The organism is Polynucleobacter sp. AP-Kolm-20A-A1 (genome assembly GCF_018688315.1).
Taxonomy (GTDB): Bacteria; Pseudomonadota; Gammaproteobacteria; order Burkholderiales; family Burkholderiaceae; genus Polynucleobacter.
The window spans coordinates 452,621-913,993 of record NZ_CP061315.1; the positions used below are offsets into that span (position 1 = coordinate 452,621).

Below are 461,373 nucleotides of genomic sequence, written 5' to 3' on the forward strand. Positions count from 1 at the left end.
CCGCGATTAACTTTACCTCTAGACTGGGAAAGTTTTGCTTTAATTCATTCAAGGTTTTGCCGAATGCACCCATCAGGGTCGATACGAGAGCCCCTAAAACAATAGTGCCGCTGAGATCTGATTTCAGGTCCGAACCAAGAGCCTCGTAGCGAGCCACAATTTCTTGGATGGGCTCAATCAGCGATCTGCCATGTGCATTTAGGGTAAGAGAGCGCTTGGTTCGATCAAATAGCTCGAGACCAATTTCCCTTTCCAATTGCTGCAGCTGCTGGCCTGCAGCGGCTGCAGTTAAGCCAATTTCTCTGGCCGCGGATGCAACACTCTTGTGGCGGGTGATCGCTAAGAAGTTCTTGAGGGTTTTGATGCTGGACATAATTCTAATTATAAATAAAAACTTTATCTCAATGAAAATTTAATTCGATTTATTTTTTACTATCCATCAATATAATGGGGATATGTCAAATACTGATCTCAAAGTAAGGGTATGGCGCGGCTCTCAAGAAGGGGAGTTTGTTGAGTACTTGGTGCCACGCAATCCAAATCAAACAGTTTTGGATGTGGTGACCTATATCCAAAGAAAACTCGACCCCACTTTAAGTTATCGCTTTGCGTGTCGAGTTGGCATGTGCGGATCATGCGCAATGACTGTCAATGGAGTTGCTCGCTGGACTTGTCGTACTCATGTATCTCAAATTCTTCAGGGTGATTCATTAGAGATTGCCCCCTTGAACAACTTGCCCATTATTAAAGACCTCGCAACAGACATGCGAGAGTTTTTTAATAAGTGGAAAGGTGCCGTTGGGTTCTTTAAAGGCAATCAAACCCGCCATGATGATTTTGCTAAGGTTGAACCAAATTCTGAAGAGCGTCAGTTGGCGAACGCAGGCATCGAGTGTATTGGTTGTGGCGTTTGTTATGCTTCTTGTGAGGTTGTAGAGTCTAGACCAAACTATCTTGGGCCTGCCGCTCTAAATCGTGCCTGGACGTTAACGAATGATGTGAGGGATATTCAGCAATTAGAGCGTATGCGTGCAGTTGCCGGTGATGCTGGTTGCCATGCCTGTCATACGCAAGGCTCCTGTACTGAGCGTTGCCCTAAGGCTATCGAGCCGACCGCAAGTATTGCAGGTTTGAAGAAGTTGGTTGCAAAGGCTGCGGTGCGCGGAAGCAAGTGGGGCAAGTTATGAGTCCCGGTGTATTGCAAGCCAAGCTCTGGTATGCACAAAGAATTAGTGCCATGGTTCTCGGCCTTTGTGTGGCCATTCATTTGTTGATTATCTTTTATGCAATTAGAGGTGGTTTAAGTGCACAAGAGATTTTGGGTAGGACCCAAGGCAACGTGCTATTTGCCATCTTTTATGAAGTGTTTGTCATAGCCTGTTTTGTGCATGCGCCAATCGGCGTTGTTAATATTTTGCAAGAGACTTTTCCTAAGAGTGGTCTAGCAAGACCCCTGTCTTGGATTCTGGCTCTTCTGATTTTGGTTTTTGGCACTACTGCTGTCATTGGTGTTTTTACAGGCGGTCAGATATGAGCTCCAGACCAAAATTGGATTACCGCGCTAAAAGCCACCTGTCTTATTTTGCATATGCGTGTCATCGAATATCCGGTTTGTTATTGGCATGCTTTATTCCATTGCACTTTCTGATGCTGTCTCAATCATTGCGAGGTGCACAAGGTTTTGAGAGATCCCTGGCCTTAACTGATTTTTGGGTCTTCAAGTTCGGAGAGTGGGCCTTAGTGATCTTGTTGGCAGTGCATTTGGCTGGGGGGATCCGCTTGTTAATGATTGAGTTTGGCCCATGGAAGGGATTGCGCAAGGGCTGGATTCAGACTTCCATCTTGTTCGCTATAGCTTGCGGACTTTTATTTTTATATTTTGCTAATTGATTAGGCTGATATGCAATTACAAATGAATTTAGTAGAAGAGGCTTGTAAGGAGCTCTACATTCGCGCCCTTAAAGTTCTGCCTGATGACATTAAGGCTGGCATTAATAAATTAGATAGCGCTGAAACTGACTCGCGAGCTCAGGTGGTATTAAAGACCATGATTACCAATATCGCAGTGGCAGAACGCGAAGATAATTTGCTTTGCCAAGATACGGGCTTACCGATCTACAACGTTAAGATTGGTAGAAATGTCCAATTCGATGGCATGGAATTAAAGGCGGCTATTCGTAAGGGATGCGAGCGTGCAACTAAGGAATATCCGCTTAGATCCTCGGTGGTCCATCCGATCACTCGCAAAAATAATCACACCTCTTGTGGAATCGATATGCCTGCCATCCACATTGATTTTTTTGATGAGTCAGAATCAGTTGAGATTGAAATGGTGCCAAAGGGAAGTGGCTCTGAGAACAATTCATTTTTAAAAATGGCAATACCTGCAGATGGCATCAAAGGTGTTAAAGCATTTGTGATTGAGAGCGTTGTCTCTGCTGGCGGCAAAACTTGCCCGCCAACCATTGTTGGAGTTGGCATCGGAGGTACGTCAGATCAATGTGTAGCCATGGCAAAGCGTGCTGCAACCCGTGAGTTAGGAAGTGTATGCAGCGATGAAGAGGGGGCCAAGTTAGAGAAAGAGCTTAGCGCCGCCGTCAATCAACTAGGTATTGGCCCACAAGGATTGGGTGGCGATGGAACTGCTTTTGCAGTTCAAGTTGAGCTGGCTCACACTCACATTACTTTGAACCCGGTTGCAGTCAATATGCAGTGTCACTCCGCTCGCAGAGCGCGTGCAACATTTACGCCTACCGGCGTGACTTACGGATTCTAGGAAGGCGACAGATGGCACATTACAACCTTGCTACACCGGTAAGCGAAGAAGATATCCGCAAGCTCCGTATTAACGATACCGTGACTTTGCAAAATACATTGTTTGGCATTCGTGATGCAACTCAGATTCATATGTTTGACCATGATCGTAAAACGCGATTTGATTTGAATGGTCACGCAGTCATTCATACAGCTCCGAATGTTCGTAAGGTTCCGGTAAGCAAAGAGTTCCCTGCAGGATATGAGCCTATTTGCATTGGCACGACTACCTCAGACCGCATGGAGAGATTCACTCGTCCTTTGATGACTCAAAACGGTGTGCGCATGATTGTAGGTAAGGGTGGTATGCGTGAGGGATCTGCTGAGGCTTTTAAGGAGTTGGGTGGCGTATACCTAGCGATTATTGGCGGCACTGCAGCGCTTGAGACCACCTGGATAGAACAGATTGAAGATGTGGATATGGATGATCTCAATCCAGAATCTTTATGGCGCTTCAAGATTAAAGATTTTGGCCCATTGTTGGTGGCAATGGATAGTCATGGCGGGAGTATCTATCAAGAAGTGAAGAGCGATGTTGCTAGTAAAAAAGAAGCGGTACTAAAAAGCCTTGGGATTACCTCATGAATGCGATTCCAACAATAAATACTGATATTTTGATTCTGGGCTCAGGGGGTGCAGGCCTCTTTGCTGCCTTGCATGCACATCAAGCTAATCCTGACTTAAATATCACGATAGCAGTCAAAGGCTTGTTAGGTAAGTGCGGCTGTACGCGAATGGTGCAGGGAGGTTACAACGTAGCTTTGGCAGAAGGCGATTCTGTCGAGCGCCATTTCATGGATACGATTGAGGGTGGCAAATGGCTATCTGATCAGGATCTAGCATGGACGCTAGTGAGTAAGGCGGTAGAGCGTATCCATGAATTAGAAAATGAGCTCGGATGCTTTTTCGATCGCAACCCCGATGGCACTGTTCATCAAAAAGCATTTGCTGGCCAAACGTTTGACCGCACAGTTCACAAAGGTGACTTAACAGGTATTGAGATTATTAATCGTCTCGCCGAACAAGTGTGGTCTCGCGGGATTAATCGTCTTGAAGAGCATCGCGCGATAGAGTTGATTCATAGCAAGGATGGTAAATCGCTTGCAGGTGTATTGATGCTCAATATGCAAACAGGTGCATTTGTATTGGTGCGCGCTAAGGCGGTGTTGCTGGCAACTGGCGGTGGCCCAACAATGTACAAATACCACACACCGTCCGGCGATAAGAGTTGCGATGGTTTGGCCATGGCATTACGTGCAGGCCTGACTTTGCGTGACATGGAGATGGTGCAATTTCATCCTACTGGCTTATTGGCTGGCCCTGGCACGCGTATGACAGGTACGGTTCTAGAGGAAGGTCTGCGAGGCGCGGGCGGATATTTGCTGAATGGCAATAAAGAGCGTTTTATGGGCAACTATGATCCACGTAATGAGCGCGCCACCAGAGATATTGTTTCCCGATCAATTAACTCAGAAATTCGTGCTGGGCGTGCTACGCCAAATGGCGGTGTTTACATTCAAATGAGTCATTTAGGTCCAGATAATGTGCGTAAACAATTTAAAGGCATGGTTGAACGTTGTGCTGATAGTGGATTTGATCTTGCTAATGATTTGGTAGAGGTTGTACCAACTGCGCATTACATGATGGGTGGTCTCGTCTTCAAGAAAGACTGCAGCACTGACCTTCCGGGGCTCTTTGCCGCTGGCGAAGATACGGGCGGAGTCCACGGCGCTAATCGCTTGGGTGGTAATGGTGTTGCTAATTCAACAGTATTTGGTGGTATTGCTGGGGAGGCAATGGCTCATTGGGTTTCCTCTCAGAAGTTAAGCGACTGTAATATGGATGAGGTCGAAGCTAGCATTGAGGCGCATGAGGCGCCATTGAAAAAAGCAGCCGGTGATATTGAAGCAATCCGCGACGCACTTGCCGAATGCATGTGGGATGACGTTGGCATTTCGAGAACAAAAGATTGTTTATTGCGTGCACGTCAAACTTTAAAGCAGTTGGCGGCCCAACTAAAGCAAATGGGCGTGGGCGATATACAGCGGGAATACAGCAATACTTGGCAAGATTGGATGAATTTACAAAACCTGATTTTGGTGAGCCAGGCTGTCACTGAAGCAGCCATTGCCAGGGAGAACTCTAGAGGCGCCCACTATCGTGATGATTTTCCCGAACCAGGATCTTTTGAGAATTCCTTTTACACAGCCGTAAACTTTAAGCATCAAGAGCTGAAGATAGAAAATCGCCCGGTGCAATTTACGATGATTAAGCCGGGTGAAACGATTTTGGTTGAGGCCTAATTATTTTTGATCTGATAGACCCCATTCATTTTTTATTGGCGACGTTAGTTATTTTTGTTGCTTATTTTATTTTTGGTATCTCTGGATTTGGGTCATCGATCATTTCTGTACCATTACTGGTCCAGATGTATCCACTGAAATCGGTGGTCCCAATGATGGTCATTATTGACATCTGCGCCTCTTTATACGTCGGTAGAAAATCTTCTCAAGACGCCAACCTCAAAGAGCTCAAATGGCTATTTCCATTTAGCCTGATTGGCATGATTCTAGGCATTTATCTCTTGGTGAAGGCGCCAAGTGAACCGCTTTTAATTACTCTAGGCTGCTTTGCTGCACTCAATGGCGCTCGCGTCCTTTGGCAGAGAAATTCAGAAATGCACGAGCCAATTAATAAATGGTGGGCGGCGCCATTTGGATTTTTTGGTGGCACCTTTACCGCCTTATTTGCTACTGGTGGGCCGATCTATGTGTCCTACTTAGGTCTGCGAATAAATGATCCCAGGGCATTGCGTGCCACTATGGCATTTGCAATATTTATGCTGACTTTTTTGCGGCTGACCTTGATGTTAGTTACCGGTTTGATTCTGAGTTGGCCCGTTGTTGGCTTAGCAATTTGTTTAATGCCAGCAACCTTTTTAGGAATTTGGCTAGGCACTCATGTTCATACTAAATTAAGTAATGCCGCCATGAGGGTGGCTTATGGATCAATTCTAATTTTTGCTGGAACGATGCTGTTGATTCGTCAGCTTTAAAAAAATGGGCGAAGATATCTTCGCCCATTTCATTAAGTAAGGTATTTCTACTGGGCGCTAATATTTCTACCCTTAATTACCTTCTCCCAAAGAACAGACTCAGTCTTTACTTGGGATTCAAATTCTTTCTGATTATTGACCACAGCTGTTAGACCATTTAAATCTAAGCTGGTTCGTAATGCTTCAGAATTCACGGCTTTAACAGTGGCCGCATAAATTTTATCGGTGATAACTTTAGGTGTATTTGCTGGAGCAACTAATCCAAACCAGCCAGTGGATTCGAATCCTGGAATGCCTGATTCAGCAACAGTAGGGACGTCAGGTAATTGTTTAGAGCGCTTCAAGCTGGTGACTGCCAATGGTTTAATTTGACCAGACTTCGCAAAACCTGTCGCTGCTGTAAGGTTGCCCACCATAAAGTCAATCTGACCAGCAACTAGATCATTCAGTGCTGCAGATTCACCTTTATAAGGAACGTGCGTAGCTGGAATGCCCGCTGTATAGGTAAAGTTTTCCTCGGCCATATGAACCTGGCTGCCAATACCAGCTGAGCCAAAGTTCAGATCTTTGGTTTTGGCGTAGGCAATAAACTCAGCGACATTCTTCACGGGAATCTTATTGCTAACTGACAAGAGCATCGGTCCACTCGCTACGTTGGTAATGTAGACAAAGTCCTTGGCATAATTTACAGGAAGCTTTTTATAGAGATTTGGGTTGACCGTAAGCATGCTTCCAGAGGCGAGCATGATGATGTAGCCATCAGCTGGTGACTGTGCAACATATTCCGCAGCGATATTGCCGCCAGCACCGGGCTTATTTTCAACGATGACATTTTGACCGAGGTCTTTGGTTAATTGCTGCGCTAATAAACGCCCAAGAATGTCGGTAGTGCCTCCAGCGGCAAATGGAATAATTAGTTTGATAGGTTTTGTTGGCCAGTTTTGTGCATTCGCCAAGGGTGAGGCTAGTAGTACTAGTGAACCTACAGTCAGTAGAATTTTCTTTCCTAGATTGCTGATATGTTGCTTAAACATGCTTACTATCTCCGATGGTAAATTGATCTAAATATCTTATCTGCATTTGCATCTAAAAAATCCTGCGATCTCTATTTATTAGTTATAAGCTTATGTGTTGCTAGTGTCTCCTCCAGCCATTGTTTATGCAATTTAATTCATAATTGCGCCGCACAATAATTGGGGTATTGCAAGATATCTAAATCATCTATATGATCTAGATATGTCATCTATTTTGATCTCTGAGTTCATTACAAGTCAAGCCCTGGAAACCCTGCGTTCTAAACATGCAGTGGTTTATGAGCCAGAGCTATATAAAGACCGCCCAGCTCTAATTGCTGCATTGCAAAAAATGGAGGGGCTAATTGTTCGCAACCTTACTCAGGTGAATGAGGAGATTTTGGTTGGCGCGCCTCATTTGAAAGTGGTTGGCCGGCTTGGCGTTGGTCTAGAGAATATCGAATTGCCTGCATGCGCCAAGCGCAATATCAAAGTGATTCCTGCAACAGGTGCAAATGCTGAGTCTGTTGCTGAGTATGTAGTCGGCGCTGCCGTTGCATTAACAAGGGGATTCATTCCCGCGACGATTTCAACTTTGAAGGGCGAGTGGCCTCGCCCACGTTTTTCTAGTTACCATGAATTTTTGGGTAAGACTATTGGAATCGTTGGTTTCGGAAGCATTGGTAGAGTGGTAGCAAAAAAGGCTCATGCATTTGGTTTGCAGTGCCTTGCCTATGACCCAATGCTCTCTGGCGACTCTGTCGAGCTTGATGGGTTTTCTGTTCCCTTGCTCCCATTGAATGATCTGCTTGCAAAAAGCGATGCGGTTACTTTGCACCTTCCATTTTTGCCAGAAACTAAGAACTTATTTAACGCTTCAACTCTCGATCAAATGAAGTCCGGTGCATGCCTGGTTAATACTGCGCGTGGCGGGATCGTTGATGAGGTTGCGCTTGTAGAGCGTTTGCGCTCGGGACGTCTGGGTGGGGCGGCGATTGATGTTTTTCAGAGTGAGCCCGCCAAAGACCTAAACCACTTTGCTGGAATTGAGAATCTTATTCTTACTCCGCACGTAGCGGGTGTGACCCACGAAAGTAATGAGCGTGTTAGTCAAATGATTGCTGATGAAGTTAATCGGTTTTTAGGAGCATAAAGTGAACTTGTCTTATCAAAAGATGGTTGAGTTAGCTTCATCTGGGTTACAGGCAGCCGGAATCGGAGAGAAAGCCGCTTATGAGACTGCCCAATTTTTAGCATTAGCTGAGCTCGATGGGTTGGCCTCGCACGGATTGGCGCGTGTCTCTCAATACGCTGGGCATGCCAAAAATGGCCGCATAGAGTTATCGCCAAAATTTAAGGTGCGGCCTTTTAAAACATCTGCTGCATTGGTTGATGCATGTGATGGATTGGCATTTCCAGCGCTGCGATTTGCAACTGATCTATCAGTGAACTTGGCCTCTAAGACTGGCGTAGGTCTTGTCGCTGTTACAAACAGTCATCATTTTGGAGTGGCGGGGCATTTTGCTGAAGCAGCAGCACGTGCAGGATATATTTCTTTGCTGTTTGGTAATACGCCTGCAGCAATGCCAATGGTCGGAGGTAGCAAAGCACTATTTGGTACCAATCCACTGGCTGCAGCATTTCCAGTTGCTAAGCGCGACCCATTAGTTATTGATATGTCGCTCTCAGCAGTTGCTAGGGGCAAGTTACTGGTTGCCGCTAAAAAAGGTGAATCTATTCCAGAGGGGTGGGCATTAACTGCTGAGGGCAAACCCACTACTGATCCAAACGAAGGGCTTAAGGGCCTAATGGTCCCGCTTGGCGGTGATAAGGGTGCTTTGCTTGCCTTGATTATTGAGTTATTGGTGGTTGGCCTATCGGGAAGCCGGTTCTCTTATGAGGCGGATTCTTTTTTTGATGCCAAGGGTAATCGCCCGCGCATCGGTCAGCTCTTATTAACAATTGATCCAGGCTTAGCGGGTAGTCAAGTATTTGCAAACAAGATGCAAGAGTTTTTGAAGACCTTGGCATCCGATTCGGGAACTCGAGTTCCAGGGCAAAGACGTTTTAAACAGCGTGCATCAGGCTTTAAAGAAGGCGTCAACGTTTCTGATGTGGTTGTAGAAGAAATTCGGACTGGCATCCGCCAGTTGTGGAGTTAGTAGTCAAAAAAAACAGGATTAAAGAGGAGAAGATAATGATCCATTTTGTCGTGCATGAGCCAGGAGATGGCGTTGGTGTGGTGGTAGTTGAAGGTGTAAAAGCTGGAGACGATTTGATTGGTTGGGTAATGGACGGAGATTTAACCCTCAATATGAAGTCTGAGAGTGATATTCCAATTGGCCACAAAATTTCTTTGAATGAATTTAAGCCAGGCGATACCGTGATGAAGTATGGCGTTGATATTGGCAAAGTAGTTGCTCCCATCAAAAAAGGTGAGCATCTACACGTTCAGAACGTTAAAACTAAGCGCTGGTAATCCAAGCCCTTATCTACACATTCATTGAGAAAGAAAAAAATGATTAATTTGAAAGACGCAACCTTTATGGGTTACCGCCGTGAGAACGGCCGCATGGGTATTCGTAACCACGTGCTTATTCTGCCTTTGGATGACCTATCTAATGCCGCTTGTGAAGCTGTAGCAAACAATATCAAAGGAACTCAGGCTATTCCTCATTCCTACGGTCGTTTGCAGTTCGGTGCGGACTTGGATCTGCACTTCCGTACCTTAATTGGTACTGGCTCAAACCCAAACGTTGCTGCTGTAGTGGTAATCGGCATTGAGCCGCAGTGGACAAAAATTGTGGTTGATGGCATTAAAGCCTCTGGTAAACCTGTAGAGGGTTTCTGGATTGAGGGTAACGGAGATACAGCTACGATTGCTTCCGCTAGTAAAGCTGCTTATAAGATGATGAAACATGCATCCAAGCAGCAACGTGTTAAAGCTCCATTATCTGAGTTATGGGTATCCACTAAATGTGGTGAGTCTGATACAACATCTGGTTGCGGCGCTAACCCAACCGTTGGTGATGCATTTGACAAGCTCTACGGCATTGGCTCTACCTTGGTATTCGGCGAGACCACTGAGTTAACTGGTGGTGAGCATTTGGTTGAAGCCCGTTGCCGCACTCCAGAGGTGAAGAAAAAGTTCCGCGAAATGTTTGATCGCTATCAGGATGTTATTGAGCGCCATAAAACAAGCGACTTATCTGACTCACAGCCAACCAAAGGCAATATTGCTGGTGGTTTGACTACGATTGAAGAAAAAGCCTTGGGCAATATTCAGAAAATCGGTAAGAAATGTATCGTTGATAGCGTTTTGGATAAGGGCGAAGAGCCAAAAATCCCAGGTTTGCACTTTATGGACTCCTCTTCAGCTGCTGCTGAGATGGTGACCTTATGTGCTGCTGCTGGATTTGCTGCTCATTTCTTCCCAACAGGTCAGGGTAACGTGATTGGTAATGCAATTCTTCCTGTGATTAAGATCTGCGCTAATCCAAAAACAGTTCGCACAATGGGTGAGCATATCGACGTTGATGTGTCAGGTCTTTTGCGTCGCGAAGAGAATATGGATGATGCTGGCAATAAGTTATTGGAGTGCCTATTGCGTACTGCCGATGGTGAATTAACTGCATCCGAGATTCTCGGTCATCGTGAATTCGTATTAACTCGTTTATACGAATCAGCGTAAGTTTTAAAGCATGAAGTCCCTGACCGCTTATCAAGAAGTAAAGCAAAAGATCACCGAAGATCTGGTCAGGGGCCGCTATCCTATGGGGCAGGCGTTGCCTGCTGAAAAGGATTTATCAAAAGAATTAGATGTATCTATAGGAACCCTGCGTAAAGCGGTGGATGAATTGGTTGCTGAAGGTATTGTGGTTCGTCGCCAAGGCAGGGGTACCTATGTTGCTGAGCATGATCTTAAGCGTTTGTTGTATTACTTTTTTCACGTTGTAAAGCATGATGCTGATAAAAAGACCAACCCAAGGGTTGAGCTCGTCTCTTTAACAAGTGCTGTTGCAACCAAAGAGGAAGCAAACAAGCTTCAAATTAAAGAAGGTGCAGCTGTTTGGCGTCTGGTTAACTGCCTTTATCTTGAGGATAAATGCGTCATGATCGACCAGATTACATTGGATAAAAAACGTTTTCAAAAACTCACGCGAGCTGATTACATTAATCGTGAGGGAAGTATCTATCAGTTGTATCAAATGAAATATGGTCAGACTGTTGTTCGTAGTAGCGAACGATTAAGAGCAGGGCTTGTAAGTAAGCAGCATGCCGAGTGGCTTGGTATGAAGGCGGACTCACCAGTTTTGATTATCCGAAGGATTGCGTTAGGAATTCAGGATGAGCCCCTAGAATGGCGCGTTTCTACCCTGAACACCGAGCATCACGAATACTTTAGTGAATTAGTGGTCTAGCGTTTATGTACAACACCAGCAAGCGCAATTTACCTGGGCTATTAGTTTGCTTGGTGATTGCTATGTCCACCAGCTTTCTTTCTGAGAATTATGGCGGACCCCAACTTTTGTATGCTTTGTTATTGGGTTTATCACTCCATTTTCTTTATCTTAATGAGACTGTAAAACCAGGTATAGACTTTTGCGCAAAGACAATTCTTCGCCTGGGCGTTGCGTTTTTGGGTATACGAATCACCTTTGCTGATATTGGTGCAATTGGTCTTAATACTGGTTTGATGGTGATGATGGCGGTTGCTTCAACTGTTTGCTTGGGCTTTTTGTTGGCAAAGATTTTAAAGTTATCTCCAGATTTTGGGTTGATAGCAGGTGGTTCGGTTGGTATATGCGGCGCGTCTGCCGCTCTTGCTGTAGCCTCGGTATTGCCAAAGTCAAAAGAAAATGAGCAATTTACTTTGCTAGTTGTAGTGGGTGTCACCGTACTGTCGACGATTGCAATGGTGACCTATCCTTTTGCATTGCAGATGCTGAACATTGGATCTCTTTCAGCGGGAATTTTTATAGGCGCCACCATCCATGACGTAGCTCAAGTGGTTGCAGCAGGTATGCTGTTTGGCCCAGAGGCGGGCGATGTTGCTACCGTAGTCAAGTTATTTAGGGTGGCCCTTCTGCTCCCCGTGGTGCTAGTAATCTCCATTTTCTTTGGTGCACAAAAAAATACCAATCAATTGGGATGGGCTAGCTTACGATTGATCCCAACTTTTCTACTAGGCTTTGTCGCGCTTTCTATTGTGGCTTCCATGCAAATTTTGCCTACCTCTATAACTCACCAAATTGGTGGATTATCGCGCTGGATGCTGGTGATTGCTATTGCGGCGGCAGGATTAAAAACGAATTTCCAGGAGTTGGCTAAACTTGGTTGGCAGCCGGTGCTGATGTTAGTAGTTGAAACCCTATTCATTGCTATTTTTGGGCTCGTATTTATTTTGTACGCATCCTAGATTGAAAAGAATTAGCATTTCTTTGTGCATTAGCTGTATGCTTTAAAAAAATATAAGCCAATCAGCTCGTATAACGGAGGCAAAGCATTTATGTCTAAGAAAGATGTATTTTCTAATCGCCGGCAATTCTTAAAATCATCTGTTGTTGCGGGCGCTAGTGTAGGCAGCGTCATGAGCGCCTCTTCTGTTAACGCTCAAATTCAAGAGGGTGGTTTTTTAGAGGTTGACCCTTGGACCAAAACCCAAGGATCTACCTTTGTTAATCCACCTTATGGTTTGCCGTCAAAATATGAAAAGAATGTGGTGCGACTGCTTCCTTCGCCAGCGCCAACCTTTCTAACGGGATCACGCACTCCTCTGCAGAGTTTGCATGGGATCATTACTCCAAACGGTCTAGTCTTTGAGCGCCACCATGCAGGAGTTCCAGATATTAACCCTGATCTCCATAAGCTAGTCATTCATGGAATGGTTGATCGTCCAATGATTTTTACCATGGATGATATTGTTCGTTTTCCATCTGAATCCAGAATTTATTTTCTTGAGTGTTCTGGTAATAGTGCGGCCGAGCTTAAAAAGGCGAGCAATCAAACTGTTCAGCAAATTCATGGATTGGTGTCTTGCTGTGAGTGGACGGGTGTGCGTTTATCCACAATTTTGCAAGAATGTGGCGTGCAATCTGTGGCTAAGTGGGCTTTGGCTGAGGGGGCTGATGGCGCAGCGATGACTCGCAGCATTCCAATGAATAAGATGATGGATGATGCCTTGCTGGTTTACGCTCAAAATGGTGAGATGTTGCGCGCTGAGCAGGGCTATCCTTTGAGATTATTTTTGCCTGGCTATGAAGGCAATATGAGTATTAAGTGGCTGCGCAGAATTAAGTTGGGTACCGAGCCTTGGCAAACCCGCGAAGAGACCTCTGCTTATACCGATTTGCGGTCAGATGGTAAGGCGCTGCAATTTACTTTTGCAATGGAGGTTAAATCTGTAATTACTCAGCCTTCAGGGATGATGAAACTTAAATCCAAAGGTTTTTATGAGATCTCTGGTTTTGCATGGTCAGGAAATGGAAAAATACGCCGTGTTGAAGTTTCAACTGATGGCGGAAAATCGTGGGGAGAGGCAGTGCTGCAAGAGCCGGTGATGGATAAATCTCTAGTGCGGTTCCGTTTTCCTTGGGTGTGGGATGGTGCGCCAGCAACATTGATGAGTAGAGCAATTGATTCAAGCGGTGAGATGCAGCCTACGATGGATGCTGTTATCAAGGCTAAGAGTGTCAACACTTTCTACCACAATAACGCCATACAACCATGGCGCGTTGCAGCCAATGGGGAGGTTACCAATGGTCGCTAAGAAATTCATTAAGCTGGGCGTTTCTTTGATCTCTATCGGCATTGTTCTTGGTTGCGCTAACGGTAATCGAGTAACCGGTCCAGTTGGCCTGGGTAAGCCAATTTCTGAAAATCAAATTCGAGCATGGAATATTGACGTTGGTCCAAGTGGGGCAGGCCTTCCGCCTGGCTCAGGAACGGCAATCGTTGGAGAAAAGTTATATCAGCAGCAGTGCTCATCTTGTCATGGAGATCAAGGGCAGGGCGGACCTGCTAATCGCCTGGTAGGCGGGGGCTCACTGAATACGGATAAGCCTGTCAAGACTGTCGGAAGTTTTTGGCCTTATTCAACCACTATCTTTGACTACATCAAGAGAGCGATGCCACATCAAGCGCCACAATCTTTAACTGACGACCAAGTGTATGCAGCTACCGCTTATATTCTTTATCTCAATAAGATCATTGCAAAGGATGCGGTGATGGATGCAAAGACCTTGCCTTTAGTAAAAATGCCCAATAAAGATGGCTTCATACCTATTGAGCGTTGAATATTATCAATGCAGTATTAAGCAAAAGAGTTGGAAAACTCTTCCATCTTAATTGTGGTCATCAAAAATAGAATGCGGCGCTGAAAGCTTTTACGCTCCTCAACTCGATCATGAGGAAGTCGGTCGTGCTCTCTCAGCAGATTGGTAATAATTGGGTTGTAGTGCTCGCGTATGGGGGACATCTGATTTCCTTGGCAAATATCTTGTTAAGATAAATTTACCAAGATCGCAATATATCTACAAGAAATATATTGCGATATCTAAATTACTTTTAGATATAAAAGAAAGCTTGATTATTTCTCTACGAAGGCTCGTTCGTAGACATAGTCACCCATTTGGCCAAGACTAGGTGAAACCTTGAACCCCTTGGCGTCTAGCATCTCAGAGGTTTCTTTGAGCATAGAAGGACTACCGCAAATCATTGCACGATCTACGGCAGGATCAAGCGGTGGCAACCCAATATCTTTAAAGAGTTGGCCGGATTCAATTGCAGTGGTCAGGCGGCCAGTGTGTTTGAATGCTTCGCGAGTTACGGTTGGGTAGTAGATAAGTTTTTCGCGAATTAGTTCACCAAGGTACTCGTCTTGAGTGAGCTCATTCTTAATATAGTCGCCATATGCAAGTTCACTAACTAAGCGTACTCCATGTATTAAAACAACCTTCTCGAACTTTTCGTATGTTTCTGGATCGCGAATGATGCTCATGAATGGAGCTAAGCCAGTACCCGTGCTAAATAAATATAGATGTTTTCCTGGATTGAGGTCATCCAATACCAAGGTGCCCACAGACTTTTCACTTACCAGAATTGGATCTCCGACTTGAATTTTTTGTAGTCGCGATGTCAGCGGACCATCTTGAACTTTAATACTTAAAAATTCTAAATGCTCTTCATAATTAGGGCTTGCAACGCTATAGGCGCGCACTAGTGGTTTGCCTTCTACCTCAAGACCAATCATTAAGAAGTGGCCGCTCCGAAAGCGCAGGCCCTTATTGCGGGTGGTAGTAAAGCTAAATAAGGTGTCGTTCCAGTGATGAACGGTGAGAACTGTTTCGGTGTTATATGCGGCCATAAATGCGTGTAAGTAGAAGACTAAGTTTCAGGAATGGTTAATTATCCCATTCCTTGGGGCGTAAATCGGAGTCTATCTATACATATATAGGATTAAGTCGTGATATACATCAAATTTTTGGTAATAAGGTTAATCTTTGCTGACTTACTCGCCAACAGGCTATGATCCATCAATGAGCTCAGCGCGTTATCTATATCTATCTATATTTAGTCTTGGACTAGTTATTTTTGCAGTCCTCCTGCAGCAGACTGGCTACCAAGGTGTCAGCTTTTTACCATGCCCTTTATGTATTTTGCAAAGGGTGGGCTATTTGGGCGTCTCGATTTTTTGCTTTTTGGCGGCGGGGATTACTCTATTGCGCAAACTCTTCCATGCGCTAGCTCTGCTATCGGCGGGATATGGGGCTTCAGTAGCTGGTCGACAAGTATGGCTTTTGTCTCACCCAGAAATATCTTGCGGGATCGATCCCATGGAGACTTGGATTAATCAATTTCAACTTTCCCAAGGTATTCCATGGCTGTTTAGGGCTGATGGCCTTTGTTCTGCCCGGCTTCCGGCTATTCTTGGCCTGCAGGTGCCTGAGTGGTCTTTGTTTTGGTTTTCAGTGCTTTTCTTGGTCTTATTGGCCACTCTATTTAACAAAAAGACTTGATTTCGGCTCGCTAGGTTCGCTATATACCTAAAAGTACTTAGGATATGAAAAGTACATCTTTTACAAATATAAGTACTGATCATAAGATCTAGATTAAACAAAATTAAGGGCTTATATGGCGTATTTTCAGGATAACTCGCAAACAATCGGTGCAACACCGTTGGTGCGTTTAAATCGTGTAACAGATGGTGCGAAGGCTACCGTGCTGGCTAAGATTGAAGGACGTAATCCTGCATATTCAGTCAAATGCCGCATTGGTGTTGCCATGATTAACAATGCGCAAGAAAAGGGACTCTTGGGTCCCGGCAAAGAAATCGTTGAGCCAACGAGCGGCAATACCGGAATTGCCTTGGCTTTTGTGGCTGCGGCGCGCGGCATTCCGCTGACCCTCACTATGCCTGAAACTATGAGTATTGAGCGCCGTAAGTTGCTAACTGCTTTGGGCGCCAAGATCGTTTTGACTGAAGGCCCTAAGGGTATGAATGGCGCTGTTGCTAAAGCGAAAGAAATTGCTGACTCAGATTCTAAATATGTATTACTTCAGCAATTTAGCAATCCATCAAATCCTGCGATTCATGAAAAGACTACCGGCCCAGAAATTTGGGAAGATACAGACGGCAAGGTTGATGTGTTCGTTGCTGGTGTTGGAACTGGCGGAACAATCTCAGGTGTTGGTCGTTATATAAAGAATGTTAAGAAAAAGAATATTGAAGTGGTTGCTGTTGAACCAACGACAAGTCCTGTGATTACTCAGAAGCTTAATGGTGAAGAGATCAAGCCGGCTCCCCACAAGATTCAAGGGATTGGCGCTGGCTTTATTCCGGATAACCTTGATTTATCTGTAGTGGATAAAGTTGAGCTAGTGAGCAATGAGGAGGCCATTGAATTTGCTCGTCGAATTGCTAAGGAGGAGGGTATTTTGGTGGGAATTTCTTGTGGTGCCGCTGCTGCTGTAGCGGTACGTCTTGCCAAAAGACCCGAATACGCAGAAAAAACTATTGTGGTAGTTCTACCAGATGCCGCAGAACGTTATTTAAGCTCCGCATTATTTGAAGGCGTTTTTGATGAGAAGGGATTGCCGGCTTAATGGCAGGTGAACAATTTATGACTATGACTCACAAACAAAAAACAAGCCCACTATTTTCTATTGCCCAGGTCATTATAGGCATTGCTTTAATTGCCTTGTCGACGTATCTTGCATTCGAGAGTGAGACTTATCTCGAGGTCCTTAATCAGGGTGGGTTAAATCAATACCATGCGTTTGCACTGCTGGTATGTTTTAGCTTCTTTGCTGGAATTTTGTTGATTGCTCAACAGGTCTTGAAGCAAGATGCGCATCAGTTCGATGAGTTATCAACGTATTGAGCACCGATCTCTACTAAATAAAAGGCACCCTAGGGTGCCTTTTATTTAGTCTTTAATTGCTGAAGATGCTATTCGCCTTATTCTTCTTCGCGACGTAAGTGTGGGAACAGAATAACGTCGCGAATGTTTGGCGCATCAGTCAGCAACATCACAAGACGATCGATGCCGATGCCGCAACCGCCGGTTGGGGGCATGCCGTATTCAAGGGCGCGGATAAAGTCATGGTCAAAGTACATGGCTTCTTCGTCACCAGCTTCTTTTTGCTCCACTTGCTTGCGGAAGCGATTGGCTTGATCTTCAGCATCATTTAACTCAGAGAAGCCGTTGGCAATTTCGCGGCCAGTGATAAAGAGTTCGAAACGCTCAGTAATTCCTGGGCGTGTGTCAGATTCTCTAGCAAGTGGGCTTACTTCGATTGGGTAATCAATGATGTATGTAGGCTCCCAAAGATGCTCTTCAGCAACCAATTCAAAAAGAGCTAATTGGAGTGCACCAATGCCGGCATTCTTGAGGGTAGGGGCATCTGGATTCTCGCCACCCTTTTTCAATTCAGCACGAATGAAGTTGATGTCATCAAGCTGGGCCGCTTCATAGCTCTTGCCTGACTGACCGCAGTACTTGAGGATAGCTTCAGTAATGGTCAAGCGTTGGAATGGCTTGCTCAAATCAAGTTCACGACCTTGGTGAGTCAATACCGCAGTGCCTTGTGCATCGATTGCCGCAGCGCGAATCAAGCCTTCTGTGAAATCCATTAGCCAACGGTAATCTGTATACGCTGCATAGAATTCCATCATCGTGAATTCTGGGTTGTGACGTGGGCTTACACCTTCGTTGCGGAAGTTGCGATTGATTTCAAAGACGCGTTCAAAGCCGCCGACCACCAAACGCTTGAGGTAAAGCTCAGGTGCAATACGCAGGAACATTTGCATGTCGAGTGCGTTGTGGTGGGTAATGAATGGCTTAGCAGTTGCGCCACCAGGAATCGGGTGGAGCATCGGTGTTTCGACTTCCATGAAGTCAGCGTCCAACATATGACGACGCAATGAAGCAATCGCATTGCTACGTGCTTTGAAAGTATTGCGACTTTCTGGATTCACAATCAAATCCACGTAACGCTGACGATATTTAGTCTCTAGATCTGAGAGGCCGTGGAACTTATCTGGCAAAGGGCGCAGTGACTTGCTGAGTAAGCGTAAGTTACTGCACTCAACTGATAACTCGCCTTTATTGGTCTTAAAAAGATTGCCTTCGGCAGAGATAAAGTCGCCCATATCCCAGTGCTTGAAGGCGCCATGAACATCGGCACCGCTGAGTTCATCATTGATGTAGAACTGAATCTGCCCGCTACGGTCTTGAATAGTTGCAAAGCTGGCTTTACCCATTACGCGCTTGAGCACCATACGTCCGGCCACTTTGACGTGAACCTTCTTTGCAGCCAACTCTTCTTTCGATAGGCTGTCATAGTGTGCATGTAAATCTGCCGCTAAATGTGTTGGAACAAAATCATTTGGGAATGCAACGCCACCAGCGCGTAACTTAGCGAGTTTTTCACGGCGCTCAGCAATGATGTGATTTTCATCAACTACTTCAGTAGCTGGCGCAGTGTCTAAATTGGTTTTATCGTTCATATCTATCGTAGTGCAGTAATGGGTGTGAGGTTATTACACGCCTTGCTTCAGGCTTGCTTCAATAAAGGCATCAAGATCACCGTCCAACACTTTTTGAGTATTGGAGATCTCAACGTTAGTACGTAAATCTTTAATGCGGCTTTGATCTAAAACATATGAGCGGATCTGGTGACCCCAGCCCACATCTGTTTTGCTAGCTTCTAATTTGTCTTGTTCGGCACGACGCTTTTGCATCTCGTGCTCATAAAGGCGTGACTTCAACATAGTCATGGCTTCAGCGCGGTTGCGGTGCTGGCTTCGGTCATTCTGACACTGCACCACAATCCCAGTTGGGATATGGGTTAAACGGACAGCCGAGTCGGTTTTATTAATGTGCTGACCACCCGCACCAGAGGCGCGATAGGTGTCGGTACGAATATCAGCAGGATTAACCTCAATTTCAATAGAGTCATCAATCTCTGGGTACACATAGATAGAGGCAAATGATGTGTGACGACCATTTGAAGAATCAAAAGGGGATTTGCGTACTAAGCGGTGTACACCAGTCTCAGAGCGGAGGTGACCGTATGCATATTCACCATCAACTTTGATAGTTGCACTCTTAATGCCAGCAACATCACCGTCAGATTCCTCGAGGATTTCAGTTTTATAGCCTTTGCGTTCGCAATACTTAAGATATTGGCGATAGAGCATGCTGGCCCAATCACAGGCTTCAGTGCCGCCTGCACCAGCTTGAATATCGATAAAGCAATTACATGAATCCATCTCGTTATGGAACATGCGGCGGAATTCTAAGTCACCAATAGTTTTGCTGTAACTCTCCACATCTTGCTCAATAGCAGCAATCGTTTCGAAATCACTTTCTTCCTTGGCCATGTCAAACAGCTCAAGAGCGCTAGTAATGTTGGTATTGAGATCGGTAAGCGTGGCTACTACGCCATCGAGCAATTTCTTTTCTTTGCCCAGCGCTTGCGCTTTCTTTTGGTCATCCCAAATAGTGGGATCTTCCAGAATAGAGTTAACTTCGGTAAGGCGACGCGACTTTACGTCGAAGTCAAAGATACCCCCGAAGAGCTTGCTCACGTGTGAGCAGATCGGACAAGGTATTCGAAATAATGTTTAGTTGTTCAGCTTCCATCCCCTAATTATAAGGGGGTTATTGTCCCGAACCCTTAGGTGCTGCTCAGTTGCTAGGACCCTCGTCATGGGCTTCAATCATCAACTGCACACGGGCTTGGCCTTGGTAGCGGTCGGTTACTAGGCGATAAGCTAATTTGGCTTTGGCTGGCAGGCTTTGGGTGCGGTTAAACCAAACCGCTGTGAGTGGCTTACCAGCTGACTTGGCTCCAGCTGTGCCGATGGGATGAACCATTAGGCGTAAGTGCTTTTCTTTCATAAGGCTTTGTTGAGCAATTTCAAATTCCCCATAAAAAACCGGCTGGGGGAAGCCTTGGCCCCAGATTTCTTCGGCGAGAAGGTCGCCAATTTCAGGGGTAAAGTCTGAAGACTCCAAAATCCCATCATGTGCATGGCGACGCTCTAACAATTCTTCAGTGAGCAATTCGGAGGCAACCTTCTGAAAGCAGGTGTCAAACTTTTCAAAATCACTTTTCCGAATCGTTAAACCTGCAGCCATCGCATGGCCACCAAATTTCAAAATGAGACCAGGCTCACGTTTCGAGACTAGGTCCAAGGCATCCCTTAAGTGAAAGCCTGCGATTGAGCGGCCTGATCCGCGCAATTCTTCACCAGTACTGCCATCGGCGGGGGCAAACACTAAGGCTGGTCGATTAAAACGTTCCTTCAAGCGTGAAGCCACAATTCCAACTACACCTTGATGCCATTCTGGATTCCATAAGCAAATGCTAGTTCGCTCAGCCATTGTTCCAGCAAGTTGATCTTCGGCGAGATGAGAGAGGGCTGTTTCTTGCATGCCGGTTTCAATGACACGTCTTTCGCGATTAATGCGATCCAGTTCATGCGCCAGTGTCATAGCCTCATCAGCGTTATCGGTGAGTAGTAAGCGAATGCCAAGTGTCATATCCGCAAGGCGCCCGGCGGCATTGAGTCTAGGGCCGATGGCAAAACCCAGATCAAATGTATTGGCTTTGCGAGGATCTCTAGTTGCAGCTTGAAACAGTGCTTGAATGCCTGGTTGTGAAATTCCTGCGCGGATGCGTTTCAAACCATTGGAAACCAGCACGCGATTATTGCGATCAAGTTGCGCAACGTCTGCAACTGTTCCTAGAGCAACAAGATCTAAAAGGTTTTCTACTTTGGGTTGCGTCTCATTGGTAAATTTACCGCGCTTTCGAAGTTCAGCGCGTAGCGCAACTAGCAAATAGAACATGACACCAACACCGGCAAGCGCTTTGCTTGGAAAAGTGCATCCCGGTTGATTAGGATTCACGATGGCGAGTGCTTTTGGAAGATTGTCACCAGGAAGATGGTGGTCGGTCACAATTACTTCCATGCCAAGTTCACGTGCTCGATCAACGCCTGCTTCACTAGCAATACCGTTATCTACTGTGATTAGATATTTGGGTTTAGGATTTTGTTGTGCAGCTAACTCAACCACCTCTGGTGTGAGGCCGTAGCCCATGGTGAAGCGGTTTGGCACTAGAAACTGAATGGGAGTCTCTGGGCCGCCCAGCATGCGTAAACCGCGCACGCCGACTGCGCAAGCGGTGGCACCATCGCAGTCATAGTCGGCAACGATGAGCATAGGATCTTTTTTTTCTAGGATGTCTGCAAGAAGAGTTGCAGTACCTATGCAATTTTTAAGCTCAACTGGTGACAGTAGTTGCTTTAGGTCCAAGGAAAGCTCTTCTGGAGATTGCAGACCACGCGCTGCATATAGCCTGGCCAGTAGGGGGTGTAATCCACTCTGCGCTAACCAAGTAGCAGTGCGCTCTGAGAACGGACGTTGAGAAAAGAGGCTCATGATTGAGTAATCTTCTTCCAAGTGAGTGGCTCTGATTTTTTCCAGAAAGCCCAAGATTTTTTATTGATATCCTTAGCAGTAAAGATGCGTTCACGAGTATTTCCATGCGGAAAGTCAATGATCAATAATTCATCAAGTTGCTTTTCTTGTAGCGCTTTGCTTAATTGCGGCCATGCTAACTCTGGTTGATTTAGCCAAGCAAAAGTATCTGCTAACAGCGCAGAGTCAAAATCACTTTTTAATGGAAGATCTAGAAGTCTTGCCAGGCCAGACAACAAAGGATGTTGACCAATTAGGCGTTGCGAATTTTTTAACGCAGCAGGTGCCTGTACGTCAGCCAGTTTGCCGATGCCATTAATCCAGATGGAGTTAATGCTAGGCATACCACGTTGTTCCCGTTCCTCGTTTACTGGGCCGATATGCCACAACATCTGAATTTCATTTTGAAGCTTCCGCCAGCGTTTTGCTACGCCATCTTCATTTGTATCGCGTGGCATCCACCAATCAATGTTGCGACCATGTGCTTGATCAACGCTATAAGTCGCTAGTTCAGAAAATGGTCCTGCAGGAATAAACCAGTAATGCGTATTTTGGAAAAGAACGGTGCTTTGAAAGTCTTCTTCAATAAAAGGTAATGCCGCTTTAAGTAATCGGGTAGATTCATCTGCTGTGAGATCAATCTGGTTTTGACCCATCAGAATAAGATGGTCTCTCGTAGCATGGAAATGAACTGGCTGTAAGCAGGCAATAACCTCGGTTGGGTTGACGACTTGCTCAGATTGCCCCAAAAGCAGTACCGGAGCCAAAGGCACTTTATTGCCCAGCAAGAAGCGCTCATGCGGCAGCCCTTGGATGGGGCGGGAGTTATTAACTTGATCATCCAAGGCATCCTCCCCTGAAAGCATCAGGGTAAAGCGCCGGAGGCTGCTTTGCTGGGAGTGGGAATTGCGAGTCATTCCCCTGATTTTAGGTGGCATTTGAGTATTCCATCAGTTTGCCTCTGCAATTGTCTAAACTGTGGCTATGTTGAGACTTCCTATTGAGCTAGAAATTGGCCTGCGCTATACCCGATCCAAGCGTCGCAAGACGGTGGGCAAGCGTGATGGCTTTCTATCCTTTATCTCCGGAATCTCTACCGCCGGCATTGCTTTGGGCGTCGCCTCGCTAATTGTGGTCCTTTCTGTCATGAATGGTTTTCAGAAAGAAGTGCGCGATCGCATGCTGTCCGTGCTCTCGCATGTAGAAATTACTTCTCCTGATGGTTTGTCTGATTGGGAGCCTCTTGCTCTAAAGGTCGCTGCTCAACCCCATGTAGTTGGTGTGGCCCCCATGGTTAGTTCTCAAGGATTACTCACTCGTGAAAGTATGATGCGCGGCGTAGCCATTCGTGGGATATCTCCAGCTGAAGAGGGCAAGGTTTCTGAATTACCAAAACAATTTGTTGCTGGAAATATTGACGATCTCAAGCCGGGTAGTTTTGGCGTGGCGTTGGGCGCGCAACTTGCAGCAATAGTTGGCGCGCATGTTGGCGATCGCATTAATTTAATCGTCCCCGAAAGTGATTTAACTCCGGCTGGTGCTATGCCGCGTATGCGCACACTCCAGGTGGTAGGCATTGTTGATAGCGGCCATTATGAATATGACAGCTCTCTAGCAATCATGCATTGGAAAGACGCTGCCGCCTTATTGCGCTTGCGCGATCCTTCTGGCTTACGCGTCAAAGTAGATGATATGCAGCGCGCCCCCGAAGTTGCAAATGAATTGGCTGCTATCGTGCCGCAAGCCTTATGGGTGACAGATTGGTCTCGTTCAAATCGCAATTGGTTTGCTGCGGTTCAAACCGAGAAGAAGATGATGTTCATCATCTTGACCTTAATTATTGCGGTGGCGGCATTTAATCTCGTTTCTACATTGGTAATGACTGTCAATGAGAAGCAGGCTGATATTGCTATTCTCAGAACTATGGGCGCAAGCCCAGGATTGATTCAAAGAATCTTTTTAGTTCAAGGGTTGGCAATTGGCATTCTTGGGTCTTTGGCCGGGGTTGGGCTTGGCTTGCTCATCGCACTGAATATCGATGTAATTGTTCCTGCCATTGAAGCGATCTTCCGTGTGCGCTTCTTGCCGCGCGAGGTATATTTCATTAGCGAGTTGCCATCGGACGTTAGATTGAGTGATGTTGTGACTGTAGGGTTAATGGCTTTCGGTCTTTCAGTACTTGCTACTCTGTACCCAAGTCGTCGCGCTGCCAAGGTGCAACCAGCGGAGGCGCTGCGATATGAGTAATGCAGAGAACAAACTGGTGTTGATGGCAAGAGGCTTGGCCAAGACTTACGGTCAAGGGACTACCGCTGTCGAGGTTCTTAAGGCGATTGATTTGGATGTTGCCCCTTCGGAGAAGGTAGCGATTGTCGGTTCTTCTGGTTCAGGCAAAAGCACTTTGCTGCACCTGCTGGGTGGATTGGATACTCCGAGTGCGGGATCTGTTGTTTTGGCGGGCTCCAATTTAAATCAGCTATCCGTGAGGAAGCTTGATCAGTTGCGCAATCAAAGTCTGGGCTTTATTTATCAATTCCATCATCTCTTGGATGAATTCAGTGCTGTTGAAAACGTAGCCTTACCGCTTCGTATCCGCGGTCAAGGTAACGATGAATCCATGGAGCTCGCAAGCAAAATGCTCAAGGCTGTTGGCTTGGCGGCTCGTGAGTTGCATACGCCAGGCGAACTTTCTGGAGGCGAGCGTCAACGTGTTGCCGTAGCGAGGGCGTTGGTAGGTAATCCAGCTTGTGTATTGGCAGATGAGCCTACCGGTAATTTAGATACTGAAACTGCGGATGGTGTATTCGATTTGATGTTGGATATTGCGCGTGATCAAGGAACTGCTTTTGTGATCGTGACGCATGATCCTATTCGCGCTAAACGTTGCGATCGCATTTTGCATTTAGAGCGCGGAGTATTAAAGACATTTTCGGCATGAGTGAGCGTCCCATGTGGATTGACACGCACTGCCACCTCGATGCTCCTGAGTTCGCGAAAAATTTACCTTCAATAATTAAAGCTGCAGCATCTAAAAATGTGAAGGCAATTCTATTGCCGGCAGTCAAGGCCGCAGATTGCCCTAATGTGCGACAGCTTGCGCACCAGCATGGCGGGGAAATTCCCGGTTTGGTTTACACCTTGGGAATACATCCGCTGTATACCAATCAAGCTCAAGAGGGCGATATCGATTTTCTTGAGAAGCAAGTGCATGTGTCACTCTCTGATCCGCGCTTTGTGGGTATTGGTGAGATCGGCTTAGATTACTTTGTGGAAGGACTTGATCCTCATAAACAAGAATACTTTTTCGATGCCCAATTAGATCTTGCGCAGAAGTATCAATTGCCAGTGATCTTGCATGTTCGTCGCTCACAAGATGCAATATTGAAGGCTTTGCGTCGTCGCAATATTCCCGGTGGAATTGCCCATGCATTTAACGGCAGCTTTCAGCAGGCAGAGCAATTTATGGAGCTTGGCTTTAAGTTGGGCTTTGGTGGGGCTGCGACTTATACGCGAGCATTACAAATCCGCCGACTATTAAAAGAGTTGCCGGTAGATAGTTTGGTTACAGAAACAGATGCACCCGATATCCCGCCCGCGTGGTTAAAAGAAGAGGGGATCGCATTTAACGAGCCCGCATTTCTACCTCGTATAGCTTCAGGGCTTGCATCCATTCGCGGTATGAGTGAGGCTGATTTTGCTCTGGCAGCTTGGCGCAATGCGATGCAAGTATTGCCTCGCTGGTCCGCGCTTTGTGCTGATACACCCTCTCTTCACCTAGCCTCTTAGTTCATTGCGCTTAGCTATTACGGCGTTCATCGCCGGGGGATCGCTCCTTCTCTTTTTTCCACAAATACCAAAGTATTGGATTTATGGCTGTATTGCATTTGGAACTCTTTGTTTTCTGGCAATGTGTATTTCAGAAAAAGAGACACTTCTTAAAAGGCTTGCAGGCCTTGGTTTTTTATTTGTACTAGGATTTTTATGGAATGCCCAATATGCTGAAAGTCGCCTTGAAAATGTCTTGATCCAAGAATTAGAAGGCAAGGAATTTTCCTTGGAGGGTAGGATTGCTGCGTTACCGCAAAGCAATTCATCAGGGGCTAAGTTTGCTTTTGATTTAGACCACGCCAACGTCGGCAAGGAAACTCTAGATCGGTTTCCAAAACGTATCTATCTAAGTTGGCAGCCTGCCTGGAGAAGTCCGCAGGATATTCCGGATGTAATCCCTGGACAGCGTTGGAAATTCAAAGCAAAGCTCAAGCGCCCATATGGATCTCTCAATCCCCATACCTTTGATTTTGAGCGTTGGGCGTTTCATCAAGACTTTGGTGCCAATGGGTCGGTGCGATCCGGTGAGTTATTAGAAGATCAAGATATTGCATGGACGGATTTTGAGTTGCGCATGGAGTTAGCTCGTTGGCATTTGCGCAAAAAGATTCAATCAATGCTGCCAAATGATGCACGCTATGCAGGTGTGTTGGTTGCTTTAGTGATGGGCGATCAAAATTCTATTAATCAAGATGATTGGCAAGTCTTTAACGCAACGGGTATTGGGCATCTTATTTCTATATCGGGGCTGCATGTAACGATGTTGGCTGGAGTCGGCGCTTCCTTTGCTGCATTTATCTGGCGTCGTCGTACCTGGCCTCTCATGATTCCCGTATCCAAGGTGGCAGCAGCAGCAGGATTTTTCACTGCATTTATCTACGCTTGGTTAGCAGGGTTTCAAATACCAGCACAAAGGACAATGTATATGGTTGGGGTGGTGGCATTCGCCTTATGGACCGGTAGAAATCCAAGATCATTTGACATTTGGTGGTGGGCTTTAGCATTTGTTTTGCTGCTTGATCCTATGGCGCCATACACACCGGGCTTTTGGTTATCGTTTGGCGCAGTTGCTGCAATTTTGTATGCCATGGGCGATTCATCTGGCTTGCTTGGTATACCAACAGGAAAAGAATTGGAAGTTCATTGGGTGACTCAAGCCATTCAAGCTTTGCGCGAAGCGTGTCGAGTTCAGACAGTTGTCACCATTGCTTTGTTGCCTTTCACTTTGTATTGGTTTTATCAGGTATCCGTTATTTCGCCATTCGCAAATGCGATTGCCATTCCGTTGGTAAGTTATATCGTTACACCGCTTGCAATAATGGGTGCGCTTTTGCCTGAATTTATTGGTAAATGGCTTATGGTGCCAGCGCATGCATCAATGGAATATCTCGCAATTCTTTTGGATTGGATGGCGAAGCTGAGTTGGGCTGTAGTTTGGTCAAGGCAGCCCGAGTGGTGGATGTTGGTAATTTCAGGTGCGGGAATTATTTACGCAATAAGGCCCGGAGAGCTTTATAAGTTTTGGTTTTTAAGGATGCTGGCTTTAGGTTTATCTGTGCCCTTATTTCTCATGCCAAGTCTTGCGTTAGTGGGATCCCGCCTTGAGGTTGGAGAATTTAGGGCAAACGTTTTGGATGTTGGGCAGGGTACTGCTGTGCTGATTGAGACTGCCAATAAAAAATTACTTTATGACACCGGGCCGATTCAGGGTAAGAAGGATGACGCTGGGCAGCGAGTTATCTTGCCGTACTTAAGAGGAAGAGGAATTGATCAAATTGATCGCATGGTTATTAGCCATAGCGATAGCGATCACGTTGGAGGTGCGGCTACATTGCTAAAGCATGTGCGTTTTGGATCGATGATGGGCTCTTTACCGGATACCAACCCACTTATTCAAAATCTTCGCACAAGAAAAGTTCCGGCTATCCCATGTCGCTTTGGACAAAGCTGGACTTGGGATGAGGTAGAGTTTTTGATTTGGCACCCTCATGAAGCAACCCTCTTTACGGAGCAATATCCTGGCAAGCCCAATGAAATGAGCTGTGTGCTTGAGGTCCGCAATAAGCAAGCTTCTTTTTGGTTAACTGGTGATGTTGAAAAGCAGGGGGAGGCTGAGATCACTGGGCGACTTGACTCAGAGGTATTAAGCAAAATAGGGGGTAGGGAGTTAGTTTTTATGGCGCCCCACCATGGAAGTAAAACCTCATCATCGCTAGAGCTGTTAAACAAATTAGAGCCTAACCAGGCATTTGCGCAGAATGGGTATCGCAATCGTTACGGTCACCCCCACCCGACGGTCACTGCCCGTTATGAACAGTTACAAATACCTTTTTATCAAACTCCAATAACAGGGGCGCAGATTTGGTTATTCAAAAACAATTCAAACTCTTCGACACAATTTTGGCGGCATGATATAAAACGACTATGGCATCGATAGATGTGAAATGAAAGAAAAGGATTCTTTAGATGAATAGGTTGCTCGCTCTATGTTCGCTGGTTGTTGCTCTGTCAGTCGGTTGCGCTGGTGCAGATGTGCGCCCCCTCGTGGATATGAAGGGCGTGAATGAGGCTGCATATGAGAAGGATCTTCAAGAATGTCAGGCTTACGCCAAGGATCAGTCTGGAATGGGTTCAACAGCAGCTAAGGGTGCCGGTGCTGGTGCAGTTGTTGGCGGACTTCTGGGCTTGGTTACCGGCGGCAATAAAACCGGCATTGTTCAGGCGGCTGGTGCTGGAGCAGTCATTGGTGGAGCTGGAGGTGCATTTACGGGTAATCAGGCTCAAGAGGCTGTGGTTAAGCGCTGTTTGAGTGGTCGCGGCTATAAAGTTTTGAACTAAAACCGCCCTGCGGACGTTGAAGAGCCCGAGAAATCGGGCTTTTTTAATGCCCAGAAAAGCAAAAAGCCCTTAAAAATTAAGGGCTTAGTACGTAAATCTTGGTTGCGGGGGCAGGATTTGAACCTACGACCTTCGGGTTATGAGCCCGACGAGCTGCCAGACTGCTCCACCCCGCGTCTGAAGCTGAAATTCTACCATTTTTTGAGGGTCTCTGTCGAGGTATTCCTGTAAATAAGGCATAAATAAGCGGTTTTTGAGTGGAAATTCTCGATTTAATGACCGTCTTTAAGGAGTAACATATTGCCACGCAACATCACGCTAGGGTTTATTAATGTCAGTTAGCAATCCTGAGTTTTCAGAGTCATCCTTACTAAGGCCGGTTGAGATTTCCCGAGAGGATCATCCTCATAAAAAGGGTGCCTCTATTTCTTTGATGTTTGCTGCTATCGGCGTTGTGTTTGGCGACATTGGCACGAGCCCTCTTTACGCTTTAAAAGAATGCTTTAGTCCTGAGCATGGCATTCCGTTTTCTACGGATGCAGTGTATGGGGTGATCTCCATGGTGTTCTGGGCATTTGCGGTCGTGGTTTCACTTAAATATGTTTTGTTTGTGATGCGCGCAAACAATCATGGCGAGGGTGGAATCTTGGCATTGATGGCGTTAGCTCTCAGAACTGCCCCTGCAAATTCAAAACGTTCACTTTTAATCATCATGGCTGGTGTATTTGGTGCCTGCATGTTCTATGGTGATGCGATCATTACCCCTGCAATTTCAGTGTTATCTGCAGTTGAAGGACTTGAGGTGATATCAAGCGACCTCACTCGCTATGTGATGCCGATTACGATTTTTATTTTGGTTGTTCTATTCTTTATTCAGAAGACGGGAACTGATGTAGTGGGCAAGCTTTTTGGCCCAATCATGATGGTCTGGTTTATCGCCATTGGGCTGATGGGGGTTCATCAAGTCATTCAGAACCCTGCGATTTTTGCAGCAATCAATCCAATGTTTGCTATTCGCTTTCTGATTGAGCACTCATTGCAAGGGTTTATTGTTTTGGGCGCAGTTTTCCTGGTATTGACTGGTGCAGAAGCTTTGTATGCCGATATGGGCCACTTCGGACTTAAGCCTATTCGCATGGGTTGGTTCTTTATCGTGATGCCTTGTCTGCTACTGAACTACTTTGGTCAGGGTGCAATGTTTTTGAGTAACCCTGAGACCATTACAAATCCATTTTTCTTAATGGTTCCTGAAGGCTTGGTCTTTCCGTTGGTCATATTGGCTACCGCCGCAACAGTGATTGCTTCTCAAGCTGTTATTTCAGGTGCATTCTCGATGACTAGTCAGGCAATTTTGCTTGGCTTTGTACCGCGCATGAAGGTGCGTCATACCTCTGATAGAGAAATTGGCCAGATCTATATGCCTCTAGTCAATTGGGCTTTATTGGTTTTGGTTATTGTGGTTGTCGTAGCCTTCAAGAAATCCGAAAATCTGGCCGCAGCTTACGGTATTGCTGTTACGACTACGATGATCATCACCACTTTCTTGGCTGCAATTGTGATGCGAGTTGTATGGCGCTGGAATACTCTGTTGGTGACTTTGGTAATTAGCGCATTCTTAATTGTCGATCTTGCATTCTTGACAGCCAATCTTCTCAAAATTATGGAAGGTGGCTGGTTCCCATTGTTATTAGGTGCTGTATGTTTCATGTTCTTAATGACCTGGTTCCAAGGTCGTAAGATATTGCGTCAAAATGCTATGAACAATGGCATTGAACTAAAGAGCTTTATTGACTCGCTGATGATGCATCCTCCTCATCGCGTAGAGGGCACCGCTGTTTTCTTAACGGCGCACGTGGATTATTTGCCAGTTTCTTTTTTGCACAACTTAAAACATAACCACGTCTTACACGAGAGAGTATTTTTCTTGAAGGTGAGCATCTGGGATGTTCCATATGTGAAGGACAGTGAGCGCATTACTTTGCGTGATCTTGGCAATGGAATCTACGTGGTACGTGCTGTTTATGGCTTTAATGAAACTCCTGACATGGGTCAAATTATTGAGTTAATTGAGAAGTCCTCAGAACTCAAATTTGATTTGATGAATACTTCGTTCTTTTTGTCGCGTGACACGATCGTTTCTACAGAAATTCCAGGTATGGCCTTGTGGCGCGAGAAGCTCTTTTGCTGGATGTACCAAAATGCTGGGCGACAGTCTGACTTCTTCAAAATTCCTGCAAACCGCTTAGTGGAGTTGGGTGCGAAGGTGGAAATTTGAGGCAGTTGCTTTCTCTTCGCTCCAAAATATTCATTGGAATATTTTTGCTGATCTCCTCGGTTAGCGGAGTTGCTTTAGCAACCCCTGCGGAAGAGGCTGAATTAGATAGGCTTAATAAGATTGAGCAAGAGTTAGAGTTGCAGCGCGAGTGGGCTAAGTATCGCTGGGGCAAGGCAACATCCGAGTGCTATCAAAACTACTGGGTTGATTATTGCGTGCGAAGTGCTAGAGCAACCTATCGTAAAGAAATTGATCCTATTCAGGAGCAAGAGGTTGCCCTTCATGAAGTGCAGCGAAATTTGCGTAAAAGCATTAAAGATCAGGAAGATATCAAGCGGGCTGCAGAGCGCGCTTCCGAGCAAAAAGCTGCAGAGCGATCTGCTAATCAGCGCGATTACGAAGAGAAGCAAAAAGATGCGGCTGCAAGGGCGGCCGATCTAGAACAGCGTCGCAAAGATGCGCCTAAGCGTGCACAAGAAAATAAAGCGGGCACACAGCTCGATTAATTTCATCCTTATTTCAATTACTTATTTACTAGGCAATCTTGGCTAAAGTCAAAACGGTTTATATCTGCCAATCTTGCGGTGGCACCTCTGCTAAGTGGCAAGGTCAATGCCCGTCATGTCAGGCATGGAATACGATGGAAGAGGGTCTTCCAGAGACCACTTCTAATTCTCGTTTTCAGGGATTAGCACAATCGCTGCCAAGGCAAAAGTTATCCGCTATTACAGCTGAAGACTTGCCAAGATTTAGCACTGGCGTAGAAGAGTTTGATCGTGTGCTCGGTGGTGGCTTGGTTCCTGGCGGTGTAGTGCTTCTTGGTGGCGACCCAGGCATTGGTAAATCTACATTGCTATTGCAAGCATTGGCAGAGATGAGTTCTGCCGGCATGAATGTGCTTTATAGCAGCGGTGAAGAATCTGCTGCGCAGATTGCTTTGCGAGCAAAACGTATTGCCTTGGACGCACCGCAGCTTGAAGTATTGGCGGAGATTCAGTTGGAGAAACTGATCTCTATTATGGATACCGTCAAACCACAAGTCCTGGTGGTGGATTCGATCCAGACTTTATATTCAGAGGTATTGAGCTCTGCTCCTGGCTCTGTAGCCCAGGTCCGTGAGTGTGCGGCGCAACTCACGCGAGCTGCTAAATCTAGTGGCATCTGTGTATTGATGGTGGGACACGTGACTAAAGACGGCCATTTGGCTGGCCCAAGAGTATTGGAGCATATCGTCGACACCGTGCTGTATTTTGAGGGTGACACGCATTCTTCTTTCCGCTTGGTGCGTTCCATTAAGAATCGCTTTGGCGCTGTTAATGAGTTGGGTGTATTTGCGATGACTGAAAAAGGTCTGCGCGGCGTGACTAACCCGTCAGCGATCTTCTTGTCGCAACATGAGCAAATGGTTCCTGGTGCTTGCGTATTGGTAACGCAAGAAGGTAGCAGGCCTTTGTTGGTAGAGATTCAGGCTTTGGTGGATACAGCGCATGTCCCCAATCCACGCCGTTTGGCTGTTGGCTTGGAGCAGGCTCGTCTAGCAATGCTGCTAGCAGTGCTGCATCGTCATGCTGGTGTTGCTTGTTTTGATCAAGATGTCTTCTTAAATGCAGTTGGTGGCGTCAAGATTTCTGAGCCAGCTGCTGACTTAGCTGTCCTCTTGGCTATTCAGTCATCTATTCGTAATCGTGCGTTACCAAAAGAGTTGATCGTATTTGGTGAAGTAGGTTTGGCTGGGGAGATTCGCCCTTGCCCACGGGGTCAGGAGCGCTTGAAAGAGGCTGCTAAATTAGGCTTTACTGTGGCGATTATTCCCAAAGCCAATATGCCCAAAACTAAGATCCCGGGATTAAAGGTTATCCCTGTTGAGCGGATTGATCAGGCGATTGCTGCCGCAGCAGAACTCAGCTAATCCTACGTTTGATTGCTTAGCGCAAGTCTTCTGCTTGAATTAGTAAAACTTGCTCTTCACCTGCAGAGACTTCCATCCAAATTGCTGGAATTTGTGGGAAAGCTTTTTTAAAGTTTTCATACTCATTGCCAATTTCAATCAGAATAGCGCCACGTTCAGACAAATAGTCTGGCGCTTGCGCAATAATTTTTCTAATTAAATCCATGCCATCATCGCCGCCAGCCAAGGCCAGCTCTGGTTCTGCGTGATATTCCGCTGGCAGCGCATTCATTGAAGTTGCATTGACATAAGGCGGGTTGCAAATAATGAGATCAAATAAGTTATCTTCATTCGGCTCTGGTAGCGCATCCCATAGATCGCCATCCAATAATTCCACTTGAGAACTTAAGCCGTGACGATCGACGTTACGTGCGGCAACCGAAAGGGCGGGCAAGCTGATGTCACAGGCGCTGACATGGATATCGGGGCAAGACAGGGCTAGAAGTACGGCTAGCGAGCCATTCCCAGTGCATAGATCCAGGGCCTTGCCATCGGCAGGGAGCCAAGGCTCCAGTGAGCCATCAACAATGAGTTCGGCAATCCACGAGCGCGGCACAATGCTTTGTTCGCTGCAAAAGAAGGGTACACCCATGAGCCAGGCCTCACCCAAAATATAGGCGAGTGGTTTGCGTGAAGAAATTCTTTCTTGTGCAACTGCTAAAGACTTTTCGATTTGCTCTTGAGTGGCAATTTCATCCAAGTGATCTAGAGCATCTGCTGGGCTGAGATCCAATTGTTTGCTAACAATCCATAGTGCTTCGCTTTGTGAATCGATTGCGCCATGTCCGTAATGCAAATTTGCCACTTCAAGTTTTTGTGCGATCTGCTCGATGCACTGATTGACGGTAAGGTATTGCTGAGACTCAGGGTCCATGATGGAGGGGTTCTTTAAGAGAAAAGGGGAGCGCGCAGTTAAGCTATCAAGCGATTAACTGCTCGAGAGTCTTGCGATAGATATTTTTGAGTGGCACTACATCATTCACAATCACACACTCATCAATCTTGTGGCTAGTTGCGTTAAGAGGGCCGAACTCCACCACCTCTTTGCATATCTTGGCAATAAAGCGACCATCGCTGGTGCCGCCTGTGGTTGATAGCTCTGTATCTACGTTAGTTTCTGCTTTGATGGCTTTGCGGAGTGCGCCCGCTAAATCGCCGTCACCAGTAATGAAGGGGCTGCCGCCTAATACCCAGTCAATTTCAAACTCAAGACCAGCATCTTTCAGAATCTTTTCTAGGCGTTCACGTAATTGCTCTGGCTTGCTTTCGGTAGAGAAGCGGAAATTAAAGTCAATCACCAGTTCGCCTGGGATAACGTTGTTCGCACCAGTTCCAGCATGTACATTAGAAATCTGGAAGCTAGTAGGCTGGAAGTACTCATTACCTTTGTCCCACTCGGTTTCTACTAATGCTGAAATAGCTGGCGCAGAAAGGTGAATCGGATTCTTGCCTAAGTGAGGGTAGGCAATGTGCGCCTGAATGCCTTTCACCTTGAGCTTGCCGGATAAAGATCCGCGGCGACCATTCTTGATCATGTCGCCAAGCTGATCAACTGAAGTTGGTTCACCGATTACGCAGTAGTCCAGGCGTTGACCGTGTTTTTGCAAACGCTCACACATGATGACCGTGCCATCGTTAGCAGGGCCTTCCTCATCGCTTGTAATCAAGAAAGCAATGGATCCTTGATGATCAGGATGTGCGGTGACAAATTCTTCTGTAGCCACTACGAAACCGGCGAGTGAGGTTTTCATATCCGCCGCACCACGACCGTAAAGCATGCCATCACGAATCGTGGGTGTGAATGGATTGCTTGTCCATTTCTCTAGTGGGCCGGTAGGGACTACATCGGTATGGCCAGCAAACATCAATACCTTGCCTTGATCGCCAGCCTTGCCTTTTTTGATTGCCCATAAGTTGGTTACCTGAAAATTTTCAGGACCACTAACAACACTCTCAGTGTGAAAGCCAATTGCCTGCAATCGCTTGGCAATTAAATCTTGGCAGCCACCATCAGCTGGAGTTACAGAATGGCAGGCGATGAGAGCTTCGGTTAGCTCAAGTGTGGCGCTCATGGATTTAACTTAGTCGCGTAGTAATTCGTTGATTGCAGTCTTTGCTCTAGTTTGGGCATCAACCTTTTTCACAATGATTGCGGCATACAGACTGTATTTACCGCAAGCTGATGGCAGTGAACCTGGAACAACGACTGAACCCGCTGGTACGCGACCATAGTGAACTTCACCGGTTTCGCGGTCGTAGATCTTGGTGCTTTGACCGATATAGACGCCCATGGATAAAACAGCGTTTTCTTCAATAACTACGCCTTCAACCACCTCAGAGCGGGCACCGATAAAGCAGTTATCTTCAATGATGACTGGGCCAGCCTGGATTGGCTCTAAAACACCACCAATACCAACACCGCCAGAAAGGTGAACGTTTTTGCCGATTTGGGCGCAAGAACCTACTGTTGCCCAGGTATCAACCATCGTGCCTTCACCTACATAGGCGCCAATATTGACGTAGGAAGGCATTAAAACAGCGTTTTTGCCAATAAATGAGCCGCGGCGGGCAACGGCAGGGGGGACTACGCGGAATCCGCCGGCAGCAAAGTCAGCGGCTGTGTAGTTTTCAAATTTACTAGGAACCTTGTCGTAGAACTGGGTGTACCCACCAGCGCCCATTGGTTTGTTGTCTTCAAGGCGGAAAGAGAGCAAAACAGCCTTCTTAACCCATTGATTTACTTCCCACTTGCCGACATCACGGCGCTCAGCCACGCGAATAGTCCCGGCATTTAGGCCTTCCAGGACGGCATTTACGGCGCTACGGATGTCCGCAGGGGCGCTATCTGGAGAGAGGTTTGCGCGGTTTTCCCAGGCTTGTTCGATGATGTTTTGTGGTGATTGGCTCATGCTTTTTAGTTAACTATCAGATTGTTAAGGGATTTTGTCCCCAAGGGTAGATTTCTCATTATATAGATGGGGCAAAAACACGTATAAGTGCCTCCAAGCTTGCTATCATCTTCCCACTTTAGCTTTAATTTTTACCCCTTTATTTGAACCTCTTTTTTCCCTGCAAAGTACGCCGTGCAACTGAAATCCATCAAACTTTCCGGCTTTAAGTCTTTCGTCGACCCAACCCATTTTGAAATGCCTGGCCAATTAATTGGCGTTGTGGGTCCTAACGGTTGCGGAAAGTCGAACATTATTGACGCCGTACGCTGGGTTTTAGGTGAATCTCGCGCCAGTGAATTGCGTGGCGAATCCATGCAGGACGTTATTTTTAATGGTTCTGGTTTGCGCAAACCATCTGGTCGCGCCAGTGTGGAACTCATTTTTGATAACACAGAGGGACGTGCGCAAGGTCAGTGGAGTGCTTTTACAGAACTGGGTATCAAGCGTGTTTTAACTCGCGATGGAAATTCTAGTTACTACGTGAATAATCAAGTGGTACGCCGTAAAGATATTCAAGATATTTTCTTGGGTACCGGTATGGGTCCAAGAGGTTACGCGATCATCGGACAGGGTACGATCAACCGGATTTTAGAAGCAAAGCCAGAAGAGTTGCGTGTTTTCTTGGAAGAAGCTGCTGGTGTATCTAAATATAAAGAGCGCCGCAAAGAAACTGCATCACGTTTAGAGGACACTGTAGAGAACTTAACTCGCGTAGAAGATATCTTGCGCGAGTTGGATCAACAACTTACACGTTTAGAAAAACAAGCTACCGTTGCTGAGCGTCATGCGGAGCTTTCTACGCTAATGAAATCACAGCAACAGCTGTTGTGGTTTGTGCGTCAAACTGAGGCTGGTAAAGAGCAAGAGCGCCATGCTAATGGCATTCGTGACACTCAAGTTGGTCTAGAGGAGCAGACCGCAAAGCTGCGTCACGCCGAGGCTGAGCTAGAAACTATGCGTACTCAACAGTACGCTTTGCAAGATAAAGTTTCGCAAGCGCAAGGCGACTTGTATCAAACGAATTCTGATGTCAGTCAGGTTGAAGCGCAAATTCATTATGTGCAAGAAGCGCGTCAACGTTTGCAACAACAAACACAAGATTTGCAAGCCCAGTTACAACGCTGGACAGTGCAAGAAACTGATGCTGCTCAAGCACAACGGACTGCTGAACATGAGCTAAGTCTTGCATCTGAAAAAGAACAAACGTTGTTAGCTGACTTAACTGGTTTGCAAGAGCAAATGCCAGCTCGTGAAGAGGGTTATCAAAATGCTTCACGTGAATTAAATAATGCGCGTGAGACATTGGCTTCGATTGAGCAACGTCTTGCTAGTTTAGGTGAGCGTATTCGCTCCATGTCCGCGCAGTCAGATGAATTGAAAGGGCGTGAGACTCGCTTAGTTGGCGAGTTTGATAGCTTGCGTCGCCCTGATGCTGAAGCCTTGCAAATGGCAATTGATCGTCAAGCAATGGCTGCACGCAAAGTGGAAGAGGCTAAGCAGCGCGCTGGTGAAACTCAGCAACGTGTTCCTGCTGCTGATGAGGCGCGTAATGCCGCGCAACAAAAAATTCAGGAAGCAAATCAGGATTTAGCTCAGACAGAAGCTAAATTGACTGCTTTGACAGCCTTGCAGGCTAGTGTTCAGGCGCAAGGCAAGATTGGCCCTTGGTTAGAAAGCAAGGGTCTTAAAGAGAGTAAGCGTCTCTGGCAAGAGCTCAAAGTAGAGAGCGGCTGGGAAGCAGCCTTGGAATCTGTTTTACGTGAGCGTTTGGCTGCCGTCACAGCAAAGAGTGTGCAAGAGACATTGGCTTTGGCTAATGATGCGCCTCCAAGTCGTTTGGCAATTTTGCTGACTGAAGAAATTACCCCGGCACATACATCTGCTCCAGCAGACTTCACGCCACTGTTAAGTCGTGTGCAAAGCGCTGGTGCGGCAAGATTAACCTCAGTGTTGCAAGAGTGGTTAGATAACATCTATATTGCCACCAGCCTTGAAGATGCCTTGCATCGTCGCGAGAAGTTGCCTGCAGGCGGCGCATTTGTAACTCAGCAAGGTCATTTAGTAAGCCGTGTTGGCGTGCAACTTTATGCAGCTGATTCTGAGCAAGCGGGTATGTTGGCGCGCGCTCAAGAAATGGAAAGTCTCGAGAAGCAATTGCGTGCACAGCAACTGATGCAAAGTGAGCTCAAGGGTGAGTTGGATCAATGTGTAGCGAACTATCAAGCAGCCCATCAAGCGGCTGAGCAAGCTCGTGAAAACGCTGAGCATGCTGTTCAAGAGGCTCATGGTTTTGAGGTGGAAAGAATGCAGTTGACTCAAGCTGAAGAGCAATACAGTCAACGCGCAGCTCAGATTCAGGGTGAGTTAAGTGAATTGCGCCAGCAGATGGAGCAATTGAGCATGAATCAAGAGCAGTCTTCCTCTGAGTTGATTCAATCCGAAGAATCTAAGCAGGGCGCGCAAGAGTCTTTAGCTGCTGCACAAGAAAAATTAGAACTCTCTACTGAAGAGCGCGACCGTTTACGCGAATCACTTCGTGCGGCTGAGATGTCTGCTCAAGAAGCTGCATTTGCTACGCGTTCACTCCAGCAGCGTATTGCTGATTTGCAACGCGATCAAAGCACTGCTCGTACTCAGATCATGGAGATTCAAGATAAGCATGATTCTGCCGCTCAAGAGCTAGAGACTTTGAGCGATGAAGAGGCTCAAGATAAATTGCAAGGCTTGTTATTAGCCCGTAGCGCTCGTGAAGCCGCTTTGGCAAATGCACGCACTGAACAAGACGCTTTATTGCATCAATTGCGCGAGGCTGATGAGGCTCGTATGCAGGTTGAGCGCAGCTTGCAACCAATGCGTGACAAAGTTGTTGATTTGCAATTGCGCGAGCAGGCCGCTCGTTTGAACTTTGAACAGTTTGCGACTTTATTGGCTGATGCTGAGGCTGACCTTAGTGCGCTTGAGGCTAATTTCAGCGCAGACCTTAAGGTTGGTGCATTGCAAAGCGAAGTGAATCGTCTCAATACTGAGATTCAGTCTTTGGGCCCAGTCAATATGGCTGCTCTAGATGAATTGGCAAGCTCTCGTGAGCGCAAACAGTTCTTGGATGCTCAATCTGCTGACTTGAATGAAGCGATGCAGACTTTGACGGATGCGATTGCTAAGATTGATGCGGAAACGCGCGATCTATTGCAAGGCACCTTCGATCAGGTTAATGGCCACTTCGGCAAACTCTTCCCTGAGTTGTTTGGTGGCGGTCATGCTGAGTTGGTAATGACTGGCGAAGAGATCTTGGATGCAGGTGTTCAAGTAATGGCGCAGCCTCCCGGCAAGAAAAATAGCTCTATCTACCTCCTCTCCGGTGGTGAAAAGGCTTTGACTGCAATTGCCTTAGTGTTCTCACTCTTCCTCCTTAATCCAGCCCCATTCTGCTTGCTCGATGAGGTGGATGCGCCATTAGATGACGCAAATACCTTGCGCTATGCACAGATGGTTGCCAAAATGTCAGATAAGACACAGTTTGTATTTATCTCCCATAACAAGATCACTATGGAAATCGCTCATCAATTGATCGGCGTCACAATGCAAGAGCAAGGCGTATCCCGCATTGTTGCGGTGGATATCTCTTCTGCTGTTTCAATGGTGGAGGCTGCCTAAGTGTACGTAGAACAAATCATGACGATGTTGGGTTTGTCTGATTTGCAATTGGCTTTAGCCGTTATTGGATTATTGATTCTGATAACGGTGGCCATTCTGAACATTAAGTACGCTCGTGCACGCCGTAAAGCGAGCGAACAGGGCAACTATTCTGCTGATGAGCGTTTTGCTCGCGAACCGAGTTTTAGCCAGGGGTTTGCTGACAGCGATACCGCTTCCCGAACCGAACCTAATTTTGGTGATGCAATAACAACCATCTCGGCCCCAGAAAAGTTTGTCATTGATCCGCGCATCGATTGTGTGATCACATTACGTTTTGATGAAAGTATTAGTGGCTCAGAAATTCTCGAGGAAATTAATGCCTGGACAGATCTAGAAGCGCAATCGACTGCACGCTGGATGTGCGAAGGCTTAAATGCCAATCTTGATGTTGCCGAAGACTGGGAAGAGTTACACCCAGACTCTAAGTACTCTGATTTGCAGCTCGCTATTCAGTTGGCTGGGCGCAAAGGCCCTATTGGAGTTCTGGAGTTGTCAGATTTCTGTTCACGCGCTCAGTCACTTGCTGAGACGCTCGGCTCGCAAATTGATATGCCTAGCGTGAACACCATGTTGGAAAGCGCCAAAGAATTAGATACGATGGCGGCTGAAAGTGATATTCAATTAAGCATCAACGTGGTTTTTGATGAACCATGTCCTTGGGGTAATTTTGACTCGCTCATGCGTCAACGTGGTTTCAAGTTGTCTCGCAATGGTCGTCAATATGAATATCTCAGCAAGGGTATATTGCTCTTTAATAGCGCCGATATAGATCCAAATAAATCTGTGGCTCAAGTGACTCTGTTGTTGGAGGTTCCTTTAGTTCCGCAAGAAGAGCGCCCATTTGAAAGAATGCTGGCGGAAGGTGTAGAGATTGCGCAAGCAGCGCATGGCCGCTTAGTGGATGACAATGGCATTAATTTAAGCGAGGCTGCAATCATTAGCATTCGTCAGCACCTTGATGTTCTCTATGCCAATCTTGAGAAATCTGGCATTCCTGCTGGATCTTCTACAGCTAGCAGACTATTTAGCTAGGAAATCACTTTGTCGTCCAATAGTCCGACAAATTTAGCGGAGCGGTATGCATTCTTGCAGGCAGAGCTTGCCCGCTTAGAGCATGCCTACTACGTTCTCGATAATCCACTGCTACCCGATGTTGAATACGACCGTCTTTATAGAGAATTGCTTGATATTGAGTCCGCACATCCAGAATGGATCACTCCTGAATCTCTATCTCAACGCGTTGGTGGAGCCGCTTTAAAAGAGTTTGATTCTGTCACGCACACTGTGCCGATGCTTTCCTTAAATAATGCCTTTGAAGATGCTGAGCTGATTGCTTTTGATCGTCGTTGCCGCGAGGCGCTTCACGCAGATCGTGTCACTTATGCTGGTGAGCTGAAGTTTGATGGCCTAGCCATTTCTCTGCGATATGAAAATGGTTCGCTAGTTACAGCAGCAACTCGGGGTGATGGTGCAAGTGGCGAGGATGTGACTGCCAACATCAAAACGATTCGTGCAATTCCGCTAAAACTTACTGGAAAGAATATTCCGCAGGTCTTAGAGGTGCGTGGGGAAGTCTTTATGTATCTTAAGGACTTCGAGAGAATGAATCGACAGGCCGCAGAATTGGGCGAGAAAGAATTTGCCAATCCCCGCAATGCCGCAGCAGGCAGCTTGCGTCAGCTAGATTCCAAGATTACAGCTAAGCGTCCTCTATCTTTCTTTGCGTATGGCTTAGGCGCCTTAGAGCCCCAGTCTTGGTTGCCTAAAACCCATGAAGAGTTACTAAACGCCTATGCTGATCTGGGTCTACCAGTTTGCGCAGAGAGAAAAGTACTGCAGTCTGTTGATGAGATCTTGGTGTTCTACAACGAAATAGGCGCAAAGAGAGACTCGCTTCCTTATGATATTGACGGTGTGGTCTATAAGGTGAACTCCTTTGCTGAGCAAGCTAAGTTAGGTTTTGTTTCACGAGCGCCAAGGTTTGCTTTGGCGCACAAGTATCCAGCCCAAGAGGCGCTGACTAGAGTTCTGGGTATTGATGTTCAAGTGGGACGCACAGGCGCCATTACTCCGGTAGCTAGACTTGCTCCGGTAGAGGTTGGCGGGGTGACCGTTACTAACGCCACGCTACACAATGAAGATGAGGTCAAGCGCAAAGATGTTCGTATTGGCGATACCGTTTCAGTAAGAAGAGCTGGCGACGTAATTCCTGAGGTTGTTTCGGTAATTAAAGACCGCCGTCCAGTTGATGCAAAAGAATTTGTCATGCCAACCCGCTGCCCAGTGTGCGGCTCTCATATTGAGCGCCTGGCAGATGAGGCGGTAGCACGTTGTAGTGGCGGTTTATTTTGCGGTGCTCAGCGCAAGCAGGCATTAATACACTTTGCCCACAGAAGAGCTCTTGATATCGAGGGCTTGGGTGAGAAAATTGTTGATCAACTAGTCGATCAAAATCTCGTCAGAACTCCTGCAGATCTCTATCGCTTAGGGTTCACGGCTTTGGCAAACTTAGAGCGTATGGGTGAGAAGTCTGCTGATAATCTTATTCAGGCAATCAATCAATCCAGAAATACCACATTAGCTAGATTTATATTTGCCTTGGGGATTCGACATGTGGGTGAGACCACGGCGAAAGATTTGGCTAATCATTACCGGTCTATGCATGCATTGATGGATGCTAATCTCGAAGATCTGCTCACAGTAAATGATGTGGGCCCGGTCGTTGCAGACTCCATCACCAGCTTTATGCAAGAGGCGCATAACCGAGAGGTCATTGAACAACTCTTGGCTTCTGGAATGCAGCTCGCCGTTGAAGAAAAAGTGATCAGTGCAGCCGTTGCAGGTAAAACATTTGTTCTTACAGGCACCTTCCCCACCATGACAAGGGATGAAGCAAAAGATCTCCTCGAAAAAGCAGGCGCTAAAGTTGCTGGTTCAGTCTCGAAGAAAACTGACTATGTTGTTGCAGGCACAGATGCAGGCAGCAAGCTTACTAAAGCAGAAGAATTGGGTGTGCCTGTGATTGATGAAGAAGCGATGCTGGATTTACTAAAGTAAGCGATTTCCTACAAAAATATCAGGTAGCTAATTTCCCCCTCTATAGATAAGCTCAAAGCTTTGAAGGGGGCATATGGGTAGTCATTCAGCAAAAAAACCTCTAAACAATTTGTTCGGCTCTTATGATGATTCATGTCCTCAAGAGGGTCGCGCGGTGTTCCGGGTGGCAATTATTGGTTGTGGAGCGGCTGCTGTGGCGACACTGTTTGGGCTACTTAAATATTTATCTTCAGAGGTCAATCAAAATCTCAAAATAACAATTTTTGAGAAAGGGCCTGCTTTCGGGCCTGGTTTTGCATATCAATGCGATAACGATGAACTGTTAATGAATATGACCAGTTCAACCACATCAATTTTTTCACATCACGCATCTGATTTTTGGGAGTGGACCCTCAAGGGTGGCTATATATCCAGTAGCAATCATATTATGTCCCGATTGGGAGTTGCGCCATACGGATACATTTCCCGTCAATTTTTTGGTTTATATCTAAAAAGCCGACTAGATGATGCAATCACTGCTCTTGAAAAGTTGGGAGTTGAGGTTGAATTAGTTAATCTGGAGGTAATCGATGTTGCAATGTTAGACATCAATCGATTGAATGTTATTACTCTTGATGGAGGGGTTGAAATATTTAACGGTGTAATTTTATGCATTGGCAATACATCACCACAAGATGTATTTAATTTAATGGGTGAGAGTCAATATATTAATAACCCTTATCCAGTAAATAATTATTTAAGACTTATTAAAAAGACCGATAGCGTTGGAATTATCGGCGCTCAACTTACTGCGGCTGATATTGCAGTTGTGTTGGCGAATCAAGAACATCAGGGACCAATTCATTTTCTGACAAGAGACTTGAATTTCCCGCTAATAAGATATCAAGAGCAGAATTATCGGTTGAAATATTTGACCTTAGATAATCTTGAAATTTTAAAAAGAAAAAATTGCCAAGGGATATCTGTGCGCCAGATATTAAGGCTGGCGAGAAAAGAATTTTTGTTGGCTGGAATTTCTTGGAATAAATTCTTTGGCCCCTCAAATATTGATTATGGGGGTTGGATACAGTCATTACTAAAGAGGGAGTCTAATTTTTCATCTTGGCAGTATTTGGCAATTCAAACTGATGAAGTTATTGGCGCCTACTGGGATGCGCTCTCGAATTCAGGTAAGGAGTTATTCATGAGCCGATTCCATCGAGTGTGGGCCGCCAAAAGAGTTCCCTTGCCGGCTCATACTGCACTCAAGCTTCATTCATTGTTTCAGATGGGGATTCTTAGGCATTACCCATACTTGAGGGCAATTAATGGCTCTGGTAGAAATAAGTTCACTGCCCTTGTTGCAAAATCTAAAGGGTCAATATCAAGCACTAAGGTCCATTGTGATTGGCTAATCAATGCTACAGGCCCGTCTAGGGATATCGGCGGCAATACTGAGCTACCTTTAATAAAAAACTTACTCAAATCCGGGCTTATTATCAAAAATCCGCATGGTGGGATTATATTGGACTATGAAACTTCCATTGTCAAAAGTGTAGCCCATCGAAACCCTAGCCATTTTTACGCAATAGGGCAGCTTACTGCTGGAACTTACTATTTTGTTAGTTCGCTAGACATGGTCTCCCTTAGGGCAAAAAAAGTTGCTAGACATTTAGTTGAATCGCTTCGCTTTCCTCGTGCTCAAAGAGGTCTAGGTAAGAAAATTCAACATGAGACTTCGCATGCCTCATAAAGAAATTTTTTTAATACCGATTCTTATGGCATTAGTCATTTTGCCAATGATTGCTACGGATATCTATCTGCCGGCTATGTCTGATATGGGTTTGCAATTAAGCGCTGCAAGTGCAGATGTTACTAATACCCTAACTTCTTACATGCTTGGCTATTCCCTAAGCCTATTACTTGCCGGAATTTTGGCTGATATATATGGACGTCGATTTATTTGTATAGCTGGATTATTGGTTTTTTGCGTTTCAAGTATTGGATGCTACTTTGTATCAACAATTGAGCAATTAATTACTTTACGTTTTTTTCAGGCGCTCGGAGGAGGTTGTGGCACCCTACTTGCAAGGGTCATTGTCAGGGATCTATATGATCAGAAATCCCAAGTGAGGGTATTGAGTTTTTTGGCTGCGGGAATGGTGATTTCCCCTATTTTTGGGCCAAGCCTAGGTGCTTACATTGCGAGCTATTTTGACTGGCGAACAATATTTTTTGTATTAGCAATCTTTTCATTCCTCGTGCTTATATTTTTGTATATTTTTTTGAGCGAGAGTCTTACGAATCATGAAAATCAAGGCCCTTTTTGCTTTGGAGATGTAATTTCTCAATACTCTTATTTACTTAGACATCGTGAATTTATGTTTTATACCCTGGTAATTAGCTTTGCCTGGATGGTTTATTTCGCTTTTTTATCTTCGTCTCCAGTGTTAATTCGAGATTTTTACCAAGCCAGTGCTGTCGAGTACGGCTATATTTTTTCGGCAACTGTCAGTGGCTTCATCTTGGGGACATTTTTTATTCGTTGGAAAATGGCGACTATAAATTTAAGAAATCTAGTCTTTTTGGCTGCAGTAGTTATTTTTATAGCCACTTTAATTGGCTATATATTAATTACTCTTCAGATTAAATCTCTTCAAGTCCGACTAATATTTGTTTTTTTCGCTTTATTTGGAATTGGCATTATTTTTCCCGCCGCCCAAGCTGGGGTTACCAGGCCATTTAAAAATAATATAGGGCTCATTTCTGGTTTTTTCTATTCAATTGAAATGTTCTTTGGTGCCATTTGTGGTTATGTACTCTCTATGATCGGAAATGTGACCTGGATATCCACATCGACAATTATGCTAATTGCAGCAATTTGTATTGTTCTGCTTTGTATATTCGACAAATGGTATGAGCTTAGTAGGGGGTTGATTAGATTTAATCCCCTAGTTAAATGAGCGGTACGTTGAAGTTCGATGAAGAACTGCGCATAAAGACCATTTTGGATTCCAATAATCCGTTTTCAAGAAAAAATTCGGAGGGCCACATTACTGCTAGCGGACTAGCCATTCAGGACGATAAAGTATTGTTGATATTCCACCCTTATATAAAACGTTGGCTTCAACCCGGCGGACATGTTGATGACGGCGAGTCTCCGGTTGAGGCGGCAATCCGAGAAGTGTATGAGGAGACTGGATATATCTGCGAATTAGACACAGATAATCAAGACCCTATTGATATTGATATCCACGAGATTCCTGAAAACCCAAAAAAGGGTGAGGGTGCTCATTTACACATCGATCTTCTATATAAGCTGAAAGTCGTGGACCAAGAAAAATCCTCTGAGGATATTTCTTGCGAGTGGTTCTCTTTTGATCGAGTGGAAAGTGCTCGTATTCAGCGAGCTTTAGCAAGGTTGATTTAGGCCCCTAAAGCCTCAAGCAATTCTGTTTCCAATTGGATTTGTAACTTTGGATTCTTGCCTAGATTTGCGGCATCTAATAAAAGTACGTCTTCTACACGCTCACCTAGGGTGTTGATCCTTGCTGTATGAATTGACACCTGGTGTTTCGCTAACACTCTAGAGATAGTGTAGAGCAAGCCAGTTCTGTCGCTAGCTGAGAGTGCTAGCGTGTAATACCTGCCACGATCATCTGGAACCATGTGAACCCTTGGTTGAATCGGGAAGGTGCGTGATTGCCTTGATAGGCGGCCCATGCTTGGTGCTGGCAACGGCTCAGCATTCGTAAGCGCGGCCGTTAACTCGAATTCAACCAATTGAATGAGGTCACGATAGCTACCACCATCGTCTACAAGGTTGCTGCCGGAAATTTGGAAGCTATCTAAGGCGTAACCATGGCGTGTCGTATGAATGCGCGCATCCCAGATCGAGAAACCATGACGCTCAAAGTATGCGCAGATACGGGCAAAGAGATCTTCCTGGTCTTTTACGTATACGGCAACTTGCAATCCCTCTCCAATCGGGGAGAGTCTTGCTCGAACAATGGGCTGCTCGCTGCTTACTTTGTTAAATAAGTGCCTTGTGAGCCATGCGATGTCAGAAGAGTCTTGCCTTAAGAAAAAGGCTACATCCAACTGCTTCCAAAACTCTTCGTAAGCTTCATCATTGATGCCATAAAGACGTAATTTAGCTCTAGATTCTTCTTGGTGCTGTGCTAATTCTGAAGAAGCATCTGGTTTGGCTCCACCCAACACTCGCAGTGTTGCGCGATAGAGGTCCTCTAGTAGTTTGCCTTTCCAGGCATTCCAAACTTTAGGGCTGGTGCCTCGGACATCGGCTACGGTCAATAAGTAAAGCGCAGTAAGGTGGCGTTCATCACCAACTTTCTTGGCAAAAGCCTTAACCACATCAGGATCAGTGATGTCTTGCTTCTGAGCTGTTTGGCTCATGTTGAGATGTTCGGCCACCAGCCAGACTAATAGCTCGGTATCTTTTTTATCGAGACCATGATCTTTAGCAAACTTGCGCATGTCTGCTTTGCCAAGTTGAGAGTGATCACCACCACGTCCTTTGGCAATATCATGAAAGAGTGCGGCAATAACGAGTAGCCATGGCTTTTCAAAGTGAGCGATTAGGCTGCTGCAGAATGGGAACTCATGAGTATGTTCAACAACCATAAAGCGGCGCACATTACGCAGCACCATTAGGATGTGCTGATCCACTGTGTAGATATGGAACAAGTCATGCTGCATCTGCCCAACAATCTTTCTGAAAGCTGGAAGATAGCGACCTAGTACGCTGCTGCGGTTCATTAGGTGAAAGGCGCGACTGACGCCTTCGGGTTGCTTCAAGATCTCAATGAATAGCGCTCTATTAATCGGATCTGCTCGCCACTTGCTATCCATTTTTTGGCGAGCGTTGTAAAGCGCTCTAAAAATGGTGGCAGAAAGACTTTTGACGTTCGACGTTTGGGCAAACACCAAGAAGGTTCTCAGGATTTGCTCGGGATGCTTTTGAAAGAGCTGCGGATCGGTAATATCCAACACGCCTTGGCGCTCAATAAAGTGCTCGTTACCTTCGCCTGGAATCGCGAGAATTGTCTTGGACTCTTGTGGAAAGAGTAGAGCCTCAATGTTTTGTAGAAGAACATCGTTTAGTTGAGTAACCGCTTTTGCTGCCCAGTAATAGCGACGCATGATGGCTTCGCTGGCTTGCCGAGAGTTCTCTTCTGTGATTCCCATTGATGCAGCTAGTGCGGCTTGTAAGTCAAAAGCGAGAACATCTTGCCTGCGCCCTGCCAGTAAATGTAAATTAGCGCGTAGTGTTTCTAAGAAGCGTTGATTGCGATTGAGTTCAGTGAGCTCGCGTTGGGTGACAAGACCAGCCTCATGGAGATCTTTAAAGGTGTCGCCCAATAAAGCAGCCTTGCTAACCCAAGAGATCACCTGTAAATCGCGCAAACCACCAGGACTCTCTTTGCAATTAGGCTCCAAAGAGTATGGGGTATTTTGGTATTTGTAATGACGCTGAATTTGCTCTGCTTGCTTGGCTTGGAAGAATGCTTTTGGATCCATAGCTGCTTCAAAGGCTTTCGAGAAGTCTTTGAATAGTTGCTTCTTGCCACAAAGTAGTCGTGCCTCAAGTAATGAGGTTCGCACTGTGATGTCTTGTTCAGATTCAGAAATGCATTCGGCGACAGTTCTTACTGATGAGCCGATCTCTAAACCGGTATCCCAGCAGCTTGCAACAAACTGCTCAACTTGTTTTGATAAGGATTGCGCTTTCTTTTCATCTGCCGGCAGCAGTATCAAGATGTCGATATCAGAGTAAGGGAACAAGGCTCCTCTGCCAAAACCGCCAACCGCTACTAATGTAGCTTCGTTATTTAAGCCGCAGTTATTCCATAGATGACTGAGAAGTTGATCACTCAGTTTAGAAAGTTGCTTGGTTAGCTTTCCAACTGCTTGTGTTTTTTTGAACTCAGCATAAGCAATCTCACGAGCGGCGCGCAGACTAGCTGCATCGGTAATAACGCTGGCTGTCTGTGACTTGCTCATGAATTTATACGCTTGCTACTGAGGGCCCAAATGACAGGCCTTTGACGCAATCCGGAGGTGGGTTGCTACCTTCTGACCATGTAAGCACTTCAACACCAGTAGCGGTAACCAAAAGCGTATGTTCCCACTGAGCTGACAAGCTGCGATCTTTTGTTTTTACAGTCCACTGGTCAGGCATGGTTCGAATATCGCGCTTGCCCGCATTAATCATCGGCTCAATTGTGAATGTCATGCCGGCTTCTAGCTTTTCGCCAGTACCAGGTTTGCCATAGTGAAGAATCTGTGGATCTTGATGGAATACTTTTCCAATCCCATGGCCGCAGTATTCACGTACCACTGAGTAACCCGCTTTTTCTGCGTGAGTCTGAATCACGTGACCAATATCACCAAGTAATGCACCCGGTTTAACTTGAGCAATTCCAAGCCACATACACTCAAAAGTAATTTGGGTAAGACGTTTTGCCATTACAGAAACTTCACCCACCATGAACATGCGGCTGGTATCGCCGTAGTAACCATGAGGAGTAATAACAGTGATATCTAGATTCACTACATCACCAGTTTTTAAAACTTTGTCTCCTGGGATGCCATGGCAGATCACATCATTCACCGAGGTGCAGATAGATGCTGGAAAAGGGGGGTAACCAGGAGGCTGATAGTTCAGCGGGGCGGGAATGGTCTTTTGGACATCGCGCATGTACTCATGGCAAATTCGATCCAATTCTCCGGTAGTTACTCCCGCTTTAACGTGAGGGGCTACATGATCAAGAACTTCGCTGGCTAAGCGCCCAGCTTCGCGCATCCCAAGGATGTCTTTTTCGGCAGTAAATACACTATTCATGCCTTGATTATCAACGACTTGGAGAGTTTTGGCTTGCCATAATTGCCTAAATTTTAGGCAATTACCCCATTTTTAGGGCTTCTAGGTGTCATTTTGGGGATTGAGCCCCTTGTTCAGGCAGGGGTGGGCCTGGCTAGAGCATTGATATTTAAGCTATAATTTCGTTCTCAGGTCTATTTTGGACTTGAAATCGCGAGTTGAGCCTTCCAGGGTGGCGTTTTTTAGCGCAGCTAGGACTCAACTTTAGGAACAACCCTTAGGAGAAGTTATGTCAGTAACTATGCGTCAAATGCTGGAAGCCGGTTGCCATTTTGGTCACCAAACTCGCTTCTGGTCCCCAAAGATGGCCCCTTTCATTTTCGGTCATCGCAACAAAATCCACATCATCAACTTGGAAAAAACATTGCCAATGTTTCAGGACGCCCTGAAATTTGCAAAACAAGTTGCTGCTAATCGTGGCACGATTTTATTTGTTGGTACTAAGCGTCAATCACGCGAGATCATTGCTGAAGAAGCTGCTCGTGCTGGAATGCCTTACATCGACAGCCGTTGGTTGGGCGGTACGCTCACCAACTTCAAAACTGTTAAAGGTTCCCTCAAGCGTTTGAAAGACATGGCAGTTGCTAAAGAAGCTGGCGACTGGGAAAAGCTTTCCAAGAAAGAGGCTTTGACTAATGATCGTGATCTCGACAAATTACAAAAAGCGCTTGGCGGTATTCAAGATTTGAACGGCGTTCCTGATGCAATTTTCGTAGTGGACGTTGGCTATCACAAGATTGCTATTACTGAAGCGAACAAACTTGGCATCCCAGTTATCGCTGTTGTAGATACCAACCATTCACCAGAAGGCGTTGATTACATCATTCCTGGTAACGATGACTCTAGCAAAGCAGTTCTCCTCTACGCACGTGGTATTGCTGATGCAATCCTTGAAGGCAAAGCTAACTCAGTTCAAGAAATCTTGACAGCAGTTAAAGAGGGTGAAGAAGAGTTTGTTGAAGAAGGGAAAGCTGAATAATGGCCGCTATTACCGCTGCAATGGTTGGCGAGTTACGCGCCAAAACTGATGCTCCGATGATGGAGTGCAAAAAGGCTTTGACTGAGGCTGATGGTGATATGGCTCGTGCAGAAGAAATTCTGCGTGTAAAGCTTGGTAGCAAAGCTGGTAAAGCAGCTTCTCGTGTAACTGCTGAAGGTATCGTTGCTGCTTCTATCAATGGCACTACAGGCGCATTATTGGAAGTGAACTGCGAAACTGATTTCGTTTCTAAGAACGACGACTTCTTGGCATTTACAAATGATTGCGTTAAGTTGGTTGCTGAAAAGAACCCAGCTGACGTTGCTGCTTTGTTGGCATTGCCATTGAATGGTCAAACGGTGGATGAAGTTCGTAGCGCATTGATCGGTAAGATCGGTGAGAACATCATGCCACGTCGCTTCAAGCGTTTTGCTGGTAGCAATAAGTTGGTTTCTTACCTCCACGGAACTCGTATTGGTGTAGTGGTTGAGTTCGAAGGTGACGATACTGCAGCTAAAGACGTAGCAATGCACATTGCTGCGATGAAGCCAGTGGCCTTATCTATGGCTGATGTTCCTGCTGAAGCGATCGCTGTTGAGCGTAGCGTTGCTGTTCAAAAAGCTGCCGAATCTGGCAAACCACCAGAAATCGTTGAAAAGATGGTTGAAGGTTCTATTCAGAAGTACCTCAAAGAGGTTTCTTTGTTGAACCAAACTTTCGTTAAAAACGACAAGCAAACTGTCGAGCAAATGCTCAAGGCTGCAAATACAACAATCAAGGGCTTCACCATGTTTGTTGTAGGCGAGGGCATTGAGAAGCGTCAAGACGACTTTGCGGCTGAAGTAGCTGCACAAGTGGCTGCCGCCTCTAAAGCAACTGCTTAATTAGCTAGTCTGGGGCTTGCCCCAGCCGGTTGGCAATACCCAAAAGGGCACAGAAACCTTAGTTTCTGTGCCCTTTTCTTTGATCCTTCCCAAGCCCTTTATAATTTGGCTGAGATATTAAAAAGTGCTTAAAGATCAATAAGCTAAGTAAGTTAATTACTTGGCAAATTACGGAAAATAAAAAACATGCCAGCCTACAAACGAGTCCTCCTAAAACTATCTGGTGAAGCCCTTATGGGTGACGATGCTTTCGGCATCAATCCAGTCACTATTGATTCCATGGTCAAGGAAATTGCCGAAGTGGTGAATAGCGGGGTAGAGCTAGCGATCGTGATTGGTGGTGGAAATATTTTCCGCGGTGTTGCAGGTGGTGCCGCCGGTATGGATCGTGCAACTGCTGATTACATGGGTATGTTGGCAACTATGATGAATTCCTTGGCGCTGCAAGATGCGTTGCGTCAAAAAGGTGTTGAGGCGCGCGTGCAGTCCGCTCTTCGCATGGATCAAGTCGTTGAACCGTATATTCGTCCGCGCGCTATTCGTGCAATGGGTGAGGGTAAGGTAGTTATCTTCGCTGCTGGCACTGGAAACCCATTCTTTACTACCGACACGGCAGCCGCTCTGCGCGGTGCTGAGATGGGTGTTGAGGTAATGCTCAAAGCAACTAAAGTTGATGGCATCTATAGTGCCGATCCAGTGAAGGATCCAACAGCTACTTTATATAAAACGATTACGTTTGACGAAGCTTTAATCAAAAATCTACAAGTCATGGATGCAACTGCATTTGCGTTGTGCCGTGACCGCAAATTACCAATCAAAGTATTTTCGATTCTCAAGCCAGGCGCATTAATGCGTGTAGTGCAAGGTGAATCTGAAGGTACTTTGGTGCACGTTTAAGGTACATGTTTAATAGGGGGCCTGATGTCTGCAGCAGAAATTAAAACCAATACCAATCAAAAGATGGAAAAGTCTCTCGAGGCTTTGAAGACCAATTTGGCGAAGATTCGCTCTGGTCGTGCCAACCCAGGAATTCTGGAGCACATTCATGTGGATTACTACGGTAACCCAACTCCGCTGAGCCAAGTTGCCAGCTTGGGCCTGGCTGATGCCCGCACCATCAATGTTCAACCGTTTGAAAAGACGATGGTTGCAGCAGTTGAGAAGGCAATTCGTGATTCTGACTTGGGTTTAAATCCTGCGTCACAAGGCACCGTGATTCGCGTACCAATGCCGGCTTTGACCGAGGAGCGTCGTCGCGAACTCACTAAAGTCGTTAAGAGCGAAGGCGAAGATACGAAGATTGCTGTGCGTAATTTACGTCGTGATGCTAATGAGCACCTTAAGCGCTTAACGAAAGATAAAGAAATCTCTGAAGATGATGAACGTCGTGCAACTGACGACATTCAGAAGATGACTGATAAAGCAGTGGTAGATATCGACAAGATCATTGCTGAAAAAGAAAAAGAGATCATGACGGTTTAATACCCGATTGAATTTTCAGTTTCTGATGACCAAACACTCCAGTTCAACCTTAGCCATTCCAGAGGCAAGTGCCATACCTCGCCATGTGGCAATCATCATGGATGGCAATGGACGTTGGGCAAGCAAGCGCATGATGCCTCGTGTCGCGGGGCACTCAGAAGGCTTGGGAGCTGTTCGAAAAATTGTTCAAGAATGTCGCAAGCTTGGTGTTGAGTACTTAACGGTATTTGCTTTTAGTTCTGAGAACTGGCGTCGCCCACCTGAAGAGGTGGGTTTCTTGATGAAGTTATTTTTGAAGTCTTTAAAAGGCGAAGTTTCGCGCCTTGCTGAAAACGATATTGCTTTGCGCTTGATTGGCGATTTAAGTCGCTTTGACAGTGCGATTCAAGAGATGGTCGAGTTTTCTGAGAAAAAGACCGCTGGCTGTAAAGGCTTGACCTTTACCATTGCCGCAAACTACGGTGGTCGCTGGGATATTTTGCAGGCGATGCGTCAATGCTTGACGGCAAATCCAAATTTAAAGCCAGAGCAAGTTACCGAAGAATTGCTGCAGCCTCATCTGTCAATGTCTTATGCTCCAGAGCCGGATTTATTTATTCGTACGGGTGGGGAGCAGCGCGTGAGCAATTTCTTGTTATGGCAGCTGGCCTATACAGAGTTGTATTTCACCGATGTTTTGTGGCCTGATTTCGATGAGGTCGAATTACACAAGGCGTTTGACTGGTTCAGTCAGCGCGAGCGCCGTTTTGGCCGTACCAGTGCTCAGCTTGCCTCGCAAGTGATGAGCGATGCAGTTTGATGTAGTTCGTTATTAAGCCTATCCCCCCATGCTAAAAACCCGAATCATTACCGCCTTAGTTCTTATGGCGGTGTTGTTGCCGATCTTATTTTTATTGCCCGCAATTTATGTCGGTGCATTTTTTCTCATTGCTTTGTTGGCAGCTGCTTGGGAATGGAGTCGTTTATTAAATCCTGGGGCAGAGCGCGCAGCATGGTTATACGCACTACTATGTCTGCTGACTATTCTATTTTTACTGGGCATGCAAAACGCCGATTGGCAGCTTGCCTTGTTGCTCTTGGCTGTGATCTTCTGGTTCTTTATTGCGCCCTTTATCTTGGCAAAAGGGATGAATCTGTCTTTGCAAAAGTTACGACCTTTTTATGTGGTGCTCGGATTAATTTTGCTTCCAGCCACATGGTTTGCTCTAGTATTTTTGCGCGAACTAGGACTTATCTTTTTATTAAGCAGCATGGCCTTAGTTTGGGTAGCAGATATTGGCGCCTACTTTGTTGGCAAGGCTATTGGCAAGCACAAGCTCGCCGTACAAATTAGCCCAGGTAAGTCGATTGAGGGTGCAATTGGTGGTTTAGTGCTTTGTTATGTTTACGCATTCTTATGTGTTTATTTCTTGCCTTTTGAATCTACCTTGTTTGGTGCTTGGGCCATTCGTTTTGGTTGGGTAGCTATGTTCTTGATGGTTACTGTGCTAACGGCGTTCAGCATTTTTGGTGATTTATTTGAATCCCAACTCAAGCGTTTGGCAGGGGTAAAAGACAGTAGCAATTTATTGCCAGGCCACGGCGGCGTATTAGATCGTGTGGATGCTTTGATACCAGCAATGCCTATTGCAGCCTTATTAGCAGGATTGGTGTAATGGCTGTGAAGCAAGTTGCCATCCTCGGATCTACTGGTTCCATTGGAATGAACACCTTGGATGTCATTCGCAATCATCCAGATCGCTTTAAGGTTGTTGCATTAACTGCTGGTAAGCAGATCGAGAAATTAGCAGAGCAGTGCGCCGAATTTAAACCTGCTATCGCGGTTGTCTCGGACGTCAATGGTGCCGCTAGCCTGAGTAAGTTATTGCTCGATAAGCAAATCAAAACGCAAGTGCTATATGGGCCAGCGGCATTGGTTGCTGCTGTCACCGAATCGAACTGTGACACCGTCATGGCAGCCATAGTCGGCGCGGCCGGATTGGTGCCAGCACTGGCGGCTGCAAAAGCTGGCAAAAGAGTATTGCTTGCCAACAAAGAAGCCTTAGTGATGTCTGGTGATTTATTCATGCAGGCAATGAAGCAGGGTGGCGGCGAACTGTTGCCGATTGATAGTGAGCACAATGCAATCTTTCAGTGCTTGCCAAATCAATTTACTAAAAACCCTAATCCAAGTTTGGGTGTTGAAGAGCTTTGGTTAACGGCTTCTGGCGGACCATTCAGAAATACTCCACTTGAACAATTGGCAGACATTACTCCGGAGCAAGCATGCGCACATCCCAATTGGGTGATGGGTCGCAAGATCTCGGTTGATTCAGCGACCATGATGAATAAAGGTCTTGAGGTGATTGAGGCATTCTGGTTGTTTGGTTTGCCATTGGAAAAAATTAAAGTCTTAATACATCCACAAAGCGTAGTGCACTCAATGGTGCGCTATCGCGACGGTTCTGTACTTGCGCAATTGGGTCAGCCCGATATGCGAACACCAATCGCTTATGGTCTTGCATGGCCAGAGCGCATTGAGGCTGGTGTAGCGCCATTGAGTTTGACTCAGTTAGCTGCTTTGAGTTTCTCTGAGCCTGACTTAGCGCGCTTTCCCTGTTTGTCTTTAGCATTTTCTGCAGCAAAAGCGGGTGGCATTGCGCCTACCGTTTTAAATGCCGCTAACGAAGTGGCTGTCGCTGCATTTTTGGATGAAGGCTTACCTTATCTTCGCATCCCTGAGGTAGTGGAAAAGACTTTGAGCGCAATCTCAGCTGCAAATGCAGACTCCCTGGAGTTTATTTTGGAAGTTGATGCTCGTGCAAGAAAGCTTGCCAAGGAATTTATTTGCAAGCATTGATTACACTTGCCGCTTTTATTGTCACGCTTGGATTGCTAGTGAGCTTTCATGAGTTCGGACATTTTTTGGCGGCACGTTGCTGCGGAGTGCGTGTTTTAAGATTTGCAGTTGGATTTGGGAAGCCGATCTTTACTTATCACGCTAGCAATAAAACAGAGTGGGTGCTGGCCTCCATTCCACTAGGCGGCTATGTCAAACTTTTAGATGGGCGTGATGCTCAGCAAAAAATTACTCCAGAAGAAGAATCACAATCCTTTGATAAAAAACCACTGTGGCAGCGCTCCCTGATTGTTGCCGCAGGCCCGTTCGCCAATTTTTTTCTGGCGGTCATTCTGTTTGCAATGATTTATATATCCGGTGCCCCCCAGTTACCTGCTGTTTTGCAGGCTCCCCCAGAAAGCTCGGTTGCCGCTAAGTTGGGATTGGCTGAGGGGGATAGGGTGATTGGGTGGCAAAAACTGAGTGCTGATACTGAATCTGCGCACTTTTCTGGTGAATTTGAGCCTGTTCCCAGTTGGAATGCCTTGCGTTGGTTGCTAATGGACGCGGTCACAGGTGGGGATGGATTTTCATTGGAAATTCAGACTCCAACTGGCGGTCGACATACAAAAGTCTTTTTGACGGCTGAATTGCCTAGATTGACCCCGGAAAAAGACCCTCTAATGGGGCTTGGAGTTTTACCCAAGGCAACCCCATTATCAGACTGGCAGATGCTGCAGCTGGGCCCAATTGAGGCCCTATCCTATGCCTCACAAAGGGTATGGCTTATTTCTAAAGTTTCCACAAGGTTAATGCTGGGAATATTGACTGGGGAAACCTCGGTAAAGCAGTTAGGCGGCCCCCTCAGTATTGCGGAGATGGCCGGCAAGACTGCTCAAGTGGGCTGGCAGCCATTTTTAGCCTTTTTGGCACTTATGAGTATTAGCATTGGACTACTCAATTTAGCCCCTTTCCCGATGTTAGATGGGGGTCAGCTCCTGTATGATGCATGGGAGTTAGTCGCTGGTAAGCGGATTCCGATTTCCATGCAAGAGCAGCTCCAGAAAGTGGGCTTCTTATTGCTGATTTCCCTGTCGCTGCTGGCCTTGTTTAACGATTTACAACGCTATTTTTCGCCTTGAATTTTCTGACCTCTCCTTTGCGTATTTCTGCCCGTTTCATCATTCAACTGGTATTGCTGGTTGCTGTTGGCTTTAGCTCGAACGTTTATTCGGCAGATTCTTTTGTTGTGAAAGATATTCGCGTAGAGGGGCTGCAGCGAGTTGAGCCGGGCACTGTATTTAGTTATCTATCTGTTCAAGTTGGTGAGACTTTTACCGAAGAGAAGGGTGCTGAGGCAATTAAGTCTTTATATAGCACTGGATTCTTTAGAGACGTTCAGATTCAGGCGCAAGGTAGCGTATTGATTGTGATTGTTGAAGAGCGGCCTACGATATCTAGAATTGAATTTACAGGGATGAAAGAATTTGACCCTGAGATTGTTCGCAAATCTTTGAAAACAGTTGGCGTTGCTGAAGCGCGTTTCTATGACAAGGCCTTGATTGATAAGGCTGAGCAAGAATTGAAGCGCCAGTATGTAGGCAAGGGTATGTTTGCTGCTGAAGTGGTGGCAACGGTTACTCCAGTTGAGCGTAACCAGGTGGCGATTTATTTCAATATCGACGAAGGTCCTGTTGCCAAGATTCAGGAAATTAATTTTATTGGCAATGAAGTCTTTAGTGAAAGCACTCTTAAGGGTGAAATGCAGCTCAAAACGGGCGGCTGGTTATCTTGGTATAGCAAAGACAATTTATATTCAAAACAAAAATTAACAGCCGACTTAGAGACAATTCGCTCTTACTATCTGAATCGTGGCTATCTTGAGTTTGTGATTGAATCTACTCAAGTTTCTATTACGCCAGACAAGAAGGGCATCTACCTTACTGTCAGTATTCGCGAAGGACAAAAATTCACAGTTAAAGAAGTGCGTTTAGCTGGCGAAACTTTGGGCAAAGAAGCCGAGTTAATGCAGTTGATCACCCTTAAGCCTGGCGATACTTTTTCATCAGCCCGCCTAACGGAGAGCACAAAGGCTATTGCCGAGATATTGGGTTCTTATGGCTATGCGTTTGCAACTATCAATCCTCAGCCTGACATTCGTAGAGATGTGGCTGAAGTAGATTTAACTTTAGTTGTGGATCCTGGCCGTCGTATCTATGTACGACAAGTGGCGATCAACGGAAATGCGAAAACCCGAGATATGGTGATTCGTCGTGAGATGCGTCAGTTTGAGAGCTCTTGGTTTGACAGTGAAAAGATCGATTTATCCAAAAAACGTTTAGGTCGCTTGGGTTACTTCACTGAAACAGACATCACTACAGAAGATGTTCCTGGATCACCCGATCAGGTTGATGTGAACGTAAAAGTTACTGAAAAGCCGACTGGCGCAGTCACTATTGGTGCAGGCTTTTCTTCTACTGAAAAATTGATCTTGTCGGCAGGTGTCAATCAAGATAATGCATTCGGTACGGGCACTGCAGTTGGCCTCAATGCCTCCCTGGGTAAGATCACCCAAAATCTGACGCTCTCTAATTACGATCCATACTTCACAGAAGATGGCATTAGTCGATATACCGATTTGTACTACCGATCATCTAAGCCGCTTTACTACGTTGGCGATCCTGACTACCAAATTAAATCTGTTGGTTCAAATATCAAGTTTGGTGTTCCTTATACCGAAGTAGACCGTGTTTTCTTTGGTACTGGTATTGAGGTGTTTAGTATTTATGCAACTACCAACACACCGATCCCTTATCAAAACTATGTAACCAGTTTTGGTGGCACGGTACCTGGTCGCCTGCAAACCTATAACGTACCTTTAACTGTTGGTTGGGCTCGCGATGGTCGCGACAGTACATTGATACCTTCCGAAGGTTCTTTGCAGCAACTATCTGGCGAGGTTGGAACTCCTGTGGGTGATCTGACTTTTTATCGTTTGTATGGCCAGTACCAGAAATATCACTCCTTCTCCAAAGGAAATATTTTGTCCTTTAATGGTGAGGTGGGTTATGGTGAGGCATATGGTTCCAAGCCGTTCCCTATTACTAAGAATTACTATGTGGGCGGTATCGGTTCTGTACGCGGCTATGCGCCTGGATCCCTTGGACCTCAGTACTACAACACTGTTATTGGCGCGTATCAACCAACTGGCGGCCAGTCCAAGATCGTGAGTAACGTTGAGTACACCTTCCCCGTTCCAGGTTCTGGCGTTGATAAAACCTTACGCCTGTTTACCTTCGTCGACGGTGGTAATGCATTCGGAGAAAATATCAATCTGGTCTTAAAATATTCCTATGGATTGGGTTTATCATGGATATCACCCCTGGGGCCTTTGAAGTTTAGTTACGGTATACCGTATAAAGCTCAGCCAACGGATAATATTCAGCGTTTGCAGTTCCAAGTGGGTACAGCGTTCTAATTGTTTAAGGAAAGTTTTATGAAGCTTTGTCAATCTTCAAAATGGATTCAAATTGGCGTTATTGCCGCTGTTTCGGCAATTGCTATGCCTCAGACATTTGCGCAAGATGCAGGGACTCGAGTTGCTGTTGTGAACTCAGAAAAAGTATTTAACGAATCTAATTTGGCTAAAGCGATGCAGACTCGCTTGCAAAATGAATTTACTAAGCGCCAGAATGATTTGCGCGACAGCGCTCAAAAAATTAAATCTGCCGCAGAAAAGCTTGATCGTGATGCTGCTGTAATGAACGAAGCAGATCGCATTCGTCGTCAACGTGAATTAGCTGATCAAGATCGCGAATTGCAACGCAAGCAACGTGAATTTACTGAAGATCTCAATCAACGTACATTCGAAGAGCGTGCAAAAATTGCTGAGAAAGCTAATTCAGTTCTCAAGCAAATCGCCGAACAGCGCAAAATTGATGTGATTGTTCAAGAGGCTGCTTACGTAAGTCCAAAGTCTGATATCACTGATGATGTTATCAAGGCTTTAAATAGCCAGAAATAAGTTTTATGCCTACCGCCATCGAGCTGGCCGAACAGTTTCAAGCAAGCTTGGTGGGGGAGGCATCCCTCAGTTTTGTTGGTTTAGCTCCGCTAGAGCGAGCTCAATCCAATCAAATCTCTTTCCTTTCAAATCCTTTGTATCGACAGCAGGCTAGCGATAGTTCTGCCGGTGCTTTGATCGTTAGTAAATCAGATTTGGAGTTTTTGCAGGCAAACCCAAGCGCTCATTCGGCTAAGCGTGTTTACTTTGTTGCAAAAAATCCGTATGCATCTTTTGCCAGAATGGCGCAACACTTTGCTAAGGCTAGTGCGCCACTTTATGCTCCCGGTATTCACCCGAGTGCTGCAATCGACGCGAGCGCAATCGTTCCTGCTTCATGCCATATTGGCCCCTTCGTGCAGATTGGTCCGGGGGTGAAATTGGGAGAGCGAGTTTCGGTGCTTGGAAATACAACTATTGCTAGAGATGCAGTTGTCTCAAGCGATACATTGATCTATCCATCCGCCTCTATTTATCATGGCACCCAAATTGGTGAGCGCTGCATTGTTCATAGTGGTGCGGTCATTGGTGCTGATGGCTTTGGCTTTGCTCCAGATTTTTCCGCAACCGGTGGTGAGTGGGTCAAGATTCCGCAAACAGGTCGAGTGGTGATTGGCGATGATGTAGAAATTGGTGCTTCTACAACGATTGATCGTGGAGCGATGAGTGATACGGTAATTGGGGCTGGCACAAAGATTGACAATCAAGTGCAGATTGCGCATAACGTCATTATTGGTAATTGCTGTGTGATCGCGGGATGTGCTGCTATTTCTGGAAGTACCAAGATTGGTAACTTCTGCATTATTGGTGGCGCAGCAAATTTTGCAGGCCACCTCACCATTGCCGATAGAACAACGGTTTCAGGCAATACATCGATCATTCGTTCCATCACTGAGCCAGGACAGCACTTTACGGGTGTATATCCATCCATGCTCCATAGTGCTTGGGAGAAAAATGCGGCCATTTTGCGGGGCCTAGATAAAATACGTCAACGTCTACGTTTGCTGGATAAAAACAAAAATACAGAGGCATAAAGCTCTGTAGTATCTAAAATTACTATTAACTTTTGAGCGGGTCATATATGAGCACACCAATTGCAATCGATATCAACAAGATTCTAAAGTTGCTGCCACATCGCTACCCATTTTTATTGGTGGATCGCGTATTGGAGATCAGCCCACGCGAGAGTATTACCGCATTAAAGAATGTGACGATGAATGAGCCATTCTTTCAAGGGCACTTTCCAGATTTTCCGGTGATGCCTGGGGTGCTGATTATTGAAGCCTTGGCTCAAACAGCTGCTTTGTTGACTTTCTCAGAAGAGCGTGCGGAAGATGCAATCTATTACTTTGCGGGAATTGACGGTGCTCGTTTTAAAAAGCCAGTTTTGCCTGGCGATCAGTTAATCATGACTGCCAAGTTAGAGCGTGGTCGTGCCGGCATTTATAAATTTGCAGTACAGGCTACTGTCGATGGAGAAATTGCTGCTGAAGCGAATATTACTTGTGCGGTACGTACGAAAGGCGCGTAATGACAAGGATTCATGCATCTGCTGTCGTAGATAGCAAGGCCGAACTAGCTAGTGATGTTGAGATTGGCCCGTATTCTGTTATTGGTCCTAACGTCAAAATTGGCGCCGGTACAAAAGTAGGGTCTCATACCGTGATTGAGGGCTGCACCACAATCGGTAAAGAGAATAATTTTGCGCACTTTGCAGCGATTGGCGGAGCTCCGCAGGATATGAAGTACCGCGGTGAGCCAACCCAATTAATCATTGGTGATCGCAACACGATTCGTGAGTTCACTACGATTCACACGGGCACTTCTCAAGATTTGGGTATTACCCGGATTGGTAATGACAATTGGATCATGGCCTATGTCCATATCGCTCATGATTGCCAGGTTGGTAACCATACGATTTTTTCGAGCAATGCACAGATCGCTGGCCATGTTCAGGTTGATGATTGGGCCATTATGGGTGGCATGTCGGGCGTACATCAATTTGTTCGTATTGGTCAGCACGCCATGTTGGGCGGTGCCTCTGCTTTAGTACAAGATATCCCGCCATTTGTTATTGCGGCTGGGGATAAAGCTTCTCCTCATGGCATCAACGTTGAGGGTTTAAAGCGTCGCGGTTTCTCAAGCGAAACGATTTCTGCATTGCGTCAGGCCTATAAAGTTTTGTATAAGGATGGCCTGAGCTTTGAGGAAGCAAAAGTCGAGATTCAAAAGATGGTTTCCGCTCATTCGGCAGATGCTGCTACTGCTGAAAAGTTAGCGCAATTCCATGACTTTATTGCCGCCTCAACCCGCGGCATCATTCGGTAACGGAACTACTTTGCCAAAGTTAGCTTGTGTAGCAGGTGAACCTTCTGGTGATCTACTCGCTGCGCCAGTGCTCAGTGCATTAAATCAAATACCGGATATGGCCGGTCTTGAGGTTTATGGTATCGGTGGCCCCCGCATGCAGGCTGAGGGAATGCGCTCTGACTGGCCAATGGAAACCTTGAGTGTTCGTGGTTATGTTGAGGCTATTAAACAGCTTCCAGCTATTTTGAAGTTACGCAAAGAGTTGGTTCAAAACCTACTCAATGAAGGCCGTCCAGATGTCTACTTAGGTATTGATGCGCCTGATTTTAATTTAGGCGTTGAGTTGGAGTTGCGTAAGGCAGGCGTTCCAACCCTGCATTTTGTATCGCCTTCAATCTGGGCTTGGCGAGCAGGACGAATTAAGAAGATCTCACAAGCAGTGGAACGCATGCTTTGCATCTTCCCTTTTGAGACTGAGATTTATGACCGTGCTGGTGTTGCCTCAACTTATGTGGGTCACCCGTTAGCGAGTGAAATACCTTCTGAGCCTGATATGCAGGGGGCCAGACAAAAGATTGCTAAAGCGCTGCGCAAAGAAAGTGATTCCCTTGATGGAGTTGTTATTGCTGTTCTTCCTGGCAGTCGTGGGTCGGAGATTGAGCTGATTGCACCAGTTTTTTTTGAAACGATGTTGCTATTGACAGAAAGATATCAGGGGCAAAAGCTTCATTTCTTAGTTCCAGTAGCTACGCCACGTTTGCGCGAGCCTCTTGAACAACTTTTGCTAAAGACAAAGAATTTGAATGCAGATATTCAGATTCATTTGCTCGATGGTATGGCTGATGAAGTACTCGAGGCATCCGATGTGGTGCTCATTGCCAGTGGTACCGCAACATTGCAGGCGGCGTTATGGAAAAAGCCCATGGTAATTTCTTATAAGGTGCCTTGGTTGACTGCCCAAATCATGAAACGGCAAGGCTATCTACCCTACGTGGGTTTGCCAAATATTTTATGCGGTGAGTTTGTTGTGCCAGAACTTCTACAAGATGATGCTACACCAGAAAAATTAGCTAATGCTGTACAAGCTTGGTTGGAAAATCCGACAAAGGTTGCTCAGCTAAAAGAGCGTTTTACCCAGATGCATGAAACGCTTCGTCGCCCTACCGGTTTATTGGTTGCGCAAGCAGTCGCTCAGACAATTGACAACGCTCGAAATAAGCGAGTCAGCTCATGAGCTTCATTTGGGTCTGCGGTGTTGATGAGGCAGGGCGGGGACCATTGGTTGGTGCGGTTGTTGCTGGCGCTGTAGTGCTAGATCCCAGCAATCCCATTGAGGGCCTCAAAGATTCAAAGAAATTGACTGCCGCACGCCGCGAATATCTCTATGAGCAAATCATACAAAAGGCAAAGGCTTGGGGCGTTGGTGAAGCCAGCCCGGCGGAGATTGATCAGATCAATATCTTGCAGGCCACTATGTTGGCAATGCGTCGCGCCATTGAGGACTTATCAATTCGTTTGGGCGCTTGGCCCGAGAAAGCCTTGATAGATGGCAATCGCTGTCCCGAGTTGCCGATCCCTGCAGAGGCAATTGTGAAAGGTGATTCTAAAGAACCTGCAATTTCTGCGGCATCGATAGTTGCCAAGGTAACGCGTGATCATCAAATGATGGCACTACACGAGCGTCATCCAGAATATGGGTTTGCGCAACATATGGGCTATCCAACTGAGGCACATTTTGCAGCGCTCAAGCAGTACGGCGCATGCGATCAACATAGACGAAGTTTTTCTCCGGTGCGTAAAGTGCTTGAATCGACTACAGGTTAAGAATGGGCTTTGACATCATCTCCTCAAAAGAGAATCCTTTATTTAAAGAGGTTCGTCTTTTACAAGCTACAGGCTCTAAAGGGCAGAAGGCTAGACTTGCAAGTGGCCAGGCGTTGCTGGAAGGCATCCACCTGGTACAAACCTGGGTGGGCGACCCCAGCTTAAAGACATTACTCACTTCAGAAGTTGGTCTTCATAATGCAGAAATTTCTGAAGCGGTCTACTCCCATATTGAAATCTGTCCTGACACCAAGGTATATCAGTTGGATAGTGCGCTCTGGGATCTGTTGAGTGACTTAGTGAATGCGCCGCACATCGCTGGTTTGCTCGAATTGCCCAAGTCCACCCTCACTCCACCACAATCTATTGCCACTTTAGACGGGGATGTCGTAATTTTGGATCGCGTGCAAGATGCAGGTAACGTGGGATCCATATTGCGTACTGCGGCAGCAGCAGGCTTTACAAAAGTGATCGCCTTATCAGGATGTGCGCATCTTTGGTCTACCAAAGTATTGCGGGCTGGCATGGGCGCTCATCGTTTGCTCGACTTATACGAAGGCTGGACAAATCAACAGGTATTGAGTGCCGTCACTGCGCCTTTAATGGCGGCCACAGCGGACGCCGAGCAAGACCTCTTCTCGCTAAAGAAGGAGTTGTTGCATCCGGTTGCTTGGGTGATGGGTAGTGAAGGGCAGGGAGTATCCGACGATTTATTGGTTCAAGCCAAAGGTGTGTCCATTCCAATTGATCCACGCGTGGAATCACTCAATGTATCTACAGCAGCAGCAGTTTGCCTATTTGAAACCCTAAGAGTCAGACGTAGTTAGGCAATCACTGCAAGCCTTTTAGCCCAGTATTGTTTTATCTGACTTGATTGCCTGCAGCACCGTAGTGGCGATCTCTTCAATCGACTTGCTGGTTGTGAGCACCCAGGGAATAGACTGCTTTTTCATCATCGCCGTCGCTTCATTAATTTCATAACGGCAGTTTTCTAATTTTGCGTAATTGCTACCTGGTCTACGTTCATTGCGTATCTCGGACAAGCGTTCAGCATCAATCATCAAACCAAAAATCTTTTGGCGATAAGGGACTAAGTCCTTGGGTAACTGCCCACGTTCAAAGTCTTCTGGAATCAAGGGATAGTTTGCAGCCTTTAATCCATACTGCATTGCAAGATACAAACTCGTTGGTGTTTTTCCAACACGTGAAATGCCTATCAAGATGACATCTGCTTCTGCCAAGTTTTGATTAGACTGGCCATCATCGTGCGCTAAGGAGTAATTAATTGCTTCAATACGATTCTTATAGGCCTCGGTATCCGCATTGTGGTGAAGGCGGTTCATGGCGTGGGTAGATTTCATGCCCAAAGCTGCCTCTAGTGGCGCCACAAAAGTTTGGAACATATCTAGGATCAGGCCATTCGCCTTACCAACGATCGTATTGAGCTCTGAATTCACCAAAGTGGTGAAAACAATGGGCTGAACCCCGTATTTATTGAATGCCTGGTTAATACTGCTAACAGCTTCATGGGCTTTATCAACGCTATCCACAAAAGGGATGCGAATGTGCTTAAAAGTGGCCTCAAATTGGGCCAAAATCGACTGGCTGAAGTTCTCGGCGGTAATGCCGGTGCCGTCAGAGACGATAAAAACAATACGGGTTTCGTTGGACATGGATTTGGCTCAAAAGTCAGGGTCAGCACTACAATAGAATCATATTAAAGCATGGCCCATTTAGAGTGCCCGCTACACCAGTTTCCTTATCTTTTGAGAGTATTTTATGTCCAACCAACAGCAACAAAATAGCAACATTGCAGATGCCTATGTATTGCCTTTTGAGCAGCTTCGCATGACTGATGTCGAATCAGTCGGCGGTAAGAATGCTTCTTTAGGTGAAATGATTTCTCAGTTAGCTTCAACCGGTGTTCGTGTACCTACTGGTTTTGCTACTACCGCATTGGCATTTCGTGACTTTCTAAAACACAACAATCTCACTGAGCGCATTCAACAGCGTTTAGAGGGTTTGAATATTGACGATGTTCGTGCGCTTGCTCAAGCTGGTGCCGAGATTCGTAATTGGATTGAAACTGCTCCATTTCAGCCAAAGCTGGATGAAGAGATTCGCAAAGCATTTGCAGTTTTAGACGACTCAGGAAAAGGTTCTTTTGCTGTGCGTTCATCGGCTACCGCTGAAGACTTGCCAGATGCTTCATTTGCAGGTCAGCAAGAAACTTTCTTGAACGTCGAGGGTATTGATGATGTTCTTAAGAAGATCCGTGAAGTATTTGCTTCTTTGTACAACGATCGCGCAATCTCCTACCGTGTTCATAAGGGCTTTGCCCATGCTGAAGTAGCCTTATCTGCCGGTATTCAGCGCATGGTGCGTTCTGATTTGGGCGCTGCTGGCGTAATGTTTACGCTCGATACTGAGTCTGGATTTGAGGATGTAGTTTTCATTACCTCAAGCTATGGTTTGGGCGAGACTGTTGTGCAGGGCGCCGTGAATCCTGATGAGTTTTATGTTTTCAAAACTACCTTAGCCAAAGATAAAAAGGCAATCATTCGCCGCTCTTTGGGTTCTAAGTTAATTCAGATGCAATTTGCCCCTAAGGGCTCGGCTGAAAAAGTGCAAACAGTAGACGTTTCCCCAGAGAAACGTAATCGCTTTTCTTTGGAAGATGCGGATATTACTGAGTTGGCTAAATATGCAGTGATCATTGAAAAGCACTACGGTCGTCCAATGGATATCGAGTGGGGTAAAGATGGTCAGGACGGTCGCATTTATATTCTCCAGGCTCGTCCTGAGACTGTGAAGAGTCAGGCTGCCGGCCAAGTAGAAATGCGCTACAAGTTAAAGGGTAGCTCAAAGGTATTGGCAAAAGGACGAGCGATTGGTCAGAAGATTGGCGCAGGTCCTGTGCGCATCATTCGCGATCCAAGCGAGATGGACCGTGTCCAGCCGGGCGATGTATTGGTTGCCGACATGACCGATCCAAACTGGGAGCCGGTAATGAAGCGCGCCTCTGCAATTGTGACTAACCGTGGTGGTCGTACTTGTCATGCAGCGATTATTGCGCGTGAACTTGGCGTCCCAGCAGTTGTTGGTTGCGGTGATGCTACAGAGCATTTGCAGGATGGCATGATGGTGACCGTTTCTTGTGCTGAGGGTGACGAAGGCCATATTTACGATGGCTTGATCGAAACTGAAGTAACTGAAGTGTCTCGCGGCGTATTACCAGAGATTCCAGTCAAGATCACTATGAATATTGGTAATCCTCAGTTGGCATTTGATTTCTGCCAGATCCCGAATGCTGGTGTTGGTTTGGCCCGCCTTGAGTTCATTATTAATAACTATATCGGCGTACATCCGCGTGCAGTGTTGGAATATCCAAACATTGATCCAGATCTTAAGCGTGCAGTAGAAAGCGTTGCGCGTGGCTATGCTAGCCCACGTCAGTTCTACGAAGATAAATTGGTTGAGGGTGTGGCTACTATTGCTGCAGCCTTTTATCCAAAACCAGTCATCGTGCGTTTGTCCGACTTTAAGTCAAACGAATACAAGAAGTTGATTGGTGGATCACGTTATGAGCCTGATGAAGAAAACCCAATGTTGGGTTTCCGTGGCGCTTCACGTTATGTATCCGAAGATTTTGGCGAAGCTTTTGCATTAGAGTGCGCTGCGATGAAGCGTGTACGTGAAGACATGGGCTTGGATAACGTAGAAATCATGGTTCCATTCGTGCGTACGATCAATCAAGCTAAGCGTGTGATCGATATGATGGAGAAGTTTGGCCTCAAGCGTGGCGTCAACGGATTGCGTCTGATCATGATGTGCGAGATTCCATCAAATGCAATTTTGGCTGATCAATTCCTTGAATACTTTGACGGCTTCTCAATTGGCTCTAACGATATGACCCAGCTTACTCTTGGTCTTGATCGTGACTCCGGTATGGAGTTGCTGGCAATTGACTTTGATGAGCGTGATCCAGCGGTAGAGTTCATGATTGCTCGCTCTATCGATGCTTGTCGCAAGCAAAATAAATATGTTGGTATTTGCGGTCAAGGCCCCTCTGATCACCCAGACTTTGCGCGTTGGTTGGTTGAGAAGGGTATTACTTCAATCTCATTGAATCCAGATAGCGTAGTAGCTACCTGGGAGATGTTGGGTAAAAACCTAAAAGCCTAATTTCAGAAAAGTGAAGTAGAGGTAAAAGGGCCTAGAGAAATCTAGGCCCTTTTGTTTAGCGCTTGACAGTTTATTTTGCCTTCGATTTTGTACTGACTCGTTTGACAGACTTTTTAACGGTACGAGTTGGTACAGCTTTCTTGGCATTACTGGGTTTAGGTTTAGATGGCTGACGATGCAGTGGTACTGCACCCATCTTTTTTGCTGGCGCTGAAATTGCGCTCGACTTATTTGCACCACTCCAGCTTGGCTCAGAGATAGAGTTAAACGCAGCGCGGAGCTTTTCACCCCATAGCTGATGAATCATTTGGAAGTAGGGGTTCGACTCATCCATAGTCACCAGCTTGTCAGCTCTCAAGGAGTTCTTTTCATAAACCAGTAAATCCAGTGGCAGACCAACGGAAATATTACTGTTTAGGGTTGAATCCATTGAGATCAGGGCGCACTTCGTTGCTAGATTGAGCGACGTATTGAAGTTCAGTACGCGATCTAGAATGGGTTTGCCGTATTTTGACTCGCCGATCTGGAAATAGCAGGTCTCAGGAGTGGCTTCAATAAAATTGCCTGCTGAATAAATATTAAATAGACGTGGTCTTTCACCTTTTACTTGGCCGCCGAAGATGAGATTGCAGTTGAAATCAATACCAGCTTTTTCAAGGGCCTTGTGGTCACGTTCGTAAACCTGCTTTATGGCGTCGCCGATGACAACCGCAGCATCATGGGAGTTCTCGGCTGTCCAAAGATTCATGCCATTAAGCAATTGACCCTGCAAAAGAATTTCTTTGACTGCCTGGGTGATCGCTAAATTACCGGCACTCATTAAAACAAAGAAACGATCCTTGTCTTTCTGAAACAAGGTCATTTTTCTGAAGGTGCCAATTTGATCTACACCTGCATTTGTGCGGGTATCTGATAAAAATACAAGACCATCTTTAAGGCAAAGCCCAACGCAATACGTCATTCCCAAACCCTCTTCATTATTTCTTGAGATTATCTCTTAAAAAGTAGGCGGGCCTAAGCTAGTTGATGAATGGAGATTGTGGCGCTAAGCTCTTCGCCCCCGCCGCCGGTGCGAACACCCTTTACCGGGGCTGCAGAGTAGTAATCGCGACCAATAGCTAGCCTAATGTGCCTTGAATCAATTAGGCAGGCGTGAGTAATGTCGACACTTGTCCAGATGCCCTTATCAATGTCGCTACAGAAATCAATCCAGGCGTGACTGGCAAGATTTGGCGATTCTTCCGCAAAGAAATAGCCGCTGACATAGCGAGCCGGTATTCCGGAGGCGCGGCATAGGCTCAACATAATATGAGCATGATCTTGGCAAACGCCAGATTTCATGGCAAAGGATTGGGCGGCAGTAGTGGCAAAGTTAGTCTGTCCTGGAGTGTAGACAATCAAACCTTGAACGGCCTCAGCAAGCTTAAGTACTTGATCAACTGAATTTTTCTTGGGAAGGCTGTAAGAGAAATAGTCCAACATTTCTTCTGTTGGCTCAGTTAAGTTGGTCTGTTGCAAAAGGTAGTAAGGTGAAACTGCCTTAGCATCATCGATAAACTCAAAGGCATCTTGAGTATGAACTTCACCCTCAGCTTCAATCATCATTGAGGTGTAGGGGGTTTCTTGGACAAAGACACTGCAAAGATTATTAAAGCTATCCAATGAATTGGATGCTTTGATTGGAGTGCTAATTTTCCACTTATCGATTTGTTGCCCAGCAACTGTCTGCGGCGTTAACCGCAACTCTTGAATAGAGTAGCGCACTGGGGTTTCGTAGCGATACTCAGTGCGATGGCGAATTTTAAGATTCATATATATAGGGTTTCTTAGGCAACGGCCAATGGTATGAGATAGGCGCTACTGAACTCATCGGCCACATGGTTAATGCGCTCTAAGAAAGCTTCAATAAATTCCTCTAGACCTTGCTCAAATACTTCATCGATATCTGAGTATTCCAAACTTGCTTTGAGTTTGCCAAGTAAGCGCTCAATTTCTTTGGATTGCTGATTCTTGACCTCAGAAATCAAGGGTATCAATTCATTCACGCAGCACACCAATGATCGCGGCATTTGCTTGTTGAATATCAATAACTCAGCAACCTGTTTTGGGGTTACTTGGTCGGAGTAGATTTGGCGATAGATCTCAAACGCTGACACTGAGCGCAGTAAGGCTGCCCAGTGATAGAAATCAAAGAACTCACCGTCGGTCCCTTCTTCCGATGATTTCTTAGCGCCTAATACTTTTAGAGCGGCCTGATCTTCATATTTGGTTTCCAAAATACGCGCAGTGTTATCGGCACGCTCTAATAGAGTTCCCACGCTGATAAAGTAAAAAGCTTCATTCTTCAGCATCGTGCCATAGAGAACGCCTCTAAATAGATGGCAGCGGTGTTTCACCCATTCAAGTAATCTGCTTGGATCGGCTTGATGACGCGCCTCTAGGATGCGTTGTAACTCAAGCCAAGTGGTGTTTTGTGTTTCCCACACTTCAGAAGTGATCTTCCCGCGAATGACGCGCGCATTCTCGCGAGCGGCAAACAAGCAGGAAACAATGCTGGAGGGATTGCTGGTTTCATAAATCATGAAATCCAAGACATTCTCGCGATTGATAACGTCGTATTTACTAAGAAAAGCTTCTTCCAGCTTGGAGATTGTTAGTAATTTCTTCCAGCTTTGCTCTAAAAACTCAGCAGGCTGTGGAAGAAGGGATGTCTGATGGTTTACGTCGAGCATGCGGGCAGTATTTTCTGCGCGCTCGGTATAGCGGGCCATCCAGTAAAGACAATCGGCGGTACGACTTAACATTTTCTCTGGTTCCTCTTACTCTTCTCTCACTCTTCCAATACCCAGGTATCTTTAGTTCCGCCACCTTGGGAGGAGTTCACCACCAAAGAACCTTCTTTGAGTGCAACCCTAGTTAAACCACCGGGAACCATCTTGATGGTTTTTCCGGAGAGCACGAAGGGTCTTAAGTCGATATGTCTTGGCGCTACGCCTGACTCTACAAAGGTAGGGCAGGTTGAGAGCGCTAAGGTAGGTTGAGCAATATATTTGTCTGGGTTGGCAATGAGATGTGTTCTAAATTCTTCGATCTCTGCTTTAGTGGATGCTGGGCCAACCAACATGCCATAGCCGCCAGCACCATGAGTAAGTTTTACCACTAACTTATCTAGATTGGCTAAGGTGTATGCCAAGTCATCTGTCTTGCGACATTGAAATGTGGGAACGTTATTGAGAATTGGCTTTTCGCCAAGATAAAACTCAATCATCTCGGGAACGTATGGATAGATTGACTTGTCATCGGCAATGCCAGTACCAATCGCATTGGCTAAGGTGACATTACCTGCGCGATGTGCCGATAGCAACCCGGCAACGCCCAAAGTAGAGTCTGAGCGAAATGCTAGTGGATCCAAGAAATCATCATCGACGCGGCGATAGATTACATCGACTCTCTCAGGTCCTTGAGTAGTGCGCATAAAGACTTGCTCGTTCTTCACAAACAAGTCCTTACCTTCCACTAGTTCGACGCCCATCTGTTGGGCGAGATAACTGTGCTCAAAGTATGCGGAGTTATACATGCCAGGCGTTAGTACGACCACGTTTGGTTTTTTAACATCATCCGGTTTTACGGATTTGAGGCATTCCAACAAAAGATCTGGATAGTGCTCAACAGGAGCAATGCGGTACTTCTGAAAGAGATCGGGAAAAAGGCGCATCATCATCTTGCGATCTTCAACCATATAAGAAACGCCAGAAGGAACACGTAGGTTATCTTCTAGTACATAGAATTCACCTTCGCCGGCGCGCACGATATCGATACCTGCAATTTGTGCGTAGATGTCTCTTGGCACGCTAACGTTGCGCATCTCAGGGCGATATTGCGCATTGTTATAAATCTGTTCGGCAGGAACAATTCCTGCTTTGATAATTTCTTCGTCGTGATAGACGTCGTAGATGAAGCGGTTAAGTGCCTTGACGCGTTGGCGGAGTCCTGCCTCGAGTTGCTCCCATTCTTTGGCCGTAAAGATGCGGGGTACTTGATCAAATGGAATGGTTCTTTCGGACCCCAGATCATCGCCGTAGACCGCGAAGGTAATGCCAACGCGTCTAAAGATGAGGTCGGCTTCAGCGCGCTTGAGACCCATCAGGGTATCGGATTGCTGCTTTAACCAATTGTGGAAAATTTGGTAGTGGGGACGCGCTTTGCCTGCGGCGTCGAGCATTTCGTCAAAAGGCAATTTCATAGTTATCAAACTAATGCCTTTAAAAGGATTGGATATTGGGATTTGAAGCGGCTTGGTGCTGATTCGCACCATAAAAGTGCATAAATGCTCAAATATTAGCCCTAAGGCCAGTCTACCCCAGTTTTTGGGGAATTAAGCGTTCAAATCACCCCTGGCGATGCGACCTTTTTGCACTTCCCACTCCCGCTCTTTAGTCGCCGCGCGCTTGTCATGCTGTTTTTTGCCTCTGGCAAGGCCGATTTCACACTTTACGTTCCCTTTGGAGAAGTGCAGGTTGAGTGGTACCAAGGTGTAACCCTTTTGTTCCACCTTACCAATCAGTTTGCGGATCTCAATCGCATTGAGCAGGAGTTTTCTAGTGCGCGTGTTGTCTGGAACGATATGGGTGGAGGCTGATAGTAGGGGGGTAATGTGGCAACCAATCAGAAATAGCTCCGCCTTGCGAATGACAACATACGCTTCTTTAATGTGCACGCGACCTGCGCGGATGGCTTTAACCTCCCAGCCTTCCAATACAAGCCCTGCCTCGAAGCGTTCCTCGATAAAATAATCGAAGAAGGCTTTTTTGTTATCGACGATACTCATATTTATTTAGTTCTCAAGATCGATTATGGCAGACGTCTACAAGACCGTTTTAATTGGCCAATCAGCCGACCGCATGTATGGCTTGGTGACCGATGTCGCCCGCTATCCCGAGTTTCTGCCTTGGTGTGGCGGGGTGGAGATCTTTGAACAGACCGAGACTGTTTTGGATGCCAAAATCAATATTCATTTCAAGGGCATCACCCAGTACTTTCATACCCGGAACGTTAACCACCGCCCGGAAACCATTGATATGGTCTTTGTAGATGGCCCGTTTAAGCATTTTTCCGGCCAATGGAATTTCATTCCCTTAAAAGAAGATGCATGCAAAGTGGAGTTCAAGCTCCATTGGGAATTTAAGAGTGTCATTCTTGACAAGATCATAGGCCCAGTTTTTGGGCACATTGCAGGCACTTTTGTGGATTGCTTTGTAAAGCGTGCTGAGGATTTATATGGCTGAGCGCATTCTTGACATTGTCCTTTGTGATGCAAGACAAGGCGAGCCAATCCTTAGACCTTTCAAGCTCGCCCTGGGGGTCAGTGAGTCGGCTACTGTGGGGTTGGCATTAATTAAGGCTGGTATTGCAGTTGGTCCGGATGACCCTGTTTTGGCCAGAAAAGGCTGCTTTGGGGTCTTTGGCAAGCGCAAGGACTGGGATAGCCCCATTTATAACGGTGATCGCTTAGAGCTTTATTCCCCCTTATTAATTGACCCCAAGACGGTACGCCGCAAAAAGGCCAATCAGAACCAGGATGCCAAATTCCAGGCTGCCGCAGCTAAAAGAAAGGCTAGGAGGCTATAATCGGTTTTTGCGACTAGGGGTTTTGCATGCGACTCATTCAAAAAGCACTCACTTTTGACGATGTGCTCCTCGTACCGGCCTATTCATCGGTACTTCCTCGAGATGCCAGCTTGGCAAGTAAGTTAACTCGAGATATTTCACTCAATACACCATTGGTGTCCGCGGCTATGGATACCGTCACTGAAGGTCGTTTGGCAATTGCCATGGCTAGTGAAGGTGGCATTGGCATTATTCATAAAAACTTAAAGCCTGCCGAGCAAGCTCGTGAAGTGGCCAAAGTAAAGCGTTACGAATCTGGCGTGCTACGCGATCCAATCACGATTAGCCCGGACGTCACCTTGCGTCAAGTGATTCAACTGTCTCGTGAGCATGGCTTCTCAGGATTCCCAGTTCTCGTCGGCAAAGAAGTTGTCGGAATTATTACGAACCGCGATTTGCGTTTTGAAGAAGATTTAGATGCGCCAGTAAAAACCAAAATGACTCCACGCGAGCGTTTGATTACCGTAAAAGAAGGTTGCTCATTAGACGAAGCAAAGCGCTTGATGAGTCATCATCGTTTAGAGCGCGTGTTAGTCGTGAACGATAAGTTTGAATTGCGCGGCCTCATCACTGTTAAAGATATTCTTAAAGCTACTGAGCACCCTAATGCTTGCAAAGATGGCGAAGGTAAGCTGCGCGTAGGTGCTGCGGTTGGTGTTGGCCCTGATAACGATGAGCGTATTGAGTTATTGGTACGAGCAGGCGTTGACGTAATCGTAGTAGACACCGCTCACGGTCATAGCCAAGGCGTATTAGATCGCGTTAAATGGGTGAAGAAGACCTATCCTCATGTACAAGTGATTGGTGGAAACATTGCTACTGGTGATGCCGCTAAGGCATTGGCTGATCACGGCGCTGATGGTGTCAAGGTGGGTATTGGTCCTGGTTCAATCTGCACAACTCGTATTGTTGCTGGTGTAGGTGTTCCACAAATCACAGCGATTGTGAATGTGGCTACTGCGCTCAAGGGCACAGGTATTCCATTGATCGCTGATGGCGGTGTGCGTTACTCTGGTGACGTTGCAAAAGCATTAGCGGCTGGTGCCAGCTCAGTAATGATGGGCGGTATGTTTGCTGGAACTGAAGAAGCTCCAGGCGAAGTGTTCTTGTATCAAGGTCGTTCATACAAGAGCTATCGCGGTATGGGTTCTTTGGGTGCGATGGCCGATGGTTCTGCCGATCGTTACTTTCAGAGCGATATCGTTGCTAACGCTGAAAAACTTGTACCAGAAGGTATTGAAGGTCAAGTTCCCTACAAGGGCAGCGTATTAGCCATCTTGCATCAGTTGACTGGCGGTATTCGCTCTTCTATGGGTTACCTCGGTTGCAGAACAATCGATGAGCTCCATGAAAAAGCCAACTTTGTAGAAATCACCTCAGCTGGCGTGCGTGAGTCGCATGTGCATGATGTGAAGATCACTAAAGAAGCGCCTAACTACCACATTGACTAACAACTAAAAAGCTGAAATTAAGGCTGAATTAAAGACTGACTTTTTCGTGCACGACAAAATACTGATTCTCGACTTTGGTTCACAAGTAACTCAACTCATTGCTAGACGTGTACGTGATGGGCGCGTGTATTCAGAGATCCATCCCTATGATTGTGATCCAGAGTTCATTCGCAAGTTCATTCAAGAGCAAGGCGGCAAAGGCATCATTCTTTCTGGTGGCCCTAGCTCAGTAACTGAAGAGGGTAGTCCTCGTGCGCCACAAATTGTTTTTGAACTTGGCGTTCCTGTTTTAGGTATTTGTTATGGCATGCAAACCATGGCTACCCAATTGGGCGGTGCAGTAGCGTCTGCTGAGTCCCTGGGTAAAGCTCGTGAGTTCGGCTACTCTGAAGTGCGTGCGCATGGCCACACCAATTTACTTAAAGGCATTCAAGACTTTTCGACAAGCGAAGGCCATGGCATCTTGAAAGTATGGATGAGTCATGGTGACTCAGTTACAACTTTGCCGCCATCATTTAAGTTGATGGCTTCAACAGAGTCTTGCCCAATTGCCGGCATGGCTGATGAAGAACGTCGTTTCTATGCATTCCAGTTTCATCCCGAAGTAACCCATACCATCCAAGGCACTGCAATCATTGAGCGCTTTGTTCATGAGATTTGCCAATGCAAACCTGATTGGGTCATGGGTGATTACATTGCCGAGGCCGTAGAGAACATTCGCAAGCAAGTTGGCGATGAAGAAGTCATTCTTGGTTTGTCTGGTGGTGTTGACTCTAGCGTTGCTGCAGCCTTGATTCATCGCGCAATTGGTGATCAACTCACTTGTGTATTCGTAGACCATGGCCTACTTCGTTTGAATGAAGGTGATATGGTGATGGAGATGTTTGCGCGCAACTTAGGCGTGAAAGTGATCCGTGTCGATGCCAAAGATACCTTCATGGGCGAGTTGGCCGGCGTAGCAGATCCAGAAGCAAAGCGCAAAATCATCGGCAAAGAATTTGTAGAGATTTTCCAAACTGAATCTGGAAAAATCAAAAATGCTAAATGGCTTGCGCAGGGAACTATTTATCCAGATGTGATTGAATCTGCTGGTAAAGGCAAGAAGGGCGCGCACACTATCAAGAGCCACCATAACGTTGGCGGCCTGCCTGAAGATATGCATCTCAAGCTGCTTGAGCCATTGCGTGAGCTTTTTAAAGATGAAGTGCGTGAGCTAGGTGTTGCTTTAGGTCTGCCTCGTGAGATGGTGTATCGCCATCCATTCCCAGGCCCGGGTCTTGGCGTTCGCATCCTAGGCGAAGTCAAAGCAGAGTTTGCCAGCTTGCTACAACGTGCTGATGCAATCTTCATTGAAGAACTTCGCAATACGATTGATGAAGTCAGTCAAAAATCTTGGTATGACCTTACAAGCCAAGCGTTCGCAGTCTTCCTGCCCGTTAAGTCGGTTGGTGTAATGGGTGATGGCAGAACGTATGAATACGTTGTTGCATTACGAGCAGTGCAAACCCAAGACTTCATGACTGCACATTGGGCTCACCTGCCACATGAGTTACTTGGTAAAGTATCAAACCGAATCATTAATGAAGTACGCGGCATCAATCGTGTTGTGTATGACATCAGCGGAAAACCGCCGGCAACGATCGAGTGGGAATAGAGGGCAGGCTACACCAGCCTGCTATTTTCTATGCTTGAGTTACGAGAAGCTTCGCTCGCAATCCTAGCAAGCGTAGATGCACAAACCAAAGTAAGTCAGCTACTTAGTTTGTTTGATGATTATCAAAATCAAGAAGTCACTCTTGATGTTTCTCGTCACATTGGCTGCGAAAATTTAACTCTCCCAGGCCGGCCTGCAAAGCCAGAGTTGGTGCTCCCCAAGCTTGTCCCCAAAAGAAGAATGGACACGCCAGAAGGTAGAGCGGGTTTATTGCACTCACTAGCTCATATTGAATTTAATGCCATGAACCTTGCTTTAGATGCAATATGGCGCTTCCCGAATATGCCCAAGGAATACTATGAGGATTGGCTCAAGGTTGCTAAAGAGGAGGCCTATCACTTTAGCTTGGTAAATGAGCATCTACGTTCAATTGGATTTACCTATGGTGATTTTCCTGCTCACAATAGTTTGTGGGAGATGGTCGAGAGAACCACGGATTCTGTGATGGCTAGAATGGCGCTGGTTCCTCGAACGATGGAAGCAAGGGGATTGGATGCTGTGCCCTCGATTCGTGATCGTTTTAAGCAGATAAAAGAAGTTCGCGCCGTTGAAATTCTGGAGATCATTCTCCATGATGAAATCGGTCATGTCCTGATTGGTAATCGCTGGTTTAATTTCTTATGCACTAAGGATGGCGTTTCACCAATTTCCGCTTATAGAGAATTGGCTAGTAAATATCGTGCACCAGTCTTAAAGGGGCCCTTCAATATTGAGGCGCGCAAACAGGCTGGTTTTACGGCTGAAGAGTTAAGTCTTCTAGGAGCATAGTCGATGAGCATGAAGGTATTAAGCCTCATCCCCCCTATGACACAGCTCAATACGCCGTATCCCTCTACGGCTTATCTTACGGGATTTTTGAGATCACGTAGCATTGATTCTGTGCAAGAAGATTTGGCTTTGGCTTTAGTACTCAGTTTTTTTACGCCGAATGGCTTGGATGAGATTCATCATCAAGCGCTTAATGTTGCCGAAGAAGATCGTAGTGCTAGCGTCAATTTTTTCTTAGATTATTTTGACTCTTATCGCTCCACTATTTCACCAGTAATCGCCTTTTTACAGGGGCGCGATAGTACCTTAAGTCATCGCATTAGTACCCGTGAGTTTTTGCCTGAAGGCCCGCGCTTCGCTGCGCTTGATGCGTTTGATGATGAGGAGGCTGGCGATTCTCTGGGGTGGGCATTTGGCGCCCTAGGATCTCAGGATCGGGCTCGTCATTTGGCCACCCTTTATCTCAATGATCTTTCGGATGTATTGCGCGACGCTGTGGATGATCGTTTCGAGTTTGTGCGTTATGCAGAATCACTAGCTAGTAGTCAGCCTACCTTTACGCCATTGGCTGATGCTTTGCAGGCAAAGCCAACACTAATGGATTTGCATTTACAGGGCTTAACTACTAATGCAGTAGAGCGTCATCAGCCTGATTTAGTGTTGTTATCGGTACCGTTTCCAGGTGCCATGTATGCAGCCTTGCGTATTGCGCAAACAATTAAAAAGACGTATCCAGAAGTCAAGATTGCCTTGGGTGGTGGCTATGTTAATACAGAGCTGCGTGAGTTATCGGACGCTCGTATTTTTGATTATGTGGACTTCATCACGCTCGATTCTGGCGAGAGACCACTTTTAGCCTTGCTAGAGCATCTTGATGGCAAGAGGTCAGTTGAGCGATTGGTGCGTACCTTTATCCGCAACTCGAAAAATCAAGTGCAATATCTCAATTGGCAAGAGACGGATGTGCCCTTTGAAGATGTGGGAACCGCTACGTGGGATGGTTTGTCGCTCAACTCTTATTTATCGCTTTTGGATATGCTCAATCCTATGCATCGCTTGTGGAGCGATGGGCGCTGGAACAAACTTACTGTTGCGCATGGGTGTTACTGGAAGAAGTGCAGTTTCTGCGATGTGTCTCTTGACTACATTTCGCGCTACGAAACAGCATCCGCAAGTCTATTGGTTGATCGAATCGAGCAAATAGTTGCTGAGACAGGGCAGACGGGGTTTCATTTCGTGGATGAGGCTGCGCCACCCAAAGCATTAAAGGCTCTTGCTGAGGAATTAATTCGTCGCAAAGTAGTGATTTCTTGGTGGGGCAATATTCGATTTGAAAAAACATTCACTCCGCAATTGGCAGAGCTCTTAGCAAAAAGCGGTTGCATTGCTATGTCAGGCGGCCTTGAGGTTGCCTCAGATCGTTTGCTTAACCTGATGAAGAAGGGCGTTTCAGTTGAGCAAGTTGCCCAGGTGACCAAGGGTTTCTCGGATGCAGGTATTTTGGTGCACGCCTACCTAATGTATGGCTTCCCAACTCAAACCGTGCAAGAGACGGTAGACGCCTTGGAATATGTCCGACAGTTATTTGAGCATGGCTGTATTCAAAGCGGCTTTTTCCATCGCTTTATTTGTACGGTTCATTCTCCTGTTGGCCTGAACCCGAAGGAGTACGGAATTGAACTGCTGCCCTTGCCTGAGATTACATTTGCAAAGAATGATGTTTCCTTTGTCGATCCTACGGGGGTTGATCACGACGCTCTTGGTCAGGGTCTTAAAAAAGCAATTTACAACTATATGCATGGGGTAGGTTTTGAGATCAAGACCCAATCCTGGTTCGATGGATTGGGAATTAGCATTCCTCGGACTACAGTCCCTAAAGATTTCATTGAAAAAGCTCTGTACTAATTGCTACATCACAAAAATCAGATTTACAATTATTTAGCTGAAGCACTTAATCAACGCAGGAGAAATAAGTGAATTTATCGCGTCGCACATTTATTGCATCAGCCGCTTTGGCACCGGTAGCGTGTGGAGTTCCCTTGTCTTTTGAGCGAGGAACACCAGTTGCCCAGCCAAATCCCACTCCTGCAATTCGCGCTCCGCAGGTGGGGCAAGAATGGACCTATATTAAAAAAGATGTATTTGATGGAAAAACGTTAGGTCTAATTAGAGAGCGCGTTGCCAGTATTGGGTCGACGATTACGATTGAGCGCTCTACTCAAGACGGCGGGATGCTTCCTAGTGAAATTCAGGGGAAGTGGGGGTTTGTTTTAACTGACCCACAGTGGCCACATTTATTGAGCTTTAACCCGGCCTTGCCGCTTTGGCCGCTTGAGCTAACAAGCTCTTGGAATAAGCAATTTAATACTAAGTACAGTGTAGGTGGGTATTCAGACTCAAAACTGAATTGGCAGGAATATATGAGTGCCCATGGATGGGAACAAATTACTGTGCCCGCTGGAACATTCTTGTCTTTGCGTTACCAAAATCTCATTAATTACGAAAGTAATGATGACAACAAGGTGAACTGTATTCGTAAAGAAACTATTTGGCTCGCTCCAAGTATTGGCCGCTGGGTTGCGCGGGAAGCTTCTGGTTCCTACCAAATTCAAGGGCAAATTGGCACAGAGATCCTGGAGGGTAGCTATCAATGGCAACTTACATCTTACAAATGATGCATGTGCGCGTCCTTATTTTATTGGCCATACCAACTTTTTTGGCTGCCTGCATTTCTTCGCAACCGTACCCAGAAGGCGTCGTTTTGCCAGCCCCGACTTCAATGCAAAAAGTTAGGGCGCCTAAAGTTGGTCAAGAGTGGATTTATCAAGTTCGCAATGTTTTTAATCAAGAGATTGTCGATACCGTTACTGAAAAAGTTGTCTCAGTCGGCGCTGAAGTCCGCATTGCCAGATCTGGCCTTAAAGCCGGACCATTGCCTGATGAAATTCAGTCTCCATGGGGATACGTTTTGCAAGATCCACACTGGAGTCCTCCCCAGAGATTTGATCGGGCAATACCATTGTGGCCAGAGGAATTATCAATCGGTTGGAATGGTTTTTATAGAACGCGTTACCAGGTGCCCGCTTATCCAGGTTCAAGTTACTACTGGGGTTTGGATATAAAGGCCATGCAATGGGAGAAAATTACCGTTCCAGCCGGCATATTTACGGTCCTTAAATATCAAACCGAAGCCCCTTACTTTGAAAGCAATGATGTATTTCGGGTGGCGAATTATCGCCAGGAAGATGTATGGCTTGCCCCGGAGATTGGGCGCTGGGTAATACGTAGGGGGTTTGGGCGCTATTTGACAACTGGGGTGTCTTGGTCTAACGCCTATTGGGAAGACTATCTGGAGTGGGAGCTTATCTCCTGGAAGTAAGCAAAACGCTTAAAATAAGCGGATTGTTATGTATACCGTTAAAGAACTCTTTCCCACCCTTCAAGGCGAAGGAACCCACGCTGGACGAGCTGCAGTATTTTGTCGTTTTGCGGGCTGCAACTTATGGAGTGGTCGTGAGGAGGATCGTGGGTCTGCTATTTGTCAGTTTTGCGACACAGATTTTGTTGGGATCGATGGTGACGGCGGCGGTAAGTTTGAGGCTGCAAAAGATTTAGCGCAGGCAATTGAGTTGGCGTGGAGAAGCACTGGTGCTGGTCCGCAGCAGCGATATGTTGTTTTCACTGGTGGAGAACCACTGTTGCAATTGGATGAGGAGTTGATTTCGGCGCTTCATCAAAAAGGTTTTGAGATTGCTATTGAGACCAATGGCACGATTAAAGTTCCGAAGGGTGTGGATTGGGTTTGCGTAAGCCCTAAAGAAGGATCAGAGCTGGTTGTTTTGCAGGCAAATGAATTAAAACTAGTCGTTCCACAAGCAGGACATCATTCTTTGGAAAAGTTAATGGCGCGCTTTGAGGGTATGGACTATCGCAATCGCTATTTACAGCCGATGGATGGCCCAAACCTTAAGAGCAATACAGAGCTCGCTGTTGCGCTATGCCAAAAACGTCCGCTATGGAGGCTGAGCCTTCAATCGCATAAACTGATTGGAATTCGATAATTTGGCGAAGGCCAGCAAGCAATGAATGAAGTTCTGAATGATAAATAAACAACCTGCCATCTCCATTACCCGCCGACTTGAGTTTGACTCAGGTCACCGCATCCCAAATCATGACGGTCAATGTCGTCATCTGCATGGGCATCGCTACGCGATTGAGGTGACTCTGACTGGTGAGGTTGCTGATCATCCCGGCAAGGCTGACGATGGAATGGTGCTCGACTTTGGCGATATTAAAAAATTAACCAATCAATATGTTGTCGATCTATGGGACCATGCGTTTTTAGTGGCCAAGGAAGATGAAGGCTTAGTTGCTTTCCTGGCAACTTTGCCTAATCACAAAACAGTGATTATGGAGCATGTGCCCACGGTTGAGAACCTAGCCAATGCTGCTTATGCGATTTTGAAGCCCGTTTTTAATAAGGCCTTTGGTGGTCGTTTGGAGCTCTCCGCTATTCGTCTCTATGAGACGCCCAATTGCTGGGCTGATGTTCATCACAGCTAAATGACGCAAGCCGAGCTCGATCGCCAGTTTATGCAGCAGGCTATAGAGCAGGCGAAGCTTGCGGCTATAGCTGGGGAGGTTCCAGTTGGCGCTATCCTAGTACGCGATGGTCAGGTAATTTCCAGGGCATTTAACAAGCCTATTTCAAATCATGACCCAAGCGCTCATGCAGAAATGTTGGCCTTAAGAGAAGCCGCATTAACTGAAGAAAATTACCGTCTACCTGGTACTACCCTGTATGTGACGCTTGAGCCTTGTGCAATGTGTTCTGGTGCAATGCTGCATGCTAGGATTGATCGGGTGGTCTATGGTGCGCCAGACCCAAAAACGGGCGCTGCTGGAAGTGTGCTGGATATATTCTCTTCAAAGCAAATTAATCACCAGACAGCGATTGAAGGTGGCATGATGGGCGAGGAGTGTGGCAAATTATTGCGCGATTTCTTTAAGGAGCGGCGTTGAAATCAATTCATCTGATTGCACCATCTGGAGCGAGCTTAGATGCTAAAAGTCCTTTAGCGGGTATTGAGTGGCTAAAGCAACAGGGCATTGCAATTGAAAACGCTAAATGCACCCAGCGCGTCTATGAACGCTTTGCCGGCAGTGATGATGACCGTCTTGCCGAATTAAATAACCTATCCAAGATAAATACACAAACCGTCGTGATGGCTATGCGCGGTGGGTATGGCATACATCGTATTTTGCCGAATATTGATTGGGCAGGAATAGCTAAAGCCGTGCAAAATGGCATGCAAATTTGTGGTCATAGTGATTTCACGGCATTTGAAATGGGCTTGTTGGCGAAGACTGGTGCAGTAAGTCTATCCGGCCCCATGCTTAACTATGATTTTGGCCGCCTGGACGAAGGTGGGGCGTCCATTACTCCTGACGAATTCACATGGGAGCATTTCAAAACTGGCGTTGATGATCGCAAGCTTGATTGCAAAGTCAAAGATCCTCAGTCGTTTTTAGGAGAGTCATCTACGGGCGAGATTAACGGTCTTCTGTGGGGCGGCAACTTAACAGTTTTGGCAAGCTTGGTCGGAACCAGTTACTTGCCTGATCTGCAAAAGACCAAGGGCGGTATCTTATTTTTAGAGGATGTAAATGAGCATCCTTACCGTATTGAAAGAATGTTAATGCAGCTTCTTGATGCGGAAATACTGGCAAATCAGGGCGCCATTCTAATGGGCGGTTTTTCAGCTTACCGTCTTTACGATAATGACAAAGGCTATTCGCTTGAGCGAGCCTTTGAGGCCATTCGTAAACGCTTGCCAGAGTCTATACCTATGGTAACTGGCCTGCCATTTGGGCATCAGTCAAATAAATTAACTTTGCCTGTGGGCGCTCAAGCCAAAGTACATTTCAATTCAAATGGCTTTGAAATAAAGTCAACTTGGTAAGCTCTTGAGGTACTCATTTTTTAGTAGCGCACTTATTTTGATTGCGCTCACACTTACCGGGGCAGCAATGGCAACTGAAGAGCCGAAATATTCCATTCTCGAAAAAGAGCCACCTTTTGAAATTCGATCTTATGCGCCAGTAATTGTTGCCGAGGTTCAGGTTGATGGGGATTTGGATGAAGCCTCAAGCCAAGGATTTCGTTTGATTGCTGCTTATATCTTTGGACAAAATCAAGTTAATCGAAAGATAGCAATGACTGCGCCTGTAATGGTAGAAGACCAGGTGCCCAAGAGTGCAAAGATAGCAATGACTGCGCCTGTTGGCATAGAGTCCAATGCTGGTAAATGGACCGTGTCATTTGTGATGCCTGCTGAATACAGTATGGAGACAATTCCAAAGCCAATCAATCCTCAGGTTCAGTTACGCCAAATGCCGGCTCTTAAAAAAGCGGTGATTAGTTTTAGTGGTTTTTATAACAGTCAGAAGGTTGCAGAAAAAACGCTGGAACTGGAGCAGTGGATGGGGGTCCGTAATTTATCTGCCGCTGGCGCGCCTAATTTTGCTCGCTACAACCCACCTTGGACGCTACCCTTCATGCGTCGCAATGAAGTCATGATTAATTTGCGTGATTAGTTTTTGGCTTCAAAGCTCTTCAGCAAAAACTGAGCGCCACTATTGATGCCTAAAGCCTTAGTGAGAGTAGGTAATGCCTGCGCAAGGTGTTTTTCTAAAGTCCAGGGCGGATTAAAGATAAACATACCACTGGCCTGAAGGCGTCGTTCTCCTGGCGAATTTTCAACGCGCAATTCTGTATGAAGCCATGAGCGCTTGTGGATGGCAGCAATTTTTTTCATGCGATCAGGAAGTGCCGCAGATTCTCTTCTGGAAAGTACGGGGTACCAAATGGCATAGCATCCAGTGGCAAAGCGCTGAAGAGCCTCTTCCATTGCAGTTTCAAGATAGCGGTAATCCTGTTTATCTTCATAAGATGGGTCAATCAATACTAAGCCGCGCCTACTCGGCGGGGGTAGTAGGCCTTTGAGTCTAGAAAAACTATCTTCGGCATAGATATCAATTTGTTTTGATTGCTTGAGCTGCCCAATATTGTGGCGAAGGATATCAATCTCCTTGGGATGAAGCTCGAATAACTTGAGTCGATCCTGAGGGCGCAGCATGCTAGCCAGGATAAATGGAGAGCCAGGATAAGTGGTGAGCTGTCCATCGGCATTCTCAGCTTCAATGTATTTCAAATACTCTTGAATGCTCTCTGGAATCGGCGTGTTTGCGTGTTTACAGGTTTCTATGTATTGATTGAGGCGAAAGATTCCGCCATCAGCCTCTTTGCTTACGGTTGCGAAGCCATCCAAGAGGCTGTAGATCCCAGCGCCAGCATGTGTATCGACAATAGTGAGGGCGCCAGGCTTTTCTTGTAGATACTGCACAAGATGAATTACGGTTAAGTGCTTAAGTATGTCGGCGTGACTGCCGGCATGAAAGGCGTGGCGATAGCTAAACATCTTGAACTATGCTGACTTGTTAGGCGCATGAACAAACTGCGCTTTCACATAGAAAATCAGCGTGAATGCCACGATGGCAATTGAAAAATACTGTAATGGCAGATTTAATTCGAGATCCATGGTTAGGGTGAGGTGCGCATACATTGCTACGACACCCCCAAGGGCAATTAGATGAGACCAGATTTTCCTGGGACCCAATTGATTTTCTGGAAACTGATTGGCCAATAGCGCTCCAAGCAGTCCACACCATATGCCCACTCCCGCACCCGCTAGAACATCGGTTAGCCAATGTGCACCAACGGCATTGCGAGAAAGGCCAACTAAACACGCGAGCAAAAACAAGAGCAGTAATGGTTTACGTTTTTCTTGATCGCAAGAAAAATACAAAGCACTGGCTACGGCAAAAGCCGTAAGTGTGTGCCCAGATGGGAATGCATTATGCAGTAGTGGTGCACCGATGCGATAAAACGTACCTTCGGTCAATACGCCTGCAGGCCTTGGTAAGTCAAAGAGTGGTTTTAATATGCTACTAGCAATTGCAGCAATAGCACCAGAAAATATACCTGCCGTTAATAATCGCGGGGCTAGTAAAAGTAATGGGAAGGCGATTGCAAATAAGCCCCACCCATTACCCAAGAATGTCAGTCCAGCCCAAACCACGTCCGGCAATGTTTGAGTGAGTCGGTTAATGAATAAGAAGCTACTACTTTGCAGATCTCCAAAGTAGATTGCAAAAGCTAACGCGAGTGGAGCTAGCGGAATAAACCACGCTGCAGCATGGATGGCTTTATTGCGCATCCCGATTAGCGACCTTTCGCCTTATCAGCTTCATGTAGCTGAGTTTTTACTTTGTCTAGAACTTGATCAACGGTAATGGCTTGCATGCAAACATTGTCATGGCATGGCGTTTTGCGATGATTGGCGGCGCTAACACAGGGAGAGCATGCCAAGTTTGCGGTAATGGCAATTGAATTTCCTACTGATCCGTATAAAGCTGGTGTCTCTGGACCAAAGAGAACGACTGTTCTTAATGGCGTCACAGCAGAGAAGTGGCCTGGCCCAGAATCATTAGTCACCATGACATCTGAGAGGGTATAGAGCGGTGGAAGTTCAGCAAAGGTGACTTGTCCGGCGAAGTTCAGGGCATTTTTTACATTAGCCACCGATCTCACTTTGTCGACATAAACAAATTCCGCGGGTGAGCCTGTAATCAAGATTAAGTCATTTGGATAATGCTGATGAACCGCCTGAATTAATTCTGAGAAGCGTTGTTGAGCCCAGCGACGTTGTGGCAATAGGTCGCTCGCGTTTGGATTGATCAAAATCAGGCGATCTTTTCCATGGGTGTAGCTAATGCCAGCTTCTTTAGCCTTCTTCTCAATGCGCTCGCGTACCTTTTCAAGCACAGTTAGATTAATCACGGCTTGCTCAAGACGTACTTCTGAATCTGGGATATGAATCTTGCTAAAAGGCACTTCAATCTCTTTGGCAAACGCCGCATGAATTAAAGAGAGAAAATTTTTGGTAATGTGAATATGCGGGTTGTAATGCACTTTGCGTGTCAGCATGAAACCGCGCCATAAGCCTTCACCATGAAATATGTGATAGCCCACACGACGTCTTGCGCCACATAGGCCAGTCAGCAAGGCGGTGAAGCGGGAGAAGAGCTCGAGATCAATGACGGTATCGATGCGATGGTATCTGGCGAGAATTAAGAAGCGCAAAGTATCCTTAATTAAGCCACCCAAACTAGAAGAATCAATTGTAAAAATATTTGCAGGTTTAACAGTATTTAATAAAGTGAGACTAGCGCGATTACTTTTGAATATGAGGAAGTACAGCTCTGCGCCACGGGCTTGAGCATTACGCATTGCTGGGTCAACCAAGATGGCGCTACCCATTTCAGAGAGCTCGATAAAGAGCAGTTTCTTTGGGGCTGCTTTATCGCGACCAAAGATATTTTTAATGCCGTCCAATAAAGCGATAAATGGGCTCACGATTGCGCATAGGGGCACGCCAACCCAATGATCGATGGCACGCATGGTATTGACACTGATAGTCATATATTTGCTTTAAGAATTTATTTTCGTTTTAGTAAAAAGTATGCACCAGGCAATACCGATAAAACGGTAATTGCGCCGTAGCTAATAGAGGCTAGAACAGTTAATGAAGGATTTACGCCCCATAGCGCTAATACGGAAGATAAGGTGGCTTCGCGTAGGCCCCAACCGGAAATGCTAATAGGGAGCATGAGTAGCAAGCTAAGCGCAGGCAGGCCAATCATCAGGCTCGAGATTGGCGCTTCAGCTCCGTAGGCTCTGAGGCAAAACCCAAAGGCCAGGATAATAAAACCATGAACGCCGATTGCGAATAAAGCTTGAACCATATTCATGGGCCAGGAGAATGCAAGGTTAATTCCTGGCATGGCATTATTCATTTGTAATCGATCAAGAACTTTTTGCAGTAATTGGCGGCTTGTGCCCCAAGCCAAGATGAATGCAATGAGTAGGCCCGAAAGAATCATCACTCCCAAAACTGCGTAGCCTAAGTCTTGACCCCAAGCTGCAAGCGTTGCACCACCTATAACCAAACCTAAGCCGCCTAGTAAATTATTGCCTGCCAGACCCAGTAGTCGATCAACAAACGTCATTGAAAAACTTAATCGTAGTTTAGGGGTCGCATGCTCCAGATCAACTGAGTGGTGCAGTTCTTGATCTAGCTCTTTGGTATCGCTAAGGCTGTTGTTGCTGGTGATGTGTGTTGCTGTAATAGCGCGATAACTATCGCCACCTAAAGTGCTTGGCAAACCTTGATTAATTAATCCACCCGCAAAGTACAGGGCGATGTAACTTCCCAAGCTTCCTTGAAAACCAACGCTGCGCATTAAGAAGCCCCAACGCAAGCCGCCACAAATAAAGGCGCAGCAGATAGCAATTGCAGCCGCAATTAGCCATATTGGCTCCATCTTAATTTGCGAATCCAATAAGGCATGCCAGTCAATTCCACTGGTTGCTTTCCAAAGAAGTGCGATCGAAAGCAAAATGCGAATCGTCGGCCACGCCCGCTTGAGTATGGATTTCCACCCAGAAGGGTTTTTTGGGGTGGATTGGGGTTGTGAACTCATAGGCATAAGGATAATGCTTTGGGGGCCTAAGGTCTTGAATTTGGTGGAATTACCACCCGAATTGCTAGTCTTGCCAGTTACTACAAAGGCTAAAGTCAAATTTGGACAAGACTTGGCCAAATCGCACAATTTCCAGGCTTTCGAGGGGTTCACAGCGCTCAAAGGCGGATTTGCTGCCAACCGGAGCGCTAAAACCCATTCCTGACCAGTTGATGAGGATGATATTAGCCCCGCGCGGCAGAGCTCCAAACCAGAGATCAAATTGATCCTGCCTCTGATCTAAAACAAACACGGGGGTGGGTGATGCATACCAAGCAGCCCGACTGCCGAGTGTCCAATTCTGTACAGCAATACCTTGAGCTTTGGTGTCTTTAACCAATTCGTTTGCTTTTTGACCGGCAATTTTCCAGCCATAAAGATCGGCAATAGGATTGGATTTGATAGCAGCAGAACTTATTCCGCCTGATAGTACGTACCCAAATCCAACGCAACATAAAGCAGTCTGCAATACAAACAAGATGCGGATTAAGTTGCGGTGTTGTATGGCCCATGCTTTTGCTAAACCAATTCCAGTAAAAGGTGCGAGACAAAACCAAGCGGGGGTCGTCCAGTGTGGCAGTCCACCTCCACCGGAGAGGCTTGCAAAAATGATAAAGGGGATTAAAAAGAATCCGAAGAGGGCGAGCAATGAAAATTTAGTTGCATGCATGCAGTCTTTAAGAAATACAAAGACACCCAAAATAAATAGAGGGCCAAACACGGCAAGTTGAATCCCTAAAAAGGCTCCAAGCCTACGCCATAGCCATTCGCCTCCGCTGCCATGCGCTATTTGGTATTTAAAAGAAATCCAATCATTCGCCCAATTCCAATAAAGTACCGGGGTTATCAGTATTAGAGCGACAAGGGCGGCCAACCAAAAACCTAGTTTATTTATCCAGCGCTTGCGCGGGGAGCTTAACAAGACAAGTAGCAATGCAAGAGCAATAAACGCTGCAGTGTATTTGCTTAAACCCGCCAGTCCCAACAAAATGCCAGTCAAAATCCAATTGCCCATACTGAAGTGATCTTGGCTCAGCCACTTCAATGCCATCAGCATCAGCCCAAGACTCAAGGGCGTCAGTAATGTATCTGGCAATAGACCAATTGCCAGTATGTGTGGCATTGGTGCAGCAATGATCACCAAGACAGCCATTAGACCGCAGGTGTTTGCGGAGGGAAGGGCGCTGGTTAAGTAGCCTGCGTTACGACCCTGAATAAAGTGATGCACTTCAAGGGTGACTTGGTAAACCAAAATACAAGAAACCACCCAGAGGAATTCAGGTATTAGGCGAATGAAGCCTTCTGATGAGGTGAGGGAAATGAGTGGCCATTGGATCCAACCAACTAATGGTGGGTGATCAAAGTAACTCCAGGCTAAATGCTGTGCATATAAAGCATAGTGAGCCTCATCGACAGAAAATTCGATTGAGAAACCTAATGCAAAATGCACAAGAGCTGCTATGCAGATGCTGATTGCAGCCCAGCTTGAAGGTGAATGACGGCGCATAGATCAATTTTAGACTTACTTTTATCCTTCTTTGAGCAATTCTTTGGGACAATTCAGTGATGTTTAAGTACGCCCACCTTATTTCCACTTTCTGCATATCAATCGCCTTAGCTGGATGCGCAGGTTTTAATAAGGACTCTATTCAGGATGAATCTGGACAGGCTTTGAATGTAAGTCAGCTGCCCGCTCAAGAGGAGTTGCCAAAGTTTTCGGCTGAGACAGCGCGCGAGGGTATGCCTAATGGCTGGAATTTCTATCGGATAGCCCCGTTTAAAAAGAATACGGTTTATCGGCTTGAAAACTATCAGGGTAAAACAGTCTTAAGTGCTAATTCCAAAACATCCGCCTCTGGATTGGCTGTGAAGTTGCGCCCGCGACAAGCTAATAACTTATGGTTGCAGTGGGAGTGGAAGGCGATTAATCCAATCGCCAACGCTGATAATGCGGATAGTTACACAGATGATGCGCCACTCCGAATTTTGGTTGCGTTTGATGGGAATAAATCAAAGCTACCTTTGAAAGAAAAAATGACTTTCGAGATGGCAAATCTCATTAGCGGCCAAGAAATGCCGTACGCTACATTGATGTATATCTGGTCTGGAAAATCTCCTGTAGATACCGTTATTACTAATGCGCATACATCTCGCATCAAAATGATTGTGGTGGACTCTGGTTGGGATAACTTAGGGCAGTGGCATAAACATCAGCGCGATCTTGCTGCCGACTATAAGCGCGCCTATGGCGAGGCTCCTGGTGAGGTTATTGGTATTGCATTACTCACCGATACAGACAACACTAAATCAGAGGCACGCGCATTCTATGGCGATATTGAATTGATTCGAAAGAATCAAAAAGAAACCTCTAAATAAAGTAACAACTTTTTAGTAATGGGTAGGGCGCCAACGCTTTAGCAGTAATGCGTTGCTGAGGACGCAAAAGCTGGATAGCGCCATGGCGCTGCCAGCTAACATCGGCGAGAGATAGCCTAGAGCCGCCAAGGGAATGCCTGTAGCATTGAAGATAAAGGCCCAGAATAAATTTTGCTGAATCTTTTTCCAGGTTCGCTTCGATATATCGATAGCACTTGCCACTAGAGTGGGGTCACCTCTCATCAAGGTAATTCCTGCAGCTTGCATAGCCACGTCAGTGCCAGTAGACATGGCCATGCCTACATCTGCAGTTGCTAGAGCGGGTGCATCGTTTACGCCATCACCCACCATTGCTACATATTGACGATCGCCATCTTTTGTTTGAAGCTTGCGAATAATTTCTGCTTTGTCGCCTGGCATGATTTGTGAAAATACTTCTTGTATGCCAATAGAGTTTGCAACGCGATTCGCTGCCGCGCTATTGTCGCCAGAGAGCATGACTGCGCGAATGTGTAGTTGATGCAAAGAGGTGATTGCCTCTTTGGCGCCATCCTTCAATTCATCTCCAAAAGTAATGATTGCAATCGGTGATGAAGGTGTTTCATTATTCATTAATGCCGAAACCGTTTGTCCAGCATCAAAACATGCTTGCGCCTTTTTAAGGAGTACGAGGTGTTGAGGGTTGCCCTCCAAAGAGGCGATGCTTTGGAGACTCAGGCTTTGCCCCATAAAAGGCCCAGAGCTTGGCTTTCCGCTAATGCCAATCCCGGGCAATGCCTTGCTATCTGTTGGGGTTATGGGTGTTAAGCCCTTTTGCTTCACATCATCTAAGAGTGCTTTTGCAAGAGGGTGCTCGCTACCTAGCTGTAATCCTGCGGCACTGACCAGGATATTTTCTTGTGTGTATGTATCTTGAAAAGAAATAATCTGTAGCAATCTAGGCTTGCCGATTGTGAGGGTACCTGTTTTATCAAAAGCGACAATATTGAGGCGATGCGCTAATTCCAAAACTTGCGGATCTTTAATTAGTATGCCAAAGCGTGCTGCAACACCAGTTCCCGCCATGATTGCCGCAGGCGTTGCTAAGCCAAGAGCGCAAGGGCATGCAATTACTAGAACCGATACTGATCGCAAGATTGCAATGGATGCAGAATCTAGATAAAACCAATTTGCTAAGCCAGTGATGATCGCAATCACAATGACGCTAGGTACAAAAATGGCGCTGACTTGATCGACTAATTTTTGGATAGGTGCTTTTTGGGTTTGCGCATCCTCAACTAAAGTAATAATTTTAGAGAGCACGCTTTCTACACCGACTGCCTGGGCCTCTATGACCAATAAGCCTTCCCCATTCAGTGAGCCACCGATCACTAATCCGCCAGCATGTTTTTTGACTGGATCACTTTCTCCGGTAAGCAAAGATTCGTCTACATGGCTATTGCCAAGTAGGATGAGGCCATCTACCGGAATGCGCTCCCCAGGTAAAACCAGGATACGATCTTTTGGAAATACCTGATCAAGGGGAAGGTCGCGAAATTGATCTAAAGGTGATCCCGCAGAAATGGCAAGATCTTTGTCGATTACCTTTGCGTGCTCTGGCCATAATTTTTGTAAGGCACGTATCGCTTCGCTGGTTTGTTGTTTGGCTCTAGCTTCCAACCATTTGCCAAGTAAGACCATGCAAATAATGACTGCCGAGCCTTCGAAATAAAGTTCATGCGCCGCATGATCAGCGCTCACCATTTGATACACGCTTAAACCGTATGCTGCACTAGTGCCTAGTGCCACCAATAAATCCATATTGCCTACACCGGACATTAATGATTTAAAACCTGCTCTATAAAAACGCCACCCTAAAAAAAACTGCACGGGGCTAGCGAGCAGGAGTTGCCATTTGGGTGAGAGAGTCCAATGAATGCCAAATGGCATGAGAAACATCGGCACAAATAGTGGGGCAGAAAGGGCGAAGCCTAGTAAGACGCGCCCCAAACCATCTGCACCCCAAAAGGACTGGGAGCTGGGCAGATCTGAAATTCCATGGGGATTACTAATTTTGGCCTGGTAGCCTGTTTTTTCGACCAGAGCGATGATTTCATTGATTTTGAGCTCGGAACCCGGTTTTAGGCGAATTTTTGCCTGTTCGGTGGCTAAATTGACGCTAGCCGCTTCAACCCCAGGAATCTTGTCTAAAGCCTTCTCAACCCTACCAACACAGGAGGCACAGGTCATGCCGCCAATATCCAGAGTAAATAGCTCTGATTTAGTGTCTTTTTGAGGGTTCATATAGAAGATAATCTACTGCATACAAGCCACATTTACATCAAAAGGGCCTATATGTTGAGTTTGAAAGTATCTGGAATGACCTGCGGCGGCTGTATCAATGCAGTTACTCGAGCAATCCAGGCTCAGGACCCCCAGGCAGTCGTGCAGGCTGATCTGGCCAGTCAAATTGTGAAGCTTGAAACCAGCCTCTCTGAGGCGCAGGCGAGCCAGCTTATAACAGATGCCGGCTTTCCAGTTGTTCAATAGCAATTGTTTAGAATAGCGGCAAACCTAACAAAACCCGTAGTTTTTGTTCCTAAAGGATCGTGATTTATGTTCTTCAGTAAGTTAATGCCTCACGATGGTAATTTCTTCGAGCTATTTAATGAGCACGCAAGCAATATCGTTTCAGCCTCCGAATCTTTTTTAAAGTTTGTCGAGCACTACAGTGACGAAGCTTTGCGCGCAAAATACACTCAAGATGTTGATAAAGCAGAGCATGCTTGCGATGATGTTGTGAAAGAAGTGCATCGCCGTTTGCACAAAACTTTCATTACGCCTATCGACCGCGACCAAATTTTTTCACTCATCAATACGATGGATGATGTTGCCGATTTATTGCAAAACGGCACCGAAGCAATGCACCTATACGATGTAAAGCAAATGACGCCTGAAATGTTGCAAATGGCAGAGCTTTGTAATCAGTGCTGCATCAGCATGAAAAATGCAGTTGCTACATTAAAAGATATCTCTGATCCAGAAGTGGCTAAAGCTGCATTAAAGACTTGCGATGAAATTGATCACCTGGAGTCTGGGGCTGATCGCCTGTTATCTACTGCTATTACTAGGTTGTTCCGTGAAGACATCGAAGTGCGTGAGCTCATTAAGTGCCAGCGTATTTATGAATTGCTCGAGGAAGTTACCGATAAATGTGAAGACGTTGCCAATTTGGTTGAAGGCATCGTTCTTGAAAACTCTTAAGGCGAATTAAGTTGCCAGCGACAGAAGTAGCTTTTTGGGTTGTGGCGCTTTTAGTAGCGCTTGCGCTTGCATTCGATTTCATGAATGGATTTCATGATGCGGCGAACTCTATTGCAACAGTAGTTTCTACTGGCGTTCTAAAGCCGCAGCAAGCCGTAGTATTTGCGGCCTTCTTTAATTTCTTGGCAATCTTCATTTTTCATTTGAGTGTTGCCGCTACAGTAGGCAAGGGAATTGTTCATCCTGCAGCCGTTGATTTGCATGTGATCTTTGGCGCTTTAGTGGGCGCGATTATTTGGAACGTGATTACTTGGTATTACGGGATTCCATCTAGCTCATCTCATGCTTTGATTGGAGGCCTAGTTGGTGCTGCCTTACCAAAGGCTGGCTTCGATGGCCTGGTCTGGTCTGGCGTTATCAAAACCGTCTCATTTATTTTTATCTCCCCATTAGTTGGATTCTTATTGGGCTCCTTGATGATGTTGTTGGTAGCTTGGGTTTGCAGAAATGCGAACTTGGCAAAAACTGATCGTTGGTTCCGCCGTCTTCAATTGCTTTCTGCGAGTGCCTATAGCTTGGGTCACGGTGGTAATGACGCTCAAAAGACCATCGGCATTATTTGGTTATTGCTCATCATTACTGGCTATGCCGAAGCAAGTGCAAAGATGCCGCCTACTTGGACCATTATTTGCTGCTATATCGCTATTGCGATGGGCACGATGTTTGGTGGCTGGCGTATTGTGAAAACGATGGGTCAAAAGCTTACAAAGCTCAAACCTGTAGGTGGTTTCTGTGCTGAAACTGGTGGTGCCATCACTTTGTTTGCAGCGACAGCTATTGGTATTCCGGTTTCTACTACCCATACAATTACTGGGGCTATTGTTGGTGTTGGCTCAACCCAGAGGGCCAGTGCGGTTCGGTGGGGAGTTGCCGGAAACATCGTTTGGGCCTGGATCTTCACCATTCCAGCCACTGCTTTGATGTCGATGGTGGTTTACTACTTGAGTCTGTTGATTTTCTAAGACAGTAGATAGAAGGTGAGTAAGGTCACTTTCAGCAAATATTTGCCGCTACGAGTAAGCTAGCGCTAATTAAGAAAAATACTTAAAACCTAGAAGTGCATTCTAGGTTTATTCATATTAGGAGAAGGTAGTGTCGGTTACACCAGAGTTGGTACAGGCAACGCTTAAAAATTTAGTCGATCCCAGTACCGGGATTGATTTCGTCACGGCAAAAAATATTAAAAATCTCCGCGTTGAAGAAGGCAATATTTCTTTGGATATCGTGTTGGGTTATCCAGCTAAGAGCCAATTTGATTTCATTCGTAAATCAGTGATTAATGTTTTGCGTGAATTACCTGGCGTAAAAAATGTTAGCGTTAATATTTCCAGTCAAATTGTTGCGCATGCGGTGCAGCGTGGCGTGAAGTTATTGCCAGGCGTAAAAAATATCATTGCAGTTGCTAGTGGCAAGGGTGGCGTAGGTAAGTCAACTACCGCCGTGAACTTAGCATTGGCACTTGCTGCTGAAGGTGCGCAAGTTGGAATCTTGGATGCGGATATTTACGGTCCAAGCCAACCGATGATGCTGGGTATTACTGGTAGACCCGACTCTATTGAAGAAAACACAATTGAGCCGATGGAAGGCCATGGCTTACAAGCAAGCTCAATTGGTTTTTTGATCGATGATGATGCTCCGATGGTGTGGCGTGGCCCCATGGTAACTTCTGCCCTTGAACAACTGCTTCGTCAAACGCGTTGGCGCGATTTGGATTACTTAATTGTAGATATGCCGCCGGGCACTGGAGACATTCAGTTAACGTTGGCGCAAAAGGTTCCCGTAACTGGATCAGTCATTGTTACGACACCGCAAGACATCGCATTGTTAGACGCGCGCAAAGGCCTGAAGATGTTTGAGAAGGTAGGCGTACCTATCATTGGCATTATTGAAAACATGAGTACTTACGTTTGCACAAAATGCGGACATGAGGAGCATGTGTTTGGTAGTGGCGGTGGCGAGAAAATGTGTAAAGAGTATGGAGTAGATTTCTTGGGTTCTTTACCATTGAATCTTTCTATTCGCGAGCAGGCTGATGCAGGTCGTCCTACCGTAGTAGCTGATCCCGATGGTGCGATTAGTGCAATCTACAAAGGTATTGCTAGACAGGTAGCTATTCGTGTTGCTACTCTATCCAAAGATATGAGCAGCAAATTTCCAAACATCGTCGTTCAAAACACCTGAGGCGCTGAACATTTATGCGTTTTGCAGTGTTGATGCGCAAACAAAATATCGATAATCCATGGGTTTCATTCCGATGGATGCCTAAGGAAGTGTTGCCTGATTTTGGGCAATTTAACAGCAATCAAAGTAATTCCATCGTAGGTCAGTTTTTGGGGCGTGATGCAGATGGGGAATCTTGGTTGTTTACCGGCTACGAACTGGATCTCTTCCCAGACGAGGCCGAAGGCTACTACCTGAATGTTTCTGCAACAACGCCCGCTTGGTTTGTAATGTGGCGTCTAGAAGAAGATATTGATCGTTATATCGATGAGCAATCTATTGCCCTCGCAAAATCTGAATCATCTTTTGCTGTGCCCCATCGTATTTGTGTTAGTTACAACGAAGCAGCCCGCCTGCTCGATGGCGGGGAGTCAGTAGACACAGTTCCAATGAGCGAGCAGCATGCAGCTTGGTTGCAAGAATATGTCAATGACAACTATCGGCCAGAGCCTAAAAAACGTCACAAGCCCGCCTCGTTTAAAGGTGCAGAGCGTCCTGCGGAGGAATGATGGCGGATGGATTTCTAAGTCGTTGGTCTAGACGTAAGGCAGGCAAAGAGGAAGATGCGCTGGAGAATAAGGTGGAGACGTCGAGCGAAGCCCCCACAACTCTTCCTCTTGAGAGTCCACCGGAAGATACTCCGCCGCCTCCGACTTTGGAGGATGTGGATAAGATTGATCGATTCGCTCCAGATTTTTCCGCTTTTATGAAGCCCGATGTAGATCCCGCTGTTCAGCAGGCCGCTCTAAAGAAAATGTTTACCGATCCCCACTTCAACATCATGGATGGGTTGGATATCTATATTGACGATTACAGCAAGCCCGATCCACTGCCTCCTGGAATGTTGGAGAGAATGGTGCAGAGCGATATGTTGAACTTGTTCCGCAAGCCAGGCGAGGAGGAGTCTCAGGATGCGCAACAGAGCGTGGGTCAACCGCCTGGTCCGCAGCTGGAGGGTGAGTCATTAGAGGCGCAAATGCAAAGTGATTTAACATCCACACAGCACATCGGCGCAGCAAGAGCGCCCGATCCATTGGATGAAGTGTCACCAGAAGCACCGGTGGGGCAAGAACAGAAAAAAACCTAAGAAGATAGCGCATGAGTCAAAAATTAGTCTGCAACTGTAATGGCACCATGCCTTTGGACGCAAAAGCAATGGGCGTGCCGGTTCATCAATCTTTATGTAGACAAGAGGTTGGTTCCTTTTTAAAAGCTTTGGATGGCTCTGATTCTTTAGTGGTGGCGTGCACACAGGAGGGCGCATTATTTAGTGAGCTAGCCGATCAGGCCGAGAAGCCGCTGGTAGCCCCTCTGCGCTTTGTCAATATTCGTGAAGTTGCTGGTTGGACACAAGAGGCTAAAACTTCGGGACCAAAGATTGCCGCTTTATTGGCTTTGGCGGATATGCCAGAGGCTGAGCCAGTCCCCGTTGTGAATTACGAAAGCCAAGGTAGATTATTAATTGTCGGCGCTGGATCTCAGGCGATTCCTTGGGCGGAAAAATTAAGCCCATCTTTAGATGTGTCAGTTTTATGCACTGAGCCAGGTAACCTACCGCTTACTAGAAGCTATCCCATTTTTACAGGCGTGGTTACTAAGTTAGATGGTTATCTAGGTAATTTTTCTGTTGATTGGGATCTGCAAAATCCGATTGATCCAGAGATGTGTACTCGCTGCGGGGCTTGCGTTGAAGCATGCCCTGAAGGCGCAATCAATCTTTCTTTTGAGATCGATTTAAGTAAATGTAAGTCTCACCGCGATTGCGTTACAGCGTGTGCAAGTATTGGCGCAATTTCTTTTGATAGAAAAGAGCGTGCACGTAACGCTGAATTTGATCTGATTCTGGATTTGCGTGTGGATCCTAAAATGCGTATGAGTCAAACTCCACAAGGTTACTTTGCTCCTGGGGTGGATCCTTTGGAGCAAGCCTTGGCAGTAAATCAGCTGTCAGAGATGGTGGGTGAGTTTGAAAAACCTAAATACTTTGTCTACAACGAAAAAGTTTGTGCACATGGCCGTAATGGCAAAGTAGGCTGTAGTGCTTGTATTGATGTTTGCTCTACAGGCGCAATTGGATCCATATTTAAAAATGGCCAAGGCTCTGTAGAGGTCAACCCAAATCTTTGTATGGGTTGTGGCGCTTGCGCTACTACTTGCCCTTCAGGTGCAATGCGTTACAACTACCCAAGCGTTGCGCATCAAGGTAAAGAGTTGAAAACCTTGGCTAGCGTCTTTACCGCAGAAGCCAAAAAGATCAATCAAGCAATGGCGCCAAGCTTGCTGTTGCACAGCTTAAAAGCTGGCACGCAAATGATTGACGGATTAGGTAGATCTGCGCATGTCATGCCAAAGCAGTTTGAAGGACTTCCTGCTTTTGTTATTCCTTACGGTATTGAGCATATTGCCTCTACTGGGTTGGATTTGTGGCTCAGCAGTCTGACTTATGGTTTTGCGGAAGTTATTCTTCTTTTGAGTGGAGATGAAGATCCGGCTTATCGTGCCGCACTCGAAGAGCAGGCAAATTTAGCCAATAGTATTCTTAAGGCTTATGGATTTGATGAGCGCATCCATTTGATATTGGCAAACTCTACTGACGACTTAGCTACAGCATCTAAAGCAATGGGTGTATTGCGTCAGCGAGGTGCGCTTGGTTCCATCTGCACGCCTGCAACGGTTGCCTTATCTAATCAGAAGCGCGAAACGCTAGAAGCTGCTTTAGAGCATTTACAAAAGCAAGCAAAAACACCGCTCCCTGAAGCTGGCGTTGCCCTACCAAAATCTTCTCTATTGGGTGGCCTCGCAATTAATAAAGATGCGTGCACTCTCTGTATGTCATGTGTCAGCGGATGTCCCGAGGGCGCGCTCTTGGATAATCCTGATGAGCCAATACTCTCCTTTATCGAGAAGCAATGTGTTCAATGCGGAATTTGCGTACAGACTTGCCCAGAAAAAGCGCTAACGCTCTCTCCTCGATTGCAAACGGTTGAGCAGCGCAAGCAAAAGGCAGTACTCAATGAAACCCAGGCCTTCCATTGCATTAGCTGTGGCAAGCCTTTTGGAACAATGAAGATGGTTGATTTGATGTTGACCAAGTTGGGCGCTCATGGCGCTTTTGCTGGTGCAGCAATGGACAGGCTCAAGATGTGTGGCGATTGTCGTGTAGTAGATATGGTGAAAAAAGAACATGAGTGAAATGGCAAAAGAGGCGGCAAAAGATAATTTATCTGCGGAAGTAGGCGATGTTGGTTTGCCGGAGGATCTTGCAAGAGCCGATCTATATGGTTTGATCGCACGTTTTTTTCAGATGCCGCCAGATCAAGAGTTGCTCGATCAGATTGCCGCAACAGCAGATCAGCAAGATGCCGCTGACGAGGCGCCATTGGCAAAAGTCTGGATGGACGTGGTTGAGGTTGCGAAAAATAACCCAGCTAAAGCTTGGCATGATGAGTTTGATTTGAATTTCATCAGCGTTGGCAAACCCAATGTCGTGCTCAATGGCTCTTTTTATGTTGCCGGCCATCTTAACGAGAAGCCCTTGGTCAACATTCGCAAGGCTTTAGCGGAATTTGGGCTAGAGGCGGCGGAGGAGGTTACTGAAACTGAGGACCATATCTCTGCGCTCTGCGAAGTAATGCGATACCTGATTGCAGGGGATGATGTCGAGATTTCAAACCTTACAAATCAAAGGGTTTTTTTCAATGAGCACATTCGCCCTTGGTATGACGAATTGTGCGATGCAATAGAAGATATTCCAGAGATGCATCTCTACCACCCGATTGCCGCTCTCACTAGAGAATTCTTGGCTATTGAGGGGCAAGGTTTTGACATGATTTGATGCTGCGTTGCAGCATGTTGCGCACTGAATTTATGACCTAGTAATCCCCTATATGGCTAATATGCCAAAAATGCAATTACGGATTACACTTGAGCGAAATCAAGAAAAATTACATAGGAGCATGCCATGAGCACTAAATCCAAAGTTGCTTTAAGCGAAGAAAATACACAGTCGCGCCGTAAGTTCTTTATTGGTGCAGGCGCTGCAGTTGGCGCTGTAGCTGTTGCTAGTCAAACTCCAGTTGGTAAGGCAGTTATCCAAGAAATTAGTGGCACCAAAACAGTGAAAGATGTCGGTCAAACGATGTCTGCACACATGCGCAAGTATTACGAAACCACTTTGATTTAACGATCTTTGTTTTGCTGTAACTGTTATTCAATAAATACAAAAACTTTCTCAGGGACACCATATGAGTCTGACTCGTAAATCCAATACCCCACAAAGCAGTCGTTCAACATCGCGCCTGATTGGCAGCTTGTCACGTGGCTTAAAAGCTGCTGTGCCAACGATGGATCGCCGCACATTCCTTAAGCGCTCAGGCGTAGGAGTTGGTGCCGGCATCGCTGCAAGTCAATTGAGCTTTGTGCAAAAGGCTGCTGCTGAGCCAAGCAAGGCGATGCTTGATGGTAAGGGCAAGATTGAAGTCAAAAGATCTATTTGTACCCACTGTTCAGTGGGCTGCGCCGTCGATGCTACTGTTGAGAATGGTGTTTGGGTACGCCAAGATCCTGTGTTTGATTCCCCGATTAACTTGGGCGCACACTGCGCAAAGGGCGCAGCATTGCGTGAGCATGGTCATGGTGACTATCGCTTGCGTTATCCAATGAAGTTGGTTGATGGCAAATATCAGCGTATCTCTTGGGACCAAGCACTCACAGAAATTACTGCTCAGATGAAGGGTATTCGCGAGAAATATTCTCCGGATGCAATGTTCTTTATTGGATCATCTAAACATAACAACGAACAGGCCTACTTGCTGCGTAAGTGGGTCTCTTTCTTTGGTACAAATAATACAGACCATCAGGCTCGTATTTGTCACTCCACAACAGTTGCCGGTGTTGCGAACACTTGGGGCTATGGTGCGATGACCAATAGCTATAACGACATGATGAATGCCAAGGCAGCTTTGTATATTGGTTCAAACGCTGCTGAAGCTCACCCTGTTTCTATGTTGAGTCTTTTGCACGCTAAGGAAAATGGCTGCAAAGTGATCGTGGTTGATCCGCGCTACACCCGTACAGCTGCTAAGTCAGATCAGTACATCCGCATTCGTTCCGGTACAGATATTCCATTCTTGTTTGGCTTGCTCTATCACATCTTTAAAAACGGTTGGGAAGATAAGAAGTACATCAACGACCGCGTTTACGGTATGGAAGAGATTCGTAAAGAGGTTATGGAGAAGTGGACTCCTGCTGCGGTTGAAGAGGCTTGCGGTGTGCCTGAAGCTCAAATGTATAAAGCAGCTGAAACCATGGCCAAGAATCGTCCAAGTACGGTTGTTTGGTGTATGGGTCAAACACAACACACCATTGGTAATGCAATGGTTCGCGCGTCCTGTATTTTGCAGTTGGCATTAGGTAACGTTGGCAAGTCTGGCGGTGGTACCAATATTTTCCGCGGACACGATAACGTTCAGGGTGCAACTGACGTAGGTCCTAACCCAGATTCATTACCTGGCTACTATGGTTTGGCTGCTGGCTCATGGAAACACTTCGCAGCTGTTTGGGGTGTTGACTACGATTGGATCAAAGGTCGCTATGCACCAGACATGATGGAGAAATCCGGAACTACCGTTTCTCGTTGGGTTGATGCTGTTCTCGAAAAGAACGACATGATTGATCAACAGACAAACGTTAAAGGTTTGTTCTTCTGGGGGCATGCACCTAACTCACAAACACGCGGCTTAGATATGAAGCGCGCGATGAATAAGTTAGATCTCTTGGTTGTGGTGGATCCATACCCAAGTGCTACAGCAGCAATGGCAGCAATGCCTGCGGCTGAAGGTGATGTTGTTAACAAAAATCGTAACGTCTACTTATTGCCTGCGGCTACTCAGTTTGAAACTACTGGTTCTGCTACAGCTTCAAACCGCTCATTACAGTGGCGTGAAAAAGTCATCGATCCATTGTTTGAGTCTGTTCCTGACCACGTAATCATGCAAGCATTTGCTGATCGTTTGGGCTTCGGTGAAGAGTTGTCCAAGAACTACAAAATGCTCAACTCTAAATTTGCTGGTAAGCAATGGAAGGAGCCGCAAATTGAAGATATCCTGCGCGAGATCAATCGCTCTTGCTGGACTATTGGCTACACCGGTCAAACTCCTGAGCGCCTCAAAGCGCATATGAGAATGGTTGGCGTATTTGATCCGAAGACATTGAAGTCTCGTGGTGGTGTAGACCCACTAACCGGATACGACACTACTGGTGATTACTATGGCTTGCCTTGGCCTTGCTACGGCACAGCGGCAATTAAACATCCTGGCTCACCAAATCTCTATGACACCAGCAAGAGTGTGATGGAAGGCGGCGGTAACTTCCGCGCTAACTTTGGTGTTGAGCGTGAGGGTGTGAGTTTGTTAGCTGGCGATGGCTCTTGCTCTAAGGGGTCAGCAATCACGACTGGTTACCCAGAGTTTGATCACGTGCTTGTAAAGAAATTAGGTTGGTGGGATCAGTTAACTGAGGATGAAAAGAAACTTGCCGAAGGTAAGAACTGGAAGACTGACTTGTCTGGTGGTATTCAGCGCGTTGTAATGAAGAACGGTTGCCATCCATTCGGTAATGCGAAAGCACGTGCGATTGTTTGGAACTTCCCAGATGCAATTCCAATTCACCGTGAAGCGCTCTACAGTACTAACGCTCCAATGATGCGCAAGTACCCAACAGCAGCGGACAAGAAGAATTTCTGGCGCTTGCCAACTCTCTATAAGACTGTTCAAGATCAAAACTTGAATAACAAACTTTATGAGAAGTTCCCAATCATTCTGACTTCTGGTCGTTTGGTTGAGTATGAAGGCGGCGGTGATGAGACTCGTTCTAATCCATGGTTGGCCGAACTCCAACAAGAAAACTTTGTGGAGATCAATCCTAAGGCTGCAGCTGATCGCGGTATTAAGAACTGGGATTACGTTTGGGTGAAGTCTCCAACTGGTGCCAAGATCAAAGTTCGCGCATTGGTTACTGAGCGTGTTGATCAAGGTACGGCATTTGTGCCATTCCACTTTGCTGGTTGGTGGCAAGGCGCTGACTTGCGTAAATACTACCCAGAAGGTGCTGCTCCTGTAGTTCAGGGTGAAGCGGTTAACACTGCAACTACTTATGGTTATGACATGGTGACGATGATGCAAGAAACGAAAACCACAATGTGTCAAATCGAGAAATTTGCCTAAGTCAAAAAATAAAGTCAGGAGAACACAATGGCAAGAATGAAATTTATTTGTGACACAGAACGATGCATTGAGTGCAACGGTTGTGTCACTGCCTGTAAAAACGAAAACGAAGTACCTTGGGGTGTTAACCGTCGTCGCGTTGTAACAGTAAATGACGGCATCATTGGTCAAGAAAAATCAGTTTCAGTTGCTTGTATGCACTGTAGCGATGCTCCTTGTATGGCGGTGTGCCCAGTAGATTGCTTCTACCGCACCGACGAGGGCGTAGTTCTGCACGATAAAGATATTTGTATCGGTTGCGGCTACTGTTCTTTTGCTTGCCCATTTGGCGCACCACAGTTCTTGAGCAAGGGCGCCTTTGGTTCCCGCAGCAAAATGGATAAGTGCACATTCTGTAGTGGCGGCCCAGAAGAAAATGGCAGTGTTGCCGAATTCGAAAAATATGGTCGCAACCGTTTGGCAGAAGGTAAGTTACCGCTTTGTGCTGAGATGTGTTCTACCAAGGCATTGATTGGTGGCGACAGTGATGTGATTACTGGTATTTTCAACAACCGCGTTGCTACTCGTGAGAAGAACGGCAAATATCCAGGATCCAAGGCCTTTGGTTGGACTACTGCATATGGTGGTCCAGATGCGCCAGCGCCAACTCCAACACCTGCTGCAAAAATTCCAGGAGCTAAATAATGAAAGTGAATTTCAAAACTCTCGGTTTATGTTTTGCAGCAGCAGCTTTGTTGGCCGCTTGCTCTGAGCCCCCTGAAATTGCTGCGAAAGCTGCTAAACGTCCAGACGTTGCTCCTTACATGGGCGCAAATAATGGGTTCGTGACAAAGGGCTGGACGCCAGGCAACCAAGCTAGTTGGACTGAGTCGATCGACAAGCGTACTCAGGGTCAAAACGAATACAGTCGCGTTAAGTGATCCACTAAATAACAATAAATAAAACGAAAACGTTTAAGGACATGTGTATGAAACGATCATTTTCTAAAGTTCTACGCACTTTGGTGGTGGCTGCTGGTTTGTCGCTGACTTTGGCAAGCGGAATGAGCTTTGCAGAGCGCGCACCGATGGCGCCATTGCCATCTCCTAGCGGAGTGGATGTGCCGCCTTTGTCAGTGCCGGCCAATCCAAATGCTTTGGCTAATGGAACGCAAGCCCAGGCTCAGCCGGCAAACCCTTCTATTTTTACTTCAGCAAATAGCGATCCTTACAACTACGTCAGCATTCCAGATAAAGAGGCTAGCGTTCTGATCCAGCGCTCTGGTCAAGAGTGGCGCGTAATTCGTAATGGGGTTATCACTGTTTACGGTGGCTGGTTATTGGCAATAGCTTTTTTCGGGGTTATTGCGATGTACACGGTTAAGGGTTCAATCAAGCTGCATGAACCAATGTCTGGCGTAAAGATCAAGCGCTTTAGTGCATTTGATCGCTTAGTTCATTGGTTGATGGCATTTAGCTTTTTAGCCTTGGCCTTTACTGGCTTATTGATTCTGTATGGCAAGTACTTTGCAATGCCGTTAATGGGCGGGGCTGCTTATGGCTCATTCCTCATGGTTTGCAAAAACATCCATAACTTCACAGGTCCTTTGTTCACTATTTGTATCGTGATTTTCTTCTTGCTCTTTGCGCATAAGAATTTACCTGGTAAAGGTGACCTCCAGTGGTATTTAACTTTTGGTGGCATTTTTAGTGGCAAGCATGTGCCAGCTGGTTTCTTTAATGGCGGTGAAAAGATCTGGTTCTGGTTTGGTATGACTTTCTTGGGCTTGGTAATTTCAGCCTCAGGCTTTGTGCTCGACATGATCGTGCCATTCATGACTATTGAATACACTCGTGGCACGATGCAAATTGCCAACATCATTCACAGCAGCGCTGCGATCTTGATGTCTGCAATGGCAATGGGGCACATCTATATCGGCACCATCGGTATGGAAGGCTCAATCGATGGCATGAAGACTGGTTATGTGGATGCTACTTGGGCTAAAGAGCACCATGAGCTCTGGTATGACGAACTTAACAAAAAAGGGTAAGCCATGAAAAAAATCATTGCTTTCACATTCTGCGCGTTTGCCGCATCTTCAGTATTGGCTGCACTGCCGCCGTTGACTCCTGAGCAAGCAGAAGCAGCAGCGCTTACTAAAGCAAAAGCTGCTTACGGCGATAGAGTCGGTGCATACAAGTTATGCCTAGCTCAAAACAAAGTAGCTGATCAATTTCGAGTTCCAGGCACACCTGCTCCAGCTGCATGTACAGCGCCGCCGCCATTTACACCGCCAGTGGCCGCTGCACCTGCCGCAGCTCCAGCGGCTAAGTAATTAGTCGGCTAGTAGCTCTTGATGTAAGTAGCGTTTAGCTGCTTGTGTTTGGGGATTGGCAAAGAAGGGACCTACGGGTCCCTTTTCTTTTATCTCGCCCTGATCAATAAAGATGATGTGCTCAGCAAGTCTTTGCACCTGAGCCAATTGATGTGATGAAAAAATAACATCTGCACCTTGCTGATTAAATTGGCGAATTAATCCTTCGACTTGCTCCGTAGTATTGGGGTCAAGGTTCGCAGTTGGCTCATCCAATAAAACTAAATTGGGCTTTTGAAGAATGGCTCTTCCTAGGCATAATTTTTGTCTTTCGCCGGCTGATAACTTATGTGCGGGACTGCCAGATAATTTGCTTAAGCCGACTTGTTCCATCACATCTACTAGATCAGAGTTGCTGATAGAGGAATCGGCATCACGAACGATTCCAAGATTAGTAATGGCAGATGCTTTAATCATTGGAGTGTGATGCAAAACTAAGGAGATCCTCGTTTTAAAGGAGTAAGTAACAGTTCCGGTATCTGGCTTAATGAGGCCATCAAGCAACTTTAAAAAAGTAGTCTTTCCGGCGCCATTTGGCCCAATGCAAGCGGTAATTCGGTCAGCCGGAATGATGGCATGTGGAATATTGAGAATAGTTCTACCGTTGCTCTTAACTGTAATGCCCTTGAGCTCGATGAACCTTTCAAAATTCTCCATTGCATTAACCATAGCGACGCTCCGCAATTTGGCGAACTGCAAAGGTAAATAGGTTTGCCAATAAAACAATCATTAACAGGACTATGCCCAGTGCTAGCGCTAAGGGAAGGTCGCCTTTGCTAGTCTCCAGCGCAATTGCAGTGGTCATGGTTCTGGTGGAGTGATCAATGTTGCCGCCAACGATCATGACGGCCCCCACCTCAGAAATAGCCCGAGCTAGCCCGGCCAAAATGGCGATGGTCAAAGAAAAGCGGCAATCCCATATCAACCATTTAAAGCGGGACAGTGGCGGCAATCTCAGGCTTAAAAAAGAATCTCGGTGAATGCTCCAAGAGTCCTCCAGAATTTGCCTGCTTAGGGCGGCAATTAGAGGGGTTGTGAGCAGAGTTTGAGCCACAATCATGCCCTTGGTAGTAAATAGCCAACCCCAGGCTCCAAGAGGTCCTGAGCGAGAAAGCATAAGATAAACAATCACGCCAACAATGACCGTTGGAACGCCCATGAGGGTATTGAGCGTCACAATAATCGTTTTCTTGCCTGCAAATCGCTCCGTAGCTAGCAGGGCGCCAATTGGAAGGCCTAGTAGCGTTCCAATCAGTAGGGCCGTGAGGCTAACCTGCAGGGAAACCCAGACGATTCCCAGCACTCCGCCATCTAAATGGGCGAGTAGGGTGAGGGCGTCCTGAAAAGCTTTCAACATGCGCTTGATTCTATCAAGGCAATGGCAAAATGGCTGTAATGAGACTGATTCCCCTATTTTCGACTTATGGCTGAAGTGGTTTGCCTTTGCAATGAGGTTCTCGACGTGGATTTACGCGAGTATCTAGATGCTAACCCGGTGGACTCTATAGAGGAGTTGCGGGAGCGGGCTTCTATTTGCAATAAGTGTATGCAGTGCCAGGAGCTGGTTGAGGGCGAAATTTACTTAGCACGCGTAAGGCGTCAACGGGCGGCAGGACAGTTTTGATGACGATTACGAAGAGCGCGCGCTTCACCGTTATGAGTATGAATGTCCATAAAGGCTTATCGCCATTACATCGACATTCAACCATTTACCAGTTGCGTGAAAAAATGCGCAGCCATCATCCTGATTTGCTTTTTTTGCAAGAGTTGCAGCAGGAGCATCGAGGCAGGATTAGACGTTTTGGTCAATGGCCGCTAACAGAGCTGACTCACTTTCTGTCGGAAGAGTTTTGGCATGACTGGCATTATGGAAAAAACGTGGAGTATCGCGATGGCCATCATGGCAATGCCATTCTTTCTAAGCATCCCCAACAAAAGGGAAATAACTACGATATTTCAGCATATCGTTTTGAGGGCCGTGGGTTGCTGCATAGTGTTACAAAGCTCGATGGCATCGATAAACCAATCCATTGTTTTTGTGTGCACCTCGCACTCTTTGAGCGCGGTAGAGAGCGTCAGCTTGACGCAATCATTGGCCATATTCAAAATTTGACCGAGGGCGGGCCAACGATTGTGGCGGGGGACTTTAATGACTGGCGCAATCGAGTAAGTGCGCCAATGAGGGCAGCCGGATTTAATGAGGTCTTTGAGGCGCTTACAGGCTCCCCAGCTAAGACTTTCCCAAGCATCAAACCGCTGCTTCCTATGGATAGGATTTATGTGCGCGGCTTAAAGATTCATTCTGCAGAAATTTTGCATGAGTGGTTAAAACTATCGGATCATTTAGGTATCACTGCAGAACTGGAACTTGTATGAACATCATTGCGTATATTTTTGGGTCTGTTTTTGGATTTTCTTTAATTTGGGTTCCGATAGCACATTCAATTATCGTAATCCTGTTTGGTTTTCATTTGATCTCGGCAAGAAGGCCGGTTGGCGTTGCATTTGCTTGGTTTTTAATCGTCATCTTGATACCTATCATTGGTATTTCGCTGTATATATTGATTGGTGAACGCCCCGTAGGCCGAAAGCTGACGCGAAAAATTATTCGCATGAATCATCAATACGAAAAAATTACTGAAACAATGCGACAACAGTTTGCAGCAGATCGCCAGAAGCTGCCTGTCGAAGGCAGGGCTCTGAGCCTCTTAGCTGAGTCTAAAAATGGCTCGCCAGTGGCTGCTGGTAACAAGATTGAATTGCACACAAACTCCTTAAAAATTCTGCAAAATTTTGTTGATGAGATTAATCAAGCTAAAAAAAGTTTGCACCTGGAGTTTTATATATGGGCCTTGGGTGGTGATGCCGATCGGGTTTGTGAGGCCCTGATTGCTGCATCTAAGCGTGGCGTTGCCTGTCGTGTACTGCTAGATTCGCTGGGGAGTAAGAATTGGTTTAAATCTCACTGGCCAGCACGTTTCCGTGCAGCTGGTATTGAAGTAACAGAAGCTTTACCTATTCAGATTGGTCGTTTTCAGTTCCGTCGCGCGGATTTGCGTCTCCACCGAAAAATATTTGTAATTGATGGTGCAGTTGTATGGACGGGTAGCATGAATTTGGTTGACCCTCGCACATTCAAGCAAGACTCCGGTGTGGGTGAGTGGGTAGATGCCATGGTTCGCATTGAAGGTCCGGTAGCAGCGCAATTTGAGCTCACTTTTGCATTTGACTGGAGCGTTGATAACCCCAGCATTACTCACTTTGATGATCGTGAGCCACCTATTTCGCCTCATGAGGGCGGTGCAATTGCACAAGAGTTTTCATCTGGGCCTGTTTATCGAGACGATATTTTGTATCAGGTCCTACTCTCCGCCATCATGGATGCTAGAGAGGAGTTAACAATTACCACTCCTTACTTTGGGCCTGATGATGGATTAATCCAGGCGCTCATGGCGGCTGCAGGTAGGGGAGTCAAGGTCACGCTCATTCTGCCAAAATTGAATGACTCCACCTTGGTTGCTTGGAGTAGTAAAAGTTTTTATGCTGACCTAATGAATGCGGGCGTAACAATCGCTGAATTTCATGGGGGCTTGTTGCACACTAAGAGTTTGTTGATCGATAAACGAATCGCAATTTTCGGATCAGTCAACTTTGATCAGCGTAGCTTACGTCTAAATTTTGAAATCAGCCTAATCGTTTACAACGTCGATTTTTGTGCCAAGCTGGAGAAGCTAATTGAGTCTTATTTGGCGCAATCAGACCTCGTCAATCCTAAGGTCTGGGCCAATAGACCGGTGTGGCGTAGATACCTTGAGAACGCAGCCCATTTAACTTCGCCACTGCTTTAAATCGCTCCGTTAACCTTCATCTCGGCGATTTGATGGTCTGCTAAGCCCAGCTCTTTGAGGATGACCTCAGTATGTTCACCAACTGCAGGAATGGCATCCATGCGGTACTCGTAACTATCATTCAAACCCGGAGGCAGCAGGGCGGTGATAGCGCCGTTAGGGGTATCCACCTCTGTCCAGCGATTACGCGCCTTCAGTTGTTCGTGCTTCCACAGGCCTGCCATATCGTTTAAATGAGCGTTAGCAATTTGGGCCTTTTCTAATCTTGCGATTAACTGCTCGGATGTAAGCTGACTAAAGCAAGCATCAATAATTTCCAAGAGTTCAGCACGTTTTTCATTGCGCTTGAAATTGCGATCGAAGCGCTCATCTTTGGCAAGCGCGGTATTCTCTAAAACAAGCTCACAAAACTGCACCCATTCGCGTTCATTTTGAAGTCCAAGCATCACGGTCTTGCCATCGCCAGCCTTAAAAGGACCATACGGATAAATTGTTGCGTGTGAGGCGCCATTTCTTGGGGGTGGTTCTGCGCCTTTGTAGGCGTAATACATTGGAAAGCTCATCCACTCGCTAAGGGATTCCAGCATAGAGATGTCAATGACAGTGCCTTTACCTGTTTTCCCTCTTTGCAATAAGGCTGCCAAGATATTGGTGTAGGCGTACATGCCTGCGGCAATATCTGCAATCGAATTGCCTGCTTTGCTTGGGGTTTCTTTTGTGCCGGTAACTGATAGGAAGCCTGCTTCACTCTGAATCAGTAGGTCGTAAGCCTTCTTATCCCGATAAGGTCCGTTATTGCCATAGCCAGAAATATCGCAAAGAATGAGTCCAGGGTTATCTTTCTGCAAAATCTCTGCAGTCAGGCCCATGCGCGCAGCAGCGCCTGGTGCCAAATTTTGGACCAGCACATCAGCTGTTTTTAGGAGTGTTTTAAGTGCGGCAATCGCTGATGGTTGCTTGAGGTCAAGCGTTAAGCTTTCTTTGGAGCGATTGACCCAAACAAAGTGAGAGGAAAGACCTTCCACTTGAGTGTCATAACCTCTTGCAAAATCGCCACCACCAGGGCGCTCAACCTTGATCACTCGTGCGCCTAGGTCAGCTAGTTGGCGTGTGCAGAAAGGCGCTGCAATTGCATGCTCTAAAGAAACAACCGTAATTCCATCTAAAGGACGAATACCCATTTCAATATCCTATTAGAAAGACCTTGGCAGGCCAAGAACATGCTCGGCAATGTAGGAGTAAATTAAGTTCGTTGAAATTGGCGCCACTTGATAGAGGCGAGTTTCTCTAAACTTGCGCTCAACATCATATTCATTTGCAAAGCCAAAGCCACCATGAGTTTGTAAGCAGACGTTAGCAGCTTCCCAAGAGGCTTTGGCAGCTAGGTACTTGGCCATATTGGCTTCTGGACCACAGGGCTGATGAGCGTCAAAAAGCTCACAAGCTTTAAAGCGCATGAGGTTAGCTGCCTCAGTCTCAATATAAGAGTCTGCTATGGGAAACTGAATACCTTGATTTTTGCCGATAGGGCGATCAAACACAACGCGTTCATTCGCATAGCGGCGAGCTTTATCTACAAACCAATAGGCATCGCCAATACATTCGGCGGCAATCAAGGTGCGCTCTGCGTTAAGACCATCGAGAATGTACTTAAAGCCTTTGCCTTCTTCACCAATTAGGTTTTCAGCTGGAATTTCTAAATTATCAAAGAACACTTCATTGGTTTCATGATTGACCATGTTGGCGATTGGTTGGATATCCATTCCCTTACCAATAGCTTCTTTCAGATCGACGATAAAGATCGACATACCTTCAGACTTCTTGGTTACTTCCGCCAATGGAGTGGTTCTTGCCAAAAGAATCATTAAATCAGAATGCTGAATGCGCGAGATCCAAACTTTCTGGCCATTGACTACGTACTTATCACCTTTTTTAACGGCTGTAGTTTTCAGTTTGGTGGTGTCAGTTCCTGTTGTCGGTTCAGTAACTGCCATCGTTTGTAAGCGCAATTCACCAGTGGCAATTTTTGGAAGATAGAGTTTCTTTTGCGCATCAGAGCCATGGCGCAAGAGGGTGCCCATGTTGTACATCTGGCCATGACAGGAGCCTGCATTACCACCAGCAAAGTTAATTTCTTCCATGATGACTGAGGCCTCTGCCAAACCAAGACCGGAGCCACCATATTCTTCGGGAATGAGTGCGGCCAACCAACCAGCCTTAGTCATAGCATCTACAAAGGCTTCTGGATAGCCTCGTTCATGATCAATTTTCTGCCAATAGGCAGAATCAAAGCTTCCGCATAGATCGCGCAAGGCTTCACGCATTTCTTGATATTGATCTGGTTTAGGGATGGGGTAACTCATGAAAGTCTCAATTTATAGGTGTTATGGTTAATTTACTAATATAGGTATTAGTTTAAGCAAGATTTGAAAATCTTGGGGATTGACTAAAACAAGGCAAAATAGGCCTTATGACATCTAAAGTTATTTGCTTGCATGCACCTACCTTAAGGGCTATTGCTTAATGGAGCATGCCTTCGAGCATTTTTTTAGTTGGTTTGGGATGCCGTCAGTTGGCTTGCCGGCTGTATTTTTAAGTGCGTTTATTTCTGCAACCTTAATTCCTGCTGGGTCTGAGCCAATCTTATTTGGCTACATCACTCTTAATCCTGACTTATTTTGGGCTGCAATTGCTGTTGCGACAGTTGGCAATACGTTGGGCGGGATGGTTGATTGGTGGCTTGGGTTAATAGCACGAAACAGCTTTAAGGCAATGGATGAGCCCCGTAATAGTCGCTTGAAGCGTTGGCTCGAGAAGTGGGGCCCCAAGCTCTTGCTGCTCTCTTGGTTGCCTGGGCTTGGCGATCCTCTATGCCTAGCAGCTGGATGGCTAAGGCTGCCTTGGCAGCCATGCCTGATTTATATGTTTATAGGGAAGCTACTACGCTTCATTACGCTGACATGGCTTCTGACATTGGTGCCAGAAAGTTTTTGGCACCAATTGGGCCACTGGTTACATCTTATTTAAACTGCGCAGTACTTCTGCTGAATCTCATCGTTATTTAAGAGGTTCTGAGCGGTGTCATGAAACACAATCTCGCCTTGATCCAGAATGTAAGCTCGATCAGAAATTTTTAGGGCTTGCTGTACGTTCTGCTCTACTAGCAGAATAGTTAGACCTTGCTGCTTCAGTTTGGCAAATAACTCAAACATTTCCTCAACCAAGACCGGCATGATTCCTTCAGACGGTTCATCCAAAAGAATGACTTTAGGCTTGCCAATCATGGCTCTGGCGATTGCAAGCATCTGTTGCTCGCCACCCGACATGGAAGTGCCATCCTGATGAAGGCGCTCTTTCAATCGCGGAAAAGTCTCTGCAATCTCATCAACTAAAGCGCTCATATCACCAGCTTTTTTCTTGGCGATCACGCCAAGCTCAAGATTTTCTTTAACAGTAAGGCCGGGGACAATACGACGGTCTTCCGGAACATAAGCCAATCCCAAGTGAAAACGTTCGTGAGCTGGTAGATCTAAAAAATCAGTACCATCAATTGAGGCTTTGCCTTGGCGCTTGGATAAGAGACCCATTAACGAGCGAAGAGTCGTAGTCTTGCCCGCACCATTGCGACCCATTAGAGTAACAATCTCGCCTTTGCTCACCTCAAGTGAAACCCCTTGTAATACGTGACTGCGGTCATACCACGCGTTTAAGTTTTCTACACGCAACATAGTTTGCTTTCTGTTTAACCTTGGCCCAGGTACACGCGACGTACCTCAGCATTATTTTGGATTTCTTCTGGGGTGCCTTCAGCCAAGAATTCACCATGGTGGAGAACGATGATGCGTTTACAAAGACCCATGATGAGTTTCATTTTGTGCTCAACCAAAATTACTGTGCGTTCATTGGCTAGCGTACGAATAAGCTCCATCATCACCAGCGTTTCTTCGGGCGACATGCCTGCAGTCGGTTCATCAAGTAATAGCAGGCTAGGGTTGCAGGCTAAGGCCATGGCGATTTCGAGGGCGCGCTGTTGGCCATGGGCTAAATCGCCAGTCTTTTTGTTGCGCAAGTGCTCTAGATTTACCCGGTGAAGAAGTTCATCGGCAATCTCAATAGGTTTTGGATAGCTTTGGGCATTGCGAAGGAAGTTATAGCGTGCAGTTTCCATCTGCGCGGCTACGCGGACATTCTCATGAACACTAAGCTGCTTAAAGACGTTGGTAATCTGGAAACTCTTAGAGATTCCGATTCGAGCAAACTCATGTTGCTGCATACCGGTAATGTCTTTGCCATTAAACAGAATTTGACCGCTTGAAGGAGGAAATGCGCCACTCAATACGTTGAAGAATGTACTTTTGCCGGCGCCATTAGGGCCAATAATTGCAGTAAGTGTGCCTGGCATAAAGCTAGTGGACACGTTTTGAAGAGCTTTGAACTTGCCAAAGCTCTTGCTGACATTGCGTGCTTCAAGAATAGGGGTTGTAGTTGCGCTATTCATTATTTGGAATCCTGATGAATTTGTAGCTTGCTCAGAATGGTTCCCCAAATTCCCTTAGGGAAGAACAGTACAAAGAACATAAATACCAGGCCAACGACGGCCATCCAGTGTTTGGTGAATGTGGTAACCACATCTTCTAGGTAGAGCATGACTGCCGCGCCAATGAATGGCCCAAAGAAAGTTCCCATGCCACCCAGAATACTCATCATCACAGCCTGACCGGATTGCAAGTAGTGCAGGGAATCGATTGGCACGATTGAGAGATGCAGGGCGCGTAATGAGCCTGCCAAGCCACAAATTGCGGCCGACAGAACAAATACCAGTAGCTTGGTGCGGGCCACATCAAACCCACAAGCTGCCGCACGTTTTTCATTCTCACGAATGGCCTCCATGACTGCGCCTAGAGGCGAGCTAAGAATGCGAGAAATTAACCAGATTGCGATCACTACAAAGAAAAGAATGATGTAATACTTGACGAGTGGGTTTAAGAAGTCAACTGGGATTCCAAAAATATTAAATTGATCTACACGTACACCGCGCAAACCATTCTCGCCTCCGGTCAGACTCTCTGCCTTATAGAAGATGTAATAAACAATTTGACCGAGTGCTAGGGTCACCATGGAGAAGTAGATGCCGCGAGTGCGGATTGCAAGATACCCCATGATGAGGCCGCCAATCGCTGCGCCAATGATGCCAACCAAAATTGCTGCTCCCCATGGCATGCCATAGTGAACAATGCCAATACCAGTTAGATAGCTACCAATACCTAGAAATGCTGCGTGTCCAAAAGACAGTAGACCCATATAGCCAAACAGCAAGTTAAAGCCCATGGCAAACAAGCCAAAGATCAAAATATTGATCGCCAAAGCTTCATACGGCATGATGAATGGAAAGATTGCCAAGAACAGCGTACTAGCAAGTACGCGGTGGCGTGCAATAAGTTGGAAAAATGAATTCATAAATTTACGGAGCCTTAGCCCATCGCTCCTGCTTTACCAAATAAACCTTGTGGGCGGATTAGCAGCACTACAGCCATCAAAACAAAAATGGAGAGCTCTGCCAGATCAGGGAAGAAAAGGGATGTCATGCTGTAGACCACGCCCACCAATAGACCGGCCACTACAGCGCCTACTGGGGAGCCCATGCCACCGACAACGGTTACTACAAAAGATTCAGCCAGAATCGGAATGCCCATTTCTGGATTTACTGAGCGCGTTGGTGAGGCAAGAATGCCAGAGAGGCCTGCAATTGCACAACCTAGCGCAAAGACTAAGAGCCATACCTTGGCGATATCAACACCAAGAACTTTGACGATTTCTTGATCGGCTGCACCGGCTTTAATAATGAGTCCGTAGCGCGTCTTTTGAATAAAGAACCAGACGCCCAGAATGATTACAGCGGTCGCAGCTATTAAGAAGAGACGGTATTTAGGGAAGTATCCAATTCCTACATTGAGTGTTCCGCCCAGACCCTCTGGAGTTACCGATGGCAGACCTTCGATACCAAAAGTGATGCGTATAACCTCGATCAAAACATAAGAAAGACCAAAGGTTAGCAGTAGAGGGTAATCTAGACCGCGACCATAGAGTGGTCTGACTAAGAAGCGCTCAGTTAAAAGGCCTAAGCATCCTGTTAATAATGGGGTTAGCACCAAACTAAACCAAAAACTTCCAGTGATACCTAGGAAGTACACACCCAAAAATGCGCCCACCATAAAGAAGGCGCCATGGGCGAAGTTCACCACATTGAGCATGCCAAAAATGAGGCATAAGCCAAGTGCTAGAAGCGCATAAATACTACCCAAGGCGATGCCTGTAAGCAGTTGCATGCAAAGAAGTTCAAATGTAAGACCGGTCATAAATGTACTCAGAAAAAAACTCCCCGTTACCAAATGGCTAGGGGGAGTGGATCAGGGTGAATATGGTATCCACCCTGAAATTTTTGGATTAGGCTTTATGGCCTAGCTCTGCGCAAGAACGCATATTTTTCTCAGTAGTGGGTTCGATTGTCAAAATTTTGAAGACGTCATACTTATCTTTCATATCTTTTGATTTTGACTCGATGATGATGACGGATTGAACTGCTTGGTGATCACATTTACGATAGTACTCGGGACCCTTGTACCAGTCATACTTTAGATTTTCCATTGCAGCGACCACCTTCATTGTTTCTGTGGATTTTGCAATTTTGACGGACGCAAGTACGCTTTTAACGCCGGCATAACCTAGTGCTCCGTAATCAGAAGGGACGGAGCCGTTGTATGCTTTTCTGTAGGCGTCATTAAATGCTTTTGCTTGCGGGATTCGATCCTCCAGACCCCAGTAATAAGAAGTTCCACCAGCAATACCTTCAAATGCTTCTGCCCCACCGGCAATACGTGAGGTGTAGAGCAAAACAGGAGCCACAATTTTCATGCTGGATTTCAAGCCAAAATCGGTGCACTGCTTAGCGGAATTCACTAGGTCGCGTCCAAAATTGCATAAAACTAAAATATCTGGATTTAAAGCTTTGATGCGTGGCAAGAAGGCGGAGTAATCTGACGTGCCTAGTGGATGGCGAATATCAGCCAGGGTTGTAGCACCCATTTCTTTACCAGCACGCTCAAATGCGCGAACCATTTCATGGCCGTAAGCATAGTCAGCTGTTAAGAACACAATTTTTTTGCCATAACGAGGAATGGAGTAGCGCGCTACAGCACCAGCAGTCATCGTTGGGTTTAGTGCTTCGTGGAATGTATACACACTCCAGTCTTTCGCTTCGTTAATCGCATCTGATTGGCTGATCGAGTTAAAGAGAACCTTACGCTCTTTACATACCGCATTGATTGAAAGTTGTGTGGCAGCAGAAAGTGACCCAACAACAAAATTGACTTTGTCTTTTTCAATTAACTCCAATGTACGTGTTGCGGCTTCGCCGGCGTTAAGTTTGGTGTCCCTCACCAGAAGCTCAGCTTTGCGACCATTAAGGCCACCAGCATCATTAAATTCTTTAATGGCTAGTTCGGCGGCTTTTACTTGATCTTGAGCTTCTGCGGAGAAGGGGCCAGTCAATGGGGTTGGAAAACCGATCTTGATAGTGTCGGCTTGCGCATTTGCCACATTTAACCAAAGTGGGGTGCTTGCAGCTGCAGCTCCACCAATCAACATCTTGCGTCGCGTTTGATTCGTTACTTTTTGTTTCATGGTTGTCTCCTCCATATAAAACCTTGTTAAATAAGAATGCTTTTTTGTTTTTTTAAATCTTAACTGAATGCGCCTTTTAATGTGCGGACTCAGGCACTGCTTTCCCTTGAGCTAATAGATCGCTGATATCAATAGCGGTTTCCGCCATCACAGTATCGGCATTTCTTTTGAGCTTCTCGTTATCCCTATTACCCTTGTTACCCTGGGCCTGCATATAGCGTCCCAAATACTGCGCTCTAGCCACCACTTGCTGACCTAATTTGAGACGTTCTTCGCTGTAGGCGTTTAGAGCGGCTGGTGTGGCGCCAAGTGCGGCAATATGCTTTGCAATCACCATTGCTTCATCACCAGCTTTAGTGACGCCCATGCCTACATGAGGTCTACCAACAAATGCTGCGTCACCCATTAAGGCAATCCTTCCAAACACAATCCGTTCTGAGCGCACATCGTAAATTGCTTGCAAGAAGGGGGCTGGTGTTTTTTCAAGGATTTCGGCGTATTGGGGCGCCAAGATTTCTTGAGCCACCTTACGCATGTGTGCGATGTGCTTCCATGAGACCTTGAGCGGTGGAATGCCGGTCGGATAGTAATGGCCATCATCATCAGTTAGAAGGCTGAGCAACTCCTCGTCTTCTGATGCGGGGCGGTACCAGACAAAGTTGTAACGTCGCTTGCCTGGACGGGTGTCATTACCTGAGCCGGCTACTGGGTACCCTAGCATTTGTTCGCCATTTGGCAAGCAAAAGCCAAAGCGATTAAATAAAGTTTCTAACGTGTGCTTGGATAAGCAGGCTTCATCGCAAACCCCACGCCAAGCAATATATCCAGCGTATTCCGGTTGAATCTGCGGGGCAACTTCTGCTCTAACCGCTGAACGAATGCCATCAGATGCAATCAGTAGCTCAGCATCGTATTGACTACCATCCTCACAAACGACGTGCACGTTATTGGTATCTTGATTAACGGTCTTTACTGTTTTGCCCTGCAAATAGCGCTCAGTCGGAAAGCTCTCCTTGAGCATGTGATACAGGCGACTCCAAGAGGTGAGTACTTGCGGCAATTCCATTTCACCGAGGCTTTGGCCGTCAGCACCTAATGTGATGCGCTTTGTTACAGGTACACCTAGAGTCTCGTCAACGGTGACGCCAGCAGCGCGTAGTGCCTGGGCCAAAGCATCGTGCGTCACAATCCCTGCGCCGCGACCATCTAAAGAGCCCACAGTCTTTTCTAGCAAAGTGACGTCATGTCCCTGGCGCAGCAAAATATTCGCCGCAAACAAACCGCCAAGAGAGCCGCCAATGACTAGAATTTTTGCCATTAATAACCCCTAGGCTGCTTTCGCATCAAGGGCGGTTTTTTCTGCCGCTGGATAGTTCAACTCAATAACAATGCCATTAGGATCATCTAAAAATATTTGATGGAGTCCGATTACCGGCACGGTTCTTTCGCGATAGGAAATATTTAATTTTTTGAGCAGCGCAATTTTCTCTTCCAGACCATTTGCAAAAAAAGCGATGTGATCAACTGCGCCAGATCCATGAAGCGAACTAGGGTCACGTTCGCCTAAATATTTTTTGAGTCCGTTTGGATCATTTTTATCAATAGCAATGAGGTGCAGGACTGCATTGGCCCAGCTACTTTCATCGCCGTTATAAAGCCAAACCCCTGGAAACGGAAACTCTGGTCTTGGGCCGACTGTCAGACCAAGTAATTTGCTATAGAACTCAGTAGTTTTTTCGATCTCGAGACTACGAATAGAGAAGTGATTAAGGCTTAAGTTAGACATGGTGACCTTTTGAATTAAGCAAATAGTGATTTAGCGGAATGGAGGTAAGACTGCACTCGATCGCGAATGATTTCTTGTTCTGTATTGGGGCTCTCAGCGGCATAAATGGCTTGGCCGTAGATCCAGCGCCTCATGCCAATGTAGAAAATACCGCCATGCAGACCCATCAAAAACTCAAGCTCACGCTGCGTAGGCTTAGATGTATCTGAACGACCGCAGTACTTACGTGTCTCGCGAATAAGTCTTGGTAATAAGCGTGTGCGCAAGAGCTCAAAGAAGCGATCGCTAATGGAGTGATCGCTTAAGCCGGAGAAAATCAAGATGCGAACAAAGTCATAAGTCAGTACTGTGTTCGAGTAATCCAAATAGAAGGCATTGAATTTTTCTTCTGGAGTGAGAGAGTCATCATCCAGCAATGCTTCCCATTCTGGTTTCCAACGAGATTCAAAAACCTCTTTATAGACTTCTTGAATCAAAGCATCTTTAGTTGGGAAGTAGTGATAGAGCAGGGTATGGGTAATGCCTAGCTCTTTGGATAAATTTCTTAACTGGCCATCTATTCCATTTCTGGCGAAGAACTGAATGGCGCGATCGAGAATCTGACGTTTTCGTTCCGCAGTTCCCATTCGCTTTCTGGCAGGCGTCGCTTCGCTGGCTGAAATTTCAGCATTATTTGGACTGGAAACGTTATCTTCAGTAAAACGCATGGGTTCTCAGGGTTTATCCGAATTTGGACTTATTGACCAAAAGTTAAATAATGGTACATTGTTGAACAATTGGTAGATAAGACTCTATTCGTACAAACCCCAAGGAGAGTAAATGGAACTAAATGGCGAGCAACTTATATCCGCTTCGATCCCTGATGTGTGGAGGGGTTTGAACGATATAGACGTACTGGCCAAGTCCATTCCGGGTTGCGAGGAAATTAGTCGAGTATCTCCAGAAGAGGTTCATGCCAAGGTGATGTTCAAGATTGGGCCCGTCAGAGCCCGATTTGCCGGGAAATTGCTACTGAGCGACATTATTCCGGACCAGTCTTGCTCTATGGTTTTTGAGGGCTCAGGAGGTGCGGCTGGGTTTGCTAAGGGCAAATCTCGAGTAGAGCTTAAGCAGGCCGAAGGGGGGACTTTGATCTCCTACACGACTGAAGCTTCTATTGGGGGCAAGTTGGGGCAAATTGGCGGTCGCTTAATTAGCGCTTCAGCTAAAAAGATTGCGGATGACTTTTTTCTAAAGTTTGCAAAAGAATTAGGTGGGGAGACAGTGGCGTTGGAGTCAGACGCTGGTAGTAAATAAAAAAGTAGTAATAAAACTATAAAAAGCGGTAGCAGTAAAAAGTAGTGCAAAAAATAAAAAGCTATAAAAGCTAAATACATTGGTGGTGGAGGAGACGTAATGAAATCTGCAGCATTTGATTATGTAAAGCCAAAGGCCTTGCAAGAAGCCTTATCTTTGCTTGAAGAGGCTGGTGAGGATGCGCGCTTAATTGCAGGCGGACAAACTTTATTGGCAACACTCAATATGCGCTTGTCTGAGCCTAGTGTTTTGATTGACATCACAGATATTGCTGAACTCAAGGGAATTTCTGTTGTTGGCGATAGCTTGCGCATCGGGGCGCTTGTAACCCATACTGAAATTGAAGATTCAGAGCTGGTGGCAAAACATGCGCCGCTATTAAAAGCAGCCGCTCCCCACATCGCACATCGTGCTATACGCAATTTAGGAACCTGGGGCGGATCCTTGGCCTACGGGGATCCCGCGGCTGAATGGCCTGCCTGCAGCCTGGCTCTGCGGGCTACGATGATTATTCATGGCCCTGCAGGCGAGCGTCGTATATCTGCAAGTGATTTCTTTATTGATCTATATACAACCTCTTTAGAGCCGGATGAAATTTTAGTAGCTACTGAAATTCCACTTGCAAGTAAGCAAGAGGTTTTTTACTTTCATGAACTTGCAAGGCGTCATGGTGATTATGCAGTTGCAGGACTTGCAGCAGTTGCTCAAAAGCAAGGCGATGTTTTAAGTAATTGCGCTTTCACATTCTTCTCTGTTGGGGCCACTCCAGTCATGGCCAAAAAAGCACAAGACTTGGTGAATGGTCAAAAGTTGAGTGATGAGTTGATTGCTAAGGCGGTAGCGGCTGCGCGCGCTGAAATCGAAGCAATTGCAGATATCACCAATAGCGCTGAAGCTAAACAACATTTAATCGGTGTATTGCTTGAGCGTGGTCTCAAGCACATGAGTGCTTAAAACTCAAGCGGCAATTATCGATAAAAGAATTCGGAGATCAGAATGAGTTTGAAGAAAAAAATTTCAATGACCGTTAATGGTCAGCTTATAAATGCAGAAGTTGAGCCGCGTAGGCATCTCGTAGACTTCTTGCGTGAAGATCTGCATTTAAAGGGGCCTCATTTGGGCTGCGAGCAGGGCGCATGTGGTGCTTGCACCGTCAAGGTGGATGGGCAAATTATTCGTGGATGCCTCTTTTTGGCGGTTCAAGCAGATGGTAGCGTGGTCGAAACGGTTGAGGGGCTTACTAAAAACGGCACCTTGACCGATCTACAAGAATCCTTCATGCGCCACAATGCGATGCAGTGTGGCTTCTGCTCTTCTGGCATGTTGTTGGCCGCTGCTGAGTTAATCGAGCAGCAACCAAAGGCAACGCGCGAACAAGTGCGCGAATGGATTTCTGGAAATTACTGCCGCTGTACTGGATATCACTCAATCGTAGATGCCATCGTGGATGTATTGGATGCCCGTGCAAAGGGTCAAAAAATTAAACCTGTCGTTGCTAACGCTTAAGGTATTAGGGAACGCATTATGAATAAGCCAAGTGATTTGAAGGGAATGGTTCTGGATCCCGTAACAAACGATCAGCGCTATATCGGCAATAGTGAACCAAGACATGGTGCTCGTCGCCTGCTTGAAGGTCAGGGCACTTACATTGATGATATTCAGTTGCCGCGTATGGGGCATGTTGTTTATTGGCGCTCCCCCGTTGCACACATGAAGATTGGCAAGATTCATACAGAGCATGCTAGCAAGATGCCTGGCGTGCTTGCAGTCGTAGATGGCGTGCAAATGGCAAAAATTTGTAAGCCTTGGGTAGCAACCCTGGGCCATTTGGCTGGCATGAAGTCTGCCCCTCAGCATGCTTTAGCAATTGATCGCGCTTGTTGGCAGGGTGAGCCAGTTGTAGCAGTTGTTGCAGAAACCAGAGCGCAAGCAGAAGACGCGCTTCAGCATATTGATGTTGAGTGGGAAGAGTTGCCTGCGGTTGTTTCTATGGAAACTGCACTCGATGCAGATACTCCCTTAATTCATCCAGAGCTTGGCGACAATTTATGTTTTACCCGCAGCCTGGATGTCGGTAATGTAGATGAAGTATTCGCAACGGCCGATGTGGTTGCGGAAGCTACTTTTGGATTTGGACGTCATACCGGAGTAACGCTTGAGCCACGCTGTCAAATTGCTGACTACAACCCAGGCGATCGACGCTTAACTGTTTATCACTCGCAACAAGCCCCGCACATGATGCAGGATTTGTATTGTCGTCAGTTTGGATTATCCGAGTCTGATGTGCATGTGATCTGTAAAGATGTAGGTGGATCTTTTGGCATTAAAGTTCACGCATATCCAGATGACTTTGCAACCGTAGGCTTAGCAATGATGCTCGAGCGCCCAGTGAAGTTTGTTGCGGACCGCCTTGAGTCATTTACGAGTGATATTCATGCACGCGAGCATCGCATTAAAGGTCGAATTGCTGCCAATAAGGCAGGGGACATCTTGGCCTTTGAGATTGATGACTTAACGGCTATCGGCCCTTACTCCATGTTCCCTAGAACCAGTGCTATTGAAGGTAATCAGGTGGTGAACTTGGTTGGTGGTCCTTATAAGCACCAGAACTATCGCGCCCACTTAAATGTAGTTTTTCAGAATAAAACCCCAACTTGTCAGTACCGTGGGGTAGGTCATCCAATTGCCTGCGCTGTTACTGAGGGCCTGGTAGATTTGGCTGCGCAGAAATTGCAGATGGATCCATTGGAGTTTCGTAAGCGTAATGTCATTCCGGACGATGCATACCCTTGCTCCGGAATTTCTGGAATCAAATTAGAAGTTTTGTCACATGAGCAGTGCTTGCGAACTATTGAAAAAATGATGGACTATTCAGCATTGCGCAAAGAGCAGGCTGAGTTACGTAAGAAAGGTATTTATCGTGGCATTGGATTTGCGACGCTCATTGAGTTAACCAATCCAAGTCCTGCGTTCTATGGAGTGGGCGGTGCGCGTATTGCTTCTCAGGATGGCGCTACTGTTCGCATGGACCCTAGCGGTGTGGTCTCTGTATTAATTGGTGTGGGTGAACAAGGGCAAGGCACTGAAGGTATCTACACTCAAATTGCTGCTGATGCAGTAGGCGTTTCCATTGATCAAGTGCGCATTGTTACTGGCGACACCGATGTCACACCTTATGGTGGTGGTACCTGGGCATCCCGTGGTGCTGGCGTGGGTGGTGAGGCGGTGCTCTTGGCTGCTCAAGCGCTACAAGAAAATATATTAAAGCTGGCAGGCGCCATCCTTAATCGGCCTGTGGCGGAGTTGATTGCACGTCGCGGGTATATCTTAGATAAGGCCACTGGTGAGCAGTTGTTGCCATTTAGTGAAGTGGGAAGAGTGGGTTATTTCCGCACCGATACTTTGCCAGCAGGTTTTTCTGCGGATCTCATGGTGACCCGTCATTACACTCAAAAAGATTACCCATTCATCTTTACAAATGGCGTTCAAGCTTCTTATGTTGAGGTTGATCCAGAAACGGGTTTTGTAAAACTCTTGAAGCATTGGGCGGTTGAAGATTGCGGTCGAGTGATTAACCCGATGCTGGTGAACGAGCAAGTGCGCGGCGCTATTGTTCAGGGTATTGGCGGTGTTCTGTTTGAAGAGTGCCTCTACGACGAGAGCGGCTTGCTTCGCAACGGTAGTATGGCTGACTACTTGGTGCCGATGGCTAATGAAATGCCAGACATTGAAGTTGCTCACGTTGAGACTCCAACCCAATCTTCTAAATTGGGTGCAAAGGGTGCGGGAGAGGCTGGAACAGCTGGCGCCCCAGGCGCAGTTCAAAATGCAATCAATGATGCTTTGGCTCCATTTAATGCAAGCGTTTTTGATCAGCCTATTACCTGTGAAAAAATCCTGCGTGCCCTCAAGAAAATCTAATTTCTAGAGGGTTGCGACCATCCCGGTGCGCAAGCTCCCGGGATGGGTCAGGACATCCTGTAACATCAAGTTTTGGGCCCTGCAATTTGGTTTGGAGCCCCTCTGGTTAACTTGATACGGTAAATAGATATGTCCACATTAAAAGGTAAAACTGCTTTAGTCACTGGCTCAACTAGCGGCATTGGTTTGGGGATGGCAATTGCATTGGCAAAGCAGGGCGTCAATATCATGGTCAATGGTTTTGGTGAAAAAGATGAAGCTATCGCCAAAATCAAAGCTTGTGGCGTAGAGGTGGATTACCACGGCGCCGATATGAGCAAGCCAGCTGAAATCGAAGACCTTATCAAACAAACTGAAAAACGTTTTGGCTCACTTGATATTTTGGTGAATAACGCTGGTATTCAATACACATCTAATATTGAAGACTTCCCGACTGATAAGTGGGATGCCATCATTGCAATTAACTTAAGCTCCGCGTTTCATACAACACATCATGCATTGCCTGGAATGCAGAAACGCAACTGGGGTCGCATTATTAATATAGCTTCCGTGCATGGCTTGGTTGCCTCCACACAGAAGGCTGCTTACGTTGCCGCCAAGCATGGCATTGTTGGTTTAACCAAAGTCACTGCCTTAGAAAATGCACGCACTGGTATTACCTGTAATGCAATTTGCCCTGGCTGGGTCCTGACGCCCTTGGTTCAGAAGCAGGTAGATGCTCGCGCAGAGCGTGAAGGCATTTCCAATGAAGCCGCAAAGACTGCCTTGGTTTCTGAGAAGCAGCCATCAGGCGAGTTTGTAAGCCCTGAGCAATTGGCTGCTTTAGCGGTATTCCTATGCGGTCCAGATGCTTCTGAAGTACGTGGTGTGGCCTGGAATATGGATGGCGGCTGGACGGCTCAATAATAGGCGCCAGACCTTTAGTGCGAACAAACAAAATCAACAGAATCGTTTATAGTTAGACCCATTATTACTCATAGGAGATCCTTTCATGGCTTCAATCTTGACCTCTTTAGGGCGTACCGTTTTTGCGGGTTTTGTCCTCCTCGTTTTAATTATTTTGGCTTTGGGCGGCAACTTTAGCTCTGCTGAACTCCCATTCGTATTCCGTTGGTTGCATGTGATGTTCGGTGTAATGTGGATTGGTTTGCTCTGGTACTTTAACTTTGTGCAAATTCCTTCTATGCCAAAAATTCCTGACGAACAAAAGCCAGCGATTGGAAAAGTGATTGCTCCAGCAGCATTGTTCTGGTTCCGTTACGCAGCATTGTTTACTGTTGTAACTGGTTTAATTGTTGCTGCATTGAGTGGTTACCTGCATCAAGCCTTCACATTGCAAGCTCCATTCCGTGCAATTGGTTTGGGTATGTGGATTGCCTTGGTAATGGCCTTCAACGTTTGGTTCATTATTTGGCCAAATCAGAAGCGTGCTCTTGGCATCGTTGCTGTTGAAGCTGACGTAAAAGCAAAATCTGCTCGCGTTGCGATGTTGACATCCCGTTTGAACACATTGTTGTCAGTGCCAATGTTGTTCTTGATGGTTGCTCAATCACACAACACTACTTGGTTCGTGATCGTTTCATAATCACCCGTAGCCAAGTAAATAAAAGGCCCGCTATGCGGGCCTTTTTGTTTCCCTGTAGCAGTAAATCACAGGGATGGGTGTAGCGAGGAAGTCGGGGAAGGTGTTAAGCCAGAATGGCTGGCAATTCTTTCGTTAATGCACCGCGTTGCGCAGTAGCTGTACCCATTAATGCAAAGCCTAACAACTTGCCATCTGCAGATTCAAAGCGAGCCTCGAGGCCGCCTTCAACCGGCGTTGTTGTCCAATTACCTTCAGCACCTTTCGCTGGTGGAGACACTACCGTTGCTAAGGCTGGAGTTTTCACCATGACCGGCATTGCAGGGTAGGTGAGTGCAGTTGCGTTTCCTATTAAAGTGGGCGCCAATGCTCTTGCTGCTTGCATGATCGGCATGACGTATGGCAACACTAAACCTTCAACCTCTGCGCAATCCCCAATTGCAAAGATATTTTTAATATTGGTTTCAAGTTCACGATTTACTTGAATACCAAGTCCAGTGCTGATGCCGCTTGCTTTAGCTAAATCAATTCTGGGCTTTAGGCCGACAGCCGACAAAAATACATCACAAGCAAAGGTATTGCCGTTTGCTAATGTAACTTGCAGGGAATCTCCCTGGCGATCAATCGTCTGAACGGTTGTAGAGAGATGCCAATTGACGCCAGCAGCACTTAATTTCTCTTGCAGTTCTAGTGCTGCAGCTTCAGGAAGTAGGCGACCTAAGGCCTGTGGGGCCAAATCAATGACATCAACTGCGTAACCCCCCAATGAAAGGTCGTTGGCAAATTCGCAGCCAATCAGGCCGGCACCTAGAATGGCTACTTTTTTCTTACCAGCGATTGCCGTTCTAAACTGCGCATAGTCTTCAAGGTCATTGACGGTGATTACCTCACTTGCGGCATTGCCTTGTAGCGGTAGACGAATTTGATCAGCGCCTAAAGCTAAGACCAATTTTCCATAAGGCACTACACCCTTGGTGGTCTGCAAAGTTTGCGACTTTGTATCTATTGCGCTGACATCGCACTCAGCCAACACGGTCATCTCAAGTTGAGCTGCCATACCATCAGCGGGAGTAGAGATAAGTTGCGCAGCTTCCTTTTTGCTTGCAAGCGCGGTGGAGAGCATTGGTTTGGAATAAAAATATCCAGGCTCTCGAGTCACTAAGGTGATTGGAGCCGTTTTATCTAGCTTCCGGATTTCACGGATAACGGTATAGCCAGCCAATCCGCTACCAATAATGACGATTGCGGATTGAGATTGAGGGGTAGTTTGATCCAAAGCTGGGCTCTCCAAAATAACGAGTAGTGAACGGGTAAAAGGGTAAAGGGGTAAAAGGGTATTGAATTGGCCTTAGCTTACCTGAACCATCTCAAAATCGGCTTTAGCTACTCCGCAGTCAGGGCATTCCCAGTCTTCAGGCACATCTGCCCAGACTGTTCCTGCCGGAATGCCATCTTCTGGGATTCCTTTTGCTTCGTCATAGATATAGCCGCATACGATACATTGCCAAGTTTTCATATTGATTCCTTAAATGATGTGTGAATTTTAAATTTAATTTCTAATTATTTCTGCGGCACTCTTATTGAGCCGCAAAAACCTTTGCTTTTTCCAAGGCCTGCTTATAGTGGTTTGCATGGCGCTCTTCCACATTCGCTAGTGCTGCGAAGCGCTTTGCCGCCTTTGCCAATACTGCTTGGAATTGCTCAGCGTGCTCTTTTGATTCAGCAATTTGCTCATCAATCTCTGCGATAACTGCAGCGTTACCTTCTTCGACTGCGGTTTTGCGAAACGATGGATACATTTCTGTGTATTCATAGGTTTCGCCTTCAATAGCAATTTCCAAGGCGCGTGCCGGAGTGATCGTATTTGCTGGGTAGAGCAAATCCAAGTGGCCGAAAGCATGCATTACCTCTTGGTCTGCGGTTGCTTCAAAAATCTTGGCCGTTTCTTCGTCTCCAGCGGCGCGAGCTAATTTAGCAAAGTAGCGATACTTAATGTGAGCCATAGATTCACCAGCAAGGGCGGATTCTAAGTTTTGGATGGTTTTAATTTCTGGGCGTGCCATTTTGATTCCTTTATCTATTAAATACAGTTTGTTGAGTCGTGTTGCTTGTTTTCTCAACCATGTATGCAGTGTGCGCCTTATTTATTTATCGGTCCAATAAATCATTGTGATAGTATTTATCTAATAAATCGATAATGGAGGGTACATGGCCTATCTACCGTCATTAAGGCAGTTGGGGTATTTCGTAGCTCTGGCTAAAGAACTTAACTTCACACGAGCAGCTCAAGCCTGTTTTGTTGGGCAGTCCACTTTGAGTGCGGGCTTAAAAGAGCTAGAGGATGCCTTGGGAATTCATTTGGTAGAACGCGATCGCCAAAATGTTTCTATCACTCCAGTAGGGTTAGAGGTCCTTGAGCGCGCCAAGCTTATTTTGGCGGCATCAGAAGATTTGGTTGAGTATGCGGGTGCAACTGGCAAGCCGATGACTGCAACTATTCGCCTAGGCGTTATTCCAACTATCGCCCCGTTCTTGCTGCCAACTGTTTTGCCAGAAATTCGTAAACGCTTTCCAGAACTCAAGGTTACCCTCAGGGAGGATTTAACAGCAAACCTGCTATCAAGACTGGCTGAGCATAAATTGGACTTTGCATTGATTGCTTTACCGTATGACGTAAGTGGTCTGCTAGTGCAGGAATTATTTGATGATCATTTTTGGTTGGTTGCTAAAGAAGGTGATCCTGCTTTAAAAGGAAAAGAAGTTACCTTACCTGCCAAGATGGCTGAACGACTCCTGTTACTAGAAGAAGGACACTGCTTACGAGAGCATAGTTTGCAAGCCTGTAAGCGCGCAGATATTCGGAAGGCGGAAGGCTTAGAGGCAACCAGTCTGCTAACCCTATTGCAGATGGTTGAGTCTGGCCTGGGGATTGCATTGCTTCCAGGGATGGCGGTCAAAAGCAGTTTATTAAATAACTCTGAATTGGTTGCAAAAGCGTTAGCTGAACCAGCGCCTAAAAGAGTCATCGCATTGGTTGCTCGACCATCTACCGCACATACTCAAGAATTCAATGCGCTGGCTGACTGCATACGCGAGCAATTTGGCGCGGCTTAATCGAGTCTCTTGCTCAGCAAAATTAACCAATTCTTGTTACAGTCACCCATCTCATTTATTACTTATATAAAAGGCAGCAAATGTCAGGCAAAGAAATCATGTTCACCCCGGTTAGTCTCGGATCCATTCAATTAAAAAATCGTTTAGTGATGGCGCCACTCACTAGAATGCGTGCAGTTGGTGGTGATGTGCCAAACCCATTGGCTAAAACATACTACGCACAACGTGCTGGCGCTGGTTTGATCATTACTGAAGCTACACAAATTTCTCCGTTGGGTAAAGGCTACCCAGCAACTCCTGGAATTTATTCTGCAGAACAAACTGCAGTATGGAAAGAAATCGTTGAGGCGGTTCATGCCAAGGGCGGTTCGATCGTTGCACAGTTATGGCATGTAGGACGCATTTCCCATTCTTCCTTGCATCCAGAGCAGGGCATTCCTGAGGCGCCTTCGGCAATAGCTGCGGCTGGTCAAACTTACGGTGCCGATTGGAAGCTGCATGACTATGAGACTCCAAAAGTGATGAGTCAGCAAGATATTGCCCGTTTGCTCAAGGAGTTTGAAGCCGCTGCTCAGAATGCAAAAGCTGCAGGATTTGATGGTATTGAAATTCACTCCGCCAATGGCTACTTGTTGGATCAGTTCTTGCAAGACAAAACCAATCAACGTACAGATGAATATGGTGGGTCGATTGAAAATCGCTTGCGCCTATTGGGTCAGGTCATTGAAGCGGTAACTAAAGTATTCGCAAGCGACCGAGTAGGGGTGCGCCTTTCCCCGTACGGTACTTTTAACGATATGAGTGATAGTGATCCAGTAGCCTTATTCACCACTGCAATTCAGAAGTTGAATGGCTTCAACTTAGCCTATGTGCATATGATTGAGCCGCGTTCTACAAGTGCGGGTGGCGGTGATCAAGTAAATGAAGGCGCTCCAATCACATCAGAAATGTTCCGCGCTGCTTATCAAGGTAAATTTATCACCGCCGGTGGTTATGATCAGGTCATGGGTGAAAAAGTGCTGGAAGATGGTTTGGCCGATGCGGTGGCTTATGGACGTTTGTATATTTCTAATCCAGATTTGGCGGAGCGTTTCCAAAAGGGTGCCGATATTAATGCATACAATCGCGCTACTTTTTACGGCGGCAATGAAGTGGGTTATACCGACTACCCTAGCCTTTAATGCGTGACCCCGGAATTTTTTATTCTGGGATGGAGATTAATAAACCTCGCCCCTAAATCAGGCGGGGTTTATTTTTTGTCTTCTGGATCTTTCAAGAGTCCATAGTGGTTTGCTACAAGCAACATCGCAAGAGATGCGCAGCCCATAGCAAAAAACTGCCACTGATGCAGCATGGCGGTTCCAACCACGGTCATTAGGACCGTCCAGCCAACTGCCATCTTGGCTTTTTTAGAAAGCGGCTTCATTTATCGATTGCTCCAGATTTGGTTAAACATTTGCTTTATTTAACATACGACGAAGTGTATTGTCCTTGATAACGTAATGTTGCCATAAGCCTGCTAAAGCATGAATGCCAATTAATACGTAGAGTGAGTTCCCTAGAAACTCATGTATACCTTCAACCACTTTTTTCATCTGTGGATCAGGGGTTACCAGTTGAGGCCATACCAAGCCAAAAAAGTGAATTTCTTTGCCGCCGTACTGAAAATACAAAATGCCAAAGATGGGCGATATTAGGAGAAGGGCATACAACAGCCAATGCATGGCCTTGGCTAGAGAAATAAATAGCGGTTTTGGATTTGTGGGTTTAGGAACGCCAAATCCTAAGCGGATCATTAGGCGAAGTGCCATGGCTATAAAAATCAGCTGCCCAATGACGCCATGAACACTTTTGCAGAGCTCGCGAGGCTCGCTCCCTTTAGGGAATTGCCCTTTGAGTTCAATCACTATAAAAGCAGCCACGACTAGCAAGAAAACAAGCCAGTGAAAGAAGATGGATGCGGGGTGGTATTTAGTTCTGGTCATGGTGCGCCAATGTTAGGTGGATTCATCATAAATGATAATGAATCTCATTAACATTAGCAATACCAGGGCTAATACCTCCTAAATTAGGTATTTAAGCTCAGTTATTGAGTCTTACTTTGGCGCTGAGCTCATTAGCCATGCCGCGTTTATCTATCTGAGACAGTCGTAGGGCTTCAACTTCAAAGTCCAGTTGTCCTGGGTGGAATTCTTCATCATTCTGAAGGTGTATGACGTAAGTCCATACAAGTTCACGACCGCGGTTTTTAAAGACATCTACTACACGTTTCATCTGGACCGCCTTTATGGTGACGCTTATTTCTTGCTGATAGATGGGGTAGCTACGTCTATCTGTTGAGTTAAGTTATTTTTGAGTGCTACTAAGTTTCTGGCTTCGATTCGGATAACGCCACCTCTTGGACTGTCAATATCTGCAATTAAAAAGAAAGATACTGAGATCACAAAAGGGAAGATCATGAATAGACCAACGTTCTTCTCAAAATTACGCGCACCAAATCCAACCAAAAGATTGGCGCAAGTAGCGATTGCTGCCATTAATGCCCATGCAGTAAATGGAATGCGATTCCACCAAGCAGCTTGTACATAGCCTTGAGAGTTGAGAACATCATTCATACCCGAAGCAACCAAGGCCGTGACTGGGTTCGCTTGCACTCTAACGGCTGGAACAATTTCATTCCAAAGAGCAGTTTGTAGCTGATCTGTTTTATTGTGGATCTCTTGAATCTTTTCTGGACTTTGTTTGGAATAAAACAAAATGCGTTGATCTACGTACTGAAGTAGCAAGTCCTTGGTGGCGGCTGCTGCTTTGGGTGGCAAAAGATCGGCCCGCAAGTATTCGGTTCCAATGGCGTTTGCTTCGCCTTCCTCAAAAATCTCCCGCTGATCATGACGGTCAATCGCCATTGAGAAAGTAAAGCCAATAATTAAGGCTAGTAAGGTTAAGGTGGCCGTCTGAATGATGCCGAGATCCTCAGAGGTCTCGGTATCTTTAGTGCGGTAGCGACTTAGTCCTGCATGCCCAAACCAAACGGCAAAAGCAAAGATGAGGAAAGAAATTCCAAATACGGCAAGAGGGTAGTTGAGGATGTGAGTAATTTAAAAAGTCCCTGGATACAAGATGTCTTTAGTGACATTCTGGATATCGCGATGGCCTGTAAATGCCATAGTGATGTCCAGTTCGTTATGAATGAGCTCTAAGCACTTAGTAACGCCAGCCTCACCCATGGCGCCTAAGCCATACAAAAATGGGCGACCAATCATCGTGCCGCGCGCACCCAAAGCCCAAGCCTTGAGAACATCTTGACCTGAACGAATACCGCCATCCATCCACACTTCAATGTCCTTGCCAACGGCTTCTACGATGCCCGGTAAAGCTTGAATGCTGGAGATAGCACCATCTAACTGACGGCCGCCGTGGTTGGAAACAATTAATGCGTCTGCTCCTGAGTTTGCAGCTAGGCGCGCATCACCTTCATCCAGGATTCCCTTGATGATCAGTTTGCCGCCCCAGAGTTTTTTGATCCACTCCACATCACCCCAGTTAAGGCCTGGATCAAATTGCTCAGCAGTCCAAGAGGAGAGTGAAGACATGTTGCCAACACCGGTAGCATGACCAACAATATTGCGGAAGGTTCTACGTGGGGTCATTGCCATACCAAGGCACCAGCGTGGCTTGGTTGCCATATTGATCATGTTGGCAATAGTCAGCTTAGGAGGGGCAGATAGCCCATTCTTTAAGTCTTTATGACGTTGGCCAAGAATTTGTAGATCTAAGGTCAAGACTAGTGCAGAGCACTTAGCTGCCTTAGCGCGCTCAATCAAGCGTTCAATAAAACCGCGATCTTTCATGACGTACAGCTGAAACCAAAATGGTTTTGTGGTGCGCTCTGCGACATCTTCTATTGAGCAAATGCTCATGGTCGACAAACAAAATGGAACGCCAAACTTTTCTGCCGCTTTGGCTGCCAAAATTTCGCCATCCGCATGTTGCATACCGGTAAGGCCAGTTGGTGCAAGCGCAACCGGCATAGCAACTTCTTGCCCAACCATGGTTGTCTTGGTTGTGCGATTGGTCATATCGACCGCTACACGCTGACGCAACTTAATCTTTTGAAAGTCAGATTCATTGGCGCGATAGGTTGACTCGGTCCATGAGCCGGAATCGGCATAGTCATAGAACATCTTGGGGGTGCGTTTTTGATGGAGGACCCGCAAGTCTTCTATATTGGTAATGATTGCCACAATGTATCCTTCGGTTTGATGCTATTTTGCTAAGACAAAAGCTTAATTTAAGCTCTATCTTAGCAATACCGGGGATTTGTTTCTACAATGCTAGGGTATCCCTTGCTTGGGGACCCCAAATAACTGCTTCCCCAATAAGTCGCTGAATGCAACAACTCAATTTCGCCACCATTTTCTATTTGCTGACTGCCACAGCTTTATGGGCGGGCAATGCAATTGCTGGGCGCGTATTGGTGGGCAGTATCTCTCCCATTACTCTGAGCGCGGTTCGTTGGGGCTTAGCGGCATTACTTTTGCTTCCCTTAGGTTGGCGCGTATTTAAGCCGGGAAGTGCCTTGTGGCAAAACAAGAAACGCTTCCTGCTTTTGGGTTTATTTGGAGTAGGTAGTTACAACGTACTCTTATATCTCGCTCTTCAAACATCTACTGCGATTAACGTCACCTTGATTGGTGCAAGCATGCCCATCTGGATGCTATTTATTGGCGCTGTGTTTTATCAAGTCAAGCCGAGCATTTTGCAAATGATTGGCGCAGTCGTGAGTTTGCTTGGCGTAGGAATCGTTCTTACCCGTGGCGATCTAGCGGCTTTGCTGTCTATGCAAATGGTAGTTGGCGATCTATTGATTATGTTGGCCACCATCTTATGGGCTTTCTATAGTTGGATGCTAAGTCGCCCTGGTGCTAGTACAGAGCGTCAATGGCCATGGGCTGAATTTTTAATGGCGCAAGTAACTGTAGGTCTTCTGTGGACTGGATTTTTTGATGGTTTTGAAATTGCGGCTGGACATGCTTTCATAGAGCTCAATTGGTGGACTGCCTCTTTGATTGTGTTTGTGGCAGTGGGCCCCTCCTTGATTGCTTATCGCTGCTGGGGTCTTGGTGTTAATGGGGCGGGGCCTACGGTTGCAGCCTTTTTTGCTAATTTCATACCTTTATTTACTGCGCTCCTATCAGCTGCGATGCTAGGTGAGCCACCTCAACTTTTCCATGGCCTCGCTTTTGCATTAATTGTTGCTGGCATCGCTATTTCTTCTAAAACAGCCAAATAGGTTTAAAAAACCAGCAAAAATGCCCTTTTAAACAGGGTTTTTGGGTCTATCCCCCGAAAAAGTCTTAAATCAGTATCATTTAGGGCTAATCACTGAAATCCCTAGGAAATTACTATGCCAGGCTTACTCCCCAACGTTGATCCAGATGGTTTGTTGGAGTTCTCGGTTGTCTACACCGACCGCTCTTTAAATCACATGTCTGAAGAGTTCAAACGCGTCATGGTGGATATCTCCAGCGTGTTGAAAGATGCTTACAACGCTAGCTCTGCAGTCATCGTTCCTGGTAGCGGTACTTTTGGTATGGAGGCAGTTGCTCGTCAGTTCGCTAACAATCAAAAATGCTTAGTCTTGCGCAATGGTTGGTTTAGCTATCGCTGGACTCAGATTTTTGATCTAGCCAATATCACTGGTGATGTGACTGTTCTTAAAGGACATCAATTAGAAGATTCAGCTCAGGGCGTATTCGCACCAGCGCCGATTGAAGAGGTTGTTGCTTTCATTAAGAAAGAAAAGCCTGCGGTGGTATTTGCGCCTCACGTAGAAACTTCAGCCGGCATTATCTTGCCTGATGATTACCTCAAGGCAGTTGGTGAAGCAGTGCGCTCCGTAAATGGCTTATTTGTATTGGACTGCATCGCATCTGGTGCGATGTGGGTGGACATGAAGGCCTGCAATGTGGATGTATTAATCACTGCGCCACAAAAAGGCTGGAGTAGTTCCCCATGCTGCGCATTGATCGCGCTAGGTGATCGCGCTCGTGAGCGCATCGATGCAACTCAAAGCAGTAGTTTTTCTATGGATCTGAAGAAGTGGCTGCAGATCATGGAAGCCTACGAAAAAGGTGGTCATGTGTATCACACAACCATGCCAACTGATGCGCTGAAGATTTTGCGCAACGTCATGAAAGAAACTCAATCACTTGGATTTGCAGCATTGAAAGCTAAGCAAATTGAATTAGGCACTAAGGTTCGTGACCTATTGGTCTCTAAGGGTTATAGCTCCGTATCTGCTAAAGGCTTTCAGGCTCCGGGCGTAGTGGTTAGCTACACCAAGGATCCAGATATTCAATCTGGCAAGAAGTTTATCGCTCTTGGTTTGCAAACTGCAGCAGGTGTGCCGTTGCAGTGCGACGAGCGTCCTGACTTCCGCACCTTCCGCATTGGTTTATTTGGACTAGAGAAGTTAGCCCATGTGGATCGCACGGTTGGACATTTGGCTACTGCATTAGAAAAGATTACTGAGACTGAAGCACAGCCAGCGTAATTTCATATATGCATTGCAAAAAAGGCCATCAATTGATGGCCTTTTTCTATTGCAGAATTAACACTCATCTTGCAAGTGGATTGGGCGTAGCATCTCCAATCTTGTGCAGGGTATTGTTATCGACATGATGAAACAACTCCGCCTGATCCTTAATCTTCATAACGGTATCTTGCTCGTATGACCAAGTGCCATCGTCATTGATGTTTACCTTAATCCGAAACTCTACTGTTCTAAAAGCGTAATTGAGAAAAGGATTGGCGGACATGCCTGCGCTAGGATCACCTTCTTTTGCGAATAATTCAAATTCCTTGGCGGTGGGTAAGGCATTTCCGCATGCCATTGTTGTCATGCCGCGGGGAATGGTGAGTGTATGGATCAGGTTGCCGTTAGCTGGCTCCCAAAGCCAGTAACCAACTTGATCATGATAAGTTTTAACTTGATCTGGCTTGGTGATATGGGTGTGATACCTCAAGCCATAAAATAATTGGGGCCCATTGGTTTGTGGGTCTATGGGTTGAAGATCAATTCTCTCGACATAAGCCTGTTTCTTTGGGCCCTCAGCCTTAGGTTTTACGTCTAAGCCGCGAACACCTTCCCAGATGCCGGCCATTCCGGCTAGCGGCCCAAGGTTTTCTAACGTATTGACCGAGTAACCCTGCGGCTCAGTAAAAATGTCTTGAGGAAATTCATTCATTGGGAAACCTTTAAAAATGAAGCATTTATCTCAAATTTTTGAGTATTATTAAATTATCTACAAACTTACATGGAGATTTACATGATTTCACGTATTGCTCGCCTCAGTCTAGCAACCCTTATTTCCGCAGCGATTGGTATTTCTCCAGTTTCAGTGATGGCGGCCGATCCGGCGCCAGCTCCTGCGCCAGCAGCGGTTCCTGCTGCTGCCCCAGCTCCAGTTGCTGAGCCAACTGATAAGGTTGCTGAGAAAAAAGCAAAGAAGAAAGCTAAGAAAGAAAAGAAAGCTGAGAAAAAAGCAAAGAAGAAATCTAAAAAGAAATCTAAGCCAGCTGCCGACGCAGCAGTTCAGTAAATTGATCCCTCTTAATTGAGGGGTTCAGCACTATCGAAGTCATCGGATTTTTTGAGGTCCGGTGACTTTTTTGTTGGCGTATCATTTCGCACTAGCAACCACATCGCTGCAATAACCAAAGTCATTCCACCAATTTGAGTCCAAGTAATTGGCTCAGACAAAATTAAATAACCCATAAAGATGGTCGAGACGGGCCCTAGTATTCCGGCCTGAGCAACCAGCGGTGAGCCAATGCGATTGATGGCAATCATGATTAGTAGCATCGGAATGACGGTGCACAGACTTGCGTTGAGAAGGCTAAACCAATAAATCTGTGGGAGCTGTTCAAAGATGGCGTTTGGGTTGTGGAAGGATGATTGCAGCACACTCAATACTGCAGATGCTGAGCTAGCTAGAACAACCAACCGGACACTGCCGATGCGCTTTACCATTTCTCCAGCGCCAATCATGTAGGCTGCATAAGAGCAGGCACTTCCAAAAACTAGGAGCATGCCCAGCCAGGCGCTAATGCCGGTAGAACTTGCATCCTGAATAAAAACAATAAACACGCCAATGTAGCCGACGATCAGGGCGTACCACTGGAGGCGTGATATTGGTTTCTTTAAAACAAAATAGGAGATTAATAAAACAATGGTTGGTGTTAGGTATAGAACGATACGCTCAAGACCAACTGAGATATATTGCAATCCCAAGAAATCAATGTAACTAGAAAGAAAATAACCCAAAAACCCTAGGAAAAATAACTTGGCACGATCAAGCCAGGTAATCGGGCTCATCGATTTTCTGCGAGACTCCCACCAGAATATTGCCCAAAACATAGGGAGCGCCATTAGCATGCGTAAGGCCAAAAGGGTTTCAGCATTGGCACCATAACCAAATGCCAGCTTAACTAAAATGGCCTTGCCTGAAAAAAGCATTGAGCCTACTCCGGCCATCAAAATGCCATAGAGATAGGGCTTGCGATTGTGTGCTTTGCTGATTGACTGCATATGGATTTATAACAGTTTATTCAGCAGAGATCTCATTTCAAAAATAGTTTCAGATGGGGTAAGGCCGATAGGCCCGACCCCTTTGCTAACTAAGCTATCTGCAGCGCTGGCATGAAGTTGTACGGCTAAGCCAGTGGCCTGCCATAAATTTAGATGATGTCGAATTCCTTGGGCGGCAATAGCTGCAAGGCTACCAGTAAGGATGTCCCCCATTCCGCCCGTGCCCATGCCAGGGTTTCCTTCTGTACAAACAACAGTAGGATGGTTTAGTGAGGCAATCAGAGTATGTTGACCTTTTAGAACCACAATCGATCCCGTAAGGTTCACTAGCTTCTCAATCGCCCCTTCGCGATTTGACTGAATTTGCTCTGTAGTGCTCTCCAGTAATTTTGCGGCTTCACCGGGGTGCGGCGTTAGCACTGTCATTTGTGGAAATTCTTGATTACGTTTTTTCAGTGCTGGCAATAAATCTTCTGACTCTGAAATTAAATTTAACGCATCGGCGTCAATTACCAAAGGAATATTTGGATAGGCAAGCATACTTTGAAGCCAGGCGATTGCAAGCGCAGATTTTCCTAAGCCAGGCCCTATAGCAATGACATCCGGCTTATCATTATTAAATACCGCATTTGGTTGATCAGCCAGTCGAATCATCAGCTCCGGGTGATCTATATCTGCATGTGCTGATGCGGGATCTAACATTTCTAGCATGGTCCACCCAGCACCGAGATGCAAGCAGGCATTACCCGCCAGGACAAGGGCGCCCGCCATTCCGGGTGCTCCGCCAATCAGCATTACCTTACCTGCGCTTCCTTTATGTTCGGCAGGCTCTCGCTTCAGCCTAACGGCCAGAGGGAGTGCATTGAGTTGATTGGGAAAGGCCATGTAGACAGTATGTTCTAAATTGAATGTTGTTTAGATAATTGTAAGAGAGTGTATGCTGATTAAATGAAGATTCAATTTTTAGGTGCGGCAGGGGAAGTCACTGGATCAAGACATTCGGTGGAGGTAACGCTGGCCGGTAGGTCAAGACATTTCATGGTTGACTATGGAATGTTTCAGGGTGGCAGGGAGGCTAGCAATAAAAATTTAGAACCTTTGCCCTTCGCGCCAAAAGATCTGGATTTTGTAGTACTCACTCATGCTCATATAGATCATAGTGGTCTGTTGCCAAGATTATGTGCGCAAGGATTTACTGGGCCGATCTATTGCACAAGCGCCACCTACGAATTATTAAAAATTCTGTTACTTGATAGCGCGCATTTACAGCGCGCGGACGTAGAGCGAGCCGAACGAAAACAAAAAGCAGGTAAGTGGCACGGAGAAATGCCGATTGCACTGTATTCCCGGGAGGAGGTAGAAACTACCCTGACGCAGTTTGAGGCATTGGAATACGGACAATCAATCGAGTTGGTCCCAGGGATGCAGTTGGAGTTTCATAATGCCGGGCATATTTTGGGCTCTGCAATTGCAGTCATTGATATCACGGAGGATGGCGACCAGAAAAAACGCTGCGTTTTCTCTGGGGATATAGGTATGAAGGGTAAAGTATTAATGCCTGATCCTGACCTAATCAAAAACGCAGATGTGGTCGTAGTTGAATCTACCTATGGAGACCGTCTCCATCGAAGCTTGCAGGATACGGAAGATGAGTTGGTTGAAGTGATCAGCGCAACGATGGCTGGGCATGGGAACGTTGTTATGCCAGCCTTTGCTGTGGGCCGCACACAAGAAATTTTATTTCTCTTAATTGATTTGGTGAAAAGAGGGCGCCTGCCTCATTTAAGTATTTGGGTAGATTCACCCATGGCTACTGCAGCAACCCATCTAACCCAGCATTTTTTCTCCCATTTGGATGGAGAGTCTCAGGCAACATTTGAGTGGTATAGAGATAATCCAGGCTCCGTAGATCTTCGCTTTATTGCGGATGTAGAAGAATCGAAAGCCCTGAATAAGATTAAAGGCGGTGCCATCATTATTTCTGCAAGCGGTATGTGTGATGCAGGGCGAATTGTGCATCACTTGGCCAGCAATTTACCGAGAGCGCAAAACGCCATTGTCATTACTGGTTTTCAGTCTTATGGAAGCCTCGGTAGGCGCCTGGTAGACAAGGTGCAGAAGGTTCGTTTATTTGGTGAAGAAGTTCCTGTGAGAGCTTCGGTGCATACGATTGGGGGTTTATCTGCTCATGCAGATCAGGCCGGCTTATTGGACTGGCTTAAGGGGTTTGAGCAGCCACCAAAAACAGTCTTTGTGGTGCATGGCGAGCCGGAGTCATCTTCCGTTCTGGCTCAAAGCATCAGGGAAGAATTGCATTGGAGCAATGTCATCATCCCTGAGCGTTTACATACTTATCAGTGTTAGATTATTCGGCAACTTTTGCCCCCTGAATATTGTGATGCTTCATCGCATCTGACACAAATCCAGATTGCTTTAATTCTGTAATGACATTGCTTAGATAAGTAGTTGTGTCTTCGTAATTTGACCTTGCTTTTGGAATGCCAATAGCCTGGTTGATCACCATAAAGCGCCCAGGTAGCATGCGCAAACCATCATAGCGTTTAGCATCGCTTTCTAACTGCTGTTTAACGCCCGCAGCCACATTCCCTTTTCCCGACATAAAGTCATCTACGACAGCTTGTGAGCTAGCTGATCGCAATAGTGCAGCATTTTTAATTTCACGCGTGAGGTACAAGTCATAGGCACTACCTTTTCCCACTACGATTTCATTGCCAGCCAAATCTACCTCTTCGTTGGCCTTTAATGGGGAGGAAGACTTCACCATATAGGCGCCTTCAATCTGAATATAGGCTGGCGTATAACTAATATCTGCGCCACGCACTGGATCGATCGCAACAAATACCAAATCGATCTCACCGGTTTTGACTGCATCAACTGTTGCGCCTGCAGTTTTAAACGGGATTAACTGCACTGGCTTAGAAATTCGTTTCCCAATTTCATTGGCGATATCAATAGTTACGCCATATAGATTTTTGGTATTCGGATCTTCATTCGCAAGAATAGGATTTCCCAAATTGATGCCGACACGCAAAGTGCCGGTCGGAACAAAAGAAGTGAGGGCTGCAGGACTGATAGATTTCATAACAGGAGGTTGTTGACTAATTGCGAATTGAGATAAACACAGTAGCGTTAGAGAAAGTGCTAGAGAGAATGTGAATTTCATTAAAAGATGAGACAAAAAAACCGCGGCGGACCGCGGTTTTGTCTACAGCGCTAAAAATTACTTCTTAGCATCAGCAGCTGGTGCTGCCGCTGGAGCAACTGGAGCAGCTGCAGGAGCATCTTTCTTAGCTTCTTCCATGTGTGCAGCTTCTGCACCATGCTTTTCGCCACCCATATCAATGTTGCCATCACCCTTAAGGAGTAAATAGGCTGTGGCACCAACTAAGACTAGTACCATGATGATGATTGAACGGTTGCTCATTGCTTTTCCTTCGATTTGGTTGAAATTGGATCAATATTAACTCGGGAAGGGCGCTGGGTAAATCCCAAAAACCCCTAGGGCCCTATATCCAAGGTAAAACTAGGTATTAACACTAATTTGGAGTGCAGGTTAAGATGACTCTATACATACGCCAGAAGGTCGCAACATGAGTCCAAAGCTTCCCGTTCACAACTCACAAACAATTACTGAATTTTTAAATTTGCATCACAGTCACATAGCTGAGGATGGCTCTGATGATTCGTACAAGTTTGCCTTTGATGACGAAGCTTTTTTGGCCCGCAGAGAAACTATGGGCATTCGTTTTGAGCTTGAGTTGCTCAAGCCCGAGGTCTTGCTCAAAGAGCATGGCATTGATCACACCATTACTGTATTTGGATCAACTCGTTTTGTCAGCCATCAGCATGCTTTAGATCTAGAAAAGAATGCTAAGACACCAGAAGAGGCTGCGGTAGCGAAAAAAGCCATTCTGCACAGCAAGTACTATGAGTCCGCTCGACAGTTTGGTGCTTTGGTAGCGCATTACAACGAAACCCAAAAACTAAACTCCAATAAATTGCATATCTGTACTGGTGGTGGACCGGGCATTATGGAGGCCGCTAATCGTGGCGCATTTGAAGTTGGCGATAAAACTATTGGTTTTAATATCAGCCTTCCCAGAGAGCAGCACCCCAATCCTTACATCAGTCCTGGGCTCAGTTTTCGCTTCCATTACTTTGCTTTGCGCAAGATGCACTTTATGTTGCGAGCTAGGGCAATTGTCGCCTATCCCGGAGGCTTCGGCTCCTTTGATGAATTGTTCGAAGTCCTAACGCTCATTCAGACTAAAAAAGTGGTTCCCATTCCAGTCATCTTGGTGGGGAAAGATTATTGGAGTGAGATGGTGAACTTCAATCACATGGTGGAATTTGGCGTGATTGACCAGGAAGATATGAACATCATTCACTTTGTAGAGACTGCCGAAGAAGCCTGGCAGGTTATCCAGGGCTGGTATCAGCTTAGCTGAGTAGGCTCGCCTGTAAAATCTCCATCATGAATTCATCTCAAGCCAGTATCGCAACATCTCTTGATCTCCCGGGCTACCTTTTGGGTGGCTCCATGCTTTTGCTGGTGATGATTTTTCATGGCGTTCTTTTATTGCAAATTGCCAAACGCTATGAAGTCAAAACCTTTCTGTATTTATCTGAGAAGAAATATTCTGCAGTGGCAATGTGTTTTTACACCAGCGTCTTTTGTTTGTTCTTAACGCATATCGCTGAAATACTCATTTGGGGTATTGCTCTATATGCATTTAAATTGCTACCCGAGCTTGGTCAAAGCATTCTCTTTAGTGGCAGCACCTATACGGCCATGGGTTTCATGGAAGACATTCTTCCGAGCGGCTGGAAGATGCTGGCAGTCATTATTGCTTTTTCTGGAATGTTTGCGTTTGCCTGGACTGCATCCGTCATGATTTCAATGACAAAGAACTTTCGCCAGGCCTATACCAAGCTTCACATGAGAAAACTCAATATCTCATCAGACATCATTGATCGCTTTGAGTAATACATGAGTAAAACTTGGGATGCCATCATTGTCGGTGGAGGCGCAGCAGGACTATTCTGTGCCGGAGTGGCTGGTCAGTTAGGTAGGAAAGTTTTAGTACTAGATCATGCTCAAGTATTGGGCGAAAAGATTCGCATTAGTGGTGGCGGTCGTTGCAACTTCACCAATTTGCATAGCAGCCCAGCCAATTTCTTATCGCTTAATCAACACTTCGTAAAAAGTGCGCTCGCTAGATATCCTTCATCTGAATTTATCAAGCTAGTAACGGCTCATGGGATTAATTACCATGAGAAACACCAAGGCCAGTTATTTTGCGATGATTCAGCAAAGCAAATCATTGATATGCTCTTTGCAGAATGTGCCAAGGGTAAGGTGATGGTGCGTAATCCTGTCGCAGTTGAATCGATTGCCCAAGATGGTGATGCCTGGATTGTTCGTACCAACATGGGCCTTGAAAGGACCAAAGCAGTAGTCATGGCAACTGGCGGTTTGCCAGTTCCAGCCATAGGCGCTACTGCGTATTCATTGGATATTGCAAAACAGTTTGGCTTAAACGTTATCGACCCAAGACCTGCTCTGGTACCGCTGTCTTTTACTGCAGATACTTTTGGCAACCTCAATGACTTGGCAGGTCTTAGCGTTCCCGTCAGAATAGCCTCTGGCTCTAAAGGGCATCGTTATGGCGCCTGCAGATTTAATGAAGATCTTTTGCTAACTCATAAAGGTCTATCTGGTCCTGCCGTTCTCCAGGCAAGTAGTTATTGGGAAGAGGGCGAGCCCATTCATATTGATTGGCTGGGAGCGGTTGAGCGTCCTGGCGGCTTTAATTGCGATGAGCTCTTCAATAATGAAGAGAACCGCTTAAAGCTAACTGAAACCATTCTTGCTTCTGTGCTGCCTCAGCGTTTAGCAAAAGCATTTGCTGAGCAGAAAAATTTAGTAGGTCGAAAGTGGGCTGAGGTATCTAAAAAAGATCGCCAAGCCCTCAAAGAGTTGATAACCAACTGGTCAGTAAAGCCCGCAGGTACCCTGGGCTGGAAAAAAGCTGAAGTGATGTTAGGTGGCGTTGATACCAAAGAGCTTGATGGACAGACCATGATGTCCCGCAAACATTCAGGACTCTTTTTTATTGGCGAGTGCGTCGATGTCACTGGCCATTTAGGTGGTCATAACTTCCAGTGGGCCTGGGCAAGCGGCTTTGCTTGCGCGCAAGCTTTATAGTTTTATCCCTGACGCTTTTTCTTTTCCCGCGAGCGGATATTTAAAAGCTCAACTGATAGTGAAAATGCCATGGCTACATAGACGTAGCCTTTAGGAATATGAACACTCATTCCTTCTGCAATCAATACAACGCCTACCACTGTCAAAAAAGATAAGGCCAGGACCTTAATGGAGGGGTGGCGGTGAACAAAATCTCCAATAGGCTTTGCTGCCACCAGCATGATGAGAACCGAAGCAAGAACGGCTGCAATCATGACGCTGATTTGATCAACCATGCCTACTGCGGTGATTACGCTATCTAGAGAGAAAATGATGTCTAGTAAGCCGATTTGCAAAACGGAGCCAACAAAGAGGGTCATCATCGACTTGCCAGCATTTTGGCTGTTCGCATTGCTATGGGCTTCGCCATGTTCTCCCACTTCAACCTCAACGTAGATTTCTTTTGAGGCCTTCCATATCAAGAAGAAGCCGCCAAGGAGAAGGATTAAATCTCTGCCGCTGATGACGTGTTCGGAAATGCTAAAGAGGGGGGCGGTCAATCCCATTACCCATGACAGACTGAGTAACAACAGAATGCGCGTTACCAATGCAAAGATCAGCCCAAAGCGGCGTACCTTTTCCCGGATTTCTATTGGGAGTCTATTGGCAATGACGCTAATGAAAATGATGTTATCAATACCCAGAATGATTTCTAGGGCAGAGAGCGTTAAAAATGCGATCCAAGCATTGGGGTCGCTGATAAGTTGCATAAAGCTTTCGATCATTTTCTACTTTGCCAATGTGGTGATAAGGTAAAGTGTATCCAAGTAAATTAAATGTCGCCTCATATGTATAAGTCCACACAAATCATCAGGATATTTCTGCTAAGCCTATTGCTTTGCTGCTCCTGGAAAGCGGTTCAGGCGGCTTATCCTGATAAACCAGTCAAAATCATTATTGGATTTCCTGCAGGCGGACCTTTGGATGCTCACATTCGACTGTTGGTTGATAGGCTGCAGTCTGCTTTAGGGCAAACAGTCATCGTCGATTACAAGGCTGGAGCAGGTGGCGCGGTTGGTGCTCAGTATGTCGCGCAATCACCGGCTGATGGATATACAGTGCTATTGGCTAATACTGGAACAATGGTAATTAACCCAGCGATTTACACCAAATCACCTTATGACACCCTAAAAGATTTCCAACCGATTGCTAGAACTGCGCAGCAACCACTGGCATTGATTGTGAACAAGGATGTGCAAGCAAATACTCTGAAAGAATTCATAGCGTACGCAAAAGCAAATCCAGGAAAGCTGAACTATGGGTCAGCGGGTAATGGCGGCATTTCTCATTTGGTTCCAGAGATGCTCAAAAGCGAGACGGGAATATTTATGGTGCACATCCCCTTCAAGGGAAGCGCTCCAGCATTTACTGATTTGATCGCAGGCCATGTGCAATTTATGGCGGAGTCCGTTCCTCAAGCGGCTAACTATGTTAAGCAGGGGAAAATCAAAGCCCTGGCAGTAACTAGTGCCAAGCGCAATCCAGCATTGCCGAATACACCAACTGTGATCGAGACAGGTGTTGCGAACTTAGAGGTGGTTGGCTTTTATGGAATATTGGCGCCAAAGGGTACTCCACCAGATGTCGTGAATAAATTAAGTCAGGCATTTAAAGAAACGCTCGAGTCACCTGATATTCAGAAAAAAATGATTGATCAAGGCGCTGATCCTGCTTATCTCAATGCAGATCAATTCTCAAAATTTCTTGCCGCAGAAATGCCACGTTGGGCAAAAGCAGTGAAGCAGGCAGGAGCCAAGCTCGACTAATTTTTAGTTGGGCTGGTTTCTCATCCAGTCGGCGGTGTTGAAGAATGACTCTTCGAGTTGCTTCGCGGTATTTCCAGTAATTCCACAATCCTCCAATGCCTGATACATACAGGCAAGCCATTGATTGCGCTCATTTAAGCCAATCTTAAAAGGGAGGTGGCGTGCCCTTAGCATTGGGTGGCCGTATTTAGGTGAATAGATGTCAGGTCCACCCATCCAACCCGTTAGAAAGAATTTCAACTTCTCTCTGGAGTTGGAGAGGTCTTGTCCGTGCATGGCCCGAAGATCGCTAAATTTAGGCTCTAAAGCCATTAAATCGTAAAAGCGGTCAACTAGCTCATCGACCTTGTCGATACCGCCAATGGCGTCATAAATGGATTGTCTTTCTGTCATCACCCTATTTTAATACCCAGAATTGGGGGAAATCGAGGGAATTGGCAGTTTGCCAATTTGGGTATAGAGTTAATAAGACAGGCTTCATTAACACTTATTTCTTGGGAGAGAACAAATGGATGCAAAAGATCTTCAAAAGTGGCAACAGGAAAAAGCGAAAGAACTATTTGATTATTCGCATAAGCTTTTGGATGCCGCAAAGGAATTGAGCGAACATCACATTGCTGAGATGGAGTGGGGTATGAAAAATGCCTTAGATAGCGCCAAGTCAGCAGCAAAGAATGATTTGGCAAAGCTAAAGGCATTGCAGGAAGAAGCAGCCAAAGAGGCGGCTAAGCGTGCAACTGCCTATCAAAAGAAAGTGAAATCAGTGCTTAAAGATATCGGCGAGAGCGCTGCTGATGAAACTGAAAAGCATTTGGAGAAAGTTCGCAGCTCATTAGTGGGCTGGTTAGAGGATGCTGAAAACAAATTGCCTACTCACGCTGATAAGCTTTCTAAGGTAGTTAATGAGATGTCCACTACCGGTCAGAAGATGTTTAAAGAAGGGCGCCGCATTGTGAATCAAGTGGCTGATGCTGCTGAAAAGAATATCGATGATCTAGTGAAAAAATCTGGAGCTAAAAAGAAGACGGATTAATGTGAATTCTTGAAGCATGAAAAAACAAAAAGCCGTCTCAAATATGAGGCGGTTTTTTATTTCCAGCCCTGTATCCAAAGCTCGCTGTTCGTGAGGTCTCGCCAGGGAATGAGCGTGGTTTTCTTCGAATAGACCGCCTCAATCTCTACAAGCTCAATTTTTTCGTCTGGTGGTTCAGGAAGAATGACTTTACTAACCAAGAAATGCTTTTGTTTGGCGATGGGTTTTACTGCCGTCCATTTGGTCAGCAGCAATTTCTTGGGGCTTAATTTATTGTTTATAGAGCTGTGCACTGAAATTCTTGCCCTTGGATCAGGAGTAGTCCCGAGGATGGTGTAAATGTCGCGCTAGATTGGTTGATCTGAGGCGGGCATTGCTGATCAAAAAAACTTTGAGGCCCCAAGCTTCCACAGTAATTTAACTTGTTACCCTTAAATTCCATTTGGGCTTTACGAAGCACCATCGAGATTTTGGTCTCGGCCTGGGAGTTGCAACTCCAGCTCGTGTAGCTCTCTCGCTCGCAGGCGCACAGCCCTACTAGTACGCATATGTAAGCTAGAAGAAGGGGGGTTCGGGTGGTTTTGACGATCCGCATAGCCTAAGCATAGTGAATTTCTCAAAATTTTGCCCATGAATAGCGTTTGGTATTAGTATTTATGACAGAGTGTTTAATGAATAACGCCAGAGTATTAATAAAACATTAATAACAAAAATATTAAAGGAGACGCTGTGGATACAAATCGTAGAGATGCGCTTAAATTGGGAGCATCTGCTGCTATGAGCAGCATGTTGATTTCAAATGCAATGGCCGCCCCTGATGCGCGCCAACCTATTGTGGTTGAGCCATTGACAGGTAAGGCGGGTTTCCGAATCGCTAACTATTTGCCGAAAATGGGTGCAACATCCAGATTGGGTTTAGTAACTAATGATGGCATGGTGGTAGATATCCCGGCTGAGGCAGCTCGCCAAAAAGTGCAGCTTTCATTTGATCCTACGTCAACGATTTCATTAGCAGCCTCTGGCAATAGAGGCCTTGCTGAATTAGCGGCATTATTTAAAGGTCGCGGATCAAACTTGCAGAATGTGAACCAAGTGGTGTTGTTATCACCAATCCCTAAACCACAAAGCAATATTTACTGTGTGGGTTGGAATTATTTAGATCACTTTGATGAAGGTAGGGATAGACGCGCTGATCAAGGCGTTAAAGAGTATCCAAAGGTGCCCGTGCTTTTTACTAAAGGCACCCAAACCATGAATGGACCTTTCGACCCTATTCCCTATGATGGTAGCTACTCCACCATGATTGACTGGGAAGCTGAATTAGCGGTTGTTATTGGCAAGAAAGGTAAAAATATCTCCGAAGAAAATGCCATGGATTATGTTTTTGGCTATGCTGCTTATAACGACACCACTGCGCGTGATGTTCAGCAAAAACGTCACTCAGGTCAGTGGTTCAAAGGTAAGAGTTTGGATGGTCATGGCCCAATGGGCCCATGGATTGTGACTGCCGGCGGTGTTAACTTGGATGACACTCGCATCATTTGCCGCGTAAATGGCGTTGAAAAACAAAATGCTAGCTATAAGCAGATGTATTTCAAGATTCCGGTGGTAATCGCTGAGCTTTCTCGCAGTCTGACGCTGCTACCTGGCGACATCATTGCAACTGGCACCCCATCTGGAGTTGGCTATAGCAGAAAACCGCCGGAGTTTTTAAAGCCGGGCGACAGCATGGAAACAGAAATCACTGGTGTCGGCATCATTCGCAATAAGATCGCTTAACTATTAAAGCGAAGACATCAACAAGGACATCAACAAGGACAACCGCAAGGACGACTGTAGTTGATTAGAGAACCCAGAAGTGATGGGTTCCGTCCTTGCCAAGTTGTTCTACTAAACCAAACTCCCAATCTAAATAAGCCTGCATTGCTGCAGGATCTACGCTTGTACCTTCATAAGGACGTTTGTAGCGATCTAGGGGAGGAGAGGCCAAATGGCTTGCTCCCTTTTCTAATTCCAATCCAGCTTTGACCCAGGCAGCATTGCCACCCTCTAAAACCAATACTTCAGCCTTCGTAAGCGCTTGAAGTTCTTGCGCGGCAAAGAGACTAAGTTCTGACGGTGTACTAGTGATCACGTACCGATCTACTTGAGGAATTTTTTTGATGGCTTCAGTAAGTTGAGAGCGCAGGGCATACCAGCTACCTGGAATATGTCCCTTAACGTAATTAGCATGAGTGCTGAAATCCACCGCAATCGTATTGCTATCAGTTTTGAGCCAATGAGAAACCGTTTGCGCATCCACGCTCTCAATTGTTGGTAGGTTTGGTAAGGGCGCCTTCCAAGAGCCTTTCTCGGTTAGATCTGATGCGTTAATGCCATCAAGAACATAAACATCCCAGGCCATTTGTGCCAACCAAGATGCTGGCATGTTGGCGCGTACGCTGCCACCACTAGGATCAACTAAAACGATACGAGCTCCACGGACAGGGGCAACCATTTCTGTTTCTTGAACGAGTTGACCACCAGGTACAGATCTAAAGTCAGGTAGGTGACCGGATTCATATTCTTCAGGAGTACGCGTATCAAATAAATATGTGGTGCGCTCAGGTTGTGATTTCCATTGCTGCACATCTGCAAGACTGGCTCGTTTGACACCAGCTCTATCAGCAACGCTGCGCGCACGCACTGCTGCCTCATTCTTTGTTTCTTCGCTTACTTCTTGAAACTTTCTGCTCTGACCTTTGTCTAGCTCTTGCCCAGCTAAAGTCCAGCCAATGGTTCCATTGCGCAGCGCATTGACCTCATTTGGTATGCCGGCATTAATTAGCGATTGAGTGCCAATGATGCTTCGGGTTCTGCCGGCGCAGTTCACAATAATCTTCGTCTTTGGATTAGGGGCTAATTCAGGTAGGCGCAGCACCAGTTCTGCGCCTGGTACGCTAATACCAGTTGGAATACTCATGGTGTTGTACTCATCAAAGCGACGCACATCTACAACCACCACATCTTCTTTGCTGTCGATTAAGTGCTTCACCTCTTGGGCTGATAAAGAAGGGGTGTGACGCTTAGACTCTACAAATTCACCAAAAGATTTACTGGGGACATTCACGTCCTTAAAGAGTTCACCGCCAGCTGCCTTCCAGCCCTGTACGCCACCTTCAAATACAGAAACATTGGTAAAACCAAGATCAATCAAGCGTTGCGCTGCTAGTTGTGCAAACCCTTCACCATCATCTAATGTCACGATGGGCACATCCTTTTTGGGTAGCTTTGCATAAGCATCAATCTCAATGCGAGAAAGTGGTACGTTTGCAGCAAACAAGGGATGCTCTTGCGCATGAGGGTCTTCTTCACGTACATCTAAAAAAGCAATTTCTTCTTTATTGAGAAGTTTGTTGCGAACAAAAGAAAGGTTTTTAGTCTGAATGGTCATGCTGTCTCTTAATTATTTTTTAATGTTTCTTTTTTTAATCTATTTTTTTAATCTAGCTTAGCGCCAGACTTTTTCACTACTTCGCTCCAGCGGGAAATTTCTTGATTAATATAGTTTGCCAGCTCAGGGCGAGTCATCTTGGGAACGCTTGCACCCATAGACGCCCAGCGCTCTTTGATTTCAGGAGAGGCTAGGGCAATTTGTACTTCAGCACTCATCTTTTCGACAATATCCTTAGGTGTGCCTTTGATGGCCCACATGGCATACCAGCTATTCACTATGAAATTGGAGATGCCCAGTTCTTGCGCGGTAGGAACATTCGGAAATGCATCTACTCTTTTTGAGGTGGCTACGGCTACGGCGATTAACTGACCGTTTTTGATAAATGGCGCAGCACCAGCTAAAGTATCAAACATCATATCGACTTGGCCTGCTACGAGGTCCTGCAGCGCAGGCCCTGTTCCACGATAAGGAATATGGGTAATGAATAACTTGTTTTGCATCTTAAAGAGTTCGCCAGTCAAGTGCTGTGACGTGCCATTGCCGGTAGAGGCATAGTTGTATTTTCCAGGATGTTTACGAATCTCTTCCATGATCGATTTCAAATCATTTTTTGGAAACTTATTGGGATTCACAACAATGACATGCGGGACGCTACCAATAATGGCGATAGGCTCAAAATCTTTGGTGATGTCATAAGAAAGGTTGGTGTACATACTTGGTGCAATTGAGTGATGCACTGCACCAAGAAGCCAGGTATATCCATCTGGCGCCATTTTTGCTGCAACTGCAGCGCCAAGCGTTCCACCTGCACCACCGCGGTTATCGACCACGATGGAGTCGTTTAATTGGGTAGAGAGTTGCTTGGCTAGAGGGCGTCCAAAAGCATCTACAGCCCCACCTGGAGGGAAGGGGTTAATAAAGGTAATTGGCTTGTTTGAGGCCGGCCAAGAGCTATTTTGGGCATAGGCTGCGAGCCCAAGCATGGTGCCGACGAGCAAAAGAAGGAATTTTTTGAGCATTTTGGGGTCTCCGGGGTATTTTTATCTAATGAAGCTATTTTGGCTGAACCTGTAAATATAAGAGTTATCCCTGATTTGAGGGGCGATTTTCTATGGTTTTTATGCGGATATACTGGCCTGGCTGTCAGTATAAATATTCATTTGTTAATAGGAGACGAGATGTCACAACACGATACATTGTTGGCTGCTTTTGAAACTTACAAAGCTGAAAACGAAAAATTTATTGAAAAAGGTATTAAGGCATCTGCTGCGCGCGCACGTAAGGCCTTGCAAGAAATCGCTGGCGCCTGCAAAGAGCGTCGTAAAGAAATTACTGCTGCTAAAGAAGCAATGGAAGCTAAGAAGTAATCCTGACTTCAGACCGATTAAAAAGCCTAGCTTGCGAGCTAGGCTTTTTTATTTGCAAACCCCCAACTTAATATTGCTTTAAATTACAACGCTAAAAAGAGTGAGTTTCATTGCTTTACTGCGTACTGGCACGAGGGATTGATATTCAGGGCTATTAGCCCAAGTGTGAGCGTCTTGTGCGCTTGGAAACTCAAGTTCTACGAAGGTAGTGAAGGGTGCGCAACCCAGCTCATTCCAAAAGAGTTCAGCTACCGATCCTCGATGCTGGATTGAACCCTTATATAGCTCAACGGTTTGACCCACTTTTGAGCGGTACTGCTCAAAGGCTTCCTGATCGCTTAACTCCATTAATCCAATGACTTTCACCATATGATGTCCCCTAATAATTGCTTGGTGCTAAGAGAGTATATCCACGCTATAGTTATATGATGAACAGAGAGCAGTTTTTACAGCTACTTATGCAACACGGATTCCCTGAGCCAGTAGAGGTTCAGCAAGCTCCTAATGGCCGCCTTGATAAACATGAGCATCCGTTTGAGGTGAAAGCGCTAGTTATGGAGGGTAGTATTGAGATCGTGATTGATAGCATTTGCAGTGTATATAACCCAGGCGATGTGTTTGAGTTGAAATACAAGCAGCCTCATGCAGAATCATATGGGCCGAAAGGCGTGAAGTACTTGGCTTCAAGAAAACAATAAAACTAGGATCGCTATGAAAATTGGATTTATTGGTTTAGGAAATATGGGCTTACCGATGGCCCTCAACCTATTAAAAGCAGGGCACGAGGTTGTTGGTTTTGATTTAGTGCAAAGTCAATTGGATGCCTTTGCGGCTGCGGGTGGCGCTGTTGCTGCTAATGCAAATGCGACCGCCAAGGATGTGGATGTATTAATTAGCATGTTGCCAGCTTCACGCCATGTGGAGGGCTTATATCTTGGTGATACAGGCTTGCTCGCAAGTGCAAATCCTAAGACGCTACTCATTGACTGCTCAACCATTTCACCTAAGGTTGCGCAGACTGTTGCGGCAGCAGCAAAGGCAAAAGGCTTGGTCATGCTTGATGCACCGGTCTCCGGTGGAACTGCGGGAGCACAAGCTGGCTCATTAACGTTTATGGTGGGCGGCGATACGAGTGCAGTAGAGTGCGCACGTCCATTGCTAGAAAAAATGGGTAAGAACATTTTTCATGCGGGCGCAAGTGGTGCAGGGCAGACTGTTAAGGTTTGCAACAACATGCTCTTGGGTATTCAGATGCTGGGAACGAGTGAGGCGCTCCGTTTAGGAATTGCGAATGGCATGGATCCAAAAGTGCTATCCGACATCATGTCAAAAAGTTCAGGACGTAACTGGACTTTGGAGTTATATAACCCTTGTCCAGGTGTAATGGAAAACGTTCCGTCTTCAAAAGAGTATGCCGGTGGCTTTGGCGTAGATCTGATGCTAAAAGATCTAGGCTTAGCAGTTGAGAATGCAGAAAATTTAGATGCTAATGTCCCGCTGGGCAAGTTGGCGCAACAGCTTTACGAGAGTCACAGCAAAGCCGGCAATGGCCAGCTTGATTTCTCAAGTGTATTTAATCTAAAGAAATAAACAAACCAACTTGAGAAGCTGAGTTAAGAAACCACTAGAGGCATTTCTTGGCGTTTGCTCATTTGACCAATGACACGGGCACCCAAGAATTGATGTTGATTGAAGATATCCAATACTTCTTTAACGCTATCAGGGCTGCAGGAAACTAGTAGTCCGCCGCTAGTTTGTGGATCAGTCAATAGGGCGCGCTGCGCTGGCGTGAAGTCTGCCGGAATGCCAACCTCATTGCCGTAACTCAGCCAGTTTCTATCTGAGGCGCCGGTGATGACGCCATCATCGGCTAGCTTTTGCACATTAGAGAGCAGGGGTACTTGGCTCCAGTCAATATGCGCTGTGCAGTTTGAGCCCCTTGCTAACTCTAGGGTGTGACCAGCCAAACCAAAACCTGTGACATCAGTTAAGGCATTCACGCCAGATAGTTTTGCTAACTCTGGCCCTGCAGAGTTGAGTTTGGTTGTGTTGGCAATCATTTCTCGATAGCCATCTGGACCCAAAAGATCTTTCTTCAGGGCGGCAGATAAGATGCCTACGCCTAGAGGCTTGCCCAGAATTAATACATCGCCCGGTTTAGCGCTGGCGTTGCTCTTCACACGCTTTGGATCGACTATACCAATTGCCACCAATCCATAAATAGGCTCAACCGAATCAATCGTATGTCCACCCGCAATAGGAATGCCGGCACTACGACAGGCTTCAGAACCACCCTCAAGAATGCGGGCAATCGTATTGTTGGATAAAACTTTAATTGGCATACCAACTAATGCAAGAGCAAACAACGGTGTGCCACCCATTGCATAGATATCGCTAATCGCATTTGTTGCTGCAATTTTTCCGAAGTCAAATGGATCGTCAACAATCGGCATGAAAAAATCTGTCGTTGCTACGATCGCTTGAGATTCATTAATTTGATAAACAGCAGCATCATCTGAAGTCTCGATACCAATGAGCAATTCTTTTGGAAAAGGAAGTTGTGGAACATTCTTCAGAATTTCAGAAAGCACGCCTGGGGCAATCTTGCAGCCGCAGCCCCCACCATGAGATAGGGAGGTCAGGCGTGGTTCAGTTGTTTTTGTTTCAGCAGTTTGACTCATACCAAATATTCTAAATCCTAGATGAATTAGCGGTTAAAGCTTCTTTTGGGTGGGCTACTGCGCTTGGCGGGTGTCTTTTTAGCTGGGGCGCCGCCAGAACCCGAGGGTCTAGGCTTCCTGGATTGCTGGTGTTGTTGGCTGCGTAGTTGAATTGGTTGGGCAACGGCATTCGGATCTGGCTCAAAACCGGCTATCACTTCTTGCGGGAGCTTTTGCTTGATGAGTTTTTCAATATCTCTGAGCATTTGGTGCTCATCAATACAAACCAAAGATACTGCTACACCATTAGATCCTGCGCGACCGGTACGACCAATGCGATGTACATAATCCTCGGAAACGTTTGGTAGGTCATAGTTCACTACGTGCGGCAGTTGGTCGATATCAATACCGCGCGCAGCAATATCTGTGGCAACTAATGCCGTTAATTTGCCAGCTTTGAAGTCGGCCAATGCTTTGGTGCGAGCAGATTGACTCTTGTTGCCATGAATAGCCATGCTGGTAATGCCATCCTTCTCCAGTTGGGTTACTAACTTATTGGCACCATGCTTAGTGCGAGTAAAGACCAGCACTTGCTTCCAGTCATTACTCTTAATGAGATGTGCTAATAAAGGATGCTTCTTTGTTCTGTCTACCGGGTGAATGAGTTGAGCGATTGCCTCATTGGTGCTGTTGCTGCGGGCTACTTCAATCAACTCTGGTGCGTTTAATAACCCATCCGCCAATGCTTTGATCTCGGTAGAGAAGGTTGCTGAAAATAGAAGATTTTGGCGTTGCTTTGGTAGGGCAGCTAAGATTTTTTTGATGTCACGCAAGAAGCCCATATCGAGCATACGATCTGCTTCATCAAGAACTAGGATTTCAATATCTTTGAGAGATACACAATTTTGTGACATCAAATCTAATAGGCGTCCAGGCGTAGCAACCAAAATATCGAGACCGCCAGCAATGGCTTTAATTTGTGGATTTGCTCCAACACCACCAAAAATGACTGTGGACTTTAAACCGGTGTATTTGCCATAAGTTAAAACTGACTCTTGAACCTGAGCGGCTAATTCGCGAGTGGGGGTCAGAATTAATACGCGCAAAAGACGCTTGCCTGACGCCGCCTTGGTGGAGGTGAGGCGCTGCAAAATGGGAAGCGTAAAGCCGGCAGTCTTGCCTGTGCCAGTTTGTGCTGCAGCCAATAGATCGCCGCCTTTTAATACGGCAGGGATTGATTTAGCCTGAATGGGGGTTGGGCTGGTGTAGCCTTCTTCAGCAATAGCGCGAAGAATGGGTTCCGATAAACCGAGATCTGTAAATAACATAGGGGCCAATAAAGTATTGACCCGTATTCAACGTATTTAAAAATCGACTATCCCGGTCAATGGGGTGAGCTGCCACGCTAGAGCGTTTGCAGTAAGAGGTTCCATTTTAAGTCATCCCCTCAATATCTAGAGAATTAGGCCGGATTCCATAGGTTGGGCACGAGCGTATTGGCGTAGCCAGAGACAAATGATTTTTCTGCGCCGGTAACAGAATCAAAGACTGAGCGATGGATTCTGCCGATATTGCCGCCATATACATGAATGCTGATTGAAGTTTTATCACTCAAGTTGTTTTCAACTACATGAATGTCATGTGTACGGGGGGATACCGTATCGACATGACCTGGTGGGCAGATGCACGATGCACCAGTCTTAAAACCGCCTTCCGCTTGAGGGTAATAGGGCGTACCTTTCTCCTCGCCACGCAATTGACCAATCATTCCCCAGACAGTGTGATTATGGATAGGCGTTTTTTGTCCTGGACCCCACACGAAACTCACAATCGAGAAACGATCTAATGGGTCTGCATAGAGTAGATATTGCTGGTAGTACTGTGGGTGAGGTTTGGTAAATTCTTCGGGCAACCAGTCATCAACAGCAATAAGCGTTTCTAAAAGCTTTTTTCCTTTGGTAAAAATAATTTCTTCGCTAGGTTTTTCTTCTAGCAGCAGGCTGAGATCTTTTACGAAGTTCAGTAGTTTTCCATCAGACATCTTGCGCTCCTTTGGTAATATTACTCAGCAGGAAACAGCCACTCAGGCCATGCCTTAGGTTTGAGGGTGTTGGTGTCTACACAGACGATATGTAATGTAGCACTTGCGATAACTTGTAGCTCTTCGCTATCGGGAAGTTTTCGTTGTGCAGTTTGTTTAACCGTCACTTGGGTGCGGCCCCGGTGCTCAATGACTTGGTCGATATACAGAATGTCATCTAGTCGACCTGGTTTATAAAAATTCATGGTGAGCTCGCGAACCGGCATGACGATATTTAACTCGTTGATGAGTTTGGTAGGGCTCAAGCCTTTTTGAGCAAGCCACTCTGCGCGACTACGTTCAAAAATTTCAAGATACCGGCCGTGGTACACAAAGCCTGCTGCATCGGTATCGGAATAACAAACCCGATGAATGTAGGTAACAGATGAAGAGTCTGGATTGAGGGGGGTGGTCATAAATTATTGGATTTATTTTGGCAATATCAGAATCATATTACGATGCGGTATGCCAGCCTCATCATATGTTGGGCCCTCAACCTTAAACCCCAGTTTTTCATAAAAGGGTATAGCGGCTACCTGGGAGTGCAAGACCAATTTCTGTATCCCTTGTAACTTTGCCAAGTCGATTAGCCTGCCCAGAATCTGGGTTCCAACAGCTTGATTTCTAAATTGCGCCAGTACAGCCATTCTTCCAATTTGGGCTTGACCATCCCCCAGGACTACTAGCCTGCCGGTACCGATGAATTCCCCTTCTTGAAACGCCAATACATGAGTGGCAGATGGGTCAAGCTCATCAATTTCAAGTTCGAGCGGCACACCCTGTTCTTTGACGAACACCTCCCGGCGCACCAAAAAGGCGTCTATTTCAGCTTCTTTCCAGGATTTAGTCAGTATTTCCAAGTTATGTAGGGCCTGAATTGCTCATCGTCATTCAATTTACCAAAGAAGGGTTGCAATAGTTCGTCGGCGCACAAAAAGTGCCGTATTCCATGGTTACAATGAATTGTGGCTCCTTCTTGAGCCCATCTAAACCTTTTACTCAATTAGGAGTTATTTTGAAGAAATCATTATTAGCTGGTTTGTTTGCTGCAGTGGGTATTACGTGTGCAGCCTCTGTTTTTGCTCAAGCGCCTGCAAAAATGTTGCCATTAGCTGCTGAAGTTGCTGTACTCAGCGCAACAGTTGACTCAGTAGACGTTAAAAAACGTATCGTTGTATTGAAGGATGCAAACGGCAACTTGGCGCAAATGAATGTTTCTAAATCCATCAATGATTTGGATAAAGTTAAAAAGGGTGACGTGTTCTTGGTTGAGCATGCACAAGCGATTGCAGTTGGTTTGACTGCAGTTGGCAAAGATCAAAAACCTGGCGTATCTGGTGTTCGCTCTGTAGTAGTTTCTGGCAAAGGTTCTGCTAAGCCATTTGAAGAAACAACTGATACTGTTTATGCAACCGTTAAGATTTCAACAATCGACCAAAAAACACGTATTGTGACTTTCACAATGCCAAGCGGCGAGAAGCAAAAAGTTAAAGTTGATCCAGCGGTTCTCGGTCTTGAGAAATTCAAAGCTGGTGATGACGTGATGGTTGAGTTCGTTGACGATACAGCCATCGGCTTCGTAACTCCTAAGAAGTAAGCATTAGATAAGTAGCAAGCATGCCGGCTAGTTCGGCAGATGTAAAAAGCCCGCAATAGCGGGCTTTTTTGCTCTCATGGGCAATGATTATTTTTTGGCATTCGGAAAGAAGAGTTGTTCGCCATCAATCTTGTAGCTAGCAATAACGTCCTGTCCATTTTTGGAGATGAGCCAATCAATAAAGGCTTGGCCTTCTGCTTTTTTCACATGCGGGTATTTCGCTGGGTTCACCAGCATGACACCGTACTGATTAAAGAGTTTTGGATCGCCTTGAACTAGGATAGTTAAGTCACCACGGTTTTTGAAGCTGATCCACGTGCCACGGTCTGCAAGTATGTAGCCATTCATTGCAGATGCAGTGTTGAGGGCAGGGCCCATGCCTGAGCCAGTTTCTTTATACCAAGCTTGGCTCGGTGATACTGAAACGCCTGCACCTTTCCAGTAGCGAAGTTCTGCTGCATGGGTACCGCTCTTATCGCCGCGGGATACGAAGGGCGCTTGAGCTGCTGCAACCTTTTGAAGTGCCGCTTGAATATCTTTGCTGCCACCAATTTTTGCAGGGTCTGATTTTGGTCCAATGAGAACGAAGTCGTTGTACATTACTTCGTAGCGTTTAGTGGAGTAGCCTTCTTCCACAAACTTTTCTTCCGCAGGCTTGTCATGAACAAATACAACATCTGCATCGCCACGGCGACCAATATCTAATGCTTGGCCCGTGCCAACTGCCACTACTTTGACTTCAATGCCAGTTTTCATCTTGAAGATTGGAAGAATGAAGTTAAATAATCCAGATTGTTCAGTAGATGTGGTCGAGGAAACTACGATGCTTTTGCTCTGTGCATAAGCCTGATGACCAGAGATTGAGAGAGCCAGGATGGCACTCATTACTAAGTTGCTAAATAGTTTTTTCATGGCAAACAATAAAAGGGTTGATTAAGTGGTTATCATCGCATACATTATTACTACATGAATATGCAAAAAATTACATATGCAAATTGAGGTCAGACCAACATTGATTGTTAATAACCCCAAGGAGGGCAAGGGATCTATTGACCTTGCTTGGCTGGTTGAGCTTCTCAAAGAGATTGGGAGCGGGAGCTCCTTGGTTGTTGCCAGTAAAAAATCTGGCACCTCTTATAGGGGCGCCTGGGGAAAGCTGAATGAAGCCGAAGCTGCACTTGGAATGAGCTTGATTGTGCGCACCAAAGGCCACGGTTCGGTACTAACGGAATTTGGGAAATTCTTAATTCAGTACATTGATGATATGCAAGCGGGATTCTCGCAATACGGCAGCACTTATCAAGATAACTTGATAAAAGAAATTCAGAAGATCCAGAAATCAGAAAGTGTGAGGTGGAAGTTCCTCTCTAGCAGTGATTCCATTATTCAAAAGGTTGCGGCTGAGCTTAGGGGCTTTGATTTAAAGATTGCCGGTTCAGGCGAGTCGCTTGAAAAGCTTTTAAATAAAGAAGCACATATTGCTGGATACCATGTTTCCAATGAGCAAAGCTCTAAAGCGATTCATCGCCGCCTTTCTAAAAGCGATATTCAGATCTACCCAGTAATGAAGCGAACCCAAGGTTTGATTGTGAAAAAAGGGAATCCTTTGCACATTAAATCTCTGGACGATTTACTTAATCCAAAGATCCGCTTTATCAATCGTCAGATAGGTTCGGGTACCAGGCTCTTGTTAGATACGCTATTGTTAGAAGAGGGAATCGAAGCCTCAGAGATTAATGGCTACCTGCAAGAAGAGTTTACGCACTCAGCTGTTGCTAATGCCATCTTGGCTGGCAAGGCCGATGTTGGTATAGGCGTTAAAAATATCGCCTTGGAAAACGGTTTGGGGTTTATTCCTCTAAAGGATGAAATCTTCTTCCTTGCTATGCATAAAGATATGGTGGCACAAGCTGAGGCCTCCAAGCTGATTCGTAAAATCCGTAGCTATTCTGGTGAGACACCTGGATATAAGGCGGTTGGCTTAAATCGACAGATTGAGAATTGGCTGTAATTCAAAAGCCCGTAGTTTTGTTGCATTCAATCCAATAGAATGGTTGGCATGCTGTCTCGCCTGCACCTTTTCCTGATCGCAATACTCTGTAGTGCAAATCTAGCGTTTGCCCAGGGTGCAACTGTTGCCGTTGCTGCCAATATGAAAGATGCCTTTGGCGAGATTGCAACTGCCTTCAAGGTAACAGGCAAATCTGAGATGAGGGTGGTCTACGGATCATCCGGAAACTTCACCGCACAAATTATGAATGGCGCTCCATTTAATATATTCATTGCGGCTGATGAACATTTCCCTTTGGAGCTGTATAAAAAGGGCAAGGCTGTCAACGAAGGCGTAGTTTATGCAATAGGCAAACTGGCGCTAATAGCAAAAACATCTTCTGGTATTACGCTGATGGATAACAGGGCTGAAATTGCTAAAGCAATTGCAAGGGCCAATAAGATTGCCATTGCAAAACCAGATCTTGCTCCTTACGGCAAAGCGGCTGTGGAGTATCTCAAGGCAGAGGGCCTTTGGGATTTAGCTAAAGATAAGTTGGTATACGGAGATAACGTTGGTGCTGCAACAACCTATGTTGTTACTGGCGCTGCCGATCTGGGATTTACTGCCCTCTCATTGGCCAGGTCCCCCGAAGTTGCCAAAGAAGCCAGGTATGTAGAGCTATATAGCAAGCTATATGAGCCCATAAAGCAAAGAATGGTGCTAATTAAGGGCGCCCCTCAAGAGGCACAAGATTTATATCAATTTATGCAGGGTGCAAAAGCAAAAGCGATCTTGCAAAAATACGGCTACACCACGCCCTAGTTACTGAGCTGGCTTCATGTATTGAAGCATTTCCTGCAAGGCTTCTTGCGGAGATTTTTCTAACTGCTTTACTACTTCCTCATAATCTTGCGCTGGGCGATTTTGGCTGAGCTTAAATTTTCCAATCAAGCTCTTTACCTCTATCTCAATGCCAATAATTGCTTTAAGCATCATCTGCACATATTCCTCTGGTGCGTCGTCTAGCTTCCAGTTGGATTGATAGGTGGGCTCATGAATGTCAGTCATTTGCGCTACATGACTTCTGAGCCATGCCGGATCCTCAATCAGCTTGATTGATCCTTGCGCATGTACTACGGCGTAGTTCCATGTTGGCACTACTTTTCCAGACTCTTTTTTAGAAGGGTACCAAGCGGGTGTAACGTAGGCATTGGGGCCATTAAAGATTGCTGTAACTGCAGTATTTGAGCTGCCAGCGACTTTAGTTAATGGGTTGCTTCTCGCGATATGTCCATAGAGTTTGGTTTTATCCTCGCTCAACATTAATGGCAGATGATTAATCTCTAGCTGACCATCTAGATTGCCAATGATGGTGGCTAGTGGATATTCAGAAATTAATTGACCCAAAATTGCGGGATCTTCAACTAAAAAATGTTTAGGTAGGTACATGATGGCGCAGACAAAATAAGGTGATATTAGTATGCATTAATCCGCCATTTTTTGTTTTGGATCAAGCCCTCAAGCTTCCAAATAGCCCATCATGACGGGGTACGACTATATTCCTCATGAATGATATTCATTCTCATTTGGGGATATAATCCAATAAATACCAAGCCCATATCCAATTCATGAAATTAGACCAGGTTGATCTCGGCAGCCTTTATCGCGTTAGCGAAGTAAATGCTCCAAAAGGTGCCCCTCAAATTAAGGGGCAGCTGGAGGATATTGGCTTTTTGCCAGGCGAGCAGGTTGCTGTCCTGCGTAAGGGATTATTGGGCAAAGGTCCATACATGGTTCGTGTTGGCGCTTCAACTTTTGCTTTGCGCAAATCTGAGGCATGCATGATTTCTGTTGAAGCTTTGTCGCATGTCTGAATCTAAAGTCCATTTTTTCTCAAACGAGCCTATCGTTGCTTTATTGGGTAATCCCAATTGCGGAAAAACGGCCTTATTTAATTTGCTTACCGGCAGTCGTCAGAAGGTGGCCAACTATTCCGGTGTCACTGTCGAGAGAAAAGAAGGGCGCCTCGCTCTGGAGTCCGGAAAAAATATTCGCATTCTTGATTTACCTGGTGCCTATAGTCTTTATCCAAGATCACTCGATGAGCGTGTGACTTGCAATGTATTGCTAGGCAGAGCAGAGGGCGAGAAGCGTCCTGATTTGGTGATTTGTGTATTAAGCGCTATTAACTTACGTCGCAACTTACGTCTGGTATTGGCGGCTAAGCGCCTGGGTTTACCTTGTGTAGTGGTGTTGAATATGCTTGATATTTCCCAGCGCCAAGGCTTGCAGATCGATACTGCTGCCTTATCGAATGAGCTGGGCTTACCAGTGCTCACTAGCATTGGCATTCAAGCTAATGGTGCAGATGAGATTAAGAAGTTTCTATCAGGGCTATATTGGCGTAACTTACAGGGATTGCAGACCGGCACCAGTGATGCCACTTTGGAAAATGCAGCTTCGCATATTGCGCATACTGAATCTGATAACGTTCAAGTACAAAGAATTTTGCAAAACCTCAAACTGGATCGGATTATTCCTGATCAATTGAGTGATCGCTTAGATGCGGTGTTATTACATCCGGTCTTTGGCCCCATCATTTTGGTGGCTCTACTCTTTTGCATATTCCAGGCGGTATTTAGTTGGGCGACTGTACCCATGGATCTGATTAAGACTGCGGTTGAGTATCTGGGCGTGCAAATTGCCGAAGTCCTGCCAAATAATTGGCTGCGCAGTTTATTTATCAATGGGATTTTGGCGGGCTTAGGCGGTGTGGTTATTTTCCTGCCGCAAATCCTGATTCTGTTCTTCTTTATTTTGCTGCTAGAGGAATCTGGCTATCTTCCAAGGGCCGCCTATTTGCTCGATCGGGTGATGGGTTCTGTTGGCCTATCTGGCAGATCATTTATCCCGCTTTTATCTAGCTTTGCTTGCGCGATTCCAGGGATTATGGCGACCAGAAGCATTTCTAATGCGCGCGATCGCATGGTAACCATCTTGATTGCGCCGATGATGACTTGCTCTGCGCGTTTGCCTGTGTACGCCTTATTAATTTCTGCATTTATTCCAGAGCAAAAACTATGGGCTGGCATTGATTTGCAAGGCCTTGTACTGTTCTTGCTTTACCTAGCTGGAATCTTGGGCGCAATGGCGGTGGCGTGGATTCTTAAACGTTTTACTAGCGAGCAATTCAGAATGAATGCGCTCATGATGGAATTGCCTAGTTACCATATGCCACGTTTAGGAAATTTAGCTATTAGCCTGTGGCAGCGCGCTGAAATCTTCTTACGTCGCGTCGGCGGAATCATCCTGATCATGACGATTGCCTTGTGGGTGCTGTCTAGCTTTCCGTTCCCTCCGGAGGGTGCTACTGGCTCACCAATTCAATATAGTTTTGCAGGAATGATGGGGCAGGCCTTGGCACACATCTTTTCTCCGATTGGGTTTAATTGGCAAATTAGTATTGCCTTGGTACCTGGTATGGCTGCTCGCGAAGTGGTGGTGAGCTCATTGGCAACTGTCTATGCACTATCTAGTTCTAGTGTAGATGCTGCTGATGCACTTATTCCTCTGATTTCTAGTGGCTGGTCATTGGCAACAGCACTCTCTTTATTGGCGTGGTTTGTATTTGCGCCTCAGTGCCTATCTACCATTGCTGCAGTGAAGCGCGAAACTGGGGGCTGGAAAATCCCGATCATCATGCTTAGCTACTTATTTGGCTTGGCATATATTGCCTCCTTTATTACCTACAGGATCGCCATTTTCCTGGGTCTAGGTTAAATTCACTGGCGCCTGTATTTGCTGCAGCACCGCATAAAGGGGTGCGGTAGTATTCCTTTTGTAGTTAGAAAAATAGATAACAACAAAAGGAGATTTAGATGAGTTCTCGTCGCGAATTTATGAAGACCGCTTCAGCTGCTGGTGCTGGCTTAGTAGCTGCCACCACTATGGGTGTGATGAATGAGGCTTCTGCACATACCACTTCGGTTTGGGGTGGCGAAGTTTATACCGGCCCACGCGAGATGGTAAAAAATAGCAAAATCCTTTCGATTCAAAATGCAGATGGCACAGAAACCTTGGGTGTAGTTACATCAAAGGGTGTGATCGATGTCCGCGCTGTTGCTAAAAAAATGAAGATAGCAGCGCCGGTAACTTTGGATCAATTATTGCAAGAGGGTAATGCAGCAGGATTTAATAAGGCGGTAGCAAGTGCCGATAAGTCTGGCGTACCTTACTTGAAAGAATCCGATATTACTTTCGGACGTTTATTTAAAAACCCTGGAAAGATTGTTTGCGTAGGATTGAACTATCGTGCGCATGCTGATGAGGTAGGCATGGCTCACCCAAGAGTCCCGCCTTTGTTTAATAAATACAACAACAGTCTTACAGCTCATAACTGCTTATTACAAATTCCACCCCCATCTGTTTCTTATAAATTAGATTATGAGACTGAGCTATTAATCGTTGTGGGCAAGCAGATGCGTAATGTTCCCGAATCAGCGGCGCTAGATTATGTGGCCGGCTATTGCACATCCAACGATTTCTCATCACGTGACTTGCAATTGGAGTTGCCAAGCGGTCAGTGGATGATTGGAAAGACCTTGGATCAGTACGCACCAATTGGACCTTACTTCGTTACATCTGACTTAGTAGGAGACCCTAATAAGCTCCAAGTGAAAACATGGGTCAATGGTGAGCTCCGCCAGAACTCCAATACTGCAGACTTTATTCATAACACGCAAAAAATGCTGTCCTACATTAGTACTTACTGGACTTTAGAGCCAGGCGACATTGTCTTTACCGGTACTCCACAAGGTGTAATCGCCGGCATGCCAAAGGATAAGCAGGTCTGGCTGAAGAAGGGCGATAAGATTGTGAGCTCAGTAGAAAAACTTGGGGAATTGAAGTTCACACTGGCTTGATCAGTTCTGAGATTTTTTCAAACAGAAGGCCACCCTAGGGTGGCTTTTCTAATGGATCCATCTCCAGAGAGGAGTCAAATACGAAAGCCATTGAGAGCCAACGGCAATAATGAAGTGTGCCCGTCAAAAAATCCCAATCATTGTTAAACTCACGCATCATGCAGATGCAAGTCAAACCCTTAATCAAAGCTCTCGCCCAGGGATTACTAATGATGTCTATGGCTGTTCTGCCTTCCATCAGTAACGCCGTTTTGCAAGATGAAATCCAGGTTTATGACGATGAAATCAATGCCAAAGGTGAAGCTAGTGTTGAGCTGCATCTCAACAGCACGCCGCGAGGTATTCAAACACCTTCTTATCCAGGCGAAGTAATGAGCAACAATGGCGTTCGAGTAACACCAGAGTTTGCTTACGGACTTGGCCATGACCTAGAGGCAGGTTTGTATATCTCATACGTTAACTACGACAATAAGTTTCAGTACGCAGCGACTAAGGTGCGCATGAAGTGGTTGCCGATACGAGAAGATAAGGGTGATTCATTTTTTGCTGGTGCGAATCTTGAGTTAGCTAATGTTCAGCCGCAGTTTGATGAATCAAGATACAACAGTGAAATGCGCTTCATTATTGGTAAGCATTTTGATGATTGGCTATTTTCATTTAATCCAATAATAGACATGCCTCTTTCGCAGCCATATGTGCATCAATCGCCATATTTTTCTACTGCCACTCGCTTATCAAGGGAGTTAACCCCAGAGCTTGCGCTAGGGGTAGAGTATTACTCCAATTTAAATCAGATTAATCAGCCAATTAATTATCAAAATACCCAGCAAATGGGTTTTTTGATGATGTACTTCGACGGAAAGCCGCTTTCGTTTCAGGCTGGGATAGGAAAAGGCTTTTCTAATAGCACCGATTCATTGACGCTAAAAGCAATCTTTTCCATTCCACTCAATTAACTCACATCAGCCTTAATCCGGTTTGATATTGGCATCCTTAACCACCTTACCCCACATACTCAGTTCGCGGGAGATCCGTTTGCTAGAGTCTGCTGGAGATAGGTAATTCACATAAACACCCGCAGCTAACATGCGCTCCTGAACATCAGGGCGTTGCAAGATCAACTTGATATCAGCGCTCAACTTATCGATGATAGGTTTAGGTGTTCCTGCTGGCGCCAAAATACCAAACATACTTACTACATCAAAGTTCGGTAAGCCAGTAGCCTCGGTAACTGTAGGTACATCAGGTAACTGGCTAATACGTTTGGCAGTAGTCACTGCTAAAGGACGTAATTGGCCCGCTTGAATAAATTGCAAAGCTGCAGGCACAGTCTCAGACATAGTCAATACTTGGCCGCCAACCAAGTCGGTCATGGCAGGTCCGCTACCTTTGTATGGCACATGCAATAAATCTAATCCTAACTGGAATCTAAACATTTCCATTGCAAGACGCTGGGGCGCTCCAGCACCAGACGATGCGAAAGTGAGTTTTCCTGGATTGGCTTTTGCATAAGCAATGAACTCTTTCATATTCTTTGCAGGAACTGAAGGGTTCACCACAAATACGAGTGGTACCACGCCGACAACGTCAACGGGAGTGAAGTCTTTTTCGAGGTTGTACTTAATCTTGTCTTTATCAAGATTGGCATTAATAGCATGTGAGGTTAGGGCGCCCATTAATAAGGTGTAACCATCGGGTGTTGACTTGGCAACCATGTCAGCGCCAATGTTGCCGCTATCGCCTGCACGGTTATCTGGAATAACCTGTTGATTGAGTGTTTTCGAAAGTTCTTGAGCCATGATTCGACCAATCACATCGGTTGCGCCACCTGGTGGATAAGGGATGACCAATTTAATTGGCTTATCCGGATAATTTTTGATGGCAGCGTTGTTGGTCTGTGCAAGCAGTGGTCCGCTAGCCATGCTGGCGCATAGGAGTAGGCCGAAGCCTTTAGTTAGATTTAGTCTCATTTTGTATTTTTAGTATTAGGTTGTGATGCGAATTTCTATTATCTACAGAATTGAAATTTCTGCCCTGGATCAATGAATTGCCAGTTTCCCTAATTACAATGAGCCAATGACCCTAGAGCCCCACCAAATTGAAATCATTGGATATTGCGCTGCATTCTTAACGACTGTGGCATTTTTGCCTCAGGCAATCCAATCTTGGCGCACCAAAGATCTGTCTGGTATTTCCCTGGGGATGTACTCCTTATTTACGACTGGGGTCGGTTTATGGCTGGTCTACGGCCTCATTATTGAGAAGTGGCCCCTCATCTTGGCGAATGCGCTAACGTTTGCTCTGGCCCTCAGTATCTTGTTATTGAAATTGCGTCATACTTCTAAACATCAGAAATAAAACATCGATTTATCAAAATTCTTAGAAAGGTTTCTTATGAGCTCAGCTTTCGTCATTGATCCGCCAGCGGTTATTTCATTGCCAGTGACTGGAGACTCACGTCGCTTTGCAGTTAATCGCATTTACTGCGTTGGTCGAAACTATGCAGACCATGCGCGCGAAATGGGTCACGATCCAGATCGTGAGCCGCCTTTCTTTTTTATGAAGCCAGCAAACTCTATCGTGACTGATGGTAAGGACATGCATTTTCCTAGCCTGTCAAACGATGTCCACCATGAAATTGAGATGGTTGTCGCTATCGGTAAGGGCGGTGCAAATATTTCTGCAGATAAAGCCTTAGATCATGTCTATGGATACGGCGTTGGCTTGGATATGACAAGACGCGATCTTCAGGGCGAGGCCAAGAAGATGGGGCGCCCTTGGGATACAGGCAAAGCATTTGATCAATCTGCTCCGTGCGGAGAAATTACTCCGGCTAGCAAATGCGGCCATCCTGCCAAAGGTAGCGTAAAGCTCCTAGTGAATGGCGAAGTGCGCCAAGAAGGCGATCTGAATCAATTGATTTGGAATGTGCCTGACACCATTGCTTATCTTTCCACCTTGTTCACTTTAGAGCCAGGGGATTTAATTTTCTCTGGAACACCTGCTGGGGTTGGTCCGGTTAAGAAGGGTGACGTACTAGAGGGAAGCGTAGCAGGCCTTCCAAGCTTGAAGACAAAAATTATTTAATTGGATTGCTGAAATGATGATCTTGCTCAGAAGAATTTCTACAGCATGTGCAGCAGCTTTGTGTGCGGCCTCTCTAATATCCTGCGTGAGTTCTGAGCAAGCATCTTCAACGACACCTGCCAGCCTTTATGCTAATGCGGCACCATTAGATCTGCGGTTAAGTGCCTGGCCTTACCCATATCCCTTGAAGGAATTTAAAACCTCTTTGCAAGGACAGTCCGCAGCAATGGTCTATATGGATGTAGCGGCAGTAGGCAAGCAAAAGGGTGTGGTGCTGCTGTTTCATGGAAAAAACTTTTCTAGTGATTACTGGGCGCCCACAATTGCTGGTTTAACTCAAGCTGGTTATCGCGTTATTGCGCCAGACCAAATCGGTTTTGGAAAATCATCCAAACCAGACGTGACTTATCACTTTGATGATTTAGCAGCCAATACCAAGGCATTATTAGCCTCACTTAAAATTCAGAAGGTGTCAGTCATCGCTAATTCCATGGGCGGAATGGTTGGCGTGCGCTTCGCTCGTCTTTATCCGCAAACGGTACAAAAACTCGTTCTTGAGAATCCTCTTGGTCTTGAGGATTACTCAAAAGATATTCCTCCGCAGAAAAACGACGACCTACTTAAATTGGAGATGGCACAAACAGAAACAAGTTACCGCCGTTTCTTACAGAGTTACTTCCCAAACTGGCAACCCAGTTATGAAAAGTTTGTTGAGGTCTACGTGCGAGTGCAAAAAGGACCTGACTACCCAGCTTATGCCAAAACCTCAGTGCTGACTTATCAGATGATTGCGGAAAAACCGGTGGTAAATGATTTGCCGCAATTGAAGATGCCAGTGTTGTTAGTAATAGGGCAGAAAGATCGTACGGTGTTTGGTCGTCGCTTTGCGCCACCGGAGGCTGTTAAATCTCTGGGTAACTTTCCGGAGTTGGGTAAAAAAGCCCAAGCAGCAATTCCCAATGCTCAGCTGGTACCAATTGAAAACGTGGGTCACGTGCCTCACATAGAAGTACCTGATCTATTTGTTAAAACAGTGGTGCAGTTTTTAAATGCTAAACCCTAAAAGCTAATTACTTGCCATTCCATTTGGGTGTTCGACCTTCTAAGAAGGCGTTCACACCCTCTTTGAAGTCATTGCTGTTATAGGTCTCACGCATCAAGTCTGTGCAGTCGGGAAGATTGCTATTGAGAATGCGCGATAAAGCAATCTTGCTTGCTTTTTGAGTAATAGGCGCAAGTGCCGCCAATTTTTCCGCCAATGTATCGCCAGCTGCTGTGATATCTGTTGCTTCTACAGTTTGATATATAAATCCTGAGTCTAATAATTGCGGAGCTTTAATGAGCTCGGCTGTAAGCAGCATTTTTTTGACGGTAGGAATTCCTAGGTGAGCGCTAATCCAGGCAAGATTGCTAGGGGATAAACAATTTCCCAATGTTTTAGCGACCGGAATACCAAAGCGTGCCTCCGGGGTGGAGATACGAAAGTCGCAAGCAGTCGCCATCAATAATCCACTACCTACGGCCAGCCCTTCGATCAATGCAATCGTAGGCATCGGAAGCTCTTGCAGGGAGATAAAAATATGATCAACAGCCACTTCATAGGCCTCATCTTTTTTCAAGTCTACAAATTGTTGAATATCACTTCCTGAAACAAAGGCTTTATCGCCAGCCCCTCTAAATATGGCAACACGAACTTTTGGATTCTTTGCTAAGTCATCACAAATCGTTTTGAGCTCTTCGTACATTGGCCAGGTCATCGCATTTCTGGCTGCTGGATTATTAAATGTAATCCGCGCAATATGTCCGATGATTTCCAGGTTGAGGCAGGGTGGGTTAGCGCTTGTGGTCATAGGGCCATTCTAAACAAAAGGCCACGTCCACAGCACTGACTTAGGTAATTTTCTGTCATCAATAGAGTCCTGCGCTAGAATTCACTTATGTACATGTTCCTGCCTTTTCTCACAGCCTTTATCGGACTTATCTTGGTCTGGTTTGAGAAGCGTCTAGCAGGCGTAACAGTTTTGGCTATTACTGTTGCCATCTTGGCGGTTTGGTTCCGTTTTCATGCAACCAGCCACCTCAATATCAGCTTGTAATTTATTGTGAGCAAGCATTCCTTACCATCATTAGCATCGCTGGGTAATCAGCTTGCTTTACTCGCGGTTGTGGGAATGCTTTCATATGCATTCGTAGACCAACTCTATTTTGGCGAATTGCCTTGCCCATTGTGCTTGATGCAACGCGTTGGTTTTGTCATTATCGGTTTTGCTTTGGTGCTCAATATTCGTTGTGGCGAACATTACGCCCACTATGGTTGGGGCATTCTTGGCGGCTTAGTAGGGATGATGGTTTCTCTACGCCAAGTCTTTCTTCATATCCTTCCGGGTGACAAAGGATTTGGCGCAACTTTCTTAGAGCTGCATTTCTACACCTGGGCATTTGTAGGCTATATGGGCCTTTTAGCTGGGCAGGCTGTTCTTTTAATGTTGCCAAATCGTAATGTGCGTTCCCGTTCATGGTTTGCAAACACTTTAGTCATCCTCTTCATCTTGTTGGTGTTCGGCAACCTTGTTTCTACATTGCTTGAGTGTGGCATTGGTCCTTGCGCTGACGATCCAGTTAAATATGAGGGCTGGCTTTGGTTGCGCTCTCGTTTCGGATTCTAGGCCCCGCTCTAGCGGTCAGTCTTAGGTCATCAGCAATGCAATACACCCGAGTTTTGAAGGCTCTCTTCATTATTTTTATGCTCTCGCTGCATTCCTTGGGCGCTTATGCGCAAGGCGCTAATGCAAAAGGTGGCTGGCCAAAGCAAGCTATACGTATTGTGGTTACTTTTACGCCTGGTGGCGCCCCAGATATTTTGGCGCGTGTGCTAGCGGAGAGTTGGCAGCAAAGTTTAGGTGTGCCAGTGCTAGTGGAGAACCGCCCCGGTTATGGCGGCAATATTGGCGCCGATCTTGTTGCCAAGAGTGAGCCTGATGGCTATACATTACTCATTGGCACAGTCGGCATTCACGCGATTAATGGAGCGCTTTACGAGAAGATGTCTTTTGATCCGGTGAAGGATTTCACGCCCATTAGTTTTTTGGCTAGCACTCCTAATGTATTAATTGTGAACAAACAATTGGGTGTGAACAATTTGCATGAACTTATTGAGCTTGCTAAAGCCAGGCCCAATCAATTGACTTTCGGCTCTTCTGGCGTGGGTACTTCATTGCACATGTCAGGTGAATTATTTAAAGAAATGGCAGGAATACAAATACGTCATATTCCATATAAAGGCCGCGCTCAATCTTTGCCTGACCTAGTGAGTGGACGCATCTCCATGCTTTTTGATAATTTGTCCTCCTCTTTGCCTTTGATCAAAGCGGGCGAAGTGCATGCTTTAGGGGTAACCACCTTAAAGCGCTCGCCTGCTGCGCCAGAAATTCCGACGCTAGCTGAACAAGGTTTGCCTGGTTTTGAGGCTGTCTCCTGGTTTTCATTAATGGCTCCGGCGCGCTTGCCAGCAAATACCCAAAATCGCTTAAATCAACTGGTGCGACAAACATTAAGCAATCCAGATGTTAAAAATCGGCTTCTAGCGGGCGGCCTAGAGCCTGCACCCGGCAGCCCCAGGGAACTCTCCAGATTGATTGCTAGTGAGTCTAATAAGTGGGGTAGAGTGGTTATTCAGTCTGGTGCGAAACTAGATCAGTAAATAAGCTGTTTTCTTGTCAGCTTAGTCCTATTTAAGGCGTTATATACAGCATGGGTAGTACCTTTACTTTTGAATGCCTTCGGCTGGCTCAGTTGCTTAAATTTTCAGCATTACGCTCATTAAGGTTCGCGCCTGTCTTGGCGCTGACACTCTTGGTTGGTTGTGCGACACAAATGCAGCAAGTGAAGATGAATGACGCTAAAGAGCAATTTAAGAACGGCGATCTACAAAATACTGCCGCCGCTATCCAAACAGCATTTAAAGATAAAAACACGCTTTATTACCTCGAGTTGGGTGAAGTGCAAAGACTGCAGGGGCCTACGCAGATTCCTAATAGCACTCAAAGTTTGTTGGCGGCTGATCAATTGGTGAGTCGCTGGGAAATTACTACTGGCGACAAAGTGAGGCGTTCTTTTTCAGGGGCAAGTTCTTATGTGCTCTCTGAAGGCGTTAGTAGTGAGTACGATCCTAAGCCATATGAAGTGACTCTCTTAAGTCAAACGCTTGCACTTAATCATTTATCTCAGGGGCGGTGGGATGACGCTATGGTTGAGGCCAAAAAAATGGCGCAACGAGAAAAGCTCATTGAAGAGCTTATTCAAAGCAAAGTTGCTGCAGTTTCGAAAACAGAGCAAGAGCAGCAAAATAATCAAACAACGCGTGGCGCTACAAGTCGTATTCAGGAGATTAACGGCTACCCAATCAATCTGTTGGATGATGAAGAAACGCGCAGCCTGAAGAACTCCTATCAAAACCCAGCAGCCTATTATCTATCAGGCTTTATTCATGAGTCCCAGGGGGAGGCTAGTCTTGCTGCGCCGGGCTATCGCTTGGCTATTGAATTGCGCCCGCAGGTGAACTTCTTCAAAACTAGTATTGCTAAGCTTGACTCCAATATTGCGAACCAGAAAAAAAAGAGTTTTGCGGATACCTTGATCGTCATTGATACGGGCTACATGCCGAAAATTACGCCTTATCAAATCAGTCAAACATTTAATCTTGGTGGTAATTCAAAATTAGTCACCTTAACCTTTCCTGTAATTGAAAAGTCTACCGAGCGCTTTAAGCCAACCCTCGTTCAGTTGGGTGATCGAGTAGCTACCCCTGAGTTGGTTGCTAACATTGATGCTATGGCCAGAAAGAATTTGCATGATGAGATGCCTGGATATGTTTTGAGGGCCTCATCAAGAGCTTTGGTGTCGTTAGCTGCTCAATACGCAGCAGACCAGGCCACCCAACAAGCGTCTCGGAGAAATAACCAGAACAATCAAAATAATGGCACTGCCGCCATTGTCGGGGCAATTGCCGGAATGATTACCGGTTATGGTTTGCAGGCGATCAATGTAACTGATACCCGTCATTGGTCAACCTTACCTGCGCAAACGTACATGGCCAGAATGGGTTTGCCTATCGGCCCAACCGCACTCAAGTACACCTTGCCCTCAGGGGTGACGCTCAGCCAAACCGTCAACCTAGTCGGAGGCTATAACGTTGTTTATATACGTATGTTTAGAAATAGGGCAACCGTTCTCACATCAAATGACCCGGCAGCATTGCCTGCGAAGGTAGTTGCTACGCCTCCTCAAATTCCAAGCACTCAAGCGGTTCCTGCTGTTGTCGTGGCAGCCCCTGTGGCGGCAGCTCCATTGCCAGCGTCAGTTCAGCCAAAACCACCAGAAGGTGCATTTGAAGGTTTGAAAAAACTGTGGGGCGGACTTCAGGAGCCCAAGCCAGAAGAGGGGGCTGCTGCAGTAGCAACACCACCTCCCACCAATACGGCGACACCGTTAATGAGTCCTACAACAACCCCTGCTAGCAGTAATATTGAGGTGGTAAAGCCCTATGAGCCGCCCAATTTGCTGAATAGCTTTCAGCAGCTTTTTAATTAGAAAGACCGAGCATGAAAAAATATCTCCTCATCGCATTGGCAGCACTAACGCTGGCAGCGTGCAGCTCCACTCCTTCCATGAAGGATATGACTGTTCGTATGGGTGATACCGATAGTATTCAGGTGACTGATATGCGCAGCATTGAGCGTAACGGTGTTCTGACTGCTCAAGTCACCATTCAAAATGACAGTAAATCGAATTTAGTTTCTTATCGATTTAAGTGGCTCGGTAAAAATGGCATGTCTGTCACGGATGAAGAGGCCTGGAAGCCGGTGACCGTGGGCAAAGGGCAGTCGACCGTTATTATGGGCATTGCCCCAACCCCAGATGCCACTGACTTTCGTTTCGAATTAAATCAATATAAGTAATCCTAAGGTTAATCACGATGAACGCAACTAATAAAACTATTTATTTATCCACCCTCTTATTATCTGCTGCATTGCTTGCCGCCTGTTCTGGTCCACAAGTGCGCTATGGCGATGCCAAGTCTGTAGAGACCGTGAATGCTAACTATGGATCAACCGATCTGCAAATGATTGCCGAAGCTATGACTAGGTCATTACTGCAATCAAAAGCTATCTCTGGCAGTAAAGATGCACCAATTGTTACTTTGGCGGATGTGAAGAACAAAACTTCTGAATATATTGATACACGAGTCATCACCGATAAGATTCGCACCCAGCTCATGAAGAGTGGCCAGGTGCGTTTCGCAGTGAGCGTGTCTGAGATGCAAAATCAAACTGATGAGCTTAAACGTCAAAACCAATCCGGGCTTTATAAGAACAGTACGATTGCTAAAACAGGCAATATGCAAGGCGCCCAATATCGCATTGAAGGCTCTATCGCATCTATCGTGAAGACCAATAAAGATGTCAAAGATGTTTATTACGTCTTTAACTTAAATCTGATTAATAACGAATCTGGTTTGCTTGAATGGGCGGACGAGAAAGAGATTCGTAAGACTGCCACTCGCTAATTGGCGGCCAATACAATAAAAGAGGATGTTCTCAATGCGTTTAAATAAAATTGCTGTCTTGTTGTGCGCCGGCGCTAGCTTTGCTTTGCTAGCAGGATGCGCCTCAAAGACGCCGCTGGTTAAGCCGGAATCTGAAATTGTTGGTCAGGTGCCAGCGGATCCGCCAAAAAACCCAGTGATTAATGCTGAAGCGCTTAAGTCAGAATCGAAGTCGATAGCGGTAACGGACATTTACTTTAAAAAAGAAGGCAAGAACCTTACTTATATTGAAGAGACCAAAACCACTACAGGCAATAGCACTTCATCGGTGATTACTCCCAAGACTGTAGAGGTAGATGCAGATAAAGCGAATGCTTCTGCATTAACTGGCGGCCCAAATTCATCTGCTTTTCCAGTCAAGTTCACAAATTTAGCTGATCCCAAGTCAACGGAGCCGGGTGCCGCTTCTGTAGCGCCTGTGCCAGATGCAGCTGCCACTAGTAATACCGCTAGCGCCAACAGCCAGACCCAGAAAAAATCAGGATATCAAAGCAATATTGAGTATGGCGAGTTGCGCTATCTTGCGAATCCCATCCGTGGCTTATTAATTAAGTCTGGATACAAGGTAGTGCAGGCTAAGCCTTCAGTAACTGCGCCAAACCAGGGTGATGAGTATTTTGATATTGTGAAGCGCATCAAAGCAGGTGATTTTGGCGATGCCAATTACGTGCTTTATGGTGTCTTAGCGGAAGTTTCCGTGACCGATAACGTCGATGCTATTCCTGGCACTAAATCTACATCACAGCAAGTAACGCTTGAGGTGACGGTTGATTTCAATGTAGTCGATACGCAAACCAACCAGATTGTGGCTTCCTTCATTGCCTCTGGTGATGGCAAGGAAGTCAGAATCGACGGCAAAGACAATAGCTTCAAGCCAAGCATGGCTAAGTTAATGAAGTTGGCTTCTTTGGATTTAGCTGAAGATGTAAGAAAGAGCTTGGCGAGCCAAAACTTTATTACTAATAATCCAGGCTCCGATGGTGAAAAGCGGAATCTAAAACGCCGCTTAAATGACGATGCCGGTACTCTAAAGGTTTATAAATAAACTTTAATAAAAGCCTGCTTACACCTGAACTGGCGGATGCGTCTTCTCATAGCGCTCCGCCGTTCTTCTAAAAAGATAGAGCAGTAAGCATGCAGCCAATCCAAGGCTGATGCTGTTACCAGCCCAAAATCCGTTAGCGCCTTGTAAAAACGATGGTGTATTGCCAAATACGTTAAAGCCTAAGAGGTAGCCGCCGCCTAATCCCACACCCCAAAGGGATCCCGCATAAATCAGCATAGGCCAAAAGGCAATGCGATAGGCGCGCAGAATAAATGCGGCCGTTACTTGTAAGGCATCAAAGACTTGATAGAAGGCAATAAATAAAAATAAAGGTACCGCAAATACTTTTATCTCAGCAGGCGGGTCGTATAAATCTAGCAGTTCCATTCTGAACAGCCATACGGCGATGCCAATCGTGATGCAGAGTGCAGTTGTAAAAAATACTGAAGACCAACCAATCTCTTCGGCGCGCTCAGGCTTGTTGGCGCCAATCGATTGGGATACCAAAGTCATGGTTGCAATTGAGAGTGATAGGGGAACCATGTAAATAACAGTGCCCATATTGGCAACAATTTGATGGCCCGCCAATGCAGTAGTACCTAAGCGGGCAATAAATAAGGACATGAAGGTAAACGATGTCACTTCAATCAGATAACTAAAGCCAATTGGCGCACCAAGCTTTAACAAAGTCCAGATGCGATGCCAGTCGGGCAGACTAAATCGTGCAAAGATCTTAAATGGTCTGTAGAAGCGATCAAATACGACAAAGCCAAGAGTCATTAATAACCAAGACCAGTTAATGATGACGGTAGCGACTGCGCAGCCAGGGCCGCCCATGGCTTCAATCCCAAAGCCGCCGTAAATAAAAAGTAGATTTAAGGGCAACTTGAGAGCAAGGCCAATCAGTTGTACAACGGTGATCACGGCGGGGCGTGAGACTGCATTGTGTAAAGCCATTAACACGCGCATTGCCATGCTAGCTGGCAATCCAATTGCCAAGATATTGAGATAGAGCTTTGCTTTGCTTTCAATGTCGCCGCTCACTTGCGAGATCGCTAAAAGATGGTCGGCATTAAGCAAAATAAAGCAGCCCAGAATAGTTAAACCTAAGGCTAGCCAAGTCGCCTGCCGAACCTCTTCACCAATATCGCCGAAACGCTTAGCGCCAAAGAGTTGTCCAGCAATAGGTGCGAGCGCAGAGACAACTCCTGTTAAACCTACATAGATACTGATAAAGATGGCTGAAGCCATCGCAAGGGCTGCCAAGTCATCGGCAGAGTAGCGCGCTGTCATGGCTGTATCTAGTACACCAAAAGCAATGACGGCTAACTGGCCAATCAACAAAGGGCCAGCTAATTTCAGTAGAGAGGGGATATCCTCGCGGAGGCGCGATAACTTAAAGTGCAGCACGTTTTACTCTGGAATAACTTCGTAGAGGCGTAAGCGTTCGTCGCGGTCAGCAGCGCGGCGATCTTCCCACAGCAAGCTGAGTTTTTTGTTATTGAGTTGGGCGTAAGCCTTTGCCTCTGACTGGCTATGGGTCAACATCCATGGGCAATTAGTATCGTCACGCAAATTCAATTTCGTGAAGTAACTAAAAGAGGCGAGTTGCGCAAAGCCAATATTGCTCGTATCAATGCAGCCGCCTCCTGAGGGGACTACTTGTACTAGTCGCGCCGATACCAGGCGATAGGTTTTGGCGTAGTTAATTGTGGGCAGCCATAAGGTCATCAAAAGAACCCACATCAATGTCGTGCCAGACGCAGAGATAATGAGGCAGCGCCAGATTTCTTTCGGGGCACGAGAAGTTCGCCAGCGCACTACAGATATCCATACACCAGTAATAGCAAGCGCCACCACAAAAGCTAAGAGATTAAATTGACTCTCAAACCCTGGTAGTAGACGCGCAATATTAGCGGCAGTGGTTTCTGGGTAGCCAGTAACTTTTGCCAGCCAAATAATCCAAATAGCTAGAGCAATCAGCGTGAAGCTAAACATCGCAAACCAGTCAATGAAGCTAATGACGCTACGCTTGAGAACAGGTAAGCTAAAGGCGGCAATAATGGAAAGGCTTGGAATCAAGATTAACAAATCATGTTCGTTAGCTTCGCTACGGAATAAAACGTAAATCAAGCTGCCAATAAATAAACTCAGGGGAATGCAAAGGTGGGGAGCTCGCCAAGTGCCGGATGCCTTAGTGCGACCCCAGTGTGCCAAGGAAACGATTGCTAGGGGCCATACAGGCCATGCGTAAGCCCAAAAGTTAACGCTTAAAAAGCCCAGCGATTCAACAGAAGGTGTCGCTCGCATTTCGGGCATATTGCGCCAACCTTCTTGTGCAATATGACGCCAGTGGGGAGAAAGATCGGCTAGATACCAAATGATCGGCCAAATTGCAAAACCAATTAAACCGAGAACAGTGCTGGTAAGTGTCCAGCGAAAGCGTAACTTGGCATTGCTAGCGATCACTGCGATGATGGTTGATGTGACAACGATTAAGCTGAGTGTGAGATTGCTCGAGAGGGCAACGATCGCAATACCAAGTCCGGTCCATAAACCACCTTGCCAAGGTTTATCCAATCCTCGTACTGTGCTGTACAACACAATGCTGATGCCCATCAATTGCGCCATCATTGGCGTAGTTTCATGAGCGCGTTGAGCAAGACCTACGCAGGCCAGGAAGATAAGCAATGCACCATCTGCCAGCGTCATGCCGTAACTCTTCATGTCGGGCTGTCCGCCAACTGCGAGTGCCATTGGTTGCACTTCGCGACGACGACCTAACAAATAGGTTGCGTACCAGATTGCCAGCGCCGCAGAGAAAAAGCAGATGGCCGAATAAAGGCGAGCAGCGTTTGCAGCTCCAATGAAGGGGCCAAACCATTCGATGAGTGTGGCGCCAATCCAATAAGGGAGTGGTGTGCCCAAAGAGATATCACGGCCAGCTAAGTGTGGAACGACCCAGTCAAGCGAGTTACCCCGAAATAAAGTCCACATGCCGCCAAACCCAATCGCATCTTCATTCTTCCAAGGATCGCGGAAGAATAGACCGGCAAGACCATAGATCAAAGTCAGCGCAAAAATGATGATGCGCGGAATTGATTTAGTAGCGGCAGCGGTAAGTTTGACCATGTATGGAGTTAAAAATAAAAAAGGCAGCAAACGCTGCCTTAATTATCTCGCAGAGCAGGTATTTAACATACCCCGCGAATAGAAGTGGTTTAAGCCTTCTTCTTAGCTGGCTTTTCAGCAGCTTTAGCTTCTGCAGCAGCAGCTTTTTTCTCGGCTGTTTTAGCAGCGCCATCACCAGTAGCTTTAGCAACAGCTTTGCTACCGAATTTCTGACGGAATTTCTCAACACGACCAGCGGTATCCATAATTTTCTGGGTGCCAGTGTAGAAAGGGTGTGATTCAGATGAAGTCTCGATCTTGGCTAATGGATATTCATTGCCATCTTCCCACTTGATTGTCTCTTTAGTAGACATTGTGGAGCGAGTCTTGAAGCTGAAGTTATTAGAAACGTCTACGAAGACGATTTCACGATATTCGGGGTGAATGCCAGGTTTCATTATGAGTCCTATGAGCGGGTAGCCGTTTGAGCCAAATTGGCTTAAATACTTTCCCAGGTTTTAAAAGCAAGTTAATGGTGCAACAAAGGCGAAATTATGCCATGAAATCAACAACAAAGCGCTGTTTAGGTATGCAAAAGGGGCCAAAACAGCCCCTTTTTGCCTTTAAATAGCCCCTGAGGGTATCTAACCTAGCCTCCGCGACGCATTAAGTCGAAGAATTCGCCATTGTTTTTGGTGGATTTGAGCTTATCAACGATGAAGTTCATCGCCTCAATATCGTCCATATCCGCCAGCAATTTACGCAATACCCAGATCTTCTGGAGGTTTTCAGCTTTAACCAGCAATTCTTCACGGCGGGTGCCGGACTTATTGAGGTTAATAGATGGGTAAACACGACGCTCAGCCAAGCGGCGCTCAAGGTGAACTTCCATGTTGCCGGTGCCTTTGAATTCCTCATAGATGAGGTCATCCATACGGCTACCAGTCTCAATCAAGGCAGTGGCGATGATGGTGAGTGATCCACCTTCTTCAATATTGCGAGCTGCACCGAAGAAGCGCTTAGGGCGTTGCAAAGCATTTGCGTCCACACCACCAGAGAGTACTTTGCCTGATGAAGGAACAACGGTATTGTATGCACGGGCAAGACGAGTGATCGAGTCAAGCAAGATGATCACATCTTTACCCATCTCTACTAAACGCTTTGCTTTTTCAATCACCATCTCAGCAACTTGAACGTGACGCACAGCTGGCTCATCAAAAGTAGAGGCAACAACTTCACCGCGAACGGAACGCTGCATTTCGGTAACCTCTTCAGGGCGCTCATCAACTAGCAACACGATGAGGATAGCTTCGGGATTGTTTGCAGCGATTGCATGTGCAATGTGCTGCATCATCACGGTCTTGCCGGATTTTGGTGAGGCAACAATCAAACCACGTTGGCCATAACCAATAGGGGAGATCATGTCGATGATTCGGCCAGTAAGGTTCTCTTCGGCCTTGATATCGCGCTCTAAGCTAATTACACGGTTTGGGTGTAACGGCGTTAAGTTTTCGAACATGATGCGGTTCTTGAGAGCTTCTGGAGCCAAACCGTTGATCTTATCTACCTTTACCAATGCAAAGTAACGTTCGCCATCTTTAGGGGTGCGTACTTCACCTTCAACGCTGTCACCAGTGTGTAAGTTAAAGCGGCGTATCTGCGCAGGAGAGATATAAATATCATCAGGCGAAGCCATATAAGAGGCTTCAGGGGAGCGCAAGAAACCAAAGCCGTCAGGCAATACTTCCAAAGTGCCGTCGCCGAAAACTGTTTCGCCAGCTTTCGCACGTTTTTTCAAAATAGCAAACATCAATTCTTGTTTGCGCATCCGTTGAGTGTTTTCAATCTCCAAGCTAGCTGCCATTTCGAGCAGAGCGGATACGTGGAGGCCTTTGAGTTCAGTTAATTGCATGTGGTTCTCGGGTGTTGGTAAAGATAAAAATGAATAAAGGGAATTTGTTTTGAGGTATCGCTGCGCTGATTGAAATCACGCAGGTATGGAAAACAGAATTTTGGATATTTGCTAAAAGAAGGGGGAGGTAAATTGCTGGGAATTGGCGCTGTCTTTGATGAAATCCTAAGAGCGCTGAACTGCTGTTAAATGCAATACTACACTAAAAAACGGGTCTGACAAGTACGATAAATCAGTAAAAACCACAGGCTCAGCTGGTGAACCTGTGGTCTGAGACTATTTACAGATGACTATCAATAAAGGCGGTCAACTGAGATTTGGCCAAAGCGCCTACTTTTTGAGCAGCCACGGTGCCATTTTTAAAGAGGATCAAGGTAGGAATGCCGCGAATATTGAACTGGGCAGGTACGCCTTGGTTCTCATCCACGTTCATTTTTGCGATCTGTAACTTGTCGCCATATTCACCAGCGAGCTCTTCCAGGATCGGACCAATCATTTTGCAAGGACCGCACCACTCAGCCCAGAAGTCGAGCAGAACAGGTTTATCGGACTTGAGGACGTCTTGTTCGAAAGAGGCGTCAGTTACATATTTAATGCCGGCACTCATGAAAATTCCTTATTTAGACTTATTTAGCGAGTTATTTAATTATGACGTTACAGCGCTTATATTAGCAATAAGCGGAATGTTCTGCTCAAAACAGATAAATTACTTGATTAATGCCTCAGCCTTTCCCCACCATTTCTGACCAAAAGCAGCCACAAGCTTGGGTAATCACGCCTAATAGCCAAGCGCTTGCCCAATTGGCAAAAGGCATCTGGGATTGTGCAGTGCAAACCAATCAACGCCCTTTAGTAGTGCTTAGCACTGCTGGACCGCTCATTGGGGTGCGGGCGGCTTTAGAGCAAAACCGACCAAAAGAGCTGCCAAGTAATATTGCCTTCTTACCTCAAGTTATTAGTTTCACGGATTGGCTAGAGGCTGCACCAGGCGCATGGAAATTTCCCAAGAAACAAAGCGATCTTGAGAGATGGTTATCGGTCTATATCAATCTTCGTAAACATCCCAAACTCAAAACTTGGTTTAAAGCAGAGAGTGACTCAGGTGCATGGGGTCTAGCTAAATCCGTCATCGATGCCTGCGATATTTTGTCTGAAGCCATCATTCCGCAATTGCATGATCAGTTAAATCTATTAATTGAGAGTGGTGCGCTTGATGCAGAATCGTGGACCAAAAAATTAGAAGAGATCTTAGAGAAGACAATCGCACAAGCGTATCCGGATCTTTCTCGAAAAGTCGTTGATCAAGAGTCGGAAGTCTTGCTTACATTCTGGCGTTACTTAAGTGGCGCAGGTGATGCGGTCTTTCGTAAGCAATTTGCTATGGCGGCACATTTGGCATTGGCAAAATCCTCTCAGAGCCAAGTAAGACCCTTCATTTGGGTTCAAACGGCAGACCCTAGGCCAATTGACCGCGAGGTGATAAGTAAGTACTTAAACGAATACGCTCAATACGCTCCTGTTATAGAGGTCGCATTAGATTGGCGGTCTGTTGCCTTATGGTCCGAAGCGCTTGCAGGAGAGAGTTCTACTGGCGACCTAATAGAGTTAAGTGCTGACCAAGAGCAGCAATTACATGCCAACATCAAAGCGGCACCTTATCAAGATTGGCATTTGATATCTGCAAGACGTTTTGAGGAATTAGCGTGGGCTGCAACTAAATCGATTGAGACGCATCTCGTAGCAGGCAAGAAAAACATTGCATTGGTTGCACAAGATCGCTTAGCTGCAAGACGGGCGCGAGCATTGTTAGCGCGTTTGGGGCCAGCACTGAATATTCGCGATGAAACCGGTTGGAAGTTAGACACCACTCGGGCGGCAGCAGCGCTCAATAGCTGGTTGGAGTTAATTCGAGCTCCAAAGGAGGGGCCGACAGCGAGTGCTTTATTGGAGTTCTTGCAAAACCCTTACATTGATATTCCTGCTTGTATTGAAAAATCTCCGCAGGCCTGTATTGGTCTGGTAGCTCAACTTGAAGATATTTTGATTGCTAGTCAAGCAAAGTCTGGCTGGGAAACGTTTTATATGGCCATTGAGCGAGCCAATGCATATGCCGCCAATCATGCGGGCGCTCCGAACGAAGCTTTATTAAAACTATTGCAGTTTGTCAGGGGGAGGCACCATGCCTGGCAAGAGATTGGTCTCAATTGCACAAATGCTTACGCGCTTCTTCAAAAGAACTTGCAAGATACCGGCATGGCCCAGGCTCTGGAAAAGGATGCTGCTGGCAAACAATTACTCGAAGTAATGAACGCCTTTGATTTACAGGCTACCGATTACCAGGGCACTGCAATGCGCTTGCCCGAGTGGATTAGTTTGATTAAGTCAACAATGGAAGAGGCTTCTTATGAGGAGGCTGGTAAAGAGGCGCAAGCAAATTTGAGCATCTTGCCTTTGAGTTCCACTCGTTTAAGAAATTTTGATGCGGTAGTGGTAGTGGGTTGTGATGAACAACAATTGCCTGCATTTTCTGAGCCGCCATTATTTTTCTCAGATGCACTAAATCGTTTGCTCAAATCATCGACGATAACTGCACAATATATTCAGCAGGCGCGAGATTTGTCGCAGCTATTAATTTCTTGTCCTAGCGTAGATTTACTATGGCAGAGTAAAAGCAGGAGTGGTGAGCCGCTCAGGCCATCAGCTTGGATTCAGCGCCTTCAGGCCCAATTGCCACAATGGAAGGCAGAAGTTTCTCAGCCTGAAATGTCTATAGGTAAGGCTAAGCCACTGGAGCAGTCAGTGACTGTCTTGGACGAGGATTTGCCATTGCCGCTGTCGATGAGCCCGAGTGCTTATAAGGCATTGAGAGACTGCCCATATAAATATTATGTGCGCAGTTTATTGGGGCTCCGAGAGGCAAAAGAATTTGAAGATGGGTTTGATGCCTCTTTAGCAGGGCAATCTTTACATGCTTTGTTGCGTAACTTTTACCAAGCACTAAAGACCGAAGAGCTCAAACCGGATTCACCAATTATTCACAATACGCAAGCTCGTCGCGTGTGGATGGAGCAACAACTATCCGCTGTTTCTGAAAAAGAATTTAAGCGCATGATTGAAGGTGATGGCAGGGTGCTTGGCACTTTACGGGACTGGCAAAAACAAATTCCGAGTTTTGTGGATTGGCAGCTCCAACGAGAGGCCGATGGATGGCGCTATCAAAATGCCGAGCAAAAGGTAGGGTTTGATTTACATTTTGTGGGGCCTAATGGCGAGGACCGTGTGATCCGAATCGAAGGGCGCGCAGATCGTTTTGATATCAACACCAACACTGACAATCAAGCAGAGGTGATTGATTACAAAAATCAGTCAATGACTAAGATTAAAAAGCGTGCCGAACATCTGCTGGATGACCCGCAGTTACTTATCTACGCTAGAGCCGCTAATGAAAGTCCGATAGGCGCCCATCTGCAAGGTCGCCAGGTCAATCAGGCGCAATGGGTTTCTCTCAAAGTAGATATTAAGAGAGATAAGAAGCTCCAAAGATCACTGGAAGTAGAGGACGTCTCAGCATTAATGCCGCAAATGAACCAACAAATGACCGAGGACATACAAAAACTATGGTCCGGAAAAGAGTTGAGCGCTTTTGCGCCTGATGGTGTTTGCCAATACTGCGAGGCAAGAGGTATTTGCAGAAAGGGGATGTGGTGAAAAAGTTTGATAACGCCATAGCTTGCGATCCCCATAAGTCAGTTATTGTTTCTGCTTGCGCTGGTAGTGGTAAAACATGGTTATTAGTTGCTCGCATGATTCGTCTCTTGCTTGCGGGAGCTAAGCCCCATGAAATACTTGCATTAACGTTTACTCGCAAGGCGGCGCAAGAGATGCGCGACCGTCTTTATGGTTTGCTACAAGAGTTCTCTGCTGCCGATGATGCAACGCTCACAGCTGAGTTGGAGAAAAGAGGCCTTACAAATGCAGAGGCAATCAAACTACTGCCGCAGGCTAGAGCGCTTTACCTGAAGGTATTGGCAAGCCCTCAGTCTATTGTGATCGACACTTTTCACGGTTGGTTTGGCAGATTGCTGAACACGGCCCCCATCTCAGCTGAAGTCCAGCCTGGCTTTAGTTTGCGCGAGGATGGTAAGAGATTATTAGATGAGTGTTTGGATGATTGGTGGGGCAATCTTCCTGCAGATCTCAAGGCTCACTACGACGTTCTTTTAAAACAATTAGGCGCAAGCAATACCGAAAAATTCTTAATGGGTAGCTACGGCTTAATGAAGCAGCGTGGCGCCTGGACTTTTTTTGCGCAAGCTTGCAAAGCCAAGGGAATCACTCCCATTGAGCACCTCAAGCAATTTTTACCTAGACTCAATTTAGAAAATCCTTTGCTGCACATATGGAATGCGCCTAAGGCGAGAGCGGATCTTGAGTTTCTGGTACGTTGTTTTGCACATAGCAGCACGCAAGAAAGTGAGTTCACACCACGTTTGGTGTCTGCTTTGGAGTGTATGCAGCGTGGCGGCGATGTCATGGAAATTGCCGACACACTGCAGCTCGTTTTTTTAAATGCTGATGGCCAGTCTCGCTCTAATAACAATAAGGCTCTTGGCGCAGTAAAGACTTATCTCAAAAATGAAGGCTTGAGCGATCTCGAGTCAGATCACATTGCCTATAAGCAAGCTTGGGCACAAGCCTTTGTTGATTTCTTGGATTGGCAAGCCGAAAAAGAAGTTTATGAATTAAATCAAGCTTGGTTTGCTATGAGTGAGCGCATGATGGATCATGCCGCTGCAACTAAAGAAGCAATGCGCGTGCGGGATTTTGATGATTTAGAAATCGGCGTAAGTAAGTTGATGGCTGACTCGGCTAATGCAGCGTATTTGCAAGCTCGCTTAGATGCTAGGTATAAACATATCTTGATCGATGAGTTTCAGGATACAAACCCATTGCAGTGGCAAATTTTGCGCTCCTGGTTTGAGGGGTACGGCGAAGATAAAAGTAAGCCCAGCGTCTTTATTGTGGGAGATCCGAAGCAATCCATTTATCGTTTCCGTAGGGCAGACCCACGCTTATTTGCAAGTGCTAAAGAATTTCTAAAGTCTGAAATGGGTGCGGTAGCGCTGGACCAAGATACAACGCGTCGCAATGCGCCCTGCATTAACGCAGCAGTGAATGCCACTTTTGACTGCTCGCAATTGCCGCCTACTTATGAGTTTAATGAGCAGGACACTTTGTGGAAGCCCTTGCCAGATGGTTTGCCAAAGGGGGTTTATGCAAAAGAGGGTGAGGCTGCGCTATTGCCGCTCATTCCTTATATCAAAGAAGAGCCAGAGCCACGAGTAGGCAATGCTTTCGATGCCCCTATTACTGATGTCAATCAAACAGTTTCGGTTACTCAGCGCTATTTAGAGGGTCAGGAAGTTAGCCGCTTGATTCGTGAGGTGATGGCAACACGTCAAGTGATGGATGAGCAAGATGGACGCATGGTTTGGCGAGCAGCTAGAGAAAGTGATTTCTTGTTGCTGGTGAAACGTCGTAAATATTTGCCGCAAATTGAGAGGGCTTTGCGTGAGGCCGATTTGGCCTATGACAGCTCTAGGCTTGGCGGGCTACTCAACACTCTAGAGATAGATGACTTGATTGCATTACTCACTGTATTGCTATCACCGCGCCATGACTTACCTTTAGCGCAGGTATTAAGAAGTCCTATGTTTGGTTTTACTGATCGGCAAATGCAAAGCCTTAGTATTGCCAAAGCTCATCACCAGCAGTACCGCTCTTGGTGGGATGTTGTGCAAGATAGTCAAGATGCTGCAGTTCAAAAGGCTGCTCGCTTTTTGGAACATTGGCGCAGATTGGCTGAGCGTTTACCGGTACATGACCTGTTAGATCAAATTTATCAAGAAAGTAACTTACGTTTTCAGTATGCAATGAGTGCCCAGCCTTTGGCTCGCGCACAGATCATTGCGAACCTAGATGCTTTCTTAGAACTGTCTTTAAATCAAGATGGCGGTCGTTATCCGAGCTTGAGTCGCTTTATCGATGAAATCAATGTAATGCGTCGAGGCGATGACGATGAAACACCGGATGAAGGCGATGCAGAGGCGGAGTCTGGGGTAGAGCTTGCGGAAGTGGATGTAGACAGCGAGATGTCGGAAGACGACAAGCATCGGCGCGTACGCATCATGACAATCCATGGCGCTAAAGGCCTAGAGTCGCCTTTTGTGATTATTTTGGATGCTAATCATACAGTTGGCGCTGCCGATCATTCTGGTGTTTTGTTGGAGTGGTCACCTAATGATAGAAGTCCATCGCATTTATCGATGTATACCAAGGCCAGCCTCACTTCTCCGCGTAGCAAAATTCGAGAAGATGAAGAGGTGATTAGTCAAAATGAAAATTGGAACTTGCTGTATGTTGCGATGACTCGCGCTAAACAAGGGCTGTGGATTAGTGGTGTAGCAAAAGAGCCTACGAGCAATAATCCAACGGGGTTAGATTCAAAATCCTGGTACGCAAGAGTTCAGTTTGGAAAGCTTCCCACTATTGAGCTCGCACTAGAAAGCCAAATTGATAGTGCTAAGCCATCAAGCCCTTCAAAAGAAAGCGCCTCCGATGCTTTTAGTATTGAAGACTTTCGCATCTCCTGGGAACCGGCAAAACTCAGTCATCAACAGAAGCTGCTTGATATTGAGGGTGGAGCCATAGCGCAAGTCATGCAGACTGAAGAAGCGCCTGACCCAGAAATTCTGGAAGAGGGCACGAACTTTCATAAGTTGCTTGAGTTCTTGACTTCAGACTCTAGTAATCAAATAAGGCCACCTATACCAAGCGAGCAAGAGCTCATGAACTGGCTGGGTGTCGATCAAGAGCATGCAAATACTTTGATTGCTCGTATTAAGGCAGTGTTAGAGACACCAGAGCTCAAACGCTATCTGACATCGGGTGAATGGCTGCAAGCTTGGAATGAGCTGGACATTGCGAGTGAAGATGGCAAGAGCTATCGCATGGATCGCTTGGTGGAGTTTGATGATCATTTGGCCATCATCGATTACAAACTCACGATTCCAGAGGTGGGTAGCGAGAAGTATGAGAAGTATCGCAATCAGTTACAGGGCTATCAGACTGAACTTGCCCGAATCAGAAAAGACAAACCAAACAAGGCTTACTTGATTTCTGCGCAAGGCAAGATTCAAGAGATCCATTAAACTGAATCAATCGGTTTAGTAGCTCCGCCTTACTTATCGCTTCACTCTTTAGGAACTCCCATGGCAATTTCAATGTACCAGGCATCTATTCCGCAATTTACGAAGATGCTCACCAATCTCTCCAATATTCTTAAAAAAGGAGAAGAGTTTGCGCGCGCTAAGGGTATGGATGACGCAGCATTGGTGGAGGGGCGCCTTGCTCCAGATATGTTTCCGCTACCCAAACAAATCCAAATTGCTTGTGATCAAGTCAAAAATGGCATGGCGCGTTTGGCTGGCGTTGAGATACCCAAATTTGAAGATAACGAAACTACTTTCGCGCAATTGCAAGAACGTATTGCTAAAACTATTGCTTTTGCCAATAGTCTTAAGCCAGGTCAAGTGGATGGCACTGAGGCAAAAGAAATTAAGTTTTCGATTGGAGAGTGGAACTTCGAGTTTGTCGGTGAGCAGTATTTGCTGACTTGGATCATTCCTAATTTCTATTTCCATGTGACTACGGCTTATGACATCCTGCGTCACAACGGGGTAGAGATCGGGAAGACAGATTACTTGGGCGGTTAAACTAGAGGCTTATGGATCACTTTAATAAGCTTGTCGACATTGCTCAGCCTTGGCTGTATCGCGCCAGTATTTATCTTTCAAATGCTTTTGTCGACGACCCAGCGATCCTGGCCTTTGCATTTTGCTAAGAGCAAAACAGCCCTGAAAAGCCACCTACGGGTGGTTTTTTGTTGCCTAAATTTTGAGCAAATAGCCCTAAAACAACAAAAAGAGCTTCATTTTTGCAGTTTTTACATATACTGTATAAACATACAGTATATTAATGACTATGACGCAAGTAATGAACTCCGCAAAAGTAACCCTTACCCAGGCACCACAAGCCTTGGCAGGGCATTTTGCCGCCTATGAGCTCAAGCTTCTAAGTCACCGGATTTCAGCTGGATTCCCTAGTCCAGCGGCAGATTACGCAGAGGACGGCTTAGACCTGAACCATTACCTCGTGCAAAACAAGCCAGCCACTTTCATGTTCACTGTGAAGGGCGACTCCATGTTGGGTGCGGGCATTTGCGATGGCGACAAGGTTGTTGTTGATAAAGCCCTTAAGCCAAAACACAAAGATATTGTTGTTGCAGTAGTAGACGGCGAGTACACCATTAAGCGCCTCTATCAATTGCGTGGTCGTATTGAGCTGCAACCAGAAAATCCTAGTTATCAACCCATCACCTTTAACGAAGGCAGTGAGCTGCAAATCTGGGGCGTGGTCGTTGGGGTAGTGCGTAAGTACAGCAACGCTAGCACTAGATATAACAAAGAGGGTAAATGATATGAATGCACATAGCACCTCAAATCCACTCTTCGCACTTGTTGATGTCAATAACTTTTATGTTTCTTGTGAGCGTGTATTTCAGCCAAAACTAGAAGACGTGCCGATGGTAGTGCTCTCGAATAATGATGGCTGCGCCGTAGCCCGTAGCGCCGAAGTCAAAGCACTTGGTGTGAAGATGGGCACCCCTTGGTTTCAGATGCAGGAGTTGGCTAAGAAGCATGGCATCCAAGCTCAGTCATCCAACTACACGCTATATGGGGATATGAGCAGCAGGGTGGTGCAAGTGCTCAGAACTTTTACTCCGAATCTAGAGGTCTACAGTATTGATGAGAGCTTTTTGCAAATCGAGACTGTCCTCAAGCAATATCAAGACACCATTGAGCTAGGTCAAAAGATTAAGCAAGACGTGAAAGACACCACCGGCTTACCAGTCTGTGTAGGCATTGGTGCTAGCAAGACTTTGGCAAAGCTTGCCAATCACTTGGCTAAAAAGCACAAGCAGTTTGCCGGTGTGTGTGATGTGAATGCAATGCCAGAAGAAGAGCTCTATCAGTGGATGAGCGAGACTGAAGTGGGCGAGGTATGGGGTATTGGTAAGCAAATCGCTAAAAAACTCAAAGCCCAAAACATTCACAGCGTATTCGATCTTTTGCAAACTTCTCCGCAGGCCATGCGTCAGCAATTTGGAGTGGTCATGGAGCGCCTCTGTTATGAATTGCATGGCACCTCTTGCTTACAACTAGAGGAGGTGGCGCCCGCCAAGCAACAAATCATTGCCTCACGCAGCTTTGGCAAGCCAGTGACTAGCCAGACTGAGCCTGCTCAATCAGTTGCTACTCACGTAGCGCGTGCAGCAGAAAAACTCAGAGCTCAAAACAGCACCACGGGCGCGCTTACGGTGTTTATTCAGACTAATCCGTTTAAGCAAAACGAGCCGCAGCATCATCAAAGCGTCACGATTCCGTTGGCAGACCCAACAGATAACACTTTGACGTTAACCAATGCAGCCTTGGCAGGCCTTAAGCAGATCTACCAAGCGAGCTTTCGTTACAAGAAGGCCGGCGTCATTCTGAATTTGATTGGCGATAAACCTACTGCACAGCAATCCTTATTTGAGGATATTGAGACAAGGGGTAAGTCTGCGCACCTGATGAAGACAGTGGATCAGATTAATACGCGTTTTGGTAATGCAGTGATCAGATCAGCTGCTGCCGGCACTAACAGCACCAAGCAAGAGTGGCAGATGCGATCAAACAATCGGTCGCCGAACTATACAACTCGCTGGGATGAATTGCCGGTGGCGAGATAAAGAAATTAAGCAGAAAACATCAGTAAGTAAATAACACGTAACAACGCATAAAGGAGAAGTAAATGGACGCAATAACCAATTTGATGAATAACTTCAACGGCATTTCTTTGGCAGTGATCATGATCCTGTCTTACTGCGCAGTATTAAAAAATACCAAGCGCAATGAAAGCACTAATCAGCAAGTGTTTGGTCGCAAGTATCAGTAAAGAAAAAGCGGCAGGCCTGGAAGGGGAATAAGGAAATCACGGATTCCTTATTCCCTTGCTTTTTTAGGCGGCCTTTAGTTCAAGCTTAATTCTCTTTCCCAGGGCAGTTGCTGCACTGGCAAGCGTAATTAAGGTAAGGCTGGTATCAGTTTCATCAAGAAGGCGATTTAAGGCGGCACGACTGGTATGCATTTTCTTTGCCATAGAAGTTTTCGTGATTTGTTGTTTCACCATTTCACGCTCAATTTGCCAGGCAATGACACGTTTTACTGCTACGGCAGTAGAGTGCTCAAGTAGTGATTCGTCTTTTAAGAACTGATCAAAATTGCTGCCAATATGTTTCTTCTTCATAATCCTCTCCTTAGCTGCTTTACTCTAGTTCTTGCTAAATCTAAATCAGGCTTTGGTGTCTTTTGTTGTTTCTTGATGAATCCATGTATTAGCACCATGGAGTTGCCATCAAGTAGAAATAGAATTCTGGCAATTCCGTTGCTTAGTCTGCTGCGCACTTCCCAAAGCTCGCTATCAATATGTCTCGCAAGGGGCATGCCAAGCGGCCAGCCAAACTGAATAGTTTTTATGTCTTTACCCATCACTTTTTTGTCCTTGGGGCTTAGTAGTTGAAGCCATTGCCTAACAGGCTCATTGCCAGCTTCAGTCTTAAAAAAGTACACATCTAGTATTGGCTTCTTCATTCATATAGCGTACCAATATTGATACATATATTACATCAGAAATTACTGAAAAGCTTGTAGGGGAGTTTTAATGGAAAAAACTGCCAAGGGTTAGGCCAACCCAAGCGAGAGAATTAAGGCTACTTGGCTTCTAAAGCTTTGCGTAAGTATCCAGAAACATTGTCCTGGCGCAGCAACCATTGTTTATAGTCGCTCGGTACCTGACTAATCAATTCACCCTTGTGTTTGCCATAAGGCATAGTCTTCGGAATTCTGGCCTTCTCGGACATTTCCCATAGATCATCCAATGAGACGGGATGTAGCTTATCGATAATTTGCCCAACAATCTTTGAGCAAATCCACACATCTGCTAAGGCGCTATGCGCATTGCGTAGTTGATCTCTAGCGGTGTCGCGTTCAAAGTAATACAGTAGGGCGCTTTGAGTATGGCTATCTAAATTAGGCCAAAGACTGCGTGCCAGCGCCAAAGTGCATATTCGTTTGACATCAGGACTGCCAATTGCTACCCAGTCAAAATCAATGTTGTGGCCAATTAAATATTTGGTGCCAGCCGGCAATCTAAAAGAGCTGCTGGCTGGGCAGTTCACCAACTCTTCATCCATGATGTGATGGGTGGCTAGAGCGCCTAAGCTAATCGGCTTACCTGGGTTGTATCGCTGCACCCAAGGATTGCCGACTTCAAATGGATTGAGAGAGGTGACATCAAGTGATGCCGCCTCAATGATGACCGCATCGTTCTTGTCGGTTGCTTCTACATCGAAAATAATGGCTTGGGGCATAAAGAAGTTGGTTGGCACTGGATGATCCCATTGTGCCTTGAATTGATTTAGTCTATGGTTATTATCTATTCACCCATATTAAACCCAAGGAAATATAGTGAAATCATTATTGGCTATCGTGTTGGCGTCTATCTTTTCTGTCGCATTGGCTCAACAAAAAACAGCCATTATTCAAACGGATCAGATTCAGCAAGCAATTTCTCGTGGTGCGATTATTTGGGATGTGCGCGATGAAAAAAGCTATTTAGATGGCCATATCCCAGGGGCAATTAATATAGGCGAAGTCGGTAGCGTACTGCGTGATCCAAATAAGGAAGATTACATTCCTACGGAGCAAATCCAGAAGATTTTTAACGCCGCGGGTTTAGATGTAAATCAAGATATTGTTGTCTATGGCGCACGGGGTAATCCATACGCTTACTTTGGTCTGTACACCATTAATTACTTTGGTGGAAAAAATGCACAGATTTATCACGATGGTATTGATGGTTGGAAGCAAGCAGGTCTACCGATTCAAAAGGAGCGTCAAACCCTGTCGCCAGTATCTGTAGTGCTAGTAGCTCAACCACAGTTGGTTGTGAGCAATGAGGAAATGCTCAAAATTGCCCAATCAAAATCTGCGCAAATCATTGATGCGAGAACTCCAGATGAATTCTCTGGGAAAGACATCCGAGCCATCCGGGGCGGACATATTCCAAATTCCATCAACATTCCTTTTGAAGATAATTGGCAAGACCCAGCTACGGCAATTAAGTTGGGTAAAAAGCAGGTTGCCGATAACTCTGGCATGTCCCTTAAAAATCAAACGGATCTAAAAAAACTGTATGCCAATCTGGACCCCAATAAGGAGACGGTGGTGTATTGTCAAAGCGGTGTCCGTGCCGCTGAAACCGCAGTGGTATTAAAGACCTTGGGTTTTAAGAAGGTTAAGGTTTATGACTCGGCTTGGCTTGGTTGGGGGAACAACCTTAAAGCGCCGGTAGCGGAAGAAACTTTTTTAAATGTTGGCGCACTTAACGCGAAGATGGCGGCAATGCAAAATAGGATTGGTCAGCTGGAAGAGGCATTGAAAAATAAAAGTAACTAATGCGGAATATTAAAACTCCTCATTCTTACGTCTAAATCAGCTACTACGCCTATTCGTTAAGCTCTTAAGGTTCTACGCTCACTCCTTCTATACAGAGGAGAGCTTGCCTTGCGAGTATCTATTGAGTGTTCCCATAAACAGTTGCAATTATTTAGGATCTCGCTAGATGCACGAACCGTCCTAGTTTTGCTGATTATTTGGATGATTTGGGGGGTTTTTAAGATTTTGAAGATCTTCTAAATCGCTGGGGAAGGGTGGATGAGCCAAACCCCCGGCACTGGCAGAAATTGGGTTTGGCTGCTTCGTTCCCGACCTGACCAGGTTATCCAACCCACCATGCGGGGAGGCCCATCCAATTCCATTTTAGCTTGTTAGAATGTAAGACATGACAGCATTGGCATTAGCCCGTTCGTGGCGCCCTAAAACCTTCTCTGAATTAGTCGGCCAAGACCATGTGGTTAAGGCCTTAACTCATGCCTTGGATCAGGGGCGTTTGCATCACGCATGGCTCTTTACTGGCACCCGTGGGGTAGGTAAGACGACTATTGCCCGGATTATGGCCAAAGCCCTCAATTGCACAGGATCGGATGGTTCTGGCAAGATGACTTCAGAGCCTTGCGGCAAATGTCCGGCTTGTCTGGAAATTGATGCCGGTCGCTTTGTTGACTATATCGAGATGGATGCTGCAAGTAATCGTGGTGTTGACGATATTGCCGCTCTTTTAGAAAAAGCTGCATACGCGCCAAGTAATGGACGTTACAAGGTCTACATGATTGACGAGGTGCACATGCTCACCAATCATGCTTTTAATGCCATGCTCAAAACTTTGGAAGAACCTCCAGAGCACGTCAAATTTATTCTAGCTACTACCGATCCACAAAAGATCCCAGTAACTATTCTTTCTCGTTGCTTGCAGTTCAATCTCAAGCAAATGCCAGTGCCACTCATCGTTGAGCATTTGGAAAAAGTACTTGCATCCGAAAAAGTGGAATACGAAGTCAACGCGCTACGGGTTCTGGCTAAAGCTGCGCAAGGCTCTATGCGTGATGCCTTGTCACTCACCGATCAAGCGATTGCTTATGCTGCCGGCAGGGTGACTGAAGAGTCTGTACGTGGCATGCTTGGCACATTAGATGATGCTTATCTGATTCGCATTCTCGATTGCTTAATTGCTAAAGATGGCGCAAGCCTTCTCTCAGTCGCCAATGAAATGGGAGAACGCAGCATGTCTTTTTCATTGGCATTGCAAGATCTCTCAAGTCTGTTGCAAAAAATTGCAGCGGCGCAAGTTGTTCCAGAATCTGTATTAGATGATTGGCCAGAAGCTGGCGAGATTCGTCGCTTAGCTGGTCAACTCACAAAAGAAGAAGTGCAACTCTTCTATCAAATTACGATTACTAGTCGTCCAGATCTATCGCTTGCGCCGGATGAGCAAACCGGTTTTGCGATGACGCTCTTGCGTATGCTGGCATTTCGCCCGGGTAGTAGTGGAGGAGGCAGTTCATCTCCAGCACCCTCGGCCCCGCCAGTAAATACTGCTCGCCCAGCAGTAACGTCAACAGCACCCGCAGCTAAATCCGCAGCACCAGCTGCAAGAGCATCCACTCCAGCAGCGGCTGCTCAAGCACCATCAGCGCCAGCTGCCGTAGCAAGTTCAGCTGATCGCCCTGATTGGCACGCCTTGATGCGTCAGTTGCCAGTAAAAGGTTTGGTTCAGCAGTTAGCGTTTCAGACGGAGCTACAAGATTGGAATGATTCAGCTGCAGGCGTACGCGCAACAATTGTGACGCCGATGCCGCAGTTAGCATCTGAAGCATCCGTTGCTCGTCTTGCCGATGCGCTTACTGCACACTTTGGTAAGCCAGTAAAGATCGTGATTGAAAAAGGTGAGGTCGAAGGTAAGACCGTTGCTAAGGTTGATGCCCAGATTCATCAAGAAAAAAGAATGAATGCTGAGCAAATGATCGCAGCCGATCCTTTTATTCAGCAATTAGAAAAAGAGTTTGGTGCCAAAGTAGTTGGTGGCTCTGTAAAACCCCTTTAATGCAGCCTCTTTAATTTAAATATCAATATATAAGCACTAAGGAAATAAAGCGATGATGAAAGGTGGACTTGCTGGCCTCATGAAACAGGCTCAGCAGATGCAAGAGAAGATGAAAACTGCGCAAGCTGAACTGGCCGCGTTGGAAGTAACTGGCCAAGCGGCTGGGGGCTTAGTGAAAGTAACTATCTCTGGTAAATACGAACTCAAGCGTGTACAGATTGATCCAGGTGCAATGGACGATCGTGAAATGTTGGAAGACCTCATCGTGACCGCTTATACAGAAGCATTTAAGCAAGTAGAAGCTGCTAGCGCACAAATGATGTCTGGTGCAACTGCTGGCATGCCAATGCCTCCTGGCTTCAAGTTGCCGTTCTAACTTAACCAATAGTTGAATTCTTAATGGCGCGTATAGAAGCACCTCAAGATGCACTCGGTCGATTGATCGAGGCATTACGCGTACTTCCTGGAGTGGGTCCTAAGTCTGCGCAGCGCATGGCGTTCTATCTTTTGCAGCATGATCGCAATGGCGCAGCAGTACTCGCTCAATCATTGGGCGAAGCAGTTGAAACAGTAGGGCACTGTTCTCGTTGTAATACATTTTCAGAAACGCAGATCTGTAGCACTTGCTCTGACGATCGCCGTGATCCATCACTCCTGTGCATTGTGGAAACACCTGCCGATCAAGTGATGGTGGAGCAGACCCTAAGCTTTAAAGGTAATTACTTTGTATTGATGGGGCGCCTCTCACCACTCGACGGCATGGGTCCTAATGAAATTGGCTTTGATCGCCTTCTCAATCGTATTGAGACTCCTGATACTGGTGTTCCCATTCGGGAAGTGGTGTTGGCAACGAATTTCACTAGTGAAGGTGAGGCTACAGCCCATTACATTGGCGAAGTTCTCAAAGCCAAGGGCATTAAGGTCACACGTATTGCCAGAGGTATTCCAGTTGGTGGCGAGCTCGAGTATGTGGATGCTGGCACATTGGCAAGAGCCTTGATGGATCGCCGTTAATCCCATTCTTCTTTGTTTTAAAACTTACCTTAGGTTCATTATGAAAAAATCTACCCTTGCTTTGCTTGTCGCCGCTCAATTTGGTTTATTGGCTTGCAGCTCAAACCCAACGGCCAATTTGGGTGTGAATGCGCAAAGGGTAGCAGTGTCAAACTTTGATCGTGATGGCATTCGCCTGGCTTATACGCTCGATGGCAAATTAACGAGTGTTGAGTCTATTGTTTACACGCCGATATTTGGTACAGATCCATCAGCAACGGAGAGCGCTCAAAAACGATCCGAGAAGATTTCTAAGGTGCAACTCAAAAACTTCATCGACAAGAAAACACTCACAGGTACTCTTTCAGCCAGCATCATCTCGATTAATCTTGAGCATGCAAGCTTGCAACAGAAAAGCGGCATTACGGACTCTCAAAATCTAGTAGCTTCGGATAGAGAAGTGTTCTTAGATAAAAGCGGTAAAGATGTCAATGCTAGCTCAGAGAGTTCTAAGGTTTTGGATGATGCAACTAAATTAGCCCAACTGTTGGATAAAAATACCGACTGGAGAGATGTAGATGGCGGCATGGCTCTCTCAAGCTCTAAGCCAGTCAATAATGGTCAGACACTCGAAGTAATCTATCGCTGGACTGCTAAGCCCAAGAATTAACCAGGCCTCTACACCTGGCATTTTGGGTTTTGTCGCCCATTTGCCACCAATCTGTCATTGCCACGACATAAAGACTAGGTAAATTGCCTCTTTTTGGGGATAATTTGGCCTGCGTCACCCTTGGGCTTCAATCTCAAGCTGTGTTTGCCTAGTTTTCCCCGTCGGCATGTTGCTAATGCATAGCACTGGCATCCCAATTAGAAATTGTGAATGACCCGCAAGATTTATCTACTTCTCCTGTTGAGCATGATTTGCACCTTTTTTGGCGCAACTGCGTTCGCGCAGAAGGCGGGATCAGGCTCGGACCAAATTGCAAGTTTTGCTGCGCCTATTGATGGTCTATCGACCGAGGGCGAACTCTTTGGTTTGCCTGTAAATATTCACGGTCAATCAACATATATTAATCAGCGTTACAACAATTTCACCTCTAGCTATTCAGGTGTGAATAGTATGTCTGCGCAAAAGTCGATGAGCTATACCTGGTCAGGAACTTTATTCTTTGGTGCGCGTGTAGCGCCAAATACGGATGTGTACTTCAATCCCGAGGTAATTTCTGGCGTCCCATTTTCTGGTTTAACTGGACTTGGTGGTTTTACGAACGGTGAAGCAACTAAAGCAAATGGCGCACAAGCGAAGTTTTATTCAGCACGTGCATTTTTACGTCAGACTATCAATCAGGAGGGCGACAAGGTCCTTCTTGAAAACGAAGCCAATCAAATTACGCAAACCGTTAGTAGCAATCGTGTTGTTGTGACGGCTGGACAGTTCTCTACATTGGATATTTTTGACGATAGTCGTTACGCAAAAGATCCCCGCGTTCAGTTTATGAACTGGGGCAATATGACCTATTTGGCTTATGACTATGCTGCCGACGCACGCGGCTATAGTACTGGCTTGGCGGGGGAATGGTACCTGAGTAATTGGGTTTTAAGAGCCTCTCGTATGCTTGCTCCAAAGAACCCTAACGGCCGAGATCTCAATTGGCAAATCTTTAATACCTATGGCGATCAATTCGAGGTTGAGCGTCAACATCAAATTGGAGACTTGCCTGGTAAGGTCAGTGTCCTCGCATATCGCAACAGAATGATGTTGGCTCGTTTTCAAGATGCGACCAATTATGTTATTGCGAATAATGCGCAAGGCACTCAAGCAATCAATAATGTACGAAATAATTACCAATATAAAACTGGTATTGGTATAAACGGCGAGCAAGCTCTAACGAAAGATCTTGGCATTTATGGTCGTGCCTTTACCTCAGATGGTCATACAGAAACGATGTCTTTTACTGAGGCAGATAACTCCTTGTCAGTCGGCTTGGGTATGAATGGTACAAGTTGGAGTCGTCCTAAAGATTCAATTGGAATCTCCATGATGCAAAATGGCTTGTCTAGTTACAGAAGAAATTATTTGCAGTCGGGCGGAGTGTCTTACTTTATTGGCGACTATGCAGGACCTGGCCAGTCAATTTCTTATCGTCCGGAGCGAATCGGTGAGGTCTATTACAACGCCACCGTAATTAAGAATGTTTTAGCTGGATTGAATTTCCAGCACGTCAATAATCCGGCCTATAACGCCGCTCGCGGCCCTGTAAATATCCTGTCTTTTAGGATGCATGCTGAGTTTTAACGGTTTTGCCGACTTTGTTGATAATTATTATCTTTAGAATCAATGAGATAGGGATTTCTAATTATTCGACTTTTGACTTTTGTCCCCTATAATCCATAAAACCCCCTAAAACGGGTGCAGATATGATCTAAATCCGCATTAGGGGCTAGAAAAAAAGCATTTTATTGATTTAGAGGCAGCCACATTTGTTGATTCTCGGCAAAAACAAAACTAGCGTTGTTCATCCGCTCAAAAGTGTGACTCCATTTGCTATGGCCGCCTTTGTTGTTTGCGCCTCTGTCTTTTCTGTCTCGGTATCCGCTCAATCTGCTTCTGACAATACACCTGGAAGTGTCACAGTTCAGTCTGGCGACACTTCTTTAGCAGCGCCACCATCAATTGGTTCTCAGCTTAGTGCGCAGGATCCAAAATCTAAAGCGGGTGAGTTATTTGCTCCTGTAACAAAAGCGAATACTCCAAAGATTTATACCAAGCCCATTTCATCGGGGCCGACTGAGATGGATTTGCGTCAGCTTTGGAATGAACTCAAGATTAATAATCCGCAGTTATCTTCATTGCGTGAATCCTATTTGTCTGCAAAGGCAACTGTTCCTCAAATTAATGCACCCGCTAATCCACAGGTTGGATTGGTATGGTCAGGTATGCCCGTGAATTCTCCTTTTGCATTGGGTGGCGCGAATGCTCCTTCTCCCAACAATCCTGGCGGCGGCGGTATTAGTAGCAACAACTCCATATCTGTAGCACAACCTTTTCAGTTCCCTGGCAAGAAGAGTCTTGCGGCTGACATTGCTGATACGAATGCTGAGGCCTTGCTTGCGACCTCTGAGTCAACCTATTTACAACTAGGCGCCCAACTCTCCACGTTGTACTACAACGCCTTGGCTTCGCAGAAGCAGTTACAAGTGCTTAAAGAGTCGGTTATGCGCTTGGAGATGATTAAGAATGTAGCCAAAGCGCGTTATGCGAACAATGCTGCTGCTTATGTCGAGTATCTCAATGCCCAAGTGGCACAAAGCGCTGCGCAGGCAGATCAATTTAATGTGGAGCGTCAATTACAGGTCGGCTTAAACAATATCAATACTCTGGTAGGTCGTCACTCACGCGAAAAATTAATCTTGCGCGGTGATGTGCGTCGGGCGATCAGTAGTGTTCCAACTTTGATTGAGCTTGAAGACTACGCAGAAAGCAGCCACCCATCCCTAAAGAGCTCGGCATTGCAATTGGATGCTGCGCGTAAAGGGGTAGCACTTGCCAAGAAAGCTTACTTGCCTGATTTTCAGGTGATCGGTTCGTCCTACACACCACGTGGTCCGTTCTCCGCAAACAATGGCGCCATGTTTTATCAATTCGAACTCGATCTAATTATTCCGCTGTACTTCTTTACTAAGGAAAAGTACGGAGTGGAGCAGGCGCAGCGTAATCAAGCTGCAGCTGAAGCTGGGAATATTTCGAATCGTCAGCAAATTGTATTGGCGGTAAATACTGCCTATGCGGCATACGAGCAAGCCAAGAATCAAACTCAGTTTCTGAAAGAGCGCCAAGTGCCTCAGGCTGATGCGGCATACAAAGTTGGTCTGACTCAGTACTCTAATAATGGCCAGGGATTTAATGATTTATTGACTGCGCAAACACAATTGCGTAATTTAGAAGTTGCCCTGGCTCAGGCCGAGAGCAATCTCTTGCAGGCGCAAGCAGTACTGATGGTTTCTGCTGGCAAAGAACCTTTTTAAGGAGCAGTTTTGAAAGACAAAATTCTTTCGTTTCTAAAACAATTATCTGAAAAGGCAAAGCCGATTCTGCATAAGGGCGCACATCATGGCGCCCATCATGCAAAAGTCGCTGCTGCAGGCTTGGCTGGTTTGTATTGGAATCTCACGCCGCAAAATCGTCATCGTGTGCGTCTAGCAGCTTTTGCCTTCGCTATTCTTTCCTTGGGAATCGTGGTGGGACGGGTTACTAACGTCAACCGATCTGTAAAGGTAGAAGCCTCGGATAAAGCCCTTAAGGTAGAGAGTAGTGGCATATTGGAGTTAAAGCTTCCCGGTGTAACGCTTAATCCGGAAATATATGTATTTCAGACCGCTGAAAAAGTTCAGGTTCCTGTTAATTTAAAGGTGCCTGGACGTTTGGCATTTAATGCTGAAAAATCTAAAGTGCTTTCAGCTCGTGCCCCAGGTCGGGTAGAACGCATCTATGCTTTCGATGGTGCTCAAGTGGAAGTTGGATCGCCCATCGTTGAGATGTATAGCCCAGAGTTTTTGTCCGCTCAACAAGAGTACTTACTTTCTTCTAAGACGGCCAAGGTTCTTGAGGCAAATAAAACGATGAGCGACTTGTTGGGTGATGCGCGTATCACGCAGCAGGCCGCCGCTAACCGTATGAGAAATCTTGGTGCAGGTGAAGGTGATATTAAGAACATTGAGACTACCGGTAAGACAAGCAGTAATTTGGTTATGCGTTCGCCATTAAATGGTGTTGTTGTTAAACGCGGCGTAGAACCAGGTAGCGTTGTCAATTCTGGCGATGTGATCGCTACTCTTGCCGATCCTAAGCATTTATGGTTTTTAGGTAATGTTTTTGAGCAGGATTTTCGCTTGATTAAGCAAGGTCAAAAAATGATCTTGCGTCTTGAGGCTTATCCCGACAAAGAATTTATTGCATACGCCAATTACATTGCGCCAACCATCGATCCACAAACACGCGCTTTATTGATTCGTGCTGATGTCGAAAACACCGATGATCTTTTGCGTCCCGATATGTACGCATCTGGCTTATTGACTACTGGAACGGCGGACGCGGTAGTCGTTCCGCAATCAGCCATTGTGCGAATTCGAGAGAATCGCTTTGCCATTATTAAAGTTGGCCCGGAGACATTCCGTCGTGTGCCTGTAAAAGGTTACGACCTAAACAGCAAGAGCTTTGCTATCACCGAGGGCGTAGAGCCGGGTTGGCAAATTTTGGCTGAGGGCGCCGTCTTGTTGAATGACCGCTTTGCTAAGCAGGAGGACTAAGTGAGCGTCTTCACCTCCTTTATTCGAGGAGTAATCGAGAAGCGTGTATTAGTTATTTTCGCTTCCATCGTATTGCTTGGTCTAGGTATGCTCAGTTTGAGCAAATTACCGATCCAGCCGTATCCAGGCGTTGCACCATTAACCATTCAAGCTATTTCCCAATGGCCAGGAAGAAGTACGACCGAGGTTGAGCAGCAGGTAACAATCCCTGTTGAAAATGCATTGGCAGGCATCCCAGGCTTGCAGGCATTCCGCTCAGTTTCCTTATTTGGTTTATCTGTTGTAACGCTCAAATTCAATGACACCGCCGATCCATTTAAGGCGCGTCAAATATTTGTTAGTAACTTAGCGAACGTTGCGTTCCCTCCGGGTGTAACGTCGAGCATTAGTCCAGATTCAGATGCAACAGGCGAGATCATGCGCTATGAAGTGCGCTCAGACTACGCAACTTCAACTTTGTTAAAGACTTTGCAGAACTATGAGATCTACAAAGAGCTCAAGCAAACCCCGGGTGTAGCGGACGTATCTTCGTTTGGCGGTAAGGTCCGCCAATATCAAGTGATTGTGAGTCCTGAGAGTCTGCAGGCTAAAGGTGTCTCAGTTAATCAACTAATCTTGGCCTTAACAAATGCTAATAGCAATACTGGCGGGGGCTTATTGCCTAGTGGGGAGCAACAATTTGTAGTGCGCGGTGTTGGCTTGCTTAAAAATATTGATGACATCAAGCAAGTAGTTATCACTATTAATAACGGAGTACCCATCCGAGTTGGCGACGTTGCCCGGGTTGAGATTGGTAATGCCCCGCGTTTAGGTATGTTCCAGTTCAATGACAACCCTGACTCAGTTGAGGGTATTGTTTATCTGCGTCGCGGTGAAAATGCTACTGAAGTATTGGCGCGTGTTCGTAGTACCGTTGAAAACATTAACAAACATGTCTTGCCTCCAGGCATCGAAGTAAAGCCATTCTATGATCGCCAAGTTCTTTTGGACATCACGATCGGTACTGTTAAGCACACTCTGTTCTTTGGTATCTCATTGGTATTGGCGGTATTGTTCTTCTTCTTAGGCAATATTCGCGCAGCAGCCGTGGTGGCTGCAGTTATTCCACTGGCGCTTTGCGTGTCATTTATCCAGATGCACCTGTGGAGCGTGCCGGCCAATTTGATTTCTTTGGGCGCGATTGACTTTGGCGTCATTGTTGACTCTGCTGTGATTCTGACGGAGAACGTCATGCGTCACTTGGAGGAGGGTGGAAAACGCCTCAACCAAAGCATCATTATGGCGACTAGTGAAGTGCAGCGCGCCATGATTTACTCTACTGGCATCATCATCGTAGCCTATTCGCCTCTGTTCTTTATGGGCGGAGTTGAGGGCATCATCTTTAAACCGATGGCATTTACGATGGGCTTTGCCTTAATCGCTGCGATGGTTCTCAGCCTGACATTTTTGCCAGCCATGATTTCCCTGGTATTCGGTGAAAACCTTCACCATGCGCCGCCATCATTTATTACAAAGATTTTAGGTGGCTATAAACCGTTGTTGAGAAGGTGGATGGATCGTCCATTAACTGTATTCTCTGTAGCAGTTTTTGTGTTGGGCATTACCTTGTTAAGTATGACTCGTTTGGGAACTGCGTTCTTGCCAACTTTGGAAGAAAACAATATTTGGTTGCGCGTAACCCTGCCAAATACGGTGGACTTGGATTACTCGGTGAAGATCGCAAATCAACTGCGTGAAACCTTTATGGCTCAACCTGAGATTGACAAGGTTGCAGCGCAGATTGGTCGCCCAGATGACGGCACGGACTCAACAGGTGTCTTCAACCAAGAATACGGTCTATATCTAAAGAGTCCTGACAAGATGCCAAGTGGTTCCTCTAAGAAGGATTTGATTGCCCATCTAGAGACGGAGCTGAATAAGATTCCCGGGGTCACGTATAGCTTCTCGCAATACATTCAAGATAACGTGAACGAAGCTTTATCTGGTGTTAAGGGCGAGAACTCCGTCAAAATTTACGGAACAGACTTGGATGTGCTTGATCAGAAAGCCCATGAGGTAATTGATCAGCTGAAAAAAGTTAAAGGGGTTGCTGATGAGGGCATCCTTAAAGAGCTAGGTCAACCAACGCTCAATATCCAAATTGATCGTGATAGAGCTTCTCGTTACGGTATCAATGTAAATGATATTCAGACGGTGGTAGCAAATGCCATTGGTGGTGCTGCAGTTACGAACTTGCTTGAAGATGAAAAAACCTTTGGTATTGCTGTGCGCTTAAATGAAGGTAGTCGCAATGATGTAGCGGATATTGGACATTTACTAGTTGAGGCTCCTGACGGCACCAAGATTCCTTTATCCATGGTTGCTGCAGTACAGTTAACTGATGGCCCATTCTTTATTTATCGTGAGGCAGGTAAGCGTTATATCGCGATTAAATTTAGCGTACGTAACCGTGACTTGGGTAGCGCTGTAGAAGATGCGCAATTCTTGGTTGAGAAAAATATTACCTTGCCGCCAAACTATTCCATTAGCTGGGATGGGCAGTTCAATCAAATGAAGCAAGCTCAGAAGAAGTTAATGCTGATTGTGCCGCTGGCCTTGCTGGGTATTTTCTTATTGCTTGTGAGCGCGTTCGGCAACTTCCGCGATGCATTCATTGTGATGATTAACGTGCCGTTTGCCGCTATTGGTGGCGTGATTGCGCTGCACTTAGCAGGGGAGACCTTGAGTATCTCGGCCTTCTTTGGCTTTTTGTCGCTATTTGGTATTGCGATTCAAGATGGCGTGATTCTGATTTCCTTCATTAATAAGACTGCTGCTACGGAGCATGGTCAGATGAAGGACATCATGGTTGAGGGTGCGTCCTTGCGCGTACGTCCCGTCTTGATGACGGCCGCACTTTCAGGTCTGGGTCTCTTGCCGGCGGCTTTATCGCATTCGATTGGCTCTGAGGCACAGCGTCCTTTAGCCTTGGTAATCGTGGGCGGCATGGTGACCACGACGATTTTGACGCTCTTAGTCCTGCCGGTTATCTATGGCTGGTTTAGAGGTCGTGCATTGACTGCGCCAGCAAGCAATATCTAAATACATAGTCAAAAGAAAGAATTTAAAACCATGAGCAATCGTCAACCTCACATCTTGGTATCCAATGATGATGGTTATTTGGCTCCTGGCTTGCTAGCCTTGGTTAATGCAGTGCGTCCTCTAGGCCGCATTACAGTGATTGCTCCAGAGCAAAACCATAGCGGCGCCTCAAATTCTCTGACGCTCTCTAGACCGCTATCTATTCATCGCGTAGCGGGCGGTGAACGGGATGGATTTTTCTTTATCAACGGCACGCCAACAGATTGCGTGCACGTTGCTATGACGGGTTTCTTGGACGAGAAGCCTGATTTAGTAATTTCCGGAATTAACCAGGGCGAGAACATGGGTGAAGATACGCTTTACTCAGGTACGGTAGCTGCTGCAGTAGAGGGCGTCATGTTTGGTGTACCAGGCATCGCATTCTCGCAAATTGATCGCGGCTGGAATCGGATTGAAGATGCCGCTAAAGCAGCGCATGATGTTGTGGCACAAATGTTGGTTTCTGCTTTAAGTAAAAACCACGCAGATGGGGTGGCAACATTACTGAACGTCAATATTCCAAATCGCCCTTATGCTGACTTGTATCGCTGGCGCGTTACCCGCTTGGGAAATCGTCATCATTCACAACCAGTAGTAGTGCAGGATAGCCCGCGTGGCGAGAAGATATATTGGATCGGTGCTGCAGGTGATGTAAAAGAGGGCTCCGAAGGCACTGACTTTCATGCTATCGCTGAAGGCTGCATTTCAATTACGCCAATGCAATTGGATTTGACGCACCATGCGCGTTTAGCAGCAATGCGCGCAAATGGTTGGGACCGCGGTTGAAGGCGCCGACTGAACGTTTTGCCGCTTATCGGCAAGCCTTGGCAGCTAAAGTGCATGCTGGCGGCATTAAACACGGTAAAACTTTAGAGGCTATTGCCACTGTTCCTCGTCATGCATTTATGGATGCTGGACTACATGCACAGGCATATGAGGACACCGCTTTACCGATTGGTCACGAGCAAACAATTTCTAAGCCGTCTGTAGTGGCGCGCATGATCGAATTGCTACACAAGCCTAAGACTAAGCTTGGCAAAGTATTGGAGATTGGTACTGGTTGTGGTTATCAAGCAGCAGTACTAAGTTTGTTGGCGGATGAGGTTTATTCCATTGAGCGTATTCGCCCACTACATGACATGGCAAGAGCAAAGTTACGCCCATTTCGAATTAACAATCTGCGCCTGATTTATGGCGATGGCATTTTAGGGTTGCCTCAAGCCGCACCTTTTGACGGGATTATTTTGGCTGCTGCAGGATTGGGTATTCCTGACGCCTTATTGGACCAATTAGCGATAGGTGGGCGTTTAGTTGCCCCAGTTGCCAAAAGCGAGAAAGAACAGCAGCTTGTAATGGTCGAAAGAATGAGCTCCCAACGCTATCAAAGAACTGTGCTGGACGAGGTCTTTTTTGTCCCCTTACAATCAGGGGTAGTATGAAATGTATGATGAATTCACCAATTCAAAAACTAAATTAATGCCATATACCTTATCTAAACATTTTCTGATTGCGCTGATGTCTGCCTCCTTGCTGTTGGTAGCAGGATGTTCTGTGCCTCGCACTAAGCCTGCTAGCGTTACTGATCGTACCGGCGGCTCTACTGAGCCAACGCCTCCTGGTTACTATCGAGTAAAAAAGGGAGATACCTTAGCGCGCATTGCTTTAGACCATGGCCAGGCACCGCGTGATGTTGTGCAATGGAATAAGGCTGCTAATCCTAGCTTCAATCCCAATGTGATTGAGGTGGGTGATTTAATTATGATTAAGGCACCCGCTGGTACTAAGCCTGCACGGGTTGCTGATAAAAAGTCAGATGCACCAGTGCAAGCACAAGCGACAGCACCAGAGCCTGTAAAAGCAGAAGCGGTTGCTGAACCTGGTATTCGTTTATCTTGGCCAGCTAAAGGCAAGGTAACGGGTGAATTTAGTGAAACAAATAAGGGTATTGATATTGCCGGCAAGGTCGGCGAACCTGTCCTTGCTGCATCGGATGGCAAGGTAGTTTACGCAGGTAACAGTTTGCGTGGCTATGGCAATTTAGTAATTGTTAAACATGACAACACATATCTCACTGCATACGCTCATAACAGCAAGCTCTTGGTAAAAGAGGGTGATGCCGTCCGCAAAGGGCAGAAGATTGCTGAGATGGGCGATACAGATGCCACTGCAGCCAAGCTACATTTTGAGCTGCGCGTAAACGGTAAGCCGGTAAATCCAATGCCGTATTTGCAGTAGTGTTGCAGTAAGTACGCATGGCCACTGTTCTCGTATTTGATATTGAAACGATTCCGGATGTAGCTGGCTTGCGTCGCCTGGAGGATCTTCCGGGCTCGATGAGTGATGCGGAGGTGGCCGCCAAAGTCATGGCTGAGCGGGCAGAAAAAACGGGAAGCGAGTTTCTCCCGTTATTTTTGCAAAAGATCGTAGCGATTTCTTGTGTCATTCGTAGAACCACCAAAGAAGGTTTGCCGCAAATTAAAGTCGGCACCTTAGGCACCCCACAAGATGAGGAAAAGGTCTTAATTCAAGCCTTCTTTGATCTCATTGAAAAATATACTCCGCAATTGGTCTCTTGGAACGGCAGCGGCTTTGACTTACCTGTATTGCACTACCGTGCTTTAGCAAACCACGTGCAAGCTCCGCGTTACTGGGAGATGGGTGAGAGCCAAGATTCAGATAGTAGGGAATTTAAGTGGAATAACTACATTAGTCGTTATCACATGCGTCATCTTGACATGATGGATTTGCTGGCGAAATTTAATGGTCGTGCGAATGCCCCTTTGGATGGGCTGGCAAAGCTTTGCGGCTTCCCAGGCAAGATGGGTATGGATGGTAGTCAAGTTTGGCCAGCTTACCAAGATGGCAAGATTAATGATATTCGTCGTTACTGTGAAACTGATGTAGTCAATACTTATCTCATGTACTGCCGTTTCCAGCTATTGCGCGGCGGCTTTTCTCATGAAGAGTATCAAGAAGAAATTGACTTTGTAAAAGCGTATTTAGAAAAAGAAGCCAAAGAACCTCATGGTGGGCAGTGGCAAGAATATCTGCAAGGTTTCTCGCCAGATGCGTAGAGGTGATAAGCCAGTCAATATTGAAGTGACTGAGCCAATTCGTGTTGAAGCCTTAGATCTCGATGCTCAAGGCATTGCACGCTTAGCCCCTAATGAAGAAGAGGCAAGCCAAGGTCAAAGTGGCAAAGTTGTTTTCATTAAGGGCGCATTGCCAACAGAGCTTGTCAGATATACCATCACCAGCGATAAGGCTCGTTTTAGCAAGGCTAAGGTTCGCGACATTCTCAAGCCCGCGGTATTTAGGGCGGAGCCCAAGTGTGCCGCTTTTGGTGTCTGCGGTGGTTGCACTATGCAGCATTTGGATATTCGCGCACAAGTTGCTATGAAGCAGCGAGTTCTTGAAGATGACTTGCAACATATCGCCAAAGTAAAGCCTGACGAAATCTTGCGACCGATGGGCGGCCCCACTTGGGAATACCGCCATCGTGCACGCTTAAGTGCTGTTAATCGCTCAATTAAAAAGGGCACAGTACTGATTGGTTTTCATGAGGGTAAGAGTGGTTATGTTGCTGACATGCTTGCATGCGAGATTCTGCCAAAGCATGTATCTGATCTGCTGCCTGAGATGCGTAAATTGGTTATGGGTTTGTCTATCGTTGACCGCATGCCGCAAATTGAGATTGCGGTTGGTGAACCAGAGGATGCGCAATCTGATGATCCCAAAAAATCCAAGCCAGTTACTGCTTTAGTATTTCGCAATCTCAAGCCATTAACGACGGATGATGAGGCGCTACTGCGAGCTTTTGCTGATCAGCATCAGGTATGGATTTGGCTCCAGCCTAAGGGTATAGAGACGGTGGCACCGTTTTACCCAGAGGCTGGCAAGCTTTGCTACCGACTTCCGGAATTTGAAATCGAGATGCCATTTAAGCCTGCAGACTTTACGCAGGTCAATCACATGATGAATCGTGTCTTAGTAAGTAGGGCGATTCGACTATTGGAAGTAAAGCCAGCAGATAGGGTGCTCGATTTATTTTGTGGCATCGGTAATTTCACATTACCCCTTGCCAGAAAAGTAAAACAAGTTTTAGGTATTGAAGGTTTAGAAACTTTAACGACTCGTGCAAAAGCGAATGCGCAGCATAATGGCCTGGAAAAAAAGGCCACTTTTATGAAGAGTGATTTGTTCGAAGTTACAACAGAAACAATTTCTTCTTGGGGTAAGGCTGAGCGTTGGTTAATGGATCCGCCACGCGAGGGTGCAATGGAAATTTGCAAAGCACTTGCAGAGCTGCATTTGCAACAAAGTGATTTGCTGCCGGAGCGCATTGTGTATGTGTCGTGCAATCCCAAAACTCTAGCAAGAGACGTGGAGATTCTCTGTCATCATGCAGGGTATCGATTGAGTAGTGCAGGCATTATCAATATGTTCCCTCACACTTCCCACGTAGAATCTATAGCGGTTTTTGATCGCTTATAGGTCTCTAAGCCTCTGATTCAGAAGTGCTTTCATCAAAATCAGCCCTAAAATGCCCCAATTTTGTGCATTGAGTGTATTTGCGGTGCATTGGGTACATGCGCTCGTCTTATAGAAGAGTAGATTGAACTTGTGCGCAGAAGTGTTGGCGCCAAACCCGCAATTACCTTTGGGAGTGTGTCATGAAAGCCTCGGATAGTTTTGCCCTCATATTGATTTTGATGGCACTGTCTTACGCTGTAAGTATGTTCGTAGCTGCTTAATTATTTAGCCGCACACGAATAGACAGATTCGCAGTAAATAAAAAGGCGCCCGCAGGCGCCTTTAGAGAACATCACACTTCAGTTCTTTATCGCACAATTAATCCCTATTGCCACCAACAATGCCTAGCAATGCAAGCAAGTTAGTAAAGACGTTATACACATCCAAGTAAATCGCCAATGTAGCCATGATGTAGTTTGTCTCGCCGCCATTGATCACGCGTTGTACGTCAACCAGGATGAAGGCGGAAAAGATTGCGATAGCCAAGACCATTACAGTCAACATCAAAGCAGGCAGCTGTAACCAGATGTTTGCCAATGAAGCAACAATCAAGAGAAGCACGCCAACCATCAACCATTTGCCCATGCCGGCAAAGTCACTCTTGCTGACAGTGGCAATCGTCGCCATAGTAGCGAAGATAGCGGCTGTGCCCCCGAAGGACAACATGATGAGGGTCGCGCCATTGCTGTAGCTATTGAGCGTAAAGCCAACCAAACGGGACATCATGATGCCCATGAAGAAGGTAAAGCCCAGCAGCAGGAGAACGCCTACGCCAGTGTCCTTGTTCTTTTCGATTGCCCAGAAGAAGCCAAAGGCAACAGCCATAAACACCATAAAGCCAATAAAAGGGCTGCCTGAGAATAGGTCTAGACCCATGGCAACGCCAAGCCAAGCGCCAATAACAGTAGGCACCATGGATAGCGCTAACAGTGCATAGGTATTGCGTAATACGCGGTTACGTACTTGGATAGTGCTAATTGAGCCGGTTTGGCCAAAGCCGTAAGAGTTCAGATCACTCATATTGACTCCTTCTTTTTCATAGTTATTACAAGAGCCCATATAGGGCTGTTGAGAGTAAGTATAGACAAAACGCCTAAATTTCAAGCCCCCATCCAAAAGACCTACAAATTAAAGGCTTATGCCCTGTAAATTCAATGGCTTAGCCCTACTTATATAGGGGTAAATACCGTCAGGCAATGTATAATTCGGGGGTCGCTGAAGTGGGGTTACTTTTGGCCTTACCCAGCAAATACCTTTGAAATCACTATTGGAGTCTTGAATGGCAATTGAACGCACCCTTTCTATTATCAAACCTGATGCTGTCGCTAAAAACGTCATCGGCAAAATCTATGACCGTTTTGAATCTGCTGGTTTGAAGATTGTTGCTTCCAGAATGGCGCACTTGTCACAAAACGAAGCAGAGCAGTTCTACGGCGTTCATAAAGATCGTCCTTTCTTCAAAGACTTGGTGAGCTTCATGATCTCTGGTCCTGTAATGATTCAAGTATTGCAAGGCGAAGGCGCTATTGCTAAAAATCGTGACTTGATGGGCGCTACTGATCCTAAGAAAGCAGAAAAAGGCACAATCCGTGCTGACTTTGCTGACAGCATCGATGCAAACGCAGTTCACGGTTCTGACGCTCCTGAAACAGCTGCTGTGGAAGTTGCTTTCTTCTTCCCTGGCATGAATGTTTTCAATCGTTAATCGATAAACCTATTAATTTATAAGTAGGCGCATTGACCTCCCCGCGCGTAAATCTCTTAGATTTTGACGCTGACCAAATGGCGGCGTATGTCGCGGGGTTGAATGAAAAGCCCTTTAGGGCAAAGCAGCTCATGCAGTGGATACATCAACGCGGTGTATCTGACATTAATGACATGAGTGATCTGGCAAAAAGCTTCAGAGCAACATTGTTAGACAAAGCAGAAGTACTTTCTCTCCCCGTAATTAAAGACGAACACGCTGCTGATGGCACCCGCAAGTGGTTGCTGGACGTGGGCGCTGGTAATGCGGTTGAGTCTGTTTTTATTCCTGAAGATGACCGTGGCACCTTGTGCATCTCTTCTCAGGCTGGTTGTGCGGTGAATTGCCGATTCTGTTCAACAGGACACCAAGGCTTCTCACGCAATCTCACTTCCGGCGAAATCATCGGGCAACTTTGGTTTGCCGAACATCTTTTACGTAACGATCCAGAGGCTGTACGAAGAATCGAAAAGTTTCCAACGCCTGGATGGGAGCATACCGGTCGCGTGATTTCAAATGTGGTGATGATGGGCATGGGCGAACCCTTACTCAATTACGACAATGTGGTTTCTGCATTGCGCTTAATGCTCGATGACAGGGCGTATGGTTTATCGCGTCGTCGTGTGACAGTTTCTACATCGGGTGTCGTGCCGATGATTGATCGTCTTGCGCAAGATTGCCCAGTAGCATTGGCAGTTTCATTGCATGCACCGAATGACGCATTGCGTGACCAATTGGTGCCGCTCAATCAAAAGTATCCATTACGCGAATTGCTGGACGCATGTGAGCGTTACTTACCATTTGCGCCAAGAGATTTTTTGACCTTTGAATATTGCATGCTCGATGGCGTGAATGATTCTGATATTCAGGCAAAAGAATTAGTGCGCTTGCTTAGAAACATTAAATGCAAGATCAATCTCATCCCCTTTAATCCGTTCCCAGAGTCTGGACTTAAGCGCTCACCAGCCCAGCGTGTGAATGCTTTCGCTGGCATTCTTTTGGATGCCGGTATGGTCGCTACGGTGCGCAAGACTCGTGGTGATGACATCGCAGCAGCCTGCGGTCAATTGGCGGGGGATGTTGTAGATCGCACCCGAGTACGTGAACGAGCTGTGCACAATGCTGAAATTGAGCTCACTGAAGTTGAGTCTGATGACGATTTCGATGCAGCGCCAAATGAGCATCCCATCGAGTGGCTCAAAAAATTAAACTAATGATTAGAACCTTATGAGCTCTAATAATTCATTGCCACCACTTCCATTAGGACCAAGTCCTAAGCGTGCAACGCGTCAAGCTACTGTTGCTTGGAAATCTAACATCATCACCATTGGTGGTGATGCACCTGTACGCGTGCAATCGATGACGAATACTGATACTGCTGATGCAGTAGGTACTGCGATTCAGGTAAAAGAATTGGCGCGCGCTGGTTCCGAGATGGTGCGTATCACTGTGAACACACCAGAAGCTGCAGCAGCTGTTCCGTATATTCGTGAGCAGTTAGACAAAATGGATGTGCTGGTGCCATTGATTGGCGACTTTCATTACAACGGCCATACTTTATTAAATGATTTTCCGGAGTGCGCTAAAGCGCTCTCAAAGTACCGTATTAACCCAGGCAATGTGGGTAAGGGCGCCAAGCGTGACCCACAGTTTGCGCAAATGATTGAAGCGGCTTGTAAATATGACAAGCCGATTCGCATTGGTGTGAACTGGGGCAGCTTAGATCAAGAGCTCTTGGCTTCAATCATGGATAGCAATGCTGCATTGGCTACTCCAAAGACTGCGCAAGAAGTGATGATTGAGGCGCTGATTCAGTCGGCCTTACAGTCAGCAGAAAAAGCAGTTGAGTTTGGTATGAACCCAAACCAAATTTTGCTCTCATGCAAAGTCAGTAATGTGCAAGATTTAGTTGCGGTGTATCGCGATCTCTCACGTCGCTCCGACTATCCTTTGCACCTAGGTTTAACTGAAGCAGGTATGGGCAGCAAAGGCATTGTTTCCTCCACTGCAGCAATGGGTATTTTGTTGCAAGAGGGCATTGGTGACACCATTCGCGTTTCATTAACGCCTGATCCTGGTGCGCCACGTGAAAACGAAGTCATTGTTGCTCAAGAGATTTTGCAAACGATGGGTTTGCGTAACTTCACCCCAATGGTGATTGCATGTCCTGGTTGCGGTAGAACGACCAGTACCACTTTCCAGGAATTAGCAGCAAATATTCAATCCTATCTGCGCCAGCAAATGCCAGTCTGGAAGAAAACCCACCCGGGAGTGGAGAATATGAATGTGGCTGTAATGGGCTGCATCGTTAACGGCCCAGGTGAGAGTAAGCATGCCAATATTGGCATTTCCCTGCCGGGAACAGGCGAAACCCCGGCTGCACCAGTGTTTGTGGATGGTGTTAAGGTAAAAACCTTGCGCGGTGAGAAAATTGCAGAAGAGTTCCAAGTGATTGTTGACGAGTACGTTAAACAAAACTACGCAGCAAAAGTTGAATAAAGCCAAGTTAGAACAAGAATAAAAATGACTGATCAAAACAAAGAGCAAAAACCACAAGCCAAGATTCAAAAAATCAATGGCGTACGTGGCATGAATGATTTGCTGCCAGCAGATGCTGCGCAGTGGGCTCATCTTGAACATGTTCTGCGCGATTTAACTCGTGCCTATGGCTATGAATTTTTGAGAACACCAATTGTTGAGGCAACTGCGGTATTTCAGCGCGGTATCGGTGAAGTCACTGACATTGTTGAAAAAGAAATGTACTCATTTGAGGACCGCTTGAATGGCGAGCAACTCACTTTGCGTCCTGAGGGTACCGCCGCATTAGTACGTTCTGTCATTGAAAACAATTTGCTTTACGAAGGACCTAAGCGTCTTTGGTATACCGGTCCTATGTTCCGTCACGAGCGTCCACAGCGTGGTCGTTATCGCCAGTTTCATCAATTTGGCATTGAGGCGCTTGGCTTTGCTGGCCCCGACATCGACGCAGAGATCATCCTGATGGGTCAACGCCTATGGGATGAGCTAGGACTGAAAGGTGTTCGTCTAGAAATTAACTCATTAGGTCAGGCCCCTGAGCGCGCAGAGCATCGCGCAGCCTTAGTGACTTACTTTGAGAAATATAAATCACAGCTCGACGAAGATTCGCAACGTCGCTTGCTTAGCAATCCTTTGCGAATCTTGGATTCTAAAAACCCAGAGATGCAGGCCTTGATTGAAGGTGCGCCAAAGCTATTAGATTTCTTGGGTGAAGAGTCGCTTAAGCATTTCAACGCAGTGCAGGCCTTGCTTAAAGCAAACAATATTCCTTGCAAAATTAATCCGCGTTTAGTGCGTGGCTTGGATTACTACAATCTGACTGTATTCGAATGGATCACTGATGAGTTAGGTGCGCAAGGCACTATCGCAGGTGGTGGGCGCTACGATCCATTGATCGAGCGCATGGGCGGCAAGGCTGCACCTGCTTGTGGTTGGGCAATGGGTATGGAGCGCGTTCTCGAATTAATGAAGGTCTCCGGTTCTTCGCCGGAAGCGCAAGCCCAATGCGATATCTTTGTTCTGCATCAAGGTGGCGAGACGCTAACGGCCGCCATGATTATTGCTGAGCGCTTACGTAGCGCTGGAATTGATACTATTTTGTTCTGCCCGCCAGATGGGCAATCAGCCAGCTTTAAGTCTCAAATGAAGAAAGCCGATAGCAGTGGGGCTGCCTTTGCAGTGATCATTGGCCCTGATGAACTGGCTAAAAATGAGGCTCAACTCAAGGACTTACGTGGCACAGGCGAGCAAAAGTCTGTTCCCTTGGATGATGTCCTTGGGGCGGCAATTGATGCCCTAGTAGGCGCCTCCGAATAGAATTAGCTTCATATACCCTTAATTACTGATTAATTAGCTTGGATTGATATGCCTTTAGATTTAGAAGAACAAGAACAGTGGGATCAACTAAAAGCCTTTTGGCAAAAGTATCGCAATCTGATCACCGGCGTTGTGACCGTTGCCTTGTTTGCATATGCTGCTTATAGTGGTTATCAATGGTGGCGCAATAACCAAGCTTTGGAAGCATCCAAGCTTTACGAAACCATGGTCTCTGCAATTGCCAAAGGCGATAAAGAGCAAACTTTGCGCGCCGCCGATGATTTGCAAAAAGATTTTGCCCGCACTCCATATGCGCCAATGTCGAGCTTGATTGCTGCGCGTATTGCCTCTGATGCTGGCGACAGTGCTAAGGCTTTGGATTATTTGCGTTGGGCTGCTAAGAATGCTTCAAATGATGGTTACCTTGCGTTGGCTAAATTGCGTTTGGTTTCTCAATTGATTGAGCAGGGTAGCGAAAAGGATTTTGCAGAAGCAGATCAAATTTTGAAAGATAAGCCTGTTGCTGGCTTTGAAGCGTTGTGGCTTGAGCGTCGCGGCGATTGGTATTTGGCCCAAAAGCAAAATGAGCAAGCCAAGCAAAGTTATCAAGAGGCTTGGAAGAAATTAGACCAGGCAAAAGAATTCCCTGAAGAGGCGCGTCGCCTCCTGAAGGTAAAGTTAGATGCTGTAGGCGGCATAGCCCAGTGATCAATACAGGAATGAAACTCATGAAGCGTTTACCAAAGGTTCTTGGCACTGCTCTTTTAATTAGCTCGGTGACTATTGCATTGGTAGCCTGTTCGGGTGGTTCCAGAGTGCGCAAGCCAGCTGACTTGGCGCCTGTGAGCAATCAGTTTGATCTGCAGCCAGTTTGGTCGACCAGCATTGGCTCTTCAGAGACATTTAACTTTCATCCAGTAGTTGCTGGCGATGCTGTGTATGCGGCATCTCATCGTGGCAACTTAGCAAAAATCAATTTAAATAATGGCGAAAAGGTTTGGGAGGCATCAGTTCCTGAGCGTTTATCTATTGGTCCGGGATCTGATGGCCGCACTACTGTTGCCGTAAGTACCAAGGGTACTGTGTACGCCTATGACGACACTGGTAAGCAGATTTGGAAGGTAAGCGTTGGCAGTGAAGTATTGAGCGAGCCAGTGGTAGCTGGCGGCATTGTGGTAGTTCGCGCTTTAGATAATCGTTTTATTGGCTTGGATGCGCAAACCGGTGCACGTAAATGGACATATCAGCGTCAGCAATCCGCCTTGTCCTTACGCGTTGGCTACGGCATGCTCCCTATTAATAATGAAGTGATTGTGACTGGATTTGCTGGCGGTCGTTTTGGCATGATTGTGATTGCCAATGGCGGCCTTGTTTGGGAAACCCCAGTTTCATTTCCAAAAGGTTTTTCTGAGATTGAGCGCTTGAATGACGTTACAGCCAAGCCAAGCATGGAAGGTGACATCATCTGCGCAGTTTCTTATCAAGGCCGGGTTGGTTGTGGCCAGGCGCGTACAGGGAACCTTTTGTGGTTTAAGGATTACTCAAGCTATACCGGTACCTCACAAAGCCAAGAGCTTGTCTTCTCGGCAAATGAAAAATCTTATGTCACTGCTTTTGCGGTTAAAGATGGCACACAAGTTTGGGAAAACACCCAGCTCACATACCGAGATGTTGGCGAATCTCTAGCTATCGGTAGAGTTTTATTAATGGGTGATGCTCAAGGCTACATCCATGCATTTTCACAGTCGAATGGCGAGATGGTTGCGCGAATTCGTCACGATAGCAGTCCAATCTCGGCAGCCCCCATTGCAGTTGGCGGCCTCATCTTGGTTCAGTCTCAAGGTGGAAAAATAGCGGCGTACAGTCCAAAATGAATCCAGTCATCACTATCGTCGGCCGTCCTAATGTAGGGAAGTCGACACTCTTTAATCGCTTAACGCGTTCACGTGATGCATTGGTGGCTGATTTTTCTGGCTTAACCAGAGATCGCCACTATGGCAAGGGTCGTATCGGTGAGCGTGCATTTATTTGCGTTGATACCGGCGGTTTTGAGCCGGTCGCCAAAACCGGCATTGTTGCCGAGATGGCAAAGCAAACCAAACAAGCTGTAGCTGAGTCTGACATTGTGATTTTCTTGGTGGATGGCCGTTTAGGTATGGCTCCGCAAGATCGAGTTATTGCAGATTTCTTGCGCAAGACTGGTAGACCAGTCATTCTGGCTGTAAACAAAACTGAAGGTATGCAAGCGGGTGTAGTTACCGCAGACTTTCATGAGCTCGGCTTAGGTGAGCCATTCCCGATTTCTTCTGCGCACGGTGACGGTGTTCGCGGTCTGATTGATGATGCCTTGGATTCTCTTGGTATTGCAGAGCCTGATGAAGATGAATTGGCCAACGATCCAAATCGCCCAATGAAGATTGCGGTAGTGGGTCGTCCAAACGTCGGCAAATCAACTCTGATCAATAAGCTTATTGGTGAAGAGCGCGTGATTGCATTTGACATGCCTGGAACCACTCGCGACGCGATTGAAGTTCCGTTTGAGCGCAACGGTAAGCCTTATATTCTGGTTGATACCGCAGGTTTGCGTCGTCGCGGCAAAGTATTTGAAGCGATTGAAAAGTTCTCTGTGGTTAAAACATTGCAAGCCATTGCGGACTGTAACGTCGTGATCTTGATGTTGGATGCTCAGCAAGATATTTCTGAGCAAGATGCTCATATCGCTGGCTTTATTGTGGAAGCTGGCCGTGCATTAGTAGTTGCGGTGAACAAGTGGGATGGGATCGATGCGTACGTTAAAGAGCGTGCCCGCCTAGAGATTGCCCAAAAGCTGCGCTTCCTCGATTTTGCAAACGTTCATCCGATCTCCGCTAAAAAAGGCACTGGATTAAAAGATCTCTTTAAAGACGTTGATGCCGCTTATGCTGCAGCAATGGCAAAACTACCAACGCCACGCTTAACACGTATCTTGCAAGAGGCTATTGAGCATCAGCAACCAAAACGGGTTGGTATGGGGCGTCCAAAATTGCGCTATGCCCACCAAGGGGGTATGAATCCTCCAATCGTGGTTATTCACGGCACTTCCCTGAGTGGCGTTACCGATAGCTATAAACGATACCTAGAAGGGCGCTTTAGGGATGTCTTTAAATTGCGGGGCACGCCATTGCGTATCCAGATGAATACCGCTAAAAACCCCTATGTAGATGCTGATAAGGGTAAAAAAGGCAAAAAGCGCTAATTTGGGCTAAGCTTTCAGTCTGATTTGAAAGGGGCTTGATTTTTTTAGAAATCAGCCCAATATAGACGTTTCGGTAAGTTGTAATGAGTTTGTATCAAGCAATATGTAATGAAATTGGTATTTAAATAAAAAAGCAAGACTCCCAAAAAAGTAGTTAACAAAAGATAAATAAGGGGCAGTATGAATAACAACAAAATTCAATTACTTCAGGATCCATTTCTCAATGCTTTACGCAAAGAGCATGTTCCTGTTTCGATCTATCTCGTAAACGGTATTAAGCTGCAAGGCAATATTGAATCTTTTGATCAATACGTTGTCCTCTTGCGCAATACTGTGACGCAGATGGTTTACAAGCACGCAATCTCGACGATCGTTCCCGCTCGTGCGATTGATTTCCGTTTAGAAGAAGCTAGCCCTGTATAAAACTGGAGTAGATGCGGCACGCGCTGTTCTGGTTGGAGTAGACACAGGACGCGAAGATTTTGCAGATAGCATGGCAGAGCTCAGTCTTTTGGCTGACAGTGCCGGCTCAATACCCGCAGCTAGCGTTATTGCACGTAAAGGCAAGACCGATCCAGCCCTATTCATAGGCTCTGGCAAGGCGAATGAACTTAAGAAGGTGATGGAAGAGCAGGGAGCTGAGCTCGCTATCTTCAATCATCCACTTTCTCCAACCCAGCAACGCAATCTAGAACGTCACATTGGTTTTCATGTGATGGATCGCACGGGTTTGATCCTTGATATCTTTAGTCAGAGAGCACAAAGCCATATTGGTAAGACACAGGTTGAGCTTGCGCAAGTGCGCTATCGCATGTCACGTTTAGTAAGGGCATGGAGTCACTTGGAGCGTCAGCGAGGTGGTATTGGTGTGCGTGGTGGTCCTGGTGAAACGCAGATGGAGTTGGATCGCCGTATGTTGGCAACCAAAGCTAAGCGTTTAGAAAATGAATTGGAGAAACTTCAGCGCCAGCAAAGAACACAAAGAAGAGCGCGCAATCGCAAAGATGTGTTCTCTGTATCCTTGGTTGGATATACCAATGCGGGTAAATCCACTCTTTTCAATGCCCTCACCAAAGCAGGGACTTATGCGGCTGACCAGCTATTTGCCACTTTGGATACCACCTCTAGGAGAGTCCATTTGGATGGAGTTGGCTCCATTGTGGTGTCCGATACCGTTGGCTTCATCCGGGATTTGCCGCACCAGCTGGTAGAGGCTTTTAGGGCCACTTTGGACGAAACCATCCATGCCGACCTGATTTTGCATGTCATTGATGCCTGCAGCCCGGTTGCCAGGGAGCAAAAAGCCGAAGTAGAGGCGGTTTTGGAGGAAATTGGGGCTGATGACATCCCCCGAATCGAGGTTATGAACAAGATTGACCAGATGCCGCAAACCTTCACCCGAGGGGCTGTTTTGGAGCGGGATGGGCAGGGCTTCCCCAGCCAGGTTTTCCTATCAGCCCAGACTGGCTTGGGCCTTGATTTGCTGCGCTCAGCGCTGGCCGAATGCTCCCAAATGACTGATAGAATAAGGGTCGAACACAACCGTGCCAAGACGCAAATGGCCCCGGACGAGTTTTTAGCACCATTACCAGAACGACCAGAATCATCCGAATTTAATCCGATTCCTAAACGAAGCTATTTTTCTAATGATGCGTAAATTTCTAGGCCTTTTTTCGGTCAATGATCCAGGTTGGGGCAATAGCCACAACACCGGTGGATCAAAAGATGCCAAAGATGGGCAGGGAAATGAACAAGCTCCAAAAGTCGACCCAGATACAAAACCAGTTGAGACTCCACCAACAAATCAGCCAGGCAATCAACAAGCTAAGCCAGATGGCCCTCCAGATTTGGATGAGCTGTGGCGTGATTTCAATGACAGAATCGCTGGAATGTTTGGTGGCAAGAAAAAACCTGGTGTCACGGGTAGCTCTGCACAAAAGCCTAGCAATAAACCCAATAGCACTGATATTCCTCCGCCGTCACAACGTGGCGGTAATAGCGGTGGCAATGGTGGCGGTCCATCTGCACCTAACTTTAATTTCAGCAATCCATTCGGATCTAAGGCTAGCGTTCTGATTGGAGCGGCTGCCGTATTCTTCATTTGGGTATGTAGTGGCTTTTTCATTATTCAAGAAGGTCAAGCGGGCGTCATCCTCACTTTTGGTAAATACGACTACACCGCCAAGCCTGGTATCAACTGGCGTATGCCTTGGCCTATCCAGTCTGAAGAGACTGTCAATCTATCTGGCGTCCGCTCGGTAGAAGTGGGTCGCCCGGTATTGATTAAGGCTACCAATCAAAAAGACTCTTCCATGCTCACCGAAGATGAAAACATCATCGATGTGCGCTTTGCTGTCCAGTACCGCCTGAAAGATCCAACTGATTATTTATTTAACAACCGCGATCCAGATGCTGCAGTAGTTCAAGCGGCAGAAACAGCTGTTCGGGAAATCGTTGCGCGCAGCAAGATGGATACCGTCTTGTATGAGGGTCGCGAAAAGATTGGCATTGATTTGGCAAACTCAATTCAGAAGATTTTGGATAGCTACAAGACGGGTATCTACGTCACTAGCGTGACCGTGCAAAACGTTCAGCCGCCAGAACAAGTTCAAGCAGCATTTGACGACGCCGTGAAAGCCGGTCAAGACCAGGAACGCCTGAAGAGTGAAGGTCAGGCCTACGCCAATGACATTATTCCGCGCGCCAAGGGTACCGCTGCTCGCCTCATTCAAGAGGCTGAAGGCTATAAGGCACGCGTTGTTGCAACAGCAGAGGGTGACGCTACACGCTTTAAACAAATCTTGGTGGAGTACTCCAAAGCGCCGCAAGTAACTCGCGATCGTATGTATATCGACAGCATGCGTGAGATGTATAACAACGTTACGAAGATTTTGGTTGATACAACCAAGAGCAATAGCTTGTTGTATCTGCCGCTCGACAAGATCGTTGCTCAAGTTAGTGCTGAAAGCGCTCAAGCAGCAAGTGCTCAAGTTAACCAGTCGGGGGTATCCACTCCAACTGGCAGTGTGACTGTAGGAGGGGCAACAGGAGTGAATACTCCAAACCCATCTTCTAGCGCACCAGCGACAACGCCACCGGCTGCAAGTAGCAATAACAATGTAGACAAACGTGATGGTCTTCGCAGTCGTGATCGGGAGTCCAGATAATGAATGCGAATCGTTTAATTGCGGCAGGCATTGCATTCATTGCACTTATTTATGTGCTGTCTTCCAGCGTCTTTGTGGTTGATCAGCGCAAGTTCGCCGTTGTGTTTTCTTTTGGACAGATTGTTCGTGTCATTGAGAAGCCAGGCATTCAAGTGAAGTTGCCGGCGCCGTTTGAAAGCGTGCGCTTCTTCGATCGCCGTATTCTGACAATCGACAATCCAGAAGCAGAGCGTTTTATTACTGCTGAGAAGAAAAACCTCTTGGTCGATTCTTATGTGAAATGGCGCATTGTCGATCCACGTAAGTTCTTTATTAGCTTTAAGGGTGATGAGCGTTTGGCGCAAGATCGCTTAACCCAATTGGTTCGTTCTGCCCTTAATGAAGAGTTCACGAAGCGTACTGTTCGCGAGTTGATCTCTGATCAGCGTGAAGAGGTGATGCAAGGCATTCGCAAGAAGGTGGCAGATGATGCTGCGGATATCGGCGTAGAGATCGTAGATGTGAGATTAAAGCGCGTTGACCTCTTGGCTGAGATCAGTGATTCTGTTTATCGTCGTATGGAGGCAGAGCGTAAGCGTGTTGCCAATGAGCTGCGCTCAACGGGTGCTGCAGAATCTGACAAGATTCGCGCTAATGCGGAGCGTCAGCGTGACACGATCTTGGCTGAAGCATATCGTGACGCACAAAAGATTAAAGGTGCAGGTGATGCCAAGGCAACAGCACTTTACGCTGAGGCATTTGGGCGCGACCCTCAGTTTGCGCAGTTCTATCAAAGCTTGGAAGCCTACCGTAGCTCTTTCAAAGATAAGAAAGACATCATGGTGGTTGAGCCTAATGGCGAATTCTTTAAGTTCCTGCATAAAAAATAAGAAAGTGAATATTCCAAATCATGAATCGTTGGTTACTTCCTGAAGATATTGCAGATGTTTTGCCAGCAGAGGCTCGCAAGGTAGAGTCTTTGCGTCGTGCCATTTTGGATTTATATCAATCCTATGGTTATGAGTTGGTTGCTCCCCCAATCCTTGAGTTCTTAGACTCCTTATTGACTGGCACTGGTTCAGATCTCAATCTACAAACATTCAAGTTGGTAGATCAATTATCAGGTCGCACCCTAGGCTTGCGGGCAGATATGACTCCGCAAGTGGCTCGTATCGATGCGCACCTTTTAAATCGCGCTGGTGTGACACGTCTTTGTTATGCGGGCTCTGTAGCGCACGCACGCACACCGGTGGGCAGCTCTGCTCGCGAAGAGTTACAGCTTGGCGCTGAGATTTACGGCTGCGCCACTTGGGAAGCAGACTTTGAGGCAATTACCTTATTGTTGAAAACGCTTGCAGTAGCAGGCTTAGACAAGGTCTATCTAGATTTGTCACACGCCGGCATCCTGACTGGCATCTTGGCCGACCAAAAACTCGACAAAGAAACGATTGAAACTTTGTATGGCTTATTGCAAAGCAAGGATCGCCCACGCTTGAGTCAATGGGCCGCTTGTTTGCCTGCTAAGGTATCTGAGGCACTTATTGCTCTGACAGAATTAAATGGCCCATGCACTGAAGTACTCGCAAAGGCTAAAAAAGTATTGCCGAAACATGCTGCAGTCGATCAAGCCTTGGCTGACCTTGAGCGCCTGGCCTCAGCTGCAAGTGTTTTATCTACAAAATTAGAACTCAGTATTGATCTAGCTGACTTGCGTGGTTATCAGTATCACAGCGGCGTAATGTTTGCTGCGTATGTTGATCAGTTGCCGCAACCGATTGCAAGAGGCGGTCGCTATGACCATGTTGGTCAAGCTTTTGGTCGCCCACGTCCTGCAACTGGTTTCTCGCTCGATCTATTGACCTTGGCTAACTTGTCTCCTTTAAAGGCGCGCAAGTTAGCAATTCTGGCTCCTTGGATTGAGGATGCGGAATTGAATAAATCAATAAGCAACTTGAGAAGTCAGGGTGAGGTAGTGATACAGGTGCCAGCTGGTACAGCAGTAGAGGCTGCCGAATATGAATGTGATCGAGAGCTGGTGAAGCAAGGCAGCTCTTGGGAAGTAAAAAAGAAGTAAACCCGAAGAAGTAAAGCTATAAGCAGTAGTTAACCTATTTTGTAATTATCTTTTTGGATTTCATTATGTCTTCAAAGCAGCAAGCACACGGTCGTAACGTAGTTGTCATTGGCACCCAGTGGGGTGATGAAGGCAAAGGTAAGGTGGTGGATTGGTTGACTGATCATGCTCAAGCGGTAGTCCGCTTCCAGGGCGGTCACAATGCGGGCCACACACTCATCATCGGTGACAAGAAGACTATTTTGCGTTTGATCCCGTCTGGAATCATGCATAAGAATGTGATTTGCTACATCGGCAATGGCGTAGTACTTTCTCCAGAGGCGCTCTTTAAAGAAATCGGCGAACTAGAAGCGGCTGGATTAGATGTTCAATCCCGCCTGAAGATCTCAGAGGCGACTACTTTGATTCTGCCGTACCACGTAGCGATTGATCATGCGCGAGAGAAGAAGCGTGGCGAAGCCAAGATTGGTACAACTGGTCGCGGCATTGGACCGGCGTATGAAGATAAAGTAGCACGCCGTGCATTGCGTGTTCAGGACTTGTTCTACCCAGAAAAATTTGCAGAGCAATTACGTGAGAATTTGGAGTATCACAATTTCATGCTCACCAATTACTATGGCGCTGAGCCTGTTAATTACGAAAAGACTTTGGCTGAGGCAATGTCATATGCTGAACGCCTTAAGCCAATGGTGGTTGACGTGTCTAGCGCACTCTACGCAGCCGAGCAAGCTGGACAAAATTTATTGTTCGAAGGCGCTCAAGGCACATTACTCGATATCGATCATGGTACCTATCCATACGTCACATCCAGCAACTGTGTAGCAGGTAATGCTGCTGCTGGTTCAGGTGTGGGCCCTGAGTCTTTGCAATACATCTTGGGCATTACTAAAGCTTATTGCACTCGCGTTGGTGCGGGCCCATTCCCAAGCGAACTTTACGATCATGACAATCCTGCAAAGCAAGATCCAGTTGGCGTACGTTTGGCTGAAGTTGGTAAAGAATTTGGCTCTGTTACCGGTCGTCCACGTCGCACTGGTTGGTTAGATGCTGCTGCATTAAAGCGCTCGATTCAGATCAACGGCTTGTCTGGTTTATGTATTACTAAATTGGACGTACTAGATGGTTTTGAAACTATCCGTCTGTGCGTTGGCTACAACCTCGATGGTAAGAAGCTTGATGTGTTGCCACGCGGCGCAGAATCTGTAGCCCGTTGTGAGCCAATTTATGAGGATTTCCCGGGCTGGAAGGGTACAACCTTCGGTATCCGTGAGTGGGATAAGTTGCCGCCTGAGGCGCAAAAGTTTCTCCGTCGTATCGAGGAAGTGGCTGGCAAGCCAATCGCAATGGTGTCTACAGGCCCAGAGCGTGATGAAACCATCCTCCTTCAGCATCCTTTTCAGGATTGATGGAAAATAATTGATTCAGCATTTAATTAACTAATTTATCAACTTTTTGTAAGAACCAAGGTTTACAACATGACTGCGCGCACTACCTGCAATAGCCTTCAAGTGGCAACTCCTTTATATCGTTTTATCGAAGACAAAGTGCTTCCAGGAACAGGCATCAAGAGTGCTGACTTTTGGAAGGGTTTTGATGAAATCGTTAAAGATCTCACCCCAAAAAATGAAGCCTTGCTAGCTAAGCGTGATCGCATTCAGGTTGACTTGGATAAATGGCACCAAGCCAATCCAGGCCCAATCAAGGATATGCCTGCATATCGTAAGTTCTTAAAAGAAATTGACTACTTAGTCGACGTTCCAGGAAAAATTACTGCAACAACCAAGAATGTGGATGATGAGTTGGCGCTTCAAGCCGGTCCTCAACTGGTTGTTCCTGTATTAAACGCCCGTTATGCATTGAATGCCGCGAATGCTCGTTGGGGCTCTTTATATGACGCTCTTTATGGTACCGATGTTCTCTCTGAAGAAGATGGCGCTACTAAGGCGGGTGCTTACAACCCCATTCGTGGTGCTAAGGTAGTTGCTTATGCTCGCAACTTCTTGGATCAAGCTGCTCCATTGGCTAAGGGATCACATCGTGATTCAGTTGCTTATACAGTTGACGGCAATAAGCTTTCCGTTAAATTAAAAGATGGCAGCGTTACCGGTTTAGCTGATGAGAAGCAATTTGTTGGCTATCAAGGTGATGCAGCTGCACCAAGCTCAGTCTTATTGCGCAACAACGGCGTGCATATTGATATCGAAATCAACAAAACTAAAACTATTGGCGCAAGTGATCCCGCTGGTATCAATGATGTTGTCCTCGAAGCTGCGCTCTCCACCATTTTGGATTTGGAAGACTCTATTGCAGCAGTAGATGGCGATGACAAAGTGCTTGCCTATGAAAACTGGTTAGGCATCCTCAAGGGAACTTTGGTTGAGGAAGTGAAGAAGGGCGATAAGACCATTACTCGCGCACTCAATCCAGACCGTAAGTACAAAGCTGGTATTGGCGCTGTTGATGCAAAAGATGGTGTTGTCACTTTGCATGGCCGCTCACTTTTGTTCCTCCGTAACGTTGGCCACTTAATGACCAACCCAGCCATTATTACTGGCGAAGGTAAAGAGATCTACGAAGGTATCTTGGATGCAGTGGTGACTGTATTGATCGCTTTGTACGACATTAATCGTCCAGCAAGCCAAGCAATTGGTAATACACGCAAGGGTTCCGTTTATATCGTGAAGCCAAAAATGCACAGCCCAGAAGAAGTGGCTTTTGCAGGTGAGCTCTTTGGTCGCGTTGAGAAGTTGCTCGGTTTGCCAGCAGACACAGTCAAGCTTGGCATTATGGATGAAGAGCGTCGCATGAGCGCCAACATCAAAGCGGCAATTGCTGCTGCAGGTGCACGTGTTGCCTTTATTAATACTGGCTTCTTGGATCGTACTGGCGATGAAATGCACACAGCAATGTACGCAGGCCCAATGATGCGCAAAGGTGATATGAAAACCAGCAAGTGGTTGTCTGCCTATGAGCGTCGTAACGTATTTGCAGGTTTAGATTGTGGCTTGCGTGGCCGCGCTCAAATCGGCAAAGGTATGTGGGCAATGCCAGACATGATGAAAGCCATGGTTGAGCAGAAGATTGTTCATCCAAAGGCAGGTGCAAATACAGCTTGGGTACCATCACCAACTGCGGCAACTTTACATGCGCTGCATTATCACCAAGTAAACGTAGCAGAGCTCCAAAAAGAAATGGAAAAGCTCGACACTGCTGCTGAAGCTGAAGCGTTGATCAATGACTTGTTAACTATTCCAGTAGTTGAAAAAGCAAACTGGTCTAAAGAAGAGATTCAGCAAGAATTGGATAACAACTGCCAGGGTATCTTGGGTTACGTGGTTCGCTGGATCGATCAGGGTGTTGGTTGCTCTAAGGTTCCAGATATTCATAACGTTGGCCTAATGGAAGACCGTGCAACATTGCGTATTTCTAGCCAACACATTGCCAACTGGTTGCTCAACGGTATTGTGACTGCTGATCAAGTAAACGAGAGTTTGCAGCGCATGGCTAAAGTAGTGGATGGTCAGAATGCTGGCGATCCTTTGTACAAGCCAATGATGCCAAACTACAAAGATTCTTACGCTTATAAAGCAGCCAGCGATTTGATTTTCAAAGGTCTTGAGCAACCAAACGGTTATACCGAGCCATTGCTCCATGCTTGGCGTTTAGAGGTTAAAAAGGCAGGCGCTAAGTAATTTAGCTCCGATCTGACTAAGAATGGATTTGCCCGCAAAGCAAATCCATTTTTTATTGGGCAACACCTTATGTTTGGCTTTCTAAATCTTTTCTCCAAATCGCATGCGAGCTTCCCATTTCAATTTAATGATGGGGGCAGGCAAAAGGCTGGCTTTAAGGGTGGTGCAGGCGATTGCGTAGTTAGATCCATCGCGATTGCAGCGAACCTGCCCTATATGCAGGTTTATGAGGACCTCAGACTTGCTAATGAGTCTTACGCCCAATCCCGCAACGATAGACTTGCTAAGAGATTAAGTGCGAAAGGCTCATCCCCGCGCAATGGCAATCATCGTAACGTCTTCCATGATTACATTCTGAAGCATGGTTTTAAATGGGTTCCGACGATGAAAGTGGGGGCAGGCTGTCAGGTGCACTTAAGGGTAGATGAACTTCCGGCTGGCACCTTGATTGTGAAGGTATCCAAGCATCTCACCGCAGTGATTGATGGCGTTATTCAGGATACGCACGATCCGTCCAGAGGCGGAAGTCGCTGTGTTTACGGGTATTACATCAAAACTTAAAGTAATTCCTGAAGTTCGTCAAAAACAGCATTTTTTGCTGAAAAACAGCATAAATTAACAAGAAAATCGCCTTAATTGGGGGAATTTTCTTAAAGTGATTTCTTCTTAGGTGCGTACTTGAGAAGCCAGGCTTGTTTATAGACTCCCGTCATCATAATCATGGCTGAGGTAGTCCAAGCAACTGAAAACAGGCCGCTAAAGGCAATAAAGAAGGCGAGGCTTTTCCATCCCAAGGGTAGAAGGTCTGTCACAAACCCTACGGTGGTGTAGCAGCTGCCCGCGAAGAGAACGGCATCAATGCCATTGGGAACGAGCTTTAGCAAAAGAAGAAAGGCTGCCCAAATGAAGATTTCGCTAATGTGAATCAGGGCAATCACAATAAATGCCACGTAAAAATGGGTAAAGACCCAGTTGTACTTGCCCCTCTCAAGATTCTTCTTTGTCAGCAATTCAAAGCGCATCACCATGTGATTTAGGGCGCTTCCATGAAACATGAGAACGAATACAAGGCCGAAGATTCCAAGGATGATGTCCATGAAAAGGAAGGCAAAGGAAAAACTTGTGGCGGTAGGTAGCATGATTGGAATCAGATCGGTTTAGCAGGGGTTTTGTCGATGATTTAGCTCTGATCGTACCTCAATGCAGATTGGGGCGCTAGAGTGGATAATGGACTTTCATCCCCAATTTGCACTGTAGATCCCACTTTGAGTTCTGTTCGCACCCCCTCGCAAGAGCGTTTCTTTTTGCTTGCCTTGGCAGGCATTCAGTTCACTCACATTTTAGATTTTATGATCATGATGCCCCTAGGGCCCGTGTTCATTAAAGTACTCAATATCAATACCCATCAGTTTGGGTTGCTCTTGTCTTCCTATACATTTGCAGCGGCAGCCGCTGGTGTATTTGCCACCTACTATGTAGATCGTTTTGAGCGTAGAAAACTGCTCTTAAGTCTATATGCCTTTTTCATCATCGCAACATTAGCTTGTGGCTTGGCACCAAATTATGAAATGCTCTTTATCGCTAGAGCATTTGCTGGCGCCTTTGGCGGCATCTTGGGTTCCTTAGTGCAAACCATCGTGGCCGACTCTATTCCGTTTGAGCGTAGAGGAAAGGCGCTGGGCACGGTAATGGCAGCTTTCTCAGTCTCTACGGTTGCAGGAGTGCCCTTGGGTTTATTTTTGGCAAATCACATTCCGGCCTTAGGTTGGCGTGCACCATTCATCTTTATTGCTTTGGTTTCTACTTTGATTTTGTATTTAGGGTATCGCAATATTCCCAAAATAGCAGGGCACTTAGATCATGTGCACGAGGGCAGTCGCTTTAATCAAATCTATAAGATATTGACGGCGCCACAGCATCTAAAAGCCTTTGTATTTATGGCCTTCATCATGATTACCGGATTCTCGGTCATTCCGTATATCGCGCTTTACCTCACCACCAACGTTGGCATCAATAATTCCTATATTTCTCTGATCTATTTGTGCGGGGGAATTGCCACCCTGATGAGCTCGCGCTTTATTGGCCATATGGCGGATAAGTATGGCAAGGTTAAAGTCTTCAGAGCGCTTGCAGTCATCAGCCTAATTCCTTTGATCGTTACAACAAATTTGCCAGTAACTCCTTTATGGATTGTTTTAATTAATTCAACAGCATTTTTCATCTTAGTTTCTGGTCGCATGATTCCTGCTATGGCAATTGTGAGTCAGGTTGTAGATAACAAAATTCGGGGCACCTTTATGAGTCTTGTTGGCTCTGTACAAATGCTGTCTTCCGGTATTGCTTCAGTAATAGCTGGCGCAATTGTGACGATTAGGCCGGACGGCATGATGGAGCACTACAACATTGTGGGTTACGGGGCAGCCATTTGTGGATTGCTAACAATCTGGCTGGTAGGATATATCCATTCGGATGCAAAAGCCCCTCAGTAAGTGGCGACGAAGTCATTCAGAGATCAAAGTGATAAGGGAAAGAACATGATTGAATACAAAAGACCGGACGGCAAAACCATCAATGGATATTTGGCTGAGCCTACCGACAATCCAAATGCGCCGGGTGTTGTGGTGATTCAGGAGTGGTGGGGCTTGGATGATGAAGTGAAATCTGTTGCTGATCGCTTAGCTAAAGCGGGGTATCGCGCGTTAGTGCCTGATCTATATCGCGGCAAATTAGCGCTTGAGGCTAATGAAGCTGAGCATCTGATGAATGATTTGAACTTTGGAGATGCTGCCGGACAAGATATTCGTGGGGCGGTTCAGTACCTGAAGGCGACTGGCAGTAAGAAGGTAGCCGTAACAGGTTTTTGTATGGGTGGCGCATTAACAGTGCTATCGGCATGCAATGTTCCCGAGTTAGATGGCACGATAGTTTGGTACGGATACCCTCCGCTTGAATACGTGGATGCCAATGCAGTAAGCAAGCCTATGTTGGCACATTGGGCTTTGCATGACGAGTTCTTTGCGCCGGCTGGAGTTGATCAATTAGAAGAAAAGCTAAAGGCGGCAGGGGCAAATATTGAGTTTTATCGTTATGACACTAAGCATGCCTTTGCGAATCCTAAGTCTGATGCTCGTGGTTTGCCGCCGCTCAAATACAATGCTGAGGCTGCTCAGCTAGCCTGGGATCGCACCTTTGAATTTTTGAAAAAGAATTTAGCTTAATCACGCTTTATTGATACATTTTTAATATGCACCTGTTCTCTGAAAATCTCGCGGTTGAAATCTCTAGTTACTATCGCAACTTGGCGCTAGGCCATGGCGTTATTCCCAAGGTATTTACCTTGGTTAATTCAGAGGGGGATCAGTATCTTTTCTTTATCGATGATCTTCGAATGGAAAAAGAAGAGGAGAATCAATTTCTTGCATATATCGTTGAGCAACATGACGCCGTTTCTTATGCTCGAGGCACCTTGGTGATTGTGGAGAACAATCAGCAGTTCATTGAGTTTGCAGTAGTTGATAAAGATGACGAAGAAGCCATAGTCTGCTCTGCAGAGTTAACCCGGGATATGGACGATAAACCGATTGGTTTGAGCGAATTCGAAAAAACCTTGGTGAAAAAAGGATCGATCATTTTTGGCGGGTTGTTTGAGCCCGTCAAACTCTCTGAAGCAAAGACCGAAGACTTTCAAAGCCTATGGGATGAGATGAGGTCCAAGATTCTTCATCGCAATATGGGGCTTTAAGTTACAGCGTCTAGGCACCAAATTTCTTTTTCAGAAATTTTGTGTAAAAAGCTTCTAGTGCAAAGGAGCCGATGAGGGCGCCAATCAATGCAATTGCGCTGCCAGGAGCATTTTCAATAACGCTCACCAAAAGCGTAACAAATAAGTAGAGATTGATAATGATGGCTGTCCAGAGCGGCCATTGTCTAGCGCCAGTCTTCTTGCGAACCTTCAGATGACCATAGGTAATGGCGGCATAGACCAATAAGAATGCTAGGCTGGCCATCTGCCCAACGATATCGAGCGGAAATATCAACACCAAGATGGTCACAAAGAGGGCGGATGCGCTGAGTGCGCCTGTCCGTGTTTTGAGAATCGTTTGGCCCAGCATTTGAGAGATTGAAGTTTTGCTCACCATATCGGCTGCAATATTAGAGGCGGCAAAAATCGTGGCATTGAGTGCTGCTGCGCAGGCGAGCAATGCTGCTGCGCCAATCACGGCAAACCCCATCTTACCTGCAACGATCTGCGCTGCATTTGCAAGAACATGACCATTAAATTGCTGCATCTGTTCTGGTGGCAACAGTAGGACTGTTGTGCTACTTACTAATACATAGGCAATCGTCACCAATATCAAAGCGGAAAACATCGCAAGCGGCAGTTCCTTTTGGGGTTTTTGCATGGCGTTTGATGAATTCGTCACTACGCCAAAACCTTGATAGTTGATATACAGAATGCCGGTAGCAATCGCTATGCCGTTGATGGATCCGCCAGCGGATTTAAACGCGCTGATATCGGCAACGTGGATACCCTCAATTGAATACAGTAAGAGAGCGATAGTGACAAAGCCGATAGCCAGTGTTTCAGCGCGACCGACAAAATTGGTGCCAAGTACATTGATGCCGGCACACAAAACTACGATACCAGCGCCGACCATTTTCACTTCAGTTGGCGAAAGACTGCCACCAAGCAGTGTATTGGTGTATTCAGAAAACCCGGCAGCATAAAGAGCGGCAGCAATTAAATACGCAATGTATTGAAAATTATTCAGGCCGCCCGCAATAACGCCGGGCCCAAAACTCATGACAGTAAAAGTAGCAGCGCCGCCACTACTTGGAAATGTGGCGCCTAATTTGGCGTATGAGTAAACAGAGAATGAGGCTGCAATGGCGCCAATCAGAAAAGCCAGGGGAATATGTGTTCCAGCATGCATGCTGGCTGTGCCAAGTAGAGAGAAGAGGCCGGCACCCATCATGCCGCCTATGCCCAAGGCGGTAGCGGAAAAAAGGCCAATAGCCTTGCCGTGCTTACTTGCTGTCTTTAAGAGCGCTGAATTCACAGAGATTTCTAGAGCCTGACTTGGGTTGGGTGGGGCTTGTATTTGAGCATAATGCCCCCATATTTAGCCATAACTAGAGTATTTGGTGCCCAGGAAGGGACTCGAACCCCCACAACCTTACGATCGCCAGCACCTGAAGCTGGTGCGTCTACCAATTTCGCCACCTGGGCATGGCTCTATTATAGAGGGATAGGCATTTTTCGCCCTTTTCAACCCAATTTGGCTTTTTCCCTTCAGACTTGGTGGTTTGATACAGTAGCCTTAATTCATAACAAAAATAGCTATATAAGGCATGTATTGCCGAAGGAATTAAATGCGTAAAGCAAAAGACTTGGTGCCACGTGAGGCTGACCGCTTAGGAACAGTCCAAGGGCATCGAGACGGATTTGGATTTGTCATTCCCGATGATGGTGGTGAAGACATATTTCTCTCGGAAAGAGAAATGTCCCGCGTCATGCACGGCGATAGAGTAAATGTCAGAGTATTAGGAACAGATCGACGTGGTCGTCCAGAGGGGCAGATCGTTGAAGTGGTTCTGCATGCTAATAAAGTCGTGATTGGACGACTCTTAAATGAGAATGGTGTTTTGATTGTTGCGCCTGAAGATAAGCGCATTGGTCACGACATTTTAATTCCACCTAAGGCTCAAGGTAATGCCAAGCTTGGACAAGTAGTTAGCGTTGAGATCATTGATTATCCGGATAGCTATCGCCAGGCGGTAGGTCGTGTAGTCGAGGTCTTAGGCGAGATTGATGATCCCGGAATGGAGATCGAGATTGCCGTGCGCAAGTATGGCGTTCCTCATGAGTTCTCGGCTGCAGCTATGAAAGAAGCAGCTGCTTTGCCAGACACGGTTCAGCAGGCGGATTTAGAAGGTCGTGTCGATTTACGTGATGTACCGCTGGTAACAATTGACGGTGCAGATGCTCGCGATTTTGATGATGCGGTTTATTGTGAGCCGGTCATGTACGGTAAGACTAAAGCGTGGCGTCTGATTGTCGCTATTGCCGACGTCTCTCATTATGTAAAGCCGGGCCAGCCATTAGACGATGATGGTCTGTTACGGGCGACTTCAGTATATTTCCCAAGGCGCGTGATTCCGATGTTGCCGGAGAAGATTTCAAACGGCCTTTGCTCACTAAATCCAGGGGTAGATCGACTGTGTATGGTCTGCGACTCTGTAGTTGATAACAATGGCATTGTGTTGGCATACCAGTTTTATCCAGCGGTAATGCATTCTGCACAGCGCTTTACGTATGACACTGTCTGGGAAATCCTCTCTAATAGTAAGGGTCCTGAAGCAGCGCGTTTTGCGCCGTTTCGCCCCTTACTGACCAATCTCTATTCTCTTTACAAAATTCTGTTGGCTGCGCGTGAGAAGCGGGGCGCTATCGAATTTGAAACCACTGAGACTCAAATTATTAGTAATGAGCTAGGTAAGATTCTTCGCATTGAGCCGCGTATCCGTAATGATGCGCATCGCTTAATTGAAGAGTGCATGTTGACTGCTAACGTTTGTGCTGCTGACTTCATCGAGAAGAATAAACATCTGAGCTTGTATCGTGTTCATGGTGAGCCATCAGAAGAAAAGCTGATGACCTTGCGCCAAGTTCTGCGAACCTCAGGCCTATCTTTGGGCGGTGGTGAAAAACCAAAGCCGCGCGATTTTGCCAAGTTAATTCGTGAGATTAAAGATCGTCCTGATGCCAATATGCTTCAGTCAGTTGTCTTGCGCTCTATGCAGCAAGCGATGTATCAACCAGATAACGAAGGCCACTTTGGTCTGGCATATCCTGCTTACTCACACTTCACGAGTCCGATCCGTCGCTATCCGGATTTATTGACACACCGAGTCATAAAGTCGATTCTGCAGAAAAAGCCGTATGTTCCAGTCTTGCCGCCGAAGGTTCCACTGAACTTAACCTTGCCGCGTAAGGGCAAAGGTCGTGAGAACGCAGTGAATGCTAAGAAATCCCAAAGCGATGCAAAAGCAGGGGTTGAAAAAGGGGCTAAGCCACCCAAAGGCGCTAATGCAGCATTGCCAATCTGGGGTCAGTTGGGCGTGCATTGCTCATCAAATGAGCGTCGCGCAGATGAAGCGTCGCGCGATGTGGAGGCATGGCTCAAGTGTTATTACATGCGCGACCATTTGGGCCAAGAATACGCCGGCACAGTAACGGGTGTTGCCAACTTTGGTTTATTTATTCAGCTGGAAAATCTTTTTGTCGAAGGCATGGTGCACGTCACCGAGCTGGGTGGGGATTACTTCCAATACGACGAGGCTCGCCAAGAGTTGCGTGGTGAGCGTACAGGTATTCGTTATCGCTTAGGTGATCGTATGCATGTATTGGTAAGTCGCGTTGACCTGGATGCTCGCAAGATTGAATTTAGCCTTGTTAAATCGGTTGGCGCAGAACCAGGTGGCTCCTCAAATCGTCGCCAACTATTGCTGGCAACGGATACTGGTAGACCTAATAAGAAGGCTGCGTCTAAAAAGAGCCGGCCTGATAACAAGATTCCGCAAAAGCCCAGTGGTATCAATGTCAATGCCGCTAAGTCGGCGGGTACCTTGGGCGCCAATCAATCCAAGAGTAAGGCGACCCGTAAAAACGGTAAATCCAAGCCTGGGAGAGTTGTTGGTAAGCCCGCTGGAAGTAAGCCGCCAGTCCGCAGTACAAAAGCGCGTCGTAAATAATTACGTCGTCAATAGAGATTGAGTTAGAAAAGATAATGAAACAAATATTGGTAGGTTTTCATGCGGTTCAAGCGCGTTTACGTGTTGATCCAGATAGCTTGAAGTCGGTGTACTTTGATCCTAGCCGTCGTGATAGACGTATGGGGGATTTCTTAAAACAGGCTGAAGAGATTTTAGGTGAGCGTTTGCATGCTGCTGATGCCGAACGTCTACATAAGCTAACAGGACATGATCGCCATCAAGGCGTAGTCGCCTTAGCAGAAAAAATGACTATCGCTCGCACCATTACGGAAGTGGTTGAGGATGTTGAAGGCGCAAAAGAGAAGCCGCTATTCCTGGTATTAGATGGCGTAACCGATCCCCATAACTTCGGCGCATGCCTGCGTGTAGCCGACGGTGCCGGAGTAGATGCAGTAGTAATTCCTAAAGACCGCTCAGCTTCGATCAATGCGACTGTGAGTAAGGTATCAAGCGGGGCATCCGAAGTGATGCCGGTGATTACCGTGACGAATCTCGTTCGCAGCATGAAAGAGATGCAAGAAGCTGGTGTTTGGCTGATTGGTACCGATGATGAAGCGACAAAATCAATTTATGACATCGATCTTACAGGCTCCATTGGTATTGTGATGGGGGCCGAAGGTGAGGGCATGCGTCGACTGACAAAAGAGAACTGTGATGAGCTCGTTCGCATTCCAATGCAAGGCGTGGTTTCGAGTTTGAATGTCTCCGTTGCAAGTGGCGTATGCTTGTATGAGGCATTAAGACAGCGCCTAGCCAAATCAACAAATAAAGCTGCCAAGTAACTTGAAAAGAGGTTTGCTATGAAATGCAATATTGGTCATACCGATCGCGTTCTACGCATGACTGTTGGCGTAACCCTCATGGGCTTGGCAGGTTTTGGAATTACGGGCCCCTGGGCTTGGATTGGCATTGTCCCCCTGTTAACGGGAATGATCGGTAATTGCCCGGCCTATAGCATTCTTGGTATCAATACAGCCAAAAAGTAAGGCATCCACTCACTCGCAATACCAATTTTTAGGGACGCCATCCCGGGGTAAATAGGCAGCACAACTAAATTGTTCTACAGGGTTTTATGTTTAAAAAAAATCACGAATTCATTCTCTGGCTGCTTGTTGCTCTCTCTGCCATTATTTCCTTCATCGGTGCAATGCCATTTGCCGTCGGTATCGCCGGAAAATTAAGCATTATTGCTATTTCTGCGCGATTACTTTTTGCCTTAATACACGGCTCACAGCGATTGGGTTGGCGCAGACTCGGAATCATGTTTGGCATTACATGCATTGTTAGCTGGTGTTATGAATCCTTAAGCATTGCAACTGGTTTTCCTTTTGGCCATTACGTTTATACATCTGAATTGGGGCTAAAACTAGGAACTGTCCCGCTAATGATCATGCCATCCTATTTTGGCGTCTGCTACCTTGCATGGGCTTTAGCTCACGTTCTTTTGGATAAATTTGATCTCAAAATTGAGAAACGTTTAATGTTTGCAATTCCCATTATTGCCAGTTTTATTATGGTGATGTGGGACATGAGTATTGATCCAGCATCATCTACAGTTAAGCATGAGTGGATTTGGCGTGATGGGGGAGGCTACTTTGGGGTTCCTTTTTCTAACTTCATGGGGTGGTTTCTCTGCGTCTATACCATCTTCCAGTTTTGGGCGTTCTATTTAATGCGCTCAAATGAAATGCAAAATTGTGCTGAGGACAGCAAGAAATCAAGCTGGTATCTTGTGATTATTATTTACGGCAGTATTTTTCTGGGGCCTATTTCAGCTGTATTTACAAACACTGGTGGCAGCGTTACTGATGCCAGCTCTCAGGTCTGGCCTTTGAAAGCGCTTTATGAAACTTTAGGGCTGGTATCTATTTTTACAATGCTTTTTGTAATCTGCTTAGCTTTTTTCAAAGTGCAGAAGAGCGCAATTGGCAGTAAGTGATTAGATAAATCACAATTATTTTGCAAGCAGTATTTCGAGTTTTTCAGTATCCGCGCAGAAGTTCCGAATACCTTCGGCTAATTTCTCGGTTGCCATAGCATCGTTATTGAGTTGCAGGCGGAAACTGGACTCATCCAATTTCAAATGCGTAATACCCTCAGTCTGTAACGCAGAGCTAGCGTTAGCGGCATCCAGCTTTTTGCCTACTACCGCATTGCTACCTTGTAATTCAGCTAGTAGCTCTGGACTAATCGTTAACAGGTCTACTCCAGCTAGCTCCAATATTTGACTGGTGTTCCGAAAGCTCGCCCCCATGATTTCTGTAGGGATGCCAAAGTGCTTGTAATAGTGAAAAATTCTCTTCACTGAAGTCACGCCCGGATCATTCGCTCCGCCATTATTTGCATCATTCCAATTTGCACCGAGTTTTGCTTTATACCAATCGGTAATGCGGCCTACAAATGGTGAGATCAGTTTAGCGTTAGCAGCCCCACATGCGGCAGCTTGTACTAGAGAGAAGAGCAGGGTCATATTGCAATGAATACCACTAGCTTCTAACTCTTTAGCGGCTGCAATACCTTCCCATGTGCCTGCTAATTTAATCAGAATACGTTTGCGATCGATCCCGTGGGATTCATAAAGAGCAATTAAATGCTTTGCTTTGGCCACGGTTGCTTTGGTGTCAAAAGATAATCTTGCATCTACTTCTGTAGATACTCTTCCCGGGACAATTTTGAGAATCTCTAAGCCAAAAGCAACCAAGATGTAGTCAACCAAGTCTGTAGGGCTCATGCCGGGATGAGCGTCTTTAACGGATTGCACAAGACTTTGATAATTGCTTTGCTGGGCAGCCTTCAGAATCAATGAAGGATTGGTAGTCGCGTCTTGCGGCTGAAATGCCTGCATTCGCTCAAAATCGCCTGTATCGGCCACTACCGTAGTGAGTTTCTTGAGTTGCTCAAGTTGGCTGGATGCTAAAGGGGTGCTATTCATAAGGGTGCAAGGCGATCACAAAAGGAATTTTCTTGAATATCATATGATAGATGTATTAATTACTCTGTTCCAGTTAAGGCATAAGGACATTTGGCGGACCTATGAATCAGGATCAACTTAAGCAAATGGTGGGTGAGGCGGCTCGCGACGAGGTTCTCAAACTCTCGGCCGGCCAAATATTAGGGGTGGGCACTGGTTCTACCGCCAATTGCTTTATCGATGCTCTAGCGCCCCATAAGGACCATTTCGCGGGCACGGTTTCCAGTTCAAATGCCACCACTGAACGCTTGCTAAAGCATGGCTTCAAAGTGCTTAACCCGAATGATGTGGTGAGCTTGCCTGCATATGTCGATGGCGCTGATGAAATTGATCCAGCTGGTCACATGATTAAGGGTGGGGGTGGAGCCCTTACTAGAGAAAAAATTATCGCCTCTATGGCCAAGCAATTTATTTGTATTTGCGATTCCTCAAAGCAAGTGCCTGTATTGGGGAACTTCGCGCTGCCCGTAGAAATTATTCCGTTGGCCCAGGGTGTTGTCACTAGAGAGCTAGAAAAATTTGGTGGCAAGGTCAGCTTGCGCCTAGCAAAAAATACTCGCCCCGATTTAGATCAAGCCCCAAGTGAACCTTTTGTAACGGATAACGGTGGCTGGATATTAGATGTAGCGGGATTAAAAATTTCAGACCCACTGAATATGGAGTCGCAGATTAATCAAATCGCTGGCGTCATCACTGTCGGACTATTTGCAAAAGAGAAGGCCAACATTCTGCTGGTTAGTAATGCAGCTGGCGTTGAAAGAATTGCGCTTTAGGCATTAAAAAACCCGACGGGGTATCCCCATCGGGTTGTTTTGCCATGGTTTGCATGGCGCAGGCGCTCGGAAGGTATTTAGTTCCTTAGCCTATAAGCACATAGATGCGCTTATTTGTAATGGCTTTCGCCAATGTGGCAGCGCACTCTAACTGCATCGCCACGACTTCATCCTATGCCTCAATATTTTTAGTGTCAACAATAAGATGATATGTTTTTAGGGATTTGATGCTGTGCCGCAATAACAATTACTCTGCTGGCGGTACATAGCCTTGCGCCATGTCTGCACCACCTTCAAAGAAGTACTTTTCCACTTGCTTTAAAAGGTATTGGCGTGCACGTGGGTCTGCCATGTTGAGACGATTTTCATTGATCAACATGGTTTGTTGTTTTAACCAGGCAGCCCAAGCTTCTTTAGATACCTGATTCCAAATCTTTTTGCCAAGCTCACCAGGAAGTGGGGCGAAATCCATGCCCTCAGCTTCTTTATTTAGTTTGATGCATTGAACCATGCGTGCCATCTGTAATGCCTTTCTTATATCTCTTAAATATCTTATAAATCTTTAGTTAAAACCATAGACTTACGGTCCCAGTTGTAAATTTGCTTTCTTTCTTCTGGCAAGTCATCAACGGTGGCCCGCTTAAAGCCGCGCTTTAGGAACCAGTGCTCCGTTCTTGTAGTGAGAACAAATAATTTTTTAATGCCTTCTTGCTTCGCACGCATTTCAATACGCTTGAGGAGGCGTTCGCCGTCGCCTGATCCCTGAACATCTGGATCAACTGCCAAACAAGCGAGCTCACCAACACCATTGGGAAACGGAAAGAGGGCTGCGCAGCCGAAGAGAACGCGGTCATGCTCGATTACTGAGAAGCGCTGAATATCGCGCTCAATTACATCTTGGCCGCGGGCAGCCAAGATGCCTTCATCTTCAAGTGGCATTGTTAATTGCAAAATACCGCCAACGTCATCTTGATTAGCCTCGCGCAAGTTCTCAATGTCAGAAGAGGCCAGCATCATCCCGATGCCATCATGGGTAAAGAGTTCTTCCAAAAGCGCGCCATCTTGATTGCATGGCAAGAAGTGAACGCGGCTAACGCCTGCGCGGATGGCCCTGCCTGAGGTATTAAGTAGGCTCTTCATACCGAGGTCCATATCTTTGTGCTGACCAATATATTCCTGGAGTTGCGGCATGGATAGCTCGGTAATGAAGTCGCCTTCCACATCTTTTAAGCCAGCAAAAGGGCTTAAGAAAATCAGTTTGTCTGCTTTTAATGCGGCAGCAGTAGATGCGGCAACATCCTCGTAAGCTAAATTAAATGCCTGACCTGTTGGAGAAAATCCTAAAGGTGAAAGTAGAACAATCTTGTTGCTATCAAGAGACTCTCTAATGGATCCAGAGTCAACCTTGCGAACTAGTCCAGTGTGGATATAGTCAGTGCCTTCCACAACACCAACAGGCATTGCAGTAATAAAGTTCCCAGAGATAACAGAAATACGTGAACCAGCCATTGGCGTGTTTGGTAATCCACGGCTAAAGGCTGCCTCAATATCAAGACGTAGTTCACCGGCAGCTTCTTTGACGCACTCTAGTGCTGCTGCATCTGTAATGCGATAGCTATGCATGGCGCTCTTGCCAAACTTGCTTTTAATTTTACGGAGCATTAACTGCTCTTCAATCTGCGGGCGGATGCCATGAACTAGGACGATACGCATACCCATGGCATGCAACATCGCAATATCTTCAATCAGATTCTCAAGCCCAGCCTCCTGGACGAGTTCACCGGCAAAAGCGATGACAAAGGTCTTTTCGCGGAAGCTATGAATGTAGGGCGCAACATCGCGCAACCACCCTACAAAAGGGAAGTTGGGGGTCGTTTCTTCGGCACTTAAGGCCTGGTTCGGTGCATTTGTTGGCATAGTGAGAAAATTATAGGGTGCAAGAGCCTATAAACCAACAAAAACCCAAAGCAATGCCAAAGCCTGTGCCTGCTTCCAACACCTCGCGCAGCTTGGATATTCGCTTTCCGGAGGAATTGCCGGTCTCAGGTCAGCGTCAGCTGATCAAAGATGCCCTGCAAAGCAACCAGGTGGTCATTGTTTGTGGTGAGACTGGCTCAGGTAAGACTACTCAGCTACCGAAGATCTGCCTAGATCTGGGTAGGGGCACCATTAACGGCGGTAAGCTCATTGGCCACACTCAGCCTCGCCGAATAGCCGCAACTGCAACCGCAAAGAGAATTGCCCAAGAGCTAGGTTCGCCCATAAGTCAGGATGTTGGTTACCAGGTTCGCTTCGCAGACAAAACCAGCAATACGGCTTCTATTAAGTTAATGACAGACGGCATTTTGCTGGCGGAGACTCAGCGCGATCCACAACTGCGCGCCTACGACACTCTCATCATTGACGAAGCGCATGAGCGCAGCCTCAATATTGATTTCTTATTGGGATATCTGCGCCAGCTTCTTCCTAAGCGACCAGATCTCAAGCTCATCATCACTTCGGCAACGATCGATGCCCAGCGTTTTGCAGAGCACTTTGCAATGAATGGCAAGGTGGCTCCGGTGATCGAGGTCAGTGGTCGGCTATTCCCAGTAGAGCAGCGCTATGCACCTCTAGAGCCTGATGCCAAACCAGATGGCAAAAAAGAATCCAAAGTTGCTAAAGAAATTCCGGATGCAGTAACCGAAGAAATTGCTAGCTTATGGCGTGAGGGTGCGGCGGGCGCTGGAGATGTATTGGTCTTCCTGCCGGGCGAGCGTGAGATACGCGATTGCGCAGAAGCATTACGCAAGGATCATGTCTTGCAACAACGTTTTCACCCAGAGATTCTGAGTCTCTTTGCCCGTCAATCGGTTGCCGAGCAGGAGAGGGTCTTTAGCCCGGGCAATGGCCGCCGAATTATTTTGACAACCAACGTTGCAGAGACCTCGTTAACTGTTCCTAATATTCGATATGTGATTGATAGTGGCCTGGCTAGAGTCAAGCGTTATTCCTATCGCAACAAGGTAGAGCAGCTTCAGATTGAGCCCATCTCACAGGCTGCTGCCAATCAAAGGGCTGGACGCTGCGGTCGTGTATCGGATGGCATATGCGTTCGCTTATATAGCGAGCAAGATTATCAAGGTCGCCCTAAATTTACAGACCCAGAAATACTGCGTAGTTCATTGGCCGCAGTGTTGCTGCGTATGAGCTCTTTGCGCTTACCGAAGATTCAACATTTCCCCTTTATTGATAAACCTCTGGGTAGGGCGATTGCAGATGGTGTACAGCTCCTAGATGAATTGGGCGCAATCGAATTTGATGAGTCAGAACCAGTAGATGAAAAAAATATTAGTAAGGACATCAATAACAGCTTTAAGCTGACTTCAATAGGTAAGCAGCTAGCAGACCTGCCGCTCGATCCGCGTATCGGCAGAATGTTGTTGGCTGCCAAAGAACAGAATGCATTAAAAGAAGTCACCATCATTGCTTCAGCGCTGGCAACACAAGATCCCCGCGACAGACCAATGGATCAGGCTGCCGCAGCTGATCAAGCGCACTTACAGTTTGCTGATGAACGTTCCGAATTTCTGAGTTTTGTAAAACTCTGGAACTGGTACCAGGATGCTTTGCAGCATAAGCATAGCAATCGTCAGTTAGAGAATCTTTGCAAGAGTAAATTTCTTTCTCCGCGTCGCTTGCGCGAGTGGCGCGATGTACATGGTCAACTGCATACCATGCTCGGTGAAAAGGGTTGGAAGGAAAATGGTTTAGCTGCAACCTACGAGCAAGTCCACCTATCGTTATTGACTGGTCTTTTGGGTTATGTGGCCAAAAAAGAAGAAGATGAAAAATCTCAAGATCGCAATAGCAAGACGGGTGGTTATGTTGGAGCGCGCGGTATTCGTCCATTCATTTGGCCTGGTTCAACCATTGGTAAAAAGGCGGGTGCCTGGATATTGGCTGGTGAGCTACAAGAAACCAATCGCATGTATGCCAGAACCATTGCCAAGATTGAGCCCCAATGGGTAGAGCGAGTTGCTGCCCACCGCCTGATTAAATCTCTTAGCGATCCTTTCTGGGATAACCGTCAGGGTGAGGTGATGGCGTTTGAGCGCGGTACCTTGTATGGCTTGCCGATTTACCATGGCCGTCGGGTTCGGTACGAACCACATAATCCTGATGAGACGAGGGAGTTATTTATTCGTCAAGCCTTGGTTCAAGAGGAAATGTTTGGTCGTATGGATACGCCAGCACTCCAGCGCGAAACAGAAGCTGATGCTAAGAAAAAATATCCCAACCTTTTTGGATTCTTTTGGCATAACCGACGCCTCATAAAAGAAATTGAAGCGTTGGAGCATCGTTCACGCCGACCAGATGTATTGGTAGATGACGATTTGCTATTTGCTTTTTACGAATCCCGCACCCCCAAGGAAGTGCGCAGTCGTGAAGGCCTTAAGGCGTGGTTAAGTAAGCAGCCTGACTTAGACGCGCAATTGCGCTTAGAAAAAGCCGACTTAATGCGTCATGAGGCAGCCGGCATTACAGTGGATCGCTACCCAAAAAATATGTTAGTGGGCGGTGCGCAACTGAGTCTGACTTATCACTTTGAGCCAGGCAGCCCAAAAGATGGTGTCACGCTAGTAGTTCCTTTGACTCAGTTAAATCAAGTTGATGGACGTCGTTGTGAGTGGTTAGTGCCTGGTATGTGCGAAGAGAAGGTGCTGCTACTACTCAAATCACTGCCGCAGAAATTGCGACGACATTGCGTGCCACTGCCTGATTACGCAAAATCCTATCTTGAGCGTAAGCTGGATGAAAAGCAATTTGGCGTTGGTGATTTTTTGGATAGCCTCATTAGCGATATTCGCAAAGAGCGGGGTCTAGAAATTAAGCGTACAGACTTTAGGCCGGAATCGTTGCCACTCCACTCCTCAATGAACTTCCGCTTGATTGATGAGCATGGTCGTCAACTAGAGGTAGAGCGTAATTTAGCGCGCTTACGTTCTGAATACGGTGAAACAGCTCGCAATGCCTTCCAAGCTATTGCCCAAGAAACTGCTCAGGTTGAACTTGGCGTAGAGCCTCCTGTGGGTAAGTCATCCCAGGCTAATACGCTCGACTCCACACGAAAGGTTGAGCAAGGTGGCTATCGCACCTGGGAGTTTGGCGAATTACCAGAAACCCTGGAGATTCAAAAGGGAAATAAAACCCTGTTCGGTTATCCAGCCTTGGTTGATCGCGGAGACTTCTGTGATCTTGAAGTCTTTGATGACTTAGAAGTAGCTAGAAGACAGCACGCCCTTGGCTTGCGTCGATTATTTGCGTTGAGTAATAAAGACACGCTCAAGGCCTTACAAAAACAGCTGCCCGGAATTCGTGAATTGGGTTTGCTGTTTATTAATGTCGGCTCAGTGGATGGTCTGATTGAACAGATTCTAAATATTGCCCTTGAGCGCGCCTTTATGTCGGACCCCCTTCCAGTGAGTGCCGAACAATTTTCTGAGCGCTTGCAAGCGGGTAAGCCTAGGCTGGCGCTCATTGCCCAAGAAATTTCTCGACACGCTTTAAATGCCTTGCAGGCCCATGCAGATTTGCAGAAGAAGATGGCTAGCGCTAAAGCTGCATCTCCAGCAGCGCATGTGGATATGCAAACCCAAATGCAGGGCCTCATCTTTCCGAAGTTCGTGGCGGAGATTCCGTATGCGCAATTAGTGCATCTGCCGAGATATCTCAAAGCAATTGCCATGCGGATTGATAAGTTGCGCTCCAATCCGAGTCGCGATGCCCAATGTCAAAAAGACTGGGAGTCAGTTGCAAGACCTTGGCAGAAGTTGATGCAGGGTAAGAAGGGTGCTGCTTCGTATGCAATGGCCGAGGATCAGGCCTTGACAGATTTTCGTTGGCAGCTTGAAGAGCTAAGGGTGGCTTTGTACGCCCAGGAGCTCAAAACCCCAACCCCGATGTCCTTAAAGCGACTTGAAAAGGTCTTAGCGAGCTTGCGCTAAGTCAAAAACACACGCATATCCATAGTATTTGGAGGTCTTTTCAAGCTCCTTGATTGCTTACAATAGAGAAATGTACACATTTACCAAGATTAGAGGTTTTCGCACAATTGCAAGCTCCGCCGTATTGGCATTTTTCTTAGCTAATCAAAGCGCCTTTGCGCAAGTTAACAACTCAGCTGCGCAGTCGAACCCAGCAAATCAACCAAAGTTGGCAGTGATTCTCAATTCTGGCTCAGCCTCAGTAAGTTTGATCGATATGGCTACCCGTCAAGTGGTGAAAACCATTCCGGTTGGCAAAGAGCCACATCACTTAATGATCACTCCCGATCAAAAAACGCTTTTGATTGCTAATGCTGCTGGCAATGATGTTGTTTTAATGAATCCAACTACTGGCGAATTAACTGGCAGGATTCCAGACATTATTGATCCTTACCAAATTGGATACTCACCAAATCACAAATGGTTTGTTGCCAATGGAAATCGTTTAGACCGTGTCGATATTTATGCGGCTAACGGCGCTGATCTGAAATTGGCTAAGACTGTGAAGTTGGCGAAGACGCCTAGCCACATTGCTTTTACCTCTGACAGCAAAATTGCATTCATAACATTGCAAGACTCGAGTGAGCTTGCGGCAATCGATCTTGAGACGCAAAACATACTTTGGGTAATGCCTACAGGAAAAGTGCCTGCTGGCTTGTGGATGACCCCTGGCGATCAATACTTATTAGTCGGCATTACCGGCGAAGACAATGTGCAAGTGATTGATTGGAAGAATCGCAAAGAAGTAAAACGTATACCTACAGGTAAGGGTGCCCATAACTTCCGCCCTCTAGGGGATAAGAAGCATGTCTTTGTGAGCAATCGTATCGCCCCTACGATCAGCTTGATTAATATGCAAACCCTCGAGAAGGTAGGCGACATTACTGGATTGCCATCCGGTCCTGACGATATGGAAATTACGCCAGACGGTAAAACACTTTGGGTTACTTTTCGTTTCTCCAAAAAAGTAGGTGTCATCGATATTCCGACAATGAAGTTGGTGACCGTTATACCGGTGGGCAAATCTCCACATGGCGTGTTCTTTACCCCAAGGGCTGGGTGGGAATAAATACTCATCATGTGCCGTAATTTAATTACTCGTTACGCAGCCGCGCTTTTGCTCGGCTGTTTTTCATTGGGCTCTGTAGCTCAAGCGGCAGAATGCAGCAAGAAGGTGTACCTTACTTTTGATACCGGCAATATGTCTGTTGCAGAAAATGTGGCAGAGATTCTTAAGCGTCAAAATGTCAAAGCAACTTTTTTCTTAGCCAATGAGAAAACCTTTCGCGGTGACTTTTCGCTGGATGACTCTTGGAAACTATTCTGGCAAGAGCGGGCTAAAGAAGGTCACCACTTTGGCAGTCATACATACGACCATACTTATTTTGTAAAAGACGGTCCAAAAGGTGAAGTCTTTGAAAAGCCGCAATTTGGGCCTAAGGCGGGAATGACGGTGCTCTATAGCGAAGCCGCCATGTGTAAAGAGATTCGCAGGGTAGACCAACGTTTCCAAGAGTTAACAGGTCAGCCATTAGAAAAGATTTGGCGCGCCCCAGGTGGAAAAACCTCTCCAACCTTAATTCGGATGGGCGATATGTGCGGATATCAGCATATTGCTTGGGCAGCAGCTGGTTTCTTGGGTGACGAGCTGAACTCTGACAAGTACCCGAACCACGTTCTCTTAGATAAGGCGAGCCGCACTATTGCGGATGGTGATATCACCATGGCCCACTTAGGTATTTGGTCCAGAAAAGACCCTTGGGCGCCTGCGGTATTAGAGCAACTGATTACGAATCTGAAGGGCCGCGGCTTTTGTTTTGGCTTGCTACCCAAAAATACCGCAAATCAGTCAAAATAAAGCATGGATCTGAACACGATTACCTCTTGGATTGCAGCTACCTACGCTAGCGTTCAAGAATTTGTTTTTTCAAATATTGCAGCACCAATTCTTTATCAATTCAATTTGATGTCTTGGGCAGAAGACGTTTTTGATGGCATTGACTGGTTTTTATTTGGCTGCATTCAGATTTTCCTGATCCTTGTTGTGCTGAGAACTTGGGAACGCTTTGCTCCTGCAGAAAAGCAAGAGCGTTTCGCTAAGGCCAGTAGGGCGGATGTGTTTTATACCTTGTTTCATCGCCTAGGCATTTTTCACGGCATCATCTTTATCGCTTTGTCCGGTTTCTTTTTTGAAATTGATTCCGTCTTGCATGACTTCCGCTTCGAGCGTTTTAATGTTGAGTCTTGGTGGCCTGGCGTCACCTCAATTCCTGTGGTGAGTTTTCTCATTTACTTAATCCTTTTGGATTTCGTTGACTATCTCTATCACCGCGCCTCACATGCATTTAACTGGTGGTGGCAGCTTCATGCCTTGCATCACAGTCAAACGGTCATGACGGCATGGTCCGATAATCGCAACCACATTCTTGACGACATCATGCGTGCAACCTTCATGGCATTCTTCGCGCTATTGTTTGGTGTATCTCCTGGGCAATTCATCATGTTAATTGCGCTCAGTCAATTTATTCAAAGCTGGCAGCACGCTAATCTCAAAGTTCACCTAGGGCCTGCAAAGTATTTACTTATTTCTCCGATGTACCATCGCATGCATCATGCCGTAGGCTATGGTCATGAGGCACAGGGCAAACCTGGTGTCTTAGGCGGCTGTAACTTTGGAATATTATTTCCGTGGTGGGATATGGCATTTCGAACCGCCATCTTCCCTAAAGAGGTCTATCCTACTGGGGTAAGAAACTTAACGGTTTCTGAAAATATTTTCACTCAACAGTGGCAAGGAATTGTTCGCTCTGTTCGAGAATTAATGCCAAAGTAAACCCGCATGGGCAATGCCCATTGTGTGAAAGAGGAGTTTTATGGTTGGCTTGCAGCAAGTAATGAGATCGTTTGGTTTGGCATTGATAGGAGCCATGCATCCGCGGATGCTATGGCTGAGTCTTCGCCCATTTCTAATCATCTCTGTTTTATGGGGTTGTCTCATCTGGCTCACTTGGACTCCTGCGCTAGAGGCGCTCAGTATTTTTTTGACGACTTCGATATTTACCAGTTGGATACAGGAAGGTTTGGTTTGGGCTGGCCTTGAGAATGCTAGAGCCTTTATTGCACCATTATTTTTCGTGATGCTGATCATCCCACTGATTACGATTAGCTTATTAGTCTTAATTGCTTTCTCAACTGTTCCTGCGATCGTAAAAAATGTGATTAGACAAGCCCACTACCAGGATTTGGAATGTAAGCGTGGCGGCGGTTTATTTGGTAGCTTGGTTTATACCTTGTGGTCAGCGCTTATCTGCCTAGTATTGGTGATGCTGACATTGCCGGTATGGTGGATACCACCGCTGTTTGCCGTTCTTCCTCCTTTGCTGTGGGGTTGGTTAACTATGCGACTGATGTCTTATGACGTTTTGGCAAAGCATGCCAGCACAGAAGAGCGGGATCTACTTTTAGAAAAGTACCGCTGGTCTTTGCTTACCATGGGAATTATCTCGGGAATGCTGGGCGCCGTGCCTACATTTTTTTGGGCGACTTCGGCATTAGCATTAGTCTTATTTCCAATTGTGAGTTTTATAGCCCTTTGGATTTACTCGCTCATTTTTGTTTTTGCTGCACTTTGGTTTAGCCATTTTTTATTAGATGCCTTAAAAGAATTGCGGCAAGAAGAGTTGGATAAAGCGCTAACAGTGCAATCGCGTGTAGTTGATATGGAACTTCCGCATCATAGTTAATGAGATGGTTGATGAAATGAAAAAAGTTGAAGTGAATGATCAAAAAGAGCAGGTGGCTCAGGCGCAACGTCGCTTTGGTTTGATTGTGATTGGCGATGAAATCCTATCTGGACGACGTCAAGATAAACACATGAGCAAGCTCATTGAATTACTCAATGAGCGCGGCTTGAGTCTGTCATGGGCCAAGTATGTTGCCGATGATCCCGCGCAAATTACTGCAACCTTAAAAGAAAGTTTTGCTAGCGGTGATGTGGTGTTTAGTACTGGCGGCATTGGCGCCACTCCTGATGACCACACACGTCAATGTGCTGCACTTGCCTTGGGTACAAAAACAGAATTGCATCCAACTGCTAAAGAGTTAATTGCTGGACGTATTCAGTCAATGGCCGAAGGTGATCCGATCAAAGCGGATTTAAATACCCCCGAAAACCAACATCGCTTCAAGATGGGTGAGTTTCCGATTGGTAGCGACATCATTCCCAATCCCTATAACCAAATTCCGGGCTTTCGGATTAAAGAGCATCACTTTGTCCCTGGCTTTCCGGTAATGGCTGCTCCTATGATGGCTTGGTGCTTGGATACTCACTACAGGGATCTTTTCCACCAAGAGAACTGGGCAGAGCAAAGCTTCATTGTTCCCAAGGGCATCGAATCCACGTTGACACCTCTTATGGAGCGCATAGAGGCCAACTTCCCCGGAGTAAAGGTCTTTAGTCTTCCGTCAGTTGGAGACGCCTCTAGGGGCGGTGTTTATGCTCAGCGCCATATCGAGCTGGGCATTAAAGGCAATGCCAATCTCTTAGAAAGCGCATGGATTGCTTTGCGGGCGGGGACCCAAGAGCTCGGTTACGAAATCCACGATATCAGTTAAGCAAAAACGCACTAAAAAGGTGCAAATAGGGGTTTTTGAGCCTGAATACGGGGTAAATCAGCACTTAAATAGTGCAATAATGAGAGTTCCCATTTGTTTGCTTCAGTAAATTACATACATCCATAAGGCATGTTTGGTGCCTGGAATAAACAAGGGTGTATGCCTTAAGTTTTGATTCCGAATTTAGTTAATAGAGGAGATTTGCATGACGAAGACCGTCGCTGATGTGATGAAGTTAGTTAAAGAGAAAGAATGTACTTTCGTTGATTTCCGCTTTGTAGATACAAAGGGTAAAGAACAACACACGACAGTTCCTATCTCTGCTTTTGACGAAGACAAATTTGAGAGCGGTCATGCATTTGACGGTTCTTCTATTGCCGGCTGGAAGGGTATTGAAGCTTCTGACATGTTGCTCAAACCAGATCCAACAGCTGCTTATATCGACCCATTCTATGAAGAGCCAACTTTGGTATTGACATGTGATGTGATCGAGCCAGCTGATGGCAAAGGTTACGACCGTGACCCACGTTCTATCGCTAAACGCGCTGAAGCATATTTGAAGAGCACTGGCTTGGGCGATACAGCGTACTTTGGTCCAGAACCAGAATTCTTTATTTTTGATGGCGTTCGTTGGGGTGCCGACATGCAGGGTTGCTTCGTGAAGATTGATTCCGAAGAAGCTCCATGGTCATCCGCAAAAGAAATCGAAGGCGGTAACACTGGTCACCGTCCAGGTAAAAAAGGCGGCTACTTCCCAGTTGCTCCTGTAGATACATTCCAAGACATGCGTTCTGAAATGTGTTTGATTCTTGAATCATTGGGCATTCCTGTTGAAGTTCATCACCATGAAGTTGCTGGTCAAGGCCAAAATGAATTGGGTACAAAGTTCAGCACATTGGTACAGCGCGCTGACTGGACTATCTGGCAGAAGTATGTAGTTCAAAACGTTGCGCATGCATACGGCAAGACTGCAACATTTATGCCTAAGCCAGTAGTTGGCGATAACGGTTCTGGTATGCACGTTCACCAATCTATTTGGAAAAACGGCGAGAACTTGTTTGCTGGTAATGGCTATGCTGGTTTGTCAGAGTTTGCTCTGTTCTACATCGGCGGCATCATCAAGCATGCTAAGGCATTGAATGCGATTACTAATCCAGGTACAAACTCATACAAGCGTTTGGTACCAGGCTTTGAAGCTCCGGTTAAGTTGGCTTACTCAGCACGTAACCGTTCCGCTTCAATTCGTATTCCACACGTTCCAAATCCTAAGGGTCGTCGTATTGAGACTCGCTTCCCAGATCCATTGGCTAACCCATACCTCTGTTTCTCTGCATTGATGATGGCTGGTTTGGACGGCGTTCAAAACAAGATTCATCCAGGCGAAGCTGCTGACAAGAACTTGTATGACTTGCCACCAGAAGAAGATGCAAAGATCCCAACCGTTTGCGCAAGCTTGGAAGAGGCATTGGATGCATTGAAGAAAGATCACGAGTTCTTGACTCGCGGTGGTGTATTCACTGAGTCCATGATTGATGCATATATCAATTTGAAGATGGAAGATGTCACACGTTTCCGTATGACTACACATCCAATCGAATTTGATATGTACTACTCCCTGTAAGCGAAGGAGAGAACTTGAGCGCAGGTATGTTGCGCAATTCGTTCAAGGGAGCAGCTTCGGCTGCTCCTTTTTTTCCGACATTGCTCGATCAGATGCCCAATGCCATCGTGGTATTTAGGGCGGAGACCCAACAATTGGTGTACGTGAACCCGGCTGCCGAGTCAGCTTTGGATCTTTCGCGTAAGTCACTTGAGGGGCAATCTGTGCATGGTTTGTTTGGCGAGAATGAGGCCCTTGCTTACATGATTAGCGAAGTAAAGCTGGGTCATGTGCAGGCTCAACGCCAAGAAATGGTTTTACATTCATTGCCAGGAAGCATTCATCAGGATTCAATCCCAGCGCATGTAGTGATTGCTTTGCTTGATGATCCTGAGTTGCTGATGATGGAATGGTTTCCAATTGATCAGCAGCTACGAAGCGAGCGTGATGAACGCGTAACACAGCAGGTGGAAGCCAATAAACAATTGATGCGCAATTTGGCGCATGAGATTAAGAACCCTTTGGGCGGTATTCGTGGAGCTGCACAGTTATTAGAGTTTGAGCTCCCTGAAAAGGGTCTGCGCGAGTACACGCAAGTAATCATTAAAGAATCAGATCGTCTGCAGACATTGGTTGACCGTCTTTTGGCGCCGCATCGCAAGGCCCATGTGATGGAGTCCTTCAATGTGCATGAGGCATTAGAACGTGTGCGTAGCTTGGTATTGGCTGAGTTTCCAAAAGGTTTGCGGATCATACGAAACTATGACACTAGCTTGCCTGATGTACTGGGTGATAGAGAGCAACTCATTCAGGCGGTTCTCAATATTGTTCATAACGCAGCCCAAGCACTCTCTGAAGAGATTCATGCGGGCATAGCTCAAATTGAATTAAAGACACGAGTGGCGCGTTCAGTCACGATTGCAAAGCACCGCTACAAGCTAGCGATGGATCTTCATGTGATTGATAACGGGCCAGGTATCCCGAAAGAAATTATTGAGCGCATCTTCTTCCCATTGGTCTCGGGAAGAGAGGGGGGTAGTGGCTTAGGCCTTACTCTGGCGCAAAACTTTGTTCAGCAGCACCAGGGCTTTATCGCATGTGATAGTCGCCCTGGTTGTACAGATTTTCATATTCAAATTCCATACCGTAGGCAGGAGAAAGCATCATGAAACCAATTTGGATCGTCGACGATGATCAATCCATTCGCTGGGTTTTAGAAAAGGCCTTATCTCGCGAGAATATTCCGCATAAGAGCTTCTCTAATCCAAATGATGTTCTCAATGCTTTGGAAAAAGAGTCTCCACAGGTTTTGATATCTGACATTCGTATGCCACGCGGTAATGGCTTGGATTTATTGCAGCAGGTCAAGGTAACCCATCCAAATTTACCCGTCATCATCATGACTGCGTATTCGGATTTGGACTCAGCTGTTTCATCCTTCCAAGGTGGCGCATTTGAGTACCTTACTAAACCATTTGATGTGGAAAAGGCAGTTGAACTCATTCATCGCGCAGTTGAACAGGGCATTCGTAATGACTCTGGCGCTAAAGAGTTAACCGCATGGCGCCAAGACGCTTCCGAAATCATTGGTCAGGCACCAGCCATGCAGGAAATCTTCCGCGCTATTGGCCGTCTAGCGCAATCATCAGCAACGGTATTAATTACCGGTGAGTCCGGAACTGGCAAGGAATTGGTTGCTCATGCTTTACATAAGCACAGCCCATCAGCCAAGGGCCCATTTGTATCCTTAAGCACCTCGGCTGTACCTAAGGACTTATTAGAGTCAGAGTTATTTGGTCATGAGCGTGGAGCCTTCCCTGGCGCACAAACTTTACGTCGCGGTCGTTTTGAATTGGCCGATGGCGGTACCTTGTTCTTGGGTGAGATCGGTGACCTCCCATTTGAATTGCAAACCAGACTGCTGCGCGTGCTGTCTGATGGTCATTTCTATCGCATTGGTGGTCAAGATCCCATCAAGGTTAACGTTCGCATTATTGCCTCTACACATCAGAATTTAGATGCGAGGGTGGCGGCAGGGTTCTTCCGTGAAGATTTACTGCACCGTTTAAATGTCATTCGCCTACGTATGCCTTCATTGCGCGAACGTAGCGAGGATATCCCAATGCTGGCAAGACACTTTATGCTCAGTTGCGCTAAATCCCTTGGGGTTGATCCTAAAAAGCTTTCAGACGAAGTGTTAAAAGAAATGAGCACAATGCCATTTCCGGGTAATGTGCGCCAGTTGGAGAACTTATGCCACTGGCTAACGGTCATGACTCCAGCCAATATTATTGGCGTCAGTGATCTGCCTGCCGACATTGTTGCTGAAGCAAGCATTCAACCGGTGATCTTGCACGGCGAGTCATCACCTAGCACTGCAACTAGCGGTAAACCTGCAGCCGGTGATTGGGAAAGCGGTTTGGGTCGCTTAGCGGTCAAGATGCTCCAAGATGGCGATAAAGAAGTCTACGATGCACTTTGCTCGCGCTTTGAAAAGGCGGTACTGCAAGCTGCACTGGAAGTGACTCGTGGTCGTCGTGTTGAGGCGGCACAGCGTCTTGGCATTGGCCGGAATACGATCACTCGCAAATTGCAGGAACTTGGGATCGATGACTGATTCAGTTCGGATTGCAGCGTGGAATGTGAACTCCTTAAAAGTTCGCCTTCCGCACGTCCTGCGCTGGTTGCAAGACCAAGAAAAGGCAAAAAAACCGATTGATGCACTTTGCTTGCAAGAATTAAAGCTTACAGATGATAAGTATCCCCATCAAGAGTTGGAGGCGGCTGGTTATTTGAGTTTGGCAGCAGGGCAAAAGACTTATAACGGCGTCGCCATTATTGTGCGTAAAGCTGCTTTAGCGCCTATCGCATCCGATTTGGCAACAACCTTTCTAAAGCCCGTTAGAAATATCCCAAACCACGAAGATGAGCAGCAGCGCATCTTGGCGGCAACCATCCCATTTGCAGGTATGCAGCCTATTAGATTGGTCTCAGCTTACTTTCCGAATGGACAATCACCTGATAGCGATAAGTTTGTTTATAAATTGAGCTGGCTTAACGCCTTGCAAACTTGGTTGGCACAAGAGCTCGAACAAAGTCCTCGTTTAGCACTTCTAGGCGACTTTAATATTGCACCTGCCGATGCGGATGTGCATGACCCCAAAGTCTGGGAAGGGCAGAACCTAGTTTCTCCACCAGAGCGCGATGCATTTCAAGCGCTGATTGGACTTGGATTGCATGATTCTTTCAGAATGTTTGAGCAAGCCCCAAAAACATTTAGCTGGTGGGACTATCGCATGATGGGCTTCAGAAGAAATGCCGGCATGCGAATCGACCATATTTTGCTAAGTGATGCATTAAAGGAAAGATGCAGTGCTAGCTTAGTAGATAAGGAGCCTAGAACCTGGGAGCAGCCTTCAGATCATGCCCCAGTGATAGCGCAAATTAAAAAAGGCTAAGGCACATTACGCCAAGCCACCATGTCTTAGTAAGGCGTCTACGCTTGGCTCTCGACCTCTAAAGGCTTTGAAGGACTCAGCAGCAGGTCGACTACCGCCAACTTCAAGGATTTCTTGGCGGTAACGAATGCCCGTTTTCTCATCCAGTACGCTACCAGTCAATTTTGCCGCCTCTTCAAACGCAGAATAGACGTCTGCAGATAGTACCTCTGCCCATTTATAACTGTAATAGCCAGCCGCATAACCGCCTGCAAAGATATGGCTAAAGGTATAAATCCAGCGCGAGATCTCTGGCTGAGGAATAACGTTAAATGCATCCGCAATGGATCTGGATAGATCTAGAACTGCCTGACCTTTAGCGTTCTTCGCATCGAAGCTAGCGTGTAAGCGCCAATCTGTTAGTGACATCACAACTTGACGTAGGGTCATATAGCCATTCTGGAAGTTTTTGGCAGCTAAGATTTTTTCAAATAACTCTCGTGGCAATGGTTTGCCAGTTTCTGCATGGGCAGTCATCTTTTCAAGCACTTCCCACTCCCAGCAGAAGTTTTCCATAAATTGACTTGGTAGTTCAACAGCATCCCATTCAACACCATTGATTCCTGAGACACCTAAAGCGCTAACTTGCGTTAAGAGATGGTGTAAGCCATGGCCACTTTCATGAAAGAGCGTAATCACATCATCATGGGTGATAGTGGGTTGACGCAGAACGCCATCCACCTTAACCGGAGGCGCAAAGTTACAAACTAGGTAGGCAACTGGTACCTGAATATCACCATTAGGGAGTACTCTGCGACCACGCGCATCATCCATCCAGGCGCCACCACGCTTGCCTGGGCGAGCATAAGGATCTAGGTAGAAATAGGCTGTGATATTTCCTTTTGCATCTTTTACCGAGAAGGACTGCACATCAGCATGCCAGGTTGGTAGGTCTGCCGATTCAATCTTGACGCCGAAGAGGGTTTGGATGACTTCAAAGAGACCATCTAATACTTTTGGTAATGGAAAGTATTGCTTAAGTTCATTTTCTGAAAAAGAATAGCGCTCCTGTTTTAATCTCTCAGAAGCAAATGCGATATCCCAAGGCTCAAGACCATCGGTAAGTCCTAAAGTATTTGCAAACTCAGAGAGCTCTTGCCAATCTTTTTTCGCAAATGGTTTGGCCTTTTGTGCAAAATTAGTCAAGAAAGAATCAACCTCCTCAACGGTGCCAGCCATTTTTGGCGCCAAACTCAGAGCGGCATAGTTTGCAAACCCAAGCATCTGCGCTTCTTCATCACGTAGGCGCAATTGATCGAGCATATTTTGAGTGTTGTCCCAATCCAATTTTCCATTGGCATACTTTGGTGCTAGCTCTGAAGCGCGAGTGACATAGGCCTCATACATTAAGCGTCGCAATGCGCGGTTTTCAGAGTACTGCATCACTGGGTAATAGGAAGGGAAGTGGAGAGTGAAAGCCCAGCCTTGCAAATTCTTTTGTTGTGCAGTGTCAGCAGCGGCTGCAATCACATCATCTGGCAGGCCAATTAATTCTGCTTTATCTGTAATTAGATGCACAAAGCCATCGGTGGCATCTAAGACGTGATCAGAAAAGGCCTTTCCTAAAACTGCTTGCTCATCTTGTATCTGGGAAAAGCGGGGCTTATCAGCATCACTTAATTCAGCGCCACCCAAACGAAAATCTCGCAATGAGTTTTCAATCACTTTTCTCTGAGCCCGGCTTAATTTAGAAAACTCAGGATTCGCACTCAGCTCTTTAAACTTTTTATATAGCTCTAAATTTTGCCCAAGACTGGAAAAGAATGCGGTTACTTCGGGAAGCATCGCGCCATAAGCAGCTCGTAGCTCTGGTGTATCCGCTACGCTATTGAGATGTGAGATGACGCCCCAAGATCTTCCTAAAAATTCTGTTGCGTCTTCCAGTGGCTCTGCCAGTGCATTCCATGTTGGGGCGGTGTTGGGATTGACCGCAATATCCACAGCTTCTTGTGCGCGCACAAGCAAATACTCTATTGCCGGCGCAATATGCTCAGGCTTTACTTCAGAGTAGGCTGCAATACCTCTACCAAAGGTCAATAGGGGATTATTTTGCAAATCAGCAGGGAGAGTGGCGGCATGGGATGTAGTCATCCCTCTAGCTTAATGGACTGGGATCATATTTGCCAAAAGTCCCAGTAAATTCCTTAAGGTTTAGCGGCCTTTTCAGCGGCTTCTAATGTATTCATTAAAAGCATGGTGATAGTCATAGGGCCTACGCCACCAGGAACCGGGGTGATCCAGCCAGCAACATATTTAGCTGTATCAAAGTCTACGTCGCCGCAAAGCTTGCCATCTGGCAGGCGATTAATGCCAACGTCAATAACAACGGCACCATTTTTAACCATATCACCCGAGATCATTTTGGGCTTACCAGTTGCTACCACCAAAATATCAGCATCTTTTGTATGGTGCGCCAGATCACGGGTTTTACTATTGCAGATGGTTACAGTGGCGCCAGCTTGTAATAGCAACATAGCCATTGGCTTACCAACAATATTTGACGCGCCAACAATGACGGCACGTGCTCCGCGAATGGGGTATTCAATACTTTCCAGAATCTTCATGCAGCCATAAGGAGTGCATGGTTTGAATTCTGGTTGACCAACCATCAATGCGCCAGCATTAGCAACATGAAAGCCATCCACATCTTTTTCTGGGGCAATCGCCTCAAGCACACGTTCAGAAGCAATGTGTTCTGGCAGTGGAAGTTGAACCAAAATGCCATGAATTGCAGGATCAGCATTTAAGGTTGCGATACGAGCTAGCAACTCTTCTTCGCCAAGCTCAGCAGAGTAGCGCTCTAGAACAGAATGAAAGCCAACGTCTTCGCAAGCCTTCACTTTGTTGCGAACATAAACGGCACTGGCAGGATTATCACCAACCACAATCACTGCTAATCCAGGCCTAACACCTTTGGCAGTAACAATCGCGCCGCGAGCAGCAATTTCAGTGCGCAGTTTTTTGGAGAGCGCGTTTCCGTCTAGTAATTGAGCTGGCATCTAGCTTGAGCCTACTATTAATTAGGTTGCGGGTCAGACAAAGCGAGGCGGAGGAGGTCCGCAACAGTATTGACGTTGAGCTTTTCCATGATGTTGGCGCGATGTGCTTCAACCGTTTTAATGGAGATACCCAGATCATCAGCGATTTGCTTGTTTAAGCGGCCAGCAACAATACGCTCAAGCACTTGACGCTCACGACCTGTTAATTTGCTGAGTAAGCTTTGAGTAATCTTGCGCTGGCTAGCTTGTGAGTAGTCAATACGTGCTTTAGCAAGCATGCGGTCAACCAAGCCACAGAGATCATTCTCTTTGAATGGCTTTTCAATGAAATCTACCGCACCACGCTTCATTGTGGATACCGCCATAGAGACGTCGCCGTGACCAGTGATAAAAGCGACTGGCATAGGTAGGTTTTCACTGGTAAGGCGCTCTTGAAGTTCAAGGCCAGACATGCCAGGCATGCGAACATCCAAAATGGCGCAAGAAATAGTCGACTTATCTGTGCTTTGTAGTGATTGCAAGAATCGTTCGGCGCTTGCATGGCAGCGAACTACATAACCATTGCTTTCTAAAAGCCACGTGAGTGAATCACGAACCGCTTCATCGTCATCCACAACATATACAACTTCAGCTTGGTTTGGTTTTGCAGTAGCACTTAAGTTCATATCGGTTCTCGCGTGGTAAATCTAATAATTCGATGATTAAACATTAACCCCAGAATCTGATGATTCCAGCGGTAGAAGTATTGTAAAGGTGCAGCCAGCCAGCCTAGTCTGTTCTGAGTCTTTGACGTTGGTGGCCCAAAGCCTGCCGTGATGGGATTCAATGATGGAGCGGCAAATATTGAGCCCCATGCCCATTCCATCGGATTTGGTGCTGAAAAACGGCTCAAATATGCGTTCTATGACGTTTTCAGGTATTCCGCCGCCAGCGTCAGTCACTTGAATGCGCAGCATGGCTGGAAATATGCTGGTATCTAAATCGGCGCTAATTTTGACGGGGGGTGCTGACCAGCGAGAAGAGAGGGGATAGGCTTCGCGCATGCTATCCAGCGCATTTTTAAGAAGGTTAACCACCACCTGCAAAATCAAGACGGGATCCAGATCAACTACTGGAAGATTTTCAGCAATTTGAGAGCTGATGCTGAGGCGATGGCGATGGGCCTCAATTTCGACTAGACCAACTGCATCACTAATAATTTCATTAATGTAGGATGCTTTGCTTTGGGGTTCACTACGCTTTACGAAACCTCTAATGCGTTGAATGATGGTGCCAGCTCGGTGCGCTTGATCGGATGCTTTTTCAAGGGCCGGCAAGATCTCTTTACTAATGGTTGGATCTAAATTTCCATCCAAGCGTTTAGCAACGCCCATGCAATAGTTGGAGATCGCCGCTAAGGGTTGATTTAATTCATGTGCAAGTGATGAGGCCATTTCACCCATGGTAGTCAAGCGACTGGTAAATTGCATGCGCTCTTGTTGTTGGCGGGCCAAGTCTTCCGCCTCTTTACGGCTTGTGATGTCTGTGGCGATCAGCAGTTGCGCTAGATGTCCATCAACCCATGGAATAAAGCGATGACGAACTTCAAACCATTTATTGCTGCCGTCAGTCAATTGAATATCTTCTGACTCTGACTCTTGATATAGGAATGAGGTAGGAATGCCATCACGTACATAGTCATGAAGATCTTGTGCAATATTGTGTAAAGCTGGAAGTCTGCTGTCTTGATGGGCTAATTGGAAATGCCCTTTAGAATCATCGCCAAAGTTTTCACGATAGAAGCGGTTGGCGAACAGAAGCTCGTCAGTCTCCAGGGATACAACAGATACAGCTGCATCTAAACTTTCTAGAACGGTAGTAAAGCGCTCTTGGGATGCGGCCAATTCTTCCCGAATCTTTTTTGGTTCAGAAATATCAATCAAGGAAGTAACCCAGCCAGTTTGCTTACCCTTTTCATTGATAAGCGGCGCGATAAATGTGCGGGTTTGGATCAATGAGCCATCGCGACGCAAAATGGCTCCTTCGATACCCACCTTGCCGGTTCCAACATCTGCCTTTAATGCGCGATTCATTTTCTCAACAAGCTCATCTCTTCTGCTATCAGGCCAGAAGGGGAAGGGAGGCATGAGGCCGATTAATTCTTTTTGGGTCCAGCCTGTCATTTCACAAAATGCCCTATTTACATAGGTAATGCGTTTTTGCATGTCATGTGCTCGTATCCCCACTGGGGTCGAGTTTTCCATTGCACTTCGAAAGCTGGTTTCACTACGTAGACTAGCTTCAGCTTCTTGGCGAACCTGCATTTGTTTGAGTACTGACCATAGACTCCAGACCACGAAAACCGATAGTCCGAGCACAACACCAATCAGCATCCTAAATGTGAGATTGGTTGGGGGCGGATAGGTATCAATGCGTAGCGTCAGATTTGGACTAAGAACGCCAATATCAAGGGATGTTTGATTGCTAAAAGCCCTTTTAGGGGCATCGCGATCTGAAGAGATGGCTAAAACTTGTTCATTATCTGTGAGTAGAGTAAAGCGGTAATGTGCTTTAAGTTCATTGGGTATGACATCCAAGACGCCTTGCGTTGTGTAGAGTGCAGCTAGAAAGCCAACCACTTCACCGCTCACTATATTGGGCACTATTTGCCAAAAAAGATTTTTTCTTTCCCTGGCAAGCGGTTCGCTGCTGGCAATGTTGGGTGAGAAGAAAGGGCTAAAGGCTGCTCTACTGGTTACCTTGCTAAGTTCTATGGTGGAACTCAATGCATCGATGGTGGCTTGATCGGATTGGGTTTTAACTAGCCAATCATTTTTATTGGCATTTGGCGGTACCACCCATTGACGCTCATTTTTATCGTTGAGCCAAATGATTTTGATAATTTCATGATTGTTGATAACAAGCTCATCGGCTTGTTCATAGGCAATTTGTTTTAGCTTCCCTTGGTTATCGCTCGCGGCGATTTCGCGATTAATAGTGGAGAGTAAATCGACATTGCTAACAAAGCGCGTTTGAATCCGTTGTTTTGCGAAAGATAACTCTCGGAAAAGGGCGGCTTCTTGCTGGCTCTTTTCCTGTAGGTGCAAAGTTCCCAAAATAATGCCCATTACCGAAGTAAAGAGCACGATCGCCAATAAGGGGGTGTAAACAAGCCTAAATCCCCGAATTTTGCGCAGCCATCTGAATGGCCGGAGGAATAGGTTAGAAGAGGCTGACACTTTCATGAATATTAAGCATTTTGCCCTAATGCCGGCTTCAAATGAGCATTTTTAGCCTATATATAGCTTCTTATTTGCACCGCAATAAAATACCACATTATGAGAAATACTATCATTATGTGGAAAATTGCTTGTTTACACCCATATACCTTCCTAGAATGTTGCCTATAGAGTTAATGGCTAATAAAGAAGTAATAAATGGAGACAAATATGGCAGCGGTTCCAGAGCAGATTTTAGGTAAGCAAAATGCCCAAGACGTTGATCCGGGCGAGACTCAAGAATGGTTGCAGGCGCTTGATGGCGTGATTCGCAACGAAGGTCCAGAGCGGGCTGCCTATTTAATAGACCAACAAATTTCTCATGCAAGGGTGAATGGTGTAGTCCAACCTTTCCATGCGGAGACTCCTTACATTAATACCATTCCAGTTGAAAATCAGGCGCGTTTGCCAGGCGATCAAAATGTGGAACATCGGATTCGTTCATACACTCGCTGGAATGCCATGGCGATGGTGCTGCGTGCCAACAAAGACACTAACGTTGGTGGGCACATCTCTTCATTTCAGTCTGCGGCAACTTTATATGACGTAGGCTTCAATCACTTCTGGCATGCTCCATCTCCAGAGCATGGCGGCGATCTCATATTTGTTCAAGGCCACTCAGCACCAGGTGTGTATGCACGTGCATATATGTTGGGCCGTCTTGAAGACAGTCAACTCGATAACTTCCGTCAAGAAGTGGGCGGCAAAGGTATCTCTAGTTACCCACACCCATGGTTGATGCCAGACTTCTGGCAGTTCCCAACGGTATCAATGGGCTTGGGCCCGATCATGGCGATCTACCAAGCGCGCTTCATGAAGTATCTGACAGACCGTGGATTTATTCAGGAGCAAAGCCGCAAGGTTTGGGCTTTCCTCGGTGACGGTGAAACCGACGAGCCAGAGTCTTTGGGCGCGATTGGAATGGCTGGCCGTGAAAAACTGGACAACCTCATTTTTGTTATTAACTGCAACTTGCAGCGCTTAGATGGACCAGTGCGCGGTAACGGAAAAATTATTCAAGAGCTTGAAGGTGAGTTCCGAGGTGCAGGTTGGAATGTCATCAAAGTGGTGTGGGGCGGTCAATGGGATGCCTTATTTGCTCGTGATAAAAAAGGCATCTTGATGCAGCGTCTTGGCGAAATCGTTGATGGTCAGTACCAGACGATGAAGTCTAAGAATGGCGCCTATGTTCGTGAGATCGTATTTAATACGCCAGAGCTAAAGGCCTTGGTAAGCGACTGGAGTGATGACGAGATCTGGCAACTGAATCGTGGCGGCCATGATCCTCATAAAGTCTTTGCAGCTTTCCATGCTGCCGTAAATCACAAAGAGCAACCAACGGTTATCTTGGCTCACACCATTAAAGGTTACGGTATGGGTGGATCTGGTGAGGCAATGAATATCGCCCACCAAGCCAAGAAGATGAATGCGGATGACGTACGTCGTTTCCGTGATCGTTTTGAGATTCCAGTTAAGGATGAGCAGTTAGATGAAATGCCTTTGGTGAAGTTCGCTGAAGGCAGCCCTGAGCTCGAGTACATGAAGGCGCGCCGTCAAGAATTGGGCGGTTACTTGCCGCAACGTCGCACCAAAGCAGAGAGCTTGCCAGTTCCAGCATTGGATGTTTTTGCTCCTTTGCTTGAGGCGACAACAGAAGGTCGTGAAATTTCCACAACGATGGCATTTGTACGCATGCTCAACACTGTCGTGCGCGACAAGGTATTAGGTAAGCGCGTGGTGCCAATTGTTCCGGATGAGTCTCGCACCTTTGGTATGGAAGGCATGTTCCGCCAGTTAGGTATCTGGAATCAGTTGGGTCAGCTCTATACCCCAGAAGATCATGATCAATTGATGTTCTACAAAGAGGATAAGACTGGTCAGATCTTGCAAGAGGGTATTAATGAAGCTGGTGGTATGTGCGACTGGATTGCAGCCGCTACTTCTTACTCCACTCACGGCGTGCCAATGTTGCCTTTCTACATCTTCTACTCGATGTTTGGTTTCCAGCGTATTGGTGACCTAGCGTGGGCAGCCGGTGATATGCGTAGCCGTGGCTTCTTACTAGGCGGTACAGCCGGTAGAACTACTTTAAATGGCGAAGGCTTGCAACACGAAGATGGTCATAGCCATCTGTGGAGTGGTGCAGTTCCGAACTGCATTAGCTACGATCCAACATTCTCCTTTGAATTGGCGGTAGTGATTCAGGACGGTATGCGTCGCATGCTAGAAGTTCAAGAAGACGTGTATTACTACGTGACCCTGATGAATGAGAACTATGCTCATCCAGCAATGCCTAAGGGCGCTGAAAAAGACATCATCAAAGGGATGTACAAGTTGAAGTCTGTTGGTGATGCCAACGCAAAACTGCGCGTACAACTCCTAGGTTCCGGAACCATCTTCCGTGAAGTGATTGAAGCCGCTGAGATTCTTCATAAAGACTGGGGTATCGCTTCAGACTTGTGGGGTTGCCCAAGCTTTACTGAACTTGGTCGCGATTGGACTGCGGTACACCGCAATAACCTTTTAAATCCTACGGCTGCTCCAGCTTTATCTCATGTTGAGAAGTGTCTCAAAGACACCTCTGGCCCTGTGATCGCCGCAACTGACTACGTTCGTTTGTTCGCTGAGCAAATTCGTCCAGCAATTCAACATATGGGTCGTCGCTATGAGGTCTTGGGTACGGATGGATTTGGTCGTTCCGATACTCGCGAAAAACTCCGTGATTTCTTTGAAGTAGATCGTCGTTGGGTTGTGGTAACCGCTTTGAGATCTTTGGTTGACTCAGGTCAGCTTGATCGCTCTAAGTTAGCTGAAGCGATTAAGAAATACAACATCGACACTACTAAACCAAACCCAATGACGGTTTGATAAGAGATAAATACTATGAGTCAAATAATTGAAATCAAAGTCCCAGATATCGGCGACTACAAAGATGTGCCGGTAATCGAAGTATTGGTTAAAGCTGGTGACAAGGTTGAGAAAGAACAATCCATCGTTGTTCTCGAATCTGACAAAGCAACCATGGATGTTCCTTCATCACACTCTGGCATCGTCAAAGAGGTCAAGGTGAAGGTTGGTGACAACCTCTCTGAAGGCTCATTGGTTATCACTCTGGAAGAGGGCGCAGCAGCTTCTGCTGCAGCACCGGTGGCAAGTGCTCCTGTGCAAACTCAGGCGCCTGCAAGCGCAAGCACAGGTGGCGCACCAATTGAAATCAAAGTCCCGGATATCGGCGACTACAAAGATGTGCCGGTAATCGAAGTATTGGTTAAAGCTGGTGACAAGGTTGAGAAAGAGCAATCCATCGTTGTTCTCGAATCTGACAAAGCAACCATGGATGTTCCTTCATCACACGCTGGCATCGTCAAAGAAGTCAAAGTGAAAGTTGGTGACAACCTCTCCGAGGGATCGGTGGTTGTTATTTTAGAAGGCGGATCTTCGTCTGCTGCTCCAGCGTCAGCATCCACTAATGCAATAGCGGCAACAGCGGCACCAGCGGCAAGCAAAGCGCCTGCTGTTGAGCCTCCGATTGCTCGTGCCCCAGCGCCACCTCCTGTGAGCAGTACACCTGCACCAGTAGATGCAGCTGTTAGCCACGCAAGTCCATCAGTGCGTAAATTTGCACGTGAACTCGGTGTCACCATTACGCAGGTAAAAGGTTCCGGTCCTAAAGGCCGCATTACACAAGAAGATGTCCAAGCATTTGTGAAGGCTGCCATGAGTGGTGGGGCCGGTAGTCCTGCCGCTGCTTCTAGTGGCGGCAGCTTAGGCGGATTAAATCTGATTCCTTGGCCTAAGGTTGATTTCACGAAGTTTGGTGAGATTGAGCGTCAGCCATTAAATCGTATTAAGAAACTCACAGCTGCCAATTTAGGTCGTAACTGGGTCATGATCCCGGCAGTGACCTATCACGAAGATGCTGACATTACTGATTTAGAAGCCTTCCGTGTACTCACTAATAAAGAGAATGAGAAGAAGGGCGTCAAGATCACGATGCTCGCTTTCTTAATGAAGGCTGCCGTTGCTGCATTGAAAAAATATCCAGAGTTCAACAGCTCCTTGGATGGCGATGATCTGATTCTGAAGAAGTACTTCAATATTGGTTTTGCTGCCGATACGCCAACTGGTTTGGTTGTGCCGGTAATTAAAGATGCAGATAAGAAGGGCATCTTTGAGTTAGCTAAAGAAACTTCAGAGCTAGCAGCGCTTGCTCGTGATGGCAAATTAAAGCCAGATCAAATGCAAGGCGCAAGTTTCACAATCTCCTCTTTGGGCGGCATTGGTGGAACCTACTTCTCGCCGATTGTGAACGCCCCCGAAGTTGCAATCCTCGGTGTAAGCAAAGCCTCTATGAAGCCTGTATGGGATGGCAAGCAATTTGTACCTCGTCTCATTTGCCCCTTGTCTCTATCCGCTGATCATCGCGTGATTGATGGCGCATTGGCCACACGTTTCAATGTGTACATTGCACAGCTATTGGCCGACTTCCGTCGTGCCAGTCTGTAAGGAGGATCTATGGCTAAGCAAATGATCCTTGTTCCGGATATTGGTGATTATTCAGATGTACCGGTGATTGAGGTATTAGTAAAAGTTGGCGATGTTATTGAAAAAGAGCAGCCGCTATTAGTGCTTGAATCTGATAAAGCGACTATGGAAGTGCCGGCTGATGCTGCAGGTACTGTCACCAGCATTGCAGTCAAGTTAGGCGATAAGGTTAGCAAGGGTTCTGTGATTGCGGAGATAGAGGCGAGTGGTGCTGCAGCTGCACCTGCGGCTAAGCCTACCTCAGCACCAGCTTCACCAATAGCCACGCCAACAATTACAGCAGCTCCTGCGCCGATAGCTGGTCAATACAGCGGCAAAGTAGATCATGAGTGCGAGGTGTTGGTACTTGGCGCTGGCCCTGGCGGCTATAGCGCAGCATTTCGCAGTGCTGACTTGGGTATGAATACAGTTTTAGTTGAGCGTTATCCAACTTTGGGTGGCGTTTGCTTAAACGTAGGTTGCATTCCATCCAAAGCGTTGCTGCACACGACTTCGGTCATGGATGAAGTGAAGACTATGGCCAAACACGGCATTACTTTTGGTGCGCCAAAGATTGAGATTGATCAATTGCGTGGCTACAAAGAGTCCGTGATTGCAAAATTAACTGGCGGTCTCGCTGGTATGGCTAAGGCCCGTAAAGTAAAAGTTGTTCGTGGCTTAGGTAAATTCTTGGACGCGAACCACGTTGAGGTTGAGTTAACCGATGGCTCTGGCCAAGATCTCACAGGTAAAAAAGAAGTGGTGCGCTTTCAGAAGGCGATCATTGCGGCTGGTAGTCAGCCCGTGAAGCTGCCTTTCTTGCCAGAAGATCCCCGTATTGTTGATAGCACGGGCGCTTTACTACTGAAGAGCATTCCAAAGCGTATGTTGGTTATTGGCGGCGGCATTATTGGTTTAGAGATGGCAACCGTCTACAGCACGCTAGGGTCACGCATTGATATTGCCGAGATGATGGATGGTCTCATGGCGGGAGCTGATCGTGATTTAGAAAAGGTCTGGGAGAAATTCAATGCCGGACGTTTTGAAAAGATTATGCTCAAAACCCGTGCTGCAAAGGCAGAGGTAAAGCCAGATGGCATTCAAGTGGCGTTTGAGGGTGAGAATGCACCAGCTGAACCACAAACCTACGACTTGGTATTGGTTGCAGTAGGACGCACCCCGAATGGTAAGAAGATTGATGCCGGCAAAGCGGGTGTTCAAGTTGATGAGCGCGGCTTTATTCCTGTTGATAAACAAATGCGCACTAACGTTTCTAATATCTTTGCGATTGGTGATCTGGTTGGTCAGCCTATGTTGGCCCACAAAGCGGTTCACGAGGGTCATGTAGCGGCCGAAGCTGCTGCAGGTGAAAAATCCTATTTCGATGCGAAGCAAATTCCATCTGTTGCCTATACCGATCCAGAAGTGGCTTGGGCTGGATTAACAGAGGAGCAGTGCAAAGCTCAAGGCATTGCTTACGAAAAAGGTTTATTCCCTTGGGCTGCCAGTGGACGTGCAATTGCCAATGGGCGTGATGAAGGTTTCACAAAACTCATTTTTGATGCCACGACCCATCGCATTATTGGTGGCGGTATTGTTGGTACACACGCCGGTGATTTGATTGGCGAAGTTTGCCTGGCAATCGAGATGGGTGCAGACGCCGTAGATATTGGCAAAACCATCCATCCTCATCCAACCCTGGGTGAGTCTGTAGGTTTGGCTGCTGAAGCTGCGCATGGTCATTGCACTGACTTGCCTCCCGTTAAAAAGAAGTCATAGGTCAGTTCACGAGAGTTGCCTAGAGCCTCAAGCATCAAAGAAAAAGCCCCGAGAGATCGGGGCTTTTGATTTAGGGCAGCCTTAAATGGAGTCTTTAAGAAATCAGTTCCGCACTGAGTTCGCGAATACGTTCATCCACATAATATCCACCGCATTCTGTGTAACGCAGATACTTGCTTCCACAGTGTTTGCATTCATAAACATCGGACTTGTTATATGGATGGTAGGGGATGGAAATGGGGGCATCCTTTGACCACATATCGGTTCCATTAGGATGATCCTCATCCCAACATTCTGGAGCGTCCTCCACCCTGAGGGTCCCTAGGCATTCCAATGACTTTGTTGTAAAGCCTCCCGGGATGCTTTCCCAGCCACTGCAGTTGAGGGATTGGCAGTCGGGGCACTTCTCTTTGGAGCTAGCGGACTTAGCTAGCGATAGTAATTCCTCTTTGTTGAGGCTTTTGGGCATTTTGAGATTTTTATATAAAAGGGCGCTGAGTAAGGTATATTTTTACCAAAGAATAGATCTTAGCCTATGCCTTATTCGGATAGGTAATGAAAGAGAGAAAAAATGAAGAGACAGCTATTTCTAGGAATGGGACTTTGCTTATTGCTTTCCATGCACAATGCAAATTCTCAGGGTGCTTATCCTTGCCCAACAGTTAAATTCGTTTCACCTTATCCTCCAGGCGGAACAACGGATATTTTGGCGCGGATGCTCTCGCCGGGATTAGCCAAACAGCTCGGTACAAACGTGATTGTTGAAAACAAAGGTGGGGCTAGCAGCAATATTGGAACAGAGTATGTGGCTAACTCTGCTTCGGATGGTTGTACTCTCTTGCTCGGAAACAATACTGGCGTAGTGATCAATCAAAATTTATACAAATTAAAGATCAACCCATCAAAAGACTTAGCAGCGGTTGCGGAAGTTGCCTCTGTTCCGCTGGTGCTGTATGTCAATTCTTCTGTGCCGGCAAACACTGTGGGAGAGCTAGTTGAGTTAATTAAAAATAATCCTGGCAAATATAGCTATGCCTCAGGCGGCAGCGGCAGCCCTCAGCACTTGATGGGAGAGATGCTCAAGATGGAGAAGCAGCTAGATCTCACGCATATTCCATATAGGGGGCAGGGTCCAGCCATGGCTGATGTGCTTGCTGGTCAGGTTCCCATTGCCTTTGAGACAACAACTGCAATAGCGGCACAGATGTCTTCTGGTCGCATCCGTGTATTAGCAACTACTGGCGCCGTAAGACCAAAAAACTTTCCTAATATCCCCGCCATGAAAGAGCTTGGCTACAGCAGCTTTGTTATTGAAAACTGGTACGGTGTTTTTGTTGCAGCTAAAACACCATCTGTTTTGATTGCTAGATTAAATAAAGCAATTAATACAGTTCTGAAGGAGCCAGAGGTTGCTGCAAGTCTAAATAAGATGGGCTCGAGTGATGTGGTCGGCACTTCAGAGCAATTTACCCAATTTATAAATAAAGAAATCCCTTATTGGGAATCTTTGGTTAAGCGCACCGGCGCTACAGTTGATTAAATAATTTAAGAGGAATGCAAGATGAATAATGGCTATGAAATCCAACCCAGAAAAGACGCCTTCAAAGAGGGTATCGCCGCCTTAACTGGTTTAGCAACCTCCGTTGTCAGTGACGTATTGGGTAGAACCATTGGTGCAGTTGATATTTTGCCGGTTAATAAGTCACCAGTTTCTGTTTGTGGAAACGCAGTTACTGTTAACGCCCGCTCTGGCGATAACTTAATGATCCATAAAGCATTGCAATTTCTGCAGCCGGGCGATGTTCTGGTGGTGGACGGTGGCGGTGATATTTCGCGTGCTTTGTTTGGTGAAATCATGATGACTGTTGCTAAATCAAGAGGGGCAATTGGTGCAGTATTTGATGCCGCCATTCGAGATGTTGAAGCGTTTGAGAAACATCAATTCCCTTGCTGGGCTCGTGGGATCAATATGCGTGGCCCATTTAAAGATGGTCCAGGCAGCATTAATGTGCCCATTTCTATTGGCGGGATGATTGTCAATCCTGGTGATGTCATTCTTGGCGACTGCGATGGAATTATTGCCTTGCCTCCTGAGTTGGTGATGGAGGGTGCGCGATTGGGCAAAGAAAAAGAACTGGTAGAGCGCAAAACAATCCAATCGATATTGGATGGTAAGTATGACGATGCTTGGATTGACGCGACATTAAAGCAAAAAGGCGTTTTATGAAATTTAAAACAACGTTGTCAATCTTGCTGAGTGCAATTGCGCTGAACTCATTTGCTGCCTATCCCGATAAATCCATTAAATTCTTAGTGCCTTGGCCGCCTGGTGGGGCAACGGATCAGGTGGCGCGTATTTTGGCAATGCCGCTCACCAAAGAATTGGGTGTTTCTGTGTTTGTGGAAAATAAGGGCGGTGCTGGCGGCAATATTGGAACCCAGGCCTTCCTACAAGATAAGCCGGACGGTTATTCCATCTTAATGGCGACCAGCTCCACTAACGCAGCAGGACCACATTTATTTTCAAACCAAGGATTTGATGCGGCGAAAGACTTCACGCCAGTGGTGTTGGTTTGTACGATTCCAAACATCATGGTTGTCCCGGCCGCTTCACCGTGGAACAGCTTAAAAGATTTAATGACTGATGCAAAGCAAAACCCAGGTAAGTTCACTTATGGATCTGCCGGTATTGGCGCCTCACAGCATTTGGCTGGCGCGCAATTTAAAACAGTAACTGGTTTAGATATTCGCCATGTACCTTACAAGGGTAGTGGGCCAGCAGCCGTAGATCTCATGGCAGGTCATATTGACATGATGTTAGATACGGGCTCTATGGCCAATATTAAAGGTGGCAAGCTAAAGGCTTTGGGTGTTGCATCAGAAAAGCGTATTCCTGAGTTACCTAATGTGCCAACTATGAAAGAAGCCGGCGTAGCAATGGTGGCCAATGCTTGGTATGGCGTGATGCTGCCAGCTGGCGCTCCAAAGGATGTTACTGAGAAACTAAATGCAGCGGTTAATAAGGTGCTCAAAGACCCAGAGGTGAGAAAACACCTCCAATCTATTGGCGCTCAAGTAGACGGTGGTTCCGTAGCTGAATTTACAAAGTTCTCTCAGTCTGAAATTAAGCGCTATGAGGGTATTGTCAAAATGTCAGGGGCTCCCAAAGAGTAAATGCAATGAAAAAAATCATCTTCAGCCTCTTGCTTGTAACAAGCGCTTTATTTGGGGCTAATCTCTTCGCGCAAGAGTACCCAAACAAGCCCATCAAGGTACTGGTGGGGTATGCGCCAGGCGGTGCAGTTGATTTAGTCGCTAGAACGCTAGGAAAAAGCCTGTCCGATTCAATGGGGCAAGCAGTCGTGATTGAAAACAAACCAGGCGGCGGCACAAATATTGCAGTAAGGCAATTAATTGATAGTCCGCCGGATGGTTACACCTTGATGGTTGCGGCAAATGCATTGGCAGCCAACATGTCGTTGTACAAGCCACAGCCTTTTGATATCGATAAAGACATCACTCCAATTGCCATGATTGGGCGGGTGCCAGTGGTTATTGCAACTTCTGCCGATGGTAAGTACCAAAAATTATCTGATTTGATTAAGGCTGCAAAATCAAATCCTGACTTCATTACCTATGGGACGCCCGGTAATGGTGCTACGCCTCATATGGCTATGAAATTTTTTGAGCAGGCCGCAGGAATTTCTTTAAAACATATTCCCTATAAAGGCGGCTCTCCAGCGATTACTGATCTCATTGGTGGTCAGCTGGACTTGGTAGCAGTCAATATGCTGGAAGTAGCCCCGCATGTCAAAAGCGGAAAACTGAAGATCGTTGCTGTGATGAGCGCTAAGCGCTCGCCATTATTTCCGGATATTCCTACAGTTGCTGAATCGGGCTTCCAGGGTTTTGAGGCTTCTGTTTGGTACAGCCTTATCGCTCCTGCCAAGACTCCGCCAGCGATCGTTAAAGCACTTCATGCTCAAGTAGAGAAGGCGCTGCAGTCCAAAGAAATGATGGAGAGGCTTGGTTCTGTGGGCGGGGAGGTAAGCCCGGGCACTACCGCCCAACTAACTAGCTATTTGAATTCAGAGCGGAAACGTTACGAAAAATTGGTGCGTGAAGCTAATATTCAGCCAGACTAATTTGCACCGAGGCCTTCGTCTAAAAAATATCCGTCATCACCCCAAAGGAAAGAGTCAATGATTATTGATTGTCATGGTCACTACACAACCGCGCCAAAAGCTCTGAAGGCATGGCGCGATGCTCAGGTTGCCAATTTAAATACTCCAGAGTTAGGGCCAAAAGTATCTGATTTAAAAATTAGTGATGATGAAATTCGTGAGTCCATCGAAGAGAATCAGCTAGCCAGAATGCGCGAGCGTGGCATCGATGTGACGATCTTCTCCCCTCAAGCAAGTTTTATGACTCACCATATTGGCGACTTCAATACGTCGGCAACATGGGCTGCGATGTGTAATGAGCTTTGCTATCGCGTAACCCAGCTATTTCCAAAAAACTTTGTTGGTGCTGCAATGTTGCCTCAGTCTCCGGGTGTGGATACTAAAACCTGTTTACCGGAGATGCGAAAGTGTATTAATGAATACGGATTTGTCGGCATTAACCTCAATCCAGACCCATCTGGTGGACACTGGCGCGATCCTCCATTGAGCGATCCCTATTGGCACCCAATCTACGAGGAGATGATCTCCCTTGATGTGCCAGCAATGATTCATGTGAGTACTAGCTGCAATGATTGTTTTCACACAACCGGGGCCCATTACCTGAATGCGGATACCACGGCATTTATGCAATGCTTAACTTCTGATTTATTTGCACAATTCCCGCAATTGCGTTTCCTTATTCCGCATGGCGGTGGCGCAGTTCCATATCACTGGGGTCGGTTTAGGGGGCTTGCTAAGGATATGGATATTCCGGATATCAATCAGAAATTATTAAACAACATTTATTTTGATACATGCGTCTATCACCAGCCAGGCATCAATCTCTTAGCTGAGGTGATTCCAGCAAAAAACATCTTGTTTGCATCAGAAACTTTTGGTGCAGTAAAGGATGTTGATCCAGATACCGGCTTTTATTTCGATGATACGCGTCGCTATCTGAATGCAGTAAATGGTTTAAGTGCCCCAGAAAAAGCCATGATTTTTGAGGGTAATGCACGCAAAGTATTTTCCAGAATTAATAATCGGATTCCTAAATGAGCGAGGGCATGATGACGTCCGAAGAATTTGATCGCTTATATAGGGGGCGTTTGGAGTGCTTAGCCACTTCTAATTTAAGTGACGCTCTAGATAAGCTGGGCATTTCTGCAGCGGTGATTGGCATTGTTCCCCAGTGGGGCAGGACTAAGGTGATTGGCAGGGCGATCACTATCCGAATGATTGCTGCAGGGGCGGCGCAAAGCAAAGTTCATCTGGGTGTAGATGCAATATTTTCAGCATCGCCTGGTGATGTCATCGTGATTGATAATCGCGGCGACCTCAACAACAACTGTTGGGGGGAAATTCTTTCCATGGGCGCATTGCAGAAAAAGATATCTGGTGTCGTGGTGGACGGCGCAGTGCGTGATGTCGATACCTGTGAAGAATTTGGTTTTCCGGTACACGCAAGAGGTACCGTTCCTATTACTGCACGGGGTCGAATAGTCCAAGAAGCATGGAATATTCCGATTCGAGTTGGAAACATTCCAGTCTTGCCGGGCGATGTGATTGTTGCCGATGTAAATGGTTTGGTGGCCATTCCAGCTAATCGACTGGAAGAAGTATTAGCTGCAGCAGAAGTGATTGCTGCGAAAGAGTTGGCAATGGTTCAGGCCCTAAGAGAAGGGCAATCCATTATCGATGTGGATAAGCAATTTAACTACGAGCAGATGCTAAAAAATTAGTCTCAATAGATGAGGATCATGATGAATGCACGCAATATCACCAAAATTACCCTGTTGAAATTCATTGGCTTTTTATGCATTGGACTATTTGCCCAATTTTCTTATGCAAACTATCCATGTTCGGTAATCAAAATCATCTCTCCATATCCACCGGGCGGTGCAAGCGATGTTTTGGCCAGAATGTTGGTTCCTGGCTTATCCAAACAGCTTAATGCCAATGTCATCGTTGAGAATAAAACAGGGGCCAGCGGCAATATTGGTACTGAGTTTGTTTCCAGTGCCGCCGGAGATGGCTGCACTCTCTTACTTGGTAACAGTACGGGGATTGTGATTAACCGCAATTTATATAAACTGAGAAATGATCCCATTGTGAGTCTAAAGCCTGTTGCCGAGGTTGCTGCAGTGCCGATGGTTTTGTATGTCAACTCTTCGGTGCCCGCTAATTCAGTTGCAGAACTGATTGCACTCATTAAAAAGGAGCCTGGCAAATACAGCTTTGCCTCACCTGGTAGCGGAAGTACCCACCATCTTTTGGGTGAACTGCTTAAGCTAGAGCAAAAGCTGGATATGACGCACATTCCATACAGGGGGTCTGGACCTGCTATTGCTGATGTGTTGGCTGGTCAGGTGCCTATGGCATTTGAATCCACAGGTGCAATGGTGCCTCATTTAAATAGTGGAAAGGTGCGGGCACTTGCCACTACTGGAGCTGTACGCGCAAAAAATTTACCAGACGTACCCACAATGAAAGAGCTTGGCTATCCAAAATTCGTAGTTGAAAATTGGTACGGAATTTTTGTACCAGCGAAGACACCCAATGCATTGGTAAATATTCTTAATAAAGAAATTAATAAAGTCTTGGCCTCTGCTGAGGTTTCTGAAACGCTTTCTAAGATGGGCTCTTTAAATGGTGAGCAAACCCCTGAGCAGTTTGCGGCATTTGTTAAAAAGGAGATTCCGTATTGGGAGCTCCTGGTTAAACAGTCCGGCGCTACCGCCGAATAGTTGTAGCCATAAAAAAGCCCCGAGACATCGGGGCTTTTGCATTGCAGGTCAAAGCCTGCGATTGATTTAATAGCAATTATTTCTTTTTGGCGGCCTTGGTGGCATTGCCTGCAGCCTTGAATACTGTGTCAGCAGTGCTGTGAAGATTGGTTTGAGCAACTTCAACTGCATGCTTGACTGCTTTTTGGCTGGTTTCAAATACGTTATTTGCTGAGGCGATGGCTTGCTTCATTGCTTGTACGGCGGCATCAGAACCGGCGGGTGCATTTTTAGTCCACTCTTCAACCAAAGAATTCATTTTCTTTTGACCCGCTTGAAATTCTTTTTCAGCTGACTGGGTAAAACTATTTTGAGTCTCATGAGCCAATTCATATAAGTGACGGCTATACGCCATGATCTTCTCTGCCATTGGCTGAACGGCTTCGGCTTGATGGGCGAGCAGCTGTTGTATGTCTTTTACTTCCAAAGCTTTCTTGGCGCTATTCATGCTATCGCCCAAGGTTTGTTTGGCAATGTGCATATTGAGTTCAACTAATTTCTCAATACTCTGGAGTGCCTGGTTTGTTAAGCCGCTGAGCGTTTCTAAATTGGCTTTTTGTGCTGCGGCGATTTGTTCAGGTGTTAAGTTCATTTCGTTCCCTTTCAAATGGGTCTTTTTTGACTGAATGATGTATGTGCTCTATTTTAATTTCTTCTGCACCACGATAAGCGTTTAATATTGCGTTGCAGCGTAAAAAGAGGCTGCCAGGCTACTTGGGTCGGGGAATTCCAAAAGAGCCTAAAATCAGTGTTTAGATAAAAATTCTTAATATTTTCAGCAAGTTACCCATGAAGCTAAGCCTCGATAACGCCATTGCACCTATATTTGTACTCATTTGGAGTACTGGGTTTGTGATTGCGCGTTTGGCAATGCCGTATGTAGAGCCAGCCACATTCTTATTTTGGCGTTTTGCAGGTGTTTTGGCGGCCATGGCTGCGCTTAGTTTGGTCTGGAGAATTACTTGGCCAAGCTGGTCTCAAATCAAGCATATTGCAGTCGCAGGTATGTTGCTGCAATTTGGCTATCTCTTAGGTGTTTGGTTTGCCGTACGTCTTGGTATGACCGCTGGTCTGGTTGCCATCATCGTTGGTCTTCAACCTATTTTGACGGCTTGGTTTGCTGCTTGGGTATCAGAGAAGGTAACGCCAAGACAGTGGATTGGTTTGGCTTTTGGTTTTGCTGGGGTTGCTTTAGTTGTGGCTGAGAAGATTGGATTTGCTCATATTCCTTTTGTTAGCTACGTGTTGGCATTTATTGCACTTCTATCGATTACGTTTGGAACGCTGTATCAGAAAAAATTCTGCCCCGTATTTGATTTGCGTGCCGGATCCTCAATTCAGTTTGGCGTCTCTGCAGTTCTCTGTTTTGTCTGTATGTATTTCTTTGAAACTGGCGTCATGGTTTGGAATGCATCAGTCATCGGTGCGCTGTTGTGGGCGATCTTTCCCCTATCTATCGGGTCGATCAGTCTGTTATTTATGATGATTCGTAAAGGGGCTGCAACCAAGGTAACCAGTCTTTTGTACCTCACACCGCCGACAACGGCAGCAATGGCATGGCTCCTATTTGACGAGCCATTTACCCTAATGATGGCTGCCGGTCTATGTTTGACGATGACAGGGGTGGTTCTGGTAAATGCACGTCAAACCAACACAGTAGCGACGATTGCAGAGTAGGGTGGGCGAAATAAAGCCAATTTAGTGGAATGAATTAACCAAGATGGGGCGAATAAATCACTTTGCCCTCAAGAAATTAATTATCATTCCGTATGTTGAAAGTTTTGGAAGGTATTTTGGGATGCGTTTGAATCGATTTTGGCTCTTGGTCTGCACATTGCTGTTTGCTGTTGGCGCTACTCTAAATAGTCCTGTCATTGCTTCCACTAAGGATAAGGAAAAGCAGACAAAGACTACTAAAGTAGTTACGAAGACCGCTTCAAAGTCCCCCAAAAAGCCAAAAGCCGTTCGAGTCACGGTTACTCGATCAAATGAACCGGTGATACCTGCAAGACCATCACTTGCTACTGCCTTAGGTTTACGTGGTCAGCATGATGACCTTAGCCTCAAATCAAGCGTTGCAATGGTAGTTAATCAAGACACTAAAGAAGTGTATTTTGAAAAAAATCCATCTGTAAGTTTGCCAATTGCTTCAATCACAAAGCTGATGACTGCAATGGTGGTATTGGATTCCAAATTGCCATTAGATGAAACACTCGTGATTAATGCGGATGATGTGCATATCTATCGCACCTCACGCTTAGCGGGCGGCACAGTGCTGACTCGTGAAGAGGCATTGCTGCTAGCGCTCATGTCTTCTGAGAACCGTGCGGCATATACCTTGGGTCGCAATTATCCAGGCGGCATTCCAGCATTTGTGGATGCAATGAATCGTAAGGCAAAAGAATTGGGAATGGATCATTCGCATTTCGCTGATCCTACGGGTCTTCTCAGTGAGAATGTGGCAACTGCCGAAGATTTAACGCGCATGCTAAATGCGGCTTATCAATACAAGATGATCCGCGAGTTCTCTACTTGGCCAGATTTGACTATGGTGATTGCAAAGCGTCCCCAGAAGTTCTTAAATACCAATCGACTAGTGCGCTCCGGTGATATGAATATCGGCCTTCAGAAAACTGGCTTCATTAACGCTGCCGGTAAGTGCTTAGTGATGCAAGCTAGAGTCAACAACACGCCATTGTTATTAGTGTTCTTGGATTCTGTCGGCACACAGTCTCGTTTTGCCGATGCCGTGCGCGTTCGTGACTGGTATGAGCGCATGCCATCTGGTGCACAACCAATTCGCCGCTTGATGTAATTCGGTGGGTAGAGAGTTAGGCCGTAGCGCCTGGCTCTGCAGACTTGGGTTTGAAGCCCATTCCTTTAGAGATTTGCAGGGCAGTGTCTTGTAGCGCTCTGAGCCAATCTGCCTGAATTCTGTCAGTTGGGGCGCTTAGAGATAAACCGGCAACCAATTTGCCCGTGTCATCCAAAATAGCGGCAGCAAGACAGCTCACACCTAGCTCGAGCTCTTCATCATCGCGAGCGTTACCCACTTTTCGAACTTGATTCAATTCAGTTTCGAGTTTGGCTAAATCGGTAATGCTGTTTCTAGTGTGCCCAGACAAACCGGTGCGCGTGACATAGGCGCGAACCTGATTGGGATCATCACTAGCCAAGAATAGTTTTCCTACCGAGGTGAGATGCAAAGGTGCGCGACCACCAATGGCACGAACTACTTGCATGCCAGAACGTTCGCTGTAAGCGCGATCGATATAAACAATCTCATCGCCTTGGCGCACGGAAAGATTGACAGTCTCGCCCGTCAGTTTGTGCAGGGTGCGCATATGTACTTGGGCAGCATCACGTACAGAGAGTCTGCCTTTTACAAGATTGCCTAGCTCTAATAGTTTGAGACCCAGTCGATAAGTACCACCGTCACCGCGCTCGACTAATCTGCAAGCGACCATATCGTTCAGGATGCGGTGAGCGGTAGATGGGTGTAGGCCAGTCTGCTCAGCGAGGCTTTTAAGGCTACAGGACTCTTCTTGATCGGCTAGGGCGTCCAGCAAATTCATCATGCGCTCCACCACCTGGATAGCTGTCTTGCCAACTTCACCAGTAGTTTTAGAGGTTTTGACGACTTTGCTTGTGTTCATAGGGCTAATTGTAGCGATTTTTGGGCTGCAATTGCATATTATGAAATGGGATTTTATAGATCCCAGTGCTAAAAAGCCTAGTTTTGGTGCGTCTAAATGGGGTTTTGTTGCCTAAGAGTGACTAAGAATGACTAAGGATGCCTAATAGCCCTGGCGCACTCATTCACAAGGTCTGGGCCTCTGTAGATTAAGCCGCTATAGAGTTGAACCAGACTTGCGCCAGCCATGATCTTTTCACGGGCATCTGCGCCACTCATGATTCCGCCGACACCGATGATGGGTAGATCATTACCAAGTCTTGCCTTGAGCGTTTTGATAACCAAATTCGAGGCTGTCCGAACTGGGGCGCCAGATAGCCCGCCAAGTTCTTGACCATGCTCCATGCCTTGAACTGCCTCTCGAGAAATAGTTGTGTTGGTGGCGATGATCGCATCGATACCAAATTCCATTAAGAGATCAGCAATGAGATTGATATCGGCGTGATCTAAGTCTGGAGCAATCTTTAAAAAGAGTGGTTTACGAACACCATGGCGATCGCTTAAACGCTTTCTAGATTCGTCCAGATCGCTTAGTAATGCACGCAGCATCTCTTCGCCCTGGAGAGAGCGTAAGTTCTGCGTATTAGGGGAGGAGATGTTCACGGTAATGTAGGTGGCTATCTCATAGACTGCTTCCATGGCGAGAACATAGTCACTGGCTGCATCTTCAATTGCAGTACTAGCGTTCTTGCCAATATTTAAACCAAGAACACCGCCGTTTTGCCAAAACTTGGAGCGACGTACTCGTGCTACGCAGGCGTCAACACCATCGTTGTTAAATCCCATGCGATTAATAATTGCTTCAGCTTGTGGCAGGCGAAACATGCGAGGCTTTGGGTTGCCGGGCTGAGGGCGTGGCGTTACGGTGCCAATTTCTAAAAAGCCAAATCCCAATGCTGCAAGGGAATCAATGTGTTTGCCATCTTTATCTAAACCTGCAGCCAGACCAACAGGATTAGGAAATTCAATGCCGCACAGTGTTTGTGGATCGGCGAGAGGCTTAGTGATGAAGCGCTTTAGTAAACCCCAGTGCTCAGCACGATCTAAGTTACGTAATGTGACGTTATGGGCTTGCTCAGGGTCTAAACAAAATAGCCAAGGGCGTAAAAAGGAATAGCGATCGATCATGGGTAGATATTATGACCCAGACAGTGGCTGCCAGTGATCATCAATCAAGCCCTCCATGGGCTGATATTTGACCTTATAGGACATCTTTTCACTCTCTTTAATGAAGTAGCCAAGATAGAGATAGGGTAGTCCCAGACCGCGTGCTTGCTCTATCTGCCAAAGAATACTGTAGCTGCCATAACTTGCAGATGGTTCTGAGGTGTCATAGAAGGTATAGACCGATGAAATTCCTTGCTCAAGGATGTCAATCATACTGATCATGCGTAAACGTCCAGGATGCGGATCATGGGGGCCATCACGAAACTCCACAATGCGCGAGTTCACACGACTTTGTAATAAAAACTGCATGTACTGATCCTGATCATCGCTATCCATATCGCCGCCGGCATGACGTTGGTTCTGATAGCGCTGATAGAGTTGGTAATGCTCTTCTTGATAACTGAGATTAAGTACAGTCGCCTCTAGTCCGGCGTGCTTCTTCCAGGCACGACGCTGGCTTCTAGAAGGGGTAAATTGATCAACCAAAATACGCGTAGCAATGCAGGCTCTGCATTCATCACAGTAGGGGCGGTAGGTATAAAGGCCACTTCGACGAAAGCCTGCATGAATAAGTTCGTTATACACATCAGCATGAATGAGATGTGATGGTGTCGCAACCTGTGAGCGCGCAGTCTTATTGGGAAGATAGCTGCAGGCGTAGGGCGCTGTTGCATAAAACTGCAAGGCTGTTAATGGGAGCTCTTTAATCCGGGTCATAGCCAGTGATGCAAGATGGTTTTGTCAAAAGTCCAAGAATGCTTCATATTAGATTGATTAAAGCATATTTGCAGTTGCTCTAGAAATGCCTGACGTGGGATCGGTGCAGCCCCCAAGGAGTGGAGGTGGGCCGTCTCTTGTTGGCAATCAATCATCCCAACCCCGATCTCCAAGCACCATGCTGTGAGCGCTGCTAATGCAATTTTGGAGGCATTGGATTTGCGACTAAACATTGACTCTCCGAATACCATGCCACCAAATGAAACACAGTAGAGGCCGCCGATAATTTGACCATTCTCAGTAACGGCAATGCTATGAGCATTGCCTTGTTCGTATAGAGAGGTGTATGCATCCATGATTTCATGGGTAATCCAAGTTCCATCTTGATCTTTGCGGGAGCTCGTTGCGCAAGAGCGAATCACGGCACCAAAATCGGCATCTACCAAAATTTGGGAGCGCGTATCTTGGCAAAAGTGGCGAATGATTTTTTGCAGAGAGTCACTGCATTTAAATTCAGAGGGTTTTAATACCATCCTAGGGTCAGGGGACCACCATAAAACTGGTTGGTTATCCGAATACCAGGGAAATATTCCTAGTTGATACGCTTTAGAAAGCTGCCCTGGATAAATCCGTTCGCTAACAGCGATTAGCCCTGGAACACTGGGGTCAGGATCAACCTCAAACCGAGGGTTGGGAAAGGAGTCATGCGGCCCTAGCCAGGAAATCTGACTCATCTTTAACGATTAAATTCTTTCGGATGGCAAAACATCGCGACTGCGGACATGAAATTCCTTGCCCGCCTCTAAAGCGCCAGATGCGCGGTCGGCAAAAAACCATTCGAGTGTTTGTTTGACGGTAGGAAAGGCAATATCACCCCAGGGAATTTCATGTTCCTCAAAGAGTGCTACTTCTAGACTTTCTTCACCCGCGCAGAACTCGGGGGATGTCATTTTTGCTAGATAAAACAAATGAACTTGTTCTGCGTGAGGCACATTTAACAAGGAGTAGAGCAGTCCGATTTCTACTGCAGCACCAGACTCTTCCAGGGTTTCTCTGGCAGCGCCATGACTAGTACTTTCTCCAAGCTCCATAAACCCTGCTGGAAGCGTCCAATAACCTAATCGTGGTTCGATTGCGCGGCGGCAAAGTAAAACCTGTGTGCCATATACCGGAATGCTGCCAACCACATTACGAGGGTTTTGATAATGAATACTGCCGCAAGCCTCACAGACGTGACGCTCGCGTGAGTCGTCTGCAGGTATCTTGATCGTCAATGTAGCAGCGCAGTTGGGGCAGTACTTCATGTCGACTTTCTAAAAGTGGGCTTTGATGGCGCCTCGCAAGGCATTGCAAAGAATAATCTCATCTGCCATTGAAACATCTTCAATAGTCAGGTTGGCTTCACGGGCATTCATAGACGGATCGGCCAGCAGGGTGGCGCGCATTACCCCAGGCAACAAGCCTGCGGAAATTGGCGGGGTTAACCATTCTTGGCTATTTTTGGATTTAATGAAGATGCTCGTTCTGCCGCCTTCGGTGACAAAGCCTTGTTCGTTGGTGAAGAGGGCATCAAATCCGCCTAGCTTAGAAGCTTCTTGCCAAGCTAGGTCATAAATATTTCGAGTACTTACTTTATGGCGCAGTAGCGGGTCTCCAGAGAACATTTCAGTGTTTGCCGACAAAATATCTTTGGCCCAGAAGATCTTCGCTGGTTCGGAGATAGGATCAAGTATGCCGGTTGATATTGAATAATCGCCATTCACCAAAAGGTCCAAGCGCAAACGATGGAGATGTTTTTTTTCTAGTTGGGCACAGGTATCTAACACTAGATTCTGTGCGGCAGCCCAATCAAATGGAATTCCTAAGGCATTAGCAGAGGCACGCATGCGAGCGAGGTGCGCATGCAGTCGCTGTGGTTCGCCATTGACAATAGCAATCGTCTCAAATAAGCCTGTTGCGCTAGGTAGATCCATTAAGAATGCGGACTTAATATGGCACTCTTGCCATTCACTAGCTGCATCAGAATCATTGGTAATGCCGGCGCCTATGCCCAGCGTAAAGTTGGACTGATGAGAGCTCTTATTTTCATTGATCTCTACGGTGCGAATCGGAACGCTAAAAGCAAAGTCGCCATTGGGGTCAAGCCAGCCTAAAGCGCCACAGTAATACCCACGATCTTCACCCTCAAGCTCTTGAATAATTTCCATACTGCGTTTTTTTGGTGCGCCTGTGACAGACCCACAAGGAAACACGGCGCTCAAAATATCAAACAAACTGTTATCCGGCTTTGCTTGGCCCTGCACGGTTGAGGTCATTTGCAATACATCACCATGTCTTGCCACTTCAAATAAATGCGGAACAGTGACTGTGCCTGGAAGCGAGATACGACTTAAATCGTTGCGTAATAGATCAACAATCATGACGTTCTCAGCTTGATTTTTTGGATCATCAGATAGTGCACTAGCTAAATCGGATAAGGCGCTGGCGGTACCCTTCATCGGCATGGCTTTTAGGGTATTGCCTTCGCGCGCAATGAAAAGTTCGGGAGATTGCGATAAAAGTTGGCGATGCCCATGGTCAATGTAGGCGCCAAATCTTCCTGGCTGACGTTCACGCAGACGTTGATATAGCGCCAAGGGCGAACCATATATCTCACCATGGATTCGGTAAGTATGATTAATCTGATAAGTATCACCATTGCGAATATATTCTTGAATGGTCTCGATATCAGAGGAAAATTGCCGCTCGTTTAATGATTCCTTAACGTCTAGAACCCCGGCAACTCTTTCTGTGGCGGGCAATTTTGCCAGCTGCTGATCGATATATTGGTCTACTTCTGGCTTGGATAGTTTATCGAAGCCAGTAAAAGACCATGCCTCAATTAATGGATGAGGTTGCTCTCCATCTTTTGATCTTTGCTTTAGCTTATGAATTTGTCTGCCAAGCTCGTAAGCGAAAGCGGCCACCACAAATTGCCCCTTAGCCAGTGCTGCAGATATTTCTGCTAAGCAAGCTTGCGTTGCAATGTAATCTCGATCGTTATCGCCGCTAGGAAGAATGCACCAGTAATGCAAAGCATCTCCATAGAGGCGGCTAGAGGGTTGGGCCGCAGTGCTTTGTGCATCATCGAGCAAAATCATTGCAGCTGACCCAGTACTCTCGAATTACTTCAGAATGGTTGCGGATTCAATGGTGACAGTCTTGGTAGGAACATCAGCCATTCTGCCCATGCGTGGAGCCGGGGCAACCATGGTTGGAATCTTGCGAATGGCATCAATGGTTTGAGTTCCAGAAATGACTTTGCCAAATACGGTGTAGCCATTGCCCATTGCATTTGGGTAATCCAAAGCGGCATTGTCATTTACGTTGATAAAGAACTGTGAGGTTGCTGAGTCTGGATCTGACGTGCGAGCCATTGCAATCGTGTAGCGATTATTTTTTAAGCCATTCTGCGCCTCAGAGACAATCGGACCATTGGTTGGCTTTTGGGAGAGGTCGGGAGTAAAGCCGCCACCTTGAATCATGAAGCCATCAATGACGCGGTGAAAGATCGTGCCGTTGTAAAAACCGCTTTTGACATAGTTCAAAAAGTTGGCAGTCGATTTTGGAGCCTTAACATCATCTAACTCCACTACGAAATCACCCATGGTTGTTTTAAATTCCACCTTAGGGCCTGCGAGGGCGGCTTGGCTTAAAAAACAACTTACGATAAGAACGAGGGTGGTAAATAGCTTGCGCATAAAAACTCCTTAAATGATTGAAAAGTTCTATATAGAAGATTGTATTGCGCAATCCTCGAATGGATGTAAAGCGCTTGTAGTCTATTAAGCTAGACCATTAGGGACATTGCCGGCATAGGCGTACGAGGCTTCATTGAACATGCCGGGGCGCGCAAGGTAATCCAAGGTCCAATCGATTGTGTCAACACCCCAAAAGCAGTGTTGATTGACAATCAAAGCGGGAACACCAAAGGCGCCATCTACTTTTGCTTGATTCGTATTGGCAATCAGTTGGGCCTTCACCTCTGGATTTTCAGGTTTGGCGGTATCGGCCGGTAAGCCCAAGTAGATGCAAAATTCAGGCCAGGAAAGGTTGGGGTCCTTGCCCTCCATCCACACATAGTCAAAAGCGCGCTCAACCATTTCCCAATTTGCTTGATGCTCAACCAATAAACGTTGTGGTGCAACTGTCATAAAGGGGTGGTGTTCGGGAAATCGAAAAGGGATACCTAACTTTTCTGCTTGCCACACACAAAATTGATAGGTGTGTGGACGTTTGGCAGCGATTTCACCAGGGCCTTTATTTTCTGTCGCTCTAAATAGTCCACCCAAGAGGATTGGTACAGGCTTGATGTCAAGTTTTTGCTCTAAACGCTTTCTCTGCTTGACATAGAGATAGGCGAATGGCGAAATAATGTCGTAATACAGGGTGGCTGAAATTTTTTCGCTCACGAGATCATTCCTTATTTCTTTTGATGCTCCGCATCGAGTTTGCGTAAGAAAGCCATCTTCTCTTTGATTTGGGATTCAAGCCCACGTTCAACGGGCTCATACCAATGCGGCTCTTTCATACCCTCTGGTAAATAAGATTCCCCTGCAGCATAGCCATGGGGTTCATCATGGGCATAGCGATACTCTTTGCCATGGCCAAGCTCTTTCATGAGTTTAGTGGGGGCATTGCGCAAATGATTCGGTACGGGCTTAGATTGATCGTTTGCTACATAAGCTCGAGCAGCATTAAAAGCGTTGTAGCTGGCATTGCTTTTAGAGGCTACAGCAAGATAGACCACGGCCTGACCTAAGGCAAGTTCACCTTCTGGGGATCCCAATCGTTCAAATGTTTGTGCAGCATCGTTGGCCAATTGCATTGCCCTTGGATCGGCCAAACCAATATCTTCCCAAGCCATGCGAATAATACGTCTAGCAAGATAGCGTGGGTCTGCGCCACCATCAAGCATACGGCAGAACCAATAGAGCGCTGCATCGGGATTAGAGCCTCTGACCGATTTATGCAGTGCAGAGATCTGATCATAAAAATGATCTCCACCTTTATCAAAGCGACGGGCTTGGACGGTCAGCGCATTCTCAATAAAGGTTTGGTCCACAGTCTCAACTTGAGCATTCGGCGTCAACACAGCGTTACGAACTTGCTCAACGAGGTTTAGTAAGCGCCTGGCATCACCATCCGCGTTAGAAATCAGAGTGTCAATTGCCGCAGGTTCAAACTGAACTTGGGGCATTGCATATTGATGCGCGCGCTCAAATAGGGTTTTAAGTTCCACCTCGTTCAGCGACTTCAGTACGTATACCTGCGCACGCGATAGCAGTGCGGAGTTCACCTCAAATGAAGGGTTCTCTGTCGTGGCGCCGATAAAGGTAAATAAGCCTGATTCCACATGGGGTAGTAGGGCATCTTGCTGGCTCTTGTTGAAGCGGTGAATTTCATCGACAAACAAAATCGTTTGTTTGCCATATTGAGCCATGTTTTGTTGTGCTTGCTCAATTGCTTCACGGATCTCCTTGACGCCTGCGAGGACGGCAGAGATTGCAATGAACTCACGATCAAAGGCTTTGGCTGATAGTCTTGCAAGCGTCGTTTTACCAACGCCTGGCGGCCCCCACAAAATCATGGAGTGGGGTTTTCCGGAGGCAAATGCAAGACTGAGAGGTTTACCCGCAGCTAGTAAATGCGTTTGACCAATGACTTCTTCGATCGTTTTTGGGCGAAGCGCTTCCGCTAATGGCGGTGGCGGGGTGCTATCAAAAAGACCGCTCATCGAATCATGCTTGAATAAACAAAATGACTAAAGACGCCCAAGTTAGGCAAGCTGCTGCTACATAGGTCAGGCGATTGCGCATTGTCATAAATGCAGAGCGCGTCACTTCATCGGCAAAATAATATTGATAGGTGTTTTGATCAATATTGCGCTGGATGATTAATGTAGAAGCCAGGATTAAGAGACCAACTGGGATGTAGATGTGTAGCGCTACCCAGGCAACTAGGGCAGGGATGACACCCCAAATCCAGGCATTGCGGTCTTCCCAGCGATCGCCCGTAGGTGCTTTGCCAAGTAAGTGCAGGTTTGCACCCCAATGTAAGGCACCCATAAACGAAGTAATGACAGCGCCGTAGCCTGCTAATGATTCAGCGCTTAAATAATTCAGGGGAGTGGGTGCCAATTGCACCATCAACGCCAATCCAACAAAAGGGATGAGACCGGCATAGCCAAGTTTGCGAACTAAGGGTGGAATGGGGTTCACGATGAAATGATTTAAGTTAAGTGATGAATGGATAAATTATTTGGCGTAGGTGTAAACGCCGCGGCCTGTTTTGCGGCCAAGATATCCGGCGGCAACCATTTCACGAAGCAATGGACATGGACGGTATTTAGAGTCACTAAAGTTTTCAAAATACACTTCCATTACTGCTAAACAGGTATCAAGACCAATCAAGTCGGCCAGGGCAAGCGGGCCAATTGGTTGGTTGCAGCCCAACTTCATGCCGGCATCAATGTCTTCAGGGCTTGCGAGTCCCTCTGATAGTACGAAGAAGGCTTCATTAATCATCGGTAACAAGATGCGATTAACCACAAAACCTGGAGAGTTCTTGACGGTGATCGGTTCTTTGCCAACACGCTTAGCCATTTCAATAATGGCAGCATGCGTTTCATCGCTAGTCTGTAGGCCACGGATCACTTCCACCAGTGCCATGAGGGGCGGCGGGTTAAAGAAGTGCATGCCAATGAAGCGTGCAGGATTGGAATCTAATGCAGCCAATTTGGTAATGGAGAGAGAAGAAGTGTTTGTTGCAATGATGGTGTCTTTGCTCACAATCTCATCAACCTGCTTCAAAATTTTTTCTTTAATGGCTTGGTTTTCAGTGGCAGCCTCGATGACTAAGCCCAGTCCTTTTAAATCTGCATAAGAGGTGCTGCCTTTAATGCGCTTGAGGGCAGACTCTTTTGCTTCGGCGGATAAAGTTTCTTTCTTGACGAGGCGATCTAAGCTTTTACTCACTTGATCTAAGCCGCGCTGTACTGCTGCTTCGTTGATATCAACCATCACTACGTCCAGACCGGCAACTGCACATACTTGTGCAATACCATTGCCCATTGTTCCCGCACCGATCACACCGACTGATTGAATCTTCATCTTATTTCCTCTTTTGATACTGAGTTGAACCAAACAACTGCTCTCTAGCCTTGTCATCGTGCAAGGGTTTACGTAATGCTGTTAATACTTGGCAACCACGCTTTACTGCTGGTCGCTCACCAATCATTTCAAACCATTTCTTGAAATGCGGATATTCATTTATTTCAATACCTTGGTTTTTCCAGTTCCGCGTCCATGGGTAAATAGCCATGTCCGCAATGGAATAGGTTTTTCCTGCGATATAAGGATTATCTTTCAGTTGGCCGTCGAGCACCCCATAAATTCGCTTGGCTTCATTAGTGTATCGATTGATCGCGTACTCAATTTTCTCTGGGGCATACAGCCGGAAGTGATGGTTTTGACCTAGCATGGGGCCTAGGCCGCCCATTTGAAACATGAGCCATTGCAAAACCTCGTATTTGCCGCGCGTGCTTTTAGGCAAAAACTTCCCGCTCTTGCTGGCTAAATACAGAAGAATCGCCCCAGATTCAAAAATACTAATTGGCTTGCCATCTGGCCCATTTGGGTCGACGATTGCTGGGATCTTATTGTTGGGGCTAATCTTGAGAAACTCCGGAGCGAACTGATCGCCGGCGCCAATATCAATCGGGTGCGCAATCCAGTCTCGATCGAGTCGATAGCCACATTCTTCTAGCATGATGTGAACCTTGTGACCATTTGGTGTGGGCCAGCTGTAAACGTCAATCACATTGCTAGATTTTTGCTTTGCCATAGATGCCTTTATAGATTTTGGAGACGTTGAAGTGCATTTGTCAGAGTTTGTTCTTGTTTTGCAAAACAAAAACGAATTACGCCAGATTCAGTTGCTTGATCATAGAAAGCAGAAACAGGAATTGCAGCAACCCCAATTTTGGAGGTAAGCCATTTACAAAAATCTGCTTCATTTAACTTTGCTTCCGGAATATTTAATGCTGTGTAATCTACGCATTGAAAATAGGTGCCCGGAGTGGGTAGTAATTTAAAGTCCGTCTTACTCAAGCCCGCCCTAAAAAAATCTCTCTTAGCTTGATAGAAGGCTGGCAGATTTAAATAATGCTTGGCATCAGCTAAGTAGGCAGCCAGACCATACTGCATTGGCGTATTAACTGTAAACACATTGAATTGATGCACTTTACGAAATTCTTTTGTGAGTAGCGGTGGGGCGGCAACATAACCAACCTTCCAGCCCGTGACGTGATAGGTCTTCCCAAAGCTAGAAATTAAGAAGCTTCTTGCTGCAAGCTCAGGATGCGAGGCTACGCTGTGATGCTGAGCCCCGTCATAGACCATATGTTCATATACTTCATCGCTCAGAATTAAGGCGGAGGTATTGCGAACCAGATTTGCTAGTTTATCTAGATCTGCAGTGCCCCAAACCATCCCAGTAGGATTGTGTGGCGTATTGATAATAATGAGTCGTGTTTTGGAGTGAATTGCCTTTGCTAATGCATCCCAAGGAATTTGATAAGAGGTGACTCGCCCAGTTTCATCGCGAATTACTTCAAGTGAAACGGCAATTGTTTTGCCGCCAGCCAACTCTATTGATGGTCGATAGCTATCGTAAGCTGGCTCAATGATGATGACTTCATCTCCTGGGCTCACGCAGGAGAGAACTGCAGTCATGATTCCTTGGGTGCCGCCAGCAGTTATTGTGATTTCAGATTCGGCATCGTAATGATGACCATATAAGTTTTGAATCTTTTCCGCAATCCCGTTGCGCAGATCCGCAACTCCAATCATTGGAGGATATTGATTGTGATCGGCCAGCATGGCTTCATTCACATGCGTGATGAGTTGTCGATCACAGGGAAAGTCTGGAAAACCTTGCCCTAGATTAATCGCATGATGTTCATTTGCGAGAGCAGACATCACCGTAAACACGGTAGTCCCTACCTTGGGTAGGCGGCTCGGAAATGTTGGAGTCTCTTGCTTGTTCATGGGGTTAATAAGAGGGGTTAGGGCTTTTAAGGCAAGTAATCCTGGTAGTCGCTAGAATGGTAAAAATACATATACAAATTGTGCCATGCTGATCGTCCTTTCTCCCGCTAAATCCTTGGATTACAAGACTGCCGTCAAGGTTAAGGCCCCCACCTTGCCAGAATTCGTCTCCGAATCAGCCAAGCTCATTGCTGACCTTAAAAAACTGGCCCCTCAGGACGTTGCCAACTTAATGGGTTTATCGGATCAATTGGCCACCTTGAACGTCGGTCGGTATCGTGATTGGTCTAAGAAATTTACCGAAGAAAACAGTAAGCCTGCAATCTACGCTTTTGATGGCGACGTTTACGATGGTTTTGATGTCAAAACCCTCAACGCCAAGGCTGTTGATTTTGCGCAAGATCACATTCGGATCTTGTCAGGGCTATATGGAGCCTTAAGGCCCCTAGATTTGATGCAGGCCTATCGCCTTGAAATGGGTACTGCATTTAAAAATGCACGAGGTAAGGATCTTTATGCATTTTGGGGTTCACGAGTGACTGATTCCCTGAAAAAAGTCCTGGAAAAACAAAAGAAGCCCGTATTACTCAATTTGGCTTCAGAGGAGTATTTCAAGGTACTTCAGCCCAAAGAATTGGGTTGTCCTGTAATTGCCCCCGTGTTTCAGGATGCCAAGGATGGTAAGTACAAGATCATTTCTTTCTATGCCAAGCGTGCACGCGGTTTAATGGCTCGTTATGTAGTTGAGAATCGCATTACAGATCCTGCGGATTTGAAGGGTTTTAATTTGGATGGCTATAAGTATTACGCTGCAGATTCCAAGTTGGATAAGCCTGTATTTAGAAGGGCAGAAAGAAAATAATGGCTGTACATCGCACTAAAGCATCACAACGCAACTCCCCTGAGGTGGAGAAATTAGTAGCGGATGCCATTTCTTTGGCGGCCTCTGGAAGTCAAGTCGAAGATCGATTCTGGGAAGAGCGTTTGAATGTCCGCCTGATGCGTTTGCTCAAGAGTCAAAATCAAAATGTGATTGATGCCGCGCTAGATCAAACCTTTCGCATTAATACCGTAGCCTTTGAGGTGCTGGCTGACATTGCAGAAACCCTGGCAGAGTCCTTGAAGCTAGAGCATGAAGGTCAGGAGTGGGATGTCTTGCTCTTGGCCATGCCTATCGTTGCGCATACGCGTTATCAGATTCCTTCTGGCCCATTGCCGGTCAATATCATTGAAGCTACTGCTCAAGCTTTGCATAGCGCCGTTGCTTCAACTGATACTCGCCTAGCTATCGTGCCTTGGCTCTACAGCATTGATCAAATGCCGCATTCTCATTGTCAAACTCGTGTATTGACTGAATCTTTAGCGGCTGCAGCCATCTCTGGAAAAGACGTGAAGTTAGAGCTGCGTGATATGTCAGAAACTATTGCCGTGTTGGCTGACCCGCGTTTCATTATTGCTGCATTAAGTGCGCCAAGTGGTTCGCCTATCTTCCGCTGGCAAGCAGAGCCGCCGGCTCGACAAGAGCGGGGCGTGAGCTTAATCGGTTGGCAAAATGCGATGCAAGAGCCTATCGCTTCTTTGCTGCCGGGATGTGAGTTTGAGTTGTTATTGCCAGAGGCGTATTTCACAAATTGCCGCTTGGCCGATAAGCATGTTCGTCCTTTGAGCATTCGCGCGGCAGTCAATTTTCTTGAAAGTACCTTAGGTATCCTTCCCGCAGGCCTATCTTGCGTGGTCGGCGCCTTCGGTGAAGAGCAGGCAGATGAATACCGCATCTCTTTTAGTGCAAAGGGATCTTCAGAGGTGATGTATGGGGTAATTTGGCCGCTCTACGATCGCGAGAGCGTTAGTAGTGATGCGTTAAATGACTTGTCCGATGACGAGAGCCCGATTAAGAAAATTTGTGATGCATTGCATGATGCTGGGGTGGAAGATGTGTTCCGTCACGCAATGTTGTTTGATCCTGAGCTATGTGACGATTGCGGAGCACCGTTGTTTCCTGATAGGTCGGGCGAAGCCGTGCATGCGGAGATGCCAGAAGATACGCCAACGCAGCAGCCCTTATTTCATTAAAGAAAAAAAGAAAATTCAAGCATTAAAAAAGCCGAGAAATTCTCGGCTTTTTTAATTAAGGCAATGTGAAAAATTAATTCGCTACAAAGGGTTCCGCACCAGCAAACAAATGCGGCAACTTACCGGACTTCATTTCTGCTGTTTGGCAGAAATCAGCAAGTCGTACACCTGCTTTAATGTTAAACAACATCGCTTTGTTGCCCAACACTACGAGGTCAAATCCAGAGTTCGTATTTTTGTAACGCAAGCTACCCGGCAGGGAAGTTTGACGATCTAAATCATACGTTTTGGATTCCCATGTGAGACGAACTTTCTCGGTTGTGCCAGCGGTTTTGAACTGCTTACTTTCTTGACACGTCCAAGTAAATACTTCTTCATTGGCGCTGACATTTGCAGCACCCAAAAGGCCAGCAATTACAACGCTAATGGTGAGAAGGTTTTTCTTCATTTGGATTTTCCTTAAGAGAGCAAGTGCTTAACGCCAGCTTGTTCTTCAAGTAATTCGTTGAGAGTGTGAGTCATACGCTCGCGGGAGAATTCATCGATCTCTAAACCTTCGATCATTTTGTATTCGCCGTTTTCGCATACCACTGGGAAGCCATAAATCACTTCAGCAGGAATGCCGTATTCACCTTTAGAAGGAATACCCATTGTTACCCACTTGCCGTTAGTGCCGAGAACCCAGTCATGAATATGGTCGATTGCCGCATTCGCTGCAGAAGCTGCAGATGAAAGGCCACGAGCTTCAATGATGGCTGCACCACGTTTACCAACAGTAGGAATAAATACATCTTTATTCCAAGCCGCATCGTTGATGGCGTCTTTTACAGACTTGCCATCAATCGTTGCAAAGCGATAGTCTGGGTACATTGTTGGGCTGTGGTTGCCCCAAACAACCAACTTCTCAATATCAGCAACAGGCTTATTCAGTTTGTTAGCTAATTGTGAAAGAGCGCGGTTATGGTCAAGGCGCAACATTGCCGTGAAGTTCTTCGCAGGAATATCTGGTGCAGATTTCATCGCGATGTAAGCGTTGGTGTTTGCTGGGTTACCAACAACCAATACTCTTACAGTCTTCTTAGCAACGGCATTCAATGCTTTGCCTTGTGCTGTGAAAATTTGTGCGTTAGCGGAGAGCAAATCTTTACGCTCCATGCCAGGACCGCGAGGACGTGCACCAACCAAAAGGGCTACGTCGATATCTTTAAAGGCAGTCATTGGGTCGGAGTGAGCAGTCATGCCAGCTAAAAGTGGGAATGCGCAGTCTTCCAATTCCATCATGACGCCAGTTAACGCTTTTTGTGCTTTTTCATCAGGAATTTCAAGCAACTGGAGAATGACGGGCTGATCTTTGCCCAAAAGGTCGCCATTGGCGATGCGGAATAGAAGGGAATATCCGATTTGACCGGCTGCACCGGTTACGGCGACACGCATTGGGGCTTTTGCCATTACTAATAACTCCAGAAAGAAGGTTAAGAGGGTTAATTAATGAAAACTTTTCTATTATCCATTCAAGTGTATGGACTTTCGCTTTACACTGTCAATGATGTCTTATATAAGACTTAGAATTGCTGTAGATTTTATCCAATTGATGTCCCCCGTGGAGTGAATTTGTCAGATCTAACATTGCCTATAGCCTCATTTAGCCCTCTGTACGAGCAGATTAAGGCCATGATTTTGGCCAGCTTACAAGCCTCGGAATGGCTTCCAGGAGAGGCTATTCCCAGTGAAATGGAGCTTGCAGCCAGATATGCGGTCAGCCAAGGTACGGTTCGCAAGGCGATTGACGAGCTAGCAGCCCAAAACCTTTTGGTTCGCCGCCAAGGGAAGGGTACTTTTGTTGCCACCCATCAGGAAGATGACTGGCAATACCGGTTTTTGCGCCTGGCCCCGGATTCTGGCGAGAAATTTCACCTGATTAACCAGTTTTTATCCTGTGAAAACACGAAGGCGAGCGCCTATGTGGCCAATTTGCTTAAATTAAAGGCAGGTGACCCCATTATTCACATTGACCGCGTGCAGAGTTTTGCAGGCAAACCCATTGTTTTTGAAGAGATTTTTCTCCCAGGAGCACGCTTTAAAGGTTTGGATCTAGAGGCTTTGAATAATTGGCATGGCCCGGTTTACGCTTTTTATGAGAGTCAACACGCCACTCACATGGTGCGCGCAGAGGAAAAAATCAAGGCAGTAAGCGCTGATGAAGCGCTAGCCAAGCACCTACATTTGGAGCCTGGCGCGCCACTGCTTTCAGTAGAGAGGGTAGCCTTTACCTACGGGAATAAACCAGTAGAAATTCGGCACGCTAGGTACGACACTTCAGAGCAGCATTACGAGAACAAATTGAACTAAGCAATTGAATTAATTTATCCGTTAAAACCCCTATTAAACCCCTATAAACCCGTAAAAATCCCCACTAGCCCTAAGGTTTCCAATAGAATATGTTGCGATACAACAAAACCACAACGAACCTCCACCTAAAGATAGAGATTACCCATGGTTGATTCACAGCAAAACGTTAAAAAAGACAGACCGGTTTACCGAAATATTGGTCTAGCCCAACTGGTCAAATACCGCCTTCCTTGGGCTGGTAAAGTTTCCATTCTTCATCGCATCAGTGGAGCAGCTTTGTTCCTCTTGTTGCCATTTATTTTGTATCTCTTCGATCAGAGCCTTGCTTCTGAGTTGAGTTATCAAAAATTCCAGGCGTTCACCGGCAATATCTTGGTGAAGATTATTTGCCTAGGCCTGATCTGGTCTTTCTTGCATCATTTCTGTGCTGGTATCCGTTACCTCTTGCTCGATTTAGAAATCGGCGTAGAGAAGTCTGAAGCGAATCGTTCCGCCATTGTTGTTTTGTTCCTTGGTTTAGCTTTGACTGCGGTAGTGGGTCTCAAATTATTCGGCGTGTACTAAGCGCACATCATTTAAGGAAATTTCATGCCTATTTATCAAATTGGACCAAAGCGCTTAGTTGTAGGCGCTCATTACGGCCTTAAAGAATGGATCATTCAGCGCGTAACTGCGATTGTGATGGTGGTGTTTACGATTGTTTTGCTCGTTGACTATTGCGTTACTGGCAGTGCGACCTACGAAGGTTGGTCTGGCTTGTTCAGCGGCCAAGTTATGAAGCTCTTAACGCTCTTGGCATTCATTAGCTTGTTCTATCACGCCTGGATTGGCATACGTGACATCTGGATGGATTACATCAAGCCCGTCAGCATTCGTTTAACACTGCAAGTGTTAACCGTTCTGTATCTCGTAGCCTGTGCGGCCTATGCCGTTCAAATTTTGTGGAAAGTGTAATTCGATGACTGCAATTAAAAAATCATTGCCACGCCGCCGTTTTGATGCGGTGATTATTGGAGCGGGTGGTTCAGGTATGCGCGCATCATTGCAGTTGGCTGAAGCCGGCTTGAATGTTGCTGTATTGACTAAAGTATTCCCAACACGTTCACATACTGTTGCTGCACAAGGTGGTATTGGTGCTTCATTAGGCAACATGAGTGAAGACAATTGGCACTATCACTTTTACGACACCATCAAAGGTTCCGACTGGTTAGGTGACCAAGACGTGATCGAGTTTATGTGTCGCGAAGCTCCAAAAGTTGTTTATGAGTTAGAGCACTTTGGTATGCCGTTTGACCGCAACCCAGATGGCACGATTTATCAGCGTCCATTCGGTGGTCATACTGCCAACTACGGTGAGAAGCCAGTACAACGCGCTTGCGCTGCAGCTGACCGTACTGGTCATGCAATGTTGCACACTTTGTATCAGCGTAACGTGCGCGCTAAAACCAACTTCTTTGTTGAGTGGTTAGCGCTTGATTTGATTCGTGATGACGCAGGTGATGTTGTTGGTGTAACTGCTCTCGAAATGGAAACAGGCCAGGTATACATCTTGGAAGCCAAGATTGTGATGCTGGCTACAGGTGGTGCTGGTCGTATTTGGGATGCATCTACAAACGCATTTATTAATACCGGCGACGGTATGGGCTTAGCAGCTCGCGCAGGCATTCCATTGGAAGATATGGAATTCTGGCAATTCCACCCAACTGGCGTAGCTGGTGCGGGCGTGTTGTTGACAGAAGGTTGCCGCGGTGAAGGCGGCATCTTGCGCAATAAAGATGGCGAGCGTTTCATGGAACGTTATGCGCCAACATTGAAAGATTTGGCTCCACGCGATTTCGTATCTCGTTCAATGGACCAAGAAATTAAAGAAGGGCGCGGTTGCGGTCCTAACGGCGACTATGTGGTGCTCGATTTGACACACATTGGTGCCGATACGATCATGAAGCGTTTGCCTTCTGTATATGAGATTGGCATCAACTTTGCTAACGTTGACGTTACTAAAGAGCCAATTCCAGTTGTGCCAACCATTCACTATCAGATGGGCGGTATTCCTACGAACATCAACGGTCAAGTTGTTGTGCCTGCTAACGGCATTCACAACGAAATCGTGAATGGCTTGTATGCAATTGGTGAGTGTTCATGCGTTTCTGTGCACGGTGCTAACCGCTTGGGCACCAACTCGTTGCTCGACCTCTTGGTATTCGGTCGTGCAGCTGGTAACCACATTGTTGGCCTTGATCTCAAGAATCGCGAATTCAAGCCATTGCCTGCTAATGCTGGTGAGCAAACATTGGAGCGTATTGCGAAGTTGGATAACTCTACTTCTGGTGAGTATGCGCAAGACGTTGCAAACGACATTCGCAAGTGCATGCAGAAATATGCTGGCGTATTCCGCAATCAAGAGTTGATGGACGAAGGTGTTCGTCAAATGGCTAAATTGACAGAGCGCGCTAAGCACTTATGGGTAAAAGACAAATCAGAGATTTTCAATACAGCACGTATTGAAGCTTTGGAAGTGGCTAACTTGGTTGAGACTGCAAATGCAACCATGATTTCTGCGGCAGCTCGTAAAGAAAGTCGCGGCGCTCACTCACATGATGACCATCCGCATCGTGATGATGAGAACTGGATGAAGCATACCCTTTGGTACAGCGAGGGCAATAAGCTTACTTACAAACCAGTTATTTTGAAGCCTTTAACTGTTGAGTCCTTCCCTCCAAAAGAACGTACTTTCTAAGCGAAGAGAAATAGAAAATGAGTGATATCCGTATATTCGAAATTTACCGCTACGATCCAGATGTCGATGCAGCTCCACGCATGGAACGCTATGAGTTAGAACTCACTGGTGAGCGTATGTTGTTGGATGCTTTGATTTCTTTGAAGAAGCAAGACGAAACAATTTCTTATCGTCGTTCATGCCGTGAAGGCGTGTGCGGTTCAGATGCAATGAACATCAACGGTAAAAATGGTTTGGCTTGTTTGACCAATATGTTGACTTTGCCTAAGGTCATCACATTGCGCCCATTACCTGGCTTGCCAGTGGTGCGCGATTTGATCGTCGATATGACTTTGTTCTTCAAACAATACTTGTCTATCAAGCCTTACTTGGTTAATGACAATCCACCTCCTGAAAAAGAGCGTCTCCAGAGTCCTGAAGAGCGTGAAGAGTTGAATGGTTTGTATGAGTGCATCTTGTGCGCATCATGCTCAACTTCATGCCCATCCTTCTGGTGGAATCCAGATAAGTTCGTTGGCCCAGCTGGTTTATTGCAGGCTTATCGCTTTATTGCCGATAGCCGTGATGAAGAAACTGCACAACGCCTGGATAACTTAGAAGATCCATACCGCTTGTTCCGTTGCCACACCATCATGAATTGCGTGGACGTATGTCCTAAGCACTTGAACCCAACGAAGGCAATTGGCAAGATCAAGGAGTTGATGGTTCGTAGGGCAGTATGACCCTCGGCAATGCAGAGTTATATCGTCTAAAGAGTGATGCTCGCAGGGGCTTACTTGAGAACGATTTAATCCTGCAGCGTTTCTTTGAGCGCCATGGCGCTCAATTAAGTGTCGAAGATGGAAAAGTTTTAAGCCAGTTATTAGCTTTAGATGACAACGACTTAATGGATTTGTTAATTGGTCGTAAAGATTCTGTCGCTAGCCTGGAGAAAGAGATGCAAACAGACTCTTTCAAGAAAGTTTTACAAAGACTGAGAGAGAAGTGATTCAGTCTTTTGGTGCAGTAGTAGCAAGAGCATGTGAACGAATAGTGTATTAATCATAATTTTGAATGACTAAGGATTAGAAATGATTGAATCGGACATCAAGGCAAAACTCTCGTTTTCGGATGGAACACCAGATATTGATCTGCCAATTTACAAAGGGACAGTAGGTCCTGACGTAATCGACATTCGTAAGCTCTACGGTCAGACCGGTAAGTTCACTTACGATTCAGGCTTTCTATCTACTGCGTCATGCAATAGCAAAATTACCTACATCGATGGCGATAAGGGTGAATTGCTCTATCGCGGCTACCCAATTGAAGATTTGGCAAATAACTGCGACTTCTTGGAAGTTTGCTACCTCTTGATCAATGGCGAGTTGCCAAACGCGACAGAGAAAAAAGCATTTGATGAAATGGTTATGCACCACACAATGGTTCATGAGCAAATGCAATTCTTCTTGCGCGGTTTCCGCCGTGATGCGCATCCAATGTCAGTATTGACTGGCTTGGTTGGTGCAATGGCTGCGTTCTACCATGACGAGATCGATTACAGCGACCCACATGCTCGCGAAGTAGCGCAGATTCGTTTGATCGCGAAGATGCCAACTTTGGTTGCGATGGCTTACAAATATTCCGTAGGACAACCATTTATCTATCCAGATAACTCTTTGTCATACACCGCTAACTTTATGCGCATGATGTTTGCAACACCATGTGAAGAGTACAAAGTAAACCCAGTATTGGTGCGTGCTTTGGATCGCATCTTCACATTGCATGCAGACCATGAGCAAAACGCCTCTACATCTACTGTGCGTTTGTGCGGCTCTTCAGGCACAAATCCTTTTGCAGCAATCTCTGCTGGTATTGCTTGCCTCTGGGGCCCAGCGCACGGCGGTGCTAACGAAGCTTGCTTGCAGATGCTCAATGAGATTCAAGCAAACGGTGGCGTAGACAAGATTCATGAATTCATTGCCCAAGTAAAAGACAAGAACTCTAGCGTTCGCTTGATGGGCTTTGGTCACCGCGTTTACAAAAACTTTGACCCACGCGCTAAATTGATGCGTGAAACTTGCTACGAAGTATTGAATGAATTGGGTCTTCAGGATGATCCATTGTTCAAGCTTGCAATGACACTCGAGAAGATTGCATTGGAGGATGACTACTTTGTAAGCCGTAAGCTCTATCCAAATGTAGACTTCTATTCAGGAATCGTTCAGCGTGCTCTCGGTATCCCAACAGAAATGTTCACCTGTATTTTTGCTTTGGCAAGAACAGTAGGTTGGATTGCTCAGTGGGAAGAGATGATCACTGATCCTGAGTACAAGATTGGACGCCCACGTCAGTTGTATGTTGGTGAGACAACACGCAAGGTTCCAAACATCACAGTTCGTAAATAAGGTTTTTAAGGTCTCTCATGTCTCGTACGCTTTATGACAAATTGTGGGATGACCACGTTGTTTACTCTGAAGAGGATGGCACAGCCACGATTTATATTGATCGTCAGTTGCTTCATGAGGTAACCAGTCCTCAGGCATTTGAAGGTTTGAATTTGGCTGGTCGTCCTGTTTGGCGTATCTCCGCTAATTTGGCGGTATCTGATCACAACGTTCCAACGACAGATCGCTCAGAAGGCATTGCCGATCCAATCTCCAGGTTGCAAGTGGATACTTTGGATCAAAACTGCGATGCCTTTGGCATTACTCAATACAAGATGAACGACACCCGTCAGGGGATTGTTCACGTCATCGGACCAGAGCAGGGTGCAACTTTACCTGGCATGACCGTTGTTTGCGGTGACTCCCATACAAGTACGCATGGCGCATTTGGCGCATTAGCATTTGGTATTGGTACATCCGAAGTTGAGCATGTACTGGCTACTCAAACTTTGCTCATGAAAAAGAGCAAAAATATGTTGGTGCGTGTAGATGGCCGTTTGCAGCCAGGCTCTACTGCTAAAGATATTGTGCTTGCTGTCATTGGCAAGATTGGCACTGCTGGCGGCACTGGATACACAATCGAGTTTGCTGGCGAAGCGATTCGCAATCTGTCGATGGAAGGTCGCATGACGGTCTGCAATATGGCGATTGAGGCTGGCGCACGTTCTGGCTTGGTTGCTGTAGATGAAACGACGATCGAATACATCCAAGGTCGTCCATATGCACCTAAAGGCCCGGCCTTATTGCAAGCATTGCAGTATTGGAGAACCTTGCATTCCGATGCAGACGCTAAATTTGATGCAGTAGTGGAATTACGTGCAGAAGAAATTGCTCCACAAGTAACTTGGGGAACTTCACCAGAAATGGTGCTTGCGATTAGTGAGCGTGTTCCTGATCCAGAGAAAGAGCGTGATCCAAACAAGCGTTCAGCAATGGAGCGTGCATTGGAGTATATGAACCTCGTTCCAAATACACCGCTTAGCAGTATTTCTGTTGATAAGGTATTTATCGGTTCTTGTACCAATAGCCGCATTGAAGATATGCGTGCCGCTGCTAAGGTAGTGGACCGCCTCGGCAAGAAAGTTGCCGCCAATGTGAAGTTGGCGCTAGTTGTTCCTGGCTCTGGTTTGGTTAAAGCCCAGGCGGAGCGTGAAGGATTGGATCGCATTTTTAAGGCCGCAGGTTTTGAATGGCGTGAGCCTGGTTGTTCTATGTGCTTGGCAATGAATGCCGATCGCTTGGAGCCGGGTGAGCGTTGCGCTTCAACTTCAAATCGCAACTTCGAAGGTCGCCAAGGTAACGGTGGCAGAACCCATTTAGTTAGCCCAGCAATGGCTGCGGCTGCTGCAATTGAAGGTCACTTTGTTGACGTTCGTAAGATTTCATAAAGGTCATTAAAGAATGAAATTTTCTTCAACATCCCTCATTACGAGATTAACTATTGTTGGTATTGCTGGCTTGCTGATTTCAGCTTGCAGCAGCACGATGGAAGGTTTCGGTAAAGATTTGCAGAACATGGGAACGTCCATGGGTGGCGGAAATTCTTCTCAGCAAAATCAATCACAAACCAAGGGTAAAGACGTTGTCGTTACTCCTGTGAAGTAATCAATTAGAGTCAGAATCATGGATAAATTTACGGTATACAAAGGTTTAGTTGCTCCGCTTAATCGTGAGAACGTGGATACCGATGCCATCATTCCAAAGCAGTTTCTAAAATCCATTAAGAAGACTGGGTTTGGTCAAAACCTATTTGATGAGTGGCGTTATTTAGATCATGGCGAACCTGGTCAAGATTGCAGCACTCGTCCTCTCAATCCTGATTTCGTTCTGAATCAACCCCGTTATAAAGGTGCTGGCATTTTGCTAGCTCGCAAGAACTTTGGCTGCGGCAGCTCCCGTGAGCATGCACCATGGGCGTTGGATCAATATGGCTTTAGAGCGGTTATTGCTCCAAGTTTTGCAGATATCTTTTACAACAACTGCTTCAAAAACGGCGTTTTACCCATTGTTTTGACTGAAATGCAGGTCGATCATTTATTCAATGAAACCCTCGCATTTAGCGGTTATCAGTTAACCATTGATCTAGAGGCCCAGCAGGTGATTGCCCCTGACGGCACAGCCTATAGCTTCGATGTAGCTCCTTTTAGGAAGTATTGCCTACTCAACGGCTTAGACGATATTGGCTTAACCCTGCAACATGCAGATAAAATCAAGGCTTATGAAGCCGAGCGCATTCTAAAAATGCCTTGGCTTGCTACACAATTGCCGTAATTTCGTTGATTTAAAGGCCTTTCATGAAAATTGCAGTTCTACCGGGCGATGGTATCGGCCCGGAAATCGTTGCTCAAGCCGTTCGAGTGCTCCAAGCGCTTGGTCCAAAGTTTGACTTAGAAGAAGCACCAGTTGGTGGGGCTGCTTATGACGTTGCCGGCCATCCTTTGCCACCAGCGACTTTAGAGTTGGCCAAAAAAGCAGATGCTATTTTGTTTGGCGCGGTAGGCGACTGGAAATACGACACGCTCGCACGCGAGTTGCGTCCAGAGCAAGCCATTTTGGGTTTGCGTAAACATCTTGAGTTGTTTGCCAACTTTAGACCAGCGATTTGCTATCCAGAACTCACTGCAGCATCTAGTCTGAAGCCCGAAATTATCGGCGGCTTAGATATTTTGATCGTCCGTGAGTTAAATGGCGACATCTATTTTGGTCAGCCACGCGGTATTCGTACTTCAGAGTTGCCGCTGTTCAAAGGTGCTCGCGAAGGTTTTGACACCATGCATTACAGCGAGCCAGAAGTAGAGCGCATTGCTCATGTTGCCTTTGAAGCAGCGCGCAAGCGTGGCAAAAAAGTATGCAGCGTTGATAAAGCGAACGTATTAGAAACTTCACAGCTCTGGCGTGAAGTGATGATTCGTGTATCAAAAGAATATCCAGATGTTGAGTTATCCCATATGTATGTGGATAACGCAGCGATGCAATTGGTTAAAGCGCCTAAGGCATTTGACGTTGTGGTTACTGGTAATTTATTTGGTGACATCCTGTCTGATGAGGCGGCGATGTTGACTGGTTCTATTGGTATGTTGCCATCAGCATCTCTGGACAAGAACAATAAGGGCTTATATGAGCCAAGTCATGGTTCTGCACCAGATATCGCTGGCAAAGGCATTGCAAACCCATTGGCAACTATTTTGTCTGCCGCAATGATGTTGCGCTATTCCTTGGGAATGCCTGCTGAGGCAGACCGCATTGAAAAAGCAGTGCAAAAGGTATTGGCGCAAGGTTTACGTACTGCGGATATTTATACCGAGGGCACCAAAAAGGTATCTACCGTAGAAATGGGCGATGCTGTAGTTGCAGCGCTTGCTTAAGAGTCAGTAGAAGTAAATAAAAAATCTCATTACAGAAATCAAATTCACTAGATAGTTAAACATCATGGCAAATACAAAAACACCTTTGGTTGGTTTAGTTGGCTGGCGCGGTATGGTTGGTAGCGTACTCATGGAGCGCATGCTCGCAGAGAAAGACTTTGATCTGATTGAGCCGGTATTTTTTAGTACTAGCCAAGCGGGTGGAGAAGTGCCGCTCTTGAATGGTCAAAAAGTGACTAAGAGCGAAAGCACTTTGCAGGATGCGAATGATATTAAAGCGCTCTCACGTTGCGACATTATCTTGACTTGCCAAGGTGGCGATTACACCAATGACATTTTCCCTAAACTGCGTGCTGCTGGATGGAACGGCCACTGGATTGATGCTGCTAGTGCGTTGCGCATGAAAGATGATGCGGTATTGATTTTGGATCCAGTAAATCGTCCGGTGATTGATAAGGCTTTGGCTGCTGGCGGTAAGAACTGGATTGGCAGCAACTGTACTGTTAGTTTGATGATGATCGCCATGGGTGGTTTGGTTAAGGCCGACATGGTTGAGTGGATCAGCGCCATGACTTACCAAGCAGCTTCTGGTGCTGGTGCACAGAACATGCGTGAGCTGTTGCTCCAAATGGGCGCATTGCGTGACAGCGTTGCTAGTGAATTGGCAGACCCATCTTCATGGATTTTGGATATTGATCGCAAAGTAACTGAAACATTGCGTTCTGCAGATTTTCCGAAAAAGAATTTCCGCAACACAGCTTTAGCAGGTAGCTTGATTCCTTGGATTGATGTTCCTGTTGAGAATGGTCAAACAAAAGAAGAGTGGAAGGGTGGCGCTGAGTTCAATAAGATCTTGGGTCGTCCTGCATTCCGTACGCCTGGCAGCATTCCAGTCGATGGCCTCTGTGTGCGTGTAGGCGCTATGCGTTGCCATTCACAAGGCTTAACAGTAAAACTCAAAAAAGATATTCCGCTAAAAGAGATTGAGGCGATTTTGGCTGCTGATAATCAGTGGGTAAAAGTTGTTCCGAATGATCGCGAAACTACAGAGCGCGATTTATCGCCTGCAGCAGTGAGTGGAACATTGACTGTGCCTATCGGTCGTTTGCATAAATTGGCTATGGGCCCTGAGTACTTAGGTGCTTTCACAGTTGGCGACCAATTGTTGTGGGGTGCTGCTGAGCCGCTGCGCCGCATGTTGCGCATCTTGCTTGAGAAGTAATTCTTTTCTTATGTTTCGCATAAACCAGTTAAGTCTTGTAAAGCTACTTAGCTTTATCTTGCTTAGCTGGTCATCTTTGGCCGGCGCTGTTTCTCTAGGTGCTCCGCAATTACAGTCTCGTCCTGGCGAACCTCTTCGTGTAGAGATTCCGATTCGCGTTGGGGCTGACGAGCAGGGCGCCTTATCTAGTCTGAATGTGGCGATGCCTAACAAGACGGCTTATGAACGTTTAGGTATCTCCCAGAAGATTCTCGATCTTAATCCGCAGGCGATGGTCTATCGTAATCGCCAAGAGCAGCTGATGGTGTTGGTTGAGACGGTTAATTCTGTACCGATGACTGATGATCCGTTCTTAGATGTGTTGGTTAATCTCAATTGGTCCAGCGGTAGCCTAACCAAAACATTCACCTTGTTATTGGGTGATGTGCAAAAGGTTACGGTTAAACCCGGACAAACCTTGTCAGAGATTGCTGCCATCATGGCGCCTCAATTAGATGGTGCAACGCTAGATCAAACCATGATGGCTTTGTATAAAGCCAACCCAGATGCATTTGCCAGCGGCAGTATTAATCGTCTGGCTGCTGGTGCTGAGTTGGCAAAGCCTAGTCAGGCGCTATTACGCTCTATTAGCCCTGCAGAAGCAAACCAATTTGTAGCGGAGGCGAATGAGCAATGGCGCCAAGAGCGCGGCGAAAAAGGTAGCACTTCCGCAGACTCAAAGGCCGCCAATGCCAAGGCTACTGAAGCTTCACCTAAAGATCGCCTTAAGATTGGTTCGAGTGCGGATGGTAATGAGCAAGAACGTCGTTATACAGAGGAGTTGGTTGCCCAGGAGAAGATGCTTGAGCAAACTAAGGCCCGCGTAGCGGAGTTAGAAAAGAATATTGCTGATTTGCAAAAGCTTCTAGATAAGTCTAAAGAGAAGAAAGCGGTAGACAATAACTTTGGTTTAGGTGGATTTGGCCCGGCTATTTTGGCTATTGGTTTGATTGGCTTGACTGGCTTGTTGCTCTGGGGTCTAGCTCGCAATTCTCGTCGCTCAGAAACACCAAGCTTTCATTCGTCGGGCAGTCATGCCGCCAAAGAGCAACCTACGCACAAAGATGCCGTTAGCGAACAGAAGCCTGCGTCTTCTACTTTTGAAATGCCGGCACGAGCCAAAGCCCTGTTCGAAGGCATTGATCTTGATCTGGCAAAACCTGCAAAAGAGGTGCCACCAGTAGTTGCTGCTCCAGTATCCAATCCGCTGGCAGACACTTTGCGCGTCAAACTCAATTTAGCGCGTGCTTACATCACGATTGAAGATTATTCTGCGGCTAAAAAGTCTTTGGATGAGGTGTTGCGTATTAGTAGCTCAATTGATCCAGCAATCACCATCGAAGCGCAGGGCTTGTTGGCAGAGATCTCGCATCGCAATACCTAGATCATGCGCATAGCCCTGGGCCTTCAATACGATGGCAGTCTGTACTCTGGTTGGCAAACACAGGTCAATCACAACACAGTACAAGACGAATTAGAAAAGGCAATATCCGCTTTTGTCGGCGAGCAGGCTTGCGCAGAGCAGCCTATTCATACGATTACAGCCGGAAGAACTGACACTGGTGTACATGCACTAGGACAAGTCGTTCACTTTGATACCAATGTTGAGCGTGAAGATTTTTCATGGGTGAGGGGGGTGAACTCATTTTTGCCCCCATCGATTGTGGTGAATTGGGCAAAGCCCGTGAGTGAAGAATTTAGCGCGCGCTTCTCAGCATTTGAGCGTGAATATATTTACGCACTGCAAGCAGGCCCATGCCGATCTCCAATGTCGCATTCACGTGCTGGGTATTTAATGCTGCCGCCAAATCAGTGGCTAGACGTTGATGCTATGAAAAAATCAGCCGAATGCCTCATTGGCGAGCATGACTTTAGCTCCTTCCGCTCATCTGAATGTCAAAGCAAGACGCCAATCAAAACGATTTACTCTATTGAAATTATTTCAGAGCAGCCATGGGTCTATTTCAGAATTCGGGGAAATGCTTTTTTACATCACATGATTCGCAATGTCATTGGTTGTTTTTTGCAGATCGGTCAAGGTAGGCAGAAGCCGGAGTGGATGACAGAAGTTTTGGCCGCCAAGAATAGGCAAATCGCTGCACCCACGTTTATGGCAGATGGGCTGTATTTGGCCAAAATAAGCTACCCAGAGGAATTCGCCATCCCGCAGCCTTGGCTTGAAAACTCTTGGCTACCCGCCAAAGTCCTTGGGCAACAAAAGAAAGAACAAAAGAAATAACAGGCCCTTGGCCTTATCATTCATTTATGGGCTTATTGACACATTCTCCGGGCCGTACAAGGGTCAAAATCTGCGGTCTAAAGACGGCTGCCGATATCGATGCTGCTGTTTTGGCGGGGGTAGATGCCGTAGGCTTTGTCTTTTACCCGCCAAGCGTGCGTGCCGTTAGCCCCAATATCGCTGCACAGCTCATTTCTAGGCTTCCAGCAGGGGTAGACGCCGTTGGACTGGTCGTAAATGCTACAGATGAGCAATTTGCGGCTATTCGGGCTGCTGCCTCGATTACCTTATGGCAATTTCATGGGGATGAGACCCCAGAACGCTGCGCACAGCTCGCTGCTGGCGAACCGTGGATGAAAGCGGCCCGTGTAGGAGCCGGCTTCGCATTTGATGAATTTTCCCTACAATACGGGGATGCAAACGCTTTTCTGCTGGATGCCCTCGTTGAGGGATATGGTGGCGGAGGCGTTCCTTTTGATTGGCAAGGAATTCCACAGACATGGGTAAGCGAAAACGCGCCTCGGGTCGTTTTGAGTGGTGGATTGAACACGCACAACGTGGGCGAGGCGATTGCTCGTCTGCATCCTTGCGCGGTTGACGTCAGTAGTGGCGTAGAAAGCAGCAGGGGTGTTAAAGATCCTGCGCTCATGACTGAGTTTGTCAAAGCAGTCCGTGCAGCAGATGCGAAAACATCATCCCAATAATTTGCTGTAAACAAATCAAAAGAGGTAACTATGTACGACAAGCCAGATGCACGAGGACACTTTGGTCCCTATGGTGGCGTATTTGTTTCTGAGACATTGATGTATGCATTAGATGAGCTCAAAGAGGCCTATGCAAAATATCAAAATGATCCAGAATTCATTGAAGAGTTTCATTACGAGTTAAAGCACTTTGTTGGCAGACCTTCCCCGGTCTATCACGCAAAGCGTTGGAGTGAAATGCTCGGTGGTGCGCAGATCTATCTCAAGCGTGAGGATTTAAATCACACTGGCGCTCACAAGATTAATAACGTGATTGGCCAAGCGATGCTGGCTAAGCGTATGGGCAAGCCCCGCATTATTGCCGAGACAGGCGCAGGCCAGCACGGCGTTGCAACTGCAACTATTTGTGCTCGTTTTGGTCTTGATTGCACGGTGTATCAGGGATCTGTTGACGTAGCTCGTCAGGCGCAAAACGTATTTCGCATGAAGTTGCTTGGTGCCAAAGTGGTTCCAGTGGAGTCAGGCACCAAAACTTTAAAAGATGCGCTGAATGAAGCGATGCGCGATTGGGTTACTAACGTTGATAACACTTTCTACATCATCGGCACTGTTGCTGGTCCGCATCCATATCCCATGATGGTGAGAGATTTCCAAAGTGTTATTGGCGAAGAGTGCAAAGTACAAATGCCAGAGATGACTGGCCGTCAGCCTGACTATGTACTAGCTTGCGTTGGTGGTGGTTCAAATGCGATGGGCATTTTTTATCCCTACATTGATTTCCCAGAAGTGAAGTTGGTCGGAGTAGAGGCTGCAGGTCACGGATTGGGAAGTGGTTTGCATTCTGCTGCTCTGTGCGTAGGTAAGCCTGGTGTATTGCACGGTAACCGCACATACCTTTTGCAAGATGAAAATGGCCAGATCTCCGAAACCCATTCTGTATCAGCTGGTATGGACTACCCAGGCGTAGGACCTGAGCACGCTTGGTTAAAAGACTCGGGTCGCGCTGACTATGTGGCGATTACCGATGAAGAGGCTCTCAAAGCATTCCACGATTGCTGCCAGATTGAGGGCATCATTCCAGCGCTGGAGTCTTCTCATGCGATTGCCTATGCCTGCAAGCTAGCGAAGACATTACCTAAAGACAAAACTATCTTGGTAAATCTTTCTGGTCGTGGCGACAAGGATATGCATACTGTTGCTCAAGCAACAGGATCTGAAGGCTAAAAAGAAAAAACAAAGAAAATAAGAATAAGAAAACAAAGAAAAAAAGAAGAACGAATTAGTTATGTCAAAAATTACTGCACTCTTTAAGGAGTTAAAAGCAACTGGTAAAAAAGGATTAATTCCTTTTATTACTGCGGGCGATCCAGATCCAAAGCAAACCGTTGAACTCATGCATGCATTAGTGCGTGGTGGTTCAAGCGTGATTGAATTAGGTGTGCCATTTTCAGATCCAATGGCTGATGGTCCTGTTATTCAAAGATCCTCCGAGCGTGCTTTAACTCACGGCGTCACTTTGCATAGCTGCTTGGAGATGGTGAAAGAGTTTCGAAAAAAAGATGCCAATACTCCGGTTGTACTGATGGGCTATGCGAACCCAGTAGAGCAAATGGGGGCAGAGCGTTTTGCAACCGAAGCAAAAGCTGCTGGTGTGGATGGCGTACTAGTGGTGGACTACCCGCCAGAAGAGTGCGTGGATTTTGCAGCTCGCATGCGTGTTGCTGGAATTGACCCTATCTTCTTGTTGGCGCCTACTTCATCGCATGAGCGCATTAAAGAGGCCGCCAAAATAGCTTCTGGTTATATCTATTACGTATCGATGCGGGGTGTTACAGGGGCTTCACACCTCAATACTCAGGATGTGGCCAGCATCATCCCTAAAATCCGCGAAGAAACCGATATTCCGATTGCCGTAGGCTTTGGCATCAGCGATGCAGCCAGCGCCAAGGCTGTATCAGCCAGCGCCGACGCGGTGGTGATTGGTAGTCGTATTATTCGCCTTTTAGAGGATGCGCCCCCTGGGCAGGCGGTACAATCACTGGAAACCTTCATTCGTGAGATTCGCGACGCATTGGATAGTTAAAAACTAATGAGCTGGATAGATAAATTACTCCCACCCCAAATTCAACACACTGATCCTGCGAATCGCAAATCAGTGCCAGAAGGACTGTGGGTAAAGTGCCCAAGTTGCGAAACTGTTCTTTACAGTACCGACATTGAAGCCAATCTTTCTGTTTGTCCAAAATGTAGTCATCACATGCGCATCGGAGCGCGTCTGCGTTTAGATAGCTTGCTAGATGAAAAGGGTCGCTATGAAATTGGCGCCGACATCTATCCAACCGATCCACTGAAATTCAAAGACTCTAAAAAATATCCAGACCGCATTAAAGAGGCAAATGATGCTTCTGGCGAATCTGAAGCCCTCATTGTGATGGGTGGCAAGATTGAAACGATTCCAGTAGTAGCTGCTTGTTTTGAATTCCAATACATGGGCGGCTCAATGGGTTCTGTAGTGGGCGAGCGATTTGCTCGTGGCGTACAAGAAGCTATTAACAAGAAATGCGCCTTCATTTGCGTTACCGCTACAGGCGGCGCGCGTATGCAAGAGAGTTTGTTATCCCTCTTTCAAATGGCCAAGACCAACTCCATGTTGACCTTGTTGGCTAAAAAAGGCTTGCCTTACATTAGCGTACTTACCGATCCGACCATGGGCGGCATTTCTGCAAGCTTTGCCTTTATGGGCGACGTAGTGATGGCCGAGCCAAAAGCATTGATTGGTTTTGCTGGTCCGCGTGTGATCGAGCAAACCGTTCGTGAAAAGTTACCAGAAGGTTTTCAGCGTTCTGAGTTCCTCATGCAAAAGGGCGGTATTGACATGATTGTTGATCGTCGTCAGATGCGTGGTGAGATTGCGCGATTGTTGGCTTTGTTGCAAAAACTGCCAGAGCCTGCGATTGCGGGTAGCGCAGCCGTTTAAGCGCTTGAGCACAGCACACCAAGCCCCCATATTATTTCCTAGCCTAGAGGCTTGGCTCAGCCACCTCGAAACTGCTCATCCTGTCGGTATCGATATGGGTCTTGAGCGAATCAATCGCGTGAAGGCGGCGCTCGATCTTCATTTTGATTGTCCAGTGATCACTGTTGCCGGTACCAATGGCAAAGGCTCTACTTGTGCATATTTAGAAAGCATCTTGCTTGCATCAGGCTATCGGGTGGGTTGCCATACTTCACCACACTTGCTGAAATTTAACGAGCGTGCACGTGTGAATGGCGAAGATGTGAATGACAGCGTCTTGCTCGGGCATTTCGCGGCGGTAGAAAAAGCGCGCGTGAGTTTGGTAGATGCGCCGACCTTGACGTATTTCGAGTTCACTACTTTGGCAATCATGCATTTGTTTGCTAAGTCGAATTTGGATGCTGTTGTTTTAGAAGTGGGTATGGGCGGTCGTCTTGATGCTGTCAATATCGTGGATGCAGACTGTGCGATCGTCACCAGTATTGATATTGATCACGCTGATTTCTTAGGTGGAACAAGAGAAGCAATTGGCTTGGAAAAAGCAGGCATCTTCCGCCCGGGCCATATCGCAATTTGCGGAGATCCGGTCCCGCCACAATCATTAATTGACCATGCTGAAAAGCTAGGCTGTGACCTTTGGCTTCAGGGCCGAGATTACAACTTTCAGGGTGATAAACAGCAATGGGGTTGGGCAGGTCGCAATAAGCGCTTTAGCGGCTTAGGTTACCCAGCCTTAAGAGGCGCCAATCAGATTCTCAACGCATCCGCTGTCATAGCTGCTTTGATGGCATTGCACCAGCGCCTGCCTGTCAGCGCCCAAGATATACGTAATGGCTTTGCCTTAGTCGAGCTTCCAGGGCGCTTCCAGGTCCTGCCTGGTCAGCCTACAGTCGTTCTTGACGTAGCCCACAACCCTCATGCGGCTGCAACCTTGGGGCAGGGGCTAGATAAGATGGGCTACCACCCCTATACCTATGCCATTTTTGGGGCTATGGCAGATAAGGATATTGAGGGGGTGATTAAACCTCTTTTAGGAATCATTGATTTCTGGTTTTGCACGGATTTGCCTACCCCTAGGGCAGCTAGCGCTAAGGCCTTGGCCGAGAAGCTTGAGGCCATGGGCGTAAAGCCTAAAAATGGGGCAGATGGGGGGATCGAAATCTTCGAAAATCCTGCTGCAGCGTATCAAAAAGCGCTATCTCAGGCTGGTGAGGGTGATAGAATTGTGACCTTCGGATCCTTCTATACCGTTGCAGGCGTAATGACTTACCGAAACAACCAGGCCCACTGATCCATGATTCGTTTACCAAGCTTTTTTAAGCGAAAAACCCAGTCTGAGGACCTTGAATTAGATTCAAGGGGTAGTCGCACCACTAAACGAGCTGCTCCGCGTAGTTTTCAGCGTGCAGCAGAGGCTGAAGAGTTAGCTCTTACCGAAGATCCAGAACAACAAAGAGCGCGCCATCGATTAATTGGCGCTGCGGTTCTTGTGCTCATCGCCGTTGTTGGCCTTCCACGCATTTTGGATAACAAGCCTAAATCAGCTCCAAATGATATTGCTGTCAATATTGTGACTAGCTTGCCTATTCCGGGTTCTGATCCAAAACCAGAAGAAAAGCCAAAAACTGAAGCTCCTGTTGAGATCGCTAAAGAAACGCCTAAAGCTGCTCCAGTGGCAGAAGCAAAACCAGAGCCCAAGCCTGAACCAAAGGCAGAGGCAAAAGTAGAAACAAAAGCAGAAGCTAAGCCAGCGACCCCGCCAGCAAATAAATCTGCGGCTATGGGCTTAGCCGCCGGAGAAGAAGTGGTTGCCGCTTCAGGTGCAAAACCTAAAACAGAAGAAACAAAGCCTAGCGCCTCAAGCGGCTCCGGTAAGTACGTAATTCAAATTGGCGCATTTGCTTCTGAAGATCGTGCCAAAGGTTGGATTGCAAAACTAAAAGATCAAAAAATTCCGAACTATGTCTTAAACAAGACAGGTGCTGATGGTGGCAAGTTGTATGTCTTGCGAGCAGGCCCGTTTACGGATAAGGATGCTGCAGAGGCTGCAGAGAAGAAAATTAAAGCGATGGGTCTTTCTCCAAGACTCGTCGAATCCGGTAAGCAGTAATGGAATACTTATCCACCCTCAAGCTAACATCGGTGGATTATTTCACCCTAGTTGTGCTCCTGATTTCGGCTTTAGTCGGTATCTCACGTGGATTATTTAAAGAGGTGCTCGCACTGGCTTCTTGGTTTGCTGCAGCTTGGGTTGCTTATCACTACAGCAACTACCTCTCTACCGAATGGTTATCTACATTCCACTTGGATGAATTGCTTAGCCTTGGTCTTAGCTTCTTAATTCTCTTTGTATTAACTCTGATTATTTGTGGCTTGTTTGGTGGAGTGGTGCAAAAAATTATTTTGTCCGCCGGCCTAAGTTTGACGGATCGTTTTTTGGGTCTCGTGTTTGGCGTTATGCGCGGTGGGTTAATTGTGGTGGTGCTTGCAACTCTTGCAGCATTGACGCCTATACCGCAAAGCATGGCTTGGAAAAATGCAATCACCAGACCGGCAATTGATATGGCAACCGGTTTAATTAAAGGTTGGCTGCCAGCTGACTGGGCTAAGCAATTGGGTGAAGCAATGCCCAAAGTAACACCTACCATTACTCCTAAATTAACAATAGGAATCTAGAGATATGTGCGGCGTCGTCGGAACTGTTTCCCACTCACCAGTAAATCAACTTCTCTATGATGCGTTGTTGCTCTTGCAGCACCGCGGTCAGGACGCTGCAGGTATTGCAACCATGAACGGCAATTCGTTCACGATGCATAAAGCCAACGGCTTGGTACGAGATGTCTTTAGAACTCGCAATATGCGCAGCTTGGTTGGCAATGCTGGTATTGGTCAAGTACGTTATCCAACTGCAGGTTCAGCCAGCAGCGAAGAAGAGGCGCAACCATTTTATGTAAGCGCACCGTACGGAATTATCTTGGCACACAACGGCAACCTCACCAACGCACCGAGTTTGCGTGTAGAGATGGCTTATCGTGATCGCCGCCACATCAATACGAGCTCCGATACCGAAGTATTGCTCAACGTATTGGCTGATGAGCTTCAAAAAGAAACGAATAGTGCAGCGCTTGATGAGGGCGCGATGTTTAATGCGGTTACCGGAGTAACGAATCGCGTGAAAGGTTCTTACGCCGTGGTCTCATTGATCGCTGGTTATGGTTTATTGGCCTTCCGTGATCAATACGGTATTCGTCCTTTATGTATTGGACGTATTGATACGCCGCAAGGTCCTGAGTGGATGATTGCATCTGAATCTGTTGCGCTTGAAGGCTTGGGCTTTACATTCGTACGCGACGTTCATCCAGGCGAAGCAATTTATATCGACTTAGATGGTAATTTCTATTCACGTCAGTGTGTGCCGAACGCCGTTCTAACGCCTTGTATCTTTGAGTACGTCTACATGGCTCGTCCAGACTCCACCATTGATGGTGTGACTGTCTATAACGTGCGCATGCGTATGGGTGACTACCTGGCTGAGAAGATTCGCAAAGAGACCAATGTTGACGAGATCGATGTCGTCATGCCGATTCCGGACTCTAGTCGTCCTGCAGCGATGCAGGTAGCTAAGAACCTCGGCGTAGACTATCGCGAAGGATTCTTCAAGAACCGCTACATTGGCCGTACCTTCATCATGCCAGGCCAGGCCGTTCGCAAGAAATCAGTGCGCCAAAAACTCAATGCTATGCGCATTGAGTTCAAAGATAAGACTGTATTAATTGTGGATGACTCCATCGTTCGTGGAACAACATCTTTTGAGATCGTGCAAATGGCACGCGAGTCGGGCGCTAAGAAAGTGATCTTTGCATCCGCTGCACCGCCAGTACGTTTCCCGAATGTGTATGGCATTGATATGCCAACCCGCAGCGAATTGGTTGCCTATGGCCGTACCGATGAAGAGATCAATAAGATGATTGGCGCTGATCAACTCATCTATCAAAGTGTAGAAGATATGAAGCAGGCGGTACGGGATATCAATCCTGATATTAAGAACTTTGAGGCCTCTTGTTTTGATGGTTTCTACATTACTGGCGATATTACCGAGTCCTATCTCGATGCTTTAGAGGCAGCCAGAAATACCTCTGCTGCTAAAGCGGATCGTCAGAAAGACTCTAGCGACTTTGCCCGCTCGCAGCTCCACCTGCATTTGGCTACCGAAGACTAAAAAGCGACAGGAATTTGCCTCACTCGAGGCAAATCCTCAATTCGGTGTCAAAATAGCAGTATGAAGAGCAAAACCACACGCAAAAAACCCGATTTTTCTAAGCTGGCGCTGGAGACCTTGGCTGTCCGCGCGGGCACTCGTCGCACCGCTGAATACCAAGAGCATTCAGAAGCAATGTTCCTAACATCTAGCTTTTGTTTTGATAGTGCAGAGTTGGCTGCAGATGGTTTCGCACACGCAGATCAAGGTTTTATTTATTCTCGTTTCACCAATCCAACCGTTAGCATGTTCCAGGATCGCTTGGCTGCCTTAGAAGGTGGTGAGGCATGTATTGCTACAGCATCAGGCATGTCAGCCATTTTGACAATGGCGATGGCTCATCTACAAGCAGGTGACCATGTTGTTTGTTCGCGCTCCGTATTTGGTGCAACGATTCAGTTGTTTAGCAATATCTTGGGTCGCTTTGGCATTACCACTACCTATGTTGATTTGGCTGATGCCAAATCATGGCAAGCTGCTGTCCAGCCAAATACCAAACTCTTTTATCTAGAGACGCCTTCCAATCCCTTAACTGAAATTGCCGATATCAAAGCAATTTCAAAGATTGCCAAGAAGGCAAAAGCACTGTTTGCAGTAGATAACTGTTTTTGTACGCCGGCCTTACAAAAACCATTGGCGCTTGGCGCTGATGTCGTGATTCATTCTGCCACTAAGTATCTCGATGGCCAGGGTAGGGTAGTGGGCGGTGCAATTGTAGGCAGTAAAGATTTCATCATGGGTAAAGTATTCCCGTACGTGCGTACCGCGGGCCCAACACTCTCAGCGTTTAATGCTTGGGTGTTCTTGAAGGGCTTGGAGACTTTAGAGCTTCGCATGAAGCAACAGAGTCAGAACGCTCTCGCCTTAGCGCAATGGCTTGAGAAGCAGTCAGGAGTGGAGCGTGTTTATCATCCAGGCCTCAAATCTCATCCTCAACATGCGTTGGCAAAACGTCAGCAAAAAGAGGGCGGCGCAATTCTGTCATTCACACTCAAGGGTGGCAAGAAGGCTGCATTCAAATTGATTAATCAAACTAAGCTTTGCTCGATTACTGCAAATTTGGGCGATACCCGCACGACTATTACGCATCCAGCTACAACGACACATTGCCGTGTTAGCCCTGAGGCTCGTAAAGCTGCAGGCATCTCTGATGGCCTGGTACGTATTGCGGTGGGATTAGAAAACATCAACGATTTAAAGAATGACCTCGTTGGTGGACTCAAAAAATAATCAAGTACACCAAGATAAACCTATGGGATTTTCTGATGCTACGCAATTTTGGAATGAACGCTTTGATAAAGAAGAGTTCATTTTCGGCAAAGATCCCAATGAGTATTTGGTTGAAAAAGCGAAGCAATACCTAAAGCCCAAAGATAAGGTTTTATGTATTGCTGACGGCGAGGGTCGCAATGGCGTCTGGCTTGCTAAACAAGGTATGCAAGTAGTTGGCTTTGATGCGTCTGATATTGCTCTGGCCAAGGCAAAGCAGTTTGCCAAAGACAATCAAGTGGAGGTTGAGTATTCATTCTCGGATACTGATAGCTATGCATGGCCCGAGAATACTTATGATGCAGTCATTGGTATCTTTATCCAGTTTGCCGATCCAGCAATGCGCGCCAGAATCTTCCAGCAAGCATATAGGGCGACCAAGCAAGGCGGACTCTTTATTTTGCAGGGCTATACACCTAAGCAGCTGGATTACAAGACTGGTGGACCATCCTTAATAGAGCATCTGTACACAGAAGAGTTGATCAGAGATCTTGCGAAAGAGTTTCAGATCCTGGAGCTCGTTAGCTACGAGAAAGAGCTCTCTGAAGGTCCAAGACATACTGGTATGTCGGCCATTCTAGGTTTGGTTGCGCGCAAATAAATCAATATACTGATACTCTAGTGTTGTGAAGATAATAGAAATTAAAAATGCATGGCAGGGTAATAGCGATTGCAACGCATGCTCCATTCGAAGTTCGGCGCTCTTCGCTGAATTGAATGAGGAGGATTTCTCTAAGATTCATTCGCCCATTGATGATATGAGGTTTGAGTCTAATGCCAGTCTTTATACTCAAGGCGATGAAGCGGAATATCTGTATACCCTGCGTGAAGGGTACATCAAGTTGTTACATATCAATTCTGACGGCTCAAATAGAATAGTACGCTTGGTAATGCCTGGTGATTTATTTGGTATGGAGGCTTTGCTCGGTCAGACTTACTCCCATTCAGCTGCCGCTTTATCTAATGTGCATCTCTGCCGTATTCCTAAAGCAATTATCTCTAGCTTGGGGGAAGAGTCGCCACGCTTGCATAGGCAAATCGTCAAGAAATGGGGTGAGGCTTTAGCTCAATCAGAGTCCTGGTTCTCTGAAATCAATACTGGCAGAATTGAAATTCGCTTAGCTAGATTTTTCTTACGTATAGCCAAAGTTTCTGGCGATATGGCAGTTGCACCACTCTTTAAAAGAGAGGATATGGGCTTAATGATGGACGTCAAGTTTGAAACCATCAGTAGAGCGCTAGCTTCTATGGCTGAGCAGGGTTTAATTTCCAATATCGGAAAGTTAAGTATTCAAATTCCGAGTATAAAAAAGCTTGAAAGCTTTTCTCAAGCTGGTACTTAAAAATAAAAAAGACTGCCTTGGCAGTCTTTTTTATTTATCGAAATGATTCGACTAAAACTAAATTGCTAACTTAAGCCTTCTTGGCGTAAGCAGAGCACCAACCTTTACCTGCAACCTTCTTTGTTCCAAATAATGAACAGCCACCAGTTGCATCGCCTGCTTTACCTTGGAACAATGCACAGTTATCGCACTCTTGGCCGGCAGCGTATTTTGCATACTTTGCTTTATCAACGGTTGTTGCGTTAGCCTTATAACCCAATGCAGCGGCTTGTGGATCAGTTTCTGCAACCATAGCTTGAGCTTGAACTTTACCGTTCAATGCAAGGGTGCAAGCACCAGCAGCAGACAAAATCATAAATTGGCGACGACTATTTTTCATAAGAGTTTCCAGTGTTTGGGTAAATAAAAAGTCTAAATAACTAGCTATACGGCATATTAAAGGGGATAACTCCACCATCAATAGGGGTTTCTCAGTATTAAGTTTAGCCAGACTTGGGCTCACACTACGCAAATATGCATAAATGCGTATAGAAGCATTTAAAACAGGTGTTTATCCAAATTAAGGGTTTTTATGAAAAAGTTTCTTTCTTTTGGCCTGATGTTGTTTTCAGGTCTCGCCGCAGCGCAAACCAGTGCGCCCGCCAATCCAGAGTTGCTGCAAATTATTGATAAGTCCACCAACTTTGTAGTCAAAACGGCCAAAGGCCCAGTAGAAATCACACGCGTAATGACACCTTGTGCAAAAAATAAAGGTTGGCTACAGCCCTTAATTCCAATTAAGGGTGTTGTGCCGGTTGATGAGATTGATGTTCTTAATGCATTAAATGACAAGGATTCGTTAGTAGTCGATATGCGAGTGGTTGATGACCGAGTCAAAGGAACTATTCCTGGCTCTATTGGTATTCCTTATACCGAAGTCGCTATGCGTATGGATGAATTGGGTTGTAAAAAGCCTGCAGCAGGCTCTACTAAATGGGACTGCTCTAAGGCTAAGAAGGTTTATGCATTCTGTAATGGCCCAGTTTGCCCACAAAGTCCAATGGCGATGGCTGCTATGACTCGTGATGGATTTCCTGCAACCAAGATCTACTACTACCGTGGTGGTATGTTGGACTGGGATGCATTGGGCCTAACCACCATTAAAGGTGAGTTTTAAACTAAGCTTTATTGATATTGATGCGAACAGGGGGCCTAGGCCCCCTTTTTATTGCCCTTAAGCTGAATTTCATGATGTAGATCAAAAAATGCTTACTAATTTATTACCTTGTCTTGACATTGCATGCTATTTATATAATATACAAATATATATATTATTAAATATTTAAATGAAATGAGAAAATATGGTTAATAAGGTGGAGCGGGCTAAACCGGTGCCGTATATGAACTCACTTTTAGCGGGAATCCTTCTTGGAATGGTTCTATTGGCAACTTTTGTTGTCACTGGGCATGGGCTAGGTGCTACAGGATTTACTACTCGCTTAACAGCCTGGGTTGGAATGTATGTTGCTCCAGTTGCAACAAATGCAAACGATTACCTGGGTGGGATGGTTGAAGATGGCAAGCCATTAAATGCATGGATTACATGGCAGGTAATTGGCGTAGCCATAGGAGCATTGCTATCAGCGTTCCTGGCGAAAAGAATTCAATTCAAGATGGACGGAGCAAAGTTTTTAGGTGGATCTAAGCGTCCATGGACAGCCCTTTGTGGGGGCGTGCTTGCAGGCTTTGGTGCAAGGATTGCGGCTGGCTGTACTAGCGGCCTTGGTTTGTCCGGTGCAGCAGTACTGAGTCTGGCCGGCTTTACCTTCCTGGGGGCATTTTTTGCCGTAGGTTTGTTGGCAAGCCGTTTCTTGAAAGAGGAGAAATAAGATGAGTGAAATTCTCTCGGGGCTTTTATTGGGCGGCGCTTTTGGCTATGTCTTGGAACGCGCAGGATTCGGTAATCCTAATAAGTTGACTGGCCAATTTCGCTTAACCGATTGGTCTGTATTTAAAGTGATGTTCACCGCCATTGTGTTTGCTGCTGTTGGCCTCTTAATTTTGGAAAAGACGGGATTTGTAGATGCTGGTAATTTATTTGTACCACCTGCATTTTTAGGCGCTGCCGCTCTTGGTGGGGCATTTGTTGGTGCAGGCTTTGCAATTGGTGGATATTGCCCTGGAACCTCAGTCGTCGGTTTGATGTCTGGACGCATTGATGCGGCCATATTTTTGCTTGGCTTATTGTTAGGGACCGTATTGTTTGCTGGTATCTATCCAGGCATCGAGTTCTTGACGACTTTGGGTGAATATGCAAAAGCAGATTCATTGCCTGACGCATTCCACATATCGGGTATATCAATCGATGTTGGCTTGATTATTGCGGCCGTCGGAGTATTTATCTTGGGTTCTTGGATGGAGAGGAAGTCCAAAGGCCCGGTTAGTTCCCAGGTTTAATCAATTAAAAGGAAAGTTATGTCTAAGAAATCAACAGTAGCTGCGTTGGCAATGGCTTTAGCTGGTTTGGCGGCTGCGCCATTGGCATATTCAGCAGATGCCCCTGCTAATCCATCAGGCGCAGAGCAGAAGAACCCCTGCGGTCCTAAAAAAGAGTCGGCAAATCCATGCGGCCCTGCCAAGAAAAAAGCAGCTAACCCATGTGGCCCTGCAAATCCTTGCGGCCCTAAAAAGCGTAAAGCTGCAGAGTAATTAAATATATATGCTTACTCAATCTAATCTCTGGTTGGCCGCACAAGCGCTAGCAAATATTCAGATGCGATATGCCGAAACTGGGCGCACCTTGAATGAAGCTGCTTTATGTGGCGCCAAGGATTTTATTGAGTGGCAGCACTATCCAAGCAATGACCTTGTGGATGAGCAAAGTGGTTATGAGTTCTACTACCATGCGCATTCTGCAGATGAAATGCCTAATGGTGAGCATGGTCATTTTCATGTGATTAAGCGTGATGAGAAGAGCTTTCATCACCTTATTGGTATTTCTTTAGACCAGAAGGGTTTGCCAGTTCGCTTATTTACCACTAATCAGTGGGTTACCGGCGAAGAGATGGCTAATTCGGACATTGTCATCAAACTCACTAAAGAGTTTCAAGTGACCACAAAAGGTCGAATGGCTCCAGTAAGCAATTGGATTAGCGCTTTAATTCAGTTATTTGCCGTAGAGATTGAGGCCCTAATTTTGGAGCGAGATCAAAAGATTGCTCGACTAGTGGAAGAGCAGGGCAATCGTGAGCTGGTATTGAACTCAAAAAAGCATCATGTTTTAACAGAATGCAAGATTGATTTGATGGGTCGTCTTTCAGACAATTTGTTGGTTGTAAATTCATAAGGGAGTAGAGATGAAAAAAATTAAATTGCTTTTAGCATTTGCCCTAACCGGCTTGGTGAGCCTAGTTCAGGCAATTACTTTGCCTGGTCCTGTAGTCAGCGCCGATTGGTTGTCCAATAATCTATCTGATGTTCAGGTAATTGAAGTAAGAACGGATTTAGCAAGCTACCTCAGAAACCCTGAATTTGATACCGACAAAAAGACTGGTAAGAAATTCCTAGTAGAAGTAGGTGGCCATATTGCTAATTCAACACTCCTAGATTTTAAGAAAGTACGTGTTGAGCGCTCAGTGGATGGTAAGAAGATTAAGTTTCTAATTCCTGAAAAAGCAGATTTTGAGAAGTTGGTTCAATCTTTAGGTGTCAACTCTGATAAGCCGATTGTGCTCGTGCCCATTGGGCAGGATATGTCCGATATCGACGAGGCGTTAAGAACCTATTGGTCATTTAAGGTGTATGGCGAAGATCAAGTAGCTGTGTTGGATGGCGGTATTGCTGGGTGGCTTGGTGAGGGGCGTGAATATGTAACTACCAATGCTCAAAAAGCGACTGGCAATTGGTCTGCAAAAGCATATCGCAAAGAATTAATTGCCAGTTCAGATGATGTAGCTGCTTCGTCCAAAGCAGGTAAGCCACAATTATTGGATGCGCGTCAGCCTGCCCAATACTTAGGTCTTGCAAAACGTCCAGATGTGCTGACCTTTGGCCATATTGCGGGCTCAAAAGAGTTGGCGCCTGAATTGTTAGCAAAGCCAAGCAATGGCGCATTGTATTTCTGGCAGAAAAATACTTATGACGCATTAATGGCAGCCAATGGTTTAAGTGTGAAAGGGCCAACAATTGCCTATTGCAATACTGGCCACTTAGCAGCTGGTGGTTGGTTTGTAATGTCAGAGCTAGTGGGCAATAAATCTACTAAGTTATACGATGGCTCTTTGTATCTTTGGACTCTTGAAGGCCGCCCATTAGTCGGCGTTCCACTGAACTAAGAGCGCCCATCATGTCAGCACTTAGGGACAGTATCAATCTAGAGAAGATGCAGTCATCAGCAGACGATGCTTGTCGCTTGATGAAAGTGCTCTCGAATAGAGATCGTATGTTGTTGCTATGCCAGATAAGTCAGGGAGAGCTGTGCGTTGGCGAGCTCGAGGAATGTCTTGATATTCATCAGCCCACCTTATCCCAGCAGCTCACTGTTCTGAGAAATGAAGAACTGGTCCAAACCAGAAGAGATGGTAAGCAAATTTATTATTCACTTTCTAATCAGATTGCTTTGGAAGTGATGAATGTGCTTTATCAAAATTACTGCAGTAAATAACCAAAAGGGGTCTTAATATGAAATGCAATGTCGGTGGTGTTGATCGTATGTTACGTATGGTGGTTGGCTTAGCGTTAATTGGTCTAGCCGTAACCGGAACTGTTGGCGTATGGGGTTGGATTGGTGTTGTGCCTCTCACAACAGGCTTATTTAGATTTTGCCCGGCGTACCCACTCCTAGGAATCAATACTTGCGGTACTGACTCTTCATGTGGTGGCGGCGGTTGCTGTAAATAAGTTGACTATATAAAAAAGGGCAACCTCAGTTGCCCTTTTTTATGCCCAAATTTAATTACCGCCACAGTAGTCCAATGAGTAATAGAAGGGAATGCAGATGTATCGCCACTAAATTATTCAAAATAAGTTTCTTAATTCCATCTTTTCGAACCATTGCCCTTGATATTTGATTGGCGCAAAATATAAATACTGGAAGTGCAGATAAGGTAATCAACGTTTGAATTGGAATCCCATAAAAATAAATTCCAATTATTTGAAGGGTATAAGCTGCAATTGATATGCCCGTATACCAGGCACGCAATTCATGAGGGCTACTCTTGGCAGCAAGAGTTAACTTTTGTGCAAGCCGATCCGCCTCAATATCTGGGATCTGATTTATTAGTAGGATATTGGAAGCCATTAATCCATATGCAAGTCCAATCGGGATTGTCTGGTAAGCATTATTGGTTGTTTGCATAAAGGCGAATCCGATAACCACAAGCGACCACGCAATAGCTATAGATAACTCTCCGAGAACCCCCCTAGACATCAGCTGCAGTGGTGGTGCGGAGTATGTCCATGCGGCAGTTACTCCAATGAACCCCAGCGGTATCAAGAGCCATGTAGTTTGCGAACAAATATATAAGCCAATGAAGACGCTAAGTGTGATTAGCGCAAAACCAAGCTGATATATTTCGATTGGCTTTATTAAATGGTTTTGTATAAAGCGGCTGCCGCCAGTAAATGGTGAAATTCGATTGCGATTATTTTCATCGCTACCATTGAGGTGATCAAAGTAATCATTTATTAAATTAGCTCCAGCATGTATGCAGAGGGTCAAAGTTACAGCAAGCAGGTTGATTGCCATAGACTCTTTTCTAGAGCTTGGAATCGAAAGCCCAATAAGGCAGCCTAAAAGGGTAATTGTGAGAAATGCGGGCCGAGTTGCTAGAAATAACTTGAGGACCATACTCATGGCGATTTAGAACTATGCAGATTAGTGACCAACAAATCGCCTAGGATCATTGATTGGTCGCAACGGCATGATGTGAATTTGATTGCCATCTAATTCAACATGCATTTGACTGCCAACTTCCATATTTAGTCTTTTCACTTCAGATGCGGATGCAACCCATTCAATTTTATGTGCGCTATTTTGAATTTGTAGTTGAATCACCGCAATTTGACCCAAGACACTAATCTCTACGGCAATGGCAGGAGTGCTGGTCGGGGTTGGTGCGTTATGGACACTTAAACCATCTTGCGGAATCACCCAAGCTACTTGAGCATTTGGAGGAATTTTGCCTTTATCGGTCACGGTAAAGGTTTTATCGCAGCCATCCCAAGTGAGATTGCCTGCATTAAATATTCCATGAAATAAATTACTGATACCAACCAACTCGGCTACACGCGAGTTTCTGGGTCTTTGAAATAGCACTTGGGGTGCAGCCGTTTGCAAGCTGATGCCGTTATCAATCACGGTAATGCGGTCGGCAAGTAAGTCGGCTTCACGTAAATCATGTGTAACCAACACTATCGGAATGTTTAAATCCTTGCGTAAATCGGCAAGAGTTTTATATAGACCTTGTCGCGTTGGCGCATCGACAGCGGAAAATGGTTCGTCTAACAACAAGATCTTCGGCTGTCGTGCCAATGCGCGAGCGAGTGCTACGCGTTGCTGTTGTCCGCCTGAGAGTTGGTGTGGAAAACGATGGGCAAGTTCAGCAATCCCCATGCGACCTAGCCAGTCCTTAGCAATGGCTTTACGCTCAGCCACCTTATGTGCAGAATTCTGCAAAGGGATGAGGACATTCTCAAGCGCCGATAAATGCGGGAAAAGGGCGTATTGCTGAAATAAAAATCCGCAAGAACGTTGTGCGGGAGACAGGTTTTGTATTTCTCCTGCAAGTTCGTTAGCCTCAAACCAGGTTTCACCATTGCATTCAATTTTTCCAGTCTTCGCTTGGCTGAGGCCGGCAATTGCTCTCAGGGTGCTGGTTTTGCCGCTACCAGACGGTCCTACAAGGGCATGCAATTGACCGGCTGCACATTCCAGAATGATCTGAAGTGGGTTGGGAAGGGCTTGGCTTATTTTGAGCTTAAGCATCAGCCTCTCCGTTGACTCTGTTGGGAGACGCTTTTGCCAAAAACACCATATGAAAGGGCAATTGCAATCAGGGATATGCCAAGTAGCAATAAGGCAAGCGCGCCGGCGCCTGAGGTATCAAAACTTTGCACTTTGTCGTAGATCGCAATCGATACCGTTTTGGTTTCCCCGGGGATCGCACCCCCAACCATGAGGATGACCCCAAATTCACCTAGGGTATGAGCAAAGGTTAGTACTGCGGCACTGGTAATACCTCTCCATGCTAGTGGAAGTTCAATTAAGCGAAAAATTTGCCAATTGGATAGGCCGCTGACTTGGGCAGCCTCAATAATTTCTGGGTTGATAGCTTCAAATGCACGCTGAATCGGCTGTATTGCAAAAGGCAGGTTGACTATGAGGGAGGCAATGAGGATTCCGGCAAAGGAAAACACCAGTGGAATGCCTAAAAAAGTCTTGCCGCCCAAGCCAACCAAAAGGTAATAGCCCAAAACTGTGGGGGGTAAAACGAGTGGCAGGGCTAGGGCAGCCTCCACCCAGGGCTTGCTTCTATTAAGGCCTAAGAGGCTATGGGCAACCCAAACTCCAAATGGAAGGATGAGGACCAGGGTCCACAGCGCAAGCTTTAGCGAAAGAAGTATTGCTTCCATATCCATGGTTTGATTGTATTGCTAAGCAATATAGGGTATCTCACTATACCGATTTACCTACTTAAAGGGTCAAATATATGCGTATACATGCATATATTAAAAGGCTGATGGAATTGAAAGCAAGGGTTCAAAAGGCGACAAAAAACTTATCTCCAAAACAGATGGAGAAGGTCTTTTCTCAAGTGGCGGCCTATTTCAATGTCCTATCTGAGCCGGCACGCTTACGCATTATGTATGCGGTCTGTAGCGGTGAAAAATCTGTTTCTGAAGTTGTTGAGATGTGTGGCACGAGTCAGGCCAATGTTTCGAGACATTTATTGGCGCTTCATAAAGCTGGAATTTTAATGAGGCGAAAAGAGGGTGTAACGGTTTATTACTCGATTGCGGATAACGCAACGGTGGAGATGTGTCAAACAGTCTGTGCAAAGATTGCAGAAGGCATTCATTAAGTTTTGCAGTAAATCACTTTTTAAGTAGAGGTCAAATGACTAAGAAGCAAATTGAATTAAGTGCCGAGGATATCTCGGCAGTTGAAAAGCCGGCAAATAGAGCCCGCTTAGTTAAAGCGCCAGAGCACTTTATTTCTCAGGAGTTAATTGCTGACATCAACGCCAATGGCCTTGATGAAAAACGCCGCGGCTTCTTGCGCAAAGGATTCATGTCTGCAGTTGGTGGTGCGGCAGCAGGCTTGGCTGCGCCTCTGGCCTTTGCTGCAGGTGAGGGTGACCCAGCAATTCTAGAAAAACAAGAATGGCAAACAACGCTTGGTAAGAACGTTGCCACCATGCCTTATGGCGTGCCTTCAATTTACGAGGCTAATTTAATTCGTCGTGAGTCACCAGGTTTGACGCGTGTATCAGCAGCATCGGTTGCCTTTACACCCTTGCAAGGCTTATTTGGAACAATTACGCCAAACGGTTTGCACTTTGAACGTCATCACCAAGGTTGGTACAACTTAAATCCTGAGACTCATCGTTTGATGGTGAACGGTATGGTGAAAAATGCTCGCGTCTTTACGATGAACGACTTGATGCGTTTGCCTTCAGTTTCTCGTACTCACTTTATTGAGTGTGGTGCTAACACTGGTTTAGAGTGGGGCAACGTTGCCGTACCTACAGTGCAGTACACGCATGGCATGTTATCTTGCTGCGAATTCACAGGCGTACCACTTAAAGTATTGCTTGAAGAATGCGGCGCTGACTTGAAAAAAGGTAAGTTCTTGCTTGCTGAGGGTGGTGATGGTTCCGGCATGACTCGCACCATCAACCTAGAAAGCTGCTTAGATGACACCATCGTAGCTTGGAGTATGAATGGTGAAATGCTTCGCCCCGAAAATGGATTCCCATTGCGCTTGGTAGTCCCTGGAGTGCAAGGTGTCAGCTGGGTTAAGTGGTTGCGTCGTCTTGAGGTTGGTGATATGCCTTGGAATACAAAAGATGAGGCGGTTCACTATATTGAACTGATGCCAGATGGCATGCATCGTCAATACGCATCTATTCAAGAATGTAAATCTGTGATTACCACCCCTTCTGGCGGCCAGCAATTGCTAGATAAAGGTTTCTATAACGTCAGTGGTATGGCTTGGTCGGGTCGAGGCAAGATTAGGCGTGTAGATGTCTCATTTGATGGCGGCAACAACTGGCGTCAGGCGCGCCTGGAGACCCCGGTTCTTACTAAGTCCATTACACGTTTCAATATTGATTGGGTGTGGGATGGCTCACCTGCAATATTGCAATCTAGAGCTGTAGATGACACTGGCTATATTCAGCCTTCAATAAAAGTATTGCGTGATTTACGTGGTAATCGTTCCATTTATCACAACAATGCAATTCAATCTTGGAAATTAGATTCAAATGGTGAGGTGAGCAATGTTCAAGTCGGTTAATTCTATTGCTCGTTTGAGTCTGCTCAGTCTTGCAGTATTGACTACCCAGATTTCATTTGCACAAAGCACGCAGGGATCTGCCAAGTTTCCAGGTATTGGTCGTAATGCCACTCCTGCAGAAGTAATGGCTTGGGATATTGACGTGCGTCCGGACTTCAAAGGTCTACCAAAGGGGTCTGGCTCTGTAGAGCAGGGTCAAGCAATTTGGGAGTCCAAATGCGCTAGCTGTCACGGTGTTTTTGGTGAATCCAATGAGATCTTTACACCGATTGCCGGCGGAACAACTACTGAAGATGTGAAGACAGGAAGAGTAGCCTCTTTGGCTGATCGTAAGCAACCTCAACGCACTACTTTGATGAAGGTTCCAACTGTTTCTACTTTGTGGGATTACATCTATCGTGCAATGCCTTGGAATGCACCAAGATCACTTACGCCGGACAATACTTATGCGCTAGTGGCATATATTCTTAGTTTGGGTGAGATAGTCCCGGATGATTTTGTGCTTAGCGATGCAAACATTGCAGAAGTCCAGAAAAAGATGCCAAACCGCAATGGCATGACGCGTAATCATGGCTTTTGGAGTGTTAATGGCAAGCCGGATGTTAATGGCTCTTCTTGCATGAATAACTGCGTCAAGTTTGTACAAATTGGCTCAACACTTCCAGATTTCGCAAGAAATGCACACGGCAATATTGCTGAGCAAAATCGTCAATATGGTCCATATCGTGGGTCAGATTCAACCAAGCCACCAATTGCCAAGTTACCCGGATCAAGTGGCGAGGGATTGGCACATGCTGCAGATACCCATTCCTCTAATGCAAAAGGCCCCGCTGCTTTATTTAAGAATGAGAACTGTTCGGCTTGTCATGCGCCAAATGCTAAGCTGGTCGGTCCTTCAATTGCTGATATTGCTGCCAAATATCAAGGGCAGAGTGGTGCTCTAGATAAATTGATGGCCAAGGTTAAAAATGGCGGCTCTGGTGTATGGGGCTCAATTCCGATGCCACCACAAGCGCAATTGTCAGATGCAGATCGTAAGGCACTAGTTGAATGGGTGCTTTCAGGGGGTAAATAAGGGCTGCTTAGGTAATAACCAGTATGGTTTATTAGAAAGCAGATAATATATTCACAGTATGAGATTAATAAAGGAGTTTTTATGAATCAGCAGCGACGCAGTTTATTGAAATATTCAGCCGTATTTGGCTTGATGGCTTCTGCGGGTCTTATTAGCGTAGCCCAGGCTCAAGAGTGGAATAAAGCCGCTTTTGAAGGCAAGAGCCTTGACGATGTATTTAAGATCTTGGGTGCAGGCAGCCCAGAGAAGTCTGGTGCAGTTACTTTGAATGCCCCTGACATCGCCGAAAATGGTGCAGTTGTGCCGGTCGGCATTACAACCACCCTTAAAGCAGAGCAAATGGCCATCTTGGTTGAGAAAAACCCAAGCGCCTTAGCTGCTCAATTCTTCATTCCTGCTGGCACTGAGCCATTTGTTACTACACGTATCAAGATGGGTCAGACCTCCAATGTATACGCCTTGGTAAAAGCTGATGGCAAATGGAGTATGTCTGTTAAGGAAGTGAAAGTAACTTTGGGTGGTTGCGGCGGTTAATCGCTGTTAATCAAAACCAATACTGTTAATTAATTACTAGATTAAAAGAGGAAAAAATGGCTGATCCGATGCGCGTTAGAGCTGCTGAGAGCGGTGGAGTAGTGGATGTAAAAATTTTGATGAAGCATGATATGGAGTCTGGTCAGCGTAAAGACGCTTCAGGCAAAGTTATTCCAGCATGGTTTATTAGCACTATCAACGTCAAAGCTAATGGCAAAGATGTATTGAATGGTCAGTTTGGTCCAGCAGTTTCAAAGGATCCATTCTTGAACTTCAAATACAAAGGCGCTAAGGGCGACAAGATTGTTGTTAGCTGGGTAGATAGCAAAGGCGACAAACGTACTGATGAAGCTACTGCTTCTTAATATCAATACGCATAATTAAAACTATAAAAGGGTTACCATGAAAGCACGCATTTTATATGGCGTTATTATTGGCTTATTTGCAGTGTTGCAGGGCTGTTCAAGTCCAGCAAAAAATGAGGCTTCTACAGCAGCACCTCCAACAGGAGGTGCTCCAACTGACGAAATTGAAAAATATCGTGCAATGATTGCCGATGGTAACCCTGCTGACTTGTATGAAGCAGCGGGTGAGGATATTTGGAAAAAGCCAATGGGCCCAAAAAATGTCTCACTTGAAAAATGCGATTTGGGTATGGGTCCTGGCGTTGTTAAGGGTGCCTATACTCAATTGCCAAAATACTTTAAAGATACAAACAAAGTTCAAGATTTGGAGTCTCGTTTAGTAACTTGTATGGAAAAGTTACAGGGTTACAACAGTCAAGAAATTATTAAGGCTGGCTTTGAAAAGGGCAAGCGTAAGGATGTTGAGGCAGTGGTTGCCTATGTTGTTGCTGAATCCAAAGGCATGAAAATCAACACTGTTGCTAAGCATCCTAAAGAAAAAGAAATGTATGACCTCGGCAAGAAGTCTTTCTTCTACCAAGGTGGTCCAATGGACTTCTCATGTGCATCGTGCCATAGCGAGAACGGTAAGCGTATTCGTTTGCAAGACTTGCCAAATATTACTGAGCAAAAAGGTGCCGCCCTTGGTTGGGGTTACTGGCCAGCTTACCGTGTTTCAAGTGGAAACTTCTGGACAATGCAACGTCGTCTAAACGACTGCTATCGTCAACAACGTTTCCCTGAGCCGATTTACATTTCTGACGACACTATCGCTGTTTCCCTCTACATGGCAATTAATGCCAAGGGCGGAACAATGAATGCACCTGGACTGAAGCGTTAATCGCTGGAGATAAATAACATGAAAAATAAATTATCCTTATTAGCACTTGCGCTTACTTTATCAATCGGTGCTGCACATGCTGCAACTCCATTTGAAAAGATGATGTACTCTAGTTTTGAAGCTAAAGGTCAGGCTGGACTCGATCGTCTCGACCAAGATGCTGCCCAAAAGTTTTGCTCCAACCAGGCTAATTTAACTGGTGGTGGTGATGCAAAGTTGCGCGAAAAAATCCAGAACGACAATATGGCAACCATCAAGCAGCCTTCTGATGGTAAATATATTGGCGACTGGAAGAGCGGTGAAAAGATCGCTCAAAGTGGTCGTGGCGCTACTTGGTCTGATAAAGCGGGGAGCGAAAACGGTGGCTCTTGCTACAACTGTCACCAGATCAACATCAAAGAAGTTTCCTATGGAAACATCGGCCCATCTCTTTGGAACTACGGAAAATTACGTGGCTATTCTAAAGAAGTGGTTCAGTACACTTGGAACCGCATTAATAATGCAAAGGCATATAACGTGTGTAGCAATATGCCTCGTTTCGGGCACTTCAAACTCTTAAATGAAAAGCAAATGCAGGATGTCATGGCATTGCTCTTAGATCCAGAGTCGCCTGTTAATAAGTAATAAAAATAAACAGGCCGAAAGGCCTGTTTTCTTTAGGAAAATACTATGTCTTTAAATCGTCGTGAGTTTTTGCAAGCATTAGCTATCGCCTCTGCAGGCGGTATGAGTTTGCAATCTAATTTTGCTAGCGCGCAAACCACTGCGCAAAAATTCTATGATTTGCCTAAGTTCGGTAATGTGCATTTCCTGCACTTCACCGACTGCCATGCGCAACTTCTCCCAATCTATTTCCGCGAGCCTAATGTCAATCTTGGTATTGGTGCTCAGGAAGGCAAAACACCTCACTTGGTAGGCGAATATTTCTTAAAGGCAAATGGTATTAAGCCTGGTACACGTGATGCTCATGCCTTTACATATCTTGATTACGTTGCGGCAGCACAGAACTACGGCAAGATGGGTGGATTCGCCCATATGGCTACATTGGTTAAGCAAATGAAAGCAAATCGTCCGGGCGCTTTATTGCTTGATGGTGGCGATACATGGCAGGGTTCCGGTACGGCTCTTTGGACCAATGGTCAAGATATGGTCGATGCTGCTCTTGCGCTGGGCGTGGATGTAATGACACCTCACTGGGAGATGACTTTAGGTGAGAAGCGCGTGATGGAAATCGTGAATGGCGATTTCAAAGGTAAAGTCAATTTTGTTGCGCAAAATATTAAAACAGCCGACTTTGGTGATTCCGTATTTAATCCTTATGTCATGAAAGTGCAGAACGGTATTCAGGTTGCCATTATTGGTCAGGCCTTTCCGTATACACCAATTGCCAACCCACGTTACTTCACGCCAGATTGGACTTTTGGTATTCAAGAAGAAAATCTCCAGAAGACCATTAATGAAGTGAAGTCTAAGGGAGCCAAGGTTGTGATTCTGCTTTCCCATAATGGTATGGACGTGGATTTGAAGATGGCTTCTCGCGTAAGCGGTCTAGATGCCATTATGGGCGGACATACGCACGATGGTGTCCCCATTCCTGTCAAGGTTAAGAATTCCGGTGGTGTCACTCTGGTTACCAATGCTGGATCTAATAGCAAGTTCTTGGGTGTGCTCGATTTTGATGTGAAGGGCGGCAAGGCAGTTGATTTCCGTTATAAGCTATTCCCAATCTTCTCGAACATGATTCCTGCTGATCCAACAATGAACAAGTTGATTGCAAAAATCAGAGCGCCGTTTGAAACAAAGTTAAATGAGAAATTGGCAACCACTGAAGGCCTCTTGTATCGTCGCGGCAACTTCAACGGCAGCTTCGACCAGCTAATCTTGGATGGTTTGATGGCACAGAAGAATGCTGAGATTGCTTTCTCCCCAGGCTTCCGTTGGGGAACTAGTTTATTGCCAGGTCAGGCCATCACTCGCGAGAATCTTTTGGATCAAACGGCGATTACCTATCCGTACACCACAGTTACCAATATGAGCGGTGAAACCATCAAGACTATTCTTGAGGATGTGGCAGACAACTTATTTAATCCAGATCCGTATTACCAGCAAGGTGGCGATATGGTGCGCGTTGGCGGCATGCAATACACCATTGACCCTGCGCAAACAGCTGGTAAGCGTATTACAGATATGCGCTTAAACGGCAAGCCAATTGAGGCAAGCAAGACTTATAAAGTTGCAGGCTGGGCACCCGTGAGCGAAGAAGCAAAGAATGCTGGCGGCGAGCCAATCTGGGATGTGATTGAGCGTCACCTGCGTGATGTCAAGGTAGTTAAAGCAGTTAAGCTGAATGAGCCAATCATTAAGGGTGTTGCAAACAACCCTGGTATGGTTTCGATCTAATTTAAGTCATGGGACGTGAAATGAAAAAACTACTTTCTATCATTACAGCAACAGCTCTTGCTTTTGGTTTCTGCTCCATGACCTCAGCTCAATCGGCTGGAAATACCAAAGTGGTTTATCACATCGATGATGCTGAGTCTCAAGGTTTAAAAGGCTTACGTAATATTCGTAATCACTTGGATGTATCTCCACAAACCACCATTATTGTGGTGACCCATGCAAATGGTGTCGACATCATGATGGAAGGGGCTAAGGATAAGAAAAATAATGTCGAGTACGCACCTTTGGTTGGCGCTTTAAAGTCTCGTGGTGTGAAGTTTGAGGTTTGCGAGATTACTTTAAAGAATCGTAACTTGAAAAAAGATCAGTTCACTTTAGATGCTGATTTCACGCCATCGGGTGTAGTTCGTGTTGCAGATCTGCAATATAAAGATGGTTTTGCTTACATCAAACCTTAGAAAGTTAGATGAACCTCGTATCTGCTGCGTGTAAGTATCTAAAAATAGCATTATTAGTTAATGCTATTTTTTTTACTGCTATCTATGCCCGGGTGGTATCTGCACAAGGTGATCCCGCTGGTGTGTTGCTTAAGCCGGTAAAGGTTGCTCCTAATACCTATTTTGTACAGGGTCGTGCAGAAATGGGTAGTAGCGCCAATCAAAACTTTATCTCTAATGCTGGGTTTGTAGTTACGCCACAAGGGGTTGTAGTTATCGACGCCTTAGGCTCTCCTGTTCTTGCGCAAAAGTTAATAGCTGAAATCAAAAAAGTAAGCAATCAGAAAATCGTAGCCGTGATCGTGACTCATTATCACGCCGATCATGTATATGGGTTGCAAGAATTTAAAAAGGTCGGCGCAAAAATTTATGCACAAGGCGAAGGTAGGAATTACCTTTCTTCGGAAACTGCTAAACAACGTCTGATTGCATCTCGAGTTGACTTTGCGCCTTGGGTGAATGACAGCACAAGACTACTTCCAGCAGATATTTGGATTGATCAAAAGACTAAACTAACTATTGGCGGTGTAGATTTTTTTATTAGTAGGGTGGGTCCCGCCCATGCGCCTGAGGATCTAATAATTTACATACCATCTGAAAAAGTTCTTTTTGCTGGGGACTTGGTTTTTAGAGGGCGAATTCCTTTTGTAGGTAATGCAGACAGCAAGGGCTGGTTGATTGCTTTAGATGAGATTGAAAAATTGAACCCCAATATTGTTATACCGGGGCATGGCAATTACTCGGTAAAGCCTGCTGAAGATATAGTCTTTACCCGTAATTACCTTAAATATTTGCGGGAATCCATGGCTAATGCGGCTGTCAATATGGATCCTTTCGAGGATGCCTATAAACAGGCCGATTGGTCTGAATACGAGGGAATGCCTCTGTTTAGGGCCGCCAACCGCATGAATGCCTATAACGTCTATCTGTCGATTCAGGCCGAGTAGGGCAAATTAAGTCATTGGGCCTTAAAATAGAGGATTAATGCTAAATCCTTGATTTGTAATGAAATTGACTTTTCTCCGATCTATCTCAGCAATCGCATTCAGTGCGCTTATTGGCACTCCAGCGCTTGCCGCCCCAGACTTGGCTAATGGCAAGGCCATAGACCAGCAAAAGTGCTACGCGTGTCATGCCAAGAAAACTGGTTTTGGTAATGGCGACATGATTTATACCCGCTCTGACAGCAAAGTGAAGTCGCTGGCTGACTTGAAAAAGATGGTTGGCCTATGCAATACCGAGCTACGGCTTGATCTGTTCCCAGAGGATGAAGCGGATGTCACCGCTTTCCTCAACAAACAGTTTTACAAATTTAAACCTTAATTTTTTCAAGATTTGATCGCTATGGATGTAGTAGATATTAGCTCTTTAAGTAAGTCCGTTCTCTGGGCAACTTTTGCCATTACCTTTTTTCTGGGTGCTGTTATGCAGAAAACTGGGTTTTGCAGCATGGGCGCAGTTTCTGACATTTTCATCATGTCTAGCTGGGGCCGTTTAAAGCAATGGTTTTTGGCTATCGGTGTTGCCATTATTGGTTTTACCTTGATGTCTTACCTTGGCTTGGTTGATCCGCTGAAAAGTTTTTATACCGGCAATAAATTTTTATGGCTTTCCACAATCGTTGGAAGTGTTTTATTTGGCTTGGGTATGGTTTTAGCGTCTGGGTGCGGCAGCAAAACCTTGATCCGTATCGGTGGCGGTAACTTAAAGTCCATCGTGGTGTTTATGGTCCTCGGATTGACGGCCTATATGACCATGCGCGGTTTCCTGGGCGTAGTACGCATCAATACTTTGGATACATTTTTTATCGCCTTTAATACCCCACAAGATTTACCTAGTCTTTTAAGTGCACCTCTTGGCATTGCGCGTCCTCAACTTCATCTGGCCCTAGGCTTGATCATTGGTGCAGCATTCATTGCTTATGCCTTAGCTAGCAAAGCATTTTGGACCGCTGAAAATCTATTTGCTGGCATTGCCGTAGGATTGGCAATCTGTGCGGTGTGGTGGGTATCAGGTAACTTGGGATATGTGGCTGAAGATCCAAATACTTTAGAAGAAGTATTTTTGGTAACGAATTCAGGTCGCATGGAGAGCTTATCTTTTGTTGCCCCATACGCTTATTCTTTGGATTGGTTAATGATGTATAGCGATACATCTAAAGTGGTCACTATAGGAATTGCCGCTGTTGCGGGAATGATTTTAGGTTCTACTGCGGTTTCCATTGCAACCAAATCATTTCGTTGGGAATCCTTCCGCAATACTGAAGATACTGCCAATCACTTGGTCGGTGCTGCGCTGATGGGCTTTGGTGGTGTGACAGCCTTAGGTTGCACAGTAGGGCAGGGTTTAAGTGGAATCTCAACACTTGCCCTTGGTTCATTGCTGGCTTTACCTGGATTCATTTTTGGGGCTTATTTAGGTTTACGATATCTGCAAATACGCCTTGCTCCTAACCCTTGTAGTTAATTTCACAGAAAACAAAATAAATAATGCAAATTGATTGGATGTCTTTTACACCCATTCCTTCCTTATTAGGCGGGATGATTCTGGGAGTTGCAGCGGCCTTATATGTTTTATTGCATGGCCGAATTTTGGGTATCAGCGGAATTGTTTCTGGCTTGCTGCACCCTAAATTGACTGATTCAGCATGGCGTGTTGCTCTGGTGCTGGGCTTGGTAACCGCACCTTTTCTGGCAGCGTTATTTTTTGGCATATTCCCAGTGGTGGAAATTGAAGCGGATTGGATCGCGATTGTGATTGCTGGTCTTCTAGTAGGCTTTGGTGCTCAATACGGATCGGGCTGCACCAGTGGTCATGGCATCTGTGGACTTTCACGTTTATCGCCGCGTTCATTAGTAGCCACGCTTTCTTTTATGAGCGCAGGCTTTATTACTGTTTATGTACTTCGTCACTTGATTGGGGTTTGAGATGAGAAAACATTTCAGCCTCCTTGGTCAGTATGCAATTGGAGTTCTTTTCGGTTGGGGATTAATCATCTCCGGTATGAGTAATCCTCAGAAGGTCTTGGGGTTTTTAGATCTAGCTGGCAATTGGGATCCATCATTAATGTTCGTAATGATGGGGGCCGTGATTGTAGGGCTAGGCGCGTTCTATCTTGTTAGCAAAAGAACTCAAGCATTTTTCGGTGGGGCTCTCCACATTCCCACGCGTAGAGATATCACTAAGCCATTGATTATTGGCAGCTTAATTTTTGGTGCCGGATGGGGAATTGCGGGATTTTGCCCTGGTCCAGCGCTGGTTGCTTTGGGTGCTGGACACCTTAAAGCCCTGGTATTTGTGGTTGCCATGCTAGTCGGCATGGAAATCTGTGAGCGCTTCTTTACCGCTCATAAAAACAAGCCAAGCCTCTGAGTCAACCCTGCTTTAAAATCAACCCTATTGCATAATTTACTAAATGTAGAGGGTTTTATGAGTCTTCCTATTTCTTGCCATAACGCTCAGTTTGGCACTCTCGGTCAGATCGACCCAAGCCATTTGGCTGAAATTGCCAAACAAGGCTATAAGAGCGTCATTAATAACCGTCCTGACGGTGAGGGTGGCCCAAGCCAACCTTTGAACGCTGTAATTCAAGCGGAAGCCGAAAAGCTCGGCTTAAATTATGTGTACTTGCCGGTAGTATCTGGTGCATTTACCCAAGCTCAAGTGCAGGAAATGGCTCGTCTCTTAAAAACTTTGCCTGGACCGGTTCTCGCTTTCTGTCGCTCTGGCGCACGCTCTACTAATTTGTACCAACTTGCTTTGCAGCTTGGTTAAGCTAAAGAGCACCCGCTAAACCATGCGCATAGTCATTCCCGAAGAGCGCAAGCTAGTTCATGAAATGATCATGCCCATTCGTTGGGGCGATATGGATGCGTATGGGCACGTGAACAATACTATTTACTTTCGCTACATGGAGCAAGCCCGTTGCGAGTGGATTACGGCCATGGGGTATGAGGTTGCTCCCGGTCGTGAATCTATGTTGATGCTCAACGGTTTTTGTAACTTTTATCAACAACTCTCGTTCCCGGGTGAGTTGATATTAAAGACCTCCATAGGCGCCATCGGCAGAACCAGTTTGGATGTCTATACCAGCATGGCTTTAACTACATCGCCTGAGGTTGAAGCGGCTATTGGTGGTGCGACTATGGTGTGGGTAGACCTCACGACTAATAAGTCGGCCCCTTGGCCTGAGCATATTTTGCAAAAGTTGCGCTAGTCTATCGTGCAACCCGGCAATCCGCACATCTTAAGAGTTGATCAATTTTTATCTGAGCTAGATCAGTTTGATCTCGTTATTGATGTGAGATCTCCTGCCGAGTTTGCTCTAGATCACATCCCTGGCGCAGTTAATTACCCCGTTCTTGATAATGAAGAGCGCGCCAAAATAGGAACGCTTTATAAACAAGAGTCTCCATTCGCAGCCAAAAAGCTGGGCGCAGCGTTGGTCTCCAAAAACATTGCCACTCATCTTGAAAATCACTTTCTAGAATTGCCTCGTGAATGGCGTCCATTGATTTATTGCTGGCGTGGTGGTGAACGCAGTGGCGCCTTTACTCACATTCTCAATCGGATTGGTTGGAAAGCTAAACAGCTAGAAGGTGGTTACCAGAGTTTTCGTCGCACAGTGATTGACGGGCTAGACCAAGCAGCTGGTCAATTTTCATTTCAGGTTATTTGCGGAATGACGGGCAGCGGCAAAACACGAGTGCTTCAAGAGATTGGCGCTCTAGGGGCTCAGATCCTTGATTTAGAGGGCCTAGCAGTTCATCGTGGCTCGGTGCTTGGTAATGAGCCCAATGAAGACCAGCCATCGCAAAAAGGCTTTGAGACTGCGTTATGGAATGCCTTACGTTCGCTTGACCCAGCTAAGCCGGTATTTGTGGAGTCCGAAAGCAAGAAGGTAGGGGGATTACACGTACCTGATGCCTTGATGGAAAAAATTCGTAATGGTGCCTGTATTGAGTTGAGATCGAGCACGCAAACACGAGTGTCTTGGCTTATTCGTGAGTACCATCACTTCTTAATCGACACGGATAACTTCAAGCGTAAGTTAGCGTTACTAACAGCGCATTATGGAAAAGTGCAAATTGCCAAATGGAATGACGCAATTGATGCAGGCAATTTTCCGGATCTCGTTGAAGAGTTATTGGTAAAGCATTACGACCCTTCTTATCAATCATCAATTGTGCGTAACTTTCCTCAGTACAAGGTGGAGAATTTCGTGCAGCTTGAAAGCGATAGTGATCACGCTTTTAAGGCATCAGCTAAAGAGATTCTCATCAAAACCAACGGACACTAAATAGCAAGGCCCTTCACAAATTGTTCGAGCTGAGCTGGTGGCAAGGCTCCGCTGATACGCTTTAACTCAACCCCATTTTTGAAGCCTGCCAATGTTGGTATTGATCTGATTGAAAACTCCTGCCCAATGCCTGGGTTTGCTTCTGTATCCAATTTAATATGCAGAACCTGCTCACCGTTTTTTGCAGCACTAGCCTGAAAGGTTGGGGCAAACATTTTGCAAGGGCCGCACCATGGTGCCCAAAAATCCACTATTACAGGTAGTTTGCTATGACTGAGAATCTCTTTAAAGCTTGCTTGATCGGCATCGATGGGGCCTAAGAGTAGGCTGGCCTTGCATACTCCGCATATTGGTTTTTGGTTAACTCGATCAAGGGGTAGACGGTTGAACTTGTTGCAGCTTGGGCATTTAATTAGCATATGTATTGAATTCCTTATGGTGTTGATTCAAGACGCAAAATTTTACTTTTATTTCTAAAACATTATATAATAAAATATAATGAAAGAACATTAATAAAAGGAATGTATATGAAAACTGCCCATGACTTAGTTGCAATAGCCAAATCTTCAATTAAAGAGGTTGCTCTTGCAGATGCAGCTCAAGCAATTCAAGGTGCCGATCTGTTATTAGATGTTCGCGAGGCGGATGAATATGCAAATGGGCATATTCCTGGAGCAATTCATATGTCTCGAGGTTTGCTTGAATTCAAATTAAGCAACGATCCTAATTTAAGTTCCCGGGATTTAAAAATAGTGCTGTACTGTAAAAACAGCGGTAGAGCAGCATTAGCCTCAAAGTCGTTGCATGAAATGGGTTATATGCATGTTCAATCGATTGCAGGCGGATTCGATGCATGGGCGCAGGCAGGCAATCCTATTGCTAGGCCAGAGCCAATCGTGTTTGAGTAAGTTCATTACTAAATAGACAATAGGGGTTCAGTATGAGTGGAAATCCAACCGTAAGACTGAAACAGCAAGCCGATTATCAGTTTGCGATTTATTACAACGAAGAAAAACCTCCGATCATGGGGGATGAGCCACCGCCACTGGGTAAGTCTGAAGGTGCAACTCCATCGCAATTATTAATTGCGGCTGTAGCTAATTGCTTATCAGATTCATTACTTTTTGCTTTAAGAAAATTCAAGCAAAATCCAGACCCAATAGAGACCATAGCTACATGCGAGATAGGTCGTAACGAGCAAAATCGGCTCCGCATCTTGTCTATACGAGTTGAGATACATATTGGCGTATCTGGAGAATCTTTGGAAAACCTAGATAGAGTCTTGGCTCAATTTCAGGAATTCTGCACGGTTTCATCAAGTGTCAGTGCAGGCATTCCAGTTAATGTGTTCGTAATCGACAGTTTAAAAAACCAGCTCTATCCATAAAAAAAGCCCTTGAGTATTTATTCAAGGGCTTTTGTAATACCTAGCTTTTGTATTTAGCTAAATGCTTGGATTCCTGTTTGCGCACGACCTAGAATGAGGGCGTGAATATCGTGAGTGCCTTCGTAGGTGTTAACGACTTCCAAGTTCAGCATGTGACGCACGACGCCATACTCATCTGAAATGCCGTTACCACCATGCATATCACGCGCCATGCGCGCAATTTCTAAAGACTTGCCGCAAGAGTTACGTTTCATGATGGAGGTGATTTCTGGAGCGGCAATGCCTTCGTCTTTCATGCGGCCCAAGCGCAAGCACCCTTGGAGGCCTAAAGCAATTTCAGTTTGCATATCAGCCAATTTTTTCTGAATCAATTGATTGGCTGCTAGCGGCTTACCAAACTGCTTGCGATCCATGGTGTACTGGCGAGCTGCATACCAGCACCATTCAGCCGCCCCGAGTGCGCCCCAGGCAATGCCATAGCGTGCGGAGTTTAGGCAAGTGAAGGGGCCTTTGAGGCCTTCAATTTCTGGGAATTCATTTTCAGCAGGTACGAACACTTCGTCCATGACGATTTCACCGGTGATGGAGGCGCGTAGACCCATCTTGCCGCTGATCTTTGGAGCACTTAAACCCTTCATGCCTTTTTCTAAGATGTAACCACGGATGATGCCTTCATCGTTCTTAGCCCACACTACAAATACGTCAGCGATAGGAGAGTTAGAAATCCACATCTTTGAACCAGTGAGAGAGAATCCGCCAGGAACTTTCTTGGCGCGAGTAATCATGCCGCCTGCATCTGAACCATAGTTTGGTTCAGTTAAACCAAAGCAACCAATCCATTCACCGCTAGCCAATTTAGGTAGGTACTTTTGCTTTTGTGCTTCGCTACCAAATTCATTAATGGGAACCATCACTAAAGAAGATTGCACACTCATCATTGAGCGGTAGCCGGAATCAACCCGTTCAATTTCACGGGCAATTAAACCGTAAGAGACATAGTTCAAATTTGCTCCGCCGTATTGTTCTGGGATCGTAATGCCCAGGAGGCCAAGCTCTCCCATTTCACGGAAGATGGCAGGGTCGGTTGTTTCATTGCGATAAGCTTCATGAATACGAGGCATCAGGCGACCTTGAGCATATTCTGCGGCTGCATCGCGCACCATGCGCTCCTCTTCTGTGAGTTGGGTATCGAGAAGAAGGGGGTCTGCCCAATTAAAGCTGGCCTTACTTGTACTCATTGCTTTGTCATCCTATATGCGGTTTTGTCATCACTTTTGGCCTGCTCCCTGCGAATTTTCAGGAATGCAGATATTCTTGTTTCTATTATCCATTTTTCTGGACTTATGGACTCGCCTCGACGCCACCACCGCTATTACGACCTCATTCTGGCTGCCTTTGTAGTCGTTTTGTTGTGCTCAAACTTTATTGGCGCTGGGAAGGCGGCAGTCGTTGATCTTCCGTATTTTGGAACCGTGCCATTTGGCGGTGGAATCTTGTTTTTCCCAATAGCCTATTTCTTTGGCGACATCCTGACTGAGGTGTACGGGTATGCCTATGATCGAAGGGCGGTGTGGGCTGGTTTTGCTGCGCTCGCATTTGCCGCAGTGATGGCTCAGATTGTCATCGCTTTGCCAGTAGCTCCCGGTGACTATATGGCCAATTACCAACATGGCTTGGAAACTGTGTTTGGAAACTCTTGGCGAATCGCCATGGCTTCGATGTTCTCATTCTGGTGCGGCAGTCTAACTAACAGCTATGTTCTAGCAAAGATGAAAATCTGGACGCAGGGGCGCTTTTTGTGGATGCGCACGATTGGTTCAACTGGCGTGGGGGAGTTGGTCGACTCCTCATTCTTTTATATGCTGGCTTTTTATGGCATTTGGCCAACCCATGAAGTGATTCAGGTGACCCTGGCTCAGTATGTCCTCAAGACCTCCTGGGAAATCCTGGCTACCCCCATGACCTATTGGGTTGTGAACTTCCTCAAGCGCAAGGAAAACGAGGATTTTTACGATATTCATACGAATTTCACCCCATTTAGGGTCAAAGTCTAAGCAAGACCACGGGCTTCCTGCCAACAAAGACCTACAAGCCGTTAAAATGATGGTCTTTGCCCCCATTCGGGGTAACTATTGAATTTCAGAAAGCTAGAAAACATCCGTGCTGTCAGCATCTAATATCACTATGCAGTTTGGGGCAAAGCCTCTGTTTGAAAACATTTCCGTGAAGTTTGGCGGCGGTAACCGTTACGGTCTCATCGGCGCAAACGGTTGCGGTAAATCTACCTTCATGAAAATTTTGGGTGGCGAGCTCGAGCCAACCAGCGGTAACGTGAGCTTGGATCCTGGAATTCGTTTGGGTAAATTGCGTCAAGATCAATTCGCCTACGAAGATGTACGCGTACTCGACGTAGTGATGATGGGTCATGAAGAAATGTGGAAAGCTGCTGCAGAGCGCGATGCTATCTACGCGAACCCAGATGCTACTGATGAAGACTACATGAAGGCTGCTGAGCTCGAAGGTAAGTATGCCGAATACGGTGGCTATACCGCAGAAGCTAAAGCAGGCGAACTATTGCTGGGCATTGGTATTCCAATCGAGCAACATGAAGGCTTGATGAGCAACGTTGCTCCAGGCTGGAAGTTGCGCGTATTGCTTGCGCAAGCTTTGTTCTCTGATCCAGATGTGCTGTTGCTTGATGAGCCAACCAATAACTTGGATATTCACTCCATTCATTGGCTTGAAGACATCCTCAATCAAATTAAGAGCACCATCGTCATCATTTCCCATGATCGTCACTTCTTAAATGAAGTCTGTACGCACATGGCCGATATGGACTATGGAACGCTGAAGGTTTATCCGGGCAACTATGACTCCTACATGCTTGCTTCGGTGCAGGCGCGCACTCAGCAGCTAAGCAATAACGTAAAAGCCAAAGAAAAAATTGCTGAATTAGCAGCTTTCGTGGCTCGCTTCTCTGCAAATGCTTCTAAGGCACGTCAAGCGACTTCACGTCAAAGACAGTTAGAGAAAATTGAGATTGTTGAAGTAAAGCCTTCTTCACGTCAAAACCCATTTATTCGTTTTGATACCGAGAAAAAACTTCACAATATGGCGGTTGAGTGCAATGCACTGACTAAAGCCTACGACCGCACTATCTTCAAAAACTTTAAGCTTGGTGTTCGCGCTGGTGAAAAGATTGCCATTATTGGTCAAAACGGTGCAGGTAAGACAACGCTACTCAAGACCATCTTGAGCAAGCGCTTTGATGGTATTGCAGCAGACAGTGGTGATGTGAAGTGGGCCGAGAACGCTAACGTTGGTGTCATGCCCCAAGACAACACCGAGATGTTTGCTAAAGACGAGTTGCTCATGGATTGGATGAACAACTGGCGCAATACAGGCGACGACGATCAGGTCATTCGTGGCACATTAGGTCGCCTCTTGTTCTCTGGTGATGATATTGGCAAGTCCGTTAAGGTTCTCTCTGGTGGTGAAAAGGGCAGAATGATTTGGGGCAAACTCATGCTCCAAAAATATAACGTCCTAGCAATGGATGAGCCAACCAACCACATGGACATGGAGTCCATTGAGAGCTTACAAATTGCGCTCGAGAAATTCGATGGCACATTGATATTTGTTTCTCATGACCGCGAGTTTGTTTCTGCTCTAGCCAATCGCATCTTAGAAGTGAAGATGGATGGTACGGTTACTGATTACTCTGGAACCTACGAAGAGTATTTGCGTAGCCAAGCTCTAGAGGGCTAAGCTTAATTCTTAGTAATCAAAAAATAAGCCCTTAATCGGGCTTATTTTCTTTGGCTTGCCGCTGAAAGCGTGTTGCTGTTCCTTCGGCGCGAATACGGTTCCATACAGATGTTTTTTCTTCGTCGGAAAAGAACACCCAATTGCTGACTTCATTGAGTGTGCGCCCACAGCCCTGACAAATCTCATCGTAAAGCGTGGTGCATACCCCGATGCAGGGGGAATCCGATTCATTATCCCCGGTTGAGAGGGAGTGCGAGCCATCCTGCAGGTTCGGTTTGGTGTCTTCGGAATTCATGGCTGTACTTTAGACGATTTCAGAGGACTGTGCTCGGCAAGCTCATCCACATAAGCTCCAATACCCTGGTGTTCGCGATTCAGGAAATGTTGAACTGCTTTGGCAAACTGAGGATCGGCAATGAAATGGGCGGACTGAATGGTGGTTGGTAAAAATCCTCGAGCCATCTTATGTTCCCCTTGAGCGCCTCCCTCAAAGGTTTGAATATTCTTCGCAATACAGTACTCAATTGCCTGGTAGTAGGCGGTTTCAAAGTGCAAGCAGGGCACATGCTCTAATGCGCCCCAATATCTTCCATAGGCTTTCGAGGTTATGGGGTTAACAACAAGCAAAGAGGCTGCAATTGGATTTCCACTACGCTCTGCGATGATGAGGTGCAAGTTTTCAGGCATGCGCTGCGCCCATAACTTAAAGAACGCTTCACTAAGGTAGGGACTGGATTGATGCTCTACATAAGTGTTTTCATAACAGCGATAAAAGAACTCCCAATCGGCATTACTTGAAGACCCTCCTGGGACATGTCTAAAGTTGATCAGTTCTCGGGCCACTTGCTCGCGCTCACGTCGAATGTTTTTTCGACGCTTCATTGTCAACGCCGCTAAAAATTGTTCGAAATGCTCAAAGCCCTGGTTATGCCAATGAAACTGCACTGAGTCCCGCAGCATGAAGCCTTGCTCCTGAAAGCCCTTTGCCTCCGAGGCCGTTGGAAACAAGATGTGCGCCGAGGAAAGATTGTTTTGGGTAACTAAAGTCTTTAAGCCCGCAATTAACTTCTTCTGAACTGCCTCAAGATCCACAGTTTTATCGCTAAGGATTCGTGGGCCTTGCACTGGTGTAAATGGAATAGCGCAAAGTGCTTTTGGAAAATACTCCATGCCTTGCTGCTCATATGCCTGTGCCCAAGACCAATCAAATACAAACTCGCCGTAAGAATGTTGCTTGAGATATAGAGGCATAGCCCCAATCAATTGTGCGCCATCCTTGAGGGTGAGGTGGGCGACTTGCCATCCAGTATTACCGCCTACGCAAGAGGTCTCTTCTAGTGCGCTAAGGAATTCATGGCGAAGAAAAGGACCCGCATCTTTCGCGAGTAGTGCATTCCATTGATTGGCCGGGATATCGCTTAGGCGATCTACTATCTCTAATTGAAATGAATCGGGCTTTGCCACGATTAGCGCTGAACAAGCTCTATTTTGTAGCCATCTGGATCGGTGACAAAAGCGATGATGGTGTCGCCGCCAGCTACAGGACCGGCTTCACGAGTAACATTTCCGCCGGCAGCCTTAATCTTGGCGCATGCAGAATAAGCGTCTGGAACACCAATGGCGATATGGCCATAGGCTGTTCCCATGTCATAGCTAGAAACTCCATGGTTATACGTTAGCTCAATCTCAGCTTGACCATCTGCATTACCTTTGCCATAGCCAACAAAAGCAAGTGAATATTTTTGCTCAGGGCGTTCAGTGGTCCGCAGTACATTCATACCCAATATGTTTGTGTAGAAATTAATGGAGCGATTCAAGTCGCCAACGCGAAGCATAGTGTGCAGGATCATCATAGGATAAATATAACGCTATTTATTGAATCGTGTTTCGAATGAAAAACCCCGACATGAAGTCGGGGTTGGGTTTATTACATTGCTGCGTAGTTTGGTCCGCCTCCACCTTCTGGTGTGATCCAGATGATGTTTTGGGTAGGGTCTTTAATGTCGCAGGTTTTGCAATGGACGCAATTCTGTGAATTAATTTGTAAGCGCGGCTTGCCATCGGTCTCTACATACTCATAGACACCAGCAGGGCAGTAACGCTGCTCTGGGCCCGCATAGGTTTTGAGATTGATATCAACTGGAACGGAATCATTCTTCAGGGTTAAGTGAATGGGCTGATTCTCAGCGTGGTTCGTATTGGAAATAAATACTGAGGAGAGGCGGTCAAAAGTAATCTTGCCATCCGGCTTAGGATAATCAATGGGCTTGTGTTGCGCTGCTGGCTCTAGGCATTCATGATCAGCATGTTTTAAATGCACAGTCCACGGCATGTTGCCACCCAATAACTTTTGCTCAAGACCAACCATGATCGTGCCAAGGTAGAGGCCTTTTGACATCCATGGTTTGAAGTTGCGCGCTTGATTCAGTTCAGTATGCAACCAGCTATTTTGGAACGCAGCCGGATAGGCGGAAAGAACATCTTCAGAGCGGTTTTCATTAATTGCCGCAACTGCAGCTTCTGCGGCAAGCATGCCGGTCTTAATTGCAGCATGGCTACCTTTAATGCGTGAAGCATTTAAAAAGCCAGCATCACAACCAATCAGAGCACCGCCAGGGAATACGGTTTTTGGAAGGCTATTTAATCCGCCCGCAGTCAATGCGCGCGCACCATAAGCAATGCGTTTGCCACCTTCAAAGGTTTCACGAATCTTCGGATGTAATTTGTAGCGTTGGAACTCTTCAAATGGAGAGAGGTATGGGTTCTTATAAGAGAGTCCGACCACCAGGCCAACGGCAACCTTGTTATCGCCAAGGTGATACAGGAATGAACCTCCATAGGTATCGCTCTCTAAAGGCCAGCCGGCGGTATGAACTACTAGCCCTGGCTTGCTCTTAGAGGGTTCCACTTCCCACAGCTCTTTAATGCCTATGCCATAGCTTTGAGGGTCTGCATCTTTATCAAGAGCAAATTTAGTAATGAGTTGTTTGCCAAGGTGGCCGCGTGCGCCTTCAGCGAAGAGGGTGTACTTACCACGCAATTCCATACCCAGCTGAAATTGATCAGTAGGATTTCCTTCTTTATCTAAACCCATTGAGCCGGTAATAACACCGCTAACTGCACCTTGTTCGTTATAAAGAATTTCTGCAGCCGGAAAGCCTGGGAAAATTTCAACACCAAGATTCTCGGCTTGTTGTCCAAGCCAGCGAGTCACGTTCGCAAGGCTAACAATGTAGTTACCTTCATTCTTAAAGCAGTGGGGTAGCAACCAGTTTGGAACTTGGTAGGATTTGTCGTCAGTGAGAAATAAAAATTGATCTTCTGTTACCGGGGTATCGAGTGGGGCACCCAATTCTTTCCAGTCGGGAAAGAGTTCTGTAAGTGCCTTGGGATCCATTACTGCTCCCGAGAGAATGTGAGCGCCAATCTCAGAGCCTTTTTCCAAGACGCAGACACTGATCTCTTTGCCAGAAGCATTGGCCAATTGTTTGGCTTTAATAGCCGCAGATAGACCAGCAGGGCCACCGCCAACAACGACTAGGTCATAGTCCATGGACTCTCTAGGCCCAAATTGTTCTAGCAGTTCTACAGCATTCATTCAGTTTCTCCGAGGTATCTCAAAATAGGGTATTTAGCCCCAATAGTTTAGTTCTAACTGCCAAAATCCCTTTTAGTGCCAAACCCACCTAGGCTGGGGGTCTAAAGCGTTATGATTGCTTTTTTACCCATTTTGGCAATATTAGGACAAAAGTTATGAATAAAACTTACCCATCGGCTGTTGACGCCCTACGGGATATCTTAAAAGACGGACAAAAATTAGCTGTGGGCGGTTTTGGTCTTTGCGGAATTCCTGAAGCTTTGATTCAAGCAGTAAAGGATTTGGGTGCTCAGAATTTGACCGCCATTGCCAATAACGCCGGTGTAGATGGTTTCGGTTTGGGTTTATTGCTCAATTCCCGTCAAGTCAAAAAAATGGTTGCCTCTTATGTGGGCGAAAACAAGGAATTCGAACGTCAATATTTAGCAGGCGAGCTTGAGTTGGAATTTACCCCACAAGGTACTCTGGCTGAAAAATTGCGCGCAGGTGGTTGCGGTATTCCTGCTTTCTATACCAAAACAGGTGTTGGTACATTGGTTGCCGATGGTAAAGAAGAGAAAACATTTGATGGTGAGAAATACATCATGGAGCGTTCTATCGTTTCCGACATCTCTTTAGTGAAAGCTTGGAAAGCAGACAAATCAGGAAACTTGGTTTATCGCTACACAGCGCGTAACTTCAATCCTGTTGTTGCAATGGCTGGCAAGATCACGGTTGCAGAAGTAGAAGAGATCGTAGAGAACGGTCAGTTGCATCCAGACGAGATTCATACCCCGGGCATCTACGTGCACCGCTTGGTACTTCATAAGACTCCAGAAAAGCGAATTGAGCAACGTACTTTGACAGCAAAAGCTTAATTCCCCGAACAATAGCCATAAAACAGCAATAGAACAAAATACTTAGGAAGATCGAAATGCCTTGGACAAGAGATGAGATGGCAGCACGTGCTGCTAAAGAGTTAAAAGACGGTTACTACGTAAACTTGGGCATTGGTATGCCTACCCTGGTAGCAAACCATGTGCCAAAGAACATGGAAGTGTGGCTCCAGTCCGAGAATGGACTTTTGGGTATTGGCCCATTTCCAACCGAAGAAACAATTGATGCAGATTTGATTAACGCTGGCAAGCAAACGATTACCACTTTGCCTGGCTCATCTATTTTCTCTTCTGCAGATTCTTTTGGAATGATTCGCGGCGGCAAAATCAATATTGCGATTTTGGGTGCGATGCAGGTGAGTGAGCATGGCGATTTAGCCAACTGGATGATTCCAGGAAAAATGGTTAAAGGTATGGGCGGCGCAATGGACTTGGTTGCAGGCGTAAAGCACGTTGTAGTGCTGATGGAACACGTCGCCAAAAAGAAAGATGGCACAGAAGAACTCAAAATTTTGCCTAAGTGCACCCTGCCATTGACTGGTGTAGGCGTCATTAGCCAGATCATCACTGATCTTTGTGTTCTTGACATTACGCCTAAGGGTTTGAAGTTGACTGAATTAGCTCCAGGTGTAACAAAGGAAGAAGTGATTGCTAAGACTGGTGCCCCTGTTGACACAACGGGTTTTTAAGCAATTTATCCGGATGAATGAAATAATGGGATCACTATGTCGGGATCCCATTTTTCTTCCTCAAAACCTCCAGCGTCTCAGATGAACTCTGGAGTTGATCCCTCACTGCATGCCCACAAGAAGGGTGATGCCAAGCACACTCATAGCAAGCAAGTATCTAATCAAAATTTACTATTAATTGCCCTAGTCCTAACCTTGGGATTTTCAGGTGTTGAGGGAGCGGCTGCCTATTTTGCTAATTCTTTGGCGTTAATCTCTGATGCCGGTCATATGGTGACCGATGCAGCAGCTCTAGGTCTTGCCTTATTGGCACAAATTATTTCTCGCCGTCCGCCATCACCTAAGCATTCTTTTGGCTTTGGACGTGCCGAAGCTCTGGCGGCATTCGTCAATAGCATAGTGATGCTCGCATTGGTAGTTTGGATCGTAGTCGAAGCGGTAAGTCGCTTCTACGATCCACATAAAGTAGACGGCCTCACAGTCACTGTCGTTGCAGCAATTGGTTTGCTGATGAACATTGTGGTTGCATGGGTGTTGTCTCGCGATAAGAAGAGTGTGAACACTCGCGCTGCGCTAGTGCACGTCATGGGCGATTTATTGGGTTCTATCGCCGCCTTGATTGCTGGTGTTGTTATTCAACTAACGGGCTGGATGCCTATCGATGCGATTCTTTCGATATTGGTATCACTCCTGATCCTCAAATCCACTATATCTATTCTTCATGAGTCCTATCACTTCCTGATGGAGGGTGTGCCTCTTCATATAGATTATTTACAAGTTGGTACTGACTTAAAGAGTGTGCCCGGAGTTTTGGCTGTGCATGATCTGCACGTCTGGGAAATGACTCCAAGCTTTCCAGCACTCATTGGCCATATCGAAATTGCTGATATGCGAGAGTGGCCTGCGATTATGTCCCGTATTAACACGATGCTTTTGGATAAGCACGGCATTGATCACGTCACTTTGCAGCCTGAGGAAGTAAGTGAAGATCACGACCATGGGCATGATCACATGAGCCATGAAATCCATAATGCAGCTCAGGCGGCAAACGTCTTTCATGACGGCGAAACTTTTTATGTGGATTGCTCTAGTGGCGATGAAAAACACCGCATGGCCTATCACGCGTGGGGTAATCCAAGTAACAAGGTCTTACTCTGCGTTCATGGCTTAACAAGACGCGGTAGTGACTTTAAGACACTCGCGCAGGCCATGTGCAAAGACTATTACGTTGTTTGTCCTGATGTGGTCGGTAGGGGTGATTCAGACCGCCTCGCCAACCCAATGCTCTATGCCGTACCGCAGTATGTTTCGGATATGGCTACGCTGTTAAAAAAACTCGGCGTCACTCAGGTGGACTGGTTTGGTACATCAATGGGCGGACTTATTGGCATGGTGTATGCCGCTATGCCAAATTCACCAATACGTCGCATGCTAATTAATGATGTGGGTCCACGTATTGAGCCTGATGCAATTAAGCGCCTGGGTTCCTACGTAGGCCAACCATTTGCTTTTGCTAATCGTGCTGATGCACTGACTCGTTTAAATGAGATCTGCGCCAGCTTTGGTGAGCACACCGCTCAAGAGTGGGAAATTTATAACGGCCCGATGTTGATTCAAAAGGAAGGTAAATGGATCATGCATTACGACCCAGCTATTTCTGTACCATTTGCATCCGTCAATCCTATTATGGCTAAAGCTGGCGAGATGGCGATGTGGCATGCTTTTAAGCAAATTCATATTCCGATGCTCATCGTGCGTGGCGGCAATTCAGACTTGCTTTCAGCGGCTACAGTTGCAGAAATGTGCAAAGTCAATCCTTATGCGCGCAGTATCGAGATTCCGAATGTTGGTCATGCGCCAGCATTTGTGAAGCAAGAGCAAGTTGCTTTAGCAAAAGAGTTCTTTAGTTAATTACTTCTAGTTGCCAATGGCAAATGCCCCTAGCAAATCGATCGGCGCACCAATAATCATTGATGCTTGGTATGGCGAGCCAGCAGAACTTCATGCTGCTGGTGTCTTGCAAATCTTGCAGTCACTCAATTTAGATGAAGCGACTTTAACTGCCGCAAGCAATATCGCTCGTACTCACGGCAAAGAGGCACTTATTAAGCTCATTGGCGAGGAGCCTGCCAAGCTATTAATTGGTTACCGCGGCTTGCGTCAAGCGCAGGCAAAGTTAGTCCGCGACGATGGCGGTTTAAGTGTTGCTGGCCAAGAAGAGATGTTGCGCAAGATGCTGTTGGCTTTTGGTGATGACTTGCGCGTAGTTTTGATCTACTTGGCATCTCGTTTGCAAACTTTACGCTGGGTAACACAAGAGAAGATGCAAATGCCTGCCGCGTGGGCACAAGAGATTCTCAATATTGATGCTTCATTGGCTAATCGTTTAGGTATTTGGCAAATGAAGTGGGAGATGGAGGATCTCGCATTTAGAGCTTTATCGCCAGAGATTTATCGCGACATTGCCAAGATGCTGGATGCTAAACGAATTGAGCGCCAATCATTCATCGATCAAATTGTTTTGCAATTACAAGAAGAGTTGAAAGCTGCTCATATCGATGGCGAGGTTCTTGGGCGGCCCAAGCATATCTACAGCATTTGGAAAAAGATGGAGGGCAAGTCTTTAGACTTTGCCAATCTTTACGATGTCAGGGCATTTCGTGTTTTGGTTGCTGATGTGAAATCTTGTTATGCCGTACTAGGTATCGTGCATAACGTCTGGCAGCCAGTGCCAAGAGAGTTTGATGACTACATAGCAAGACCGAAGCCTAACGGATATCAATCTTTGCATACCGTAGTCATGAATGAAGATGGCACTGCATTTGAGATTCAGGTGCGCACACAAGAAATGCATCAGCAGGCAGAGTATGGCTTGGCTGCCCATTGGCGCTACAAAGAGGGTGCATATGCAGGCATGGCGACGCCACCAAGCCCTCAAAAAATCAACAAGCCTACCGCCAACCATCAGCAAGGTACGCATAGCGCTGAAGTTGCGTATGAAAGACAGATCGCCTGGGCACGTCAACTGATCTCATGGAAAGAGGATGCATGGGAGCAACTTAAGCACCATGAGATTGATGATCACATTTACGTTCTCACTCCTTTGGGGAAAGTGATTTCCTTGGAGAAGGGTTCAACGCCAATTGACTTTGCTTATGCTGTGCACACTAATCTTGGGCATCGTTGTCGTGGTGCGCGCGTTGATGGTGCGATGGTGCCGCTAGAAACTGCATTAAAGAACGGCCAAACCATCGAGATCATTGCAGTGAAACATGGCGGTCCATCAAGAGACTGGATTAGTCCTGATAAAAACTATGTACGCTCACAAAGAGCGCGTCAACGCGTACGCGCTTGGTTTAATGCGCTCGATGATGAGGAGGCTGGTAATACCGGAAAAACTACCGAGAGTAAAGCTGATGTAGCTGCAGAAGTAAAAGTGGTTGCAACCCCTCCTGAAATCATTCTTCGTAACAGCACCCATAAGACAGGACGCGGCGGTGATGTGTTGGTAGTCGGGGTCGATTCATTGCTAACTCAGTTGGCACGTTGCTGTCGACCTGTGCCGCCTGATGCCATTGCAGGATTTGTCACGCAAGGCAGAGGGGTGTCTATTCATCGACGTTCCTGTAAGACCTTCAGAGGTTTGCTAGAGAGGGCGCCAGAGCGGGTCATTCAAACAGCTTGGACTGCTTCAGCCGCCGATCCAATAGTCAGTCAGGATCAAAAACGGGTTTTCCCAGCGGATTTGGTTGTGACTGGGGTGGATCGCCCCGAGTTGATGCGAGAGCTCTTTGAGATTCTCACCAGACAAGGCGTTCATGTCATCGATCTGCGTAAATCGGCCAAAAAAGGTCTGGCACAGATCCTTTTGACTGTGGAGGTAAAGGATTCGGAGGTCTTACGCCTGGTTCAAAACAGCCTAGAAGAGGTCAAAGGGGTCACCCAAGTGCGCCGCCGGTGATAAACTCTATGGCTGTATAGGCTCGTAGCTCAGCTGGTTAGAGCACCACCTTGACATGGTGGGGGTCGTTGGTTCGAGTCCAATCGAGCCTACCAACGAATAGGACCCAAAGCGCGGTTGCCCAAAAGCTGCCGCGCTTTATTTTTAGGTCATCGAAGTACAACGGAAGTTCAGTAAATAAGATGGAGTCGTCATGCTTGTAGTTACTCTACCCGATGGATCAAAACGTGAGTTTGAGGCCCCAGTTCGCGTCGCTGATATTGCGCAAAGTATTGGCAGTGGTCTTGCAAAAGCTGCTTTAGGTGGCATCGTCGATGGCAAGATGGTCGACACCAGTTTTGTGATCGATAAAGATAGTCAGCTAGCCATCATCACCGACAAGAGCCCAGAAGCGTTAGAGATTGTTCGTCACTCCACAGCGCACTTATTAGCTTACGCTGTAAAAGAATTATTTCCCGATGCTCAAGTAACCATCGGTCCAGTGATCGAGAATGGTTTTTACTACGACTTCTCATATCACCGCCCCTTTACTCCAGATGACTTAGTTGCTCTAGAAAAGAAAATGACTGAGCTCGCTAAAAAAGATGAGCCAGTAACACGCACCGTCATGCCGCGTGATGAAGCGGTTGAGTTTTTCAAGAAGCAGGGCGAGAACTACAAAGCAGAACTGATCGCGAGTATTCCGCAAGGCGAAGATGTTTCTTTGTATGCCGAAGGTAAGTTCACTGATTTGTGCCGTGGCCCACACGTGCCTTCAACAGGAAAGCTCAAAGTATTTAAGCTGATGAAGCTTGCTGGTGCTTACTGGCGTGGCGATAGCAAGAATGAGATGTTGCAACGTATTTACGGTACTGCCTGGTTGCGCAAGGAAGATCAAGACGCTTATTTGCACATGCTGGAAGAGTCCGAGAAGCGCGATCATCGCCGCCTTGGCAAACAACTTGATTTGTTTCATTTCCAAGAAGAGGCGCCTGGTTTAATTTTCTGGCATCCAAAAGGTTGGTCGATTTGGCAAGAGGTTGAGCAATACATGCGTCGCGTGTATCAGCAAGAAGGCTACCAAGAAGTTAAAGCGCCACAAATTTTGGATCGCGGTCTTTGGGAAAAATCTGGCCACTGGGAAAACTACAAAGAAAATATGTTCACGACCGAGTCGGAGAATCGTGCTTATGCATTAAAGCCGATGAACTGTCCTGGTCACGTGCAAATTTATAACTCTGGTTTGCATAGTTACCGCGAGTTGCCATTGCGCTTCGGTGAGTTTGGTCAGTGCCATCGCAATGAGCCATCAGGTGCTTTGCATGGTTTGATGCGAGTGCGTGGTTTCACGCAAGATGACGGCCATATTTTCTGTACCGAAGATCAAATTCAATCTGAGGTTGCTGCATTCGATAAAGCGGTTCGCGCTGTTTACCAAGATTTTGGCTTTACAGAGGTTGCTGTGAAGTTGGCTTTACGTCCGGCTAAGCGAGTTGGTGACGACGCAATCTGGGATAAAGCTGAAGAAGCCTTGCGCGGCGCTTTAAAGGCCTCCGGTCAAGAGTGGGAAGAATTGCCAGGCGAGGGTGCTTTTTATGGTCCAAAGATTGAATATCACCTCAAGGACTCCATTGGGCGTACATGGCAGTGCGGCACGATTCAGGTGGATTTCTCGATGCCAGCCCGTTTAGGAGCTGAATACGTCGCTGAAGACAATAGCCGTAAGACTCCAGTCATGCTCCACAGGGCAATTGTGGGCTCTTTAGAGCGTTTTATCGGCATTTTGATCGAAAATCACGCCGGAAACATGCCGGTTTGGCTGGCTCCGACCCAGGCTGTAGTCCTCAATATTTCAGGAAATTCTGCTGCATATGCACAAAAAGTGCAGCAATTGCTGAAAAAACAAGGGTTTAGAGTTGAATCCGATTTGCGGAACGAGAAAATTACGTATAAAATACGCGAGCACGCATTACAGAAGATCCCATTTTTGCTCGTTGTAGGGGATAAGGAATCAGAAAGTAATACGGTGGCCGTTCGTGCCCGTGGCGGAGTGGATTTAGGTGTAATGCCTCTTGATGCCTTCGTTGCCCGACTCCAGCAGGATATATCCCAGAAAGTCGGACCCGAGCCTAGCTAGGGTTAGAACGGTTTTTATTGTTTTTTTAGAGGAATTAAGAAGATCGCTACTGAAAAATTGCAGCGCATTAACCGGGAAATTACTGCTCCTGAAGTGCGTTTGATTGGAATTGATGGAGAGCCCATCGGTGTAGTTAGTTTGAGTGAAGCCTTGGCTGCAGCAGAAGAGAAAGAGACCGATCTGGTTGAAATTGCTCCTACGGCTGTTCCACCTGTAGTCCGCATCATGGACTTCGGCAAATTCAAATACCAAGAAGCTAAGCGGATGCATGAAGCAAAGCTGAAGCAAAAAGTTATTCAGGTGAAGGAAGTTAAATTCCGCCCTGGTACTGATGATGGTGACTACGGTGTGAAGCTACGCAATCTAATCCGCTTTTTGGAAGATGGCGATAAGACAAAGATTACGCTGCGGTTTCGGGGTCGTGAAATGGCCCACCAAGAAATCGGAGTCAGAATGTTGGAACGTTTGAAGTTGGACCTCGTTGAGTACGGCCAAGTCGAACAGTTTCCAAAGATGGAAGGCCGCCAGATGGTGATGGTATTGGCCCCCATTCGTAAGGCTAAGTAAAAAGGCAATTCGCAGGAATTATCTTTTTCTTATGTAGGGAGGCGCTGAAAGGCGCCGGTAGTTTGAAGTGCTTCTGGGTACAGGAAGAGTAACCGTCGGTTACCACCTATGTTGCACAAGTAATTGAAGGGGTGCTTTATGCCCAAGATGAAGAGCAAGAGTAGCGCTAAAAAGCGCTTCACGGTTCGCGCAGGCGGAACGATTAAACGAGGTCAGGCTTTCAAACGCCACATCCTCACCAAGAAGACCACAAAGAATAAGCGTCACCTCCGTGGTTCCACAGAAGTTGCGAAAGCTGACGTTAAGTCAATTCGCTCTATGCTTCCATACGCTTAACCTCAGACTAGATTAGGAGAATTAAATGCCAAGAGTCAAACGTGGGGTTACAGCAAGAGCCCGTCATAAGAAAATTACCGATGCCGCAACAGGTTACCGCGGTCGTCGTAAAAACGTATTCCGTATTGCTAAGCAAGCGGTTATGCGTGCTGGTCAATATGCATATCGTGACCGTCGCAATAAGAAACGTGTATTCCGCGCTTTGTGGATTGCTCGTATCAATGCGGCAGTTCGTCAGCATGACATGACCTATAGCGTATTCATGAATGGTATGAAGAAGGCTGCGATCGAACTCGATCGCAAAGTGCTTTCTGATATGGCCATTGCTGACAAAGCGGCTTTTGCTGCTTTGGTTACTCGGATCAAATCCGTAGTAAACGCTGCAGCTTAATCTTAGTTTTCTAAACTAAGCTGCAATGGTTTCTCTCGACCACATTGTCGAGGATGCTAAACGTGATTTCCTCGGAGCTGCCGACGCGGCAGCTCTAGAGGACGCGAAAGCCAAGTATCTCGGTAAGTCAGGTGTTCTCACTGAGCGTTTAAAAGCGCTTGGTGGAATGTCGCCTGAGGAGCGCAAGAGTGCTGGCGCCCAAATTAATCAAATCAAAACTCAAGTAGAAGCTGCACTACAAGAGCGTCGCCAAGCTTTGGCTGATGCCGTCCTCATGCAACGTCTTGCGGCGGAGTCTATTGACGTTTCCTTGCCTGGCCGTGGTCAAGCGGTAGGTAGCTTGCATCCTGTGATGCGCACCTGGGAGCGTGTTGAAGAGATCTTCCGCTCCATTGGTTTTGATGTAGCAGATGGCCCTGAAATTGAAAGCGATTGGTTTAATTTCACCGCCTTAAATAGCCCTGAGAATCATCCTGCACGCTCAATGCAGGATACGTTTTATATTGATGGCAAAGATTCCAACGAGAAGCCTTTGCTATTGCGCACGCATACCAGTCCTATTCAGGTTCGTTATGCGAGCGAGCACGTAAAGAAATACGCTCACGCTGATGTCATGCCGCCAATCAAAGTGATTGCGCCAGGCAGAACCTATCGTGTTGATAGCGACGCAACGCATTCACCAATGTTTCATCAGGTTGAAGGTTTATGGATTGCCGAGAGTGTTTCATTTGCAGATCTTAAGGGTGTCTATACCGATTTCTTAAGAACCTTCTTTGAAACGAATGAGTTACAAGTTCGCTTCCGTCCATCGTATTTCCCATTCACAGAGCCTTCTGCAGAAATTGATATGGCCTTTGGTAGCGGCAAGCTTGCCGGCCGTTGGTTGGAAATCTCTGGAGCAGGGCAGGTTCATCCAAACGTTCTCCGTAATATGGGTATTGACCCAGAGCGCTATACCGGATTTGCCTTTGGGTCTGGTTTGGAGCGTTTAACCATGTTGCGTTACGGCGTAGATGATTTACGTCTCTTCTTTGAAAACGATTTACGTTTCTTAGCGCAGTTTCCTGCATAACAAATTATTTATTAAGAAATCTTAGATCGCGCTATGCAATTTTCTGAATCTTGGCTCCGTCAGTATGTAAACCCATCGCTCGATAGCGATGCGCTTGGTCATGCAATGACAATGGCTGGCTTAGAAGTTGAAGAGCAGCATTCAGTTGCACCTGCATTTACCAAGATTGTGATTGCGCAGATTCTATCTGCAGAGCAACATCCTGATGCAGACCGTTTGCGTGTTTGTAAAGTAGACGCCGGTACAGGACAAGAATTGCAAATCGTATGCGGTGCTCCAAATGCGCGTGCCGGCATTAAGATTCCTTGTGCCATGGTTGGTGCTGAATTACCTCCTGCTGAAGCGGGTGGCAAGCCTTTCATGATCAAGGTTGGCAAGCTGCGTGGCGTCGAGAGCCAAGGCATGCTCTGCTCTGGTCGTGAACTCGGCCTGGGCGATGATCACGAGGGCATTCTAGAGTTGCCTGCTGATGCACCTGTCGGAAAAGACATCCGCGAGTATCTTGATTTAGATGACCAGATATTTGTCATCAAGCTAACTCCCAATAAAGCTGATTGCCTCTCATTAATGGGTATGGCTAGAGAAGTTTCTGCGATTACTGGTGCTGCACTGTGTGCGCCTAAGTGGATTCCTCCAGCAGTATCAATTGAAGATAAGCGCAAAGTTACTGTAGAAAACAAAGAGCTTTGTGGACGTTTTGCGGGTCGTGTGATTCGTGGCGTAAACCCACAGGCTAAAACGCCTGAATGGATCGTGCAACGTTTAGCGCGTGCAGGCCAAAGAAGTATTTCAGCAATGGTGGATCTTTCTAATTATGTGATGTTAGAAATGGGTCAGCCTACTCACGTATTTGATATTGATAAGTTAAATGGCGATATCGCTGTTCGCTGGGCTAAAGCAGGTGAGACGCTTGAATTATTAAACGGTCAGACTGTAACCTTGCAGGGTCCCGATACAGCTGGCAAGCTACAAGACGCTGGCGTAGTTGCTGACCAATCAGGTCCAGTTGCACTTGCCGGCATTATGGGTGGCAACCACTGCGCTGTAACTGATGACACCAAGAATGTTTATGTTGAGGCGGCTTATTGGTTGCCTTCAGCCATCCAAGGACGTGCACGCCGTTTTAATTTCAGTACTGATGCTGCGCATCGCTTTGAGCGTGGCGTAGACCCACAAAACACCGTTAACTGCCTGGAATACCTCAGCGCTTTAATTATTGAGGTGTGCGGCGGCCAAGCGGGCCCTGTTGATGATCAAGTTTTAAATGTTCCAGAACGCAAGCCTGTCAAAATGCGTTTGGCAAGAGCAGAAAAAGTCATCGGCATTCCACTAACAAGTGAAGTAGTAGCGGATGTATTTAAGCGTCTCGGTTTTGAATTCAAGCAAGAGGGCGACGCATTTATTGTTACCCCTCCAAGCTATCGCTTTGATATTGAAATCGAAGAAGATTTAATTGAAGAAGTCGCACGTATGTACGGCTTTGAAAATATCCCAGATCAACCGCCAGTATCCTCATTAAAAATGAGTGCCAAAGCCGAAGCAAAGCGTGGCGTTCATTTGTTGCGTCAGCGTTTAGCGCTACAAGGCTATCAAGAGGCAGTGAACTTTGGTTTCACGGATATCGAAAGTGAAAAGCGTTTATCTGGCGCTACTGAAAAAGACATTATTGCGGTGCTAAACCCAATTGCTAGTCAATATGGCGTAATGCGTAGCAATCTTTGGGGTGGTTTGTTAAACAACCTCAAGGCCAATTTGAACCGCGGAGCAGGGCGTGTACGATTGTTTGAGACTGGTCGCGTATTTAAGCGTGATGTTAATGTCCAAGAAGAAGCTGGCAAAGTAGCAGGCTTTTCTCAACCGCAAAAGATTGGCGGTTTGGCTTACGGATCATTTGTGCCTGAGCAATGGGCTAACACTACAAGAGCGGTAGATTTCTTTGATGTGAAGGGTGATCTTGAGCGTGTATTGGACCCTCTACATTTTGTGACTGAAGCTGCTCAGCATCCAGCGCTGCATCCAGGCCGTTCAGCACAGGTTTTCTTAAAAGCCGGCAAAAACAATATTTCTATCGGCTGGATTGGTGAATTGCATCCTGGCCTGCAGCAAGCCTATGAGTTGCCACAAGCACCAGTGTTATTTGAGTTGGATTTAGAGCCAATTCGTGAGCTTGGATTGCCCGTGCCAGAGGAATTAAGTAAATTCCCCGCGGTGCAACGTGATTTGGCAGTAGTTGTAAAGCAAAGCGTTTCTGCGCAGTCATTATTAGATGCAATGGCAGCTAGCAAACAAAATTTTGTACGTGCAATTGAGCTTTTTGATGAATTTAAGCCAAAAGCAGGTTCGGCCAGCATGGCGGATGACGAGAAGAGCTTGGCTTTCCGAGTAACCCTCTTAAATCCACAAGAAACGCTACAAGATCCCCAAATTGATGCAGTAATGGCTGCTTTATTGGGCGCCGTAGAGAAAAAGTGCGCAGCTCGTCTGCGCTAGGTTTAGTATTACTTATAAATCAAATAAATAGTTACCAAAGAGACTAGCAATGACTGAATTGATCTCCAACGATACCGTTACCAAAAATGAGCTTTCTGAAGCGCTTTTTGATCAGGTTGGTTTAAATAAGCGTGAAGCAAAAGATATGATCGATGCGTTTTTTGATCGCATTGGCCAGTCACTTGAAACCGGTGTTGAAGTCAAGATCTCAGGCTTTGGTAATTTTCAGTTGCGCAATAAATCGGCCCGTCCTGGCCGCAATCCAAAAACAGGTCAGATGATTCCGATTGCTGCAAGACGTGTAGTGACTTTTCATGCAAGTCAAAAGCTTAAAGATGTAGTGGAGTCACATGCTCGAGAAAACCGAGTTTGATGCAAGCTCGGCACTACCGAGCTCTCAACTTCCCCCTATACCTGCTAAACGCTACTTCACTATTGGTGAAGTAGCTGATCTTTGTGGCGTGCGTTCACACGTATTGCGCTACTGGGAGCAAGAGTTTTCCCAGTTAAGTCCGCAAAAACGCCGTGGCAATCGTCGCTACTATCAACATCATGAAGTGGTGTTGATTCGCAAAATTCGAGCGCTCTTATATGAAGAGGGCTTCACCATCAGCGGTGCACGTAACCGTCTTGATGAGGTGCGCGGAGAGCTCCGCCTACGCGATGAATTGCTAGCAGTTCTGCAAATTCTCACTAAATAGTTACTGATACAATTTTGTCTTTCGTCGGGGCGTAGCGCAGCCTGGTAGCGTACATGCATGGGGTGCATGTGGTCGGAGGTTCAAATCCTCTCGCCCCGACCATTTCTCTCCCGTGTCTTGTTTAGTGGTTTAATTTATTCCATGACAAACACAACCAATCCTACAAATCCTGATCGTGAACCAACCAGTTTCTTTGGTCTCAACATTCCTTTTCTTGATCATTTGGGCGTAGTCCCAGAGATGGCAGAAGGGGGTAAGTCCCGCATCAGTTTGGACTTAAAGCCCGAGTTCACCAATAGTTTTCAGGTGGCCCATGGTGGTCTGATTATGACCTTGCTGGATTTTGCGATGGCTGCAGCAGCTCGTAGCTCCTTTAACCATCCTTTGGGCGCCATCACTATTGATATGACCACCAGCTTTTTACGCACTAGCGTCGGAAAAATCGTCGTCGAAGGCAGGGTGCTGAAGGCTGGTAAGTCTATTAATTACTGCGAAGCAGTTGTTTTAAGTGAGTCCGGCGAGATAACCGCCAAATCCAGCGGTACATTCATGCTGAGAAAGTAATAAGTAGGATTATTGATATTAATCTTTATAATTATTATCAATATTAATCCGGATCAGTTGATTTTCCCTTAATAAATAAAGGTTATTGCTTCCAATTATTGATATTGTTTAATAATCCGTCTTATATATAATGTGAGTTAATAGTTTTAATGAAACTATCCCATATAAACCATTATTCGGAGAAAAATACATGCCTTCTTATAAGGAGCTATTAGCCCAACGCGAGCAGTTGGATAAACAAATTAAAGAGGCGATAGCGCTTGAAAAGGCTGATGGCATTGCCAAGGCAAAGCTCATCATTGAGCAATACGGCTTGTCGGCCTCTGACTTATTTAGTCGTAAGGCAGGAAAGAGTGCCGGTGGCAAGGTAGCCCCAAAGTACCGTAATTCATCTACAGGCGAGACCTGGACTGGTCGTGGTAAGGCCCCTAAGTGGATTGATGGCAAGGATCGCAGCGCTTATCTTATCTAAGCCATTGAATTAATTAAATTATTTAAAAGGCCGCTCAATGCGGCCTTTTTCTTGCTTCACCGCTTTGCGGGATTTAGATACATTTTCTGGATAGCGCCTCTACGAAGAGGGCTTCAAGCATCTCATGACGGCTACCGTCCGCCCAAACGCCATTTGATTCCGGGATAGTCGCTGGATAAGCAATGATGAGGGGGTTTAGCTCAATAAGGCCATTCTCAAGCTCTTCTTTTATGCACTCTGTTAAAGGGGTGCGGCTGCCGTGATTCTCGTCTGCCAGGGCAACAACCCCTGGGTGAAGCTTGATAAAACCTTCATCTACTAGAATAGGAATCCTCTGCGTGTCCTTGTTTTTACTCAAATAATGGATTAAATGGACCTGCTCAACTGGAGGTATCAAGGCATCCAAAAAGATGAGGTCGGGAGCCAATGAAACCGCCTTCATCAGACCCTCTAGACTGTCCACAGCAACCTCCATATCCACTTTTAGCTGCCAATCGGCAATGGATTCTAGTAATTCTTGTCCATTTTCACTGCGCCTAAATATCCCCACTGCAATACAGCTTTGAGTAGTTTTCTGGCGCATTGCGCGTTTTCTTCTTTGGAGCTGTTGATCTAGGGAGCTGGCCAATATCCGCCTGTGGCCACCTCGGGTCTTCCAGGCAATTAATTCACCTAACTCCACCATCTTCTGGACGGTTCCAAGCGAGACCTGCAATACCTTGGCGCTCTGTCTGGTGCTGAGATATTCCATTTCTGGGGTAATTGATTTCATATTTCCCTTAATTTCATTAATTCAATTGAAGATTTAGAGAATAAAAATCAATCCACAGCAAATCTGTCAGTAATCCTTGAAAGCGGGGTAGGAAAATTCTTATTCAATTGCGTTTCTAGGGAAATACCCCCAAAACCCTTTAAATCAGGGAAAGCCCTTTATATATCAATGGTCATTCGTGTTAAATTACTGTCGTAGTACCGGTATTTGCACAGATCAATTCGTGAAGCGGTATAGCCGTAGAGCGGATGGTTTTAACCACAGTTTTTAATCGGGAAACCCGATGAAAGGTGAGCATCATGATGCAGGATCAAAGAGATAACTCCTATCTCTTCGGCGGAAACGCCCCCTACGTAGAGGAACTCTACGAATCCTACTTGCACGATCCAGCTTCCGTAGCTGATCATTGGCGAGATTATTTCGATAACGTGAAACAGGTTCCAGCGGTTGACGGTTCATCTCGAACTGATATTGCCCACGGACCAATTGTTGCTTCATTTGCTGAGCGCGCTAAGCAAGGTCCTATCAGAACGATTTCTGATTCGGCTGACTCGGAGATGGGCCGCAAACGCGTTGCTGTTCAGCAGTTAATTGCCGCGTATCGTAACGTTGGCAATCGCTGGGCAAACTTAGATCCATTAAAGCGGACAGAGCGCCAGGACATTCCTGAGTTAGATCCCGCTTTCTATGGCTTTACAGATGGCGATATGGATATCGTCTTCAATACAAGTAATACATTCTTCGGTAGAAACGAAATGTCTTTGCGCGATTTGCTCCAAGCATTGCGCGAAACCTACTGCGGCACGATTGGTGTCGAGTTCATGTTTATTGCCGACCAGAAGATTAAGAAGTGGTGGCAGGAGAAGTTAGAGTCTATTCGTTCAACTCCACAATTTAATGTGGATGAGAAGCGTCAAATCTTGGATCGCGTTACTGCCGCAGAAGGCCTTGAGCGTTACCTCCAGGCTAAATATGTTGGTCAAAAGCGTTTCTCTCTCGAGGGTGGTGAAAGCTTCATCGCCTGTATGGATGAGTTGATTCGTGACTCTGGCAACAAAGGTATTCAAGAGATCGTGATTGGCATGGCCCACCGTGGTCGTCTCAACGTGTTGGTAAACACTTTGGGCAAGATGCCTAAAGACTTGTTTGCTGAGTTTGAGCACAAGGGCCCAGAAACATTGCCAGCCGGTGACGTTAAATATCACCAAGGTTTCTCAAGCGATATTTCTACCCCTGGCGGTCCGGTTCACTTGTCACTGGCATTTAACCCATCCCATTTAGAAATCGTGAACCCAGTAGTTGAAGGTTCTGCACGTGCTCGTATGGAGCGTCGTGGCGATATGTTGGGTGAGCAGGTCATGCCAGTTTTGGTTCACGGCGATGCTGCGATTGCAGGTCAAGGCGTGATGCAAGAAACATTGGCAATGTCAGAAGTTCGTGGTTATTCCACGGGCGGCACAATGCACATTGTGATTAATAACCAAATTGGTTTCACAACATCTGATCCACGCGATTTACGTTCAAGCTTGTATTGCACGGACATCATGAAGATTGTGGATGCGCCGGTATTGCATGTGAACGGCGATGATCCAGAAGCTGTTGTATTGGCAACGAAGTTGGCTGTTGAGTTCCGCATGAAGTTTCATAAGGACGTTGCGGTTGACATCATCTGCTTCCGTAAATTGGGCCACAACGAGCAAGATACGCCTGCAATGACTCAGCCTTTGATGTACAAGATCATTGCTGCGCATCCTGGCACACGTAAGCTCTACGCAGACAAGTTAGAGACTCAAGGTGTATTGCCTGCTGGTACTGGCGACCTGATGGTCAAAGAGTACCGTGCTGCGATGGACGAAGGCAAACAAACTTCTGATCCAGTATTGAGCAACTTCAAAGGTAAGTTCGCGGTAGATTGGTCACCATTCTTAAATAAGAAGTGGACCGATGAAGCGGATACAGCGATTCCATTAACTGAGTGGAAGCGCTTGGCTGAAAAGATCTCAACTATTCCTGAGGGCTTTAAAGCCCATCCATTAGTTGCCAAGGTCTACAACGACCGTGCTGCTATGGGTCGCGGTGAGGCCAATGTTGACTGGGGTATGGGTGAGCACATGGCTTTCGCATCCTTGGTTGCAAGTGGCTACCCAGTACGCCTATCTGGTGAAGATAGCGGACGCGGTACCTTTACTCACCGTCACGCGGTATTGCATGAGCAAAATCGTGAGAAGTGGGACACCGGCACTTACATTGCGCTTCAGCACGTTACTAAAGATCAAGCGCCGTTTGTGGTGATTGACTCGATTCTTTCTGAAGAGGCTGTACTTGGTTTTGAATACGGCTATGCCGCAGCTGAACCAAACACCTTGACTATTTGGGAAGCTCAGTTCGGCGACTTCGCAAACGGTGCACAAGTGGTTATTGACCAGTTTATCGCTTCCGGTGAAGTGAAGTGGGGTCGTGCAAACGGCTTGGTCATGATGTTGCCGCACGGTTACGAAGGTCAAGGCCCAGAGCATTCTTCTGCACGTCTTGAGCGCTTTATGCAGTTGTGTGCTGATACCAATATGCAGGTGATTCAGCCAACTACAGCAGCGCAAATCTTCCACGTGTTGCGTCGTCAAATGATTCGTCAGTTCCGCAAGCCGCTGATCTTGATGACACCAAAATCATTGCTGCGTAATAAAGAAGCTGCATCACCTTTATCTGAATTTACAAAAGGTGGCTTCCAAACTGTGATCGGTGAGCGTGATGAGTCTATCGACGCCAAACAGGTTACCCGTTTGGTCATGTGTTCTGGCAAGGTCTATTACGACTTGGTTAAACAGCGTGCCGAGAAGAAGATTGGTGATGTCGCCATCATTCGCTTGGAGCAGCTCTATCCATTCCCGCATAAAGCATTGACTGCTGAGATGAAGAAGTATCCTAAGTTGGAAGACGTGGTGTGGTGTCAGGATGAGCCACAAAACCAGGGTGCTTGGTTCTTTGTACAGCACAACATCTTGGAAAACATGTCTGATGGCATGAAGTTGGGTTATGCGGGCCGTCCTGCATCAGCTTCACCAGCTTGTGGTTATGCCCATCTCCACCAAGAACAGCAGAAGTCATTGCTGAATGCGGCATTTGCCAAATTAAAAGGTTACGTGATCACGAAATAATCGTCTTCATAACTCAACATACACACATACATATAAACAGGATTAATCATGGCTATTTTCGAAGTTAAAGTTCCACAACTCTCTGAGTCAGTTGCTGAAGCAACTTTGTTGCAATGGAAAAAGAAGGTTGGTGACGCAGTAGGACAAGACGAGATCTTGATCGAAATCGAAACAGATAAAGTGGTTCTCGAAGTTCCAGCGCCATCCGCTGGCGTTCTCACAGAAATCGTTGTTGCTGACGGTGGCACTGTTATTGCTGAGCAATTGATCGCGAAGATCGACAGCACTGCTGTTGCAGCCGCAGCTCCTGCTGCTGCCGCTCCTGCGCCAGCCGCTGCTCCTGCAGCAGCTCCAGCTCCAGCAAAAGCAGCAGCTCCTGCCGCTAAAGCTGGTGCAGCCGCTGCTCCTTCAGCTGCAAAGATTCTTGCAGAGAAGGGTGTCGACGCTGGACAAGTTGCTGGTTCTGGACGCGATGGTCGTATCACTAAGGGTGATGCACTAAACGCTTCTGCAGGTGGCGCTAAATCAGCTGCATTGCCAAGCGCACCAATTCCAATGGGCGATCGCCCAGAAGAGCGTGTACCAATGAGCCGCTTGCGTGCTCGTATTGCTGAGCGTTTGCTTGAGTCTCAAGCAAACAACGCTATCTTGACTACATTCAATGAAGTCAACATGGGTCCAGTGATTGCTTTGCGTAACAAGTACAAAGACCAGTTTGAGAAGACTCATGGCGTGAAGTTGGGCTTCATGTCTTTCTTCGTTAAAGCAGCTACTCACGCTTTGAAGAAATTCCCATTACTTAATGCTTCTGTTGATGGCAATGACATCGTATATCACGGTTACTTTGATATCGGTATTGCTGTAAGTTCACCACGTGGCTTGGTAGTTCCAATTTTGCGTGACGTTGACCAAATGAACTTGGCTGATATCGAGAAGAAGATTGCTGAGTTCGGTACTAAAGCTCGTGAAGGTAAATTGTCGATTGAAGAGTTGACTGGAGGCACATTCTCCATCTCTAACGGTGGTGTATTCGGCTCCATGCTTTCTACTCCAATCATCAACCCACCACAATCAGCTATTTTGGGTATCCACGCTACTAAAGACCGTGCTGTTGTTGAAAACGGTCAAGTCGTTGTTCGCCCAATTAACTACCTCGCCTTGTCATACGATCACCGCATCATTGATGGCCGCGAAGCTGTGCTTGGTTTGGTTGCTATGAAGGATGCGTTGGAAGATCCTTCACGTCTTCTCCTTGATTTGTAAGAAGGGAAGATCATGAGCCAAGCTTTTGACGTAGTTGTAATTGGCGGTGGCCCTGGTGGCTACATCGCCGCTATTCGTGCAGCGCAACTCGGCTTTAAGGTTGCCTGCGCTGAATCTAGTTCCTATGACGATCCTAAAGGTGAGCCACGCTTAGGTGGTACTTGCTTAAACGTAGGTTGTATTCCTTCCAAAGCTTTGTTGGCATCTTCAGAAGAATTCGAGAAGATCAACCATCATGCTGCTGATCATGGAATTAAAGTGGGTTCAGTAAGCATCGACTCTAAAAAGATGATCGCTCGTAAAGATGACATCGTCACCAAGATGACTGGCGGTATTCAGTATTTGTTCCGCAAGAACAAAATCACTTTGTTAAAAGGTCATGCTTCATTTGAAGGCAAGGGCGCTGATGGCTATCAAATCAAAATTGATGGCAAAGATAAAACTACGGTTACCGGTAAGAACGTAATTATTGCGACTGGCTCTAAAGCACGCCATCTTCCTGGTATTACTGTTGATAACGTATTGATTTGCGATAACGAAGGCGCGCTTAAATTTGATTCTGCTCCTAAGAAATTAGGCGTAATCGGTGCTGGCGTAATTGGCTTGGAATTAGGTTCTGTATGGCGTCGTCTTGGCGCCGAAGTGACAGTTCTTGAAGCAATGCCTTCTTTCTTGGGTGCCTGCGATGTCAGCATCGCTAAAGAAGCTCAAAAGTTGTTTGCTAAGCAAGGTTTGAGCATCAATACCGGCGTCAAAATTGGCGACGTTAAAGCAGACAAGAAGGGTGTAGTGGTTAACTACACTGATAGCGCTGGTAAAGCTGCCAAGTTGGAATGCGAGCGTTTAATTGTTTCTGTTGGTCGCGTACCAAACACCGACAAATTAGGTTTAGACAAGATTGGCCTCAAAGTGGATGAGCGTGGCTTCATTCCAATCGATGACCATACTTGTGCAACTGCAGCGCCTGGCGTTTACGCCGTAGGTGACGTAGTGCGTGGACCAATGTTGGCACATAAAGCAGAAGACGAAGGTGTTTTGGTTGCTGAAGTGATTGCTGGTCAAAAACCACACATTGATTACAACTGCATTCCTTGGGTTATCTACACAGACCCTGAGATTGCATGGGTTGGCAAAACAGAACAAGCGCTCAAAGAAGCCGGTGTTGCTTACAAAGCAGGTCAGTTCCCATTTGCTGCTAACGGCCGTGCGCTAGGCATGGGTCGCGCTGATGGTTTCATCAAAGTGTTGGCTGATGCGAAGACGGATGAGATTCTTGGGGTACACATCATTGGTGCAAATGCCTCAGACCTGATTGCTGAAGCGGCAGTTGCAATGGAATTCAAAGCAGCAGCAGAAGATATTGCTCGTATCTGTCATGCACATCCAAGTTTGTCTGAAGTGATGCGCGAAGCAGCGTTAGCGACAGACTCACGTGCATTAAATATGTAATTGAAAACCATTGAGTTTTACCAACAAGAGTTAAAAGCGCGCGGGTATCAAAGTGATCCCGCGCAGCTTCGTGCTGTAGAGCGTCTACAGCAGTGCGAAGACGAATGGATTGCCTACAAAGATATTCGCAGTAGCAATCTCAAGAAAAAACTATTTAAACCAACTTTACCTAGAGGTTTATATCTCTGGGGTGGAGTAGGTCGCGGCAAATCCTTTTTGATGGACTGCTTTTATGCAGCTTCTCCACTAGAAAAGAAGGTTCGCATCCATTTTCACGAATTCATGCGTGAAGTTCATCGTGAGCTGCATGAGCTCTCAGGCCTATCGGATCCTTTGGATGAGCTTTCTAAGCGAATTGCAAAACGTTATCGTTTGATTTGCTTTGATGAGTTTCATATTAATGACATCGCTGATGCCATGATTTTGTATCGCTTACTAAGCGCTCTTTTTGCTGATCGTGTGCAGTTTGTGATGACGTCGAACTATCGACCCGATCAACTTTATCCAAATGGCTTACACCGAGATCGATTGTTGCCAGCCATTAAGCTGTTAGAAGAAAAGCTGGATGTACTAAACGTGGATGCGGGCAATGATTACCGCCGCGTGCAGATGGCGCAAGTAGAGGCGTATTTAACGCCACTCAATGAGCAAACCGATACACGTCTATTGGAGATGTTTATCAATCTGATTGGTAATCAACAGGAAGTACTTAATCCAGTTCTGAATATTGAGTCTCGGGAGCTCAAGCCATTGCATATGGGTGATGGCGTAGTGTGGTTTGACTTCCAAACGCTCTGTTGCGGCCCGCGCTCCCAAAATGACTACCTAGAAATTGCCAATCAGTTTCATACGGTGATTCTTTCTGGGGTTCCTTACATGCCTCCAAGAATGACCAATGAAGCCCGTCGCTTTATTTGGCTAATTGACGTCTTATACGACCATAAGATCAAGCTCATCATCTCCGCTGAGGTCCCAGCCCCGGATTTGTATACAGAAGGTCAAATTACCGCAGAATTCTCAAGAACGGTGTCCCGCTTGATCGAGATGCAGTCTCGTGACTACCTAGATGCTCCGCGCCGGGTAATTGATACCAGCTTGACCTAAAATAGGGTCATGAGCAGCTTTTCACCCCTTAATGCCGATTTGCATTGCCACTCAGTGATTTCTGACGGCACGCTGACGCCTGAAGAGTTGGCGGAAAGAGCTAAGGCCAATGGCGTTCATTTGTGGGCGCTGACAGATCATGATGAGCTCGGCGGTCAACAACGTGCGCGTGAAGCGGCGAGCGCTTTAAAGATTGACTACCTAGCTGGTGTAGAAATCTCCGTAACCTGGATGGGGCAAACCATTCACATCGTTGGCTTAGGTATTGATGCCGAGCACCTTGGAATTATTGAAGGCTTGCGTCGTACTCGTGATGGTCGCGGTAATCGCGCCAAACTTATGGCCGAGCAATTACTCAAAGCAGGGATACCTGGCGCTTATGAAGGCGCTCTGCATTTTGCGGGTAATCATGAGTTAATTTCGAGAACGCACTTTGCCCGCTTTTTAGTGGAGCAGGGTGTTTGCAAAGATACAGAACACGTATTTAAAAATTATCTGATTGAAGATAAGCCAGGTTATGTACCGCACCAGTGGGCCACTTTGGATGACGCAGTGGCTTGGATTAAAGCGGCTGGCGGCGTTGCAGTCATTGCCCACCCTGGACGCTATAAGCTCAACGCTATGCAGATGGATGAACTCTTTAAGCATTTTAAAGATATCGGTGGATTGGCTATTGAGGTGATCACCGGTAGCCATAGCCCTCATCAGTACCAAACTTATGGCAAGATAGCCCAGCAATATGGATTTTTAGCTTCTCGTGGATCGGATTTTCACGATCCCAATGAAAGCCATATTGACCTTGGAAATTTGCCGCATTTGCCTGACCACCTCACACCAGTGTGGTCGGCATTTCATTAATTCATAACGACGATAAAGACTAAAGATGTTTGCTGAACGTGTTCTCTCTGGCATGCGACCTACGGGTAACTTGCACCTTGGCCATTACCATGGGGTTTTAAAGAATTGGGTACGTCTGCAGTCCGAGTATCCATGTTTCTTTTTTGTCGCTGATTGGCACGCTTTAACTACGCACTACGAAACACCAGATGTGATCGAGCAATCTGTTTGGGATATGGTGATTGATTGGTTGGCTACTGGTGTAGATCCAAACCAAGCCACTTTGTTTATTCAAAGCAAGGTTCCTGAGCATGCCGAGCTCTTTTTATTGCTATCCATGGGAACCCCATTGGGCTGGCTCGAGCGTGTTCCGACTTATAAAGATCAGATTGAGAAGCTCAAAGAAAAAGACCTTCAAACCTATGGCTTTTTAGGTTATCCATTGCTGCAGGCTGCGGATATTTTGATTTATCGCGCGCAGCATGTGCCGGTAGGGGAAGACCAAGTGCCGCACGTAGAGATGACGCGTGAAGTTGCACGCCGCTTTAACTATCTATATGGACGTGAGCCAGGCTTTGAAGAAAAGGCGTTAGAAGCGGTGAAGAAATTGGGTAGTAAACGCGCCAAGATGTATGCAGAGTTACGTGTTGCCTTTCAAGAGCGTGGTGACGACGAAGCTCTTGAGCAAGCCAAGGCTTTATTGCAAGAAGCGCAAAGTTTATCGATGGCTGATCGCGAAAGACTCTTTGGATTCTTAGAGGGTGCACGCAAAATTATTCTGCCAGAACCTCAAGCATTACTCACAACAGCATCACGCATGCCAGGCATTGATGGTCAGAAGATGTCTAAGTCCTATGGCAATACGATTAGCATTCGCGAAAATCCTGAAGATGTGATTAAGAAGATTCGCACCATGCCAACTGACCCTGCACGTGTTCGTAGAACAGATGCGGGCGATCCTGCACGTTGTCCTGTATGGCAATTGCACACGGTTTACTCCAATGAAGAAACTAAACAATGGGTAGACAAGGGCTGTAAATCTGCTGGCATTGGTTGTTTGGAATGCAAGCAGCCTGTGATTGATGCCATCCTTGCAGAACAGCAGCCGATGTTTGAGCGCGCCCAAAAGTATTTGGATGATCCGAGCTTATTGCGTTCCATCATTGCTGATGGTTGCGATAAGGCGCGCAAGGTTGCCCAAGAAACCATGCGTGAGGTCCGTGAGTCAATGGGTCTTGCATACGATTAAGGTTGCAAGTTTGACTACGCTGCACGAGGCAACTCTCAACCCATCATCTTGGGTACGGCGTTTTGCCCCCTTAATTCCCAAGGATGGCGCAGTATTGGATCTTGCATGCGGATCTGGTCGCCATTCACTCTTATTGGCAGACCTTGGCCATAGCGTCTTGGCTGTTGATCAGGATGTATCGAATGTCAGCTCGTTACAAAATCCATCGATTACAGCTAAAGCCCTAGATCTTGAGCTCGAAGTTTGGCCCCTAAATGACCTGGAGGTGGCTGGCATAGTGGTGACCAATTACCTCTATCGTCCCCACCTCGATCAATTGCCAAAAATGCTGCAAAAAGGAGGGGTCTTGATCTATGAAACCTTTGCCCAGGGAAATGGCGATTTTGGGAAGCCATCGAACCCTAATTTCCTCTTAAATCCAGGGGAATTGCTTGCTTTTTCAGCCCTTCATGGGCTCAAAGTGGTGGCTTATGAAGATATTTACGTGGACCAGCCCAAACCAGCCATGGTTCAGCGCCTTTGCGCCGTAAAAGGCGGGCTAAAAGAGCGCATTCCGTTACAATTTCAAGCTTAATACAGCTAAAAATCGGTATAAATTCGGTGACAAATACAGCTCAATCTCAAGGCAGCAAAAAACCAATCGCTGGCAGCATGCCTGCGATCGTAACTCCAATGTTGGAAGACGGTAGCTTGGATTACGCTAGTTTGCGTTCTTTATTGGATTGGCATGTTGCAGAAGGTACCGACGGCATTGTGATCGTTGGAACGAGCGGCGAGTCCCCAACAGTTTCTGTTGAAGAACACTGCGAACTTATTCGTGTAACAGTTGAGCAGATTGCCGGACGCATTCCTGTAATTGCTGGTACCGGCGGTAACTCAACACAAGAAGCAATTGAATTAACTAAGTATGCAAAAAGTGTTGGCGCTGATGCAAGCTTGCAAGTAGTTCCTTATTACAACAAGCCGACCCAAGAGGGTATGTATGCCCACTTTAAGAAGATCGCTGAGTCAGTAGATCTGCCGGTGATTTTGTATAACGTGCCAGGTAGAACAGTTGCCGACATGGCTGGCGATACCGTGGTTCGCCTTGCTGGTGTCCCTGGAATCATTGGCATTAAGGACGCTACAGGAAGCTTGGAGCGTGGCACTTTGTTGATCAATGACCTCAAGCGTGCAGGCCATAGCGATTTCTCAGTATTTTCTGGCGACGATTTAACTGCAGCGATGTTGATGTTGATGGGCGGCAAGGGCAATATTTCTGTCACCGCTAACGTAGCACCACGCTTAATGCATGAGCTCTGCGTGGCCGCAATGTCTGATGACGTTAAAAGAACACGTGAGATTCAGTATCAATTGATTGCTGTTCACAAAGCGATGTTTACTGAAGCCAACCCAATTCCAGTGAAGTGGGCCCTGCATGAGATGGGCAAGATTACTTCCGGCATTCGTTTGCCACTAACCCCTTTGAGCAGTTCTTTGCGAGAGCCTTTGAAGGCAGCATTAAAACAGGCTAACTTAATATGATGAATTTGTTCCAGATGTACCGTCGTTATGTATCGATTCTGGCTTTAGTGTTTATAGCCTCTGTAGTTCTAACGGCGTGCAAATCCGTTACTAGCAGTGATACAGTGGATTACAAGAGCGCTGGTGCCGTACGCGGACCAAATTTGGCTTACCCACCAGATCTAATTACTGCGCAAGCGGATCGTCGTTATATTGTTCAGGACGGCACAGCAACAATGTCTGAATACAATGCGGCCGTTAAGAAATCGTCTCAAATGCGCAGCAACGTTCTGAGCGGCATTCCTGGAATGCGTATTGCTCGTGATGGTGAGCGTCGTTGGTTGGTGGTTGAGAAGCCAGCACCAGAGCTTTACCCACAAGTAAAAGATTTTTGGCAAGAAAATGGTTTCTTGTTGGTGGTTGACTCTCCATCAACCGGCATCATGGAAACAGACTGGGCAGAAAATCGCGCCAAAATTGCTCAAGACTGGATTCGCTCTACGATTGGCGGCGCAATTGATTCTATTTATGACACCGGCGAGCGTGATAAATATAAAACCCGTTTAGAAGTCAGCAAGCCTGGTGAGACAGAGATTTATATTACACAACGTGGCGCTATTGAGAAGTGCGTTACTGATACAACTGGCGCTTGTCTTTCCACAATCTGGACACCACGTCCAAACGACCCTGAGCTCGAAGCCGCTTTCTTGGCGCGCTTGATGGAGCGCTTAGGCATGACCCAAGAACAAGCTAAGGCAATGGTAGCGGTTCCTTTGGGACCAAAAACACCTAAGGCGAAGTTTGTTCAGGATGGACCTAATCAAGCTCATATCGAGCTTAGCGTTGGCTTTGATCGCTCTTGGCGTGATGTTGGTTTGGCGTTGGATCGCTCCAACTTTACAGTTGAAGATCGCAATCGCTCAACAGGCGTTTACTACGTTCGCTATGTCAATGCAAAAGATGTGGGTGATTCCAAAGGCTTCTTCTCTAATCTGTTTAGCAGCAAGGACGATTCAAACTTGAAGGCTAAAAAATATCAGGTGGTATTGAAGACTACTGGTGAAAATTCTGTGAGTGTATATGCGCAGGATGCCGATGGTAAGCCTGAAAATACACCTGCTGGAGTCCAGCTCTTGACGCTCTTAACGGAGCAGCTTTCTCGCTAAGTAATTATTTGGCAAGAGCTACAAGATTTTTAAGCAATAAAAAAGCCGCTTTTCAGCGGCTTTTTTTCTTCATGAAGAAGATTACTTCTTAGCGTCAGCAGCAGGAGCAGCTGGAGCAGCAGCAGGAGCTTCAGCAGCAGGAGCAGCAGGAGCTGGAGCAGCAGCAGGAGCCTCAACTGGCTTTGCTTCTTCTTTTTTACCGCAAGCGGCCAAAGCGATAGCTAACATTGCAGCGAATACGAGTGACTTCTTCATTTGTAATTTCCTCTTTAAAAAAATTAACAACAATTACCGGTAATTGTGTCGAAAATTCCAAGGGATAATCCCTAGGTAATTTCCAGTATTTATTATAGCCACGTCTTTATTTACCCCTCAAAAATCAACCAGCCGGCCAAATAGGCCTCATAAAGACTGCTGGCATTGATATTTCCCAGTTTTTGGGTCTTTAGGGACTTATTCGCGGAAAGTGTTTGCCAGGCACGCACGATTTCAGGGGTCTGGTGTTGGGTCATGTTTTCCCCGTTGCAAAAGACCTGTTTTCGCAGGCTCAGAACACGAGTCTGAGGGCTGCAAACGAGTTCGTGGCTAGCAAGTCTCTTAGCAAAAGCCTTGGGATTGAGTGGCGCACTTGGGCCGTCAAAGAAAGCCTGTTGTTTAGGCTCGGATAAATAGGCTGTAATCCCAGGTAAAAATTGGTCTACCTGATTAAGCTTGAGCTCCTTTAATTTGAGTTCAATTTGCTTAATGAGTTCGTTAGGCAATTGCTCGGCGCGTTCTGTAGCGCCTTGCTTTGGATCGGCAAACTTATTCTCTAGACCTGGAATATCTTCGAGAGATTCTGCAAGACGCCAAAGTCCTTCTTGCAGTAATTCTTTAAAGCTAGGAGATCTAAATCCAACAGACCAGGTTTGACAGCCTGAATCTAATGCAATGCCATCATGGGCTACATGCGGCGGTAAGTAGAGCATGTCACCAGGTTCGAGTACCCAATCCTTTTCGGGCTTGAAGTTTTTCAGGATTTTTAAAGGAAGATTAGGGCTAAGGCTTAAATCTTTTTGCTCAGAAATTTTCCATTGCCTTCTACCGGACATCTGAATCAAGAAAACATCGTATGAATCAAAGTGGGGTCCGACACCGCCGCCAATGCCAGCGATGCTAATCATTAAGTCATCTAGGCGCGCATCTGGAATAAATCGGAACCAAGACAGAATATGTGCGGCAGCAGGGTGATGCGCTTCCATGCCTTGAAGTAATAAAGTCCAGTTTGCTTTCTCAATGGCGGGAATCGCCTTTTTAGAAAACGGACCCGTATCAAAACTCCAGGGCTTAGATTTCACCAGGCGAGACTCCACCATTTCATCTTGGGCAAAGGCAGCAAGTTCTTGTGGGGAAATAGGGCTTGCTAATGACTCCCCCTGTTGCGAGCTCAGGACAAAAGCAGGAATTGCGCCGCGAACCAATAAAGGCTTTTTATGCCAGTACTGTTTCATAAACTGGTCTGGGCTAATTCCACCAAATAGGGCCCAAGGCACATTCAGAGGCAGGTTTTTGGGGGCCCTAGGAGGTTGATAGGGCTTGCTCAAGTAAAATGAGGTCATAAAGTAAAAGCTAGTTAAAAATTAATTAAAAACGAATGTCCGACAGATTTAGCATGAAGATTGAAAAAAATACCATCGTATCCCTGCGCTATAAGTTAACCGATGCGCAAAATAATCTCATCGAGGAACCTGATTCTCCGATGGTATACCTGCACGGTGGTTATGAGGGTACTTTCCCAAAAATTGAGACATTGTTAGAGGGTCAGGATATTGGCTACGAGGCCACTATTCAATTGGAGCCTAATGAGGCTTTTGGCGAGTACGATCCCGAGCTTCTGAAGATTGAACCACGCGTTCGTTTTCCTGAGCCGCTTGAAGTAGGGATGCAATTTGAGGGCGTGCCTGATGCTGAAGAAGGATCTGATGCAAGTGTCGATATTGATATTGATGCTGATGATGAGCCTTTGATCTACACCGTGACTGATGTTGCTGATAACCAAGTTGTATTGGACGGCAACCACCCTTTAGCTGGTATGGCACTGCGTTTTTGGGTGCAAGTAGAGGATGTGCGCGCTGCTACTGAAGCTGAAATAGAAAACCGTCACCCTGAAGGTGGCGAGAGCTTTACTTTTGGTATGCCAAATGAAGATGACAGCGAAGATAGCGACGATGACGAGGAAGATGAATTTCCTGGTGGCGCCTTAGGTTCTGGTAATTCAAACCCACGCACGCTGCATTAATTCTTTACTCTTTGAGCCATTCTTTAATGGCATCAAGATCACGCTTCGTATCGCTAGGACCGGCAGCATCTTTTGGTGTGTTGCTCAGCTTAGCTAGTGCATTTTCTAGTGCAGCAATCTTGGCTTCTTGTTCAATCGTTGCATCAATCAAACCCTTAAGAGCCATAGAGACTGGGTCATCCACATTGGGTGTAACGCCGTAAGCCTGAAAATATTCTTTGGCTTTAATGTCGGCACCCTGAGGTAAATCTGGATGAAGAATGCGCGCAGGAATACCTACCGCTGTAGCACCCGCTGGGATTTCTTTTAAGACAACTGCATTAGAGCCAACGCGAGCACCGTCGCCGACCGTAAAGCCGCCTAATACTTTAGCGCCTGCACTAACGACTACGCCTTTACCGAGAGTAGGGTGACGCTTAACACCCTTATAAAGTGATGTACCACCCAAGGTAACGCCTTGGTAGATGGTGCAGTCATCACCGATTTCAGTTGTTTCGCCAATCACAATGCCTAAGCCGTGATCTAAAAATACGCGACGACCAATTTTTGCACCCGGATGAATTTCAATCCCAGTAATAAAGCGAGAGAACATCGATAGCAAGCGAGCAAACCATTTCAGACCAATGTTCCACAGAAAGTGGGAGATGCGATGTAACCAAACAGCATGCAGACCTTGATAGCAGGTGATGACCTCTAGACGATTTCTCGCAGCGGGGTCTCTAGCAATGATGGAGTCGACTTGATCGAATAGTGAATTTGACATTGGTTGATTTTAACGGGGAGTGCTTATTTTTTCTGGAGCATCTGTTTTGCAATGCCTCGCAATAGATCAATCTCTTCTTTATGCAGGCGAGTTCTGGCAAACAATGCCTGTAGGCGTGGCATCAGTTTCTTGGGATGAGATGGGTCTAAGTAGCCGATGGCCTCAAGGCCTTCGCGCCAGTGTTCCAGCATGGCAGCAATGGCAGCTGGATCGGCAAAATCGGCCATTTCCTCTCTATTGACCAATAAACCAGCATTTTTCCCCTCAGAATCGGCTTTTAAGGCCTCTCTGAGGGTATAAGCGCATACCATGAGGGCCTGAGCAAGGTTTAGAGATGGATAGGCTGGATTGGCGTCTAGCCAGACTCGATGGGTGCATAAAGCCAAATGTTCATTATCTAGACCGGTACGCTCAGGGCCAAAAAGTAGGGCAACCTTGCCATTGCCTTGAATAACTTCCCCAATCATGTCTCGCGCTGTTGGCCAATCGAGGGCGGGAGGCCCAAACTCACGATCGCGACTAGTTAAGCCCAGCACCAAGGAGCATCCCTCAACTGCTGAGGCAAGGGAGTCGGTTTCTTGGGAAGACTCCAAAATATCAGCAGCCCCGCTTGCTAGGGCAATTGCCTCAGGTTCTTGCGCAACCCCTTTGATCTTTGGATTAATGAGTCGTAAATCGCCAAAGCCCATAGTTTTAAGGGCTCTTGCGGCAGAGCCCACATTACCGGGATGACTGGTTTCCACCAATACCCAGCGAAGTAATTGGGATTTCTCGGAATTCATGAGCGCATTCAAGGGTCGGGTTAGGGGGTAAATGGGCTAATCGTTTAGAATCAACCTGTTAGCTTCATATTGTCATGCAGTTTGCAGTAATGCTTGGCAATATTAAAGCCTTGTTCTTATTTAATTTGTCCATCTAATCTATGCATCCCATGTTAAATGTGGCCGTAAAGGCCGCCCGTCGTGCTGGTACCGTGATCAATCGCGCTTCCTTAAATTTGGAGCGCTTACAGGTTGATCGCAAGCAACACAATGATTTCGTAACCGAGGTGGACAAAGCTGCGGAAGCAGCCATTATTGAGACGCTCAGCGAGGCATATCCAACCCATGGATTCCTGGCCGAAGAAACTGGCGAACACAATGTTGATGCAGAAAATGTTTGGATTATCGATCCATTAGATGGCACAACAAACTTCATTCACGGCTTTCCACAATATGCCGTATCCATTGCGCTTGCTGTCAATGGTGTAACCCAACAAGCAGTTGTCTACGATCCAACGCGCGATGAGTTATTCACTGCTACTCGTGGATCAGGTGCTTACTTGGATCGTCGTCGCTTACGTGTCGCTACACAAGATCGTTTAGCGAATGCGTTGATTGGTACAGGTTTTCCATACCGCGAAGATCAAGACCTAGAAAAATACTTAAAGATTTTTGCGGAGATGTCGCGTCAGTGTGCGGGCCTTCGCCGTCCAGGCGCCGCTTCATTAGATTTAGCGTACGTAGCAGCAGGTCGTTACGATGGATTTTTTGAAAGCGATTTAAAGCCGTGGGATATGGCGGCAGGCGCTCTGTTGATTACTGAGGCAGGCGGCTTAATCGGTAACTATCGCGGCGAAGAAGGATTTCTGAAGAGTGGTGAAGTGATGGCTGCTAATCCACGCATCTATGCACAGATGGTGCAATGTCTTTCTAAGTACTCAAACGCTAAGTAAAGCAGCTATTAAGGCCTCTTAGGCCTTAATTAAATCGAGATAGCGTACGCCGTTCTGATCAATGGCTAGTGCGCTAGCTCTCGGTAACACCGCATCTGGGTGGTCTAAGTCCCAGTCTGATAAAACCCAGCGTTGCCATTCCTGTCCCTTTGATGATTCTTGGTGATGGGCTGGTAAGTGAGTGTGTCCATGAATCAATTTTTGGCCATCCATATCTCGCAGAGATGCTGCGCAGGCCTCAGTAGTGACATTGGTCTTCATGTGGGCGCCAGCACTTTGTTTGGTGCGTTGATATTGCACATGACTATTGCTTCTAAGATGTTGGGCTACGTTGCGACGCCAAGTTACCGGTAGGCGTAAGAATAACTTTTGGATCCAAGATTTTCTGACCCAGCCGCGAAAGATTTGATATCCCACGTCTGCGCTGCACAGTGCGTCACCGTGACTTAGAACATATTTCTCGCCGGCAATTTCAACTGCTGAAGGATCTGGCAATAAAGTCATGCCGGTCTTCTTCAAGAAGGCGTGACCGATTAAAAAGTCACGATTGCCATGCATGTAATACGTTTTGGTTTTAGTGGATAAATTGGCAATTGCACTTTTAACCTCTTGTTGAAAAGGTGAGTGTGCTGCGGCGTCATCGCCTACCCAATATTCAAATAAGTCACCCAGAATAAATACCGCTTCAGCTTTGGGCGCCTCTTTTTCGCAGAAGTCGAAAAAACGCTGCGCCGTCAAGGGCATTGACGGCGTCAGGTGTATATCGGATATGAGCAGGGCGCTCGAGTGCTTCGGAATCATTCCTCGAGAACAGTGGCCTTCTCAATCACAACATCTTCTGCAGGTACGTCTTGATGAAAGCCAGCGCTACCAGTTTTTACTTTGCGAATTGCATCAACAACATCCATGCCATCAGTCACTTTGCCAAATACGGCGTAACCCCAGCCTTGAGCATTTGGAGCGGTATGGTTTAAGAAGTCATTGTCATTCACGTTGATGAAGAATTGCGCTGTTGCTGAGTGGGGGTCGCTAGTGCGCGCCATTGCCACTGTGTAACGATCATTTTTTAAGCCGTTAGTTGCTTCGTTTTCAATTTCATCGCCTGTTGGCTTTTGTTTCATGCCAGCAGTCATGCCGCCGCCTTGAATCATGAAGTTATTAATTACACGATGAAAGATCGTGCCATCGTAGTGACCACTTTTGACGTATTGCAAAAAGTTGGCAACGCTCTTTGGTGCCTTGGCAGCATCAAGAGTTAAGGTGATATCACCATGATTGGTTTTAAGAAGTACTTTAGACATTATTGAGATCTACTTTCTGGAAGGTTAGTGGATGGAGTATTTGTTGGGATATCTTTGGAAGGCGTCTTGATGAGACTCATTAAGGCTTTTGCCTTATTGGAATACTGGCGTTGATTCAGTTGGGCCGACTTAGATGCGTCCTCATAAGCCTGCGCACCAAGGCGAACATAGACTTCACCTAAATTGGCAGAGGCAACAGCGTAGCTAGGGCGTAGTTTTAAGGCGAGCTCTAAATAATCACGCGCCTCTATCCATTTGCCTTCATTGGCGGCGATAGCAGCAAGATTGTTATAGGGCTCTGGTAGTTCAGGAAATTGCTGAGTAATCACGATCAAAGTTTTCTTGGCTTGACCGTATTCTTTCATCTCAATTTGTAAACGAGCTCTCAAGAATCGTAGCTGAACATTCTTTGGTGTCTTCTTGAGGTGTGCATCTATCAGCTCAATGGCCTCTGGAAATTTGCGTGCCTTAACAAGCTTTTCAACATCTGACGGAACGGCGTTTTTGGTGACCGGGTCGGGCTCAATAATGAGAAAGGATAGAAACGGTAAGGCAACGGTTTCAGATAGCTCTGGATTCGAAGGGTTATACGGCACATCCGTGGTCAGTTTTTGTGCATCACCCGGGTTGCCAGAGCCTAGATAGGGAGAATTTGGCCCACATTTGAGTTCCTGGCTGTTGACGGCCTTAATTTCAGCGTCTGCCACCTGCTGCGCAGTCGTGCTGCAGCCCATTACTAAGGAAATAGCAAAGGTAGCTAGGGAAAGCTTAAAAAGGTTTGGGCGTGGTGCTGGGAGGGTTACAGGCATAGGGGCAGGGGTATAAAACTGGCTCATTCGATATACTCAGCGCTCAGTCTAACAAATTGGCGCTACTTGCCCCACCTTTATAGCCCTATGCTGCAAATCTATAACACCCTTAGTCGCTCAAAACAGGTCTTTAAGCCCATCGAACCGGGCAAGGTAAAGATGTATGTATGCGGCATGACGGTTTACGACTTTTGCCATATCGGCCATGCCAGGGTGATGATTGTGTTCGATATGGTCGTGCGATGGTTGCGGGCTAGTGGGTATGAAGTGATTTATGTGCGCAATATCACTGATATTGATGACAAGATCATCAATCGTGCAATTGAAAATGGCGAACCGATTTCTGCATTAACCAATCGCTTTATTGATGCCATGCACGCTGATTCAGATGAGTTAGGTTTAATGCATCCAGATCAAGAGCCGCGCGCTACTGATTACATTACTCAAATGCAAGGCATGATCGGCAAGCTCATTGAAAACGAATTGGCTTACCAAGCAGATGATGGCGACGTGAACTTCGCCGTTCGTTTATTGCCAAGATATGGTCAGCTCTCTGGCAAAAGCTTAGATGAGCTCAATGCCGGTGAGCGTGTTGCTATCGTTGGCGGTAAGCGTGACCCCTTGGACTTTGTACTCTGGAAGAGCGCTAAACCAGAAGAGCCCACAGATACTCGTTGGAAATCACCTTGGGGCGAAGGCCGTCCAGGTTGGCATATCGAATGCTCAGCCATGTCTTGCGACCTCTTGGGTGAGCATTTTGATATTCATGGTGGCGGCGCTGACTTACAGTTCCCGCATCATGAGAATGAAATTGCTCAAAGCGAAGGCGCCTTATATGGCCAAGACCGTAAAGATGACGATGCTCCATTTGTAAATTATTGGATGCATAACGGACACATTCGCGTGAATGAAGAGAAGATGTCCAAGTCTCTTGGAAACTTCTTTTTAATTCGTGACGCACTTAAAAGCTTTGATCCGGAAGTGCTGCGCTTCTTTATGCTCAAAGCGCATTACCGTAGCCCTATTAATTACAGCGATGCCCAGCTGGAAGAGGCGCGCTCAGGCTTAGCGAGGCTTTATACGGCTTTGGCACAAGCGCCAAATGCGCAAGCCGGGAAGCTAGACCCAAATAACCCATGGGCTAAGCGCTTTGCCGATGCCATGAATGATGATTTCAATACCCCTGAGGCAATTGCTGTCCTGTTTGATTTGGCAAGCGAAGTCAACCGTGCGCAAGGCGAAGAAAAGCAAGCGTTGGCAAGCAACTTGAAGTCTTTGGGAGTGGCGCTGAATTTCCTACAAAGAGACCCAACAGCATTTTTACAAGCGGGCTCAAAAGGTCAGGACGGCATTAGTAACGAACAAATAGAAGAACACATCGCTGCACGTGTGGCTGCTAAGCAAGCAAAAGATTTTGCTAAGGCTGACGCCATTCGTAAGTCACTTCTTGATCAAGGGGTGGTATTGGAAGATAAACCAGGCGGCATAACAGAATGGCGTAGGGCTTAATGACTGTAGTAAAAGACAAATCAGTAAAAACAGAAAAATCTGAATCAATCCTTGAAGAAGTCGCCCCGGAATATTGGGAGCAGGCTTGTAAAGAATTGATGAAGCAAGACCGCATTCTTAAAAAACTCATTCCTAAATATGGATCGGGTTTTTTGGTAACACGCGGAGATCCATTTAACACTTTGGCAAGAGCGATTGTGGGACAGCAGATTTCAGTAGCGGCTGCGCAATCTGTTTGGAACAGAGTAGTTGCTGCTAGCAAAAAGAAAGTCACCCCTAAGAACATCCTAGCGCTGACAGTGGAAGAATTACGTGCCGCTGGATTGTCAGGTCGTAAGGTGGAATATATCCGCGATTTAGCTGATCATTTTGATTCAGGTCGATTACACGCCAATCAGTGGAAAGATATGGATGATGAGAGTGTTATCAAGGAATTGAGCTCAATTCGGGGAATTGGCCGCTGGACGGCTGAAATGTTCCTCATTTTTAATATGGTTCGCCCTAATATCCTCCCGCTGGACGATGTTGGTCTAATTAAGGCTATTTCTCTCAATTACTTCAGCGGAGAGCCTGTGAGCCGTCATGAGGCCCGTGAGGTGGCAGCAAATTGGGCCCCTTGGCGTACGGTTGCCACCTGGTATATGTGGAGAAGTATCGACCCAATCCCGGTTGAATATTAAAATCAGACTATGAAAACGACTTTCCTGGATTTTGAGCAGCAAATCGCCGAATTAGAAACAAAGATCGAAGAGCTGCGTTTTGTGCAAGACGAGTCATCGGTAGATATTTCCGATGAGCTCAAGACGCTTTCCGAAAAGAGTCTGCAGTTAACAAAAGACGTCTACGCAAACTTAACGCCTTGGCAGGTGTCCCAAGTAGCACGTCATCCACAAAGACCTTACACATTAGATTATGTAAGTGCTTTGTTTACGGATTTTCATGAACTCCATGGCGATCGCACTTTTGCAGACGATCAATCCATCATTGGTGGGCTAGCCCGTTTTGACAGTCAACCTTGTATGGTGATTGGTCATCAAAAGGGCCGCGATACCAAAGAGCGTGCATTACGCAACTTCGGCATGAGTCGCCCAGAAGGTTATCGTAAAGCGATGCGCTTAATGCGCCTTGCAGAAAAGTTTGGCATTCCAGTATTTACATTCGTTGATACACCTGGCGCATTTCCAGGTATCGATGCAGAAGAGCGCAATCAGTCTGAGGCGATTGGGCGCAATCTTTACGTACAAGCAGAATTAGAAGTTCCAATCATCGCCACCATTATTGGTGAGGGTGGTTCTGGTGGTGCCTTAGCAATAGCTATGGGTGACGTTGTGTTGATGTTGCAAAACTCAACATACTCCGTGATCTCCCCAGAAGGTTGTGCATCCATCCTTTGGAAGACTGCAGATAAGGCTTCTGAAGCTGCAGAGCAGTTGGGTTTAACCGCGCAACGCCTCAAAGCGCTGGGCTTGATTGACAAGATCGTGGCAGAACCGATTGGCGGCGCCCATCGTGATTACGAAAGCATGATGAGCAATATGCGTAAAGCACTTGCTGAATCCCTAAAAACCTTTGATGGCATGAAAGTAGATGCATTACTCGAACGTCGTCATGAGCGTTTGATGAGCTATGGCAAGTTCAAGGAAATCACAGCCAAGTCCTAAGTCGGCAAAACGAATTGCGGTCGCCTTGAGTGGCGGCCTTGATTCGGTTGTTTTGCTTGATACGGTTTGCAAAGCGCAAGCCCAAAAAAACAATACTGAAATTTACGCTTTTCATATTCATCATGGCTTGCAAAAGCAGGCAGATGAATGGCTTATCTTTTGTGAGAAGCTTTGTAAAAAATATAAGATTCATTTTGATTTTCGTCTTCTCCATTTAGCCGACCCAAGCGAGAAGGGTAATGTCGAGGCAAGAGCAAGAGTGGGACGCTATGAAGCGTTGGCCGATCTTTGCGAAGAGTATGGCATTGAAGACCTGCTATTAGCGCATCATCAAAATGACCAGGCCGAAACCGTGCTACTACAACTGCTGCGTGGCTCTGGTGTTGCGGGCCTGTCTGGTATGCCGACCAGTAGGGCACTTGAGCATAACGGTAAAAATATTACCTTATGGCGTCCACTGCTTGAGCAAAGCAAGTTAGAGCTTGAGGCTTATGCAAAAGAGCACAAGCTCAAATGGATTGAAGACCCTAGCAATCAGAGTGAGAAATATCGCCGCAATGCGATTCGTAAGCAAGTCATTCCCAAGCTGGAAAAGATTCAACCAGAAGCTTTAGCAAATCTTGCGCGAAGCGCAGGCTTGTTAGGTGAAGCGCAAACTCTATTGAATCGCTTGGCAGCGCAGGATGGAAAAGCCATTCTCAGTAAAGATCAGCTTAAGGTTGCGCCTCTATTGGCTTTAGCTAATCAAGATTTACCAGCTGCCAATAATCTTCTACGCTATTGGCTCCAATCGCATCAACTTGTCATGCCTTCGAAAGAGCGCCTACAAGCATGGTGGCGAGACCTAAGCCAAGCAAAAGCCAGCGCTGAGTTGCAATGGGTGCACGATGATTGCGTTATTCGTCTATGGAGAGGGCTGTTGCAGATTTCAAAGTCCGATCAAGGTAGCGCTGGTCAGTGGGTGTTTAAACCTGTACCAAGCGCCAGCAAAAAGCCTGGGCTTGCCGCGAGCTGGGTCAAAGAAGCGCTCGAAAATGGCTTAATTACCAGCAAAGCCAGGGCCGGTTCGGAAAAGATTCAAATTAAGCCCAATAGCCCTCGTAGAACACTCAAAAACCTCTTTCAGGAGGCTGATGTGCCGCCATGGCAGCGCCAAGCACCATTGCTATATATCAACGGCGATTTGATCGCTGTAGCGGGTATTGGGGTAAGTTACCCGCACCTAAAAACCGCTGGCAAGCGGGTAGCGCCGGAATGGCTACAAAACCCTGTAAAATAAGCCCTTTTTAGATCCTCAGGGAGCAATTTCCCTGTCACAGATAGTTAAATAGACGGTTTTTATGGCTCTTATCGTTCATAAATATGGTGGCACCTCAATGGGCTCAGTAGAGCGCATTGCCAATGTTGCCAAACGCGTTGCTAAATGGATGCGTGCAGGCCACCAAGTGGTCGTAGTTCCCTCTGCAATGTCGGGTGAAACTAATCGCCTGCTTGGCTTGGCAAAAGAAATTAATCCAGAAGCTAATCCACGTGAGTTGGACCAAATCGCTTCTACCGGCGAACAAGTCAGTTCTGGTTTGTTGGCGCTTGCATTAATGCGCGAAGGTATTGATGCGGTTAGCTACGCAGGTTGGCAAGTTACCGTTCATACAGACTCCGCATTTACTAAAGCACGTATTAAAAGCATTGATGACAAAAAGATCTTGGCTGATTTAAATGCTGGTCGCGCTGTAGTGGTAACGGGTTTCCAAGGTGTTGATCCTAATGGCAACATCACCACACTAGGTCGCGGCGGTTCTGATACTTCTGCGGTAGCAATGGCTGCTGCACTAAAAGCGGACGAGTGCTTGATCTATACCGACGTTGACGGTGTTTACACGACCGACCCACGCGTTTGCGAAGATGCACGTCGTTTAGACAAGATTACCTTTGAAGAGATGCTGGAAATGGCCAGTCTTGGATCAAAAGTATTGCAAATTCGTTCTGTTGAGTTTGCTGGTAAGTACAAAGTTAAAACCCGGGTTCTGTCTTCCTTGACAGACCCATTGATGCCCCTTGCTGATGAGATGAGCTCGGGCACCTTGATTACATTTGAAGAGGACAGCACTATGGAAGCCGCAGTTATTTCCGGCATCGCCTTTGCGCGTGATGAAGCGAAGATTACCGTTCTTGGAGTTCCTGATCGTCCAGGTATTGCCTATCAAATTTTGGGTCCGATTGCGGATGCCAATATTGATGTGGACATCATTATTCAGAATCAATCTGTAGAAGGTAAGACCGACTTTACATTTACAGTGCCACGCGCCGACTACCAAAAGGCCTTGGACATTTTGAAAAATACTGTTCAAGCGCACATTGAAGCAAAAGAAATCTCTGGCGATCCAAAGGTATCTAAGGTTTCAGTGGTTGGCGTAGGTATGCGTTCCCACGTTGGCATCGCTAGCAAAATGTTCCGTACATTGTCAGAAGAGGGTATCAACATCCTCATGATCTCTACTAGTGAAATCAAGATTTCTGTAGTGATTGATGAGAAATACATGGAATTGGCTGTCCGTGCCTTGCATAAGGCATTTGAGCTAGACCATAAGTAAAAGGGCAATAAAACCCCTCAGAAGCGGTTATCCGTTAAACTGTTGGGCGCAATAGCAGTAAAAAGGTAGTAAGAAAGTACGGAGACGTGGCCGAGCTGGTCGAAGGCACTCCCCTGCTAAGGGAGCATCGGGGCTAAAACTCTGATCGGAGGTTCGAATCCTCTCGTCTCCGCCAGTACTTTCAAATAAACCCAGATAATTCGATGAATTGCTGGGTTTTTTGTTTTTAGGGCTAGTCTCATCCGCAGACATCTCAATCTGTATCAGCAGATAAGCAGCCGATATATGGTTGGGGTAAAGTTATCGCCATGACCCTCGTAATCAAAAACATCCTCGCTCTCGTTGTTGGCCTTTTTCTTGCGGGCAATACTTTAGCTGCTGATATTCAAGTGATTACCTCTGGTGCATTTGCGGAAGCACTTAAAACCTTGGTGCCTGAGTATGAGAAGCAATCGCCTAATAAAGTCATCATTTCTTATGGCTCATCGATGGGCGCAGCACCGGATTCAATTCCATCAAGATTGGCCAGAGATGAAAAGTTTGATGTGCTCATTTTGGCATCGCCAGCTTTAGATGGATTTATCAAGAGTGGAGCAGTGCAACCAGGTACACGTGTTGACTTGGTTGCCTCAGTGATGGGTGCGGTAGTAAAGGCCGGAGCGCCTAAACCTGATATCAGTACCATGGCCGGACTGAAATCCGCCTTACTCAATGCAAAATCAGTTGCGTATTCAGCAAGTGCTAGCGGCGTGTATTTATCAACAGAGTTATTCCCAAAAATGGGTATCTCTGAGCAAATGGATAAAACTGCGAGAAAGATTTATAGCGAACGCGTTGCTTCAGTAGTGGCTAGGGGTGATGCTGATCTAGGCTTTCAGCAAGTTAGTGAGCTACTTCCCATTCCTGGCGTTGACTTTATTGGCGAGCTTCCACCTGAAGCTCAAAAGACAGTGCTGTTTTCAGCTGGAATCACCAACAATGTTGCTAACCTGAATGCCTCAAGGGATTTAATCGCATTTTTAGCGTCCCCTAAAGCCGCTCCATCCATTCAGAAGGCAGGCCTCAAGCCTATACTGCCTGTCTTGCCTTGGTAATTTAATCAGAAAGAATGTATGTTTAAGCTCAAGAAATTATTTCAATCGGCATTACTCCTATTCATTTTGCCAAGCATTCTGCATGCTCAAGAATTTCCTCCGAAAAAAACCGTCACCATGGTGGTTGGTTTTGCGGCTGGTGGATCGGCTGATACCGCTGCCCGTGTGATTGCTAAAAAACTTGGAGAGAACATTGGCCAAGCGGTAGTTGTGGATAACAAGCCAGGCGCAGGCGGTAACATTGCACACGCTGCAGTGGCTAATGGGCCTCTTGATGGATCGATGATCTTGCTTGGATCTATTGGCCCATTAACAATTGCGCCACACATGATGAAGGTTTCCTATGATCCATTTAAGGATTTAGCGCCACTCACCATGGGCTTGATGTTCCCTAATATTTTGGTGGTACCAACTTCTTTGGGTGTTAAGAATTTAAAAGAGTATGTTGCCCTTGCAAAAAAAGAGCCAGGTAAATTAACTTTTGCCTCCACGGGTAATGGTGCTGCATCACACTTGCAGGGCGAGCTCTTTAATAACGTTGCTGGTATTGATGTTGTGCATGTCCCATACAAGGGCGGCAACCCTGCAATGATTGATCTATTGGCAGGTAGGGTATCTTCGTTCTATGCCTCACCATCTACAGCAGGCCCATTCATTAAAGAAGGTAAATTAATTCCGCTGGCAGTAACGAGTGCAAAACGTTCACCTTTTTATCCTAAGGTACCAACGATTGCGGAATCTGGTTACCCAGGATTTGATTCCACCAATTGGTATTCCTTTATGGCTCCAGGCAAAACGCCAGTCCCCATCTTAGATGGCTGGAATAAAGCCTTGGTGAAAACTTTAAAAGATAAAGAGGTGATTGCTGCATTGGGTGAACACAACTTTAGCCCCGCACCGATGAGCAGAGAAGAGTTGGCGAAGTTTATGCAAAAAGAATCTGCCACTTGGGCCAAGATCATTAAGGAAAAGAATATTTCTGAAGACTAATATTCAGAGCCCCAAATGAAATAAGCCACCCTTGGGTGGCTTATTTATTGAAGCAACTGGCTTACTTAGAGCCGTTTACAGCCTGCATATAGCCCTGAATATATTGAGGTGGTACATACAGCTCAGTCTTGATTCCTGACTTAGAAGAGATGGTAACAATAAAACCTTTACTCTGACGATCTTTTAAAAATGCCTCTGGTAGGGAAATAGAAAGCACTTCTCTAAAGATGCAACCTCTCTCACCGCAGGCGCCAGCTTCTCTGCCTATCACTTTAAATGCATTGGCAGGGGATCCTTCTTGGGATGCTGAATCGTAATAACGCCATTGTGAAAAATACGTTAACTGGGCAACGAGTTCATAAGACTTAACACCTTGCTTTGATTGTTCTGCCTTTAAGCCAAACATTTCATAAGTATTGGCTTCATCCATGGTGTTGATTGGAGGGCCTTGAAAGGTTTTGCTGCCTGTGATGGCGTTCGGAGTAATGATAGTTGAGTGATACACATCATTGATTTCCCAGCCGCTAATTTTTTTGTCGTTGTGATTACATGCGATTAGGCTAACGCTTACCGCTAACAATAGAGCAATTCGACAGATGATTCGTTGCATATAAAACTCCTAAAGAATCACCAAATCATACTATCCCTTGCTTGGGAGCCTGCTTTTAATGCTTAGACGTATTTGCCGGTAAGGCCGCCATCTACAACCAGCTCTGTTCCGGTGACATAAGCGGCAGCATCGGAGACCAGGAAGGCGCAGGCATAGGCGATATCCCAGGCTGATCCTGAGCGTCCTAGGGGTACCTGTCGATCGCGCGCTGCACGAGCCTCGTCCAGGTCGTTTTCAGCGAACATCTTGGCTACCGTATGGGCAATACGAGGGGTATCAATAAGGCCGGGGACAATGGTATTGGCCCGAATGCCTTTGTCTGCGTATTGTTGGGCAATCATGCGAATAAATTGTGTATTAGCGGCTTTGGTGACGCTATAGGCAAGATGGGGGTATCCCAAATATCGCATCCCAGCCACCGAAGAAATGGCAATGATGTTGCCTTTGCCACGTGCAACCATTTCAGGCAAGACTTCTTGTGCTGCTAACAATAAGCTACGCACATTGACTTTGTGAATGCGATCAAAATCGTCTGCACTGGTTTCCATTGGGCCACCAACTTTACCAATGCCAACATTGTGGTGCAGAACATCGATTGGGCCAAAATGTTTACGCGCTTCACTAAAGAGTCGTTTGACATCCTCTTCTTCAGAAACATCGCCAATAAAAGTATGGGCAATGCCACCTTCATCGTGAATGATCTTAGTGGTTTCTTCTGCGGAGGTGGCATCTCTATCGACTACGCAAACCTTGGCGCCTAAACGGGCGTAGGTCACGCAAGAGGCTCTGCCAATACTCCAGCCAGGTCCGGCTGATCCGCCACCAGAAACAAATATCACGCGACCAGTAAGGTCTGTTGGCAATCCTGGTGGTGGTGGAGTTAAGTTCATTTACTGACTTAAGCCTACTGTCATGCCACCGCAAACATAAACTACTTGACCAGTAGTAAAGCCAGCCCGACTATCGAGCAAGGAGGCAACTAGATGAGCCACTTCCTCGGGTTGTCCAATACGGCCAAGAGGTACGCTATCTAAAATGCGTTGAGTAGCAGGGGCGCCTGGAGGGTTGGCGCTCTGAAATAATTCAGTAGCAATAGGGCCTGGGCCAATAGCATTTACGGTAATGCCATCTGAAGCCAATTCCAGTGCAAGGGTTCTGGTTAATCCAAGTAAGCCCGCTTTAGTAGTGGCATAAACAATGCGTTCTTCCTTGCCTAAGGCTGCACGACTAGCGATATTCACAATGCGACCAAAATGAGCGGACCGCATGGTGGGTAGTAGGGCTTGTACACAAATAATGGCCGCCGCAATATTGACACTCATCACCGCGTGAAGATCTTCGGTGGTCGTTTTATCAATATTGGCAGGACGAACAATGCCGGCGTTATTGACTAAGCGTGTGATATTAAATTTAGCAACGGTATCAGCAAGCGCGGAGCGTAAGCCTTTTTCCTCGGACACGTCGACTTGAAAATAGCTTTCATCAGCAGCAACCGCTAAAGGCGGCACTCTATCAAAGTTAATGACATGCATACCATCGGCCATTAGACGCTCAACAATAGCGCGTCCAATCCCACGGCTACCGCCGGTAACTAGAACCGCTTCCTTGGTAATTGAGTTGTTCTGGTTACTCATCATTAGCCAATCTTATTGGCGCCGTCAACAAACGGAATGGCATGCTCAACGGTATCCCAAATAAATCTTCCGGAAGGGCTTTGTTGCTCTTCAACAATGTGTGCAACCAAGCCGGCGGATCTGGAAATGACCGCAAAGCCACGCATCACAGCTGTTGGAATCCCAATTTCGCCCAAAAGTGCTGCTACAGCACCTGTGGCGTTGATGGTGATAGGGCGGCCAGCAACCTCATCCACTGCTTTAGATAGAGTCTCCAGCGCTCGGATATGGTCGCCTTTGAGTTCTTTTTCAGCGCGGCCCATATCTAATAACTTGTAAGCACGCGGATCTACTGGCTTATGGAGGTGATGACCAAAGCCTGGAACCGCCGCCTTAATGCTCTTGTAGTGTTGGGCAATCGAGAGTGCTTCTGCGTATTGATCTTTGGCTGCAATGATGCGATCAAGTAGCGCGGAGCAGTTTTCCATCGTGCCAATAAATGAACTGCCAACAGCAAGCAAGCCTGCTGACACCGCGCCTTGTAGATTCTCGGGGGCGCTCATATAGATCAGGCGGGTTGCAATGGCGCTGGGCGTTAAGCCATGCTCCATCAGCACAATTAATACAACATCCGTAATGCGAATATCAACACCACGAGGCTCTCTACCAAGAATCTGCATCAGCATTACTTCGGTAAACGTTTTTTTACCCATCAGATCTTCTACTAAATCTGCATCACGGTAATGCAGACTAGTGAGGGTGTGTGTACAGAGTCCAGTGATAGGAGTTTTTTTATCGGTCATTTTGTACTTATGAAATCGCAGTTGGTGTTTGAAGTTTTTGGATAACAGCGCTTTTGAGTAGCTTACCCACATTGGAGCGTGGCAAGCTATCGTAAAAGTGAATATGTTTTGGTGTCTGTACTGGACCCAAGAGGTTGCGAACAAAAGCAACTAGCTCGGCTTCTCCTACTTTTTGCCCAGGATGTAATTGCACAGCGGCCTGGACGGTTTCTCCCCACTTTTCATCAGGAAGACCAAAGACCAGGCATTCATGGACAGCAGGGTGTTGACTTAAGGCATTCTCCACATCAACTGGATAAACATTAAAGCCGCCGGTAATCACAATGTCTTTCAAGCGATCCTTGAGATACAGAAAGCCGCGCTCATCAATCAGTCCGCGATCACCAGTATGGAGCCAGCCATCGATGATAGTTTCAGCAGTTTTCTCGGGCATGCGCCAGTAACCATTCATCAATAAATCGCCACGGGCAACGACTTCACCAATTTCCCCAGTCGGCAGAAGTTTGCCTTCGGGTGACATGATGGCGACATCACTAAACCAGGTTGCTCTACCAACAGCCGCCCAGTTATTGGGATCTTCAAAATCCTCTGGACGCATGACTGTCAAAATTTGCGGCGCTTCAGTTTGACCATAGGTTGTGCCTAATACAGGTCCAAAGAAATCACGAGCTTTGCGAACCTGCTCCGGTGGCATTGGTGCGCCACCGTAAATGAGTCTGCGTAGTTTTGGAAAATCTTTGCGAGAAGCATTGGGTAGTGCCATCAACATATAAATCAAAGTAGGCGGCATAAAGCAGACGGTACCTCCACGCTCGCGGAAGGCGGTTCTCACTACCTCAGCTCCTGCGCCATCGAGGATGACGTGACAGCCGCCCTGAGCCAGTATTGGCACAATGTAGGTAGATGTTCCGTGGGTAATAGGCGCAGCCACTACATAACGTTCGTGCTCATCAAAGCCCCATACTTGGATTTGATTGCTGATATTTGCCATCCATGCGCGATAAGGTTGCATTACACCTTTAGGCGCACCTGTTGTACCACCGGTAAATTTAATTGCCTGAATCGCATCTAAGGGCAACTCGAAAGAGGGTTGCTCTGCATTGGCGTGCGCTTGCATTAACGCATCCATGCTTTGAGCATGGGCGTCAGAATCTACGCCTGTGTAAATCCAAGTGCCTGGCGCACCCTTGAGCAAATCCTGATTACTAGCATCCAAAATCACAATGGAGGGCTCAGTCACATTAATGATGCGTTGAATTTCTGGGTGAGTGCTCTTTGGATTCAGTGGAACCCATGTTTTGCCACAGGCCAGAATAGCTAGTAAAGCAATAATGTGATCTGCGCTATTTCCCGCACAAATGGCTACTCGGCTTTGAAGGGTGGGGTCAATTGCAGTAAGGCCTGCTGCCAGCGCCTTAACGCGCTGTGCCAAGGTCGCGTAATGAATTGGACCATTCGGTGTATCAATGGCAACCCGATCAGGCCAACGTTGGACAGCCCTCCAGAAGAAATCGATGGGAAACATATTTGTTATTAATCCTATTAACTAGTGCTGCTGATGGAAATTATTCAGCTTTAGCACCGGATTCTTTAACGACTTCACGCCAACGCTTTACTTCGGCATTTTCAAAGGCCGCCATCTTTTCTGGTGAACCAGGTTCAGGTGTAGCAGCTAATTCTTGCATGCGCTGGCGAACTTCAGGTGAATTCAACGCCTTGTTTAGGGCTGAATTCAAATGCATGATGATCGTTTTTGGAGTGCCCGCTGGCGCAACCAGTGCAAACCAAGATTGCACATCAAAACCTGGGTAGCCGGATTCAGCAATTGTAGGGACGTCTGGCAAGAATGGTGAACGTTGAGCGCTAGTGACTGCAATCGGGCGAAGCTTGCCTGCCTTGATATGGGGTAGGGCGGATGGTGCGTTATCGAACATGGACTCTACTTGGCCGCCAAGTAAATCCGTTACTGCTGGAGCGCTGCCTTTGTAAGGAATATGCAGCATTTGAATCTTGGCTTGCATTTTGAACATTTCACCGGAAAGGTGAATGGATGAGCCGCTACCTGAGGAGGCAAATGTAACGCCATCCTTTGAATCTTTGGCATAACGCACATAATCAGCCACTGTTTTCACTGGCAGGTTTGGGTTCACTACCAAAATATTTGGAATCTTAGCAATCATGCCGATAGGCTCAAAATCTTTAATAGGATCGTAGCCAAGCTTGGGATAGAGCGTTGCATTAATAGTATTGGCAATGGAGAAAGCGTAAAGCGTATATCCGTCAGCAGGTGAGCGCGCCACAATTTCTGCGCCTACGTTGCTATTTGCTCCTGGACGATTTTCAACAACGATCGATTGACCCAGTGTATTGCTCATGCTCACAGACACGAGACGAGCCAGAACATCGGTTGCTCCGCCAGCGGAGTAACCCACGATGATCTTGATGGGTTTAGTGGGCCAGGTTGATGATGGTTGCGCAGCTGCTGGCATTGCCAACGCTGTAGCCAAAATGGTTAAAAGACTTAACAGACCCTTTTTAGGCGTGAAATGTAAAGACATGGTGCTCCTCCATATTTTGGGTGCTGTTTTTAGCCCCAGTTTTCTTATTGATTCAGTATTTATAACACCAAAGCTCCCTAGGCGCGTACTTAGCCGCCATCTGATAACTCTCGAATTTCCTTAAGCCTTAAAGGTCAAACCGCCTAGGTATAAGTCCTAGATAAATAAACTTCACAACTTCACAACTTCAGTGGTATAGTGTTGGAACTGGGAGATGAAATGAAGAAACAGATACCGAAAACGCATCAAGCCTTGGAATGGGTAGGTAAAGGCATGACTGCAGCTCAAGCAGCCAGAAAGATGGAGATTTCAGAGTCCAGTGTGTATGCCGCTCTTAGAAAAACAAGAGCTAGAGAAGTGGGTTGTTGTCCAACGTGTGGTCACAAAATAAGGAACTAAGATGAAAAAGACTCTATTAGCAGCCGTATCAATCTCCGTTGCTGCATTTGCTTATGCAAATACAAAGCCGTCAGATTCTTCTGAGTTGGTAAATCAGCAGTGCAAGATTTCTGCTGAAGCAGTGTCTACCTTGAAGGGATTGCGTTACGGTAATACGTCGATCAGAAAGGATGTGGCGAGTTTGATTAATACGCACTTAAAGACTCAAGAAAATCGCGAAGTAGCACAAAAGGCTTTGAACCTCATGGTTGACGACAAATCAACAGATGTAGCAACTTTAGAGGGCAAATACTGCTCCTAATCATGCAAAGTTCATAAGAGGTGGCTTATACCGCTGAGTGTCCTGATTGTGGAAACGCGCGGGCATTGTTTAATCAGTGCCCGCATTGCGGTTCTGAGCAGATACCGATCCTGACTTCCGATACTGTTGAAATCAATATCAAACAGGATGGTCCATACGTAGAGGAAGCCTTGGAGCGGTTAACGGATTATTTACGCAAGTCCGTTGAGGTTGGAGTTAAGGCAATTGTCTTAATTCATGGGTATGGAGCAAGCGGTGAGGGCGGTCGCATTAAATGGGCTATTCATGATGCGCTTGAAAATAACCGATATTCCGACCGTGTTGAGGAGTATTACTTTGGGGAAAGTGTGCCCTTTGGAAGTCCTGCCTATCACGCATTACTGAAAAGAAGACCAAGTCTAAAGCGTTACCTCCAGCGCTTTAAAGAGGGTAATGCTGGAATGACTGTGCTGTTGCTAGGCGCTCAGGCAAGAAGTGCTTAGAATAAGCTGGTACACATCAGGAATTCATTTATATGACAAGTAAGAAGCTAGAGCATGCACACGCACCCGAGGCTGTTGCAACTGGAGCAGATCAGCTCATTGGCGAATTTAAAGCGCTGATGGCTGATGCAGAGGCATTGATTCATGCTACCGAGGGTCAACACGAAGGTGCCATAGGATCTATTCGCGCCAAGGCGCTTGAAACCTTGGCGGGCGCGAAGGAGAGTCTTTCTGGTGTAGAAGGGCAATTAGCAGAAAAAGCGAAAGCTGCAGCACAAGGTGCGGATGACTTTGTTCATCGCAAACCTTGGGAAGCAGTTGGCGTTGCTGCAGGGCTAGGTTTGTTGATTGGCCTTTTTATTAGACGCAAATAATTCAATATGACTCAAGAAAATCTACTGACTTCAATTAAGGGGCTAGCTGCAACAGGCGCCTCTATTGCGCAAACGCGTTTAGAGCTTTTATCGGTCGATGTACAAATTGCTAGAAGTAAATTTATTAGTTTGCTAGTGATGATTGTCAGTGCCTTATTCTTTTTATTCTTTGGTCTGGTTATGTTGGCCCTGTTTATTGTGATTTATAGCTGGGAAACAGATCGCATGATGGCGCTTGCCTTACTAACGGGTGCGTTTCTATCTATTGGTTGCATTCTGGCGTTATTGATCATGCAATCCTTGCGTAAGATGCCAAGACTATTTGAAGCTTCCATTGCAGAGCTCTCTAAAGATCGCGAAGAGCTCAGCAAATGAGTTCTAAATTAAAGGCCCTTGAACAGCGTCGCCATGCCCTCATGGCCCAGGCTGAACGGGAGCGTAAAGAATTTGCTGAACATTTTGAGCCTTGGGAGAAGCCGCTCTCATGGGCGGATAAGGGTGTAGATGCCTATCGTTTCCTGCAATCCAATCCCATTTTGTGGACCAGTGCATTTGCAGCTTTAGCGCATTACAAGCCCAAGTTAGCTAGTAAGGTTCTTGCAGTAGGCTGGGGCGTTGTAAAGTTATTTAAGAGCGCCAAAAAGCTCGTTTAGAAATTCAATGCTAGCCGATGAATAAACTAGCTAACTAAAACCGATTTGTTGGCAATTCCATTTTGAGAAAGTAGGGTGCTGCCGTTTAGTGCAGAAATTTCTAAAAGGGTGATGGCACCACACACTGTAAAACCAGCGCTACGCACTAATTTATCGGCCGCAAAAAGCGTTCCTCCTGTAGCCAGGACATCATCTAACAGTAAAACTTTTGCATGCTTTGGAAGGCTAGACTGCTGAAATTCCAGTGAGTCAGAGCCATATTCCAGCCCATAGGATTCACGATGACTTGCTAGTGGCAATTTATTAGGCTTTCTAGCCAAAACCAAACCTTTGTGGGTGTGATGCGCTAGGGCGGAGCCAAAGATAAAACCACGGGATTCGATGCCTAGGATGTGGGTGTAATCAAACGCTTGGGCCAGGACCTCCAATTGCGCAATAGCCTCTCTGAAAGCGGCTGGATGTGCCAATAATGGGGAGATGTCCCTAAACAGAATTCCGGGTTTCGGAAAGTCGGGCACTCCAGGTAGATAATCTAGTAAATTCATTAATAGCGGCGATGGAGTTATAGGGCTTTGGGTTTATGAATACGAATCTACTAATTATCACGGCATTGGAGTCTGAACTCAAGCGTGAAGCCCTGCCTACAGGGATAGAGATCGTCTATTCAGGAATCGGCAAAATCAATGCGACATTAACTACGGTTAAGGCAATCCACCAATTCGCTCCAAAACAGATTTTGAACTTTGGTACTGCCGGCAAGGTCAATCCATCTTTGCATGGATTGCTATCGATTGCAAAAGTGATTCAGCGAGATATGCACACAGAACCTTTGGCACCCCGTGGCATGACGCCATTTTGCGAAAGACCTCATGAATATCGCTCTAGCGGTAAATATCTTTGTGGATCTGGTGACAGTTTCGTCACTGCGCATGATCCCTGGCTGCATAGTCAGGGTGTAGACATAGTAGATATGGAATTATTTGCAATTGCAGCTTCTGCCCATCATCACGATATTCCATGGACTGCATACAAATACATTACTGATGATGCAAATGAAAACTCAGGCAACGATTGGCAAGAAAAGGTCAATCATGGCCAAGACCTCTTTTTGCAAGAATTAAAGCAAGTTCTCAGTTAAGAAGCCTACGCTCATCATGAACTCTGAAAAACCTTGGCTTAAAAATTACCCTGCCGGTGTTCCTGCTGACATTGGCCCCTTGCCATATGATTCATTGGCGGAATTTTTAGATGAGTGTTTTGATCGCTTTGGAAATCGCAAGGCCGTTGAGTCAATGGGAAAGTTCTTTTCCTATAGTCAGATCGATCGACTCTCCAAAGACTTTGCCGCCTATCTGCAGACCTTAGGTCTAGAGAAGGGCGCACGTGTTGCTCTGATGTATCCGAATGTTGTGGAGTACGTCATTGCCATGATTGGGACTCTGCGCGCTGGTTACGTAGTGGTTAACGTCAATCCGCTTTACACGGCAAGAGAGCTAGAGCTGCAAATTAACGACAGTGGCGCATCGGTCTTAGTGCTGATGGAAAATTTTGCTGCGACCTATCAGCAAATTCCTCCTCAGCCATCAATAAAGCAAGTGATTGTTAGTAGTCCAGGCGAGCTGCTTGGGATGAAGGGGCATCTCATCAATTGGGTGGCTCGTAATATCAAAAAAATGATCCCACCCTGGGACTTCCCCCATATTGCCTTTAAGGAGGCTCTGCAGATTGGCAGCAGTCATGTATTTGATAAGCCTCAGATCGGTTTAGATGACATTGCCTTTTTGCAATATACCGGCGGTACTACGGGCGTATCCAAAGGGGCGGTCCTGTTACACCGAAATATTCTTTCTAATGTGATGCAAATTGAGTCTTGGCTCACTCCCGGCCTCAAGCACCAGCGCGATGAGCAGTTGGTATTTTTGTGTGCCTTACCCTTAACCCATATTTTTGCGTTAACAGCATGTGCCTTTTTAGGTATTGCTAAAGGCGGCCTTTTAATCTTGGTAGCTAATCCAAGGGACATCACAGGCTTTATCAAAATGTTGATAAAGCACCCCAATATTCATATTTTCCCAGGTGTGAATACTTTGTTCCATGCCTTAATTCATCGTCCTGAATTTAAGCAGGTCAAGCTACCCAATTTACTTGTCACGATTGGCGGCGGAATGGCCGTTCATCAGAAAACTGCCGACCACTGGCAAGCTATTACAGGTGTGCCGATTGCACAAGGTTACGGTCTTTCAGAAACGTCCCCAGTGGTTTGCGTTAATAGCCCGCTTGAGAAACATTTCACAGGCCATATTGGCTCACCAGTACCCGGAACAGATGTCGTGATTCTGGATGACGACGAGGTGGTATTGCCACATGGATCGCCCGGAGAGATTTGTATTAAGGGTCCGCAGGTTATGGCGGGTTACTGGAATAAGCCGGAAGAAACGCGTCACTGTATGACCGCTGATGGCTACTTTAAGTCCGGTGATATTGGTCTTATAACTTCCGAAGGGTATGTGCAAATTGTTGACCGCAAAAAAGACATGATTGTGGTCGCGGGGTTTAAAGTATTTCCGAATGATGTTGAGGATGTAATTGTGCAGATGCCAGGCATTAAAGAATGCGCAGTGATCGGTGCACCACATCGCAAGTTAGGTGAGATTGTGAAAGCGTTTGTAGTGAGATCAAATCATCACATTACTGAGGCAGATGTTTTGCAATACTGCAAAGAGCATCTCACCAGCTACAAGCGCCCAAGAAAAGTCATCTTCGTGCATGACCTACCCAAATCGAATGTTGGGAAGATCCTTAGGCGCGAACTCAGAAACCTCTAAGCAAAAAATCACTTGCTTGGTGTCTTACCCACCATCTTTGCGGCTCTCAAGAAATCAAAGTCAACGCCTTGATCAGCTTGGGTAACCGTATCTAAGAATAGCTTCTTGTAGCCGCGTTCAGCGGTTGGTGAAGTGATTGGATTATCTTTCATACGCTGAGCCAGCTCAGCATCTGAAATTAATAAGCTAATCTCACGATTCTTTACGCTCAGACGAATGCGATCACCATTGCGTACTTGGGCTAGTGGACCGCCGATAGCGGATTCTGGGGTGACATGCAAAACAATCGTTCCGAATGCAGTGCCACTCATGCGGCCATCGGAGATGCGCACGATATCTTTTACACCAGCGCGTGCCAGCTTCATCGGAATAGGAATGTATCCTGCCTCAGGCATGCCTGGCGCACCCTTAGGGCCAATATTTTTTAAGACCAAGATATCTTCTGCATGGACATCTAAGTCAGGGCTATCAATTCGGTTGGCAAGATCGGCGGCATCTTCAAAGACTACTGCGCGACCTTCGTGCTCCATCAGCTTTTCATTAGCAGCGGACTGTTTAATGATGGCGCCACCTGGAGCCAGATTGCCGTGAAGTACGGCAATGCTGCCACGCGGATAAATGGGTTTATCAAAAGGCCGCACAACATCTTGTTTAAAGCTAGGAGCTGCTGCATCAATTTCTTCACCAAGTGTTCTGCCAGAGACTGTCATGGCATTCAGTTTGAGAAGTGGCTTCAGTTCGCGTAGTAGGGTAGTCATGCCGCCAGCATCATGGAAGTTTTCCATGTAGTGATCACCGGATGGTTTGAGATCAACCAATACAGGAGTCTCATCACCCATTTTGTCTAAGGCATCTAAATCAATTTCAAGACCCATGCGTCCAGCGATAGCTGCCAAGTGCACAATGCCATTGGTTGATCCACCAATAGCAAGCAATACACGCATAGCGTTTTCAAATGCATCTGCTGTTAGGACTTTATCAATGGTTAAACCTTCTTTAGCCATCTTAACTGCACAAGTACCGGTTTCTTCGGCAACGCGAATGCGGTCAGCAGTAACAGCGGGAGGCGTTGCGCCACCAGGCACCGTCATACCCAAGGCTTCAGAGATACAGGCCATGGTGCTGGCTGTGCCCATGACAGAGCAGGTTCCTACGCTGGCAACCAGTTGATCATTCACTTCATCTTTTTCAACTTCGTCGATTTCACCGGCGCGGAATTTGCCCCAGTAACGACGGCAGTCAGTACATGCACCAACGCGCTCACTGCGATGAGAGCCGGTCAGCATGGAGCCGGTAATCAATTGAATAGCCGGTAATCCTGCAGAAGCTGCACCCATCATTTGGGCTGGAACTGTTTTATCGCAACCACCAATCATGACGACTGCATCCATAGGTTGTGCACGCAACATTTCTTCTGTATCCATAGACATCAGATTACGCAAGTACATACTTGTTGGAGCAGCAAAACTCTCATGAATCGAGATTGTTGGAAATTCCATTGGAAGACCGCCAGCCAACATCACGCCACGTTTTACTGCCTCAAGAAGTTGCGGCATATTGCCATGGCAGGGGTTGTAGGCGCTACCAGTATTGATGATGCCGATAACAGGGCGATCTAATGCGCTATTGGTATAGCCAGCGCCTTTAATAAATGCCTTGCGTAAAAATAAGGAAAATCCTTTGTCGCCGTAACTGGTTAAACCTTTGCGTAAACCACTTTCAGCAGGATCTTTTGGCTTGGAACTCATAGATGTCTCGTTTGTTTTATGTTTTATGAAATGCGTATTTGGGTAATTGTAGCTACCCAACAGTAAATTTACCTATAGGCTTACTTATAGGTTTGCCTATAAGCCGCCACCCCAGCGATATTGCCAGGATATGCCATACAGGTCATAACTGTTATTGGTGCGGGAATACCCACCAGTACTAGCTGTTAACCGAACGGAGTTGTTTTTATTAATGGGATAAGAGAATGTACTACCGTAGCGCCAGTTTTCCTGGGGCCCGCTGACAGGAAGTCCGTTGAGGTAGGATTGGCCGCCCGTGTAATAGGTTGCATCCGCAGAAATCCAAGCGGTATTGGCAAAGTAATAAATGACGTGTGTTTGGCCAGAGTAAATTGGGTTTTGGGACAAGGTATTACTACCCATGAAACTATTGTTATTGGTATAGATGGTGGCCATGCCGGCTAACTCAAGACGCCATGGTCCAATTGCCTTTGATGCACCAAGTCCTGGCTGAATAAACCAACGATTGGCACCAACGTTCACCATTTGCTCGCTGTTGTACTTGCCCCAAGGAACCGAAGCTGCAATGCTGGCACCAATAATTAAATCCTGTTTGTAGTTTTTAAAATCATCCAAACTCAAGGCGGGAGCACCATACAGATTTGCTGAGGCTTTGATCACGGGATCAGACATACCTTCTGAGGATGCGTTAAAGGTTTGGCCACCTACCGTGCCCGTACCAGAGAGTTCTGCGTAAGGTAGTAATAAGCTAAGACGTCCAGACTGACCGGCAACATCTAAGACATGCGTAAGGCTAACTGCTTCTGTAGTTAATTTGTAGGAACCGCTTTTGGCTTGTGCAATACCACCGGTGGCAAAGTTCATCCCAATGGGTGCATTTGAGTAAAGACGCGCTTCGATTTCTTGGGCATGCAATTGCCCGGAAAGCATTAACAGCAGGCAAAGCCAAAAAATTCTCACAGCTAGTAATTACTTTTTAGAGCCAAATAGGATGGCGAGTGTGGCTGTGTTGCCTAGCGCCTGATTGATACCCATAAAAATTAAATAGGGCCAGACGATTAACCAGTAGACGATCGATAAAGCCAAGATACGCAAAGGCTCTCCCTGTCCAAAAGCGCCCATAGATGCAATAAATTCTTTGCCATCAATCAAGCCATGCAGCCCAGCTTCTAAATAATTCAAGGCAAGCACGATGACGATGTAAACCAATGACTCGTTAAAGAGAGACTTAACAATGCCATGCTCTTTGCTGATTTTAATTGGGTAAGCAGCTTGGGCTATCAGCATAAACTTCGCTGAGATACCTGCTTTAATCAACGCAAATCCAAAAATAGAAAGCGGGATAGGTCTTTCTTCAAGTGCGGTGGCTGCCAAGAATGCAATTGCGCAAAACCAAGAGCCAAAGTAGAGCGTCAGAGCAAAAGCCTTTTTAAATTCTTCTTTGACTTTGTCTTTCAGTCCATGAGCTTGGTTATTGGGTGCGGAGGTGTCAGTCATTCAGGCATTCTTTGGGTAATTGGGGGGGGGGATAACTATTCGCTGCAAGAGGAGCAAGCTTCTGCAGGCGCAGGCTCATGGGTGTAACGCGCAATAAATGCATGCTTGCTTTGCATCGGCAATTCAAGCCAAACAAAATGTCCTGAACCTGGTGCTACATCTATCGGTTCACCGCTCATATTCCACATCTTCTCCAGGACTAAATCCTTGTTACCTTGTGGCTCAATGATTTCAATCTTGTCGCCAACTGAGAAACGATTCTTAACATCCACTTTGACTCGACCAGATGCGGGGTCTATATCCAGCGTTTCACCAACATACAAACTTCTGCCGGAAAGAGAGTGGCCTCTCATGTAGAGCTGATACTCTTTATCGTGATGACGCTCATAAAAGCCATCGGTATAACCACGATTAGCAAGACCCTCTAAGTTTCCAAGCAGGGTTGTATTAAAAGGTCTACCAGCAACAGCATCATCAATCGCTGAACGATAGGCTTGCACAGTCCTTGATACATAGTAAGGTGACTTAGTGCGACCTTCAATCTTAAATGAGTCAACACCCATCTTAGTAAGACGCTCAATATGTTCGACAGCACGCAAATCCTTGGAGTTCATGATGTAGGTGCCGTGCTCATCCTCTTCCATTGGCATTAAATCATCAGGTCTGCGAGCTTCTTGAAGCAATACAACATCGCCACTGGTTGTTTGTTGACCAGGTTTTACTTTGTAATCCCAGCGACAAGCATTGGTACATGCGCCTTGATTGGAGTCTCGGTGAGACATGTAGCCAGATAGTAGGCAGCGACCAGAATAGGCAATGCACAAAGCGCCATGGACAAATACTTCTAATTCCATTTCAGGACAATCTTGGCGAACCTCTTCGATTTCATCAAATGAAAGCTCACGAGACAAAATCACGCGGCTAATACCAACCGATCTCCAGAATTTTGCAGAGGCGCCATTTACGGTATTGGCTTGAACGGATAAGTGAATAGGCATATCTGGCCATGCTTCTCTTGCCATCATGATCAAACCAGGGTCAGACATGATTAAGGCATCAGGCTTTAATGCAATCACTGGATCCATATCTTTGATATAGGTGCGCGTCTTACCACCATGAGGCAATAAATTAGAAACCAGGTAAAACTTTTTACCTAGATCATGCGCGGTATCGATTCCTTGTTTGAGGACCTCGATCTTGCCAAAATCGTTATTGCGAACGCGTAATGAATATCTAGGCTGCCCGGCATAAATCGCATCGGCGCCAAAGTCAAAGGCAGTGCGGAGCATCGAAAGGCTGCCTGCAGGGGCTAGAAGTTCTGGAATCTTTTTCATGGGCTCTATTTTAAAGGGCTTGGGGCGGTTTGGGTTTTAAGCCCAACTAATGCGGATAGGAGGCCCAGGCAACGGCTAAATGGCCAAATTTTCCGTTTGGGGGAATCTCGGAAATGCTATATTGGTCTCATAAATACAAATGGGTATAAACCCAAAAGGAGACTAGGTGAAATTCACAGCACAAGCATTGTTTGCAGTTATTTCTTGCATCTTTCTTGGTCAGGCATTTGCCGCCGGCAAGATTCAAATGAACGAGTACATGGTTCAAAGCGATACCCCTGGTATTTCGCTTTATGTTCGCAATAAGCATTTAGCAGGTATGAAGAAGTTTTCAGCTGAAAAAACCCTGCTTTATGTTCACGGCTCTACTTATCCAGCAGAAACCGCCTTTGATTTAACTTTGGGCGGAACCTCTTGGATGGAGTACATGGCATCACATGGATACGACGTTTGGTTGGTAGATCTGCGTGGCTATGGAAAATCGACAAGACCTCCAGAGATGGATCAACCTGCAGATCAAAATCCTCCGATCGTTAGAACCGATGTTGCTGTTAGGGACGTATCTAGTGCGGTTGATTACATTCTCAAAAAGCGCAACATCAATAAAATGAACTTACTCGGTTGGTCTTGGGGTACAACCATTATGGGTAAGTACACCACTGAAAATAATCAGAAGGTCAATAAGCTCGTTTTGTACGCACCACAATGGCTTCGTCAGGGCGGGGCTCCTTTAACCGATAAAGGTGGTCAGCTTGGAGCCTATCGTGTTGCTTCCATTACAGACGCTAAAAACCGTTGGTTGACTGGCGTACCTGAAAATGCAAAGGCAACACTGATTCCAGAAGGTTGGTTTGAGAAGTGGGCTGAAGCCACATTTGACACTGATCCATGGGGCAGAACGCAGACTCCAAAGAAGCTCAGAGCGCCTAATGGAACTGTGCAAGATGCGCGTGAGTTCTGGACAGCAGGCAAGCCTGTTTATGAGCCTAAGGACATTCGTGTACCAGTAATGCTTGTGCACGCAGAGTGGGATGCGGATTTGCCAAGCTACATGATGTATGAGTACTTCACGAAGCTAGAGAATGCGCCATACAAAATCATGCTGCAGATCAGCGAAGGCACTCACACCATCATTATGGAAAAGAACCGTATGTTGATGTTTGATGGCGTTCAAGAGTTCTTGGATAGCTCATTTAAACCTGAGAATTAAGGTTTGCGCAGTTGTTTGTCTAATAAGCCCCTAGATAAAACTTGGGGCTTATATATTTTTTCATTATTTTATGAAGTCTGGTTATATTTACGTACTAGTACATCCATCCAATCCGAATCTATACAAGATTGGGGTAACTACTCGCACGCCTAAGGTGCGTCTAGCCCAACACAATAGCGATTTCACTAAAGCTGCTGGACGAATTGTTCAGGAAACTGGTCAGGAATGGGAGTTAAAAGAATATCACCCTGTAATTGACCCTTATTGGGCTGAAAAAGTATTTTGGAGTCATATCCCTCAATCGGCCATTCCATACAGAGGTGGCATTGAAGTTGAAATAATGTCTTGGCAGGAAGTATTCGCTGGACTTGCAGCAGCTAAGGGTGCTGGTCTGCGCCCACAATCTGCAGCTACTCCTGTTTATGAAGTTGCTTATAACGTTTCAGTGAGAAAGTATTTGGAGGGGCGTGGCATTACTCTTTTGGGGCAAGTGAAAAGCATTGTTAGCGGCAGAAATGATTTTGAATGCATCAATGGCCATCAATGGCGTACACGACCAAAGCTGGTAATGGATGGTGAGGGATGTCCTGAGTGCGGCATTGGGTCAAGAACTCTTGATGAGATGATGAAAATTACTAACGCAGGCGTCATATGCTTACTAATAAATCCTGGTAGGCCCGGATTTATAAGCGTAGGTGCTAAATGCGGAACATTAGAGCGGATATCAAAAGAATATCCCTGGGGGGGGGTGGGAAATCCACCGATATAGAAAGGTTGAAGAGTTGGCTTTAGCAGAGTCACTTATTTGGGAGCTCTTGGGGAGGCCATTACCTCATAGTCGCGAACCATATGCTAAGGATTTGGTCGAGGCTGAAGAGGCTATGAGATTGCTAATCTATGCCCTAAGAGAGGAGATTGTTTTTGAGGACATGAGAAGTGTGGGTTAGATTTTAATAGGCCATGTTGAGGCAGATTGGAGTGGCGACTCTATTAACTCTTACTTAATTCATCCATGAATTTGCTGCAGAAGATATACAGCTCTAGGCGCCCACGGACACCAAGCTTTTCATAGATAGAGGCTAGGTGATTGCGCAAGGTATGTTCGCTTATATGAAGTCTGTCGGCAATCTCTTTTAGAGTAATTTCACTATTAGAGGCTACCGCTTTCACAACGCTAAATTCTTTATCGGTTAAAGCGTCCAGGGTGGTTTTTTGATTGCTGATATCACGTTGCATGCAGAGCCAATGGGTGATCTCATCATCCTTATCTTGAATAGGGGACATGTTCAAGTCAACCCAGAATTCAGCTTTATTGGCGTCGTAATTAACCATTTCAACCCGCACCGGTTTTTTATTAATCAAGCCTTTATTAATTTTTTCAATAGCTGATTCCTGGGTATTAGGGCCATAAAGAATATCCATGGTTTTGCCAATGGCAAATTCCTTTGAGTAACCAGTTTTACGCTCAAAAATATCATTCACATACACTATGCGGGGGCCGCCAGCAGTCTTTTGTCTGGAGTCAGTAATGATGACGACGTCATCTGCTTGTGAGATACAAGCATCCAGGAGTCTGAGTTGGTTCTGTAATTCGTAGGTTTGAGTAATATCTTGGATGGTGCCAATTAATTTAACAGGCTTATTGCTGACATCAAGCTCCCAATAGCCGGCTGCTATACACCATGCATATTGACCTAGATCGCCCTTGTGAAATTGGCAAATAATTTCAAAAGGTTTCTGATTCTTGCTTGCACCCTGAACACACTGGTTAAAGTGGATTTCAGAATGTGGCGAGAAGAGTTTGCAAAATTCATCATAGCTAGTGCCGTAGTCCGGGGGAATTTGAAATAGAGAATTGAGACTTTCAGAGCGGTCCACCTTTTGACTTGCTTGATTGAGTGTGTAATGCCCGACTTTGGCTATTTCCTGGGCGGTTTGCAGTAAATTCTTGTTCTCAAGCAAGAGCTCTTCTGACTCTTGTCGGTTAATTAAGGTTTCCACCATTTGCTGTACTTCAATATTGTCAAATGGCTTCTTAAGAATTAAGAATCGATCTCTACGCGATAGTTGAGCGCGAATTTCATCCCAAGAGTAGTCTGAGTAGGCTGTGCAAAGGACAATTTGTAGTTGTGGCTGTGCTAGCCATAAGTTTTTGATGGTCTCAAGACCGCCCCAGCCATTAGGCATACGCATATCAACAAATGCAATGATGTATGGCCGACCCTCATTTATGGCCGCTTTTACCTTCTCAACTCCGTCTTGACCGCGCAAAGCAAAGTCAATTTGGTAATCCCCTACATCAACTTTTTTACGAGCATCACCAAAGATGGAGTTGGTTAAATCCGTTAGTTCTTTTGCAGGTGCAGTAGTAGGGCATAGTACTTTGCAAAAGTCCTCGTAAATTGCCGGGTTATCGTCAATAACAAGAATTCTTTTGAGATTATTGGATTTAGGCATTTTTGCTCGTTGTTACCAAGGGCTGTTTTGGTAGTGTCAGTATAAAAGTAGCACCCTTGTCTTTGCCAGCACTAAATGCCTGAAGAGTTCCATGCATCTCATTGGCTGCAATGGCGCTGGCATGCAATCCCAGGCCGTGACCAAAAGGTTTAGTAGTAAATCCGTAGCTAAATAACTTATTTAAGACCTCTGGTTCAATTCCAGTTCCGTTATCTGAAACCTCTATTTGTATGCCATCCTTTTGGTTGTTGAAGCTAGCAATTTTGAGCGTTTTTGGTTCACTTGAACTAGCCATCAGAGACTCTTCCGCATTCATGATGAGATTCAGCAGAATTTGGGTGATTTTGCTGCGATCACCACTCCATTCCAGGCCTGGCTCGTTATTCATGGAGACAACAATTTTTGCGTTCTTAAAATTGGTTACATAAAAGCTCAAGCAATTATTGATGAGGTCGGGAATATTGATAATCTCATCAATGCCCAGCTTGCCGCTTAGGGATTGTTGACGACTAACAATCTCGCGAATATGCGCTACGCTGTCTTGAAGTTGCTTAGTCTCAGTGATGAGAGTAGTGTTTTCTAGTTTCCACTGATCAGATAGCATTTGAATTAATTTGGGAAACTGCTTTCCTTTTTCATCTGAGCTTAAGAAACCCGCTAAATCATGTTCGTGATTTTTCAGCATTTCAGCAATTTTCGGAAGGGTATTGAGGGGCGTGCTTTTTATTTCTGAATTGATGCTAGTTACCGCAACGTTAATACTGTTCAATGCATTTCCAACGTTATGAATAACGCTATTAGCCACTTCAGCCATGCCTGCACGGTGGGATACATCCGCAATGTAGGTGTTTAACCTTGCCAACTCTTCTTGAGCTAACTTTCTATCGGAGACTTCTCTAGAAAGTTCAACCGTACGCTCCTTTACTCGAACCTCTAATCGCTCATGCGCTCTTGTGAGCTCTTTTTGGGCCGCAATGCGCTCTGCTAATTCTGCGCTAGTCTTTTGATTTGCTTTGAGCAGCAAGTGAATGCTCAGCGCTAGAATAATGAGGCTGGCTGCGGCAGATATCCAGATCCAACGTTCATTTTCTCTCCAGCTCTGCATGAAAATATCCTCATTTACCTCAGCTGAAACGATAAAAGGGTAATTGCTGACAACGCGCATGGCAACCATGCGGTTAGTGCCTAAATCATTATTAATAGCGCTAGGTTCGCTGGTTTGCAATACGCCATGGGATAGCTTTAGGTCTTTGACCATTTTGATGGTTTCGCTGTCAGCCTGCTTTTTTCCAACGAGGTTCTCTGCAAAAGGCCAGCGGGTCATGACCATATAGTCATCCCTATACAGGCTGATGCTGGAACCTTTACCTAAGTTATTGCCAATATTTTGGTAAAAGCTTGCGAATACCTCAGATGAAATCCCAATCACAATAAGGCCTAAAAATTCCCCGCTGCGATTGTGAACTTTTCTGGTTAGGTAAAAAATCCAGTCATTATTAGTTCTGTTTTGGATAGGGGCGCTATAAAACGTTCCTTCATTTGTGCTGAGTTGAGCATTTAAAAAATAGTCTCGGTCAGCAATGCTAATCTTAGGTGCCGGAAATGCACGGGTGTAATTTAAAATTTCACCTTTGTTATCAACGTAGGCCGCCACGTTAATAAGTGGGTTTGATTGGGTTTTTTGAACCAGATAGTTGAATTGACTTTCTTTGCTAGCAAAATCCTTAAATTGACGCTCATCATCTACTTTTGCAGCTTTGATTTCTTGGGTAATGCTATCAAGCGCTGTATTTGCCGAGTAGAGTGTTTGACTGACCTGGGCTGAAAGGGTTAGCGTTAAATTGTCTAATTGCCTAGACCACTCTTGACGACTATTCTCGCGCATGGAGAATGCGGAAATAATGGCGGTTGCAATAATGATGATTGCAAGAATTGCGCCAACCCCCAGAATTAAGGGATTCTCGCCGCCTTTAAGTAAGTAAATAAGTCGTTTATTCATTTTCTACAGAAGTGTAGAGGTTTTTGTGGTTGAGAGTAGTATTTTGGCTTATAGTTTCTTCAATACCCAGGATTGCTTCTAAAAGGCTTTATTTTGTTTCTTAAAAATGGATTAATTACTGTCTTCACATTGGGCTTAGCTTCCTTAGCTCAAGCCGATGTTTATCGCTGCTCAACTGATAATGGCTCGGTAACGCTATCCAATGTGGAAAAGGGCTCAAACTGTAAAAAGATGGCTTTGCCCCCACCCGAACCCAAAAAGTCTGGTTCATCAAAGGCTGCTGCTTCAGATGTGGCTTCAGCCCCAAAAGACGTTAAAGCGGTTGATAAGCCAAAAAGTACGTATGACTCAGCGGCTATGGAGCGCAAACGCATTATTCAAGAAGAGATGGATTTGGAGAAAGTGCGCCTGAGCGCAGTTCAGGCTCGAATCAAGGAATTATCTGCGGCCCCCAATAAATCCCCTGATCAACTAAAAGATTTGGTTTCTTTACAACAGAAAGAGAATCTGCATGCTAGTAATTTGCAGATTTTGCAAAAAGAACTCAATAAATAAGCTCAATTAGCTCAAGGGTTTAGAGATAACCCCTTAGTAGATTGCTACTAATTGCAGATCTTTAGTACCTAACTACTATTCTTTAAGTAAGCCCCGCGTTCAAAACTACCTCCATGTTGTACGGAATGTAGTTGATATTTTTTATTTGAACGTTTTCTAGGGGGTTATATGTATTCTAAATCGAAACAATCAGGCTTTACCTTGATTGAATTGCTGGTGGTGATTGCCATCATCGGTATTCTCACGGCCATTGGCATTCCAATGTATTCGGGATATCAGGCGTCGGCAAAAGTGTCTGCAACAAAACAAAATCTGGATTCATTAAAAACGTATATCGCTGGTGAAGTAACCAAGTGTGGCGCAGGTCTTGTTGCAAACTTGCCAACAGTTGGCGGCACTACTGTTGCTTGTGATGGAACTCAGACTGCTGCAAGCTATCAAGCTTACTTTGTAACTTACGCAAATTCTATTTTCAAGAATCCCTACAAGCCTTCTGCTCCAACTGTAGCGTTTGCAACGCCTCCAGTGGTTTCGGCATCAACAGCTGGTCAGTTATATATTGATACCGGCGCTTGCTCTGGCGGCCTTGCAATTTCCTCCGAGTTTGTGGATGACACATTGGGTTCTGTGCCATACCCAAATACAGTTGCTAGCGGTAAGGCTACAGCTGCACCTTCATGCATCTCTATTCAGTAAAGATCGATTAAGCAAATGAGTCTATTTGCTTATCAAGCTTATGATGAATCTTCACAGCCAGCGCGGCCTTACCCTAATGGAGCTAGTGGTAACACTAGCAATCCTTGGGGTGTTGGCTGCCGTTGGCACCCCAGTTTTAATGGGGAATATTAAAGCTGCTAAGAACTCGCAAGCTCAAAATACTTTGAAGTCGATCTATTTAACGCAGAAGAATTTTTATATCGACAACAATTCTTGTTATTACGTCAACTCAGTTGCAGGTGATAACGCCAACTTAATTAATCAATACTTATTCTTTTCTGTATCCCCAGCTAGTGGCCCAATTGAACCCACCTCTGCTGGCAATGAGTTTAGGTATTACATCCTTCTGGATTCAACGGTAGCAGCTAATCCAAGCTGCCCCGCAAATACTGCAAGTGGTTATATCGCTTACGCAGTATCTAAGGATGTCAGCTATTCGATTAACCAAAATAATCTAAAAACTGGATTCTAGGGATAGGGCTATGGAAATCTTTATTGCTAGCATCTGGGGCCTCATTATTGGCAGTTTTTTAAATGTCGTTATTCATAGACTTCCTAAAGCCATCCTAAAAGATCCAAATGCAAATTTAGATTGCTTATTGTGGCCAGCTTCAACAGCTCCATGCTGTGGACATCACTTGTCATGGCTTGAAAATATCCCTGTAATTTCTTGGGTGATCTTGAAGGGGAGGTGCAAGCACTGCAATGCCCCAATTAGCCCAAGATATCTGCTGGTGGAGGTATTGACTAGTGCTTCATTTGCCTGGTCCGCCTGGCAATTTGATTTCAGCTTGATTGCACTGATCTACGCGATATTTTTCTCAATCGCTATATGCCTTCTGTTTATTGATTTGGAGACGTTTCTTTTGCCAGATCGACTCACTCTAGCAATGCTTTGGCTGGGTCTGCTCGGGGCATCTCTAAATTATTTGCCTGTTACCCCTCAAGATGCCATTTTTGGAGCAAGCCTGGGCTATGTATTGCCTTGGTCGATCAATCGATTTTATTTACTCATTCGCAAGCATGACGGATTTGGGGGCGGTGACTTCAAGTTACTAGCCGCCTTAGGCGCATGGACTGGTTGGCTGGATATTGTTCCGGTTCTATGTGGAGCTAGCGTTATTGGTTTATTGGTAATTGGTAGTAGCGCATTCCTAAAGCGTCAAAACCTCTCTATGAAGCATGCGTTTCCTTTTGGACCATTTCTCATCCTATCTGGATTGAGTTTCATTTTGATCAAAATATGAAGAAAATTTTATTTTTCTCCTTTGCCAGTTTGCTCTCTCTTTTTTCGCTGATGATTATTGCGATGAGCGGTAACGATTGCCGGTCAAAAAAGACCTTGGTGCAATTTCATGATGTGAGCGCCATCAGTAGCGCTTGTAAACCTCCTCATTACCAAGAGTTTTGATATGGAAATCATCGATAAAGCTCTTCATTACGTTGCGCACCATAAGCTTTCGGACATTCATTTACATGTTAATGAGCCGGTGGCAATTAGGGTTGATGGTGATATTCAAACTTTTGAAGATGACATCGTTACCCAGTTAGATTTTGATCAATTCATTAAGAATTGGTTAACTCAAGAGCAGCGTATCAAGTTTATGGAGTCATTTGATGCCGACTTGGCAGTTGAATCTGGCGAGTATCGCTTTAGGGTTAACTTATTTAAAACCTCTCGCGGCTTGGCTGCGGTGATGAGAAAAATTGAAACTCAAATTCCAAGTTTTGATTCTTTGGGCCTGCCTGCTGTTGCTAGGGATGTCATTGAGCAAGAGAATGGATTGATTTTGGTTACCGGCCCCACTGGATCTGGTAAGTCAACTACGTTGGCGGCAATGATTGATCGCATCAATCGTCATCGGCCTGGGCACATCATCACCATTGAAGATCCAATTGAATTTGTTCACCAGAACCAAAAAAGCGTTATTTCTCAAAGAGAGGTAGCACGCGATACCTTGTCATTCTCATCGGCTTTACGTGCCTCGTTACGTGAGGATCCCGATGTCATCTTAGTTGGCGAGTTGCGAGACCTAGAAACCATTCAATTGGCTTTAACTGCGGCCGAGACTGGCCATTTGGTTTTTGGAACACTTCATACCAGCGGAGCTCCAAATACTATTAATAGGATTATTGACGTCTTCCCATCACAGCAGCAGGATCAGGTGAGGGCGCAATTATCTCAATCTCTACGTTTGGTAATGACGCAACGTTTATTGAGGCGTAAGGGCGGAGTAGGCCGTGTGGGTGCCTTTGAGGTAATGACATGCAACCCAGCAGTTCGTAACTTGATTCGAGAAAACAAAGTCTTCCAAATACCAAGTGTGATGCAAATGGCGCGTGGTGAAGGAATGATCACCATGGATGCTTCACTGCAACAGCTTGCTCAGACGGGGCAAATAGAATCTATATGAGCCAACAGGGCGTTACTTTTCTTGAGGTTATTGTCGTCATCGCGATCTTGATGATTACCACTTCTATGGTTTCGCCAGCTATTTCCGACTGGCGTCAACGCCGTGCATTAGAGTCCGATTTTCATGCCGTACTTGCCCAGGTTGACTACCTCAAGACTAGAGCGAGAGCGATCAGTGGCACCGCAGCTCTGAGTTGCTCCACTTTAGCAAACGGGGGCAATGCACTTGCCTACAAAATTTCAGGCGCGCCCCAGGCTGATGTGCTGACTTTAGGCTCACTGTTCAATGCCAACATACTGGAAGATCCAGTTCTTCAAGATCCTGGTTTTAATGTCTTGTCAGGTCGCACCAAAATCGTCTCTGAGATATGCAAGGGCAAGGCTGGCATTTTCGTTTCCTCCGGTCAATCTGGGGTTGAAGGCGGCAATGGCGCAATTGATTTAGTAATCGAGCCCATTTCATCTAAATCTCAATACGGCTCCTATCGGGTTTTGGTTAACCAAACAACAGGCTATATCCAGAAATTTAAACGTAATGGATCGGATGTAGAGGTAGAGCTCGAATGACGAGAATGCCAACCATCACCTCACGCCAAAATGCGCAGGAAATCAGTGGATATACATTGGTTGAGGCGCTGGTTGCAATGGCTATTTTTATGATTGGCTTCAGTGGCCTGTACTTTTTCTTTAATTTTTCACACCAGGCTGTTGTTGATACAGAGAAAAGAATGTATCTCAATCTCATGGGTGATCGGATCGTTCAGACGATTGCTTCCGAGGCGCAGAGGAGTCCGGCGGACCCCCTAAATCCTTTTGTTGATCCAACAAGGTATAGCGGTAGTTTGGTTAGCTGCACTATTTACAGCGATGTTCGCAAAGATTGGTGTAACGACTTAAATTCAACCATTGGTTTTTATGACCCAAAAAATACTGCAGATAGGCGTCAAGTTGATCTACAGAAAGACGCTACTGGTTTAACGATTAACGTCACATTAATTAGCGGGAATGGAGCGATCAGCGCATATTTAAGTAGAAAGTTGAGGCAAATATGAGTCTCAACTCTCGTGGCTACACCTTGGTAGAGTTATTGGTTGCGATAGCGGTGACTTCTGTTGTGCTGACTGGAACATATGCTGCCTATACGATTTTTTCACATCAGCAGCAGGTCTTATTGGGCCGTACAGAAGTTGACCGAAGCGCCCTTAGGGCAATAGATCTTATTCAGGCAGATATTCGCATGGCTGGATTTAAGGACTATACCGACACAAATGCCTTGCCTTCAGATCAAGCCATACAGTTAATTAGCGCGACTCCTGGCGACTTACTTTTAGTTTATGACGATCGTGATGCATCAAATAATTTGTATCGCGCATTAGTGCGTTATTACCTAGCGGATGCACCATCCGCTATACCACATAAGCGCTTAATGAGAGAGTGGAGAATCTGTCCACCCCCCTCCAATCCATGTGATTTATCACATTCGCAGCCCGTAACTGGTTCGAGCGTTGGGGAGCCATTATTAGACTGGGTAAGCCAATTTACAGTTATCCCGCTTAATTTGAAGACCACTGGAACAACATTTGTGGGTATCCCACAGTCTATCCAAATTAATTTAGAGGTGACTTCATCTAAAAAGTTAGATGGCGCAACTTTTCCACTTAAGAAAAATTTCACTTTTTTAGCGAGGGCTCGGAATGTTTCCCTGGTCCCCTAATACTCAGTTAATTGCCCGTGAAACGGCAGCCCAACTCCCGGCGCAGTCTGGTATTGCTTTGGTAATTGCGCTCATTGTATTGCTCGTGTTGACTGCAATGGGGGCTGGCATTGCATATGTCACATCAGTGCAGTCTGATTTGGTGGCATCGGTAATTAACAAGCCGCTTTCCATTGATGCTGGAGAGGCCTGTTTTGATAACGCGATTGAGTGGCTCTCAACCTCAGACGGTCGCGGTTGGTTAAATGGAGCCCAACAAAACGAAGTCAAAAAATTAGCCGATAAAGGCGGCCCTTTGTACGGCAAGACCATTTTATTGGATACAGCACCCATCGGCTCAGGTGATTTGCGGGAAATCAAGTTTCAGGAGCGTGTAAAAAGGGCCTCTTATTCAACCTGCGATATTCAGATGATTGATCCGCAAACGGATCTGAATATAGGCAGTGAGATTGGAACCGCAACTGCATATGGAGCCCGTTCTTTCCAGTATGTGGTTTCAATAGCAGCAGTTGGTGTGGTTGGTAATAGTTTCTCCACTTCGAGCAAGTCCGCTATCGAAGTGGTCCTTCAATATATTCCGTAGCAGGGTGCATATGATTCATAACGCATGCCTCCTACAATCTAAAGCCTTTGCTAAGGCGTTAAAAGCTATCACCATAAGCGGTTTACTTTTATTGCCTACGGTTGAGGTGTTAGCGCAATGTGTTCCTGGCAGCTTCGGAATTATTCATAACTCCTTGGCGTCTACCGAGCAAACCATTATGTTGGGTGTTAACCGTGCTGGCAATTTAAATACCAGTGATGGTTGCGGTACCGCCCAGACAAATTCTCAAAACCAATCTAAATTCACTGATGGTAGGACGATGTCTGGTGCAAATTCTGGATCAGTGGGAATTTCTTACTATTGGCAGGGCGCTCAGAAACGTGATCCCAATACCGGTGCATTGGTTGCCGGAAAATATTACCCCCAAGGCTGGTATGACTCTACGAGCCAAGGTAAAAAATGGGAGTCTTGGTCTGCCGGTGCCATGGATAACACCAATCAAGAAGCATGGGCCTCAATAAGTCAGCAAATAGGCCAGGGAAATGCAACTTCTAAAACTACGATGGTTGTAAAGAGTTTTACGGTTGATACAACTAGCGTCCAATCAAAGGTCATTATCAATGACCGCTCTGGTGTGCCAATGCTTGAGGTCTCTCATATATATGGCCCAACCTCAGGTGCAACAAACAAAAGCTTATTTCAAGGCCTTGTAACAATCACGAATATTTCCGGCGGAACGCTGCGCGACGTGCGCTATAGAAGAAGTATGGACTGGGATGTTATTGAGAATATGACAAATGCCTACGTTAATGCTGTGGGTGTCAGGTCCTCTTACCTAGGAACTTATTACCCAAAAATTTGGAGTTATTGCGACAACGGTGGAGAGGACGACATACATGCAAACCCCTTTGCCGCTTGTTCACCCAATGATTCGCGCTCACTCAATAATGATTACACAGGACTTCATGGTCAAACAGGCTCATCATTCGATTTCCAATTCGGTGACCTTGCATGTAATGAGTCAGCTACTTTTTACATTTACTACGGAGCTAGTGATGCGCAGGCAACCTTAACTATGTCAATGGCTGCGGTTGGCGTGACGACTTACTCAATGGGGTATGACCCTCTTTATCCAAGCCTGGTATATGCCTTTGGATTTAAAGGGGTAAGTGGTACCGCTGTAGCTCCAGCATTACCCACAAAGGTTGCTTCGCTTCCCGCAGGAAGCAGTACTGATTCACGTGTATGGCAAACCTATGCATCACCAGTCCTCGGTAATGGAGTTATTTATCAAGCTTTATTTAAATATCAAAAGGATAAGCAGTGGGCTGGTGAAATCATGCGCTATAAGCTCGATGATAGCGGCGCAATTACTGCTGATCCACCAGTTCTGGCCAGTGATAAATTAAAGACGAGGGCAGCCTCTAGTCAATCCGCTGCATTTGGTGGGCGCTCTATTTGGACGGTTGGATACGACCGTGCCTGTATGTCATCTGGATTGACTTATGACCTTAATAATTTCAATCTCGGCAATTCAGATACGTTAATCAGCCTATTGTTTAATTGCCCTTTAAATCCAGATACTAACGCGAATAAGGATTTAATTAATTTTACAAGGGGGCTCAATACAGACTGGGAAGAAAATGCGCCTGTATCTTCTGTGCGATCTTCTGTGCTTGGCGACACCTACCATTCTGAAATGATTTTAGTGGGCGCCCCTAATGCGCTCTCCATTAAAGATGCAGTTAAGTTTGGAAAGTCTGAGGCTTATTACCGCTACAGCAAAGGTTATGACAGTTTTATTGCTAAGTGGAAAGATCGTCGACAACAACTCTATGTTGGTTCAAACGACGGAATGTTGCATGCATTTGATGCAGACCTTAATGAGCAGTGGGCATTTATTCCGCCATCTGTTTTACCTATTCTTCGCAATATGACAGGCACAAAAGGTGTTGGTGCTGCTGGCGGAACTAGCAACAGCATCTTCTCTGTTGATGGCCCTATCTCTGTCAAGGACATTTATTCAGAAGGCGTTTGGAAAACCATACTAATGGGTGGCTTGGGTTGGGGAGGTAATAGTTATTACGCATTGGATATTACGGATCCCGATGCGCCTAAGCATCTATTTACCGTTAACAATGATGTTGCCAATAAAACCATTAACTATTGGAATGCAAGTGGAGAGAAGTCTACATTTGCCTACAACGCAAATTGTAGAAACTTTGACTACTCAAAATTAGGTGGCGCTTGGTCTAGGCCTGTCATTATGTTGATGCCTTATGGCAAAACCCAACGTTGGGTGGCTGCATTTGGCGGCGGTTACTCAGGTGGCGCATCTGTAACTGGTACCGGTTCAACAAGCTCATTCGGTGGCTATGTCTATGTCGTTGATTTAGAACCCAACGCTGGAGTTACAACAGCTAGTTGTGGTGCAACAGGTAATGGAATAGTGGCGTCAACTGGTGGCCACGTCATCATCAATACACCATTGCTAAACGACACAAACTCAAATATTCCCAATGGCGTAACTGCCCATTTAACGGTGGTGAATGGAGATGGAACAGCTCTTGCCAATTACTACGGCGGCCTCGCTTACTTTACTGATTTGCAGGGTCAACTGTGGAAATTTAACTTAAGTCAAGATGACCTATCAGATGCGGGCGCCGTTAATTTATTTACTTTGTATAAATCATTTCGCAGCGAGGCTACTCTAGCCAACGATCGAATGGGCTTTAACCAGCTAGGCACAACCATTGTTGAGGATAAAACTACTGCTGGTATTACCAAATACCCGCTATTTAATTACTTTGGAACAGGTGATCAGGTTCGGATACAGCGTCGCGCCTCCACCATCAATAACAGAATCTATGGAGTAATTGACTCCACCTTTCCAAAAAGTACTTTAGACCTATCGAACCAGACGGTTGTAGCCCCATCTCCAGGCTTTACTGATATTAAAAGCGGATCAACTTGCGCAGCAAATCAATCCTGGTATGCGGATGTTTGGGCCAGAACCAACCAAACCGCTGCCAATGATTATCAAAAGATTATTGGTAGAGCTGCCGTGTACAACCGAAATGTTTACTTTTCGGCATATCAGCCTGAGGCAAAAGACTGTCCTTTATATGGCAAAAGTCGAATTATTGAAATTTCAGAATCATGCGCTGGTTCTGGAATCAGCGGAGAGACGGGCCCCGGTCTAGCGACAGCACCTACAGTCGATGGTAAAGGGAATATTTATGTGGGCATGAGCAATATGCCATTCAATTCAACTCTACCAAGCGGTCGAGACAATATCGCCAAATTGACCTCCAGCAAAGCATCACCCACTGGAAAAGTTCAATACAAATCCTGGAGAGAGAAGCGTGTTTATTAAATCCATTAACTCCCCACATCCAAAGAGCTTCTGAAAATGAATAATCCCTTTCAGCCCATATTAAAGGCATTAATTGATGCCTTAAGTAAATACTCCATCAAGCAAGAAGAGGTGGTGGGTGTCGACATTACCCCAAATTACATTCGTGTAGCCCAGTTAACTGAGAATGCAGATGGATGGTTGTTGGAAAAGCTTGGATATAAGCAGGTATCAGACAAGGCATCCTTGCTTGATATACGTGATTCGCAGGATGATTATGTTCAAAAGCTGAGAGAGCTTATTTCGAGTGCCAATTTAGAGACTGCAAATGCGGCAATTTCTATTCCAATCACAAGCGCGATTGTTCGTACTGTCACCATGCCATTAATGAGTGATGAAGAGATAGAAAGCGCAATTCAATACGATTCACTTTGGAACAATATCCTTCAGCTTGAAGAGAAGTTGGATGAGTACTCCATTTTTTGGCAGGTAATTCGTCGTAATACGGCAGAAAATACGATGGAGTTGCTATTTGTCGCATCTAAGCTCTCCGAGATCAATCAATATGTGCAGATAGCTACCAAGGCCGGCCTTAATCCGGTGGTAGTTGATGTGCGCTGTTTTGCAATTCGCAATGCCTTAAAGGCGCATAAGTTAAATGCGCACGGGACAACTGCATTAATAGAGTTTGGCCCTAATGAGAATTACGTACTCATTGTTACCAATGACACACCATTTATCTATGATGTCTATATTTCTGAATCTGATCGCGCATTAATTGAGGCGGGTGAGTTAGAGGGCGAGCAGGGCGACCGTTTGTACGATCGCTTTGCAGGGCAAATACTTCAGGCGTTTAGAGCATACGAGATTAAGTTGGGCAAAAACTTAATTGATCAAGTTCTGCTTGTATCGCCAATGCAAAATAAGACCGAATTGCTCAGTCAAATGCGTAAGGCCTTAGATGGATATCAAATTGACCTTTTTGACCCACTAAATGATCTTCAGATTCCCAGCAATTTAGATGAGGTGATTGAGTCTGAAGCGAATGCATCGGTATTTACATCTGCAATTGGGTTGGCTGTTCGTAAGGTTGATATTTTTGGTTACTACAAATATGTAACTGGCGTAAATAATGTCAATCTTTTGCCTAACCGCGACGTAGTACGGCAAATTGAACGCAAAAAGATCTTATCGAAGGTTGGTATTTTTGCCTCAGCCCTTGTCGTTTTATTGTTTGTAATAGGAACCTTGCTATACCAATACTTTTTCAATAATTCTCTGAGCGGTCAATACCAAACAGCAGTATTAATTGAGAAACAAATTGATGCTAAAGAGGCCTCTATTAGTGCGTTGAAGGCCCAAAGGTCTAAATATGCTCAGATGCTGGATGCTAGTAAGGAATTTAAATCCAATCAAGTTTCTAACTATCAACTTTTAAGCGCTGTAAATCAAGTTGTGCCTGGAGGCATTTGGTTTACTACTATCAACTTCGACAGTCCAAACAGTCTCATTATTAAGGGTGAAGCTTCAAATGATCAGGCTATTGGGGTCTTTATAGATAGGTTACAAGGCCTGCCTATGATCGAACGTGCATCTTTGCAGAACATGACGATGAATGCTGCGCCAATTCAGCGTAAAGGCGGAGGCGCTAAGCAATTTGAAGTGCGATGCATTGTCACCAACGGAATGGCCCCAGCAAATCCGAGTCAATCCACACGGCCGGTTGCCGCCCCCATCAATCCAAGGCCTTCTGGGCCAGCAGTTTTTATCTAAGGCTTGATATGTTAAATATGAGTGATATCAAAAGTATAGGTCTTGGCGATCTATTGAAGTCTCTAGTTTCCAGGCGCACAGGTTTGGTAAAGGGGCCATACGCAAAAGTAATCCTATGGGGTCTATTAGGTTTTTTGCTATTTTTTGCCTATGTTTACTTCATATTTTGGCCAAATCTTGAACAGCGCCAGGAAATGCAGCGCAAAGTTGATGCTATTCCGGAGATGGAGACTAAGCTTAAGCAATTAGATTTTCTTAATTTAAAGGCAGAGGATGACCTCCATCAGGCTGAAAAAAGCTATGCTGAATTAAATCAGTTATTTAGCGTTGAATCAGAGTTGGAGGAGTTATATCAGCGTCTTAGCATGATGGCCTCTTCGCAAGGAATGGTCATCAGCTCATTAACTAAAGATGGTGAAGAAGCCATATACCCAGGCGCTAAACAAGCCCCGCAGGGTCAATCCAATGCCACATCGGTTCCGGTTGATCCTAACGCAAAAAATACGAATCAGGGGGCCCCCTTGTTCTATCGCATCAAGCTCAAGATTGAGTTGAACGGTCAATACGGTCGTTATATGCGTTATCGCAAATTACTTTCTGAGTTTGACAAGAGTATCAACATCGATAAAGAGCAGATATCACTAGTGCCAGGAGATAGCAGAGGATTGGTTGTTGTCAAATCTCAGCTTTCAACATATCGCTTGCCAAATAAGCTCAATACAAAGACAACACCCCCAGCATCTACATCTTCAACAGATTTACCAGTACTGCGCCCTGCAAATTTTGATTCTGATATGGGTATGCGCATCATTAGGGTTGCTGGGTCTACCTCAGCGGACCCGTTATCCAGCCCTGCAAACGCAGGGAACATAACAGCACCCATCGCGCGCAATCGTCAGACTCAGATTTTGGCTGGTAATGCTGCGTCACCTGTAGAAGAGTTTGTAAGCGGCAATTCTGTGATTGTTGATGGCCGTGGGGGAAGCGCTCAAGAGCGGGATCCTTTTGCAAGAACTTCCAATGGAATGATTGAAGGAGGTAGGGATCCGCGCGTTTCGCCCTTAGTGATGGCCAACCCGCAGGCTTATGTAATTACAGGTGTCATTGTTTCAAATTCGGTTAAGGCCGCAATGGTTCGTACTGACTTCCGTGAAAACTACGTTGTCAAAGTGGGTGATCGTCTGGGCAATCAAGGTGGCGTGATTACTGATATTGATCTTGACGGCATTGTGCTCAAACAGGCCAATGGAAAAATTCGAATTTATGTCCAATCTCAGTCTGGTCAGTCGGTATCTGGCTCAAATTCTGGAGCTGTGAGGTAATTATGTATAAAAAATGGCTGTTATTTCTTCCTTTGGCGGCGTTGTTGAGTGCCTGCCAGACTATTAGTCAATTGCCTCCGCAATCGGAAGCGCAAATGCGCCAACAAATGGGCTTAGATCCAGCACAAATCATGACGGATTTAGCTCCCAAAACCGAGCAAACTTTAGCGCTGGGACCAAAAATTGATCGCAAACCTACTGAGCAGCTAGATCAAATACGTCGTAATTTTATTAATGAATCACAGCGTTCAGAGGATGGCCAATGGAAATCTTTCAATGTAAATCTCAATTTTGTTGATGTAGATATTCGTGAGCTAGCTCAAGCAATGACACAAATTTCTGGTGTCAATATTTTGGTCGGTGATGAGGTGGATGGAACAGTCACAGTCAAAATTAATAACGTACCCTGGGATAAGGCTCTGGATAACATCCTAAGGATTAAGGGGCTTTCAAAAAGTGTTGACCCTGGATCAAACATCATTCGTATTCAAAAACCTGAAACTGTCTTGGCCAGAGATGAGTTTGAGCGCAAGCGTTTAGAAGAGGTGAGTCGGCAAATTGCTGCTAAGCGTATTGTAAGTACTCAAGTAACAGAGATATTTCGTTTGTATTACACCAAGCCAGCGATTGTGAAAAAGCAATTAGAGGCAATTTTCGGCGGAAATACTGGCGTAGCAGGAGGTGCTGGAGCTAGGCCGCCAGGAGGCATCATTGAAATTACAACAGATGATCGAATTAACTCCATTATCGTGAAGGGGACCCAAGGCGAAATGGAGTTGGCTGCTAAGTTGATCTCTAAACTGGATATACGTACTCAAGAGGTCTTGATTGAGGCGTTTATTGTCGAAGCTTCTGATGACTGGCAGTTTGAATTAGGCTCACGTTTTGGTTATAAAAATACCGCAGGTAATGGCACCTCAACCAATCCAACAAGCGCTGTGGGCGGTATTGCAGGGGATGCTGCAAGTGGCAATATCTTTACTCGTCCTGTAGCAGGTGCGCCGTTTGGTTTAGGTTATTTGTTTCAGACAACAGCTTCTCAGCTAAAGGTTGAGCTCACTGCTTTGGAGAAGTTGAGCCTTGTCAAAATTGTTTCTAATCCTCATGTATTCACAATGGATAACGAGGAGGCTGTCGTTATTGATGGCGTACAAATCCCTTATCCAGTTCCTGGTGTGGGTACAAATCAAATTACCTATGAGTTTAAAGATGCAGCTCTTAAGCTAACAGCTACCCCAAGTATTGTCGGTGATGGCAATCTTTTCTTAAACATGATTGTTAATAAAGATTCGCCTAATTATTCGACTAATCCACCCTCTATCAATAAGCGAGAGGTCCGCAGCAAACTCTTGATTCAAGATGGAACTATTGCGGTGATTGGTGGTATCTACGACCAAACCAAGGAAAACACGGTAGAAAAAGTTCCCCTGTTGGGGGATATCCCATTGTTGGGTTCTTTATTCAGCTATACCAAAAAAGCAGATAAAAAGACTCAATTGCTTGTATTTATTGCCCCAAAAATTCTGAACTAATATGAATTCCATAATAGATAACTCTCAAGAAGTTGCACGCTTTTGCCTCGATCGTGGCTTAGTAGACTTGGTGCGCTATAAGCAGGCCGAAACTCAAAGCAAGGTGAGTAGTAAGCCCCTATATGACGTTCTTGTTAGCTCCCATTTAATTGACGATCACAAGGCAAAGGAAGCAGTTGCTGCCTACTTGGATTTGCCAGTGGTAACCCTGGCTGATATCCATCATCAGGTAGAGCGCCATCTAGATGCTATTCCCATCAACTTTGCCATTGACAACCGAATCATTCCCTTTGATGAGAGTGAGCAGGGGATCAAGGTGGCCATTGCTGAACCTAGTGCGCTGCGCAGCATCAGTAGTGTCAGATTAATTGCCGGCAAAAATGTCTCTGCTTACGTTGTATCTCCAATTGAGATGGAGGGATTGATTAAGGCTGTATTAGATGGATTGCCAAAGAATGTAAGGCAAGCCAATCTTGGTATTAATAAAATGACGCCCAAGGGCGATAAGAGCAAATTGGGGGCTCAAAAAGCTAACAATCCAATGAGTAAACCCTCAACAACAAAGGCTCCTGCTGAGGCGGTTGATCTGCATGAAGAGGGGCAGGGAAACCATGTTATTGCCTTTGTAAATGACATGATCATTGATGCTATTAAGCAAGGCTCAAGCGATATTCATATTGAAATGTATAAAGATTCCGCTACAGCACGATATCGGGTCGATGGTGTGCTAAAAGAGTGCCGCACCTTAAAAGAGTTTCTATTTGCTAATTACCCGGCAGTAACTACGCGCATCAAAATTATGGCTTCGTTAGACATTTCTGAGCGACGATTGCCGCAAGATGGAGCTATTACGATTACCTTGCCAGAAGGTAGGGATGTTGATTTGCGCGTCTCAATATTGCCAACAGTATTTGGCGAGCGCGTTGTAATGCGTATTTTGGATCGCGACGGCATTTCATTTGATCTTGATAAGCTGGGCTTCCCAGAAAAGGAATATGCTGATGTGGTTTCAGCATTTGAGTCTTCTCAGGGTATGGTGCTCGTGACCGGCCCAACTGGGTCGGGAAAATCTACTACACTCTACGGCGCCTTGAAGCGCTTAAATAAGCCTGGCGTCAATATTTTAACGGCTGAGGATCCTGTTGAATTTACGATTGATGGAGTGGGGCAAGTACAAATTCGGGACGATATTGGCCTGACATTTGCATCTGCTTTACGCTCATTCTTGCGTCAAGATCCAGAAATCATTTTGGTTGGTGAGATTCGAGATAAGGAAACAGCAGATATTTCCATTAAGGCGGCACTAACTGGTCATATGGTTTTATCTACCCTTCACGCCAATGACTCCGTTAGTACAGTGGTCCGTCTGATTAATATGGGGATTCCAGGATATTTAATTGGTGCGGCATTAACGCTAGTAATCGCGCAGCGGTTGGCTCGCAAAATTTGCCCTGCTTGCAAGCAACCGCACGAGGGGAATCATGAGGCGATCTTGCTCAATCTTGGGTTTACTCCTGATATGGCTAAAGCCGCTAAGCCATATCACGGGGCTGGCTGTGAGAAATGCAATCACACTGGATATAAGGGCCGCCAAGGAATTTATGAGGTCTTGAAAATTTCTGAAGCTATGCGCACCGCAATAGTGTCCGAAGACAGACGCAGCCTAAAACAAATTGCAGAAAATGATGGCTTTCGTTCAATGCAGGCTATTGGCAGGCAAATGATTATGGATGGCATTCTCACGATAGAGGAGTACCAGAATAATCTGGTATTTAACTAGGAGCGCTTATGCCAGATTTTGATTGGAAGGGTATTCAAAACAAGCAATATGTCTCGGGGACGGTCAATGCACTAACCCGGGATGAGGCTGCTCATAAGCTCAAAATTGACGGAATTATTATCACGCAGCTCAATAAAAAGCTGCGAGAAGCCGAGAAGGAAATTCGCGAGAGTATTAACTGGAAGGCCCTTTTCGCAATCAAGAAGAAGGTGAAGTTAGCGCAGGTCATGATTGCCACGAAGAAGATGGCTACCATGTTACGGTCTGGCTTATCAATCCTGCCGTCACTAGAGATGGTGAGGGACCAAACTGAGAATCCAACATTAAAAGAAACGATGTCGCATATTTATGTTGATGTTGAGTCCGGGTCCAGTCTATCCCAGTCGTTTTCAAAACATCCAGATATTTTTAATGCAATTTACATCAATATGGTGAGGGCGGGCGAATCGAGTGGGCGACTTGATACCTTCTTGGATAAATTGGTCACGAGCATCCGCAAGACAATCAAAATTCGTAAAAGCATTCAGTCGGCGATGTTATATCCAACAATTTTGTTGATAGTAGCAACGGTGGTGGTGGGTATCATGATGATTTTCGTGGTGCCTGTATTTGCGCAAATGTTCGGTAGCATAGGATCGCAGCTTCCCGCCCCCACGCTATTCATTATGAGCATTAGTAATTTCTTGCGTGACCCCTATGGCGGCGGCCTATTACTTTTTACAATTGTCTTAAGTATCTATCTATTTCGCCAGGCCGTAAAAAGAAATCTAGTCTTTAGGACGAAGTGGCATCGTTACTTGCTCAAAATGCCGCTTATTGGAGAAATGATTCTAAATTCAAACTTGGCTCAAATAGCCATGGTTTATGGCAATCTTTCGGGTGCTGGGGTGCCTGTAATTGAGGCCCTAGACATTACGGCTGAGTCATCAAAGAATGAGGTAATTAAAGAGGCAATCCAAACTGCAAAACGCGGCGTGTTTTCTGGAGAGCCTCTTTCTCAGCTATTGGGTGAGATTGAAATATTCCCACCAACCTTTTCTCAGTTAATTTCAGTGGGAGAGCAGACCGGAAATATGACAGAGATGCTAGAAACCATTAGCAGTTATTTTGAGGAAGAATTTGACTCTACCGTAGATAAGCTATCGCAAATGATGGAGCCCATCATGATCTGTTTCTTGGGTGGGGTAATTGGTTTTATTTTGGTTGCCATGTATCTCCCGATCTTCAAGATGGGGCAAGTGGTTACGGGATCCTGAGATATGAACCGCTCTCCAATCACTTTCTTCCTCCTTTTTTTCTGGGGTACTTCTTATGCTGCAAGTCAACAATATCAAGAGATTTCTTTAAGTAATCGACAAGAGTTGCGGCAAAAGTTTAATAGCGGCACCTCTATTAATTCCTTTAAAGATGTAACGCATGCTATTAGCTGGATTGGCCAACAGTCTTTTCATTTGCGAAACAAGATACCGGATGACCGGAAGCGTCGTGAGCTCCTCAGAATGATTCATTATGAGGCGACGCGTTACCAGCTTGATCCTGATTTAGTGCTTGCCTTAATAGAGGTGGAGAGTGGTTTCAATCGTTTTGCGCTTTCCCATGTTGGGGCCTCTGGACTGATGCAGGTAATGCCGTTTTGGAAGGGCTTAATTGGCTCCGAGAAAGACTCCTTATTTGATGTGCAAACAAACTTACGCTATGGGTGCATCATTCTTCGTCATTACCTAGATATTGAAAATAACAACTTAGAACGGGGGCTCGCCCGTTACAACGGTAGTCTTGGCTCAGACACCTATCCATCTATGGTTCTAGGGGTTTGGCGCTCAAAGTTCCGATATGCATCAAGCTAAATAGGGCTGAAATAGCATATTTTCATTAAATTAGTAGGCAACTACTATGGTTTTTGGAGGTCTTGGCTCGCAGAATGATCCTACGTTAACTAACAAAGGTGAAGCGATATGGCCTCAATTACTCAATACTCTCTTAATCCTACAGATACCTCTTTTTTAAGTTACTCTGGCGCCCAAGAGCTTGTTGGAATATCTGCAGCAAATACGGCTAGTGATTTGAGTTTTTCCTACTATTTGCAGACATTGATTGATCGCCTGGATAAATCGCAGAACGCCGCCATATCATCGGTTGATAAATACGTTGCTGATAAGTCCTCGGCAAATATGGATGCTTTATTGAGCCAGCTAAATGCAGTCAATAGCTCACTCAAGGATATGCTGTTGATGAGAACTCAAATGATGCAGGCATACCAAAATACCAACCCCCTGGGTCTATAGGTTTAATTACTCCTACCAGTGCCAAAAAACCACCTTCGGGTGGTTTTTTATTCCGGGTGGAATCTCTGAAGTTCGGGAGAACGGCTTGTTGTTAGACAATCGTCTAACTTGGATCCAAAGAAAAAGCCCCTAGATTGCTCTAGGGGCTTTACTTATTTGGCTCCTCGACCTGGGCTCGAACCAGGGACCTACGGATTAACAGTCCGGCGCTCTACCGACTGAGCTATCGAGGAATAAGCCGATATTATAGCAAGATGAAATCACTTCTTCCCACTTCTGTGCAGATCCCCAAAGTACTGACCATTGCTGGCTCTGATAGCGGCGGCGGGGCGGGGCTTCAGGCGGACCTCAAGGTCATTACTGCCTTGGGCGGCTACGGCATGTCCGTGATTACGGCTATAACGGCTCAAAATACTCTTGGGGTCACACGGATTCAAGACGTGGAGCTTGATGTGGTGGAGGCTCAAATTGATGCCGTTCTGCTCGATATTGGGGTCGATATTGTCAAAATTGGTATGTTGGCCAGCCCAGAAATAGTCCGAACCGTAGCAAAAGCATTGCGTAAGCATGGAGTCAGGCGGATTGTTCTTGATCCGGTTTTGAGGGCAACTTCAGGGGCAAGTTTGGGTGGTGATGACACTGCTCAAGCAATGATTGCTGAATTATTTCCAATGGCAACATTGATTACACCCAATATGGATGAAGCTTCATTGTTATTGGGTAGAGAGATTGCTGGGCCAAATGATTTCAAATTGGCCGCAGAGCAATTGCTAGAGATGGGTCCTCAGGCGGTGTTAATTAAAGGTGGGCACTTAGATAGTACGCATACCCAAATTACCGACTACTTACTGTGGCGCACGCTTGAGGATGGTCTTGAAGTAGTGCAGTCAAAAGAATTTAAACACTATCGTGTTAATACTCCCAATACGCATGGCACGGGATGTTCGTTATCTTCAGCAATTGCAACATACCTTGCGGATGGTCATGATCTTAGTCATGCAGTTGCTAAGGCGATTGCATACGTTGAGGCTGGATTGGAAGCGGGTCGCTTTTTAAGTATTGGGGAAGGCCCTGGACCGTTGTGGCACATGCACGATTTTTATCCAACAGCGTTGATAGACGAAAAAGAAAAATATTAATTAATACGACGCAAAGAGCGTATTAAGTTAAGCGCGCATTAATTCTTGTAGGTGCTTAACAGCCGCTTTAGGATCTTTGGCTTGTGTAATGGCTCGAACTACGGCCACTGAACCAACGCCACTCCTGCTCACAGCATGAATGCTATCTTGGTCAATGCCGCCAATAGCCACCAATGGGTAGTGACTCATTAACTTGGCGTATTTGTATAGACGTCCTAATCCTTGGGGTGCTGTTGGCATCTTCTTCAGATTGGTTGGAAACACTGCGCCCATTGCAATATAGCTTGGGCAAAAGCGATCTGCATAGACTAGCTCTGCATAGCCGTGTGTACTTAGGCCAAGCCTTAGGCCGGCTTCACGTATTTCTTCTAAATCTGCTAACTCTAAATCTTCTTGGCCGAGATGAACACCATAGGCCTCGGCATTAATTGCCTCTTGCCAATAGTCATTAATAAAGAGCAGGGTCTTACTATCTTTAACGGCCGCTACAGCCTCTTTAATTTGTTTGCGTATCTTGGATTTATCTTCTGACTTAAAGCGCAATTGCACGGTCGGAATCTCAGCGTCAACCATGCGCTTCACCCAATCTGCATCAGGCATCACACCATAGAGCCCCAAACGTTTTGGGCACTCAGGGAAAGCCTTGGGGTTCATATTGCGAGTCCAAGGCAACAAGTCAAAATGCTCAGGTCTGTCAGGCCATTTAAATGGATTAAAGCCACCATCATGCTGGGCCATTCTGGACCACGCTTTACCAAGCACTTTGGCGTCGGATTCTATAAAGCCCATCTCAATGCTGGCTAATGCACCAGCGAGTTCGTAATGGTCAGCAGCGGATTCATTATCAATTTTGGGTGGCGGGGATGTCAGCGTGTAAGTCGGAATCGGAATGCACAAATCTTCATTGCGATGGGCTGCAATAATTTGATCGGCAAGGTCGCGTATCAGACTCATGAAATCAGTGTACTACTTAGCTTTGGTGCCAAAAAGGGGTGCCTACCAATGGAGTGCTGGCTTGAGCAGATGCTTGTGGCTTCATGGCGCCAGATAAATAAGCGGAACGTCCGGCATCTACTGCCATAGAAAAGGCTTTTGCCATCACAACAGGATCGTCGGATAAAGCTACGGCAGTATTGAGTAGTACGCCATCAAAGCCCCATTCCATTACGGTGCAAGCATGAGAAGGCAGGCCAAGACCAGCATCTACCAAGAGCGGAACCTTTAAGCGGTCACGTAAGAGTTTCATGGCATAGGGATTTAACGGGCCCTGTCCGGTTCCGATTGGCGCTGCCCATGGCATCACTGCCTGACAACCAACATCCACTAGACGTTGGCACAAAATCAAATCTTCTGTGCAGTAAGGGAGAACCTTAAAGCCGTCCTTAATAAGAGTCTCAGCCGTTTGTACCAATCGCAAAGTGTCTGGCTGCAATGTGTAGTCGTCACCGATGAGCTCTAACTTTATCCAATCTGTTTCAAATACTTCGCGCGCCATCTGTGCAGTAGCAATTACTTCTTGCGGGCTATGGCATCCAGCAGTGTTTGGCAATACCGGAACAGCCATCTTCTTTAATAGATCCCAAAAACCACTATGTGCTTCAGCTGTCGCGCTACCTTGACGTCGTAAGCTCACGGTAATCATGGCGGGGTTGGATGCCTGTACTGCGTTCTCCAATACCTGTGGCGATGGATAGCGAGAAGTTCCCAGAAGTAAGCGGCTAGCAAAGCTTTCGCCATAGAGAACTAAGGCGTCAGCGCTATTGAGATTGTTTGGAAGTGGAGCAGTCATTTATTAATCGTTCAATATTGGGGATTAGCCGCCAGTGACCGGGGCAATCACTTCGATTTGGTCATTTTCATTAAGCGCAAATTCTGAATGCTTGGTCTTGGGTACGAAATTCATATTTACCGCTACAGCGTATGGCGGTTTGGCATCAATTAATGCCAGTGCGTCAGAGATCACGCTCTGGCTTGGAACTTCATATTCGACCTGATTCACAATTACGCGCATGCAACCTCTTGTTGTTGAAGCCCTTTAGTAATGCTTAATCCTAATTCCAGAGCAGAGGCGCTCTCACCATGCTCTAAAAGCTGAAGAGTGCAATCAAGCACTGCTGGCGCAATCATAAAACCATGACGATAAAGGCCGTTGATCATGATCAAATCAGAAAGCCCTTTTTGTTGCTGTGTTCTGATTTCTGGAAGATTGTTTTTGAGGGTGGGGCGGCACTGAGTCGCCATTTCTAAAATGCGCGCTTCCGCAAATCCGCTATGCACCGTGTAAACAGCACTAAGGAGTTCCATGGCAGAACGTACGCTCATTTCAGAGAGGTCATCCGATTCAATTTCGGTAGCGCCAACAACATAAATATCGTTTTCTTTTGGGGCGATATAAATAGGGTAGCGCGGATGAATTAAGCGTGTAGGGCGACGTAATTTCACTTCTGGTGCATATAAACGCACAACCTCGCCACGCACACCACGCAGGGTATTTTGAGTTTGAGTTGCAGCCCATTGATCTTTGGCGCCAGTCCCTCGGCAATCAATTACTGCTGTATATGACTGTTTACGTAATTCCTCTGGATTGACTTCTGCATTCCAGTGGCAGTTGACCTTCAATGTATTTAATTCAACAATCAGCGCATCAAGCAATTGGCGATTATCTAATTGACCTTCATTGGGCAAATACAAGGCTTGATTAAAGCGATCAGCTACACCTGGTTCGATGTTGCGCAATTGATCGTTATCTAATTTTTGTGGCTTAGTTAATGATGGATTGCTACAACAATTACTCTCTAGGTGGGCGCTAAAACGCTCCGCATCACTCGTATCTTGCCTGTGCCACAGAATCAGCGTGCCATCCTGTTGAAAATAGACGGTCTCAGATAGCTGGCTAATTAACGCCTTCCAGCGCGGCAAACTATATTGACCCATACGAACGACTGAGTCTTCTGTAATGGCAGATTCAGCAAGGGGTGCCAACATAGCAGCTGCGATACGCGCAGCGGCATGTGATCCGTCAGGACCACCTTTATCAAAAAGGTCAACTTGGGCGCCACGTCTAGCAAGCGACATTGCCAGTAGCCGACCCATTAGGCCGGCCCCAACAATGGCGTACTTGCTATCGGATAGCGCTTGCTTGCCCATGCTTACTGATAAATCTCACTACCGCGTTTACGGAATTCTGCAGACATTTCTTCCATACCTTTAGACGCATCGGCAACCTCGGTAATTGGAATCACTTTGGCTTTTGGATTGCCATCGGCATCTAATGTAGCGGCGTAGTCACGCACTTCTTGAGTAATCTTCATCGAGCAGAACTTCGGACCGCACATCGAACAGAAATGCGCAATCTTGGCACCTTCAGCTGGCAAGGTTGCATCATGGTATTCACGTGCACGTTCAGGGTCTAAACCGAGATTGAACTGATCTTCCCAGCGGAACTCAAAGCGCGCTTTAGATAGGGCGTTATCTCGAACTTGAGCACCAGGCAAGCCTTTAGCAAGATCGGCGCCATGGGCGGCAATCTTGTAAGTGATGATGCCTTCGCGTACATCTTCCTTGTCTGGCAAGCCTAAGTGTTCCTTTGGAGTGACATAGCAAAGCATCGCTGTGCCATACCAACCAATTTGCGCAGCGCCAATACCGCTGGTAATGTGGTCATAACCAGGGGCAATATCCGTGATCAATGGTCCAAGAGTGTAGAAAGGAGCTTCTAAGCAATGCTTGAGCTCTTCAGTCATATTTTCTTCAATACGCTGCATTGGCACGTGACCAGGGCCTTCGATCATGACTTGAACATCATGCTTCCAGGCTTTAGCGGTCAGCTCACCAAGGGTATGCAATTCACCAAATTGAGCGGCATCGTTGGAGTCGGCGATACAGCCAGGACGCAAGCCATCACCAAGGCTAAATGACACGTCATAAGCCTTCATGATTTCGCAGATCTCATCGAACTTGGTATAGAGGAAGTTTTCTTTGTGATGCGCAAGACACCACTTTGCCATGATGGAGCCGCCACGAGACACAATGCCGGTGATGCGATCAGCTGTAAGCGGTACATAGCGCAGCAATACACCAGCATGAATGGTGAAGTAGTCCACACCTTGTTCTGCTTGCTCAATTAAGGTGTCGCGGAACATTTCCCAAGTAAGGTCTTCTGCAATACCGCCAGTTTTATCCAGCGCTTGATAGATTGGAACGGTACCAATAGGAACCGGTGAGTTACGAATAATCCACTCACGTGTTTCATGAATGTGCTTACCAGTGGATAAATCCATAATGGTGTCCGCACCCCAACGAATAGACCACACCATCTTTTCAACTTCTTCGTTGATGGATGAGGTCACAGCAGAGTTGCCTAGATTGCCGTTAATCTTCACACGGAAGTTACGACCAATAATCATTGGCTCTAATTCAGGGTGATTAATGTTTGCCGGAATGATGGCGCGGCCTGCGGCAATTTCAGAGCGTACAAACTCGCCGGTAATGATCTCAGGAAGATTTGCGCCGTAGCCCTTACCAGGATGCTGCTTTAAGAGCTGCTTGTAAGCAGGGTCTTTGCGCAATTGCTCAAGACCCATAGACTCGCGCAATGCAATGTATTCCATCTCAGGAGTAATGATCCCCTTGCGGGCGTAGTGCATTTGACTAACGTTCTGACCGGACTTTGCTACGCGTGGTGCACTGATGTGTGAAAAGCGCAAATTTTGAGTTGCTTCATCTTTGGAGCGAGCAACACCATATTCAGAGCTAGGGCCAGCCAATTGAATGGTGTCATTACGTTCAGCAATCCACGCATCACGCAGTCTTGGCAAACCTTTTTCAAGGTTGATCACAACATCTGGATCGCTGTATGGGCCGGAGGTGTCGTAAACAGGAACAGGTGGATTTGCTAATAGCTCTTCGCCAACACGAGTAGGCAATTGCTCAATCATTCTGATTGGCGCCTTAATGTCAGGTCTTGAGCCTTGCAAATAGGTTTTCGTTGAAGCGGGATAGGCAAACTTTTGCCCGAAGTCACGTTCTAAGCTTTTGAGGCTTGGAATTTCATGTTTTGCGTTTTTATTTGCAGATTTACCTGTACTCATGTCCATCTCCTAGCGTTTTTAGATGGACGAAACCGGGTGTCGGTCTGATGTAACTCCCCACGCCAGCATTACCTGGATCGGGTTCGAGGGTCTTTCTCAGCGCCTTCAAGCTAAAACCGCTATGAAGGGCACCCCTGTTTCATCCTTAATAAGGATTTAACCACGAATTGAGGAATTTCCTCATGACGAGAGTCAAGCAGGGGTTTAGATAGCCAATCGGGCCCTAAAACTACCTATTGCGACCTATTGCGACGCAATATGAAGTCTGCCGTTACAAAGGCTGCATCAGAAGTGAACTCATCGGCCAAGATTCTGGCAGCAGCTTCTGGGAGTGAAATTTCAATAAAACCGCTTACTTCACCATCATGATTGGTGGGTATAAAGTTGTCGGCCAATTCTAAATCGTAAATATAGAGCTGTTCGTCATGAAAACCGCGTCCTGGAGTTGGGCGGCGCATATGAATACGCCCAACAGGTTCAATCTGGTCGGCAATTTGTTCTGGCACACCAGCTTCTTCCCAGAGCTCGCGACGTGCGCTAACCCAAGGGGTTTCATCGGCCGTAATACCACCAGCAGCCAGGTTGTCTAATTTGCCTGGGTCGGTAGGCTTGGTTTCACTGCGTCGTCCTAGCCAAATCGTATTGCCTTGGGTATAGCCATTGATGTGGGTCGCCATACTGCGAAAACCAAATGTTCTAAATGCTGCACGCTCAAGGCGAAAGTATTTGTGACCATTGTTATCTACCCAAGCAAAGTCCTCATTGCGCCAGCCAGGAATGTATCCACCCATTCTCATGCGATCAGCAAGTTGATAAAGACTTGCAGATAAATCTCTAGGCTTACCAATCTGAATCGTTAACTTGTCATTCCCCATCTGAATCAGTGGAATAGATTTTTTTTGCAAGGACTCTTGCAAGTAAGGAGTGAACTCTGGATTAAGGTGGCCGACAAGTTGCTCATCAGCAGCACTACGCGATAAATAAATAGGCATGAAATCTGCCGGGGCAGAGCGCGCCGTGTTTTGGAGCATTTCTTCTAGGGCGGCTAGCGTGCTGGTGGAAAGACTGGTCATGGCCCTAAGTGTAAGGGAACTTGGGGGTTTACGCCCCAAATGATGGGTTTGTCTAGCATAAAAATCATCACGGATAGCTTAAAAAATTATAAGCAAATAGGTAGGGTGGGGAAATTGATTCTGCACACAATTTAGGCAAGCTAGGTCTACCTATACAAATCTGTGACTTACGAAAACTTTTGCTGATTTATCCACAAGGCCTGTGGATAAGTATGGGGAGTTTCTGGTCCCGCCGACAGGAATCGAACCTGTATCCCACGCTTAGGAGGCATGTGCACTATCCATTGTGCTACGGCGAGAATGTATAAAAAATAAAAGTGTGCTATGGCAATTTTAAGTGCTGCAATCTTAAGCTAGCTTCCATTTAGATGCTTACCAGCCGCAGAGAGCCCATACTTGATTTGTCACGGCCACCATCATATCGGGTGCAAAGTACAGCGAAAAAACAAACAACAATGCAAACAAAGCAAAGCCATAGGAAATCATTTTCCGGATGGCTGGTTTTTTTCTAAGCATTGGCGACTCTGTGAATGGCGCGTTCCTTCACCGGAAGGTTTACCAAGAATGCAAAGACACCTAAACCAATCGCGATTTCCCAAACAATCATGTACGAGCCAGTTTGGTCAAACAAGTAGCCACCCAAGAATGCACCACAGAAGCTACCTAGCTGATGCGAGAAGAACACTAAGCCAGAAAGCATAGTCAGATACTTCACGCCAAAAATCTGCGCCACGATGCCGTTTGTCAGTGGAATGGTAGAGAGCCACAAGAAGCCCATGACAGCGGCAAAAATATAGGTGCTCATTGGGGTAGGCGGCAGCAATAAGAATGCGCTAATGGCGATGGAGCGCCCCAAGTAGATTGCAGAAAGCAGATAACGCTTTGGAAAGCGTTGTCCCAATATGCCAGAGCTGTAGGTGCCAAAGATATTAAAGAGGCCAATCAAGGCCAGGGCGGTAGTAGCCACTGCTGGAGCGCCAACTGCTGGATAGCTTGATGAAAGGTCTTTGAGGTAGGGCGCTAGATGAACCGCAATAAACACCACCTGAAAGCCGCAAACAAAATAACCCAAGGTCAACAAACGAAAGCTTGGATTACTTATTGCCTCTTTCAGGGCTTGCTTAATAGTTTGATCGCCTAGATTGTGATTGTGAGTGAAATTCTTCTCGCGCAACATGAATGCCGTTGGAATCATGAGGCTTGCCATGAGCGCCAACATTAACAATGCATCTTGTGCGCCAAAGGCACTTAGTAATCCCTGCTCTGCAGGAATCATTAAGAACTGACCAAAGGAACCTGCAGCAGCAGCGATACCCATTGCCCAAACTCTTTTTTCTGCCGGAACGTTGCGTCCTAAGATGCCGTAAACCACGCTGTAGGTTGTCGCAGTTTGTGCAAGGCCGATGAGTAAGCCACCCGCTAAGGTGAAGTTCATTGCATCGGTAGAAATTGCCATGCCTGCTAAACCTAGCGCATATAAAACACCACCAGCAATCATGATTTTGAATGCCCCATAACGATCGGCTAGTGCGCCTGTTACAGGCTGAACAGCGCCCCAAATGAGATTTTGAAGGGCAATAGTCAATGCAAAGGTCTCGCGGCCCCAGCCATTGGCTGATGTAATCGGAAGATTAAATAGGCCAAACCCATGGCGAATTCCCATGGATAAGGTCACCATGAGTCCGCCGTAGATGAGGACCTGCTGCATCGAGAGGCCGGGTTTGGTGCTTTGCTGGCTCATAGGATTAGATGATTCCTTTTTTGCGCAATGCTTCAATGGACTTGTCGTCGAGCTTGAGTCGCTCATGCAAGATTTCATTTGTATGTTGGCCCAAGGTTGGTGGCGCCATGCGAACTTCTGTAGGGGTCTTTGAAAGGCGCATCGGGCTAGCTACTAACTTCATGTTTCCGGTAGTTGGGTGAGGAACATCGATCTGTACGCCGCGATGAATGACTTGCTCATTTTCAAAGACTTCTTTGAAGTTATTGATTGGGCCGCAAGGTACATTGGCTTTCTCAAGCATGGCAATCCATTCGCCCTTAGTCTTTTTGCGAGTCATTTGCTCTAGCAATGGGATGAGTTGCTTGCGATGCTCAACGCGCAGAGGATTTGATACATAGAGTGGGTTATCGGCTAAGTGAGCCTCACCACCTGCAGTAACAAAATGTCTAAATTGACCGTCATTGCCTGCACCCACAATCATCCAGCCATCCGAAGTGGGGAAGGTTTGATAGGGAACAATGATCGGGGAGGCATTGCCCCAGCGCTTAGGAACCTCGCCTGAAGTGAGATAGGCGCTGGAAACGTTGGCCATTACCGCTACTTGCGTATCGAGGAGCGACATATCAATGTATTGACCCTCGCCAGTCTGGTCGCGATGAATGATCGCGGCAAGGATCGCGGTGCTGGCATACATGCCGGTAAAGATGTCTGCGATAGCAACACCAGATTTTTGGGGGCTTGCACCCTCGAAGTCATGGGCTTCACCGGTGACACTCATAAAACCACCCATACCCTGAATGATGAAGTCATATCCAGGGCGATGGGCATATGGTCCGGTTTGACCAAAGCCTGTAATGGAGCAATAGACCAAATCAGCCTTAACTTTCTTTAGGCTTTCATAGTCCAGCCCATATTTGGCTAGATCGCCGACTTTGTAGTTTTCGATTACGACATCGGATTCGGCGGCTAGCTGGCGGATCAATTCCTGACCCTCAGGCTTGGCGATATCAACCGTAATAGAGCGTTTATTACGGTTGATGCAAATAAAATAGGCAGATTCGTCGGTATCCTTGCCATTGATGTCTTTGGCAAAGGGAGGGCCCCAGTGACGGGTATCGTCCCCAACGCCTGGCCTCTCAACTTTAATGACATCCGCACCCAAATCCGCTAGATTTTGTGCGCACCAAGGACCTGCCAGCACTCGGCTGAGGTCTAAAACACGAATATGACTTAAGGCTCCCATGCCCCAATTTTGGCATGGATGACAGGGGAATAACCGAAAATTTCAGCTTTGGGCTCAGACATGACTACAATTTGCGCGCATGGCTACCCGTAAAACTTCCGAATACAGCGAATCGTCGATTCAGGTCCTAAAAGGACTGGAACCAGTCCGTCAACGGCCTGGTATGTACACCCGCACCGATAACCCTTTGCACATCATTCAGGAGGTGCTTGATAACGCATCCGATGAAGCATTAGGCGGTTTTGGTAAGCAAATTATTGTGACTATGCATACCGATGGCAGCGTCAGTGTCGAGGATGATGGTCGAGGCATTCCAGTTGGAATGCATCCAACCGAGAAGTTGCCCGTAGTTGAAATCGTATTTACGCAATTACATGCTGGCGGTAAATTTGAAAAAGGTACTGGCGGCGCCTATGCATTCTCGGGTGGTTTGCATGGTGTTGGTGTCTCTGTAACCAATGCGCTTTCCAAAAGATTGGAAGTAACAGTCTGGCGTGATGGCCAAGTTTCTACCTTGACCTTTGCCGATGGCAAGGTGATTGAAAAGCTCAAATCTAAACCTTCTTCCAAGGAAGAGAAGTCTCACGGCACACGCGTTCGCGCTTGGCCGGATGGCAAGTATTTTGATAGTTCAGCAATTCCAATGCCTGAACTCATTCGTCTCTTGCGCTCTAAAGCAGTGTTGTTGCCAGGCGTTAAGGTGACTCTGATTCAAGAAAAATCAGGCGACACCCAAACTTGGCAATACGCTCAAGGCTTGCGTGGTTATTTAAACGAGGCGATGGCCCAGGCTGGTCATGGCGCAGAAGTAATTCCACCATTTGAAGGTGAGCAATACGCGACAGGCACTGGCGATGATGATTCTTTCGCCGAGGGCGAGGGCGCGGCTTGGGTAGTTTGTTGGACTGAAGATGGAGCACCGGTTCGCGAAAGTTACGTGAACTTGATTCCGACTCCTGCGGGCGGCACACACGAAAGCGGTTTGCGTGAAGGTCTCTTTAATGCAGTCAAGGGCTTCATAGAGATGCATGCATTGCAACCAAAAGGCGTGAAGTTGATGCCTGAAGACGTTTTTGCACGCGCCTCATTTATTTTGTCTGCCAAGGTATTGGATCCTCAGTTCCAAGGTCAGATTAAAGAGCGCTTAAATTCTCGTGATGCTGTGCGTCTCGTTTCTGGCTATGTGAAATCAGCACTGGAACTTTGGTTAAACCAGCACGTTGACTATGGTCGCAAGTTAGCCGACTTGGTCATCAAGCAGGCGCAAGCAAGAACTCGCGCCGGCCAAAAGGTAGAGAAGAAGAAGTCTTCTGGTGTGGCGGTATTGCCAGGCAAGCTAACTGATTGCGAAAGCGAAGATATCGCCATGAATGAAATCTTCCTAGTGGAGGGTGATTCAGCAGGTGGTTCAGCCAAAATGGGTCGCAATAAGGAATATCAAGCGATTCTCCCATTGCGCGGCAAGGTATTAAATACTTGGGAAGCAGAGCGCGATCGCTTGTTTGCCAATAATGAAGTTCATGACATTGCGGTAGCGATTGGCGTTGATCCTCATGGCGCAAATGACAATCCTGATTTATCTAACCTCCGTTATGGCAAGGTCTGCATCTTGTCTGATGCTGACGTGGATGGCGCGCACATTCAAGTACTGCTGCTAACACTTTTCTATAAACATTTCCCTAAACTCATCGAGTTAGGTCATGTACATATTTCAAGACCACCTCTATTTAGAGTGGACGCCCCAGCACGCGGCAAGAAGCCTGCTCAAAAGATCTATGCATTAGATGCTAGTGAATTGCAGGCTATTGAAGATAAATTGCGCAAGGATGGCGTTAAAGAAACGGCCTGGCAAATCTCCCGCTTTAAGGGCTTGGGAGAGATGAGTGCAGAGCAATTGTGGGACACCACATTAAATCCGGATACACGGCGTTTATTGCCTGTAACTTTAGGCACATGGACAGAAGATGAAACGTTTAAGACCATGGATATGTTGATGGGTAAATCAGAATCTGGAGCACGTCGCGATTGGCTTGAAGAGCGTGGCAATGAAGTAGAGGCGGATATTTAATGGCTACTAAAAAAACTCCAGGTAAGAATGATCCAGCGGATCAGGCGGACTTGTTTTCCAATCCCGTAGAGATGGATATTGTTGAAGTCGATGAGGTTCCAGCGGTGGCAGCTAGCTCTAGCGGCGGTTCTGGTACTCATGATCCAAAGACGGTTGAGTTAAATGAAGATGGTAAAGATAGCCTGACTTTGGCTGTCTATGCTGAGCGTGCTTACCTTGATTACGCCATCAGCGTTGTTAAGGGCCGTGCATTGCCGGATGTGGCCGATGGTCAAAAACCAGTTCAACGTCGTATTTTGTTCTCGATGAGCGAGATGGGTTTGCGTGCAGACGCTAAGCCCGTGAAGAGTGCCCGTGTTGTTGGTGACGTGCTCGGTAAGTTTCACCCACATGGTGACCAATCTGCATATGACGCATTAGTACGTCTAGCCCAAAGCTTCTCCTTGCGCTATCCATTAATTGATGGTCAGGGTAACTTTGGCTCACGTGATGGCGATGGCGCAGCAGCAATGCGTTATACCGAGGCACGTTTAACCAAGATCGCCAGCCTGCTTCTAAGTGAAATCGATGAAGGTACGGTTGATTTTGCGCCGAACTATGACGGTTCATTCCAAGAGCCTAAGCTTTTGCCTGCACGCTTACCATTTGTACTGCTTAATGGTGCATCAGGCATTGCGGTTGGTATGGCCACGGAAATTCCTTCGCATAATTTACGCGAGGTAGCTACTGCTGCCATTGCTTTAATGAAGTCTCCGAAGATGAGCACTTCAGAGCTATTGGAAATCATGCCTGGTCCCGACTATCCAGGTGGCGGGCAGATTATTTCTTCTGCGGCGGAAATTGCGCAGATTTACGAAGCAGGCCGAGGCAGCATTAAAGTACGTGCACGTTGGTCTGTTGAAGAATTGGCTCGTGGCCAATGGCAGGTTGTAGTCAATGAGTTGCCACCAGCGACATCTTCTCAGCGTGTCTTGCAAGAGATTGAAGAGATCACCAATCCGAAGGTTAAGGTTGGTAAGAAGACTTTAACTCCTGAGCAAAATAATCTGAAGTCCACCATCTTGAATGTGCTTGATGGTGTACGCGATGAATCCAGCAAAGATGCTGCAGTACGTTTGGTATTTGAGCCTAAGAGCAAGAATATTGACGTCAACGAGTTTGTAAATCTATTACTTGCGCATACATCATTAGAGTCAAACGCCCCAATGAACTTGGTGATGATCGGCAATGATGGTCGCCCACGTCAAAAGGGTCTCAAAGAAATTCTGACTGAGTGGATTGCATTTAGGGTTGCTACCGTTACCCGCAGAACTCAGCATCGCTTGGGCAAAGTAAAAGACCGTATGCATATCTTGGAAGGGCGCTTAACCGTTCTTCTCAATATCGATAAGGTTATTAAGATCATTCGCAATAGCGATGAGCCTAAGGCGGACTTAATTAAAGAGTTCAAGCTCACAGACCGTCAAGCTGAAGATATCTTGGATATCCGCTTGCGTCAGTTAGCGCGCTTGGAGGGCATCAAGATTGAGCAAGAGCTCAAAGAGCTAAAAGCTGAGCGCGATGATTTAGAGGGCTTATTGCAAAGCGATGCTGTTTTACGTAAGCGCATCATTAAAGAAATCGAATCCGATATGAAGGACTTTGGCGATGATCGTCGCACCCTCATTCAGGAAGATAAACGCGCTGTTGCTGAAACTAAAGTGATTGACGAGCCTGTTACTGTGATCGTCTCCCAAAAGGGTTGGGTACGTGTTCGTCAAGGACATGAGCATGACGCAACCCAGTTTGGCTTTAAAGCGGGTGATGCTTTGTACGCCACCTTTGAAGTTAGAACCGTGGATGTAATCCAAGGCTTTGGTAGTGATGGCCGGGTCTATACAGTTCCTGTTAGCGAGCTGCCTGGCGCTAGGGGTGATGGATCACCCTTAACCAGCTTTGTGAACTTGGCAGCAGGCTCGCAAATGGTTGCCTACTATGCTGGTCAGGCAGATGATTTGGTATTGCTATCTACTAAGGCTGGTTATGGCTTCTTGGCCAATGTGGCAGATATGAGTACTCGTAATAAGGCGGGTAAATCATTCTTAAGCGTGGATGCCAAGGTTCCTGGAGATGCTCCATTAGGTGCAGCTAAGGTTAAGGCAGGCATGAAGCAAGTCGCGTGCTTATCTGAAGCTTCTAAGTTATTGGTCTTCCCGTTAGATGAGCTCAAGCGTTTGCCTACAGGCGGCAAGGGCGTCATCTTGATGGGTCTAGACGACAAAGAGTTCTTGGCTTCCGCTATTGCAGTTGGTCCAGATGGTGCTACGTATTCTGGCGCCGGACGAGCTGGTAAGCCAACTGAATTGAGTTTGGATGCAAAGACTCTGAAATCATTTGCTGGTAACCGCGCACGCAAAGGCCACTTTGTAGAGCCACGCCTAAAAGACGGCAAGCTCAAAGCAAATTAATTTTTATATTTTCTTTGGCACAGCAATACCGTATTTAACGGCAATCACTTCCGCCAGAATCGATACCGCGATCTCTGGTGGGGTGAGCGCCCCAATATAAAGGCCCACGGGGCCATGCAGCCCGTCTACTTGCGCTTGGTTTAAGTCAAACTCTAGCAAACGCTCTTTGCGTTTCTGGGTATTTTTACGACTTCCTAGTGCGCCCACATAAAAAGCAGGCGATCTCAGTGCTTCCATCAGCGCCATGTCATCCAGCTTAGGGTCATGCGTTAAGGCAACCACTGCAGTGTGGGAGTCCACGCCAATTTCAAGCAAGACATCATCTGGCATGCCTTTTGAAAAGGTAATGTCAGTACGATTAAGGCCCTCAGCGTACTCTTCGCGAGGATCAATCACGATAACCTCAAAGTCGGAGGCAAGCGCAAAATCTGCTGTGTACAAAGAAAGTTGTCCGGCACCAATAATGACCATGCGCCAACGTGGACCATAGGTCGTTTGCATGGCTTGCTCAGTACAAGCGAACTCATCGCTACGATCGCCAGGAGTAAGTGTTGATATCCCAGTTTCTAAATTGACGCTCCGACGTGTAATTTGATGGGATGAAATGTTCTCCAGTAATTTTTCCAAAACGGCTAACTCGGGTTTGGGTTCAACCAAAAGGCGTAAGGTCCCGCCACAAGGCAGGCCAAAACGCGCCGCCTCTTGTTGCGTTACTCCATAAACGACCATCTCAGGGGTGTTGCGAGTGAGGATTTCGGTTTGAACTCGACGAATAAGGTCATCTTCAACGCAGCCGCCTGATACTGAGCCGGCGACTTGACCATCAGCGCGGATGGCTAGCCACGATCCTACCGGGCGAGGGGCCGAGCCCCAAGTCTGAACGACTGTAGCAATGGCAACGGGCTGGCCAGATTTGAGCCATTCGACTGCGGATTTGAGAACGCTTAAATCGGTACTGTTCATGCTTATCTTATTTTTATGAATAATGTGTTTGATTACTATTTATTATCACTCTAATGACCGATTCCAGTAAAACCCCTCAGAACCTAAGATTGCGTCTTGCAGTCTTGATATTGGCGGCGGGTGAGGGTAGACGCCTGGGCGGATATCCAAAGGCATTGCTTCAGCAGAATGGCATCAGCTTACTAAGGCGCTTTTGCAAGTCAGTGACTGGCTTTTCACCGGTCGAAACATTGGTTGTTACCGGTTTCTATGCTGATCAAATTGAAGAAGAAATTCAATCAATCAACCAAGAGCTATATGGCCAAATTACCTGGGTGAATAATCCAAACCCAAATGCAGGGCAGTTATCATCTGTTCGACTCGGACTCGAGAGCCTCACGAGTGACTACGATGCTTTATTAATTGCTTTGTGTGATCAGCCCAATATTGCCGCATTAGAAATTGATGCTCTCTTGGAGCAATTTCAACAACGACTACCAGGACAAGAAATTATTTTGCCAATGGTTAAGGGCCAGCGCGGTAACCCTGTTTTATTTTCTAAGAGCGTGATTGATAACATCTTGGCAATACCAGCAATGGTCTGTAGACCCTTTATGGATCAGCATCCTGACCTGGTTAGGACTTTAGAATCCGAGAATGAAGCCTATGTATTGGATGTCGATACTTCGACTGACATCCAAAAACTAGGGCTTCAAAAGATGAATCAATAAGACTTAATCTGTATTAAATCTCTGCGATGAGTTCAATCTCAACGCATGCACCCAGAGGGATTTGCGCGACACCGAATGCGCTACGAGCATGTTTGCCGGCATCACCAAATACTTCAAACAGCAGTTCAGAGCAGCCATTCACAACCAGGTGTTGTTCTGTGTAGCTATCGGTTGAGTTCACTAAACCCATGACTTTGACGATGCGTTTTACTTTGTCCAAAGAACCTAAGTGATTCTGTAGAGTTGCAATTAAATCGATAGCGATAGAGCGCGCTGCTGCTTTGCCAGTATCCGTATCCATATCCTTGCCCAGTTTTCCCGTCCAAGGCTTGCCGTCACGTTTAGCAATGTGACCAGAAAGAAAAACGGTATTGCCAGTAGTAGCGGCCATCACGTAGGCTGCAGCAGGGGGTCCAGCTGGAGGCAAGTCAATTCCAAGGGTCTTAAGGCGTTCGCTGATGTTTGTGCTCATGATGGATACCAATTATTTGAATATAGAAAAGAAGTAAAGCTAAAAACCGAATATCAGAATCTTACTTGGAAAGTTGTCGCATAGCGCTCTCTAAGCCATTGAGGGTTACGGGGTACATTCGATCCTTCATGAGGTTTTGCATGATGTCGATCGATTGGCGATACTGCCAAATAGATTCTGGCTCAGGATTGAGCCACGCAAAATGCGGAAAATGCTCAATCAGGCGATTGATCCAGACTGCACCAGCTTCCTTATTGTTGTATTCGACAGATCCATTGGGACTCAGAATTTCATAAGGGGACATGGTGGCATCACCCACAAAGATCAGCTTATAGTCGGGACCATATTTATTAATGATGTCTTGCGTGGCCGTCACTTGATCTCTTCTGCGACGATTGCTTTGCCACAGATTTTCATAAACACAGTTGTGAAAGTAGTAGTGCTCTAAATGCTTAAATTCAGCTTTAGCAGCTGAGAATAATTCCGCTATACGTTGAATGTGATCGTCCATGGAGCCACCCACATCCATTAATAACAATACCTTGACTTGATTGTGACGTTCAGGTCGCATTTGAATATCAAGCATGCCTGCATTGGCGGCAGTAGAGTGAATCGTTTTATCTAGATCGAGCTCTAAAGTAGAGCCTTCTCTTGCAAAGCGACGTAAACGCCGCAGGGCAACTTTAATGTTACGAGTGCCTAGCGCCAAATCGCTGTCATAGTCTTTAAATTCTCGCGCTTCCCAAACTTTGATGGCCGTTCTATTGCCAGCACTCTCGCCACCAATGCGAATGCCTTCAGGGTGGTAGCCGCTATGCCCAAATGGTGATGAGCCCCCAGCGCCAATCCATTTATTGCCGCCGCCATGCCATTCTTTTTGCTCTTTTAATAATTCTTCCAGGCGTTTTTTTAATGCCTCCGGCCCGCCTAATTTTTTGAGAGCTGCCTTTTCTTCATCAGTAAGAACCCGTTGAAGCTTTTTCTCTAACCAATCTAATGGAATATCTGGCGAAAGTGCAATGATTTGCTCAATGCCATTGAAGTAGCTCCCGAATACTTGATCAAAACGATCAAAGTGCTGTTCGTCTTTCACCAAAGTCAGACGTGAGAGTTGATAAAACTCGTCAATCGATGGATTAATGACACCCGATTTCAAGGCCTCCAAGAGAGTTAAAAACTCTCGCACAGAAACAGGCACTTTGGCCTCTTTCAGATTCAGGAAGAATTGAATCAGCATGAAAAAGCTGAATTAGCGATGATTGCGATTCATCATGACCAAGCGTTCAAACAAATGAATATCTTGCTCATTTTTTAATAAGGCGCCATGCAAAGGCGGCACCACAATCTTCTCGTCATTGCTGTAAAGGGCTTCTGGTGGAATACCCTCCGCCAGTAAAAGTTTTAGCCAGTCAATAAGCTCCGAAGTAGACGGCTTCTTCTTTAACCCGGGCAAGGAGCGTATTTGGTAGAAAGACTTGAGGGCGGCATCCAAAAGATCTTGTTTGATATTGGGGTGGTGAACATCAACGATGCTTTGCATTGTGCCGGCATCTGGAAAGGTAATGTAGTGAAAGAAGCAGCGACGCAAGAACGCATCTGGCAGCTCTTTTTCATTATTGGAGGTGATGATGACTAGTGGGCGATGTTTTGCCTTAATGAGTTCACGAGTCTCGTAAACGTAGAACTCCATGCGATCGATCTCACGCAATAAGTCATTTGGAAATTCAATATCCGCCTTATCAATTTCATCAATTAACAGTACGGTTGGCTCGTCTGCTTCAAAGGCTTGCCAAAGCACACCCTTAACAATGTAGTTGCGAATATCTTTGACTTTTTCATCGCCCAATTGAGAGTCGCGTAAGCGACTAACGGCATCATATTCATAGAGGCCTTGTTGAGCTTTCGTGGTGGATTTAATGTGCCACTGCAGTAGCGGCATCTTGAGGGCTGCTGCCACTTCTTCAGCCAGCATCGTTTTGCCAGTTCCTGGCTCACCTTTAATTAGGAGAGGGCGCTGAAGTGCAATAGCAGCATTGACGGCCAATTTGAGATCATCTGTGGCGACATAGCTTTCGCTGCCTGCAAAGCGATTTTGGGGTGAGTGGGTGGATTTGCTCATGAGCGTGCCTAAATAAGTGCTTGGATAAGCGTTCAAGTATAGGTAAATGGGGCGAATTTTTCAGTGTTTCTACTGATTTTGGGCCTCAGAATGGCGGGAAGGGCGTCTGTCCGCTATACTCTTCCCAAATTGATCTAAATCAAACTCATTAATAATGATTGCCATGAAAAAACTCTCAATTCTTCCTCATTTGGCCGTAGCTGCAACTTTAGCCTTTGCTGGTTCTGTTGCTCAGGCTGATGAAGTTAAAGGTACTGCTGCTGCAGGTAACGCTAAAGTTTGGCTCTGCGTTGGTTGCCACTCCATTCCTGACTATCGTGCTGATTACCCACTGGTATACAAAGTGCCAATGTTGGGCGGTCAAAATGCTGCTTACATTTCAAGCGCATTGGCTGCTTATAAAAAGGGCGAAAGAAAGCACCCAACAATGCGTTCTATTGCTGCTAGCCTTTCTGATCAAGATATGGCTGACATCGGCGAATACTATGCTGCGCAAACAGCCAGCTCACCTAACAACCCATTGAAGTGATTCATTGATAAAGATACATAGAGATACTTTTATGAAATTTGCACTTATTACTGCAGTTTTGCTCTCCAGCATTGGTTTAACAAGCGTGGCAAATGCTGCTAGCGTGGACAAAGGTCAGGCGTTGGTAGAAAAGGCTAATTGCGCCTCTTGCCATGGTGCTGGTCTGAATGCCCCAATCTTGCCGGCTTATCCTAAGTTAGCTGGACAGTACGCTGACTATGTTTATTACGCCTTAAAAGCTTACAAAGTGGGCAATGGCAATGCTCAGTTTGGTCGTAATAACGCTGTAATGGGCTCTCAAGTGCAAAACTTCAGCGATGCTGATTTGCAAGATATCGCCGCTTATGTTGCTTCTTTGCCAGGAAACTTTGTAATTAAGAAGTAATTTCCCAGCTTCGGTTACTTAAAATAAAGGCTTAGATTAATACTCTAAGCCTTTATTTTTTATAGATATTTATACAAAAATAACCCTTATTTAACCGCCTCCAGGCCACGGGCCAGGTGGTTACGCATTGCGAGCTCCGCTGCCACAGGATCCCTCTTGAGGATGGCCTGCAGAATTTGGCGATGCTCCAATAGTGAGCTCTGCAGTCGACCGGTTCTACTCAAGGAATCCCGCCTTTGCAGCTTCAGAACCTTTCTAAGGTCCACAATAACGCCATTCATCCAGCGATTTCCTGCGATTTCTTGAATTAACTCATGAAAACGGACGTTCACCTCAAAAAACTGTTCAGCATCGCGATCTGCCGCCGCCTTTTCTAGGCGGTGGTGAATGTCATCTAACTGAGTCAATTGGGCTTCGGTAGCTTTCAGGGCGGTTTCTTTGGCCGCTTGACCCTCCAGCAAGGAGAGGATAGTAAAAATTTGCTCTAAATCGCCACGGTCAACCTCGGTTACATAGGCGCCACGCCTTAATTTCATCGTAACCAGACCTTCAGAAGCCAAAACCTTAATCGCTTCACGCATTGGGGTGCGACTAATACCAAACTGAATTGCCAGGCTTTGCTCGTCCAACCAGCTACCGGGTGCTAATTCGTGGGCAAAGATCTGCGCTCTGAGGCGCTCGGCAACGTCCTCGTATAGTGGCCTGTTATTCAGTTTTGTATTCATAATTATGTATACAATAACTTTACAAATATCAAATTGTCAAGCAAAATGTCTGACATATTTAGCAACTTTGTAATAAAGCCAACCAGGAGTGCTTTGTGAGTTCAGAAAAGAAAAGTTCATCTAATCAACCGTGGCCATCAGTACCAGAGACCAATCTGGATGCATGGAAAAAATCAGCACAGAAATCCGCGCCTAATGGTGATGTTGATTCATTGGGCTGGAAAACGCCCGATGGAATTCACTTAAAAGCGCTTTACACATCATCAGATATTCAAGGCCTAAATTACACCGATACCTTGCCAGGTTTTGAGCCATTCGTTCGTGGACCCCAGGCAACAATGTATTCAGTGCGTCCTTGGACTATTCGCCAATACGCAGGTTTCTCTACCGCCGAAGAATCCAATGCTTTCTATCGCAAAGCATTGGATGCAGGCGGTCAAGGTGTATCAGTTGCTTTTGACTTGGCAACGCACCGCGGCTACGACTCTGATCATCCTCGTGTAACTGGTGACGTTGGTAAAGCTGGTGTGGCGATTGATTCGGTTGAAGACATGAAGATCTTGTTTGATGGCATTCCATTGGATAAGGTCTCGGTCTCCATGACCATGAACGGCGCGGTATTGCCGGTATTGGCTGGTTATATCGTTGCTGGCGAGGAGCAAGGCGTAAAACAAGAGCAGTTATCTGGAACCATTCAGAATGACATTCTGAAAGAGTTCATGGTGCGCAATACCTATATTTATCCGCCAGAGCCATCAATGCGCATCATTGGCGACATCATTGAGTACACCGCTAAACATATGCCGAAATTTAACTCGATTTCTATTTCGGGTTATCACATGCAAGAGGCGGGCGCCAATCAAGTATTGGAATTGGCATTCACTCTAGCTGACGGTAAAGAGTACGTAAAAACAGCGCTTGCTAAAGGCTTGGATGTTGATGGCTTTGCAGGTCGCCTATCGTTCTTCTTTGCAATCGGCATGAATTTCTATCTGGAAGTTGCTAAGTTACGCGCTGCTCGTTTGTTGTGGTGGCGCATTATGAAGTCCTTCGAGCCGAAGAATCCTAAATCCTTGATGCTTCGTACGCACTGCCAAACTTCCGGCTGGTCTTTGACGGAGCAAGACCCTTACAACAACGTAGTGAGAACTACGGTTGAGGCGATGGCAGCGGTATTTGGCGGCACTCAATCCCTGCACACCAACTCATTAGATGAGGCAATCGCACTTCCTTCTGAGTTCTCAAGCCGTATTGCTCGCAACACCCAATTGATTCTCCAGGAAGAAACCCATATTCCTAGCGTGATTGATCCATGGGCCGGTTCTTACATGATGGAGAACCTTACTCAAGAGATGGCTGACAAGGCTTGGGAAATCATCCAAGAAGTCGAAGCAATGGGCGGCATGACTAAGGCTGTTGAAAGTGGTTGGGCCAAATTGAAGATTGAAGCCGCGGCCGCTGAGAAGCAAGCCAAGATTGACTCTGGCTCTGATGTTATCGTTGGCGTGAATAAATACAAACTAGGCAAAGAAGATCTGGTTGATGTGCTGATGATCGATAACGATCGAGTACGAGAAGGCCAAGTTGCTCGTTTGAAAGATATCAAGGCAAAGCGTGACAATCAAAAAGTCAAAGCTGCATTAGAGGCTTTGACTAAAGCTGCGGAAGATAACTCTGGAAACTTGTTGGAATTATCGGTAAATGCAATTCGTTTACGCGCAACAGTGGGCGAAGTATCCGATGCGTTAGAAACAGTTTACGGGCGCCATCGCGCCGATACTCAAAAGGTGACCGGTGTGTATGCAGCTGCTTATGACTCAGCCGAAGGTTGGGCAAAACTACAAACAGAAATCGCTGACTTTGCAAAAGACTTTGGTCGTCGCCCACGTGTGATGATTGCTAAGCTTGGTCAAGATGGCCATGATCGTGGTGCAAAAGTGGTCGCTACTGCTTACGCTGATTTAGGCTTTGACGTGGATATTGGGCCTTTGTTCCAAACCCCAGAAGAATGTGCGCGACAAGCGATTGAGAACGACGTCCATGCCTTAGGTGTGTCTACTTTAGCGGCCGGCCACAAAACTCTAGTGCCAGCCATCATTGCGGAATTGAAAAAGCAAGGTTCGGACGACATCATTGTGTTCGTTGGTGGCGTTATACCAAGACAAGACTATGAATTCCTGTACGAAGCAGGTGTTAAGGGAATCTACGGCCCAGGTACACCAATTCCGGCTTCGGCTAAGGATGTGCTTGAGCAGATTCGCAAGTCTGTTAAACCAGCTTAATTCGGATTACAGGCATGCTGCAAGCTGCTGATCAAGCGCTAGTGAATGATCTCACTGGTGCGCCTTCGCTTAAACAGCGACGCGCATTGGCGAAGATCATTACTTTGCTTGAATCAACACGCTTAGATCATCGGCATCGTGCCGATGATGTTCTTAATACGCTGCTGCCAAAGACGGGTAACTCATTTCGTTTGGGCATTTCAGGTGTGCCGGGAGTTGGCAAATCTACCTTGATAGAAACCTTGGGCTTGTATCTCATTGAGAAAGGCCATCGGGTTGCAGTATTAGCAATTGACCCATCCTCTAGTTTGTCTGGCGGATCTATCTTGGGCGACAAAACTCGCATGGAGCGATTATCTGTTCTTGAAGACGCCTTCATTCGCCCAAGCCCATCTTCTGGCACCTTAGGTGGTGTTGCAGAAAAGACTCGTGAAGCGATGTTGGTGGCTGAGGCTGCTGGCTTTGATGTGATCATTGTTGAGACTGTGGGTGTTGGGCAAAGTGAGATCGCTGCTGCTGGTATGACGGACATGTTCCTCTTATTGCAATTACCAAACGCTGGCGATGATCTTCAGGCGATTAAAAAAGGCGTCATGGAAATTGCCGACTTGATCGTTATTAATAAAGTGGACATTGATCCTGATGCTGCGATGCGTGCACAGCTGTTCATCACGAGTTCATTGCGTCTATTGGGATTTCAGGGCAACCCCGATCATGCATCACATGACAAAGAGTTTTGGCATCCACAGGTGATGACTTTAAGTGCTTTAGAAGGCAAGGGCATTCCCGAGCTTTGGGACAAAGTCTCTCATTTTGAAAAGCTACAAAAGGCCAATGGGAAGTTTGATTCTCGTCGCAAACAGCAAGCAGGATCATGGATGTGGGATCGCATCGATGCTGGATTAAAGAATGCATTTCGTAGCAATGAAGCCGTACAAGCGCTTCTACCAAGTTTAGTAGCACAAGTAAACCAAGGAACTATGGCCGCTTCAGTCGCCGCAAGACGATTGCTGGAGTCCATGGGGCATGAATTTTTCTAAGGAGTAGGAAATGAAGGAAATCATTCAACAACTGGAAGCGAAGCGTGAGCTCGCCCGATTGGGTGGCGGGCAAAAGCGTATTCAGGCTCAGCACTCAAAGGGTAAATTAACAGCCCGTGAGCGCATTGAGCTCTTGCTTGATGCTGGCACTTTCGAAGAGTGGGATATGTTTGTTGAGCACCGTTGCCATGACTTTGGCATGGGTGATCAAACTGTTCCTGGCGATGGTGTTGTGACTGGTTATGGAATGATTAACGGTCGTTTGGTATTCGTGTTTTCTCAAGACTTCACAGTTTTGGGCGGCTCTCTGTCTGAAGCTCATGCTGAAAAGATCTGCAAGATCATGGATCAGGCCCTCAAAGTTGGGGCGCCGGTAATCGGCTTAAATGACTCTGGCGGTGCACGTATTCAAGAGGGTGTTGCTTCTCTTGGCGGCTATGCAGAAATTTTCCAGCGTAATGTGACCGCATCTGGTGTGATTCCGCAGATTTCCTTGATCATGGGGCCATCAGCCGGTGGCGCTGTGTACTCACCAGCCCTCACTGACTTCATCTTCATGGTGAAAGACAGCTCCTACATGTTCGTGACTGGTCCTGAAGTGGTAAAGACGGTTACGCATGAGGATGTTACTGCTGAGGAATTGGGCGGTGCGGTAACGCATTCAACAGTTTCTGGTGTATGTGACTTAGCATTTGATAACGATGTTGACGCCATCATGATGTTGCGTCGTTTCTTCAATTACTTGCCGCTCTCTAATCGTGAAAAACCACCTTTGATTAAAGGTGCAAATCGCACAGAAGAGCCAGATTTCTCATTAGACACATTAGTTCCATCCAATCCAAATCAACCATACGACATGAAAGAGTTGATTGAGAAGATTGTGGACGATGGTGAGTTCTTCGAATTGCAGCCTGATTACGCAAAAAACATAGTGATTGGTTTTGCGCGCATGGAAGGTCGCTCAATCGGTATCGTTGCCAATCAGCCATTAGTGTTGGCTGGTTGTTTAGACATTAAGGCCTCTATTAAAGCAGCGCGTTTTGTGCGCTTCTGTGATGCTTTCAATATTCCAGTAGTGACATTGGTGGATGTCCCTGGATTTATGCCGGGTACAGCTCAAGAATACGGCGGCATCATTAAACATGGTGCTAAGTTGCTCTACGCATACGCTGATTGCACAGTGCCTAAGGTCACTCTCATTACTCGTAAAGCCTATGGTGGCGCTTATGACGTGATGGCTTCTAAGCACTTACGCGGCGACGTGAACTTTGCATGGCCTTCAGCAGAAATTGCTGTGATGGGACCTAAAGGCGCGGTGGAAATTATCTTCCGTGAAGAAAAGTCTAATCCTGAAAAGATTGCAGCACGTGAAGCAGAGTACAAATCTAAGTTTGCCAACCCATTCGTGGCTGGTCGTCGTGGCTATATTGATGACGTCATTCTTCCACACGAAACCCGCAAGCGCATTGCTCGTTCACTAGCAATGCTCAAAGATAAAGACTTGAAGAATCCTGCGCGTAAACACGGCAACATTCCTCTGTAAAGGCGCTGACAAATTATGACTACGAAAATGTTTAAGAAAATTTTGATTGCTAACCGCGGCGAGATTGCTTGCCGTGTAATGATGACCGCTAAAAAGATGGGCATCAAAACGGTTGCTGTGTATTCAGAGGCGGATAAAGAGGCGCGCCATGTACAGCTCGCAGATGAAGCGGTCTGCATTGGGCCTGCGCCTTCACGTGAATCCTATCTCGTAATGGATAGAATCATTCAGGCTTGCAAAGATACTGGTGCTGAGGCAGTTCATCCTGGTTATGGATTCCTGTCTGAGAACGAGCAGTTTGCTAAGCGTTGCGAGGAAGAGGGCATTGTATTTATTGGACCTAAACATCAATCCATCGCAGCGATGGGTGACAAGATTGCCTCTAAGAAGCTTGCTTTAGAAGCCAAGGTCAATACCATTCCTGGTTACAACGAAGCCATTGATACCAATGAAGAGGCCGTTAAGATTGCTCAAGGTATTGGTTACCCTGTAATGATTAAAGCATCTGCGGGCGGTGGTGGCAAAGGCTTACGCGTTGCTTTTAATGACAAAGAAGCAGCCGAAGGATTTGCAGCTTGTAAAACCGAAGCGATGAATAGCTTTGGCGATGATCGTATCTTTATTGAGAAGTTCGTTGAAGGCCCACGTCATATTGAGATTCAAGTATTGGGTGACTCTCACGGTAATGTGGTTTACCTAAACGAGCGTGATTGTTCGATTCAGCGACGTCACCAAAAGGTAATCGAAGAGGCGCCATCACCATTTATTGATCCAGCAACTCGTAAAGCTATGGGCGAGCAAGCTGTTGCATTGGCTAAGGCGGTTAACTACCAATCTGCAGGCACTGTAGAGTTTGTGGTCGGTAAGGATAAGTCTTTCTACTTCCTGGAAATGAACACTCGTTTACAGGTTGAGCATCCAGTGACAGAATCTATTACTGGCTTGGACTTAGTTGAGCAAATGATTCGGGTTGCCGCTGGTGAAAAACTGGCATTTAAGCAAGAAGATGTGAAGCTTGATGGTTGGTCTATGGAGTGCCGTATTAACGCGGATGATCCATTCCGCAACTTCTTGCCGTCAACAGGCCGTCTTGTTAAATACCGTCCACCAGAGTCTATTAATGGAGTACGTGTTGATACTGGCGTATATGAGGGTGGCGAGATCCCGATGTACTACGACTCCATGATCGCTAAGTTGATTGTTCATGGAAAAGACCGTACCGAAGCCATCGAGAAGATGCGTGCCGCATTAAATGATTTTGTGATTCGTGGAATTCACTCCAACATTCCTTTCCAGGCGGCTTTGTTACAGCACCCACGATTTGTGAATGGCGATTTCACTACCGGCTTTATTGCTGAAGAGTATCCAGAAGGCTTTAAGAAGGATTCTGTACAGCCGGCCGATCCAAAGCGTTTGGCTGCATTAGCTGCATTTATGCGCTATCGCTATCTCCAGCATATTCAAATGATTGATGGCCAATTGGCTGGTCACGAGATGATTATTGGTAAGAAGTTTGTAGTGGTTACCGGTAAAAAATCTGGCTCAATGAGCGATCCGATTGAAGTGCCTATCCGTGTTGAGCTCAAAGATGGCATTTACTCTGTATACATCGAAGAGGCTGATGGCGTAAGTCGTTATGACATCGTCAGCGATTGGCGCCCAGGTCAGACTTGCTTAAATGCAACTATCAACGGCACTCATAAGATCACGGCTCAGGTTGAACGTCGAGGCGTGCGCTATGAATTAATCTTGGATGGCGCTAATTTTGAATGTATGGTTCTGAGCCCATTGGGTGCTGAGCTACAGCGTCGCATGCCTGTGAAGTTACCGCCTGATACATCCAAGTTGGTGATGTCACCAATGCCGGGCTTGTTGACCAAGATTGCGGTTAAGGTTGGCGAAGCAGTTACCGCTGGTCAAAAGCTAGCCTCGATTGAAGCGATGAAGATGGAAAACACACTTTCTGCAATGCAGGATGGCGTTGTTGCTGAAATCTGCGCTAAAGAAGGCGATAGCTTGGCTGTAGATCAATTAATCATTCGTTTTGAATAAGGATTGATGATGAGCGCTAAGCCATTCAAGATATTGGGAATACAACAAATCGCTATTGGCGGTGAAAGCAAAGATCGACTCAAGAAATTATGGGTTGATATGCTCGGTTTTGAATATAAGAGCACATTTGTTTCTGAGCGTGAAAACGTCGATGAAGACATTTGCGCTATTGGTTCTGGTGCTCATGAGATTGAGGTTGATCTTATGCAGCCTTTTGATATCGAAAAAAAGCCTGCTGTTCACCAAACCCCCTTAAACCACATTGGTTTATGGGTTGATGATCTTCCCAAGGCGGTTGAATGGCTCTCTGCCAATGGCCTGCGATTTGCTCCTGGTGGCATTCGCAAGGGTGCTGCAGGTTACGACATTACTTTTGTTCATCCAAAAGGCAATGACGAGTTTCCAGTTAGTGGCGAAGGTGTCTTGATTGAGCTAGTTCAAGCCCCTCCAGAAGTGATTGCCGGTTTAAGTTCATAATTTGGCTTTATACATCTGTAAATAGGTCTGTAATTGGCAAATATCCTAGCCATCGACACCTCATCAGCGTGGTGTTCGGTGGCTTTATCTTTAGATGGGCAGGAGCCCGCTTTCCGTCATGAAGCTGTGACGGCTGGCGCTAGCCAATTGCTTTTGCCTTGGATAGAAGCAATGTTAGAGGCCTCAAACTTTAAATTAGGCGAGCTAGATGCGATCGCTGTTGGGATTGGGCCTGGCGCCTTTACTGGCGTTCGTTTAGGAGTTGCAGCGGCGCAGGGGTTGGCTATATCCCAGCGCTTGCCAGTAATCCCAGTTGCTAGCTTGGATGCTATAGCCGCCCAAGTAATTCAAACTCCAGCCTTTCAAAAAATAAATCCCAAGCATTTCATGATTGCGGTCGATGCCCGCATGGATGAAGTCTATTGGGTCAAGTACGAAAAGTGCGAACAAAAATTGCCTGTTCGCATGGGTAATATCCATTTATCAAAGCCCGAGGATATAGATCTGACTGGTATTCAATATTTGGCCGGTAGTGCCATTAAAGAGTATGGCGAAAGAGTGTTGCAGGCAACAAAACCACCTACCAGTGAGATTGCTGCGGATCCGGATATAGCGGTATCCGCATTAGGCATATTGGATGTTGCCATTCAAATGCAACAAGAGGGCCGCTCTTGTGATGTTCAAGATCTCGAGCCTCTTTATATTCGCGATAAGGTTGCTTTGACTACGGCCGAGCGTATGGAGGCATTTAAGTAATGCCCAATCAATTTACCGTTGATGGCGTAGCAGAGCTCTCCTTTTTACCAATGCAAGCCTCAGACTTGGATGCGGTATTGGAGATTGAGGGCGTATCGCACCTGCACCCATGGACAAAAGGAAACTTTTCAGACTCATTGGCTGCTGGACATTGGGCTTATTGCATACGTCCTCAGGTTGATCAAATGGTTAAGGGGTCCTATCTTGACCCTGCTATTTTGTGGGCTTACTGCGTGTTAGTCCCGGCCGTAGATGAGCTTCATCTTCTGAATATTACCGTTTCTCCTAAATTGCGAAAACTGGGCTTGGGTAAGCGAATAATGTCTGCCATAGAGGATGTATCGGCCCAACAGAAGATTCCCCGCATTATCTTGGAGGTCAGGCCCTCCAATCTTGCTGCGCTGGGCCTGTATCAGTCTTTAGGGTATGAGCAGATTGGCCTGCGTAAGAATTACTATCCGCAAAACCCAGAAACGGGTTCCCGAGAGGATGCCATTGTGATGGCTAAATCGATTAAGCTTGAGTCATGAGCAATTCAGAATTCCTTAAAGAGATGGGTATTACAGAATGGGTGTCGCGTGACCAGCCACAAATCGCGTCTGCATCTTCGCCAGTTACCACCAGTGCTGAAGAAAAGGCGCCCCAGCAAAGTCCTTCTGCAGAACGAGTCCCTCAAGGTGGATGGCTGTTTTTTGGGCAGAAGCCACAGGGCGATGCTCAAGCACTGTTTCAAAACATTATTCGCGTTTTAGGTTTGAGTCCTGGCGAATGGTCCTGGAAAAATGCCTCAGACCCTTTAGATCAAATTACTGCGCCGGAAAATGGCATGCCAGTTGTTGCGTTTGCCTTTGGTGGACCTGTTGCCCAGAAGATAACTGGCGAGCGAGATGCATTGCCTCAGCTGCGCGAGACAGTTCTGGCGCTCAACACTGGAAATGATGATGAGATACCTGTCATTGCCTCATTTGATCTAAATCAGGCAATTGCCAAGCCAAATGAAAAGGCATTACTTTGGCAGGATTTATTGCTGGCTAAATCTGTTCTGCAAAACATCTAATTTTTTGAATTAGTGTTTGTGCTCGCCGATGAGGTGCATGGAGTCATATTCCGCTTGATTTTTGGTATGACGTTTAATCACAAGCCACATGATGAGGCTGACTGCAACACCAAAGCCAACAATTACAAATTGAATTGGTACATCAAGCCAGATGAGCATTGAGTAAATCAAGAGCATCATCAATACAGAAATATTTTCATTAAAGTTTTGCACAGCAATAGAGTGGCCTGCTGACATCAATACGTGACCGCGATGCTGTAATAGGGCATTCATCGGCACTACAAAATAGCCCGCTAACCAGCCAACTAATATTAGCAATAAATACGCTGGTAATAAATTAAGTGAGATATGCATTTTCCCGATCGTAAATATTGCCGTATCGGGAAGCATGTCAGAGTTGTAAATGGCCATCACGCAAACCACTATTCCCATAGCAATGCCATACGGGAGAACATTTAGCGACTTGCGCAGAGGTATACGCCATGCGGCATAGACGGCGCCACCAGCAACACCAACGGCAGAGATTGCCTGCAGAATAGCGCCCTGAGATAGATTCATGTGGAGCGCAACTTGTGCCCACTTGATCACAATAAATTGGAGTGTTGCTCCCGCACCCCAGAACAAGGTAGTTACTGCTAGTGAGATTTGACCTAAGCGATCATCCCAAAGTGTTTTAAAGCAAACAGCAAAATCTTTAACCAACTCAATTGGATTGGTTTTTTGGGAGACGTAGCGAGCTCCCGTATCCGGAATCTTCAAATTGATCAGAGCGGCAACAACATAAATCATCATGATGATGAGGATGGCAGATTCGGCGGGAGTATCAATTCCGGTATCTAAAGTAGGAATATCTAATGCCAATAAGCTATGTGAGACCGTGCTGCTAATTAAGACGCCACCAAGGACGGTGCCTAAAATAATTGAGCCAACTGTAAGGCCCTCAATCCAGCCATTCGCTGCAACCAATTTTTCGGGCGGCAATAACTCAGTCAGAATTCCATATTTGGCTGGGGAGTAGGCCGCAGCACCCAGGCCAACAATGGCGTAGGACAACAGAGGGTGCCCACCAAATAACATTGCAATACATCCGATGAACTTAATGGTGTTGGTAATGAACATGACATTCCCTTTGGGGCGGGAATCGGCAAAGGCGCCTACAAAGGCGGCCAGCAAAACATAGGACAATACGAAGAATAATTTGAGTAAAGGAGTCATCCAGGCCGGGGCATGGAGCTGGGCCAGGAGGGCAATTGCTGCGATCAGCAGAGCATTATCAGCAAGCGACGAAAAAAATTGCGCCGCCATAATGATGTAAAAGCTACGGTTCATTCGTACAATCTAGTCATTAATGTAATTAAAGCATGAAAGGAGGGGTGAATATGGGCACAACGGCTAATGGCTTGATTAATAGACCAATTTTGGCATCTATTCACACTGAGGCCTTTCGACATAATTTAAACAGAGTTCGGGAGTTGGCGCCCCAATCTAAGATTTGGTCGGTAATTAAGGCTAGGACCTATGGGCATTGTTTTGATGCGGCTCTAAAGGGGCTTGCTTCTACTGACGGTTTCGCCTTATTGGATATTCAGGATGCGGTTTGGTTGCGGGAACATGGTTGGCAGGGTCGGATTCTGCTTTTAGAGGGTTTATTTCATGAAAATGAACTGGCACTGGCTCAAGAACTGACATGCGATCTCGTGGTCCATTGCGATGCTCAGGTTGAGTGGTTGGAGAAATTTAAAGCCAAAGACCATAAGACATTTAATGTTTTTCTGAAAATGAATACCGGCATGAATCGCCTAGGCTTTAAGCCAGAGGCTTACAGAACTGCTTTTCATCGCTTGCATGCCGCTGGTTTTCATATGCATCATATGACGCACTTTGCAAACGCCGATCAGATAGATCGCCAACCTTCAGTTGGCAGTCAGCAGGAGTTATTTGAACAAACCATTGCTGGATTAGATGGTGCTACTTCATTGGCAAATTCAGCCGCAATACTTTGGCATCGCAATTCTCTGGGTGACTGGGTCAGGCCTGGAATCATGCTTTATGGGGCATCTCCCACAGGTTTATATGCGGATATTGAGCATGCACATCTAAAAGCGGTGATGCAATTGGGTAGTGAGATTATTGATATTCAAGAATTAAAAAAGGGTGATCGCATAGGGTACGGCGGCCGTTACGAAGCTCCAGAATCTATGCGCATAGGCATTATTGCCTGTGGCTACGCGGATGGCTATCCAAGGCAAGCAAAAGATGGCACGCCTGTTTGGGTTGATGCGGCAACCAACTCTGGTGAAGGTGTTATTTGTCCTATCGTTGGACGTGTCTCAATGGATATGCTGACCATTGATCTTCGCAATGCGCCTAATGCACGCATTGGCAGCACCGTTGAACTCTGGGGTGACAAGGTTCCTGTTGACGAGGTAGCGCGTTTAAGCGATACGATCGGTTATGAGTTGCTCTGTGCGGTAGCGCCGCGTGTACCGGTAGCCATTAAATAATTATTAGCAATAAAGTAATACAAAGAGCATAAAAAAATCCTCCAATATTTGGAGGATTTTTTTAATGTAGTTATTGCACTCTTGTTACTTATTCCAGAACTGCCACCACTTACGTTCTTTTTGAACTCTTTGCCCAGTGAGCATCATTTGACTATCAGGGAAGTTGAGCTTAAATACCCGAGCGGCATCATTACTAAGCTCTACCATGCCCAACTTTTCATAAGACTTCGTTAGGATATAGAGCGCTTCCTCAACAGCAGGAGCGCGGTCATAGTCACGAATTACTAGCTGAGCACGATTGGCTGCAGCCAGGTAAGCACCGCGTTGGTAGTAAAAGCGCGCAACAATCACATCAGCTTCTGCCAGTGAGTTCACGATGTAACGCATCCGATCCAGTGAGTCGGGCGCATATTTGCTGTCTGGAAAACGTTCGACAACGGTCTTAAAGGATTCAAACGCTTCTTTAGCGGCTTTAGGATCACGTTCGCTCAAATCTTGACCGGTGAATTTTCCAAGCCATCCTAAATCATCATTAAAAGTTATGAGGCCTTTGAGATAGTAGGCGTAATCTAATGTTGGACTACCTTGATGCAATTTGATAAAGCGATCGATGGCAACCAATGCTTGAGTTTGCTCTTGGGCTTTCCAGTAACAATAAGCAGCATTAATTTGCGCTTGCTGAGAGTAAGGACCAAAAGGAAAGCGTGCCTCTAATTTTTCAAAGTATTTACCGCACTTGGCAAAGTCGGCATCATTTAATTTATCAGTTGCCTCTGAATAGAGTTTTGTTTCTGACCAAATATCTGTGTCATCTTTTTGACCATCACTACCAGCGCATCCGCTGAGTACGAACAAGGCTGTAAAGAGGCTTAAAAGCAGGGCGATCGAGCGCAAGCCAAAAAAAGGGGCAGATTTTTGTGGGGAGTGTTTCCCGGTAAGCCTTAAACTGGCGTCTGATATTACGTCGGACATAACTGAAAGGCTTTCTAAGCGTGGCATTGCCGCAAACTCCTGAATCGAATCCCATTGATTATATCGATGATGAGGACTTCATCTCCCTGGAAATTCCCCTGGAGATGGCCGGCGAACGCCTAGACAAGGTACTGGCAGGCTCTCTGACTGATTATTCGAGAAACCGGCTTAAGTCTTGGGTTGAGGCCGGCGCCGTCATGGTCGATGGAAAGGTCACAAAAGCACGCTATTTACTGCGTGGAGGTGAGAGCATTAAGGTGTTTCCGCAGGAAATGCCAGAGCAATACGCTTTTAGCCCAGAAAACATCCCTTTGGATGTGGTTTATGAGGACGATTCCATCATCGTCGTGAATAAGCCCCCTGGGTTAGTTGTTCATCCTGCCGCAGGAAACTGGGCGGGAACACTATTAAATGGACTTCTATTTCATTATCCGGAGTTAAAGCTCTTACCGCGCGCCGGCATTGTGCACCGACTTGATAAAGATACGTCTGGATTGATGGTGGTTGCTCGTATTGCTCAGGCTCAAACATCATTAGTTAGGCAGCTCCAAGAAAGAACGGTGGGTCGTAGATATTTAGCTTGGGTCTGGGGTGATGCCCCAAGCCAGGGAAAAGTTTTAGCATCTGTTGGTCGCGATCAGCGCGATCGCTTAAAGATGGCTGCAGGCAGCCCTCAAGGTAAGCCAGCGGCAACGCTATTTCGCCGTCTTGCAAAAGGCGTCTTCTTAGAGAGTCCAGTTGCTTTATTAGAGTGCCGGTTGGAAACGGGTCGAACCCATCAGATTCGTGTGCATCTTGAATCACTTGGATTCCCATTGCTAGGCGATCCCGTGTATCGAAAGAAGACGCCGGGAGTCGCAAAGTCATTACCATTTGAGCGACAAGCACTTCATGCCTTTGCCTTAACTTTGCAGCATCCGGTGAGTAATGACTTAATGACGTGGTTTCGTCTACCCCCTCAAGACTTGTTGGATCTTATGCCTCAGGTGGCTTTGGGTCTGGAGACTTTGCCGCAGGAGCAGGCGCTTCTCAATTCGATTCAAAATGAGCGTCAATCGTGAACTTAATTACTCCTCAATGGGCTGCACCTCAAAATATTCACGCATTTGTAACAACCAGATTTGGCGGTGTCAGCAACGCTCCTTATGACTCTCTCAATCTTGGTGATCACGTTGAGGATGACCTAAAAAGTGTTTTGACCAATAGGGCATTGATTACCGCGCACTTACCATCTGAACCAATTTGGATGGCACAAACGCATAGCACTATAGTGAGCACCCCAAAAAGTCGTGAACACGGTAACACCTCAATTAATGCGGATGCAGCGGTTAGCAATATTCCAGGTGAAGTTTTGACGATCCTGACTGCCGACTGTTTGCCAATATTGTTTGCAAGTAAGGATGGCGCTGTTATTGGTGCAGCTCATGCTGGATGGCGCGGCCTTAGTGCTGGCGTGATTGAAAACACGGTTGCTGATATGCGTAAGCTTTCGAGCCAATTACTTGCAAAAGACATCGTCACTTGGCTTGGCCCAGCAATTGGACCGGATTCTTTTGAGGTTGGCGAAGATGTTGTAAGGGCATTTGAGGGACTGGATATCCCGATGTCTGTTTCGGCTTTTAGTCCAATTGCGGGTAAATCCGGAAAATATCTGGCGAACATCTATCAATTAGCGCGAGCCCGGTTATCCGCTTTGGGCGTTCATGCCATCTTTGGCGGCGATCGATGCACTGTTAAAGAAGAAAAAGAATTCTTTTCTTATCGTCGCGATGGAAAAACCGGACGATTTGCCTCATTCATTTGGCTTTCTAAATAGTTCGCTGCGCATTATGTGCGGGTAACTACTAGCTTAGCCCTATAGCTAGGGGTTATTGCGTATAACCCTATATACAGTATGCATGGAGAATGTCTCTAATTACTAAAAGAGATCATTATGTTTGCAGGCATGAATACTGGTGCGACGCCTTCTTTGGCACCGCACCATATGGCACTAATTCCACCAGAGCGTTTGGCTGAAATTCAAAAAGAATATTTTGCCGAGCTAGCCCATATCGCTACGAACCCAGAAGCAATCGAGGTAAAAGACCGTCGCTTTGCTGGTAAGGCATGGCACTCATCTTGGAGTAAGGTGATTGCCGCCACTTATTTGCTCAATTCAAAACATCTGATGGCTCTTGCTGGAGCGGTAGATACAGATGAAAAGTCCAAACAAAAGATTCTGTTTACGACTGAGCAAATGATAGATGCGCTTTCTCCATCCAACTTCATTGCAACCAATCCTGAGGTTTTGGAAAACATTATTAGCACTCAAGGTCAATCTATTCAGAAGGGCATTGTTAATCTTCTTGGCGATATGAAGAAGGGCAAAGTTTCGATTACCGATGAAACTGCATTTGAGGTTGGCAAGAATATTGCGACCACAGAAGGTCATGTGGTATTTCGCAATGACTTATTTGAATTAATTCAATACACGCCGCTGACGGAAAATGTATTTGAGCGCCCTTATTTAATGGTGCCGCCATGCATCAATAAATATTACATTTTGGATTTGCAGCCAGACAACTCCGTGGTGCGTCACATGGTTAGTCAAGGACATACAGTCTTCTTGGTTTCCTGGAAGAACCCTGACGCATCGATGGCAGAAGTCAGTTGGGATGACTACGTAGGCAAGGGCGTTATCAAGGCAATTGAAGTGGTCAAAGATATCGGCAACGTTGATCAGCTCAATATCCTAGGCTTCTGTGTGGGTGGAACCTTGACCACCTCAGCCTTGGCTGTCCTAGCTGCGAAGGATGAGCATCCAGCTGCTAGCTTGACCTTATTCACGACCTTATTGGATTTCACAAACACCGGAATCTTAGATGTCTTCATTGATGAAGGCATGGTTGAGATGCGCGAGAATTCAATTGGCGGCAAGGGCGGTAAGTACGGCATGATGTCTGGGCTTGATCTAGGTAATACTTTTTCCTTCTTGCGTCCAAATGATTTGGTGTGGAACTACGTTGTTGAGAATTACCTGAAAGGCAATTCTCCGCCTCCATTTGATTTGCTTTACTGGAATGGCGATTCCACCAACTTACCCGGAAATATGTATTGCTGGTACTTGCGCCATACGTATTTGCAAAATGATTTAGTGAAACCTGGCAAAGTCAAAATTTGCGGTGAAAAAATTGATCTGGGCAAGATTCAATGTCCAGCATATCTTTATGCATCTCAAGAGGATCACATTGTTCCTTGGCAGTCAGCATATGAATCTACACACATT

461 protein-coding genes, 7 tRNA genes, 1 other RNA gene, 1 pseudogene and 1 riboswitch (2 of these 471 only partly in view) are annotated in these 461,373 nt (G+C 46.2%); of the genes and pseudogenes, 319 read left to right on the forward strand and 151 right to left on the reverse strand.

The genetic code is table 11. From position 1 onward, the window contains the following. Window positions 1-373 carry the 5' portion of a LysR substrate-binding domain-containing protein gene (locus tag C2745_RS02445; protein ID WP_215384795.1) on the reverse strand. The gene continues 515 nt to the left of window position 1, outside the view, so only the first 373 of its 888 coding nucleotides appear in the window; its start codon is at window positions 371-373; the stop codon falls past the left edge of the window. A gap of 82 nt (window positions 374-455) precedes the next feature. On the opposite strand from C2745_RS02445, the gene C2745_RS02450 reads away from it, so the two are divergent. Genes C2745_RS02450 through C2745_RS02480 form a run of 7 tightly spaced genes read left to right on the forward strand, consistent with a single transcriptional unit; the run spans window position 456 to window position 5,869 of the window. Continuing rightward, complete coding sequence (locus tag C2745_RS02450) at window positions 456-1,187, forward strand: succinate dehydrogenase/fumarate reductase iron-sulfur subunit (protein ID WP_215384797.1); 732 nt, start codon at window positions 456-458, stop codon at window positions 1,185-1,187. Continuing rightward, window positions 1,184-1,534: a succinate dehydrogenase gene (locus C2745_RS02455; RefSeq protein WP_215384799.1), complete on the forward strand. Its 351-nt coding sequence runs from the start codon at window positions 1,184-1,186 to the stop codon at window positions 1,532-1,534. The genes C2745_RS02450 and C2745_RS02455 overlap by 4 nt, the downstream gene beginning before the upstream one ends. Continuing rightward, window positions 1,531-1,890 (forward strand): succinate dehydrogenase, cytochrome b556 subunit, encoded by a 360-nt coding sequence (sdhC, locus tag C2745_RS02460; protein ID WP_215384800.1) that lies wholly within the window; start codon window positions 1,531-1,533, stop codon window positions 1,888-1,890. Before C2745_RS02455 ends, sdhC (C2745_RS02460) begins: the two co-directional genes overlap by 4 nt. A gap of 10 nt (window positions 1,891-1,900) precedes the next feature. Further along, window positions 1,901-2,776, forward strand: coding sequence for a fumarate hydratase (locus C2745_RS02465; protein WP_215384802.1), 876 nt, complete (start codon window positions 1,901-1,903; stop codon window positions 2,774-2,776). A gap of 11 nt (window positions 2,777-2,787) precedes the next feature. Beyond that, window positions 2,788-3,399 (forward strand): fumarate hydratase C-terminal domain-containing protein, encoded by a 612-nt coding sequence (locus C2745_RS02470; protein WP_215384804.1) that lies wholly within the window; start codon window positions 2,788-2,790, stop codon window positions 3,397-3,399. Beyond that, window positions 3,396-5,117: an L-aspartate oxidase gene (locus tag C2745_RS02475; protein ID WP_215384806.1), complete on the forward strand. Its 1,722-nt coding sequence runs from the start codon at window positions 3,396-3,398 to the stop codon at window positions 5,115-5,117. The genes C2745_RS02470 and C2745_RS02475 overlap by 4 nt, the downstream gene beginning before the upstream one ends. A 35-nt stretch (window positions 5,118-5,152) precedes the next feature. Then, a complete protein-coding gene (locus tag C2745_RS02480; RefSeq protein ID WP_215384808.1) occupies window positions 5,153-5,869 on the forward strand; it encodes a sulfite exporter TauE/SafE family protein in 717 nt (238 codons plus the stop codon). A gap of 47 nt (window positions 5,870-5,916) precedes the next feature. Here the strand turns inward: C2745_RS02480 and C2745_RS02485 are convergent, their stop codons facing one another. Then, window positions 5,917-6,903 (reverse strand): tripartite tricarboxylate transporter substrate binding protein, encoded by a 987-nt coding sequence (locus C2745_RS02485; RefSeq protein WP_215384810.1) that lies wholly within the window; start codon window positions 6,901-6,903, stop codon window positions 5,917-5,919. Window positions 6,904-7,105: 202 nt separating this feature from the next. Between C2745_RS02485 and C2745_RS02490 the strand changes: the two genes are divergently transcribed. The 8 genes from C2745_RS02490 (at window position 7,106) to C2745_RS02525 (ending at window position 14,177) form a co-directional block, all read left to right on the forward strand. Further along, a complete protein-coding gene (locus C2745_RS02490) occupies window positions 7,106-8,035 on the forward strand; it encodes a hydroxyacid dehydrogenase (RefSeq protein ID WP_215384812.1) in 930 nt (309 codons plus the stop codon). 1 nt (window position 8,036) lies between these two features. After that, entirely contained in the window at window positions 8,037-9,044 is a 1,008-nt protein-coding gene (locus C2745_RS02495; protein ID WP_251368356.1) for an Ldh family oxidoreductase, read from the forward strand. 35 nt (window positions 9,045-9,079) lie between these two features. After that, on the forward strand, window positions 9,080-9,361 hold the full coding sequence (locus C2745_RS02500) for a flagellar biosynthesis protein FlgA (protein ID WP_215367250.1): 282 nt from the start codon (window positions 9,080-9,082) through the stop codon (window positions 9,359-9,361). A gap of 39 nt (window positions 9,362-9,400) precedes the next feature. Beyond that, entirely contained in the window at window positions 9,401-10,573 is a 1,173-nt protein-coding gene (locus C2745_RS02505) for a UxaA family hydrolase (RefSeq protein ID WP_305848890.1), read from the forward strand. Between the two features lie 10 nt (window positions 10,574-10,583). Beyond that, window positions 10,584-11,303, forward strand: a complete 720-nt coding sequence (locus C2745_RS02510) for a GntR family transcriptional regulator (protein ID WP_215384813.1) — start codon at window positions 10,584-10,586, stop codon at window positions 11,301-11,303. 5 nt (window positions 11,304-11,308) lie between these two features. Then, the gene (locus C2745_RS02515; protein ID WP_215384815.1) at window positions 11,309-12,301 is read left to right on the forward strand and encodes a YeiH family protein; all 993 of its coding nucleotides are present in this window, start codon (window positions 11,309-11,311) and stop codon (window positions 12,299-12,301) included. Window positions 12,302-12,391: 90 nt separating this feature from the next. Continuing rightward, window positions 12,392-13,651, forward strand: coding sequence for a sulfite dehydrogenase (gene soxC / locus C2745_RS02520; RefSeq protein ID WP_215384817.1), 1,260 nt, complete (start codon window positions 12,392-12,394; stop codon window positions 13,649-13,651). Beyond that, on the forward strand, window positions 13,641-14,177 hold the full coding sequence (locus tag C2745_RS02525; RefSeq protein WP_215384819.1) for a c-type cytochrome: 537 nt from the start codon (window positions 13,641-13,643) through the stop codon (window positions 14,175-14,177). Before soxC (C2745_RS02520) ends, C2745_RS02525 begins: the two co-directional genes overlap by 11 nt. 17 nt (window positions 14,178-14,194) lie before the next feature. Here the strand turns inward: C2745_RS02525 and C2745_RS02530 are convergent, their stop codons facing one another. Then, window positions 14,195-14,359, reverse strand: coding sequence for a hypothetical protein (locus tag C2745_RS02530; RefSeq protein WP_215385684.1), 165 nt, complete (start codon window positions 14,357-14,359; stop codon window positions 14,195-14,197). A 111-nt stretch (window positions 14,360-14,470) separates the two neighbouring features. After that, window positions 14,471-15,247 carry a ferredoxin--NADP reductase gene (locus C2745_RS02535; protein ID WP_215384821.1) on the reverse strand — a complete coding sequence of 259 codons (777 nt, stop codon included), beginning with the start codon at window positions 15,245-15,247 and terminating at the stop codon, window positions 14,471-14,473. Between the two features lie 172 nt (window positions 15,248-15,419). Here C2745_RS02535 and C2745_RS02540 point away from each other — a divergent pair, with 172 nt between their 5' ends. The 3 genes from C2745_RS02540 (at window position 15,420) to C2745_RS02550 (ending at window position 17,264) form a co-directional block, all read left to right on the forward strand. Then, the gene (locus C2745_RS02540) at window positions 15,420-15,899 is read left to right on the forward strand and encodes a disulfide bond formation protein B (protein WP_215384822.1); all 480 of its coding nucleotides are present in this window, start codon (window positions 15,420-15,422) and stop codon (window positions 15,897-15,899) included. A gap of 115 nt (window positions 15,900-16,014) precedes the next feature. Then, window positions 16,015-16,986 (forward strand): cysteine synthase A, encoded by a 972-nt coding sequence (cysK, locus tag C2745_RS02545; protein WP_215384824.1) that lies wholly within the window; start codon window positions 16,015-16,017, stop codon window positions 16,984-16,986. 23 nt (window positions 16,987-17,009) lie between these two features. Beyond that, a complete protein-coding gene (locus C2745_RS02550) occupies window positions 17,010-17,264 on the forward strand; it encodes a hypothetical protein (RefSeq protein ID WP_215384826.1) in 255 nt (84 codons plus the stop codon). 77 nt (window positions 17,265-17,341) lie between these two features. Here the strand turns inward: C2745_RS02550 and lysS are convergent, their stop codons facing one another. The 4 genes from lysS to C2745_RS02570 all read right to left on the reverse strand — a co-directional run bounded on the left by lysS (window position 17,342) and on the right by C2745_RS02570 (window position 22,792). Further along, window positions 17,342-18,892 carry a lysine--tRNA ligase gene (gene lysS, locus C2745_RS02555; protein ID WP_215384828.1) on the reverse strand — a complete coding sequence of 517 codons (1,551 nt, stop codon included), beginning with the start codon at window positions 18,890-18,892 and terminating at the stop codon, window positions 17,342-17,344. Between the two features lie 33 nt (window positions 18,893-18,925). After that, window positions 18,926-20,030, reverse strand: a protein-coding gene (gene prfB / locus C2745_RS02560) for a peptide chain release factor 2 (RefSeq protein WP_172457115.1) whose coding sequence is annotated in 2 segments (ribosomal slippage) — window positions 18,926-19,957 and window positions 19,959-20,030 — 1,104 coding nt in all. Because the reading frame shifts where the segments join, the coding sequence is not laid out codon by codon here. Window positions 20,031-20,075: 45 nt separating this feature from the next. After that, complete coding sequence (gene recJ / locus C2745_RS02565; RefSeq protein ID WP_215384829.1) at window positions 20,076-21,836, reverse strand: single-stranded-DNA-specific exonuclease RecJ; 1,761 nt, start codon at window positions 21,834-21,836, stop codon at window positions 20,076-20,078. After that, window positions 21,833-22,792 carry a hypothetical protein gene (locus tag C2745_RS02570; protein WP_251368357.1) on the reverse strand — a complete coding sequence of 320 codons (960 nt, stop codon included), beginning with the start codon at window positions 22,790-22,792 and terminating at the stop codon, window positions 21,833-21,835. The genes recJ and C2745_RS02570 overlap by 4 nt, the downstream gene beginning before the upstream one ends. A gap of 67 nt (window positions 22,793-22,859) precedes the next feature. Here C2745_RS02570 and C2745_RS02575 point away from each other — a divergent pair, with 67 nt between their 5' ends. The 5 genes from C2745_RS02575 (at window position 22,860) to C2745_RS02595 (ending at window position 28,541) form a co-directional block, all read left to right on the forward strand. Beyond that, window positions 22,860-24,122, forward strand: a complete 1,263-nt coding sequence (locus tag C2745_RS02575; RefSeq protein WP_251368358.1) for a lipoprotein-releasing ABC transporter permease subunit — start codon at window positions 22,860-22,862, stop codon at window positions 24,120-24,122. Continuing rightward, window positions 24,115-24,813: an ABC transporter ATP-binding protein gene (locus tag C2745_RS02580; RefSeq protein ID WP_215384833.1), complete on the forward strand. Its 699-nt coding sequence runs from the start codon at window positions 24,115-24,117 to the stop codon at window positions 24,811-24,813. Before C2745_RS02575 ends, C2745_RS02580 begins: the two co-directional genes overlap by 8 nt. A gap of 11 nt (window positions 24,814-24,824) precedes the next feature. Continuing rightward, a complete protein-coding gene (locus C2745_RS02585; RefSeq protein ID WP_215385583.1) occupies window positions 24,825-25,661 on the forward strand; it encodes a TatD family hydrolase in 837 nt (278 codons plus the stop codon). A gap of 121 nt (window positions 25,662-25,782) precedes the next feature. Then, window positions 25,783-28,140, forward strand: coding sequence for a DNA internalization-related competence protein ComEC/Rec2 (locus tag C2745_RS02590; protein ID WP_251368359.1), 2,358 nt, complete (start codon window positions 25,783-25,785; stop codon window positions 28,138-28,140). 29 nt (window positions 28,141-28,169) lie between these two features. Then, window positions 28,170-28,541 (forward strand): glycine zipper family protein, encoded by a 372-nt coding sequence (locus tag C2745_RS02595; RefSeq protein WP_215384835.1) that lies wholly within the window; start codon window positions 28,170-28,172, stop codon window positions 28,539-28,541. A gap of 99 nt (window positions 28,542-28,640) precedes the next feature. On the opposite strand, the gene C2745_RS02600 is transcribed toward C2745_RS02595, so the two are convergent. After that, window positions 28,641-28,717 (reverse strand) — tRNA-Met (locus tag C2745_RS02600). A gap of 155 nt (window positions 28,718-28,872) precedes the next feature. Here C2745_RS02600 and C2745_RS02605 point away from each other — a divergent pair. Genes C2745_RS02605 through radA form a run of 3 tightly spaced genes read left to right on the forward strand, consistent with a single transcriptional unit; the run spans window position 28,873 to window position 32,725 of the window. Continuing rightward, window positions 28,873-30,816 (forward strand): potassium transporter Kup, encoded by a 1,944-nt coding sequence (locus C2745_RS02605; protein WP_215384836.1) that lies wholly within the window; start codon window positions 28,873-28,875, stop codon window positions 30,814-30,816. A 44-nt stretch (window positions 30,817-30,860) separates the two neighbouring features. Further along, window positions 30,861-31,322: a hypothetical protein gene (locus C2745_RS02610; protein ID WP_251368363.1), complete on the forward strand. Its 462-nt coding sequence runs from the start codon at window positions 30,861-30,863 to the stop codon at window positions 31,320-31,322. A gap of 38 nt (window positions 31,323-31,360) precedes the next feature. Continuing rightward, on the forward strand, window positions 31,361-32,725 hold the full coding sequence (radA, locus tag C2745_RS02615) for a DNA repair protein RadA (RefSeq protein ID WP_215367268.1): 1,365 nt from the start codon (window positions 31,361-31,363) through the stop codon (window positions 32,723-32,725). 16 nt (window positions 32,726-32,741) lie between these two features. Here radA and prmB read toward each other — a convergent pair whose 3' ends face one another. The 3 genes from prmB to dapD are packed head-to-tail and all read right to left on the reverse strand — an operon-like array spanning window position 32,742 to window position 35,673. Continuing rightward, window positions 32,742-33,638 (reverse strand): 50S ribosomal protein L3 N(5)-glutamine methyltransferase, encoded by an 897-nt coding sequence (gene prmB, locus C2745_RS02620; protein ID WP_215384838.1) that lies wholly within the window; start codon window positions 33,636-33,638, stop codon window positions 32,742-32,744. Between the two features lie 46 nt (window positions 33,639-33,684). After that, window positions 33,685-34,836, reverse strand: a complete 1,152-nt coding sequence (dapE, locus tag C2745_RS02625; RefSeq protein WP_215384839.1) for a succinyl-diaminopimelate desuccinylase — start codon at window positions 34,834-34,836, stop codon at window positions 33,685-33,687. Between the two features lie 9 nt (window positions 34,837-34,845). Continuing rightward, window positions 34,846-35,673, reverse strand: coding sequence for a 2,3,4,5-tetrahydropyridine-2,6-dicarboxylate N-succinyltransferase (gene dapD, locus C2745_RS02630; protein WP_128113278.1), 828 nt, complete (start codon window positions 35,671-35,673; stop codon window positions 34,846-34,848). A gap of 174 nt (window positions 35,674-35,847) precedes the next feature. On the opposite strand from dapD, the gene smc reads away from it, so the two are divergent. From smc to C2745_RS02660, 6 genes are all read left to right on the forward strand, one after another. After that, window positions 35,848-39,369: a chromosome segregation protein SMC gene (gene smc / locus C2745_RS02635; RefSeq protein ID WP_215384840.1), complete on the forward strand. Its 3,522-nt coding sequence runs from the start codon at window positions 35,848-35,850 to the stop codon at window positions 39,367-39,369. Next, the gene (locus tag C2745_RS02640; protein ID WP_251368365.1) at window positions 39,370-40,443 is read left to right on the forward strand and encodes a cell division protein ZipA C-terminal FtsZ-binding domain-containing protein; all 1,074 of its coding nucleotides are present in this window, start codon (window positions 39,370-39,372) and stop codon (window positions 40,441-40,443) included. It abuts the gene before it with no gap. Window positions 40,444-40,452: 9 nt separating this feature from the next. Next, on the forward strand, window positions 40,453-42,468 hold the full coding sequence (gene ligA, locus C2745_RS02645) for an NAD-dependent DNA ligase LigA (protein WP_215384841.1): 2,016 nt from the start codon (window positions 40,453-40,455) through the stop codon (window positions 42,466-42,468). A 73-nt stretch (window positions 42,469-42,541) separates the two neighbouring features. Beyond that, window positions 42,542-44,200, forward strand: a complete 1,659-nt coding sequence (locus tag C2745_RS02650; RefSeq protein ID WP_215384842.1) for an FAD/NAD(P)-binding protein — start codon at window positions 42,542-42,544, stop codon at window positions 44,198-44,200. Next, window positions 44,190-45,410 (forward strand): multidrug effflux MFS transporter, encoded by a 1,221-nt coding sequence (locus C2745_RS02655; RefSeq protein WP_215384844.1) that lies wholly within the window; start codon window positions 44,190-44,192, stop codon window positions 45,408-45,410. The genes C2745_RS02650 and C2745_RS02655 overlap by 11 nt, the downstream gene beginning before the upstream one ends. After that, on the forward strand, window positions 45,407-45,877 hold the full coding sequence (locus tag C2745_RS02660) for an NUDIX hydrolase (RefSeq protein ID WP_215384846.1): 471 nt from the start codon (window positions 45,407-45,409) through the stop codon (window positions 45,875-45,877). The genes C2745_RS02655 and C2745_RS02660 overlap by 4 nt, the downstream gene beginning before the upstream one ends. Here the strand turns inward: C2745_RS02660 and C2745_RS02665 are convergent. Both C2745_RS02665 and map read right to left on the reverse strand, forming a co-directional pair. Continuing rightward, on the reverse strand, window positions 45,874-48,471 hold the full coding sequence (locus C2745_RS02665) for a [protein-PII] uridylyltransferase (RefSeq protein ID WP_215384848.1): 2,598 nt from the start codon (window positions 48,469-48,471) through the stop codon (window positions 45,874-45,876). The two genes, C2745_RS02660 and C2745_RS02665, sit on opposite strands and share 4 nt — an antisense overlap. A gap of 4 nt (window positions 48,472-48,475) precedes the next feature. Beyond that, window positions 48,476-49,312: a type I methionyl aminopeptidase gene (map, locus tag C2745_RS02670; RefSeq protein ID WP_215384849.1), complete on the reverse strand. Its 837-nt coding sequence runs from the start codon at window positions 49,310-49,312 to the stop codon at window positions 48,476-48,478. A 268-nt stretch (window positions 49,313-49,580) separates the two neighbouring features. On the opposite strand from map, the gene rpsB reads away from it, so the two are divergent. The 16 genes from rpsB (at window position 49,581) to C2745_RS02750 (ending at window position 64,538) form a co-directional block, all read left to right on the forward strand. Continuing rightward, window positions 49,581-50,330 (forward strand): 30S ribosomal protein S2, encoded by a 750-nt coding sequence (gene rpsB / locus C2745_RS02675; RefSeq protein ID WP_071465348.1) that lies wholly within the window; start codon window positions 49,581-49,583, stop codon window positions 50,328-50,330. Then, window positions 50,330-51,214: a translation elongation factor Ts gene (gene tsf / locus C2745_RS02680; RefSeq protein WP_215348693.1), complete on the forward strand. Its 885-nt coding sequence runs from the start codon at window positions 50,330-50,332 to the stop codon at window positions 51,212-51,214. Before rpsB ends, tsf begins: the two co-directional genes overlap by 1 nt. Window positions 51,215-51,400: 186 nt before the next feature. Further along, window positions 51,401-52,111: a UMP kinase gene (pyrH, locus tag C2745_RS02685; RefSeq protein ID WP_215348702.1), complete on the forward strand. Its 711-nt coding sequence runs from the start codon at window positions 51,401-51,403 to the stop codon at window positions 52,109-52,111. A gap of 24 nt (window positions 52,112-52,135) precedes the next feature. Further along, window positions 52,136-52,696, forward strand: a complete 561-nt coding sequence (frr, locus tag C2745_RS02690; RefSeq protein ID WP_215384851.1) for a ribosome recycling factor — start codon at window positions 52,136-52,138, stop codon at window positions 52,694-52,696. 25 nt (window positions 52,697-52,721) lie between these two features. Beyond that, window positions 52,722-53,495: an isoprenyl transferase gene (locus C2745_RS02695; protein WP_215384853.1), complete on the forward strand. Its 774-nt coding sequence runs from the start codon at window positions 52,722-52,724 to the stop codon at window positions 53,493-53,495. 28 nt (window positions 53,496-53,523) lie between these two features. Further along, window positions 53,524-54,351: a phosphatidate cytidylyltransferase gene (locus C2745_RS02700; RefSeq protein ID WP_215384855.1), complete on the forward strand. Its 828-nt coding sequence runs from the start codon at window positions 53,524-53,526 to the stop codon at window positions 54,349-54,351. Between the two features lie 5 nt (window positions 54,352-54,356). Continuing rightward, window positions 54,357-55,535, forward strand: coding sequence for a 1-deoxy-D-xylulose-5-phosphate reductoisomerase (ispC, locus tag C2745_RS02705; RefSeq protein WP_215385586.1), 1,179 nt, complete (start codon window positions 54,357-54,359; stop codon window positions 55,533-55,535). Further along, on the forward strand, window positions 55,523-56,656 hold the full coding sequence (locus tag C2745_RS02710; protein ID WP_215384857.1) for an RIP metalloprotease: 1,134 nt from the start codon (window positions 55,523-55,525) through the stop codon (window positions 56,654-56,656). The genes ispC and C2745_RS02710 overlap by 13 nt, the downstream gene beginning before the upstream one ends. Continuing rightward, on the forward strand, window positions 56,653-58,992 hold the full coding sequence (bamA, locus tag C2745_RS02715) for an outer membrane protein assembly factor BamA (protein ID WP_215384859.1): 2,340 nt from the start codon (window positions 56,653-56,655) through the stop codon (window positions 58,990-58,992). Before C2745_RS02710 ends, bamA begins: the two co-directional genes overlap by 4 nt. A gap of 18 nt (window positions 58,993-59,010) precedes the next feature. Next, on the forward strand, window positions 59,011-59,538 hold the full coding sequence (locus C2745_RS02720; protein ID WP_215384861.1) for an OmpH family outer membrane protein: 528 nt from the start codon (window positions 59,011-59,013) through the stop codon (window positions 59,536-59,538). A gap of 5 nt (window positions 59,539-59,543) precedes the next feature. After that, a complete protein-coding gene (lpxD, locus tag C2745_RS02725; protein ID WP_215384863.1) occupies window positions 59,544-60,611 on the forward strand; it encodes a UDP-3-O-(3-hydroxymyristoyl)glucosamine N-acyltransferase in 1,068 nt (355 codons plus the stop codon). A 47-nt stretch (window positions 60,612-60,658) separates the two neighbouring features. Then, complete coding sequence (gene fabZ, locus C2745_RS02730) at window positions 60,659-61,108, forward strand: 3-hydroxyacyl-ACP dehydratase FabZ (protein ID WP_215348718.1); 450 nt, start codon at window positions 60,659-60,661, stop codon at window positions 61,106-61,108. Then, window positions 61,108-61,905, forward strand: a complete 798-nt coding sequence (gene lpxA, locus C2745_RS02735) for an acyl-ACP--UDP-N-acetylglucosamine O-acyltransferase (RefSeq protein ID WP_215384865.1) — start codon at window positions 61,108-61,110, stop codon at window positions 61,903-61,905. The genes fabZ and lpxA overlap by 1 nt, the downstream gene beginning before the upstream one ends. After that, entirely contained in the window at window positions 61,865-63,121 is a 1,257-nt protein-coding gene (gene lpxB, locus C2745_RS02740) for a lipid-A-disaccharide synthase (RefSeq protein ID WP_215384867.1), read from the forward strand. The genes lpxA and lpxB overlap by 41 nt, the downstream gene beginning before the upstream one ends. Then, window positions 63,118-63,711, forward strand: a complete 594-nt coding sequence (rnhB, locus tag C2745_RS02745; RefSeq protein ID WP_215384869.1) for a ribonuclease HII — start codon at window positions 63,118-63,120, stop codon at window positions 63,709-63,711. Before lpxB ends, rnhB begins: the two co-directional genes overlap by 4 nt. A gap of 2 nt (window positions 63,712-63,713) precedes the next feature. Then, window positions 63,714-64,538 carry an RNA methyltransferase gene (locus tag C2745_RS02750; protein WP_215384871.1) on the forward strand — a complete coding sequence of 275 codons (825 nt, stop codon included), beginning with the start codon at window positions 63,714-63,716 and terminating at the stop codon, window positions 64,536-64,538. Between the two features lie 18 nt (window positions 64,539-64,556). On the opposite strand, the gene C2745_RS02755 is transcribed toward C2745_RS02750, so the two are convergent. Next, window positions 64,557-65,384: a pyruvate, water dikinase regulatory protein gene (locus C2745_RS02755; protein WP_215384873.1), complete on the reverse strand. Its 828-nt coding sequence runs from the start codon at window positions 65,382-65,384 to the stop codon at window positions 64,557-64,559. A gap of 106 nt (window positions 65,385-65,490) precedes the next feature. On the opposite strand from C2745_RS02755, the gene ppsA reads away from it, so the two are divergent. Beyond that, window positions 65,491-67,896 carry a phosphoenolpyruvate synthase gene (ppsA, locus tag C2745_RS02760; protein ID WP_215384875.1) on the forward strand — a complete coding sequence of 802 codons (2,406 nt, stop codon included), beginning with the start codon at window positions 65,491-65,493 and terminating at the stop codon, window positions 67,894-67,896. A gap of 70 nt (window positions 67,897-67,966) precedes the next feature. On the opposite strand, the gene C2745_RS02765 is transcribed toward ppsA, so the two are convergent. From C2745_RS02765 to smpB, 5 genes are all read right to left on the reverse strand, one after another. Further along, window positions 67,967-68,857 (reverse strand): proteasome-type protease, encoded by an 891-nt coding sequence (locus tag C2745_RS02765; protein ID WP_251368367.1) that lies wholly within the window; start codon window positions 68,855-68,857, stop codon window positions 67,967-67,969. 53 nt (window positions 68,858-68,910) lie between these two features. After that, window positions 68,911-69,708, reverse strand: coding sequence for a transglutaminase family protein (locus C2745_RS02770; protein WP_215384877.1), 798 nt, complete (start codon window positions 69,706-69,708; stop codon window positions 68,911-68,913). Window positions 69,709-69,722: 14 nt separating this feature from the next. Further along, on the reverse strand, window positions 69,723-70,700 hold the full coding sequence (locus C2745_RS02775) for an alpha-E domain-containing protein (protein ID WP_215384879.1): 978 nt from the start codon (window positions 70,698-70,700) through the stop codon (window positions 69,723-69,725). Between the two features lie 26 nt (window positions 70,701-70,726). Beyond that, window positions 70,727-72,139, reverse strand: coding sequence for a circularly permuted type 2 ATP-grasp protein (locus C2745_RS02780; protein ID WP_215384881.1), 1,413 nt, complete (start codon window positions 72,137-72,139; stop codon window positions 70,727-70,729). Between the two features lie 132 nt (window positions 72,140-72,271). Further along, the gene (gene smpB, locus C2745_RS02785) at window positions 72,272-72,724 is read right to left on the reverse strand and encodes an SsrA-binding protein SmpB (protein WP_068321829.1); all 453 of its coding nucleotides are present in this window, start codon (window positions 72,722-72,724) and stop codon (window positions 72,272-72,274) included. 25 nt (window positions 72,725-72,749) lie between these two features. Between smpB and C2745_RS02790 the strand changes: the two genes are divergently transcribed. The 13 genes from C2745_RS02790 (at window position 72,750) to C2745_RS02850 (ending at window position 84,093) form a co-directional block, all read left to right on the forward strand. After that, window positions 72,750-73,181: a type II toxin-antitoxin system RatA family toxin gene (locus C2745_RS02790; protein ID WP_215384883.1), complete on the forward strand. Its 432-nt coding sequence runs from the start codon at window positions 72,750-72,752 to the stop codon at window positions 73,179-73,181. Beyond that, a complete protein-coding gene (locus C2745_RS02795) occupies window positions 73,174-73,524 on the forward strand; it encodes an RnfH family protein (protein ID WP_215384885.1) in 351 nt (116 codons plus the stop codon). The genes C2745_RS02790 and C2745_RS02795 overlap by 8 nt, the downstream gene beginning before the upstream one ends. A gap of 26 nt (window positions 73,525-73,550) precedes the next feature. Then, window positions 73,551-75,014 carry an IMP dehydrogenase gene (gene guaB / locus C2745_RS02800; RefSeq protein ID WP_215384886.1) on the forward strand — a complete coding sequence of 488 codons (1,464 nt, stop codon included), beginning with the start codon at window positions 73,551-73,553 and terminating at the stop codon, window positions 75,012-75,014. A 46-nt stretch (window positions 75,015-75,060) separates the two neighbouring features. Continuing rightward, window positions 75,061-76,668: a glutamine-hydrolyzing GMP synthase gene (gene guaA / locus C2745_RS02805; protein WP_215384888.1), complete on the forward strand. Its 1,608-nt coding sequence runs from the start codon at window positions 75,061-75,063 to the stop codon at window positions 76,666-76,668. A 30-nt stretch (window positions 76,669-76,698) separates the two neighbouring features. Next, a complete protein-coding gene (locus C2745_RS02810) occupies window positions 76,699-77,496 on the forward strand; it encodes a ferritin-like domain-containing protein (RefSeq protein WP_215384889.1) in 798 nt (265 codons plus the stop codon). 9 nt (window positions 77,497-77,505) lie between these two features. Continuing rightward, window positions 77,506-79,401: a radical SAM protein gene (locus C2745_RS02815; RefSeq protein ID WP_215385587.1), complete on the forward strand. Its 1,896-nt coding sequence runs from the start codon at window positions 77,506-77,508 to the stop codon at window positions 79,399-79,401. A 68-nt stretch (window positions 79,402-79,469) separates the two neighbouring features. Next, window positions 79,470-80,171, forward strand: a complete 702-nt coding sequence (locus tag C2745_RS02820; RefSeq protein ID WP_215384890.1) for a hypothetical protein — start codon at window positions 79,470-79,472, stop codon at window positions 80,169-80,171. After that, the gene (locus C2745_RS02825; RefSeq protein ID WP_215384891.1) at window positions 80,147-80,875 is read left to right on the forward strand and encodes a hypothetical protein; all 729 of its coding nucleotides are present in this window, start codon (window positions 80,147-80,149) and stop codon (window positions 80,873-80,875) included. Before C2745_RS02820 ends, C2745_RS02825 begins: the two co-directional genes overlap by 25 nt. Window positions 80,876-80,903: 28 nt before the next feature. Further along, window positions 80,904-81,557 carry a 7-carboxy-7-deazaguanine synthase gene (queE, locus tag C2745_RS02830; protein WP_215384892.1) on the forward strand — a complete coding sequence of 218 codons (654 nt, stop codon included), beginning with the start codon at window positions 80,904-80,906 and terminating at the stop codon, window positions 81,555-81,557. Window positions 81,558-81,594: 37 nt separating this feature from the next. After that, entirely contained in the window at window positions 81,595-82,059 is a 465-nt protein-coding gene (gene queD, locus C2745_RS02835) for a 6-carboxytetrahydropterin synthase QueD (protein WP_215384893.1), read from the forward strand. Continuing rightward, window positions 82,060-82,518 carry a tRNA adenosine(34) deaminase TadA gene (gene tadA / locus C2745_RS02840; RefSeq protein ID WP_215384894.1) on the forward strand — a complete coding sequence of 153 codons (459 nt, stop codon included), beginning with the start codon at window positions 82,060-82,062 and terminating at the stop codon, window positions 82,516-82,518. It begins immediately after the preceding gene. Next, entirely contained in the window at window positions 82,515-83,459 is a 945-nt protein-coding gene (locus tag C2745_RS02845) for an LD-carboxypeptidase (RefSeq protein WP_215384896.1), read from the forward strand. The genes tadA and C2745_RS02845 overlap by 4 nt, the downstream gene beginning before the upstream one ends. Before the next feature lie 67 nt (window positions 83,460-83,526). After that, a complete protein-coding gene (locus C2745_RS02850) occupies window positions 83,527-84,093 on the forward strand; it encodes a heme-binding protein (RefSeq protein WP_215384898.1) in 567 nt (188 codons plus the stop codon). Here the strand turns inward: C2745_RS02850 and C2745_RS02855 are convergent. The 5 genes from C2745_RS02855 to C2745_RS02875 all read right to left on the reverse strand — a co-directional run bounded on the left by C2745_RS02855 (window position 84,090) and on the right by C2745_RS02875 (window position 89,647). Beyond that, entirely contained in the window at window positions 84,090-84,977 is an 888-nt protein-coding gene (locus tag C2745_RS02855; RefSeq protein ID WP_215384899.1) for a 23S rRNA (adenine(2030)-N(6))-methyltransferase RlmJ, read from the reverse strand. The two genes, C2745_RS02850 and C2745_RS02855, sit on opposite strands and share 4 nt — an antisense overlap. Window positions 84,978-84,983: 6 nt before the next feature. Next, the gene (locus tag C2745_RS02860; RefSeq protein WP_215384901.1) at window positions 84,984-85,775 is read right to left on the reverse strand and encodes a phosphatase PAP2 family protein; all 792 of its coding nucleotides are present in this window, start codon (window positions 85,773-85,775) and stop codon (window positions 84,984-84,986) included. 5 nt (window positions 85,776-85,780) lie between these two features. Continuing rightward, window positions 85,781-87,040: a glycosyltransferase family 9 protein gene (locus C2745_RS02865; RefSeq protein ID WP_215384903.1), complete on the reverse strand. Its 1,260-nt coding sequence runs from the start codon at window positions 87,038-87,040 to the stop codon at window positions 85,781-85,783. Between the two features lie 17 nt (window positions 87,041-87,057). Next, window positions 87,058-88,101: a lysylphosphatidylglycerol synthase transmembrane domain-containing protein gene (locus tag C2745_RS02870; protein WP_215384905.1), complete on the reverse strand. Its 1,044-nt coding sequence runs from the start codon at window positions 88,099-88,101 to the stop codon at window positions 87,058-87,060. Between the two features lie 64 nt (window positions 88,102-88,165). Further along, the gene (locus C2745_RS02875) at window positions 88,166-89,647 is read right to left on the reverse strand and encodes a glycosyltransferase family 39 protein (RefSeq protein ID WP_215384907.1); all 1,482 of its coding nucleotides are present in this window, start codon (window positions 89,645-89,647) and stop codon (window positions 88,166-88,168) included. 59 nt (window positions 89,648-89,706) lie between these two features. Between C2745_RS02875 and C2745_RS02880 the strand changes: the two genes are divergently transcribed. Then, the gene (locus C2745_RS02880; RefSeq protein WP_215384909.1) at window positions 89,707-90,516 is read left to right on the forward strand and encodes a DUF3047 domain-containing protein; all 810 of its coding nucleotides are present in this window, start codon (window positions 89,707-89,709) and stop codon (window positions 90,514-90,516) included. A 12-nt stretch (window positions 90,517-90,528) separates the two neighbouring features. Here the strand turns inward: C2745_RS02880 and C2745_RS02885 are convergent, their stop codons facing one another. Further along, window positions 90,529-92,799 carry a cation-translocating P-type ATPase gene (locus C2745_RS02885; protein WP_215384911.1) on the reverse strand — a complete coding sequence of 757 codons (2,271 nt, stop codon included), beginning with the start codon at window positions 92,797-92,799 and terminating at the stop codon, window positions 90,529-90,531. 51 nt (window positions 92,800-92,850) lie between these two features. Here C2745_RS02885 and C2745_RS02890 point away from each other — a divergent pair, with 51 nt between their 5' ends. The 14 genes from C2745_RS02890 to C2745_RS02955 all read left to right on the forward strand — a co-directional run bounded on the left by C2745_RS02890 (window position 92,851) and on the right by C2745_RS02955 (window position 105,576). Continuing rightward, complete coding sequence (locus tag C2745_RS02890) at window positions 92,851-93,045, forward strand: heavy-metal-associated domain-containing protein (RefSeq protein WP_251368369.1); 195 nt, start codon at window positions 92,851-92,853, stop codon at window positions 93,043-93,045. Window positions 93,046-93,111: 66 nt separating this feature from the next. After that, window positions 93,112-93,759, forward strand: coding sequence for a DUF47 domain-containing protein (locus tag C2745_RS02895; RefSeq protein WP_215384912.1), 648 nt, complete (start codon window positions 93,112-93,114; stop codon window positions 93,757-93,759). An 80-nt stretch (window positions 93,760-93,839) separates the two neighbouring features. Then, window positions 93,840-94,781, forward strand: coding sequence for an inorganic phosphate transporter (locus C2745_RS02900; RefSeq protein ID WP_251368419.1), 942 nt, complete (start codon window positions 93,840-93,842; stop codon window positions 94,779-94,781). A gap of 130 nt (window positions 94,782-94,911) precedes the next feature. Continuing rightward, on the forward strand, window positions 94,912-96,000 hold the full coding sequence (apbC, locus tag C2745_RS02905; RefSeq protein WP_215384916.1) for an iron-sulfur cluster carrier protein ApbC: 1,089 nt from the start codon (window positions 94,912-94,914) through the stop codon (window positions 95,998-96,000). Window positions 96,001-96,032: 32 nt separating this feature from the next. Further along, entirely contained in the window at window positions 96,033-96,548 is a 516-nt protein-coding gene (locus tag C2745_RS02910; protein WP_251368370.1) for a DUF3305 domain-containing protein, read from the forward strand. Then, window positions 96,548-97,126 (forward strand): DUF3306 domain-containing protein, encoded by a 579-nt coding sequence (locus C2745_RS02915; RefSeq protein ID WP_251368372.1) that lies wholly within the window; start codon window positions 96,548-96,550, stop codon window positions 97,124-97,126. The genes C2745_RS02910 and C2745_RS02915 overlap by 1 nt, the downstream gene beginning before the upstream one ends. An 11-nt stretch (window positions 97,127-97,137) precedes the next feature. Further along, complete coding sequence (locus C2745_RS02920) at window positions 97,138-99,231, forward strand: 4Fe-4S binding protein (RefSeq protein WP_215384922.1); 2,094 nt, start codon at window positions 97,138-97,140, stop codon at window positions 99,229-99,231. Then, window positions 99,224-99,874 (forward strand): molecular chaperone, encoded by a 651-nt coding sequence (locus C2745_RS02925; RefSeq protein WP_215384924.1) that lies wholly within the window; start codon window positions 99,224-99,226, stop codon window positions 99,872-99,874. The genes C2745_RS02920 and C2745_RS02925 overlap by 8 nt, the downstream gene beginning before the upstream one ends. Window positions 99,875-100,000: 126 nt before the next feature. Next, complete coding sequence (locus C2745_RS02930; RefSeq protein WP_215384926.1) at window positions 100,001-100,222, forward strand: formate dehydrogenase; 222 nt, start codon at window positions 100,001-100,003, stop codon at window positions 100,220-100,222. Between the two features lie 61 nt (window positions 100,223-100,283). After that, the gene (locus C2745_RS02935; protein ID WP_215384928.1) at window positions 100,284-103,262 is read left to right on the forward strand and encodes a formate dehydrogenase subunit alpha; all 2,979 of its coding nucleotides are present in this window, start codon (window positions 100,284-100,286) and stop codon (window positions 103,260-103,262) included. Window positions 103,263-103,289: 27 nt separating this feature from the next. Next, window positions 103,290-103,946, forward strand: coding sequence for a formate dehydrogenase FDH3 subunit beta (gene fdh3B / locus C2745_RS02940; protein ID WP_215384929.1), 657 nt, complete (start codon window positions 103,290-103,292; stop codon window positions 103,944-103,946). Further along, a complete protein-coding gene (locus C2745_RS02945) occupies window positions 103,946-104,182 on the forward strand; it encodes a hypothetical protein (RefSeq protein WP_215384931.1) in 237 nt (78 codons plus the stop codon). Before fdh3B ends, C2745_RS02945 begins: the two co-directional genes overlap by 1 nt. 47 nt (window positions 104,183-104,229) lie before the next feature. Continuing rightward, window positions 104,230-105,291, forward strand: a complete 1,062-nt coding sequence (locus C2745_RS02950; RefSeq protein WP_215384933.1) for a formate dehydrogenase subunit gamma — start codon at window positions 104,230-104,232, stop codon at window positions 105,289-105,291. A 3-nt stretch (window positions 105,292-105,294) separates the two neighbouring features. Next, window positions 105,295-105,576: a hypothetical protein gene (locus tag C2745_RS02955; RefSeq protein WP_215384935.1), complete on the forward strand. Its 282-nt coding sequence runs from the start codon at window positions 105,295-105,297 to the stop codon at window positions 105,574-105,576. On the opposite strand, the gene C2745_RS02960 is transcribed toward C2745_RS02955, so the two are convergent. Further along, complete coding sequence (locus tag C2745_RS02960) at window positions 105,577-106,284, reverse strand: ATP-binding cassette domain-containing protein (protein ID WP_215384937.1); 708 nt, start codon at window positions 106,282-106,284, stop codon at window positions 105,577-105,579. It abuts the gene before it with no gap. Next, a complete protein-coding gene (locus C2745_RS02965; protein ID WP_215384938.1) occupies window positions 106,277-106,972 on the reverse strand; it encodes an ABC transporter permease in 696 nt (231 codons plus the stop codon). Before C2745_RS02965 ends, C2745_RS02960 begins: the two co-directional genes overlap by 8 nt. Window positions 106,973-107,038: 66 nt before the next feature. On the opposite strand from C2745_RS02965, the gene C2745_RS09715 reads away from it, so the two are divergent. The 3 genes from C2745_RS09715 to cls are packed head-to-tail and all read left to right on the forward strand — an operon-like array spanning window position 107,039 to window position 109,463. Further along, window positions 107,039-107,239, forward strand: a complete 201-nt coding sequence (locus C2745_RS09715; protein ID WP_215384940.1) for a (2Fe-2S)-binding protein — start codon at window positions 107,039-107,041, stop codon at window positions 107,237-107,239. Continuing rightward, window positions 107,239-107,991 carry an endonuclease/exonuclease/phosphatase family protein gene (locus C2745_RS02975; RefSeq protein ID WP_215384942.1) on the forward strand — a complete coding sequence of 251 codons (753 nt, stop codon included), beginning with the start codon at window positions 107,239-107,241 and terminating at the stop codon, window positions 107,989-107,991. The genes C2745_RS09715 and C2745_RS02975 overlap by 1 nt, the downstream gene beginning before the upstream one ends. Continuing rightward, on the forward strand, window positions 107,988-109,463 hold the full coding sequence (gene cls, locus C2745_RS02980) for a cardiolipin synthase (RefSeq protein ID WP_215384944.1): 1,476 nt from the start codon (window positions 107,988-107,990) through the stop codon (window positions 109,461-109,463). The genes C2745_RS02975 and cls overlap by 4 nt, the downstream gene beginning before the upstream one ends. Here the strand turns inward: cls and C2745_RS02985 are convergent. Beyond that, window positions 109,460-110,644, reverse strand: a complete 1,185-nt coding sequence (locus tag C2745_RS02985) for a CaiB/BaiF CoA-transferase family protein (protein ID WP_215384946.1) — start codon at window positions 110,642-110,644, stop codon at window positions 109,460-109,462. The genes cls and C2745_RS02985 overlap by 4 nt on opposite strands. Window positions 110,645-110,656: 12 nt before the next feature. Continuing rightward, window positions 110,657-111,826, reverse strand: coding sequence for an acyl-CoA dehydrogenase family protein (locus C2745_RS02990; protein WP_215384948.1), 1,170 nt, complete (start codon window positions 111,824-111,826; stop codon window positions 110,657-110,659). Window positions 111,827-111,986: 160 nt separating this feature from the next. Between C2745_RS02990 and C2745_RS02995 the strand changes: the two genes are divergently transcribed. Continuing rightward, on the forward strand, window positions 111,987-112,490 hold the full coding sequence (locus C2745_RS02995) for a YqaA family protein (RefSeq protein ID WP_215384950.1): 504 nt from the start codon (window positions 111,987-111,989) through the stop codon (window positions 112,488-112,490). Here the strand turns inward: C2745_RS02995 and C2745_RS03000 are convergent. From C2745_RS03000 to C2745_RS03035, 8 genes are all read right to left on the reverse strand, one after another. Beyond that, complete coding sequence (locus C2745_RS03000) at window positions 112,487-113,191, reverse strand: ABC transporter ATP-binding protein (RefSeq protein ID WP_215384952.1); 705 nt, start codon at window positions 113,189-113,191, stop codon at window positions 112,487-112,489. The genes C2745_RS02995 and C2745_RS03000 overlap by 4 nt on opposite strands. A 14-nt stretch (window positions 113,192-113,205) precedes the next feature. Further along, window positions 113,206-113,961, reverse strand: coding sequence for an ABC transporter ATP-binding protein (locus C2745_RS03005; RefSeq protein ID WP_215384954.1), 756 nt, complete (start codon window positions 113,959-113,961; stop codon window positions 113,206-113,208). Further along, the gene (locus C2745_RS03010) at window positions 113,961-114,920 is read right to left on the reverse strand and encodes a branched-chain amino acid ABC transporter permease (protein ID WP_215384955.1); all 960 of its coding nucleotides are present in this window, start codon (window positions 114,918-114,920) and stop codon (window positions 113,961-113,963) included. The genes C2745_RS03005 and C2745_RS03010 overlap by 1 nt, the downstream gene beginning before the upstream one ends. Window positions 114,921-114,934: 14 nt before the next feature. Next, window positions 114,935-115,819, reverse strand: a complete 885-nt coding sequence (locus C2745_RS03015) for a branched-chain amino acid ABC transporter permease (RefSeq protein WP_215384956.1) — start codon at window positions 115,817-115,819, stop codon at window positions 114,935-114,937. A gap of 88 nt (window positions 115,820-115,907) precedes the next feature. Next, window positions 115,908-117,143: an ABC transporter substrate-binding protein gene (locus C2745_RS03020; protein WP_251368374.1), complete on the reverse strand. Its 1,236-nt coding sequence runs from the start codon at window positions 117,141-117,143 to the stop codon at window positions 115,908-115,910. Window positions 117,144-117,219: 76 nt separating this feature from the next. Further along, window positions 117,220-118,461, reverse strand: a complete 1,242-nt coding sequence (locus tag C2745_RS03025; protein ID WP_215384957.1) for an FAD binding domain-containing protein — start codon at window positions 118,459-118,461, stop codon at window positions 117,220-117,222. Between the two features lie 9 nt (window positions 118,462-118,470). After that, window positions 118,471-118,929, reverse strand: coding sequence for a VOC family protein (locus C2745_RS03030; RefSeq protein ID WP_215384958.1), 459 nt, complete (start codon window positions 118,927-118,929; stop codon window positions 118,471-118,473). Between the two features lie 14 nt (window positions 118,930-118,943). Next, window positions 118,944-119,636 carry a TetR/AcrR family transcriptional regulator gene (locus C2745_RS03035; RefSeq protein ID WP_215384959.1) on the reverse strand — a complete coding sequence of 231 codons (693 nt, stop codon included), beginning with the start codon at window positions 119,634-119,636 and terminating at the stop codon, window positions 118,944-118,946. 112 nt (window positions 119,637-119,748) lie between these two features. Here C2745_RS03035 and C2745_RS03040 point away from each other — a divergent pair, with 112 nt between their 5' ends. The 6 genes from C2745_RS03040 to C2745_RS03065 all read left to right on the forward strand — a co-directional run bounded on the left by C2745_RS03040 (window position 119,749) and on the right by C2745_RS03065 (window position 125,731). After that, complete coding sequence (locus C2745_RS03040; protein WP_215384960.1) at window positions 119,749-120,225, forward strand: CoxG family protein; 477 nt, start codon at window positions 119,749-119,751, stop codon at window positions 120,223-120,225. Window positions 120,226-120,324: 99 nt separating this feature from the next. Beyond that, complete coding sequence (locus C2745_RS03045; RefSeq protein WP_215384961.1) at window positions 120,325-121,179, forward strand: xanthine dehydrogenase family protein subunit M; 855 nt, start codon at window positions 120,325-120,327, stop codon at window positions 121,177-121,179. 42 nt (window positions 121,180-121,221) lie between these two features. Beyond that, window positions 121,222-121,731 carry a (2Fe-2S)-binding protein gene (locus C2745_RS03050; RefSeq protein ID WP_215384963.1) on the forward strand — a complete coding sequence of 170 codons (510 nt, stop codon included), beginning with the start codon at window positions 121,222-121,224 and terminating at the stop codon, window positions 121,729-121,731. 18 nt (window positions 121,732-121,749) lie between these two features. After that, a complete protein-coding gene (locus C2745_RS03055) occupies window positions 121,750-124,146 on the forward strand; it encodes a xanthine dehydrogenase family protein molybdopterin-binding subunit (protein WP_215384965.1) in 2,397 nt (798 codons plus the stop codon). A 129-nt stretch (window positions 124,147-124,275) separates the two neighbouring features. Then, complete coding sequence (locus tag C2745_RS03060) at window positions 124,276-125,052, forward strand: 3-hydroxybutyrate dehydrogenase (RefSeq protein ID WP_215384966.1); 777 nt, start codon at window positions 124,276-124,278, stop codon at window positions 125,050-125,052. A gap of 85 nt (window positions 125,053-125,137) precedes the next feature. Continuing rightward, window positions 125,138-125,731, forward strand: coding sequence for a urate hydroxylase PuuD (locus C2745_RS03065; RefSeq protein WP_215384968.1), 594 nt, complete (start codon window positions 125,138-125,140; stop codon window positions 125,729-125,731). 103 nt (window positions 125,732-125,834) lie between these two features. On the opposite strand, the gene C2745_RS03070 is transcribed toward C2745_RS03065, so the two are convergent. The 3 genes from C2745_RS03070 to C2745_RS03080 all read right to left on the reverse strand — a co-directional run bounded on the left by C2745_RS03070 (window position 125,835) and on the right by C2745_RS03080 (window position 127,791). Further along, a complete protein-coding gene (locus C2745_RS03070) occupies window positions 125,835-127,004 on the reverse strand; it encodes an NAD(P)/FAD-dependent oxidoreductase (protein ID WP_215384970.1) in 1,170 nt (389 codons plus the stop codon). A 72-nt stretch (window positions 127,005-127,076) separates the two neighbouring features. Further along, the gene (locus C2745_RS03075) at window positions 127,077-127,244 is read right to left on the reverse strand and encodes a rubredoxin (RefSeq protein WP_251368375.1); all 168 of its coding nucleotides are present in this window, start codon (window positions 127,242-127,244) and stop codon (window positions 127,077-127,079) included. A gap of 61 nt (window positions 127,245-127,305) precedes the next feature. Then, on the reverse strand, window positions 127,306-127,791 hold the full coding sequence (locus tag C2745_RS03080) for a rubrerythrin family protein (protein WP_215384972.1): 486 nt from the start codon (window positions 127,789-127,791) through the stop codon (window positions 127,306-127,308). 145 nt (window positions 127,792-127,936) lie between these two features. On the opposite strand from C2745_RS03080, the gene C2745_RS03085 reads away from it, so the two are divergent. Further along, on the forward strand, window positions 127,937-128,842 hold the full coding sequence (locus tag C2745_RS03085; protein ID WP_215384974.1) for a hydrogen peroxide-inducible genes activator: 906 nt from the start codon (window positions 127,937-127,939) through the stop codon (window positions 128,840-128,842). Window positions 128,843-128,922: 80 nt separating this feature from the next. Continuing rightward, window positions 128,923-130,023, forward strand: coding sequence for an alkene reductase (locus tag C2745_RS03090; RefSeq protein ID WP_215384976.1), 1,101 nt, complete (start codon window positions 128,923-128,925; stop codon window positions 130,021-130,023). A gap of 68 nt (window positions 130,024-130,091) precedes the next feature. Here the strand turns inward: C2745_RS03090 and C2745_RS03095 are convergent, their stop codons facing one another. The 5 genes from C2745_RS03095 to C2745_RS03115 all read right to left on the reverse strand — a co-directional run bounded on the left by C2745_RS03095 (window position 130,092) and on the right by C2745_RS03115 (window position 133,086). Beyond that, entirely contained in the window at window positions 130,092-130,268 is a 177-nt protein-coding gene (locus C2745_RS03095) for a hypothetical protein (protein ID WP_215384978.1), read from the reverse strand. A 22-nt stretch (window positions 130,269-130,290) separates the two neighbouring features. Further along, on the reverse strand, window positions 130,291-130,827 hold the full coding sequence (locus C2745_RS03100) for a cytochrome b (RefSeq protein WP_215384980.1): 537 nt from the start codon (window positions 130,825-130,827) through the stop codon (window positions 130,291-130,293). 97 nt (window positions 130,828-130,924) lie between these two features. Next, the gene (locus tag C2745_RS03105; protein WP_215384982.1) at window positions 130,925-131,116 is read right to left on the reverse strand and encodes a hypothetical protein; all 192 of its coding nucleotides are present in this window, start codon (window positions 131,114-131,116) and stop codon (window positions 130,925-130,927) included. A gap of 23 nt (window positions 131,117-131,139) precedes the next feature. Then, entirely contained in the window at window positions 131,140-131,748 is a 609-nt protein-coding gene (locus C2745_RS03110) for a hypothetical protein (RefSeq protein WP_251368377.1), read from the reverse strand. Window positions 131,749-131,940: 192 nt separating this feature from the next. Beyond that, on the reverse strand, window positions 131,941-133,086 hold the full coding sequence (locus C2745_RS03115) for an alpha-hydroxy acid oxidase (protein ID WP_215384984.1): 1,146 nt from the start codon (window positions 133,084-133,086) through the stop codon (window positions 131,941-131,943). A 146-nt stretch (window positions 133,087-133,232) separates the two neighbouring features. On the opposite strand from C2745_RS03115, the gene C2745_RS03120 reads away from it, so the two are divergent. Continuing rightward, window positions 133,233-134,135: a DMT family transporter gene (locus C2745_RS03120; RefSeq protein WP_215384986.1), complete on the forward strand. Its 903-nt coding sequence runs from the start codon at window positions 133,233-133,235 to the stop codon at window positions 134,133-134,135. 114 nt (window positions 134,136-134,249) lie between these two features. Continuing rightward, window positions 134,250-135,398: an aminotransferase class V-fold PLP-dependent enzyme gene (locus C2745_RS03125; protein WP_215384988.1), complete on the forward strand. Its 1,149-nt coding sequence runs from the start codon at window positions 134,250-134,252 to the stop codon at window positions 135,396-135,398. A 64-nt stretch (window positions 135,399-135,462) separates the two neighbouring features. Here the strand turns inward: C2745_RS03125 and C2745_RS03130 are convergent, their stop codons facing one another. After that, on the reverse strand, window positions 135,463-136,092 hold the full coding sequence (locus C2745_RS03130; protein WP_215384990.1) for an FABP family protein: 630 nt from the start codon (window positions 136,090-136,092) through the stop codon (window positions 135,463-135,465). 81 nt (window positions 136,093-136,173) lie between these two features. Here C2745_RS03130 and C2745_RS03135 point away from each other — a divergent pair, with 81 nt between their 5' ends. Further along, window positions 136,174-136,446, forward strand: coding sequence for a protein tyrosine phosphatase (locus C2745_RS03135; RefSeq protein ID WP_215384992.1), 273 nt, complete (start codon window positions 136,174-136,176; stop codon window positions 136,444-136,446). Between the two features lie 11 nt (window positions 136,447-136,457). On the opposite strand, the gene C2745_RS03140 is transcribed toward C2745_RS03135, so the two are convergent. Next, window positions 136,458-137,435 carry a DMT family transporter gene (locus C2745_RS03140; RefSeq protein WP_215384994.1) on the reverse strand — a complete coding sequence of 326 codons (978 nt, stop codon included), beginning with the start codon at window positions 137,433-137,435 and terminating at the stop codon, window positions 136,458-136,460. A 6-nt stretch (window positions 137,436-137,441) separates the two neighbouring features. After that, entirely contained in the window at window positions 137,442-138,320 is an 879-nt protein-coding gene (locus tag C2745_RS03145; RefSeq protein ID WP_215384996.1) for an NAD(P)H-hydrate dehydratase, read from the reverse strand. A 63-nt stretch (window positions 138,321-138,383) separates the two neighbouring features. Here C2745_RS03145 and C2745_RS03150 point away from each other — a divergent pair, with 63 nt between their 5' ends. Next, window positions 138,384-139,799 carry an MBL fold metallo-hydrolase RNA specificity domain-containing protein gene (locus C2745_RS03150; protein WP_215384998.1) on the forward strand — a complete coding sequence of 472 codons (1,416 nt, stop codon included), beginning with the start codon at window positions 138,384-138,386 and terminating at the stop codon, window positions 139,797-139,799. 1 nt (window position 139,800) lies between these two features. On the opposite strand, the gene C2745_RS03155 is transcribed toward C2745_RS03150, so the two are convergent. Beyond that, a complete protein-coding gene (locus C2745_RS03155; RefSeq protein WP_215385000.1) occupies window positions 139,801-140,538 on the reverse strand; it encodes an ABC transporter substrate-binding protein in 738 nt (245 codons plus the stop codon). 138 nt (window positions 140,539-140,676) lie between these two features. Continuing rightward, complete coding sequence (locus tag C2745_RS03160) at window positions 140,677-140,880, reverse strand: hypothetical protein (protein WP_215385001.1); 204 nt, start codon at window positions 140,878-140,880, stop codon at window positions 140,677-140,679. 166 nt (window positions 140,881-141,046) lie between these two features. Here C2745_RS03160 and C2745_RS03165 point away from each other — a divergent pair, with 166 nt between their 5' ends. From C2745_RS03165 to C2745_RS03175, 3 genes are read left to right on the forward strand one after another with little or no spacing between them, the layout of a single operon-like run. Then, window positions 141,047-141,904: an LOG family protein gene (locus C2745_RS03165; RefSeq protein ID WP_215385003.1), complete on the forward strand. Its 858-nt coding sequence runs from the start codon at window positions 141,047-141,049 to the stop codon at window positions 141,902-141,904. A gap of 26 nt (window positions 141,905-141,930) precedes the next feature. Continuing rightward, a complete protein-coding gene (locus C2745_RS03170) occupies window positions 141,931-142,443 on the forward strand; it encodes a hypothetical protein (RefSeq protein ID WP_215385005.1) in 513 nt (170 codons plus the stop codon). A 3-nt stretch (window positions 142,444-142,446) separates the two neighbouring features. Continuing rightward, on the forward strand, window positions 142,447-143,664 hold the full coding sequence (locus C2745_RS03175) for an NAD(P)/FAD-dependent oxidoreductase (protein ID WP_215385006.1): 1,218 nt from the start codon (window positions 142,447-142,449) through the stop codon (window positions 143,662-143,664). A gap of 2 nt (window positions 143,665-143,666) precedes the next feature. On the opposite strand, the gene C2745_RS03180 is transcribed toward C2745_RS03175, so the two are convergent. After that, window positions 143,667-144,413, reverse strand: coding sequence for a TerC family protein (locus C2745_RS03180; protein ID WP_251368379.1), 747 nt, complete (start codon window positions 144,411-144,413; stop codon window positions 143,667-143,669). A 78-nt stretch (window positions 144,414-144,491) separates the two neighbouring features. Between C2745_RS03180 and C2745_RS03185 the strand changes: the two genes are divergently transcribed. Beyond that, window positions 144,492-145,469, forward strand: coding sequence for a tripartite tricarboxylate transporter substrate binding protein (locus tag C2745_RS03185; protein WP_215385010.1), 978 nt, complete (start codon window positions 144,492-144,494; stop codon window positions 145,467-145,469). 3 nt (window positions 145,470-145,472) lie between these two features. Here C2745_RS03185 and C2745_RS03190 read toward each other — a convergent pair whose 3' ends face one another. Then, a complete protein-coding gene (locus C2745_RS03190) occupies window positions 145,473-145,862 on the reverse strand; it encodes a group II truncated hemoglobin (RefSeq protein ID WP_215385012.1) in 390 nt (129 codons plus the stop codon). Between the two features lie 115 nt (window positions 145,863-145,977). Between C2745_RS03190 and C2745_RS03195 the strand changes: the two genes are divergently transcribed. Then, on the forward strand, window positions 145,978-146,502 hold the full coding sequence (locus C2745_RS03195) for a phasin family protein (RefSeq protein ID WP_215385014.1): 525 nt from the start codon (window positions 145,978-145,980) through the stop codon (window positions 146,500-146,502). 56 nt (window positions 146,503-146,558) lie between these two features. Here C2745_RS03195 and C2745_RS03200 read toward each other — a convergent pair whose 3' ends face one another. Beyond that, window positions 146,559-146,756 carry a TIGR02450 family Trp-rich protein gene (locus C2745_RS03200; RefSeq protein ID WP_251368380.1) on the reverse strand — a complete coding sequence of 66 codons (198 nt, stop codon included), beginning with the start codon at window positions 146,754-146,756 and terminating at the stop codon, window positions 146,559-146,561. A gap of 475 nt (window positions 146,757-147,231) precedes the next feature. Between C2745_RS03200 and C2745_RS03205 the strand changes: the two genes are divergently transcribed. Next, window positions 147,232-148,281, forward strand: coding sequence for a fumarylacetoacetate hydrolase family protein (locus C2745_RS03205; protein ID WP_215385016.1), 1,050 nt, complete (start codon window positions 147,232-147,234; stop codon window positions 148,279-148,281). Between the two features lie 64 nt (window positions 148,282-148,345). On the opposite strand, the gene C2745_RS03210 is transcribed toward C2745_RS03205, so the two are convergent. After that, the gene (locus tag C2745_RS03210) at window positions 148,346-149,935 is read right to left on the reverse strand and encodes a rhodanese homology domain-containing protein (RefSeq protein WP_215385018.1); all 1,590 of its coding nucleotides are present in this window, start codon (window positions 149,933-149,935) and stop codon (window positions 148,346-148,348) included. Window positions 149,936-149,982: 47 nt separating this feature from the next. Next, entirely contained in the window at window positions 149,983-150,957 is a 975-nt protein-coding gene (locus tag C2745_RS03215) for a tripartite tricarboxylate transporter substrate binding protein (RefSeq protein WP_215385020.1), read from the reverse strand. A gap of 159 nt (window positions 150,958-151,116) precedes the next feature. On the opposite strand from C2745_RS03215, the gene C2745_RS03220 reads away from it, so the two are divergent. Next, on the forward strand, window positions 151,117-151,305 hold the full coding sequence (locus tag C2745_RS03220) for a hypothetical protein (protein ID WP_028819023.1): 189 nt from the start codon (window positions 151,117-151,119) through the stop codon (window positions 151,303-151,305). 78 nt (window positions 151,306-151,383) lie between these two features. On the opposite strand, the gene C2745_RS03225 is transcribed toward C2745_RS03220, so the two are convergent. Beyond that, the gene (locus tag C2745_RS03225) at window positions 151,384-151,674 is read right to left on the reverse strand and encodes a DUF1330 domain-containing protein (RefSeq protein WP_215385021.1); all 291 of its coding nucleotides are present in this window, start codon (window positions 151,672-151,674) and stop codon (window positions 151,384-151,386) included. A gap of 89 nt (window positions 151,675-151,763) precedes the next feature. Between C2745_RS03225 and C2745_RS03230 the strand changes: the two genes are divergently transcribed. Together C2745_RS03230 and mmsB are read left to right on the forward strand one after the other, a co-directional pair. Then, window positions 151,764-152,003 carry a cupin gene (locus tag C2745_RS03230; protein WP_251368381.1) on the forward strand — a complete coding sequence of 80 codons (240 nt, stop codon included), beginning with the start codon at window positions 151,764-151,766 and terminating at the stop codon, window positions 152,001-152,003. Between the two features lie 13 nt (window positions 152,004-152,016). Further along, a complete protein-coding gene (gene mmsB, locus C2745_RS03235) occupies window positions 152,017-152,895 on the forward strand; it encodes a 3-hydroxyisobutyrate dehydrogenase (protein ID WP_215385023.1) in 879 nt (292 codons plus the stop codon). A 23-nt stretch (window positions 152,896-152,918) separates the two neighbouring features. Here the strand turns inward: mmsB and selD are convergent, their stop codons facing one another. From selD to C2745_RS03260, 5 genes are all read right to left on the reverse strand, one after another. Next, a complete protein-coding gene (gene selD / locus C2745_RS03240; protein WP_215385025.1) occupies window positions 152,919-153,986 on the reverse strand; it encodes a selenide, water dikinase SelD in 1,068 nt (355 codons plus the stop codon). A gap of 26 nt (window positions 153,987-154,012) precedes the next feature. Next, on the reverse strand, window positions 154,013-155,293 hold the full coding sequence (locus C2745_RS03245; RefSeq protein ID WP_215385027.1) for a DEAD/DEAH box helicase: 1,281 nt from the start codon (window positions 155,291-155,293) through the stop codon (window positions 154,013-154,015). A 134-nt stretch (window positions 155,294-155,427) separates the two neighbouring features. After that, a complete protein-coding gene (locus C2745_RS03250; protein ID WP_215385029.1) occupies window positions 155,428-156,006 on the reverse strand; it encodes a hypothetical protein in 579 nt (192 codons plus the stop codon). 20 nt (window positions 156,007-156,026) lie between these two features. Next, the gene (locus tag C2745_RS03255; RefSeq protein ID WP_215385031.1) at window positions 156,027-156,461 is read right to left on the reverse strand and encodes a YbgC/FadM family acyl-CoA thioesterase; all 435 of its coding nucleotides are present in this window, start codon (window positions 156,459-156,461) and stop codon (window positions 156,027-156,029) included. 12 nt (window positions 156,462-156,473) lie between these two features. Further along, entirely contained in the window at window positions 156,474-156,842 is a 369-nt protein-coding gene (locus tag C2745_RS03260) for a GNAT family N-acetyltransferase (RefSeq protein WP_251368382.1), read from the reverse strand. Window positions 156,843-157,060: 218 nt separating this feature from the next. Between C2745_RS03260 and C2745_RS03265 the strand changes: the two genes are divergently transcribed. Next, a complete protein-coding gene (locus C2745_RS03265) occupies window positions 157,061-157,642 on the forward strand; it encodes a hypothetical protein (protein WP_251368383.1) in 582 nt (193 codons plus the stop codon). A gap of 87 nt (window positions 157,643-157,729) precedes the next feature. On the opposite strand, the gene C2745_RS03270 is transcribed toward C2745_RS03265, so the two are convergent. Beyond that, entirely contained in the window at window positions 157,730-158,554 is an 825-nt protein-coding gene (locus C2745_RS03270) for a substrate-binding domain-containing protein (protein ID WP_215385033.1), read from the reverse strand. A gap of 76 nt (window positions 158,555-158,630) precedes the next feature. On the opposite strand from C2745_RS03270, the gene C2745_RS03275 reads away from it, so the two are divergent. Both C2745_RS03275 and modA read left to right on the forward strand, forming a co-directional pair. Continuing rightward, a complete protein-coding gene (locus C2745_RS03275) occupies window positions 158,631-159,653 on the forward strand; it encodes a substrate-binding domain-containing protein (RefSeq protein WP_215385035.1) in 1,023 nt (340 codons plus the stop codon). Between the two features lie 48 nt (window positions 159,654-159,701). Next, on the forward strand, window positions 159,702-160,457 hold the full coding sequence (gene modA, locus C2745_RS03280) for a molybdate ABC transporter substrate-binding protein (RefSeq protein WP_251368384.1): 756 nt from the start codon (window positions 159,702-159,704) through the stop codon (window positions 160,455-160,457). Here the strand turns inward: modA and C2745_RS03285 are convergent, their stop codons facing one another. Then, window positions 160,458-161,084 carry an FMN-binding negative transcriptional regulator gene (locus tag C2745_RS03285; RefSeq protein WP_215385037.1) on the reverse strand — a complete coding sequence of 209 codons (627 nt, stop codon included), beginning with the start codon at window positions 161,082-161,084 and terminating at the stop codon, window positions 160,458-160,460. 179 nt (window positions 161,085-161,263) lie between these two features. On the opposite strand from C2745_RS03285, the gene C2745_RS03290 reads away from it, so the two are divergent. The 4 genes from C2745_RS03290 to C2745_RS03305 all read left to right on the forward strand — a co-directional run bounded on the left by C2745_RS03290 (window position 161,264) and on the right by C2745_RS03305 (window position 165,513). Beyond that, window positions 161,264-161,509 carry a FeoA family protein gene (locus C2745_RS03290; RefSeq protein WP_215385039.1) on the forward strand — a complete coding sequence of 82 codons (246 nt, stop codon included), beginning with the start codon at window positions 161,264-161,266 and terminating at the stop codon, window positions 161,507-161,509. Further along, window positions 161,502-163,415 carry a ferrous iron transporter B gene (locus C2745_RS03295; RefSeq protein WP_215385040.1) on the forward strand — a complete coding sequence of 638 codons (1,914 nt, stop codon included), beginning with the start codon at window positions 161,502-161,504 and terminating at the stop codon, window positions 163,413-163,415. The genes C2745_RS03290 and C2745_RS03295 overlap by 8 nt, the downstream gene beginning before the upstream one ends. Before the next feature lie 98 nt (window positions 163,416-163,513). Continuing rightward, complete coding sequence (locus C2745_RS03300; RefSeq protein ID WP_215385042.1) at window positions 163,514-164,557, forward strand: fumarylacetoacetate hydrolase family protein; 1,044 nt, start codon at window positions 163,514-163,516, stop codon at window positions 164,555-164,557. Window positions 164,558-164,766: 209 nt separating this feature from the next. After that, entirely contained in the window at window positions 164,767-165,513 is a 747-nt protein-coding gene (locus tag C2745_RS03305; RefSeq protein ID WP_215385044.1) for a transporter, read from the forward strand. 12 nt (window positions 165,514-165,525) lie between these two features. On the opposite strand, the gene C2745_RS03310 is transcribed toward C2745_RS03305, so the two are convergent. Next, on the reverse strand, window positions 165,526-166,527 hold the full coding sequence (locus tag C2745_RS03310; protein WP_215385046.1) for a tripartite tricarboxylate transporter substrate binding protein: 1,002 nt from the start codon (window positions 166,525-166,527) through the stop codon (window positions 165,526-165,528). Window positions 166,528-166,633: 106 nt separating this feature from the next. On the opposite strand from C2745_RS03310, the gene C2745_RS03315 reads away from it, so the two are divergent. From C2745_RS03315 to C2745_RS03325, 3 genes are read left to right on the forward strand one after another with little or no spacing between them, the layout of a single operon-like run. After that, the gene (locus tag C2745_RS03315) at window positions 166,634-166,915 is read left to right on the forward strand and encodes a SemiSWEET transporter (protein ID WP_215385048.1); all 282 of its coding nucleotides are present in this window, start codon (window positions 166,634-166,636) and stop codon (window positions 166,913-166,915) included. Window positions 166,916-166,951: 36 nt separating this feature from the next. Beyond that, complete coding sequence (locus C2745_RS03320) at window positions 166,952-167,644, forward strand: fumarylacetoacetate hydrolase family protein (RefSeq protein ID WP_128113357.1); 693 nt, start codon at window positions 166,952-166,954, stop codon at window positions 167,642-167,644. Between the two features lie 13 nt (window positions 167,645-167,657). Continuing rightward, window positions 167,658-168,707, forward strand: coding sequence for an alpha/beta fold hydrolase (locus C2745_RS03325; protein ID WP_251368385.1), 1,050 nt, complete (start codon window positions 167,658-167,660; stop codon window positions 168,705-168,707). 7 nt (window positions 168,708-168,714) lie between these two features. Here the strand turns inward: C2745_RS03325 and C2745_RS03330 are convergent, their stop codons facing one another. Continuing rightward, window positions 168,715-169,494, reverse strand: a complete 780-nt coding sequence (locus tag C2745_RS03330; protein WP_215385050.1) for an enoyl-CoA hydratase/isomerase family protein — start codon at window positions 169,492-169,494, stop codon at window positions 168,715-168,717. 87 nt (window positions 169,495-169,581) lie between these two features. Here C2745_RS03330 and C2745_RS03335 point away from each other — a divergent pair, with 87 nt between their 5' ends. From C2745_RS03335 to C2745_RS03365, 7 genes are all read left to right on the forward strand, one after another. Beyond that, window positions 169,582-169,740 carry a DUF5993 family protein gene (locus C2745_RS03335; protein ID WP_215385052.1) on the forward strand — a complete coding sequence of 53 codons (159 nt, stop codon included), beginning with the start codon at window positions 169,582-169,584 and terminating at the stop codon, window positions 169,738-169,740. Window positions 169,741-169,746: 6 nt separating this feature from the next. Then, the gene (locus tag C2745_RS03340) at window positions 169,747-170,310 is read left to right on the forward strand and encodes a disulfide bond formation protein B (protein ID WP_215385054.1); all 564 of its coding nucleotides are present in this window, start codon (window positions 169,747-169,749) and stop codon (window positions 170,308-170,310) included. A gap of 35 nt (window positions 170,311-170,345) precedes the next feature. After that, complete coding sequence (locus C2745_RS03345) at window positions 170,346-171,344, forward strand: tripartite tricarboxylate transporter substrate binding protein (protein ID WP_251368386.1); 999 nt, start codon at window positions 170,346-170,348, stop codon at window positions 171,342-171,344. A 137-nt stretch (window positions 171,345-171,481) separates the two neighbouring features. After that, on the forward strand, window positions 171,482-173,233 hold the full coding sequence (locus tag C2745_RS03350) for a COG3014 family protein (RefSeq protein ID WP_251368387.1): 1,752 nt from the start codon (window positions 171,482-171,484) through the stop codon (window positions 173,231-173,233). An 11-nt stretch (window positions 173,234-173,244) separates the two neighbouring features. Beyond that, the gene (locus C2745_RS03355) at window positions 173,245-173,601 is read left to right on the forward strand and encodes a YcfL family protein (RefSeq protein ID WP_215385055.1); all 357 of its coding nucleotides are present in this window, start codon (window positions 173,245-173,247) and stop codon (window positions 173,599-173,601) included. A gap of 17 nt (window positions 173,602-173,618) precedes the next feature. Then, window positions 173,619-174,209: a penicillin-binding protein activator LpoB gene (lpoB, locus tag C2745_RS03360; protein ID WP_215385057.1), complete on the forward strand. Its 591-nt coding sequence runs from the start codon at window positions 173,619-173,621 to the stop codon at window positions 174,207-174,209. A gap of 34 nt (window positions 174,210-174,243) precedes the next feature. Beyond that, complete coding sequence (locus tag C2745_RS03365) at window positions 174,244-175,293, forward strand: hypothetical protein (protein WP_215385059.1); 1,050 nt, start codon at window positions 174,244-174,246, stop codon at window positions 175,291-175,293. An 18-nt stretch (window positions 175,294-175,311) separates the two neighbouring features. On the opposite strand, the gene C2745_RS03370 is transcribed toward C2745_RS03365, so the two are convergent. The 5 genes from C2745_RS03370 to trxA all read right to left on the reverse strand — a co-directional run bounded on the left by C2745_RS03370 (window position 175,312) and on the right by trxA (window position 180,923). Further along, window positions 175,312-176,703, reverse strand: a complete 1,392-nt coding sequence (locus C2745_RS03370; RefSeq protein ID WP_215385060.1) for an MATE family efflux transporter — start codon at window positions 176,701-176,703, stop codon at window positions 175,312-175,314. 3 nt (window positions 176,704-176,706) lie between these two features. After that, entirely contained in the window at window positions 176,707-178,425 is a 1,719-nt protein-coding gene (locus C2745_RS03375; protein ID WP_215385061.1) for a glycosyltransferase family 39 protein, read from the reverse strand. Window positions 178,426-178,514: 89 nt separating this feature from the next. Further along, window positions 178,515-178,862, reverse strand: a complete 348-nt coding sequence (locus tag C2745_RS03380) for a type B 50S ribosomal protein L31 (protein WP_215363251.1) — start codon at window positions 178,860-178,862, stop codon at window positions 178,515-178,517. A 191-nt stretch (window positions 178,863-179,053) separates the two neighbouring features. Beyond that, a complete protein-coding gene (rho, locus tag C2745_RS03385; RefSeq protein ID WP_215385062.1) occupies window positions 179,054-180,316 on the reverse strand; it encodes a transcription termination factor Rho in 1,263 nt (420 codons plus the stop codon). 280 nt (window positions 180,317-180,596) lie between these two features. Beyond that, the gene (gene trxA, locus C2745_RS03390; RefSeq protein ID WP_068321063.1) at window positions 180,597-180,923 is read right to left on the reverse strand and encodes a thioredoxin TrxA; all 327 of its coding nucleotides are present in this window, start codon (window positions 180,921-180,923) and stop codon (window positions 180,597-180,599) included. A gap of 110 nt (window positions 180,924-181,033) precedes the next feature. Here trxA and C2745_RS03395 point away from each other — a divergent pair, with 110 nt between their 5' ends. From C2745_RS03395 to C2745_RS03420, 6 genes are all read left to right on the forward strand, one after another. Continuing rightward, on the forward strand, window positions 181,034-184,024 hold the full coding sequence (locus C2745_RS03395) for a PD-(D/E)XK nuclease family protein (RefSeq protein ID WP_215385063.1): 2,991 nt from the start codon (window positions 181,034-181,036) through the stop codon (window positions 184,022-184,024). Continuing rightward, entirely contained in the window at window positions 184,021-187,527 is a 3,507-nt protein-coding gene (locus tag C2745_RS03400) for an exodeoxyribonuclease V subunit beta (protein ID WP_251368388.1), read from the forward strand. Before C2745_RS03395 ends, C2745_RS03400 begins: the two co-directional genes overlap by 4 nt. 60 nt (window positions 187,528-187,587) lie before the next feature. Further along, window positions 187,588-188,091, forward strand: coding sequence for a DUF1993 family protein (locus tag C2745_RS03405; RefSeq protein WP_215385065.1), 504 nt, complete (start codon window positions 187,588-187,590; stop codon window positions 188,089-188,091). A 262-nt stretch (window positions 188,092-188,353) separates the two neighbouring features. Next, window positions 188,354-188,854: a LexA family transcriptional regulator gene (locus tag C2745_RS03410; protein ID WP_215385066.1), complete on the forward strand. Its 501-nt coding sequence runs from the start codon at window positions 188,354-188,356 to the stop codon at window positions 188,852-188,854. Window position 188,855: 1 nt separating this feature from the next. Next, entirely contained in the window at window positions 188,856-190,166 is a 1,311-nt protein-coding gene (locus tag C2745_RS03415; RefSeq protein WP_215385067.1) for a Y-family DNA polymerase, read from the forward strand. Between the two features lie 62 nt (window positions 190,167-190,228). Beyond that, window positions 190,229-190,372: a hypothetical protein gene (locus C2745_RS03420; protein WP_215385069.1), complete on the forward strand. Its 144-nt coding sequence runs from the start codon at window positions 190,229-190,231 to the stop codon at window positions 190,370-190,372. A 63-nt stretch (window positions 190,373-190,435) separates the two neighbouring features. On the opposite strand, the gene C2745_RS03425 is transcribed toward C2745_RS03420, so the two are convergent. From C2745_RS03425 to C2745_RS03435, 3 genes are all read right to left on the reverse strand, one after another. Further along, window positions 190,436-190,723 carry an XRE family transcriptional regulator gene (locus tag C2745_RS03425; protein ID WP_215385071.1) on the reverse strand — a complete coding sequence of 96 codons (288 nt, stop codon included), beginning with the start codon at window positions 190,721-190,723 and terminating at the stop codon, window positions 190,436-190,438. Beyond that, window positions 190,720-191,067, reverse strand: a complete 348-nt coding sequence (locus tag C2745_RS03430) for a type II toxin-antitoxin system RelE/ParE family toxin (protein WP_215385073.1) — start codon at window positions 191,065-191,067, stop codon at window positions 190,720-190,722. The genes C2745_RS03425 and C2745_RS03430 overlap by 4 nt, the downstream gene beginning before the upstream one ends. Window positions 191,068-191,186: 119 nt before the next feature. Next, window positions 191,187-191,864, reverse strand: a complete 678-nt coding sequence (locus C2745_RS03435) for a putative quorum-sensing-regulated virulence factor (RefSeq protein WP_251368389.1) — start codon at window positions 191,862-191,864, stop codon at window positions 191,187-191,189. A gap of 79 nt (window positions 191,865-191,943) precedes the next feature. On the opposite strand from C2745_RS03435, the gene C2745_RS03440 reads away from it, so the two are divergent. Next, the gene (locus C2745_RS03440) at window positions 191,944-192,933 is read left to right on the forward strand and encodes a sulfurtransferase (RefSeq protein WP_215385075.1); all 990 of its coding nucleotides are present in this window, start codon (window positions 191,944-191,946) and stop codon (window positions 192,931-192,933) included. Window positions 192,934-193,187: 254 nt separating this feature from the next. On the opposite strand, the gene ffs is transcribed toward C2745_RS03440, so the two are convergent. Then, an RNA gene (gene ffs / locus C2745_RS03445) (signal recognition particle sRNA small type) lies at window positions 193,188-193,286 on the reverse strand. A gap of 32 nt (window positions 193,287-193,318) precedes the next feature. Here ffs and dnaX point away from each other — a divergent pair. The 13 genes and pseudogenes from dnaX (at window position 193,319) to rlmD (ending at window position 208,891) form a co-directional block, all read left to right on the forward strand. After that, entirely contained in the window at window positions 193,319-194,977 is a 1,659-nt protein-coding gene (dnaX, locus tag C2745_RS03450; protein WP_215385076.1) for a DNA polymerase III subunit gamma/tau, read from the forward strand. 52 nt (window positions 194,978-195,029) lie between these two features. Further along, window positions 195,030-195,353 (forward strand): YbaB/EbfC family nucleoid-associated protein, encoded by a 324-nt coding sequence (locus tag C2745_RS03455; RefSeq protein WP_072582156.1) that lies wholly within the window; start codon window positions 195,030-195,032, stop codon window positions 195,351-195,353. Between the two features lie 23 nt (window positions 195,354-195,376). Then, window positions 195,377-195,991, forward strand: coding sequence for a recombination mediator RecR (recR, locus tag C2745_RS03460; RefSeq protein ID WP_215385078.1), 615 nt, complete (start codon window positions 195,377-195,379; stop codon window positions 195,989-195,991). Between the two features lie 40 nt (window positions 195,992-196,031). Continuing rightward, window positions 196,032-196,640, forward strand: coding sequence for a hypothetical protein (locus C2745_RS03465; protein ID WP_215385080.1), 609 nt, complete (start codon window positions 196,032-196,034; stop codon window positions 196,638-196,640). Window positions 196,641-196,850: 210 nt separating this feature from the next. After that, window positions 196,851-198,266, forward strand: coding sequence for a carbohydrate porin (locus C2745_RS03470; RefSeq protein WP_215385082.1), 1,416 nt, complete (start codon window positions 196,851-196,853; stop codon window positions 198,264-198,266). A gap of 185 nt (window positions 198,267-198,451) precedes the next feature. After that, window positions 198,452-199,996: a TolC family protein gene (locus C2745_RS03475; RefSeq protein ID WP_215385084.1), complete on the forward strand. Its 1,545-nt coding sequence runs from the start codon at window positions 198,452-198,454 to the stop codon at window positions 199,994-199,996. A gap of 9 nt (window positions 199,997-200,005) precedes the next feature. Continuing rightward, window positions 200,006-201,277 carry an efflux RND transporter periplasmic adaptor subunit gene (locus tag C2745_RS03480; RefSeq protein ID WP_215385085.1) on the forward strand — a complete coding sequence of 424 codons (1,272 nt, stop codon included), beginning with the start codon at window positions 200,006-200,008 and terminating at the stop codon, window positions 201,275-201,277. Continuing rightward, a complete protein-coding gene (locus C2745_RS03485; RefSeq protein WP_215385087.1) occupies window positions 201,278-204,358 on the forward strand; it encodes an efflux RND transporter permease subunit in 3,081 nt (1,026 codons plus the stop codon). Window positions 204,359-204,388: 30 nt separating this feature from the next. Further along, window positions 204,389-205,183 (forward strand): 5'/3'-nucleotidase SurE, encoded by a 795-nt coding sequence (gene surE / locus C2745_RS03490; RefSeq protein ID WP_215385089.1) that lies wholly within the window; start codon window positions 204,389-204,391, stop codon window positions 205,181-205,183. A 29-nt stretch (window positions 205,184-205,212) separates the two neighbouring features. Continuing rightward, window positions 205,213-205,836: pseudogene (locus C2745_RS03495) on the forward strand (protein-L-isoaspartate(D-aspartate) O-methyltransferase); the annotation flags it as partial. Between the two features lie 37 nt (window positions 205,837-205,873). Beyond that, entirely contained in the window at window positions 205,874-206,632 is a 759-nt protein-coding gene (locus C2745_RS03500) for a peptidoglycan DD-metalloendopeptidase family protein (protein WP_215385600.1), read from the forward strand. Window positions 206,633-206,649: 17 nt separating this feature from the next. Then, complete coding sequence (locus tag C2745_RS03505) at window positions 206,650-207,471, forward strand: 3'-5' exonuclease (protein WP_215385092.1); 822 nt, start codon at window positions 206,650-206,652, stop codon at window positions 207,469-207,471. Beyond that, on the forward strand, window positions 207,464-208,891 hold the full coding sequence (gene rlmD / locus C2745_RS03510; RefSeq protein WP_215385094.1) for a 23S rRNA (uracil(1939)-C(5))-methyltransferase RlmD: 1,428 nt from the start codon (window positions 207,464-207,466) through the stop codon (window positions 208,889-208,891). Before C2745_RS03505 ends, rlmD begins: the two co-directional genes overlap by 8 nt. A gap of 357 nt (window positions 208,892-209,248) precedes the next feature. On the opposite strand, the gene C2745_RS03515 is transcribed toward rlmD, so the two are convergent. Then, window positions 209,249-209,950, reverse strand: coding sequence for a Bax inhibitor-1 family protein (locus C2745_RS03515; protein ID WP_128113371.1), 702 nt, complete (start codon window positions 209,948-209,950; stop codon window positions 209,249-209,251). 259 nt (window positions 209,951-210,209) lie between these two features. Between C2745_RS03515 and ndk the strand changes: the two genes are divergently transcribed. The 15 genes from ndk to C2745_RS03590 all read left to right on the forward strand — a co-directional run bounded on the left by ndk (window position 210,210) and on the right by C2745_RS03590 (window position 227,237). Then, the gene (gene ndk / locus C2745_RS03520; protein ID WP_068321117.1) at window positions 210,210-210,635 is read left to right on the forward strand and encodes a nucleoside-diphosphate kinase; all 426 of its coding nucleotides are present in this window, start codon (window positions 210,210-210,212) and stop codon (window positions 210,633-210,635) included. A 77-nt stretch (window positions 210,636-210,712) separates the two neighbouring features. Further along, window positions 210,713-211,888 (forward strand): 23S rRNA (adenine(2503)-C(2))-methyltransferase RlmN, encoded by a 1,176-nt coding sequence (gene rlmN, locus C2745_RS03525; RefSeq protein WP_251368420.1) that lies wholly within the window; start codon window positions 210,713-210,715, stop codon window positions 211,886-211,888. A 13-nt stretch (window positions 211,889-211,901) separates the two neighbouring features. Further along, window positions 211,902-213,173, forward strand: coding sequence for a flavodoxin-dependent (E)-4-hydroxy-3-methylbut-2-enyl-diphosphate synthase (gene ispG, locus C2745_RS03530; protein WP_215385098.1), 1,272 nt, complete (start codon window positions 211,902-211,904; stop codon window positions 213,171-213,173). Window positions 213,174-213,197: 24 nt separating this feature from the next. Further along, entirely contained in the window at window positions 213,198-214,529 is a 1,332-nt protein-coding gene (hisS, locus tag C2745_RS03535) for a histidine--tRNA ligase (protein WP_215385100.1), read from the forward strand. A gap of 48 nt (window positions 214,530-214,577) precedes the next feature. After that, complete coding sequence (locus C2745_RS03540; protein ID WP_215385102.1) at window positions 214,578-215,237, forward strand: tetratricopeptide repeat protein; 660 nt, start codon at window positions 214,578-214,580, stop codon at window positions 215,235-215,237. A 20-nt stretch (window positions 215,238-215,257) separates the two neighbouring features. Next, on the forward strand, window positions 215,258-216,403 hold the full coding sequence (gene bamB / locus C2745_RS03545; RefSeq protein ID WP_251368391.1) for an outer membrane protein assembly factor BamB: 1,146 nt from the start codon (window positions 215,258-215,260) through the stop codon (window positions 216,401-216,403). Then, window positions 216,400-217,764 carry a ribosome biogenesis GTPase Der gene (der, locus tag C2745_RS03550; RefSeq protein WP_215385106.1) on the forward strand — a complete coding sequence of 455 codons (1,365 nt, stop codon included), beginning with the start codon at window positions 216,400-216,402 and terminating at the stop codon, window positions 217,762-217,764. Before bamB ends, der begins: the two co-directional genes overlap by 4 nt. A 180-nt stretch (window positions 217,765-217,944) precedes the next feature. After that, complete coding sequence (gene hfq, locus C2745_RS03555) at window positions 217,945-218,187, forward strand: RNA chaperone Hfq (RefSeq protein ID WP_011903125.1); 243 nt, start codon at window positions 217,945-217,947, stop codon at window positions 218,185-218,187. A gap of 70 nt (window positions 218,188-218,257) precedes the next feature. Beyond that, window positions 218,258-219,421: a GTPase HflX gene (hflX, locus tag C2745_RS03560; RefSeq protein WP_251368392.1), complete on the forward strand. Its 1,164-nt coding sequence runs from the start codon at window positions 218,258-218,260 to the stop codon at window positions 219,419-219,421. Then, the gene (gene hflK, locus C2745_RS03565) at window positions 219,411-220,931 is read left to right on the forward strand and encodes an FtsH protease activity modulator HflK (RefSeq protein ID WP_215385108.1); all 1,521 of its coding nucleotides are present in this window, start codon (window positions 219,411-219,413) and stop codon (window positions 220,929-220,931) included. The genes hflX and hflK overlap by 11 nt, the downstream gene beginning before the upstream one ends. Next, window positions 220,931-221,800 carry a protease modulator HflC gene (gene hflC / locus C2745_RS03570; protein WP_215385110.1) on the forward strand — a complete coding sequence of 290 codons (870 nt, stop codon included), beginning with the start codon at window positions 220,931-220,933 and terminating at the stop codon, window positions 221,798-221,800. Before hflK ends, hflC begins: the two co-directional genes overlap by 1 nt. A gap of 20 nt (window positions 221,801-221,820) precedes the next feature. Then, complete coding sequence (locus C2745_RS03575) at window positions 221,821-222,984, forward strand: ATP phosphoribosyltransferase regulatory subunit (RefSeq protein WP_215385112.1); 1,164 nt, start codon at window positions 221,821-221,823, stop codon at window positions 222,982-222,984. 65 nt (window positions 222,985-223,049) lie between these two features. Then, the gene (locus C2745_RS03580) at window positions 223,050-224,390 is read left to right on the forward strand and encodes an adenylosuccinate synthase (RefSeq protein ID WP_215385114.1); all 1,341 of its coding nucleotides are present in this window, start codon (window positions 223,050-223,052) and stop codon (window positions 224,388-224,390) included. A 69-nt stretch (window positions 224,391-224,459) separates the two neighbouring features. Continuing rightward, window positions 224,460-226,676 carry a malate synthase G gene (locus tag C2745_RS03585; protein WP_215385116.1) on the forward strand — a complete coding sequence of 739 codons (2,217 nt, stop codon included), beginning with the start codon at window positions 224,460-224,462 and terminating at the stop codon, window positions 226,674-226,676. 69 nt (window positions 226,677-226,745) lie between these two features. Continuing rightward, window positions 226,746-227,237 carry a hypothetical protein gene (locus C2745_RS03590; RefSeq protein ID WP_215385118.1) on the forward strand — a complete coding sequence of 164 codons (492 nt, stop codon included), beginning with the start codon at window positions 226,746-226,748 and terminating at the stop codon, window positions 227,235-227,237. Window positions 227,238-227,326: 89 nt separating this feature from the next. Here the strand turns inward: C2745_RS03590 and C2745_RS03595 are convergent, their stop codons facing one another. Then, on the reverse strand, window positions 227,327-227,773 hold the full coding sequence (locus tag C2745_RS03595; RefSeq protein ID WP_251368393.1) for a hypothetical protein: 447 nt from the start codon (window positions 227,771-227,773) through the stop codon (window positions 227,327-227,329). Window positions 227,774-227,896: 123 nt separating this feature from the next. Between C2745_RS03595 and C2745_RS03600 the strand changes: the two genes are divergently transcribed. From C2745_RS03600 to C2745_RS03610, 3 genes are read left to right on the forward strand one after another with little or no spacing between them, the layout of a single operon-like run. Further along, window positions 227,897-229,165, forward strand: a complete 1,269-nt coding sequence (locus C2745_RS03600) for an MFS transporter (RefSeq protein ID WP_251368394.1) — start codon at window positions 227,897-227,899, stop codon at window positions 229,163-229,165. 45 nt (window positions 229,166-229,210) lie between these two features. Next, window positions 229,211-229,894: a dienelactone hydrolase family protein gene (locus C2745_RS03605; RefSeq protein ID WP_215385121.1), complete on the forward strand. Its 684-nt coding sequence runs from the start codon at window positions 229,211-229,213 to the stop codon at window positions 229,892-229,894. A 26-nt stretch (window positions 229,895-229,920) separates the two neighbouring features. Continuing rightward, window positions 229,921-230,418 (forward strand): hypothetical protein, encoded by a 498-nt coding sequence (locus C2745_RS03610; RefSeq protein WP_215385123.1) that lies wholly within the window; start codon window positions 229,921-229,923, stop codon window positions 230,416-230,418. Between the two features lie 10 nt (window positions 230,419-230,428). Here the strand turns inward: C2745_RS03610 and C2745_RS03615 are convergent, their stop codons facing one another. Both C2745_RS03615 and C2745_RS03620 read right to left on the reverse strand, forming a co-directional pair. Next, window positions 230,429-231,736, reverse strand: a complete 1,308-nt coding sequence (locus C2745_RS03615; protein ID WP_215385124.1) for an APC family permease — start codon at window positions 231,734-231,736, stop codon at window positions 230,429-230,431. An 83-nt stretch (window positions 231,737-231,819) separates the two neighbouring features. Further along, window positions 231,820-231,906 (reverse strand) — tRNA-Leu (locus tag C2745_RS03620). Window positions 231,907-232,049: 143 nt separating this feature from the next. On the opposite strand from C2745_RS03620, the gene rnr reads away from it, so the two are divergent. The 4 genes from rnr to C2745_RS03640 all read left to right on the forward strand — a co-directional run bounded on the left by rnr (window position 232,050) and on the right by C2745_RS03640 (window position 236,391). After that, window positions 232,050-234,431, forward strand: coding sequence for a ribonuclease R (rnr, locus tag C2745_RS03625; protein WP_215385126.1), 2,382 nt, complete (start codon window positions 232,050-232,052; stop codon window positions 234,429-234,431). Window positions 234,432-234,466: 35 nt separating this feature from the next. Beyond that, window positions 234,467-235,234: a 23S rRNA (guanosine(2251)-2'-O)-methyltransferase RlmB gene (gene rlmB, locus C2745_RS03630; protein WP_215385128.1), complete on the forward strand. Its 768-nt coding sequence runs from the start codon at window positions 234,467-234,469 to the stop codon at window positions 235,232-235,234. 18 nt (window positions 235,235-235,252) lie between these two features. Then, window positions 235,253-235,438, forward strand: coding sequence for a DUF2892 domain-containing protein (locus C2745_RS03635; RefSeq protein ID WP_128113387.1), 186 nt, complete (start codon window positions 235,253-235,255; stop codon window positions 235,436-235,438). Window positions 235,439-235,524: 86 nt separating this feature from the next. After that, window positions 235,525-236,391 (forward strand): carotenoid biosynthesis protein, encoded by an 867-nt coding sequence (locus tag C2745_RS03640; protein ID WP_215385130.1) that lies wholly within the window; start codon window positions 235,525-235,527, stop codon window positions 236,389-236,391. A gap of 15 nt (window positions 236,392-236,406) precedes the next feature. Here C2745_RS03640 and tal read toward each other — a convergent pair whose 3' ends face one another. Continuing rightward, the gene (gene tal, locus C2745_RS03645) at window positions 236,407-237,384 is read right to left on the reverse strand and encodes a transaldolase (RefSeq protein WP_215385131.1); all 978 of its coding nucleotides are present in this window, start codon (window positions 237,382-237,384) and stop codon (window positions 236,407-236,409) included. Window positions 237,385-237,485: 101 nt separating this feature from the next. Between tal and rpiA the strand changes: the two genes are divergently transcribed. After that, window positions 237,486-238,196: a ribose-5-phosphate isomerase RpiA gene (gene rpiA, locus C2745_RS03650; RefSeq protein ID WP_215385133.1), complete on the forward strand. Its 711-nt coding sequence runs from the start codon at window positions 237,486-237,488 to the stop codon at window positions 238,194-238,196. Between the two features lie 247 nt (window positions 238,197-238,443). On the opposite strand, the gene C2745_RS03655 is transcribed toward rpiA, so the two are convergent. Continuing rightward, complete coding sequence (locus C2745_RS03655) at window positions 238,444-238,716, reverse strand: oxidative damage protection protein (RefSeq protein WP_062308940.1); 273 nt, start codon at window positions 238,714-238,716, stop codon at window positions 238,444-238,446. Window positions 238,717-238,748: 32 nt separating this feature from the next. Then, the gene (gene argA / locus C2745_RS03660) at window positions 238,749-240,113 is read right to left on the reverse strand and encodes an amino-acid N-acetyltransferase (protein ID WP_215385135.1); all 1,365 of its coding nucleotides are present in this window, start codon (window positions 240,111-240,113) and stop codon (window positions 238,749-238,751) included. Window positions 240,114-240,166: 53 nt separating this feature from the next. Here argA and hrpA point away from each other — a divergent pair, with 53 nt between their 5' ends. The 10 genes from hrpA (at window position 240,167) to xth (ending at window position 253,894) form a co-directional block, all read left to right on the forward strand. Further along, a complete protein-coding gene (hrpA, locus tag C2745_RS03665) occupies window positions 240,167-244,183 on the forward strand; it encodes an ATP-dependent RNA helicase HrpA (protein WP_251368395.1) in 4,017 nt (1,338 codons plus the stop codon). A gap of 70 nt (window positions 244,184-244,253) precedes the next feature. After that, a complete protein-coding gene (locus C2745_RS03670; protein WP_215385137.1) occupies window positions 244,254-245,291 on the forward strand; it encodes a cytochrome D1 domain-containing protein in 1,038 nt (345 codons plus the stop codon). Between the two features lie 9 nt (window positions 245,292-245,300). After that, window positions 245,301-246,080, forward strand: coding sequence for a polysaccharide deacetylase family protein (locus C2745_RS03675; RefSeq protein WP_215385139.1), 780 nt, complete (start codon window positions 245,301-245,303; stop codon window positions 246,078-246,080). 3 nt (window positions 246,081-246,083) lie between these two features. Then, window positions 246,084-247,055 carry a sterol desaturase family protein gene (locus C2745_RS03680; RefSeq protein WP_215385141.1) on the forward strand — a complete coding sequence of 324 codons (972 nt, stop codon included), beginning with the start codon at window positions 246,084-246,086 and terminating at the stop codon, window positions 247,053-247,055. Window positions 247,056-247,095: 40 nt separating this feature from the next. Continuing rightward, window positions 247,096-247,965, forward strand: coding sequence for an EI24 domain-containing protein (locus C2745_RS03685; protein ID WP_215385143.1), 870 nt, complete (start codon window positions 247,096-247,098; stop codon window positions 247,963-247,965). 16 nt (window positions 247,966-247,981) lie between these two features. Further along, window positions 247,982-248,836 carry a molybdopterin-binding protein gene (locus tag C2745_RS03690; protein WP_215385145.1) on the forward strand — a complete coding sequence of 285 codons (855 nt, stop codon included), beginning with the start codon at window positions 247,982-247,984 and terminating at the stop codon, window positions 248,834-248,836. Between the two features lie 205 nt (window positions 248,837-249,041). Further along, window positions 249,042-250,457 (forward strand): type I glutamate--ammonia ligase, encoded by a 1,416-nt coding sequence (gene glnA, locus C2745_RS03695; RefSeq protein ID WP_215385146.1) that lies wholly within the window; start codon window positions 249,042-249,044, stop codon window positions 250,455-250,457. Window positions 250,458-250,483: 26 nt separating this feature from the next. Continuing rightward, on the forward strand, window positions 250,484-251,605 hold the full coding sequence (gene glnL, locus C2745_RS03700) for a nitrogen regulation protein NR(II) (RefSeq protein WP_251368421.1): 1,122 nt from the start codon (window positions 250,484-250,486) through the stop codon (window positions 251,603-251,605). Beyond that, entirely contained in the window at window positions 251,602-253,053 is a 1,452-nt protein-coding gene (gene ntrC, locus C2745_RS03705; RefSeq protein ID WP_215385150.1) for a nitrogen regulation protein NR(I), read from the forward strand. Before glnL ends, ntrC begins: the two co-directional genes overlap by 4 nt. Next, complete coding sequence (gene xth / locus C2745_RS03710) at window positions 253,046-253,894, forward strand: exodeoxyribonuclease III (RefSeq protein ID WP_215385152.1); 849 nt, start codon at window positions 253,046-253,048, stop codon at window positions 253,892-253,894. Before ntrC ends, xth begins: the two co-directional genes overlap by 8 nt. Window positions 253,895-253,900: 6 nt before the next feature. Here xth and C2745_RS03715 read toward each other — a convergent pair whose 3' ends face one another. Genes C2745_RS03715 through C2745_RS03730 form a run of 4 tightly spaced genes read right to left on the reverse strand, consistent with a single transcriptional unit; the run spans window position 253,901 to window position 260,057 of the window. Next, on the reverse strand, window positions 253,901-256,024 hold the full coding sequence (locus C2745_RS03715; protein ID WP_215385154.1) for a M3 family metallopeptidase: 2,124 nt from the start codon (window positions 256,022-256,024) through the stop codon (window positions 253,901-253,903). A 53-nt stretch (window positions 256,025-256,077) separates the two neighbouring features. Next, on the reverse strand, window positions 256,078-256,932 hold the full coding sequence (folD, locus tag C2745_RS03720) for a bifunctional methylenetetrahydrofolate dehydrogenase/methenyltetrahydrofolate cyclohydrolase FolD (RefSeq protein ID WP_215385156.1): 855 nt from the start codon (window positions 256,930-256,932) through the stop codon (window positions 256,078-256,080). A gap of 17 nt (window positions 256,933-256,949) precedes the next feature. Beyond that, complete coding sequence (locus C2745_RS03725) at window positions 256,950-257,597, reverse strand: response regulator transcription factor (RefSeq protein ID WP_072582210.1); 648 nt, start codon at window positions 257,595-257,597, stop codon at window positions 256,950-256,952. Window positions 257,598-257,633: 36 nt separating this feature from the next. After that, a complete protein-coding gene (locus tag C2745_RS03730) occupies window positions 257,634-260,057 on the reverse strand; it encodes a PAS domain-containing sensor histidine kinase (protein ID WP_251368422.1) in 2,424 nt (807 codons plus the stop codon). A 303-nt stretch (window positions 260,058-260,360) separates the two neighbouring features. Here C2745_RS03730 and aceE point away from each other — a divergent pair, with 303 nt between their 5' ends. From aceE to lpdA (C2745_RS03745), 3 genes are read left to right on the forward strand one after another with little or no spacing between them, the layout of a single operon-like run. Further along, window positions 260,361-263,057: a pyruvate dehydrogenase (acetyl-transferring), homodimeric type gene (gene aceE, locus C2745_RS03735; RefSeq protein ID WP_215385160.1), complete on the forward strand. Its 2,697-nt coding sequence runs from the start codon at window positions 260,361-260,363 to the stop codon at window positions 263,055-263,057. Window positions 263,058-263,072: 15 nt separating this feature from the next. Then, window positions 263,073-264,695, forward strand: a complete 1,623-nt coding sequence (gene aceF / locus C2745_RS03740; RefSeq protein WP_215385162.1) for a dihydrolipoyllysine-residue acetyltransferase — start codon at window positions 263,073-263,075, stop codon at window positions 264,693-264,695. 9 nt (window positions 264,696-264,704) lie between these two features. Further along, window positions 264,705-266,492 carry a dihydrolipoyl dehydrogenase gene (gene lpdA / locus C2745_RS03745; RefSeq protein WP_215385163.1) on the forward strand — a complete coding sequence of 596 codons (1,788 nt, stop codon included), beginning with the start codon at window positions 264,705-264,707 and terminating at the stop codon, window positions 266,490-266,492. Between the two features lie 94 nt (window positions 266,493-266,586). Here the strand turns inward: lpdA (C2745_RS03745) and C2745_RS03750 are convergent, their stop codons facing one another. Then, window positions 266,587-266,961 (reverse strand): hypothetical protein, encoded by a 375-nt coding sequence (locus tag C2745_RS03750; RefSeq protein WP_215385165.1) that lies wholly within the window; start codon window positions 266,959-266,961, stop codon window positions 266,587-266,589. Window positions 266,962-267,063: 102 nt separating this feature from the next. Between C2745_RS03750 and C2745_RS03755 the strand changes: the two genes are divergently transcribed. Genes C2745_RS03755 through C2745_RS03785 form a run of 7 tightly spaced genes read left to right on the forward strand, consistent with a single transcriptional unit; the run spans window position 267,064 to window position 273,402 of the window. Then, a complete protein-coding gene (locus tag C2745_RS03755) occupies window positions 267,064-268,032 on the forward strand; it encodes a tripartite tricarboxylate transporter substrate binding protein (protein WP_215385167.1) in 969 nt (322 codons plus the stop codon). A 21-nt stretch (window positions 268,033-268,053) separates the two neighbouring features. Then, window positions 268,054-268,719 carry an RraA family protein gene (locus C2745_RS03760; protein WP_215385169.1) on the forward strand — a complete coding sequence of 222 codons (666 nt, stop codon included), beginning with the start codon at window positions 268,054-268,056 and terminating at the stop codon, window positions 268,717-268,719. Beyond that, on the forward strand, window positions 268,716-269,666 hold the full coding sequence (locus C2745_RS03765) for a tripartite tricarboxylate transporter substrate binding protein (RefSeq protein WP_215385171.1): 951 nt from the start codon (window positions 268,716-268,718) through the stop codon (window positions 269,664-269,666). The genes C2745_RS03760 and C2745_RS03765 overlap by 4 nt, the downstream gene beginning before the upstream one ends. A gap of 5 nt (window positions 269,667-269,671) precedes the next feature. Then, window positions 269,672-270,637 carry a tripartite tricarboxylate transporter substrate binding protein gene (locus tag C2745_RS03770; RefSeq protein WP_215385173.1) on the forward strand — a complete coding sequence of 322 codons (966 nt, stop codon included), beginning with the start codon at window positions 269,672-269,674 and terminating at the stop codon, window positions 270,635-270,637. A gap of 57 nt (window positions 270,638-270,694) precedes the next feature. After that, complete coding sequence (locus C2745_RS03775; RefSeq protein ID WP_215385174.1) at window positions 270,695-271,714, forward strand: amidohydrolase family protein; 1,020 nt, start codon at window positions 270,695-270,697, stop codon at window positions 271,712-271,714. After that, entirely contained in the window at window positions 271,711-272,397 is a 687-nt protein-coding gene (locus C2745_RS03780) for an RraA family protein (RefSeq protein WP_215385176.1), read from the forward strand. Before C2745_RS03775 ends, C2745_RS03780 begins: the two co-directional genes overlap by 4 nt. An 18-nt stretch (window positions 272,398-272,415) precedes the next feature. Beyond that, window positions 272,416-273,402 carry a tripartite tricarboxylate transporter substrate binding protein gene (locus C2745_RS03785; protein WP_251368396.1) on the forward strand — a complete coding sequence of 329 codons (987 nt, stop codon included), beginning with the start codon at window positions 272,416-272,418 and terminating at the stop codon, window positions 273,400-273,402. A gap of 76 nt (window positions 273,403-273,478) precedes the next feature. Here the strand turns inward: C2745_RS03785 and C2745_RS03790 are convergent, their stop codons facing one another. Beyond that, window positions 273,479-274,033 (reverse strand): phasin family protein, encoded by a 555-nt coding sequence (locus tag C2745_RS03790; protein ID WP_215385178.1) that lies wholly within the window; start codon window positions 274,031-274,033, stop codon window positions 273,479-273,481. A gap of 197 nt (window positions 274,034-274,230) precedes the next feature. Between C2745_RS03790 and C2745_RS03795 the strand changes: the two genes are divergently transcribed. Together C2745_RS03795 and C2745_RS03800 are read left to right on the forward strand one after the other, a co-directional pair. Beyond that, a complete protein-coding gene (locus tag C2745_RS03795) occupies window positions 274,231-275,118 on the forward strand; it encodes a DMT family transporter (RefSeq protein WP_215385180.1) in 888 nt (295 codons plus the stop codon). 121 nt (window positions 275,119-275,239) lie between these two features. Further along, entirely contained in the window at window positions 275,240-276,256 is a 1,017-nt protein-coding gene (locus tag C2745_RS03800; protein WP_215385181.1) for a serine hydrolase, read from the forward strand. 16 nt (window positions 276,257-276,272) lie between these two features. On the opposite strand, the gene C2745_RS03805 is transcribed toward C2745_RS03800, so the two are convergent. The 13 genes from C2745_RS03805 to C2745_RS03865 all read right to left on the reverse strand — a co-directional run bounded on the left by C2745_RS03805 (window position 276,273) and on the right by C2745_RS03865 (window position 288,108). After that, complete coding sequence (locus C2745_RS03805; protein ID WP_215385183.1) at window positions 276,273-277,097, reverse strand: IclR family transcriptional regulator; 825 nt, start codon at window positions 277,095-277,097, stop codon at window positions 276,273-276,275. 131 nt (window positions 277,098-277,228) lie between these two features. Beyond that, complete coding sequence (locus C2745_RS03810) at window positions 277,229-278,263, reverse strand: quinone-dependent dihydroorotate dehydrogenase (RefSeq protein WP_215385185.1); 1,035 nt, start codon at window positions 278,261-278,263, stop codon at window positions 277,229-277,231. 9 nt (window positions 278,264-278,272) lie between these two features. Then, complete coding sequence (locus tag C2745_RS03815; protein ID WP_215385187.1) at window positions 278,273-279,019, reverse strand: arginyltransferase; 747 nt, start codon at window positions 279,017-279,019, stop codon at window positions 278,273-278,275. After that, window positions 279,016-279,753 (reverse strand): leucyl/phenylalanyl-tRNA--protein transferase, encoded by a 738-nt coding sequence (gene aat / locus C2745_RS03820; protein ID WP_215385189.1) that lies wholly within the window; start codon window positions 279,751-279,753, stop codon window positions 279,016-279,018. The genes C2745_RS03815 and aat overlap by 4 nt, the downstream gene beginning before the upstream one ends. A gap of 9 nt (window positions 279,754-279,762) precedes the next feature. Continuing rightward, window positions 279,763-280,323: an NUDIX hydrolase gene (locus C2745_RS03825; RefSeq protein ID WP_215385190.1), complete on the reverse strand. Its 561-nt coding sequence runs from the start codon at window positions 280,321-280,323 to the stop codon at window positions 279,763-279,765. 9 nt (window positions 280,324-280,332) lie between these two features. Next, window positions 280,333-282,159: a bifunctional chorismate-binding protein/class IV aminotransferase gene (locus C2745_RS03830; RefSeq protein WP_215385191.1), complete on the reverse strand. Its 1,827-nt coding sequence runs from the start codon at window positions 282,157-282,159 to the stop codon at window positions 280,333-280,335. 24 nt (window positions 282,160-282,183) lie between these two features. Further along, window positions 282,184-282,759, reverse strand: coding sequence for a peptidylprolyl isomerase (locus C2745_RS03835; protein WP_215385192.1), 576 nt, complete (start codon window positions 282,757-282,759; stop codon window positions 282,184-282,186). Window positions 282,760-282,843: 84 nt separating this feature from the next. Then, window positions 282,844-283,470, reverse strand: coding sequence for a 2-hydroxychromene-2-carboxylate isomerase (locus tag C2745_RS03840; protein WP_215385193.1), 627 nt, complete (start codon window positions 283,468-283,470; stop codon window positions 282,844-282,846). Between the two features lie 11 nt (window positions 283,471-283,481). Beyond that, window positions 283,482-284,795, reverse strand: coding sequence for a replication-associated recombination protein A (locus C2745_RS03845; RefSeq protein WP_215385194.1), 1,314 nt, complete (start codon window positions 284,793-284,795; stop codon window positions 283,482-283,484). A gap of 4 nt (window positions 284,796-284,799) precedes the next feature. Further along, window positions 284,800-285,279, reverse strand: coding sequence for a DUF3429 domain-containing protein (locus C2745_RS03850; RefSeq protein ID WP_251368397.1), 480 nt, complete (start codon window positions 285,277-285,279; stop codon window positions 284,800-284,802). 36 nt (window positions 285,280-285,315) lie between these two features. Continuing rightward, complete coding sequence (locus C2745_RS03855; protein ID WP_215385195.1) at window positions 285,316-286,170, reverse strand: 3-hydroxybutyryl-CoA dehydrogenase; 855 nt, start codon at window positions 286,168-286,170, stop codon at window positions 285,316-285,318. Between the two features lies 1 nt (window position 286,171). Beyond that, window positions 286,172-286,879, reverse strand: coding sequence for a glutathione binding-like protein (locus C2745_RS03860; RefSeq protein ID WP_215385606.1), 708 nt, complete (start codon window positions 286,877-286,879; stop codon window positions 286,172-286,174). Window positions 286,880-286,911: 32 nt separating this feature from the next. Then, window positions 286,912-288,108, reverse strand: coding sequence for a pyridoxal phosphate-dependent aminotransferase (locus C2745_RS03865; protein ID WP_215385196.1), 1,197 nt, complete (start codon window positions 288,106-288,108; stop codon window positions 286,912-286,914). A gap of 85 nt (window positions 288,109-288,193) precedes the next feature. On the opposite strand from C2745_RS03865, the gene yaaA reads away from it, so the two are divergent. Continuing rightward, window positions 288,194-288,970: a peroxide stress protein YaaA gene (gene yaaA, locus C2745_RS03870; RefSeq protein ID WP_215385197.1), complete on the forward strand. Its 777-nt coding sequence runs from the start codon at window positions 288,194-288,196 to the stop codon at window positions 288,968-288,970. Next, window positions 288,970-290,181 carry a DUF2863 family protein gene (locus tag C2745_RS03875; protein ID WP_215385198.1) on the forward strand — a complete coding sequence of 404 codons (1,212 nt, stop codon included), beginning with the start codon at window positions 288,970-288,972 and terminating at the stop codon, window positions 290,179-290,181. The genes yaaA and C2745_RS03875 overlap by 1 nt, the downstream gene beginning before the upstream one ends. A 73-nt stretch (window positions 290,182-290,254) precedes the next feature. Here C2745_RS03875 and C2745_RS03880 read toward each other — a convergent pair whose 3' ends face one another. Continuing rightward, window positions 290,255-290,629: a hypothetical protein gene (locus C2745_RS03880; RefSeq protein WP_215385199.1), complete on the reverse strand. Its 375-nt coding sequence runs from the start codon at window positions 290,627-290,629 to the stop codon at window positions 290,255-290,257. Window positions 290,630-290,640: 11 nt separating this feature from the next. Further along, window positions 290,641-291,630 (reverse strand): malate dehydrogenase, encoded by a 990-nt coding sequence (locus tag C2745_RS03885; RefSeq protein ID WP_215385200.1) that lies wholly within the window; start codon window positions 291,628-291,630, stop codon window positions 290,641-290,643. Between the two features lie 156 nt (window positions 291,631-291,786). Here C2745_RS03885 and C2745_RS03890 point away from each other — a divergent pair, with 156 nt between their 5' ends. The 25 genes from C2745_RS03890 (at window position 291,787) to C2745_RS04010 (ending at window position 315,145) form a co-directional block, all read left to right on the forward strand. Next, window positions 291,787-292,530, forward strand: coding sequence for a GntR family transcriptional regulator (locus C2745_RS03890; RefSeq protein WP_251368398.1), 744 nt, complete (start codon window positions 291,787-291,789; stop codon window positions 292,528-292,530). A gap of 144 nt (window positions 292,531-292,674) precedes the next feature. Then, window positions 292,675-293,094: a succinate dehydrogenase, cytochrome b556 subunit gene (sdhC, locus tag C2745_RS03895; protein ID WP_215385202.1), complete on the forward strand. Its 420-nt coding sequence runs from the start codon at window positions 292,675-292,677 to the stop codon at window positions 293,092-293,094. Window positions 293,095-293,118: 24 nt separating this feature from the next. Continuing rightward, window positions 293,119-293,484 (forward strand): succinate dehydrogenase, hydrophobic membrane anchor protein, encoded by a 366-nt coding sequence (gene sdhD / locus C2745_RS03900; protein ID WP_128113420.1) that lies wholly within the window; start codon window positions 293,119-293,121, stop codon window positions 293,482-293,484. A 4-nt stretch (window positions 293,485-293,488) separates the two neighbouring features. Further along, window positions 293,489-295,267, forward strand: a complete 1,779-nt coding sequence (sdhA, locus tag C2745_RS03905) for a succinate dehydrogenase flavoprotein subunit (protein WP_215385204.1) — start codon at window positions 293,489-293,491, stop codon at window positions 295,265-295,267. A 17-nt stretch (window positions 295,268-295,284) separates the two neighbouring features. Continuing rightward, window positions 295,285-295,989, forward strand: coding sequence for a succinate dehydrogenase iron-sulfur subunit (locus C2745_RS03910; RefSeq protein ID WP_062308838.1), 705 nt, complete (start codon window positions 295,285-295,287; stop codon window positions 295,987-295,989). Then, entirely contained in the window at window positions 295,986-296,255 is a 270-nt protein-coding gene (locus C2745_RS03915; RefSeq protein WP_215385206.1) for a succinate dehydrogenase assembly factor 2, read from the forward strand. The genes C2745_RS03910 and C2745_RS03915 overlap by 4 nt, the downstream gene beginning before the upstream one ends. An 82-nt stretch (window positions 296,256-296,337) precedes the next feature. Then, a complete protein-coding gene (gene gltA / locus C2745_RS03920) occupies window positions 296,338-297,651 on the forward strand; it encodes a citrate synthase (protein ID WP_215385208.1) in 1,314 nt (437 codons plus the stop codon). Between the two features lie 17 nt (window positions 297,652-297,668). Next, window positions 297,669-299,078 carry a 3-isopropylmalate dehydratase large subunit gene (leuC, locus tag C2745_RS03925; protein ID WP_215385210.1) on the forward strand — a complete coding sequence of 470 codons (1,410 nt, stop codon included), beginning with the start codon at window positions 297,669-297,671 and terminating at the stop codon, window positions 299,076-299,078. Between the two features lie 13 nt (window positions 299,079-299,091). After that, window positions 299,092-299,295 carry a hypothetical protein gene (locus C2745_RS03930; RefSeq protein WP_215385212.1) on the forward strand — a complete coding sequence of 68 codons (204 nt, stop codon included), beginning with the start codon at window positions 299,092-299,094 and terminating at the stop codon, window positions 299,293-299,295. Window positions 299,296-299,313: 18 nt separating this feature from the next. Continuing rightward, window positions 299,314-299,961 (forward strand): 3-isopropylmalate dehydratase small subunit, encoded by a 648-nt coding sequence (gene leuD, locus C2745_RS03935; protein WP_215385213.1) that lies wholly within the window; start codon window positions 299,314-299,316, stop codon window positions 299,959-299,961. Window positions 299,962-299,984: 23 nt separating this feature from the next. After that, complete coding sequence (gene leuB, locus C2745_RS03940; RefSeq protein WP_215385215.1) at window positions 299,985-301,055, forward strand: 3-isopropylmalate dehydrogenase; 1,071 nt, start codon at window positions 299,985-299,987, stop codon at window positions 301,053-301,055. A gap of 64 nt (window positions 301,056-301,119) precedes the next feature. Continuing rightward, window positions 301,120-302,277 (forward strand): aspartate-semialdehyde dehydrogenase, encoded by a 1,158-nt coding sequence (gene asd / locus C2745_RS03945; RefSeq protein WP_215385217.1) that lies wholly within the window; start codon window positions 301,120-301,122, stop codon window positions 302,275-302,277. Between the two features lie 10 nt (window positions 302,278-302,287). Next, complete coding sequence (locus tag C2745_RS03950; RefSeq protein ID WP_215385218.1) at window positions 302,288-303,700, forward strand: FimV/HubP family polar landmark protein; 1,413 nt, start codon at window positions 302,288-302,290, stop codon at window positions 303,698-303,700. Between the two features lie 3 nt (window positions 303,701-303,703). Next, on the forward strand, window positions 303,704-304,555 hold the full coding sequence (gene truA / locus C2745_RS03955) for a tRNA pseudouridine(38-40) synthase TruA (RefSeq protein WP_215385220.1): 852 nt from the start codon (window positions 303,704-303,706) through the stop codon (window positions 304,553-304,555). A gap of 26 nt (window positions 304,556-304,581) precedes the next feature. Then, the gene (locus tag C2745_RS03960) at window positions 304,582-305,259 is read left to right on the forward strand and encodes a phosphoribosylanthranilate isomerase (protein ID WP_215385222.1); all 678 of its coding nucleotides are present in this window, start codon (window positions 304,582-304,584) and stop codon (window positions 305,257-305,259) included. Between the two features lie 30 nt (window positions 305,260-305,289). Beyond that, entirely contained in the window at window positions 305,290-306,483 is a 1,194-nt protein-coding gene (gene trpB / locus C2745_RS03965; RefSeq protein WP_215385224.1) for a tryptophan synthase subunit beta, read from the forward strand. Window positions 306,484-306,544: 61 nt separating this feature from the next. Then, a complete protein-coding gene (trpA, locus tag C2745_RS03970; RefSeq protein ID WP_128113432.1) occupies window positions 306,545-307,342 on the forward strand; it encodes a tryptophan synthase subunit alpha in 798 nt (265 codons plus the stop codon). 6 nt (window positions 307,343-307,348) lie between these two features. Further along, window positions 307,349-308,236 carry an acetyl-CoA carboxylase, carboxyltransferase subunit beta gene (accD, locus tag C2745_RS03975; RefSeq protein ID WP_215385226.1) on the forward strand — a complete coding sequence of 296 codons (888 nt, stop codon included), beginning with the start codon at window positions 307,349-307,351 and terminating at the stop codon, window positions 308,234-308,236. A 4-nt stretch (window positions 308,237-308,240) separates the two neighbouring features. Next, a complete protein-coding gene (folC, locus tag C2745_RS03980; protein WP_215385227.1) occupies window positions 308,241-309,566 on the forward strand; it encodes a bifunctional tetrahydrofolate synthase/dihydrofolate synthase in 1,326 nt (441 codons plus the stop codon). Window positions 309,567-309,569: 3 nt separating this feature from the next. Next, a complete protein-coding gene (locus C2745_RS03985) occupies window positions 309,570-310,385 on the forward strand; it encodes an SPOR domain-containing protein (protein ID WP_215385229.1) in 816 nt (271 codons plus the stop codon). Then, window positions 310,385-310,951: a CvpA family protein gene (locus C2745_RS03990; protein ID WP_215385231.1), complete on the forward strand. Its 567-nt coding sequence runs from the start codon at window positions 310,385-310,387 to the stop codon at window positions 310,949-310,951. The genes C2745_RS03985 and C2745_RS03990 overlap by 1 nt, the downstream gene beginning before the upstream one ends. Before the next feature lie 4 nt (window positions 310,952-310,955). Continuing rightward, window positions 310,956-312,494, forward strand: coding sequence for an amidophosphoribosyltransferase (gene purF / locus C2745_RS03995; RefSeq protein WP_215385232.1), 1,539 nt, complete (start codon window positions 310,956-310,958; stop codon window positions 312,492-312,494). Between the two features lie 60 nt (window positions 312,495-312,554). After that, window positions 312,555-313,763 carry an O-succinylhomoserine sulfhydrylase gene (locus C2745_RS04000; protein WP_215385234.1) on the forward strand — a complete coding sequence of 403 codons (1,209 nt, stop codon included), beginning with the start codon at window positions 312,555-312,557 and terminating at the stop codon, window positions 313,761-313,763. A 22-nt stretch (window positions 313,764-313,785) separates the two neighbouring features. Continuing rightward, entirely contained in the window at window positions 313,786-314,403 is a 618-nt protein-coding gene (locus C2745_RS04005) for a bifunctional 2-polyprenyl-6-hydroxyphenol methylase/3-demethylubiquinol 3-O-methyltransferase UbiG (protein ID WP_215385236.1), read from the forward strand. Window positions 314,404-314,560: 157 nt separating this feature from the next. After that, a complete protein-coding gene (locus C2745_RS04010; protein ID WP_251368399.1) occupies window positions 314,561-315,145 on the forward strand; it encodes a Crp/Fnr family transcriptional regulator in 585 nt (194 codons plus the stop codon). A gap of 70 nt (window positions 315,146-315,215) precedes the next feature. On the opposite strand, the gene C2745_RS04015 is transcribed toward C2745_RS04010, so the two are convergent. Then, a complete protein-coding gene (locus C2745_RS04015) occupies window positions 315,216-315,524 on the reverse strand; it encodes a high-potential iron-sulfur protein (protein ID WP_215349370.1) in 309 nt (102 codons plus the stop codon). A gap of 192 nt (window positions 315,525-315,716) precedes the next feature. Between C2745_RS04015 and C2745_RS04020 the strand changes: the two genes are divergently transcribed. The 8 genes from C2745_RS04020 to C2745_RS04055 all read left to right on the forward strand — a co-directional run bounded on the left by C2745_RS04020 (window position 315,717) and on the right by C2745_RS04055 (window position 320,023). Further along, window positions 315,717-316,301, forward strand: coding sequence for a rhodanese-like domain-containing protein (locus tag C2745_RS04020; protein WP_215385240.1), 585 nt, complete (start codon window positions 315,717-315,719; stop codon window positions 316,299-316,301). A 184-nt stretch (window positions 316,302-316,485) separates the two neighbouring features. Further along, the gene (locus tag C2745_RS04025) at window positions 316,486-317,013 is read left to right on the forward strand and encodes a YeeE/YedE thiosulfate transporter family protein (protein ID WP_215385242.1); all 528 of its coding nucleotides are present in this window, start codon (window positions 316,486-316,488) and stop codon (window positions 317,011-317,013) included. Window position 317,014: 1 nt separating this feature from the next. After that, a complete protein-coding gene (locus C2745_RS04030; RefSeq protein WP_215385243.1) occupies window positions 317,015-317,581 on the forward strand; it encodes a YeeE/YedE thiosulfate transporter family protein in 567 nt (188 codons plus the stop codon). 18 nt (window positions 317,582-317,599) lie between these two features. After that, complete coding sequence (locus tag C2745_RS04035) at window positions 317,600-317,833, forward strand: hypothetical protein (RefSeq protein WP_215385245.1); 234 nt, start codon at window positions 317,600-317,602, stop codon at window positions 317,831-317,833. A 10-nt stretch (window positions 317,834-317,843) separates the two neighbouring features. After that, entirely contained in the window at window positions 317,844-318,470 is a 627-nt protein-coding gene (locus tag C2745_RS04040) for a hypothetical protein (protein ID WP_215385247.1), read from the forward strand. 10 nt (window positions 318,471-318,480) lie between these two features. After that, window positions 318,481-319,458 carry a sulfurtransferase gene (locus C2745_RS04045; protein WP_215385249.1) on the forward strand — a complete coding sequence of 326 codons (978 nt, stop codon included), beginning with the start codon at window positions 318,481-318,483 and terminating at the stop codon, window positions 319,456-319,458. 11 nt (window positions 319,459-319,469) lie between these two features. Beyond that, window positions 319,470-319,787, forward strand: a complete 318-nt coding sequence (locus tag C2745_RS04050; RefSeq protein ID WP_215385251.1) for a metalloregulator ArsR/SmtB family transcription factor — start codon at window positions 319,470-319,472, stop codon at window positions 319,785-319,787. A gap of 17 nt (window positions 319,788-319,804) precedes the next feature. Further along, a complete protein-coding gene (locus tag C2745_RS04055) occupies window positions 319,805-320,023 on the forward strand; it encodes a DUF2892 domain-containing protein (RefSeq protein WP_215385252.1) in 219 nt (72 codons plus the stop codon). Window positions 320,024-320,078: 55 nt separating this feature from the next. Here the strand turns inward: C2745_RS04055 and C2745_RS04060 are convergent, their stop codons facing one another. From C2745_RS04060 to modB, 3 genes are all read right to left on the reverse strand, one after another. Continuing rightward, a complete protein-coding gene (locus C2745_RS04060) occupies window positions 320,079-320,870 on the reverse strand; it encodes a prenyltransferase (RefSeq protein ID WP_251368400.1) in 792 nt (263 codons plus the stop codon). 129 nt (window positions 320,871-320,999) lie between these two features. Continuing rightward, a complete protein-coding gene (locus C2745_RS04065) occupies window positions 321,000-322,109 on the reverse strand; it encodes an ABC transporter ATP-binding protein (protein ID WP_215385256.1) in 1,110 nt (369 codons plus the stop codon). Beyond that, window positions 322,109-322,762, reverse strand: a complete 654-nt coding sequence (gene modB / locus C2745_RS04070) for a molybdate ABC transporter permease subunit (protein ID WP_215385257.1) — start codon at window positions 322,760-322,762, stop codon at window positions 322,109-322,111. The genes C2745_RS04065 and modB overlap by 1 nt, the downstream gene beginning before the upstream one ends. 101 nt (window positions 322,763-322,863) lie before the next feature. Between modB and C2745_RS04075 the strand changes: the two genes are divergently transcribed. From C2745_RS04075 to mnmH, 17 genes are all read left to right on the forward strand, one after another. Continuing rightward, window positions 322,864-323,205: a helix-turn-helix transcriptional regulator gene (locus C2745_RS04075; protein ID WP_215385258.1), complete on the forward strand. Its 342-nt coding sequence runs from the start codon at window positions 322,864-322,866 to the stop codon at window positions 323,203-323,205. A 35-nt stretch (window positions 323,206-323,240) separates the two neighbouring features. Beyond that, on the forward strand, window positions 323,241-324,641 hold the full coding sequence (gene soxC / locus C2745_RS04080; protein ID WP_215385259.1) for a sulfite dehydrogenase: 1,401 nt from the start codon (window positions 323,241-323,243) through the stop codon (window positions 324,639-324,641). Next, window positions 324,625-325,716, forward strand: a complete 1,092-nt coding sequence (locus tag C2745_RS04085; RefSeq protein WP_215385260.1) for a c-type cytochrome — start codon at window positions 324,625-324,627, stop codon at window positions 325,714-325,716. The genes soxC (C2745_RS04080) and C2745_RS04085 overlap by 17 nt, the downstream gene beginning before the upstream one ends. Window positions 325,717-325,797: 81 nt before the next feature. Then, a complete protein-coding gene (gene soxY / locus C2745_RS04090) occupies window positions 325,798-326,250 on the forward strand; it encodes a thiosulfate oxidation carrier protein SoxY (RefSeq protein ID WP_215385261.1) in 453 nt (150 codons plus the stop codon). Between the two features lie 56 nt (window positions 326,251-326,306). Beyond that, a complete protein-coding gene (gene soxZ / locus C2745_RS04095) occupies window positions 326,307-326,615 on the forward strand; it encodes a thiosulfate oxidation carrier complex protein SoxZ (RefSeq protein ID WP_215385263.1) in 309 nt (102 codons plus the stop codon). 37 nt (window positions 326,616-326,652) lie between these two features. After that, window positions 326,653-327,495: a sulfur oxidation c-type cytochrome SoxA gene (soxA, locus tag C2745_RS04100; protein ID WP_215385264.1), complete on the forward strand. Its 843-nt coding sequence runs from the start codon at window positions 326,653-326,655 to the stop codon at window positions 327,493-327,495. Window positions 327,496-327,513: 18 nt separating this feature from the next. Next, a complete protein-coding gene (gene soxX / locus C2745_RS04105; RefSeq protein WP_215385266.1) occupies window positions 327,514-328,119 on the forward strand; it encodes a sulfur oxidation c-type cytochrome SoxX in 606 nt (201 codons plus the stop codon). 45 nt (window positions 328,120-328,164) lie between these two features. Further along, window positions 328,165-329,895 (forward strand): thiosulfohydrolase SoxB, encoded by a 1,731-nt coding sequence (gene soxB, locus C2745_RS04110; RefSeq protein ID WP_215385268.1) that lies wholly within the window; start codon window positions 328,165-328,167, stop codon window positions 329,893-329,895. 20 nt (window positions 329,896-329,915) lie between these two features. Then, window positions 329,916-330,353: a DsrE family protein gene (locus C2745_RS04115; RefSeq protein ID WP_215385607.1), complete on the forward strand. Its 438-nt coding sequence runs from the start codon at window positions 329,916-329,918 to the stop codon at window positions 330,351-330,353. A gap of 8 nt (window positions 330,354-330,361) precedes the next feature. Next, window positions 330,362-331,339 carry an MBL fold metallo-hydrolase gene (locus tag C2745_RS04120; protein WP_215385270.1) on the forward strand — a complete coding sequence of 326 codons (978 nt, stop codon included), beginning with the start codon at window positions 330,362-330,364 and terminating at the stop codon, window positions 331,337-331,339. Window positions 331,340-331,397: 58 nt separating this feature from the next. Continuing rightward, window positions 331,398-331,715, forward strand: a complete 318-nt coding sequence (locus tag C2745_RS04125; protein ID WP_251368402.1) for a hypothetical protein — start codon at window positions 331,398-331,400, stop codon at window positions 331,713-331,715. 21 nt (window positions 331,716-331,736) lie between these two features. Further along, entirely contained in the window at window positions 331,737-332,858 is a 1,122-nt protein-coding gene (locus tag C2745_RS04130; RefSeq protein ID WP_215385271.1) for a YeeE/YedE family protein, read from the forward strand. A 23-nt stretch (window positions 332,859-332,881) separates the two neighbouring features. After that, window positions 332,882-333,319: a YeeE/YedE family protein gene (locus C2745_RS04135; protein ID WP_215385273.1), complete on the forward strand. Its 438-nt coding sequence runs from the start codon at window positions 332,882-332,884 to the stop codon at window positions 333,317-333,319. 1 nt (window position 333,320) lies between these two features. Then, window positions 333,321-333,764 carry a YeeE/YedE family protein gene (locus tag C2745_RS04140; protein ID WP_215385275.1) on the forward strand — a complete coding sequence of 148 codons (444 nt, stop codon included), beginning with the start codon at window positions 333,321-333,323 and terminating at the stop codon, window positions 333,762-333,764. Between the two features lie 57 nt (window positions 333,765-333,821). Then, a complete protein-coding gene (locus C2745_RS04145) occupies window positions 333,822-334,166 on the forward strand; it encodes a TIGR01244 family sulfur transferase (RefSeq protein ID WP_215385277.1) in 345 nt (114 codons plus the stop codon). Window positions 334,167-334,188: 22 nt separating this feature from the next. After that, window positions 334,189-334,608 (forward strand): thioesterase family protein, encoded by a 420-nt coding sequence (locus tag C2745_RS04150; protein ID WP_215385279.1) that lies wholly within the window; start codon window positions 334,189-334,191, stop codon window positions 334,606-334,608. A 6-nt stretch (window positions 334,609-334,614) separates the two neighbouring features. After that, entirely contained in the window at window positions 334,615-335,691 is a 1,077-nt protein-coding gene (mnmH, locus tag C2745_RS04155; protein ID WP_215385281.1) for a tRNA 2-selenouridine(34) synthase MnmH, read from the forward strand. Here mnmH and trxC read toward each other — a convergent pair. Next, window positions 335,688-336,110: a thioredoxin TrxC gene (gene trxC, locus C2745_RS04160; RefSeq protein ID WP_215385282.1), complete on the reverse strand. Its 423-nt coding sequence runs from the start codon at window positions 336,108-336,110 to the stop codon at window positions 335,688-335,690. The two genes, mnmH and trxC, sit on opposite strands and share 4 nt — an antisense overlap. A 108-nt stretch (window positions 336,111-336,218) precedes the next feature. Here trxC and C2745_RS04165 point away from each other — a divergent pair, with 108 nt between their 5' ends. Then, complete coding sequence (locus C2745_RS04165) at window positions 336,219-336,599, forward strand: rhodanese-like domain-containing protein (protein ID WP_215385284.1); 381 nt, start codon at window positions 336,219-336,221, stop codon at window positions 336,597-336,599. A gap of 32 nt (window positions 336,600-336,631) precedes the next feature. Continuing rightward, window positions 336,632-337,078: an OsmC family protein gene (locus tag C2745_RS04170; RefSeq protein WP_215385286.1), complete on the forward strand. Its 447-nt coding sequence runs from the start codon at window positions 336,632-336,634 to the stop codon at window positions 337,076-337,078. A 53-nt stretch (window positions 337,079-337,131) separates the two neighbouring features. On the opposite strand, the gene C2745_RS04175 is transcribed toward C2745_RS04170, so the two are convergent. Next, window positions 337,132-338,316, reverse strand: a complete 1,185-nt coding sequence (locus C2745_RS04175; RefSeq protein ID WP_215385288.1) for an acyl-CoA dehydrogenase — start codon at window positions 338,314-338,316, stop codon at window positions 337,132-337,134. A gap of 105 nt (window positions 338,317-338,421) precedes the next feature. On the opposite strand from C2745_RS04175, the gene C2745_RS04180 reads away from it, so the two are divergent. Together C2745_RS04180 and C2745_RS04185 are read left to right on the forward strand one after the other, a co-directional pair. Then, complete coding sequence (locus C2745_RS04180; protein ID WP_215385290.1) at window positions 338,422-339,132, forward strand: queuosine precursor transporter; 711 nt, start codon at window positions 338,422-338,424, stop codon at window positions 339,130-339,132. 106 nt (window positions 339,133-339,238) lie between these two features. Then, window positions 339,239-340,846: an ABC-F family ATPase gene (locus C2745_RS04185; RefSeq protein ID WP_128113464.1), complete on the forward strand. Its 1,608-nt coding sequence runs from the start codon at window positions 339,239-339,241 to the stop codon at window positions 340,844-340,846. A 31-nt stretch (window positions 340,847-340,877) separates the two neighbouring features. On the opposite strand, the gene C2745_RS04190 is transcribed toward C2745_RS04185, so the two are convergent. The 4 genes from C2745_RS04190 to C2745_RS04205 all read right to left on the reverse strand — a co-directional run bounded on the left by C2745_RS04190 (window position 340,878) and on the right by C2745_RS04205 (window position 344,444). Then, window positions 340,878-341,141, reverse strand: coding sequence for a DUF1289 domain-containing protein (locus C2745_RS04190; RefSeq protein WP_128113465.1), 264 nt, complete (start codon window positions 341,139-341,141; stop codon window positions 340,878-340,880). Continuing rightward, complete coding sequence (locus C2745_RS04195) at window positions 341,138-342,310, reverse strand: GNAT family N-acetyltransferase (protein ID WP_215385291.1); 1,173 nt, start codon at window positions 342,308-342,310, stop codon at window positions 341,138-341,140. The genes C2745_RS04190 and C2745_RS04195 overlap by 4 nt, the downstream gene beginning before the upstream one ends. 2 nt (window positions 342,311-342,312) lie before the next feature. After that, the gene (gene gloA / locus C2745_RS04200; protein WP_215385293.1) at window positions 342,313-342,699 is read right to left on the reverse strand and encodes a lactoylglutathione lyase; all 387 of its coding nucleotides are present in this window, start codon (window positions 342,697-342,699) and stop codon (window positions 342,313-342,315) included. Between the two features lie 74 nt (window positions 342,700-342,773). Then, a complete protein-coding gene (locus tag C2745_RS04205) occupies window positions 342,774-344,444 on the reverse strand; it encodes an electron transfer flavoprotein-ubiquinone oxidoreductase (RefSeq protein WP_215385295.1) in 1,671 nt (556 codons plus the stop codon). A 155-nt stretch (window positions 344,445-344,599) separates the two neighbouring features. Between C2745_RS04205 and C2745_RS04210 the strand changes: the two genes are divergently transcribed. From C2745_RS04210 to C2745_RS04285, 16 genes are all read left to right on the forward strand, one after another. After that, window positions 344,600-345,301 (forward strand): CoA transferase subunit A, encoded by a 702-nt coding sequence (locus C2745_RS04210; protein WP_215385297.1) that lies wholly within the window; start codon window positions 344,600-344,602, stop codon window positions 345,299-345,301. Between the two features lie 56 nt (window positions 345,302-345,357). Then, a complete protein-coding gene (locus C2745_RS04215; protein WP_215385299.1) occupies window positions 345,358-346,008 on the forward strand; it encodes a CoA transferase subunit B in 651 nt (216 codons plus the stop codon). Window positions 346,009-346,044: 36 nt separating this feature from the next. Continuing rightward, window positions 346,045-347,919 (forward strand): alpha/beta fold hydrolase, encoded by a 1,875-nt coding sequence (locus C2745_RS09720; protein ID WP_371742996.1) that lies wholly within the window; start codon window positions 346,045-346,047, stop codon window positions 347,917-347,919. A gap of 16 nt (window positions 347,920-347,935) precedes the next feature. Continuing rightward, window positions 347,936-349,969: a bifunctional (p)ppGpp synthetase/guanosine-3',5'-bis(diphosphate) 3'-pyrophosphohydrolase gene (locus C2745_RS04225; protein ID WP_215385300.1), complete on the forward strand. Its 2,034-nt coding sequence runs from the start codon at window positions 347,936-347,938 to the stop codon at window positions 349,967-349,969. Between the two features lie 18 nt (window positions 349,970-349,987). Next, window positions 349,988-350,064, forward strand: a tRNA-Val gene (locus tag C2745_RS04230). Between the two features lie 98 nt (window positions 350,065-350,162). Beyond that, window positions 350,163-352,085, forward strand: a complete 1,923-nt coding sequence (gene thrS / locus C2745_RS04235; RefSeq protein ID WP_215385302.1) for a threonine--tRNA ligase — start codon at window positions 350,163-350,165, stop codon at window positions 352,083-352,085. Between the two features lie 42 nt (window positions 352,086-352,127). Then, on the forward strand, window positions 352,128-352,652 hold the full coding sequence (gene infC / locus C2745_RS04240) for a translation initiation factor IF-3 (RefSeq protein WP_215385610.1): 525 nt from the start codon (window positions 352,128-352,130) through the stop codon (window positions 352,650-352,652). A gap of 138 nt (window positions 352,653-352,790) precedes the next feature. Then, window positions 352,791-352,988 (forward strand): 50S ribosomal protein L35, encoded by a 198-nt coding sequence (rpmI, locus tag C2745_RS04245; protein WP_011902674.1) that lies wholly within the window; start codon window positions 352,791-352,793, stop codon window positions 352,986-352,988. A 25-nt stretch (window positions 352,989-353,013) separates the two neighbouring features. Further along, complete coding sequence (rplT, locus tag C2745_RS04250) at window positions 353,014-353,379, forward strand: 50S ribosomal protein L20 (RefSeq protein ID WP_011902675.1); 366 nt, start codon at window positions 353,014-353,016, stop codon at window positions 353,377-353,379. 25 nt (window positions 353,380-353,404) lie between these two features. Next, window positions 353,405-354,451 carry a phenylalanine--tRNA ligase subunit alpha gene (pheS, locus tag C2745_RS04255; protein WP_215385304.1) on the forward strand — a complete coding sequence of 349 codons (1,047 nt, stop codon included), beginning with the start codon at window positions 353,405-353,407 and terminating at the stop codon, window positions 354,449-354,451. 33 nt (window positions 354,452-354,484) lie between these two features. Continuing rightward, complete coding sequence (gene pheT, locus C2745_RS04260) at window positions 354,485-356,941, forward strand: phenylalanine--tRNA ligase subunit beta (RefSeq protein WP_215385306.1); 2,457 nt, start codon at window positions 354,485-354,487, stop codon at window positions 356,939-356,941. 49 nt (window positions 356,942-356,990) lie between these two features. Beyond that, entirely contained in the window at window positions 356,991-357,314 is a 324-nt protein-coding gene (locus tag C2745_RS04265; RefSeq protein ID WP_068321512.1) for an integration host factor subunit alpha, read from the forward strand. Then, window positions 357,292-357,642 (forward strand): MerR family transcriptional regulator, encoded by a 351-nt coding sequence (locus C2745_RS04270; RefSeq protein WP_128113476.1) that lies wholly within the window; start codon window positions 357,292-357,294, stop codon window positions 357,640-357,642. Before C2745_RS04265 ends, C2745_RS04270 begins: the two co-directional genes overlap by 23 nt. 25 nt (window positions 357,643-357,667) lie before the next feature. Further along, a tRNA-Pro gene (locus C2745_RS04275) sits at window positions 357,668-357,744 on the forward strand. Window positions 357,745-357,783: 39 nt separating this feature from the next. Then, entirely contained in the window at window positions 357,784-358,206 is a 423-nt protein-coding gene (locus C2745_RS04280) for a PaaI family thioesterase (protein ID WP_215385307.1), read from the forward strand. Between the two features lie 190 nt (window positions 358,207-358,396). Continuing rightward, window positions 358,397-358,678, forward strand: coding sequence for an H-NS family nucleoid-associated regulatory protein (locus C2745_RS04285; RefSeq protein WP_215385309.1), 282 nt, complete (start codon window positions 358,397-358,399; stop codon window positions 358,676-358,678). A 73-nt stretch (window positions 358,679-358,751) separates the two neighbouring features. Here C2745_RS04285 and C2745_RS04290 read toward each other — a convergent pair whose 3' ends face one another. After that, the gene (locus tag C2745_RS04290; protein WP_215385311.1) at window positions 358,752-359,450 is read right to left on the reverse strand and encodes an excisionase family DNA-binding protein; all 699 of its coding nucleotides are present in this window, start codon (window positions 359,448-359,450) and stop codon (window positions 358,752-358,754) included. A gap of 299 nt (window positions 359,451-359,749) precedes the next feature. Here C2745_RS04290 and C2745_RS04295 point away from each other — a divergent pair, with 299 nt between their 5' ends. The 9 genes from C2745_RS04295 (at window position 359,750) to bamC (ending at window position 371,176) form a co-directional block, all read left to right on the forward strand. Continuing rightward, on the forward strand, window positions 359,750-362,605 hold the full coding sequence (locus C2745_RS04295; protein WP_215385313.1) for a 2-oxoglutarate dehydrogenase E1 component: 2,856 nt from the start codon (window positions 359,750-359,752) through the stop codon (window positions 362,603-362,605). A gap of 48 nt (window positions 362,606-362,653) precedes the next feature. After that, window positions 362,654-363,868: a 2-oxoglutarate dehydrogenase complex dihydrolipoyllysine-residue succinyltransferase gene (gene odhB, locus C2745_RS04300; protein WP_215385314.1), complete on the forward strand. Its 1,215-nt coding sequence runs from the start codon at window positions 362,654-362,656 to the stop codon at window positions 363,866-363,868. A gap of 12 nt (window positions 363,869-363,880) precedes the next feature. Continuing rightward, window positions 363,881-365,317 (forward strand): dihydrolipoyl dehydrogenase, encoded by a 1,437-nt coding sequence (gene lpdA / locus C2745_RS04305; protein ID WP_215385316.1) that lies wholly within the window; start codon window positions 363,881-363,883, stop codon window positions 365,315-365,317. After that, on the forward strand, window positions 365,318-366,421 hold the full coding sequence (zapE, locus tag C2745_RS04310; RefSeq protein ID WP_215385318.1) for a cell division protein ZapE: 1,104 nt from the start codon (window positions 365,318-365,320) through the stop codon (window positions 366,419-366,421). It begins immediately after the preceding gene. A 9-nt stretch (window positions 366,422-366,430) separates the two neighbouring features. Further along, a complete protein-coding gene (locus C2745_RS04315; RefSeq protein WP_215385320.1) occupies window positions 366,431-367,279 on the forward strand; it encodes a 3',5'-nucleoside bisphosphate phosphatase in 849 nt (282 codons plus the stop codon). A 25-nt stretch (window positions 367,280-367,304) separates the two neighbouring features. Continuing rightward, entirely contained in the window at window positions 367,305-368,507 is a 1,203-nt protein-coding gene (locus C2745_RS04320) for a tryptophan--tRNA ligase (RefSeq protein WP_215385322.1), read from the forward strand. After that, entirely contained in the window at window positions 368,479-369,081 is a 603-nt protein-coding gene (locus C2745_RS04325) for a class I SAM-dependent methyltransferase (protein ID WP_371742997.1), read from the forward strand. The genes C2745_RS04320 and C2745_RS04325 overlap by 29 nt, the downstream gene beginning before the upstream one ends. 77 nt (window positions 369,082-369,158) lie before the next feature. Next, complete coding sequence (dapA, locus tag C2745_RS04330; RefSeq protein WP_215385611.1) at window positions 369,159-370,031, forward strand: 4-hydroxy-tetrahydrodipicolinate synthase; 873 nt, start codon at window positions 369,159-369,161, stop codon at window positions 370,029-370,031. Continuing rightward, a complete protein-coding gene (gene bamC, locus C2745_RS04335) occupies window positions 370,028-371,176 on the forward strand; it encodes an outer membrane protein assembly factor BamC (RefSeq protein ID WP_251368403.1) in 1,149 nt (382 codons plus the stop codon). The genes dapA and bamC overlap by 4 nt, the downstream gene beginning before the upstream one ends. Window positions 371,177-371,257: 81 nt before the next feature. On the opposite strand, the gene C2745_RS04340 is transcribed toward bamC, so the two are convergent. After that, window positions 371,258-371,431 (reverse strand): hypothetical protein, encoded by a 174-nt coding sequence (locus C2745_RS04340; RefSeq protein WP_215385326.1) that lies wholly within the window; start codon window positions 371,429-371,431, stop codon window positions 371,258-371,260. A gap of 110 nt (window positions 371,432-371,541) precedes the next feature. Then, window positions 371,542-372,774 (reverse strand): cupin domain-containing protein, encoded by a 1,233-nt coding sequence (locus C2745_RS04345; RefSeq protein WP_215385327.1) that lies wholly within the window; start codon window positions 372,772-372,774, stop codon window positions 371,542-371,544. 53 nt (window positions 372,775-372,827) lie between these two features. Here C2745_RS04345 and C2745_RS04350 point away from each other — a divergent pair, with 53 nt between their 5' ends. Beyond that, a complete protein-coding gene (locus tag C2745_RS04350; RefSeq protein WP_215385329.1) occupies window positions 372,828-373,454 on the forward strand; it encodes a peptidylprolyl isomerase in 627 nt (208 codons plus the stop codon). Between the two features lie 4 nt (window positions 373,455-373,458). On the opposite strand, the gene cysE is transcribed toward C2745_RS04350, so the two are convergent. Together cysE and C2745_RS04360 are read right to left on the reverse strand one after the other, a co-directional pair. Beyond that, window positions 373,459-374,217, reverse strand: a complete 759-nt coding sequence (cysE, locus tag C2745_RS04355) for a serine O-acetyltransferase (protein WP_215385331.1) — start codon at window positions 374,215-374,217, stop codon at window positions 373,459-373,461. 23 nt (window positions 374,218-374,240) lie between these two features. Then, a complete protein-coding gene (locus tag C2745_RS04360; RefSeq protein WP_215385333.1) occupies window positions 374,241-374,999 on the reverse strand; it encodes an RNA methyltransferase in 759 nt (252 codons plus the stop codon). 140 nt (window positions 375,000-375,139) lie between these two features. Here C2745_RS04360 and C2745_RS04365 point away from each other — a divergent pair, with 140 nt between their 5' ends. After that, window positions 375,140-375,931 (forward strand): inositol monophosphatase family protein, encoded by a 792-nt coding sequence (locus tag C2745_RS04365; RefSeq protein ID WP_215385334.1) that lies wholly within the window; start codon window positions 375,140-375,142, stop codon window positions 375,929-375,931. An 18-nt stretch (window positions 375,932-375,949) separates the two neighbouring features. Here the strand turns inward: C2745_RS04365 and C2745_RS04370 are convergent, their stop codons facing one another. From C2745_RS04370 to C2745_RS04380, 3 genes are read right to left on the reverse strand one after another with little or no spacing between them, the layout of a single operon-like run. Continuing rightward, window positions 375,950-376,732 (reverse strand): UDP-2,3-diacylglucosamine diphosphatase, encoded by a 783-nt coding sequence (locus tag C2745_RS04370; RefSeq protein WP_215385336.1) that lies wholly within the window; start codon window positions 376,730-376,732, stop codon window positions 375,950-375,952. Continuing rightward, window positions 376,729-377,232 (reverse strand): peptidylprolyl isomerase, encoded by a 504-nt coding sequence (locus C2745_RS04375; protein WP_215385338.1) that lies wholly within the window; start codon window positions 377,230-377,232, stop codon window positions 376,729-376,731. Before C2745_RS04375 ends, C2745_RS04370 begins: the two co-directional genes overlap by 4 nt. Beyond that, window positions 377,232-378,041: a M48 family metallopeptidase gene (locus C2745_RS04380; RefSeq protein ID WP_215385340.1), complete on the reverse strand. Its 810-nt coding sequence runs from the start codon at window positions 378,039-378,041 to the stop codon at window positions 377,232-377,234. The genes C2745_RS04375 and C2745_RS04380 overlap by 1 nt, the downstream gene beginning before the upstream one ends. A gap of 87 nt (window positions 378,042-378,128) precedes the next feature. On the opposite strand from C2745_RS04380, the gene cysS reads away from it, so the two are divergent. From cysS to C2745_RS04420, 8 genes are all read left to right on the forward strand, one after another. After that, complete coding sequence (cysS, locus tag C2745_RS04385) at window positions 378,129-379,550, forward strand: cysteine--tRNA ligase (RefSeq protein WP_215385342.1); 1,422 nt, start codon at window positions 378,129-378,131, stop codon at window positions 379,548-379,550. Then, entirely contained in the window at window positions 379,550-380,230 is a 681-nt protein-coding gene (locus tag C2745_RS04390) for a DNA-3-methyladenine glycosylase (RefSeq protein ID WP_215385344.1), read from the forward strand. Before cysS ends, C2745_RS04390 begins: the two co-directional genes overlap by 1 nt. 9 nt (window positions 380,231-380,239) lie before the next feature. Next, entirely contained in the window at window positions 380,240-381,211 is a 972-nt protein-coding gene (locus C2745_RS04395; protein ID WP_215385345.1) for an acetyl-CoA carboxylase carboxyltransferase subunit alpha, read from the forward strand. Continuing rightward, complete coding sequence (tilS, locus tag C2745_RS04400; protein WP_215385347.1) at window positions 381,177-382,490, forward strand: tRNA lysidine(34) synthetase TilS; 1,314 nt, start codon at window positions 381,177-381,179, stop codon at window positions 382,488-382,490. The genes C2745_RS04395 and tilS overlap by 35 nt, the downstream gene beginning before the upstream one ends. Window positions 382,491-382,551: 61 nt before the next feature. Then, a complete protein-coding gene (locus tag C2745_RS04405) occupies window positions 382,552-383,802 on the forward strand; it encodes an aspartate kinase (RefSeq protein WP_215385349.1) in 1,251 nt (416 codons plus the stop codon). A gap of 80 nt (window positions 383,803-383,882) precedes the next feature. Continuing rightward, window positions 383,883-383,977: transfer RNA gene (locus C2745_RS04410), tRNA-Ser, on the forward strand. A gap of 133 nt (window positions 383,978-384,110) precedes the next feature. Beyond that, complete coding sequence (locus tag C2745_RS04415; RefSeq protein ID WP_215385351.1) at window positions 384,111-384,896, forward strand: substrate-binding domain-containing protein; 786 nt, start codon at window positions 384,111-384,113, stop codon at window positions 384,894-384,896. Between the two features lie 18 nt (window positions 384,897-384,914). Further along, a complete protein-coding gene (locus tag C2745_RS04420) occupies window positions 384,915-385,886 on the forward strand; it encodes a tripartite tricarboxylate transporter substrate binding protein (protein ID WP_215385353.1) in 972 nt (323 codons plus the stop codon). A gap of 61 nt (window positions 385,887-385,947) precedes the next feature. Here C2745_RS04420 and C2745_RS04425 read toward each other — a convergent pair whose 3' ends face one another. The 6 genes from C2745_RS04425 to C2745_RS04450 form a co-directional block, all read right to left on the reverse strand. Beyond that, on the reverse strand, window positions 385,948-386,496 hold the full coding sequence (locus C2745_RS04425) for a hypothetical protein (RefSeq protein ID WP_215385355.1): 549 nt from the start codon (window positions 386,494-386,496) through the stop codon (window positions 385,948-385,950). Window positions 386,497-386,558: 62 nt separating this feature from the next. Continuing rightward, entirely contained in the window at window positions 386,559-387,386 is an 828-nt protein-coding gene (locus C2745_RS04430) for an SDR family NAD(P)-dependent oxidoreductase (RefSeq protein WP_215385357.1), read from the reverse strand. Then, the gene (locus C2745_RS04435; protein WP_251368404.1) at window positions 387,387-388,133 is read right to left on the reverse strand and encodes an SDR family NAD(P)-dependent oxidoreductase; all 747 of its coding nucleotides are present in this window, start codon (window positions 388,131-388,133) and stop codon (window positions 387,387-387,389) included. It lies immediately after the preceding gene. Further along, window positions 388,133-388,912, reverse strand: a complete 780-nt coding sequence (locus C2745_RS04440) for a citryl-CoA lyase (protein ID WP_215385359.1) — start codon at window positions 388,910-388,912, stop codon at window positions 388,133-388,135. The genes C2745_RS04435 and C2745_RS04440 overlap by 1 nt, the downstream gene beginning before the upstream one ends. Before the next feature lie 7 nt (window positions 388,913-388,919). Then, window positions 388,920-390,437 (reverse strand): class I adenylate-forming enzyme family protein, encoded by a 1,518-nt coding sequence (locus C2745_RS04445; protein WP_215385361.1) that lies wholly within the window; start codon window positions 390,435-390,437, stop codon window positions 388,920-388,922. A gap of 40 nt (window positions 390,438-390,477) precedes the next feature. Further along, complete coding sequence (locus C2745_RS04450; RefSeq protein WP_215385363.1) at window positions 390,478-391,470, reverse strand: tripartite tricarboxylate transporter substrate binding protein; 993 nt, start codon at window positions 391,468-391,470, stop codon at window positions 390,478-390,480. A 400-nt stretch (window positions 391,471-391,870) separates the two neighbouring features. Here C2745_RS04450 and C2745_RS04455 point away from each other — a divergent pair, with 400 nt between their 5' ends. From C2745_RS04455 to C2745_RS04475, 5 genes are all read left to right on the forward strand, one after another. Further along, window positions 391,871-392,170, forward strand: a complete 300-nt coding sequence (locus tag C2745_RS04455; protein ID WP_215385365.1) for a hypothetical protein — start codon at window positions 391,871-391,873, stop codon at window positions 392,168-392,170. A gap of 65 nt (window positions 392,171-392,235) precedes the next feature. Continuing rightward, window positions 392,236-392,652 carry a Smr/MutS family protein gene (locus tag C2745_RS04460; protein ID WP_251368405.1) on the forward strand — a complete coding sequence of 139 codons (417 nt, stop codon included), beginning with the start codon at window positions 392,236-392,238 and terminating at the stop codon, window positions 392,650-392,652. A gap of 32 nt (window positions 392,653-392,684) precedes the next feature. Further along, window positions 392,685-393,026, forward strand: a complete 342-nt coding sequence (locus C2745_RS04465) for a YqjD family protein (RefSeq protein WP_215385369.1) — start codon at window positions 392,685-392,687, stop codon at window positions 393,024-393,026. Between the two features lie 6 nt (window positions 393,027-393,032). Next, a complete protein-coding gene (locus C2745_RS04470) occupies window positions 393,033-393,401 on the forward strand; it encodes a phage holin family protein (RefSeq protein ID WP_215385371.1) in 369 nt (122 codons plus the stop codon). Beyond that, the gene (locus C2745_RS04475; RefSeq protein ID WP_215385372.1) at window positions 393,398-393,679 is read left to right on the forward strand and encodes a YqjK-like family protein; all 282 of its coding nucleotides are present in this window, start codon (window positions 393,398-393,400) and stop codon (window positions 393,677-393,679) included. Before C2745_RS04470 ends, C2745_RS04475 begins: the two co-directional genes overlap by 4 nt. Window positions 393,680-393,705: 26 nt before the next feature. On the opposite strand, the gene C2745_RS04480 is transcribed toward C2745_RS04475, so the two are convergent. After that, window positions 393,706-394,224: an adenine phosphoribosyltransferase gene (locus C2745_RS04480; RefSeq protein ID WP_215385374.1), complete on the reverse strand. Its 519-nt coding sequence runs from the start codon at window positions 394,222-394,224 to the stop codon at window positions 393,706-393,708. Between the two features lie 35 nt (window positions 394,225-394,259). On the opposite strand from C2745_RS04480, the gene C2745_RS04485 reads away from it, so the two are divergent. Both C2745_RS04485 and C2745_RS04490 read left to right on the forward strand, forming a co-directional pair. Next, window positions 394,260-394,817 carry a 5'-methylthioadenosine nucleosidase gene (locus tag C2745_RS04485; RefSeq protein WP_215385376.1) on the forward strand — a complete coding sequence of 186 codons (558 nt, stop codon included), beginning with the start codon at window positions 394,260-394,262 and terminating at the stop codon, window positions 394,815-394,817. A gap of 16 nt (window positions 394,818-394,833) precedes the next feature. Beyond that, on the forward strand, window positions 394,834-396,504 hold the full coding sequence (locus C2745_RS04490; protein ID WP_215385378.1) for an AMP-binding protein: 1,671 nt from the start codon (window positions 394,834-394,836) through the stop codon (window positions 396,502-396,504). A gap of 8 nt (window positions 396,505-396,512) precedes the next feature. Here C2745_RS04490 and C2745_RS04495 read toward each other — a convergent pair whose 3' ends face one another. The 4 genes from C2745_RS04495 to C2745_RS04510 form a co-directional block, all read right to left on the reverse strand. Beyond that, entirely contained in the window at window positions 396,513-398,252 is a 1,740-nt protein-coding gene (locus C2745_RS04495) for an IlvD/Edd family dehydratase (protein WP_215385380.1), read from the reverse strand. Window positions 398,253-398,348: 96 nt separating this feature from the next. Further along, a complete protein-coding gene (locus tag C2745_RS04500) occupies window positions 398,349-399,182 on the reverse strand; it encodes a transporter (protein WP_215385382.1) in 834 nt (277 codons plus the stop codon). A gap of 39 nt (window positions 399,183-399,221) precedes the next feature. Further along, the gene (locus tag C2745_RS04505) at window positions 399,222-399,749 is read right to left on the reverse strand and encodes a hypothetical protein (RefSeq protein WP_215385384.1); all 528 of its coding nucleotides are present in this window, start codon (window positions 399,747-399,749) and stop codon (window positions 399,222-399,224) included. A 35-nt stretch (window positions 399,750-399,784) separates the two neighbouring features. Beyond that, window positions 399,785-401,083 (reverse strand): U32 family peptidase, encoded by a 1,299-nt coding sequence (locus C2745_RS04510; protein WP_215385385.1) that lies wholly within the window; start codon window positions 401,081-401,083, stop codon window positions 399,785-399,787. A gap of 166 nt (window positions 401,084-401,249) precedes the next feature. Between C2745_RS04510 and C2745_RS04515 the strand changes: the two genes are divergently transcribed. Then, window positions 401,250-402,293, forward strand: a complete 1,044-nt coding sequence (locus C2745_RS04515; protein ID WP_215385387.1) for an alpha/beta hydrolase — start codon at window positions 401,250-401,252, stop codon at window positions 402,291-402,293. Between the two features lie 70 nt (window positions 402,294-402,363). After that, window positions 402,364-403,062 carry a GIY-YIG nuclease family protein gene (locus C2745_RS04520; RefSeq protein WP_215385389.1) on the forward strand — a complete coding sequence of 233 codons (699 nt, stop codon included), beginning with the start codon at window positions 402,364-402,366 and terminating at the stop codon, window positions 403,060-403,062. 221 nt (window positions 403,063-403,283) lie between these two features. On the opposite strand, the gene C2745_RS09670 is transcribed toward C2745_RS04520, so the two are convergent. Both C2745_RS09670 and C2745_RS04530 read right to left on the reverse strand, forming a co-directional pair. Continuing rightward, the gene (locus tag C2745_RS09670) at window positions 403,284-404,750 is read right to left on the reverse strand and encodes a PAS domain-containing protein (RefSeq protein ID WP_251368406.1); all 1,467 of its coding nucleotides are present in this window, start codon (window positions 404,748-404,750) and stop codon (window positions 403,284-403,286) included. Beyond that, window positions 404,743-406,749 carry an ATP-binding protein gene (locus C2745_RS04530; protein ID WP_215385391.1) on the reverse strand — a complete coding sequence of 669 codons (2,007 nt, stop codon included), beginning with the start codon at window positions 406,747-406,749 and terminating at the stop codon, window positions 404,743-404,745. The genes C2745_RS09670 and C2745_RS04530 overlap by 8 nt, the downstream gene beginning before the upstream one ends. A 93-nt stretch (window positions 406,750-406,842) precedes the next feature. Between C2745_RS04530 and C2745_RS04535 the strand changes: the two genes are divergently transcribed. The 17 genes from C2745_RS04535 (at window position 406,843) to C2745_RS04615 (ending at window position 424,739) form a co-directional block, all read left to right on the forward strand. Next, window positions 406,843-407,304 (forward strand): DUF4124 domain-containing protein, encoded by a 462-nt coding sequence (locus C2745_RS04535; protein ID WP_215385393.1) that lies wholly within the window; start codon window positions 406,843-406,845, stop codon window positions 407,302-407,304. A gap of 168 nt (window positions 407,305-407,472) precedes the next feature. Further along, a complete protein-coding gene (locus tag C2745_RS04540) occupies window positions 407,473-408,000 on the forward strand; it encodes a prepilin-type N-terminal cleavage/methylation domain-containing protein (RefSeq protein ID WP_215385395.1) in 528 nt (175 codons plus the stop codon). A gap of 40 nt (window positions 408,001-408,040) precedes the next feature. Continuing rightward, window positions 408,041-408,493: a type II secretion system protein gene (locus C2745_RS04545; RefSeq protein WP_215385397.1), complete on the forward strand. Its 453-nt coding sequence runs from the start codon at window positions 408,041-408,043 to the stop codon at window positions 408,491-408,493. Window positions 408,494-408,503: 10 nt separating this feature from the next. Continuing rightward, complete coding sequence (locus C2745_RS04550; protein WP_215385399.1) at window positions 408,504-409,268, forward strand: A24 family peptidase; 765 nt, start codon at window positions 408,504-408,506, stop codon at window positions 409,266-409,268. Between the two features lie 165 nt (window positions 409,269-409,433). Further along, the gene (locus C2745_RS04555; protein ID WP_215385401.1) at window positions 409,434-410,435 is read left to right on the forward strand and encodes a type IV pilus twitching motility protein PilT; all 1,002 of its coding nucleotides are present in this window, start codon (window positions 409,434-409,436) and stop codon (window positions 410,433-410,435) included. Beyond that, window positions 410,432-411,001, forward strand: coding sequence for a Tfp pilus assembly protein FimT/FimU (locus C2745_RS04560; protein ID WP_215385403.1), 570 nt, complete (start codon window positions 410,432-410,434; stop codon window positions 410,999-411,001). Before C2745_RS04555 ends, C2745_RS04560 begins: the two co-directional genes overlap by 4 nt. After that, a complete protein-coding gene (locus C2745_RS04565; protein ID WP_215385404.1) occupies window positions 410,998-411,486 on the forward strand; it encodes a type II secretion system protein in 489 nt (162 codons plus the stop codon). The genes C2745_RS04560 and C2745_RS04565 overlap by 4 nt, the downstream gene beginning before the upstream one ends. Further along, entirely contained in the window at window positions 411,483-412,148 is a 666-nt protein-coding gene (locus C2745_RS04570; RefSeq protein ID WP_215385406.1) for a PilW family protein, read from the forward strand. Before C2745_RS04565 ends, C2745_RS04570 begins: the two co-directional genes overlap by 4 nt. Continuing rightward, a complete protein-coding gene (locus C2745_RS04575) occupies window positions 412,129-412,731 on the forward strand; it encodes a hypothetical protein (RefSeq protein WP_215385408.1) in 603 nt (200 codons plus the stop codon). Before C2745_RS04570 ends, C2745_RS04575 begins: the two co-directional genes overlap by 20 nt. Before the next feature lie 10 nt (window positions 412,732-412,741). Continuing rightward, entirely contained in the window at window positions 412,742-416,068 is a 3,327-nt protein-coding gene (locus C2745_RS04580) for a pilus assembly protein (RefSeq protein WP_215385409.1), read from the forward strand. A gap of 36 nt (window positions 416,069-416,104) precedes the next feature. After that, a complete protein-coding gene (gene pilM / locus C2745_RS04585; protein WP_215385411.1) occupies window positions 416,105-417,820 on the forward strand; it encodes a pilus assembly protein PilM in 1,716 nt (571 codons plus the stop codon). A gap of 17 nt (window positions 417,821-417,837) precedes the next feature. Continuing rightward, window positions 417,838-419,142, forward strand: a complete 1,305-nt coding sequence (locus C2745_RS04590) for a hypothetical protein (RefSeq protein WP_215385413.1) — start codon at window positions 417,838-417,840, stop codon at window positions 419,140-419,142. Window positions 419,143-419,144: 2 nt separating this feature from the next. Continuing rightward, complete coding sequence (gene pilQ / locus C2745_RS04595) at window positions 419,145-420,674, forward strand: type IV pilus secretin PilQ (RefSeq protein WP_215385414.1); 1,530 nt, start codon at window positions 419,145-419,147, stop codon at window positions 420,672-420,674. Window position 420,675: 1 nt separating this feature from the next. After that, window positions 420,676-422,454 carry a GspE/PulE family protein gene (locus C2745_RS04600; protein WP_215385416.1) on the forward strand — a complete coding sequence of 593 codons (1,779 nt, stop codon included), beginning with the start codon at window positions 420,676-420,678 and terminating at the stop codon, window positions 422,452-422,454. A gap of 8 nt (window positions 422,455-422,462) precedes the next feature. Then, window positions 422,463-423,710 (forward strand): type II secretion system F family protein, encoded by a 1,248-nt coding sequence (locus tag C2745_RS04605; protein WP_215385419.1) that lies wholly within the window; start codon window positions 422,463-422,465, stop codon window positions 423,708-423,710. A gap of 3 nt (window positions 423,711-423,713) precedes the next feature. After that, window positions 423,714-424,301 carry a lytic transglycosylase domain-containing protein gene (locus C2745_RS04610; protein ID WP_215385421.1) on the forward strand — a complete coding sequence of 196 codons (588 nt, stop codon included), beginning with the start codon at window positions 423,714-423,716 and terminating at the stop codon, window positions 424,299-424,301. A 108-nt stretch (window positions 424,302-424,409) separates the two neighbouring features. Continuing rightward, window positions 424,410-424,739 carry a flagellar hook-basal body complex protein FliE gene (locus C2745_RS04615; protein ID WP_215385423.1) on the forward strand — a complete coding sequence of 110 codons (330 nt, stop codon included), beginning with the start codon at window positions 424,410-424,412 and terminating at the stop codon, window positions 424,737-424,739. A 157-nt stretch (window positions 424,740-424,896) separates the two neighbouring features. On the opposite strand, the gene C2745_RS04620 is transcribed toward C2745_RS04615, so the two are convergent. Beyond that, window positions 424,897-424,972 (reverse strand) — tRNA-Asn (locus tag C2745_RS04620). A gap of 21 nt (window positions 424,973-424,993) precedes the next feature. Here C2745_RS04620 and thiD point away from each other — a divergent pair. Continuing rightward, on the forward strand, window positions 424,994-425,878 hold the full coding sequence (gene thiD, locus C2745_RS04625) for a bifunctional hydroxymethylpyrimidine kinase/phosphomethylpyrimidine kinase (protein WP_215385425.1): 885 nt from the start codon (window positions 424,994-424,996) through the stop codon (window positions 425,876-425,878). A 27-nt stretch (window positions 425,879-425,905) separates the two neighbouring features. Here the strand turns inward: thiD and thiE are convergent, their stop codons facing one another. The 9 genes from thiE to C2745_RS04670 form a co-directional block, all read right to left on the reverse strand. Beyond that, the gene (thiE, locus tag C2745_RS04630) at window positions 425,906-426,832 is read right to left on the reverse strand and encodes a thiamine phosphate synthase (RefSeq protein WP_215385427.1); all 927 of its coding nucleotides are present in this window, start codon (window positions 426,830-426,832) and stop codon (window positions 425,906-425,908) included. 16 nt (window positions 426,833-426,848) lie between these two features. Next, a complete protein-coding gene (locus tag C2745_RS04635; protein ID WP_215385428.1) occupies window positions 426,849-427,667 on the reverse strand; it encodes a thiazole synthase in 819 nt (272 codons plus the stop codon). Window positions 427,668-427,691: 24 nt separating this feature from the next. After that, entirely contained in the window at window positions 427,692-427,889 is a 198-nt protein-coding gene (thiS, locus tag C2745_RS04640) for a sulfur carrier protein ThiS (RefSeq protein WP_128113509.1), read from the reverse strand. Beyond that, on the reverse strand, window positions 427,880-429,025 hold the full coding sequence (locus C2745_RS04645) for an FAD-dependent oxidoreductase (RefSeq protein ID WP_215385430.1): 1,146 nt from the start codon (window positions 429,023-429,025) through the stop codon (window positions 427,880-427,882). The genes thiS and C2745_RS04645 overlap by 10 nt, the downstream gene beginning before the upstream one ends. Window positions 429,026-429,027: 2 nt before the next feature. Next, window positions 429,028-430,968 carry a phosphomethylpyrimidine synthase ThiC gene (thiC, locus tag C2745_RS04650; RefSeq protein ID WP_251368407.1) on the reverse strand — a complete coding sequence of 647 codons (1,941 nt, stop codon included), beginning with the start codon at window positions 430,966-430,968 and terminating at the stop codon, window positions 429,028-429,030. A 37-nt stretch (window positions 430,969-431,005) separates the two neighbouring features. Then, window positions 431,006-431,114, reverse strand: a riboswitch (TPP riboswitch). 87 nt (window positions 431,115-431,201) lie between these two features. After that, window positions 431,202-432,041, reverse strand: coding sequence for an NUDIX domain-containing protein (locus C2745_RS04655; RefSeq protein WP_215385432.1), 840 nt, complete (start codon window positions 432,039-432,041; stop codon window positions 431,202-431,204). Between the two features lie 224 nt (window positions 432,042-432,265). Next, window positions 432,266-432,340 (reverse strand) — tRNA-Arg (locus tag C2745_RS04660). A gap of 209 nt (window positions 432,341-432,549) precedes the next feature. After that, window positions 432,550-433,782, reverse strand: coding sequence for an MFS transporter (locus tag C2745_RS04665; protein WP_215385434.1), 1,233 nt, complete (start codon window positions 433,780-433,782; stop codon window positions 432,550-432,552). A 4-nt stretch (window positions 433,783-433,786) separates the two neighbouring features. Further along, on the reverse strand, window positions 433,787-435,007 hold the full coding sequence (locus C2745_RS04670) for a CaiB/BaiF CoA-transferase family protein (protein ID WP_215385436.1): 1,221 nt from the start codon (window positions 435,005-435,007) through the stop codon (window positions 433,787-433,789). 79 nt (window positions 435,008-435,086) lie between these two features. Between C2745_RS04670 and C2745_RS04675 the strand changes: the two genes are divergently transcribed. Both C2745_RS04675 and parC read left to right on the forward strand, forming a co-directional pair. After that, window positions 435,087-437,075 (forward strand): DNA topoisomerase IV subunit B, encoded by a 1,989-nt coding sequence (locus tag C2745_RS04675; RefSeq protein WP_215385437.1) that lies wholly within the window; start codon window positions 435,087-435,089, stop codon window positions 437,073-437,075. Window positions 437,076-437,146: 71 nt separating this feature from the next. Continuing rightward, window positions 437,147-439,522: a DNA topoisomerase IV subunit A gene (gene parC, locus C2745_RS04680; protein ID WP_215385616.1), complete on the forward strand. Its 2,376-nt coding sequence runs from the start codon at window positions 437,147-437,149 to the stop codon at window positions 439,520-439,522. A 3-nt stretch (window positions 439,523-439,525) separates the two neighbouring features. On the opposite strand, the gene C2745_RS04685 is transcribed toward parC, so the two are convergent. After that, the gene (locus C2745_RS04685) at window positions 439,526-440,485 is read right to left on the reverse strand and encodes an XdhC family protein (RefSeq protein WP_215385439.1); all 960 of its coding nucleotides are present in this window, start codon (window positions 440,483-440,485) and stop codon (window positions 439,526-439,528) included. A gap of 53 nt (window positions 440,486-440,538) precedes the next feature. Between C2745_RS04685 and C2745_RS04690 the strand changes: the two genes are divergently transcribed. Further along, the gene (locus C2745_RS04690) at window positions 440,539-441,195 is read left to right on the forward strand and encodes an NTP transferase domain-containing protein (RefSeq protein ID WP_215385441.1); all 657 of its coding nucleotides are present in this window, start codon (window positions 440,539-440,541) and stop codon (window positions 441,193-441,195) included. A 13-nt stretch (window positions 441,196-441,208) separates the two neighbouring features. On the opposite strand, the gene C2745_RS04695 is transcribed toward C2745_RS04690, so the two are convergent. From C2745_RS04695 to C2745_RS04705, 3 genes are all read right to left on the reverse strand, one after another. Next, window positions 441,209-441,667: a RidA family protein gene (locus C2745_RS04695; RefSeq protein ID WP_215385443.1), complete on the reverse strand. Its 459-nt coding sequence runs from the start codon at window positions 441,665-441,667 to the stop codon at window positions 441,209-441,211. Between the two features lie 61 nt (window positions 441,668-441,728). After that, entirely contained in the window at window positions 441,729-442,904 is a 1,176-nt protein-coding gene (locus tag C2745_RS04700; protein WP_215385445.1) for a VWA domain-containing protein, read from the reverse strand. A 12-nt stretch (window positions 442,905-442,916) separates the two neighbouring features. Continuing rightward, window positions 442,917-443,786, reverse strand: coding sequence for a MoxR family ATPase (locus C2745_RS04705; RefSeq protein WP_215385446.1), 870 nt, complete (start codon window positions 443,784-443,786; stop codon window positions 442,917-442,919). A 163-nt stretch (window positions 443,787-443,949) separates the two neighbouring features. Between C2745_RS04705 and C2745_RS04710 the strand changes: the two genes are divergently transcribed. Both C2745_RS04710 and C2745_RS04715 read left to right on the forward strand, forming a co-directional pair. Beyond that, window positions 443,950-444,315: a cytochrome c gene (locus C2745_RS04710; protein ID WP_128113515.1), complete on the forward strand. Its 366-nt coding sequence runs from the start codon at window positions 443,950-443,952 to the stop codon at window positions 444,313-444,315. Between the two features lie 31 nt (window positions 444,316-444,346). Beyond that, complete coding sequence (locus C2745_RS04715) at window positions 444,347-444,700, forward strand: cytochrome c (protein ID WP_128113516.1); 354 nt, start codon at window positions 444,347-444,349, stop codon at window positions 444,698-444,700. Window positions 444,701-444,786: 86 nt separating this feature from the next. Here the strand turns inward: C2745_RS04715 and C2745_RS04720 are convergent, their stop codons facing one another. Then, window positions 444,787-445,425, reverse strand: coding sequence for a GntR family transcriptional regulator (locus C2745_RS04720; protein ID WP_215385448.1), 639 nt, complete (start codon window positions 445,423-445,425; stop codon window positions 444,787-444,789). A 95-nt stretch (window positions 445,426-445,520) separates the two neighbouring features. Here C2745_RS04720 and scpA point away from each other — a divergent pair, with 95 nt between their 5' ends. Genes scpA through C2745_RS04760 form a run of 8 tightly spaced genes read left to right on the forward strand, consistent with a single transcriptional unit; the run spans window position 445,521 to window position 454,632 of the window. Then, window positions 445,521-447,707, forward strand: a complete 2,187-nt coding sequence (scpA, locus tag C2745_RS04725) for a methylmalonyl-CoA mutase (protein ID WP_215385450.1) — start codon at window positions 445,521-445,523, stop codon at window positions 447,705-447,707. Between the two features lie 14 nt (window positions 447,708-447,721). Beyond that, on the forward strand, window positions 447,722-448,747 hold the full coding sequence (gene meaB / locus C2745_RS04730) for a methylmalonyl Co-A mutase-associated GTPase MeaB (RefSeq protein ID WP_215385451.1): 1,026 nt from the start codon (window positions 447,722-447,724) through the stop codon (window positions 448,745-448,747). A gap of 10 nt (window positions 448,748-448,757) precedes the next feature. Next, on the forward strand, window positions 448,758-450,290 hold the full coding sequence (locus C2745_RS04735) for an acyl-CoA carboxylase subunit beta (protein WP_215385453.1): 1,533 nt from the start codon (window positions 448,758-448,760) through the stop codon (window positions 450,288-450,290). 27 nt (window positions 450,291-450,317) lie between these two features. Beyond that, on the forward strand, window positions 450,318-452,342 hold the full coding sequence (gene accC, locus C2745_RS04740; protein ID WP_215385455.1) for an acetyl-CoA carboxylase biotin carboxylase subunit: 2,025 nt from the start codon (window positions 450,318-450,320) through the stop codon (window positions 452,340-452,342). 9 nt (window positions 452,343-452,351) lie between these two features. Then, entirely contained in the window at window positions 452,352-452,819 is a 468-nt protein-coding gene (locus tag C2745_RS04745; protein WP_215385456.1) for a VOC family protein, read from the forward strand. Window positions 452,820-452,852: 33 nt separating this feature from the next. Next, on the forward strand, window positions 452,853-453,575 hold the full coding sequence (gene tsaB / locus C2745_RS04750; RefSeq protein ID WP_251368408.1) for a tRNA (adenosine(37)-N6)-threonylcarbamoyltransferase complex dimerization subunit type 1 TsaB: 723 nt from the start codon (window positions 452,853-452,855) through the stop codon (window positions 453,573-453,575). Beyond that, complete coding sequence (gene rimI / locus C2745_RS04755) at window positions 453,575-454,105, forward strand: ribosomal protein S18-alanine N-acetyltransferase (RefSeq protein ID WP_215385458.1); 531 nt, start codon at window positions 453,575-453,577, stop codon at window positions 454,103-454,105. The genes tsaB and rimI overlap by 1 nt, the downstream gene beginning before the upstream one ends. Continuing rightward, entirely contained in the window at window positions 454,102-454,632 is a 531-nt protein-coding gene (locus C2745_RS04760; RefSeq protein ID WP_215385460.1) for a DNA polymerase III subunit psi, read from the forward strand. The genes rimI and C2745_RS04760 overlap by 4 nt, the downstream gene beginning before the upstream one ends. 9 nt (window positions 454,633-454,641) lie before the next feature. On the opposite strand, the gene lplT is transcribed toward C2745_RS04760, so the two are convergent. Then, window positions 454,642-455,961: a lysophospholipid transporter LplT gene (gene lplT / locus C2745_RS04765; RefSeq protein ID WP_215385462.1), complete on the reverse strand. Its 1,320-nt coding sequence runs from the start codon at window positions 455,959-455,961 to the stop codon at window positions 454,642-454,644. Window positions 455,962-456,035: 74 nt separating this feature from the next. On the opposite strand from lplT, the gene alr reads away from it, so the two are divergent. Continuing rightward, window positions 456,036-457,136 (forward strand): alanine racemase, encoded by a 1,101-nt coding sequence (gene alr / locus C2745_RS04770; protein ID WP_215385618.1) that lies wholly within the window; start codon window positions 456,036-456,038, stop codon window positions 457,134-457,136. A gap of 84 nt (window positions 457,137-457,220) precedes the next feature. On the opposite strand, the gene C2745_RS04775 is transcribed toward alr, so the two are convergent. Continuing rightward, window positions 457,221-458,108, reverse strand: a complete 888-nt coding sequence (locus tag C2745_RS04775) for an outer membrane protein assembly factor BamD (protein WP_215385464.1) — start codon at window positions 458,106-458,108, stop codon at window positions 457,221-457,223. A gap of 20 nt (window positions 458,109-458,128) precedes the next feature. Between C2745_RS04775 and C2745_RS04780 the strand changes: the two genes are divergently transcribed. The 3 genes from C2745_RS04780 to phaC all read left to right on the forward strand — a co-directional run. After that, window positions 458,129-459,169 (forward strand): RluA family pseudouridine synthase, encoded by a 1,041-nt coding sequence (locus C2745_RS04780; protein WP_215385465.1) that lies wholly within the window; start codon window positions 458,129-458,131, stop codon window positions 459,167-459,169. Further along, window positions 459,166-459,924, forward strand: a complete 759-nt coding sequence (pgeF, locus tag C2745_RS04785) for a peptidoglycan editing factor PgeF (protein WP_215385467.1) — start codon at window positions 459,166-459,168, stop codon at window positions 459,922-459,924. The genes C2745_RS04780 and pgeF overlap by 4 nt, the downstream gene beginning before the upstream one ends. Window positions 459,925-460,041: 117 nt before the next feature. Next, window positions 460,042-461,373, forward strand: the 5' portion of a protein-coding gene (phaC, locus tag C2745_RS04790) for a class I poly(R)-hydroxyalkanoic acid synthase (protein WP_215385469.1). It continues 291 nt past the right edge of the window; only the first 1,332 of its 1,623 coding nucleotides appear in the window; the start codon lies at window positions 460,042-460,044; the stop codon falls past the right edge of the window.

Bases quoted from the DNA above. Each gene is read 5' to 3' on its own strand.
- C2745_RS02450 (WP_215384797.1), top strand. From the start codon at position 456: ATGTCAAATACTGATCTCAAAGTAAGGGTATGGCGCGGCTCTCAAGAA.
- C2745_RS02455 (WP_215384799.1), top strand. From the start codon at position 1,184: ATGAGTCCCGGTGTATTGCAAGCCAAGCTCTGGTATGCACAAAGAATT.
- sdhC (WP_215384800.1), top strand. From the start codon at position 1,531: ATGAGCTCCAGACCAAAATTGGATTACCGCGCTAAAAGCCACCTGTCT.
- C2745_RS02465 (WP_215384802.1), top strand. From the start codon at position 1,901: ATGCAATTACAAATGAATTTAGTAGAAGAGGCTTGTAAGGAGCTCTAC.
- C2745_RS02470 (WP_215384804.1), top strand. From the start codon at position 2,788: ATGGCACATTACAACCTTGCTACACCGGTAAGCGAAGAAGATATCCGC.
- C2745_RS02475 (WP_215384806.1), top strand. From the start codon at position 3,396: ATGAATGCGATTCCAACAATAAATACTGATATTTTGATTCTGGGCTCA.
- C2745_RS02485 (WP_215384810.1), bottom strand. From the start codon at position 6,903: ATGTTTAAGCAACATATCAGCAATCTAGGAAAGAAAATTCTACTGACT.
- C2745_RS02490 (WP_215384812.1), top strand. From the start codon at position 7,106: ATGTCATCTATTTTGATCTCTGAGTTCATTACAAGTCAAGCCCTGGAA.
- C2745_RS02500 (WP_215367250.1), top strand. From the start codon at position 9,080: ATGATCCATTTTGTCGTGCATGAGCCAGGAGATGGCGTTGGTGTGGTG.
- C2745_RS02505 (WP_305848890.1), top strand. From the start codon at position 9,401: ATGATTAATTTGAAAGACGCAACCTTTATGGGTTACCGCCGTGAGAAC.
- C2745_RS02510 (WP_215384813.1), top strand. From the start codon at position 10,584: ATGAAGTCCCTGACCGCTTATCAAGAAGTAAAGCAAAAGATCACCGAA.
- C2745_RS02515 (WP_215384815.1), top strand. From the start codon at position 11,309: ATGTACAACACCAGCAAGCGCAATTTACCTGGGCTATTAGTTTGCTTG.
- soxC (WP_215384817.1), top strand. From the start codon at position 12,392: ATGTCTAAGAAAGATGTATTTTCTAATCGCCGGCAATTCTTAAAATCA.
- C2745_RS02525 (WP_215384819.1), top strand. From the start codon at position 13,641: ATGGTCGCTAAGAAATTCATTAAGCTGGGCGTTTCTTTGATCTCTATC.
- C2745_RS02530 (WP_215385684.1), bottom strand. From the start codon at position 14,359: ATGTCCCCCATACGCGAGCACTACAACCCAATTATTACCAATCTGCTG.
- C2745_RS02535 (WP_215384821.1), bottom strand. From the start codon at position 15,247: ATGGCCGCATATAACACCGAAACAGTTCTCACCGTTCATCACTGGAAC.
- C2745_RS02540 (WP_215384822.1), top strand. From the start codon at position 15,420: ATGAGCTCAGCGCGTTATCTATATCTATCTATATTTAGTCTTGGACTA.
- cysK (WP_215384824.1), top strand. From the start codon at position 16,015: ATGGCGTATTTTCAGGATAACTCGCAAACAATCGGTGCAACACCGTTG.
- C2745_RS02550 (WP_215384826.1), top strand. From the start codon at position 17,010: ATGACTCACAAACAAAAAACAAGCCCACTATTTTCTATTGCCCAGGTC.
- lysS (WP_215384828.1), bottom strand. From the start codon at position 18,892: ATGAACGATAAAACCAATTTAGACACTGCGCCAGCTACTGAAGTAGTT.
- recJ (WP_215384829.1), bottom strand. From the start codon at position 21,836: ATGAGCCTCTTTTCTCAACGTCCGTTCTCAGAGCGCACTGCTACTTGG.
- C2745_RS02570 (WP_251368357.1), bottom strand. From the start codon at position 22,792: ATGACTCGCAATTCCCACTCCCAGCAAAGCAGCCTCCGGCGCTTTACC.
- C2745_RS02575 (WP_251368358.1), top strand. From the start codon at position 22,860: ATGTTGAGACTTCCTATTGAGCTAGAAATTGGCCTGCGCTATACCCGA.
- C2745_RS02580 (WP_215384833.1), top strand. From the start codon at position 24,115: ATGAGTAATGCAGAGAACAAACTGGTGTTGATGGCAAGAGGCTTGGCC.
- C2745_RS02585 (WP_215385583.1), top strand. From the start codon at position 24,825: ATGTGGATTGACACGCACTGCCACCTCGATGCTCCTGAGTTCGCGAAA.
- C2745_RS02590 (WP_251368359.1), top strand. From the start codon at position 25,783: ATGTGTATTTCAGAAAAAGAGACACTTCTTAAAAGGCTTGCAGGCCTT.
- C2745_RS02595 (WP_215384835.1), top strand. From the start codon at position 28,170: ATGAATAGGTTGCTCGCTCTATGTTCGCTGGTTGTTGCTCTGTCAGTC.
- C2745_RS02605 (WP_215384836.1), top strand. From the start codon at position 28,873: ATGTCAGTTAGCAATCCTGAGTTTTCAGAGTCATCCTTACTAAGGCCG.
- prmB (WP_215384838.1), bottom strand. From the start codon at position 33,638: ATGGACCCTGAGTCTCAGCAATACCTTACCGTCAATCAGTGCATCGAG.
- dapE (WP_215384839.1), bottom strand. From the start codon at position 34,836: ATGAGCGCCACACTTGAGCTAACCGAAGCTCTCATCGCCTGCCATTCT.
- dapD (WP_128113278.1), bottom strand. From the start codon at position 35,673: ATGAGCCAATCACCACAAAACATCATCGAACAAGCCTGGGAAAACCGC.
- C2745_RS02650 (WP_215384842.1), top strand. From the start codon at position 42,542: ATGGGTAGTCATTCAGCAAAAAAACCTCTAAACAATTTGTTCGGCTCT.
- C2745_RS02655 (WP_215384844.1), top strand. From the start codon at position 44,190: ATGCCTCATAAAGAAATTTTTTTAATACCGATTCTTATGGCATTAGTC.
- C2745_RS02660 (WP_215384846.1), top strand. From the start codon at position 45,407: ATGAGCGGTACGTTGAAGTTCGATGAAGAACTGCGCATAAAGACCATT.
- C2745_RS02665 (WP_215384848.1), bottom strand. From the start codon at position 48,471: ATGAGCAAGTCACAGACAGCCAGCGTTATTACCGATGCAGCTAGTCTG.
- map (WP_215384849.1), bottom strand. From the start codon at position 49,312: ATGAATAGTGTATTTACTGCCGAAAAAGACATCCTTGGGATGCGCGAA.
- rpsB (WP_071465348.1), top strand. From the start codon at position 49,581: ATGTCAGTAACTATGCGTCAAATGCTGGAAGCCGGTTGCCATTTTGGT.
- tsf (WP_215348693.1), top strand. From the start codon at position 50,330: ATGGCCGCTATTACCGCTGCAATGGTTGGCGAGTTACGCGCCAAAACT.
- pyrH (WP_215348702.1), top strand. From the start codon at position 51,401: ATGCCAGCCTACAAACGAGTCCTCCTAAAACTATCTGGTGAAGCCCTT.
- frr (WP_215384851.1), top strand. From the start codon at position 52,136: ATGTCTGCAGCAGAAATTAAAACCAATACCAATCAAAAGATGGAAAAG.
- C2745_RS02695 (WP_215384853.1), top strand. From the start codon at position 52,722: ATGACCAAACACTCCAGTTCAACCTTAGCCATTCCAGAGGCAAGTGCC.
- C2745_RS02700 (WP_215384855.1), top strand. From the start codon at position 53,524: ATGCTAAAAACCCGAATCATTACCGCCTTAGTTCTTATGGCGGTGTTG.
- C2745_RS02720 (WP_215384861.1), top strand. From the start codon at position 59,011: ATGAAGCTTTGTCAATCTTCAAAATGGATTCAAATTGGCGTTATTGCC.
- lpxD (WP_215384863.1), top strand. From the start codon at position 59,544: ATGCCTACCGCCATCGAGCTGGCCGAACAGTTTCAAGCAAGCTTGGTG.
- fabZ (WP_215348718.1), top strand. From the start codon at position 60,659: ATGAGCACACCAATTGCAATCGATATCAACAAGATTCTAAAGTTGCTG.
- lpxA (WP_215384865.1), top strand. From the start codon at position 61,108: ATGACAAGGATTCATGCATCTGCTGTCGTAGATAGCAAGGCCGAACTA.
- lpxB (WP_215384867.1), top strand. From the start codon at position 61,865: ATGACTTTATTGCCGCCTCAACCCGCGGCATCATTCGGTAACGGAACT.
- rnhB (WP_215384869.1), top strand. From the start codon at position 63,118: ATGAGCTTCATTTGGGTCTGCGGTGTTGATGAGGCAGGGCGGGGACCA.
- C2745_RS02750 (WP_215384871.1), top strand. From the start codon at position 63,714: ATGGGCTTTGACATCATCTCCTCAAAAGAGAATCCTTTATTTAAAGAG.
- C2745_RS02755 (WP_215384873.1), bottom strand. From the start codon at position 65,384: ATGTCCAACGAAACCCGTATTGTTTTTATCGTCTCTGACGGCACCGGC.
- ppsA (WP_215384875.1), top strand. From the start codon at position 65,491: ATGTCCAACCAACAGCAACAAAATAGCAACATTGCAGATGCCTATGTA.
- C2745_RS02765 (WP_251368367.1), bottom strand. From the start codon at position 68,857: ATGACGTATTGCGTTGGGCTTTGCCTTAAAGATGGTCTTGTATTTTTA.
- C2745_RS02770 (WP_215384877.1), bottom strand. From the start codon at position 69,708: ATGAATCTTAAAATTCGCCATCGCACTGAGTATCGCTACGAAACCCCA.
- C2745_RS02775 (WP_215384879.1), bottom strand. From the start codon at position 70,700: ATGTTAAGTCGTACCGCCGATTGTCTTTACTGGATGGCCCGCTATACC.
- C2745_RS02780 (WP_215384881.1), bottom strand. From the start codon at position 72,139: ATGAAATTGCCTTTTGACGAAATGCTCGACGCCGCAGGCAAAGCGCGT.
- smpB (WP_068321829.1), bottom strand. From the start codon at position 72,724: ATGAGTATCGTCGATAACAAAAAAGCCTTCTTCGATTATTTTATCGAG.
- C2745_RS02790 (WP_215384883.1), top strand. From the start codon at position 72,750: ATGGCAGACGTCTACAAGACCGTTTTAATTGGCCAATCAGCCGACCGC.
- C2745_RS02795 (WP_215384885.1), top strand. From the start codon at position 73,174: ATGGCTGAGCGCATTCTTGACATTGTCCTTTGTGATGCAAGACAAGGC.
- guaB (WP_215384886.1), top strand. From the start codon at position 73,551: ATGCGACTCATTCAAAAAGCACTCACTTTTGACGATGTGCTCCTCGTA.
- C2745_RS02810 (WP_215384889.1), top strand. From the start codon at position 76,699: ATGCTTGAGTTACGAGAAGCTTCGCTCGCAATCCTAGCAAGCGTAGAT.
- C2745_RS02815 (WP_215385587.1), top strand. From the start codon at position 77,506: ATGAAGGTATTAAGCCTCATCCCCCCTATGACACAGCTCAATACGCCG.
- C2745_RS02825 (WP_215384891.1), top strand. From the start codon at position 80,147: ATGGCAACTTACATCTTACAAATGATGCATGTGCGCGTCCTTATTTTA.
- queE (WP_215384892.1), top strand. From the start codon at position 80,904: ATGTATACCGTTAAAGAACTCTTTCCCACCCTTCAAGGCGAAGGAACC.
- queD (WP_215384893.1), top strand. From the start codon at position 81,595: ATGATAAATAAACAACCTGCCATCTCCATTACCCGCCGACTTGAGTTT.
- tadA (WP_215384894.1), top strand. From the start codon at position 82,060: ATGACGCAAGCCGAGCTCGATCGCCAGTTTATGCAGCAGGCTATAGAG.
- C2745_RS02850 (WP_215384898.1), top strand. From the start codon at position 83,527: ATGGCAACTGAAGAGCCGAAATATTCCATTCTCGAAAAAGAGCCACCT.
- C2745_RS02855 (WP_215384899.1), bottom strand. From the start codon at position 84,977: ATGTTTAGCTATCGCCACGCCTTTCATGCCGGCAGTCACGCCGACATA.
- C2745_RS02860 (WP_215384901.1), bottom strand. From the start codon at position 85,775: ATGCGCAATAAAGCCATCCATGCTGCAGCGTGGTTTATTCCGCTAGCT.
- C2745_RS02865 (WP_215384903.1), bottom strand. From the start codon at position 87,040: ATGACTATCAGTGTCAATACCATGCGTGCCATCGATCATTGGGTTGGC.
- C2745_RS02870 (WP_215384905.1), bottom strand. From the start codon at position 88,101: ATGAGTTCACAACCCCAATCCACCCCAAAAAACCCTTCTGGGTGGAAA.
- C2745_RS02875 (WP_215384907.1), bottom strand. From the start codon at position 89,647: ATGCGCCGTCATTCACCTTCAAGCTGGGCTGCAATCAGCATCTGCATA.
- C2745_RS02880 (WP_215384909.1), top strand. From the start codon at position 89,707: ATGTTTAAGTACGCCCACCTTATTTCCACTTTCTGCATATCAATCGCC.
- C2745_RS02885 (WP_215384911.1), bottom strand. From the start codon at position 92,799: ATGAACCCTCAAAAAGACACTAAATCAGAGCTATTTACTCTGGATATT.
- C2745_RS02890 (WP_251368369.1), top strand. From the start codon at position 92,851: ATGTTGAGTTTGAAAGTATCTGGAATGACCTGCGGCGGCTGTATCAAT.
- C2745_RS02895 (WP_215384912.1), top strand. From the start codon at position 93,112: ATGTTCTTCAGTAAGTTAATGCCTCACGATGGTAATTTCTTCGAGCTA.
- C2745_RS02900 (WP_251368419.1), top strand. From the start codon at position 93,840: ATGAATGGATTTCATGATGCGGCGAACTCTATTGCAACAGTAGTTTCT.
- C2745_RS02910 (WP_251368370.1), top strand. From the start codon at position 96,033: ATGCGCAAACAAAATATCGATAATCCATGGGTTTCATTCCGATGGATG.
- C2745_RS02915 (WP_251368372.1), top strand. From the start codon at position 96,548: ATGGCGGATGGATTTCTAAGTCGTTGGTCTAGACGTAAGGCAGGCAAA.
- C2745_RS02920 (WP_215384922.1), top strand. From the start codon at position 97,138: ATGAGTCAAAAATTAGTCTGCAACTGTAATGGCACCATGCCTTTGGAC.
- C2745_RS02925 (WP_215384924.1), top strand. From the start codon at position 99,224: ATGAGTGAAATGGCAAAAGAGGCGGCAAAAGATAATTTATCTGCGGAA.
- C2745_RS02930 (WP_215384926.1), top strand. From the start codon at position 100,001: ATGAGCACTAAATCCAAAGTTGCTTTAAGCGAAGAAAATACACAGTCG.
- C2745_RS02935 (WP_215384928.1), top strand. From the start codon at position 100,284: ATGAGTCTGACTCGTAAATCCAATACCCCACAAAGCAGTCGTTCAACA.
- fdh3B (WP_215384929.1), top strand. From the start codon at position 103,290: ATGGCAAGAATGAAATTTATTTGTGACACAGAACGATGCATTGAGTGC.
- C2745_RS02945 (WP_215384931.1), top strand. From the start codon at position 103,946: ATGAAAGTGAATTTCAAAACTCTCGGTTTATGTTTTGCAGCAGCAGCT.
- C2745_RS02950 (WP_215384933.1), top strand. From the start codon at position 104,230: ATGAAACGATCATTTTCTAAAGTTCTACGCACTTTGGTGGTGGCTGCT.
- C2745_RS02955 (WP_215384935.1), top strand. From the start codon at position 105,295: ATGAAAAAAATCATTGCTTTCACATTCTGCGCGTTTGCCGCATCTTCA.
- C2745_RS02960 (WP_215384937.1), bottom strand. From the start codon at position 106,284: ATGGTTAATGCAATGGAGAATTTTGAAAGGTTCATCGAGCTCAAGGGC.
- C2745_RS02965 (WP_215384938.1), bottom strand. From the start codon at position 106,972: ATGTTGAAAGCTTTTCAGGACGCCCTCACCCTACTCGCCCATTTAGAT.
- C2745_RS09715 (WP_215384940.1), top strand. From the start codon at position 107,039: ATGGCTGAAGTGGTTTGCCTTTGCAATGAGGTTCTCGACGTGGATTTA.
- C2745_RS02975 (WP_215384942.1), top strand. From the start codon at position 107,239: ATGACGATTACGAAGAGCGCGCGCTTCACCGTTATGAGTATGAATGTC.
- cls (WP_215384944.1), top strand. From the start codon at position 107,988: ATGAACATCATTGCGTATATTTTTGGGTCTGTTTTTGGATTTTCTTTA.
- C2745_RS02985 (WP_215384946.1), bottom strand. From the start codon at position 110,644: ATGGGTATTCGTCCTTTAGATGGAATTACGGTTGTTTCTTTAGAGCAT.
- C2745_RS02990 (WP_215384948.1), bottom strand. From the start codon at position 111,826: ATGAGTTACCCCATCCCTAAACCAGATCAATATCAAGAAATGCGTGAA.
- C2745_RS02995 (WP_215384950.1), top strand. From the start codon at position 111,987: ATGGAGCATGCCTTCGAGCATTTTTTTAGTTGGTTTGGGATGCCGTCA.
- C2745_RS03000 (WP_215384952.1), bottom strand. From the start codon at position 113,191: ATGTTGCGTGTAGAAAACTTAAACGCGTGGTATGACCGCAGTCACGTA.
- C2745_RS03005 (WP_215384954.1), bottom strand. From the start codon at position 113,961: ATGAATAGCGCAACTACAACCCCTATTCTTGAAGCACGCAATGTCAGC.
- C2745_RS03010 (WP_215384955.1), bottom strand. From the start codon at position 114,920: ATGAATTCATTTTTCCAACTTATTGCACGCCACCGCGTACTTGCTAGT.
- C2745_RS03015 (WP_215384956.1), bottom strand. From the start codon at position 115,819: ATGACCGGTCTTACATTTGAACTTCTTTGCATGCAACTGCTTACAGGC.
- C2745_RS03020 (WP_251368374.1), bottom strand. From the start codon at position 117,143: ATGAAACAAAAAGTAACGAATCAAACGCGACGCAAGATGTTGATTGGT.
- C2745_RS03025 (WP_215384957.1), bottom strand. From the start codon at position 118,461: ATGGCAAAAATTCTAGTCATTGGCGGCTCTCTTGGCGGTTTGTTTGCG.
- C2745_RS03030 (WP_215384958.1), bottom strand. From the start codon at position 118,929: ATGTCTAACTTAAGCCTTAATCACTTCTCTATTCGTAGTCTCGAGATC.
- C2745_RS03035 (WP_215384959.1), bottom strand. From the start codon at position 119,636: ATGCGTTTTACTGAAGATAACGTTTCCAGTCCAAATAATGCTGAAATT.
- C2745_RS03040 (WP_215384960.1), top strand. From the start codon at position 119,749: ATGGAACTAAATGGCGAGCAACTTATATCCGCTTCGATCCCTGATGTG.
- C2745_RS03045 (WP_215384961.1), top strand. From the start codon at position 120,325: ATGAAATCTGCAGCATTTGATTATGTAAAGCCAAAGGCCTTGCAAGAA.
- C2745_RS03050 (WP_215384963.1), top strand. From the start codon at position 121,222: ATGAGTTTGAAGAAAAAAATTTCAATGACCGTTAATGGTCAGCTTATA.
- C2745_RS03055 (WP_215384965.1), top strand. From the start codon at position 121,750: ATGAATAAGCCAAGTGATTTGAAGGGAATGGTTCTGGATCCCGTAACA.
- C2745_RS03060 (WP_215384966.1), top strand. From the start codon at position 124,276: ATGTCCACATTAAAAGGTAAAACTGCTTTAGTCACTGGCTCAACTAGC.
- C2745_RS03065 (WP_215384968.1), top strand. From the start codon at position 125,138: ATGGCTTCAATCTTGACCTCTTTAGGGCGTACCGTTTTTGCGGGTTTT.
- C2745_RS03075 (WP_251368375.1), bottom strand. From the start codon at position 127,244: ATGAAAACTTGGCAATGTATCGTATGCGGCTATATCTATGACGAAGCA.
- C2745_RS03080 (WP_215384972.1), bottom strand. From the start codon at position 127,791: ATGGCACGCCCAGAAATTAAAACCATCCAAAACTTAGAATCCGCCCTT.
- C2745_RS03085 (WP_215384974.1), top strand. From the start codon at position 127,937: ATGGCCTATCTACCGTCATTAAGGCAGTTGGGGTATTTCGTAGCTCTG.
- C2745_RS03090 (WP_215384976.1), top strand. From the start codon at position 128,923: ATGTCAGGCAAAGAAATCATGTTCACCCCGGTTAGTCTCGGATCCATT.
- C2745_RS03095 (WP_215384978.1), bottom strand. From the start codon at position 130,268: ATGAAGCCGCTTTCTAAAAAAGCCAAGATGGCAGTTGGCTGGACGGTC.
- C2745_RS03100 (WP_215384980.1), bottom strand. From the start codon at position 130,827: ATGACCAGAACTAAATACCACCCCGCATCCATCTTCTTTCACTGGCTT.
- C2745_RS03105 (WP_215384982.1), bottom strand. From the start codon at position 131,116: ATGAAACGTGTAGTAGATGTCTTTAAAAACCGCGGTCGTGAACTTGTA.
- C2745_RS03110 (WP_251368377.1), bottom strand. From the start codon at position 131,748: ATGGCGATTGACCGTCATGATCAGCGGGAGATTTTTGAGGAAGGCGAA.
- C2745_RS03120 (WP_215384986.1), top strand. From the start codon at position 133,233: ATGCAACAACTCAATTTCGCCACCATTTTCTATTTGCTGACTGCCACA.
- C2745_RS03125 (WP_215384988.1), top strand. From the start codon at position 134,250: ATGCCAGGCTTACTCCCCAACGTTGATCCAGATGGTTTGTTGGAGTTC.
- C2745_RS03130 (WP_215384990.1), bottom strand. From the start codon at position 136,092: ATGAATGAATTTCCTCAAGACATTTTTACTGAGCCGCAGGGTTACTCG.
- C2745_RS03135 (WP_215384992.1), top strand. From the start codon at position 136,174: ATGATTTCACGTATTGCTCGCCTCAGTCTAGCAACCCTTATTTCCGCA.
- C2745_RS03140 (WP_215384994.1), bottom strand. From the start codon at position 137,435: ATGCAGTCAATCAGCAAAGCACACAATCGCAAGCCCTATCTCTATGGC.
- C2745_RS03145 (WP_215384996.1), bottom strand. From the start codon at position 138,320: ATGGCCTTTCCCAATCAACTCAATGCACTCCCTCTGGCCGTTAGGCTG.
- C2745_RS03150 (WP_215384998.1), top strand. From the start codon at position 138,384: ATGAAGATTCAATTTTTAGGTGCGGCAGGGGAAGTCACTGGATCAAGA.
- C2745_RS03155 (WP_215385000.1), bottom strand. From the start codon at position 140,538: ATGAAATCTATCAGTCCTGCAGCCCTCACTTCTTTTGTTCCGACCGGC.
- C2745_RS03160 (WP_215385001.1), bottom strand. From the start codon at position 140,880: ATGAGCAACCGTTCAATCATCATCATGGTACTAGTCTTAGTTGGTGCC.
- C2745_RS03165 (WP_215385003.1), top strand. From the start codon at position 141,047: ATGAGTCCAAAGCTTCCCGTTCACAACTCACAAACAATTACTGAATTT.
- C2745_RS03170 (WP_215385005.1), top strand. From the start codon at position 141,931: ATGAATTCATCTCAAGCCAGTATCGCAACATCTCTTGATCTCCCGGGC.
- C2745_RS03175 (WP_215385006.1), top strand. From the start codon at position 142,447: ATGAGTAAAACTTGGGATGCCATCATTGTCGGTGGAGGCGCAGCAGGA.
- C2745_RS03180 (WP_251368379.1), bottom strand. From the start codon at position 144,413: ATGCAACTTATCAGCGACCCCAATGCTTGGATCGCATTTTTAACGCTC.
- C2745_RS03185 (WP_215385010.1), top strand. From the start codon at position 144,492: ATGTATAAGTCCACACAAATCATCAGGATATTTCTGCTAAGCCTATTG.
- C2745_RS03190 (WP_215385012.1), bottom strand. From the start codon at position 145,862: ATGACAGAAAGACAATCCATTTATGACGCCATTGGCGGTATCGACAAG.
- C2745_RS03195 (WP_215385014.1), top strand. From the start codon at position 145,978: ATGGATGCAAAAGATCTTCAAAAGTGGCAACAGGAAAAAGCGAAAGAA.
- C2745_RS03210 (WP_215385018.1), bottom strand. From the start codon at position 149,935: ATGACCATTCAGACTAAAAACCTTTCTTTTGTTCGCAACAAACTTCTC.
- C2745_RS03215 (WP_215385020.1), bottom strand. From the start codon at position 150,957: ATGCTCAAAAAATTCCTTCTTTTGCTCGTCGGCACCATGCTTGGGCTC.
- C2745_RS03220 (WP_028819023.1), top strand. From the start codon at position 151,117: ATGTCACAACACGATACATTGTTGGCTGCTTTTGAAACTTACAAAGCT.
- C2745_RS03225 (WP_215385021.1), bottom strand. From the start codon at position 151,674: ATGGTGAAAGTCATTGGATTAATGGAGTTAAGCGATCAGGAAGCCTTT.
- C2745_RS03230 (WP_251368381.1), top strand. From the start codon at position 151,764: ATGCAACACGGATTCCCTGAGCCAGTAGAGGTTCAGCAAGCTCCTAAT.
- mmsB (WP_215385023.1), top strand. From the start codon at position 152,017: ATGAAAATTGGATTTATTGGTTTAGGAAATATGGGCTTACCGATGGCC.
- selD (WP_215385025.1), bottom strand. From the start codon at position 153,986: ATGAGTCAAACTGCTGAAACAAAAACAACTGAACCACGCCTGACCTCC.
- C2745_RS03245 (WP_215385027.1), bottom strand. From the start codon at position 155,293: ATGTTATTTACAGATCTCGGTTTATCGGAACCCATTCTTCGCGCTATT.
- C2745_RS03250 (WP_215385029.1), bottom strand. From the start codon at position 156,006: ATGTCTGATGGAAAACTACTGAACTTCGTAAAAGATCTCAGCCTGCTG.
- C2745_RS03255 (WP_215385031.1), bottom strand. From the start codon at position 156,461: ATGACCACCCCCCTCAATCCAGACTCTTCATCTGTTACCTACATTCAT.
- C2745_RS03270 (WP_215385033.1), bottom strand. From the start codon at position 158,554: ATGAAAAAACTATTTAGCAACTTAGTAATGAGTGCCATCCTGGCTCTC.
- C2745_RS03275 (WP_215385035.1), top strand. From the start codon at position 158,631: ATGCAAATTGAGGTCAGACCAACATTGATTGTTAATAACCCCAAGGAG.
- modA (WP_251368384.1), top strand. From the start codon at position 159,702: ATGCTGTCTCGCCTGCACCTTTTCCTGATCGCAATACTCTGTAGTGCA.
- C2745_RS03285 (WP_215385037.1), bottom strand. From the start codon at position 161,084: ATGTACCTACCTAAACATTTTTTAGTTGAAGATCCCGCAATTTTGGGT.
- C2745_RS03290 (WP_215385039.1), top strand. From the start codon at position 161,264: ATGAAATTAGACCAGGTTGATCTCGGCAGCCTTTATCGCGTTAGCGAA.
- C2745_RS03295 (WP_215385040.1), top strand. From the start codon at position 161,502: ATGTCTGAATCTAAAGTCCATTTTTTCTCAAACGAGCCTATCGTTGCT.
- C2745_RS03300 (WP_215385042.1), top strand. From the start codon at position 163,514: ATGAGTTCTCGTCGCGAATTTATGAAGACCGCTTCAGCTGCTGGTGCT.
- C2745_RS03305 (WP_215385044.1), top strand. From the start codon at position 164,767: ATGATGTCTATGGCTGTTCTGCCTTCCATCAGTAACGCCGTTTTGCAA.
- C2745_RS03310 (WP_215385046.1), bottom strand. From the start codon at position 166,527: ATGAGACTAAATCTAACTAAAGGCTTCGGCCTACTCCTATGCGCCAGC.
- C2745_RS03315 (WP_215385048.1), top strand. From the start codon at position 166,634: ATGACCCTAGAGCCCCACCAAATTGAAATCATTGGATATTGCGCTGCA.
- C2745_RS03320 (WP_128113357.1), top strand. From the start codon at position 166,952: ATGAGCTCAGCTTTCGTCATTGATCCGCCAGCGGTTATTTCATTGCCA.
- C2745_RS03325 (WP_251368385.1), top strand. From the start codon at position 167,658: ATGATGATCTTGCTCAGAAGAATTTCTACAGCATGTGCAGCAGCTTTG.
- C2745_RS03330 (WP_215385050.1), bottom strand. From the start codon at position 169,494: ATGACCACAAGCGCTAACCCACCCTGCCTCAACCTGGAAATCATCGGA.
- C2745_RS03335 (WP_215385052.1), top strand. From the start codon at position 169,582: ATGTACATGTTCCTGCCTTTTCTCACAGCCTTTATCGGACTTATCTTG.
- C2745_RS03345 (WP_251368386.1), top strand. From the start codon at position 170,346: ATGCAATACACCCGAGTTTTGAAGGCTCTCTTCATTATTTTTATGCTC.
- C2745_RS03355 (WP_215385055.1), top strand. From the start codon at position 173,245: ATGAAAAAATATCTCCTCATCGCATTGGCAGCACTAACGCTGGCAGCG.
- lpoB (WP_215385057.1), top strand. From the start codon at position 173,619: ATGAACGCAACTAATAAAACTATTTATTTATCCACCCTCTTATTATCT.
- C2745_RS03365 (WP_215385059.1), top strand. From the start codon at position 174,244: ATGCGTTTAAATAAAATTGCTGTCTTGTTGTGCGCCGGCGCTAGCTTT.
- C2745_RS03375 (WP_215385061.1), bottom strand. From the start codon at position 178,425: ATGGTCAAACTTACCGCTGCCGCTACTAAATCAATTCCGCGCATCATC.
- C2745_RS03380 (WP_215363251.1), bottom strand. From the start codon at position 178,862: ATGAAACCTGGCATTCACCCCGAATATCGTGAAATCGTCTTCGTAGAC.
- rho (WP_215385062.1), bottom strand. From the start codon at position 180,316: ATGCAATTAACTGAACTCAAAGGCCTCCACGTATCCGCTCTGCTCGAA.
- trxA (WP_068321063.1), bottom strand. From the start codon at position 180,923: ATGAGTGCCGGCATTAAATATGTAACTGACGCCTCTTTCGAACAAGAC.
- C2745_RS03395 (WP_215385063.1), top strand. From the start codon at position 181,034: ATGCCTCAGCCTTTCCCCACCATTTCTGACCAAAAGCAGCCACAAGCT.
- C2745_RS03405 (WP_215385065.1), top strand. From the start codon at position 187,588: ATGGCAATTTCAATGTACCAGGCATCTATTCCGCAATTTACGAAGATG.
- C2745_RS03410 (WP_215385066.1), top strand. From the start codon at position 188,354: ATGACTATGACGCAAGTAATGAACTCCGCAAAAGTAACCCTTACCCAG.
- C2745_RS03415 (WP_215385067.1), top strand. From the start codon at position 188,856: ATGAATGCACATAGCACCTCAAATCCACTCTTCGCACTTGTTGATGTC.
- C2745_RS03420 (WP_215385069.1), top strand. From the start codon at position 190,229: ATGGACGCAATAACCAATTTGATGAATAACTTCAACGGCATTTCTTTG.
- C2745_RS03425 (WP_215385071.1), bottom strand. From the start codon at position 190,723: ATGAAGAAGAAACATATTGGCAGCAATTTTGATCAGTTCTTAAAAGAC.
- C2745_RS03430 (WP_215385073.1), bottom strand. From the start codon at position 191,067: ATGAAGAAGCCAATACTAGATGTGTACTTTTTTAAGACTGAAGCTGGC.
- dnaX (WP_215385076.1), top strand. From the start codon at position 193,319: ATGACAGCATTGGCATTAGCCCGTTCGTGGCGCCCTAAAACCTTCTCT.
- C2745_RS03455 (WP_072582156.1), top strand. From the start codon at position 195,030: ATGATGAAAGGTGGACTTGCTGGCCTCATGAAACAGGCTCAGCAGATG.
- recR (WP_215385078.1), top strand. From the start codon at position 195,377: ATGGCGCGTATAGAAGCACCTCAAGATGCACTCGGTCGATTGATCGAG.
- C2745_RS03465 (WP_215385080.1), top strand. From the start codon at position 196,032: ATGAAAAAATCTACCCTTGCTTTGCTTGTCGCCGCTCAATTTGGTTTA.
- C2745_RS03470 (WP_215385082.1), top strand. From the start codon at position 196,851: ATGACCCGCAAGATTTATCTACTTCTCCTGTTGAGCATGATTTGCACC.
- surE (WP_215385089.1), top strand. From the start codon at position 204,389: ATGAGCAATCGTCAACCTCACATCTTGGTATCCAATGATGATGGTTAT.
- C2745_RS03500 (WP_215385600.1), top strand. From the start codon at position 205,874: ATGCCATATACCTTATCTAAACATTTTCTGATTGCGCTGATGTCTGCC.
- C2745_RS03505 (WP_215385092.1), top strand. From the start codon at position 206,650: ATGGCCACTGTTCTCGTATTTGATATTGAAACGATTCCGGATGTAGCT.
- rlmD (WP_215385094.1), top strand. From the start codon at position 207,464: ATGCGTAGAGGTGATAAGCCAGTCAATATTGAAGTGACTGAGCCAATT.
- C2745_RS03515 (WP_128113371.1), bottom strand. From the start codon at position 209,950: ATGAGTGATCTGAACTCTTACGGCTTTGGCCAAACCGGCTCAATTAGC.
- ndk (WP_068321117.1), top strand. From the start codon at position 210,210: ATGGCAATTGAACGCACCCTTTCTATTATCAAACCTGATGCTGTCGCT.
- rlmN (WP_251368420.1), top strand. From the start codon at position 210,713: ATGGCGGCGTATGTCGCGGGGTTGAATGAAAAGCCCTTTAGGGCAAAG.
- ispG (WP_215385098.1), top strand. From the start codon at position 211,902: ATGAGCTCTAATAATTCATTGCCACCACTTCCATTAGGACCAAGTCCT.
- hisS (WP_215385100.1), top strand. From the start codon at position 213,198: ATGACTGATCAAAACAAAGAGCAAAAACCACAAGCCAAGATTCAAAAA.
- C2745_RS03540 (WP_215385102.1), top strand. From the start codon at position 214,578: ATGCCTTTAGATTTAGAAGAACAAGAACAGTGGGATCAACTAAAAGCC.
- bamB (WP_251368391.1), top strand. From the start codon at position 215,258: ATGAAGCGTTTACCAAAGGTTCTTGGCACTGCTCTTTTAATTAGCTCG.
- der (WP_215385106.1), top strand. From the start codon at position 216,400: ATGAATCCAGTCATCACTATCGTCGGCCGTCCTAATGTAGGGAAGTCG.
- hfq (WP_011903125.1), top strand. From the start codon at position 217,945: ATGAATAACAACAAAATTCAATTACTTCAGGATCCATTTCTCAATGCT.
- hflX (WP_251368392.1), top strand. From the start codon at position 218,258: ATGGCAGAGCTCAGTCTTTTGGCTGACAGTGCCGGCTCAATACCCGCA.
- hflK (WP_215385108.1), top strand. From the start codon at position 219,411: ATGATGCGTAAATTTCTAGGCCTTTTTTCGGTCAATGATCCAGGTTGG.
- hflC (WP_215385110.1), top strand. From the start codon at position 220,931: ATGAATGCGAATCGTTTAATTGCGGCAGGCATTGCATTCATTGCACTT.
- C2745_RS03575 (WP_215385112.1), top strand. From the start codon at position 221,821: ATGAATCGTTGGTTACTTCCTGAAGATATTGCAGATGTTTTGCCAGCA.
- C2745_RS03580 (WP_215385114.1), top strand. From the start codon at position 223,050: ATGTCTTCAAAGCAGCAAGCACACGGTCGTAACGTAGTTGTCATTGGC.
- C2745_RS03585 (WP_215385116.1), top strand. From the start codon at position 224,460: ATGACTGCGCGCACTACCTGCAATAGCCTTCAAGTGGCAACTCCTTTA.
- C2745_RS03590 (WP_215385118.1), top strand. From the start codon at position 226,746: ATGTTTGGCTTTCTAAATCTTTTCTCCAAATCGCATGCGAGCTTCCCA.
- C2745_RS03595 (WP_251368393.1), bottom strand. From the start codon at position 227,773: ATGGACATCATCCTTGGAATCTTCGGCCTTGTATTCGTTCTCATGTTT.
- C2745_RS03605 (WP_215385121.1), top strand. From the start codon at position 229,211: ATGATTGAATACAAAAGACCGGACGGCAAAACCATCAATGGATATTTG.
- C2745_RS03610 (WP_215385123.1), top strand. From the start codon at position 229,921: ATGCACCTGTTCTCTGAAAATCTCGCGGTTGAAATCTCTAGTTACTAT.
- rnr (WP_215385126.1), top strand. From the start codon at position 232,050: ATGCGTAAAGCAAAAGACTTGGTGCCACGTGAGGCTGACCGCTTAGGA.
- rlmB (WP_215385128.1), top strand. From the start codon at position 234,467: ATGAAACAAATATTGGTAGGTTTTCATGCGGTTCAAGCGCGTTTACGT.
- C2745_RS03635 (WP_128113387.1), top strand. From the start codon at position 235,253: ATGAAATGCAATATTGGTCATACCGATCGCGTTCTACGCATGACTGTT.
- C2745_RS03640 (WP_215385130.1), top strand. From the start codon at position 235,525: ATGTTTAAAAAAAATCACGAATTCATTCTCTGGCTGCTTGTTGCTCTC.
- tal (WP_215385131.1), bottom strand. From the start codon at position 237,384: ATGAATAGCACCCCTTTAGCATCCAGCCAACTTGAGCAACTCAAGAAA.
- rpiA (WP_215385133.1), top strand. From the start codon at position 237,486: ATGAATCAGGATCAACTTAAGCAAATGGTGGGTGAGGCGGCTCGCGAC.
- C2745_RS03655 (WP_062308940.1), bottom strand. From the start codon at position 238,716: ATGGCACGCATGGTTCAATGCATCAAACTAAATAAAGAAGCTGAGGGC.
- argA (WP_215385135.1), bottom strand. From the start codon at position 240,113: ATGCCAACAAATGCACCGAACCAGGCCTTAAGTGCCGAAGAAACGACC.
- hrpA (WP_251368395.1), top strand. From the start codon at position 240,167: ATGCCAAAGCCTGTGCCTGCTTCCAACACCTCGCGCAGCTTGGATATT.
- C2745_RS03670 (WP_215385137.1), top strand. From the start codon at position 244,254: ATGTACACATTTACCAAGATTAGAGGTTTTCGCACAATTGCAAGCTCC.
- C2745_RS03675 (WP_215385139.1), top strand. From the start codon at position 245,301: ATGTGCCGTAATTTAATTACTCGTTACGCAGCCGCGCTTTTGCTCGGC.
- C2745_RS03680 (WP_215385141.1), top strand. From the start codon at position 246,084: ATGGATCTGAACACGATTACCTCTTGGATTGCAGCTACCTACGCTAGC.
- C2745_RS03685 (WP_215385143.1), top strand. From the start codon at position 247,096: ATGGTTGGCTTGCAGCAAGTAATGAGATCGTTTGGTTTGGCATTGATA.
- C2745_RS03690 (WP_215385145.1), top strand. From the start codon at position 247,982: ATGAAAAAAGTTGAAGTGAATGATCAAAAAGAGCAGGTGGCTCAGGCG.
- glnA (WP_215385146.1), top strand. From the start codon at position 249,042: ATGACGAAGACCGTCGCTGATGTGATGAAGTTAGTTAAAGAGAAAGAA.
- glnL (WP_251368421.1), top strand. From the start codon at position 250,484: ATGTTGCGCAATTCGTTCAAGGGAGCAGCTTCGGCTGCTCCTTTTTTT.
- ntrC (WP_215385150.1), top strand. From the start codon at position 251,602: ATGAAACCAATTTGGATCGTCGACGATGATCAATCCATTCGCTGGGTT.
- xth (WP_215385152.1), top strand. From the start codon at position 253,046: ATGACTGATTCAGTTCGGATTGCAGCGTGGAATGTGAACTCCTTAAAA.
- C2745_RS03715 (WP_215385154.1), bottom strand. From the start codon at position 256,024: ATGACTACATCCCATGCCGCCACTCTCCCTGCTGATTTGCAAAATAAT.
- folD (WP_215385156.1), bottom strand. From the start codon at position 256,932: ATGCCAGCTCAATTACTAGACGGAAACGCGCTCTCCAAAAAACTGCGC.
- C2745_RS03725 (WP_072582210.1), bottom strand. From the start codon at position 257,597: ATGAACTTAAGTGCTACTGCAAAACCAAACCAAGCTGAAGTTGTATAT.
- aceE (WP_215385160.1), top strand. From the start codon at position 260,361: ATGGCAGCGGTTCCAGAGCAGATTTTAGGTAAGCAAAATGCCCAAGAC.
- aceF (WP_215385162.1), top strand. From the start codon at position 263,073: ATGAGTCAAATAATTGAAATCAAAGTCCCAGATATCGGCGACTACAAA.
- lpdA (WP_215385163.1), top strand. From the start codon at position 264,705: ATGGCTAAGCAAATGATCCTTGTTCCGGATATTGGTGATTATTCAGAT.
- C2745_RS03750 (WP_215385165.1), bottom strand. From the start codon at position 266,961: ATGCCCAAAAGCCTCAACAAAGAGGAATTACTATCGCTAGCTAAGTCC.
- C2745_RS03755 (WP_215385167.1), top strand. From the start codon at position 267,064: ATGAAGAGACAGCTATTTCTAGGAATGGGACTTTGCTTATTGCTTTCC.
- C2745_RS03760 (WP_215385169.1), top strand. From the start codon at position 268,054: ATGAATAATGGCTATGAAATCCAACCCAGAAAAGACGCCTTCAAAGAG.
- C2745_RS03765 (WP_215385171.1), top strand. From the start codon at position 268,716: ATGAAATTTAAAACAACGTTGTCAATCTTGCTGAGTGCAATTGCGCTG.
- C2745_RS03770 (WP_215385173.1), top strand. From the start codon at position 269,672: ATGAAAAAAATCATCTTCAGCCTCTTGCTTGTAACAAGCGCTTTATTT.
- C2745_RS03775 (WP_215385174.1), top strand. From the start codon at position 270,695: ATGATTATTGATTGTCATGGTCACTACACAACCGCGCCAAAAGCTCTG.
- C2745_RS03780 (WP_215385176.1), top strand. From the start codon at position 271,711: ATGAGCGAGGGCATGATGACGTCCGAAGAATTTGATCGCTTATATAGG.
- C2745_RS03785 (WP_251368396.1), top strand. From the start codon at position 272,416: ATGATGAATGCACGCAATATCACCAAAATTACCCTGTTGAAATTCATT.
- C2745_RS03790 (WP_215385178.1), bottom strand. From the start codon at position 274,033: ATGAACTTAACACCTGAACAAATCGCCGCAGCACAAAAAGCCAATTTA.
- C2745_RS03795 (WP_215385180.1), top strand. From the start codon at position 274,231: ATGAAGCTAAGCCTCGATAACGCCATTGCACCTATATTTGTACTCATT.
- C2745_RS03800 (WP_215385181.1), top strand. From the start codon at position 275,240: ATGCGTTTGAATCGATTTTGGCTCTTGGTCTGCACATTGCTGTTTGCT.
- C2745_RS03805 (WP_215385183.1), bottom strand. From the start codon at position 277,097: ATGAACACAAGCAAAGTCGTCAAAACCTCTAAAACTACTGGTGAAGTT.
- C2745_RS03810 (WP_215385185.1), bottom strand. From the start codon at position 278,263: ATGATCGATCGCTATTCCTTTTTACGCCCTTGGCTATTTTGTTTAGAC.
- C2745_RS03815 (WP_215385187.1), bottom strand. From the start codon at position 279,019: ATGACCCGGATTAAAGAGCTCCCATTAACAGCCTTGCAGTTTTATGCA.
- aat (WP_215385189.1), bottom strand. From the start codon at position 279,753: ATGAGTCAGATTTCCTGGCTAGGGCCGCATGACTCCTTTCCCAACCCT.
- C2745_RS03825 (WP_215385190.1), bottom strand. From the start codon at position 280,323: ATGAAGTACTGCCCCAACTGCGCTGCTACATTGACGATCAAGATACCT.
- C2745_RS03830 (WP_215385191.1), bottom strand. From the start codon at position 282,159: ATGATTTTGCTCGATGATGCACAAAGCACTGCGGCCCAACCCTCTAGC.
- C2745_RS03835 (WP_215385192.1), bottom strand. From the start codon at position 282,759: ATGCGCAAGCTATTTACCACCCTCGTTCTTATCGTAAGTTGTTTTTTA.
- C2745_RS03845 (WP_215385194.1), bottom strand. From the start codon at position 284,795: ATGAGCGGTCTTTTTGATAGCACCCCGCCACCGCCATTAGCGGAAGCG.
- C2745_RS03855 (WP_215385195.1), bottom strand. From the start codon at position 286,170: ATGAAGATTCAATCAGTCGGTGTGATCGGTGCGGGAACAATGGGCAAT.
- C2745_RS03865 (WP_215385196.1), bottom strand. From the start codon at position 288,108: ATGAACAAGCAAGAGACTCCAACATTTCCGAGCCGCCTACCCAAGGTA.
- yaaA (WP_215385197.1), top strand. From the start codon at position 288,194: ATGCTGATCGTCCTTTCTCCCGCTAAATCCTTGGATTACAAGACTGCC.
- C2745_RS03875 (WP_215385198.1), top strand. From the start codon at position 288,970: ATGGCTGTACATCGCACTAAAGCATCACAACGCAACTCCCCTGAGGTG.
- C2745_RS03880 (WP_215385199.1), bottom strand. From the start codon at position 290,629: ATGAAGAAAAACCTTCTCACCATTAGCGTTGTAATTGCTGGCCTTTTG.
- C2745_RS03885 (WP_215385200.1), bottom strand. From the start codon at position 291,630: ATGGCAAAAGCCCCAATGCGTGTCGCCGTAACCGGTGCAGCCGGTCAA.
- sdhC (WP_215385202.1), top strand. From the start codon at position 292,675: ATGGTTGATTCACAGCAAAACGTTAAAAAAGACAGACCGGTTTACCGA.
- sdhD (WP_128113420.1), top strand. From the start codon at position 293,119: ATGCCTATTTATCAAATTGGACCAAAGCGCTTAGTTGTAGGCGCTCAT.
- sdhA (WP_215385204.1), top strand. From the start codon at position 293,489: ATGACTGCAATTAAAAAATCATTGCCACGCCGCCGTTTTGATGCGGTG.
- C2745_RS03910 (WP_062308838.1), top strand. From the start codon at position 295,285: ATGAGTGATATCCGTATATTCGAAATTTACCGCTACGATCCAGATGTC.
- C2745_RS03915 (WP_215385206.1), top strand. From the start codon at position 295,986: ATGACCCTCGGCAATGCAGAGTTATATCGTCTAAAGAGTGATGCTCGC.
- gltA (WP_215385208.1), top strand. From the start codon at position 296,338: ATGATTGAATCGGACATCAAGGCAAAACTCTCGTTTTCGGATGGAACA.
- leuC (WP_215385210.1), top strand. From the start codon at position 297,669: ATGTCTCGTACGCTTTATGACAAATTGTGGGATGACCACGTTGTTTAC.
- C2745_RS03930 (WP_215385212.1), top strand. From the start codon at position 299,092: ATGAAATTTTCTTCAACATCCCTCATTACGAGATTAACTATTGTTGGT.
- leuD (WP_215385213.1), top strand. From the start codon at position 299,314: ATGGATAAATTTACGGTATACAAAGGTTTAGTTGCTCCGCTTAATCGT.
- leuB (WP_215385215.1), top strand. From the start codon at position 299,985: ATGAAAATTGCAGTTCTACCGGGCGATGGTATCGGCCCGGAAATCGTT.
- asd (WP_215385217.1), top strand. From the start codon at position 301,120: ATGGCAAATACAAAAACACCTTTGGTTGGTTTAGTTGGCTGGCGCGGT.
- C2745_RS03950 (WP_215385218.1), top strand. From the start codon at position 302,288: ATGTTTCGCATAAACCAGTTAAGTCTTGTAAAGCTACTTAGCTTTATC.
- truA (WP_215385220.1), top strand. From the start codon at position 303,704: ATGCGCATAGCCCTGGGCCTTCAATACGATGGCAGTCTGTACTCTGGT.
- C2745_RS03960 (WP_215385222.1), top strand. From the start codon at position 304,582: ATGGGCTTATTGACACATTCTCCGGGCCGTACAAGGGTCAAAATCTGC.
- trpB (WP_215385224.1), top strand. From the start codon at position 305,290: ATGTACGACAAGCCAGATGCACGAGGACACTTTGGTCCCTATGGTGGC.
- trpA (WP_128113432.1), top strand. From the start codon at position 306,545: ATGTCAAAAATTACTGCACTCTTTAAGGAGTTAAAAGCAACTGGTAAA.
- accD (WP_215385226.1), top strand. From the start codon at position 307,349: ATGAGCTGGATAGATAAATTACTCCCACCCCAAATTCAACACACTGAT.
- C2745_RS03985 (WP_215385229.1), top strand. From the start codon at position 309,570: ATGATTCGTTTACCAAGCTTTTTTAAGCGAAAAACCCAGTCTGAGGAC.
- C2745_RS03990 (WP_215385231.1), top strand. From the start codon at position 310,385: ATGGAATACTTATCCACCCTCAAGCTAACATCGGTGGATTATTTCACC.
- purF (WP_215385232.1), top strand. From the start codon at position 310,956: ATGTGCGGCGTCGTCGGAACTGTTTCCCACTCACCAGTAAATCAACTT.
- C2745_RS04000 (WP_215385234.1), top strand. From the start codon at position 312,555: ATGAAGAGCAAAACCACACGCAAAAAACCCGATTTTTCTAAGCTGGCG.
- C2745_RS04005 (WP_215385236.1), top strand. From the start codon at position 313,786: ATGGGATTTTCTGATGCTACGCAATTTTGGAATGAACGCTTTGATAAA.
- C2745_RS04010 (WP_251368399.1), top strand. From the start codon at position 314,561: ATGAGGTTTGAGTCTAATGCCAGTCTTTATACTCAAGGCGATGAAGCG.
- C2745_RS04015 (WP_215349370.1), bottom strand. From the start codon at position 315,524: ATGAAAAATAGTCGTCGCCAATTTATGATTTTGTCTGCTGCTGGTGCT.
- C2745_RS04020 (WP_215385240.1), top strand. From the start codon at position 315,717: ATGAAAAAGTTTCTTTCTTTTGGCCTGATGTTGTTTTCAGGTCTCGCC.
- C2745_RS04025 (WP_215385242.1), top strand. From the start codon at position 316,486: ATGGTTAATAAGGTGGAGCGGGCTAAACCGGTGCCGTATATGAACTCA.
- C2745_RS04030 (WP_215385243.1), top strand. From the start codon at position 317,015: ATGAGTGAAATTCTCTCGGGGCTTTTATTGGGCGGCGCTTTTGGCTAT.
- C2745_RS04035 (WP_215385245.1), top strand. From the start codon at position 317,600: ATGTCTAAGAAATCAACAGTAGCTGCGTTGGCAATGGCTTTAGCTGGT.
- C2745_RS04040 (WP_215385247.1), top strand. From the start codon at position 317,844: ATGCTTACTCAATCTAATCTCTGGTTGGCCGCACAAGCGCTAGCAAAT.
- C2745_RS04045 (WP_215385249.1), top strand. From the start codon at position 318,481: ATGAAAAAAATTAAATTGCTTTTAGCATTTGCCCTAACCGGCTTGGTG.
- C2745_RS04050 (WP_215385251.1), top strand. From the start codon at position 319,470: ATGTCAGCACTTAGGGACAGTATCAATCTAGAGAAGATGCAGTCATCA.
- C2745_RS04055 (WP_215385252.1), top strand. From the start codon at position 319,805: ATGAAATGCAATGTCGGTGGTGTTGATCGTATGTTACGTATGGTGGTT.
- C2745_RS04060 (WP_251368400.1), bottom strand. From the start codon at position 320,870: ATGGCAATCAACCTGCTTGCTGTAACTTTGACCCTCTGCATACATGCT.
- C2745_RS04065 (WP_215385256.1), bottom strand. From the start codon at position 322,109: ATGCTTAAGCTCAAAATAAGCCAAGCCCTTCCCAACCCACTTCAGATC.
- modB (WP_215385257.1), bottom strand. From the start codon at position 322,762: ATGGATATGGAAGCAATACTTCTTTCGCTAAAGCTTGCGCTGTGGACC.
- C2745_RS04075 (WP_215385258.1), top strand. From the start codon at position 322,864: ATGGAATTGAAAGCAAGGGTTCAAAAGGCGACAAAAAACTTATCTCCA.
- soxC (WP_215385259.1), top strand. From the start codon at position 323,241: ATGACTAAGAAGCAAATTGAATTAAGTGCCGAGGATATCTCGGCAGTT.
- C2745_RS04085 (WP_215385260.1), top strand. From the start codon at position 324,625: ATGTTCAAGTCGGTTAATTCTATTGCTCGTTTGAGTCTGCTCAGTCTT.
- soxY (WP_215385261.1), top strand. From the start codon at position 325,798: ATGAATCAGCAGCGACGCAGTTTATTGAAATATTCAGCCGTATTTGGC.
- soxZ (WP_215385263.1), top strand. From the start codon at position 326,307: ATGGCTGATCCGATGCGCGTTAGAGCTGCTGAGAGCGGTGGAGTAGTG.
- soxA (WP_215385264.1), top strand. From the start codon at position 326,653: ATGAAAGCACGCATTTTATATGGCGTTATTATTGGCTTATTTGCAGTG.
- soxX (WP_215385266.1), top strand. From the start codon at position 327,514: ATGAAAAATAAATTATCCTTATTAGCACTTGCGCTTACTTTATCAATC.
- soxB (WP_215385268.1), top strand. From the start codon at position 328,165: ATGTCTTTAAATCGTCGTGAGTTTTTGCAAGCATTAGCTATCGCCTCT.
- C2745_RS04115 (WP_215385607.1), top strand. From the start codon at position 329,916: ATGAAAAAACTACTTTCTATCATTACAGCAACAGCTCTTGCTTTTGGT.
- C2745_RS04120 (WP_215385270.1), top strand. From the start codon at position 330,362: ATGAACCTCGTATCTGCTGCGTGTAAGTATCTAAAAATAGCATTATTA.
- C2745_RS04125 (WP_251368402.1), top strand. From the start codon at position 331,398: ATGAAATTGACTTTTCTCCGATCTATCTCAGCAATCGCATTCAGTGCG.
- C2745_RS04130 (WP_215385271.1), top strand. From the start codon at position 331,737: ATGGATGTAGTAGATATTAGCTCTTTAAGTAAGTCCGTTCTCTGGGCA.
- C2745_RS04135 (WP_215385273.1), top strand. From the start codon at position 332,882: ATGCAAATTGATTGGATGTCTTTTACACCCATTCCTTCCTTATTAGGC.
- C2745_RS04140 (WP_215385275.1), top strand. From the start codon at position 333,321: ATGAGAAAACATTTCAGCCTCCTTGGTCAGTATGCAATTGGAGTTCTT.
- C2745_RS04145 (WP_215385277.1), top strand. From the start codon at position 333,822: ATGAGTCTTCCTATTTCTTGCCATAACGCTCAGTTTGGCACTCTCGGT.
- C2745_RS04150 (WP_215385279.1), top strand. From the start codon at position 334,189: ATGCGCATAGTCATTCCCGAAGAGCGCAAGCTAGTTCATGAAATGATC.
- trxC (WP_215385282.1), bottom strand. From the start codon at position 336,110: ATGCTAATTAAATGCCCAAGCTGCAACAAGTTCAACCGTCTACCCCTT.
- C2745_RS04165 (WP_215385284.1), top strand. From the start codon at position 336,219: ATGAAAACTGCCCATGACTTAGTTGCAATAGCCAAATCTTCAATTAAA.
- C2745_RS04170 (WP_215385286.1), top strand. From the start codon at position 336,632: ATGAGTGGAAATCCAACCGTAAGACTGAAACAGCAAGCCGATTATCAG.
- C2745_RS04175 (WP_215385288.1), bottom strand. From the start codon at position 338,316: ATGAGTACAAGTAAGGCCAGCTTTAATTGGGCAGACCCCCTTCTTCTC.
- C2745_RS04180 (WP_215385290.1), top strand. From the start codon at position 338,422: ATGGACTCGCCTCGACGCCACCACCGCTATTACGACCTCATTCTGGCT.
- C2745_RS04190 (WP_128113465.1), bottom strand. From the start codon at position 341,141: ATGAATTCCGAAGACACCAAACCGAACCTGCAGGATGGCTCGCACTCC.
- gloA (WP_215385293.1), bottom strand. From the start codon at position 342,699: ATGATGATCCTGCACACTATGCTTCGCGTTGGCGACTTGAATCGCTCC.
- C2745_RS04205 (WP_215385295.1), bottom strand. From the start codon at position 344,444: ATGAATGCTGTAGAACTGCTAGAACAATTTGGGCCTAGAGAGTCCATG.
- C2745_RS04210 (WP_215385297.1), top strand. From the start codon at position 344,600: ATGAATAAAACTTACCCATCGGCTGTTGACGCCCTACGGGATATCTTA.
- C2745_RS04215 (WP_215385299.1), top strand. From the start codon at position 345,358: ATGCCTTGGACAAGAGATGAGATGGCAGCACGTGCTGCTAAAGAGTTA.
- C2745_RS09720 (WP_371742996.1), top strand. From the start codon at position 346,045: ATGTCGGGATCCCATTTTTCTTCCTCAAAACCTCCAGCGTCTCAGATG.
- C2745_RS04225 (WP_215385300.1), top strand. From the start codon at position 347,936: ATGGCAAATGCCCCTAGCAAATCGATCGGCGCACCAATAATCATTGAT.
- thrS (WP_215385302.1), top strand. From the start codon at position 350,163: ATGCTTGTAGTTACTCTACCCGATGGATCAAAACGTGAGTTTGAGGCC.
- rpmI (WP_011902674.1), top strand. From the start codon at position 352,791: ATGCCCAAGATGAAGAGCAAGAGTAGCGCTAAAAAGCGCTTCACGGTT.
- rplT (WP_011902675.1), top strand. From the start codon at position 353,014: ATGCCAAGAGTCAAACGTGGGGTTACAGCAAGAGCCCGTCATAAGAAA.
- pheS (WP_215385304.1), top strand. From the start codon at position 353,405: ATGGTTTCTCTCGACCACATTGTCGAGGATGCTAAACGTGATTTCCTC.
- pheT (WP_215385306.1), top strand. From the start codon at position 354,485: ATGCAATTTTCTGAATCTTGGCTCCGTCAGTATGTAAACCCATCGCTC.
- C2745_RS04265 (WP_068321512.1), top strand. From the start codon at position 356,991: ATGACTGAATTGATCTCCAACGATACCGTTACCAAAAATGAGCTTTCT.
- C2745_RS04270 (WP_128113476.1), top strand. From the start codon at position 357,292: ATGCTCGAGAAAACCGAGTTTGATGCAAGCTCGGCACTACCGAGCTCT.
- C2745_RS04280 (WP_215385307.1), top strand. From the start codon at position 357,784: ATGACAAACACAACCAATCCTACAAATCCTGATCGTGAACCAACCAGT.
- C2745_RS04285 (WP_215385309.1), top strand. From the start codon at position 358,397: ATGCCTTCTTATAAGGAGCTATTAGCCCAACGCGAGCAGTTGGATAAA.
- C2745_RS04290 (WP_215385311.1), bottom strand. From the start codon at position 359,450: ATGAAATCAATTACCCCAGAAATGGAATATCTCAGCACCAGACAGAGC.
- C2745_RS04295 (WP_215385313.1), top strand. From the start codon at position 359,750: ATGATGCAGGATCAAAGAGATAACTCCTATCTCTTCGGCGGAAACGCC.
- odhB (WP_215385314.1), top strand. From the start codon at position 362,654: ATGGCTATTTTCGAAGTTAAAGTTCCACAACTCTCTGAGTCAGTTGCT.
- lpdA (WP_215385316.1), top strand. From the start codon at position 363,881: ATGAGCCAAGCTTTTGACGTAGTTGTAATTGGCGGTGGCCCTGGTGGC.
- C2745_RS04315 (WP_215385320.1), top strand. From the start codon at position 366,431: ATGAGCAGCTTTTCACCCCTTAATGCCGATTTGCATTGCCACTCAGTG.
- C2745_RS04320 (WP_215385322.1), top strand. From the start codon at position 367,305: ATGTTTGCTGAACGTGTTCTCTCTGGCATGCGACCTACGGGTAACTTG.
- dapA (WP_215385611.1), top strand. From the start codon at position 369,159: ATGCCTGCGATCGTAACTCCAATGTTGGAAGACGGTAGCTTGGATTAC.
- bamC (WP_251368403.1), top strand. From the start codon at position 370,028: ATGATGAATTTGTTCCAGATGTACCGTCGTTATGTATCGATTCTGGCT.
- C2745_RS04340 (WP_215385326.1), bottom strand. From the start codon at position 371,431: ATGAAGAAGTCACTCGTATTCGCTGCAATGTTAGCTATCGCTTTGGCC.
- C2745_RS04345 (WP_215385327.1), bottom strand. From the start codon at position 372,774: ATGACCTCATTTTACTTGAGCAAGCCCTATCAACCTCCTAGGGCCCCC.
- C2745_RS04350 (WP_215385329.1), top strand. From the start codon at position 372,828: ATGAAGATTGAAAAAAATACCATCGTATCCCTGCGCTATAAGTTAACC.
- cysE (WP_215385331.1), bottom strand. From the start codon at position 374,217: ATGTCAAATTCACTATTCGATCAAGTCGACTCCATCATTGCTAGAGAC.
- C2745_RS04360 (WP_215385333.1), bottom strand. From the start codon at position 374,999: ATGAATTCCGAGAAATCCCAATTACTTCGCTGGGTATTGGTGGAAACC.
- C2745_RS04365 (WP_215385334.1), top strand. From the start codon at position 375,140: ATGCATCCCATGTTAAATGTGGCCGTAAAGGCCGCCCGTCGTGCTGGT.
- C2745_RS04370 (WP_215385336.1), bottom strand. From the start codon at position 376,732: ATGATTCCGAAGCACTCGAGCGCCCTGCTCATATCCGATATACACCTG.
- C2745_RS04375 (WP_215385338.1), bottom strand. From the start codon at position 377,232: ATGTCTAAAGTACTTCTTAAAACCAATCATGGTGATATCACCTTAACT.
- C2745_RS04380 (WP_215385340.1), bottom strand. From the start codon at position 378,041: ATGCCTGTAACCCTCCCAGCACCACGCCCAAACCTTTTTAAGCTTTCC.
- cysS (WP_215385342.1), top strand. From the start codon at position 378,129: ATGCTGCAAATCTATAACACCCTTAGTCGCTCAAAACAGGTCTTTAAG.
- C2745_RS04390 (WP_215385344.1), top strand. From the start codon at position 379,550: ATGACTGTAGTAAAAGACAAATCAGTAAAAACAGAAAAATCTGAATCA.
- C2745_RS04395 (WP_215385345.1), top strand. From the start codon at position 380,240: ATGAAAACGACTTTCCTGGATTTTGAGCAGCAAATCGCCGAATTAGAA.
- tilS (WP_215385347.1), top strand. From the start codon at position 381,177: ATGGCAAGTTCAAGGAAATCACAGCCAAGTCCTAAGTCGGCAAAACGA.
- C2745_RS04405 (WP_215385349.1), top strand. From the start codon at position 382,552: ATGGCTCTTATCGTTCATAAATATGGTGGCACCTCAATGGGCTCAGTA.
- C2745_RS04415 (WP_215385351.1), top strand. From the start codon at position 384,111: ATGACCCTCGTAATCAAAAACATCCTCGCTCTCGTTGTTGGCCTTTTT.
- C2745_RS04420 (WP_215385353.1), top strand. From the start codon at position 384,915: ATGTTTAAGCTCAAGAAATTATTTCAATCGGCATTACTCCTATTCATT.
- C2745_RS04425 (WP_215385355.1), bottom strand. From the start codon at position 386,496: ATGCAACGAATCATCTGTCGAATTGCTCTATTGTTAGCGGTAAGCGTT.
- C2745_RS04430 (WP_215385357.1), bottom strand. From the start codon at position 387,386: ATGAACTTAACTCCACCACCACCAGGATTGCCAACAGACCTTACTGGT.
- C2745_RS04435 (WP_251368404.1), bottom strand. From the start codon at position 388,133: ATGATGAGTAACCAGAACAACTCAATTACCAAGGAAGCGGTTCTAGTT.
- C2745_RS04440 (WP_215385359.1), bottom strand. From the start codon at position 388,912: ATGACCGATAAAAAAACTCCTATCACTGGACTCTGTACACACACCCTC.
- C2745_RS04445 (WP_215385361.1), bottom strand. From the start codon at position 390,437: ATGTTTCCCATCGATTTCTTCTGGAGGGCTGTCCAACGTTGGCCTGAT.
- C2745_RS04450 (WP_215385363.1), bottom strand. From the start codon at position 391,470: ATGTCTTTACATTTCACGCCTAAAAAGGGTCTGTTAAGTCTTTTAACC.
- C2745_RS04455 (WP_215385365.1), top strand. From the start codon at position 391,871: ATGAAAAAGACTCTATTAGCAGCCGTATCAATCTCCGTTGCTGCATTT.
- C2745_RS04465 (WP_215385369.1), top strand. From the start codon at position 392,685: ATGACAAGTAAGAAGCTAGAGCATGCACACGCACCCGAGGCTGTTGCA.
- C2745_RS04470 (WP_215385371.1), top strand. From the start codon at position 393,033: ATGACTCAAGAAAATCTACTGACTTCAATTAAGGGGCTAGCTGCAACA.
- C2745_RS04475 (WP_215385372.1), top strand. From the start codon at position 393,398: ATGAGTTCTAAATTAAAGGCCCTTGAACAGCGTCGCCATGCCCTCATG.
- C2745_RS04480 (WP_215385374.1), bottom strand. From the start codon at position 394,224: ATGAATTTACTAGATTATCTACCTGGAGTGCCCGACTTTCCGAAACCC.
- C2745_RS04485 (WP_215385376.1), top strand. From the start codon at position 394,260: ATGAATACGAATCTACTAATTATCACGGCATTGGAGTCTGAACTCAAG.
- C2745_RS04490 (WP_215385378.1), top strand. From the start codon at position 394,834: ATGAACTCTGAAAAACCTTGGCTTAAAAATTACCCTGCCGGTGTTCCT.
- C2745_RS04495 (WP_215385380.1), bottom strand. From the start codon at position 398,252: ATGAGTTCCAAGCCAAAAGATCCTGCTGAAAGTGGTTTACGCAAAGGT.
- C2745_RS04500 (WP_215385382.1), bottom strand. From the start codon at position 399,182: ATGCTTTCCGGGCAATTGCATGCCCAAGAAATCGAAGCGCGTCTTTAC.
- C2745_RS04505 (WP_215385384.1), bottom strand. From the start codon at position 399,749: ATGACTGACACCTCCGCACCCAATAACCAAGCTCATGGACTGAAAGAC.
- C2745_RS04510 (WP_215385385.1), bottom strand. From the start codon at position 401,083: ATGAAAAAGATTCCAGAACTTCTAGCCCCTGCAGGCAGCCTTTCGATG.
- C2745_RS04520 (WP_215385389.1), top strand. From the start codon at position 402,364: ATGAAGTCTGGTTATATTTACGTACTAGTACATCCATCCAATCCGAAT.
- C2745_RS09670 (WP_251368406.1), bottom strand. From the start codon at position 404,750: ATGCCTAAATCCAATAATCTCAAAAGAATTCTTGTTATTGACGATAAC.
- C2745_RS04530 (WP_215385391.1), bottom strand. From the start codon at position 406,749: ATGAATAAACGACTTATTTACTTACTTAAAGGCGGCGAGAATCCCTTA.
- C2745_RS04540 (WP_215385395.1), top strand. From the start codon at position 407,473: ATGTATTCTAAATCGAAACAATCAGGCTTTACCTTGATTGAATTGCTG.
- C2745_RS04545 (WP_215385397.1), top strand. From the start codon at position 408,041: ATGATGAATCTTCACAGCCAGCGCGGCCTTACCCTAATGGAGCTAGTG.
- C2745_RS04550 (WP_215385399.1), top strand. From the start codon at position 408,504: ATGGAAATCTTTATTGCTAGCATCTGGGGCCTCATTATTGGCAGTTTT.
- C2745_RS04555 (WP_215385401.1), top strand. From the start codon at position 409,434: ATGGAAATCATCGATAAAGCTCTTCATTACGTTGCGCACCATAAGCTT.
- C2745_RS04560 (WP_215385403.1), top strand. From the start codon at position 410,432: ATGAGCCAACAGGGCGTTACTTTTCTTGAGGTTATTGTCGTCATCGCG.
- C2745_RS04565 (WP_215385404.1), top strand. From the start codon at position 410,998: ATGACGAGAATGCCAACCATCACCTCACGCCAAAATGCGCAGGAAATC.
- C2745_RS04570 (WP_215385406.1), top strand. From the start codon at position 411,483: ATGAGTCTCAACTCTCGTGGCTACACCTTGGTAGAGTTATTGGTTGCG.
- C2745_RS04575 (WP_215385408.1), top strand. From the start codon at position 412,129: ATGTTTCCCTGGTCCCCTAATACTCAGTTAATTGCCCGTGAAACGGCA.
- C2745_RS04580 (WP_215385409.1), top strand. From the start codon at position 412,742: ATGATTCATAACGCATGCCTCCTACAATCTAAAGCCTTTGCTAAGGCG.
- pilM (WP_215385411.1), top strand. From the start codon at position 416,105: ATGAATAATCCCTTTCAGCCCATATTAAAGGCATTAATTGATGCCTTA.
- C2745_RS04590 (WP_215385413.1), top strand. From the start codon at position 417,838: ATGAGTGATATCAAAAGTATAGGTCTTGGCGATCTATTGAAGTCTCTA.
- pilQ (WP_215385414.1), top strand. From the start codon at position 419,145: ATGTATAAAAAATGGCTGTTATTTCTTCCTTTGGCGGCGTTGTTGAGT.
- C2745_RS04600 (WP_215385416.1), top strand. From the start codon at position 420,676: ATGAATTCCATAATAGATAACTCTCAAGAAGTTGCACGCTTTTGCCTC.
- C2745_RS04605 (WP_215385419.1), top strand. From the start codon at position 422,463: ATGCCAGATTTTGATTGGAAGGGTATTCAAAACAAGCAATATGTCTCG.
- C2745_RS04610 (WP_215385421.1), top strand. From the start codon at position 423,714: ATGAACCGCTCTCCAATCACTTTCTTCCTCCTTTTTTTCTGGGGTACT.
- C2745_RS04615 (WP_215385423.1), top strand. From the start codon at position 424,410: ATGGCCTCAATTACTCAATACTCTCTTAATCCTACAGATACCTCTTTT.
- thiD (WP_215385425.1), top strand. From the start codon at position 424,994: ATGAAATCACTTCTTCCCACTTCTGTGCAGATCCCCAAAGTACTGACC.
- thiE (WP_215385427.1), bottom strand. From the start codon at position 426,832: ATGAGTCTGATACGCGACCTTGCCGATCAAATTATTGCAGCCCATCGC.
- C2745_RS04635 (WP_215385428.1), bottom strand. From the start codon at position 427,667: ATGACTGCTCCACTTCCAAACAATCTCAATAGCGCTGACGCCTTAGTT.
- thiS (WP_128113509.1), bottom strand. From the start codon at position 427,889: ATGCGCGTAATTGTGAATCAGGTCGAATATGAAGTTCCAAGCCAGAGC.
- C2745_RS04645 (WP_215385430.1), bottom strand. From the start codon at position 429,025: ATGGGCAAGCAAGCGCTATCCGATAGCAAGTACGCCATTGTTGGGGCC.
- thiC (WP_251368407.1), bottom strand. From the start codon at position 430,968: ATGAGTACAGGTAAATCTGCAAATAAAAACGCAAAACATGAAATTCCA.
- C2745_RS04655 (WP_215385432.1), bottom strand. From the start codon at position 432,041: ATGACCAGTCTTTCCACCAGCACGCTAGCCGCCCTAGAAGAAATGCTC.
- C2745_RS04665 (WP_215385434.1), bottom strand. From the start codon at position 433,782: ATGAGCCAGCAAAGCACCAAACCCGGCCTCTCGATGCAGCAGGTCCTC.
- C2745_RS04670 (WP_215385436.1), bottom strand. From the start codon at position 435,007: ATGGGAGCCTTAAGTCATATTCGTGTTTTAGACCTCAGCCGAGTGCTG.
- C2745_RS04675 (WP_215385437.1), top strand. From the start codon at position 435,087: ATGGCTACCCGTAAAACTTCCGAATACAGCGAATCGTCGATTCAGGTC.
- parC (WP_215385616.1), top strand. From the start codon at position 437,147: ATGGATATTGTTGAAGTCGATGAGGTTCCAGCGGTGGCAGCTAGCTCT.
- C2745_RS04685 (WP_215385439.1), bottom strand. From the start codon at position 440,485: ATGAACAGTACCGATTTAAGCGTTCTCAAATCCGCAGTCGAATGGCTC.
- C2745_RS04690 (WP_215385441.1), top strand. From the start codon at position 440,539: ATGACCGATTCCAGTAAAACCCCTCAGAACCTAAGATTGCGTCTTGCA.
- C2745_RS04695 (WP_215385443.1), bottom strand. From the start codon at position 441,667: ATGAGCACAAACATCAGCGAACGCCTTAAGACCCTTGGAATTGACTTG.
- C2745_RS04700 (WP_215385445.1), bottom strand. From the start codon at position 442,904: ATGCTGATTCAATTCTTCCTGAATCTGAAAGAGGCCAAAGTGCCTGTT.
- C2745_RS04705 (WP_215385446.1), bottom strand. From the start codon at position 443,786: ATGAGCAAATCCACCCACTCACCCCAAAATCGCTTTGCAGGCAGCGAA.
- C2745_RS04710 (WP_128113515.1), top strand. From the start codon at position 443,950: ATGAAAAAACTCTCAATTCTTCCTCATTTGGCCGTAGCTGCAACTTTA.
- C2745_RS04715 (WP_128113516.1), top strand. From the start codon at position 444,347: ATGAAATTTGCACTTATTACTGCAGTTTTGCTCTCCAGCATTGGTTTA.
- C2745_RS04720 (WP_215385448.1), bottom strand. From the start codon at position 445,425: ATGAATACAAAACTGAATAACAGGCCACTATACGAGGACGTTGCCGAG.
- meaB (WP_215385451.1), top strand. From the start codon at position 447,722: ATGCTGCAAGCTGCTGATCAAGCGCTAGTGAATGATCTCACTGGTGCG.
- C2745_RS04735 (WP_215385453.1), top strand. From the start codon at position 448,758: ATGAAGGAAATCATTCAACAACTGGAAGCGAAGCGTGAGCTCGCCCGA.
- accC (WP_215385455.1), top strand. From the start codon at position 450,318: ATGTTTAAGAAAATTTTGATTGCTAACCGCGGCGAGATTGCTTGCCGT.
- C2745_RS04745 (WP_215385456.1), top strand. From the start codon at position 452,352: ATGAGCGCTAAGCCATTCAAGATATTGGGAATACAACAAATCGCTATT.
- rimI (WP_215385458.1), top strand. From the start codon at position 453,575: ATGCCCAATCAATTTACCGTTGATGGCGTAGCAGAGCTCTCCTTTTTA.
- C2745_RS04760 (WP_215385460.1), top strand. From the start codon at position 454,102: ATGAGCAATTCAGAATTCCTTAAAGAGATGGGTATTACAGAATGGGTG.
- lplT (WP_215385462.1), bottom strand. From the start codon at position 455,961: ATGAACCGTAGCTTTTACATCATTATGGCGGCGCAATTTTTTTCGTCG.
- C2745_RS04775 (WP_215385464.1), bottom strand. From the start codon at position 458,108: ATGTCCGACGTAATATCAGACGCCAGTTTAAGGCTTACCGGGAAACAC.